Below are 461,373 nucleotides of genomic sequence, written 5' to 3'. Positions count from 1 at the left end.
TTGGTGTGCTGATCATCGGTGTACTCAACAACGGGCTGAATCTGGTCGGTGTGTCATCATTCTACCAGCAGATCATCAAAGGGTTGGTCATCGTCGTTGCGGTGCTGATCGACAGAAAGAATAAGTAGGGGGTTTTACGGATGAAAAGAATACTGGTGCTCCTCAGTCTGTTTGTGTTTACTGCAGGGTGTTCGCTTGAGCCACCGGCTTGGAGCCAGAGCGGTGGGGCGGGTGATGATGATAATGTCGTCATCGGCGTCAGCATCTCGACTTTGAACAACCCGTTCTTTGTGACATTGAAGGATGGCATCGAGGCCACGGCCGAAGAGAAGGGCTATGAAGTCAAAGTGGTGGACGCCCAGGACGATTCCGCCAAGCAGGTCAATGACATTGCCGACCTGATGCAGCAGGGCATCGATTATCTGGTGGTCAATCCGACCGATTCCGCCGCGATTTCCAGTTCAGTCGAGTCCGCCAATGGCTCGGATATCCCAGTCATCACGCTCGACCGCTCAGTGGAGAGCGGGGAAGTGGCCGCCTTCATCGCGTCGGATAACGTGGCAGGCGGCGAAATGGGTGCGGCATTCATCGTCGACCAGCTCGGCGAAGGCTCCAAGGTGGCAGAACTGGAAGGCGTGCCGGGGGCCAGTGCCACACGTGAGCGCGGTAAAGGCTTCACGAACGTTGCAAAAGAATCCCTTGATGTGGTGACGAGCCAGACTGCGAACTTCAACAGATCAGAAGGGTTGAACGTCACGCAGAACATCCTCCAGGCGAACCCGGATATAGAAGCGATCTTCTCGCATAACGATGAAATGGCGCTTGGGGCTGTCGAAGCGGCACCGGACGATGTCCTGGTCGTCGGGTTTGATGGTTCGGAGGATGCGTTGAACTCCATCGAGAATGGCGCGCTCGATGCGACGGTCGCCCAGCAGCCGGACCTGATGGGCGAGACGGCCATCAATGCAGTCGAAAAACTGGAGAACGGTGAAGATGTGGAAGATGAAATCAAAGTGGAATTGATGTTGGAAACACAAGAATAGATTTGATTGAGGGAGCTGCATGAGCAGCTCCTGTTTTTTATTATGCCTATGCTATCGCAGTTTCATTATTTGAAGGTTCAGCACTTGCGAATCTAGAACATAGATAAAAAAGTAACTAAAAATGCTTCCTTGGATCTCCGGGACTCCAAGGAAGCATTCTCATATTCTTATTGAGGCATTGAACATATGAAAAGAAAATAATAAGTGTGCTGGTTTTATTGAGTAAAATTCTCAGTCAGCATTCTTTGAAATCCTGGTAATGCCGATGCCTGTGTAACCCAATATTATCGCAAAAATGAATCCGAGATAACAGAATATGGCCCACGGTGCGTAACTTAAAGTTGAAACGCCAAGCACTCCTGCCATATAGACGCCGGCAGATGACCATGGAATGAGGGGGACTACTACGGTGCCTGAATCCTCCAATGTACGGGAGAGGTTTTTGGCATGCAGATTCTTCTTTTTATAAGTCTCTTTGAAGAGATCCCCAGGTACGATGATGGACAGGTATGAGTTACCGGTTACAAGAGCCATGGTAATACATGAAACGACAGTGCTTAAAATGAGGTCGCCGGTCCTTTTGACGAATTTCAGCAAGGCGCTCATGATCACTTCCAAAGCGCCAGCTTTTGTAATGATGCCTGCAAAGGCACTGAAGGCGATGAGGATAACGCTGGTCATCGACTGCATGCCGCCTTGTGTCACTAATGAAACCACTTCTTCAGGGATCGCGCTTATGTCCATACCCGTAATCATCGATACATAAAATCCAATGACCAGGGCTGCATCAAATCGGGGGTGACGGCAAAAGCAGTCAACCAGGTGGCCTTGGATGCCATCGAAGCGACCAACATGAATAGCCTTCCTTGCGTTTCGACAACGACTTGGTGTTGGAGACCGGCATGGTCTTTTGTGTAGAACCAGGACTCTATATACCCGGGGTCGGTGGCTTCAGGCATTCCGACACAGTCGTCCTGACTGAAGACGGGGACGAGATCATAACGGAATATCCAAGAGGTCTTGGCAGCATGATCATCAAACCATGACAAGTAACATTTATCAGCTATCTGCATCCTGTTACCAAGAAATCTTTGGTCACAGGATGCTTTTTTATCGTAAAACGATATAATCGTTCAATTCTCCAGTTTAAATGTAAGTTTTTAGTGAATAGTACTATATAAAGTGTTTTTAATACATCAAATCAGTTGAGGGGGAAACATGCATGAAGATGAATGTTGCACAGAAGCTGATCAAGGATCATCTGGTGTCAGGGGAGATGACCCCTGGAGAGCAGATCGGCCTGAAAATCGACCAGACGTTGACGCAGGATGCGACGGGTACGATGGTGATGCTGGAACTGGAAGCGATGGATATTGACGAAGTGAAGACGGAAGTCTCCGCGCAATATGTCGACCACAACCTGATACAGGATGACCACCGCAACCCGGATGATCATCTGTTCCTGCGCAGTGCAGCGCAGAAGTTCGGCGTGCACTACAGCCGACCGGGCAATGGGGTCAGCCACCCGGTGCATATGCAGGAGCTATCGATTCCAGGCAAGACGCTGCTCGGTTCCGACAGCCACACGTGTGCCAACGGATGTATGGGCATGCTTGCGATGGGGGCCGGCGGCATCGATGTGACGATGGCCATGGCCGGCGAGCCGTATTACGTAGAGATGCCGCGGATCATGGGCGTGAAGCTTACAGGCAAGCTGCCTGACTGGGTCAGTGCCAAAGATGTCATATTGGAAATGCTCCGTAGACATACCGTTAAAGGCGGCGTTGGCAAGATCATCGAATACTACGGACCAGGGCTTGATGACCTGTCCGCCATGGACCGCCATGTCATCGCCAATATGGGCGCGGAACTGGGTGCCACCACGTCAGTCTTCCCGTCGGACGAGGAAGTGAAGCGCTTCATGAAGACGCAGGGGCGTGAAGATGACTGGGTAGAACTGAAGGCGGATGAGGGCGCAGAATATGATGATTATGAAGAGATCAACTTGTCTGAACTGGTACCGCTGATCGCGAAACCGACCAGTCCGGATAACGTTGTGCCGGTGGAAGAGATTGCCGGCCAGGAAATCTACCAGTCCTACATCGGTTCTTCAGCGAACCCAGGGTACCGTGACTTTGCGATAGCGGCGGAGATCGTCAAAGATAAAGTGATTGCGAACGGCATCTCTTTCGACATCAACCCGACATCCAGATTGTTGCTGCAGCAGCTGGTCGAAAACGGCCATATTGCGAGCCTATTGTCTTCCGGTGCCCGGATGCACCAGGCGGGCTGCAACGGCTGCATCGGCATGGGACAGGCACCAGCTACCGGCCAGAACAGCTTGCGGACGACACCACGGAACTTCCCGGGGCGTTCCGGCACGAAAGAAGACAGTGTCTTCCTATGCAGTCCGGAGACAGCAGCCGCTTCTGCCTTGTTCGGTGTCATCACCGACCCACGGACACTGGAAATGGACTATCCGGAAATTCCGGAGGCGGCTGCCGTCAAGAAAGGCGAAATGCTGGAAGCACCACCGAAAGATAAAGAGAACATCGAGCTGGAAAAAGGACCGAACGTATCATCCATCCCGAACTTCGATCCGATAGAAGATAATTTCGACTTGCCGGTCATACTTAAGATGGCAGACAACATCTCTACGGACGAAATCCTGGCAGGCGGTTCGAGGGTGTTGCCGTTCCGCAGTAACATTCCGAAAATCAGCTCCTTCGTCTTCGAAGGCGTGGATGAAGGCTATACCGAACGGGCGGCGGAAAAACGCGACGAAGGCGGCCATATGGTCGTCGCCGGGCACAACTACGGACAAGGGTCCAGCCGTGAACATGCGGCGCTCGCACCACGTTACCTCGGCCTGAAAGTCGTCCTGGTCAAAGATTTTGCGCGGATCCATCTGCAGAACCTCATCAACTTCGGTATCCTGCCGTTGACATTCGATGATCCGGCCGATCACCAGAATATTGGTCAGGGGGATGTATTGGAATTCCGCAATATCCATCAGACCATCCGGGATACGGATACATTCACCATCCGACTGAAAGACGCAGATGAAGAAATCACCGTCCACCATAGTCTGACAGGGCGCGACCTTGACATCCTGCTCGCCGGGGGCATCATCAACTGGGCGAAGCAGCGACAATAGAAGAAGAGGTAGAGGCGGGTGTGCTAGTGCACACCCGTTTTTTTACATAAAAGGCATTGCAATTCTATGACATGACGAAGCCGGCTGAGAGCGAGTGCCTCCAACCGGCTCTATTTCTATATCATAATATTATGCGCCTTAAGCTGAATCAGTGTCAGGCACCGGCGCCTTCATATCCTTCTGGTAGCGTATGGCCGCATCGACTGCACTTTGGGCGTTGATGTAGCCCCACTGATGGTTGAAGACGGGCTCACCGATGACCTGCAGGATGCTTTTGACATCGTTTGGACTGAGGTTCGGGTTCGCCTCCAGCATCAGGGCGATGACACCCGCACAGATCGGCGTCGCCATGGAGGTGCCGGACATCTGGACATAATGTTCACCGATGATCTGATCGGCGAGTTCCGTCTCGGTGGTCGATCCGGGTGCAAGCAGCGAAATGATGTTGGTGCCGGGTGCGTAGATATCCGGTTTGACGAATTGATCGATTGTCGGTCCACGGCTCGAATACTCCGCAATTTCATCGTCGGCCCGCTCCAGGGTATCCTGGTCATCCGCTGCCCCGACGGTGATGACGAAGGGGTTGATGGCCGGCGTGCCGATGGTCGACGGGGTCGGGCCGCTGTTGCCGGCGGCGGCACAGACGATGAGGCCTGAATGCCACGCTTCCTCTACAGCGAGCGATAGCGGATCGAGCCGGAAGGACTCCTGGGCTGGTGCGCCCAACGACAGTGACAGGATATCGATGCCATGGATGTCCTTGTAGTCGACACACCACTCGATGCCCTGGATGATGCTTGAGAGGCTGCCTGCTCCGGCGGCGTCAAGCACTTTGACACCAACCAGGGACGCTTCTGGCGCCGGGCCGATATACTTGCCGTTCGACATCGCCCCGTTACCTGCAGCATCTCCGGCGCAATGGGTGCCGTGTCCATTGTCGTCATACGGTGCGCTTTCGCCGTTGATGACGTCATGGAACCCAACGATGCGGTTACCCGGCGTCGTCAGATCTTCATGGGGATGGATGCCCGTATCGAGCACGGCGATGGTCACCCCGGCACCGCTGATCTGAAGCCGTTCCCTGATGGCGGCGCTGCCAATCTGTTCATTGGTGATGTCCAGGTAGGCGGAAACGGGCCGGTCATAATAGATGCGCTCAACGGCTGAGTGATCTTTGATTTCCTTTATCTTGTTCGGGGTGAGTTGGCTTTTCACACTGTTGATGAGGCGCATTTCCTGATCGAGATGGCTGTGGGCATCTTCAGCGCATTGCTTGAGCAGCTGATCCATCTCTTCATTGGCCGTGTCTTTCCTGCAGCGGATGATGATCGGAATCTTTTCGGTGCGTGCCGTGCGGTAGGTCTTCCGTTCACTTTGGCGCAGCTGTTCAATGAGCGCGGGGTCCAGTCGGCTGTTGTTTTCTTCGAACCAGACTCGTTTACGTTCACTCATATCATTGCCTCCTTTAATCGTATTGATGGGGCGTTGCTGTCACTCTCCGGCGCTTGATGGTGCTCTTACTATACTCAATTTCCCCTGGTTATTTATTTAAACATTTAGAATGTTTTGGATTCCCCCATGATGATTAATATCCGTCCCATGCGGGTAGTGGATATATGTAAGATGAATGCAACATTAAGATTGAATAGGAGGCATTATTGATGAAAGTCAAAGATATCATGACGACTGAAATCGAAACATGCGGACCTGAAACGACAGTGCAACAAGTGGCATCCAAAATGATGGAACTTGATGTCGGAAGCATCCCTGTTACTGAAGACGGCAATCTGCGCGGCATCATCACAGACCGTGACCTGGTCATCCGCGGCATTGCGTCCCAGTTCTCATTGGAGACGCCGATCAACCGTATCCTGTCTTCAAGCTACGTCACCGGCACGCCGGATATGGACGTTGAAGAAGCGGCCAACATCATGGCCCAGGAACAGGTACGCCGCCTGCCGATTATAGAGGACAACAAAGTAGTCGGCATCGTGGCTCTCGGCGATGTTGCGGTGGATGAAGAAGATTCGGAGGATTCCGAAGAAGCACTTGAGGAAATCTCCAAACCGGCAGAGCCGGACAAATAAAGAAATGAAAAGTTCCGGAGCACTGCTCCGGAACTTTTTTATGGGCACTTTTAGAAATCGAATGATTCGAAATGAATATCAGCACCCCTGTTGCGGTTGTCATATTCGCCGATCAGTTCATCGTCCTTGGTCATGAACTTGACCATCGGCAAGTTCTTGCCGGAACTGTCGAAGAGGATGCCATCAGCGCCCTCACGCACCGCTTCCCCGAAGCCCTGGAGTTTGCCTTTGGCATCAGACTCGTCGAGTTCATCGAACTTTTCGCTCGCCACGATATGGATGAGTGTATAATTCTCGTCCTGCGGCTCGATCGCATCGATATATGGGTCTTCAGCCATGCCATCGAATTTCCGTTCGAGTGCTTCGCGCTCCTCATCGGTCACCGCCACCTTCGGTTCCTCGGCCGACGCCTCCTCTCCAGTGGCGTCTTGTGTGCCGTCACTGCATGCGGCAAGGATCGCCATGGAGAAAATCAATGCCGCAACAAAATAGCGTTTCATAACTATCAGATGCTCCTTCTGTAATAAAGATATCCATTCCATTTTAGCATATCCTAGACGATCCGGGCTCGTCCGACCCCTACTGCTTCTGATATAATGGCGTAAAAAGGAGGGGCTTTCATGAAGAAGGTGATTATGGATGTCGATACGGGGGTTGATGATGCGCTGGCCATCATGTACGGCTTGGAAAGCGGTGCGCTTGAATTTTTAGGTCTCACGACGGTGGACGGGAACGTACCGCTCGAGATGGTCAACCGCAACACTCTGAAGGTGCTCAGCATATTGGGTCGGGACGATATACCGGTCTTCCCCGGGGCTGCGGGCCCTTTGATGAAACCGTCCCGGCATGTCCATCATATACACGGCGCGGATGGCCTTGGCGGCGCGCTCGCCGACTACCCATATGAGAATATGTGCGAGACGCAATTTGCGCCTGACTTCATCGTGGAGGCTGCCAGACGCCATCCGGGGGAAGTGACGCTGATTGCGGTGGGGCCGCTGACGAACGTTGCGCTGGCATTCAAGCAAGAGCCCTTGCTCGGTGAACTGTTGAAGGAGATCGTCATCATGGGCGGCATCGTCTCCAAGGCCGGCCGGGGCAACAGCGGGCCGAACTCGGAGTTCAATATATTTACGGATGCGGAAGCGGCGCGCATCGTCTTCCATGGGGGTGCGGATATTACGCTCGTGGGTCTGGACGTTACAAAACAAGCCGTGCTGACGGCCCGTGACATCGAAACATTGAAGGGCAGCAAGTATTATGATTTCATCAAGCAGTCGACAGAAATCTACCGTACCTTCAGCATGGATAAACTCGGGCTGGATGGTTGCGCGTTGCACGATCCATTGGCGGTCGGTTTCGCCTTGAACCGTGAATTTCTCCAGACCGAGCATCACTATGTCGATGTCGATACCGTCAGCCTATTGAACTACGGGCAGACCGTCTGCGACTTCGGGGATTTGTGGGGCGAAGCACCGAATGTCAACGTCAGCCTTGAGGTTGATGGGCAAGCATTCGTCGAGCATTTTTTGGCAGTGATGAAAAATGCGGAAGGCAAAGTATAACGTAAGCGTATATATGAGAAATGGAAGAGGGGATGCATTATGATGTCTATCATCGTCCTGTTGCTCGGGATCATTGTTTATCTGCTGTACACAAATTCAAAATTGAATGGCGAAGTCAGGCGACTTAGGAATGGACAGGAAAAATTCATTACGCCAGACGGTGAAGGCCACCCGGTCAATCATGAACTGCGCCAGATGGTCAGGGAAGGCGAGGAAATCAAAGCCATCAAGAAAGCCCGGCAGACATTTGGCTTATCCTTGGTTGAAGGCAAACAATATGTCGATCGGCTGAAGCAGGATTAACATGACTATACATTTCTGATAATGTCTTATTGGCCGGATGAAAAGCATGTCTGCGACGGCGACCGGGATTATGCATCAGAGCAAACCGACGCTAGAGTCCAAGTGATTTTTTTTCGAATAGGATTAGACATACAAAATATGGGTAATATGATGTATATTACATATGTTGTATGATTTTTTCTTTTTATATATGAGTACGGAAGCAAAGGGGTGCATCCATGAAGATGAACTGGGGGAAGGTACGGTCGAATGCACAGCGGGTGGCAGTCAGGATGGATAAAGTCAGAAAGTATAATGCCGGGCAGATGAAGTGGCTGGCAGGCGGCACTTTCTCGGCCATTAAAAAAACGGCCTCCCGGATCTATAGAGGGGGGCAGTATAAGATAGCGGTGGCGCGGGCACGCGAGGAAGCCCGCTGTGTATATTACCGCCAGTTCCCAAGCGACAGGCTGGTGAAGATGTATCTGCTGAGTGAACATATGCTTCATATGGGGACGATCAAACGTGTGATGGAGGAGCGTGGATACCAATATGACTCGCGGCGTGATCGGTTTGTCCCGCATGAGCCTGTGAAGGTGCGGGAACAGATGGCGCTTGATATGAAAAGACGGGGTGAAATGGAGACATACGAAGCCGTCGAAGCGGAAGTGTTTAAACAGCGTGGGCTTGGCAAACCATAAAAAAAGAAGACCATATCGGTCTTCTTTTTTTATGGCACAATCGGTCCGCCGTTGATGGTAGTAAGCGGTTCATTGACATTGAAGATCTTGCCGTTGACCGAGTCGATGCCGAATGAGCGGAGCCGTTCCGTATGTTTTTTCAGATAGGCTTCTGCCGCTTCTTTCGTGTCGAAGAGGTAGATGCCGCCAGCTTCCTTCTCTTCTGCGTTCTCCGTCCAGATCTTCCAGAGGAACCCGGACTCTTCATTGATGCTTTCGGCAAGCTCTCTGAACCCTTCGGCCATATCTTCGCCGAAAGGGCCGTCCATGTCGAAATCGACCTGCAGTATGACTGCCATTTCTCACGCCTCCCTTTACATTATCTGCTTCTACTATAATGGATATATGGGGGGCTGTCCGCTTACATGCCTATAGTCGTGCGGACGGTTGCGAATTTTTCGCTGAGGGACGGGCGTACCGTCTCCATCATGAAGCTGACTTCATCTTTTATCTCATCGACATCTTTCGGTTCAGAGGGTTCACCGAGTATCAGTGTGGCGATCAGATAGGCGATACCTGAGAGGACGACTGCCACTCCAATAAGTCCGAGACAGCCAAAGAGTAGGGCGGACCTGCTGCCTTCATGATTTTGTCGATTGTTTTCTTCAGCCATACGTTTCCTCCATTCTTATAGGGGCAGTTGCTGCCCGGCGGCTCCATATACATATAGAGTATTTTAACACAATCGACGGCGGCACGTTAACCCGTTCCCCGTTTTGCTCCCCGGTATACTGCCTGGGGAATGGCTGCTCAGTGAAGGGAATATGTAATCAGACATGCATTCTGTCACCGTGCAGTGCTACAATAGGGAGAGAAAAAAATTTTGAGGTGAAAAAATGTCCAATCCAGCAGGATTTTGGGTGCGGCTCGGGGCACGGGTGCTTGATGCGCTGCTTGTCGGCATGGTGGTCGCGACAGTCCTATTCATTTTCCAGGTCGATACCACAAGCGGGAGCACCCAGACGGGCGAGAGCATCGCAGGCTTAGCATATTTCATTCTGCTGCCTGCCTATTTCTACGGGTACACGATCGCCAAGCGCGTGCTGAATATACGGGTCGTCAAAGTGGATGGTTCAAAAGCGGGGCTGTGGCCGATGATCATACGTGAAGTACTCGGGTTCTTCATCTACAGCGTGACGTTCGGTCTCGCAGCCATTGCGTCAGCCATTATGGTCAGTGTGCGGAAAGATAAGCGGTCGCTCCATGACCTGCTTGCCGGCACTTATGTCACTTTCGACGAACCGGAAGCATTCAAACAGATGTCATAGCATACGTTGAAGTCTACCGCTGTTGCGGTGGGCTTTTTACGTGTCCGGATATCTGTCTTTCACATTTGAACGAAACCGCTGTATAATTAGGCCAATGAAACCCTAGGGGAGGAAATGACATCCATGGACATCAAGCATATGCGCTATTTCACGGCCATCGTCAAGCATGGCAGCATGACCGAGGCAGCAAACCAGCTCTACATATCCCAGCCGACGATCAGCAAGGCGATCAATGATGTCGAGGCGGAACTTGGCGTGCGGCTGTTCAACAGGAACCGTAAGCAATTTGAACTGACTGATGCCGGCCAGATGTTCTACGACCAGTCTGAGGAGATACTCAGGATGCATGAAGCGTTGGCATATGACTTAAAAAACATGGTCGGTGTACAGCACGGCCATATCCGCATCGGCCTGCCACCGATTATGGACGTCAGCCCGCTGATGGCGATCATGAAGACGTTTCACGACAAGTATCCGAAGATTACCTATCAGCTGATCGAAAGCGGCAGCGGCACAATCGAACAGCGCCTCAGGCAATATGATATCGACATCGGCATCACCGTACTGCCGACTGAAGGCGCCGATTTCGATTCTTTTACCTTCCTGTCTGAAACATTGTGCCTGGTCGTCCATCCGAACCACCCGCTCGCCGAGTCCCGCACCATCGGCCTCGATGCACTTAGGGATGCGGACTTCATCATGTTCAATGAAGACTTCTATCTGAATGAAATCATAAATTCCGCATGCAAAAATGCAGGTTTCACCCCAAAAGTGATCGCAAAGACATCACAATGGCATTTTATAGAAGAAATGATCCAGTCGGAGCTTGGGGTGTGCATATTGCCTGAGAGCGTAGCACGGCTGCTCGGCGCGCCGTCGGTGGCGGTCGAGATAACGGAGCCCGTCATGCGCTGGCGCCTCGGCATCGTCTGGAACCGGGACCGCTACATGAATTTCATCACCAAAGAGTGGCTGAAGCACTTCCAGGAGACGTTTGCCTGATTGCGAGGGACCGCTTTCATCGTTTTAGGCTATATGCGACATTTAATAAAACTATTGTTCAGAAAGGGTTTTCAGGTTCTACAATGGAATCATCAGTAAGACGAAAGGTGATTTCTTGAATGGTTGAATATAAAAATCCAAAAGACAGTAAAGTCATCAGCATCGATCAGGTGTTTGCGAATGACTTGAACAACTACGACACATTGTTCGGAGGCGTGCTGATGAAGCGCATCGACAACGTCGCCTCACTTGCCGCAAGGCGCCACGCGCGGGTCAGGGAATGCGTGACGGCATCCATCGACTCGATCGACTTCCTGCGCCCGATCACGCAATCCGAATCAGTATGCATAGAAGCATTCGTGTCATCGACCGGCAACCGCAGCATGGAGATCTTCTGCAAAGTAATCACGGAAGACCTGGTGACCGAGGAACGCAATGTCGCGGCAACGGCCTTCCTGACATTCGTGGCGCTCGATGAAGAGACGAAACGGCCAATCGCTGTGCCTGGCATCATACCGGAGACGGATGAGGAGAAGTATCTGTATGAGTCTAACAAGAAGCGGACGGCCATGCGAAAGGACCGCCGCATACACAGCAAGGAACTGACGACGAAGATCAGTGTCGACAAACCATGGGATGAGGTGAACCGATAATGTACGCGAGCACCAAAACAATACGTGAGATCGAAAGGGACCTGGCGCACTTAAGCGAAAACCATCCAATCCTGTACCATAGGCTCGAACACGTCACGAGCTTTGCCCGTCAGCTGCAGGTCAAATACAAGTATTTGGCCGACATGATGACAGGGGAGGCACACGAACCGACACCAAAATTCATCAAGTCCTCTGTGCTTGAGATATTGGCGGACGAAGTGGAGAAGCTCCGGCGCGTCGAAGGGTTTGAACTGTTCCTCGATATATTGAAGCAGAACCGCCATATCGATTCCCCGGAAATATTCCTGATGATACTCGGTGCGAAACCTGAAAAAGTGGTCAACAACGCCATCATAAGCTGAATAATCGAAAGTAGCGGTCCTGACCGAGGGCCGCTATTTTTTTGTAGGCCTATGTCTTTACTATAAATTTACATGAGGATGATATATAATTCCTTTAATATGTTGTATAATCAAAGTGAGATGCTTATCGGACACTTATACGTCATGCGCAATGCACTGAACTGCACCCGTTTCATTACAAATCAAGGGGGGGATCGAAATGATCCAGTATCATGTTGTAAATGCTTTTTTGGAAGAGCAGACCGACTGCAGAAGCATCAACGAATTGAAGGCTCTCGAAAACACGCTCCCTGGGGAGGAAGGCTGCTTCATCGACAGCGCACTCTCCTTCCTCATGACCCGCGCAGAACGCCCTCCTGAATGGGACCTTACTGTCCATTGTTTCGGGAGCTGCGTCATCAACATGTCCAAAATAGGCATCTATGCGTTACTGGATGACGGGATAACCGCCATACATACGCCCCTCTTGAAACAGTTCGGCAGCATCGCCCAGTGGCAGATGGTACGCTACTCATTCGATGATATGCAGACGCTCGATATGGAAAAGCTCGACCGTGATGATCTGGCGGACAAGGAGTCAGGCGTGCTGTTCATGAAAGTGAACAATAACAAGCGCCAGATCCGCAACTATACATTGCGTAACCTGAACCCTGCCCACCTCGAGCAATTCCAGCGCCTGCAGATGATACGTCAAGCCAGCCGCATGCACTAGTTGACATCGGGGTTATGAATGCATTTTAAAATATGCCTAAACATGGTATATTTCTGATACGACATAAGAGAGGTAGGAAACGCAACATGATCCATTACAATCTGGTCAATGAATATTTAAATGATATAGAATTACCGGAGCCCATGACAGAAGTCGTTGGTGCTTCATATGAATTGGAAGGAAAGGAACTGGATTTCATCACCCAGGCGAACAATTTTCTTGAACATGAGCCGATCTTCAGTTCATATCAGAAGAAGGACGTCCATTGTCTGGGTACATGCCTGATCAATTTGACACGTACCGGGCTCTACTTCCTGCTCGAGGATGAAATTATGGTGGTCCACCGTTCCATCCTAAAGGAAGGAGAAGGGGAGGCCGATTGGGAAATCAGCCATTTCCGTTTTACTGAAATCCAAAATCTGGACCACGAAGTGATAAATGGTCTGACCGAACCAAAGTATGAATCCGGGGCATTGTTCCTAAAGGTCCTGAACGAGAAGGGTGCAGTACGCAATCATACGCTGCGCAATATGAATCCTGCCCATTTCCAATGCTTTGAAGATTTCCACGTGGCCATCAAAAACAACAGGACGATATCAAAATGATACCTAAAAACCCAGGCTTTTGAGCCTGGGTTTTTTCTATCTTCTGTAGTCCGTATCGGTTTTTGGAAGGTTTTCAGTAACATCAGCCTCTTCGTAGCGCACAGGTTCCCTGATGTGCGCCACATCTTCGACGGTCTGCTTGCGGATGACGACCTCTTCAGTGACGACGCGCTCCTTGATGACCCGAACGCGTTCTTCGGTAATCGGAATACGCTCGACGCCAGCTTCTTTCGCCACTTCATAGGTCTCGGCCAATGGACTGCCCTCTACTGGAATGCGTTCGACCGTGACCTCCTCGCGGGTGACGGGCACATCAAATTCTTCCACCCGTATGTTCGTGGACTTATTGACCTCGACTTCTCCTGTCTGGACCGTTTCCTTATTAACATCCACACGTTCCTCACGCAACTCAATGGTCTCCTCATCGTGATCTGGAGAAGCGGTGCGCGCTTCTGCCTGGTGGTCTCTGGAAAAACGGGCCTCCCTTTTACGGCCATCATTTCCATTGTCTGTCCAATAGCTGTATTCACTGTCCGATGGATCGATGTAATCGGCCTTGTCCGCATCGTGGAAGAAACCGCCCTTGACGGGATCCGGCTCGTCTATATGGAGGAGCAGCTTGCCGTCCATCAGCGCCTGGCGGTATTCAGCCTGCTGGGCTTCACTCAGGCGGAGGCTGTTCATCGCCTGGGTCTCCGGATCCTCATCCGCAAACCATGAGACGATGCGGTCCCATGTGTCCACCTCCGTACTCCGCTGTTTGACGCCGAGGTGGTCGAACGCCCGCTCACCAGGATCTTCCTTGGTGATGACCGTCATGCGTGACGCATCGACCCCTTTCAGTTTCAGGTGTTCGATGCGCCCGAGCAGATCCTTGTCATTCGAAAAAGATTCTATAATCGCCATCTGTAATTCCCCCGTTCCTGATCGTTTAGGTAGTGATGCCCCAATCAATAGACTAATACCCATGGTACGCGCCGTTAAACGGTGGAAGGCATCGGTACCATTAATGTATAATAGATTGAGCATCGTAGATACATTTATCATAGACTAGAATAGGAATGATAAAGATGAAACCTAAAATTATTTTTTTACTTAACTCTGTAGATCTCAATCGGGGAGGATTGACCCATGCTTCCTTAAGGCAGGCGAGCACTTTTGCGGATGCGGGATACGATACAGATATATTGACTTTCAGGTACGAACCTCGTTTTCCAGAGATAGTCCGTAAATTAAAAGAGAAAAATAAAGTGAGCAAGAACGTGCGTATTCGCAGTTTATTTGATGAACGGGCTGGCTATCAAGATGAAAGAATACAGACAGATAGTATAAAGGTGGATATATCCGACTATAAGAAAGAATATGAAATTTCTAAACGGGGCTCTCGTAACGCGTATCGTCTATATAAAGAGGGCAAGTATGAGAAATACATTTCCTTAAGAGCCGATGACACACTAGATTTTATAGATTACTTCAATAATGAGGGTGAACGTACACACAGGGCACACTATAATTATTATGGTGATATGACCAGAGTAAAGTACTACAGCTCGGAAGAGAACAAGATGAGAAAAGATGTGTTTTTCGACAAGGATGGTGACAGTTTTCTGATTATGTGGTGGAATCCAGCCACGGAGGAGAGGGTACGTGTCACGAACCTTGCGAAAAACCACATGATTTTATCTGAGACTGATGGTGACACTAATCAGCATAAGGCAGAGTGGCTGAAAAAAGTGGTGGGGGAGACGAATACCCCGCCTGTTCTGATTTCAGATACACGTTCCACCGATGAGCTATTGATACTATTGGGTGATACTGAAGCAAAACGTGCCATCCGCCCTCACTCGAACCACCTTAAAGATCCGGATGACCCAAAATCGGAATTGAATATCCGAAACAGATCTGCCATAAAAAATATAGATAAGGTTGATGCCCTTATAGTGTTGACTGAAAAGCAGAAGATGGATATTGCCAAGCGTTTTGGTCATGAGGAAAAGATTTACGTCATTCCAAATTACTATGAAGCACACCAAAGTGAGAAGACAATAAAATCTTTTATCAAGACGACCTTTAGAGAAACTAAAAATCTCCTTCGAGGCAAGCCCCCCTCCTTTAAACGGGACATGAAGAAAGTAGTGATTATTTCACGATTTTCAAGCATCAAAAATATTGATCATGTAATCAAGGCATTCAAAAAGGTTGTAGAAGCTGTACCGGAAGCTCAACTTGAAATTTGGGGCGGAGGCGATAAGAAGAAGGATTATATTAATCTAATCGATGAACTCGAACTCAAAAAGAATGTCTTCATTAAAGGATATACTCAAGATCCAGCGAAAATCTACCGTTCTGGTGCGCTTTCTGCCGTTACTTCTAAAGCGGAGGGATTCTCCTTATCGGTAATGGAAAGCATGGTCAACGAGACGCCTGTCATCAGCTACAATATCCGTTATGGGCCTTCAGACATGATTGATGATGGACAGAACGGTTATCTAATTGAAAAAGGGGATATTGACACATTATCCGAAAGGATGATATCAATGCTCAAAGACCCTGAAAAAACAAGAGAGATGGGTAAGGCAGCACAATACAAGATGGACGACAAATTCAATATTGATAGCTATAGGGAGAAATGGTTTACTTTAATCGATCACTTAATGAAGCAGGACGAAAGTCGAGGTGCTAAAAAATAAAATGATTTCAATCATCACACCAGCAGAAAAAAATGAAAACTTTATAAATGAAACGCTTGAATCCATACACCGGCAGACATATGCAGATTATGAAGTGCTGATTCTCCATTCTGACACAGGCGCCCTCAAAAGAGCGGTGGGAGATAAATATACAGAAGACGAGCGGTTTAAATTCATAGAGACCGATCATGATATCAAAGTAGGGGAAGCACGTAATATAGGCATGGATATGGCTCAGGGAGACTATATCTACTTCCTGGATAGCGACGACTACATTTCAGAAAATACGCTGCAGCTGCTGGCGGAAAATGTAGGCGACTACCCCGTCATCAGAGCAAAGATGAAGCGTACAGATTTCGGTTCAAGTTTTGCCATCATCATGCCTGGAACCAACAAGTTGAAGATGTTCAGTCTTAGAAAATACAATCTGATTCGGAACCATTCAGCTTTGAACTTCCTGATTTCAAAGGCACAGGTCGAGCAATTAGGCCTCCGTTTTGACGGAACGGTCGAGGGCTTCTCAGACCTTACATTCATGATCCCTCTATTGGAATCGGTTGAAGTGGTGCCCTATGTCAGTGAAGCGATCTACTTCAGAAGAAGGCGGAACGATCCGATCAACCATCCTTCCCTAAGACAATTGCCGGTGGAGCAGCGCATGCAAGATCTGTTTACAGTCTACAACACGCTGAAAGAGAAGCCGCTCAGCCTCGAAGCGGAGATGTTTTTGGACAATACCTTGCTTAACTTCTATCGAAAACATCTTGTAGTGAAATTCAAAGATGATTCATTCATCGATGAATATTTCGATGACCTTGCTGCCAGCATAAATAAGATCAACCCAGCATCACTCGAGAATCGGGACAGGATTCTGCTGAACGATATCCGGGCGATACGCACCAATAAAGTCGGCATATTCAAACGGCTGAGTAATTTCCATCATCTGCTGAGGGATATACAAAAAGGAATCAGATCCAAGAAAGGCCGTAAAGAACTGATCTATAAGCGCATATTCAATAGGATGGCTCTGATGGATGACCTTGTGATGTTTGAAAGCTTCCAGGGCAAAGCCTATTCGGACAGTCCGAAATATATTTATGAATATATGCTTAAGAAACGGCCGGGTCATAAACTCGTTTGGGTACTGAACAAAAATCAGAAGATACCCGGCGATCCTAAGACGGTAAAGCGTTTTTCGTTAAAATATTATTATTATATCGCCCGGGCCAAGCATATCGTGAGCAACGTGCGCATGCCGAACAGCTACATCAAACGGAACGGCCAGAAATATCTGCAGACTTGGCATGGCACGCCGTTGAAACGACTCGCAGGCGACATGGAAGCCGTGCATATGCCGGGGACGAATGCTGTACGCTATAAGAGGAACTTCAACAACGAGACGGACAAATGGGATTATCTCATCGCCCCGAACCCCTATTCATCGGAAATCTTCAAAAGGGCCTTCTGGTTCAACAATACAATGCTCGAGACGGGCTATCCGCGGAACGATATATTGACGAATGACAACAATCCGGTCATCATCCGGAGCATCAAGGAGAAACTCGGCCTGCCGAGGGACAAGAAGGTCATACTCTATGCCCCGACATGGCGGGACGATGAATATTATAAGGTGGGGAAATACAGGTTTACCCTCCAGCTCGACCTAGAAAGATTGAGGGCGCAATTCGGCGAGGAGTACATCATCCTGCTCAGGATGCACTATGTCGTCGCCTCCAAGATGGATCTGACTGGGCTGGAAGGATTCGCATATGATGTATCAGGATATGACGATGTCAGTGAACTGTATCTCATTTCCGATATGCTCATCACCGACTATTCCTCCGTATTCTTCGATTATGCGAATTTGAAGCGGCCGATCCTCTTCTTCACCTATGATCTGGAGAAGTACAAGGACCAGCTGCGCGGCTTCTATATCGATATGGAGACCGAACTGCCCGGTCCGCTTCTCCGGGACAACGATGCACTTTTCGAAGCGGTTGAGAACATCGACCAGGTGGTCGCGGACTATGAAGAACGGTACGATGCCTTCTATGATAGGTTCTGCAGCTGGGATGACGGCAGGGCGGCCGAGAAGGTTGTGGATATCGTATTCGACAAGTGACATCAAGATTATCAGCAAGGCATGTCGGCGCGGCATGCCTTTATTTCATCGATTGAAGACTAGAGGATTGCATATCAACCGAATTGGGGTATAGACAAAACGGCTACTGCCGGTGGCAAAATTAAATTCCAGGAATTTGAGTTTAAAATTTCATTTAGGTGGTATCTGATATCTGTATCCAGTTATAATTCAAAGATATTCGGAGGTTTTGATAATGGGTTGGATTATTACATTGATTGTAGGTGGCATCATCGGTTGGCTCGCTGGAGTCATCATCGGTAAAGATGTGCCATTCGGCATCATCGGAAACATCATTGCAGGCCTTGTAGGCGCGGCCATTGCGAACGCAATCGGACTCAGCTTCGGTCCTACAGTCGGTGGCGTCAGCATCATCGGCGGATTGCTTGGTGCGATCATCCTCATTCTAGTCGTATCATTCATCATGAAGGCACTGAGAAAAGCGTAGAAGCATGAACGGAGCCATCCCGCCACGGGATGGCTTTTTTTTACATATTAAATTATATGTATGGTTTGAGGCGCCACAAAGCGCGCCTTTTGGTATGATGATAGCAACGATGATAATGAGGTGGAAAATGTGATTATAGAAGGCATCGCGGTAACTATGCAGGACGTACAGGATTTGAATGATTTCGGGGCGGACCGTATAGAGTTGTGTACAGATATGGAGCAGGATGGTCTGACGCCAAGCACGGACCTGATCCAGGAGGCCGCAGCGCACTCTAATATTCCGGTGAATGTCATGATCCGGCCACACGGCGAGTCTTTCTGTTACTCCAGGGAGGATATGGAGAAGATGCGGTCCTCAATCAGAACAGTCCGGGAGTGCGGCGCAGCTGGCATTGTCCTCGGGTGTCTCACAGACTCAGGCACAATCGATGAAGAAGCATTGGCAATCCTCCTGGATGAAAGCGGTGACTTGGATGTGACATTCCATAAAGCATTCGATGCGGTGGATGATCAGTTGGCGGCACTTGAAATCCTCATGCGGTACCCTAAAATCAAAACCCTCCTGACTTCAGGCGGACAAGGCGCCTCTGTAAATAATACAGCGACACTGAAGGAATTGATAGAGATAGTAGAAAGGCACCCTCTTACAATCATGCCTGGGGGCGGTTTGAACACAGAAAATGTTTCTCGGGTAATGGAGGCGCCCACTCGAGACGCACTCCATTTCGGTACCGGCATCAGAGAAGGGTGGTCCTACGAAGGGCGCATTTCAAAACAAGCAGTTCTGACGATTAAAAATCAGGTTAAGTAGGTAAATTATCTAAACCAACCTGCCGTGTGATTCAAAAACTATTGATGAACATGTGCCATCCGGGGAGGCCCCCTTATGGAATTTCCGTCCTATTGTCCTGATGAACCGATAATGATATCTGCTTTCGAAAAAAGATGATGAAGTAAATATTTGAGATCAGTCATCGTGTGGCTGTCAGCAGATGGTGTGGAAAATAAATATTAGGGTATAATGAACAGTAATGTAATTGTTGGGTGGACACAATACCATGTGAGGTGTTATGACTTGGAAAAACTAATAAGCATCGTAGTTCCAGTATATAATAAGGCGAAGTATCTTCATCAATGTCTAGATTCTTTAATAAATCTTGATATAGACAAGGAGACGCTGGAAGTAATATGTGTGGACGACCTGTCGAGTGATGGGTCACTTGAAATAATGAATGATTATTCCAGGGAGTATGACTTCATAAAGGTAATCCCATTAGAAGAAAATTCTGGGAGCCCTTCCCGTCCGAGGAATATAGGATTTGAAGAAGCTAAAGGGAAATACTTGGCTCTTTTAGATGCAGACGACTGGTTGGATAGTAAAGGATTCCCTAAACTTCTGTTACAAATGGAAGAAAATGGAGCGGATATCGGTTTTGGCCAAAGTTATAAACACACAAACAAAAATATTACTAAACTGGGCGCTTTCACTTCCTATAAAAAAGAAAATCAATTGGTTCCATATGAGATAGACAAAATATTCAGGGCAGTAGGACCACCCGGGAAAATTTTCAAACGTTCTATAGTAATAGATAATAATATAAAATTCGAACACATGGCGTTTGGCGAAGATAAATTATTCTTTACAGAGCTTATATCGAAGTGTGAAAATGCTTCCATGACGAATGAGGCGGTATATCATGTCAATCGTCACGCAGAAAATGTGTCCTTGGTAAGAGGGACAAGCATCCTTGAAAAAGCAGCAATTAATTTAACCTTGCTGAGAAAAATAATGAAACTTGAGATACCTCAATCAGCTAAAAAATCAATACTTTCCCGAATGGTCGAAGTTGATTTTATGCGTCGTTTTTTTCATACCAAAACTTTCCTCGCCAGCTTAGAAAAAGATAAATATTATAAGATCTTTGGGGAAGTTGTTCAAACCTTTTCGGAAAATGGCCTCAATATCGAAGATTATATTGAGATAGACAAGTTTAAAAATATTTATCGTCTATTTAATACCAACAAAGCAAATCTGGAGGAATATCTTGAATATTTGGTTGTAGAAGGGCATAAAAGTTTTTATGTTGAAAATGGTGTAGTGCATCAGAGGTTCCCATCCAAATTTTCTGGACTTAATGATGTTACAGCGGAATGCTTTGCCGTTTATGGAGGCACCCATTATCTTAACGGCGATTTTTACGAAATAATCCACTTCTATAAAGAACCGCAGGTTGATATTAATGGCGTATACATGTCAAAAATATCCGACGAATCAAAGCAGCAAAGTATAAAATATAAAATAGAGGACAACAAAATCTATATACGTACCAATGATTTGAAGTTTAATGAAGATGCAGGAATTAATCTGCGGATTGCATACGATGGTTTCAAGTCGATACTGGTGAACTCCTCGCTTCCAAATGCAAGTGAGACATACCAGCAGAAAAGACAAAATTTTAAAGTTGAATTTAAACAAAGATCCGAAAAATCGTTGCTACCAGCTGACAGTTACATTAGTGTGCTGCCTCAGTATATAGTCGCAGTAAAAGATATAAATACCTATCTTGATGAAGACTTCAAAAATATATCGCCAAAAAGATTTAAAGCGGGCACACGCATCTCCATTGATGATACTGTCAAATCTCAACGTGGCACCCCGAGGCTTAAAACTAAGGAAGGCTACATCATTTCAGCTAATAAGAAACTTGTGAAGGAACTAACTGATGACTTGATTGGCGGGTATGTCTTCGAGGTTCCAAAAGAAGTAAAGATAATTAGAAAATGCAAACTATACGAATCAGTTTCTTTTAAAACCGATCCATTAAGGACGTTGGAACCCGGAGAAATAATGAAGGTCAACGATATTGTATACACAAAGAAACTGACCCCGAGATTAGTAGTGGGAGAAAACATTTATATGACAGCGAACTTAGATTACGTGGAAGCAATATATTAATACTCATCTTATTAAATTACGCTTTATACCCGGTGAGAGAGTAGCTTCATTATTGAACGAGCGGACAGGCCTGAATCGGCCTGCCCGCTCGTTTTCATTTCATGTATTCGTACCATAGACTCTCCAGCTGTTCTTTGCCGCGGGTGAGTTCGGGATGGAACTTCACTTTAGCGTAATGGCGTTCATGGTTGATCTTCCCAAGAAGTGTGCGGCTGTTTGCCTCGTCCCCAAGGATTTGGGAAGCGGCGAGCTCTCCCTGCAGCATGGCGACTTTCGCGTTTTCTATGCCTGTGATGTTACCTGCCACATAAAGGTTTTCTATTTCGGTCCGCATCCTGCTGTCGTGGAGGGGGACGTAGCCGCCGAGTGATTCAATGTAGACATGCTTCATATTCAATAAGGAACATATTTCACTGAGCGGTGCGAGACCATCGGAAATGCACACGAAGTCGCATGGTATCGTCCGGCTTTTTTTCGATAAGGTACGCCCCTTTGAATCGACCTGCTGTACGGTGATGGATTCGACCTGTTCTTGGCCATTGATGCGTGTGACTTTCTCGCGTATGGAAATGGGCAGTCCCATGGCATTGACGCCGCTTTTTGGGAATAGTTTGACCGCAGCCTTATGGGAGGCTGGCAGTTTGGCACCGAACCGGCTGGCCGATGCGATGAACTTTGAAGGCGCGAGACCCCCGAGCGACAACAATGTTTCAAAGGCATCCATCGGGGACTGTTCGTTTAAAGGATTGTCCGGCGGCAGGCAGATCTTGGCCACCTCTATATCCGCATAGCCGAGTTCGAGTGCGATTACCAGAGATAGCGGGTTCATGCCGATGATCACACCTCTGTCGCCCGGGGCGACCCTCTGGAAGTTGGTCAGGACCTGTGCCGCCCCGACCGTCATGACCCCGGGCAGGTCCCAGCCCGGCAGGGGGAACGATTTCTCACGGGCGCCTGTGGCGACGATGACGTTATATGATTCGAATGTGCCTCTGGTCGTATGGATCGTGAAATGGGCATCCTTTTCTATATTGATGACGGAAGTGGATGGCCTGAAGGCCACCGCTTCTTTGACATCGCCAAAGAGGGAGTCGGCGATCTCCTGACCGTTCCACCACACATCCTTCTCTTCTTCGTAGAGCTGGCCGAGCAGCCTGCCGCCGGGATGGTAGTATTCGTCGATGATGAGGACGTTCTGCCCATCCTTCAATATGCCTGCTGCACTCAGGCCGGCCGGGCCGCTGCCGATGATTATCGTATCAAACATCGCGCTTCCCTCCTTCTGTGAGGTACGGAAGCATCCGTTGTGATTCTACGGCCATATTCGTTTCAAGCGGCGTCATGCATGCCCGCTGATTCCGGCGGCCGTCCACCGTCACCCGGCATTCCGAACAGTGGCCGATGTTGCAGTACAGGCCGCGCGGCTTTCCATCCTTTTCATGGCGCCTGAGTATGCGGACATCGTTTGCGAGCAGGGCGGATGTCAGGCTGTCGCGGCTGCTGCCATACAAGGTCCGGCCCTCCCAGCTGAACGGGACCTTGTCATCCTCAACCGGCCCGAGGATGGCGTGATGGGTGATCCGTCTCGTCATTCCGATCCCCCCTCTATCAGTTCTGAAAATGAAACCGTCCGTATCGGGGGCTGCGATTTGAGATTGATGAAGGTCGGTTCCGCACTATGGTCCCCGGTCAATTTTTCGATGAACGGGCCGCATGTCCGGGAGGTGCAGAAGCCCATTCCGGCACGGGATTTCAACTTCAGTTCCCGCGCGTTGGTCGCCCCTTCCTCGATGATGTTCTGTAATTCCGACATGTAGATGTTTTCACACCTGCAGACGATGAAATCTTCAGTCATTTGTGATCCTCCTATCGTTTCTGTGCTTCTATACCATTGATAAGAAATAATTGTGCCAGCCCAAAATGACTTGGCACTTAACCTGAGCGACGTCTACAGATCATACTTCCTGATCTTCGAGTAGAGTGTCGGGCGGCTGACGGACAGGGCGTTTGCGGTCTGTTCGATATTGGAGTCGAACTTGTCGAGCATGTGCCTTAAATATTCCGACTCAGCCTGCTCGATGAACCCCTTCAATGCGGTATCACCGTCTAGAGCAGGGTAGGTGTGCGGACGCGCTTCGTCCACTTCATCCAAATACTTGAGGAAAATGTCTGGATCGAGGTGGGAACCCCCGGAGAAGATGACGAGGCGTTCGACGATATTGATGAGTTCCCTGACATTACCGGGCCAATGGTATTCCTTCAGCAAGTTGACGAGCTGGCGGTCCGCGTAGCGCATCTCAATGCCATATTTCTGCGAAATCTGAAGCAGATAATAGAAGAACAAGGATTCCACATCGTCAGGCCGTTCCCTAAGTGGTGGAATATGTATATTGATGACATTGATGCGGTACAGCAGGTCTGACCTGAAATCGTCGCCTGCAAGCAGATCGGCAATCTTTCTGTTTGTTGCGGACACCAATCTGAAGTCCGCCGCTTCTTCGACTGTGCTGCCGAGTTTGAAGTAATGCTTCTCCTGCAGGACCCGCAAAAATTTGACCTGCATATCAATGGGCATTTCACCGATTTCATCAAGCAGCAGCGTGCCGCCTTTGGCCGCTTCTATCTTGCCTTTATTGCCTTGCCGGTTCGCGCCGGTGAAGGCCCCTTTTGCGTACCCGAACAGTTCGGATTCGAACAGGTGCGAAGGGATCGCCCCACAGTTGATCGGGATGAACGGCTTGTCCTTGAATGTAAGATCATGTACCGCCCGGGCGAACAGCTCCTTACCGACCCCGGTTTCGCCGGTGATCAATATGTTCGCTTTTGTGTTTGCCGCTTGGCGTATTTGATTTTTGACGCCTTCAATCTGTGCACTCTTATAGACGATGCTTTTAAACGGATCTTCGGAATGGATCTTTTTGACGCTGCTCGACAGCGTCTCCACCTGGCTCTGCAACTTCCGGATCTCTTCCTTCTGCCGCACCTCCTCCGTCACATCGACCTCGGATACTACCGCCCCCTGCACCGTTCCATCGATGATGAGCGGCACCGATTTGATGTCGACGAATATTTCCGGGGTGGCCTGATGCCCCTTCTTTTCTATGGTGCGCTTGTTGCGCAGCGATTGGAGGATGACCAGTTTATCCTTGTGGAATACATCGGAGATTTTACGCCCTGTGATGTCTTCTGCCCGCATATTGAATATCTCTTCTGCACGCCGGCTGAAATAGATGATTTCCTCGTTTTTGTTGATGATGGTAAACGAATGATGATGGAAGTTGATCAGTTCATCAATCAAGTGTGTTTCGAACATTGCACCCATCCTTTTATCAGAAATTTTAATAAATTATATGTTTCTTTACAGTTTATATTAAATGACAAAAGAAATACAGCCATTTAAATGTGGCATGCTTTTTTCTTTATAGACAGTAGAGGGGAGGCAAGACAATGAATCGACCACATTATGATGTCCTGATAATAGGCGGCGGCATCATCGGCGCAAGCATCGCCTACCATACCGCCGAAAAGGGATTCAAGGTGGCACTCCTGGAAAGCCGGGGGCTTGCATCCGGTACATCATCCAAATGTGACGGCAACGTGCTGCTGATCGACAAGGAGCCGGGCTTCGACAGCCGCATGGCGATAAAAAGCCAGGCGCTCATCCATGCGCTTCCCGATGAACTGGATATGCCTTTTGAGTACAGGCAGCCAGGCAGCATATTCCTGTGCGAGAATGAAGCGGAGCTTGAGCAGGCGTACAGTTGGGTGGACCAGCACAATGCAGTGAACGATAAGGCAGTATTTTTCAGGAAGCTCGACCGTGAGGACCTTAAGAATGATTCCAAACATTTTTCGGATCACCTTGTGGGTGGGATCGAATGCACAAATGATGCGACACTCAATCCCTATATGCTGACATATGCCTTCGCCCATCAGGCGGAAAAGAAGGATTGTGATATCCATGAATATACGCCGGTGACGGCTGTCGAGAAGGAGGGGGATGCCTTTACCGTCCGTTCGCATGAGAAGGCATTCACAGCCAAACACGTCATCAATGCAGCCGGCATATACGCCCCGCATGTCGGGCGGATGCTTGGAATCGACATTCCGATCACGCCGAGGAAAGGCCATATACTCGTATCAAGCCGCGCCGAGTTGATGGGCACGCGCAAAATCCAGGAATTCGGCTATCTGATGACCAAATTCGGCAAGGAGCGGACAGCGGATGCGGAGATGAATGCCTACGGCATCGCGCTGGTCCATGAGGCCACAGACAGCCAGAATTTCCTGCTCGGCAGCAGCCGTGAATTCATCGGGTACGACCATACAGTGGATCACAGTATCATCAAGCTGATCGCCAAGCGCGCAATACACTTCTTCCCCGGCATGAAGGACATGTCCATGATCCGCAGCTATTCGGGGCTGCGCCCCTGGACACCGGACCATCTCCCGATCGTATCGGAAACTGATGTAGATGGCTTCTATGTGGCAGCAGGTCATGAAGGGGACGGCATTGGATTATGTGCCGTGACGGGGCACTGGATGGCCGAGATGCTCGCCGGCACCCTAGAGGAAGACTTGTCGCCGCTTGACATCAACCGTTTCAAAGGAGGGATACATACATGAATGGCAGCAAACAATTCATCACCATCGATACGCATACAGGCGGCAACCCGACGCGGACAGTCGTGGCGGGGATGCCTGAATTAAAGGGTGAGACGATCCAGGAAAAGATGCTCGATATGAAGGAAAATCACGATCATATCCGTAAATTCCTGGTCAACCCACCGAGGGGGCATGACGTCATGAGCGGCACGATTCTGCTGCCGCCGCTGGATGATGCAGCAGATTTCAGCGTCATCTTCATCGAGACGGGCGGCTACCTGCCAATGTGCGGCCATGACACGATCGGCACATGCACGGCGTTGGTCGAGCTCGGATATGTAGAACGCCAGGAACCACTCACCACCATCGTCCTCGACACGCCAGCCGGCATGGTGGAGGCGACATGCACCGTCAGTGATGGCAAAGTCGAATCGGTCAGTTTCGTCAGCACCGATTCCTTCCACCTCAAAACCGTGCATGTCGATGCCGGCGGCTACACGGATGTCCGCTGCGATGTGGCGTATGGCGGCAACTTCTACGGCATCATCAAGGCATCTGACATTGGGGTGGCACTTGACGTGGACCGTTCCGAAGAGATTGTGATGAAGGCCATGGCGATCCGGGACATCATCAATGACACGCATGAAGTCAGGCACCCGTCATTCTCCTTCATCAACAAATTGACCCATATGGAACTCTACGAAGAAGGCGACCCGGTCAGGAATGCCGTCGTCGTGCCACCTGGGGGCATCGACCGTTCGCCGTGCGGCACCGGCACCTGCGCCAAGGCAGCGACATTGCATCAGGCAGGGCGCATGCAGGTCGGGGAGTCCTTCATCCATGAAAGCATAACAGGGTCGAAATTTTCAGCGCAGATCTTGTCTGTGGCGGCGCAGGATGGGGTGGATTATCTGAAGGTCAGGATAACGGGTTCAGCCTGGCTGATGGCGAGACACGACTTCTACATGGATCCGGATGATCCGCTCAGCCAAGGCTATCTGCTCATTCCGGAAATATAAGGGGGTAGGATTGATGATTAAAGTGATAGACAGTTACGACGTACATGTCCATGGCCAGCTGATGCGCATTGTGCAGAGCGACCAGCTTGACTACGGCCCGGACGGGTTCGATATGAGGCAGCTGATGGCCCGGGAGCCCCGCGGCAGCAAATATGTCAACGTGATGGGCTACCATCTGTCTGGGGACACGATCCACACCTACATCGACAGTTTCTCAGGCGTCCACAACCAGGCAACCATGCTGAAGACGCTGGTCCGGACATTGATCGACCGCGGCCGACTGCCGGAGCGGGCGTCGTACAGCGTCATCTGCGACGGCCGCACATTCGATTTGAAGCATTCACAACTTGCCTATACCCCTCTTGCCGAGGTGGCTGAAGCGGGCAATTCCTTCCGGTCGGGTGATAAAACGATTACGCTGCTTGAAACGGATATCACATTGGAGATAGACCGCCTCGCTGAAATCAAGGAGACACTCGGCAGTGACGGCCAGCATGACTATACCGTGTACCTCAATCGGGGCCGTCATCTGGTGTTTGATGCAGAGGGTGATATCGTGGCCCATCCGGTCCATGAAGTGATCTCGCTGCTCCACTGCAGCCACGAAACCACCGCCTTCAACGGCGCAGCAGTCGAAGTGGCTGGAGGCATGTATCACCATCCATATTTCTTCATATCGAATTCACAATTCTATATTGATGAAACGGATATATATACGCGCGGCTTCGTCATCAAATAAATTAAAGGGGTTTTTATATGACAAAGGGGACAAGGAAAAGGAAACTTCCAAGCGGCAAAATATTGGCTTTTATACTGGTGATGTTCGTCATCATCATGTTTTCGTTCATCCTCGTACTGGAACTGCCGATACAGCTCGCCCTGCTCACCATCTGGTTCATGATCATGGGCGTCGGCATCTATCTCGGAAACTCCTACCTGCATATGGAGCGCGGCCTGCTCCAGGGCATACATGAAGGGATGGGGGCCATACTGATCCTTATCGCAGTCGGCGCACTGATCGGCTCATGGATCGCCGGGGGTGTCGTGCCGACCTTGATCTACTACGGCTTGAACATCATCAGCCCGAGCATCTTCCTGATGGCGGCGATGATCATCTGTACGATTACGGCCTTATCGACTGGCACATCTTTTGGTGCCGCCGGGACGGCTGGCATCGCGATGATGGGCATCGGCGAGAGCTTCGGATTGCCCCTCTACCTGGTGGCAGGCGCTGTCATCTCAGGATGTTATGTCGGGGATAAGATGTCACCGCTATCCGATACTACGGTCATGACCGCATCCTTATCGAAGGTCGATCTGTTCCGGCATATCAAGTCGATGTTGTACGTATCGGTGCCGGCATTCATCATTTCAGCACTTTTGTACTGGGTGGTCGGGGCGATACTGTCCCGGGGCAGTGGGGACCTGACGGTTGCCAAAGAGACGATGGCAGGGCTCTCACAGACCTTCAACATCTCATGGGTGATGCTCATTCCTGCAGGTGTCGTCATCGCGCTGTTGATACTGAAGATGCCTTCAGTGCCAGTCATCATGTTCGGCGCACTGCTCGGCAGCCTGTGGGCGACATGGTTCCAAGGGTATGAATTCATTGAAGCCATACAGACGCTCTACAGCGGCAGTTCCCTGGAGACAGGCATACCGTTCATCGACAATCTGCTTAACCGGGGCGGCGTCACCTTCATGCTGGAAGTGATCCTGCTGATCATACTGGCACTCGGGGTCGGTGGGCTGCTGCAGTCGATCGGTGCCCTTGAAGTGATCGGCAACATTCTGGCCAACTGGGCGACCAATACGGGCAATGTCACTTTGACGACGATGATGGCGTCATTCTTCGGTGTCTTCTTCGGTGGTGCGGCCTATGTGTCGCTCCTGACGGGTACCAAAATAACGGAGGAGAACTACGACAGGCTTAATCTTGACCGGTCGCTGCTGTCGAGGAATACAGAAGCCGGGGGCACCATAACGACACCGATGGTCCCATGGTCTGACGGTGGGGTGTTCATGGCGACCACGCTCGGCGTCTCGACGCTCGTATACTTGCCGTTCTTCTGGTACGGCTTCCTGGTCATGATCATTACACTCATTTACGGCTATACAGGCAAGTTCATATTGAAAAAGGAAGACAACAAACAATTGGAGGAGATTGAAAATGGTCAAGAACAAACAACTTAAAGGGGTTTTCCCAGTACTTATCACACCGATGCATGAAGATTATTCAGTGAACTATGAAGGGTTGAAGGAGAACGTTTCCTATTATCTGGATCAGAAAGTATCCGGTCTGGTCATTGTCGGCAGCACCGGGGAGTTCGTCTCACTGGACGATGATGAAAAGGCGCAGATTGTGGAACTGGTCAGCGAAATGGTTAAAGGCACCGATACCCAGCTGCTCGTCGGCGTCTCCGATGAACGCACGGATAAGATGTTGAAATACGCAGAACATGCAGAGCAGCATGGTGCAGACGGACTGCTTGTGATCAACTCATACTACGGGGGTCCAACATCAAACGAAATCTACCACCAGTTCAAGGATGTCAACGACCACGTATCCACTCCGGTCATGCTCTACAACAATCCCTTCACTTCAGGCATCGACATCGATCTTGAAACGATCTATAAGATCGATCAGACACTCGACAACGTGACGCACATCAAAGAATCGAGCGGAGATATAAGGAAGCTCAGGGACATCGCAAGAAATACGAATTTCAATATCTTCTGCGGCTCCGATGACCTGGCATTGGAATCATTCCTGCACGGTGCTACAGGATGGGTATCGGTAGCCGGAAACATTGCACCAAACAGCGCGGCGAAAATGCTTGAACATGTCGAGGCCGGGGACTACGAAGCGGCGAAGGAAATAAACAAGGATCTATTGCCGCTATGCGAGTTCCTCGAGAACTCCGGGAAATTCGTCCAGATCGTCAAGAAAGCGATGGACCTAAAAGGGTTGAACGGTGGCCCTTCCAGGAAGCCGAGACTTGGGCTGACTGATGAGGAAACGGCACAGTTGAAGGCATATATGGAAAAGTTGAATTAAAAAAGAGGCGTTCTACGCCTCTTTCAAACCAGACAGTATCTCATTTTTATATTTATTGACGGTGCGCCGGGAAATGTGGATGTCGCGCTGTTCGAGAATTTTGGATATGCGGGCGTCCGGCATTCCTGGGAACCCTTCAATCTGGCGGATCATATTGATCACTTTGCTCCGGGAGACGCCCGACACGGCTTCTTTTGACAGCAGGGCCTTAAGTGGCATCGTGCCGAGCGGGGTGGAGATGTACTTATTGACGAGAAGCCGGCTTACTGTAGCCGGGCTCAGGCTGGTATTATCCGAAATGATGGTCTGATCGAGCGTCTCAAGGTAACTGCTCCTGCCCGACAGATAGTCTTTCTGTACGGTGGCGATGACGCTCAGGACTTCATGCATATACCGGCTTCTGGCATTCATTATGGAGACGAGCTCTTCGTACTCTCTCTGGAACCCATCCATCAGCTTGTCGAATTCGGGGTCATCTGCAGACAATGCCAGCGGCTCGAATGTGATGCTGCCCATCAGATGGTCGGGGATTTCGATTTGGATGTCACCGTCCGCACCGAGGGTGATGAAGGCGTCGGGCTCGATTGACGCGTTGTCACGAGAAGATAACGGCGATAACCCGAGTGATCTGATATGGTCGAGATAGTCAAGGAACGCATCGGTCGAGATAGAGGCGTCGGCCAGGAAGCTGAAATCATCATGGGCGATCGATGACAGATGGCTCGCAAACAATTGGAACAGTGCTTCATCATAGTGGTCGTCATTTATAAGCTGGAAGCGCAGGTAATCCATCGCATCACTGCAGCCGACACCAAGCATGTCGTAGGCCTTCAATCGTTCGAGGTTTGAATGCACCCGCTCAAGCGGGACGCCCTCCATCTCTGCGATATGGCATGGATCCGCTTCCAAAAACCCATTTGAATCCAAAGAGTATATCAGTGTGCGGATGATTTTGAAGTCATCTTGTGGGAGGGTGCATCTGAAATCGAGAAGCATCTCACTGAGGGTGTCCGGGCCACATGCGTCGTGATGGTACGCCAAGACATCGAGCGGCATCTTCTCCTCGTCGATCAGGAGGAGGGGGTTGGCAGCGCATTTATCTTTTATGTAACGGTTCAATTCCTGCTGGTTGAATTTAAACAGTTGGATGCCATGAAAAAGGTAATGGTTCAAAGCCAGCGTCTGATCGTTTGAAATATGAGTGTCGAGAGTCAGCATATTCATGCCTCCTAGTATGATATGTCTGGTTCAATTATACATCCTTTAAAAAGATATGTATAATCAATAATGTGAGTATTAAGAAATTTATAATAGTACAAGGAGTGTCATAGATGATGGAATTGAAAGACAATGTCACACGATTCATTGACAATGCAAGCGGACAATACATCAACGGCGAATACAGGCAGTCGAACAGCGGCAATACATTCGATGTGACCAATCCAGCGACAGAGGAGAAGATAGTGTCGCTGGATGCCGGCACAAAAGATGATGTCGATCAGGCAGTCAAGGCAGCGCGTGATGCATTCGACAATGGCGAGTGGACGCGTATGGAACCGGCCGACAGGGAGCGCCTGATCTATAAATTCGCCGATCTGCTGGAAGAGAACCGTGAAGAACTTGCCCAATTGGAAGCGTTGGATAACGGCAAACCCTACAAGGTTGCCCTTGAAGATGATGTAGACGGCACCATCCAGCACTTCAGGTATTACGCGGGGTGGGCGACGAAAATATCCGGCAAGACGACGAATGTCTCTACAGAACATATCACCTACACCCTCCATGAACCGGTAGGGGTCGCCGGCCAGATCATCCCATGGAACTTCCCGCTTGCCATGGCGGGATGGAAGCTCGGATCAGCTCTTGCGGCAGGCTGCACCGTGGTCATCAAACCCGCTTCCGAGACGCCGCTGTCACTGCTCTATACAGGCAGATTATTCAAAGAGGCCGGCTTCCCGGACGGCGTGGTCAATATCATCACCGGTTCCGGCCGTGAAGTGGGCGGTGCTTTGAACACGCATCCTGGCGTCGATAAACTCGCCTTTACAGGCAGTACGGCAACGGGCCGGACGATAATGGAGAAGGCGGCTGAGAATATCACCGGCGTCACGCTTGAACTCGGTGGGAAATCGCCGAGCATCGTCCTTGCCGATGCGGACCTCGAAGCGTCACTGGACGGCATCTTCGACGGTACGATGTACAATCATGGGCAGAACTGCAGCGCAACGACGCGCGTCTTCGTCCAAAGGCCGATCTATGAAAAGGTCATTGAAGAGATGAAGAAGCGGGCTGAATCATTGAAGCTCGGCGCGGGACTCGACGCCGACACCGATATGGGGCCGCTTGTGTCCAAAAAGCAGCTCGAGACGGTAATGGGCTATATCGAAAAAGGAAAAGAAGAGGGTGCACGCCTGGTCACCGGCGGCAACAGTCCGGAAGGTAAGGGCTACTTCGTGGAACCAACGGTGTTCGCCGATGTGGAGGATGACATGACGATAGCGCGCGAAGAAATATTCGGACCGGTCATGTCCATACTGCCTTTTGATACAGTGGATGAAGTGATAGAACGTGCAAACGACAGCGAATACGGTCTGGCTGCGAGCGTCTGGACGGAGAACATAAAAGCGGGCCATTATATCTCAAGCAAGCTGGAATCTGGAACCGTGTGGATCAACGACTTCGGTCTGGAACTTGAAACGATGCCTTTCGGGGGCTATAAAAACTCAGGTATCGGACGTGAAATGGGCGGAGATTACGGCATTTCAAACTATATAGAAGTCAAAAGCGTCTTCGTCAACATGAAGCAGTAGTAATATAAGCATGAAACCCCACTCAAAATGAGGCTATTTTGAGTGGGGTTTCTTCTGTTCATCTGTACTACGCTTTGGCCTGTCGTCCAAAAACTGCGGCCTGCCTTCGGCATCGCGGTATTGGCCTAAAGTGTGCTCGTACGTTGAGACGGGTGGGTTATGGCGCTCGGCATACAGGTAGGGGATGGTCGGAAACTCCTGCAGTCTGGTCGAGTTCTTCATGCTACCACTCCTTTTAGGACATGGGTGCGCCCTTTGATGTAATTATACACTAGAAACGCGGATGATGCTCTCTTGAAGTCCTCATTATATAGGTATATATGAAAATGAAGAACTATATCTGAGTCCTGGAATCTGATAGAGTAATGGATATACCAACCAGAAAGTGAGATTTCCATGACAGATCTACTCATCATCCTCTCGTTTATGCTGTTTGGCATCGGCGGCATCGCTTTTTCCGCAGCAACAATCACTACGGTACTAAGAAAGCTTGGCGTGACGGAGTATCCAAGCCGTGAATATTGGCGCTTCACCATCATATTCGTCTTAAGCGCGATAGTGGTCTACATCATTTCCGTACTGATCCGCAGCATAGGATAAAAAATATCCCCATCGGTGGCTTTTGTCCACTGATGGGGATATTGCTATTGTGCAGGTTGTTTGCTCGATACTTTGCTTGCGACCCATCTTACGGTCAAGGCCGCCCCGAGCAGCAGTCCGACATAACCTAAGATCGGATAGAAGAAATTGACGAGGCCGACGAAGCCGACCAGGCTCAGGAAATATCCTAAGATCAGTCCGCCGCCGAGCAGCAGACGGTAACGTTTCGTATAAGGCTCGGAAAACCTGGAAAGGAACGGATAGAACATGCCGACTGCGGTATTATAGATGACCAGCAGCATGACGATCGACAGTCCGATTCCAAGTATAGGATGGATTTCGCGTGCCAGGACGAGCGATGGTATCTCAGAAGGATTGGTGATGTCAATCCTTGCGAGCAGTCCACCGTTCATCAGCACGAGCAATAGGATCAGCATGATGCCGCCGAACAACCCGCCTTTACGGGCTGCTTTAATGCCCGATGCCTGGGCGCCCATGATGGACAGCAAACTGAATGCCATCGCAAGGACGATGCCGCTGTAGGTCAGGGCGTCCCACCACCAGGCGGCTGAAGGCGTCTTCGTCACGTCAGTATATTCTTCCACTTGTGTAAATGGGACGCTTGGATTGAAGAAGCTGTAGGCTGCGATGATCATGACGAAAGCGATCAGGAAAGGTGTCACTGCACCAAGCGCCACAAGAATCTTATTGAAGCTCATGTTCAATGTAATGAATACTCCGATGGCCAAGATGAGCGAGCCGAGCCATGACGGCACGCCGAAACTTTCATTGAAGGCCGAACCGGCACCTGCAAGCATGATGACCATGACGCCGTACAGGAAGAAGACGAGTATGTAGTCGATGACCTTGCCAAGTTTTTTCCCAAACAGTTCGTTGATCGGTTCAAGATGCGAATCTGCATCCAGACGATTACCGAGCTTCGATGCCTGGCGCCCGATGAACATCGTGACCAGCCCTGAGAGCAGGACCGCCCAATAACTCATCATGCCGTAGTTGGTGAAGAACTGCAGGATCTCCTGACCTGTAGAAAAGCCTGCTCCGAGCACCACCCCTACATAGGCGAACCCGATTTTCAGCGGTTCTTGTTGATTACTCAAACAAATCTCTCCTTCTTGAAGTTGCAGGTCATTCTGGAAATGCACACCAGAATGACAGAATTTAAAATATTATTCTGAAATATATTTCAACAATACTATACTAAACATAGAGCACACCACAGTGTCAAACGGTCATAGAGTATATTGCTATGAAATTTATTTTAATGATAAATGAAATAATATTTCTAGAAAGTGAGTGGAAGCGCTATCACGATATACTTGTAATCCCAGACCGTACAAGGGATAGGACGTGATTTTTTTATCAATGAAACTATGTGAATGAATATGCTGTGAGACGAGAATAATACAAGTGTAAAAATATATTATTTAATTGGAAATCTTATGGGCATTTCGTTGACTTATCACCGTCACTAAACGTTCAATGAATCACATTAAAAACGCAATCACGACTGAAAATTGTGTGTTATATTAAACATGTATAAAAAATGTATGTTTAAAACAGGAGGGTTATCATGACAACTGTAAATCACGGAATGTGGGTGCGGGATATCGTTAATGAAATTCCAAAAAGCGCTGATATATTCAGGAAAAATAGAATCGACTACTGCTGTGGCGGGAAAATTTCACTATCAGAAGCAGTGGCGGCACGCGGCCTTGATCTAGAAGGCGTGATGGCGGAGATAAACGCAATAGAGACGCGCCAAGAGGCCGGCATACAGCCGAAATATCTTGATGAGAAAGGGATCATCACCTTCATCCAGAACAGATACCACCAGGAGCTGATGGACGAATTCCAGGCGCTCAGTCCGTATGTCACAAAGCTTGCACGGAAGCATGGTCCGAACGAACCCCATCTCGTCCGTCTGCAGGCACTCTATAAGGAGCTGCGCAATGAGATGATGATCCATACAGAAGAGGAAGACCATGTCGTTTTCCCGATGATCATTCAATATATGGAAAATCCATCATCGGAAATAGGCGATAAACTCCAGCCGCACGTCAGTGAATTGGAAGGCGAACATGAAACGGTAGGCAATATACTAAAAGAACTGCGCCAGGTCACTTCAGATTTCACACCACACAGCAATGCGTGTGGCACATATCGTCTCGTCTATACACGACTTGAAAAGATTGAGAAGGATACATTCGATCATGTCCATCTTGAAAATCATGTCTTGTTTGAACGCGTCAGAAAGGCAATGTAGAAAAAACGAGTGATATTATGCATACCCCCAACAATTAGACCCTGACGCTAAATGTTGGGGGGTATTCATTATATTTATTCTCAGTTTCCCTCACCGGTTTATGGAGCGGGCCATGCGCACATAAGTATGGCGGCGGCCGCGGATGGCGATCGAGTAGGCCATAATATTTTCCGGCACCGCGATGCCATAGAAGCCCGCGTCTCCGATGTGATGGATGTCGGCCCCGGCCATCTTGGCGTTTAAGGCAATCTGGCGGATGGTCGCGTCATCGGCACCTTCCTGGCTGGTCCCGATCGTGGACATCACAAGTGCACCTTGTGAATGGATATGGGTGATATATTGCTGGGCGTCTTCCACGGTGATGCCGGGGACCGTGCCGGGTGCCGGCATCAGAATGACATCGGCGCCTGCACGGATGAAGGTGTTGAGGGCTTCATTGGTGATGATCGTACTGCCTGTTTCATTGGCGACACCAGCGCCATGCATTTTGCCGGCGATGATCAGTGTATCTTCGCCGAATATCTCCCGGGCACGCGCTATGGCGAGGGCAATTTCATCATTTGAGACGCCCGTTTTTGGATTGCCGGTAAGGCAGATGAAATCAAAATCGAGCGTCTGGGCAGCCGTTAATGCTTCCTTGGAGGCGATGCGTCCGCGATTGATGGTGTCGAGCGCTTCAATCTCTTCGGCATCGAGGTCGACCGGTTCAAGGTTGAGTCCGATCGGCCGTCCTGTAAGCTGTTTGATTTCCTGCATGACCTCTGTGCGGACAGATGGGACCAGTCCTTCTACTGTTGGATCGAAGACATCCAGCAGGTTGAACAGCAGCATATCCGCTCCGAATGAAGCGGCCAGTTCTGCATTGGTGATGTCCGGGTAGAGTGGGGCACGGTGGCCATCGTCTCTGCGAGCATCACCCGGCCTTCACTTGCCTGGATGGATTGTTTCAGATCCCGGCCGGACATGCCTTTGAAATCAGATGCATTACAGTCCAGTAATCGTTTCATAATGGATCGTCTCCCTTCTTTGCCCTCATTCTATATAAAAATGACGCCGCTGACCAGTTTGAAGCGGATGGCGGAGAGGGTGGACCGAAAATATATTTCGAATCATATTCTCCGGATGTCAAATACATATGATATATTTAAAGTGTAAAAATACATCTTATATACTAGCTTATCTGAAAAGGGGGATGGCCATGGACAGAATCAATCTGATTACACTTAGCGTCAAAGATATTTCAGTTTCAGTCGACTTCTATAGGAAACTCGGATTGGAGTCGATCATAATGGGTGATGAGGACGAGATGGAAATCATCTTTTTCAGGATGAAGGGATCGAAACTGGCGTTGTACCCGCTCGACACACTTGCGACAGAGACCGGAGCGGATGCGATGGACATGACACATGGCTTCAACGGCATCACCTTGGCATTTAATGCGAAGTCTGAAGCGGAGGTCGATCACATACTGGAGCGGGCCAAAAAATCAGGGGGCATCGTCACCAGGGAAGCGAGTCCAACCTCATGGGGCGGCTACAGCGGATACTTCAAAGATCCGGACGGCTACTACTGGGAAGTCGCCTATGGTGCTGACTGGGAGTTTGATGATGACGATATGCTGATCATATAGAAATACGGCCCGCCTCTTTGAGGTGGGCCGTAGTCAATCAGCGGTTGGAAGGGCTGTTTGATGAGAGGGTGAAGGTCATGGCGGTATGTCCTGCCGCTTCCTGTACTTTCAAAAACGCGGATTCCAAGGCATTGAAGATGTCACGGACGTCCCCATCCAGTCGTGTGGCACCATGACCGGCGCTCACCTTTACACCTTCATCCGCTGCTGTATTGATGCGGGATTGGATAATCTCCATGTAGTCCCCAGTACCCAGCGGATAGAGCGCGAATTTGCATCGGGCCTGTTGCGCCACATCTCTACGCGGCGCTGTCGAACCGGCCGGTGTTTTGGAATCGTCCTCCTCTTGAGCCCCGGGGCACCCGGCTGAAAATGTGCCGCTCATCGCCACGTGCCTACCGGTCTGTGCGGCGTTTAAGTAGATCAACTCCACGACAGCAAAAACGTCGGATATCGGGCCGTGCACCCAGGATGACACGTCATCCGTCTCCATCATGACTTCAGCAGTTTCGGTCTTCTCCAAAGCCGATAGGATGACATCCACGAAGTCATCGCTCATCACACTCAAATTGAATTGACAGCCTACAGGCTGTCTTGAACCGTATGCGTTTCCCATAATGCCATACCTCCTGAATATTGATATAAAAAGACTGCAGTCCGATGGGAATGCAGCATGAAGGTATATCAGCTGCACTTCCCCACGCTGGTGTTATCCAGATCGGGTCGTAGGGGTCCGGTGATCCGTCTCAGCTTCATATAGCGCCCCCAGTGCATCGGTATGCAGTTTCACCCTCATCATACATGTGATCGGCCATCGACTACAACTGACAGCTTCAGATGATTAAAAATAAATGGCGCTTAAAAGTTTGAAAATTGAAACAAATGGGTATCTGTATCGTGAACGGATACGGTCATTAAAAGAGATGCGCTTTGGGACTTAAGGACAAAGTAGCACAAACGTTCCTGGGAAAAGGAGTCAAAGTCGCAATTGCAGATGATGATGGAAACGCAAGTAGGAAAGCAGAAGGAAATTTGGCAGGCCATGGTGACGTCGCATTTCAATGGATCGACGTATCAGTGGAAGAGGATTTTAAAAAAGGCGTTGCTCCCGCCGTGGAAAAGTTTGGACATCTGAATATTATGTTCAACCATGCCGGAATCGGTCTCCGGGGCGAGACGCACAAGCTTTTCTACGAGGACGCTCAGAGAGTAATCAAAGCCAATCGAGACAGCGTATTCTACAAACTTTCATACACTCCTCCCAGGAGTGCAATAAACTTAATGACGAAATCCGTTGGATTACAGTATGCCAAGAATAACCCACGCGCTAGTGCAGTACTCCAGGCTATGTCGATGCCAGTATGGTGAATAAGGACGCATTAGGAGAGTTTTATGATGCTCTCGTCGACAAGCACCCGATCGGCAGGTTCGGCAAGCCTGAAGAGATTGCACACGCAGTGGTATTCCTGGCGGAGAAAGGGTTTACGACTGGCACGACCCTCCTTGTAGATGGCGGCTATACCGCCCAGTAGTTTTGCAGGGGCAAGGCATCAGACATATGGTCTGGTGCCTTTTTTGGTTGGTTATTTTGTAAAGATTATGACTATAGAAGTCAACTGTCAGCACAAAAGGCATGTTCCCATCGTTATTAATGTTGTATGAACTCTGATAAAATGGATAGACAGAATACCACGTAAAAGGGGCGAATATTATGACTGAGAGCGGATGGCAATTGAAGCACACTTATACAGAACTCCCGGAAGTCTTTTATAGAGAAACACAACCGGAGCGCGCGGCGTTTCCAGAGATGGTCCTATTCAACTGGAAATTGGCTGGTGAATTGGGTCTCGATGCGGCAAACCTTCAGATGGAAGCACCTGATGTCTTCTCCGGAAATGCACTGCCAAAAGGCAGTAGACCGATTGCCCAGGCTTACGCAGGGCATCAGTTCGGCAGTTTTACGATGCTCGGGGACGGCCGTGCAGTACTGCTCGGTGAGCAATTGGCGCCGTCAGGCAAACGGATGGACATCCAGCTGAAAGGCTCCGGGCGTACACCATTCTCCCGTATGGGGGACGGGCGCGCGCCACTTCGGCCGATGCTTCGGGAATATATGATCAGTGAAGCGATGCATGGGCTTGGCATACCGTCGACCCGTGCCATGGCACTCATTACGACAGGAGAAGCCGTGAGCCGGGGCAAGATGCTCCCGGGTGCGGTATTGACCCGTGTGGCATCGAGCCACATCCGTGTCGGCACATTTGAGTATGCAGCCCGCGCCGAGGGGGACGGTAATGTGCGGCTGCTTGCGGATTACGCAATCCGCCGCCATTACCCAGAACTTGCAGCGAAGCCGGACAAGTACCGAGAATTTCTGGATGCCGTCATAGAACGTCAAGCTGACTTGATCAGCAAATGGCAGCATGTGGGCTTCATCCACGGCGTGATGAACACCGACAACATGACGATCAGCGGGGAGACCATCGATTACGGCCCGTGTGCCTTCATGGATGTCTACCACCCGGAAACATGCTTCAGTTCGATAGATGCACAAAAGCGCTACAGCTACCAGAACCAGCCGGGAATCGGGCAGTGGAACATCGCACGGTTTGCAGAGACGCTGCTGCCACTGCTCCATGAGGATAAGGAAGAGGCGGTGAAGATCGCCCAGCAATCGCTCAGCCATTTCGGCCAGCTGTATAATGAAAAATGGCAGAAGGGCATGCGCGATAAACTCGGCCTCGATGGCAGCGGAAGCCAGGATGACGCGCTTGGCATGGAACTGCTCGATCTCATGAGCCATCACCAGGCTGATTTTACGAAAACGTTCCGCACGCTGTCACTTGATGGGTGGAATGATGATGCGCTTATGGCCAGTGAACGCTTCAAAGATTGGCGCAGGAGATGGCAGGAGAGGCTTGAGGCACAAGGCTTGGTGGTCGAATCGGCATATGAACAGATGCGGCAAGTCAACCCGGCAGTCATCCCGCGCAATCATCTTGTGGAGGAGGCGTTGAACCTTGCGGTCGAGCAGGGGGACTACAGCAAAGCCACAAAACTGATAGAGGTGTTTGCGACGCCGTTCGATGACGGGCATGACAAGGAATATAAAGAGCCACCGGAAGATGATGAAAAAATCACGATGACATTCTGCGGTACGTGAATTCAAAAGGCATCCCTTCTGTGAGGATGCCTTTTTTCTTCTACTTATCATTTTTTCTTCTGGCGTTGAAGAAGTCGCCGCTTTTCTTTTGGTCCAAGGGGCCTGAACGCTTCTCCAAGTGTGGTATATGCTTGGAACAGTGGATATAGGCTTCGTCGACCCGGATGACTACAAAGCGTTCGGCACGCCCGTCCGCTTCTTCCATGATGTTGGAGAGTGTTTTCGCATCACAGTAACCGTGGATCTGATCACTCTCGATTATGTCGGCTCGGCCATTGACGTGCAGACCGATATGATGGGTGAAGAAGTCGATGAACAGTAAGCTGATATGGGGATTCTCATAAATGTTCCCAAGACTTGCCATAACACCATTCCCGCGGTACTCCGGGTACATTAAAGTCGTCTCATCGAGTACACGGACGAATCCTCTGTCGCCGGCGCGGAATGAATTGTCGCAGTTGCCGCCTGCATCGGCAGTGGCGATGAACATCATCTCCTGGGCGGCTATGAAATGCTGCATTTCTTCATTCACATGGTCGAGCATCTGGTTGTCATAAAAAGCGAGGGCACGCCTGGTGGTGCCGTACATATCCTGAAGGATGTGTTCGCCGTGAGACATCTGTATCTTCCTTTCATGCATATAAATAGCGGGCGCGGTTCCAGACCTGAGCCCACTATATGTTATAGCACATTTTCGATATCTTTTTTCATTTTAAGGGGTGAGGTCGTGGGTGCAACCCGTGAGACGACATTGCCTTCCCGGTCTACCAGGAATTTTGTGAAATTCCATTTGATCTTATCGCCCATCATACCTTTTGACTCTTCTTTAAGATGTTTGAAGAGGGGATGGGCCGCATCGCCATTGACATCGATGATTTCATGGATGTCGAATGTGACACCATGGTTGATGCGGCAAGCCTCTTCCGCATCTTCATCAGAGCCTGGCTCCTGGTTGTTGAACTGGTTGGAAGGGAATCCGAGGACGACCAGGCCCTGATCCTTATATTCGTTGTGCAGAGTCTCCAATTCGTCGTACTGGCCACGAAGTCCACATTTACTTGCGGTATTTGCGATAAGCATTGGCTTTCCTTTGTAGTCCTCAAGTGAATAACTTTCGCCATTCGCCTTCTTTACTTCTATATCATATATATTCATATGGATGCTCCTTTTCCGGAAGATATCTATCATTATATGTAATACGAATTATGAGCGCATCCTTTTGGCTCATAACCGTATTTACGTTATCCCATTTGCTGATCTGTGTTGATCTGTGCGAAAAAAGCGGCACGATTCTTGTCGGCATAGCCGCACTCCATGCATACATAGCGATGAGCTTCTCCGTCTTCGTAGCATTTGACGATATCTGCATGCATGCATTGGGACGGATCCTGCAAATCACCGCTTGCCTTTTTCTCTTCAAGCAGAGATCTGATCTGTTTGCCTGAGAATTTATCCATATCCGGTTATCCTCCATTCATATGAATATACTGTTCCTGAATGACCATCATATTGTGACTGTAGCCATTCGGCTGATACTTGTACATAACCGCATTTGGGGTGTTTTATTCATGATAAATTGAATTATTACAATTAAACCGTTTTCGGTGTACAATAATTAGACACATTTGTTTTTAGACGGAGCTTATTCCGTTTAACATTTTATGGCTGTGAAATATGCTATCATATTGCTAATACCATATGGGGGGTGACCTGATGACTGCTGAAATGATCTTTGTTGCTGTAATGCTCATCATCATGCTGCTTGCACTGGTGTTCGAGTTGGCACGGGCGGACCTCATAGTGTTCTTCTTCCTCGTCGTCTTCCTGCTTACCGGCGTCATTTCGACCGACCAGGCTTTGGACGGCTTTTCGAATGAAGGTCTCCTGACTGTACTGCTGCTCTTCATAGTGGCAGGTGCGATCCAAAAGCATGGCATCATCGAAGGGTATGTCGACCGCCTGCTTGCCGGCAATAAGACGCCGAAGCGCTCGATGCTGAAGCTGCTGGCTCCGGTGTCCATCATTTCCGGGTTTTTGAATAACACACCGATTGTCGTGACATTGACGCCGGTATTGAAGGAATGGTGCCAGAAGAATGGCATCGCCCCATCCAAATTCCTGATACCCTTATCCTACGTCACGATACTCGGCGGCACGATTACACTCATCGGCACCTCGACCAACCTGGTGATCCATGGCCTCCTGATCGAAGCGGGCTATGGCGGCTTCTCCTTCTTTCAGATGACGATTGTCGGGCTGCCGATTGCTGCAGCAGGATTCTTCTATATCGTGACCATCGGCTACCGGCTGCTGCCGGATACGCTCGGCGCCGGGGAACAGATCCGTGAAGAAGTGAAGGAATTTTTGGCGGAAGCCGAGATAGGGAAGACTTTCGAATGTGTAGACCGCTCCATCATGGATGCGACGGAAGCTGTCCTGAAGGGTGTCTACATCATTGAAATCATCCGCGGGGACGACCGCATATTTCCAGTGGATGCCAAGACGGTCATCAGGGAAGGCGATCATCTCGTGTTTTCCGGTACTTTGAATACGATCGCCGCCATCCAAAAGCAGAAAGGCGTCACTCTGAAGACGGGGTCGGATAAGACGCTCGACAGCCTGAAAGATGAGCAATTCCACCTAGTCGAGGGTGTCATATCCCATGAGTCATCACTGCTCGGCAAAACGATAAAATCAGCGCGCTTCCGTTCCAGATACAACGCGGGCGTCATCGCGGTCCACCGCAATAATGAGCGCATCAAAAGCCGGGTCGGCGACATCATCCTCAAACCGGGTGATACCATCCTGATCCTAGCGGACAAGACATTTTTACAGCGTCATGCGCATGCAAGGGACTTCTACGTCATGACCACCCTTACACCACCGGAAGTGCTCAAGCAGAGCAAGGCCAAAGGATTCGGCGGGCTCGTGCTGCTGCTTGGCATGATCGCTGCAGTGACACTCGGCTTCCTGTCGATGTTCGAAGCGATGCTGATTACGGTCGTATTGCTGATGATCTTCAAGCTGATCAATCCGGATGAGATGTTATCCTACATCCAGTTCAACGTCATACTGCTGATTGCGAGCGCGTTTGGAGTCGGTGCTGCAATGACGGAGTCAGGGTTGGCACAGATGATTGCAGGAAACATGCTGGAGACTGCGCGCCCGTTCGGGGTGCTCGGCATCATCGTCATCCTCTATCTCATGACAAACATATTCACTGAACTGATCACCAACACCGGGGCTGCCGTATTGATGTTCCCGATCGCGATGGAGATGGCTGAACAGATGGCCCTTGAGCCCATCGGACTCATGGTGACCATCGCAATTGCGGCTTCGGCGAGCTTCATCACACCGATCGGTTACCAGACCAATCTGATCGTCTACGGCCCCGGAGGCTATAAATTCACAGACTACATCAAGGTCGGCGCGCCACTGTCGGCGATGACGATGGTGATTTCGACGCTTATAATCTACACGGTATGGTTTTAGATTACTGAAAGAGAGGATACAGAGTAATGCAACTAGGAATATTGGAACAGATGGCAAAACCAGTCGGCGTCAGTGCAGAAGAGATGGCGCGTCACACGCTCAATATGGTGCAGCGTGCTGAAGCACTGGGGTATACCAGATACTGGTTTGCAGAACATCACGGCACACGTGGCATGGTATCAAGCGCGCCCGAAATCATGATGGCGGCGGCCGCTTCACAGACTTCACATATAAAAGTGGGGAGCGGCGGCATCCTGCTGCCCCAATACAGTCCATTCAAGGTCGCCTCCCAACTTGCCCAGCTCGAGGCGCTCTATCCAGGGCGGATCGAGGGTGGGATGGGGCGCTCGCCAGGTGGGGCTGAGTTCATCCGCACACGGCTCGCGGACGATAAACCCAACCAACTCGCGGATTATCCCGATAAGTTGGACGCGCTCATCCATTATCTGGACGGCAGCGCCAGGGTCAAAGCGGCACCGCGGACCATAAGCCGGCCGTCGCTCTATTCCCTAGGCCTCGGCACAAACAGCGGGGTGCTTGCGGGTGTTCTCGGCATCGGCTACGTGTTCGGCCATTTCCTGAAGCCGGCAGGAGGTACTGCAGCAATCCGGGCCTATCGGGATGCGTTCCAGCCGGGTTTCATGGAACAGGATGATGTGAAGGCATGCGTGTTCGTCATCTGCGGGGAGGATGATGCCCATGCAGAACATCTGGCCAAGACGCAGGACATATGGCTTTTGAATACGGAAAAGGGTTTGGACAGCCAAGTGCCGACTCCAACACAGGCGGCTGAGAAATATAGTGCGCTCAATAAGAAGGAACAACACAAGATCGAACAGAACAGGCAACGCATGATCATCGGCGGCCCGCACACGGTGAAGCATAAGCTTGATCAGCTGCGGACAGACTACGAGTGTGAAGATTGGCTTATTTTATGCAATATACATGACTTGGACGAAAAACGGCGTTCATACGAGCGTGTAGCGGCCCTCTATCTATAGCTTATATTCATAAATCATGAAATTTATGATGAACCGCTTCCAATTTCAATTGGATTCATGATATATTACAGAAGCTGATTTTAGAAAGAGGTGTTGAAAAAATGGAATTTTCAGTATGGAATCTTGTGACCGATGTCGGTCTCATCGCCATGCTGCTATTGGTGGGCATGTTCCTCCGCGCACGCATCGGTTTGCTGCAGCGGTCCTTCATGCCGGCAAGCATCATAGCAGGTATTTTGGGATTGATACTCGGTCCCAATATGCTCGGATGGCTACCGTTTTCCGATTTCATCGGAGATTATCCGGGTGTACTGATTACAATCGTCTTTGCTTCAATCCCGTTGACGACGGGCCGCTTCAATATAAAAAAGACCATCAATAAAGTGGGCGGGCTATGGTCATATTCCCAGATTGCGATGCTCCTCATGTGGGGCCTCGGGCTGGTATTCGCACTTGTGCTCCTTGGTCCGGTGTTCGATCTACATAATGGATTCGGCCTGATACTCGCTGCCGGCTTCGTCGGTGGGCACGGTACTGCCGCAGCCATCGGCGGGGCATTCGAACAGCAGGGATGGGAAGAGGCAACATCACTTGCGATGACTTCTGCAACACTTGGGGCGATACTCGCAATCAGCGTTGGTCTATTGCTTATAAAGAGGAGTGCCGACGCCGGCTATGCCAACTACATTTCGAAATTCGATGACCTGCCCGAAGAGTTGAGGACAGGCCTCGTTCCTGAAGATAAGCGCGAGTGGATGGGCAAGGATACGGTGTCGGCCATTTCGATCGATCCGCTCCTGTTCCATATCGCACTCGTAATGTTCGTGAGCATGATCGGCTACTACTTGAGCAAGTTTGGCGAGTCGCTATATGCTGGCCTGTCGATTCCTGCCTTTTCAATCGCCTTTCTGATCGGTCTGATATTGAGCCTGCTGATGCAGTCGGCTGATATGGACAAGTACATCGATAAGAGCGTCGTGTCCAAGATAAGCGGCAGTGCAACTGATGTCCTGGTGGCGTTCGGTATTGCTTCCATCAACTTGACTGTGGTGGCCCAAAACATCGTGCCGTTCAGTATATTGATGGCGTTTGGCATATTGTTCACGTACGTCTTCTACCGCTTCGTCTCCCAGTACTATTTCCAGGAAAACTGGTTCGAGAAGGGCATATTCACATTCGGCTGGATAACGGGCGCGGTTGCGATGGGCATCGCATTGCTGCGCATCGTTGACCCACGCCTCGAAAGCAATACGCTCGAGGACTATGGGCTCGCCTATATTCCAATTGCGCCGGTTGAGATCGCTTTGATCACTTTTGCGCCATTGTTCATTGCGAGCGGCCAGCATTGGCTGTTTGCCCTGATTACAATCGGAGCGAGTGCCGCCATCCTGATCTTCTCCTATACGAGAGGCTGGCTGCACGTGAAACGCCAAGGCTAAGACAGAGAATATCCCCGCTTCCTTGAAGCGGGGATATTTTTTTATGCCATTAAAAATTGGAGCATATGGGTTAAAAGGCATAAAACGATGGTATAGATAGGGTGAAACACCATTAAAATGGAGGGATAGGATGGAAGCGGCACATATATTTGCCTGGACATTACAGTTTGAGACTGAAATTCCCGAGGATGCTGAAGACATACTCGTTGACGGGGAACGTGCGATAACTGCTTTTAAGACGTTGCGTGACTCGGCCATATTCACGGACCGAAGGATCATCATGAGGGATGCGCAAGGATTGACGGGGAAGAAAGTTGAAATGTATTCCCTCCCGTACAATGCAATCCATATGTGGTCGACGGAGAATGCCGGTGGCATGTTCGATGCGAACGCCGAGGTGGAACTTTGGACGAAAGTCGGCAACATCAAAATCAATCTGGGCCGCAAAGTCGACATCAGACGGTTCGATCGCCTGATTGCCCAAGCTGTTCTATAAAATGATACGCACCCTAGTAGGGTGCGTATTTGTCATTTATACATGTATTCTGTTTGCTTGAGCAACTTCGCGTGTTCAAGATATCTCTTTGGCGCCAAGAAGGTGACGGTCACCACCCCGGGATTACGCCCGATATCAATGCTGCCCGTGATGGTGGCACGATTCATGATCTCGGGGACATCCGTCCGGAACAGCTTCGCTGCGCGTTCCATGCCGTTCAATGTAGCGGCATTGAGATCGGCGCCTGTGCCGATGAAGGATACGGGATAGCTCTCTTCAAGTTCCGGCACGTGCCAGGCTTCGGCCATCCGGTGCACTTCTTCCTTCTCTTTATCGGTAAATGGTTTGGCCAATGCCGGTAGATCTTCTGTAAGGGGCAGTAGGATCGGGCCTTCAATGGCGAGGTTCTTGATGACGTCGACTTGAAGGTCGACGATACCGGCTACATCGGTCGTATGGCCTGCGATTTCCCCATTGCCCTGCATGGCGTGCATATCCCCGAGATAGATACCGCCCCCTGCTACTTTGACTGGACAGATGACAATAGTGCCTTCGCGGACCCGGTTGACGTCCATATGGCCGTCGGTCCGGTCGACAAGCTGCGCTTCAGTCAATCCATAGTCGTGCGGGGCATCGATCAGGAACTGTCCAAAATCCCCCGCATTATGGGAGTCAGGCATCGGGCGGGCTGGGGTGGTTCCGAGCTGGCCAAGGAAAGGGATCACCCGTGCCATGACGCCTGGTATATCATGCGGGGCGAATGTTACGACCGGATGCTGGATGGAATCTTCAGGTGTGGCCATGTAATGCCTGCCTGCGTGGGCCACCTTTTCAGCACCCGACTTATCGAGTGTCAAACCGACAGAGCGCTTTTCATCGAATACCATCGTGTAGGCGTTGGTGAAGGTGAATGGGGTGACATCTTCACCGCATTCTGCACACCGGACGGCGCCCTGGCCGATGCCTTCTGTGACGGATTTGGGGTTTTTGGCACCACAGTTCGGACATACGCCTGCAATGAACGGATCGCCGTTGAACCGGCCTTCCATGGGCTTATCGTTGCCTGAAGCGGTCGCTGTGGCCGTGACCCGTATCGAATTGATGCGGATGGCGACCGCATCCCCGACCTCGGCCCCTTCCACGAACACCGGCTTCGTCACCTCATGGCCACCCTTCAGTTCAGGGGTGATCATCGGGCCCCAGCACCCTGGTGCCGTATTGGCGATGATATGGCCGCCGTTTTTGACTTTGTAGTACATATCTTCCGTCGGATCCAGGATGCCATCTGTAAATTTGTCTACATAGACCGTCTGCCTAGCTGATTGCTTCGTCATCTTAGACACATCCTTTCATATTGTCCCCTCCATGATACCATCAAAATGGCATGTACACGAACGATTAGTGTGTCAATTCAGAAAACTTCAGCTGATTATACTCTGCCACTAAAAGGCATTCCTTCCAGGTATGCTTTATGGAATAATGTGAGTATCAACGATGTGAAAAGAGGGGAACCGATGAAAGACATTCTATTTGCACAGCTCGAATCACTGTATCCCGAGATGGTCGAAATACGTCGTCATCTCCATATGTATCCAGAATTATCATATCAGGAAAAGGATACACCGGAATATATCATTGCACACCTTGAAACACTCGGCATAGAATATAGGCGTGATGTAGGGCTGAATGGCGTCGTCGGCTATCTGAAGGGGGCATATCCGGGACCGACCGTGGCGCTACGGGCTGATTTCGATGCCCTGCCAATCCATGATGAAAAAGATGTCCCGTACCGCTCGAAGTATGATGGCATCAGTCATGCGTGCGGTCATGATGCCCATACGGCCACACTTATGGCCGTTGAAAAAGTCATGGCGGGTCACCGGAGCCAGATGCATGGGAACATTGTCTTCATCCATCAGTTTGGAGAAGAATTGCTGCCGGGCGGGGCGTCGTCGATGATCGACGACGGTTGCCTGGAAGGAGTCGATTACATATACGGTGCCCATGTATGGACGGACGATCCGATCGGCACGCTCGGCTTCAGGTCAGGGGGGACGATGGCTGGCGATGATAACTTCACCATCACCGTCCAGGGCAAGGGGGGGCACGGTGCATTGCCCCATCTGGCGATTGATCCATTGGCTACAGCGAGCCAGCTCGTCATGAACCTGCAGCAGATCACCCGTCGCCGGACCGGGCCGAATGACCCGGGCGTCATTTCAATAGGAAGTTTCCATAGCGGTGACGCCCCGAATGTCATCCCGGATACTGCACAGATTACAGGTACGCTACGTGCCTTTGATATCCAATCCAAATATGAACTTGCCGAAGAAGTGAAACATGTTGCAGACCTTACCGCCAGGATGAGCGGTGCCTCTGTCAATGTCGACTTTACCTACGGCTGCATCCCGCTGATCAATCCGACTGAGGAGACGGAAATGCTCAAGTCGCTCTCCGTCAGGCATATGGAAGATGTGACGATTATTGAAAAGGGGCGCATGATGACTGCAGAAGACTTCGCCTATTACCTCCAGCATGTCCCTGGGACGTTCTTCTTTGCAGGTGCACAAAATCCGGCAGTGGATGCAGTCTATCCGCATCATCATCCGAAATTCGACATTGATGAGCGTGCGATGCTCGAAGTCGGCAAGGTCTTCATCTTGGCGCTTTTACATCACCTCGGCCCTGAATCGGCACTGTAATTGGACCGGAATCTCTGATTCCGGTTTTTTTAGTTACAAAAGTCACATCGCTATAGCGAGTATTCAGAGAATGTGTTATTTTCAATCAATACGGTTGAAACCGTTTTCCATTAAAGGGGGAAGTAACATGTCAAAATTAAGGCGTACGTACCGCAATATGTGGCGGGAATCGAAGCGGACAAAGTCCTTGCTGAAGTTCTTCAGTGTCGATGAGGCGAAGAAGCACGCGGATGGGGGTGGCTCCTCGCATGGCTCGGAAGGGCCGGAGAAATCCTACGGGCGCATGCAGCTCACAGGACTCATATTGGGGCCTCTGCTGTTTATCCTGACACTTCTGCTGCTCGATACGGAGGGGCTTGAAGAGGGCGGCGTCTTTGTCGTCGCTTCAACATTATGGATCGCCACATGGTGGATTACGGAAGCGATTCCGATTCCCGCAACATCACTCATGCCACTGTTTCTGTTTCCGATGGGTGGGGTCATGGATAGTGGGGCCGTCACGAGTGCCTACGGCAACGACATCATCTTTCTGTTCCTCGGCGGTTTCCTGATTGCACTCGCGATGGAACGCTGGAATCTACATACCCGCATCGCATTGACGATCATCAATGCGATCGGCACGCGCACATCGATGATACTGCTTGGCTTCATGATAGCAACCGCGGCCCTGTCGATGTTCGTCAGCAACACTGCTGCCGTCATGATCATGATACCGATCGGGATGGCCATCATAAACGAAGCCCAGTCGCTCTCTTCATCTGCACTAGAAGATGATCTGATGCGCTTTGAAAAATCACTCGTTTTGGGCATAGGATATGCCGGTACGATCGGCGGTTTGGGTACACTGATCGGTACTCCACCGCTTATCATAATGGCAGGACAGCTGAAGGAGATCTTCGGCTATGATATGAGTTTCGCACAATGGATGATGTTCGGTGTACCGATTGTCATCATCTTCCTGGCGCTCGCCTGGGCGTTCATGAACTTTTTCGCCTTCCGGCACAATATGACTGAGCTGCCGGGTGGGCGCAAGATCATTACGGATGAATTGAACAAGCTCGGCAAGATCTCCCGGGAAGAAATGCTTGTACTCATCGTCTTCCTGTTTGCTGCATTCATGTGGATCACGCGCGGATTCATCTGGAGCAAGATCGAATTCACAAGCATGCTGACCGACGGTGCCATCGCTATGCTCGCATCGGTCATACTGTTTCTGCTGCCGACTGCCAAAAAGTCGAAGCGCATACTGGACTGGTCGGTTTCACGCGAACTGCCGTGGGGCGTTCTGCTGCTGTTCGGTGGTGGTCTGGCGCTCGCTGCGGCGATTGTCGAGACAGGTGTCGACCAGTGGCTCGGTGAGATGCTGGAGGGTGTCGAAGGCATCCATATCATCCTAGTACTGGTCGTTGTTTCCGTAACGATACTGTTCCTCACGGAAATCACCTCCAATACGGCGACGGCGACGATGATACTGCCTGTACTGGCTGGATTGTCGATTGCACTTGAAGTCCATCCACTGACGCTCATGGTGCCGGCTGCAATGGCGGCGAACTGCGCATTCATGCTGCCTGTCGGGACACCACCGAATGCGATTGTCTTCGGGACGAATAAGATCAGCATCCAGGAGATGGCGAAGACCGGGTTCGCCCTGAACATCATCGGGGTCATCCTGATAGTGGCATTCGTCTATGTGGTGATGCCGCTCATCTTCGGCATCAATCTGCTCGACTATAAAGGGTGACATCTGGAAATCGCAGTAGAACATCAGAAGAGGCCCGGACCAACTGGTCCGGGCCTCTTTCATGTCTTTTAGTTGCCGATGTCTTCAAAGTCGTCCAGCGGCACGACATAGATGTTGCCGTCCTGGCTGCCGATGAATAGCGTATCGTTTGCAATGACCGGTCCGGCGGGCGCAAGCACACCTTCAAGCGCCATTCTTCTGACGGGTATACCGCGTGTGACATCCAGCCCGACGATCTCGCCTTCAACATTTGAGAAATAGACGATGCCATCTTTGGCGACCGGCGGTGCTTTCGCAGCCGCATCCTCGTGCGCCCAGAGCTGTTCGCCGCTATTTAGATCGTAGGCGTAATAGGTTTTGGTAATGGGGCTGGCGACGAAGACTGTGCCCTCATGGATGATCGGGGCGCCTGATTTATTGTTTTTGACGAACTGGCCAGCCCCCCAGTTATCTTGCCAGGCTATTTCACCGGTTGAAGTGTCCAATGCATAAATTTCATGCTCCAGTTCCCCGTCCTTATTGGAGACCAATCCCGTGGTGATGACCAGACCGTTGCTGACTGCAGGTGGCACATCATCAAGCCCCATGACGACATCCGGAAATTCAGTCTGCCACGCCATTTCATCTTTCTTCAGATCATATGCCGAGAAGGTGTAGGGGAGGGGTCCACTGCCCCCGACATAGAGCATATCCCCATGGATGTTCGGGGAGGACATGCTGACGGTGGATCCGATGTCTTCCTTATGGATGAGCGCCCCTTCATCGAGTGTCAGCTTATACAAGGTGCGGTCACCGGTCGTGATGTAGAGGTGATTTTTGTATATGGCAGGGGTGGGCATGACCTCGCCCTTTGTCCCATGGCGCCATACCAGTTTGCCGGTATCTGCATCAAGCGCCATGACACCGCTCTCCCCGGTGCCGCGGATCGCCCTGTGCCGAAATAGATCCTGGAGTCCGAAGTTTTTAAAGAAGCTGTAGGCCCGGTTTTTTTGGAAAAACCTGTTGCCGTATCCCACATACACCAAACCTTCGTGGTAGATGGCCTCAGAGTGTATCCAGTTTGGTGCCGTGTTGCGCCACATCCGCTCGCCACTGTCGAGATCAAATGCCATGACATCCCCTGAGTTATGGTTGCCGATGAATACTTTGCCATCTGCCACCACCGGCGTCGCCCGTACTTCGTCCTCTGTCTCCAATATCATATATTCAAGTGGTTCATGGCCGGAATCGATGACGGCATTATTGTCCGGTGAGAGCCGGTACTGCGTCCATTCCTCCGCCCCGAAGGGGGCCGCAGCAGAAGCGTTTTTTGTATCAGTGTGAGAAATCACAAACAACGTGCCGGCAGCAATTAAACATTTCAGGAATTTTTTCATCTTCATCATCCCCTTCAATTTGTGTGCCAATTGTAAATTTTACGTTTAGCATGTCTTCTGTTAGGATATAAAACATAAAAGGGAAAAGGGAGCTAACATACATATGGAAATTGAAAATAAAATAACAGATATGGAAAGAACGGAACTTGACAGTACGATGTCAAAACGTTTTGTCTGGGCGGTGGCCTATGGGTCAAGCATCGGTTGGGGTGCATTCATCCTGCCTGGGGATTGGCTGTTGTCATCCGGCACGCTCGGTTCAACACTCGGCATCACCATCGGGGGCATCCTGATGCTCATCATCGCTGTGGCATACGGGGGACTGACGACACGCTTTCCGGTGTCCGGCGGTGAATTCGCCTTCAGCTACGTCGGTTTCGGCAAATATGTAAGCTTCATCGCATCATGGTTCCTGGCACTCGGCTACATATCGGTCGTCGCCTTGAATGCCAGTGCCTTCAGCCTACTGTTTAAATTTATTTTACCCGATTTCCTGGAAATAGGCTATCTCTACACGATCGCCGGCTGGGACGTCTATATCATGGAGGTCTTACTGTCATCACTCGTGTTGATCCTGTTTGCATTCATCTCGATCAAAAGCAGTGGATTATCCGGCAATCTTCAATTTATCTTTGCGCTATTCATGGCGATCGTCGTCACAATCTTATTCGTCTGGTCGTTCTTTTCGGGCGAATTCCAGCTGGCGAACGCAGAGCCGCTGTTCAGCAGTGACAATGGCATCTGGACTTCGATTATCCTGATTGTCGCCGTCGCCCCTTGGATGTATGTCGGATTCGACAACATCCCTCAAGCTGCTGAGGAGTTCAATTTCAGCCCGGATAAGACATTCAGGCTGATCGTCTTCGGTATCGTAGCTTCAATCGTCACGTACGTTCTGATGATTCTGGTGACCTCATGGGTCTATCCTGATGAGCAGACGATGGGCGGTGCACTTTGGGTGACCGGCTCTGTCGTCCAGAGTGCAATGGGCAGCATCGGCATGACATTGCTCGCACTCGCCATCTCATTCGGTGTGTTCACTGGCCTTAACGGCTTCTATATGTCATCATCCCGCCTGCTGTTCGCGTTGGGCCGTGCAAAATTCATCCCTGCTGCCTTCATGAAGGTCGGCAGGAACAAGACGCCGTATGTGGCCATCCTTTTTGTAATGGCTGTCTGTCTGGTGGCCCCTTGGCTTGGGCGTACCGCTTTGAGCTGGATTGTGGATATGTCATCTACAGGGGTGTCAATCGCCTTTCTCATCACCAGCCTGGTCGCGGTCAAGTTCTTTAGGGTGAAGGAGAACTATAATCTCCTCTACGTCATATTCGGCGCACTTGGTGCCGTCATATCGCTGGTCTTCCTCGTGCTACTATTATATCCAGGTTCCCCGGCATCGCTCTCTGCCCCTTCCTATTGGGCTCTGGCAGCCTGGACGGTGCTTGGACTGCTGTTCTTCCTGTTCCAGTATAAGAGGCTGAACGCGTTGACTAAAGAAGAGCTTGACTATCTGATTTTAAATGAAGAAGAATGATACAAAGAGCCCTCTGATGTGATCAGAGGGCTCTTTGGCTCTTTGAGGCGATGAAAAAGCTTTTTGGAATATTACAGTTGTGTTACAATGGGAGGGGTGTGAAGATAAGTGACTCTTAAGCAGAGGAGACGACCCAAGTGAAACAGATATTAACCATTTTCGCCATACTGCTGTTAAGTGCATGTACACCGAGGGCGGAGCAGAATATTGGATTTGAAGAATTCAAAGCTGAACGGCCGATACCCGGCACACTCAATCATGAAAACTTACAGTTGGCCCAATCTTCCATCAACGATGTGGAGGCAGCAGAACTGAATGCAGAAGCCGTGGTTCATCTAGCGGATGGAAAGGGCATCGATGATTTCTATACGCAGGAAGAGCGGAATAATTTGAGTGCAATGATTGATCATCTGGAACAGATCCATCAGGATGTGGCGGGGATCTGGGACGATGATTTCAGCCCACTTAAGAGAAAATATCAATGGGCGGCTCTTACTTCCAGTGAATTGGCACCTGCACTCGAGTCGTTGCATGAATCCTATAATACGCTCGAGATGGAGTTGGAAGGGATGCAGATTCCTGAATATCTGAAGCCGGTCCATGCTGAGTATTTTGAACGACTGAAGTCGGATTTGGGATTGGCGATCTCAAACCGTACCTTGGCACTGATCGAGTTCAAGCTTATGAATCAGGAAGCAGAATACGATATGAACGAAACAATGTTCGACGTTCATATGCGCAATAGCAGAAAATATATGTCCAACGCTTTAGACACGATCAATCATCTGGAAAACCTGGAATCTGCTTTCCATGACGAAGACCGGTATATCGTGACGGAGAAATAGAAAAAGGGGGGGTCCGATAGCGGAACCCCCCTTTTTTAGTCATATGTGACGATTAATTGCCATCATTACCCTTGTCATTTGCATTATCGCCTGCACGTGTCGTTTTGTCTTTTTCTTCCTCACCTTCATCACCGTCGATGCCGTATTTGTCGACGATGCTGTCCCCTTTCTCACTAATCGTATCCCATTTATCTCCGGCACCTACTTTATCAGCATGTTCATCTCCGAATTCTTTAGCCTGATCCCATTTTTCGGAGACATTCTCACGTGTATCCTTATCTTTTGCTTTGTCGACCAAGTCTTTTGCCTTGTCGAATAATCCTTTTTTCTCTTCTGCCATGAATGATCCACTCCTTCTATAAGAATCTAAGCTGTTTTTCAAGCTACATTAAACACTACCTATATATACAGGTTGTTAAACATAAAAATGAAAACAGGAAAATCACTGCAATAAGCAGCGACTTCTATAATTACTTGTTATCGTTATCGAAAGCGTCTGTTGCCTTATCTTTTACGTCTTTCGCTGCATCTTTCACTTTGCCTTCTGTTTCTTGGCGTTTACCTTCTTCTTTAGTCTTCTCATCATTCATAAAATCTCCGGCAGCCTTTTTGGCTTTACCCATCAATTGATCTTTTTTACTTTCTTCAGCCATATTAACACCCCTTGGAAATTTTTCGTTACACAACTACAATGCCCGAATCCATAAAGAAATAAACATTTCCTTGTTATATCCGCTGAAATTGTCTTTGCTATCATGTAGTATATGGTTTTGGAAGGTATAAAAGACAGGGGTGGAGAAATGTTTGCGATAAATGGAAGATTCAATCAGACCTTTAGGGAATTTGATACGTATAAGAGGCTGGGGATTGTCAGTTTGACGACTTCCCGGCATAAAGAAAGTGTAAAAGAGCTGAAGCGAGGCGATGAATTCGCATTATATAGCACCAGGCAAGGTTTCCTTGGCATTGGGCGGGTAGTGGAGCCCGCCATCCCCTTTGAAGCATTTAAAATGCATTCAGGTGGAAAACTCATCGAGTACGATGAATATCCCTTCAAGGAAATCCAGCGCATCAATCCGCATTTTGGAAAAGAAGAATATGTATTGCGCGTCGAATGGGTGACGGTCGTCGAGTCGGATGACGATGGTCTGATGATTGGCGAGTATGAAACGGCTGACCCGGTTACACAGCTGGACGCCGACATGGTCCAACGTGTGCGTAATGCATTTAATCTTAAGTGACAAAAAAACCCTCCAAGACGGAGGGTTTATCATGAAGCTCTTTTGGAGAGCAGTCTGTCTCCTGCTTCCGTCAATTCTATATGGCTGTAGTAGAAGTCATAGTCGAATGGCGTCAGTATAAGCAAGCCCTTTTGGGCCATAAGCCGCATATGGAAGTCGACCGTCCTTATATCATATTCGGCCATGCTTGTATTCGGATAGTCAAACAGATCATTTTTGACATTATATAATATTTTATATTCCAGCTCGGTATCATAAGAAATATTCATGTCATCACTCCTGACATAATATTATAGGAACGTATGTTCCTGATGTCAATCAAATCACTTTTACATATATAAAAGCCATATTTTATGTTTAAGGCGTGATGACATGTGGAATACTATATAATGTAACGAAAGATATTTAAGGAGTGATCCAGTTTTGACTAAAAAAGTCGCTATACTGATGACGGATATGGTAGAAGATATCGAATATACGAATCCAGTAGAAGCCATCAAAGCGGATGGCCATACAGTGGAGGTCATCGCACCGGAAGCTGGCGAACTGGAAGGTAAACAAGGCGGTAAATTCAAAGCCGATAAAGGCATAAATGACGTACAACCAAGTGACTATGATGCGGTGTTCATTCCAGGCGGCTTCTCGCCGGACCTGTTGCGTTCAGACGAAGAGGGGCGTTTCGGCAAATTTGCCAAGCACTTCCTTGAAGAGGATAAGCCGACCTTCGCAATCTGTCACGGTCCGCAAGTGCTGATCGATACAGACATGCTGAAAGACCGCAACATCACATCCTTCATTTCTGTGCGGAAGGACTTGGAGAACGCAGGTGCGAAAGTGCACGACAAATCAGTCGTAGTATGTGGCAACCTCGTATCCAGCCGTCAACCGGATGATCTCGAGGACTTCAACCGTGAAGTAAAGGCACAGTTGGATAAATAAAATATCCCAAATGAAAAAGGTGGATCCACTAAGGATCCACCTTTTTTATGTTGCGTGATGCTTTTGAAACCTGGACCGCTATCAAGCAGCGCACCAAAGATGACTATTCCACCGTAATCCTCCGTGCTTTTGCATGCGGGTCGCCGAAATGGTCGAATGTGGCATAGGCGATTGTATATTCGCCTGGAGTTTCCGTATCGACTTCGCCCGAAATATGGAGGCGGTAAGTGATATCGCTGCCATCGACGTCTATCACCTGGACATCTTCTTTCGGATCGAATTCGCTCCCTTGTTCAATCGTCTGATCTTCCAGTCCGAGGAAGGTGATTGCAGAATTCGCTTCTGATTCTTCAGCCTCATCCTCGCCTGCAAGTTGCGCCTCTGTCGGCGGGACCAGTGGGACACGGTCCCCTGATCCATTCACCACGTCCACCACCCTCGTATAAGTGGACCAGTAGTTGCGGCTATTCTCCACACGATAGGTGACCGTGTAGCTGCCTGGGCGGCTCGTGTCGACATTATTTTTGGTTACCTCTATATTGCCGGTGAGGTTGCCGTCGTATCGATCGACCGCATAGACACCTGCCTTCGGGTTGAATCGGCTGCCGACCTGGACGTTGAAGTTGCCTTTGACCCCTTTAATGGCCGGTCGGTTGCTAGTGTGGGCGGCAATTTCTTCTTCCATCGTTGGGCCCTTATAATCGGCGTATCTTGAGTCGGCTCCGTTGCTTTCTTCGTTGGAGTCCGCCTGCTGCATCTGGAGTTCCTCGTCGAGGAGTTCTCCGGTGATGGGGGCGACGGGTAGGAGTCCCGCCAAAAATTTTATGATTGTACTTGAATCCATCGTGGTCACCTCAATATCGGTTTAGGGATGATATCCCGCAGAGTATGTTTATCAAGTTCTGCAAGATATGCCTTCAAGGCATCGTTTAAGACAAAGCGCAGTCCACAGACAGGTGTCAGGATGCATTCATTGTTCTCTGAAAAACATTCTGCCATGTGGAAGTTATCTTCTGTCCGCCGGACGACTTCGCCGACATTTATCTCTTCTGGTCCATAGTTTAGCATAATCCCGCCACCGCGGCCACGTACAGTCCTGATGTATTCAAGTTTTGCCAGATGATGAATCACTTTCGTCAAATGGTTTCTCGAGATATTATAGAATCCCGCTATATCGTCAATCTGCACCTTTTTACCTTCGTTCATGCCAAGATACATGAGCGCCCTCAAGGAATAGTCCGTATATAATGTCAGTTTCACTGCAATCAACTCCTTTTGATGATTATACACCGGATGGCAGAATCAATAAACAGAAGGAGTTCGAAGCAAAGACTTCTGTGAACGATTTGTGAAAATTCGTACATATACTTGAAAAATCAGTTGCGGGCTTTATTATAAAGATGTATAAGAAATATATCTTTAAAAATTAAAGGGGTTCTGTAAATGATTACCGAAACTAAAAAAGATATCATCAAAGCGACGATTCCAGTATTGGAAGAGCACGGTACTACAATCACATCCGTATTCTATGGAAGAATGTTCGAGGCACATCCTGAACTTTTGAATATCTTCAACCAGACGAACCAGAAAATAGGGGATCAGCCTAAGGCACTCGCCATGACGGTCCTTGCTGCAGCCAAGCATATTGATGATCTGGATGCGATCGTGCCGCATGTAGTCGGTATCGCACACAAGCACCGCGCACTCGAAATCCTGCCGGAACACTATCCGATCGTAGGGAAATATCTGCTCGAAGGCATCAAGGAAGTGCTCGGCGACCAGGCGACTCCTGAAATCATCGATGCGTGGGGCGAGTATTACAACCAGATCGCCCAAGTATTCATCGATGTCGAAAAAGACATGTATAAGGAGGCCGCATGGAATGGCTTCAAGCCTTTCATGGTCAAGAAGAAAGAAGTCATGACACCTGAAATCGTCAGGTTCACAGTAGATGCTGAAGACGTCGACAAGACATTTACAGCGGGCCAGTACATCACAGTCAAAGTACACCCTTCCGGCTATCCGTATGATGCACTCCGCCACTACTCGATCTGCTCCAATTCAACTGAGGATGGCATCACTTTTGCCGTCAAGCGTGAAATGGCAGGCGGAGAGAAAGGTGTTGTTTCCAACTACCTGCATGATGGCATTGAAGAAGGGGACGTCCTCCATCTTTCTGCCCCTGCCGGAGACTTCAAAGTTGAGGAAGACCATGATAAGCTGTTCTTCATCGCAGGCGGCGTCGGTGCAACCCCAGTGATGGCGATGGCTGAAGATGCGATTGAAAAAGGCAAAGATGTAAAATTCGTCTACAGCGCCATCAACAAGGATTTCCAGCCATTCAAAGACCAGTTTGCTTCGCTTGAAGAGAATGGTGCCGACATCACGGTGAAATACAGCGAGCCGGACGGCTATCTGAACCGCTCCGACTTCGGAGAACTCGACGGCCGTGAAGTCTACATCTGCGGTTCCATGCGCTTCATGGATACGATGATCGAAGAACTGGCTGCTTTGGATATCGACGATTCCCGCATCCACTTCGAACCATTCGGTCCGAAAATGAGTCTCCAGACCGTCTAGAATTTCAATCTGGATCCTCCAACACATTCCATATAGACCTGTACACCCATCCGCCCCCAATCGGATGGGTGTATTTTTGTATGTGTGTTTGTTTATATTATGTTTATATCGTTGTGATAAAATATTTACGGAAGGAGTGGGGAGACGTGCAGAAAGTGATGGTAGTGGAAGACGATCCGCATATCAGGCAACTTGTGTCCATATATCTTAAACAGGATGGCTATGAGGCCATATTGGCAGAATCGGCGGACGACGCACTCGGCCAACTCGAGGATGATGAAGTGGATCTCGCTGTCGTGGATGTCATGATGCCGGGTATGGATGGCTTCAAGCTTACTGAAATACTGAGTGGTGATCTGGATATTCCGGTCATTCTGCTCACGGCCAAGGGCCAGTTGGAAGATAAAGGGCGCGGGTTTACAGCAGGAGCTGAGGACTATATCGTCAAACCATTTGAACCGGAAGAGCTTATCTACAGGGTGCGTGCCGTGCTCAAGCGCACGCAGCCGGACAGCCGTTCAGTGTTGACCTATAACGGTGTTGTGCTTGATCGCATCCACTATGAAATCAGAATCCACGATAAGACGTTCATGCTGCCGGTCAAGGAACTTGAGCTGTTTGCCTGCCTGATGGAGACACCGGAGCGGGTGGTGACCCGTGATTATCTCGCAGAAGCGGTGTGGGGCGACATTGAATCGGGCGCCTACACGATCAATACACATATCAACCGGCTCAGGCATAAGTTTGAGAAGCACGAGGTGCCCTTGGAAATCGTCACCATACGCGGCATCGGCTATAAGCTGGAGGAAGCGTCATGAAACAGTCCCTGAACAGGAAATTCATAATCGGGCTGGTCATCGTCATCGCTTTAAGTGCATTGACTGCATTGCTTGTAGCAAACATCCTCTATATGCTCCATTCGAAACCGAAGATGGACCAGGCACTTGTCGATACCGCTGAAACTTTCGTCGCAGGTCTGGAGAAGGCCGATATGACTGGGGCGGCAATCGACGAGCATCTGGAACTTTTTACAGCCCTCGGTTACCAGGGGGCCCTAATAAAGCGGGAAGATGTAGAGGCGAAAGACTCTGAGGTGGTCGATTTTGACACTGCTGCCGTCACTTCAGCAGGTGATCCATTCGACCGGACGGAACTCTCCTTGGCAATCGTCCGGGATGTCATGGATGGTGGGGTGTACCAAGGTGAAGCGGCGACGCTCGCCAATTGGTTCATGATGGGCCACTTCATGAACGATGTAAGGAATACGGTTGGCGTCCCGCTCGAGATTGAAGGTGATCAGTATGCCCTTTTCATCAAGCAGGACAGCGCCTTGATGTTCAGCGAATTCCATATCATAGGATTGGTTTTCTTCCTGACGGTCTTTATAGTCGGACTCATATCGATCATCATCATGTCCCGGCGTATGACAACGGTGCTCGGGAGGTTGTCTACGGCGGCGGATGAGATCAGAAGAGAGAATTTCGACTACGCCATCGAGCCGGAACACTATGCACCGGATGAAATCGGACAACTGGCCGTCAGTCTCGACGCCATGCAGGGACAGCTGAGTGAGAATCGTTACATGCGCCAGAAGTTCATCAGTGATGTCACCCATGATCTGCAGTCACCGCTGCTCAATATCCAAGGCTATTCCAAGCTGATGATGGACCAGGACTTGCCCGAAGGACTCCGTCAACCGGCAGAAGTGGTCCATCAGGAGGCGAGGCGCCTGTCTGCGCTGGCCAAACAATTGACGGTGCTCAATCACTTTGATGATCAGACATATCAGGTGAAGCATGAAGCCATCAGGCTTGACCGTCAGGTCCAGGAAGTCATCCGGGCATTTTCGTGGCGTCTCGATCAGGAACAGATAGACTTGTCCTATACTCTTGATGAGGTAACGGTCAAATCCGATCCGCATCTGCTCTACAACGTCTGGGATAATCTTGTATCGAATGCCATCAAGTATTCAGAACCCGGTGGTGAAATATTCATCAGGCTCATTGATGCAGGAGACCGGGTGAAAGTGATCTTCAGCGATACCGGTACCGGTATCAGGGCAGAGGATATGGACCAGCTGTTCGAACGCTTCTACCGCGTGGACCAGTCGCGTTCGACGAATGGTTCAGGCCTTGGACTGGCGATCGTCAAGGAGACCCTTGACATGCTTGGCGGCAAGGTGGAAGTCGAGAGTGAGTTTGGTTCAGGCACGACATTCACGATTACATTAAGGAAATAACAGGAGGATTCATAATGGAAAGAAAATGGGGCATTAATTTCATCAGGGTGGCAGCGGCATTCGGGCTGCTCGGCGTATTCATCGGTTCACAGATGGCAGGGGAGATGGATTACGCCATCCGGCCGATTCACACACACGTGCTTCTGGTGGGGTGGCTCTCCATGTTTGCATGGGGCATCTTCTACAGCATCTACACGGTACGGCATAAAGTGCTTGTGCACATCCACGGTGTAACGGGAATTTTAGGGGCGGTGCTGCTGACTGTCGGCATGTATTTCTATATGCTTGATCCATTCAATATGAATGATACGTTTACAACAGTTCTGTTCATCGTCGGCGGCAGTGTGCTGCTGCTTGCATTCCTGATGTTCCTGGCCATCACCTTCTTCGTCGAACCACGTACGGAAAAATAAAATAATTGCTCCCCTTTTTAAGGCAGAGGGGAGTTTTTTATGTTTTAATGCATATTAAGAACATATCTGATCCATGACATGGAAATGAGGTGGCCCACTTGGCCTATATACTACTTATCATCGGGTTCGTCCTTCTGATCAGGGGCGCGGATTACTTTGTGCAGGGCGCTTCTAATATTGCGGTCAAACTCAATGTTTCCCCCCTTCTTGTCGGTTTGACGATCGTCGCGCTTGGGACGAGTTCCCCGGAGGCGACTGTAGCCATCCTCGCGGCATTGGATGGCAGTGCAGGCGTCGTCCTCGGTAACGTCATCGGCAGCAACATCGTAAATATGACTGTTGTGGTCGGCTTGACGGCAGTAATCGCCCCGCTTACGGTACAGAGTGAAACAGTGCGCAAAGAGATTCCTTTCGCTTTGCTCGGGGCGGTCGTGATGTTGGTGCTTATGATGGACACATTCCTCCAAGATAGCCCGAGCAATGCGATTACGCGTGGGGACGGCATCATCATCCTGCTGTTTTTCCTGATATTTCTCTACTATGTATTTGAAATGGCCCGCAAAAACCGGTCCGGTACAGTGGCTGAAGCTCCAACCGACTACGGTGAGCCCTGGTGGAAGAATATCCTATCCACTTTAGGCGGGTTGGCCGCCATCATCATCGGGGGCGAGATGGTCGTGTCGAGCGCGACTGAAATCGCCTTGGCACTCGGCATGAGCGAGGCGCTGGTCGGTCTGACGATTGTGGCGGTCGGCACGTCTCTGCCGGAGATCATGACTTCTGTAACCGCTGCATTGAAGGGTAAGGGGGATATGGCAATCGGCAACGTGGTCGGCAGCAATATCTTCAATATATTCTTCGTCACCGGTACTGCCGCAACCGTCAGCCCGATAGCTGTGGAATCCAAGCTGTTCCTGGATGGCTTCGTCATGGTTGGTTTGACTGTGCTGCTTCTGATATTTTCGCGGACGCACTTCTCCATCGGCAGAAGGGAAGGGGCATTTATGCTTGTGGCATATGCGGCCTATCTGATCTATATCATCATCCGGAATTGAATAATGGACAGTGACGGACTAAACCCCGGCTGGATCTGATTGTCATCAGGTTCAGCCGGGGTTTTTTAAATCATTTGGATTGGTTCTGCCTTTTGGCGGCGATCAGTGTGTTGTTGAGCACCATGGTGATGGTGAGCGGGCCGACGCCGCCCGGCACAGGGGTGATGCAGCTTGCCTTGCCACTGGCCGAATCGAAGTCGACGTCCCCGACGAGTTTGCCATCTACGACGCTGTTGCCGACATCTATGACGACGGCGCCTTCCTTCAGATGCTCGCCCGTAATGAGGCCTGGCTGTCCGACGGCGCTGACTATGACATCGTAATCCTTCAGCTTAGCGGTCATATTACGGGTGCGGGAGTGCATGAGTGTGACCGTGGCATTCTGGTCGGTCAGCAGTTTTGCGACCGGCTGTCCGACGATGTGGGAGCGTCCGATGACGGCGACATCCTTGCCTTCTAGTGGACCGGTATGCTTCAGGAGCTCCATTATGCCGAGCGGTGTACATGGCACGAATGTCTCTTGTCCGGTGTAGAGGCGTCCGATGTTGACCGGATGGAAACCATCAACATCTTTATCCGGTGCAATCGCCTCCAACACCTTTTCTTCGCTGACCTGGCTAGGAAGCGGCACCTGGACAAGGATGCCGTTGACTGTATCATCGTCATTCAGCCGCGTGATGATGTCGAGCACTTCCTGCTCAGTCACCGCTCCGTCGAGCTGCACGATTTCTGAAGTCATGCCGATCTTCTCGGCTGCCTTGTTCTTTGACCGTACATAGCTGAGAGATGCGCCATCGTCGCCTGCAATGACGACGGTCAAGTTTGGCGTCGTACCTGCTTCCTTCAACTTTTCGACTTCGGCGGCAAGGTCAGCGCGGTAGTCCTTCGCTATCTCCCTGCCGTTCAATAGTTCTGCTGTCATGTGAAAGCCCTCCTGGATTCTGTCTATTTCTCCTTCATTATCCAACAACTGAGCATAAATTTCCAGATTGAAGACCATAAAATTCTGAAATCAGAAGAGATTGAACGAGTGAATTGACGTATAATAAATTATAAAAATAAAAATTATTTACTTCATACACAAACTATAACTATTAAAATTAATTTATTGTTCGTTTTTTGAGTTGATTATATAAGCCTCTATTGTTAAACTGAATCTGAGAAATAAACATCCGCATAAAAGAGAGGGTTACGTTCATGACAGTAGGAGTGATTATGGGAAGTGCTTCAGACTGGTCGACGATGAAACATGCGTGCGACATGCTGGATCAGCTATCCGTCCCTTATGAAAAGAAAGTGGTCAGCGCCCACAGGACGCCTGAAATGATGATGGACTATGCCAAAGGTGCTAAGGGCCGGGGCATCAAAGTGATCATCGCAGGTGCGGGAGGTGCTGCCCATCTGCCCGGCATGGTGGCGTCGATGACCCACATACCGGTCATAGGTGTGCCGATCGAGTCGAAGGCGTTGAATGGCCTCGACTCGCTGTTGTCCATCGTCCAGATGCCAGGCGGCATCCCTGTCGCGACGACGGCGATAGGTAAGGCGGGGAGCACGAATGCAGGCATACTTGCGGCAAAGATGTTGGCGATTGGTGATGATGCCCTCTACAGCCGACTGGAAGCCTATACGGAGACTTTGGAAGAGAAAGTGGAGGGAATGCAGAATGAGCTCGATTGAAATGGGCGGTACGATAGGCATAATAGGTGGCGGACAACTCGGGAAGATGCTCGCACAGAGCGCTTTGAGGATGGGGTATAAAGTCGCGGTGCTCGATCCTTCAGAAGATGCGCCGGCGCGAAGTACGTGCCATACGTTCATCCATGCGGAATTCAGCGACTTTGCCTCACTCAAGGAACTATGCGGATTGTCGGACATCGTCACATATGAATTCGAGAATATCGACGCGCATATACTGCGCACATTAGTGGATGACTACCATATCCCCCAGGGCGCTGAGACGGTTCTGACGCTGCAGAACAGGGATTACGAGAAGACGGCGATCGAAGAGGCGGGTGCCGCCATCGTCCCTTATGAGAAAGTAGCGACACGGGACGCGCTCGCGTCATTCGCCGCCACCAATGGCTATCCTGTCATCGTCAAGACCGCAACGGGCGGCTATGACGGCAAGGGTCAGATGGTGATCGAATCACAGGCGCATATGGAAAACATTGACATTCCATTTGACCAGGCAGAGTGGGTCGCCGAAAAGTACCTGCAGTTGGAACGCGAAGTATCGTTGACTGTCGCCAGAAGTACGACAGGCCAGGTTGAATATTTCCCGCTTCAGGAAAATCTGCACAAGGACCAGGTCCTCTACCGCACGATCGCGCCAGCGGGTATCGATGCGCAGTATACCGCCAAAGCGCAGAAAGCGGCACGTAAAATCATGGATAAGCTCCATTTCACCGGCGTGTTCACGATAGAATTCTTCATCGATCAGGACGGTTCGCTGTATGTGAACGAAATCGCCCCAAGGCCCCACAATTCGGCCCACCATACGATCGAATCATGCAACATCAGCCAGTTTGATGCACATATACTGGCGATCCTCGGCCATCCGATGCCTGCCGTCCATCAGCACCAAGATGCAGTCATGATGAATCTGCTCGGTGCCGATCTGGACCGCCTTGAACAGACGCTTTTCACAAATCCGGAGTGGCACGTCCACGTATACGGCAAGACAGCGCGCAAACCGGCAAGGAAGATGGGGCACGTGACGGTGCTTACTGACGATGTCGCAGAAACACTCGATCGGCTGGAAGAGAATTTCATCAAGGGGGAATCATGATGCTCGTCTACGAAGGTAAGGCAAAACGCGTCTACAGGACAGAAGATGCGGCATACCGCATCGAATATAAGGATGAAGTGACGGCCGGTAATGGGGAGAAGCACGACTACATGACAGGCAAAGGGCGGCTCAACAACCTGATCTCCTCAGGCATATTCGAATATATGAAGAAGCACGGCATCGACTCCCATTATATAGAACGCATCAGCGAGACCGAGCAGCTGGTCAAGCCCCTTGACATCATCCCGCTTGAAGTGGTCGTACGGAACTATGCCGCCGGCAGCATCGTCAAACGCCTCGGCCTAAAGACACATCAGGTGATGAGCCCACCTTTGGTCGAGTTCTTCTATAAAGAAGACGCGCTCGGCGATCCGCTACTCACGGATGACCATATCGCCATGCTCAACCTCGCAAGTGTGGCGGAAGTCGCCCACCTTAAAGAGCAGGCCCTTAAGATCAATGAAGTGTTGAAGGAAATGATGGAAGAGATGGGGCTGTCGCTGATCGATTTCAAGATCGAGTTCGGCAAAGATCGTGACGGTGTTATTATGCTCGCAGATGAAATCTCGCCGGATACATGCCGCATCGTGGATATGGAGAGCAAAGAGAATTTCGACAAAGACGTCTACCGCAACAGTACGGGATCACTGATCGATACCTACAGCGCATTTTATAAAAAGATGGAGGCACTCATATAATGAAGAAGATTGAACTGATCGTCACACTGCAGCCGCAAGTATTGGATACACAAGGTGAGGCCCTGAACCGGGCGGTCCATGAACTGGGCCATGAGGAAATCAACGACATCCGTGTCGGCAAGGTGCTCTACTTCGACATCGATGAAACAGACGAGACGAAAATCGATGAAAGCGTCCGCCGGCTATCCGAGAAGCTATTCGCCAATACGGTCATCGAAACATACTCCTACACTATCCTCGACGAGGTGGCTGAATGATGAAATTCGCTGTGATACGCTTTCCAGGATCAAACTGTGACAGGGATATGCTGAACGCCATCCTGAAGTCCGGCGGGGAAGCGGACTATGTCGACTACCGGGAAACGTCGCTTGAAGGTTATGATGGCGTCCTGATTCCAGGCGGCTTCAGTTTCGGGGACTATTTGAGGAGTGGCGCGATGGCTGCTGTGGCGCCGGTGACGAAAGCAATCGTCGAAGCAGCAGAAGCAGGCAAGCCGGTAGCTGGCATATGCAACGGCTTCCAGATACTCACTGAAATCGGCCTGTTGCCGGGTGCACTCATATTCAATGACACCCACACCTTCATCTCAAGGGATGAAACGCTGAAGGTGACGAACAGCCGCACTGCATTCACAACGGGTTATCAGCCTGATGAAACGGTCACTTTCCCAATCGCGCATGGAGAAGGGCACTACTATTGTGATGATGAGACATATGACACACTCAGGCAGAACAATCAGATTGTCTTGGAATACACGGATAACCCGAACGGCTCGCGCGGCGACATTGCGGGCATCATCAATGAAGCGGGCAATGTCCTCGGCATGATGCCGCACCCGGAACGCGCACTCGAAGCGTTGCTCGGCAGTGATGACGGCAAAAAAATCTTTGAAAATATGGCAAACTGGGAGGCCGCTCATAATGAAATTCAATGAACCGACAGAACAGATGATCAAAGACGACAAGCTCTATACAGAGATGGGCTTGACGGATGCGGAATACAAGCATGTAGTGGAGATACTCGGCAGGGAACCGAACTATACGGAAACCGGCATATTCTCGGTCATGTGGAGTGAACATTGCTCGTATAAACATTCGAAGCCTTTCCTGGGCCAATTCCCGACATCAGGGGAACGCGTACTGATGGGACCGGGTGAAGGCGCAGGCGTGGTCGACATCGGCGACAACCAGGCCATCGTCTTCAAAGTCGAATCCCATAACCACCCTTCTGCAGTCGAACCCTACCAAGGGGCAGCAACGGGTGTCGGCGGGATCATCCGCGATATCGTCTCAATGGGCGCGCGTCCAATCGGATTATTGAATTCCCTCCGCTTCGGTGAGCTATCTGAAGCGAACAACCGCTGGCTGCTGAGAGGCGTCGTATCTGGCATCGGCGGCTACGGCAACTGCATCGGCATACCGACCGTCTCCGGAGAAGTCGAATTCGATTCTTCATATGACGGCAACCCGCTCGTCAATGCCATGTGTGTCGGGGTCATCGACCACGACCAGATACAGAAAGGAACCGCAAAAGGTGTCGGCAACAAAGTCATCTATGTCGGTCTGAAGACAGGACGGGACGGCATCCACGGTGCAACCTTCGCGTCTGAAGAGTTGTCTGAGGAATCAGAGTCGAAGCGTCCATCGGTGCAGATTGGAGATCCATTCACCGGCAAAAAGCTGATGGAAGCGACTCTTGACGCCATCAACCAGCCTGAACTCGTCGGCATCCAGGATATGGGGGCGGCAGGTTTGACATCATCCAGTGCCGAAATGGCGGCAAAAGGTGAATCGGGCATCGCGCTCCACCTCGACCAGGTGCCTGTCAGGGAAGACGGCATCTCCCCATATGAAATGATGTTGTCGGAAACACAGGAACGCATGCTGCTTGTCGTAAAGGACGGCACAGAGGATAAATTCCTCAAGATGTTCGACGGATATGAACTCGATTCCGCGGTCATCGGTGAAGTGACGGATTCCGACCGTCTCGAACTCTTCTATGAAGGCGAGAAGTACGCGGATATTCCCGTACAGCCGCTGTCCGATGAGGCACCTGTCTATGTGCTGGAAGGCAAAGATCCAGGGGTCGACGATAAGACATATGACTACAGCAAAGAAGACCTGAACGCGGCATTCGATGCCCTGCTCGGCCATCCGAACCATGGTTCAAAGCGCTATATCTATGAGCAGTACGATAACCAGGTCGGTTCGAACACCGTCCAGAAGTCAGGTTTCGGCTCAGGCATCGTCAGAGTGGAAGGTACGGATAAGGCAATTGCGATGACGGTCGACGGCAAGAGCCGCTATGTCTATGCCGACCCGTTCAATGGCGGTAAAGAAGTCGTCGCGCAGGCGTTCAGGGACATCATATCGACTAGTGCACTCCCGCTTGCCATGACTGACTGCCTGAATTACGGCAGTCCTGAAAACCCTGAAATCTACCATCAGCTCGATGCTTCGACGCGCGGCATGGCAGAAGCGTGCCGGACGCTGTCGACACCGGTCGTATCCGGCAACGTCAGCCTATACAACGAATCCAAAGGCACAATACTGCCAACGCCGGTCATCGGCATGGTCGGTCTGATAGAAGATGTGCGCTTCATGGAAGACCGCCATGTACAGGCGGGGGATTCAATCTATCTGGTGGGTGAGACGCACAAAAGCTTTGCCGGCAGTCAGCTTGAAAAGCTGATTGATGGAGATATTTCGAAGCAGGAACGCCACATCGACCTGGAACTCGAATACAGCCGCGGCATGGATCTCAGGGAGCGTCTGAAGAACGGCAGCATCAAGAAGATCGCGCCAATCGGACGCGGCGGCATCGCCATCAAACTAGCGCAGCTTTCAGCCTTCCATCATCTTGGAGTGGATGCATCACTCGATATGGACGGGGAAGATCTCTTTGCAGAAAATGCCTCCCGTTACATCGTCATCGGAGCAGGTGGACAAGATATTGAAGACGCTGTCGAAATCGGGGTCCTGACAGAAGATGCATTCAAAGTAGCCACTCGTGATATGACGATAGAACGTAGCCTGGACGCCATCTCAAACACATGGGAAGGGGCAATCCCGAAATGTATGACATCCGTGGACTAAATGAAGAGTGTGGCATATTCGGTGTGTACGGCCATCCGAATGCCGCTGAACTGACTTATATCGCACTGCACAGCCTCCAGCACAGGGGACAGGAAGGGGGCGGCATCGTCTGCTCGAATGAAGAGTACCTTTTCGGCGCACGCGGCATGGGGCTTTTGACCGAAGCGCTCTCCAGGGAACAGCTGACATCGCTGCATGGCTTTCCGCACGCCATCGGCCATGTAAGATATGCAACAAGCGGCGGCAGCGAGCTGTCGAACGTCCAGCCATTCCTATTCAAAAGCCATAAGGGGGACCTTGGCCTTGCGCATAACGGCAATCTTGTCAATGCCATGAGCGTCCGTGAGGCTTTAGAAGATGACGGGGCGATTTTCCAGACCTCATCGGACACCGAAACATTGGCGCATCTGATCCGTAAAAATAAAAGCCCAGACAGGAAGACGCGCATCAAGACGGCGCTCAGGCAGATCAAGGGTGCTTTCGCCTTCGTTATATTGGACGAAGAGGCGTTGACCATCGCCCTGGATGATCATGGCGTGCGCCCGCTCATGCTCGGCATGATAGACGGTGCCTATTGCGTCGCCAGCGAAACATGTGCCTTCACCGCAATCGGTGCAGAGTACATACGTGATATTGAACCCGGGGAACTGATTACATTGAGTGAAGCGGGCATCGACTTCGACCGCTATACGGAAGCCTCACACCCGAATATGTGCTCGATGGAGTACATCTACTTCGCGCGGGCCGACTCCGAATTCCGCAATACATCAACATACACCATCAGAAAATCGCTTGGGCAGCAGTTGGCCAGGGAAATGGATGTGGATGCGGATATAGTGATCGGCGTGCCGGACTCGAGCCTTGCCGCTGCAAAAGGATTTTCTGAAGAATCTGGAATCCCACAGGAACAGGGGCTGTTGAAAAACCGCTATGTGGGGCGGACGTTCCTCTCGAAAGGGCAGGAAGCACGCGAGCGGGCAGTGCGCATGAAGCTCTCCCCGGTGCGTGATGTCGTCGAGGGCAAACGCATCATCGTCATCGACGATTCGATCGTGCGTGGGACGACCAGCCGTTATATCGTCAAGGCGTTGAAGAAGGCTGGCGCCAAGGAAGTCCATATGGGCGTCTCATCCCCGCCGCTTAAAAATCCATGCTTCTATGGCATCGATGTTTCAACACATGCTGAAATCATCGCTTCATCGAAATCAACGGAGGAGATCCGCCGTGAGATCGGTGCGGACTCCTTGAGCTATCTGTCGGTGGACGCGATGCATGATGTGTACCATTCATATGGTTCAAAAGGGCAATGCGATGCCTGCTTTACAGGCAACTATCCAATAGAGATTATCGACCGGCTCCTGCCGCAGGAGAAGGATCAGAAGACGAAAGGGGTATGAGCATGTCAGAACAGTATAAGGATGCCGGTGTCGACATCACAGCCGGATATCAGGCAGTCGATAAGATCCAGGCACACGTAAAACGGACGATGCGTCCGGAAGTCATCGGGGGGATCGGAGGATTCGGTGCCGCTTTCGACCTGTCCCAGCTGAATATGAAGGCCCCTGTCCTCGTTTCCGGCACTGATGGCGTCGGCACGAAATTGAAGTTGGCGATCGATTCAAACCGCCACCGTACAATCGGTGTGGACGCCGTGGCAATGTGCGTCAACGACATCATCACAACCGGTGCAGAGCCGCTGTACTTCCTTGATTACATTGCCGTCGATAAAGTCATTCCTGAGCACATCTCAGATATCGTCGAAGGCATTTCAAATGGCTGTACGGACGCAGAATGCGCCCTGATCGGCGGTGAGACTGCCGAGATGGGGGATATGTACGGTGCAGGCGAATATGACATCGCCGGTTTTGCTGTAGGCGCCGTCGAAAAAGATGCCTATATAGATGGGACAGCCGCAAAGCCTGGCGACACCATCATCGGACTGGCTTCAAGCGGCATCCATTCGAACGGCTACAGCCTGGTCAGGAAATGGCTTGCCGACTATTCGGTCGACGTCGAAGGGATGTTGGACGGCAAGCCGATCATCGATCATCTGCTTGAGCCGACGCGCATCTATGTCAAGGCAATCAAAAAGGTCAGGGAAGAGGTCGACATCAAGGCGATGAGCCACATCACAGGCGGTGGCTTCATCGAAAACATACCGCGGGCGTTCCCGGGGCATCTGGGTGCAGATATCGATGTGGCGAATGTCGAAGTGCCGAAAATCATAGAATGGCTGATTGAACTCGGCGGCATGGATATGCGGGAGGCATACAACGTGTTCAATATGGGCATCGGTTTCATGATTGCAGTGAACGACAAAGATGAAGCGCGCACCATGGAGATACTTGAGGACGCAGGGGAGCGGCCGACAGTGCTTGGCCGCGTGACTGCGGACGGCGGGTTGCGTGTCCATGGCTACTAGAGTTGCAGTATTCGCCTCCGGTGGCGGCACGAATTTCAGCAATCTGGCCCGTCACGCACAAGAGATCGGCATCGAGATCGTCCTTTTGATCAGCGACAATCGTGAAGCCTACGCCTTACGGCGTGCAGAGGCCCTCGGCATAGAAAGCCTCGTGTGCACCATCTCCGACTACGGATCGAAGGCGGCGCAGGAAGCGGCGATGATAAGGGCGCTTAAGCGCCTCGATGTAGAATATATACTGCTTGCAGGCTACATGCGCATACTTGGTGCGGCGTTCATCAGCACATATGAAGATAGAATCATCAATCTGCATCCTTCACTGCTGCCAGCCTTCAAAGGCCGCAATGGCATCCGGGACGCCTATGACTACGGGGTTAAAGTGACAGGAGTGACGATCCATCTTGTGGATGCCGGCATCGATACGGGCCGGATCATCGCCCAGGAGCCTGTACGCATCAATCCTGAAGATTCACTTGAAGATCTGGAGAGGAAGATTCATCAGCTCGAGTATAAGCTGTACCCACAGGCACTCAAAAAATTTTTGGAAGGGGAGAGAGGATGAAGAAAGCACTGATCAGCGTATCCGATAAGAGAGGGCTCGAGCCGTTTGTCCGGGGCCTCTCCCGCAATGGCTATGAAATCTATTCAACAGGCGGCACATTGAAGGCGATAGAATCCTTCGGGGTCCCTGTTGAGAATGTCAGCGTTCTGACAGGATTTGTAGAAATATTGGATGGGCGCGTCAAAACGCTGCACCCGGCAGTCCACGCCGGCATACTCGCCAATCGGGATAATGCTGCCCATATGGCGGAACTCGATGAAAAGAATATCGCCCCGATCGATCTGGTGGCGGTCAACCTCTATCCGTTCAAGGAGACGGTCGCAACTGAAGGTGTCACAGAAGCCGAGGCGGTTGAGAACATCGATATCGGCGGACCGACGATGCTGCGGGCGGCAGCCAAGAACTTCAGGCATGTGACGACCATCGTCTCCCCAGAAGACTACGGAGAGGTCATCAGCCGTATCGAATCGGAGACGCTTGACGATACCTACCGGCGTGCGCTCATGATAAAAGTGTTCCGCCATACCAATGATTATGACCAGGCGATCGTCAACCACTTCAGCCAGGCTGAGGAATCCCTGCGATACGGCGAAAACCCGCATCAGACGGCGCGTCTGGTCCGGACGACTGAAGCACGCAACACGATATTGAACGCCGATGTCCTAAACGGCAAGGCGCTGTCCTACAATAACTACCGCGATGCGGATGCAGCATTCCAGCTGGCCAAAAAGTTCTTTATGCCGGCAGCAGTCGCCGTAAAGCATATGAATCCATGCGGTGTGGGCACGGGAGAAACGATTGCGGAAGCGTTCAGAAATGCCTATGAAGCAGACAGCCAGTCGATTTTCGGCGGCATCGTGGCGCTCAACAAGACGGTGGACCGGGAGACGGCCGAACAGCTGCACACCATTTTCCTGGAAGTCGTCATCGCACCGTCCTTCGACGAGGCGGCGCTTGAGGTGCTGACCCAGAAGAAGAACCTCAGATTGCTCGAAGTGGATTTCCATGAGGATGCGCACGCTGAAGAGATGGTCAGTGTCTCGGGTGGATACCTCATCCAGAGCCAGGACACCGGCGCTCTCGACGAGAGGGATATCAAAGTCGTCACAGAGAAGCAGCCGACGAAGGAACAGTTGACGGCGATGGCGCTGGCATGGGAAGTATCGAAACATGTCAAAAGCAACGCGATTGTCCTGTCCAATGAACGCCGGACGGTAGGTATCGGTGCCGGACAGATGAACCGGGTCGGGGCGCTTAAGATCGCCATCGACCGCGCTGTGGGGCTCGGGGACGATGTGGTCATGGCGAGCGATGGGTTCTTCCCGATGCCGGACTCCGTTGAACTGGCCCATGAAAACGGCATACGTGCAGTCATCCAGCCAGGCGGTTCGAAAAGGGATCAGGAATCCATCGACTACTGCAATGCACATGGTATGACGATGGTATTTACAGGCATGCGGCATTTCAAGCATTAGGGCCGGAGTGAGACCGGCTTTTGATTACATGAACAGAGAGGGGCATTTCCATGAATGTAGCAGTGATCGGCGGAGGCGGACGTGAATATGCACTGGCAAAAAAATTGGCCCAATCGACACGGAGCGATATCGTCTACGCCATTCCCGGCAATGATGGCATGAAAGAATTTGCAGTTACGGTGCCGGAATTGAGCGAGACGGATTGCCGGGGCATCGGGGATTTCTGTCTTGACAATGATATCCAGTGGGTGGTCATCGGACCGGAAGCATCTCTTGAAGCGGGGCTAGCGGATCATCTGGAAGAGTTGGGCGTGGATGTATTCGGTCCAAAGAAGCATGAGGCCAAAATCGAATGCTCCAAGGCTTTCGCCAAAGACATCATGAAGCGGTACGGTATTCCGACCGCTTCCCATCGCATGTTCACAGACCAGGACTCGGCACGGGACTATATAAATGAAACAGGTGCACCGGTCGTCCTGAAGAAAGATGGGCTGGCGGCAGGCAAAGGCGTGATTGTGGCCATGGACATGGCAGAAGCATTAGCAGGTATAGAGATATTGAAGCCGGAGCAGGACGCCCCTGTCGTTATCGAGGAATTCCTAGAAGGCGAGGAGTTCTCCCTGATGGTGCTGGTCAATGGCCCCTATACCCACTCCTTTGAAATCATGGCCCAGGACCACAAACGGGCGTATGATGGGGACACGGGACCCAATACAGGCGGGATGGGAGTCTATGCACCCGTCCATCATATTGATGAATCGCTGAGGCAGGAAGCTGTGGATAAAATTGTAGAGCCCATGGCGCAGGCGATGGTCGATGAGGGACTCGATTATTTCGGGGTACTTTATCTGGGGGCGATCGTCACCCGTGATGGCGTCAAAGTCATTGAGTTCAATGCCCGTTTTGGGGATCCTGAAGCCCAAGTCCTTTTGGATCTCATGGAAGATGATTTCATCGATGTGCTGGAGAAGGTGAAGGCCAAGGAGCCGTTCAGCCTGAACTTCAGAGACGGCTATAAGGCAGGTGTCATGCTGGCCTCCGGCGGTTATCCGGCTGCCTATGAAAAGGGCTGCGAAGTGGATTTCAGCACCGTCAGGGCAGACTGCGCTGTGAGCGGCCTCAAACAATCCGGGGATGCCTGGCGGACGGATGGCGGCCGGGTATTGCTCGTAACCGGTGAAGGGCGCACTATTGAAGAGGCGGTCGATGCTGCATATTCAAACGTTGCCCAAATCACGTTCACTGAAGGCGACCTGTTCTACAGACAGGATATCGGTGGCCGGGCACTCAAGGGCTGAGCAGGATCTTTAAAGGTTATGTACATGCAAAAAGAGATTGCCGGCATTGTGCCGGCAATCTCTTTTATTCGAAAGCATCTTGAATATCGTCTTTAGTCTTTTCAGTGTTGGAATCGTCCTTGGTACTTTTATCTTCTCCGCTTTTATCATCTTCATTTTTTTCGCGGTGTTCGTTGGCGTCTTCTCCCCTATAAGCTTCTTCAGCATCCTTCTTTGTTTCTTCCTGTCTATCCTTGTCGCTGAAATCCATTATTATCACTCCTGCTTTATAAGTATTGATATCATATATCATTATTTCTTATCTGCTGTTAGTTGATTTGTACCCATGCATTTCACAGGCTAAACACGACACTCCACAATTTATTGTGATTTATTTCATCCTGTCATATGCCATTCGATGCATTTGATGCTCTTTTCCTCTATAATGGAAAGGGATATAGAGGTGAAACTAAAATGAAATGGTTGAAGCAGCAGGGAGAAGTGATCATCAGCATCCTTCTCGGTACTTTTTTTGTAATTACAGGATTATTCATTCTTTTTAATGTTGGCAGGATAAGAGGCGAGGGTGATGCCGAGACGCCTCAGATAGATACAATATTCGATCTGATGAATGCATTTTTCGTTGAAGTGGTCAACGTACTGGCCATGGTGATCGGGGACTTTCCGATTATAGCCGGCATTCTGATCATCCTGTTTGGTGGCGTGATGTTTTTGGTGGCGAAACTCATCCGCAGGACTACGGAGTTTGACACAGAGTTGTCGTTTTTCTTTCTGGCACTCGCTTTTGTGCTCTTTCTGATGACCACCCTTCTGATGTTCCAGGTCTATGGCTGGCTGTCGCTTTTGTTCATGCTGGCCTTTACCGTCCATATGCTCTACAGCATATTCAACGAGCATCTGGATCCGGAACACCGCAAGGAGCATTATATGGTCATCCTCTTCTTCTATGGATTGGCCTATTTCTTCACCCAAAACGCAGTCTATTCGGATATCGAGCGGACAAAGGCGCCTGAGGATGTTTTGTCGATCAATATGTTTTTTGCCATCATATGGGTACTGTCCCTGATGGCACTATGGGTTGGCGTGTTCCTCTCCAAATCCAAAAACCTGCTGAAGAAGCCGAAAAAAGGGGATGCAGCGACCCTTTCCCGCAGCACCGGGCGCAGGCTCAATCCGAATGATTATTTGAGGTTCTCACAGAAACTCTATAATTTACGCAACGGCATGCTGAACCGGGTGAAAAATTTTATGGAATTCGACTTTCCGAAGTGGCTGCGTCCGAATTACATCGAATTGTTGCTGGGCGCACTTGTCCTGATTTTTGTACTGATTGAATTCAACAACAGGAACGGCGTCTTTACAGAAGGCCATTTCAGAGTATCGGATATGCAGTACATCTATGAGTGGGTCAATTTGTTCCTGGCGCTGTCGCTAGTTGTCATCTACTTGTTTACGACATTCTTCAACATGACCCAGAACAAGTATTACCATACGCAGATGATCGTCATAATCGCTTTATGGCTCAAGGTCACGGTGAGTTTGTATATTACGGTATTCCGCGATGTGGAGTTGTCGCTGTTCATACTGCCGTTCAATGTGCTGCTCGTACTGCTGACTACGCCACTTGCCCTGATCAGCATATTCAAAGAATTCGACAAGGGGAGATAAGTATGAAGGAAATCGAAACACACCAATACACCGGACGTGTAGATGACCCGGATATGAAAGAACGCATCCATCAGCATATGAGCGGATGGACGGAGACCGTCAGAGGCGACGCCCCGGTTTTCATCGGATTTCGTTCCGACGAAGGCGTCAGGCGTAACAAGGGGCGGCCTGGTGCACATCTGGGGCCGGTCAAAGTGCGGGAGAAGTTGGCTTCACTGCCATGGACGGCCCCCATCTACGACTATGGCAGCATCGTCGGGGACACGGACCTTGAAGGTTCCCAAGCCGCATTGGGGCGCGCCGTGTATAGGGTGCTCCATAATAAGCAGTTCCCACTGATAATCGGTGGCGGGCACGAAACGCTCTACGGACACTACTTGGGTGTGCGGGCAGCCTACCCCGACAAAAGAATTGCAGTGCTTAATTTCGATGCCCACTTCGACCTCAGGGATGAGCGGCCGTCTTCCGGTACAATGTTCCATCAGATATTATCTGCCGATCAGGCGATCGACTACTATGTGGTCGGCATCCAACCACCCGGCAATACAAAAAGCCTGTTTGATGCCGCCGATCGTTTTGGAGTGAAATATGCTGAGATGGAAACAGTCAGGAAAACAACCATTTTTGAGGAGATGCTGGCTGAACTTGCAGAATATGATGCTGTCTTTGCAACTTTATGCATGGACTCCGTGCAGCAGGGAGTGGCGCCAGGCACGAGTGCGCCTTCTGCTGACGGATATACGGCTGCAGAAATCCATGATATGGTTGGGAAAATGGCTGAGCTTACGAATCTGGTGAGTTTTGATATAAGTGAAGTATCGCCACCGCTCGATGTCGACGACCGCACAAGCAGTCTCGCTGCAAGCCTGTTCCATAGCTTCATGACCAAGAAGGAGTCGTTCCAATGAATACAGTGCAATTGAAAAAAGGACATGAAAAACCGTATCTGAAAGGGCAGTTGAATCTTGACGGGGAAGATTTGAGTGATGACACTTTTCTTGGTGATGGTGAAATCGTCCGTGTCGAAGATACATACGGCCGACTAATCGGCATCGCCATGCTCAGCTTCGAGCAAAAGACAAAGGGTTGGATATTGACAAACGGTGAAGAAACGATTGATGATGCATTCATCGAATCGCGCATCCTGAGTGCAATCGATAGAAGGGAACCACTCTACAACGAACCGGACACAACAGCCTTCAGGCTGTTCAACGAAATCGGTGATGGCATCGGTGGTTTGGCAATCGATAACTATGATGGCCACCTGCTTGTGACCTTCTATTCGCGCGGCATCCATAAAATAAGGGATCTGATCATCAGGACGCTGATGGTCAGGCTGAAGCCGGCCTCCATCACAGAACAGACCCGCTTCAGCGAACGGGGGCGCATGAACATCGCCAACCGCAGGGTGACGGGTAATGTCGAATTCCCGATTACAGTCAAGGAAGCCGGTTTGTCCTACAGCATCCATCTTGAAGATGGACCCATGACCCGCCTGTTCCTCGATCAGAGGGAGACGCGCAAGGCCCTTGTCCGGAATGAAGCGGATGCGAAAACGTTCCTGAATTTGTTTGCGTACAGCGGCACCTTCTCCATTGCAGCGGCAGAAGGCGGGATGGCGACGACAAGCGTCGACTTGGCGAAGCGGACCAACGAACTGATCACGGATAACTTCAATGCCAATAACCTTTCCACCGATGGGCATACAATCCATATCATGGAAACGTTCGAATACTTGAATTATGCGGCCCGCAACAACAAACGTTTCGACCAGATCCTGATAGATCCACCGAGCTTTTCCCGCTATAAGAAAAAGGTGTTCAAAGTCGAACGCGACTATCCAAAACTCATCGAACAGGCACTTATGGTGCTGAAGCCCAAAGGCCGTCTGGTGTTGAGCCAGAACCTTGAAACCTTCACATTGAACCAGTTCAAGCAACAGATAGGCCGCACAATCGAAAAGGCGGGGCGATCCTACTCACTGACTGACGTCAAAGGGTTACCGAAGGATTTCCCGACGTCCAAAGGATATAAACGGGGCAAGTACCTTAAAGTCGTCACCGTAGATCTGAACGATTAGTCTTGTTTTCATCATCATTAAAGAGGGTATATTCCAATGTGACTTGAAGATGAATAAAAGGAGTTTTGGATATGTCTGAGATGATGACGAACGAAGTGGAAGAAAAGCGCAGGAAAGCACGTAAAATGGTGGATAGAAAAGCGATGTATTCTTCCGTGGCAGCCATTCTGCCCATCCCTTTCCTTGATATCGGTACAGATGTCAAATTGATGCGGGACATCCGCAGTGGGGTCGAGGAAATTTTCGAGCTCGACCACAGACAGGTCAATGAGATGTCGGATGACCTCATGAACCGCGCCGCAGTAATGGCGACCAGCATGGGAAGCGAATTCCTTGGAAGTAAGGCGAGAGGGATCCTATTTAAGACGTTCGGCAAGAAATCCGGGAAAGTCCGCTTTTCATTCCTGACGATCCTGGGTAAAATCATCGGGGCGTCAATCAGCTATATGCTGATGAAGAAGCTCGGCTATGAATATATAGAGCGCTGCGCCAAAATTTCCTGAATTTGACTGGCGTACTTATGATGCCCTTTTGGCAACGATGCCAAAAGGGCATTTTTCATTGCATCGCGGCCGTTCTGTGACCAACTTGTGAAAAGTGGAAGATGGACAGGCAAAGTTTATTTTCCAATGCTTGTGGTATATTAGAATATCATTGCTGTACATGGTACAATAACAGCAAACATGTATGACAATCATGTAAATTCATCACGCAAATAAAAGGAGACTAACGCAATGGAACAAAAATCTTATCTCATTACAGACGAAACAGGTATACATGCAAGACCAGCAACAATACTTGTACAGACTGCATCCAAGTACGACTCTGACATCCAGCTTGAATACAACAGCAAGAAAGTGAATCTGAAGTCCATCATGGGTGTCATGTCACTTGGTGTCGGCAAAGATTCCGAAGTGACTGTCTATGCTGAAGGCAACGATGAAACTGAGGCTATTGAAGCAATTACAGAAACACTTTCAAAAGAAGGATTGACCGATTGATGTCTGAGATACTAAAAGGGATTGGTGCAAGCGACGGCGTGGCCATCGCCCCCGTCTATTCACTGGAGGAGCCTGACCTGTCATTCGATGATAAGTCGATAGAAGTGGGACAGGAAGACGCCGAAGTCGAAAAGTTCAAGGCTGCCTTCAACCAATCAAAAGTCGAGATCACGAAGATCAGGAATCATGCGGAGCAGACGGTGGGGCCGGAGCATGCTGCCATATTCGATGCGCACCTGCTCGTACTCGATGATCCGGAATTCCTGGGTCCGATCGAGTCCCATATCCGCAATGACCAGAAGAGCGCGCCTCAGGCACTTCTGGAAACTCGTGATCAATTTGTGGCGATCTTCGACAGTATGGACGACGAGTATATGAAGGAACGTGCAGCAGACATCAAGGATGTCTCAAAGCGGGCACTCGCAAACATGCTGGGCCGGGAGCTGCCGAGTCCAAGCAAGATTGATACTCCTGTAGTGATAGTGGCAGAAGACTTGACGCCTTCTGATACTGCCCAACTGGATAAGAATTTTGTCAAGGGGTTCGTCACGAATGTTGGCGGCCGCACTTCGCACTCTGCAATAATGTCCCGTTCACTCGAGATTCCTGCAGTAGTCGGTACGAAGAACATTACGGAGCTTGCCCAGGTCGGTGGCGACATCATCGTAGATGGTAGTTCAGGAGAAGTCATCCTGAACCCATCTGAAGAAGAAGTACTAGTCTATAAAGATAAAGAGGCCAGAGTAGCGGAAGAGAAGGTGGAACTCCAAAAACTTGTCGACGAACCTTCTAAGACGATGGACGATGTAACTGTCGAACTCGCAGCGAACATCGGTACGCCGGATGACCTTGAGGGGGTCAAGTCGAACGGTGCTGAAGCAATCGGACTGTACCGTACAGAATTCCTCTATATGGGCCGGAATGAACTGCCGACTGAAGAGGAGCAGTATGAAGCATACAGTCAAGTGTTGAAAGAGATGGATGGCAAACCGGTCGTCGTCAGAACACTTGATATCGGTGGCGATAAGGAATTGCCTTACCTCGATCTGCCGAATGAAATGAATCCGTTCCTCGGTTTCAGGGCGATTCGCATGACCCTCGACAATCAGGAGCTCTTCAGAACACAGCTTCGTGCATTGCTGCGGGCAAGCCAACATGGCAACCTTAAGATCATGTTCCCGATGATCGCGACCATCGATGAGTTCAACCGTGCCAAGGCACTGCTCATCGAAGAGAAGGACAAGCTTGTCGAAGAGGGCGAGAAGGTCAAGGAAGATATCGAAGTGGGTATCATGATTGAGATACCTTCTGCAGCCATCATCGCGGACCAGTTTGCAGAAGTCGTCGATTTCTTCTCGATCGGTACAAATGATCTCATCCAGTATACGATGGCGGCAGACCGCATGAATGAATCTGTGAGCTATCTGTACCAACCGTATCATCCGGCACTCCTGCGCCTCATTAAAATGGTTATCGATGCAGCCCATAAAGAAGGTAAATGGGCAGGCATGTGCGGTGAAATGGCGGGGGATGCACACGCCATACCGCTTCTTCTCGGGCTTGGGCTCGACGAATTTTCCATGAGTGCCTCCTCAGTGCTGAAAGCGCGCAAGCAGATATCGGGTCTCAAGAAGACCGATATGGAGCGCTTGGCGGCAAGGGCGGTTGAATGTAAGGATACAGACGAAGTGCTTGCCCTCGTTGAAGAATATGTAGGCAGAGTATAATGAATATGCGCATGGCCGTGGCCATGCGCATATTTTTATGGGTATAATGGCAGTAAATGATGAGAGGTGTGCTCCGATGAACGGACATACGCGCCGCCCGGTCGAACTGTATCTGTCCCTGCCCATTTTCGCTTTTGCGCTCTTCGATTTTGCCAACACGATATTCAGCGCCAATATAGTCACTCTATTCTTTCCCCAATACATCACGGAAACGGTTGGAACCAATCCAAGACTCGAACAGATAGCATCGACTGTCATCGCCTACGCCAATGCGGTGGCGGCTTTTATGCTGATTGTCTTCGCCCCGCTCTATGGTGTGGTGATGGATCGGACCGGCAGGCGGAAGCGGTATGTCGTGGTTTTCACATTGACATGTGTCGCCGCTTCGATTGGTATGGGAGTCTTCGGTGGGGAAGCGGATGCGCGATGGTTTGGCTTGCCGAATGGCTTCGTTTTGGCAGTAGTGCTCTTTGTCATCGCCAAATTCGCCTTCAATTCAGGGAATGTATTCTACGATGGCATGTTATCGAGTCTTGGCAATAAAAAGGAAATACCGCTCATTTCGGGGTACGGCGTGGCACTTGGATATTTAGGTACATTATTCGGTATATTTTCAGTCCTGCTACTGATTGGCGACCGTCCAGTCCATCATACATTCTGGCTATCCGGGGTGCTGTTTCTGATATTCAGTCTGCCACTCTTTTTTGTCTATAAAGATAAGCCGCAGAAAAAGAAGCCGAAACAGCATTTCCTGACAGGCTATAAAGATATATATGCCACTTTCAGGGAAGCGCGTTCATCTCCTTCCATATTCTATTTTATGATTGCCTATTTCTTCATCAATGATGCATTGGCTACAGCCATCTCCATGATGCAGCCTTATGCGGTGACGGTCGTTGGGTTCTCCCCAGGTGCCTTCCTAATCATCTTTATGACGGCTACGGTGTTCAGCATCATCGGGGCAATCATCTTCAGCTTTTTAACCCGGGGACTTGGTTCAAAACAGACGTTTACAATCATCGCCTCCCTGCTTCTCTTCGCAGTGGCAGTAGCGGCCGTTCCTCTACCGATGTGGACATTCTGGATTGCAGCAGCTCTATTCGGCATCGCCATGGGGTCGACCTGGGTGGTTTCAAGGACATTGATCATTGAACTGTCACCGGAGGGGAAGGAAGGACAGTTCTTCGGCCTATTCGCCTTCAGCGCCAAAATGAGTGCGGTGATCGGCCCATTGGTGTATGGTTCAATCACTTGGCTGATGGCGGACTATGGTGTCATTGCATCGCGCGTCGCCCTCTCAAGCCTGATGCTCATGATCATCATCGGCCTGCTGTTCCACAGCCGTATAGAACATGCGCGTCCTCCGAACTAAATCTTTGAAATCAACGATGTAAAAGCGTACAATTATGACATGAGAATGATAGTTTATTCACAAATTTGTCATTGATCATTGTCAAATCTATCAGGATAAATTGGTTATAAACGTTATAATTAAAGATACGATTATAAAGAGGTGATTGAATGGAAGATGTGGTTTTAGGGCGTGTATTGACGGCGTCTACATTAGGGTTCCATATTATTTTTGCAACAATCGGGGTAGGTATACCGATTGTCTTCATGGTACTTGAGTTCCTGGGGGTGAAGAAGAAAGACGCGGCGTACTTGACGATGGCAAGAAGGATTGCCAAGGGCTATACGGTGACGGTTGCCGTTGGGGTCGTGACCGGTACGATCATCGGTCTTCAGCTGTCTTTGATATGGCCTGATTTCATGCGGCTCGGTGGGCAGATCATTGCGCTGCCGCTCTTCATGGAAACGTTCGCCTTCTTCTTTGAAGCAATATTCCTTGGGATATTCCTATATACCTGGGACCGCTTCAAGAACCCTTGGCATCACTGGCTCCTGAATATTCCGATCGTCGTCGGCTCGTCGCTTTCAGCAGTATTCATCACAACGGTGAACTCATTTATGAATACACCTGCGGGCTTCGATATGGCCGGTGGGGAACTCATCAACGTTGATCCTCTTGCGGCGATGTTCAACCCGTCCACTTGGGTCAGGGTATTCCATGTAGTGGTGACAGCGTATACGACGGCAGTATTCATCATCGCTGCCATCGGTGCATTCAAACTTCTCCGTTCAAAATTCGAGGAAGATAGGGAGTATCACAAGAAAGGCCTTAAAGTCATGATGGTGCTTGGGCTTGTCACAGCATCACTGACCGTTCTGGCCGGAGACCTCTCAGCCAAATTCCTGCATGAGCACCAGCCTGAGAAATTGGCTGCGATGGAATGGCATTTTGAAACGGAGGACAACGCTGACCTGGTCCTTTTCGGCACCATTGATGAGGATACGAATGAAGTGAGCTATGCACTCAGGATTCCAAGTGCACTCAGCTTCCTGGCAGGCAATTCGTTCGATACTGAGGTCACCGGGCTCAATGATATACCGGACGACGAGCAGCCGCCGCTCATCATACACTATTTCTTCGATATCATGGTCTTCTTCGGGATGTACGCACTGATGGTCTCGATCATATACTTCATAGCGAAGTTCTCGAAGTTCGACGAACACCATCCTGCACTGCTCTATGCCTATGTATTGACCGGTCCTCTGACCATGGCTTCAATAGAAGCAGGCTGGTTCCTGGCAGAGATGGGTCGCCAGCCATGGATATTGCGCGGCTACATGCGGGTTTCTGAAGCCGTCACCCAGGCCGATGGGCTCGGTATCACACTGATCGCCTTCGTGTTGCTGTATGCAGTGCTCGGGGTCACCACAATCTATGTGCTGCTTCAGATGTTCAAAAATAAGAGTGCCACAGCAGAACGCATTGAAATCTATGGAGAGGACTATGAAGGAGGTCGGTTGCAATGAATTATGAAATCATCGGGGTAGCAGTCCTATGGACCTTCCTGTACGGCTACATCATAGTATCCGCAATCGATTTCGGTGCCGGCTTCTATAATTTCTATTCGAAGCTGACGGGGGACGACAGCATCATCAGTCCGATCATCAAGCGTTACCTGAATCCGGTTTGGGAAGTGACGAACGTCTTCTTCGTCTTCTTCTTCGTCGGCATCGTAGGATTCTATCCGGATACCGCCTATTACTATGGTACAGCGTTGCTGATTCCGGCGAGCATTGCGCTCATCCTATTGGCGATACGGGGGAGCTACTATGCCTTCAACTCCTACAATAGGGAGCCGAAGTTATCCTGGGCGTTCCTCTATGGTGCCACAGGATTGCTGATTCCCGCTTCACTGTCGATGGCGCTCGTCATTTCTGAAGGCGGTTATATCATCGAAAGCGCAGAAGGTGTACGCCTCCAGCTCGAAGAACTCTTCTTCAGCACCTACGGCTGGTCCGTCGTCTTTTTGGCTGTAGTCATAGTACTCTATGTATCAAGCGGGTTCCTGACGTTCTACGCAGCGCGTGCCAAAGATTCACAAGCGCTCCATCTTGTACGCAGATGGTTCCTGATCTGGACATTGCCGATGCTCTTCATTTCGCAGTTCGTCTTCTTGGGGCTCCGTGAACATAATAGGGAACACTTCCTGCGTGCGCAGGATTACTGGTATATGTTCGGACTAAGCCTTGCAGCGATGGGCATAGCGGTGTACCTGATCTGGAGGAAGCGCCGTTTTGGACTGGCCTTCATAATGATCATGCTGCAGTTTGCCTTCGCATTCTACGGCTATGGCATCAGTAAACTACCGTATATACTATATCCCTATATCGATATCAATACTTCGGTTGTAAACGAGAATATGGCATTCAGTTTGACAGTGGCCTTCATATTAGGTTTACTATTATTGATACCGAGTCTCGGTATGCTGCTCAGACTCTTCCTGTTCGATAAGGATTATGTGCAGGGGAAGGGCGACAACAAGTATTGATATCCTAAACGAATAGGTGATGAAGATGAAAAAGGACTATGCGGTGATCGGCCTCGGCCGTTTCGGTGCCAGCATTGTACGGGAACTGATTGAACTCGAAATGGATGTACTGGCGGTCGACATAGATGAAAACCGTGTTAATGAATATGCTGATATCGCAACCAAATCAGCCATCGGGGATACTACTGATGAGAGGGTCCTGAAGAATCTCGGCCTTGGCAATTTCGATAACGTCATCGTCGCAATCGGTGACAATATCCAGTCGAGTATCCTGACGACACTGCTCCTTAAAGATATGGGCGTCAAGCATGTGAGTGTCAAGGCACAGAACAATTACCATGCCCGTGTCCTTGATAAGATCGGCGCCGATATGGTGATCCACCCTGAGCGCGATATGGGGAAACGCATCGCCCATAAGCTTGCCTCCACTTCCGTACTCGATTACCTTGAACTCTCGGATGAGCATTCGATCGTCGAGATCAAGGCACAGGAGAACCTGGCGGACCAATCCTTACTGGACTTGGACATCCGTGCAGAATACGGAGTCAGTGTAATAGCGATAAAACGGGATGAGGACATCATTGTCAGTCCAGACCCGACGGTCAACATCCAGAGGGATGATATCCTGATTGTAATAGGGGATGATCAGGATTTGACCCGGTTTGAAAAATCACTCATAGACTAGAAGAGCACCTGTGGAAACTTCCACAAGTGCTCTTATTTATGCATTACTTCTTCTTTTCATTGACCCTCATGATGGTAGGCAGGATCATCGGTTTACGGTGGGTCCGCTTGTAGAGGTGGTTGCTGAGTTCTTCTATGATGAGCTGCTTTACGTGATACCATTCCACATGGTCTTTTGAGTTGAGCAGGTTGATGATATCCGCTTTTATCTTCTTCTCTGCACCGCGGATCAGGCCGTAGGACTCCCGCATATAGACGAAACCACGTGAGATGATGTCCGGGCCGCTAAGCAGCCTCTTTGTATTGAAGTCTATTGAAACGACGACGATTGCGAGCCCCTCCTCGGATAAGTCCTTCCTGTCGCGGAGGACGATGTTGCCGATGTCGCCGATACCCGTACCGTCGACGAATACTGTGCCTGCCGGTACGCGGTGGCTGTGCCTTGCACTATCTTTCTTCAATGCCAGAACATCACCGATTTCCATCAGGAAGACATCGTCCGGGTCCATGCCTGTGTTGACTGCCAGCTGCTTGTGAAGATACAGCATGCGGTATTCGCCATGGATCGGCATGAAATATTTCGGACGCATCAGACGGAGCATCAACTTCTGCTCTTCCTGAGAACCATGCCCTGAAGTATGGATGTTGGAGAGCTTGCCATGTATGACGTCTGCACCCGCTTTGTAGAGGGCGTTGATTGTACGGTTGATGCTCAATGTGTTGCCAGGGATCGGAGATGAACTGAAGACGACCGTGTCATCAGGGATTATGCTGATTTGACGGTGCGTGCCGTTGGCTATCCGAGATAGGGCAGCCATCGGCTCACCTTGGGAGCCTGTACACAGCATCATCACTTTATGCTTTTCGATGCTGTTGATCATTTTTGGTTCGATGAATGTTTCAGGCGGTGCTTTGATATAGCCCAGTTCCAGGCCGATTTTGATGTTGTTTTCCATACTGCGGCCGAAGATGGCAATTTTACGGTCGAATTTGATTGCTGCGTCTATCGCCTGCTGGACGCGATAGATGTTGGATGCGAATGTAGCGAAGATGATCCGTCCTGTACATTTACGGAAGATATCCTTTACATTCTGGCCGACTTCCTTCTCACTTGTGGTGAAGTTCGGCACTGTAGCGTTCGTTGAATCGGACAGGAGGCAAAGGACCCCTTCCTTCCCAAGCTGGGCCATTTTCGCAATGTTTGCAGGTTCGCCCACCGGTGTGAAGTCGAACTTGAAGTCACCTGTATGGACAATTGTACCTTCAGGTGTACGCACGATGACCCCATATGCTTCAGGGATGGAGTGCGTGGTCAAGTAGAATTCAACCGTCATGTGCTTGAACTTCAATACAGTGCTCTCTTCCACCGGGTTTAGCTCAGTCGAGCGCAGGAGGTGGTGCTCCTCCAGCTTATTACGGATGAGTCCAAGAGCCAAAGGCCCGGAGTAGATGGGCACATTGAATTCTTTCAGCAGGAAAGGAATGCCGCCGATATGGTCTTCGTGGCCATGGGTGACGATGAGCGCGCTGATTTTCTCCTGGTTCTCTTTAAGATATGTGTAGTCGGGAATGACATAATCGATTCCCAGCTGTTCGTCGTCTGGAAACTTGATGCCTGCGTCGATCATGATGATTTCGTCTTTATATTCAATGCAATACGTGTTTTTGCCTATTTCCCCGAGTCCCCCGAGGGCAAAAACGCCAACTTCACCTTTTTCCAGTGTCATCAGATATCCTCAACCTTAAAATCTGCATTGTTATTCTTTTCGTACTCCAGGTGTGCGGGACTTAATTCCTGGACGAATTCGATGTTGAGGCGGCTTTCCTTCAGTGCTGTGCGCACTTCGCTCTCCGACTCCGCCTCAAAGTAACGTGATATTGTCTCTTCACGGATGATGCGGCTATCTAGTTGTTCTTGAAAAAAAACTTTAAATACTGCCATTATATGATTTCTCCTTTTGATTTGATTGTATGGATGGTCATTAACAAAAAATTTGTGTTGCATAAAGCAACACAATATAACGGACTTAACGCCGTTTGAAATATTCGTTGTTCAGCAACCCTTTCCTACCGAGAATGCGTCCAAGCCTTTGCTTCAGCCTCTTCCTCCACCGTCTGAGCATCATGACCACATCCCTTATCAGCTTAACTTCATTTTACATTATAGACGGGGGACATGCAAAGACTTTATAATGGAAGGGAATGGAGGGAAGCGCATGAAAGAAAAGCGAATATTGGAAGCTGTACTGCTTGAGTGGACGCGTCAGGACCGCAACATGATCATGTTGGAATTCAATACACATCCTGACATGGTGGTGATGAACTACATCTATGATGACCACGAAGAGGCAGATGATGTCCACAGGAAGCGTCATGACCATGACCCTGAAGTCATGGACCATGAAACATTTGCGGCACTGAAGAAGGAGTTGTATGAGCAGAATATTCCATTTAGGGAGAGGCGCGATGACTTCATCTGATTGGATGGGATCCATGTGCAATGAAAAAGCGACCGCTTTGATACGGCCGCTTTTTTATTCTACAGGCTTGGCGCCGGGCTTTGGCTCCATGGGAGCGTCCGGATCGATGTGATCATAGAACATGATGCCGTCAAGGTGGTCGAGTTCATGCTGCAACACGACGGCAAGCATACCTTTTGCTTTCACTTCTACAGGCTTCCCTTCGGGATCGAGGGCTGAAACCTTGACCCGCTGGAAGCGATGCACAAGGCCTGGAACGTCTTCATCGACACTCAGACAGCCTTCGCCACCGGGCAGGTACGTCTCAGTCACCGAGTGGCTTTTGATTTTAGGGTTGATCAGCATATGATCATGGAGCACTTCGCCCTCGTCCCCTTCCATATAGATGGCGAGCATGCGTTTATCAAGTCCGACTTGCGGGGCGGCAAGGCCAACGCCTGGCCTAAGACCTTGTTTTTTTGCAATATCGGGATTTTGGGAGCGCACCAGATAGTCCCGCATGGCAATCAGTTGGTCTACCGTTTCCTCGTCGATCGTGTCGATTTCGGCCACCTTCCTGCGCAGAAATGGATCGGGGTCCCGGATGATATCTTTCATTGTTACCAAAATAAACCCTCCTGTTTATATATGTCGCGATTTATTATACTATAATACTCAGGAGAACCGGAATTCTCAACATATTATTTTTTAATTATACACTATCCAGTCAACAATCGGAGGGAATGGAAATGAAGAAATTATTAGGTGGCGCCATGGTGATGGCGATGGTGCTTGCCGGGTGTTCGTCAGCATCTGATGAACTGCTCGATTTTTATAATGCGTTTCAAGAGACCGTCGAGGTGGAAAAGGAGATAGAGGATGTCAACGCTGAATTCGAAGAGTTGGAGGGCGAGAAGGCGGAACTGCAAGGCTCACTTAAGAACGCTACTAAGAAAGAACTTGGGGAGATAAGCGATTCGCTAGTGGAAAATACGGATAAACGTATCGAACAGTTGGATCAGGAAGTCGCAATCATGGGAGAGAGCAGGAGCCGTATGGAAGCTTCGACCCAATATATAGAAGAGATTTCCGATGAATCCAACCGCAAGCAGGCACAGTCGCTGATCGATGCGATGGAGGAGAGATACATGAGCCACGGGGAAATGATCGGCAGCTATAAGTCTGTATTGAACAGCGAAAAGGATATCTTCGCATATCTTGGTGAAGAAGAAGTGTCACAGGATGAAGTGGATGAACGACTTAACAGCCTGAGCAAGGAATATGAGGAAGTCCAGAAGAATGCAGAAACTTTCAGCAAGCGCACTGAACAGGTGAACGCACTCAAAAAAGAGATAGAGACCATAATCGAAGGAGAATGATGTAAGCGCTGTATTATATAACAGATAAAACTGTATTAGTACAGAAATCGTTGATTTAAAGCGCTTTGTGAGCATCTGTTACAATCCTGTTTATTTTACTGTTGTAACAGGATATGGTAAGATAATATACGATAAATGAAAAATTTGAAAGGTATGGTGAACACTTTATGGCACCAAAGAATAAAAGTTTCGATCCGGTCAAGACACTTGAAGAGATCGAAAATAAATTTGAAATGTTCCAGATTCTCGATCAGGACGGGAAAGTCACCAATAAAGACGCAATGCCTGATCTATCCGATGACGATCTTGTAGAACTGATGAAGCGCATGGTCTGGACACGCGTACTCGATCAGCGTTCAGTTTCATTGAACCGCCAAGGCAGATTGGGCTTCTATGCACCTACAGCCGGCCAGGAAGCATCCCAGCTCGCCAGCCAGTTCGCCCTTGAAGGTGAAGACTACATCCTTCCTGGCTATCGTGATGTGCCGCAGCTGATCTGGCACGGTCTGCCGCTTACGAAAGCCTTCCTTTTCTCAAGAGGCCATTATGAAGGCAACCAGTTCCCTGAAGGCGTGAATGCACTCAGCCCGCAGATCATCATCGGCGCACAGTATGTGCAGACAGCTGGTGTGGCACTCGGCATTAAAATGCGCGGAAAGGACACAGTAGCAATCACCTATACGGGTGATGGTGGTACGTCACAGGGGGACTTCTACGAAGGCATCAACTTTGCAAGTGCGTATAAAGCGCCTGCAATATTCGTCATCCAGAACAACCACTATGCAATTTCGACGCCTCGGGACTTGCAGACTGCGGCGAAGACGCTCGCCCAAAAAGGTGTAGCCTCAGGTGTACCAAGCATTCAAGTGGACGGCATGGACCCGCTTGCTGTATACAAGGTGACTAAAGATGCACGCGACCGTGCAGTTGCAGGAGAAGGACCAACTGTCATCGAGATGCTCTGTTACCGTTATGGACCGCACACAATGGCAGGGGACGACCCGACACGCTACAGGACATCCGATGAAGATTCAGATTGGGAAAAGAAAGACCCGCTCGTCCGTTTCCGCGCTTTCCTTGAAGAGAAGGACCTATGGAGCGAAGATCAGGAAAATGAAGTGATGGAGCAGGCTAAAGAAGATATCAAGAAAGCAATCAAAGAAGCAGACGGTGCAGAAAAACAGACTGTCACCAAACTCATGGAGCTCACTTATGATGAAATGCCGAGCAACCTGAAGGAACAGTATGAAGTCTACAAAGAAAAGGAGTCGAAATAAGCAATGGCACAGATGACAATGATCCAAGCAATCACTGACGCGATGGCCACAGAACTCAGGAACGATGAGAATGTCCTGCTCTTCGGCGAAGACGTCGGCGTAAACGGCGGAGTATTCCGCGCTACAGAGGGCCTGCAGAAAGAATTCGGTGAAGATCGTGTGTTCGATACACCACTTGCAGAAAGTGGGCTCGTATCGATGGGTCTCGGCCTTACACTGGAAGGTTTCCGCCCTGTAGTGGAAATCCAGTTCTTCGGCTTCCTTTTTGAAGCGATGGACGGCGTAGCCGGCCAGATCGCCCGCAACAGACAGCGTTCAGGCGCTTCAAAGGAAACGCCTGTCGTAATCCGTGCGCCATTTGGCGGCGGTGTCCACACGCCTGAACTCCACGCGGATTCGCTGGAAGGCCTGATGGCACAGACGCCAGGCCTTAAAGTGGTCATCCCGTCAAATCCAGTAGATGCAAAAGGACTTCTGATTGAAGCAATCCGCTCGAATGACCCTGTCATCTTCCTTGAACACATGAAACTCTACCGTTCATTCCGTGAAGATGTACCGGAAGAAGAATATACTGTCGAAATCGGCAAGGCAAGCGTCAAACAAGAGGGCGACGACATTACACTGATCGCGTACGGCGCAATGGTTCAAGAAGCCATCAAAGCAGCTGATGCACTTAAAGAAGAGGGCGTCTCTGCAGAAGTGATCGACTTGAGGACCGTCTCGCCAATAGACTATGACACATTGGTCGAATCTGTCGAGAAGACGAACCGTGCAGTGGTCATCCAGGAAGCACAGCGTCAAGCAGGTGTTGCAGCGAACGTTGCAGCAGAACTGTCCGAACGTGCCATCCTTAGTCTGGAAGCACCAATCATGCGCGTCACAGCGCCTGATACGGTCTATCCATTCACACAAGCGGAAGGTGTATGGCTGCCTACCAAAGATGACATCATCGAACGTGCGAAACAGGTTATGGACTTTTAAACAGAAAGTATAAAGGAGGAAATACTGTGGCTTTTGAATTTAAACTGCCGGATATCGGTGAAGGTATCCACGAAGGTGAAATCGTCAAGTGGTTCATCAATGAAGGCGATGAAATCAAAGAAGATGATGTGCTAGCAGAAGTGCAGAATGATAAAGCAGTTGTTGAAATCCCGTCTCCAGTAGACGGGACGGTCAAACAACTCCATGTCGAAGAAGGAACCGTTACAACTGTTGGTGAAACGATTGTGACCATCGATGATGGTTCTGAAGACTCTGGCGGAGAAGAACCTGCTGAAAAAGAAGAAAAGCAAGAAGAGAAGCAAGAAGAGAAGCAAGAAGAAAAAGAAACGGATGATTCCAAGAAAGAAGGACAAGCTTCTGGCAAAGGCGAAGATTCCGGTAAGGAAGACGAGTCAGAAAAAGGCGGCTCTTCCGACAAACGCATCATCGCGATGCCAAGTGTACGTAAATTTGCACGCGATAACGATGTTGACATCACAGAAGTATCGGGCACCGGCAAAAACGGCCGTGTAGTGAAGGCAGATGTGGAAGCATTCATGAATGGCGACCAGAGTTCTGCTGAGGCGACTCAAGAAACTGCCGACACCACTGATGAACAGCCAACATCCAAAGATGCCAAGCCAGCATCTTCTGAAGGCGAGTTCCCGGAGACGCGCGAAAAGATGAGCGGCATGAGAAAAGCGATCGCAAAAGCGATGGTCAACTCCAAACAGACTTCCCCACATGTTACACATCTCGACGAAGTAGAAGTAAAAGCGCTGTGGGACCACAGGAAGAAATTCAAATCAATCGCAGAAGAACAAGGCATCAAATTGACTTTCCTGCCATATGTGGTAAAAGCACTTGTGTCAATGCTCAAGAAATATCCTGAATTCAATGCATCAATCGATTCAGAAACATTTGAAGTCATACAGAAACATTATTATAATGTAGGCATTGCAGCCGATACAGAGCGTGGCCTTGTTGTACCTGTAGTGAAACATGCAGACAAGAAATCCATGTTCGAAATATCCGACGAGATTAACCAGCTTGCCGGCAAAGCACGTGACGGCAAGCTCTCAGGCGATGAAATGAAGGGCGGATCAATGACCATCTCAAACCTCGGTTCTGCAGGAGGACAATGGTTCACACCAGTCATCAACCAGCCTGAAGTGGCAATCCTCGGCATCGGACGCATAGAAGAGAAAGCAATCGTGAGAGATGGGGAGATAGTGGCGGCCCCTATGCTTGCACTGTCACTCAGCTATGACCACAGACAGATTGACGGCATGACGGCACAGAACGCCCTGAACCATGTTAAGCGTCTGCTTAACAATCCAGAATTACTATTAATGGAGGGATAATTACAGATGGTAGTTGGAGATTTTCCTATTGAAACTGATACTATTGTAGTCGGCGCAGGCCCAGGAGGCTACGTTGCAGCAATCCGCGCAGCACAACTTGGACAGAAAGTGACAATCGTAGAAAAAGGTGACATCGGTGGCGTCTGCCTGAATGTCGGCTGTATCCCGTCCAAAGCGATGATTTCATCTTCCCATCGTTTCCAGCAGGCACAAAGCTCTGAAGACATGGGTGTCATCACTGAAGGTGTGAAACTTGATTTCTCCAAAGTGCAGTCATTCAAAGACAGTGTAGTCAAAAAACTCACTGGCGGCGTTGAAAGCCTGCTTAAAGGAAACAAAGTCGAGATCGTCAAAGGCGAAGCTTACTTCGTCGATGGCAACACTATGAAAGTCATGGACGAAAAGCAGTCACAGACTTATGAATTCAAAAATGCAATCGTGGCTACCGGCTCCCGTCCAATAGAAATCCCAGGTTTCAAATTCGGTAAACGCATCCTCGATTCCAGCGGTGCGCTTGCGTTGGAAGAAAAACCTGAGAAATTGGTCGTCATCGGTGGCGGCTACATCGGAACTGAGCTAGGTACTGCCTATGCGAATTTCGGTACAGAAGTGACGATTCTTGAAGGTGCCAAAGATATTCTTGGTGGATTCGAAAAACAGATGACGCAAGTCGTCAAAAAGAACCTCAAGAAAAAAGGTGTAACCATCGAGATGGAAGCAATGGCTAAAGAAGCTGAAGAAACAGACGATGGCGTCAAAGTCACTTATGAAGTTAAAGGCGAGACTAAAGAAATCGAAGCAGACTATGTCCTTGTAACAGTAGGACGTCGTCCGAATACAGATGAGCTCGGTTTGGAAGAGGCCGGCATCAAAATGTCCGATAAAGGCCTCATCGAAGTCGATAAACAATCCCGTACTTCAATTGACAGCATCTTCGCTATAGGCGATATAGTGCCTGGACTGCCACTTGCCCACAAAGCAAGCTACGAAGGTAAAGTTGCTGCTGAAGCAATTGCAGGAGAAAAATCTGAAGTTGATTATCTCAGCATGCCAGCAGTCTGCTTCTCAGAACCTGAGTTGGCTACAGTCGGCTATAATGAAGCAGACGCTAAAGAAGCTGGATTTGAAGTGAAGACAGGTAAATTCCCATTCGCAGCAAACGGTCGTGCGCTTGGATTGAATGAAACTGATGGTTTCGTCAAACTTGTTTCACGTAAAGAAGACGGCCTACTCCTCGGTGCCCAAGTTGCGGGAGCAGGCGCTTCCGACATCATTGCAGAACTTGGCCTTGCAGTTGAGACAGGAATGACTGCTGAGGATATCGCGCTTACCATCCACGCCCACCCGACACTTGGAGAGATTCCAATGGAAGCTGCGGACGTGGTACTGGGTAGACCAATCCACACTATGTAACAGCATATTTTAAGGGCGTCCATAACGGATGCCCTTTTTTTATCTTTGCCGTAAAGGAGGAGACCAGAATGGAAGAATACAGCTATCCGATTGATGAAGACTGGACTACAGATGAAATCATCGACGCCGTCGCTTTTTTTGAAGCCGTAGAGAAAGCATATGATGGCGGTGTGCCTGCAGAAGAATTGAAAAGGAAGTATGAAACCTTCAAAAGAATTGTACCAGGGAAATCGCAGGAAAAGACGAAATTTCGTGAGTTCAAATCAAACAGCGGCCTTGAAGCCTATACAGCAGTCAAAAAGCTTAAGGATGCAGAACCAGACAGCATGATCAGAGTGTAGATCATATACAATCCGGGACCGTATCCTGCAGCCACACTCACGATTAAAGATCAGTCGGCTGCATGCGTACATAAAAAAGCATAGAGAGTGATTAAACTAAATTTTATCTGGTTAAAAAATCGATGTACGGGTAATATTGATTATGAAGACATAAATAACCTAGGAGGTTCCTATGGCTAAAAAAAATTATACCCAAACGGTAAAACCGGTCAGCCGCATTCCTGAAAAGATATTCGGATGGCTGGCTTGGATTGGATTGCTGGCGATAACGGCCCTGCTTCTTTTCTTTTCACTCGTCACAATGAATGACGCACAGGTTACACAGAACATGACACAGCAACTTGAAACAGAATTCCAGAACCTTGCGGAGCAGGGACAGGATATTGGAGCCGCACCCGGAGATCTTGCTGATATGGTAGTCGGGTGGTTGAACAATGTATGGATGATTGCACTATATCTGATGATTCCGCTCATTTTAGGACTGTTCGGCCTTCTGACGATGCGCAGAAGGATTTTGGCAGGCTTCCTGCTGCTGGTGGCAGCCATTCTCACAGCACCGCTCATTGCGCCTGTCGTGACTGGCATCATACCATTATTCTTCATCATTGCAGCAATACTGCTCTTTGTCAGAAAGGATAGAGTCATTCGAAATGATGAACTTGAACCCCTGGATGAAGAACGGCGGCACAGCAGGAACAATAACCGAACATTTGAAGATGGCGGGATGACTGAAGCTGGGACGCCAGATAGGCAACCACGCCGTCGGGACGAAGCGGAATCAGATCAGGCTTTCGACTACAATAGGCCTGCGGCCAGGCGCCGAGATGACGCCCCCCTCGATAGGGATGAAGTCAATGAAGACAGAAACAGCCGGGGACCGCGGAGTCACCATGACGAAGATATCGAGTCAACACGTACTTTCAGCCTCGGTGAATATGATGACGACAACAGGACATCGGCACGTGACACTACGAGACGTTCAGATAAGACAGCAGAAGACGATCGGTTTGTAGATCGCAATATCGACTCCAGTGAGCCCGTCACTCCGGTATCAGAAGAAGAGTATACAAGGCGCGGGGGCACTGCGGGCTCCGGTAGGTCTGATGACCGCGCAGATGCATCACAGCGCCGTACCGGCGATGATTACAGCTATGATGCAACGAAGGAACGCCGTGATAATGTAAACAGACGCAACAACGATTCACTATAAGTACAGAAGACGCTCTGGTTGGAGCGTCTTTTTTTATAAAAATATTCAAGAAAGGTGGATATCGCCGACATCGCCCGTATACAGTCTTTGGCAAATCAGCTGAAAGTGCAGGTGACCTGATCTTCCGCCTATTGGAAAAGCCTCGATACACGGCAGGTATCGAGGCTTTTCCAATGCTCCATTTGAATCAATAGAGCTTTAACAGTTCAGTCATGACCGTCTCCAGCTCTTTTAGGAATATATCATCGTTTTCCAAAACGGGGTTTGAAGGCAGATACATCTTCCCGATCAGGAACTCACCCTTCTTCACATCCTTCAGACGGGTGAGCGCAGATTCAAAGTCATCATAACTCATATCATCGATGGCTGTCTTTTCGGGTTTCATATGATCCAAAGAGATTACGTAATTGTTCGGCATGCTGCGCATCTCCTCGATCATATCAAGCCATTTATCAGCAACCTGCTGTTTTTCAGGAGACTCATATATGACCCCGTACATGCAGAATGCATGATCACCAAAAAGGCCGATCTGGAAATGGGGCATCATTTTATAGCCTCTTGGGTTGGTGCTGAAGCTGACCCATGTATCGTCTGGGGGGTTCACTTTCCGACGTGCGTGCTTGGCAACATGGGCGAAATGCTCATCTCCGGTCAAAGTGGTGAGATATTCACTGAAATATTCACCGAGGTTCTCAAGTTTAGGTCGTATGGTCTCTTTCAGGGCATCCATCCGCGGCTCCAGACCGTCGATGTCGAAAACCCGGAAGTCCTCCTTTGTAAAATGGTACTTAGACATTTGGCTTCTCCTTTCAAATCATTATCTATATGATAGAATAAGTGATAATGTCAATCAATCATTTGGGGTGGATGCAATGGAAATATATGAATTCGGGCAACGTATGATCAGGGAAGCGGGGGACTTCATCAAACTCCGTATGAAGGAGGATTTCAAGGTTGATGCCAAGCTCAACCCTCATGACCTGGTGACGGATGTCGACAAGGAAACAGAGACATATATATATGAACGGATACTTGAACGCTACCCGGACCACCGCATCATTGGTGAGGAAGGACACGGCACAGATATTGAAGATATGTCGGGTGTGCTGTGGATAGTTGATCCGATAGACGGTACCTTGAATTTTGTACACCAGCTCCAGAACTTCGCTGTCTCCATCGGTGTCTATGTGGATGGAGAACCTTACTGTGGGTTGATTTTGGATGTCATGGAAGGCGTGCTGTACCATGCAAGGGTCGGCAGCGGTGCTTTCAAGGATGATATCCGCCTAGATGAAATGCGGGACACGACGCTTGACCGGTCGCTCATCGGCATGAATGCCAATTGGGTCATCAAAGATCAGATAGGACCTGCATTCAAGAAAATAGTGGAACAAACAAGGAGTACACGATCATACGGTTCCGCTGCCCTCGAAATGGCATATGTCGCGACCGGCATCCTCAGCGCCTCTGTGTTCTTCAGACTGCACCCATGGGATTATTCAGCAGGTATGATCATAATCGATGAAGCTGGCGGCAGGACAACCAACCTGCTTGGTGAAGAGATCGATATATTGAAGAAGGATAGCATCCTGACTGGCAATAAAGCGATCCACAAGGAACTTACAGATTACTTTACAAGTGATGCGGCATTTATAGCCGGCCACAGGCGTGTACACGGGGAGAAGCGATAGATGCGGGTATGCCCCTCCAATTTTATAAAGTTCTGCCGGATGATCTTCTGAAGCGTGTATTCCGATAGCTCGAGCTTGAGATGGTCTATGATATCACGGCGTTTGTAGTGTATATCAGGGCTGATCATGTGGAGGCGGTTGAAGTATTCAGCTGTTATCGCCTGTATTCCAACAACTTTGCCACATGCATCACATCGTCCGAAATTGCTGCCTATCGTCTGCCAATCAAAACTGTGGCAGAACGGACATTTGATGCCCCTCTTGAAGTTGAAGTGGACCATTCTGACCGTCACCCGGCCGCCTGTAATCAGTGCGAGGCCGGGTGACGGTTCTTTTTTCTGATTACAGCGGAATGTTCGATGGTCTTCAAATAATGGGGGAGCTCACTTAATTTCAAAAACAGTTCAGAACGGGCCGGTTCAATTTTGAAACTCGGATCCATCATCACATATTTGAGGATGATCGGACGCTGATAGCGCCCTTCATCTATGAGTTGCCCGCGAAACATTTCGAATATCGCGCGACTGCGGTTGAGGTCGATTACAGCTTCATGTCCAGCAGCACATAGTATATTGAACTGATTAATGTAGTGCGGGCCACTAAGATCATGCAGTACGAAAAGATAATAGCAGTAGTCGGTGGCAATCAGGACATTGACGATTTCGAACGCGTTGCCGATGTGCATTTCGGCATGCCAGTGGACGGACATATTCTGTGTGTTAATGTTCATAAGATAACGTTCAAATTCATTCTCAAGGTGTTCCATCTTCTGCATGGAATGATATTCTGCCGTTTCATCATCTGAAAAAGGCACCCTGTTGTACAAAAACTCATAAACTTTCAAGCGATCGTGTTTTTCCCTCATGGCACAACTCCTTAATGGTGGTGCCGTCATTATCTGTGAGATCAAACGATGGGTCAAAATACAGAAAAAGAGTCAATCCATACAAAAAAGGGCAAACGGGGGAGTAGTTCCAGTAAATCCCCGTCTGCCCTTCAACAAGCTATGCAAAATATCAAATTCAGCAGCCTACAGCCAACCGTTTTCACGGTATTTCTTTTTTAGTGTAAAACCGATTCCGAATATCGCGATGAACAGTACGACGGATAATATGGCCATGAGCGGCATCGCTTCAGCGACAAAGGCGGAGAAGGCAAGCATCATCAGGACAGCCAGCACAGCCAGCACCATGAATATGGCTTTTGATTTCTTTTGTTCCATTTTGACGGTCCTTTCGAAGTGGATTTGATGAATATTATAGCATAAGACAACATTTTATTACACCCAATGCTTGTCAAGGAGTGGAAAAGGACACCGATGTCGTGTTATAATAAATAAGTTATGAAATGAAAGCTACAAAACGATTTTAAAAACGAAGGGAAAGACTTGATGAATTTAAGAGAAGATATCCGTAATATCGCAATCATTGCACACGTTGACCACGGAAAAACGACACTAGTAGACGAACTGCTGAAGCAGTCCGGCATATTCCGGGAGAATGAGCATGTCGCCGAGCGCGCGATGGATTCCAATGATATTGAACGGGAACGTGGAATAACAATTCTCGCTAAAAATACAGCAATTGACTATAAAGATAAACGCATCAACATTCTTGATACTCCTGGGCACGCCGATTTCGGTGGCGAAGTTGAGAGGATCATGAAGATGGTGGATGGTGTAATCCTGGTTGTGGATGCCTATGAAGGTACTATGCCACAAACACGTTTCGTATTGAAGAAAGCATTGGACCAAGACCTTAAGCCACTTGTTGTTGTAAACAAGATCGATAAGGAAACGGCCCGCGCAGAAGCAGTCATCGATGAAGTGCTCGAGCTTTTCATCGAACTGGACGCAAATGACGAACAGCTCGAATTTCCAGTGGCATATGCTTCCGCAATAAACGGCACGGCAAGCCTCGAGGTGGATAAGCAGGAAGAGAACATGCAGTCCATATTCGATATGATCCTGGAATATGTGCCAGCTCCTGTAGATAACAGCGACGAACCGCTACAGTTCCAGGTCGCACTCCTCGACTATAACGATTATGTCGGCAGAATCGGCATCGGACGTGTATTCCGGGGGGAAATCAAAGTTGGCCAGCAAGTGTCGCTCATGAAGAATGATGGCACGGTCAAAAATTTCCGCGTGACCAAATTGTTTGGTTTCTTTGGGCTCCAGCGCCTCGAGATCGAGAGCGCCAAAGCAGGCGATCTGATAGCAGTCAGCGGCATGGAGGACATCAACGTCGGAGAGACTGTGACACCGATCGACAACCAGGAGGCATTGCCTCTTCTACACATCGACGAACCGACCCTGCAGATGACATTCTCAGTCAACAGCTCGCCATTCGCCGGCAAAGAAGGCAAGCATGTTACAGCGCGTAAGATAGAGGAAAGATTAGAAGAGCAGCTCGAAACGGACGTATCCCTGAAAGTTGAACCAACCGATCAACCGGATGCATGGACAGTTTCCGGCAGGGGCGAACTCCACTTATCAATCCTTATCGAAAACATGCGTCGTGAAGGGTTCGAACTTCAAGTCTCGAAACCGCAAGTCATCGTCAAAATGGTTGACGGCGTCAAATGTGAACCGTTTGAACGTGTCCAGATCGACGTGCCTGAAGAGTATACCGGAAGCATCATAGAATCACTCGGCCAACGGAAAGGTGAAATGGTGGACATGGTCAATACAGGCAATGGCCAAAGCCGTGTCACTTTCCTTGTACCAGCACGTGGTCTGATCGGATACCGTACGGAATTCATGTCCATGACACGTGGCTACGGCATCCTCAACCATACGTTCGAGGATTACCGTCCACTCATTAAAGGACGCATAGGCGGTAGACGTAATGGTGTTCTCGTATCCATCGATAAAGGAGCGGCTTCGACCTACTCCATCCTACAGCTGGAAAGCCGCGGCACCAACTTTATGGAGCCAGGTACTGAAGTCTACGAAGGCATGATTGTCGGCGAAAACTCACGGGACAACGATTTGACTGTCAACATCACTAAAGTGAAAGCAGCGAACAATATACGTTCTGCTACAAAAGAGCAGACGACGACCATGAAAAAACCTAAAGTGATGACCCTGGAGGAAGCGCTCGAGTACATCAATGATGATGAGCTTGTGGAAGTGACCCCAGAATCCATCCGTCTCAGAAAAAGCATACTTGCCAAGAATGAGCGGGAAAAATCACAAAAACATGAAAAGATTAAACTTGAATCGGAGTGAATTTAATTGTATCTCCCTGATTTGATGAGTGTGAATGTTACAGAGCGCCTGACTTTCTTCGGCAGGTTGTTCGGGTTGGATTCCAACCCTGAAAGTGGAATGTGGTACCTTTTCATCACCATCTTCATACTGTCGATCCTAGTGTATAACCTTGGTTTCGCACGTAAAGTCAAGGTGTGGCAGAATGCCATCATTTACGTTGTCATGTTTTTAGGATGCATCATATTGACTTTTTTCGGTGCATTCCTCCCCGTTGCAGAAAGTCTGATAGTCGCTACGGCCGTTTTGGCTTTATACCGCTTCAGATTGCACCAGGAACGGAAAGCTGGAAACATTAAAACTTCCGGCAAATAAAAATCAGCCTATCCAGATGGATAGGCTGATTTTTATTATTCAAAGGCGATGCCGGTAACATGCACGAGCTTTTCTTCCATATTGCCATCCTTGATGACCAGAACATCGATCATGCCATCATCGTAGATGCGCTTCCCATCCTGACTGAAATGGGCATAATATGTATCGCGTGCATTATAGGGAAGAGTAGTCGTCCCTTCGTCATGTGTGAACACAATCATTGCATCTTCGCCTTGATGGGGCTCGGTATATTCCAGGAAAGGTTTTAGGCAAATGATGAAAGTGCCTTCCAAGAGTTCTTTGTTTTTGAACTTTTTCTCGGTTTTCAAAGTAGGCGGTTTAGTCGTACCTTCAATGATCTGCCTGTTCCATTCTGTGCTGTCCGAAAAATTGATCTGTTCCTCGTCGGGTTCCTGGGCCAACACCTTTTCAAGTTCTTCTTTGCGGTCGTCGAATATCCATGTGGATGGGTCGAGTGTAATCTGGTAACGTACATTACCCAATATTTGTATAATCATCTGCATTCTCTCCTTACTGCTTAATTATAGCAGAAATATATGTATTGTTTAAGCCGTTTCAATCGTATCATACTCTTGTATTTACTTGCTTTTTTGCTGTTTCTGATATAAAATTTTATAGAGAGTTTATAGAAAGGGGTAATTTCGTGTCCACTAAAGATGATTTGAGCAGAAAGGCTTATGAACAGCTGGAAAAAGATGCCGAAAAGATTGTCCAGCTGATCGAAGTGCAGATGGACAACCTGACAATGCCCCAATGCCCGGTCTATGAAGAGGTTCTGGACACACAGATGTTTGGATTATCAAAAGAGGTCCATTTCGCTGCAAGACTTGGCCTGATCGATCCCGAAGACGGACATGCTGTACTGGAGAAACTGGAAAAGGAAGTATCCAAAGTGCACGAAGCATATATGGAAAAGGAAAAATTCGAGTCTAAAGAAATATGATCTTTAGACTTTTTTAAATGAGGCGATAAATTGTCATACATAAAAGACTTCTTCGACTACGTAAAAGTATACTCCAAACACGTTGATTTCGTCATCGTGATCAGCTATATCCTGCTTAGCCTCATCGGTCTCATCATGGTATACAGTGCGAGCATGGTAATTGCATCGAAAAGCGATATTACAGGCGGAAACCCTGAACATTATTATATCAGGCAACTGTTCTCCATAATTCTCGGCTTCATCGTGGTATTCATCATGACCTACTTCATGTCCGGGGAGTTTCTGCGCAACAAATACTTCCAGATCGCAGCAACGGGTGGCATTTTTATCCTTCTGTTGTTTACTGCTTTCTTCGGCACGGAAGTTAATGGGGAAAGGAACTGGATCCGCTTAGCGGGCTTCAACTTCCAGACTTCGGAGTTTTTCAAGATAGTGACCATTTTATATCTGGCGTACATATACGATAGGAAGAAAGACCGCCTCAAGCAACTTGAAGCAGGTCATCTGGTGCCTCTGTTGTTCATAGGTTTCTGTACCATGATGGTCATATCGAATGATTTCGGCACCGGGCTCGTCATCACTGGCATCATTGCAGGGATATTCCTGTACTCCGGCATCTCGATCCGATTTCTCGCCAAGGCGGGTGGGGTGATCGCCAGTGCGGCAGTAGCGATAGGCCTCATCATCTTCATGATCAAGGGAAGTATCCTCTCCCCACACCAGCAGGCCCGAATAGACACGTTCCTCCATCCATTCAATGATCCGACCGGGACGGGGTACCAATTGACGAATGCATTGGTATCCATATCCCATGGTGGCATTTTCGGCACTGGGCTGGGCAATGGTGTAATGAAGCTCGGCTATCTTCCAGAGCCGCATACTGACTTCATATTTGCGGTTGTTGCAGAAGAGCTGGGACTGATCGGCGTAATATTCATCCTACTCCTGTACTTGGTTCTTGTACTGAAGGCATTATGGTATGCAGCAGTCTCAGAAGACATGTTCTACCGCCTCATCTGTGTGGGTGTTGCTATCTACATCACCTTCCAGCTGTTCGTCAATCTCGGCGGCATCTCAAAGCTCATTCCGCTTACCGGTGTGCCGTTGCCGCTGCTCAGCTACGGTGGTTCGTCATTCCTCAGCATATCCATCGCAATCGGCCTGCTCATCATTTCGGCCAAACATGTCAAAAAACAAAAGACGCTGACCCACCTATAGACCAGAATTCATTTTCTGGTCTTTTTGGTTTATGTCCTTTTGCCGTCATTTACCAATTTAGGAGCAAGAATGAATTAGATTGTATATTTTTTGAATATTTATTATAATTAAAATGATAATAAAGGAGGAATGTCATGAATAAGATCAACAAGCTGATGGTTGCCAATAGGGGAGAAATCGCCATCCGTATCTTCCGTGCATGTACGGAGCTCGATATTACGACAGTAGCGATATACAGTAATGAGGATAAAGGGGCATTACATAGATACAAGGCTGACGAAGCATATCTTGTCGGCGAACAGCTGTCGCCTACAGAGAGTTATCTGGATATCGAAGCCATCATAGAAGTGGCGAAAAAAGCAGAAGTGGATGCTATACATCCAGGCTATGGCTTCTTGAGTGAGAATATGACGTTCGCGAAGCGTTGCGAAGAAGAGGGCATCATATTTGTCGGACCAGAACAGCGTCACTTGGATATGTTCGGTGATAAGGTCAAGGCTCGCGCCACAGCCGTAGCTGCCGGACTCCCGATCATCCCGGGTTCAGACGGTGCAGTCCAGTCATTCGAAGAAGTCGAGCAGTTCATTGGAAAGCATGGGTTGCCGATCATCATCAAGGCCATTTCAGGTGGCGGCGGGAAAGGGATGCGTATCGTCGATGAAGGCGATGATGTCAGGGACAGCTACGACCGGGCCAAGAGTGAAGCATCCAAATCCTTCGGCAACAGTGAAGTCTATCTTGAAAAGTATATCGCCACTCCGAAGCATATCGAAGTCCAAATCATTGGAGATGCTGAAGGCAACGTCCTCCACCTCTATGAACGCGACTGTTCAGTCCAGCGCCGCCACCAGAAGGTTGTGGAAGTGGCGCCGTCAGTCGGTCTGAGTGAAGAGATGCGTGCGAGAATCTGCGGGGCGGCAAAGGACATGGCTGAAAAAGTCGGCTACATCAACGCCGGAACCATTGAATTCCTGGTGGCTGGAGACGATTTCCATTTCATTGAAGTGAACCCGCGCGTACAGGTCGAGCATACGATTACAGAAATGGTTACCGGCATCGACATCGTCAAAACACAAATCCAAATAGCCGACGGCAATACGCTTTTCGGGGAAGCAATCAACCTGCCGCGGCAGGAAGACATTCCATTGATGGGATATGCTGTCCAGTGCCGGATCACCACTGAAGATCCATTGAATGATTTTATGCCTGACACAGGGCAGATCATGGCGTACCGTTCAAGCGGCGGGTTCGGCGTACGGTTGGATGCCGGAGATGGTTTCCAAGGGGCGGTCATCTCGCCTTACTACGATTCGCTTCTGGTCAAACTTTCTACACATGGTCTCACATATAAGGATGCAAACGAGAAGATGCTGCGCAGCCTGAAGGAGATGCGGATAAGGGGAATCAAGACCAATCTCCAGTTTTTGGCCAACGTCATCAGCAATGAGGATTTCCGGAAAGGAGATTATTCGACCAAATTCATCGACAACACGCCTTCACTTTTCGAATTCGAGAAGCCAAAGGATAGGGGAACCAAGACGCTTGAGTACATTTCGACAATCACGGTCAATGGATTTCCAGGGGTCGAACAACGCCAAAAGCCACATTTCGATCCTCCACGCATGCCAGACTATGAACCGAAAATAGTGGAGGGAACAAAACAGATACTGGATAATGAAGGGCCGGAGGGCTTGGTCAGATGGCTGAAGGCACAAGAAGATGTGCTTTTGACGGACACCACAATGAGGGATGCGCATCAGTCATTGCTTACGACACGGATCCGCACTTATGACATGAAGAAGATTGCGCCCTATACGGCACATGATCTGAAGGATGCATTTTCCCTTGAAATGTGGGGAGGGGCCACCTTTGATGTTGCATATAACTTCCTTAAGGAAGATCCGTGGAGACGACTTGAGACATTGCGCAGTGAAATACCGAATGTCCTCTTCCAGATGCTTCTCCGTGCTTCCAATGCAGTGGGCTATAAAAACTATCCGGACAATGTCGTGGAGAAATTTATACAGGAAAGTGCAGAGGCAGGCATAGATGTTTTCCGCATATTCGATTCCCTGAACTGGATGGAAGCAATGAAGCATCCGATTGAAGCCGTGCTCAAAAGCGGTAAGGTGGCTGAAGCGGCCATCTGTTATACAGGGGATATCCTGGATCCACAGCGTTCAGCCGTCTATACTCTGGACTACTACAAGAAGATGGCTCAAGAACTTGAGGCAGAAGGTGCGCATATACTTGCGATTAAAGATATGGCAGGACTTCTCAAACCGCAGGCAGCCTACGAGCTCATCGGGGAATTGAAGGCGACGGTGAATCTTCCAATCCACCTGCATACCCACGATACGAGCGGGAATGGCATCCTTATGTACCACAAGGCGATTGAAGCGGGTGTGGATGTGGTCGATACGGCACTCGGATCACTGAGCGGTCTGACATCCCAACCAAGTGCGAACAGCCTATATTATGCACAAAGCAATCAAAACAGGAAAGTCCGTGCCGATATAGAAGGACTTGAACGCTTAAGCGAGTACTGGGAGGATGTCAGGAAGTATTACGTCGATTTTGAAAGTGACATCAAAAGCCCAAATACTGAAATCTACAGGCACGAAATGCCGGGAGGCCAATACTCAAACCTCTACAGCCAGGCTAAGTCACTTGGACTTGGTGACCGCTATGGTGATGTCAAGAAGATGTATCAGAAGGTCAATATGCTGTTTGGCGACATCATCAAAGTGACCCCGTCATCCAAAGTAGTGGGGGATATGGCATTGTTCATGGTACAAAACGAACTCGATGAGGAAAGTGTCATCGAGCGCGGCCAGCACCTCGACTTCCCGGATTCAGTGGTCAGTTTCTTTAAAGGGGAAATCGGCAGACCTGAAACGGGATTCAATGAAGCCTTGCAGAAAGTTGTGCTTAAAGGCAGCGAACCATTGAGTGTACGGGCAGGTGAGGTCATGGAGCCGGTGGACTTCGATCAGCTACGTGAGGAAGTGGCCGAATTCTGCGACTACAAGATCACCGAGAAGGATGTATTGTCCTATGCGCTCTATCCGAAAGTCTTCAAAGACTTCATCATGACCAACAACAAGTGGGGCAATGTTGAAGTGTTGGATACGCCAACCTTCCTGTTCGGCATGCGAAAGAATGAACAGCTTGAGATTGAAATAGATAAGGGCAAGACGTTGATCGTAAACTTATTATCGATCGGACATGTGCATGAAGATGGTTACCGTTGGATGTATTTTGAATTGAACGGTTTCCCGCGCAAGGTCTATATAAATGATGAAAGTGTCGAATCGAAGGAAGCGAAACTCAAAAAAGCCGACCCTGCAAGCATAAGTGATATCGGGGCGCAGATGCCTGGTACCGTGAGTACGGTGAAGTATAAAACGGGGGAGACATTCAAAAAAGGGGAGGTCATCATAATTACAGAAGCAATGAAGATGGAAAGCTCTGTAAAGGCACCCTTCGACGGTAAAGTGACAGATGTATTCGTCGAAGCGGGTGATAAGGTAACCTCGATGGATCTTATGATGACCGTGGAAAAAGCGTAAGGTGAAATTCTGGAACATATAAAAAGCGTGCCCTTCATCTCCTGATCAGGAGATGAAGGGCACGCTTTTTGTTTTATGATTTCTGTTTACAACCACCGTATCACCTGGAGCGGTACAGTAGGAGTATGAAGTAGCAGAGCAGTCCGAACAGCAACGTGATGAACAGGGCATGCAACAGGGCGATGAAAATGTTTACCAGCGTGAATACGCTGAGCATGCCGGTGGTTGCCTGCAGTAGTACAAGTACGAATGCAATAATCCAGCCATATTTCAGGACTCTATATTTGCTGTAGTGCTTAAGGACATGAAGCATGATGATGAAAATCCAGATGATGATGACCCCGGCCAAAACCCGGTGCCCCATCTGCACCCATTCGTAGAATGTGTCAGCCCATAGCTTATCGGGACTACAGTGCGGCCAGCTCAAACAGGCAAGTGATGAGTCGGTATGCCTGACCAGGGCGCCGCTGTATACAACAAGGTAAATGTAGATTGTCAGAAATATGGTGTGATATCTGAGATAAGGTCCAATGACTAGAGTTTGCGCCTCAAACTTCTGATCGACTTCGAACACGAGGAGCGTCAAGAGGAAGACTGATGCAAAACTGATCAGTGAGATCCCGAAATGGGCTGCAAGTACGAAGTCATTCTGGCCCCACATCACAGCTGCAGCGCCAAGGAGCGCCTGGATGATGATGAAGGCGATACTCAGGCCGACAAGGAATTTGGTTTCTTTTTTATGGGCCATCAGCTTAAGGGCCATAAAGCTCAGTACACCAACCAGTATGATCGCGATACCAGATACACCGCGGTGGGCAAGTTCTATAATCGTCTCGATTGGCCAATCGCTCGGGATGATACGCCCGTGGCATAGGGGCCAGGACTGGCCGCAGCCATCCGCGGAGCCTGTTTTGGTTACCAGAGCGCCGCCTATCTGAACGAACACCATCGCAAGTGTGGTGATGACAGCAAGTATTTTTAAGTTTTTATACAATGGTAACACCTCTATAGCTCGTATGCTGTTAGTAGCCACAAGTATTCAATATATATGAAAGAACTTGTCTTCGCAATCATTAATATTTTTAATTGCTCTTAACAATTCTAGAATATATGGTAAAATCGATTATGTACAACAAACAACTATTCCCAGTATAAAACATATTCGGAATAAGAATGTGGCACATTGATGAACAATTTTTGAACAATATAAAATGTAACGATTTTATTTCAAAAATATATAGTAAATGTGTCATGTTTAATTTATCATTATTTGTAATGTATCTGTGGTGAAAGGAGGCGTATGAATGCAAAATGATGTATATGGTAATGATGTGCATCATGGTAATAGGGCGATGACCTATAAGGCGGTCAAAACTCTTGTCAAGGATGGTATAATCAAAGCGAATTTGATTCCGGCCTTTGCTGCAGGTTTTCTGGCTGTCATGTACTACAACCAGTCTTTCTTCTCGAATGTCCCGCTTCTGCTGCTGATGGTTGCAGCGACTGCTCTTGTGATAGGCGGTGTAGCTGCACTGAACAACTATTATGACAGGGACATAGACATGATCATGGAATCGAAGCAGTCCCGTCCGAGTGTAGATGGCACTTTCTCAGGGCGAGACATACTGTACATAGGATTTGGATCATTCATCATTGGAGAAATACTTCTTTTCATGATCAACATGACTGCTGGAACACTTGGATTGATCGCTGCTTTTGGATATGTAGTCGTCTATTCCATTTATGCGAAAAGGCATCTGGTGTCGAACACCGTCATCGGGTCGATACCCGGGGCGATGCCGCCACTCATCGGTTGGGCAGTAGTAGACCCTGGTCTGCATGTGCTCGCCTGGGCGATGTTCGTTGTCATGTTCCTCTGGCAGCCTCCACACTTCTATGCATTGGCTATCCGAAGAAGCGAGGAATACAGTAAAGCCAGTATACCGATGCTTCCATCTGTGAAAGGAAACCGCCGGGCTAAGGCGTCAATCATCTTCTGGGTGGCGCTGCTACTGTTTACTCCGCTCATGATGACGGAACTTGGGCTATGGTTCGTGATTCTTGCGACCGCACTGAACATCACCTGGTTAGTCATAACATTGAACAAGTTCCGCCCGGCCAAAGATGATTACCGCCATGCCGGCAGGGTCTTCATCTTCTCGTTGAATTACATCATCATTTTTTTCGTAATGATCATTGTTGCCGGCCTATTAGGGAATTTTTAAAAGCTCAAGTATGAAAGAGAGGTCTATTTAAATGAAAAATCGTTGGATGAGCGCCAAATGGATTGGTCTTATCGTTTTCCTGGCGGCTTTTGCTTCCGGGTGCGGGAAGAATCATCTCAGTACGCTGAGACCAGCCGGTGAAATTGGACAAGAGCAATTCTATTTGATGGTGTTGTCTATAGCCATCATGCTACTCGTTGTAGTATCAGTCATAATCCTATTCTCTTTCGCAGTGCTGAAAAGCCGCAGAAGTAAATTAGGTGAAGACTACAAACCAAAAGATGTGGCTGGTAACCACGTATATGAAGTGATCTGGACTTCCATCCCAATTTTGCTCATCATCATCCTTGCAGTACCAACAGTCTACCTGGTCTTCAAACAAGGTGATGTCCGCGGCATGGAAAATGAAGATGGAGGAATCAATACAGAAGAGACAATCGTCAATGTCACCGCCAATCAGTACTGGTGGGAATTTGAATATCCCAACGAGGAAGTCGTAACAAGCCAAGAGCTTGTGGTACCTACCGACAGGAGAGTTTACTTCAACCTTAAGGGAGGCGACGTTAAACACTCATTCTGGGTACCGGCTGCCGGTGGTAAGCTGGATACGAACGTAGATGGAATCAACAGCTTCTATCTGGTGTTCGATGATGACAGTGCCGAAGAGTCCAACCGTCTCTTCTACGGAAAATGTGCGGAACTTTGCGGACCATCCCACGCGTTGATGGACTTTAAGGTAAAGGCATTGCCGGAAGAAGAATATGATCAATGGCTCGCTGACATGAAGGCTGTTGAGGAACCGGCCCAAGCATCGACGGACGATGCGGCTGAAGGCCAGGAAATCTTCAACAACTCATGTATCGGCTGTCACGCAGTAACACCGCAGGGCGCGGGTGCTGTAGGGCCTAACTTGGCGAACTTCGGAGACCGCGATCTCATCGCAGGCTTCCTTGAACATAACGAAGAGAACCTTGTCGACTGGATCAAAGATCCGGAATCCTTCAAACCAGGAAACAAGATGACGGATCAGTATGATCTGTCAGATGAAGAAATCGATAAGGTAGCGTCTTATCTGATGGAACTGAAAGTTGAAGAAGGTTCCGGAGATGTTGAATCTCTGAGGGAAAAACCTGAAGAAGATTCAGAAGAGGGAGGTAACTAGTAATGGCAACTACTGCTAAAAAGAAAGGCTTCGGTTCCGTAATCTGGGAATATATGACTACGGTTGACCATAAGAAAATCGCAATACTTTATTTGATTGCTGGTGGCTTCTTCTTCGTACTTGGCGGTATTGAAGCAATGCTGATACGTATTCAGCTCGCAGTACCGAACAACGACTTCCTATCTGGAGGATTGTTCAACGAAGTCATCACAATGCATGGTACCACCATGATATTCCTGGCTGCCATGCCACTTTTATTCGCATTTATGAACGCTACTGTACCTTTGCAGATAGGAGCGCGCGACGTCGCGTTCCCATTCCTTAACTCGCTCGGTGTATGGCTGTTCATATTGGGTGGTATATTCATCAACCTATCATGGTTCCTTGGTGGTGCGCCGGATGCTGGTTGGACAAGCTACGCATCCCTATCCATCGACTCGCCGGGACACGGTATCGATTTCTACGCCGTTGGACTGCAGATTACAGGTGCCGGAACGCTGATATCCGGTATCAACTTCGTAACGACAATCATCAATATGAGGGCACCGGGTATGACATATATGAGGATGCCGTTGATGACATGGACGACATTAGTTGCATCAGTCCTGATCGTCTTTGCATTCCCACCGCTCACAATCGGTTTGTTCCTGCTCATATTTGACCGTATGTTCGGCTCCAGCTTCTTCCTGGTGGAGACGGGTGGTAATACGATAATCTGGGAGCATCTATTCTGGATCTTCGGACACCCTGAAGTTTATATCCTGATTCTTCCTGCGTTCGGGATATTCTCAGAAGTGTTTTCCACATTCTCCCGGAAAAGGCTGTTTGGGTACTCAGCAATGGTGTTCTCTACGGTACTTATCGGATTCTTCGGATTCATGGTATGGGCGCACCACATGTTTACAGTAGGTCTCGGACCGACTGCAAACGCCATATTTGCTCTTGCTACGATGGCGATCGCTGTCCCTACCGGTGTTAAAATATTCAACTGGATACTGACCATTTGGGGCGGTAGCATTGAATTTACGACACCAATGCTCTATGGACTTGCATTCATACCGACTTTCGTCATGGGTGGTGTAACTGGGGTTATGCAGGGTGCTGCACCAGCAGACTACCAATACCATGATTCCTACTTCATCGTTGCGCATTTCCACTACGTCATCGTCGGTGGTGTGGTATTCGGACTGCTTGCAGGCCTCCACTACTATTGGCCTTTGATGTTCAGTACAATGCTCAGTGAGAAGCTTGGAAAAATCACCTTTGTACTTTTCGTGGCTGGATTCCACATTACGTTCCTGATCCAGCACTTCCTGGGTCTTTGGGGAATGCCAAGACGTGTGTTCACATACCTTGACGGGCAAGGATATAACACGGCAAACATGATTTCCACGATAGGTGCTGTAATGATGGCAATAGCAGTTGTAGTACTTGTCATCAACATCATCATCACAGTAGCGAAGAACAAACAAGTTGGACGCGATCCATGGGGCGACGGCCGTTCACTCGAATGGTCACTGCCACTACCTGTGCCGTACTACAACTTTGCACAGATTCCACTTGTCCGCGGAATGGATGCTTTCTGGATTGAAAAGGAAGCGAACGATGGCAAGATGATGCCGGCAGAGTCACTGGATGACTTCCATATGCCTAACAATTCAATCCTGCCATTTATAATGTCACTTGGTCTTTTCATCGCTGGTTTCGGAGCGCTCTACTTCGCTTCCGGTAAAGAATGGGCAATCTCGGCAGTTTCAGATATGCCGCAGCATCCTTGGGCGCTTTGGCTTCTAATTATCGGACTCGCCATCACTGCTGGCGCGATGATTACACGTTCACTTAAGGACGATCTTGGTTATTATGTCACTAAGGAAGAAGTATTAAGAGATCTTGAAGAAGAAGAAAGGGGTGCGAAATAATGGCTCACATGGAATATAATGTACCCAGTGAAAGATGGCCTGTCCATCCGGAAACTGCGACGCTTGAAGGCAAGAACAAGTTTGTCGGATTCTGGATTTTCCTAGCAGGTGAGACTGCGCTGTTCGCATCTCTCTTTGCAACCTATCTCGCATTGAAAGATTCAGTTCCAGGAGACGACCACCTTCTGGCTGCTGAACTCTTCGCTTTGCCGCTTGCTTTCGTCATGACGATGTTCCTCCTGACTTCATCGCTTACAAGCGTGTATGCGGTCTACCATATGAGGAACAACAACTTTAAGCAGATGCAGTTGTGGCTTGCCGTTACTGTGTTGCTTGGACTCGGTTTCCTATCCCTGGAAATTTATGAGTTCGTAGAGTATGTACATCTTGGACATACATTCAGAACCAGTGCATTCGGTAGCGCCTTCTACTTCCTGCTTGGCACGCATGGTTTCCACGTAGCGATCGGTTTGGTCTGGATCACTGGTCTCATCCTCCGCAACGCCAAGCGAGGCCTATCAGTCTATACGGCGGCTAAAGTCAATACAGCTGCACTTTACTGGCACTTTATCGACGTTGTGTGGGTATTCATCTTCACAATAGTTTACTTGCTGGGAGTGATGTAATATGGCAGAAATCAAACAGGAACCGCTGTCCAAGTCGAAGCTTGAGTATTTGCGCACTCAACGTACGAAAGAGATGCGTCAGCAGATGGTCTCTTTCGGTATGATGATCTTCCTGACCTTTGTTGCATTTGGAATGGTGGCAATGGATCTTGATTCAAGATTTGTCATCCCGATCGTGCTGTTCATGGCTGTAGTACAAGTTATTCTTCAGTTCTACTACTTCATGCATATGAAAGATAAAGGTCACGAGTTCGCTAAACTATTCATCATGACAGGTATGTACTTCGGTATTGCGTTCGTTGTAACTTTCCTATATATCACTTGGATTGGAAGCCCAATCTAAATAATAAAGGCCGGCGTATATGCCGGCCTTTATTTTGTCATTATATTGTCATGCACCCACCTTGCCTTAAGGCTAATCGGAATCTATAATTAACAGTAAGTGATATTAAAAAAAGGGATGATCCTAAATGGACAATTTATCATCTATATCTATATTCGGTTTCGTTGCCAACTGGAGTCCGTACTATTTCAGTTTCGTTGTATTTATGACTGTCGTCTATTTTCTGTTGACAAGAAAGTGGTACAGTAATTTTGAAGGCGGACGCCCATCCACCAACAGGGAGGCAACGACGTTTGGCATTGCCATGGTACTGCTCTACACGATGTATGGCTCACCAGTCGATATTCTAAGCCACATCCTATTCAGTTTCCATATGCTGCAGATGGCTTTTGTATTCTTACTGATAGCGCCGCTCCTATATTTCGGTGTGCCTGCTTATCTTTGGACATATTTCGTTAACTTGCCGGGCTTCAGGCAATTTTTCGCGATTGCCAAAAAACCTCTTGTACCGCTGATTCTATTCACCGGGATTTTCTCGGTATACCATCTGCCGATCGTCCTCGATTACCTGAAACAGGAGCCAATCCTACATGGATCATTTAACGTGCTGCTGTTCATGTTGGCACTGCTCATGTTCTATCCGGTCTTCAACAAAGTTGAGCCCGAGGAGAAGCATATGGGGGGATTGTTCAAACTCCTTTATATATTCGGCATCGGGGCGTTGTTGACGCCTGCATGTGGTCTAATCATATTTGCCGAAAATGCAGTGTATTCAACATATACCGATGGTGACGCATGGCTATCTGCCATGGAACTATGTGTACCTTCAGGTGTGTTGGATGGACTGAAGGGGCAAGGACTCATCTCTGGGCCCGAGTACTTCACAAACGCTTCACCACGGATGGACCAGCAGACAGGTGGAGTGATCATGAAAGTGCTTCAGGAAATCTTCTTCGGTTTCATGCTAGGCCACCTATTCTTCAAATGGTATAGGGATGAGCGTAAAGACGAAGACGAAGTAACGCGTCGTTCGATTGAAGAGGCGCGTCTGCAAAAAGAACTTTTCAACCAATACAGATAACAGAGTTAGGAGCGTCTTATTGTGCACATATTACCTACATTAAGCACATTCTTCATCATCTTAAGTGCCATCTTCATGGCTATTGGGATAAGCAGAGTCAAAAAAGGTGAAGTGGAGGCCCACCAGAAGATGATGACATTGGCAGCTACGAGCGCATTGCTGTTTTTCATCATCTACGCTTCAAGGACGGCCTTCATAGGGAATACGGCTTTTGGCGGTCCTGAAGCGCTGGTGCCCTATTATACAGCTTTTCTCATCTTCCATATTACCTTGGCGACAGCTGGTGGTCTGCTAGGTGGAATACAAGTCTACTTAGGTTACAAAAATAAATTATCGAAGCATAGGAAGCTAGCCCCATGGGCGTCGACCATCTGGTTTGCAACAGCCATCACGGGAACCATGGTATACATTATGCTATATATCCTGTATCCGGGTGGAGAAACGACTTCACTGATCAAGGCAATTCTGCAGGGATAAAATAAAAAAGACTGGAAGCATTATGATCTGACCCCCTCCAGGTTTACAGATGAAATAAAACATCTGTAAAACCTGGAGGGGGTTCTTTTATGACTGACAAATATTATTCATTTGAAGAAAAGCTGAGAATGATTCAGGAAGTGAGGGTAGGCATCAGTCCAAGCCATATATCCACAAAGCATCAGGTGTCTGTGGAGACACTTAGAAAGTGGCGGATAAAGTATGAGAAGCATGGTGCTGAGGGATTAAAGAAACGGGACAGAAATAGAACATATACCCGCGGCTTTAAAGAAATGGTCGCAAAAGAATATATGAATGGAATGCTCTCCACTCACGAACTCGCACACAAATATGACATACCGTCGAAAACAACTGTTCGGAATTGGATTATACGTTACAATAGTGGTGAAGAAATAAGAACGACGAGAGCGGGGGCTTCACCAATGACCAAGGGACGGAAAACAACGTACGCAGAACGGGTTGAGATTGCGCAGTATCATGCACAGGGGGATATCAGTTATCGCGAACTTGCCGAAAGATTCGAGGTGAGCTACCAGCAGGCCCGGAACATTGTTGTGAAGTATCAGGAATATGGTGAAGCCGGTCTTGAGGACTGACGCGGAAAAGGAAAATCAGAAGACCAGCTCACTGAGACGGACCGCTTGAACAGAGAGATTTCCATGCTCAAAGCAGATAAACGAAAGCTTGAGGTGGAGAACGCCCTGCTAAAAAAGTTGGAGGCACTCGAGAGGGATTAAAATACAGCCGGGTTCCCAGTCAAACGCTCCACACTGCCATCACTACGTTGCATAATGAAGGCTATTGCCATCTCTGAATTATGCCATACGGCAGGCATCTCAAGACAAGCGTATTATCAATATCAGAAACGCCCCGTGCCACACGCTGAAGCAGAGAATGACACAGTGGCCAGTGCGATTGCCGAAATCTATGTCGAAACGGACGGCATCTATGGCGATCGTCAGATGTGCCATGCGGTCAACAAAGCCTTGAGGACGGGGTATAACAGGAAACGCATCTATCGGCTGATGACACGGATGGGCTTGAAATCGGTGACCCGGATCAAAAAGAAACAATACGTCCCCCACACACCGCAACAGGTCGCTGAGAACGTATTGAACAGAGAGTTCCACGCAGCCCATGTGAATGAGAAATGGCTCACCGATGTGACTGAATTCAAAGCGCTGAACGGAGAGAAAGCCTACTTGAGCGCGATCATCGATCTGTACGACAACAGTATTGTGGCCTACAAATTCAGCCGTGCAAACAATAATCAGCTTGTTTTTGATACATTCACTTCTGCGATTCACAAGCACCCGCAGGCAACGCCGCTTGTGCACAGTGACCGTGGCTTCCAGTACACCTCCTACGGCTTTAAAAAGATTCTGGATGTCCAGCAGATTCAACAAAGCATGTCCCGCGTCGGAAGATGCATCGATAATGGCCCGATTGAAGCATTCTGGGGAAAAATCAAATCGGAACGGTTCCACATCAGACGCAAGCAGAAGTACTATGCGGATTATCAAACAATTATAGAAGACATTACACGCTATATTGAGTTTTACAACCACCACAGACCGCAACACAAATTCAAGGGATTGAGTCCGCTGGAATTCAGGGCATTGGCGGCATAGAAAAGCGCCTGAGAATCTCCATTCTCAGGCGGGAAACATTTATATTATTTCATCTGTCAACTTGATAGGGTTCAGATCATTCAATGCTTCCAGTCTTTTTTTAGATGAGGCTTTTCAGTTCATCAGCAATTGTACGGATCTTTTTGACAGCGTGGTCGACCAGTCGTTCAGGGAAGTGTTCGTCGCTTCCATACTCAACACCCGTAGGGTAGTAGTGTTTACCCATATATGGATCCATGAGCTGGAGGACAGCGTTTCTTGCACCAACATCACCTTCCACGGCATATCCAGGTATGCGGAGATAGTAGATGCCTTCAGGCACTTCATACTTATAGTCGAAAGTCATGCGTTCATAATCCCATGACCCTCCAAGCACTAGACCGTTCTTGTTCATTACATTCTGTAAGATATCCTGAGACACGATCATCGTCTCAAGAGTAGAATTTTCAAAAACCATGAATTTTCCTCCCTAAACATTTTTACCATTAATCTAATTTTAATCTATTCCAAGTATAGTTGCAAATGGTATTTATACAGACCCTGAAAATTGGTGGCAGCCCCCAGCACCATTGTGATACTATGTATGGGAGGTGTTCAATATGACGACAGATATAGAAATGGAAGTAATGGATCGAATAGACCATTTGAATGCGATGGTCCGCGAGACCGATATATATAAATATTATTGCCGATACAGTAGATTGCTCGAAGAAGACACCGAGGTCGCTGCGCTCATTTCCGAATTCAACAGAATGAAAGTGGATTTCGAGGAAGTCAGCCGTTTCGGCAAATATCATCCTGATTTCAGTGCGAAGCGCCGTGAGCTCAATGATTTTAAAAAAACGCTTGATATGCACCCGGTAGTGATGGAATATAGACGGGCAGAGTTCCAACTGCAGGAAATGCTGGATGAAGTGCTTTTCCATATCAGTTCCAGCATCAGCGATCATGTCAATGTGGTCAGCAGCAACCCGTTCTTTTCGATGGCCAATGAATCGGGATGTGCAACAGGCGGCAGTTGTGGCTGCCAGACAGCAGGCTAGAATAAAAATGAGGGTTCCCCCGCTTCGGGGGAACCCTCATTTAATCAGTAACGCTGTTTCAACAGATGGCTGCTGATGTCCGGGTAGTCTGTGACGATTGTATGGGCACCTTTTTGAATCAGTTCATCCATCTGATCCATTTCGTTTATGACCCAGTAGCCGACTGCGACATTCAAGCTTTGGAGGTATTCGATGAATCCCTCTTTATCAAGCGGGATATTGTTGTGCTTTGCCGGCATCTGTAATGTGTCGGCTTTCGGATTGAATAAGTGGCCGAAGCCGCTCGCATAGGCCAAGTAGGCATTGCGTACCTGATCTTCGCCGGCACCAAGTGCGATATCGTCTCCTGAATAGAGCCTGAAACGATCGATCTGATCATCATAGAAGCTCGTGATGAGTACTCTGTCACTGGCGTCCGACTCATCAATCAGACGATAGAGCAGGCTTGGTATCAGACTACCCTCATAAGTATCCGGATCATCTTTGATGTCTATGTTGATGAGCATATCGGGATATTTCTTGAGGAGTTCCCTAAGTGTCATGATTTTGGCTTCATCGCTGCCCCTGTATGGGTGGCTGCCTTCTGCATCTCTGAAATGGTAGCCGAAATCGAGTTCCTTCAGTTCGTCCAGAGTCAGCTCACTGATACGGCCTGCACCATTCGACGTACGGTCTACATAGACATCATGGAAGACGACAATTTCTTCATCCTTGGTCATGCGGATGTCAATTTCAAACCCGTCTACACCAAACTCAGCAGATTTGTTGAATGCTGCAACTGTGTGTTCCGGCGCAAGTCCCATACCGCCGCGATGCGCGAGGATATAAGGTGAGCGATGCCTGAAGTATGGCTTGATGTCGCGGATTTCCTGCTCGGATGTCAATTTTGTGCCGATCCACAGGCCACCGACCGCTCCGCCCGCTAATCCAATTGTTGTCAAAAGGCTTTTTGTACATTTCTTCATGATTACTGCCTCCAGTTATAGTTTCATTTAAAACTTCTCATTTACATGGTATCATAACTTTATAAAATTTTATAAGGTGGGGTAATATGCTTGAGAAACGCATCGGCATATATATTTATTTTAAACAAAATAAGTTCATCCGACAATTGAAACGGCACGGCCACCTGATATATGTAAATAAAGATAAGAAGTATCTACTTCTATATATATACGAATCAGAGCTTGACCAAACCATTCAGACATTGAACAGCCTGAAATACGTCGAAGATGTCCTTGTGTCGGAATATCCGCACATCCAACGGGAGTACAACGCTGAAAACTATGAACCTAAAGATTACCGCGTCATCTGATACATCAGGTGAGCGGCGGTATCAAGTTGTTCAACCTTAAGACGCCGGTGATATATTGGAAAAACTGCTCTTTATCGTGGAAGTCCTCCGGATCGCGCGTCTTGAACTCAATGACGGACAGGTCATGCGCCGTACACCATTCGGATATCATTTGATACTTCCTGCCGGAACCATCTTTATATGGTACACCCTGATAGATGGTATATAGGGCCTGGAAATTCCCCCGGACAGGCTTCATCACTAGGACGAATGTAGCAGGCCGCTCATCCGCATGAAGGAATATGCCTTTATCGATCCGGTGATGGTTATGTTCTATGATGGCTTCGAGTTCAAATATATCCCCGTAGCCTTCTCCAAGTACAATGAATTTTTGCATCATTAATCAGCTCCCGATTCCATTTTAAATGAAGGATTAAGGGAAAGAAAGGAATCACCTATGAGAATAATCAGCGGCAAATATAAATCAAAGGCAATTTCGACTTTGAAATCGCAGGATACAAGGCCTACGTCAGACAAGGTGAGGGAGAACATCTTCAATATCCTCGGTCCGGTAGAGGGGAGGGTGCTCGACCTGTTTGCAGGAAGCGGGGCACTCGGCATCGAGGCGTTGAGCCGTGGTGCTTCTTCCGCCATGTTTATAGACGGAGCGGGCGACGCAGTCAAGATGGTGAGAAAAAATACGGATGAGCTGGATGAAGATGTGGAAATCTACAGGAATGATTACCGGCGCGCCCTGAAAGCGATGGCCAAACGCGACCGTCAGTTCGATCTCATTTTCCTCGACCCGCCTTATCACAAGGGAATGGCCGAGGAGGCGCTCATGTACATAAAGGAGCTTAAAGTGTTGGATGCAAGAGGACGTATAGTGGTCGAGACACATAAGGATGAAAGATATGCAGAAGAAGGCTATACGAGCATCAGGGAAGCAGTATACGGTACGATTCGAATCAATATACTGAAGAAAGAAGGAGGACAATCATGAAAAGAATTGCAGTATGCCCCGGGAGTTTTGATCCAATCACATACGGCCATATCGATATTATCGAAAGGGCGAGTCGAATATTTGATGTAGTCTATGTCTCCGTCCTGAAGAACTCTGCCAAGGAAGGACTATTTACGCCACAAGAGCGAGTGGAGCTGATCAACGAGGTGACGAAGGGTCTGCCGAATGTTGAAGTGCGCATCTTCAACGGACTGCTGATCGATTTCTGTGAGGAAGTGGAGGCACAGGCAATCGTGCGGGGCTTGCGTGCCGTCAGTGATTTTGAATATGAAATGCAGCTGACTTCCATGAACAGGAAATTGAACAGTACGATTGAGACGATCTATATGATGACCAACAACAACTATTCATTCATTTCCTCCTCAATGGTCAAGGAAGTCGCGAAGTACGGCGGCAAAATAGAAGATGTGGTGCCACCGCAGGTGGAATCGGCACTGCGGGGCAAATTCAATCCTCAATGATGACGGGTGTGTTGTAGTCGTTGTGCTTTGAGCCACTGAAAATATTATGGACATCAGTCGCCGTTATCTCATTTTGGATGTGATGGCGGTTGGTGCTGTTTACATTGGTGATGATCTCCAGGTCTTGGGATAGTGTCTTCAGGTAGGCCTGCCCATGCCTGTTCATGGCGAGCACCCTGACAGCCTGCGGCAAGGAATAACCTTCCACCTTTGTACTGGTCAGGTTGAAGAGGATGTAGAGCATCAGGCGGTTGAGGCGTGTGCGTGTATATCGTTTCGTTTTGACATCCTCCAGGAATGATGCGTAAGTCGAATGTCTCCTTATCCTGGAAATCAGCCTATGTTCGAGACCTTCGGTCATCGTGTAGATGTTGCGCAGTTCTTCCGGTGTGCTCCTATGGATCAGGAGTTTCAGTGAAGGGAACAGGACTTCATTGGTCAGGGGGCCATCTTTGTGGATCTCCTGTGCAAGTGTGGCGGGCATGAAACGTGATGCACCTTCTATATTACCTTCCCAAAGGGCATTCCTCAGGCTGGTTGCGCTGGAGAAGCGCCGCTCGGACAGGGCAGGGTCATTATAATCATTGCCGACCCTTCTGATTGTATGGGGGGTTATATCCGATTGCAGCTTTTCCAGGGCTTTCAAGTAGGACAATCCGAGAATATCATTGGCCCCTTCAAACAACTCCGTCTGCAGCGATGCAGCGAGGGCTCTTGGATAGCTGTAGCCTTTCTTCTGCAACATCTGCATGGATGAACGGATGTCTGCGTCTTCCATCAGGGATTGCAGCCTCGACAATTCCGCAATGTCACCCGATTCGCTGCCAAAGACGATGTTATCGCTCTTCAGCAGCTTCGCAATGTGGACGCCGCCCAACGCAAAATCATCTGCAAAGCTGACGGCGTTGATGAACGGCAATTCGACCACAAGATCGACGTGCCCGATTGCAGCTTTCGCCCTTTTGAATTTATCCGTCACTGCAATTTCACCACGTTGCGTGAAATTCCCCGACATGATGGCAATGGTGACATCGGCTCCGGTCAGACGCTTCGATGCCTCAATATGATGGATATGTCCATTATGAAAGGGATTGTACTCTGTAATCAAAGATGTGATAATCATAATAGTGCTCCTTTCCATTCGATTCCATTGTATCAGAAATGGGGCAGAATCATTAGTGATGTTAAGAAAAAAACTTGACAGAGTACTGTTAGAAAGGTACAATATTTTTTGTGCTCATAAGAGGTGAAAACTATATGAGATGGTCATTGACGCAACTGAAAAAGTTCAATCAGGATTCAATCGCTGTAAACGAAAAGGTCCAGTTTAAAGAGATGACGGATCGGAAAGATGTCACTTCAGTGGACGAAGTGTCCGTCGAAGGCGTCCTTCATGTCCGTAATCGCCAGATCATGGCTGATTTAACCATAGAGACGGTGGTCAATATGTTGGACAGCCGCACAAGCGAAGATATCCAAGTGCCGCTTCACATCGAAGCGGAGGAGATTTTCGACGAGGATGTGGAAGAGGCGGATGATCTCGCTGAAAATGTTCATCCAGTGACCCACACTTTAGATCTGGAACCGATCATCAAGGAACTCATCATCGTCAACATACCCTTTGTCATCACCGAAAGCGATGAACCGCTGAGCGGTGGCAATGAATGGTCCGTGACTGATGAAGAGACTTTCGAGAATGAGCGGGCGAGCGTGGATCCAAGACTATCAAAGCTAAAATCACTGTTGGACGACAGTGATAACAAGGAGGAATAGAAATGGCGGTACCAAAGAGAAGAACCTCGATTACGCGTAAAAGAAAACGTCGTACCCACCTGAAGCTTTCTGTACCAGGCATGGTAGAATGTCCAAACTGTGGAGAAATGAAACTTTCCCACCGTGTATGTAAAGAATGCGGCAGCTATAAAGGTGAAGAAGTTACAGCTAAATAATTGATTTAGAAAAAGACGCTGGCAATTTTGCCAGCGTCTTTTTCATGGGGCCTATGGAGTTTGCCGCTATTGGAGATGGAAGCCTTCCGGATACCAGATCAGGGGGTCTTCCGCCATATCCCTCTCGATATCATACTTCAGCGTTTCGAAGCCATGGGCTTCGAAGAAGCCACGTGAATTTTGGCGGCTGATGGCTTTGATTGGAATGCCGTAGTCTTTGGCGAAGTCGATGAGCTTGCTGCCGTAGCCGCGGCCCCTATATTTCTCGAGCACTTCCAGCTTCCATATCACCATGTAATCATGCGGTGGATCGAATATGGGCTGATGATCATCTTCTTTTCGGTAAAGGCACATGCGCGCAGCCAGCGTGTCGCCTACGTAGATGCCAAAGAACGGTGAGTCTGTATTGGCATCCATGATATTGCCTTCCAGCTCTTTTTTCATCTGCAGTTCCTGCGCACCATACTCACGGAATTTTTTGAATTCTTCTACTGTCTTATAGTTGATTGCCAGATGCTTCACTTCTGTCATTTTGCATTCTCTCCTTTTCTTTAGTATAGTACATTTCTTTGAAACCGTTCAATTGTTTTATATCTTCATAATATTTATAATCAAGTTAGCATTAGAGTGAGAAGGGGTCGAATTATGGAAATTGAATGTTTGAATTACACACAGGACGATTTTACACACCGGTTCGCCGGTAGGGACAGACAGACGCTGTCCTTCTATCAAAACTTGACCTATGATGAAAAAAGTATAGAAAAAGTGATGGAAAGATCAATTCATCCGCATACAGGCAAGCTTGCCGATATCATGGCCGAAGGTATGGCACCCTATGGTCTGAGCGACAAGCAGGAAGATAACCTTAGACGCCTCCGGGAAGGCGCCAGGGTCATCGTCGGCGGTCAGCAGGCAGGCCTTTTCATGGGTCCCAGCATGATCATGCATAAAATGCTCACTTTGCTTGTGCTGGTTGAAGAAGTGAAGAAAAACTACAACTATCAGGCAGTGCCGGTCTTCTGGATAGCAGGCGAAGACCATGATTTTGAAGAAGTGAACCATACGCATATCTATGATCATACCCATAGACGCCGGCGCAAAATCACCTATAAACCGAATCTGACGGTGCCGATGAGTCTGGGATTCTACAGATATGACCCAAGTGCAATGAAAGACACTCTCGATCGTATAGTGGAGGGGTGCGGAGATTCAGGTTACCTGAGGGAGAAAAAGTCAGAGATAGAAGCGATGATTGAACAAAATGAGTATTGGACTGAACTGTTCCACGCGCTCGTCCATGATGTCTTCGCGGATGCAGGATTGTTGATTTTCAACTCCCATGATGAAGCGGTGAGGAAGCTTGAAGCACCGATGTTCAAAAAGATGATAGAAAATCATGAAGCCATCGATGCAGCATTCAGGCAGGGGCAGCAGGAATTCATTGAAGCGCATGACCTATCCCCAACAATCGACACTGAAACGAATGTGCATCTATTCTCCGGCTCACGGACGACGCGTACTTTATTAGACCAGCAGGGCGGCAGCTACCTGACTGATAAGGGTACGCTATCCAAGGATGCGTTACTTGAATATCTTGAGCAGGATCCTGCCTCATTCAGCAATAATGTCGTAACAAGACCGCTTATGCAGGAAATGCTATTCAACACCCTCATATTTGCAGGGGGCGGCGCAGAAGTGAAGTATTGGGGCGAGCTCCACAAAGTGTTTGAAGTGATGGATATCAACATGCCGATCGTACTAAAGAGAATGGAGATCATCCATGAGGACATGAGGCTCAACAAACTTCTCGATAAATACGGATTGGAGGTTTCAGAGAATCTCGCAGCAGATGCCGAAGCTAAAAAGCAGAACCTGATCGAGTCCGCAACAGATACCACTTTCCTCGACGAAGTGGACAGCATAGCCGATCATCTGGATACGGATTACAGCCGCTTGAAGGATAAGGAGGGCCGTGAAGCCCACCGTGATCTGATTGAGGCCAATCTGAAGGTGCACAAGAAACAATTGAGTTACCTGAAACGGCGGTACCAACTTGAAGTGAAACGTACTTTGCGCAAGGAATTGAATGATCTGGAAGAAATATCAGAAAGGCTGATGCCGGGCGGATCGCTGCAGGAACGCATCTATCATCCGTGGATGTTTCCGATCGATCTCGAAGTGGGGCGCCTCGCCTATACGACGCAGCTTACAATCATCAAAGGCATCTAGAATATTGGACGGTCTTCATTTTTATGAGGACCGTCTTTTTTATTGTGTCAAATTAATTGGAGTGGAAAGCACATTATTTGTGGTACATAGTGGGGAGATGTGGTAAATTATTTGTATAGGCGAGGTGATCAGATGTTCATGGGAGAGTTCAAGCATCAGCTTGATGCTAAAGGACGCTTGATAGTGCCAAGTAAATTCAGGGACGAACTCGCAGGACATTTCATCATCACCCGAGGCCTTGATCAGTGTCTATTTGGCTACCCTCTCGATGAGTGGGCCCAGATGGAACAAAAAATGAGTACTTTGCCGCTTACCAGGAAAGACGCCAGAAAATTCATGAGGATGTTTTTTTCGGGCGCTGCCGAAGTGGAAGTGGACAAGCAGGGGAGAATCAATATCCCCGCTAACTTGAGGGAATATGCTGGATTGAAAAAAGAATGCACCGTCATCGGTGTTGCCCATAGGATTGAAATTTGGGATACGGATAAATGGACATCATTTTATGATGATTCAGAAGCCCATTATGAGGATATCGCAGAAGAATTGATTGATTTTGACTTATAGGATGTGAGGGTATGTTCAAACATGACACCGTTCTATTGAAAGAGACAGTGGATGGGTTGAATATACGCCCTGACGGCACATATATCGACGCCACTTTGGGTGGCGGAGGCCATAGTGCCTATCTCTTGGAACAATTGACCACGGGTCATCTATATGCTTTTGACCAGGACTCCTGGGCAATAGAGAACGCACAGGAAAGATTTAGAGGAAACGACAATATTACACTTATCCATTCCAATTTTGAGAATTTGAAAGCGGAACTGGCGAAATTCGACGTCAGTAGAGTCGATGGCATAATGTATGACCTCGGCGTTTCAAGTCCGCAGCTTGATGTAACTGAACGGGGATTCAGCCACTCCAGGGAAGCGCGACTCGATATGCGCATGAACCAGGATCAGTCGCTTGATGCCTATGAAATCGTAAATACATATTCCTACAGCCAGTTGGTAAGCCTCTTCTTCAGATACGGAGAAGAAAAATTTTCGAAAAAGATAGCTAGGGAGATAGAACGCACCAGGACTGAGGCGCCTATCGAGACCACTACACAATTGACTGAAATCATCAAATCCCAGATCCCCCATAAATTCAGACGAACAGGGGGGCATCCAGCCAAGCGGATATTCCAGGCACTCAGAATAGCGGTGAATGATGAGCTTGGGGTATTTGAAAGGTCACTCGAAGCGGCGATCGACCTCCTTAATAAGGATGGGAGGGTATCCGTCATCACATTCCATTCCCTGGAAGACAGAATCTGCAAACAGATGTTCATGGAATATGAAGCAGGGCCCGAACTGCCGCGTAATATGCCCGTCATCCCGGAAGCCTACGAACCTGTATTGAAACGGGTGAACAAGAAGCCAATCACTGCAGACGATGAAGCGGTGCTCGATAACCCGCGTGCGCGCAGTGCAAAATTGAGAATTGCTGAGAAGCAGAAATAGGGAGTGATAACATGGCAGTAGAACATTATCAGCAACCCCTGTCCCAGCCCGGCAGCCATAGGGAGCAACAGCCTGCTACTAAAAGAAAGCGACGCGTCGTCGGCCTTGGAAAAATCGAGACGCTTACCTATCTCGTTCTTTTTGTTCTGATCGCAACTGTTGCGATATACGTCTTATCACTAAAGATGGAGGCCCATACCGTCCAGACGCAGATTACCCAAATCGAAAGTGAAACGGCAATCAAGGAAGGCGAAATAAGTGAGTTGAAGACGGAGGTCACAGATCTCTCGTCCTACGATAGGATTTATGAAAAAGCAAATGAACTTGGACTTGACCTGGATAATGGAAATGTAAAGGTTGCTGAGAAGTATGGCAAGAATTAGAATCAAGCTACGAAATACAACAAAAACACTATCTGTTGGCGCGCTCCTAATCTACCTGGGTATAGGAGTGCTTTTTGTTTGTATATTTTGGCAGTTCAGCTATTTGATGATAGGCAAATCCCTGGATGATGAAGATCTGGTCGCCCACGGCGAGGAGAAATTCTCACGCACCTCACAGATAGAAGCGGCGCGCGGGCGCATATTGGATCGTGACGGCAACGTTCTGGCGAGCGATATGGAGGCGTATCGCATTGCCCTGATTACGGACTCCAGCTACTCGAACCACGTCAGCGATCCTGAAGCTGCTGCAGAGAAGATTGCAGAAGTCATCGATATGGATGAAGATGAGATCGAAAAACGCATCAAAGAAGGTATAGAGGAAGAGCGTTTCCAGATTGAGCTTGGCAAAGAAGGACGCGAATTATCCTATAACGATAAAAAGACCCTCGAAGAGGCTGAGATTCCCGGCATCGTCTTCATCGCCGAAACGAAGCGGTTCTATCCGAATGGCGATTTCGCCTCACACCTCATCGGCTATGCTGAAAAGAATCAGGATACTGGTGAGTTCGAGGGATCGCTTGGGATTGAACGGGCGTACGATGAGAAGCTGAAGGGTCAGGACGGCGGACTCGACTACCTCAAGGACCTATGGGGGTATATCGTACCGGGGACTGACAGCGTTGCCGAAGCGAAGAATGGCTCGGATGTCCAACTGACGATCGATTCGAACATTCAGATGTATCTTGAGGATTCCCTCGATACGATGGAAGAACATTTTGAGCCTGAGGAGACTTTTGCGGTCGTGGCAGATGCCAAGACTGGAGCAATTCTCGCAAGTGGCCAGAGACCGTCATTCAACCCGAGGACCCGGGAAGGGTTTGGAGAGAGCTGGCTCAACATGCTCTATCAACATTCATTTGAACCCGGTTCGACCTTTAAGGTGTTCGGTCTGGCGGCAGCGATTGATTCTGGAGTCTATGACCCGAATGCAGTATATGAATCCGGATCATATGATGTCGACGGCCATACAATCTACGATTGGGAGCCCGAGGGCTGGGGCGATATCACTTATAATGAAGGGATGCAGTACTCCTCAAACGCCTTGATGATGATCCTCCAGGAAAAAGTGGGGGAAGATAAGATGCTCGAATACTACAAGGATTTCGGCTTTGGGCAAGTGACAGGCTCAGAATTCCCGAATGAACAATCAGGAACCTTGGCATGGGATGCTGAACTGCAGAGGAAAACGACCTCTTTCGGGCAGACCTCTACTGTGACACCGATACAGATGATCCAAGGCATGACGGCGATACTCAATGGCGGCAAAATGAAGAAGCCATACATCGTCGAATCCATCACTGATAGTGAGAGCGGTGAAGTGATCGAGGAGAATGACGAAACTGTCGTGCGCCAGGTGATATCGGAAGAAGCGGCAGATAGGACACAGGATGAAATCAATACATTCGTCGGAGGGTCGATGGAACGTAATCCGCAATACCTTCTCGAAGATTATGAAGTCGCAGGGAAGTCAGGCACCGCCCAGGTCATCGATCCGGATGGGGGTGGTTATCTGAAGGGTGATTATCAATTCCTGACGTCCTTCATCGGGTATGCACCAGAAGACGACCCTGAAGTCATCGTCTACTATGGCGTCAAGCTTGCCAGCAAAAATAAATCGGATACATGGGATATTGGTGTAATGCCCGGCTTCAATCCGCTTATGGAGCGGACCTTGAAATATCTGACGGTCGGCGAAGAAGATGGGGAATCGCCTGAACCAGTAAAGATAGAAGATTACACCGGCAAGATGATCTCCGATGTGCCCGCAGCGGCAAATGATTCTATACAGACGATCATATTGGGAGAGGGCGAAGAAGTAGTGGACCACTACCCAAAAAATGATAAACTGTTACCGTATGAAACATTTTTCATCAAAACTGATGGACAGCTGAAGATGCCTGATTTGACGGGGCTTTCAAAGAGGGAAGTCATCATGTTCGGAGATTTTGCCGGAATGGATGTAACCGTAGAAGGTGAAGGGTATGTCAATGGACAATCGATCGACCCGGGCATCGTTTTAGAGGATGGACAGGAATTAAAAGTCACCCTGTCGTCCAACGACCCTGAAGACTAGAGGAGGATATCATGGATTATTTATTTTTAATATCCGCTTTTATATTGACGACGGTACTCGTTCCCGTAACGATACCGTTGCTTAAGCGGATGAAATTCGGACAGTCGATACGTAAGGAAGGGCCAGAGAGCCATCAGGTCAAAACGGGCACCCCGACCATGGGTGGCCTTACATATCTAATTCCGGTAATCATATTATCGTTGATTGCGCTTCTATTTGTGGATGACACATACAAGATGCTGGTCATGATCATCGTGACCATCGGATTTGGGCTCATCGGATTTATAGATGACTACATCATTGTCGTAAAAAAGGACAACCGGGGCCTATCTTCAAAACAGAAGTTCCTTGCACAGATTGTGCTATCGGTGATTGTCTATTTCATTATGACCCAGGCTATTCCGGATATAGAAACAGCCTTGCGCATTCCAGGAACAGATTGGACACTGCCCCTTGGCGTGCTGTTCGTCGTATGGATTGTGTTCTGGCAAGTTGGATTTTCAAATGCGGTCAACCTAACAGATGGCCTCGACGGATTGGCGACAGGCCTCTCAATCATTGCATTCTCAAGTTTCCTGGCTATAGCGTGGGTACGGGAGGAGACGACGCTCGTCATCTTCCTGATGATACTGATCGGCGGATTGCTTGGTTTCCTTCTATACAATAAATATCCGGCAAGGCTGTTCATGGGGGACACTGGTTCGCTCGCCCTCGGGGGCATCATTGCGACAGTATCCATCGTACTTAATGAAAGTCTGTTGTTGCTGCTCATTGGAATCATGTTCGTCATCGAAACTGCTTCTGTGATGATGCAGGTGGCATCTTTTAAATTGACCGGGAAAAGAATTTTTAAAATGACGCCTATCCACCATCATTTCGAACTCAGTGGCTGGAATGAATGGAAGATCGTCATCGTATTCTGGACGATTGGTGCTGTTGCAGGCATCATCGGCGTCCTGCTGGGGGTGGCCTAGATTGGAGAAGTTGGACTATCAGAATAGGAAAGTACTTGTGCTTGGTTATGGCAGAAGCGGCAGAAGTGCCATCTCTGCATTGCTCGCATTAGGCGCGAATGTGACGCTTACTACAAATGAAGTGATTTCTGATGAGGGGATCCGCCAGCAGTTGAAGGGCTGGGGAGTCGAGATAGTCGATGGCCATCATCCTGTGAGTCTGCTGAACGATATTGAACTGATTGTGAAGAATCCAGGCATTCCTTATACCATCGATTTTTTAAAAGAAGCGCTGGCAAGAGATGTGCCGATAGTGACCGATGTGGAGCTTGCGTATCATATTTCGCCAGTGCCGATCATCGGCATCACAGGCACCAACGGCAAAACCACCGTGACGCACCTGATTGGGGAAATGTTGGAACGTTCCGGTTTCGAACCCATATTGTGCGGCAACATAGGCTACCCGGCTTCCCAGGCTGCAAGAGAAGCTGTGCCCGGCAATATATTGGTTATGGAACTTTCATCCTTCCAGCTGATGGGTGTGAGGGACTTCCGTCCGGATACCGCGGTATTCACAAATATCTATGAAGCGCATCTTGACTATCACGGGTCGAAGGAAAACTATGTGAAAGCGAAGTTGAATCTGCTCAGGAATATGGGACAGGAAGAAAAAGTCGTCTTCAACGGCCGTCAACGGAATATGGTTGAAGATATGACGTGGCTCTCGATCGAATACTTTTCGACCGATGGTGACGCAGAAGCCATGATCAAAGATAATATGATCACCTACCAGAAGCGTTCACTGATAGGCGTTGATGAAGTGCTGCTGGAAGGCGAACACAACCATGAGAATATATTGGCGGCACTACTGGCCGCTAAAAACCATGGCGCTTCTGACACAGCAGTCATCGAAACCCTGAAGCACTTCGGGAGTATACCTCACCGTATGGAGTATTTGGGGCTTAACCAAGGTGTAGGCTATTATAATGATTCCAAGGCGACAAATAATCTGGCGACTTCCTTTGCACTGAAAAGTTTCCGTTCGCCCGTCATCTGGATTGCTGGCGGACTTGACCGCGGGCAGTCTCTTGAATCACTCGTGCCAGATCTTGAGCATGTGCGCCTGATCATCGCATTTGGGGAGATGAAAGAAAAATTCGTTTCATTGGCGGATGAACTCGGCATTGACTCGATTGTGGCGGAAAACCCGCATGATGGTGTCATAAGGGCAACAGCTCATGCACATCCGGGGGATGTTGTGCTTTTCTCTCCAGCATGTGCCAGCTGGGACCAGTACAAAGATTTCGAAGCCCGCGGTGATCATTTCAAAGAAGGGTTTACAGCACTCGACAACTGATAGAGAGGGGGAACTCCATGGACAATCATAATGATATAGATGAGCTGAAGCGGAAGTTGAAGCATAGAGAGCGCGAGCGGGATTCACGCGACTCAGAAGAACGGCTACAGCAGGATCCCCCCCCGCCAGTGGAAGCATCAAAAAAGAGTGCGGACAAAAATGTAGAGGCCATTGGCAACGGAAAGAGGAAAGTAGCATCTCGAAGCAAAGCAAGCAGAAAAGCAGCTCTTCCAGATGACGAAGTAGAAACCTTTCATCATGGCAAAACGATCTCCTTTAGGATGGATGAAAAGTCTACAAAAAATGATGGGTCCGAAAAAGGGAAGGGCGTACCGAAAAGAAAGAAAGTAAAGCTAAAAATGCCGGTACTCACCCGTGCCCATCTCTTCCTGGGTGTCATCATCACACTGCTCCTTGCGGCTGGTGGACTGATCTATTATGCAGCAAGCAGTGTAAGTGATGTAAAAGAGATTGCCTTAGAAGGCAATGAAATGATCAGCGATCAGGAAGTGATGGAGCGGCTCCAATTTGAAGAGGGCGACAAGATGTTCAGCGCCAACCTTTCCCGGGCTGAGGAAAACATTGCGATGCTTCCGGCAATTGACGAAGTGACGATTGAGAGGCAGTGGCTGAATACAATAAATGTTTCCATCTCAGAGCGCCAGTCAGTGGCCTATGTAGCATCAGGCGATGTGTTCTACCCTGTCCTCGAGAATGCCCAAGTGTTGAGGGGCCACCCGGCCATGCCTGAAACAGCCCCTATCCTCCATTTTTTTGAAGGTCAGGAATTCGATGCGCTAATCGATAATCTGAACAAGATGGAAAGGGATGTTCTTGAGGGGATTTCGGAAATCTATTACCGCCCCTCAGAAAATACCGACACCCGCATCCATATCTTCATGAACAATGGCCAGGAAATCGTCGCTGATTATCGTACAATCGATGAGAAGATGGATTACTACTTGAGCATGCAGGAAGAAATCGGGGAGCCTGGTGGGGGCATAATCGATATCGAAATCGGCAGCAGTTTCCTCCCTTATGGCAGCGAAGAGGCAGATGATGTGAAAAAAGGAATCTATGAGAACCCGGTGAAGCCTCGGTACATCGAAGATATCGAGGAGACTCTAGGTGACTTGAAGTCGCAACTGACGTCAATCGGCGAAGAAAATGAATGATTGCCGATCCGCATTTATACTGGACTATTATGTTTAAATAGTTCACAATGTAAAAAGTATACTGTAAACTATATAAGAGAGTGAAATGGCTTACTAGGAGGCAGAAGAGTTGAAGGAACATTATTATGTCGCCCTGGATATCGGCTCAAACAGCGTCAAAGCCGTAGTCGGCGAGAAATTCCATGACGGTGTCAACATCATCGGTACTGGACAGACGTATACTGATGGCGTATCCAAAGGGACGATAAGAGATTTTGACCTGACGAGAAGTGCAATTATAGATACTGTGAAAAAAGCAAAGATTTCATCTGGCGTCGATTTTGATGAGGTCTTTTTGAAAATGCCGATTGCGGGCATGGAATTGAAGTTTGCAGAGGAAGAAATCCGTTTTGGAGGCAATTCAACCGAAATAAACGGAACCCATATCGAAGATATGCTTGAAACAATCCGGGAACGGGTTGTGCAAAGTGATAAGGAAGTAGTGACCGTCTACCCGGTGTACTTCAAAGTGGACGACCTCCACGAAGTCTCCGATCCGAAAGAGATGATGGCTACCCAGTCACTCTTTGTCAGTGCGGGGATACTGCTTTCCAGCCGGACTGTTTTAATGAACGCGGTGAAGTGCGTGGAAGAAGCTGGATTGACTGTACTTGATGTCTATTCCGATGCTGTGAACTATGCGCATGTACTAAGCGAGTCAGAGGTCGAGCTCGGGGGCGTGGTCATCGATATCGGTCATGAACTGACGCAGTTTGGGTATTATGAGCGTGGTACGCTGAAAACCTCAGGCAGCCTTCCAGTAGGCGGCAAGCATATAACGAAGGATTTGTCTGAAGCATTCAATACTACCCTGGAGGCTGCAGAAAAAGCGAAACATCACTACGGGCATGCCTTCTATGATCTGGCCTCGGCTGAGGACATCGTGCGTCTGCCTCAGCGCGATGGCGAAGCTGATATCGAGATTACGCCTCAAGATATGTCAGACATCATAGAGATGAGGATGGAAGAAGTCTTCATGGATGTTTTTGGGGTCCTCCAGGAAAATCAGATCACCAAAGTAAGTGGTGGCTTTGTCGTTACAGGGGGCACAGCAAACCTTCTTGGCATCAAAGAACTGATGCAGGACCTCGTATCAGAAAAAGTCCGAGTTCATATACCGAATCAAATGGGTGCCAGGAAACCGGAGTTTTCGAGCGCCATCGCTACAGTTTCAAGCGGAATAATGTTTGATGAACTCCTTGAATATGTTACAATTGATAATTATGATACAGAGTCGGATACTGTCCGGCATGCCGCTGATGAGGAGTCATCAGGAAACTTCTTCACTGGACTCTTCAACAAGCGCAGAGAGCAGGAATCGCACGACGCGGACAGCGGATCTGTGGGTCAACCAAAAAACACTTCCGAAGGATACGCCGATTATTCATATGAGGATAGATCGGAAGACCTGGACAACCGGGATAGTGGAGACAAACGTCAGGGTGAAGACAAAAACTATCGTGGCTATATGAAAAAACTCTTTAAAAATCTGTTCGAGTAGAATCAGTAAGATGAATGACTGGGAGGAAATAAAATAATGTTAGAATTTGAGCAAGGCTTCAACCATATGGCAACACTTAAAGTGATCGGTGTCGGTGGCGGCGGTAACAACGCAGTCAACCGCATGATAGACGACGGTATGCAGAATGTTGAATTCATCGCCATCAATACAGATGGTCAGGCACTCAATCTGTCGAAGGCAGAATCGAAAATCCAGATTGGTGAAAAATTGACACGTGGACTGGGTGCAGGCGCTAATCCTGATATCGGGAAGAAAGCAGCTGAAGAATCCAGGGAACAGATCGAAGACGCGATACAAGGCGCTGATATGGTCTTTGTAACGGCAGGCATGGGCGGCGGCACGGGCACAGGTGCTGCCCCAGTTGTCGCTAAAATAGCAAAGGAGATGGGGGCGCTGACAGTCGGCGTCGTCACGCGTCCTTTCTCTTTCGAAGGCAGGAAGCGTCAAACTCAGGCATCAGCTGGAGTTGATGCCATGAAGGCGGCTGTCGATACGCTGATAGTCATCCCGAATGACCGCCTACTTGATATCGTCGATAAATCCACTCCTATGATGGAAGCATTCAAGGAAGCGGACAATGTGCTCCGTCAAGGTGTTCAGGGTATTTCCGACCTGATCGCGGTTTCAGGGGAAGTGAACCTGGACTTCGCGGACGTTAAGACGATCATGTACAACCAAGGTTCAGCATTGATGGGTATTGGTGTTTCAAGCGGTGAGAACCGTGCAATAGAAGCGTCGAAGAAAGCAATTTCCAGCCCATTATTGGAAACTTCCATTGTCGGAGCGCAAGGTGTGCTCATGAATATCACAGGTGGAGAATCCCTTTCCCTGTTTGAAGCCCAAGAAGCGGCGGACGTTGTACAGGACGCTGCAGATGAAGACGTCAATATGATCTTCGGTACGGTGATCAACCCAGAACTTGAAGATGAAATCATCGTAACTGTCATCGCTACAGGCTTTAACGAGAAATCTGTCAACCGTTCTCCTGAGAGGGAAGAGAAGAAGGATCCAATCATCCAACCGAACCCTTCCAGAAACGAAGAGCCTAGAGAGCGTGACTTCCAGTCTAGAGACAACACGCCGCAGGATGATGATTACGAAGTGCCTACGTTCTTAAGGAACCGTTCGAGACGCAGACGATAGAAAAGTTTTCAAGTCAGAAAGGTGTCCCTTTCTGACTTGTTTTGTGAGGTGGACCATGAAGTTCAATAACTATCGCCATCATGTTGGCAATAGTCTTGGCAATGTCACTTTCGGCTATACGAAGCGCACCGGCGGCACCAGCCCCTATCCATCAGGAGCGTTCAATATGGCTCTATACATCGATGATGATATTAAAAACATTCATCATCACCAGGATGTGCTGGCCAGCCATATCGGCTTTCCCCCGGAAAATTGGGTCGCTCCAATCCAACAGCATGGCGGTACCGTCAAAGAAGTCCATGCTGAAGATGGGGGATCCAATATTCGTAGACGCACAGATAAGCTTACAGGAGTAGACGCTCTATATACATATGATGCGGATACCCTGCTGGCCATGAATTACGCAGACTGTGTGCCTGTCTATGCCTTCAGTGAGACGGATGGTTTCATCGGGCTGGCCCATGCAGGCTGGCGGGGAACTGCATCAGAAATAACGAGAAAGCTGATTGGATCGTATCGTGGTGATCCGACAGACTTGAATATTGTTATAGGCGTGGCAATCAATGGAAGTTGCTATGAAGTGGATGAAACTGTCATCGATGCACTGGGGAGGACAAGTGTGCCTGATGGTGCCATCACCCGGACAGCGGAAGGCTTTAAGCTCGATCTGAAAAAGGTGAATGGACATCAGGCCCGGCTTGCTGGTGTACCGAATGAAAAGATTCATCTTACACCTCTCGGCACTGAAGATACCAGCACCTTCTTTTCATATAGGATTGAACAAGGCAATACGGGACGTGCCCTTGCCTTTATTGGGAGGAAGAACAATGATCAAAAAGAATTATGAAGATATTAAAAACGAAATCGGTGAAGCCGTCAACTTGATTGCAGTGACGAAATACCACACTGTGGATGAGGCGATGGAAGCTTATGAAGCTGGCATCCGTCACTTTGGTGAAAACCGTGTGGAAGGTTTCCTGGAAAAGCGCCAGGCACTTCCGGAGGATGCTGAAATACATTTCATAGGTACACTCCAATCCCGTAAGGTCAAGGAAGTCATTACGCATCTCAACTACCTCCATTCTTTGGATAGGGAAAGCATCGCGAAAAAAATTGAACAATACAGCGCTCATGCTGTAAAATGCTTCTTACAGGTGAATGTATCCGGAGAATCATCCAAACATGGATTGGCACCGGAAGATGTCCCCGATTTCCTGGAAAGAATGAAATCCTATGAAAAGGTGGAAGTCATCGGTCTGATGACCATGGCCCCGGACACGGACGATGCGACCCAGATAGAAGGTGTATTCCAGCGCCTGGCGGAGTTGCGTGATTCTCTTGCTGAAGTCAATGGGGATAACGTCCAGATCGACGAACTCAGCATGGGGATGAGCAACGATTACACCCTTGCAGTAAAGCACGGGGCGACTTATGTACGCATTGGCAGCAAACTAATGGGAAGCAGGTGAATGCCATGGCCATAAAAAAGTTTTTCAAGGACATCTTCATTGTGGAGTATGATGAAGAGGAGTCCGTGGAAGAAAGCAACAAGCCAAAACAGCAGAACAGCAAAGTGACGCAACTTGACCATTCAAAAAAGAAAAAAGTCAATGAAGGGTCTGTCGAACCTCGACAGATGGAGCAAGGCAGTGCCTCGGTCTCTCCATCATTCAGGAAGAAAGACCGCCGGTCCGGAGAACCAAGACACCAGAAGAAGCAATCCAATACAAGGGACAAGGAGACTACTTTGATGAGTGCTGAAGCAAGCAATACAAAAGTATGCCTATTTGAACCGAGAGTGTTCTCGGAAACGCAGGATATTGCAGATGAGCTTAAGAATGAACGGGCGGCTCTCGTCAACCTCTCCAAAGTCGATCACAGCCAGAAAAAGCGCATCGTTGACTTCCTGAGCGGCACGGTCTATGCTTTGGACGGAGATATCCAAAAGGTCGGCGCTGATATTTTCCTATGTACGCCAAATAGTGTCGGTGTTAAAGGGGAAATCAGCCAGGAAAAGAATCAGACTGAAGAAATGTAAGGAGAATGAGTTTGGATAACCAACTGTTAATAGATATAGTATTTTTCGTTCAAAGATTCATAAACACCATCTTTCCTATATTTTTCTGGGGGTTGATCATCTATATTCTGAGCTCTTGGCTGCCGGGCCTCCGGGAGTCTGCTTTCGGAAGAATCCTTGGAAAAATATATGAGCCGATACTTGAGCCGTTCAGAAGGCTCATCCCACCAATCGGGGGAGTGTTGGACTTGTCGCCGATTATTGCAATTTTGACCATGAATCTTTTCCTGAGCGGCCTGAATGCGATATTCAGGGTTATCGTACAGGCATTGGTCTGAAGAACCTGAATTACTAATGATGCCAGACGCCCTTATGATCTAATCGTTTCCCGATGATTATCATGAGGGCGTTTCCGATATTTCTACAGGAGGGGCTCTGGATTGAAGGAAGTCTACCAGCATTTCAGAAAAGAAGAATATGAAAAAATAACGTATTTCAATGGCAAGTTCGAGATTGCTGCGAGGGATTATTATCCGGTACTCCTCGATTTTTTAGATCCGAGGGAGCGGTTGATTGTCGAGAGTCTGTCTGGGCGTCACCCCGATCTGTACGTAGAGTTTTATGGTGGACCAGGTGAACGCGAGCGTCAAAGGGCGATGATTATTCCGGAATTTCTGGAAGTCACGCCTGAAGAATTTGAAATTGGCATCTTTGAAGTCGATTATCCCCAAAAATTCGTCAATCTTACACACCGCAACATCCTCGGCGCCATTATGAAAGTTGGAGTCGACCGTTCACTGATTGGTGATATAGTCGTTTCAGACCGCATTCAATTCGCTTATGCAGCACCGTATCGTCAAGTCTTCGAACAGGGGCTTGAGAGGATCAAAAATGCACCAGTCACACTTAACGATGTGCCGCACGCCGCGTTCATGGAAGCAGTTGATGAAGGAAAAGATAAACATATGCTCGTCTCATCCTTCAGATTGGACGCAATCATTTCAGAAGCCGTCGGTGAAGGGCGCTCAAAATCCAAGGAACGCGTGGAAAAAGGCAAGGTGAAGGTGAACCACACCCTGACTTCCAGTCCGGCGTTCCTGGTCGAATCCGGTGACATCATTTCTGTCCGGCATTTCGGTCGTTTTAAGATTACATCAATAATTGCTGAAACAAAAAAAGGTAAATATCGTCTTATGGCCCGGATATATAGGGACGGGTAGGGTATTAGTCAATTGAGGTGAAGAAAATGGATAGAGAAGAAGCTCTGAATCGTAAATTTCCAACAGTTTACCGTGGTTTGGATGAAAGAGAAGTAAGAGAGCATCTACAGGCAATGCAGTCTGAAATCGACAGTCGCGATGAGAAGATCAAGCAGCTAGAAGGCATGCTCGATGAAAAGGAAGAGAATCTGAACAGTTTCAGGACCGTCGAAACAAGCATCAACGAAGCCATCTTGACGGCGCAGCGGGCAGGGGATGAAGCGAAGCGCACTGCACAGGCGCGTTCAGAAGAAATCGTCCGAGCTGCGGAAGCTGAACGCGAACGCATCATTGATGATGCGCTTGCCAGAGCCCGGCATATCGCCAGCCAGACAGAAGATATGAAGAGGCAATCCAAAATTTTTCGTGCACGGTTCAAGATGCTCGTGGAGGCACAGCTCGACCTGCTGCAATCGGATGACTGGGATTACCTGCTCGATTTTGAGAAAAATCAGGAACACCGTGTCGATGATCTGGAGGATGCAGAACGCAACCAGGAATAATGATGTGTTGACGTATTGAAGGATATTTAGCATAATAATAGTATTGTTAGACAGGGAAGCATGCATTATGGATACAGCGACCGGGGGATGGTGGGAGCCCCGGCACATAAGATGCTTCTGAAATCACTAATGATGTATTTTAATGACTGTGACGAGTGGACTCTGGACCAGAGTCAATCAGGGTGGTACCGCGGAGAATTTCGCCCCTATTGACATTGGCCCAGAGTTTTTTTAAATCATCTACCAAATAGAAAAAGGAGTTTGGAAAATGGACTACAAAGATACACTGCTCATGCCGAAGACCAAGTTCAAAATGCGTGGCGGCCTTGTAAACAAAGAGCCGGAAATGCAGAAGAAATGGGAAGAACAAAATCTTTATGAGAAGAAATTGAAACTCAATGAAGGAAACACCCCTTATGTGCTCCATGATGGCCCGCCTTACGCCAATGGTGCTCTGCACATGGGACATGCCTTGAATAAGATCATCAAGGATATCATCATCCGCAATAAGCAGATGCGCGGTTACTACGCACCATATGTACCCGGTTGGGACACGCATGGACTGCCGATAGAACAGGCACTCACCAATAAAGGTGTCGATCGTAAAAGCATGTCGATCGAAGAATTCAGAAACAAATGCATCGAGTTTGCCGACACGCAGATCGATCAGCAGCGTGAAGGCTTCAAACGCATGGGGATCGATGGCGAGTGGGACAACCCCTATGTCACCTATAAACCTGAATTTGAAGCCGCACAGATCCGTGTGTTGAAGGATATGGTCGAGAAGGGTCTTATCTATAAGGGGAAAAAACCAATCTACTGGTCCCCGGTCAGTGAGTCTTCATTGGCAGAAGCGGAGCTTGAATATAAGGATAAGCGCTCTCCTTCAATCTATGTTGGCTTTAATGTGGCTGATGGCAAAGGCATACTTGATGAGGGCGTCCAGATGGTCATCTGGACAACGACGCCATGGACGATTCCATCCAATTCAGGCATTGCAGTACATCCCGAGTTGAACTATGTCCAAATCAATTATGAAGGTCAGGAATATGTGGTGGCTGAAGCGCTGCTCGATCATTTCTGTGAGGAAGTTGAATTCGATAAGGATAAAGTGACGCGTACAAAAGAAATCAAAGGTTCCGAGCTGGAATACGTCACAACCAAACACCCACTATATGACCGCACAAGCCTTGTCGTGCTGGGTGAACATGTCACAACAGAAGCAGGTACAGGATGTGTCCATACGGCCCCTGGACATGGTGATGATGACTTCATCATCGGCCAAAAATATGAACTCGATGTGATCAGTCCTGTAGACGATAAAGGTGTCTTCACGGATGAAGCGGGCAAGTATTCAGGACTTTTCTATGATGACGCCAATAAAGTGATCACGGAGGACCTTGAAGCAGCAGGTGCCCTGGTTAAGCTCGGCTTCTATACGCACTCTTATCCGCATGACTGGCGTACTAAAACACCGGTTATATTCCGGGCGACCCCGCAGTGGTTCGCATCAATCAAAAATGTCCGTGAAGATATCCTCCAGGCGGTCATGGACACTGAATTCCAAGTGGAATGGAACCAAAAACGCATGTACAACATGATTAAAAACCGTGGTGACTGGGTGATTTCCCGCCAGCGTGTGTGGGGTGTACCATTGCCGTTCTTCTATGCGGAAGATGGACAGGAAATAGTTGATGCAACAGCCATCGAGCATGTTGCCTCGTTGTTTGAAGTGCATGGATCGAACATCTGGTTCGAGTGGGATGCAAAAGACCTCCTGCCTGAAGGCTTCACACATGAAGGTTCGCCAAATGGTGAATTCACAAAAGAAAAGGATATAATGGATGTCTGGTTCGATTCTGGCTCCACCCATCGCGGTGTGCTGACAGTACGTGATAACTTGACATACCCGGCGGACCTTTATTTCGAAGGGTCCGACCAATACCGTGGCTGGTTCAACTCCTCAATCATCACCAGTGTGGCAACTAAAGGCATCGCGCCCTACAAAGAACTCCTAAGCCATGGGTTCGTCATGGATGGCCAAGGCAAGAAGATGTCCAAATCCCTCGGCAACGTCATCCTGCCAGAGAAGATCATGAAACAAATGGGGGCAGACATCATCAGGCTGTGGGTCATGTCTTCTGATTTTGAGGAAGATGTCAGAATTTCAGATGACATCCTGAAGCAGGTGTCCGAAGTCTACCGGAAAATAAGGAATACTTTCCGCTTCCTGCTAGGCAACGTATCTGACTTCAATCCTTCAACGGATGCAATCGCCTATGATGAATTGAAGGAAGTCGATCAGTTCATGTTGCAGCGCTTCAACGAAATGGTGAACCTGATGCGAGACTGTTATGACCGTTATGATTATGTCACCATGTACCAGTCCCTCCAGAACTTCATCAATGTCGACTTGTCGAACTTCTATCTCGACTACGGTAAGGACATCCTCTATATAGAGAAACAGGATGCCCATATACGCCGCAGCATGCAGACAGTACTGTATGCCATATTGACTGGATTGAACCGTCTGCTTGCACCTGTTCTGGTACACACGGCTGAAGAGATCTACCAGCATACTCCATATACCGAAATGGAAAGTGTTCACCTCGAGTACCTGCCTGAGGCGAAAGAAGTCGATACGGCACTCACTGCAAAATGGAAGCATTTCATGGATGTCAGGGATGATGTGCTGAAGGCACTTGAAGAAGCCCGTAATGACAAGGTCATCGGCAAGTCACTTGAAGCGAAAGTATATGTCACCCAGCCGAACGGTATGAATTATTCTGACATCAATGGCCGTCTCGAACAGCTCTTCATCGTCTCTCAAGTGGAAGTTGTAGAGTCACTTGAAGATGGTAAACAGTATGATAATATCAAAGTCAAAGTCGTACATGCTGAAGGCACACGTTGTGAGCGCTGCTGGAACTATTCTACAGCGCCATCCATCGATGGTGGCGAAGACGACATCTGTCCACGTTGCCGCAAAGTGGTGGATCAGCTCTAGGGGGCCGTTATGAAATCATATAGAATCATTCCAATGAGCTTGATTGGCCTAGCTGTACTGGCAATCGATCAGCTGACGAAATATCTTGTCGTGACTGGTATGCAGGAAGGGGAATCCATTCCAGTCCTCGGCAAGTACTTCATGTTGACTTCTCACCGCAACAGCGGAGCAGCATGGGGCATGTTCCAGGGCCAGATGCTGTTCTTCTACTTGGTGACGCTGCTGGTTCTGGGCATACTGGTCTACGTTTATGTCAAGGAAGCGAAAGGGAACACCCTGCTGCAGCTTGCGCTCACTTTGCTGCTGGCCGGCGCCCTCGGAAACTTCATCGATCGTATATTATTCCAGGAAGTAGTGGACTTCATCGATGTGCTGATCGTGTTCTATGATTTCCCGATATTCAACATTGCTGATAGTGCACTCACAATTGGTGTAATATTGATGATCTTGGAATTCTTTATAATAGGAAAAGGTGACACGGATGCAGGAAATTAAAGCAAATGAAATGGATAGTGGCCAAAGGATCGACAGGCTGCTGTCAGAAAAACTGGACGACACTTCACGCAGTGATATGCAGGGCAGGATCCGGGATGGACTTGTTGAAGTAAACGGTGAGGCCGTCAAGCCGAACTATAAGGTCAAGACCGATGATGTCATCATAGTCCACCCCCGCGAGCTTGTGGAGGCGGATATCTCCCCACAGAACTTGAACCTCGAAATCCTCTATGAGGATGATGATGTAGCCGTTGTGAATAAGCCAAAGGGCATGGTGGTCCATCCTGCTGCCGGACACCATTCGGAAACGCTTGTCAATGGCCTGATGTTTCAGCTTGATGACCTCTCTGGTATAAATGGCGAGTTGAGGCCCGGCATCGTGCATCGCATCGATAAGGATACGAGCGGGTTGCTGATGGTCGCAAAGAATGATGTGGCCCATCGCGCACTGGTCGATCAGCTCGTCGATAAAAGCGTCACCAGGAAGTATGTGGCACTTGTACACGGTACCATCCCACATGATAAGGGCACCATTGAAGCGCCGATCGGCAGAAATCCGAAGGAACGCCAGGAAATGGCGGTCATTGATTCTGGACGGGACGCCACAACGCATTTTAATGTGCTGGAAAGATATGAAGGGTATACGTTGATCGAATGCATCCTCGAGACGGGCCGGACCCACCAGATCCGTGTCCATATGAAATATATCGGCTATCCGCTCGTCGGTGATCCGAAATATGGCCCGAGGAAGACGTTGAATACAGACGGGCAGATGCTGCATGCAGGGACGCTCGGATTCATCCATCCAACAAGTGGGGAGTATATGGAATTCAACGATTCGTTGCCTGAACCATTCGAAGATGTATTGGAAACATTGACACCTTTATCAGATTAATGCTTGACTTCACTCTGTATTAAGGCTAGACTATTGAAGAAAAGTGAATATGAATGTCTTTAAAAGGAGTCCCGTGAGGCTTCAAAGACGTGATATAACCGGGTACACTTAGGGATAAGTGTATATTTATCAGGATACGTGTATACTCATGTCTTTGGACATGAGTATTTTTTATATATTTTTAAAGGAGAGGACTTAAATGGAAAAACGGACGATACTTGACGAATCGCAGATTACACGCTCGCTTACCCGCATGTCGCATGAAATACTCGAGCATAATAAAGGGACTAAAGGACTGGTGTTCCTTGGGGTCAAAACGCGCGGGGAGTATCTTGCGGAACGTCTTCAAAAGAAAATTACCGAGATAGACGGTGTGGAGATACCGACAGGGACGATCGATATAACAGGCTATCGTGATGACAGGAAGAAAGAACGCGCAGGCAGTGCCATAGACATCGGAGTGTCACTCGATGACAAGCATGTGGTCATCGTCGATGATGTGCTCTTTACGGGACGGACAATCCGCGCCGCGATGGATGCGATACTGAATGAAGTCAGGCCTTCAAAAATTTCCTTGGCTGTACTGATCGACCGGGGGCACCGGGAACTGCCGATACGGGCAGATTTTGTAGGCAAGAATATCCCGACTGCCAAAGAAGAGAAGATAGATGTCCATCTAGAGGAGCATGACGCAGTCAACGAAGTTCTATTAAGCAGATAACAGGAGGACGGCTGAAATGCAGACCAAAAAATCGCCAGAAGAAATCTACTCGAAAAGTGTCTCCCCGATATTGGATGTACAGGATAAGCCAAAGCCTGCCCAATGGCTGATGCTCAGTTCCCAGCATCTATTTGCAATGTTCGGTGCCACGGTGCTTGTGCCGTACTTGACGGGGCTGCCGGTATCCGCGGCTCTGATAGCAAGCGGCATCGGCACTTTGCTCTACATACTCATTACGAAAGGACAGATACCGGCATACCTCGGTTCAAGCTTCGCATTCATACTGCCCATTACAATTGCACTTGGGGCAAATAGTCTAGGTGAGGTACTGACAGCACTATTCTTCAGCGGAGTACTCTATATCATAATCGGCATTGCGATAAGAGGGTTCGGCATCGATTGGCTGATGAACCTGCTGCCTCCGGTAGTCGTCGGACCAGTCATCATGGTCATCGGGCTCGGGCTCGCACCGGTCGCGGTCGATATGGCGATGTATACGGATTCGGGCAATCGGGAAGGCTACAGCATGCTCTACATATTTGTAGCTGCGGTGACGCTCATCATCACCATCTGCGCTTCAATATTCCTGCGCGGGGTGCTCTCCCTGATCCCCATCCTGATTGGCATCATCGGTGGATACATTACAGCTGTACTGGTGGGCATCGTCGATTTCACCCAGATTGTGGAGACAGGCTGGTTCATGCTGCCTGACGTCCATCTTCCATTCGTTTCATACAATCCGACCTGGAACCTCGGGCTTATGGCCGTCATGCTGCCGATCGTGTTCGTCACAGTGAGCGAGCACATCGGCCACCAGATGGTCATCAATAAGATCGTCGGACGCAACTTCTTCAAAAAACCCGGGTTACACCGCTCACTGGTTGGAGACGGCATCTCGACGATGTTCTCAAGCCTGATTGGAGGACCGCCGACTACAACCTACGGGGAAAACATCGGAGTGCTTGCGATTACACGCGTATTCAGCGTGTGGGTCATCGGAGGAGCGGGTGTTCTTGCAGTCATACTCGGCTTCATAGGAAAGTTCACAGCCATTGTCCAGAGCATACCGACCCCCGTCATGGGCGGGGTATCGATCCTACTGTTCGGCATCATCGCCTCAAGCGGCTTGAGGATGCTTATTGATGAGCAGGTGAACTTGGATTCAAAACGCAATCTGGTCATATCTTCTGTAATCCTTGTTGTAGGAATCGGGAAAGCGCACCTTGATTTCACGATCGGCAATATACCTTTCAACCTTGAAGGGATGGCGCTTGCGGCTGTTGCAGGGATACTGTTGAATGCGATACTACCTAAGGAGGTGCCTGTTGATGATGGACAACCTGCTGTCGATGACACACCTGCAGACTGACGATATCATGCGGCTCATCAAACGCGCCCAGGCGATAAAGGGCGGAAATTTTGAACCATTTAAGGAAAAAAAGTATATCTCCAACCTGTTCTTTGAACCTTCCACACGGACCAAGGCCAGTTTCGAAATGGCAGAAAGCCGGCTCGGCATCCACTCAGTCCCCTTCAATGCGGACCACAGCTCGGTGCTTAAGGGGGAATCACTGTACGACACCTGCCGCACCATGGAGGCCATAGGATGTGATGCACTCGTCGTACGCCACGCCATGACCGCCTACTATGACGATCTGGATGGCCTGTCGATCCCAATCATCAATGGCGGCGATGGCAGCGGCTCACATCCGACCCAGTCGCTCCTCGACTTGATGACGATATATGATAGATTCGGTACTTTTGAAGGGCTGAAGGTGGTCATGGCTGGTGATATATCACACAGTAGAGTGGCCCGCAGCAACCAGCAGGCACTCGAGAAGCTTGGTGCTACGGTCGTTTTCAGTGGACCGGAAGCATGGCGCGACCCTGAGATGGATGGGGAGTACATGGATTTCGATGACGCGGTGGAATCATGTGACGTCATCATGCTGCTGCGTGTCCAGCACGAACGCCATGGCGATCAGACGGATTTTACGAAACGCAGCTACCATAACCAATACGGGCTGACCCTGAAGCGGTATCAAAAGATGAAGCAGGGGGCTATAATCATGCATCCTGCACCAGTCAACCGCGGCGTTGAAATAGATGGGCGTTTGATAGAAAGCCCACAATCAGTCATTTTCGAGCAGATGAATAATGGTGTATTCATGCGCATGAGTGTAATACAAGACATACTTAGGAGTGAAGGGTAATGACAGTACTTTTGAAGAATGGCACAGTGGTGACGGAAAATGGGGAGACTAGGATGGACATCCTTGTTGACGGGGGAGAGATAGTTGACATGGCCCCTCAGATCGAGCGGGGGGATGAGGTCATCGATTGTAGCGGCAAGCTCATCACGCCAGGTTTCGTCGATGTCCACGTTCACTTGAGGGAACCCGGAGGTGAGCATAAGGAGACGATTGAAACCGGCACAAGTGCTGCAGCACGCGGGGGATTCACTGCAGTATGCCCAATGCCGAACACACGCCCTGTACCAGACAACGAAAAGACGATGGCCGATATCAACAGGCGGATTGAAGAAAGCGCCAATGTAAAGGTGCTGCCTTATGCGTCCATTACGACACGGCAACTCGGCAAGAAACTGGTCGATTTTGACGCACTTAAAGCTGCCGGTGCATTTGCCTTCACAGATGATGGTGTTGGTGTCCAAAGTGCCGATATGATGCTTCGGGCAATGAAGGAGGCTGCCCGTACAGATATGGCTATAGTCGCCCACACTGAAGAGGATACACTGATCCACGGCGGAGCAGTCCATGAAGGCGGAGTCAGCCAAAGGTTGGGATTAAATGGGATTCCATCAGTGACCGAATCCGTACAAATTGCACGCGATGTGCTACTGGCGGAAGCGGCGGGCTGCCATTATCACGTCTGTCATGTAAGCACCAAAGAAAGTGTGCGGGTCATACGGGACGCCAAACGAGCAGGCATCCGGGTGACAGCGGAAGTGACGCCACATCATCTGGTGCTTGACGAAGGGGACATCAAGGAGGATGACCCGAACTTCAAGATGAACCCACCACTCAGAGCAGCGGAAGATCGTCATGCGCTAATTGAAGGCCTGAAGGATGGGACTATAGACTTCATTGCCACAGATCACGCTCCACACGCAGAGGAAGAGAAGTCCGTCGGCATGGAAACGGCACCTTTTGGCATCACCGGCAGTGAGAATGCATTCCAGCTCCTATATACAAAGCTTGTCAAGACAGGCGTGTTCACACTGCAGCAGCTGGTCGATTGGTTGACAGTCAAGCCAGCGGAAGTGTTTGGACTTGAGATGGGAGCGCTCAAAGTCGGCAGAGCCGCCGACATCACGATCATAGATCTCAATAAGACGTACGTCCTAGACAAGTCAAAATTTTTATCAAAAGCACGCAACACGCCATTCCACGGAATTGAACTGACTTCTGACATCTATATGACAATCGTCGATGGAATCATCACTTATAAGGGGGAAGCATGATGATTAAAGAGAGAAGATATCTTGTTTTGGAAGACGGTACCGTATATGAGGGGTATCCTTTCGGCGCCAATAAGGCAGCAGAAGGCGAGCTCGTCTTCAACACTGCCATGACTGGCGCTCAGGAAGTCATCACTGACCTCTCCTATACCGATCAGATCATCACCTTCAGCTATCCGCTGATCGGCAACACGGGCGTCAATATAGAAGACAACGAATCTCTGAAGGCGACGGCTAGGGGGGTTGTTGTAAGGGAAGCTTGTACAGACCCATCTAACTTCCGCACGACGGAGACGCTGGATACATTCCTGAAGCGACATGATATACCAGGAATCAGCGGCATCGATACGCGCAGCATCACAAGGAAACTAAGGGATGGCGGGGTCATGAAGGCAGTGATTACAGATGAGGCCTATCACGAAGACCTGATCGAGCTTCTGCAGCACTCCTCCTTCAGGACCGACCAGGTAAAGCGGGCATCCACCAAGAATCCGTATATCTCCACAGGTACCGGCCCGCGGGTGGTGCTGATAGATTACGGCAAGAAGGAAAACATCGTCAGACAGCTGAATGCACTCGACTGTGACGTGACGGTCGTACCGCACGATACAACGGCGGATGAAATCATCGAGATGAGACCTGACGGCATAATGCTGTCGAATGGTCCTGGGGACCCGGCCGATATACCCGACCAGGTCAAGACCGTCAAGGCACTCCTTGGCATCCCGCTCTTTGGAATCTGCCTTGGCCATCAGATACTCGGAATCGCATGTGGCGCTTCGACATATAAAATGAAGTTCGGCCACCGTGGCAGCAACCATCCAGTTAAGAATCTGGCCACCGGAAAGATTGAAATCACTTCACAGAACCACGGCTTTTCGATAGATGGTGCCTCACTGGTCGGTACAGGCCTAGAAGTCACCCACCTGGCACTCAACGACAGGACGATAGAAGGACTGCGCCACATTGAGTACCCGGCGTTCTCGGTGCAGTTCCACCCGGAAGCGGGCGCAGGTCCCCATGACTCTGAATACTTGTTCGAGGAATTTGTGGAATTGATGAAACAAAAGGAGGCCAACCATGCCTAAACGTCAAGATATAAAAACAATTCTGGTCATCGGCAGCGGTCCGATCATCATCGGCCAAGCTGCAGAGTTCGATTACGCAGGCACCCAAGCGTGCCTGGCATTGAAGGAAGAGGGGTACCGCGTCATTCTCGTCAACTCCAACCCAGCAACCATCATGACGGATAAGGAGATAGCTGATGTTGTATACATCGAGCCTCTGACGCCGGACTTCATCGCCAGGATCATCCGCAAGGAGCAGCCGGATGCACTATTGCCGACACTTGGCGGACAGGTTGGTCTGAATATGGCGGTCGAGCTCGATCGTCTGGGCATCCTCGAGGAAAATGGGGTGGAACTGCTCGGCACAAGACTCGAATCCATCAAGCAGGCAGAAGACCGGGATCTTTTCAGACAGCTGATGAATCAGATGGAAGTACCAGTACCGGATTCGGATATCATTACAACGCTTGAAGAAGCCAAAACATTCCAAGAGCGTGTAGGGTATCCATTCATCGTACGTCCTGCATTCACAATGGGCGGGACAGGCGGAGGCATCTGCCATAACGATGCGGACTTGAATGAGATTGTCGCAAACGGATTGAAATACTCTCCTGTCGGGCAGTGTCTTGTGGAAAAATCGATCGCAGGATTCAAAGAAATAGAGTATGAAGTCATGCGTGACTCGAACGACAATGCGATTGTCGTCTGTAATATGGAAAATATCGATCCCGTCGGCATCCACACCGGAGATTCCATCGTCGTCGCGCCGACCCAGACATTGACCGATAAAGAGCATCAGATGCTCCGGGACGTGTCGCTCAACGTCATACGCGAGCTGGGGATAGAAGGGGGATGCAACGTCCAGCTTGCACTCGACCCCCATTCCTTCGACTACTACATCATCGAAGTGAACCCGCGGGTATCGCGCTCATCCGCCCTTGCTTCCAAGGCAACCGGCTATCCGATCGCAAAACTTGCGGCAAAAATCGCCATCGGCATGACGCTTGATGAAATGATCAATCCGGTGACGGGTACAAGCTATGCTGCCTTTGAACCGACCCTTGATTATGTAGTGTCGAAGATTCCGCGCTTCCCGTTCGATAAGTTCGAAAAGGGAGAACGGAAACTCGGCACCCAGATGAAGGCCACCGGTGAAGTCATGGCTATCGGGCGGACATATGAAGAGTCCCTGCTGAAGGCAATCCGTTCCTTGGAATACGGCGTCCATCACCTCGGGCTGCCTAACGGAGACCAATTCGAACTGGACTACATCAACGACATGATAAAGAAGCAGAGTGATGAACGACTGTTCTATATCGGTGAGGCATTAAGGCGGGGCGTAGATAAGAAGACCATCCATGAATGGACGAAGATAGATCTATTCTTCCTGAGGAAATTTGAACACATCATCGAAATAGAGCATGAGCTGAAGGAGAACCCAGGGTCGCTTGATCATCTCAAATGGGCTAAAACCTATGGCTTCAGCGATAAGGTCATCGGACACCGCTGGAATATGGAGGAAGAGGAAGTCTTCGGCATCCGCAGACAGGAAGGCATCATGCCGGTCTACAAGATGGTCGATACATGTGCGGCTGAATTCGAGTCCAACACTCCATATTTCTATGGCACCTACGAACTTGAAAATGAATCAGCGGTCAGCACCAGGGAAAAGATAATCGTACTTGGAAGCGGTCCGATCCGAATCGGACAGGGTGTGGAGTTCGACTACGCCACCGTCCACGCAGTATGGGCAATCCAGGAAGCCGGTTATGAAGCGATAATCGTCAATAATAACCCCGAGACTGTCTCCACGGATTTCTCAATATCCGATAAACTGTACTTTGAACCGCTGACCCATGAGGATGTCATGAACATCATCGAGTTGGAACAGCCAAGAGGCGTAGTCGTCCAGTTCGGTGGCCAGACGGCCATCAATCTGGCTGACGGCTTGGAAGAAGCAGGGGTCAAGATCCTCGGCACATCCCTTGATGATCTGGACCGCGCCGAAGACAGGAAACGCTTCGAGGCACTGCTGCGCGATATAGATGTGCCCCAGCCTCTCGGCAAGACTGCCACGAACGAACAGGAGGCGCTTGAAAACGCTGAACTGATCGGCTATCCGGTTCTCGTCCGTCCGAGCTATGTCTTAGGAGGCCGTGCGATGGAGATCGTCCACAGCAGCAAAGAACTGAAAAATTACATGCGTGATGCCGTCAAGGCTTCACCGCAGCACCCGGTTCTGATAGACCGCTATCTGACGGGCAAGGAGATAGAAGTGGATGCGATCAGTGATGGTGAAAATGTCATCATCCCTGGAATCATGGAACATATCGAACGAGCCGGCGTGCATTCTGGAGATTCTATCGCGGTCTATCCACCTGTTACACTAAGCGAAACAGAGATCGATACGCTTAAGGACTATACGGTAAAATTGGCGCTTGGACTGAAGACAATAGGACTCATCAACATCCAGTTCGTTATCGCTGACGGTGAAGTGTATGTCCTCGAAGTGAACCCGCGCGCCAGCCGGACGGTACCGTTCATGAGCAAGATCACTGAAGTGCCGATGGCCGCCCTTGCCATGAAGGCGATACTGGGAGTGAACTTGAAGGATACTGGACACCCGATGGGATTGGCGCCATTCCAGGACGGTTATCACGTCAAAGCACCGGTCTTCAGCTTCAGTAAGCTGAAGAATGTGGACATCACACTTGGACCGGAAATGAAATCGACTGGTGAAGTCATGGGCAAGGATATGAGCTTGAACAAAGCATTGTATAAGGCACTGGCAGCAAGCGGGTTGGAAGTCAAGGACCATGGCACCGTTCTCTTCACTGTGGCGGATAAGGATAAGGAAGAAGCAGTGGCACTCGCCCAGAGACTGTCGCAATGTGGATTCAGGATAATGGCTACGGAAGGGACCGGAAAGGCGCTTGAGTCACGCGGCATTTCCTGCATCACCGTCGATAAGGTGCGGGAAAAGGAAAATAGTCTGCTTAAGGATATCCAAAACGGCAGCGTGCAGATCGTGATCAACACAATGACAAAAGGAAAGCAGGTTGAAAGGGACGGATTCAGGATCAGAAGGGAATCTGTAGAGAACGGTATTCCATGCCTGACATCACTTGACACGGCACGTACCTTGGTTGAAGTGATTGAAAGCATGACATTCAATATGGAAAAGATGTAGGTGATCATATGAAGACACTCATGACCATAATCGCCAATGACGAGATTGCCGATCGGATATTCGAGATGGAACTTGAAGGGGCGCTCACATCAGATATGAAGACGCCCGGACAATTCGTCCATGTGCGCATCGACGGGTCGACGGAGCATGTGTTGAGACGCCCCATTTCTATCGCCGGCATCGATCAGGAAGCTTCACGCTTTACCATCGTATATAGGGCGGATGGCGCAGGGACTTCAAAATTAGCGGCCAAGCGTGCCGGGGAGACGTTGGATATACTATCGCCCCTCGGCAACGGTTATCCGCTGGAACGTGACAGGCATGTACTCATAATAGGCGGGGGCATAGGTGTGCCGCCCCTTTATGAATTGTCCAAGCAGTTGAATGCCCGTGGCGTGAAAACCACCCATGTATTGGGATTCAATTCACAAAAAGATGTTTTCTATGAAGATAGATTCAGCGCACTCGGAGACACATATATTGCTACGGCTGACGGTTCTTATGGTATGAAAGGCTTCGTTACAGATGTCATCGAAACACTTGATGGGCCTTTCGACCGCTTTTATGCATGTGGACCGAAAGTCATGCTTGGGGCACTTTCCGAGACGATGGAAATTGATGGCTATATTTCGTTAGAAGAACGAATGGGCTGTGGCTTTGGTGTATGCTACGCGTGCGTATGTGAAACAACCCAAGGCGACTATATCAAGCTCTGCACAGAGGGTCCGGTCTTCAGGAAAGGAGAAATAGTGTTATGAACAAAGAGGCAATGCATATCTCCTTGCCGGGGTTGAACCTTAAGAACCCGGTGATGCCGGCATCCGGATGTTTCAGTTTCGGAGAGGAATTTTCACGGCTCTATGATCTTTCGCAACTCGGCGCAATAATGATCAAAGCTGCAACGCATGAAGCAAGAAAAGGGAATCCGACCCCACGTGTGGCAGAGACTTCAAGCGGCATGCTGAATGCGATTGGACTCCAGAATCCAGGAGTCGAGCACATCCTTCAGCATGAGCTCAAATTCCTGGAGCAGTACGATGTGCCCATCATAGCGAATGTTGCAGGCACTGAGATAGATGATTATGTGATGGTCGCGGATAAAATATCCAAAGCGGATAACGTCAATGCGCTGGAATTGAACATCTCATGCCCGAATGTCAAAGCTGGGGGTATCCAGTTCGGCACTGATCCTGAAACAGCCCGCCGGCTGACCGCTGAAGTCAAAGAGGCCTCTGATGTCCCTGTCTATGTAAAACTTTCGCCGAACGTCACAAACATCGTCGAAATGGCTAAAAGCGTCGGGGATATAGCCGATGGACTGACAATGATCAACACGCTTGTAGGCATGAGGCTCGACACGACAGGCCGGCCGATCCTATCCAACATCACTGGCGGATTGAGCGGTCCGGCCATCAAGCCGGTCAGCCTGAACATGATCTATCAGGTCCGGCAGCACATGCCTGATTTGCCGATAATCGGGATGGGGGGCATTTCAACAGTGGATGATATACTCGACTATATTTCAGTGGGTGCTGATGCTGTGGCGGTCGGCACGATGAACTTTACTGATCCCATGATCTGTCCAACTCTAATTGCAGGGTTGGAAGAACGCTTGAAAGATATGGGCATCCATCATATCCATGACTTGAAGGGGCGCGCCTACAAAAGGGAGGAAGACTAATGAACAGACCAATAGTTGCACTTGATTTCAGTACAATGGAGCAGGTGCGCGCATTTTTAAAACACTTCGATGAACCACTGTTCGTCAAAGTGGGTATGGAACTCTATCTGCAGAATGGACCGGAAGTCATAAAAGAATTGCGAAGCATGGGGCATGATGTCTTCCTTGACCTGAAGCTCCACGATATTCCGAATACAGTCGGCAAGGCGATGGAAGGGCTCGCTGCACTCGATGTCCAGATGACGAATGTCCATGCACAGGGGGGAGTAGCGATGATGAAGCGCGCTGCCGAATCGTTCAGGAACTATAATCCTGACGGGCTGCTCATTGCGGTTACCCAGCTTACATCGATGAGCGAAGAAGTGGTCCGGGAAGAACTGGGTTCCAGGTTGAGCCTCGATGAGAGCGTCGTTCATTTTGCCAAACTTGCGCAATCTGCAGGTCTTGATGGTGTCGTATGTTCTCCTCTTGAAGCAGAGCTTATACATGAAGCCTGTGGCAAAGAATTTATAACCGTCACCCCGGGGATACGCATGCAGTCGGATACGCAGGATGACCAGGTACGTATCATTACACCTGAAGGGGCTAAAAGTGCCGGGTGCGACTATATTGTGGTGGGGCGTTCCATCACCAGGGACCGGGATCCATCAGAAAAATACCATAGGATCAAAAAAGAATTTGAAAGTGGGGACAAATAGATGGAATTACGCACTGCAGAAATACTTCTTGATGTAGGAGCCGTAGAGCTGAGTCCTGAAGCACCTTTCACTTGGGCGAGTGGCATAGAATCTCCCATATACTGTGACAACCGCAAAATAATAGGGGATATAAAGGCAAGAAACGAGATTGCGGACGCATTCGCCTCAGTGATCAGAGAACACATGCCTGAAGCAGAAGTCATTGCCGGAACCTCCACCGCTGGAATTCCACACGCTGCGTTCGTCAGTGAGCGTCTGCAATTGCCGATGTGTTATGTGCGGGGAAGCAAGAAAAAGCATGGTAAGGGGAATCAGATTGAAGGCGCGGATATCTCCGGAAAAAAAGTGGTGCTCATCGAAGATCTGATTTCCACCGGTGGTTCAAGCATTGAAGCGGCTGAAGCCTTGAAGGAAGGTGGGGCTGATGTGCTTAAGGTGATCGGAATCTTCACCTACGGGCTGCCTCAAGCTACAGAAGCGTTCAATCAGTCGGGCTTTACCCTATATACATTGAGTAATCTCGATGCACTGGTCAAGGTAAGTGCCAATCGCGGCACGCTTTCTGATGGTCAACAGAAGACAATCATGGATTTCAAGACATCATTATCAAAATAAAAGCTCAAAATGGAACTTCAGTTCCATTTTGAGCTTTTTTCATCATACCCCAAAGATCATGTCATTTATGAATTTTGCCTCCTGTTCAATATGTTCACTGTCTAAAGAGGCGTAGAGTTTAATCTTCGGTTCCGTGCCTGACGGCCTTAGGGCGATCCAGCCATCCGCAAAATGAATTTTGATGACATCCGCCTGCGGGAGTTCAATCTTTTCTGTCCGGCCGTCCTGATATGTCCGGGTCTGAGTCTTAAAATCTTCAGACATGATCACTTCCCTCCGGTCGAGCTTTTTAGGGGTGTTGGTCCGGAACTGCCTCATGATTTCATTGATTTCCTCCTTGCCGCTGGTCCCTTCAAAGGTATGACTGAAAAGGACTTCCATGCGCCTGCCGTATGTTTCATAGATTGATTCCAATACATCCACAAGCGTCCGGCCTTCGTTCTTCAGCGCGCTTGCCATCGAGACGAGGTACGGTACAATCTGTATGGCGTCCTTGTCACGCACGAATGGTTCAAGGAGAAAACCGTAGCTTTCTTCATAGCCGAATATGAACTGTTTTTCGGGATTGTCCTCAAGCAATTTGATCTGCTCGCCGATATACTTGAAACCAGTCAGAACTTCTATCATCTCTGCACCTTTGTCTTCTGCAATCTTACGGCCCAAGTCACTTGTCACAATCGATTTGATGACGACCGGACTTGGTCCATCGTGGTTATCCAGGCGATGATTGAGAAGCAGTATACCGAGCTGGTTGCCGTTCAAATGGACATACTCACCATTATGCAGGACCTGCACTCCAATTCTGTCGGCGTCGGGATCTGTTGCAATGAGCAGATCGGCTTCGTTCTTGCTGCCGAGTGTCCGAGCCCCTTCAAACGCAGACTCGTTCTCCGGGTTTGGAGATTCGACTGAAGGAAAATCACCATCGGGGCGACATTGCTCTTCGACCAGTTGATAACCGTTGAATCCAAGTGTATCGAGCAGCTCGGGTACAATCGGTACACTCGTTCCATGAAGGCTTGTAAATACGACTTTAAGGTCAGATTTTGGAATTCCTGGAATGAACGCAGTGATTTTCTGTTTGTAATGCTCTTCCATTTCAGTGGAAATGTATCCAGCGTCTCCGTTTTCCAACGCTTCTTCAAATGGAGTGGAGGTAATGTTGAATATATCCTCTATCGCATTGATCTTGTCACTGAGTAGTGAAGCAGGCCGATCGATCAGCTGGGCGCCATCCGGACCGTACACTTTGATGCCGTTATACTCCGGTGGATTATGGCTTGCCGTTATCATGACACCGAGGTCCGCATCGTGTTCCCTGACATGGAACGAGAGCTCCGGTGTTGAAATATATTGTTTCGAGAGCTTGACTGAAACATTGTTGGCAGCAAGGACACTCGTCATGGCCTGGGCGAACTCGGGTGAAAAGTGGCGGGTGTCATAGCCGATGACGACGAGTGGGCCATCATGATCTTTAAGGCTATGTGCAATGCCGAGCGCCACTTTCTCGACTGTATATCGGTTCAGACGGTTCGGTCCGAGGCCGATTTTTCCTCTTATGCCTGCTGTCCCGAATGCAAGCGTACCTGTAAATGCGTCACTCTTCTCTTCTTCTGGTAGACGGTCGTACTGCTCCTGTGTGATGAAACTTCCCTCGATATGCTTTTCCCATTGTGTTCTTTCCACTTCAATCACCTTCCTGGTCTGTTGTGTATTGGTCGACATCGGCCATCTTCCTCAGTATAACGATTTCATACCCTTTGATGTAGAGGCTGTTGGCATATATGGCCTTATCATGCCAACGCTGGTTGGAGAGTATGATCCTATAGGACTCATCCGAGCCATAGCCGAGCTCGACGGATTTTTCCGTCGGGTTGATGATGATCATAAACTCGCTCGCCTCATAGCTGATCTGCACCCCGAAGGCTTGCGGCAAGTTGTTGAACGTCATGAACGTAAGCGCCTTTTTGATTTCATCGGGATTTTTCAGGCGGAAGACATCTTCTTCCAGTCTGAAACGAATCACTGCTTTGATGAATTCAATATTGTCCTGATACTTGGCTCTGCGGTTCCAATCCATGCGGTTCAGCAGATCACTTAGATTATAGGTATTCCCATGACCATACTTGGTTCTGAAGAATTCCTGTCCGGCATGCAGAAACGGTGTGCCGAATGATAGCAGGGTCAGTGCAGTTGCAAGCTGATGCTGGCTTTCAAGCACATACTGCCGCTTGTCCGAGGAGTACTTGAGGCGGTCATATAGCGTATGGTTGTCATGAACTTCCACGTAATTGATGCTCATACCCGGGTTGAATGCCTTGAAACTCCCTGTAAACATTTCTCTTATGGCCTGGGCGCCCTGACCATCACCATTTACATACCCCTTTTCGCTCAGTTCAAAATTGCTGCCTTTGATCGCATCTCGGAAATGATCGTTGAAGAAATGCACATTCGGAACACGATCTGCAAATTCAGGGAGTGTCTTCTTATGATACTCCAAGGCTGTCGGCAGGTCCCAACCTTCCCCGAGCAGAAATATTTCCCGGTCCTGTGCTTTTGAGATGTGTTCTATACCCTGCATCGTTTCGATGTCGAGTGCCCCCATAAGATCAAACCGATAACCGTCCACCCGGTAGAAATCGAGCCAGAACTCCATCGTGTCAAGGATGAAGCGGCGTGCCATCATTTTCTCTGAGGCGAAATCATTGCCGACTCCCGTGCCATTCGACAAGGATAGTTCAGCATTATGCCTGAAGTAATAGCCGGGCACCAATTTCTCGAAACTCGAGTGTTCCACCTTATATACATGATTCAAGACGACATCCAAAATGACTTTCATGCCATTCTCATGTAATGTAAGTATAAGTTTTTGGAGTTCAACGATGCGGCTGATTGGATCTGACGGATCAGTTGCATAACTGCCTTCAGGCACCATAAAGAAATGGGGGTCATATCCCCAGTTATAGCTTTTATCCCGGTTCAATTCATCGACGGTCGAAAAGTCATTGACCGGCATCAATTCTATGTGGGTGACCCCTAGCTCCTTCAGATAATTGAGCCCGCTGCTCAGGCGGTGGCCGGTCTTTGTATCTTCCGTCATCCCGAGATAGAGGCCTCTCCATGCTTCACTGACACCGCTGTTGGGATGACTGGTGATGTCTCTTACATGGGTTTCGTAGATGATTGCCGAATCATTCGGGATATCTGGTACATGATGTTTCCGGTAGTTGGGGTTGATGCGTTCGAAATCGACAACCATCGCCTCTTTTGCGTTGGCTGACACTGCCTTTACATACGGATCGATGACGAAATGCGTCACATGATTGTGGCTCACTTCGAAATGGTAATGCTTGCCGTGACAATCCTGGGAAATGACTTTTTCAAAGTAGCCGCCAATTTTATCCATGTTATAAGACTGGCCATCAAGAAGCAGTCTGCACTGGAAGACTGTCGGAGCAAACACCCTGAAAATGGTCTGTTCTTTTGTATAGATGGCACCCATCTGCTGATCGGTTGCATATTTCAGGTCGAATTCTGTAGAAAAGGTGTAGCGGCCCATCTTGAGTGGCGTGTGCTGCCCACCTATAATCAGAAAAGTGAAGTGATTGAGGTTCAAGGGGTGTGCCAGCGAAACGGTGGTGCACTTATTGCTGATATGGGTCGGATGGATTTCAAGTGCTTCGTCATTCTGCATCACAGAAATGGAGTCTGTATTTTTAGAACTGGCATTTTTTTTGACTATGGTAATCTGATCTGATGCATCTAGATATGCGTCATACATAAAGATCCTCCATCTGGTTGTAGTAAATGATTTTTGCATGTATAATTATTCTTTGAATAAATATTCTGAAATTGCTGTAAATGTATCATTCCAAATTTATAAGTTGCATCATCATAAAAATGGGTATGGACATAGTATAACGTAAAGGGGGAGATATTTTGAGTGCAGAGTGGTTGGAAATGGATAAATATCTGTTTCACCAGGGCACCCACTACAATGCCTACCAATTCATGGGGGCTCACGTTTTGGGTGATGAGGTGCGGTTCATCACCTGGGCGCCGAATGCTACGCACGTGCAGCTCGCGTGCGAGCACAATGACTACAGCGGTGAAGACATGGATTTTGAGCCTTTTGGCGATCAAGGTCTCTGGATCTTCAAAACCCCCAACATGAAAAAAGGGGAGGCCTATAAGTATAAGATTTATTTTCAGGGCACGTCCCATCTGAAATCAGACCCCTACGGATTCTACCATGAGCGGCGGCCGGCAACAGCCAGCATCGTCCATCACGATGATTTCACCTTTACGGATGATGGATGGATGTCGAAAAGGGGCCGGAGCAATGTCTATCAGGAGCCGATCAGCATCTATGAAGTCCATCTGGGGACTTGGATGAGACACACCGTGGACAGTGCAAATTATGGCACCGTCGATGAGCTGACTGATGCTGCCCATTTCAGCTATGATGAAATTGCCGAAGCACTGGTGCCATATGTGGAAAAAATGGGATACACACATGTAGAGTTCATGCCTTTGACTGAACACCCCTTTGACTTGTCCTGGGGGTACCAGGTGACGGGCTACTTCTCTCCGACCAGCCGTTTTGGGGAGCCGACTGGATTGAAGCGTCTGATCAACCGTCTGCACGAAGCGGGAATCGGTGTCATCATGGACTTTGTACCTGCCCATTTCTGTAAAGACGCGCATGGATTAAGGATGTTTGACGGCATGCCTGTCTATGAACATCCTGATCCGAGAATTGCTGAAAAACGTCAGTGGGGGACATTGACGTTCGATTACGGACGGCCTGAAGTACAATCTTTCCTCATCTCTTCGGCGATGTATTGGTTGCGTGAATTCCACATCGACGGGCTTAGGATCGATGCTGTCCACAGCATGATAGACCTGAACTTCGAAAACCATGAAGCCCAGGATAAAATCTATAACGAAGATGGCAGCGAAACCAACATTGCCGGGGTGGAGCTGCTGAAGAAATTGAATAAAGCTGCCTTCTTGTATGATGAAGCGCTCCTTATGATGGCGGAAGATTCTTCCGATGAGGCGAAGATTACCCACCCGGTCCATACCGGCGGGCTCGGTTTCAATTTCAAGTGGGATCTCGGCTGGATGCATGACCGGCTTGATTATATGGAACAGGATTTCTACGGACGGGCAAACATCCACAATAAGCTCACGTTTTCGATGGCATATAAGTATAATGAGAATTATTTGCTGCCTCTGTCCCATGATGAGGTTGTCCATGGGAAGAAATCCATAGTCGATAAGATGGCAGGAGACCAATGGCAGAAATTTGCGCAGACCCGATTGTTATATGGCAATCAGACTACAGAACCAGGGAAACAGCTGCTGTTCATGGGGCAGGAAATAGGGATGTTCCATGAGTGGAAGGATAAAGGACAGGTCGACTGGCACCTTCTCGAATATCCGTACCATCATTCCCTGCAGAAATATACTGCTGACCTGAACGCGTTATATAGGGCGCATCCTGAGTTCCATAAATGGGATTATGTGCCTGAAGGGTTCAGGTGGCTGCTTGTCGACGATAATGCGCATTCCGTCCTAAGCTATGTACGCAGATATAAGGAAACTTTTAAAATATGCATATTCAACTACCGTCCGGAAGTATATCATGATTTTAAGATTCCAGTGCCTGAACCCGGCGTCTACCGGGAAATCTTCAATAGTGATGAAGACAGATATTCAGGTTCCCACGTCATAAATGACGGCAGGCATTTTTCAATGGATGAACATTATATCCGTGAAGACCAATATATAAAAGTATCCATCGCACCACTTGCTTTTCAAGTATTCGATCTAGAAGATGACACAGACAGGAGGAAGTAATATGACATCTAATACTGTAGCCATGCTGTTGGCAGGGGGAAAGGGGACACGGCTTGGCGAACTGACGAAAGACATCGCCAAGCCAGCTGTACCATTTGGGGGAAAGTATAGGATCATCGACTTTACAATGAGCAACCTGGCCAATTCGGGTATTTCGACAGTCGGAGTGCTCGTACAATACTCACCCCTGATGCTCAACAAGCATATCGGCATCGGTAAGCCTTGGGGGCTTGACAGGCAATATGGAGGAGTCAGTGTGCTCTCGCCGCATTCCAACCGTGAGGGTAGCGCCTGGTTCAGTGGTACGGCGGATGCAATCGTCAAGAATCTGCATTTTATCGATCAATATGAACCTGATGATCTGATTGTCCTGAGTGGCGATCACATCTATCAGATGGATTACACCAAAATGCTCGAATTCCACCAGGCCAATGATGCCGATGCCACCATCTCGGCAATTGAAGTGCCCTGGGAAGATGCCAGCCGATTCGGCATTCTGAACACGAATGAGGATATGAGCATATATGAATTTGATGAGAAGCCCGAGGAGCCAAAGAACAACATGGCTTCAATGGGAGTCTACACCTTCAAATGGAAGACGATCAGACCGTACCTATTAGAAGATGAGGAGAATGAAGACAGTGACCACGACTTCGGGAAGGACATCATCCCGATGATGCTGTCAGATGAAAAGAGATTGTTCGCCTACAATTTTAAAGGTTACTGGAAAGATGTGGGCACAATCAAAAGTTACTGGGAAGCAAATATGGATCTGCTGAAAGACGATTTCCAAACCTTGCTGATGTCCAAAGAATGGCCCACTTATTCTAACGAAGAAAATCGACCACCGGAGTACATCGGAGAGACATCAGAGATAACAGATTCACTCATCTCCCCGGGTTCCTTCATTGAAGGGAAAATCGATAATTCGATACTCTTCATCGGTGTGGAGACGGGTAAAGGCTCCATTATAAAAGATTCCATCATACTACCTGATGCTGTGATCGGCGAAGGTGTCCGACTTGAGCGGGTGATCGTCACTTCGGGAGTCGAGGTGCCGGATGGCGCTGAAATACTCGCCAAGGATGAAGAACCTATCGTCATCAGTCATGATACTTTAAACGACTATCTGCCAAAGGGGGGCAATCATAATGGATAATGAAATATTGGGGCTGATCAATCTCCAGCCCGAACAGGATTACCTGGATGAATTGACTTATTTCAGGAGCGGCGGATCAGTGCCATTCATGGGACGCTACAGACTGATCGATTTCGCGATCACCAGCATGAATAATTCAGGCGTCAATGTCATTGGAGTATTTGCCGGCAACAAATTCAGGTCCTTGCTCGATCATCTGAACCGCAAAGAAGATTTTGGCATTGAGGGAAGACAATCCAAAATATTCGTCCTGCCCCCTGACTGGAACGATCCAACCGATGTATCGGAGGGAGATCTGAAGCACTTCCACAACCATTCGGACCTGTTCAGCCGTTTTAAAGGGAACCACGTGCTCATCTCAGGGTCCCAGTTCATATCGAATACCGATTATTCTGAAGCGGTGGAAGAGCACATCAAAAATGACAGGGACGTGACATTCGTTGCAGAAAAAGTTGAAACCCCTCCAGAAGGGCCGATTCTGCGACTTATTACAGAAGGGGATCAGGTCGCTGGATTTACACACGACCAGGAAAATCCGCACCTTTACACAGGCGTTTACATCATTAAAAAAACCGTCCTGATGAATATCGTCACATTCTGCATAAACAACTATAAGCCGAGTTTCTTCCATAATGGCATAAGGGAGAAGCTTGAAGAGTATAATACAGGTTTTTTCGATATAACGGCAAAGACACATTATTTCCATTCGATTGAAACATATTTCAACAACAGCATGGCATTGCTGGAAAAAGACCGCTACCGCAAATTCTTCTTCGGCAAGAACAAAGTGAAGACGAAAGTGAGTACCAGACCGCCTACGCTCTATAAAAAAGACAGCAACGTCAAAAAATCGATCGTGGCGAATGGCGTCACGGTCGAGGGCAAAGTGGAACGCTCGATAATCGGCCGCAATGTCAAGATTGGCAAAGGGGCGGTCATCAAGAACTCTATCATTTTTGCAAACTGTACAATCGAACCTGACGTGCATCTGGAGAATGTGATATTGGATAAAGACGTCAGGATTACAGAAGGGCGCCAGCTGATGGGTTCTGAAGAAAAGCCTTATGTCCTGGCCAAGCGTACAGAGATCTAATTTGAAATGGGAAGAAGTGACGGCATGAAACATGTACTTTTTGCTGCAAGTGAATGCACACCGTTCATCAAATCAGGCGGGTTGGCCGATGTCATCGGCAGCCTGCCGCAGGCACTTGTCAAGGAAGGGGCCGAGGTGTCGGTCATCCTCCCCTTATATAAGGAAATCATCCATTCCGAATATCGCCGGGAGATGGAGGAAGTGATGATCTACAATACGCCGGTGGGGTGGCGCAACCAGTATACCCGTATCCTGAAATATACGGATAGGAAAGTCACCTACTATTTTGTAGATAATGAATACTACTTCAACCGTGATGGCCTCTATGGATATATCGATGATGGGGAGCGCTTCGTCTACTTTTCGAATGCCATCATTGAATTTATGTACCGTATAGATGAAAATTATGACGTGCTCCATTGTCATGATTGGCAGACTGGGGCTGCTGTTGCAATCGGCAGCATCAAACGGCCACAGCCCGGCATGAAGATTGTCTATACGATCCATAATATTCAGTACCAAGGATGGATGGAGCCCTCCGCCTTCAGCGATATGTTCAACTTCGGCATGGAGCATTTCGCAGGATTCGAGTGGCAGGGTATGCTTAACATGATGAAAGCAGCCATCCATCATGCGGATGTCATTACGACCGTGTCCGAAACATATGCCGAAGAGATTCTGACGCCGTTTTTCGGAGAAGGCCTGGAAACCGTGCTTGAATACAGGAGGCATGATCTCCATGGTATTATCAATGGTCTGGATATGACAGAATATAACCCCCTGAGGGATGATGCACTTGACTATAGATACCGATCCTCATGCAAGACCAAACTGAAAAATAAGATGGCGCTGCAGAGTGCCCTCGGATTGGAAGTGGATGAAGCCATCCCCATGTATGGCATTGTGACTCGTCTCGTTTCCCAAAAAGGTCTCGATCTCATCACACATGTCATGCATGAATTCCTGATGGAGGATGTCCAGCTCGTCGTACTCGGGTCAGGAGATCAGCAGTATGAGGATTATTTCAGATCACTTTTCCAGAATTTCCCCGGAAAGGTGCATGCGACGATCGGGTTCAGTGAATCCTACGCCAGGAAAATCTATGCTTCCAGTGATTTCTTCATCATGCCGAGCCTGTTTGAACCGTGCGGCCTGGGCCAACTGATCGCGATCAGATATCTAACGGTTCCAATCGTCAGGGAAACGGGTGGATTGAAGGATACGGTCGTGCCATATAACGAATTCAACCATGTTGGGAACGGTTTTTCATTTGAAAAATATAATGCCCACGAATTGCTCGATGCCATGAGGTATAGCCGATCCATCTACCAGGATAAGGCGCATATGGATGCTTTGATCCATAACATGATGCAATCGGACTACAGTTGGGCAAAATCAGCTGAACGCTATATGAGCCTCTATTGAAGAAAAGCCACCTCCAAAATATTTTGGAGGTGGCTTTTTCCACTATGCTTCGGGTTGTGCCATTTTCATCACTTTTCCGCGGTCCGGAGTGACGTTTACGGTCTGCTGATCAGTATAGGTCACAAAGCCCGGTTTTGCGCCACTGACTTTATGCACATGGCGAACTTTGGTGAAATCGACAGGCACCGACTCCGAGTCCCGTGCCTTGGAGTGGTAGGCTGCTATCATCGCGGCATCCAGAATATCCTGCTCTTCTATTTCGCCCTCAGTATGCAGGATGACGACGTGGGAGCCTGGAATGTCCTTCGTATGGAACCACAGATGGTTGTTCTGAGCTTTTTTACTCGTCAGGTAGTCGTTCTGCTTGTTGTTTTTGCCGACCAGTACATCAAGTCCATTCGTCGTCCGATAAGGATGAAGCTGAATTTTATGCTTTTTCTTCTTCGGCTGTCTCCGATTGTTCTTGATGATGCCCTGCTCACCCAATTCTTCCCTTATCTCTTCAACTTCTTCTTGAGTGCTGATGCTTTCCATCTGATGGAGCAGTGAAGAGAGGTATCTAATGTCCTCATATGAGCGTTCCAGCTGTGTAGCGGCACTGCTTTCGCGCGTCTTCAGCTTATTGTACATCTTATAGTAGCGTTGGGCGTTTTCGCTCGCCGTGCGGTTCTTATCGAGGGGGATGATCAGAGGCTCATCGGTATAATAATCGATGACTTCGATGCTTTCATCGTATGGTTTGACCTGATGCATATAGGCAGTGAGAAGTTCTCCATACTTTTGGTATTCATCCATCTTCTCCGCTTCAGCAAGGTCTGCCTTGAGCTTTTCTATCTTACGTTCTGTACGGTCATATTCACGTTCGATCAGGTGGACATAATCCTGCGCCTTCTGTCTGATGAGTGACTTCCTGTACCTGTCATGGTAATAGTCGTCCATCAATCCGGAGAGCGAATCATATGTTGCATCCGGTGCACCGAGGTGACTGAGTGGAGTGAAATAGAATATTTCAGAGTCCCCGTCCGTATAGAGCACAGGTTTTATCTCTTCGGCCTGATGCATGGCCTCTTTTATTGCCGGTACGATGGTTTCAGTGGTGAAGTAGCCGGCGAGGTATTCGACTTCCTTGACGAAAAGGGGGCTGAATCCTTCTACATTATGGAGGATCTGCCGGCCTATCTTCCCTCTGTTGAAGTCGATGTGTGCGGTAACTGACTCTATATCCGCCGTCCTCGGATTGAGTTTCGGCTCAGTCGGCGGGGCCGAATACGGGAAGCCTGGCATGATGGTCCTGCTGTTGTTGTTCGGTGTGAGGTGTTTGATGCCGTCCTGGATGATGTAGTCGGCATCCGTTATGATGATGTTTGAATGCCGTCCCATGATTTCCAGGATGAGTATGCGCCTGATCGGGTCGCCAAGTTCATTCCGCGATTGGATGTGCATTTCAACCCGGCGGTCGTTTCCGACTTGTCTGATGGTTTCAATGATGCCGCCTTCAAGATGTTTTCTGGCAACACGCAGAAACATCGGCGGATCGAATGGAAATTCATATTTATGTTTTGTCAGGTGAAAACGTGCGTACATGGGATGCGCACTTATCAGAAGGTTGTGGTTTGCACCTTGTGCCCTGACTTTGAATATCATGCTTGTGTCATCCATCTGCTGTATCTTATTTATTTTCCCGCTGCGGAGACTATCCAACTCCCCCAATAGGGCGTGGACAAAATTACCGTCGAATGCCATGGTTTCATCCTCCTGTTTTAGACTAATGAACATTTTAACATGAATTGTACCTTGTTTGTCACAGGCCGTCATTTGATGATGAATTTTTCTCCTGGTTATGGTACATTAGGAGATAATCACAAATAGAAAGGTTACGTGTTATGACTTCAGAAAAGGGATTGCTGATTGTACTCTCCGGCCCATCGGGTGTGGGGAAAGGCACGGTCAGAAAGGCGATTTTCGATCATCCTGATACTGACTTCAAGTACTCGATCTCCATGACGACAAGGGAGAGGCGAGAAGGGGAGACGGATGGCGTCGATTATTTCTTCAAGAGCAAAGCAGAATTCGAAGCATTGATTGAAGCAGATAAATTCATTGAGTATGCAGAGTATGTGGGCAACTACTACGGCACTCCGGTGGATTATGTGGAGGAGACCATGTCAAAAGGACATGACGTATTCCTGGAGATAGAAGTCGAAGGGGCAAAACAGGTGAGGGAAAAGTTCCCTGAAGCCCTGTTCATCTTCCTGGCCCCACCGGACCTCAACCAATTGGAGCAGCGTCTTGTGAACAGGGGGACAGACTCTCCTGAGATCATCAAACACCGCATTGATGAAGCGAAAAGAGAACTTAAAATGATGAACCTTTACGATTATGTCGTAATCAACGACGATGTGGACACTGCGCGCGGACGGGTCCAATGCATTGTCGAAGCGTCCCATATGAAACGGGCACGTGTAGAATCCAAATTGAGAAAAATGCTACTGGAGGTCAATCAATAATGCTATATCCATCCATACACGATCTGAAGAAGAATGTCGACTCGAAATATCTGGTTGTGACGATGGCTGCCAAACGGGCACGTCATCTCCAGGATGAACCGGATGACCTTATCTTGGAAGAGTATAAGACTCTGAAGACGGTCAGCCGGTCGCTTGAAGAAATTGCTGCAAATAAAGTTAAGGCAAGAAACTAGCTGACAAATTTTGTCAGCTTTTTTTAACAGCCCATCGCGGTAGCGGGGCTATATTCAAAGAGGTGAGAGCATGGCAAATATCGTTATCGGCGTGACAGGCGGCATTGCTGCCTATAAGGCGGTCGACTTAACAAGTAAACTGATTCAAGGTGGACACCAGGTCCGTGTCGTCCTGACGGAAAATGCACTTGAATTCATCACGCCGCTCGCATTTCAGGCAATAAGCCGCAATCATGTATACACCGATACCTTCAAAGAGGAAGATCCGTCGGTGATTTCCCACATCAACATCGGAGAATGGGCGGATATCATAGCAGTAGTGCCGGTGACTGCAAATACAATCAGTAAGCTGGCCAATGGCATCTATGACAATATGCTGCTCAATGTGCTGGCGGCAAATCCAAAACCGGTGGTGCTTGCGCCGGCTATGAACGTCCATATGTATAACCAGCCCGCCGTACAGAGGAATATGGAAGTGCTTACTAGAGACGGATACCAATTCATCGATGCAGAATCCGGATTCTTGGCATGCGGCTATAATGCCAAAGGGCGCATGGCAAATGTACCGGATATAAAAGCCTATATAGAAGCCCAGCTTGAACGAGGTGATCGGATGACTGGCAAGAAAGTGCTGATAACAGCAGGACCGACACAGGAGCCTCTCGATCCTGTGCGTTATATCACCAACCATTCAAGCGGCAGGATGGGGTATGCCCTGGCCGAAGCGGCGGCTGATAGAGGGGCAAAAGTTGTATTGGTCAGTGGTCCGGTCAATCTAGACGCGCCCCGGGGCGTCGAAGTCGTCGATGTTGTAACGGCAGACCAGATGTGGCGCGCAGCAGACAGCCATATGGACGCTGACCTTGGCCTGTTCACCGCAGCAGTCAGCGACTTTGCTCCCGTCTCCATGCAGGACCAGAAGATGAAGAAGGAGCAGGGGACAGAGCAGATGACCATTGAGATGAAAAAGACACCGGATATATTGAAGCATGCCGGATTTCATGCCAAAGATATGTATGTGGCGGGGTTCGCAGCAGAAACGGAAAATGTCGAAGCGTATGCGCTGGATAAACTGAAACGCAAGAATGCCGACTGCATCATCATGAATGATGTATCCAATCCTGACATCGGCATGAACAGCCCGGATAACGAGGTGGTCATGCTATTTAGGGATGGGGAGCCGGTGCCGTTCGAAAAGATGGATAAGCAGTCGCTTGCTTCTGCCATCATGGATACGCTGCAAGACAGGTGGCTGGACTGATGTACGCTTCTGTAATAGTGGATATCCCGAGTAAAAGCGTAAACCAAGTCTTTGACTACCGTGTCCCGGAAGGCATGTTGGACATACTCAAAGTCGGCCACCGCGTACTCGTACCTTTCGGGCGACGTACCATCCAAGGGTATGTGATGAAGCTCAGTGAAATGACCGACTTCGATCTGGAGCGGATCAAGGAAATCGCACGTACGCTCGACATCGAGCCCGTGCTGACAGAAGAGATGGTGATCATCGCCAAACATCTCGCAGACTACTATATCGATCAGTATATAAGCGTCATAGAAACCATTTTGCCGGCAGCGCTGAAGGCAAACTACAAAAAAGTGCTGCGCTTGGCTGAAGGGCATGGGGCGACAGCAAAAAGACTCCTTGAATCCCATCAGCAGGGCGGAGAGGTGGAGACGAGGCGTCTGCCTGCCCCAGTGTTGGAGGAACTTGCCCCCCACCTCGCGTCTGGGGAAATAAAGGAAGAGACAGTGATCACGCAGCATACGAAAAAGAAGACGGCCCTTGCAGTCTATTCCCTGCGTCATCCTGAAGTCGAACTGTCACGCGCCAAAAAACAGCAGGAGCTGCTCGACGTGATCGAATCGAGTTCGGAACCAATCTTCATCAGGGACCTTGCCGCTGAAGGATTCTCCAACCATCTGGTTAATGAACTCGTCCGCAAAGGATATGTGGAGAAGGTCGAACGGCAGATGGAACGGGACCCGTATGCGGATAGGGTGTTTACATTGGACCCGCCGAAAGTGTTGAATGAAGAACAGCAGCATGCCTATGACCGCATCGCTGAAATGATGGATGCCGGTGAGCCGAGAACCTTCCTGCTCCACGGCATTACAGGCAGCGGCAAGACGGAAGTGTATCTTCAGGTCATCCAAAAGGTGATGGATGAAGGACGAAATGCCATCATGCTGGTGCCGGAGATCGCTTTGACCCCGCAGATGGTCAACCGCTTCAAAAGCCGGTTCGGTGATGATGTGGCGGTGCTCCATTCCGGGCTTTCCCACGGGGAGAAATACGATGAATGGCGCAAAATAAAAGAAGGCCGTGCACGTGTATCGGTCGGGGCCAGAAGCAGTGTCTTTGCACCCTTTGAGAATATCGGCGCCATCATAGTGGATGAGGAGCATGAAACGACATACAAGCAGGGGGATCGGCCCATGTACCATGCCACCGAAGTGGCGAAGTTCAGGAGCCGGTACCATAATTGTCCCCTGATACTTGGGACGGCCACGCCCAGCCTCGAAACATATGCCCGTAGTGAGAGGGGCGTCTATGAGCGGCTTGAACTGACGCAGCGGGCCGGGACGAAAGTACTGCCTGAAATCCACGTGGTGGATATGGCGGAAGAGCATCGCGGGGGCAACACCTCGATCATTTCACAGACGCTCAAGGAAGCCATCGACCAGCGCATCGAACGGGGTGAACAGACTGTGCTGCTGCTCAATAGGCGCGGGTATTCGAACTTTCAGATATGCCAAAACTGCGGCTATGTGCCAATCTGCCCAAACTGTGACATCTCGCTCACCTACCATAAATCAAACAGCAGTCTGCTGTGCCATTACTGTGGTTACGAATCGGCAGTCCGCCGTATATGTGAAAACTGCCAAAGTGACGATGTTACCTTCAGGGGGACGGGTACCGAGAAAGTGGAGGAAATACTGCGTGATATGTTCGACACTGAAATCGTCAGGATGGACAACGATACGACAAGGCGGAAGGGCATGCATGAAAAGCTGCTTGACCGGTTTGAAGAAGAAGAAATCCCCATCCTGCTCGGCACTCAGATGATCGCCAAAGGGCTCGACTATCCCAAGGTGACGCTTGTGGGCGTGCTGAATGCAGACACGATGCTCAATCTTCCTGATTTCAGAGCCAATGAAAAGACATATCAGCTGCTCACTCAGGTATCGGGCCGCGCAGGACGCCATGCTTTGTCGGGGGAAGTGATTTTCCAGACCTACAACCCGAGCCATTATGCAATCCAACTGGCCAAAGGGAACGATTACAGGCAGTTCTATGAAAAGGAGATGGCATTCAGGCGACTGGCACGCTACTCACCGTTTTATTTTCATGTCTTGTTCACCGTTTCGAGCGAGGATATCTCAAAATGTCTCAAAGCGACGAGCCATATCCATGATGCCCTGGTGGACGCTGTCTCGGACAAGTCCATCATAGTGGGACCATCCCCAAGTCCGCTTGAGAGGATCAACCGGCAGTATCGTTTCCAGATAATGCTGAAATATAAGAGGGAACCGGCACTGCTCGAAGTTTTGGGTGGATTGGATGAATATTATCATGAAGCATATCGTACGGAAGGTGTCTCACTCCGGATAGATGTGGATCCGCAAGTCATCATGTAGGAGGAATTTATAATGACGGAAACAATCATTTTTATGGGAACCCCGGATTTCTCGGTACCCATATTAGAGAAGCTCCACGAAAAGCATAATGTCGCGCTGGTCATCAGCCAGCCGGACAAGCCGGTCGGCAGAAAAAGGGTGCTGACCTCACCACCGGTCGCAGAAGCAGCAAAAACCCTCGATATCCCACTTTTCCAACCTCAAGACATCAGGCACGATGAAGCGGTGGATCAGATCAGGGGGATGGCTCCGGATCTGATCATCACTGCAGCCTATGGGCAGATCCTCCCAAAGGCGCTGCTAGACATTCCGCGTCTCGGGGCGGTCAATGTGCATGCCTCCCTACTGCCGAAACATAGGGGAGGCGCCCCAATCCATAGGGCGATCATGGAAGGTGATGCAGAAACCGGCGTAACACTTATGTATATGGCTGAAGGGCTCGACAGTGGAGATATCATCGCCAGTGTAAAGACCGGCATCACGCCTGAAGATGATACAGGAACATTACATGACCGCCTGTCACACCTTGGTGCAAAGCTTCTCAATGAGACACTTCCCGCCTTATTGGCAGGGACGAATTCCCGGGTACCACAGAATGAAGGGCAGGTCACAATCAGTCCGAACATTTCCAAAGAGGATGAACTGTTGGACTTTGAGGACAATGCAGAGCATCTGTTCAATCATATACGGGGATTGTCCCCATGGCCCGGCGCCTATACTGAAATGGATGGCAAACGTCTGAAGATATATGGTGCGCGGCTTCTTGAAAAGCATTCACAGCGTCAACCCGGCACCATCGATTCGGTGACGGAAGATGGCTTCACCGTGGTGGCAGGAGACCATCGACTCATCGAGGTCACACAAGTCCAGCTGGCTGGGAAAAAGCGGACCGATGCCTCGGAATTCACAGCAGGCAGGCAAAACTTAGAAGGCACAATACTTGGGGGTATCAGCTAATGTCATTACGTAAACTGGCCCTCGATGCATATGGCCGGGTGATGGATGAGGGGGGCTACTCCAACATCGTCCTGAACGATATAATCAAGAGCCATCCTCTAGAGGCGAACGATAAAGGGCTGCTGACTGAGATCGTCTACGGCACGATCGCAAAGCGGCTGCATATCCAATATCAGATCAGGCCTTTTATACGCACGAGGCTCAAGCGGTGGCAGCGTAATCTGATAGAGATTACAGTCTATCAGATCATATGGCTAGACCGTGTGCCGAACTATGCCGCGATCAATGAAGCGGTGAAGATCGCCAAAGCATCAGGCGGACCGAAAGACGCCAATGCCATCAACGGCATATTGAGGAATTTCGAAAGATCGCCGAGACAGGACGCCAATGCCATCAAAAGTGCCACAAAACGGTTGTCCATAGAGACGAGCATCCCTGAATGGATCATCTTCCATTGGAAGACCCACCACGGCATCGAGGGGGCCCGCCGGATAGCGGAAGCATTGGACAGTCGGCCCCAGATGTATATACGCACCAATACATCACGCATTACACGCGAGTCGCTCCTTTCGAAATTGACGGCAGAAGGCCTGGAGGCAACCCCTTCAGATATTCATCCCGACGCCATCGAAGTGGATGGGGATATCCTGAAATCAGAGGGCTATGAAGCAGGGTTGTTCAGCATCCAGGATGTCAGTTCGATGCTCGTCAACGAAGCCCTTGAACCAGCAGTGGATGATGTCATCCTTGATGCCTGCAGTGCGCCAGGCGGCAAAGGGCTGCACGCACTTGAGAAAGCCACCAGCGGCCATGTCGACCTGAGTGATGTACACACGCATAAATTGCCGCTCGTGACCCAACATGCCAAACGCCTGGGGCTGTCGAACCTCGAAGTTTTTCTGGCAGACGCAGCCTGTGATGAATACCCGAGACTATATGATAAAATCATAGTCGACGCTCCTTGCTCAGGTCTCGGGGTGATGCGCAGGAAGCCGGAAATCAGATACGAGCGCACGGCAGAAGATGTAGAAGCGCTTGTCAGACTCCAACTTGAAATTTTATCCAATGTGAAACAATACTTGAAAAAAGACGGCGTGCTCATATATTCGACATGCACCATCCATCAGATGGAAAATGAGAATGTGGCCTATACTTTCAAAAAGGAAAATGACGATATCGAGTTTGATCCATTCAGGTTGAAAGCATTCGATTTTGAAGGGCCATATCGCCAGATTCTGCCGCATGAAGCAGATACAGATGGCTTCTTTATAGCCAGATTCAGGAAGAAGGAATAGAAATGATAAAAAGACCAGAAAAGAAACCGATTAAAGATTTTCAGCTGCCGAACTTCGACCGACCGTCGATCTACACCTTAAACCTCGATGAGTTGGAGGCATTGGCAGTCGAATGGGGAGAAGAGCGGTATCGCGGTGCCCAAATATTCGAATGGCTCTATATTCACCGTGTAGACCAGTTTGAAGAAATGTTGAACCTGCCTAAGGAGATGCGCCAAAAATTGTCAGAGATGTACAGCATCGAGCCGCTGGAAACGGTGGTCAGGCAGGAAAGCAAGGATGGCACCATGAAGTTCCTGTTCCGCCTAAGGGATGGCTATACCATCGAAACTGTACTGATGCGCCATGATTACGGCAACTCCGTGTGCGTCACGACCCAGGTCGGATGCCGTATAGGCTGCAGTTTCTGCGCGTCGACGCTCGGGGGGTTGAAGCGTAATCTCGAAGCGGGTGAAATCGTCTCACAGATCGTCCAGATCCAAAAAGCACTGGACGAGACGGATGAACGTGTGAGCAGCATCGTCATTATGGGTATCGGTGAACCGTTTGAAAACTACAACCAGATGATGAAGTTCCTGCGTATCGTCAATCACGACGATGGCCTCAATATCGGCGCACGCCATATCACGGTATCCACAAGTGGCATAGTGCCCCGGATCTATGATTTTGCAGAAGAAGATATACAGATCAACTTTGCCGTGAGCCTGCATGCATCGGATAATGATATAAGGACACGGCTGATGCCGATCAATAAAGCCTATGATATAGAAAAATTGATGGATGCCTTGAAGTATTACCAGCAGGAGACCGGCCGCAGGATCACTTTTGAATATGGCCTTTTCGGTGGCGTCAATGACCAGCCTGAACATGCACGCGAGCTTAGTGAGTTGATCAGCGGGCTGAAATGCCATGTCAACCTCATACCTGTCAACCATGTGCCGGAGCGGAACTATGTACGTACTACAAGGGATGATATCTTCACATTTTTGGAGACGCTCAATGAGTGCGGTGTGAACGCGACGCTCAGAAGGGAGCAGGGTACCGATATAGATGCCGCATGCGGCCAGCTCCGTGCCAAGGAATCCAAGGAAGAAACGGGGGAATAGCAATGAAGGCAGTAGAAGAGAGCATCAAGGGAGACCACCGCAGCTTGAATGAAGATGCCACCGGCATCTTCTATAATGGAACAGATCAGATGCTGCTGCTCGTTTCGGACGGGATGGGTGGCCATGAGTATGGTGATGTCGCCAGCAGGTTCGCACATGATGAGGTGAAGGCGGCATGGGAAGAGCAGAATCTGTTCGACGTCGAGCAGGCGGTCGAATTTTTGAGGCATCTTGTGATGGATGTCAACCGCAGGATGCATGAATACCAGGAAGAATATGCAGAGTACCGCGGAATGGGCACGACCCTTGTCCTAGCGGCGGTGATTGACGAAACCCTGCTTATTTTGAATGTGGGGGATTCCAGGGCGTATGTGATGAACGCCCGCTCCATCGAACAGGTGACGAAAGACCACTCATTCGTCAACATGCTGGTCGATGCCGGAGAGATTACCGAAGCGGATGCCAAAATGCATCCCAAAAGGAATATAATCACAAAAGCACTCGGCACCGACCGCCTCATCCAGGCAGATGTCTTCAGGTTGCGCAATAAACAGTATAACCATCTCCTGCTTGCTTCTGACGGCCTGACGGATGAAATGGATAGTGGAGAAATCCATACAATCGTATCAAAGCCGGACGTTCCGCTTGAGGATAAGCCGGGACATCTTATAGAACGTGCACTCAAAAATGGCTCTACGGATAATATCAGCCTCGTATTGGCTGAACTGAAGGCAGGCAATCAGGTGTGATTGGAGAAATCGTTTCAGAGCGCTACAAGGTGATTGAATACCTCGGCGGCGGCATGAGCTCCGTTTACTTGGCTGAGGATATCATCCTGAACCGGGAAGTGGTCGTAAAGCTGATTAAAGTGGATCATCATAACCGCGAGAAATCCGTGGCGCGGTTCCAACGTGAAGTCGAAAGTACGATCCAACTTTCCCATCCTAACATTGTCAGCGTTCTGGACGTCGATGAGACGGATATGTATCACCTGCTCGTAACTGAAGTGATCCATGGTCCGACGTTGCAGCAGTTCATCGAAGATAATCATCCTGTGCCGGTAGCTGAAGTGCTGAGGATATGTGGGATGGTGCTGCGTGGCATCAGGCATGCCCACGGTGCAGGCATCATCCATAGGGATATCAAACCCCAGAACATTCTGATGGATGAAAAGGGACAGGTGAAGATTACAGACTTCGGCATCGCAAAGGCTCTAAGTGATACACGCATGACTGAAACCAACCAGGTCATGGGTTCTGTGCAGTACATATCCCCGGAACAGGCAAAAGGCCACCAGACGGATGAACGGACAGATATCTATTCATTCGGGATCGTATTGTTTGAATTGCTTGCCGGCCGGCTGCCGTTTGAAGGGGAAACTCCGGTTTCAGTCGCACTGAAGCATATCTCGGAACCCTTTCCGGATATACTGGAATTCAGGGATGTGCCGGAAGCGCTTGTCCGCATAATCGGTAAGTGTACTGAAAAGGATCCACGTAACCGTTATCGTCAAGTGGATGAAATACTCAATGACATCGCTGCATTCAATTCCGGTACAGTATCTGAACCCCACCCTGGGCCAAAGCCCCCAATCAGCCCTTACGGAGATAGGAAGAAGAATCGAAAGCTATGGCTCATTCCGTTGTTGGCAATGTTGCTTCTGCTGCCGGCATTGTTCTTTTTCCTTGTCATGGACCAATCGTCCACCCTCCCGGACATGACCGGTATGCCGATTGAAGATGCCGGACAGGTACTTGAAGAAAATGATTTGGAGATGGGTGAGACAATCGAGGCGTATGACCCTGAAATGAGTACTGGCTCGATCATCAGGACTGTACCAGGAGCTGGTGGGAAAGTAGATAAGGGCACTCCGATCGATATTATGGTCAGCCGTGGAGAAGCGCCCTATGAAATGGGGGACTTTGTCGGGGCATACTATGAAGATATCAAAAGTGATCTGGATGCACTTGGGTTCAGCAGTGTCGAAGTCGAAAAGATACCCGACGCTTCAAAGCCTGACACGGTACTCTCACAGTCCATTGGAGCTGGCATGGAAGTCACCCCGGAAGAACATGAGTTAGTGCTTGAAGTGTCTTCAGGAGTGGAGATGCCATCGTTGACAGGACTTTATCTTGATGATATGCGGGCTGATATCGAAGCGATGGAATTCAGCTCTTTTGAAGTGGAAGAAGTATACGACCCATCCGAACCCGGGACGATAATAGAACAGTCAATAGAACCAGATGTACTGGTCGACCCGTCTTCAGACAATTTGAAGCTGACCGTTTCAAGAGGCTTAGAGATGATAGAAGTGGAAGATTATAGGGGGCAGCAGCTGGAGGAGGCAGAGGCAGCGCTGATTGAGGCAGGATTTGAAGTGGATATCATCCAGGAAGCCCACAGCGCAGATTTTAAAGAGGGTCAGGTCATGGGGCAGTCTCCGCATTATGGGGAATTCACAAAAGGATCCACAATCGATATAATCAAATCCCTCGGACCCGAGTCCAAAGACGAGAAGCAATTCGCCAAAGAAATATTGATCCCATACGATGAAGATCAGGACGCGGACTCAAAAGAAGAACGCCCGGCCCGTACTGTGGAAATATACATTGACGATAAAGATAATGATATGGATGATGTATTCGATACATTGGAAATCGATTCGGATCATGAGTATACGGTCAATATGATCATTGAAGAAGATGAAACCGGCCACTACCGCATCGATGTCGATGGTGAGACCATCAAAGAGGATAAGGTCCCCTACAAATGATTGAAATGGTGGCATAAGCCCAATCATTTATATATAATGGATTAGGAATAATGAAATTGGAGGAGAACTTATGAGCACAATAAAGAGAGACAAAGGTCTCGATAACACGCTTAAGGCAATGAAGGAAGGTTACCTTTACACCACGAATCAAAGAAAGCGCCTTGGTGCAGAAAACATTTTTGAAACAAGGGGTCTCGGCGGTAAGCGCATCCTCGTCCTCAGTGGTAAAAAGGCTGCTGAAACTTTCTACGATAATGATAGGATCGAACGTTCCGGCACTCTGCCAAAGCGTATCGTGAACACTCTATTCGGTAAAGGTGCCATCCACACGACGACCGGCAAAAAACATATAGACAGAAAAGCACTCTTCATGTCGCTTATGACAGAAGGCAACCTGAAATACTTACGTGAACTTACACGCAACCACTGGTATATGAATACTCACCGCATGGAACAGATGGGCCGTGTAAACATCTATCGCGAATCCATCGTCCTGCTTACTAAAGTAGGTACCAAGTGGGCCGGTGTACAGGCACCGGAATCTAAGATTGAAGAAATCGCAACGGATATGGATATCATGATCGATTCCTTCAAAGGCCTAGGTTCCAAGTTCAAAGGCTACAGGGAGTCCGTCAAAGCACGTCACCGTGTTGAGGATTGGCTTGAAGATCAGATCATCCAGACCCGTAAAGGCAAGATCCATCCGCCAGAGGGAACGGCCCTCTATGAGTTTGCACATTGGGAAGACTACAAGGGTAACCCTATGGACTCAAGACTCTGTGCCATCGACCTGATGAACACGTTCCGCCCTCTCATTGCGATCAACCGTTTTGTATCATTCGGTCTGCATGCGATGAATGAACATCCAATTTCAAGGGAAAAAATCAACAACGAAGAAGATTATGCGTACATGTTCTCACAAGAAGTGCGCCGCTTCTACCCATTCGTGCCATTCCTGCCGGGCAAAGCGAAGACGGACTTCAACTTCGATGGACATGATATAGACAAAGACACTTTCCTTCTGCTCGATGTCTATGGCACCATGCACCGCGATGATGTCTTCGAAAACGCGAATGAATTCCGCCCAGAACGCTTCATCGACTGGGATGGCAGCCCATTCGACCTTATTCCGCAAGGCGGCGGCGACTACTACACGAACCACCGTTGTGCAGGCGAGTGGATGACAATCATCATCATGGAAGAGACGATGAAATATTTTGCCGGCAAAGTTTCATATGATGTACCTGAACAAGACCTCAGCATCGATCTGAACAGCATTCCAGGCTATATTAAAAGTGGCTTCATCATTGAAAACGTCAGGGAAAACATCGACCGCAAATAAATTCAAATGCCCCCTTCCGCCATATGGCGGAAGGGGGCATTCATTTATGGGCAAATTGTCATTAGGTCCTGCCTGTACCAAGAAATGGTGGCGCAATGAAAAAGGAGTCTCTCCCGGGTCGGGACAGACTCCTTCGTGCATATAGCTAGAATGTATCGAGTGGGCCGTCATAAGCCAGTATGCCGCCTTCGACATTCAACGCTTTGTAGCCGTTATCAAGTAAATGGTGCTGTACTTTCTCACTTCTCTTGCCGGATCTGCACATTACATAATACGTCTTGTCTTTATCGAGGGATGAAATGGCGTTCTCGAAGTCCGACATCGGATAATGTTCGGCACCAGGCACGAAGCCTGTCTCTTCCAGTTCATTCTTTTCCCTGACATCGATCAGGACTTTATCCTCACCTTGGATTACATCTTGCAGTTCACTAGCCTCAATTGACTCTGACATGGTAGTACCTCCTTTTATGGTGCTAGTGATATTTTATCATAAAGAGGGTAACTGTTATAATAAAGTAAAATCAATCAGGGGTGACGTATGCTTAAAGGAAGAATAATCAAAGCATTGAGCGGATTCTACTATGTAGAGGCTGAAGGGAGTATATACGCAACAAGGGCGAGGGGTCTGTTTAGAAAAACTAAGGAGTCCCCCCTTGTCGGCGATATTGTGACATTTCAGGTGGAGAATGATATGGAAGGGTATATAACGGCGATAGATCCCCGCAAAAACTCACTTGCGCGGCCACCAGTCGCCAATATCGATCAGCTGTTGATCACAATGAGCATGAAATCCCCTGAATTCAACTATTATCTTCTGGACCGATTCCTTGCTTACGCAGAAGCGCATGATATGGAGCCAGTCGTCATCATCACCAAGATGGACCTGGCTGATGACGATTTCGATGCTGAAGCGTTGAAATCGGTCTATAGCGGTATTTATCCGGTCCATTTCACCGACCGGGGCTCCATCGCCCGGGATCTGGAAATGATCTTCGAGGATAAGATCAGTGTCTTGGCTGGTCAGTCCGGGGTGGGGAAATCGACTCTACTGAATACATTCCTGCCAGCACTCGATCTTGAGACTGCAGAAATCTCCAACGCTTTAAATCGTGGAAAACATACGACGCGGCATGTGGAGCTGATGGATATTGCCGGCGGCAAGATTGCAGATACCCCAGGATTCAGCACGATAGAATTCACAGGTCTCGATAAATACAATCTCAAGTTCTGTTTTCCGGATTTCAATGTACACAGTGAAAAATGCAAATTCAGGGAGTGTCAGCACATCAAGGAACCTAAGTGCGGTGTCAAGGAAGCCGTGGCGAACGAAATGCTGGCCAAGACGCGCTATGACAGTTATGTAACGATTTATCATGAAATTGAAAACAGAAAGGTAAGATATTGAATGGATAAAATATTACCTTCCCTGCTTGCCGGGGATTTTGCGAATCTAGGACGCGATATCGGGAGGATGGAGGCAGCTGGTGCCGATATGTTCCATCTTGATGTCATGGACGGCCAGTTTGTGCCGAACATATCATATGGACTGCCTGTGATTGAAGCCATCAGTAAGGTCTCCAACATACCGATCGATGTGCATCTGATGACCCTTCAGCCCGACCAGTTCATAGAAGAACTGAAGCGGATGGGCGTCGCTATGGTGTCTTTTCATGTTGAAGCGACACATCATCCGCACCGACTGATCCAAAAGATCCAGCAAAATGGCATGAAGGCGGGTATCGCGCTAAATCCACATAGTGCCGTGTCTGAGCTTGAATACCTGCTGCCAGATCTTGATTTCGTCCTCATCATGACAGTGAATCCAGGCTTTGGCGGACAGGAATTCATCAGCCAGTGTGTGGGTAAGATCACCGAACTTGATGGGATGAGGAAAGCGCATAACTACCAATTTGACATCGAAGTCGATGGCGGCATAAATGATGAAACGGCAGCTATATGCAGAGATGAGGGCGCGAACCTGTTCGTCAGCGGTTCCCATCTGTTCAAAGCAGAGGACCCTGCCGCAGCAATCAGCCGGTTGAGAGGATGATGACATGCATATCAACGTGTTAGTCCGTGAATCTAAAAAGGGCATCATGGAAGCCATCAGGCCCGGCGAATGGGCCGGGGTGGATCGCGGTGCATATCTTCTGCTTAGGGAAGGCATCCACCCGAAGTATACTTATGGGGATTTCGATTCTGTAGATGATGGAGAATGGACGTTCATCACCAGACATATGGCGGTGACACCTGTGCCGACGCGCAAAGACGATACGGATTTGGAGATATGCCTGAAAGATCTTGTGGCAAAAGGCTACTTGAGCATAGATGTATACGGGGCGACGGGTGGCCGGCTCGACCATACTCTTGCCAACATCTTTCTGTTGACGCACAGCAGTTTCAGCAAGGCGAACATCAGGCTCATTGATCACCAGAACATCATGCAGCTGCTCCCGGCAGGCCAGCACACGGTAGCAAAAGCTGAAGGCATGCGCTATGTCTCCTTTCTGCCATTGGCTGCAGGTGGGAACTTGAGCTTGGAGGGGTTCGAATATGATTTGGACGAAGCCGAACTTGAAGTTGGCCGGACATTGACGATAAGCAACGAATTTAAGGAGGAATATGCTTCGGTGCATACGGATGCTACAATAATTATGATACAATCCAGAGATGACCGTTAAAGGAGGGACAGGATGATTTTAGCAGGTGCATTCACAAATGGTATGGCAATCATAGTCGGTGGATTGCTGGGTTTGATATTTACATTCATTCCGGCTCCCATAAAGGATTCCATAATGAAGATACAGGCATTGATCATTCTGACCCTGGGGATCCAGATGGTCGTCCAGGCTGATGATATCATCATAACATTACTCAGCCTGATTGTTGGGGTGGTCATCGGAGAAGTCATCCGTCTTGAAGAGATGCTGAACCGCTTCGGCCATTGGATGGAAATCAAGCTTGGCGACAAACATGCCGGTAACCTGTCACAAGGTTTCGTCTCCGGTACTCTGGTCTTCATTGTAGGGGCTATGGCAATTGTCGGAGGATTGGATGCAGGGCTCAGGGGCTCCAACGAAGTACTGATCACAAAATCGATCATGGACTTCTTCATCGCAATAGTCATGACGACCACCTATGGCCTCGGTGTCATCATCTCAGGCGTGCCGACATTCTTTTATGAATCCGGCATCATACTTTCTGCCCAGCAGATAGCCAAGTTCATACCGGACTTCATCCTCGATCAGATGATCCAGCAGGTGACGAGTACGGGTGGCGTAATACTTCTTGCGATTGCCTTAAATATGCTAAACATCACTAAAATGAGGGTGGGCAATATGATACCGGCAATATTTACAGCGATGCTGATGGTTTATCTCGTCAACATATTCTAAATAAAAAATCCATCCGATCAGATCGGATGGATTCAATATTGTCAAGATTATACGCGCTGGACTTTGCCGGATTTGAGTGCGCGGGCTGATGCCCAGACTCTTTTAGGCTTGCCGTCGACGAGTACCCTTACTTTTTGCAGGTTGGCGCCGAAAGTCCTTTTGTTGGCGTTCATAGCGTGTGAACGGTTGTTGCCTGTGCTTGCTTTACGGCCAGTGAAGTAGCATTCTTTAGACATATTGTCATCTCCCTTTATAAAGATTACCATAAATATTGATTATAGCTTTATTTGCATACTATAATATAATACATGATAAGAAAAGATTTTACAAGCGATATTCCGAGGGTACGCTAGGCGGCCGGCACTATGGTGTTATAGGCATACTTGTATTTATATGCGGTTTCCGCTTATAATTAAATGATGTATGAGGAGGAAAGACAATGACTCTTGAAATAAAAAATGAAATGGGCAGTATTGATATCGCCATGGACGTGATTGCGAATATTGCAGGCGGTGCAGTGGTGGAAAGCTACGGTGTCGTCGGTATGGCTTCTAAGCACCAGGTGCGTGACGGCTTTGCCGAACTCCTCGGCAAAGAGAACTATTCGCGCGGTGTCATCGTGGAAAACAATGAAGGCGAAGTGGATATCGATCTATATATAATCGTCAGCTACGGCGTCAAGATTTCAGAGGTGGCGACGAATCTGCAATCGACCGTCAAATATAAGCTCGAAAAGACACTTGGGTTGAACATAAAGTCAGTTAACATTCATGTTCAAGGTGTCAGAATCATCAATACTGAGGACTGATCAGGGAGGATTTACTAAGCAATGGATAAGATAGATGGTGTAATGTTTAAAAATATGATTTTAAGTGGGGCTGAGAACTTGCGGCAGCACGCCGAGTATGTGGATTCATTGAACGTCTTCCCGGTTCCGGACGGTGATACGGGCACCAATATGAATTTATCGATGACTTCAGGAGCCAATGAAGTGGAAGATAAAAGTGAAAGCCATATCGGAGATATCGGCAAATATTTTTCCAAAGGCCTGCTGATGGGTGCGCGGGGGAATTCTGGCGTAATACTCTCCCAGCTCTTCCGTGGGTTTTCCAAATCCATAGAGGATGAGGAGGAGATAGATGCCGCCACTTTTACAGCTGCGCTCAACGCCGGTGTACGTACTGCCTATAAAGCAGTCATGAAGCCTGTCGAAGGCACCATCCTGACAGTCGCTAAAGATTCTGCCGCAAAGGCTGAGGAATTGGCTGAAACAGAAACGTCACTCACCTCTTTGATGGAGGGCGTCATCAAAGAAGCGAAAGCATCATTGGACAGGACACCGGACCTGTTGCCGGTGCTTAAGGAAGTGGGCGTCGTAGATTCCGGCGGACAGGGGTTATTATATGTATATGAAGGCTTTCTTTCTGCATTGAAGGGCGAAAAGGTTGAAGCCAAGGATGAGCAGAAAAATATGAAGGATTTCGTTGATGATCATCACGAGTTCGATCAGTTCATGACGGCAGACGACATCGAGTATGGCTTCTGCACCGAATTCATGGTGCGCTTCGATGAGAAGGGCCGTGAGTTCAACGAAGATGCGTTCCGCGATGAGATGAGTGAATTCGGCGACTCTTTGCTTGTCATATCAGACGATGAGATCGTCAAAGTCCACGTCCATACTGAAACACCCGGCAAAGCGATGACTTATGGCGCCGAGTATGGTGAACTGATCAAGATGAAGATTGAGAACATGCGTGAACAGTTCAGGGAGATACAGGACAAGAAAGGTCCGGCCAAAACCGAGACGAAGGACAAGCAAACTTATGAAACAGCAATCATAACCGTTTCATCCGGAGAGGGCATCAATGAATTGTTCAGGAGCATCGGTGCGACGCATATCATAAACGGCGGCCAGACGATGAATCCCGCTACGGAGGATATCCTGAAGACGATAGAAGGGGAGGATGTCAAAAATGTCATCATCCTGCCCAATAATAAAAACATCATCATGGCAGCTGAGCAGGCACGTGATCTACTTGATATCCCGGCTGCCGTAGTACCGAGTACATCGATACCTGAAGGGTTGGCGAGCCTGCTGATGTATTCCCCGGATGCTGGATTGGAAGACAACACTACTGCAATGAAGGAAGCACTTGAGCACGTCAAGACAGGACAGGTCACATATGCAGTGCGCGACACCAAGATAGACGGCGTCGACATCAAAAAAAATCAGCACATGGGCATCAACAATGGCAAGATAACCGGCGCAGATGATTCCAGGGAAGCGGCATTGAAGCAGCTGCTTGAATCGATGATTGATGATGAGTCTGAAATCGTCACTGTACTGATCGGCGACGAAGGAGATCAGGATGAAGTAAACCGCATCATTGAAGCAGTTGAAGCAGAACATGACGAAGTGGAATTTGAAGTCCACGAAGGACATCAACCGGTGTACAGTTATCTACTTTCTGTAGAATAGTCATGAGACCCCATCGGTTCGCCTGGACCGATGGATTTTTTTATGGAGGGGATCGAATGAAGTATAAAAGTGTTTTTGACATCATCGGACCGGTAATGGTCGGGCCGTCTTCTTCACACACGGCAGGAGCAGCACGGATTGGTTTGCTCGCACGCAGTCTTTTTGGAGAACAGCCGGATCATGCGGATATCTATCTGTATGGATCCTTTAAGGATACTTACAGGGGACATGGTACGGATGTTGCATTGATTGGCGGACTGCTTGGGTTTGATACCGATGATGACCGCATCATCACCGCTAAAGATCATGCAGATGAAGCGGGTATGCATATACAGTTCATCGAAATGGAAGAGGAACGCTCCCATCCGAATACTGCATTGCTGCACCTGGTCAAGGGCTCAGACAGACTGACGGTTGAGGGGATATCGATAGGTGGCGGCAAGATTGAAGTGGTCAGCATCAACGACTACCCAATCAGTCTATCCGGCAATTACCCGGCCCTGCTGGTTTTCCATAAGGATACCTTCGGGACCATCGCCAGAGTCACGACAATTCTCGGAGGCCATCAGATCAACGTCAGCCAGATGAATGTCGCGCGCAAGGAAAAAGGGGATATTGCACTGATGACGATAGAGCTTGATGAAAAGATCAGCCAGGAGGTCATTGACGAAGTAGCTGCGGCAGAAGGTGTCGATCGAGTAATTGAAATGAAAGAAAGCTAGGGGGGACGAATATGTTTAGGACGATAGAGGAACTGATAGATAAAGCAACTGCCGAAAACAAAGCCATCGCCGACATTATGATCGAACAGGAAATGGAAGCGACGGGACGTTCCTATCTTGACGTCTATAAAGATATGGAACGCAATCTTGAAGTGATGGAGAATGCCGTTGAAGAAGGATTTGACGGCGTAACCAGCACTACAGGCCTGACCGGCATGGATGCTGTAAAGATGAAGAAATACATCGACAGCGGCAAAGGCTTGAGCGGAGATCTTACTCTGTACGCCATCGCCCACGCCGTGAGCACAAATGAAGTGAATGCTGCGATGGGTAAAATATGCGCTACACCGACCGCCGGCTCTGCCGGTGTCGTACCAGGCGTCCTGTTTGCGATGAAGGAAAAGCATGATGTTTCGCGCGAAGAGATGGTCAGATTCCTGTTCACTTCAGGTGCCTTCGGTTTTGTTGTAGCGAATAACGCGAGCATCTCCGGAGCTGCAGGGGGGTGCCAGGCAGAAGTGGGCAGTGCGAGTGCCATGGCAGCGGCCGCCCTTGTCGAAATGGCAGGGGGCACGCCTGAGATGAGCGGGCACGGTTTTGCGATCGCCCTGAAGAACATGCTTGGTCTTGTATGCGATCCGGTGGCAGGGTTGGTGGAAGTGCCTTGCGTCAAAAGGAACGCAGCCGGAGCCAGCAATGCTCTGACGGCGGCGGATATGTCGCTTGCCGGCATCGAATCCAGAATACCTGCTGATGAAGTGGTGGAAGCAATGTATAAAATAGGGCTCACCATGCCTTCTGCACTTCGTGAAACGGGGCGTGGCGGACTTGCCGGTACGCCGACTGGAGAGCGGCTAAAAGCTGAGATTTTCGGTGGCCAGTAATGATGCAGCTCTACCGGGTGTCAAAATCCTCGCGGCCGGTTGAAAAGCTCAAAGGTGTCGGACCGAAGTTGAATGAGAAGCTCAATGAACTGGAACTGACTGATTCAGACACCATCCTGTTCCATCTGCCGAGTGGCTATGAGAATCTCGCAGTGATGAACCTCAACGATGCCAAGCATAATGATAAAGTGACCGTTTCAGGGAGGGTCAGGACTGAACCCACCATCTCTTTTTTTCGGCGGGGGAAAAGCCGCCTGACTGTCTTTGTCGAAATTGATGGCTTGAATATAAAAGTGATCTTCTTCAATCAACCTTATTTGAAGGACAAACTGACCGTTGGAGAAACCGTCAATTTCACCGGTAAATTCGACAGGAACAGGCTTGAAATAAACGGTCAGAGGATGATTTTCGACCCTTCCGGCGGCTATCGCGTAAAGTATCCCCTCGGCGGGGTCATGCATTCAAAGACATTCAGCCGAATTGTTGCCCAGGTGTTTGAAGATGCTGAGTTCATCTACGATCTGCCGGAGGAATATAGGCGGAAATATCGATTGATGTCTATCAAGGAAGCTTTGTGGCATCTGCATTTTCCCGAAAATCCGCACGACATCAACGAAGCGAGGCGGACCATAAAATTTTATGAACTTTTTATATTCCAGCTGCAGCTTATGGAAAAGCGCCGCCGGGAAAGGGTGCGCAACGAACAATACATCATCGACTATGACATCAATGCCCTGAAGGCGTTCATCGCTACTTTGCCTTTTGAACTGACGGGAGATCAAAAGCGCAGTGTGAATGAAATTTGTAGGGACCTTAAGCAGAACATCTCGATGCACCGGCTCCTCCAGGGGGACGTGGGCAGCGGCAAGACGATTGTAGCGGGCTTGGCGAGCTATGCCGTCAAAACCATCGGGGAACAGACCGCATTGATGGTGCCTACTGAGGTGCTGGCCAATCAGCATTATCAATCCTTCCTTGAAATATTCGCCGGAGAGCTCAATATCGAAAAACTGACAGGCAATACATCACGTAAGGAAAAAGATCGGATACTCATTGAATTGGCACGAGGCGGAATAGACCTGATCATCGGCACCCATGCACTGATAGAAGACGATGTCGTATTCAAAAGCCTATCGCTGATCATCACTGACGAACAGCACCGCTTCGGGGTCAACCAGAGGAGACGCCTGAATGATAAGGCACTCAGAAAAAATGTCCTGTACATGACGGCAACGCCCATACCAAGGACGCTGTCCATAACCACTTTTGGTGATATGGATATTTCAGTCATCAGGCAGATGCCTAAGGGCCGTAAACCGGTACAGACATACTGGCGCCGCTTTGAAGAGACCGATGAAGTACTTCAGCAACTTTCAGAGGAAATCAAAAAAGGACACAGTGCCTATATCGTGGCACCGCTGATAGAAGAATCTGAAACGCTTGATTTGAAGAATGTCCAGGAAATCCACGAACTGTTCAAGAACCGTTTTGGTGAAAAGGATGTCGAACTTGTGCATGGCCGGATGAAACCGGATGAAAAAGCAGAGGGCATGGCGCGGTTTGAATCGGGCGAAAAACCCATACTGGTTTCAACGACAGTGATAGAAGTGGGCATCAACGTCCCGAGTGCGACATTCATGGTGATCTTCAATGCGGAACGTTTCGGACTCTCGACGCTCCACCAACTAAGAGGCCGGGTCGGTCGGAGCGATAAGCAGAGCTACTGTGTACTCATCAGTGATCCGAAGACAGAAAATGCAAAACTCAGGATGGATATCATGACCAGCACGACAGATGGCTTCGAACTGAGTGAACGTGACCTTGATATGCGTGGCCCTGGTGATTACTTTGGTGTGCGCCAAAGCGGTCTGCCCCAATTCAAAGTTGCAGATTTGGCGGAAGATTACAGAGTGCTTGAACATGCACGCCAAAGTGCAATAGAGTACGCAGAAAAACTGAGCTCGTAGAGTATCATTCCGTATGGAATTCGAAGGGGGCGACGGTCGGTGCCTTGCGCTGATCGGCCGCGAAACTCAAGCTCCAGACAATTCACTATATGGAAACATGTGGCCAATAAAATTGTAATAATAGATTGAAGCTTGCACTGTATAAACCATACAGTGCTTTTTTTTGAAAGGCCCACAAAGTGTTTGAAATCCACAAAGCACTTATATATACTGATTCTAGTACCAACTACTAAACGAGGTTGAATATGGTTAAATACAAAAAGACGGAACGGCAGGAACTGTTACTTGAGAGGGTATCTTCAGACCCGTTTTTGACTGATGAGCGTCTGGCTGAAATATTCAAAGTCAGCATCCAGACCATAAGGCTCGACCGCCTGGAACTCGATATCCCGGAAGTGCGCGAGCGCATCAAGCACGTAGCACGGGAAGAGACCGATAAGATACGGAGCCTGTCATTGCAGGAAGTCATCGGTGAAATCATAGACATTGAATTGAATGATCATGCCTTGTCCCTGTTTATAGCAGAGGAAGGCCATGTCTTCAAAAAGAACAAGATCGCCCGCGGCCATTATCTGTTTGCACAGGCAAACTCCTTATGTGTGGCTGTCATAGATCAGCCGCTGGCATTGACGAAAACGGCCCATATCGACTTTGTACGACCCGTCAAACTGGGTGATAAGGTGATATCAAAGGCAGTGGTCGAGAAGATGGATGGCCGGATCGCCACCATTCAAGTAGTATCCAAAGTGGAACAACGCCTTGTTTTTAAAGGACGTTTTGAAATGTATTATACAGGTGAAGGTGAATATGATGGTTAGAATTGCGGTGGATCTCATGGGCGGAGACAACGCTCCAAAAGAGATAGAGAAAGGCGTACTAAAAGCTGTTGAAGCGGATGATAGCCTTGAAATTCTCCTGTACGGGCTTGAAGGCTCCTATTCGGGAAACCATCCGAGGGTGACATTCATACCGGTCTCGCAGAAGATTGAATCGGATGACGACCCGGTCCGCTCAGTACGCCGTAAGAAGGACAGTTCCCTTGTGCGTGCGTGTAAAGCAGTGAAGGATAAAGAAGCGGATGCATGTGTATCGGCAGGAAACACGGGTGCCCTGATGAGTGCGGGACTGTTCGTGGTGGGGCGCATCAAAGGGATTGAGCGGCCTGCCATCGGCACTTTGCTGCCGACGACCGGTGGCGAAAGGAATGGCATGATGCTGTTGGACATGGGGGCGAACGTCGATAATAAACCCCAACATCTCCATCAATTTGCAGTGATGGCTGATTTGTATATGCGCGAGAATGAAGGGCGCAGCAATCCAAGGATCGGCCTCGTCAACAACGGCAGTGAAGATAACAAAGGAAGCGAGCTCACCAAAGAGACTTTCAAGCGTCTCAAGGAAAGCAACCTGAACTTCACAGGGAATTTTGAGACACGCGATATCTTCTCAGGTGACGTCGATATCGCTGTCACCGACGGATTTACGGGCAACATCATCCTGAAGACGATTGAAGGTACTGCCAAGGCATTGATGGGGGAAGTCAAGCATGCATTCCTCAAGAATGCCAAGAACAAATTGGCTGCCCTTATCCTGAAGAAGGATGTGCAATCCGTCAGGGAGCTTCTGGATTACAGGCAATATGGCGGAGCACCGCTGCTCGGCCTCGATGGCAATGTGCTGAAGGCGCATGGTTCAAGTGATGGAGAAGCAATCGTCTCAGCAATCCGTCAAGCAAAAAAAATGGCTGAATCCGATGCAATCGCCAAAATTAAAGAGAAGGTGGGAAATGAATGAAGAAGATGATTTTATTCCCGGGGCAAGGCTCCCAGTACGCAGGTATGGCGAAAGATATATATGAGCAGTCACCGGAAGGCCGGACATTGCTGGATGAGGTCTTTTTGAATGTTGATTTTGATTTGAAGTCGATAATGTTCGAAGAAGACGAGCGCCTCAACATGACACAGTATACTCAACCGGCACTATTTGCCCACAGTCTTGCGGTACTTGCGGCTACAGGCTTAAAAGGGGATGTTGTACTCGGCCACAGCCTCGGGGAGCTGCCTGCCCTTGTACATGCTGGGGTCATCACAGTTAAGGACGGAATTTCCATAGTGTCAAAGCGCGGTGAGCTTATGGCGCAGAGCGAAGGAGGCGGCATGGCTGCAGTGATCGGCATGGAGTATGCCCCTTTAAAAGAATTGTGCGACTCATTGTCGGATGATCAAAGGAAGATACAGCCGGCAAACATCAATGCGCCTGACCAGATAGTGATTTCGGGGGATGAAAGCTTGATTGATGATTTTGTCGAACAGGGCAAATCGTATGGGGCAAGACGCGTTATGAAATTGAATGTGTCGGGTGCATTCCACTCCTATCTTATGGAAGATGCACGGGAGGCATTCGCCTCCTTCATTAAAGAGATACCGTTTGCTACGCCGACCATACCGGTCATCCAAAACGTATCGGCAGCATCAGAGATGAATCCGGAGACGATACGCGCTCAACTGATCGATCAGCTTACCCATCCTGTGCGCTTCACCGAATCGATTCAGACAGCTTCTGAGATGGGTGTCGGTGAGGCGGTGGAAGTCGGCCCGAAAAAAGTTTTGAGTGGTCTGGTCAGGAAAATCGACCGCTCGATCAGCGTTTCACATATTGATACAATGGCACATGTAAAGGAGTTAGAAAATGGCTAAAACAGCACTTGTAACAGGAGCGTCAAGAGGCATCGGAAAAAGCATCGCACTTAAGCTCGGGCAGGCCGGCTACAATGTAATCGTGAATTATTCAGGATCGAAGGATAAGGCCGAAGCAGTTGTAGAAGCCATCAAAACAGAAGGCGGTCAAGCTGAGGCGATTCAATGTCAGGTCCAGGACCATGAAGAAGTCAAAGCGATGATCAAAGACATCACCGACCGGTACAAGGCAATCGACCTTGTCGTCAACAATGCCGGTGTGACCCAGGACAATCTGCTCATGCGCATGAAAGAGGACGAATGGGATAAAGTCGTTGATGTAAACCTAAAAGGCACGTTCAACGTCATCCAAAGTGTCTCACGTCCGATGATTCGCCAAAAAGGTGGAAGAATCATCAATATCTCCAGCATCGTCGGATCGATTGGAAACGCGGGCCAGACGAATTATGTCGCCTCCAAGGCTGGGATAGACGGCATCACAAAATCCGTCGCACGGGAACTCGCTCCAAAAGGCATCACGGTGAATTCTGTTTCCCCGGGCTTCATCGAAAGTGATATGACTGATATATTGTCCGATGAAGTTAAAGGGAAGATGCTTGAACAGATACCGCTTAGATTCTTTGGGGATGCCGAGGATATTGCAGAAACAGTCATGTTCCTGGCATCAGATAAAGCACGCTATATTACCGGCCAGACAATCCATGTAAATGGCGGTATGTACATGGGGTAAACCCTGTGATAATATTGGAGGGAGGTGAATTATAATGGCAAACTTCGACAAAGTAAAAGACATCATCGTCGACAAATTGGGAATTGATGAGGAGAAAGTGACTAAGGATGCATCATTCAAAGATGACCTCGGTGCTGACTCTCTGGATATCGCTGAGCTTGTGATGGAGCTCGAGGACGAGTTCGAGATGGAAATCCCGGACGAGGAAGCTGAGAAAATCAATACGGTAGGCGACGCCCTCAACTACATCGACAAACTAGAAGCGAAATAATGTTAAAATCCACTTTCAAAGTGGATTTTATTTTTGTTATAAAAACTTTTATTAAATATCTCATTCCTTTAGAATGAATTAAATGGAGGTAAACAGATGGATTTCAATGAAATAGAAAGACGGATCAATAAAGATCCGCATGCCAGACAGAGGCTTCAGGATTTCAGGAGGAAGTTTACAGATTTCATCGATCGGACAGGCATTTCCGTCGATGATGAAAGCCTGTATATCCAGGCATTTATGCATAGTTCCTATATAAACGACCTTCAACTGGACAAGATCCATAACAACGAACGGCTCGAATTTTTAGGGGATGCCGTACTAGAATTGATGGTTTCAGATTATATCTATAACCGGTTTGAAAAATTGCCGGAAGGCGATTTGACAAAACTGAGGGCCAATATCGTATGTGAACCATCACTTGTAGTATTTGCATCGAAACTTGATATGGCGCCACTCATACTGCTTGGCAGAGGTGAAGAGAAGACGGGTGGCAGGGAACGGCCGTCAATCGTCTCCGATACATTCGAGGCCTTCCTCGGGGCGTTGTATCTGGATCAGGGCACAGCTTCAGTCGTCAGTTTCCTAAAAGCACATGTATACCCTGAAATAGGCGATGACAATTATAATGCCGTAATGGATTATAAGACAGCGCTCCAGGAACGGATGCATCAAAAAAGTCAGCAAAGCGTCGAGTATCGCCTTATTGAAGCGACCGGACCGAGCCATGATAAGCGGTTCGTCACTGCGGTTTTTGCAGACGGCATCATGATAGGCAAGGGAAGCGGGCGTTCGAAAAAGGACTCCGAGCAGAAAGCTGCTGAATATGCACTTAAGAATTTTGATGATGGAGAGAAGGATTAATGGTTTATTTGAAAAAGATGGAAGCGCACGGATTCAAATCATTCGCCGATAAGGCGGACATCAGTTTTGATGCCGGGGTTACGGCTGTGGTCGGTCCAAATGGCAGCGGCAAAAGCAACATCACCGATGCCATACGCTGGGTGCTTGGAGAACAATCGGCACGTTCCATCAGAGGTGTCAAAATGGAAGATGTAATCTTCAATGGCACCACAGACCGCAAGGCGATGAATTATGCATATGTCCGGCTTGTGTTGGATAATGCATCACGCACTTTGCAGATGGATGCGGATGAAGTCCACATTACACGCAAGCTATACAGAAATGGCGACAGTGAGTATTACATCAATAAGGAACGCACCAGGCTCAAGGAAATAAATGAGCTTTTCCTTGATTCCGGTTTGGGGCGAAATGCGTATAATATCATTTCCCAGGGGGAAGTGGATGAAGTTTTGAAGGCTAAACCGGAGCAGAGAAGAGGCCTCATTGAAGAAGCGGCAGGCGTCATGAAATATAAATTGCGCAAAAAGGAATCCGAAAAAAGACTTGAAGAAACTGCAGATAACCTCGACCGGGTGCACGACATCATCCATGAACTCGAAGGCCGGGTACATAGGCTTGAGAAGGAGAGTGCAACTGCCGAGGAATATCTGGCGCTGAAAGAGGAGATGCGCAACAGTGACATAGAAGTGACGGTCTATGATGTAGAGACGCTTATGGCCATGCTTAATGAAGAGGCGATGGGTCTCCAGTCGTCAGAAGCTAAAATCAAAGAAATGCACAGCCGATTGGCGCACAAGGAAAAAAGGATGACCGAGATTGCCCGGCAACGTGATAGGCATGATGAGGAGAACGCCGAGCTAAACAGGCGTCTGGTTGATTTGACAAAGAAATTGGAGCAGGCCAGTGGTCGGATTGAATTGTATAAAGAACGGAAGGACACTAAAGGACAGACGAGTGAAGAACTGTCAAAACGACTCGCCACCCATCAGGCACGCGCTGCATCCATAGATTCAAAGCATCGCGAAACCTTAAAGAAAGCTGCTGAACTTTCGACCGCAGTCAACGAGTTGACTAGGGCTCAAGAAGAAATCGCCACACATAAAAAAGAACTTCTGGAGGATCATTCGGGTGAAATCGAAACGCTTAAGGACGAATACTATGATCTGATGGTGGAAAAGACGACACTTGAGAATGAATGCAGGCGGGCAGAATCCGAAAAGAGCAGGCTTGATGATAATATACGCCAGAAAAAGGAGCGGGTTGTAGAACTCGAGCAGCTCCAGGAGACGGAAGGCATCCAGCATGCCGAGGAGAAAGCCCGTCATGCAGAAATACTGGAGAAGGTGGATGCCAACCACAAAGCGTTGCAGGCGGCATCAGAGGCATTGAAAGCGCTCGAAGCGGACTACGACAACGAGAAGAATAGGCTTGATACTGCCAGACATTATATCGAGCAGCAGAAGTCGAAGGTTGATATGTTGAATGCCATGCATAATGAGTACCGTGGATATTATCCGGGTGCACGGTTCATATTGAAGAATAGGGCACAGTTGAACGGCATCATAGGGGCTGTTGGGGAGATGCTTTCAGCTGACAAGCGATATGTCAAGGCATTGGATACGGCACTCGGGGCACAGGCCCAAAACATCATCACGCACGACGAGCAGAGTGCCAAGGCAGCAATCAGTAGACTGAAGGCCGCCAAAGCCGGATTTGCTACATTCCTGCCAAGGACCACGATCCGTCAAAAGCATCTCCATAAGGATATTCGTGGCATACTGGAGCGCACAAGCATCAAGGTGCACGTCATGTCAGAAATCGCCGAACACGACGACTCTATAGCGGATATTGTGAGTCACCTGCTCGGTACGACACTTGTCGTGGAGACAATCGATGATGCCACTGCATTGGCTTCTGAAATCAACCATAGGCTGCGGATCGTCACATTGGATGGCGATACCATCATGCCGGGCGGAGCGATGTCCGGGGGGGCCAAAAGTGCCAAGGGTTCAATCATCGAGAACCAGCAGGAACTGCAGGAAACAAAGGAGAACCTGGAAGTCTACCGTATGAAAACCCGACAGATTGAGGCGACGGTGAAGCAGCTGGCTGACGACTTGACGAGTCAGATGGAGAAGAAAGATAAATTGGATCAGACCAGCCAGCAGCTGGCTGCAGAAAAAGACAAATATCATGGCAGCATCCTGAGGCTCGGCTATCAGCTTGAGGCGAGGGCGGACAATATAAGGATCCTGAGGGAAGAACTTTCAGGGCTCGGCGCACCAGAAGATACTGCAGAGAAGGAAGAGAGGATCGCCCAGATCGAGGTTTCACTCGACCATCTCGACCGCCGCATCGCGCAGATGAATGCATCGGATAAAGATAAGAAGGAAACGCTTCAACATCTGACTGACGAAGGTCACGCCACCAGCCGGGAGTTGGCAGCGGTGAAGGAGCGCCTCAGGCATGCACAAGATGAAACTTCCCGCCTTGAAGAAGAGCAGGAAGAAATAAACGCGCTGATCAATGAAGTCAAGGAACAGCAGAAAATGATCAGTGAAGATCTGAATGAGATGGATATTGAGCGTCTGGAGAAAGAACGGATAGCCCTCTCACAGGAAGTCGAGGCGCTCAACCACTCCGCAGAAGAGAAATCATCAGTCCTATATGCGCTCAGAAAGGAATATGAGGAACTGGAGTCAGACAGACGCGAACTCCTGCCGATGCGCGATGAACTGCAGGAGGCTTTCCACGCCCATAAAACAAAAAAAGAGAAGCTTGATATCCAGGTGGAACAAAAGATTGAATATCTGTCGGAAACGTATAAAATAACGTATGATAGAGCTAAAGAAACACATCAGGATCTGACGGATATCGATCAGAAACGAATGAAGATTTCTTTGAACAGGAAAAGCATCGATGAGCTCGGCCCGGTCAATCTGGCAGCGATAGAGGAATACGCGCGCGTGGGTGAACGCTATCAGTTCCTGAAGACACAGGAAGCAGATCTGCTCGAGGCAAGGGATACGCTGCTTGAAGTGATCCGTGAAATGGATGGCGAAGTGGCAGTGCGCTTTAAGGAAACGTTCAATCAGATCAATGCCCGTTTCGGTGAAGTGTTCCAAAAGATGTTCGGGGGTGGCCAGGCCGAATTGAGGTTGACCATAGAAGACGATTACCTCGAATCCGGAGTGGAGATATATGCCCAGCCTCCCGGCAAAAGATTGTCGACATTGTCATTGCTGTCAGGGGGAGAACGGGCATTGACTGCAATCAGCCTGCTGTTCAGCATTCTACAGGTCCGGGCCAGTCCGTTCATCATACTGGATGAAGTGGAGGCTGCCCTTGATGAGTCGAATGTGCTGCGCTATGCACAGTATCTGAAAGTCTTGGCAAAAGAGACGCAATTCATTGTAATCACCCACCGCAAAGGGACAATGGAAGAGAGCGATCGGCTGTTCGGGGTGACGATGCAGGAACGTGGCGTCAGCCAACTGATCAGCGTAGATCTCAAGGATTATGAAGAAAACATAAGAGAGGAAGAAACGGTGTGAGCTTATTTAAACGACTGAAAGACAAGTTCCAACCGAAGTCCAATGAAGTAAAGGATCTTTCGGATGAATCGCTCGAATCACAGACCGAAGCGCTTGATGACGGTCTGATAAGCATAGATGAATTCGAGGAATGGGAACAGGAACAGATAGGCTATAAATTTAAGGTAGGCCTCGAAAAGAGCAGGGAAAAGTTCCAAAGTGAAATCAATGAACTCATGGCCCGCTACCGTACCGTCGATGAGGATTTCTTTGAAGCGTTGGAGGAAGTTCTGATTTCGGCTGATGTCGGGTTCAATACTGTGATGGAACTGACGGATGAACTGCGTCATGTTGCAAAGGTGAACAACATCACAGACACCTCGGAGCTGCGTGAGACGATTGTTGAAAAAATGGTGGAGATCTATGAGCGAAATGATAATCTGCCGGAGACGGTCAATATCCAGGAGGAAGGCTTGACTGTCATCCTCGTTGTTGGTGTGAATGGTGTCGGCAAAACGACGAGCATAGGCAAATTGGCACATAAATACAAGCAAGAAGGCAAAAATGTAATGCTCGCAGCCGGTGATACTTTCCGGGCCGGTGCAATCAACCAGCTTAAAGTCTGGGGAGAGCGGGTGGATGTCGATGTGATCAGCCAGGCTGAAGGCAGCGACCCGGCTGCTGTCATGTTTGACGCGGTCAACGCTGCGAAGAAGCGGGGCACTGATATCCTTATCTGCGATACGGCAGGGCGCCTCCAAAATAAAGGGAATCTGATGAATGAACTTTCGAAAATGAAGAAAGTCATCCAGAAAGTTGTTCCCGAAGCACCCCACGAGTCTTTACTTGTACTTGATGCCACGACCGGTCAGAATGCATTAAGCCAGGCCAAATCCTTCAAGGATGTAACAGACGTCTCTGGCATTGTGCTGACCAAACTGGATGGTACAGCCAAAGGCGGTATCGTATTGGCCATCAAAAATGAGCTCGGCATTCCGGTGAAGTTCGTCGGGCTCGGTGAACAGCTTGATGATCTGCAGGAATTCAATGCAGAGAACTATGTTTACGGCTTGTTTGCAGATATGGTGTCGAATGCCGAAGGGGATGATGAAGAACGTGCTTGAAGAACTTGAACGCACCATGCGCATGAACTATCTCTATGATTTCTACCATACGCTGTTGACCAGCAGACAAAGAAAATATATAGAGCTTTATTACCTGGAAGATTTCACCTTCAGTGAAATTGCAGAAGAACTTGATGTGACAAGACAGGCAGTCTATGATAATTTGAAACGGTCGAAAGACTTGCTTGAACATTATGAAGAGAACTTGGGGATGTACAGGAATTTCATCTCCAGGCAATCACTGATAAAAGAACTTGGCGAAATATTGGGTGAGGACCGCTCCCATGATGTAAAAAGAATTCTCGAGACGCTTGAGGCGCTCGACTAGGAGGAGATATTATGGCTTTTGAAGGTTTAGGGGAAAGGCTCCAGGCAACTATGGACCGCATCAAGAGCAAAGGGAAGGTTTCGGAATCGGACGTCAAACTGATGATGCGTGAAGTCCGCCTCGCCCTTTTGGAAGCTGACGTCAACTTTAAAGTCGTCAAACAATTCATCAATCAAGTGAAGGAGCGTGCGCTCGGCACGGACGTTATGCAGTCGCTGACCCCGGGTCAGCAGGTCATCAAGATCGTCAGGGAAGAGTTGACTGACTTGATGGGTGGCGAGAACCAGAAGATCATCTTCAGCCAGAAGCCGCCGACGGTTATCATGATGGTCGGCCTCCAGGGTGCGGGTAAAACCACAACAGCCGGTAAATTGGCCCTTCACCTACGTAAACAATTCAATAAGAAACCGCTTCTGGTAGCTGGCGACATCTACCGACCGGCGGCGATCGATCAGTTGGAGACGGTCGGCAAGCAGATTGATGTACCCGTATTCTCGATGGGTGATCAGGTTAAACCGCAGCAGATTGTCACCGAGGCGATGGCACATGCGAAGGATGAGCATCTGGACACTGTAATCATTGATACTGCAGGACGCCTCCATATCGATGAAAACCTGATGAATGAATTGAAGGATATCAAAGGCATTGCAGAACCCGATGAAATCATGCTTGTAGTGGATGCCATGACGGGCCAGGACGCAGTCAATGTCGCGGAGTCGTTCAATGATCTCCTCGACATTACAGGTGTCACGCTGACTAAGATGGATGGCGACACACGGGGTGGTGCAGCCCTATCAATCCGTTCGGTCACCGAGAAGCCGATCAAGTTTGTCGGTATGTCGGAAAAGCTGGATGGTCTGGAAGCATTCCACCCAGATCGCATGGCACAGCGCATATTGGGCATGGGGGACGTATTATCCATCATTGAAAAGGCGCAGGCCAACGTCGATGAAGGAGATCAGAAGGCACTTGAGAAAAAGATAAAGGATCAAAGCTTCACGTTGGATGATTTCCTGGATCAAATGGATCAGGTGAAGAATCTTGGACCCCTCGATGAGCTCCTTAAGATGATGCCTGGCGCCAAGAAGATAAAGGGCCTTGACAGCATGCAGATGAGCGGCAAGGAAATCGATCACGTCCAGGCCATCATACGCTCCATGACCATGCAGGAGCGTGAAAACCCTGCAATCATCAATGCGAGCCGCAAGAAGAGGATCGCCAAGGGTTCAGGCCGCAGCCTGCAGGAAGTAAACCGCCTCCTCAAACAATTCGGTGAGATGAAGAAGATGATGAAGCAGATGACAAACCAGAAAGGAAAGAAGAAAAATCCTTTCGGCAACATGGGACTGCCATTCTAGATTGAAATTCGTAAAGTAAAAAGTCTTTACAGGATTTTAACCATCTGTTATAGTAGTAAAAGTGAAAACGAATAATACAGGAATTGAAAGGAGTTAATATAAGATGGCAGTTAAACTTAGACTGACACGCATGGGTTCTAAAAAGAAACCTTACTACCGCATTGTAGTTGCAGATTCCCGCAGCCCGAGGGATGGACGCATCATCGAGCAGATCGGTGCATACAATCCTATCTCAAAAGGGGACAACATTGTTGACCTCGATGAGGAAAAAGCCCTTGAGTGGCTTCAGAATGGTGCTAAACCAAGTGATACGGTACGTGACATCCTGAGCAAAAAAGGTGTTATGGAACGTTATCATAATGCAAAATATGGGAAATAGTCCCAATGCAGAAACTGCTTCAAACAATTCTTGAGCCGGTGCTTGAACATCCTGAGATGCTCACAATCGCTGAGGAAGAGACCGATCACGCAATCTCCTACAGCATTACCGTCCATAAAGACGATATCGGCCGTGTCATAGGCAAGCGCGGACGTATGATCAGGGCAGTGCGCACGATCATGTCCAATGCCAATCATGGCAGTTCAAAGAAAGTGTTTGTTGATGTTGACTAGGCACACCGCGAGGTGTGCCTTTTTTAATACAAGATATATGAAGAAATGGGGGATATGATGAGAATAAGTATAGGCCGGCTGGTGAATTTCCATGGTGTGAAAGGAGAAGTCAAAGTGCTCAGTGACTCTGATTTCTCAAAAGAACGATTCAGTCCAGGCAATATCGTGGAAATAGATGGGAAAGACTTTGAAATTGCACAGTATCGTACACACAAAAATTTCCATCTGCTGCAATTTGAAGGAGTATCGAGCCTCGATGATGTAGAGGAGTTGAAGGGCAAGGAAGTGATGCAGGAAGCTGATGCAGTCCAATTGCCGCTTGCGGAAAATGAATTTCATTACAAAGATATCATCGGTTTGGAAGCCAAGATTGAAGACTCCTTGAAATCGATTGGAACTGTTACTGACATCTTTGAAACAGGGGCCAACGATGTCTGGGTCGTCAAAGGAGAGCGGGAATATATGATTCCCTATATAGAAGACGTAGTTAAAAAGGTGGATCTTGAGGCAGGCCACATCATCATCCATCCCATGGAGGGACTGTTGGATTGAATATTCACTATTTGACGCTTTTCCCAGAAATGTACGATGGCATCCTAAACACTTCGATACTCGGCCGCGCCAAAGAAAAAGGCATCGTCGACTATCATACGATCAATTTCCGTGATTTTTCCGGCAATAAGCACAATAAGGTCGATGACTATCCATATGGCGGTGGCGCGGGTATGGTGCTTAAACCCGAACCTGTCTTCAATGCCATGGAATCCCTTGAACTCGATGATCCCCGGGTCATATTATTATGTCCGCAAGGACGCCCCTTCGACCAGAAGATGGCTGAGGAATTGAGCACAGAAAATGATATCGTCTTCATCTGTGGCCATTATGAGGGCTATGACGAGCGGATTAGAAGTCTTGTGACGGATGAGGTCTCCATCGGTGACTACGTGCTGACGGGTGGGGAACTCGCCAGCATGACGATGACGGACGCCGTAGTCAGACTGATTCCCGGCGTGCTGAACCGTGAAGAGAGTCATCAGGAGGATTCCTTCAGCACAGGGCTTCTCGAGCATCCGCACTACACCAGACCTCGAGAATATAGGGGTATGAAAGTGCCTGAGGTGTTGCTTAACGGCAATCATAAGCTGATTGAAGAATGGCGCCATGAAGAAAGTCTAAAGCGCACCAGGGAGAGACGTCCGGATCTACTCGAGTGATAAGGACATCCGATAATTTGCATTTAAGCCGTTGAAACACGGTGGCTATTGTGGTAATATTATACGAGTGTGAAACACACATATACACAATCATCCGCTGCTATAATCGGCAAGATAATTGGAAGAAGGAGAAGATAACATGTCACAGCAATTAATCAATGAACTGACGCAGGACCAGCTTAAAACTGACCTGCCTGATTTCAGGGCCGGAGACAACGTCCGTGTTCACGTACGTATCGTAGAGGGTTCCCGCGAGCGTATCCAGGTTTTCGAAGGTGTCGTAATCAAACGTCGCGGCGGTGGAATTTCCGAAACATTCACAGTCCGCAAAATTTCTTATGGCGTAGGTGTTGAACGTACATTCCCTGTACATTCCCCTAAACTCGAAAGAATCGAATTGACACGCCGTGGCCGTGTACGTCGTGCGAAGCTCTACTACTTGCGTAACCTGCGTGGTAAAGCTGCCCGTATCAGAGAACGCAGATAGAAAACGTAAAAAGCCTGACATTGAATGTCAGGCTTTTTTTATTTGCCTTTTTTACGGAAATCCTTTGCCGGGACCCAAAAAACGGAGAGAATCAGTGAGACTATACTGACCAGTAAAGTGGTCCAGTAATACGGTGGGGTATAGGAAATGGTGACAACACTGTCACCCTCCGTTTCAAATCCCGTCATCAAGTAGTTTGCCCTGAAAGTATCCAATTTACCGGAAGCATCTCCAGTAGCAGTCATGCCTTCCCTGAAGATCATGGGCACAGTTATTAAACCAGGTTCAGGGTCGTCGAGTTCTATGATGTAGGAATTTGCCTTTTCGGTCACGGTATAACTTGGAGGCTCTTTTCTGCTCTGCTGTTCAAGTAAATCATAATCTTCGATGTACACGCCTTCAATGTCCACGGCATATCGGCCTTCTGGAAACGAAATAGGGATCTTATCCTTCAGTTTGACCCGGTAGAGCAGGTCATCCGCATACGTACGGTATTTGCTGGTGGCAAATAACCTTTCATTCGGATAGCCGTCAACATCGATGGTGAACCGCTTGATTGGCTCCATGAGTTCGATGGACATTTCAATGTATACATCACTTTCTTCAGCAGCTTCAATATTGGAAAAGTCGAACATGAAACCGCCGTCGTCTGAAGGGATCTCCAGAATGCCGTTTGTATAGGAGGCATTCTGTGGTGCAATTTCTATCTCGCCCATTATATTTTCAGGGGACGGCTCAGAAGCATTTGGAGGCCTTGCGTCGGTCACTATTCCTTTTAGCATGGCATGCTCACGCTCCAGAGGGCCCTCCAGTTCATCCGGGTCATAGATGCGGGAGGCTTGCCTGACGAAGGGAAGTGGCAGAGTGTTCTCATATACCGTATAAGTGCCATCCTCCTTGATGGGTGAAAACTTGAGCGGTATGCCGTAATGGTGCTTGCCGCGCATCATATAATCGACGTTGAAGAGGGAGAATAGATTGCTCCGCGACTGGAATGTCGAGTAGCGGCTAATGGATTCATAACGGATATTGACCTTCAGGTCATTATAATAGAAGTCGATGATTTCGCCGTCTATGATGCTCGAATAGAGGCTGGTGCCGTTGAAATCCATATATAGTGGCGTATTATCCTGTTCTTTGACCTTGTAGTCTATCTTCTGTTCAGGCTGTTTCCTCTGTTGTATCCAATCGATGTTATATTCCTGGAGGTCACTCGCGTAGTGGTTGCTGTTGATATAGAACAGGTGATTGCGGTCAGTGATGCCATCGTGGTAGATCTGTGATTCGGTGTGCGAAGCGGCGACCATCATGACGTAGGTGATGATGGCAGAGATATGCGCGGACTGAACCAGGGGTCTGTTTCCCCATCTGAAGTACAATAGGTAACCCAAGAACTGGATCAGCGGAATGATCCACACCCAAATTACAATGTCACCTTTAATCCAGGCGGAAAGTGCAATGATGATATAGACTGGGATGAGGCTTGTGAGATACTGCTTGAGCGGGATGGTCCTGAATTTTGACAGATATAGTGCAATCAGTGCAGCCTGGAAGAAGACGAGCATATAATGCCATCTTTTCTGGGGTTGCTGGAAACCGTTGAAGAAAGTGTCGACGTACGGCGACAACGTAAATAGCATGAAGACGATCGTCAGCACTGCAAACAGCCGAAAGAAATAGTGGCGGTAGAGCTTCATGGTGAATAAAGCCTGGAGAGCCAGGAACAGGATGATTATCAGATAGTTTTCATAAAATATGTTGTCCTGCCATCCTAGCTCCGAGACAAGCGGTACAGTGACTTCATACTCCCTGTCGTCATTATTGAAGAACCCGCGCACAGCATGGAAGAAGGCGACGCAGGAAATGCCCGCGCCGAGTAGGCCGGACGGGATGGCCCGCTTCAACGTATCGATCCGGGAAGCGTCACCGCTCTTTTTAAAGAACAGGCGCACGCCCAAGTAGACAAGGGCGATGATGAATTGGTAATAGGCAAAATAGAAATTGTTTATCATCGTGGCTGCAACGGCAAATATAAATAACCCGCGTCTGCCTTTTCTGATGAGTATCTCGATTGCCCAAAGAGTCAAAGGCAGCCAGATGAAGACGTCGCTGAAAAAGGACCAGAAGATGGTGAACCTGAAATATGTGGGGGATGCAGCGAAAATGAACCCCCCGACCAGTGCAGGGATAGGGGCGCTTCCGATCGACTTCAAAAAGCGGTATGTAAAATAAATGATCAGGAATGTTTTCAGGATGGAGATGAAAAATGCGTTATACGCCCAAAAATCGATGCTTGCGACATCTAAGCCAATGAAGAACTCCGCCACACGCACCAGAATCATGTTGATATGATGGATGATGTTTGTCGAATAGTAGTAGGCGAGATCCGTGTAGAAATCCCCACCCAGGCCAAAATCGGTGTCATAGAACAATGTACCCTCCCTGAATTTTTCGTAGAGGTATAGCTGCATGGGGAGCATCTGCTCCAGACCGTCGTTGGCACCCGTCATGAACACCTTCAATTTATCGTCAGTCGGTGACAGGAAGCGCCACACGAGATAAGAATGGGATAGCACCGAGAGTACACTGATGAGGACGATGAGATGTATGGCTGAAAAAGGCGCCTTCATTTTCTTCAATTTACTCCTCCTAACCTTTCAGGATCCATCGGGTGACGATGTATGTGAACGGTACAGTGATGATCAGTACGGGCAGCGGTGCGAAAGGCTCGGACCAGCCGAAAGATTCAACGAACAGGTAAAGTAGAGCGGTCTGGAGCCCCATATTGAAAACCTGGCTTAGTGGAAATTTCAGGAACTTTGCCAACGTCGGCCGCACTTTATATACATACCGGCAATTCAGGAAGTAGGAAATGATGAAGGCTACAGCGAAGCCCGTGAGATGCGCCGCTAGATAAGGTGCCCCCATCTTTACCAACAGAATGTAGAGCGCATAGTAATTGATGGTGTTGATAAGGCCGACGAAAATGAAACGGAGCACTTCATTGATATCACTATTCTGTTCCATGATGGCCCCCTTGTGCCGAATCGCTGTCTGAAGACGTCTTGACGATATATTTCGGGCGGTCTTTGGTCTCTATATAGATGCGTCCGACATATTCACCGATGATGCCAAGCGAGAACAGCTGGATACTGCCTAAAAGCAACAGGCTGGCGATGATCGTGAAGTAGCCTGGGACATCGATGCCATTAACCATAATATTGACGAACATGTACAATATATAGATGAGTGAGACAACCAGAACAGCCAACCCCAAATAAAAACAGCTCCTCAGTGGCCGATGATTGAACGCACTGATGCCATCGATTGCGTAATCCAAAAGTTTGAGTGGATTGAATGTACTGATTCCTGAACCCCGCTCGATATGATCGAATTCGACCACAGTCTTATTGAAGCCCACCCATTCGAATATCCCCTTAGAAAATCGGTTGTTTTCGCTAAGCAACAGTATCGCATCAGCTACTTTCCTTGATATGAGGCGGAAATCACCCTCCCCATCGACAAGTTTCACTGTACTCGTAACGTTCATCAGGCGATAGAATAGCTTTGAGGGCAGGCGTCTGGAGAGTGGTTCTTCCACCCTGTTGCGCTTGGCGACCACTTGATCGAATCCTGTTTCGTAGGGCCTGATTAAATCTGGAATGAGGGAAGGTGGGTGTTGCATGTCGCCATCCATGATGACGATTGCGTCCCCCCGTGCCATTTTGAGGCCGGCAAGAAGAGCCGCCTCTTTACCGAAATTACGCGAAAATGAAACGAATCTGATGTTCGGGTTGGAGAGCCCCCTGATTTTTGACAAGGTGCCATCTTGTGAGCCGTCATCGATGAAGATGATTTCATAGGTATGTTCGATTACCTGCATGATTGATGAGATTTCTGCATCAAGCATCGTAATATTTTCTGCTTCATTGAAAACCGGAATTACAACCGAAATCATCGACCCTCACCTCCCGTCGTTTATTAAATGATGATTGTATTATATAATACAGGGATGAATTAATGAAATAAAATAGAGGATTTATAGATAGGAGTGCTTTTATATGAGCATAAACTGGTTCCCGGGCCATATGGCCAAAGCGAGAAGGGAAGTGGAAGAGAACTTGAAGAAGGTGGATGTGGTGATCGAAATACTGGATGCCCGCATCCCAGATTCAAGCCATAACCCCATGATGGATGAAATCACAAAGCATAAACCCCGTGTCGTGGTGTTGAACAAGGTGGATATGGCCGACCCTAAAGCTACGGACCGCTGGTTATCTAAGTTCAGGAGTAAAGGGAAATATCCCGTCGCCCTAGATGGCCGCCACAATCAGATAATCAAAAAAATCGAGCCGTTGGCGGTAAAGGCGACTGCCGACGACTTCAATAGAATGGAAGAAAAAGGCATCAGGCGGCGCGCCATAAGGGCCATGATCATAGGCATACCGAATGTGGGCAAATCCACAGTCATCAACAATATTGCCAAAAAGAAAGGTGCGAAGACAGGTAATACCCCAGGCGTCACTAAACAGCAGCAATGGATCAAAGCCGGACAGCAGATGGAGCTGCTGGATACGCCAGGTATCCTTTGGCCGAAATTCGAGGATGAGGCTACAGGAAAGAAACTTGCCTTGACCGGTGCAATCAAGGACACGGTAGTGCCACTTGATGAAGTTGCAATCTTTGGCATGCAGTATCTGCTTGAATGGGACCCGGAGCGCTTTAATGCATTCTACAACATTTCTGTCAGCCAAGATGATGACATCGTCACAGTATTCGATGCCATAGGCAAGTCAAGGGGTATGAAGGCAAGCGGAAATGAGATCAACTATGAAGCTGTGACCAATCGGGTCATCCACGATATCAGAAATGGCAAGATTGGCCGCTATACATTCGATAAGGTGGATACACAGTGAAGAAGATATCAGAGGTCGAAACAGAACTGAGAGGCTATACAACAATTGATGAATTGAACAGGTCCCCATGGCGGGATGACCCGAGGAAAGGCGTAGCCAAATCATTAGAACGCCATAGGAAGAGGCTGGAAAATGAAGCCCTGATGAGAAAGAAATATGAACACATGAGCCGATACGAACATAATCTAAAAGCCAAGGCCGAGTATATTGCAGGTGTCGACGAAGCTGGGCGCGGCCCCATTGCGGGGGAAGTGGTGGCAGCGGCGGTCGTTCTGCCGGAAGGTTTCATGTTGCCCGGCCTGGATGATTCAAAGAAGCTTTCCCTGAAAAAAAGGAGGGCCTTCCGTGAGATAATCATGGCGGAGGCGGACTACGGGATAGGCACCGCAAGCGTCGATGAGATAGACCGGCTCAATATCTATCAGGCAAGCCGTCTGGCGATGGAGCGTGCCGTTGACAAGCTGGCGACTGCCCCCGACCATCTTCTTGTGGATGCGATGACGATCGACATGGGAATTGAAGAGACCTCAATCATAAAAGGGGATGCAAACTCCGTCTCGATTGCTGCTGCCAGCGTGCTCGCCAAAACGGAAAGGGATCTATATATGGAGCATCACGAGACGGTTTATCCAGGTTACGGATTCGCAGCCCATAAAGGATACGGAACAACCGAACATCTGGCTGCACTTGACTCATTCGGGCCGTGCGAAATACATCGTCATACATTTGAACCGGTGAAATCCATACGGTCAAAATAATAATTTTTGGAATGCAGTTTACTTTAATGAACACCTTTTCTATAATTGGGGGGTAAGGTTAAAAAAGTCTTAGGAGGATGAACATGAATATCCATGAGTATCAAGGGAAAGAAATCTTTCGCTCCATGGGCGTGGCCGTGCCTAACGGCAGTGTAGCCTATACACCTGAGGAAGCAGTGGAAGCAGCTAAAACACTGGACTCTGATGTATACGTCGTAAAAGCACAGATCCACGCGGGCGGACGCGGTAAAGCAGGCGGTGTTAAAATCGCCAAAACGCTGGATGAAGTGAGGGAGTACGCCAAGGAACTGCTCGGCAAAGTGCTCGTTACCCACCAGACCGGTCCTGAAGGAAAAGAAGTTAAACGTCTCCTGATCGAAGAAGGGTGCGACATCCAGAATGAATTCTATATCGGTTTAGTCGTAGACCGTGCAACAGACCGCGTCGTATTGATGGGTTCTGAAGAAGGCGGTACTGAGATTGAGGAAGTTGCTGAAGCGACTCCTGAAAAAATCTTCAAGGAAGTCATCGACCCTGTAGTCGGACTCATGCCTTATCAGGCCAGAAGACTTGCCTTCAACATCAACATTCCAAAGGAATCTGTCGGCAAGGCGGCTAAATTGATGCTCTCCCTATACAAAGTATTTACTGAAAAAGACTGTTCCATCATGGAAATCAACCCACTTGTCACAACAGGCGAAGGTGAAGTACTCGCATTGGATGCGAAAGTGAACTTTGATGAGAACGCGCTCTTTAGGAATAAAGATATAGTAGAACTCCGCGACTTGGATGAAGAAGATCCAAAAGAGATTGAAGCATCCAAATATGACCTGTCCTATGTCGCGCTGGATGGTAACATCGGTTGTATGGTGAACGGTGCCGGTCTTGCTATGGCAACAATGGATACCATCAACCACTTCGGCGGTGAGCCTGCCAACTTCCTTGATGTAGGAGGCGGTGCTACAACTGAGAAAGTAACTGAAGCATTCAAGATCATCCTCGGAGATGAAGGTGTTGAGGGTATTTTCGTCAACATTTTCGGTGGCATCATGAAATGTGACGTCATCGCTGAAGGTGTTGTGGAAGCGGTCAAAAATGTCGGACTTGATATCCCATTGGTTGTGCGTCTGGAAGGCACCAACGTTGAAAGGGGCAAGGAAATCCTTGCACAATCCGATTTTGATATAATTTCTGCACAGACGATGGCTGAAGGTGCCAAGAAGATCATCGAAGCGGTCAATAATAAATAAAAACGGAGGAATCTACTGTGGGCGTATTTATCGATAAAAATACTAAAGTACTAGTTCAGGGCATCACCGGAGCAACTGCACTGTTCCATACAAAGCAGATGCTTGAGTATGGTACCCAGATTGTTGCAGGGGTGACACCAGGTAAAGGTGGCCAGGAAGTAGAGGGCGTGCCAGTATTCAATACTGTTGAAGAAGCGAAGAAAGAAACAGGTGCATCAGTATCTGTCATCTATGTGCCGGCACCTTTTGCGGCCGATGCGATAGTCGAATGTGCCGATGCAGAACTGGATATGGCGATCTGTATCACTGAGCACATTCCTGTGCTTGATATGGTTAAAGTCAAGCGTTATATGGAAGGCAAGAAAACGCGTCTTGTCGGACCGAACTGTCCAGGCGTAATCACCGCCGACGAATGCAAGATCGGCATCATGCCAGGATATATACACAAAAAAGGTCATGTCGGCGTAGTAAGCCGCTCCGGCACATTGACATATGAAGCGGTGCACCAATTGACTGAAGCTGGAATCGGACAGACTACTGCAGTCGGTATCGGTGGTGACCCGGTAAACGGCACGAACTTCATCGACACGCTAAAAGCGTTCAATGAAGATCCTGAGACAGAAGCTGTTGTCATGATCGGAGAAATCGGCGGTACGGCAGAAGAAGAAGCGGCAGAGTGGGTCAAAGAAAACATGAACAAGCCTGTCGTAGGATTCATCGGTGGGGTGACAGCTCCTCCAGGCAAACGTATGGGCCACGCAGGGGCGATCATTTCCGGTGGTAAAGGTACAGCTGATGAAAAAATCAAAACGATGAACGCATGTGGTATCGAAACGGCTGATACGCCTTCTGAAATCGGTGAAACTCTAATCAACCGCATCAAGAAGGAAGACGGCCTTTACGAAAAATGCCTCACTGTAAAATAAACGACATATAAATCATATGAACGACTACGAAAAAGCAGAACCCTATATAGGGTTCTGCTTTTTTTGGCAGTTATTTCCATAGGGTTTAACATAAATGTCATGGGGTGTCGGATTAATTCTCCTATAATTCAAAAAGAGATGGGAGGAATGTAATTGGAATATTTAAAATTAAGCTTTGCAGGAGTTACTGTACAGGAGTACAGGAAATATATTGTAGGAAGTGCATCCCCGCCGAAAGGACTGTCGGAAAAGATTTCCCATGCACGGGAAATGGAGGGGGAAGCGCTGTTTAAAATCTTAAGGGAACAGCGCATTGGATATGTTACGATTGATGACGCGGATTATCCAGCACTTCTAAAGGAAATATATGATCCCCCCTACATACTTTATTATCGCGGTGACCTGACACTTTTTTCACATTGCAAGCTAGCTGTAGTGGGGAGCCGGAAGGCAGGATCTTATACACGCCGGGCATTGGATGGTATCATACCAGGACTTGCACAAGAGCTAGCGATTGTTTCCGGCCTCGCCTATGGCGCTGATGCCATTGCGCACGAAGCGGCTATGAAAGATGGCAGGGCTACAATCGGTGTGCTGGCGTTTGGGCATGACGTGCATTACCCCAAAAGCACCCAACATGTCCGCACCCTCATGGAAGCGCATCATCTGGTCATAAGCGAGTACCCTCCCGGCACTTCGATAGAGAAGTGGCGGTTCGTTGCGCGTAATAGGATCATAGCGGGAATGTCGGTGGGCGTGCTGGTCACTGAAGCTGAAGTCGGCGGTGGCAGCATGATCACACTGGAGATGGCTTTGGATGAAAACCGCATTGGATTCTGCATACCTGGAAATATTCATTCACCGCTCTCAAAAGGCACAAATATAAGAATACAGGATGGTGCCAAAATGGTGCTTGATCCGAGTGATATAATGGAAGAGGTTTTCTTCGGCCAACAAAGCAAATGAAAATATTAAAAATAATTATAGTTGACAAACAATTTTAATTCACTGTATTATTTGGATTTGAAAACACAAATAAGGAGGCGGACGGCTTATGGCAGATAATCTGGTAATAGTGGAATCGCCTGCTAAAGCAAAAACAATAGAGAAGTATCTCGGGAAAAGGTATAAAGTCGTTGCGTCCATGGGGCATGTCCGCGATCTGCCCCGCAGTCAGACAGGAATCGATACTGAAAACAATTATGAACCTAAATATATTACGATAAGAGGCAAAGGCCCTCTTCTCAAAGAGTTGAAGAAAGAAGCAAAGAAAGCGAAAAGGATATACTTGGCGAGTGACCCGGACCGTGAAGGCGAAGCCATAGCATGGCACCTCAGTCACGCTTTAGGGGACGATAAGGAATACTACAGGGTAGTGTTCAATGAAATAACTAAAGAAGCCGTCAAAGAAAGTTTCAAGCAGCCTGGGGAAATCAATCAGCAGTTGGTGGATGCCCAGCAGGCCAGGCGTATACTTGACCGCCTTGTGGGCTACAACATCTCTCCAGTCTTATGGAAGAAGGTCAAAAAAGGGTTGTCTGCAGGCCGTGTCCAGTCCGTTGCCCTAAAACTGATCATAGACCGGGAAAACGAAATAAGGAATTTCAAACCGGAGGAATATTGGACGATTACAGGACTCTTCAATTATTCAAAAAGTGATTTTGAAGGAAAGTACAACCGCCTTGAAGACGCCAAGATGAAACTGAAGACGAAAGATGACGTCGAACATGTGTTGAAACAGCTGAAAGGAAACGACTTCACTGTAGAATCTGTACAGAAGAAGGAGAAGAAAAGGAATCCTTCCAAGCCTTTCACTACATCTTCCCTGCAGCAGGAAGCAGCCCGTAAGCTGAACTTTAAGGCACGTAAGACGATGATGGTCGCCCAACAGCTCTACGAAGGAATCGATATTAAAAAAGGAGGCACTGTCGGGCTCATCACCTATATGAGGACAGACTCCACCCGCATCTCGCCGGTCGCCCAGAAGGAAGCCATCGAGTATATCGAAGCGGAGTACGGCAAGGAGTTCATCGGCAAAAAGCCCTCAAAGGCGCAGGCGGAAGGAAGCCAGGACGCCCACGAAGCTGTAAGGCCGACCAGTGCCAACCGGTCTCCAGCCAATATGAAGCAGTACTTATCCAGAGATCAGTATAGGCTCTATAAGCTTATATGGGAGCGTTTCATCGCCAGCATGATGGCACCGGCGATATTGGACACTGTACGCATGGAGATGTCTAATAATGGAGTCATCTTCCGCAGTAACGGTCAGACGATCAAATTCAAAGGATTCATGCAGATCTATATTGAAGGAAATGACGATGGGGAAGAAGAGTTGGAGAACAAGCTGCCGGATATCAAAGAAGGCGAAACGGTCGTTTCAAAAGATATCAAGCCCAATCAGCACTTCACCCAGCCACCCCCTAGGTTTACGGAGGCGCGCCTTGTGAAAACGTTGGAGGAGCAGGGTATAGGGCGCCCTTCAACCTATGCTCCAACCCTCGATACAATCCAGAAACGGAATTACGTCAAAATCGATCAGAAGCGTTTCTTCCCGACTGAACTTGGTGAGATCGTCAATGAATCGGTGACACAATATTTCCCTGATATAATTGAAACCGAGTTTACGCGGACTATGGAAAAGAGCCTAGACGACATCGCGGAAGGCGATGCATCATGGGTGGCAGTCATCGACGAATTCTATAAAAGCTTCGAGCCTCAGGTGGCACGTGCTGATGAAGAAATGGAAAAAATAGAAATAAAAGATGAGCCGGCCGGTGAAGATTGTGAGAAGTGTGGTTCTCCAATGGTCTACAAGATAGGGCGCTATGGTAAGTTTATGGCATGCTCAAATTTCCCCGATTGCCGCAATACGAAAGCAATCGTCAAAGAAATAGGCGTTACCTGCCCTAAATGTGAAAAAGGCCAGGTCGTTGAGCGGAAGTCCAAGAAAAATCGGATATTCTATGGTTGCGACAGATATCCCGAATGTGATTTCATTTCCTGGGACCGCCCGATCGGACGGAATTGTCCAAGGTGCGACCACTATCTGGTAGAGACGAAAAAAGGCAAGACAGCAAAAGTTAAATGTACAAACTGTGACTATGAAGAGAAAGCGGAGTAGATGAATACCCATCTTTGTATGGGTATTTTTCTATGACCTCCATAAAATATTGGAAATATTCGTATTTCTTTGTGCATTTCAAAGGAAAATAGGTTATTATATACTATTGGAGCTACAGACATTGATTGAACGGTGGAATCAGCATAACGCTATCAATTGATGCTGGCGGCTTAATTGTGATAAGATTCTGATAAAAGGGGGTGTGTTCATGTCCCATCTTGAGAAATTCCTTGAACAGCTTCTATATCAGCGTAATTTATCACCACATACTGTAGAGGCATATAGGATAGATATCGCAGAGTTCTTTAAGTTCCTTGATCAGGAAGGACTTGAATATGCTTCTTTCAAGTACATGGATGCAAGAAACTATTTGAATATGCTCTATAAAAAAGGGTTGAGCAAATCCACCGTGTCCCGTAAAATTTCTTCCCTGAGAAGCTTCTATAATTATCTTATGGACAAGGGAGAGCTTTCCGGCAATCCGTTTACGAATCTGCCAAACCCGAAAAAAGAGAAGCATCTTCCAGGATTCATGTATGAAAACGAAATTGAAAAACTATTCGATTCATTGGATAAAGATGCAAAGATGTATGAACGTGACTTGGCGATACTCGAGTTGCTCTACGCAACCGGGATGCGCGCATCTGAACTACTCGGGTTAAAGATTAGTGATATAGATTTCAATCATGGACTTTTGAAGGTGCGGGGCAAAGGGAATAAGGAACGTGTCCTTCCCTTTGGTGAACATGCTGGTGAGGCATTGAAGAATTATGTGGATAAACATAAGGCTGTGATAGAAGCTAATGGAAGACTTTGGGTCAACTACAGGGATGGCCCACTCACCGATCGCGGCTTGCGGTATGCAATCGATATGATGGTGAAGAAGAGCGCGAGTGATTTCCACCTCCATCCCCATAAGATCAGGCACAGTTTTGCAACCCATATGTTGAACAATGGTGCAGATCTAAGGGCGGTCCAGGAGCTTCTGGGGCATGAATCATTATCCACGACACAACAATATACTCATGTTTCCAAAGAACAATTGAGGAGAACTTACTTGAAGCACCATCCAGCGAATCAGAAGAGGTGACAACATGGCAATAAAAGGAACGACGATATTCGGCATCAGTCATAAAGGGAAAATGGCAATGGCCGGTGATGGCCAGGTAACTCTCGGCAACCAGGTCGTCATGAAGCACTCGGCAAGGAAAGTGAGACGGCTTTTCGATGATAAGGTAGTCGCGGGATTTGCAGGGAGTGTGGCTGATGCATTCACATTGTTTGAAAAATTCGAAGCGAATCTCTACGCTTACAATGGCAACCTGACAAGAGCGGCAGTTGAGCTTGCCAAGGAATGGCGCGGCGATAAAATCCTGAGGCAGCTTGAGGCGATGCTTATAGTGATGGATAAGGAAACCATGCTGCTGGTCAGTGGTACAGGCGAAGTCATAGAGCCCGATGACGGCATACTGGCCATAGGCAGCGGCGGTAATTTTGCATTGAGTGCGGGACGCGCAATGAAGAAGCATGGCGACAACCTTGATGCCGAAACAATCGCCCGCGATAGTCTGCTGATCGCCAGTGAAATCTGCGTGTTCACGAATGACCATATAATTGTAGAAACGATAGACTAAAGGAGCGTTTTGAAGTGAAAGATAATCTGACGCCAAGAGAAATAACAAAGCGGCTCGATGAGGATATCATCGGTCAGCATGAAGCAAAGCGCAAAGTGGCAATCGCCATGAGGAACAGGCATCGCCGCATGCAGTTGGACGATTCCCTGAAAGCTGAAGTGGTGCCAAAAAACATCTTGATGATCGGCCCCACCGGTGTCGGCAAGACAGAAATAGCAAGAAGGATGGCAAAGCTCACCGGAGCACCCTTCTCTAAAGTGGAAGCGACAAAATTCACGGAAGTCGGCTATGTTGGCCGCGATGTGGAAAGTATGGTACGTGATCTGGTCGAAGCCAGCGTAAAAATCGTCAAAGAAGAAAAGATGAGGCTCGTGGAGGAAGATGCGGAGAAACTTGCTGAAGAACGTCTGATCACCTTACTTGCCCCCGGCGAAAAAAGGAACAAGCAGAGCTCCAACCCTTTCGAAATGTTCATGAACCAGCAATCGGATGAACCGGCCGAAGAAGTGACCCCTGAAGTCAGGACGAAGCGCATGAACCTGAGGGAGAAGCTCGCAGCAGGCCAACTGGAAGATACCGATGTAACGATTGAAGTGGAGCAGGAACAGAATCCGACGGGGATGATGATGCCTGGTATGGACAATAGTGGCATGCAGGATATGCTGAAGCAGTTCATGCCGAAGAATAAGCATAAAAGAACCATGCCTGTCAGCAAAGCCCGGGGATATCTGAAGCGGCAAGAAGCAGAAAAGATAATCGACACCGACAGTGTGAACGATGAGGCAATCTCCTTGGCAGAAACCATGGGCATCATATTCATCGATGAAATGGATAAGATCGCAAAAGGTGGACAGAATTCAGGCGATGTTTCGCGTGAGGGCGTACAGAGGGATATCTTGCCTATCGTGGAGGGCAGTACGGTTCAGACCAAGTATGGCCCAGTAGCCACAGAACATATCCTTTTCATAGGTGCAGGGGCATTCCATGTGGCAAAACCAAGCGATCTCATACCTGAATTGCAGGGGCGATTCCCGATCCGGGTGGAATTGGATAAACTTAAAACTGAAGATTTCGAGAAGATCTTGAAGGAACCGAAAAGTTCTTTGGTCAAGCAGTATGAAGCATTGCTTGCGACAGAAGGCGTCACGATATCCTTCACTGAAGCAGCCATCCATACGCTTGCCGAAATTGCGTTTGAAGTCAACAGCGGAACCGATGACATCGGGGCGAGGAGGCTCCACACCATATTGGAGACGCTACTGGAAGAACTACTGTTTGAAGCAAGCGGTATGCAGGGGGCCCATGTGGAAATCACAGAGCAATACGTTTTATCGAGACTCGACAACATAAAGTCAGATAAGAATCTGAGCGCATTCATATTATAAATCTAAAGGAGAATCAGCAATGGAGAATTTATTGCAGAAAACACGGGAAATTAACAAACTTATTCAAAGCCAAGAAGGTGTCAAGGTAGATTTCAAGGAAGTATCCGAAAAACTGAGTGGGGTCATTGAATGTAATGTCTTCATCGTCTCGCGTAAAGGCAAGCTTCTTGGATATGGCATCAACCAGAAAATCGAAAATCCAAGAATATACGATATGCTTGAACAGAGAAGGTTCCCGCAAGAATATGTGGACATGATCATGAAGATCAGCGAAACGAAAGAAAACATCAGCTTTGATGATGCGATGACAGTCTTCCCGACTGAAGATTCCTTCCAGGACTCTGAAACATGTATCGTACCAGTATTCGGCGGGGGAGAGCGTCTGGGTACGCTCGTTCTCGGACGCGTAACCGAGAAGTTTGAAACGAGTGATCTCGTATTGGCAGAGTACGCGGGTACAGTGGTCGGCATGGAGATACTCCGTGAAAAGCAGGAAGAAATGGAACAGAAAGCAAGGGATAAGGCAAGCATATCCATGGCGATCCGCTCCCTGTCATATTCTGAGCGCGAAGCTATCGAACACATTTTTGATGAACTCGGCTCCGATGAAGGTCTGCTTGTCGCCTCAAAAGTGGCTGACCGCGTCGGCATCACCCGCTCCGTGATCGTAAATGCACTGCGCAAACTTGAAAGTGCAGGTGTCATAGAGTCAAGATCACTCGGAATGAAAGGGACATTCATCAAAGTTAAAAAAGAGGATTTCCTGCCAGAGCTCAGAAAAGGCAGCTGAATCAAAGTTTGATTTATCGGCTAAAGTATGGTATATTATTTAACGGCTGAAAAAGCCCATTACGCACAGTCCGGTGAAGTGGAAACAGGTGCCTTACGGTCGTTTCCATAGCTGTACTGGAGGAAAAACCAGAGGAGGAAATCAATTATGGCAGTAATTACTATGAAGCAACTGCTCGAAGCTGGTGTGCATTTCGGTCACCAGACGCGCCGTTGGAACCCTAAGATGAAGAGATACATCTTCACGGAAAGAAACGGCATCTATATCATCGACCTGCAAAAGACGGTTAAAAAAGTAGGGGAAGCTTATGAGTTTGTAAAAAGCGTCTCTGAAGAAGGTGGCAAAGTACTATTCGTAGGTACTAAAAAGCAAGCACAGGATTCAATCAAAGAAGAGGCTGAGCGTGCTGGTCAACTTTACGTCAACCAAAGATGGCTCGGTGGTATCCTGACAAACTACAAAACAATATCCAAGCGTATCCGCCGCATCTCTGAAATCGAAAAGATGGAAGAGAATGGTACATTCGATGTACTGCCTAAAAAGGAAGTAGTCGAGTTGCGCAAGGAATATGCACGTCTCATCAAATTCCTTGGTGGTATACGTGAAATGAAAGAGATGCCAAAAGCACTCTTCATCGTTGACCCAAGAAAAGAACGCAATGCGATTGCTGAAGCGAAAAAACTTGGTATCCCTATTGTCGCAATGGTGGATACGAACTGTGATCCGGATGAAATCGACTATGTCATCCCGGCTAACGATGACGCTATCCGTGCAGTAAGGCTCATGACCAGTAAAATGGCTGATGCAGTACTTGAAGGACAACGCGGCGTTTCAGATGATGAGATTGCTGAAGAGCAGAATATCGACATGACAGAAGAAGACTCTGAAGAAACCACTGAAACGGTTGAAGCTGGCGAAAGCAAATAGAGACATGTTCAAACGGTGATAAGTTATTTATTCTTATCACCTTTTTTAAAAGGTGGGAGCCTTTGCCCTAAGGCATAAACTCCCGAATTTAAAGACCAGGAGGATTATAAATGGCTATTACTGCAAAAATGGTTAAAGAACTACGTGAAAGAACAGGTGCTGGCATGATGGACTGCAAGAAAGCACTCCAGGAGACTGACGGCGACATCGATAAAGCAGTAGATTATCTACGCGAAAAAGGTATGTCCAAAGCAGCCAAGAAGGCGGATCGTATCGCGGCTGAAGGCCTTGTACACGTTGCTTCCAAAGGCAACGATGGCGTAATCGTAGAAATCAACTCAGAAACAGACTTTGTTGCACGCAACGAAGAGTTCCAGAAGTTGGTTCAAGATATCGCTGAGCATATTCTGATGACTAAACCACATGATCTCGATGAATTGAACGCGTCAGAGATGAATGGTAAAAAGGTTGACGATGCGATGAAGGAAGCTGTCGCGAAGATTGGTGAAAAACTCACATTGAGAAGATTTGCATTGGCTGAAAAGACAGATAATGATGCATTCGGCGAATATCTTCATATGGGTGGACGCATCGGCGTACTTACGTTGGTTGAAGGTTTTACAGATGTAGAAGCAGCTAAAGATGTAGCGATGCATGCAGCAGCACTGAACCCAAAATATGTTTCCAAGGACGACGTGTCACAAGAAGAGCTCGACCATGAAAGAGAAGTCCTCAAACAACAGGCTCTTAATGAAGGAAAACCTGAAAACATCGTAGATAAGATGGTTGAAGGCAGAATGCGCAAATACCTCGAAGAAATCTGTATCGTGGACCAGCCTTTCGTCAAAGATTCCGATCAGACTGTTGAAGAGTTCCTCAAATCCAAAGGCGGCAAACTTAAAAACTTCATCCGTTTTGAAGTTGGCGAAGGTCTCGAAAAAAGAGAAGAAAACTTTGCTGATGAAGTAATGGGTCAAGTGAATAAGTAAGGAAAAGACACTTCGGTGTCTTTTTTTCTAAATTGATTTCATATAAAAATTAAGTAAGGATGGGACTTATGCCTGAAACTTCCAAATTTAAACGAATCGTATTGAAATTAAGCGGCGAAGCATTGGCTGGAGAAGATGGCTTCGGAATAAATCCGGTGGTCATCAAAAATATTGCAAAGCAAGTTTACGAAGCAAAGGAACTTGGTGTGGAAATCGCTGTAATCGTCGGCGGCGGCAATATATGGAGAGGTAAAGTTGGAAGTGATCTGGGCATGGACCGCGGCACGGCAGACTATATGGGAATGCTCGCTACAGTGATGAATTCCCTGGCGCTCCAGGACAGTCTTGAGCAACTTGAGTGTGAAACACGTGTGCTTACATCAATCGAGATGAAGCAAGTTGCTGAACCATATATCAGAAGAAGGGCAATCAGGCATCTGGAAAAGGGTCGTATCGTCATTTTTGCAGCCGGAATCGGCAACCCATACTTCTCAACAGACACAACAGCGGCACTCAGGGCAGCTGAAGTCGAAGCGGATGTCATATTGATGGGCAAAAATAACGTCGATGGTGTCTACTCTGCAGATCCAAAGACGGATTCAAACGCCCATAAGTACGAAAAGTTGACCTATATGGAAATGCTGCAGGAGAATCTGCAGGTCATGGATGCGACAGCTTCATCCTTCTGTATGGACAATGACATACCACTTGTGGTATTTTCGATTACAGAGCAAGGCAACATTAAACGTGCAGTATCGGGTGAGACCATCGGTACAGAAATTACAAAATAACAGGAGAGAAACCAAATGAGTGAATCGATTCTTAAGGACGCTAAACAAAAGATGGGTAAATCATTGGATAACCTGAACAGGGAACTCGCCACCATCCGTACAGGCCGTGCGAACTCAAACATGCTCGATCGTGTAATGGTGAATTACTATGGTGCGCCGACCCCAGTGAATCAGCTTGCAGGCATCGCTGTGCCGGAAGCAAGGATGCTTACTGTCACGCCTTATGACAAAAGCTCCGTAGATGATGTCCTGAAAGCGATACAACAGGCAGACTTGGGTGTAAATCCGACAAGTGATGGTACAATGATCCGCATCACAGTGCCCCAACTTACAGAAGAGCGCCGTAAAGAATTCGTCAAAGATGCACGCAAGGAAGGCGAGAATGCTAAAGTCGCAATCCGGAATGTAAGGCGTGAAGCAAATGACGAATTGAAGCGTCTTGAAAAAGATGGTGAACTGACTGAGGATGACCTCAGAAGCTACAGTGACGATGTGCAGCAGCTTACAGATAAGCACATTAATGAAATTGATGCCATTTGTGACGAAAAAGAAAAGGATATTATGTCAGTCTAAACCAAATGACATTTTAAGGCAGGAGTTTCCTGCCTATTTTTTTATGCCTCCGATATATGGTAGAATAAATTGATTGAGGACTCTTTATTATAAATGTATACTAATAATTATAATGCTCCAGGAGGATTGTTATGTTTCGTAGGAAGAAGCAAGAAATAAAGACAGAAAAGGGGCTGCCTGAACATATCGCCATCATCATGGATGGAAACGGCAGATATGCCAAACGGAAAAACAAACCAAGAGTGAGCGGCCACTACGAAGGCATGCAGAACGTCAAACGTATAACACGTCATGCTTCCGATTTGGGTATAAAGTATCTCACCCTATATGCTTTTTCCACAGAAAACTGGTCCCGGCCAATCAGTGAGGTCAATTACCTGATGAAGCTGCCAGGTGATTTTCTCGGCACTTTCCTTCCTGAATTAGATGAGAAGAACGTCAGGGTGACGACAATCGGACGTCTTGAATCCCTGCCGGAGCATACGCAGAGAGCCGTTCAGCATGCTGTTGAAAAGACACGTGGCAATACAGGGCTGAACCTGGTTTTTGCGCTGAACTACGGCGGACGCGACGAGCTCCTTGAAGCCTTCAAGTGCATAGGCGCCAAAATAGAAAAAGGGGATGTGTCACCTCAGGATATCACCGCAGAAATGGTAGATGATCATCTGATGACCACTGACATACCCGACCCGGAGATGCTGATTCGCACAAGTGGCGAATATAGGCTGAGCAACTTTTTATTATGGCAGTCATCATACAGCGAATTATTTTTTACAGAAACACTTTGGCCAGAATATTCAGTTGATGAACTAGATCAGATGATTTCACAGTATTGTAGACGTGAGAGACGATTTGGGGGACTTGGCCAAGAGGAGGAGTAACATGAAGACAAGAACCATCACCGCAATCATCGCGTTACTTATATTTGTGCCAATCGTCGTATGGGGGGCTTGGCCACTTCTGATTGCCGTTTTTCTACTTGCCTATACAGCACTTTATGAAATTTTGAAGATGAACCGCATCCACATATTTTCCATACCTGGAATCTTATCCATGGTGGCACTCTTCATCATTATGATGCCCCAGGCATCCTATATGCCACACATATCAGTTTTTCAGGTTGACCTGATCATCGTGATGGCGCTGTTGATGTTGAGTTTTACCGTCATCAGCAAAAACAGATTTTCGTTTGTGGACATGGGTTTTTGCGTGCTCGCTGTAGCTTATGTCGGCATCGGATTCATGTACTTCTATGAGACACGGGAAGCAGGCCTCATCTACATACTCTATGCACTACTCATTGTCTGGGTGACGGATACTGGTGCATATTTATTCGGCAGAGCATTCGGCAGGCGTAAATTATGGCCGCAGATCAGTCCCAATAAGACGATAGAAGGATTTTTGGGAGGTATATTTTGCAGTGTCCTGCTCGGTCTATTGTTTTACTTCATGGGATGGATCGAAGGCGTACAAATTATGCTCTTCCTATTGCTGACGATGATACTCAGTATGTTCGGACAGCTTGGGGATCTGGTCGAATCTGCCCTTAAGAGACATTTTGACGTTAAAGACTCGGGCAGGCTACTTCCGGGACACGGTGGTGTTCTTGATCGCTTCGACAGCTTTATTTTTGTATTGCCTCTTATGAACATACTGCCCCTTATAACTTAAGTATAGAACTGGGTGAAAATAAATGAAGACTATTTCAATATTAGGCGCTACAGGTTCAATAGGGACTCAAGCTTTGGACGTCATCGCCCAAAACCGTGAGCATTTCAAAATCGGTAGTATTTCCGTAGGCGGTAATATAAAAAAGCTTGAAGAAATACTCGAACAGTTTGAACCGAAGCTTGTGAGCGTCAAGGACGATTCCGACAGACGGGGACTGGCACAGAAATATCCACATATCGAGTTCACTTCAGGGGCTGGGGGCCTCATCGAAGTGGTCTCGGATGATTCCGATATGGTTCTGACCGCAATCATGGGAAGCGTTGGTCTGGAACCGACATTGCATGCGATAGAGCAGGGTAAGGACATCGCTTTGGCAAACAAGGAAACGCTTGTTGCAGCCGGCGAAATCGTCATGTCGAAAGCGAAAGCAAAAGGTGTGGCGATTATTCCTATCGATTCTGAGCACTCAGCAGTTTTCCAGTGTCTGCGTGGTGAAAACCTAAGTGAAGTGAAGAAAATCATCCTCACCGCAAGTGGCGGTTCGTTCCGGAATCTGTCCCGAAGCGAATTGTCGGATGTCTCGCTAGAAGATGCACTCAATCATCCCAACTGGTCGATGGGCAAGAAAATCACCATCGATTCAGCGACGATGATGAATAAAGGGCTTGAAGTGATAGAAGCTAAATGGCTTTTTGATGTCGATATCAATCAGATTTCTACGATTCTCCATAAGGAGAGTACCATACACTCTATGGTGGAATTCGTAGATAACAGCATCATGGCACAAATGGGCACACCCGATATGCGGACAGCCATCCAATTTGCATTCAGTCATCCTCGAAGGATGGCGATGGACAACCCGATGGATTTTTCAGCCCTTAGCCAACTGAATTTCAAACCAATGGACCTGGACCGTTTTCGGATGCTTGCCTATGCATATGAAGCGATGGAAGCAGGCGGCACAATGCCGGCAGTAATGAATGCTGCAAATGAATATGCTGTCGGACGCTTTTTAGACGGTGAAATTTCATTTACCGGAATAGAGGAAATCGTCAAATCCCGCATGGATGACCATGCGGTCGTCGCAAATCCCGACCTGGAAACGATTCTGTACTATGATAAATTGTATAAAGCAGATATGAGGTGATTGTATGACCGGCATTTTAGCTTTTATAGTAGTTTTTGGTGTGCTGGTTACAGTTCACGAACTTGGGCACCTCATTTTCGCCAAACGGGCAGGCATAATGTGTCCGGAGTTCGCCATAGGCATGGGGCCTAAAATATTTTCCCACAAATACAATGACACGCTTTATACAGTGCGCCTACTGCCGGTTGGGGGATATGTCAGAATGGCCTCCGATGAAATGGAAGTCAATCCACTCAACGCCGGTATGCGTGTTCAATTAAAGACTGACGGAGAAGACCGCATCAGTCATATAATACTCGATGATAAGCATAACTTCACACAAGTCGAAGAAGTTGAAGTCATCCAGTCGGACATCACCAAAGAAATGTTCATTAAGGCTATACGTCTACATGACGGAGAAGAAGTCGTCTATACATTTTCTGATGAGGCATATTTTGTACAGAATTCCGAATTGGAGCGCATTGCTCCGAGAGCCGCGAGGTTCGAGTCCAAATCGGTGGGGCATCGCCTGATGACTTTGGCGGCGGGGCCTTTGATGAACTTCGTATTGGCTTTTGCATTGTTCACAGTGTTGTTCTACATCAATGGCAAGCCAGTGGAAGAGGCTGTCGTAGGCTTTGTTGCAGAAGATACACCGGCTGAAGAAGCGGGCTTGAAATCAGGTGATCATCTTGAAACGATCAACGGTCAGGAAGTGGACAGTTGGGAGCACATGTCGACCATTATCCAACAAGAAGGCGAAACCGAACTCGACATAACAGTTGTGAACGATGGTGAATCACGCACTGTTGAAATGACACCGATAGTTGAAAAGACGGAACTTCCAGATGGTGAAACGAGGGAAAGGCTGGTCATCGGGATAGGGGCCGAGATGGAGCGCGGCGTGATATCTCCAATATTGTGGGGCGCCGAGCAGACATACGAAATGGGGACGCTTATATTCACGCTTGTAGTGCAGATGTTCATCAGTATTGCTGACGGGACCTTCTCCTTCGATATGCTGAACGGACCGGTCGGCATATATAAAGTGACTGAAGATGTAGCAGCCCAAGGCCTGATGACACTCATGCGCTTCACTGCGATACTGAGTGTCAACCTGGGTATAATGAACCTGCTGCCGATACCCGCATTGGATGGAGGACGGATATTATTCGTACTATATGAAGGGATATTCAAAAAACCTCTGAACAGGAGAGTTGAACTGAACATTCAGTTGATTGGTGTACTATTCTTGCTGATCGTAATGGTATTAGTAACTTGGAATGACATAAAAACATTTTTCCTTTAGGAGTGAAGTGAATGAGACAATCTAGAATGTTTATACCAACAATGCGCGAAACCCCGCAAGATGCAGATAGCCTGAGCCATCGCCTGATGCTCAAGGCTGGCATGATCAAGCAGATGGCCAGCGGCGTATACACGTATCTGCCTATAACGAAACTGGTATTGAACAACATCGAGCAGATCGTCAGAGAAGAGATGAATGCCATCGAAGGTGTAGAGATACACATGCCTGTACTGCATCCGAAGGAGCTTTGGCAGGAATCAGGCCGATGGGAAGCGTACGGCAGTGAGCTTATGCGGCTCGAAGACCGCCATGGTCGTGAATTTGCCCTTGGGCCTACGCACGAAGAGATTGTAACTGCTCTGTTGCGTGATGAGCTTAAAAGCTATAAAAAACTTCCTCTTACAGTCTTTCAGATCCAGACGAAGTTCAGGGATGAACTGCGTCCAAGGTACGGCCTGTTGCGCGGACGTGAATTCATTATGAAGGACGCCTATTCATTCCACAGTAATGAAGACTCCCTGGACGAGAAATATCAGGACATGTATATGGCCTATTCCAAGATTTTTTCTCGGGTAGGACTTAATTACCGTGCTGTAGAGGCAGACTCAGGTGCGATAGGGGGCAGCCATACCCATGAATTCATGGCGCTCGCAGACATCGGGGAGGACACGATTGTCTATACCGAGGAAAGCAACTATGCGGCCAATATAGAAAAAGCAGGATGCCCGATACCAGAGGCAAAAACAGTGGAAAGCACTAGGGAAATCGAAAAGGTGGCGACGCCTGAAGTCAAGACATGTAGCGCTTTAGCTGATTTCCTTGATATCAAGCTTGAGGAGACCACTAAAACGATGATCATGAAGATCGATGAGCGGTACGTCATGATACTGCTCAGGGGAGATCACGAGTTGAATGATGTCAAAGTCAAGACTCATTTCGCCACAGATGATATACGCTTTGCGACGGACGAAGAAATTAAGGGCTTGATGCAGGCGGATCCCGGCAGTCTGGGTCCTGTGGATGCAGAGATTGAAGTCTACCTTGACCATCAGGTGAAGAACATGCAGGATTATCCGACTGGTGCAAATGAAAGTGGATATCATTTCATCAACGTCAACCATAAGCGCGACTTTGAGATTGGCGGTTATGGTGATTTCCGCTTCATTATTGAAGGGGAAATGGCTCAGGATGGCAGTGGACCGGTGAAGTTCATGAAGGGTATAGAAGTGGGCCAAGTATTCAAATTGGGCACAAAATATTCCGAAGCGATGAACTTGAATGTGTTGGATGAGAATGGACGCAGTACACCCGTGCTCATGGGATGCTACGGCGTCGGGATTTCCAGGACCTTGTCGGCGATTGTTGAGAGCCACCATGATGAGCGCGGCATCATCTGGCCTAAGTCGGTGACGCCGTTCGATGTGCACATTGTCACTCCAAACCCTAAAGATAAAGAGGCTGAAGCAATCGCAGAAGAACTGTATACAACACTTGGTGCTGACTACCGGGTGCTGTACGACGACCGTAAAGAACGTGCCGGAGTCAAGTTTGCAGATTCCGACCTGATCGGTCTGCCGTTTAGGGTAGTAGTGGGACGCGGCGCGAAAGAAGGCATTGTAGAAATCAAACCGAGAAGCAGTGATGCATCCATCAATCTGCCGGTGGGCGAACTGAAACAGTATCTTGAAGATAATTATTAACAGGGGGAGCGCGTAAATCATCGATTTACGCGCTCTTTACAGGAGTGTTGTAAGTGAAGGGAAAAGATCAGTTTAACATTTTGCTGAAGCAGGCGGGGATCAGTGGAAATGATAATTATTTATCTACAGGAACCCTAAAGAAAGTAGTGTCAAATGATGCTGAAAGAGTCTGGGAGTTCCATATCCATTTTGAAGAAATGATACCTGTCGCGCTCAGGAACATGATGGAAAAGAGCATAGAAACAGCTTTTTCCAATATAGCACGGACCCAATTGATCATCACGGCAGATCATTATACAGATAAAGATATAATCGATTACCTTGAATATGCGCTTGATTCCATCGGGATCAATCAGAACATCAAGTTCCAGCTGCTTAATTGTGACAAACAACTCAGCGACGGGACATTGATTTTTTCTGTCCAGAATGACATTGAAGTGGCCCATTTCAATAAAAACATAAATGGTAACCTGAAGAACGCCTATGTTGCCTGCGGCATGCCTATAGAAGGGATTGAATTCCAAAAGGATGCAGAACTTGATTCGAGTCGGCGGACACAGCTTGAAGAACGCCTCAGAGAAGAGAAGACTGAATTGGTGCAGGGCTTCATAGAACAGCAGAAACATTTTGAAACGGATATGAAGAAGAAGCAGGAAGAGACCATAAAGCAGATCGGCAAAGCAATCACCATGAAAGACATCAGGCCGCTTGAAACAGTTGTCGAAGAAGAGTTCAATGTAAAAATTGAAGGCGTCATATTCGATAAGGAGGTACGTGAACTCCGGACAGGCCGTAAAATCCTCCAGTTGAAGCTTACCGATTATACGGACTCCATCGCCGCCAAAATGTTCTCGAGGCACGGCAAGGAAGATGAAGCAGTTTTTGAGGCGTTGGATAAAAATGATTGGGTGCTCATTGAAGGTAATGTCGAATACGACGAATTTTCCAAAGATATGGTGCTTATGATCCGCAGTTTGAATGTCTTCAATAAGCCGGAGAAAAAGGACGGCAGCACTGATAAGAGGGTAGAGCTCCACCTCCACTCTGAAATGAGCCAGATGGATGGGTTGAGGAATATCGGGGAATATGTAGAGCGGGCAAAAGATTATGGTCATACAGCGATTGCCGTTACTGACCACAATAATGTGCAGGCTTTCCCCGACGCCTATTATGCCGCAAAAGCCAACGGATTGAAGATGATTTATGGGATGGAAGGGTTGCTCGTCGACGATGGGGCAGCAATTGCGTATAAACCGCAGGACATAGTACTCGATCAACATGAATATGTCGTATTCGACGTCGAGACGACCGGCCTGTCCTCCAAGTATGACCGCATCATCGAACTTGCAGGGGTAAAAGTCAAAAATGGCGAAATCATAGACCGTTTCGAAAGATTCAGCAACCCCAATGAACCGCTCACTGAGACCATCAAGGAAATCACCGGCATTACTGATGATATGCTGCAGGATGCGCCACCAATTTCAGAAGTGATCACCGATTTCAAGGAATGGGTGGGGGATGCGATATTCGTCGCCCATAACGCAAGCTTCGACATGGGCTTTATAGAGGCTGCATACAGTAAAGAGGGGCTTGCTCCATATACTAATGGCGTCATCGATACGCTTGAACTATCCCGTTCCATAAACAAGGACTTCAAGAAGCACGGTCTGAATATACTCGCCAAACGGTATAATGTCGAACTGACACAACACCACCGTGCAATATATGACGCCGAAGCGACCGCCTATATATTCATCAAGATGTTATCGCAGCTTAAAAAGGCAGGTATAGAGAATCATAACCACATCAATGAAAAGTTAGCGGATCAGGATTCCTATAAACGCGCGATGCCGACCCACGTAACGATCCTTGTAAAAAACCAGGAAGGTCTCAAAAATTTATTCAAGATAGTATCGCAGTCTTTGACAGATAACTTCTACAAAACGCCACGCATCAGGAAACAGTTATTGGACAAATATCGGAGTGGTCTGCTCATCGGTAGTGCATGTGATTCAGGTGAAGTGTTCACTGCCATGATGCAGAAGTCATACGAGGCGGCAAAGAAGGTAGCGCGTTTCTATGATTATCTCGAGATATTTCCTAAAGCACTCTACAGCAGGCTGTTGGAGCGTGAAATCGTCCGCAGTGAGGCGACTTTGGAAGAAATCATCGAAAACATCATCAGATTGGGTAACGAGCTTGATAAACCTGTAGTAGCCACCGGCAATACCCATTACCTGGATGAGTCGGATAAGTTGTGCCGCGATATCCTAGTGAAGAGCAACCCTGGAAATCCGTTATCGAGAGGTAACTTGCCTGATGCGCATTTCAGGACTACAGACGAAATGCTGGATGCATTCTCATTCCTTGAAGAGGCGGTGAAGCGGGAGGTTGTCATTGACGCACCAAACCGGATTGCCGATAGTATAGAAGAAGTGGTGCCCATCAAAGATAAGCTCTACACCCCGAACATAGAAGGGGCCAACGATCAAATCCGGGAACTCAGCTACAGCAATGCCCGCGCCCTATACGGTGAGGAATTGCCGGAGATCGTTACAGATCGCCTTGAGAAAGAACTGGACAGCATCATCGGAAACGGTTTTGCCGTCATCTACCTCATCAGCCAGAAACTCGTCAAGAAGTCACTTGAAGACGGTTATCTGGTCGGTTCACGCGGTTCAGTCGGTTCCAGTTTTGTCGCCACGATGACGGAAATCACTGAAGTGAACCCACTGCCACCGCACTATGTCTGCCCTAACTGCCGGACGAGTGAATTTTTTGTGGATGGCAGTGTAAGTTCTGGCTATGACCTGCCTGATAAATCTTGTGACACCTGCAATTCTCCCTTGATAAAAGAGGGGCAGGATATTCCATTTGAAACTTTCCTTGGATTCAAGGGGGATAAGGTTCCGGATATCGACTTGAACTTCAGTGGGGATTACCAGCCTGTGGCCCACAACTATACTAAGGAACTATTTGGCGAAGACAAAGTGTTCAGGGCAGGCACCATCGGTACAGTTGCGGAGAAGACGGCGTTCGGTTATGTCAAAGGCTATATGAACGATAATGGCCTCCATCGGAGGGGGGCTGAAATCGATCGGCTCGTATTGGGATGCAGCGGTGTGAAGCGGACGACCGGACAGCATCCAGGTGGCATCATCGTCGTTCCGGATTACATGGATATATATGATTTTACGCCAATACAGTACCCGGCTGACGATGTGGAATCGGAATGGAAGACCACGCACTTCGACTTCCATTCGATCCACGACAACCTCCTAAAGCTGGATATTCTGGGCCATGATGATCCGACCATGATACGCATGCTTCAGGACCTATCCGGCATCGATCCGAAGACGGTGCCCGTCGACGATGAAGAAACGATGTCACTATTCAATTCACCGGATGCGCTCGGTGTTTCTGAAGAAGATATCCTGTGTCGTACAGGGACGCTTGGTGTGCCTGAATTCGGTACTGGTTTCGTACGCCAGATGCTTGAGGATACAAGACCTTCAACATTCAGTGAACTCGTCCAGATATCCGGGCTATCCCACGGTACAGACGTGTGGCTCGGCAATGCGCAAGAGCTGATCAGAAACGGTACATGTGACTTGAAAAACGTCATCGGGTGCCGTGATGACATCATGGTCTATCTGATGTATCAGGGACTTGAGCCTTCTCTCGCCTTCAATATCATGGAGAAGGTGCGTAAAGGTAAAGGCCTGACCGAGGAGCATGAAACAGCGATGAAGGAACAGGGCGTGCCCGAGTGGTACATCAGCTCCTGCAAGAAGATCAAATACATGTTCCCGAAAGCACACGCCTCCGCCTATGTTCTGATGGCGGTCAGGATCGCCTACTTTAAAGTGCACCACCCCCTTTATTATTACGCGAGCTACTTTACAGTCCGTGCTTCGGACTTCGATTTGCTGACGATGGTCAAGGATGGTACGACAATCAGGCATAACGTCAAGGAAATGAATCAGAGGTTCCAGGAGCTCAGCAAAAAGGAAAAAGATACACTGGTGGTTCTTGAAATCACCAATGAGATGGTGCAGCGTGGCTACAAGATAAAACCGGTAAGCGTCGAGAAGTCGGATAGCTTTGAGTTCAAGATCGAAGACAACGCACTGATTCCGCCATTCATAGCTGTGCCGGGACTTGGTGCCGGAGTGGCAAAACGCATTGTGGAAGCGCGCGAGGACGAACCGTTCATCTCGAAAGAAGATTTGAATAAACGGGCTGGCGTGTCCCAGAAAGTAGTCGATTACCTGACTGAATTGGGCAGTCTCGACCATCTGCCGGACAAGGCACAGTTGTCGATTTTTGATATGTAGACTCAAGTTGCAGGCTAAAATGCACTGTGGTATAATAGCTATGATATTAAATACCACGTTACGCGGAGAAGAACGGGCTAGCCCGTTCTTCTCTTAGTTTTGAAGGAGGGGAATGGGCAGTGAATCGCACTGAAAAGAATGTATTGGAGCATGCTCGACCAGTGGTTGTGGAGATGGGGTACAAACTCATTGAAGTGGAGTATGTCAAAGAAGGGAAGGACTACTTTCTGAGACTCTACCTTGATAAGAAAGGCGGCATCACCCTTGAGGATTGCGCCCAGGTGAGTGAAGTATTGAGTGAAAAACTTGATGAATGGGAAATTATCCAAGGGGGGTATTTCCTTGATGTCTCGTCACCAGGTGCAGAGCGCCCGATCGAGGATGACGAAGATCTAGAAATGACGCTGGAGCAGGGTATCTATGTAAAGACCTACCAGCAGATCGACGGAGAGAAGGAATGGACTGGAATATTGAAGGCCTATGATCCGACTTCCGTGACGATAGAATATAAAGTTAAAACACGTAAGAAAACAGTGACAATAGACCGAAGCAAGATCGCAACAATTCGAAAAGCGGTAATATTATGATTGGAGGCGCTTATTAGTGAACCAGGAGTTATTGAATGCGATAGACTACCTCGAGAAGGAAAAAAGCATTCCAAGGGAAGTGCTGGTAGAAACCATCGAGGCAGCGCTTTTGACAGCGTATAAAAAGAATTACTCCCAGCATAGGAATGTTAAAGTCGACCTGAATATGGATAACGGTACATATATAGTGGTATCCAGAAAAGATGTTGTGGAGGAGGTTGAAGACCCGACCGGGGAAATTGACCTTGAAACAGCCCGCACCGTTAATCCGGCATATGAGGTCGGCGATCCTTATGATGAGGACGTCACGCCGAAGGATTTCAATAGGGTGGGCGCCCAAGCCGCCAAGCAGGCGGTCATGCAGCGCCTGCGGGATGCTGAACGCGGCATCCTCTATAATGAATTCATCGATAAGGAAGATGAAGTGTTAACGGGTCTGATCGACCGTGTGGACCATCGTTTCGTCCACATACAGTTGGGCAGGACTGATGCAGTTTTGAGTGAATCCGAAAGGATGCCGAATGAGTCCTATCGTCCGAACGACAGGATTAAAGTCTACGTGAATAAAGTCGAACAGACTACCAAGGGACCACAGATCTTCGTTTCACGGACCCATCCGAACCTCCTGAAACGGCTGTTTGAGAAAGAAGTGCCAGAAATTTACGACGGCACAGTCGAAATCACCAGTGTAGCCAGGGAAGCCGGGGAACGTTCCAAAATAAGCGTTTACGCGAAGAACCCGGATGTCGATGCTGTAGGTTCGTGTGTAGGCGCCCGGGGAGCACGTGTCGAAGCAATCGTCAATGAACTTTCAGGCGAAAAGATCGACATCGTCCTATGGGATGAAGACCCGAAAGTATTTGTCAAAAATGCGCTCAGCCCTTCGCAGGTGATCGATGTAGTGGTCGACGAAGAGAATCAATCGACGATGGTCATCGTACCGGATAATCAACTTTCCCTGGCGATAGGCAAGCGTGGACAGAACGCACGTCTTGCAGCTAAACTTACAGGATGGAAAATTGATATCAAAAGTGAATCAGATGCCAGTGAAGAGGGCATCCTAGAATAGATGACGGGTGATTGTTATGAAAAGGAAAATACCTCTTAGAAAATGTATCCTGACCAATGAAATGCATCCAAAAAAAGAGTTATTACGGATTGTTTCGACCAAAGAAGGCGAAGTATTCGTCGATCCGAGCGGCAAGAAGAATGGCCGTGGCAGCTATGTAGTGAAAAACCTTGAAGCTGTCGAAAAAGCCAGGGAAAAAGAAGTGCTGGAAAACAGGCTCGGCTTTGACAAGGAAACGCTTGCCCCAATCTATGATGAAATCATCCGGCTCATCTACAGGGAGGACATCCCTAAACGATGACGGACAAGCTATTGAATATGCTGGGTTTGGCAAAGCGTGCCGGGAAACTGACGGCGGGCGAGGAAAAGACGCTGGAAAACATCCGTTCCAAAAAAGCTGCAGTGGTCTTCCTCGCTGCTGATGCTGGCGCAAACACAAGGAAAAAGATCCACGATAAGTGCAGGACATATGATATACCGCTGATCGATCATTACACCAATGAGTCCTTGAGCAACGCAACAGGTGCAGCCAACAGAGTTGTACTTTCAGTGACAGATCCAGGCTTCGGCAGAAAGATGTTGGAGCTTAAAGAGAAAGGAAAGTGATTCAATGAGTAAAATCAGAATTTACGAATACGCGAAGGCGCATGGAGTCGCAAGTAAAGTAATAATCGAATTCCTCCAGGCAAGAGGAATTGAAGTGAATAGCCATATGAAATCTCTTGAAGATAATGAAGTAGAAGTGCTCGATAAAGAATTCGGCAAAGCAAAAGGTGCGGAAACGAAAAAAGCAGAAGAGCCTAAAAAGGATGCAAAAGCATCTACACAGAAAAAAGAGCAGGGCAATAGAAATAAGCCGCGTGAAAATAAACCGAACCAAAGGCAACAGAGGAATAGGGCGCCCGGCATACATGGCGGTAAAAGGCGGAAACAGAATAAGCCGAACGCCAAGCAGCCTGAGCCCCAACCAAAAAAAGAACTGCCTAAAGAGTTCAAGTACCAGGAAGGCATCACGGTTGGCGAACTTGCCGAGAAAATTGGCGTAGACGCATCTAAAATCGTTAAAGACCTCTTCATGGTCGGTGTCGTAACAAACATCAATCAGGCCCTGGATAATGAATCCGTTGAGCTGATAGCAAGTGAACATGGATTCACTGCGGAGTTGGAAGTGGTCGTAGACAATACGGACCTTGAAAACTATTTCGATCTTGAAGGCGAAGAATTGACTGAGGAACGCCCAAGCGTTGTTACGATAATGGGCCACGTCGACCATGGCAAAACGACATTGCTCGACTCCATCCGCCACACTAAAGTGACAGCCGGAGAAGCCGGGGGCATCACCCAGCATATCGGTGCCTATCAGATTGAATCAGGCGGCAAGAAAATTACGTTCCTCGATACGCCTGGTCACGCAGCGTTCACAACCATGCGTGCACGCGGTGCTCAAGTCACGGACATCACAATCCTTGTCGTAGCAGCTGATGATGGTGTCATGCCCCAGACTATTGAAGCCATCAACCATGCTAAAGCAGCTGAAGTGCCAATCATCGTGGCAGTCAATAAAGTCGATAAGCCAACGGCCAACCCGGACCGTGTCATGACGGAACTTGGTGAATATGGCCTTTATCCTGAAGATTGGGGCGGTGACACGATTTTCGTTCCTCTATCCGCCCTAAGCGGTGACGGCATCGAAGACCTTCTTGAAATGATTACCCTAGTCGGAGAAGTATCCGAACTTAAGACAACAAGTGACCGTCCAGCCATCGGCACTGTAATTGAAGCTGAACTGGATAAGTCAAGAGGCCCTGCGGCTTCCCTGTTGGTCCAGCACGGGACACTCAAAGTCGGTGATTCACTTGTCGTCGGCAGCACTTTCGGTAAAGTCAGAGCCATGGTTGATGACCTTGGCCGGCGCATCCAGGAAGCGGGCCCTTCGACACCTGTTGAAATCACTGGACTCAACGACGTACCGGAGGCTGGCGACCGCTTTGTAGTCTTCAAAGACGACAAGACTGCGCGCAGCATCGGAGAGGCGCGCAGTGAAGAGAAGGTCATGAATGATCGCGAACAGACTTCAAAAGTAAGCCTTGAAAATCTGTTCGAACAGATGAAAGAAGGGGAGATGAAAGATCTCAACCTCATCATCAAAGGAGATGTGCAAGGTTCCGTGGAAGCACTGAGCGCTTCATTGATGAAAATTGATGTCGAAGGCGTCAATGTCCGCATCATCCATACAGGGGTTGGGGCAATCAATGAATCTGACGTCACCTTGGCTTCAGCTTCAAACGCCATCATCATCGGTTTCAATGTGCGCCCTGATGTCAATGCCAAGAAAGCGGCAGATCAGGAAAAAGTGGATCTCAGATTGCACCGCGTCATCTACAGTGTCATTGAAGAAATCGAAACTGCGATGAAAGGCCTGCTTGACCCGATCTTTGAAGAAAAAGTCATCGGCAATGTCGAAGTCCGTCAAACATTCAAAGTATCCAAAGTGGGTACGATTGCAGGGTCATACGTCACTGACGGTAAAATCACCCGCGATTCAGGTGTAAGAGTCATCAGAGAGGGTATAGTGGTCCATGAAGGCGAATTGGATACCCTCAAGCGTTATAAAGATGATGCCAAGGAAGTGACTGCAGGTTACGAATGCGGCATTACGATCAAGAATTTCAACGACCTTAAAGAGGGAGACCAGATCGAACCTTATATCATGGTTGAAATTGAAAGGTGATAACTTATGTCTAACAGACAAGAGCGAGTGGCTGAAGAAGTCAAGAAAGTCGTGAGCGAAGCGCTCCGGACGAAGGTTGCTGACCCGGATATAGGGATGGTGACGGTGACAGATGTTGAACTGACCAAAGAGATGGAAGTTGCGACTGTATACTTCACCTCACTCAACGATGACCGGGAAGCAGTACAGGCTGCACTCGGCCGGGCCAAAGGCCTGATCCGTTCGGAAGTGGCTAAGGAAATACCCATACGGAAGGCTCCTGAACTGGAGTTCAAGTATGATACTTCCATCGAGTATGGCAGCAAGATAGATGCACTGCTTAATGAAATAAAAGACAAATAAAACCTGGGGCCCCCCAGGTTTTTATTTATATACGGAGGTCTATACAACAATGCATGGTGTAATCCCGGTAAATAAGGACAAAGGACTGACCAGCCATGATGTGGTGATGCGTATGCGCAGAATCCTCGGCATGAAGAAAGTAGGACATACAGGGACGCTCGACCCTGAAGTGACTGGAGTGTTGCCCATCGTCGTCGGTGAGGGCACAAAACTGACTGAATACTTGCAGACAAAGAAAAAAAGCTACCGTGCGCGTGTGACTTTGGGCTATTCGACAGATACTGAAGATCAGACGGGACAGGTGGAGAACCGCAACGTGACTGACGGCATTACTGATGCAATGATCGATGAAGCGATAGTGACTTTCCAAGGAGATTATACGCAACGGGTGCCCAGGTATGCATCTGTCAAAATAAACGGAAAGAAACTGTATGAGTATGCACGTCAAGGCATAGAAGTGGAAAGGCCGTTAAGGACCGTCAGCATCTTTCAGATTTCACGTATAGGAACTATCGAGAGGGATAGTGGTCTCATCCACTTCGATATTGATGTAACGTGTTCGAAGGGGACCTATATACGTACATTGGCAGTAGACATTGGGAGAAGTCTCGAAACAGCGGCCCATATGTCTGCTCTGATCAGAACGGAATCATGCGGTATCACTTTGAATCAATCTGCAACCCTAGAGGAATTGAAGTCAGGGGATGCCGCAGCACATCTCATTCCAATCCGGAAGTTGATAGAAGAATTGCCGACTGTAGATATAGAAGATGAAAATTTCCTGAAAAAAATCCTGAATGGGCAAAAGGTGTATAAATCTGCTATTATGGAAATGGTAGAAGACAGGACTGACAAGGTTGTCTTCAGAAATGAAGGCAAAGTTATCGGCATCTACCATGACCATCCTGAAAAACAGGAAATGATGAAACCCTACAAAATGTTCAATTTATAAGAGGCGATGTAATGGAAACTATAAGATTGCACCATCCACAGGAAAAAGAAAATATGAATTTGCCGGCATCTGCTGCAGCTATCGGCTTTTTTGATGGGCTTCATAGAGGCCATCAGGATGTACTCGGCACGATGATCGCCAAAGCAGAAGAAAATGGTCTTAAGAAGGCCGTCATAACGTTCGACCCCCACCCATCGGTAGTATTGAATCCGAAAAAAAGACGGACGACCTATCTGACCCCGCTTGATGTCAAATTGGAGATGCTTGAGGATATGGGCGTGGATTATTGCTTTGTCATCAATTTTTCGAGCGCACTTGCGGGATTGTCCCCAGACACTTTCGTATTCCAGTACATAATCGACATGAATATCAAGGAAGTCATTGCAGGTTTCGATTTCACTTATGGTAGGTATGGTGCAGGAAACATCAGCACCCTATCTGAGTACGGGGCGTTCCATACGACAGGTGTTGAAAAACTGGCTGTCGATGGCGAAAAGATATCGACCACAAAGATCAGAAAAGATCTGCTTACGCATGAACTTGAAAGTGCCAATCATGCTTTAGGCCGTCCCTATGAGGTCAGAGGTGTAATCGTGCAAGGAGAGAAGAGGGGACGGACCATCGGCTTCCCGACTGCGAACATTGAGCCGGAGTACCGCTATCACCTACCTGCTAAAGGTGTGTACGCCGTGACGTTCAGGCTCGATAATGAGGAAACTGTATACAAGGGCGTCTGCAATGTAGGTGTCAAACCGACTTTCCACGATAACCTCGAGCGGGTGAGTGTAGAGGTGCACCTTTTTGATTTCGACCGCAGCGTCTACGGGGAAAATGCCACTGTACACTGGCATCATTTCATAAGAGAGGAAAGGAAATTCTCCGGAATCGATGAGCTCACTGATCATATATCAAGAGATAAACAAAAAGCGATTAAGCTGCTTGAAAACCTATAGCATTTAACGTATAATGAGCCAAGTGCCCTAATCTTGGCAGAGAGCAACTCCGGCATCTGCTCGGATAGCGGTGAACAATAAAAAAAGGAGGCGTTTTTAATGGCTATATCACAAGAACGCAAAAATGAACTGATACAAGAATACCGTACACACGAATCCGACACAGGATCTCCAGAAGTACAGATTGCAGTATTGACTGCTGAAATCACAACACTGAACGAACACCTGCGCATCCACAAGAAGGACCACCACTCAAGAAGAGGTCTTCTTAAAATGGTCGGCCGCAGGAAACATTTGCTGAACTACCTGCGTAAAAAAGACATACAGAGATACCGTGAACTCATCAAAAGACTCGGTCTCCGTCGCTAATAACAGCTTGAGCATATCCTTTGGATATGCTTTTTTTTATGTATATTCTCCATTAAAAGTGATATGATTGGATTAAGTAGCCTTACTAAGGAGAGAAGACAAATTATGACAGAAACAACGAAGAAAGTGTATGAAACAGAGTGGGGGGGACGCAAGCTGACAGTCGAATACGGCGAGCTTGCCAAACAAGCCAATGGTGCAGTGCTCATACGGTACGGCGAGACGGTCGTGCTTACCACCGCCACTGCTTCCAAGGAACCGAAAGATCTTCCTTTTTTCCCGCTGACAGTCGCATATGAGGAAAAGCTGTATGCTGCGGGTAAAATTCCTGGCGGATTCAACAAGCGTGAAGGTCGTCCAAGTGAGGAAGCGACACTCACAAGCCGCCTGATCGACCGTCCGATCAGACCGCTCTTCCCAGAAGGGTATAGGCATGACCTGCAAGTCATGTCCATAGTCCTCTCGGTAGACCCGGATGCTTCTCCTCAAATGGCGGCGATGCTTGGGTCATCCCTTGCACTTGGAGTCAGTGATATCCCCTTCAAGGGTCCTATAGCCGGAGTGACGATCGGCCGGATCGACGGGGAATTTATCATCAATCCATCGGTGGAGGAGCTTGATCGTTCTGACATCGACCTTCAAGTTGCCGGCACTAAGCATGCTGTCAACATGGTCGAAGCAGGCGCACGTGAAGTGTCTGAAGAGACGATGCTGAAAGCAATTATGTTCGGCCATGAAAGCATCAAGAAATTGGTCGCTTTCCAAGAAGAGATATTAGCGGAACTGGACATAGAGAAAACACCCTTTGAAGTACCGGAGCCGGACTTTGACCTGCAAAGCGACATGGAGGAGAAAGCGAAAACGATGGGTCTCTATGAAGCAATTCAGGATCCAGACAAAAAAGAGCGTGATGCGGCGATAAAAGCTGCCAAAGAGCGCATCCTAGAAACGCTGGATGAATCTGCCGAAGATTATGAAATCATTTACAAAGAAGCGGCTTCTATAGTAGAAACGCTCCTGAAGGATGAAGTGAGACGTCTCATCACAGAAGAGAAAATACGACCTGACGGCCGGCAACCATCTGAAATCCGTTCACTGGATTCACAGGCTGGCTTGCTGCCTCGTGCACACGGCTCAGGCTTATTCACCCGCGGCCAGACTCAAGCTTTATCCATATGTACGCTTGGCGCCCTTCGAGAACATCAGATTATAGATGGGCTCGGGGTCGACGAAAACAAACGTTTTATGCACCATTATAACTTCCCGAACTTCTCAGTAGGCGAAACTGGACCGATCAGAGGACCAGGTCGCCGCGAAATCGGTCATGGTGCACTTGGTGAACGTGCCCTTTATCAAGTGATACCGGATGAATCCGATTTTCCATACACAATCAGACTAGTGTCTGAAGTGCTGGAGTCCAACGGTTCAAGCTCACAGGCGTCAATCTGTGGCTCGACGCTTGCTCTGATGGATGCGGGTGTGCCTATAAAGGCGCCTGTGGCCGGCATTGCGATGGGGCTCGTCAAAAAGGACGATAACTACACAATCCTATCGGATATCCAGGGCATGGAAGATGCCCTTGGGGATATGGACTTCAAGGTTGCAGGTACAGAAAATGGCATTACAGCCATCCAAATGGACATTAAAATTGATGGACTGGATGAAGATATCCTGAGTGAGGCATTGGAGCAGGCAAGAGCAGGCCGTGCCGAAATTCTGGACAACATGCTTGCAACGTTAAGCGAACCACGTCAGGAGTTGAGCAAGTATGCTCCAAAAGTTGAAGTCATGCATATCAAGCCGGATAAGATCCGTGATGTGATCGGGCCAGGTGGTAAAAAAATCAATGAAATAATTGATGAAACCGGCGTCAAACTCGATATTGAGCAGGACGGAACGGTGCTGATCGGACATAGCGACCCTGAGATGATAGAGCGGACTAAAGAAATCATCAGAGAACTGACACGCGTTGCAGAAGTCGGTGAAGTCTACATGGGCGAAGTGAAACGCATTGAAAAGTTTGGGGCTTTTGTCGAACTGTTCAAAGGCAAAGATGCGCTTGTCCATATTTCACAGCTTGATACCAAACGCGTCGGCAAAGTGGAGGATGTCGTTAAGATGGGCGACAAATTCCTTGTGAAAGTAACGGAAATCGATAAACAGGGCCGCGTCAACGCGTCCCGCAAGGCACTGCTCGAAGATAACAAAGGAGAGTAACCGAATTGATTTTTAATAAAGTAGATATAAATGATTTGGAACATGAAGCCACCGGTCAACTGAGGATTAAAGATGACGATGGGGTGAAGATCATATTTACAGATCTGGCACTTGGCAACAAGCTTAGGGAGTTCCATACCAAAGATAAGCCGATCGACCATCTCATTCTGAAAAACAGCGATGAAACGCGCTATGACACAAAGAACGTAAAAGTATCCCATATCACAATCGATGGGAAGTTCTACCATGCCACATTCAAGTAGGCTATAGGAGGAAATATTTTGAACGGAGCTAAACAAGAAGCGAATACGGAAGCTAAAGTGAAAATCATACCACTCGGCGGTGTCGGTGAGATCGCCAAAAACATGTACGTCGTTGAAGTTGATGACGAGATGTTCATACTCGATGCAGGGTTGATGTTTCCGGAAGATGAAATGCTCGGTGTAGACATTGTCATACCGGACATCACCTATGTACAAGAGAACAAACATAAGCTGAAAGGAATCTTCCTATCCCATGGGCATGAAGATTCCATCGGCGCAATACCGTATATTGTCGGGTCTTTAAACGCCCCAATTTATGGTTCCAAGTTAACCTTGGCGCTTGTAAAAGATCGCCTGAGGGCTAAAGGCGTCAATAAGAAAATCAAGTTCCACACGATAAACAGCCAATCACGCATGAAATTCAAAAATGCTGAAATGGTGTTTTTCGAAACAAGCCACAGCATCCCGGATTCATATGGCGTCAGTATAGAGACTAAGTACGGTTCAATCGTCTATACTGGAGAATTCAAATTCGATCAGAGTTTGACGGGGGATTACAGCTACAATATGGGTAAGATGTACGATATTGCGAAAAAAGATGTGCTTGCTCTGATCAGTGATTCCACGGAAGCGGAAAAACGCGGCTATAACACACCGGAAAATGTGATTGAAGAACACATACTGGATGGATTTGCACGGGCCAGGGGCAGAATCATCGTCTCCTGCTATGCTTCAAACTTTGTCCGCATACAGCAAGTGCTGACGAATGCCGCAAAGAATCGACGCAAAGTCTCTTTCCTTGGCCGCACGTTGGAAAATTCCTTCAAAGTGGCCCGGAATCTTGGTTACTTCGATATCCCTGAAGGTCTTCTCGTGCCAAGCCATGAGATAGAAGACTATCCGGATAACGAAGTGGTCATCATTGCAACAGGTTCTCAAGGTGAACCGATTGAGGCATTGGGTATGATGTCCCGTGGCCAGCATGAAGTGACCAACATAAAAGAAGGGGATATCGTCTATATACTGACGACACCATCTTCCAATATGGAGGTGGTGCTGTACAGTACGATGAACGAACTGGTGAAGGCTGGTGCTGAAATAGCCACCCCTGAACAGAACATCCACGCTTCTGGCCATGGCCTGAGCGAAGAGCTGAAGATGATGCTTAATGTCATGAAACCGAAGCATTTCATACCGGTTCAAGGTGAGTTCAAAATGCAGATTGCCCATGCAAAACTCGCCGCTGAAACTGGTGTCGCACCAGAGAATATATTCCTTCTCGAAAAAGGTGATGTTGTCAGCTACGATGGAAAACAGATGATCAGTGCGAATAAGGTGACTGCCGGTAATGTGTTGATTGACGGCAGTGGCGTCGGCGATGTGGGTAATATTGTACTTCGTGATCGACGACTTTTAAGTGAAGATGGCATCTTTATAGCCGTAGTGACGATAGATCCCAAAAAACGTCAGATCATGGCCGGTCCGGAGATCCAATCCAGAGGCTTCGTCTACGTGAAGGAGAGTGAAGACCTTCTTAAGGAAGCGGAAGAACGCGTCCATAAGATTGTCTTGGATGCCCTTGATGAGAAGAAGATTGAGTGGAGTACATTAAAGCAGAGCATACGAGATGATCTCGGTAAGCATCTGTATGATAGTACAAAACGCCGTCCGATGATCATCCCGATAATATCTGAAATATAAACCATCAATGAGACTGCCAGTTTTGGCAGTCTCATTATAAATAGGGGGAAATGTCCATGGCCAGAAAGCCAAACAGAACCAAAAAGGCGGGTAGGGCCGTAAGAAAGAAAAAAGACAATAGAAGCTATTACTCCATTTCGGCATTTATCCTCATCGTACTTCTGTTCATCACACTGTTCCAACTCGGGGCTGTAGGCACATATCTGGATGCTTTATTTGCTTATCTTTTCGGAACGAGCCGGTATTTTACATACCTGATGCTGTTTCTCATGAGCATCTACTTGGCGGCAGAACAGAAATTGCCGCTTACACGCCGTATGGGAGGATACTTGCTGCTCCAGTTCGGTCTGTTATTTTTATTCCATTCGGCACTGTATATTACAGACAGGGCGAGCATTGAGAACTTCTATACTTTCAATGATACTCTGGAAACCATTCAGGCTGAGGGCATCATGCATTTCTTCGGAGGTGGGATTATAGGGCAGATATTGTTTGCCTTCTCTTCGACGGGTGTCTCCCTGGTGGGCACTTTGTTGCTCGGCCTAATCTTTTTGTATTTCAGCTACTTGATGATCACTTCAAAAGATATCGAGCAATCCCTATCCAATGATCTGGTCAAAACATCGAAAATGTTGAAAGTCACTGCCAAAAGAACTGCAGTGGGTATCGCACGCCTATTTTCGTTCACTGTAGACCTGATTCAGAAAGGGTACAGCAAGCTGACCGACAAACGTGTCGAGAGCACTGCTCGACAGATCAATAAAAATGAGGGGGTAAAAGGTAAGGAAAAACCGCAGACAGAAACAAAACAAAGACCAAGACAGCTGGAAGACTTCAGCGCCGATGAATCAATCATTGAGACCATGCATGAATACGAACATCAAGAAACCCAATCAGATGCTACAGATTCCGACAACAGCCACAATCAGCCAAAACCTTATGATGAAACAAAAGAGAAAGCTGGAACCTCACAGGAGGATTGGAGCAGCAAAGAACAGGATGTTTCAGAAGAAAGTGATGCTGGAGCGGAGGGTGATGGTGATTCTGATATTTCAACCTTCGACGACGATGAATTGGATCAATTGAAGCAGTATGAACTCCCTTCAATAACGATGTTGAAGGATGCGGAAGTATCCGAGACCGTAAGCAACAAAGAAGTCCTGAAACAAGGCAGGGTTTTGGAAGATACGCTGAAAAACTTCGGAGTCAATGCTAAAGTTTCAAAAATCCGTATCGGCCCAGCTGTGACCCAATTTGAAATACAGCCGGACATCGGCGTGAAAGTCAGCAAGATCATCAATCTGCAGAATGATATCGCACTCAGCCTTGCTGCTAAGGATATAAGGATTGAAGCCCCGATACCGGGTAAATCGGCAGTCGGTATAGAAGTGCCTAATTCTGTAGTCAGTATGGTGACGCTGCGTGAAGTGCTCAAACGTAAGACTTCTGATAATCCGTTGGAAGTGGCACTCGGGAAAGACATCTCAGGGAGTCCGGTCATGGCTGAACTCAATAAGATGCCCCACTTGCTGGTCGCAGGTGCGACGGGCAGTGGTAAATCAGTCTGCATAAACGGCATCATCCTGAGCATCCTGATGAACGCCAAACCGCATGAAGTGAAATTGATGATGATCGATCCGAAGATGGTGGAGTTGAATGTCTATAACGGCATACCGCATCTATTGAGTCCGGTCGTAACGAATCCTCAAAAGGCGAGTGACGCCCTGAATCGGATCGTCAGCGAAATGGAACGGAGATATGATTTATTCTCCCATTCCAACACACGCAATATCGAGGCATATAACCAATATCTGGAGCGTGAAAGCGACACGCCGGAGAAGGTCCAGAAACTGCCTTATATCGTGGTCATCATTGATGAGCTGGCAGACCTCATGATGGTTGCCTCCAAAGAGGTTGAAGCCGCCATCACACGCATCGCCCAAATGGCACGTGCAGCCGGCATCCACCTCATCATCGCAACCCAAAGGCCTTCAGTCGACGTCATTACCGGTATCATCAAAGCGAACATACCTTCAAGGATTGCCTTTAGTGTAAGTTCACAGACCGATTCAAGAACCATCCTCGATTCACAAGGTGCTGAGAAACTATTGGGCCGCGGCGATATGCTGTATCTGCCTTCAGGGAAATCAAAACCGACGCGTGTCCAGGGTGCTTTCCTCTCAGATGGGGAAGTAGGGGACATCGTACACTTCATAACAAGCCAGATGAAGGCCAATTATGAGAAATCGATCATGAACCAACCAGTACAGAAGGAACAAAAGGAATCTGAAGATGAACTCTATCCAGATGCCAAATGGTTTGTAATCGAGCAGCAGCGTGCCAGCGCATCACTGCTCCAGCGACAGTTCAGAGTTGGTTACAACAGGGCTGCAAGGCTGATTGATGACCTTGAGGGAAATGGTGTCATCGGTCCGAGCAGTGGCAGCAAACCGCGCAATGTACTTATACAGAATGAAGAATAGGGAGTTTTCCATGTATACAGTGAATAAGAATCTATTGAATAATGTGCCATCAGTAATCGTAGAAACCGACAAATTCAAGACCATCACCATCCAACTGGTCTTCAGAAGCATATCAGAGCGTGAGCGGGTGACGAAGCGGAATCTTCTTTCCCGCATGATGATAAAGCGGACCGATACTTTCTTAAAGGAAGCAGATCTCTTGAACCACCTCGCCTATCTTTATGGCGCCCACCTCACCTCCACCACAGGACGGAAAGGGAGGGACCATACAGTAACCATCGGCATGGAGTTAGTGAACGACAAATTCATCTATGAAGATATGGATATCGTCGGTGAGATGTGCAAACTCCTAAACGAAGTATTGCAGTCTCCATTCAATTACGATGCATCTGACGAGGATTTCTTCAATAAGGAGAAACGCCTGTACCGAAACCGTCTGAAAAGCATGAAGGACAATCGTGCCCAGGCAAGCTTCCAGGCCATGGTCAATCTAATGTTTGAAGAGGAGGACTACAAGTACTTTTCGTTTGGTGTCCTTGAAGATGTTGAATCCCTTACACTCGAAGACATCAAAGAAGAACATTCCCGCATGATGGCTGAAGATGAACTGAAGATTCTTGCAGTCGGTGCGGTAGATGAAGACATAGAAGATAAGCTTAGCAAGATTCATCAACGCGAAGCGCTTGTGGAACTCAAGCATCAACCTTATCCGGACAAGGCAATTGAACAGGTAAAGAGAGAAACAGACGCCCAAAAGATTGAACAGGCTAAACTGAACATGGGCTTCCGCGTTTCAGACTTGGATCTTCAAGAAAGGATGGCATTCAATGTCATGAACCAGATGTTCGGCGGTTCTGCCTCCTCACTGCTTTTCCAGAATATACGGGAGAAAATGAGCCTTGCCTATCAGATAAGCTCCCAAATCGACATCCGTAACGGGTATATGTTCGTCATGGGTGGCGTAGATCCTAAAAACACCGAAAAAGCCGAGACTGCGATTTTGCGAGAGCTTGAGACTCTGCAGCGGGGTGAATTCGAGGATGATTTCGTAGAAGAAGTGAAACGTATGATGCGGGTCAACAGAAAAGAAGTGATGGATAAACCGAAAGGACTGTTGGCATTGGAGTACAATCGCATGCTTCAGGATGAACATTCCTCTTCATGGGAGGAACGTCTGGCGGCGGTTGATAGTGCCATGATAGCCGATGTCAGCAAAAGGGTTGTGCTGGACACGGTCTATGTACTTACAAGGAGTGAAGAAGATGAACAAAATTGATTATCCGAAAATAGATGAACAAGTCTACAAGCACGAGTGTGACAATGGCCTGACTGTATTTGTCATCCCTAAACCAGGCTACAGTAAAAAGTTCGCAACATATACGACGAAATATGGTTCGATGGATGATCATTTCATCGTGGGCGGGGAAGAATATAGAGTGCCGGATGGCATTGCCCATTTCCTTGAGCATAAAATGTTCGAGAAGGAAGACGGCGATGTCTTCAATCTTTTCTCCAAATATGGTGCCAATGCCAATGCCTTCACTTCCTACGACCGCACTTCCTATCTCTTCAGTGCCACAGAATCATTCGATCAGAATCTGAAGCTGCTCATGGACATGGTCGAGCAGCCCTACTTCACCGAAGAGACAGTCGAGAAGGAAGTCGGCATCATCAATGAAGAGATCAAGATGTACCAGGACAATCCGGGCTACAGGCTCTACTTTGAAACCCTCAATCAGATGTATCACAACTTGCCTGTCAAAGTGGATATAGCAGGTACTGAGGCGTCAATCAGTAAGATTACCGCAGACCATCTCTTTTTATGCCACAAGACATTCTACCATCCGTCCAATATGGTGATGATACTCGTCGGTGATTTTGACGTAGATGGATTAATCGATTATATTGATGCGCATCAGAATCGTCGGAAGATTGAACCACTCCCTAAACTTGAGAGGGTGCTCCCTTTGGAACCTAAGGAGATTGTTAAGCATAAAAACATCTTGACGATGGATGTTGAAGAAACCAAATCGATGATTGGCTTCAAGTACTATCAGGAAAATGACGACACTGAAAATCGCCTTAAGCGCGATCTATCGATGATGTTCGCATTGGACATGGTCTTTGGGGAACAGTCAGATTTCTATTATGAGCTTATGGATAAAGGACTCATAGACGATTCGTTCAATTTCAGCCACATTGAAGAAAGTGATTTTTCCCATGCCTTTTTTGCTACGAATACTGAAGAGCCAGATGCATTTGCCGCAGAAATCCGCAATATCATCGAATCGGTCAAAACGGGTGGCTTCTTTACAGAAGAGAAACTCATGAACCAGAAAAGGGAAGTGATAGGGGATTACCTGGCCAGCTTGAATTCTCCAGAGTATATCGCAAACCAATATACAAAATATTACCTGGATGGCTATGACCTCTACAAATTGCTTGAAGTAATCGAAGAAATCACCATCCAGGAAGTGGAGACCCACTTTATCGATGTCATGGATCCCGAATACATGGTAGAGTGTATATTGAAACGTGATGTCTAGATATGTCATAGTAGGCAGCACTGGAGATATCGGAAAGAAGCTGCATGAGCAGTTGTCGACTGAAGAGACCATCACTTTTTCCAGGGAGAAAGAGCCGGAATACGACAGCACGCACCATTTTCTGGATCTCAGCTATGCGCAGGATAAGGCCGTCATTGAAAGCTTCTTTGATGGGGTGGATGGCATCGATGGATTGATATGGTGTCCGGGCTATAGCTTATTCAGCCTGGTACAGGACACCGCTCTCGATGAAGTCGACAACCAGTACAACATATCCATTCGTAATCTTGTCGCCTTCATACAAGTGCTGTTGCCGAAACTCAGAAGACGAAAAGGCAGGATCATCGTCATCACTTCCATATGGGGGCGTCATGGCGCGAGTTATGAAAGCATATATGCTTCCATGAAAGGGGCTCAGGAAGCACTCATCAAATCTTTGGCGAAAGAATTGGCTCCAACGGGCGTAACGGTTAATGGAGTGGCACCTGGGATAGTCGAAGGTGCGATGACGGCACTACTTTCAGAGGCCGACCAGCAACATCTGCTGGATGAGCTGCCGCAGGCCTGTTACGTAAAACCTGCAGAAGTGATGCATGCTGTACAGTATCTGCTGGATGAGAATGCCCAATCTGTAACCGGTGAAATAATGAATGTTAACGGGGGATGGTATACATGAGTACTACAGACAGCAATAAGACGAGATATCCAGAACGTAATATCGAACAGTATATGGAGTATGAAATCATCAATAATCGGCCAGGGCTGCTTGGTGACATCTCATCCCTTCTAGGCAACCTCGGAATCAGCATCGACACCATAAATGGGGTAGAGAATGAAAGACGGGGGTTGCTGATCCGCACGGATGAGCTGAACAAATTGAAGCGTTTTGAACTGATGAGTGCGTATATCGACGACATCAATATTCTTAAAATAAGGAAGCCTCAAGTAAGGGACCGTCTGGCAGTACGGCATGGCCGTTTCATCAAAAGGGCCGAGGATGACAAGAAGATTTTCCGCTTCACACGGGAAGAGATCGGGATACTTGTCGATTTTCTGGCCGAACTGTTCAAGGAGGAAGGTCATAAAATGATCGGTGTCCGAGGCATGCCCCGTGTCGGCAAAACGGAATCCATCGTTGCAGCCAGTGTGACCGCGAAGAAAAAATGGCTTTTCTTATCTTCAACCCTGATCAAGCAGACAGAGCGCACAACTCTCATCAAAGGGGAGTACGACCGCAATAATGTCTTTATAATCGATGGCGCAGTTACGAACAAGTCCACCAATGAAGAGCATAAAAGCCTCATCAGGGAAGTGATGCGTTTTCCGGCTGTAAAGGTCATAGAGCATCCTGATCTGTTTGTGGACGGCATGAATTATACTCTTGCCGACTATGACTACATCATAGAGCTTAGGGAAGATGAAGATCAGGAGATAACCTATGAAAAACATCAGAAAAAACACTGGTTCCAAGATGAAGATATGAGCTTCTTCGGCGGGATGTAGGGAGGTTGCCATGAAACTTGGTACTTATTTAAAGGATAAAAGAGAAAAGTCAGGCATTACCCTTAAGGAGATGCAGGAGAAGTCGGGACTCAGGAAGGACATCATCCATATTATAGAAGCAGGAGATCTAAATGTCCTGCCAGAGCCTAGGCACGCACAGTTTCTCATTCAACAATATGCAGATGCAGTTGGCCTGGACCATGATAAGCTAAAGGAGCGCTTCGCCAGCGACTTACCGGATGATGGTGATCTGAGTGAGAAAAGAAGAGGCCATCCTGATGATGAGGAATATAAATATTTCAAGAGGACAATCATCGGGTTCCTTGGAATCATCCTAGGCTTGTTCATAATTTGGATGATCCTGCTGCAGGTTGGTTCCGAGGCGGATGTGTTTGAAGAGAAGCCAATATATGATTTCGATGAAAAGACTGCTGCATCCAAAGAGCCTGAGGAAAATTCCGAAGAAGAGAAGGATACAGCCGATGAATCAAGTACGGAGGAAGCTACGGAAGAAGAGGGGGAATCAGATGATTCACAATCAACATCAGATTATACCTTCAACAGTTCAGACGGTGCCACCTTCTATTATGATATCAAAGTGTCTCCCCCCCTTGTGATCGGTCTATCTGGAGAGACGCCCTCCTGGGTGACGCTGACGGATGACACAGGCAATAATTATGCCTATGAGACATTATCCGAGGGAGAATTCGAAATCTCTGAAGAAGCTAATGTACTGTATCTCACTTTAGGCGATGCAAAGAATTTCAATGTGGAAATTGATGGAGAACGTCTGCAGAACCCTAAGCAGGGAGATGCGGTCACCGTATATTACGAATTCAATCTGAAAAAGGAGTAGTCTAATGAATATACCCAATCAGCTCACTGTCTTCAGGGTCATACTGATTCCAATATTCCTCATTTTCATACTGATAGATTTCGGCTGGGGCAGCATTCAGGTCTTGGGCGGCGAGGAAGTGTCACTCAGCAGGTTCATTGCAGCGATAATATTCGTTACAGCCGCACTGACGGATTTTCTTGATGGTTATCTTGCGAGGAAATGGCACCTGATCACCAATATGGGGAAATTCCTTGATCCGTTAGCGGATAAATTGCTTGTTACTGCCGGATTGATTGTCCTGGTAGAGCTGCAAGTGATATCTTCCTGGATCGCAGTCGTAATAATAGCAAGAGAGTTCGCTGTAACCGGCCTAAGACTGCTTCAGATAGAGCAGGGTTATGTAAGTGCAGCAGGGCAGCTCGGCAAGATAAAGACCGTATTCCAGATGATTGCCCTTGTAATGTTGCTTTTTGGTGATATGTTTACGCAATATACACCATTCTCCCTTGGCATGACTGCAATGTACATCGCCGTCTTCTTCACCATCCTGTCTGGGATCGAGTATTTCTACAAAGGCCGCGCGGTCTTCAGTGGCGATGAAAAATGATGGCTGTAGGCCTTATGGGCCGTTATCAGCAATCTGAGCAGATGAATCTACAATATTCTATATACCGGACATATTTGTACAGAATCTGACGACCCACATACGAATATATGTTCGCATGAATTTGTGGATTATGTTATAATATATTATGAAATGAATTAATGGAGGGTAATTATGGACGAGAGACAAAAAGCGATAGATACAGTTATAAAAAATATGGAAAAGTCATTCGGTAAAGGCGCGGTCATGAAACTTGGGGACGACGCGGGACGTAAAGTATCAACGGTTTCCTCAGGCTCCATCACTTTGGATAAAGCACTTGGTGTAGGGGGCTACCCGAAAGGGAGGATCATAGAAATCTATGGCCCGGAATCTTCCGGTAAAACCACCGTGGCACTCCATGCCATTGCAGAAGCTCAAAAAAATGGCGGCATTGCAGCATTTATAGATGCTGAACACGCCTTGGATCCTGACTACGCCCAAAATCTCGGAGTCGATATAGAAAACTTGTATCTATCCCAACCGGACACTGGGGAACAGGCCCTTGAAATAACGGAGGCATTCGTCAGAAGTGGCGCTGTTGACATCGTAGTCGTCGACTCAGTCGCAGCGTTGACGCCTAAAGCTGAAATTGAAGGCGAAATGGGTGACGCGCACGTGGGACTGCAGGCGCGCCTGATGTCCCAGGCATTGAGGAAACTCTCCGGTGCCATTTCGAAAAGTAATACCACAGCGATGTTCATCAACCAGATCCGTGAAAAAGTCGGGGTCATGTTCGGTAATCCTGAGACGACATCAGGCGGCCGGGCCCTTAAATTCTACAGCTCTGTCCGTCTGGAAGTAAGGCGTGCCGAACAGCTTAAACTTGGCCAGGAGATTGTAGGTAACCGTACTAAGATCAAAGTTGTGAAAAACAAGGTCGCGCCTCCATTCCGTGTTGCAGAAGTGGATATAATGTATGGTAAAGGCATTTCAAAAACAGGTGAGATGATCGATCTTGGTGTCGAGTATGACATTGTAGAGAAAAGCGGTGCCTGGTATTCCTATGAAGGGGAACGCCTTGGTCAAGGTAAAGAAAATGCCAAGGAACACCTTACGAACAATCCTGCCACCCTTGAAGAGATTGAAAGGAAGTTGCGTTCTGCACTTGGCTTCGGAGGCGAAGCTAAAGAAGAGGAAATTGAGGAACCAGCAGAAGAAACCCTTTTTGAAGATGATGAATCATAAAAAAATAAGTCTTCACAGAGCGCAAGTATCGGGATGCTAAATTGATATTCCTGGTGCTTGCGTTTTCGCATGATTATCTTTAGAATTGAATCTATATAATATTTGTTTCAGTGTATTATATAATCAAGGAATAGAGCTTGTAGGAGAGGTGTTTATTATGGACATGATAGACATTTTCTTGATCTTGCTCGGTATTTTTCTAGGTGTTGTAATCGGATATTTTATTGTAAAAAATATTTTGACCAAAAAGCAACAGGAGGCGCGTGTTTCCGCAGAACATATTATCAGCGAAGCGAATAAGCAGGCGGAGAACCTCAAAAAAGAGAAGTTGCTTGAGGCAAAAGAAGAGAACCAGAATCTCAAGGATGCATTTGAACGTGAATCCACTGAGAAGAAAGAGGAACTCAGATCTCAAGAATCCAGGCTTTTGAATAGAGAACAGGTGCTTGACAGAAAAAGTGAAGTGCTTGATAAAAAAGACGAAGCCCTGGAAGTGAAGGAAGCTAAAATTGAAGAAAAGCAGCAAATGGTTGATGCCGAGGATCAGAAGATTAAAGAAATTATCGGTCGACATGAAGAAGAACTGACCCGCATCTCCGGGCTCACCCGTGAAGAGGCACGCAAAGAAATTTTCGACGAGGTGGAGCGTGAACTATCGCATGACATGGCTGTCATGGTCAAGGAGAAAGAGAACGAGATGAAGCTTGATGTGGATAAGAAGGCAAAAGAACTTCTTGCATCCACCGCCCAGCGTTACGCTGCGGAATATACGAGCGAATCGACAGTATCGGTAGTAACTCTGCCGAATGACGAAATGAAAGGCAGGATCATCGGCCGTGAAGGGCGCAACATCCGGACGCTCGAAACGCTGACGGGGGTTGACCTTATAATCGATGACACGCCTGAAGCCGTCATCCTTTCAGGATTCGATCCAATTCGTAGGGCCATCGCCAAAAATGCATTGGAAGCCCTTGTACAGGACGGTAGGATCCATCCAGGCCGCATCGAAGAGATGGTCGATAAGGCGAGACGCAACATGGAGACGAGCATTCGTGATGCAGGTGAGGCAGCTGCATTCGAACTGGATATCCATAATCTCCATCCAGAGCTGATCAAGCACCTTGGTAAGATGAAATATCGACTCAGTTATGGACAGAATGTGCTTAAACACTCTGTTGAAGTGGGTTATCTTGCAGGAATGCTTGCCAGCGAACTGGGAGAAGATGTTCAACTTGCCAAACGTGCCGGCCTGCTGCATGATATCGGTAAGGCCATCGACCACGAAATGGACGGTAGCCACGTTGAGATTGGCGTGCAGCTCGGAAAGCGTTACAAGGAGCCTGACACAGTCATCAATGCCATCCACTCCCATCATGGTGATGTGGAGCCGACAAGCATCATTTCGATTCTTGTCGCTGCAGCCGATGCACTGAGCGCTGCACGCCCGGGTGCGCGTAGAGAAACACTTGAGAACTATGTCAAACGCCTTGAAAGGCTTGAATCGATTGCAGAGGGCTATGATGGCGTTGAGAAAACATTCGCCATTCAAGCCGGTCGTGAAATCCGGGTGATGGTGAAACCGGATGAATTGGATGACTTGAAAGCACACCGTCTAGCGCGGGACATCAAGAAACAGATTGAAGAAGAACTTCAATATCCAGGGCACATCAAAGTAACGGTCGTCCGTGAAATGCGAGCAGTCGAGTATGCAAAATAAAGAGGCCAGCAGGCATGCCTGCTGGTCTTTTCTATTATCATGACCAAAAATATAAAGTGGATTAAAGGATGGATCTATAATGCGAATACTATTCATTGGAGATATTGTGGGAAAAGTAGGGCGGCGTATGCTGAAGGCGCACCTGCTTGATCTGAAGAGGCAGCATGGCGCTCAAGTGGCCATTGTGAATGGTGAAAATGCTGCACATGGTAAAGGCATCACAGAGAAGATATATAAGGAATTGTTGACGGCGGGTGCGGATTTCATCACTTTGGGCAACCATGCATTCGCCAAAAGGGAAATCTACCCATTTCTTGAGGGCGATGTGCGCATGGTACGTCCAGCAAACTTCCCGGAAGGGGCTCCAGGAAAAGGGCATGGAGTCATCAATGTGAACGGCAAGATGCTTCAGATCATCAATCTTCAAGCCAGAAGCTTCATGGATCCCATAGACTGTCCGTTTAAAAAGGCGGATGAAATACTGAAGCATTCGGAAGCGGATGAGATATTCGTCGATTTCCATAGTGAGACGACAAGTGAAAGTCTCGCCATGGGACATTATCTGGATGGTAGGGTAGGGGCTGTAGTCGGTACCCACACGCATGTCCAGACAAATGATGAGCAAGTATTGCCGAAGGGGACGAAATATATTACCGATGTCGGGATGACTGGTTTCAAAGACGGAATCCTCGGGATACGCAAAGAAGAAGTCATCGAACGGTTCATTCATCAAATGCCCGTCAGGCATAATGTTCCTGAAGAGGGGGCGGGGATACTATCCGGTGTCATCATTGATGCGGAGATGAATAGAATCAGTAAGATACGCATTGAGGAATAGGCTCAGCCGATAGACTGATTTTCATCGTGGAACCATCATGAAGATCGAAAAACATGCCGTATTTTGGTATATTAGCATAAGGACAAGGAGGCAATGTTTATGAAAGAGCAATTGTCATGGAAAGTCGGCGGTCAGCAAGGTGAGGGTATCGAGTCGACCGGAGAGATCTTTTCAACAACCCTAAACAGGATGGGGTACCATCTATATAGCTACAGACATTTTTCAAGCCGTATAAAAGGCGGCCATACAAATAATAACGTGAGAATTTCGACTAAAGAAGTTCGGGCGGTGAGCGATCATACTAATATATTGGTGGCTTTCGACCAGCAGACCATAGACTTGAACAGCCATGAGCTCGTTCAAGGCGGGATTGTGCTTGCAGACAGCAAGTTCGATCCAAAAAAGGAAGAGAATTTGGATATCCAACTCATCTCAATTCCGTTTACAGCCACTGCCAAGGAGCTCGGCAGCCAGCTGATGAAGAATATGGTGGCAGTGGGTGCAAGTGCGCGCTTGATGAATCTTGAGCTGCAGCCATTCAAGGATATGATCTATACGATGTTCATACGTAAGGGTGAACAGATCGTAGAAAGCAATAACCAGGCAATATTGGCCGGATATAACTTGATGGACGAGCAGATGCCGAACATTGACGGAGACTTTGAACTCGAGCCTACAGATGGCGAAAGTCAGCTTTTCCTGATCGGCAATGATGCCATCAGTTTTGGTGCACTCAATGCCGGCGTGCGTTTCGTGGCTGCCTATCCAATCACTCCAGCGAGTGAAATCATGGAGTATATGATAGACAACCTCCCGAAACTCGGCGGCACCGTAATCCAGACTGAAGATGAAATTTCAGCGGTGACTATGGCGATCGGCTCCAATTATGCCGGAGCAAGAAGTTTCACATCTTCAGCTGGACCGGGCCTGTCGCTGATGATGGAATCAATCGGCCTCTCAGGCATGACTGAAACGCCACTCGTCATAGTTGACACGATGCGTGGGGGGCCATCGACCGGTCTTCCGACGAAGCAGGAGCAGTCAGATCTGATGCAGATGATATATGGTACGCACGGAGACATCCCAAAAATCGTACTGGCTCCGTCCGATGTGGAAGATGCATTCTATACGACAATGGAGGCATTCAACCTGGCTGAATATTATCAGGTGCCGGTCATACTGCTTTCCGATCTTCAGATGTCCCTCGGCAAACAGTCTTCACGCCCATTCGACCAGTCCCGTGTCGAAATAAACAGAGGCAAGATAATCACAGAAGAAATCGACAATGATGAGGATTATTTTGAGCGCTACAGTGATGAGGAGGACGGCATTTCGCCGCGTCCGATACCAGGCGTCAAAGGCGGTATCCACCATGTCACCGGTGTAGAACACAGTACAGTCGGGACACCCAACGAAGGTGCAGAGAACCGCATGACCCAAATGGACAAGCGAATGAGGAAGCTGAAGGACTTTACAATGGATGAACCATTCAAAGTGCACGGTGGCGTCGAAAGCGACCTGCTCATCATCAGTATCCTGAGCGTCAATGGTGTGGTCGATGAAGCTGCCGAAAGAATAGATGCAGATATCACCACCATCAGCCTGAAGCAGATCCATCCATTCCCGACGAAACTCCTCAAGCCTTATCTAGATGGAGCGAAAGATATTCTGGTGATTGAGCACAACTACAGTGGTCAACTCCATAGTATCCTGAAGATGAACTATTATGGCCATGACCGTATGAATTCCCATGTAAAATATGATGGGACCCCTTTTAAGCCCGATGAGATTGAAGCACATATCAATTCGATTCTGAAAATAAAGGAAGTTATGTAATGGCGACATTTAAAGATTTTAGAAATAACATCAAACCGAACTGGTGTCCAGGATGCGGAGATTTCAGTGTCCAGGCGGCCATCCAGAAAGCGTGTGCGGCCAACGGACTTGAACCTGATGAACTTGCTGTCATAACAGGGATAGGATGTAGTGGACGTTTGAGCGGATATATCAAATCCTACGGTTTCCACGCAACCCATGGGCGCAGTCTGCCTGTAGCACAAGGTGTCAAAATGGCGAACGATGAACTGACGGTGATTGCTGCCGGCGGTGACGGTGATGGTTTTGCCATCGGTATGGGACATACTGTACATGCATTGAAGCGCAATATAGATATCACATACATCGTCATGGATAATCAGGTCTACGGCCTGACGAAAGGGCAGACATCGCCTTCTTCCGGCAAAGGTTTCGTTACGAAGACAACGCCGGACGGCTCGAAAGAGGATCCGATCCAGCCGATACGGACTGCCATGGCCAGCGGTGCGACATTTGTTGCACAAAGCGTCAGCTCAGACATCAAACAGCTGACTGCCATCATCCAGCAGGCAATGGACCACAAAGGATTCAGCTTCGTCAACGTCTTCAGCCCGTGTGTCACATACAATAAGGTGAACACTTATGATTGGTTTAAAGAAAATCTTGTGGCTGTAGAAGATCTGGATGATTATGATCATACGGACGCAGAAAATGCGATGCAGCATGTCATGGCGAATAATGGCCTTCTTAAAGGCGTCATCTATCACGACGCGGATTCAAAATCCTACCAGGAAAATATAGAAGGCTATCTCGATCAGCCTCTTGTCAAAAGGGACATGACGCTTGAAGATGAAACATTTGATGAGCTGATGGCGGCATTCCGATAAATTGATGCATTCGAAGCAGATATGCTTCGGATGCATTTTTATCTAGACTGTCAAAATTGAGTGAATTATGTCATAATTACTATAATACTTCGGTAATCGAAAGAAAAAAAGGTGGGAGAAATTGCTGACAGTCTATAAATTCGCATTGAAATATAAATGGTTCATAGCCACCGCCCTCTTCTTTATGCTGATAGAATTGACGGTTGAACTCACTCAACCCTATCTGATATCAAAAGTCATAGATGATGGTATTGTGGCAGAAAGCATCGACACTGTGTGGTTCTATCTGCTCATCATGTCAGCTATAAGCATGGTGGCATTTGTAAGCGGTATAATGAATTCGCTTTTTGCGAGTCATGTGGCAAATAGTTTCAGCTATGATCTGCGTACAGCACTTTTTCGGCGGGTCCAATATTTTACGCTGGCGACATTGTCCAAATTCCCTACCTCGAGCCTCATTACGCGCATGACCCAGGACGTCCTGCAGTCTGAGATGCTGCTGTATATGTCATTGAGGGTGATCATCAAGGCACCATTGCTTGTTGTCGGCTCCCTCATCATGTCTTTTGTCGTCAACCCGACGCTTGGGTTCTATCTTTCTTTTCTCACACCTATCCTTCTTATCTTCTTGATTTTTACAGCGAGAAAAGGTGGACAGATATTCTTAAGGGTCCAAAAACGACTGGATAAGATAAACCGCTTCATCCAGCAGAATCTGGAAGCTGTAAGATTGATCAAGGCAAACGACCGTGCAGGGTTTGAAATCAATAAATTCAGTAAAGTGGCAGGGCGCCTGCGTGATGATACCATTTATGCCCTAAGATTAATGGAATCCATCATGCCTGTGCTCCTTCTGATCATCAACGGAAGCCTGCTTGTTGTACTCTGGATGGCCTCCGATCTATTGCAGAACAACGCCGTCCAGGTTGGAGAAGTGGTGGCCGTCGTCAACTATGCATTAAGGATGCAGGGCGGCTTCTCGATGTTTGCATTCATCATCATCGCCTTCAGCCGCTCCAAAGCATCGAGCGACCGTATGGAAGAAGTGCTGAAATCTCCAATCAGCATAAATGATAACGCAGAAATCGTTAAAGAAAATCAGGCGGGGTCGGTCAAGTTTGAAGGGGTCTCCTTCAGATACCCGGGTTCTTCCCGCTATGTGTTGCGCGATATCAGTTTTGAAGTCCGCGAAAAAGAAAAATTCATCATTATGGGTGGGACTGGGTCAGGCAAAAGTACGCTGCTCAGCCTGATACCCAAAATGTACGAGACAGAGGAAGGCACCATCTACATCAACGGGCGGGACATCAAGGAATGGAATGAAGAAGACCTCAGGCAGGCCATTGGCTATGTCCCGCAATCGGCAGTGCTCTTCTCTGGAAGCATATTCGAGAATCTGCTGTGGGGTGATTTGGAAGCGCTGGAATCCGATATCTTCACATCGACCCAAAAAGCCCAGATCCATAATTCCATCGAATCGTTCGATCATCGCTACGACACGAGGGTCGGACAAAGGGGTGTAACATTGTCCGGTGGCCAGAAGCAGCGGTTGTCGATAGCGCGTGCACTCGTCAGGAAGCCGGGGATACTTATATTGGACGACAGCACTTCAGCGCTTGATATAAGAACGGAGTCTGCCCTTTGGGAGGCGATCAGGGAAGAGGAGACCACCCAGATCATCGTCACGCAGAAGATAGTCACCGCCAAGATGGCAGATCGGATTTTGCTGCTTGAAGGCGGCGAGATCAATGCGCTCGGTTCGCACGAGGAACTGTTGCAGCAATCCGACTTGTATCGTTCAATAGTCGAGTCCCAGACGGAAGGAGGGCAATTGGATGATTGATTTCATAAAGAAACCCTTTGGACACGAGCCTGTCCTGACCAAGGAAGACATCAAAAAAAGGAAGGATAAGGATGATCAGCGCCGTGCCAACGATATTTCAGGCACCTTGAAAAGACTCTGGAAATTCATTTCCGAGGAGCGGAAGCTGCTCTATTCGATCATCTTCCTGGTGACCCTGACCAGTCTGCTCAGCATAACCGGTCCGTTCCTGGTCGGCTATATCGTGGACAATTATTTCGTACCACGTGAATTTGATGGGCTCGGCCGCATACTACTTTTCCTCCTGGTCGTCTATATCCTGCTCTCCTCCATTCAGTACACAGCAGCTTTCTTTATGGTGGGTTTATCGCAGAGGACGATATTCAAGCTACGTTCGCGGTTGTTTTCGCACATGCAGAAGCTTCCTGTAAAGTTTTATGACAAGAGGCAGCATGGCGAGCTGATGAGCCGGATGACGAATGACATCGAAACCATTTCGCAGACATTGAACACTTCATTCATCCAATTTACGACAAGCGTCGTGACCCTGATCGGTACAATCAGCGTGATGCTTTACCTCAGTCCGCTGCTGACGCTGTTGACCGTCACCATCATACCGGTATTGATCGTGGCGGTGGCATTCATCACCAAGCGGACGGGACCGCTCTATAAAAAGAGGCAGAAGGCGACGGGTGAAATGAACGGCTATATCGAAGAAATGGTATCCGGCCAGGAAATCGTTAAAGTCTTTTCGCAGGAAGAAACGGCCATCCGCAACTTCAGCGAGAAGGCGGCGAACCTGAGGGAGATCACTTTTTGGGCCTTTTTGTTTGCAGGTCTGATCCCGAAGATCATGAATATGCTGAACAATGTCAGCTTCACAATTGTTGCCGGGGCCGGCGGCCTGCTCGTGTTCTATACAGACGGGCTTGTGACCATCGGGACGATTGTCGTCTTCGCTGAATATGCCCGCCAATTCACACGGCCCCTGGCTGACCTTTCGAACCAGTTCAACCAGGTGCTGTCGGCTCTTGCCGGCGCAGAGCGGGTTTTTGGAATCATCGATTCGGAGACTGAAACAGATGCAGGTCATATTGAGGATGTGACGATTCGCGGAGAAATAGAATTTGACGACGTTTCCTTCTCTTTTGATGCCGATCAGCAGAAGCCGACGATCAATCATCTAAGCTTCAAGATCGATGCCGGCGAATCGGTCGCCCTCATCGGCGCGACTGGGGCAGGCAAGACTACAGTCATGCAGCTGCTCGCCCGTTTCTACGAGACGGATGAGGGTGAGATCCGAATCGATAATCGGAACATATTGGATTATAAACGTACAGTAGTGCGTTCACAGACGGCTTTTGTGCTGCAGGATCCATATCTGTTCGAAGCGACGATACGCGAAAATATACGATATGGTAAATTGGACGCGACAGATGATGAAGTCATTGAAGCTGCAAAACTGGCTAATGCCCATGAGTTCATCATAGAGCTTGAAAATGGCTATGATACTGTGCTCGAGGCCGATGAGGGCTTCATCTCCCAAGGGCAGAAACAGCTCATTTCCATAGCGAGGGCCCTGATAACAGATCCGGCGATACTGCTTCTTGACGAGGCGACAAGCAGCATAGACACCGTAACGGAGCTGAAGATCCAAGAAGCGCTTGAGCGGCTGATGAAAGACCGTACAAGCATCATCATCGCGCACAGGTTGAATACCATCAAAGCGGTGGATCGTATATTCGTCATGGATCTCGGTGAACTCGTTGAAAGCGGCAGTGAAGAAGAACTGCTTGAAGCGGGTGGCAGATATCATCAGATGATTGCGGACAACAAGTGATTTTACAAAGGATTGAGAATGCGCTATCATGGAGTTAATTGAATAACAGCACACCACTAGGGGTGTCCTTTTGGACTGAGAATTACCCTTATCACCTGATCTAGATCATACTAGCGTAGGGAAGTGGCATATTACATAACATTAATATGCACACCACTACACTAGTGGTGTGCTTTTTTATTCTCTAATGATTTCAGGAGGGTATTAAAATGAAGAAAAGAAGAGGCTTAACATTGACGGACGTTTTGGTGACCGTCGTCGTTTCCCTGGTATTTGCAGTCATCTACTCGGTTTGGGGGGCTTTTTACACAGCTTTGAAACCTCTCGGCATCCATCTAAATGAATTGGTCTATGGCATGTGGTTCATCGCGCCGGTCATCGTATATCTGATAATCAGGAAGCCGGGAGTTGCATTGATTGCGGAATTTGCAGCAGCCTCTGCTGAAACGATAGTCCTGCTGCAGTTCGATGTCATGCTTATCATCTATGGACTTATCCAAGGGTTAGCCTGTGAACTTGTTTTTGCCATTGTACGATATAAAAGTACAGCGTTGATGGTTGCTGTATCAGCGGGAACAGCAGCGGCGCTCTCTACACTGCCTTTGGATTGGTACTATGGTTACCTTGCCCATCTCGAGATATGGAACCTGATTCTGATGGCTGGCTTCAGGATTTTGAGTGGGGCAGTGGTCGCAGGGTGGCTTGCGCATATCCTCTATAGAGCATTGCTTGAGACGGGTGTCCTTAAACTGCTCGGTCAGTATAAGGAAACAGAAAGGGAGGCATAGATGGGGATGGAAGTGGTGAATATGGCACTGCAGTTTCAAGGTGCCCATGAGCCATTGTTTACGGACATGAATCTGCAGATAGAAAAAGGTGAAAAAGTTCTGATAGTAGGACCAAGTGGTTCCGGAAAAAGCACTTTATTGAATATATTGAGTGGCCTCATGCCACGCGTCATTGATGCACTGCTGGAAGCGGACCATATGGATCTGCCTGATGGGGGGGCTGTGGTCTTTCAAGATCCCGATTCCCAGTTCACCATGCCTACAATCGGTGAAGAACTTGCTTTCATCATGGAGAACAATCAAGTGCATGTTGACGATATGACTTCGAATGCCTTGTCAACATTAGAAGCAGTGGGGCTGAAAAAGCCTCTTGAGACCCAAATCAGCAGCTTATCGGGAGGCATGAAGCAAAAACTGGCGATTGCTTCTGCATTGCTGCAGAAAGCCGATACTTTCTTTCTCGACGAGCCGACAAGCATGTTGGATGAAAACACTGCCTGTTCTTTATGGGAAACGATTCAGGAAGTGTGGGAAGAGCGTACCGTAGTAATTGTCGAACACCGGGTGGAACACGTGTGGTTTAGGGTGGATCGGATTATTTTGTTGAATGATGAAGGCTGTATCGTCGCTTCCGCTACACCAGGTGAGATGTTAAGTGACAATAGGGAAGCCTTGGATGCTCTGGGAGTGTGGCATCCACATTCATGGCAGAATGCCCCACGATTCACCAAAAGCATAGATAATGGCGTCCCGCTTCTCCAGATTAATGATCTTTCGATAAGTAGAGTAGGAAACGAGCTGCTCAGTGTGGATGAGCTGCATATTCCTAAAGGGCAATGGATTACACTGGAAGGGGAGAATGGAAGTGGAAAATCAAGTTTCATGATGGCAGTTATGAAGCTGATGCAGACACGAGGAGAAGTCATATTCGAAGACCACCCAATACGAAAGACCAAACAATTCCAAGGGGCACTCTATCCGGTTTTTCAGAACCCCGAACTTCAATTCATCACCAACAGTGTCTTTGATGAAGTATTCATCAATCTGGAAATGCATCATGATGAAGCGGCAGCTAAGAAGAAGACGGGGCAGGTGCTCTCACGGATGGGTCTCTCCCATATCAAAAGACTGCATCCGCTTGAAATATCAACAGGACAAAAGAGGCGGTTAAGTGTCGCAACCGCACTTGGCGGCATCCCGCAGATCATCTTTTTGGACGAACCGACCTTCGGCTTGGACGCGCGCCACACATTCAAACTGCTCGAATTGATTCATGAGCTGGTCGAAGACGGTACGACGATCATCATGATCACCCACGACAAGGAAATAAAAGAACGCTATCCGTCGCGGCGCCTGAAAATCCATAATGGTATGTTGGAAGAGGTGGGTGGCGGTGTTTGAATCCATAAAACGCTATTCCACATTTATAGATAGGACCAATCCGCTCACTAAAATAGTGGCGGCAATCTGTCTATTTATAGCGGTAGTATTGATACATGATCCGAACCATCTATTCCATCTGTTACTTTGGATGCTTTTATTATTTTTGGTCATGAGTGGAATTGAACTCAAGTATCAAGCATTGCTGATTGCCGTCACCGTTTTAACAGGGCTTGTGTCCAGCGCATATATGATTTTATATGGCGAAGGTGACACGACCCTATTTGAATTTGGTCTCGTGCATATCACTGAGGAAAGTGTAGTGAGGGGACTTCATATTACGATGCGTGGCCTGACGCTGTCATTCTTCGGCTCACTCATCATTTTTACCACAAGGTTGACCGATGTATTCTACAGTATGATGCAGCAGGGGAAAGTAAAGCCGAAATACGCCTATTCATTTATGGCCGCGATTCGTATGTTGCCTGTTATAGTCAATGAGTTCATCACCTTGAGGAGGGCACGCAAGGTGCGTCGTTCATTGGTCAGCCGAAAACATATCGGAGGGCTCAGGGGGTTCACGAGTACGGTGGTGATATTGCTCAGTCAGAGCATCAGACGGGCCCACCGTCTTGCGGTGGCGATGGAATCGAAAGGATTCGATGATGGGGCTAGGACCTACTATCGTCAGACAAGATTTTCCGGATATGACGTCTGTTTTATAGCGCTCATTGCTGTAGGTCTCATTGCATCCTACTATTCAGGGCAGTGGATAACGCCTTTTGGTACATCCGATGCAAGATAATGAAAGAATCGCTTTGAAATATAGCGATAAAAGATATATACTGATAGGAGATTTTAATAATCCGTAAAATATCATCTGCTATAAATGAAAGCCGGATGCAAAATAAGAAAAGGTGGCAGTCGAATGTATACGAAGGACGATATTGTAAATGAAGCGAAAGATCTTGGGAAGATGATCGCTCAAACCGATCAGGTGGAGTTTTTCAAAAAAGCCGAAGCCAAAATCCATGAAAATAAAGAAGTGCGCGAAAAGATGGCCAGTTTGAAGAGTCTCCAGAAGCAGGCGGTCAATTTCCAGAACTACGGTAAGGAACGGGCCTATCAGATGACTGAGGAGAAGATCAAGAAGATCGAAGCCGAGCTCGATGAAATGCCGATTGTCGACCAGTTCAAGGAATCCCAAGGACAAGTGAATGAACTCCTTCAGATGGTATCCCACGCAATCAGCCAGACTGTAACAAACGATATCATCACCTCAACCGGTGGAGACCTGCTCCAAGGTGAAACGGGCGCGGCAATGGAAAACATGCCGAACCAGAAAAAAGACTAGACATTCGGGAAGCTGCATATCCTTTTGGGTATGCAGCTTCTTTTTCGCTTGACGTGTGTATGGCTATGGTGAGAGCGCCCTTGACACAAGAAGAGTCGGTAAGGTTAAACAATGGAAGCGACACATGATATAATGCAGTTATATTTCAATCGATAATGGAAGTGTTTAAATGGCTACAGTTACACCTATGATGCAACAATATTTGAATATCAAAGATGAACATCCCGATACACTGCTTTTCTACAGGCTTGGTGATTTCTATGAGCTTTTCTATGAAGATGCAATTACAGCAAGTAAAGTGCTGGAGATTACATTGACTTCAAGGGATAAGAAAAAAGACCCGATTCCGATGTGCGGGGTCCCTTATCATTCGGCTGATGGCTATATCGAACGCCTCATCAATCAAGGCTATAAAGTTGCGATATGCGAACAGATGGAAGACCCTAAAAAAACAAAAGGCATGGTCAAGCGTGAAGTTGTGCGCATCATTACACCGGGTACTCTGATAGACGATTTTGGCATGGATGATGGACGGAGCAACTACATACTGGCGATCGGGGAAAACGATGGAGCATTCGCTGTCGCCTACTCCGATATATCGACCGGTGAGATACAGGCATTCACAACCGATCAACTCTCCCTTTTAAAAAGTGAAATTGAGCGCATCAACCCACGGGAAATTGTTGTGGAAGAAGAGATAACGGGAGTTTTATCAGAAATCTACCGGGATCCGCCAATCAATACGCCGTATACGGCACAGGGACATTTCAGCCTGGATTATGATGATGGTATAGGTGAAGCGGAGAAGGAGACGCTGGATCTTCTCATATCCTATATCAATGCACACAACATGAAAGAGTTGAAGCACTTCAGACAGGTCAAAAAGCACCGCCTCAACGAGACGATGCAACTGAATTATGCCGCCATCGCCAACCTCGAACTTCTTGAAAGCCTACAGACGAGAAAAGTGAAAGGTTCCCTGTTTTGGTATTTGAACCGTACCGAGACACCTATGGGGAAGCGCAAGCTCCGCAAATGGATCGAAAGGCCCCTGTTGTCAGAAGAACTCATCAGGGAACGGCAGGACACTGTTGCCGTGCTGCTTGAAAACTTTCTTGAGAGGGAAGATATCCGGGAATTACTGAATAATGTATATGACATTGAAAGGCTGGTCGGAAGACTGAGTTTCGGCAACATCGATGCAAAAGACCTGGTCCAGTTGAAGGATTCGCTAGAAGGCCTGCCCCGTATAGCCGATGCACTTGAGAAAACAGGGCTATCCACTTCGCCGTTATTCAAGGATTTTGATGTGTTGGATGATGTCCGCAAGGTACTGGAAGAAAGCTTGTCGGATACACCACCTAAAACCATAAGAGAAGGTGGCATATTCAAAACGGGATATGATGCACAATTGGATGAATATCGCTATATCGCCACCAACGGTAGAAAGTGGCTTGATGACTACATTGCAGGCGAGCGGGAAAAGACCGGCATCAAAACACTCAAGGTGGGATTCAACAAGGTTTTTGGCTACTACATTGAAATATCCAAGGGCAGTGCAGTCAACTTCGATGCCGAAGCATTCGATTACCAGCGAAAACAGACGCTGGCGAATGCTGAACGATTCATCACTCCGGAACTGAAGGATATGGAATCCAAGCTTCTGAGTGCGCATGATGAGAGCATCATACTGGAATATGACTTGTTCATTGCACTGAGGACGCATATGGAACAGTTCATCGGGCGGCTGCAGTATACGGCCGAATTGATCAGTACTCTCGACTGTCTTGTGTCCTTCGCCACTGTTTCAAATGACTACAGGCTTGTCCGTCCGGTATTCAGCGATGGTGAACTCAGCGTCAAGGAAGGGCGTCACCCGGTCGTAGAAAAAGTGATCGGTGAGAACACCTACGTGCCGAACTCGCTCGATATGGATGATGAAACTTTCATCTACCTTATTACCGGACCCAACATGTCCGGCAAAAGTACTTATATGCGTCAGACCGCAATCATCAGCATAATGGCTCAAATCGGAATGTATGTGCCTGCACAATCTGCAGTATTGCCGATCTTCGATCAGATATTCACACGCATCGGTGCGAGCGATGATCTGGCGAGTGGCAAATCGACATTCATGATTGAGATGATGGAGGCAAATGAAGCGTTGCTTAATGCGACAGAAAAGAGTCTCTTGATATTTGATGAAATCGGCCGTGGAACATCGACTTATGACGGTATGTCATTGGCGCAAGCCATGCTTGAATATATCCATGACAACATTGGTGCAAAAACACTGTTTTCAACGCATTACCACGAGATGACCCGGCTCAGCGGTGAGCTTGAACATCTGAAGAATGTCCATGTAAAAGCAACTGAATATGACGGTAAGCTGATTTTCCTCCATAAGGTCAAGCCAGGCGCCGTCGAAAAAAGTTATGGGATACAAGTAGCAAAGCTTGCAGAACTGCCGGATGCAGTTACAAAGCGGGCGCACGAACTGCTTAAAACCTTTGAAGACGGTACAGGCGTGGCAAGCCAGCAACTCGCACTGCCCCTTGACGATACCGAGAGTGAACAGCTGCATCCGGTGATGGAGAAATTGAAATACGTCGATATCAATCAGATGACGCCAGTCGATGCTTTGATGAAACTACAGGAGCTGCAGAATGAAATGAAGGGGGAATGATCCGATGGGCACCATAAAAGTATTGGAGAGCGCCATACAGAATAAGATTTCAGCAGGCGAAGTGGTGGAGCGTCCGAGTTCAGTGGTCAAAGAGCTTCTGGAGAACTCCATTGATGCCAATGCCACTGAAATCGAAGTGTTCATAGAGGAGTCGGGCATGAAGAAAATCCGCATCGTCGATGATGGCGACGGCATCCACCATACGGATGGCCCGCTCCTTTTTCAGCGGCATGCGACCAGTAAGATCTCCTCTGATTACGATCTGTTCCAGATCCGCTCACTCGGTTTCCGTGGAGAGGCGCTGGCCAGCATTGGCGCCGTCGCCAAAGTGTCCGTGGAGACGAAGCACCATTCTGGAGACCCCGTATTCATCCGCTTTGAAGGTGGGGAACTAATGAGACAGAGTCCTGGCAAGGAACGGCAGGGAACCGACATCACCATTACAGATCTGTTCTTCAACACACCCGCCAGACTCAAGTATATCCGTTCTTTGAAGACCGAGAGCGGCAAAATTATTGATGTGGTCCAGAAGATGGCGATGGCACATCCAAAAGTGAGCTTCCGGCTGGTGTTGGACGACCAGCAGAGACTGATGACTAAGGGGAACGGCAACCTCAAAGAAACCATGAGTGATATATATGGCCTCAATGTTGCGCGCAACGCGGTGGAAATCCAGGCGCAAGATGCTGATTTCAGGATACATGGATTCGTGGTTCGTCCAGAGATCAACCGCAGCAACCGCAATTATATGAACATTTCCGTCAATCAGCGCCACATTAAAAATTTTGCTTTGTCACAGTCGATAGTTAAAGGGTTTCACACACTGCTGCCTAAAGACAAATATCCAATTGCTGTAATTGATATTGAAATGGATCCGAAATTGGTCGATGTAAACGTACATCCCGCCAAAATAGAAGTGAAGTTCTCGAAAGAGAGGGAGTTGAACCATCTGCTTGAGAACGCAGTGCTTGAGAGCATGCGGAAAGAAGTGCTCATCCCTGATGTGGCAAAAAAGATACCGGACAGACAAAAGCCTGTCCAGGATGCAATTGATTTCACCCAGCGGAATACCTTTGATCGACCAAGATACGATGCGCCCCCGATGCCACGCAATTTTGAGGGGCGGCAATCTGAGCAGCCCGAAACAGTATACACTGTCGACCCCGTGCCGACCATCGCCCGGGAGGAGGGTCCTTCCCCAGAAACCAATCCTCCACCGGAACTGGAAGAAGAGCATGTTCCAGCTCCATCAAAAAGCGAAGGTGAAGCGGAAAAACTGCCTTATATGGAGATAGTCGGTCAACTCCACGGTACCTACATCATCCTCCAAAACGACTCCGGCATGTACATGATGGATCAGCATGCCGCACAGGAGAGGATCAAATATGAATATTATTCTGCAAACATCACTGCGGGGAAAACAGCTGCCGTGCCGCTCCTCATCCCATATACGTTTGAATTTCCGATGAATGATATAATAGAAATAGATGGGAAACTTGAGAAACTTAAACAATTGGGCTTTGACATCGACAAGGTCGGTCCGACACAGTATGCCGTGACCGGTTACCCGAATTGGATCGATGAGAAGCGTCCGGAAGAGGATATCGGGGAACTCATCGATTTTGTCAGCGAGAAGGAAGATTTTTCGGTAAATCAATATAAAGAAGAACTCGCAATCATGATGAGCTGTAAGCAGTCCATAAAGGCCAACCACTATTTGGACAGAAGCCAGATAGAAGCGCTGCTCGAGGCGCTGGGCAGCTGTTATTCACCCTATACATGTCCGCACGGAAGACCAGTGCTCATCCATATGAGCACGTATGAAATCGAGCGGATGTTCAATAGGATCATGAAATAGGATGTGGATATATGAGAATGATCGAAAAGATTGTAAGTAACAATGGCAGAGATATAGAGGTCAGCATATTCTTGCCGGAGGAGCCCATATGTGCGATTCAACTGATGCATGGCATGGCCGAACATAAAGGGCGCTACACTGCAATGATGACCTGGCTTGCGATGAATGACTGCATGGTGATCATGCATAATCATAGGGGACATGGCCCTGAAGCAAAAAAGCTAGGGCATTTCGAGTCCCTCGACATTCTGGCTGATGATGCCATTGCGGTGTCCCGCCTGTTGCCGGCAAATATCCCCTCATTCATACTCGGACATTCGATGGGTTCCATCATTGCCCGTAGGTTATTGGAGCAGAATATTTATGATGGTGCAATCATTGTAGCGACGGGCAATAAAAAATCCATGATTGAAAACATGGGCGTCAAACTACTCAAGCTCCTCGCGGCCGTCGCTCCGGAATATCGCTCCCCGATAATCAACAATGTGGCGGTGTCGGGATATGATGGTGCGTTTAAAGGTGAACAGAAAAACAGATGGCTATCGGAGGATGACTCCCGTGTATCTGACTACAATCAAGACCCTTACTGCGGCTTCCTGATGAGCAACCGGGCATTATTTGAGATTGCCCGCAATATCGATGAAAGTCTTGAGAAGAAGAATTTGAAGCGGTTGAATGTGGATGTGCCGATACTGCTTATAGGCGGTAAATCGGATCCATTCTCGAAGTATGGTGCTGACATCAGGAGTTTGGGTCGGACCTACAGGAAATATGTGGATTCCGTGACCGTACAACTCTATGATGAGAGCAGGCATGAAGTACTGTTCGAGAAGAACCGTGCACAAGTTTACAATAGACTGTTAGGGTGGGTGAGGAGACATGTCTGAAAGGAAGAAACTTCTGATACTCGTTGGGCCTACGGCCGTAGGTAAATCTTCACTCGCTGTGGAGATCGCCAAAAGATTCGATCTTGAAGTCATTAGCGGAGACTCTATGCAGGTCTATCAAGGCATGGACATTGGTACCGGAAAGATTACAGAAGAAGAGATGGATGGCGTACAGCATTATATGATCGACGTCATGCCACCTGATACGACATTCTCCGTCCACCAGTTCCAGCACCATGTGGAGGATCTGATTGATGAATTCCATGAAGATGCCCGTACCCCTTTTATAGTAGGGGGGACCGGACACTACATCCGTGCGCTGATATACGGCTATGAATTCGATGAAGAAGACGATGAAGAAAAAAGAAGATTGACCAGCCACTTCGAAAAGCTGGCCACACCGGTTTTGCATAACCAACTGCAAAGTATTGATCCGAAAAGTGCAGAAGAGATTCATCCAAACAATCGCAAACGGGTGATCCGTGCCTTGGTGAAACACGAACTGAGCAACAGGATCAGCAACAGGACGGGCCCTGGCTACACAGATGAAATGAAATATGATACATTTATAGTAGGATTGACACGTAACCGTAAAGTACTTCATGAACGGATCCGGAAAAGGGTCGAAAAGATGTTTGAGATGGGACTTGAAGCAGAAGTCCAGAAATTATTGGATAACGGACCATTATCAAAAACGGCGAGTGCTGCAATCGGCTATAAGGAATTTCTGCCCTATTTTGAAGGGCATGGATCTTTGGATGAGGTTAAAGAAGCGATCATTCAACATTCCAGGCAATATGCCAAAAGACAACTCACATTTTTTAGAAATCAGCTGCCTGTAACATGGTACGATCTGGATGTAGTCGATACGGATATAATATTGGAAGATATATATCAATTTCTGCAGGCGAAGGAGAGATAAAAATGACAAGTCTTAATTTGCAGGATACATTCCTGAGTGACTTCAAGGAAACTGAAGTTGAAGTGACGGTATTCTTGGTTAATGGGTTTCAGATGCGGGGTACAGTGATTGATTTCGATAAGTACGTGATCCAGCTCAGTTCCGGAGGCAAAGATCATTTGATCTATAAGCATGCGATCAGTACATTTACGAAATAAAAGGACATCCCACCAGGTGGGATGTTTTTTTAGCCTTCGGCGATGTTATTTTCTAAGGCAAGTAAATATTTGACGTGATCTGGGCATCCAGCAACTAGTGGCTGAAAAACACATACTATAGTGAAGAGCAGCATCAAAATTCGGAGGTGTCATAATGACTCATATATATAAAGGCGTCATCATCGCAGTCGATACACCAGACCGCACATCAATAGACACCGAGGTGGAAGAGTTGAAAAGTCTGGCGGAATCCGTCGGGATAGAGATCGTCGGCGTCCATGTCCAGAACAGGACCCGGGTCGATGCACGCTCCTATGCAGGCACAGGATTCTTAACGGAAACGGCTGAAGCATACGGGGAAGATGACCTGATAGACTATACCATCGTCAACGATGAAATCACGGCGAGCCAAAACCGTTCCATTGAATCCTATATGGACACTAAAGTAATTGACCGGACGCAAGTCATATTGGATATATTCAGTATGCGTGCCCACTCCAAAGCGGGCCAACTGCAAGTCGAATTGGCACAGCTCCAGTATCTCGTACCAAGACTGAAGGGCCAAGGCATCAACCTCTCGCGTCTTGGGGGCGGCATTGGTACAAGAGGGCCGGGGGAGACGAAGCTGGAAACTGACAGAAGGCATATCAACCAGCGTATAAAAGAAATCAAGAAGCAGTTGAAGACGGTTGAAGCCCATCGGGAGAGATACCGGGCACAGCGCAAACGCAATCAGGTCGTAAAGGTTTCGCTGATCGGCTACACGAACGCAGGCAAATCTTCACTGTTCAACACAATGGCAAAAAGCGATACGTTTGAAGAAGATGCACTCTTTGCCACACTTGACCCTAAGACGAGGCAGATTGTATTGCCTTCTGGTTTCGAGTGCATCATATCGGATACGGTGGGCTTCATTCAAAACTTGCCGACAACATTGATTGAAAGCTTTAAATCGACGCTCGAGGAAGCGGCGGACAGTGATTTCATCATCCATGTCATCGACAACAGCACTGATGCCCTCGGCACCCATTACGATACTGTAAAGCGTCTGATCGAACAGTTGGGGATGGATGACATACCGTCATGCGTGTTCTTCAACAAGACTGATATCGATGATGGACGTTATCTGACGCCTGGAGAACCGCATGCCTATGTCAATAAAGAGATGGCGGGAGAAGAGATTTTGGACATACTGGAAAACTTCCTGAAAGAGACGATGGAGGCCTATCACGTCAAATTGCCAATCTCTGAGCCACAGAAAGTCTATGACCTGAAACGTTATACAATCGTAGAAGAGGAGTCTCTGGATGAGGACGATGGATCCTATACCTTCAAAGGCTTCGAGCCACCAGGAGACTGGAGTAGAAGAATCGTTCAAAGAGGAGAATAAGTGTGGAACATACTGAAATAGCGAAGATGGTGTCTGACGCCGTCGAAGAGATTGACCCCATCATAAAAAAGAATAAAAAGATAGGACAGGCGAACTTCAATAAAGTCATGTCGGCGTTCTATGAAAATGGTGTCACCGAAAGTGACTTCAGCGGCACGACCGGGTACGGATACGACGACACAGGACGGGATAAGCTTGAGGATATCTATAGTGCAGTGTTCCGCAGTGAAGATGCACTGGTCAGAAGCCAGATCATCTCCGGGACGCATGCCATCAGCCTGGTATTACTATCACTGCTAGAAGCCGGTGATGAATTGCTTTATATCAGCGGAGAGCCGTATGATACTTTGGAAAAGGTGATAGGTACAAGTCATGACGATATCGGGAGTCTGATGGAAAAGGGCGTAGAATACCACGCTGTAGACCTGGTCGACGACCATTTTGATGAAGAGGCCATCATGACAGCAATCAATGAAAAGACTAAGATAGTCGCGATACAACGCTCCCGGGGCTACAGCATGCGCAAATCTTTGACTATATCAGAGATGGAAGAGATGATCCAAAAAATTAAAAAACAGCATCCTGAAGTGATCGTCTTCGTCGACAACTGCTACGGTGAGTTTGTGGAGACCCGTGAACCGATAGAAGCCGGAGCGGATGTAATTGCCGGCAGTCTGATCAAAAATCCAGGTGGCGGGATTGCGCCGATGGGAGGTTATGTCGCGGGCAATACGGATATCATTACGCGGGTAAGCTACAGGCTGACCGTACCGGGGATAGGCAAAGAAATGGGAGCAAGCCTAGATGGTCTCAAAGACATGTATCAAGGCTTTTTCCTGGCCCCACATACGGTGATTGAAGGATTGAATGGTGCGGTATTGACGAGCCATCTGTTGGCTTCGGTCGGACTCAAGACAGATCCACTACCGGATGCCGACCGGACAGATCTGATCCAAAGCGTCACGTTCAATACAGAAGAAGAGATGATTACGTTTACCCAAATGATCCAGAAGGCATCACCGGTGAATTCCAAGTTCCTGCCTATACCGGATGATATACCTGGTTATGAGAATCCGGTCATCATGGCTGCAGGCACTTTCATCCAAGGTGCATCGCTTGAACTGAGCGCAGACGGGCCGATCAGAAGTCCCTACACAGTATTTATACAGGGTGGGCTGGTCTTTGAGCATGTGGTATATGCTTTAACTATGGCCCTTCTGGAAATGACCGAAAAAGAAATGATTGAACTATAGAATAGGCGGCCCCCTATGAGGCCGCCTATTCTATTTATTCCTATACTATTCAATGATATGACGATTCTGCCTTTTATATCTAAGGAAGCTCAAGCGGGCATTGAATGCAATATTGAGTATAATTGCCGTCAGGCTTCCGAGGACGATGCCACTTTCCGTTATGACAGCTAAACTGTCAGGCACGATCGCAAAAAGGTCGGGCAAAGCCGTGACACCGAGACCCATACCGATCGATATTGCGACGATCATCAGATTGTTCTGGTCCTCAAAGTCCACTCTTGAAAGCATCTTGATGCCGTATGAGACAACCATCCCGAACATTGCCAGCATCGCACCGCCAAGGACTGGTGTCGGAATTGCCACTGCTGCAGCACCGATTTTTGGAACGAGACCGAGCAGAATGAGCATGGTGCCGGCAATGTAGATGATTTGTCTGCTTTTTATGCCTGAAAGCTGAACGAGGCCGACATTCTGGGAATAGGTGGTGTAGGGGAAGGCATTGAAAATGCCGCCGAGCAGGATAGCCCAGCCCTCTGCCCTGTAGCCTCTTTTCAAATCTTCTTGTCCGATATCCTCATCGCATATATCTCCAAGGGCAAAGTAGACACCAGTCGCCTCTATCAGACCGACGATTGTCACGAGCATCATCGTCAGTATAGGCACTATATTGAACTCAGGAAGCCCGAAATAGAAGACCCTAGGAAGATGGAGCCAATTGGCCTCACTGACTGCACTGAAATCCACCATGCCAAAAAAGCCACTGATGAAAGTCATGATTACTATACCGCATAGTATGGCAATCGATTTCAGGAAACCTTCTCCGAATCGGAACAGCACCAATATGACTGCAAGTGTACCGAAACCAAGTGCGAGATTCAGGCCTGATCCATAGTCGGCACTGCCCTGACCACCTGATATATCGTGCATGGCGACCGGCACGAGAGTAATTCCGATGATGGTCACTACGGAACCTGTGACCACAGGAGGGAAGAATCTGATCAGTCGACTGAAATATTTGGCAATGATGACGACGAACAGACCTGCAGCAAGGATTGCTCCGTATATTGAAGGGATGCCGTAAGTATTGCCTATGGCGATCATCGGCCCTACAGCAGTAAATGTACAGCCAAGGACGACCGGGAGCCCGATGCCCGAGTATTGCCTTTTCCAAGCCTGCAGGATCGTTGCGACGCCGCACATCATGATATCGATGGCAATGAGGTAGGTGAGCTGTGCGGGGGTCAAGCCGATGGCCGCGCCAACGATCAAAGGAACGACCACCGCACCGGCATACATGGCAAGGATATGTTGAAGGCCGAGTGAAAGTTTTTTAAGTGAAGACATCTGCATCACACTTCCACTCCAGACATGAAGGTTATCTCACCTTCCGCCAAAGAGGCGATCCGGGCAAGGGAATGGACATCGTATCCAGCAGTACGAAGCACCTCGCCGCCTTCCTGAAAGGCTTTTTCGATGACGATGCCGATACCGGCTACCGAAGCTTCAGTCTGTTCCACAAGTTCGAGCAGACCTTTAGCGGCTTCCCCGTTTGCCAGAAAGTCATCGATGATCAATACTTCATCTTCAGGTGAGATAAATTTCTCGGCGATGGCAATGGTATTCGACTCGTTTTTAGTATATGAGAAAACGTCAGCCGTCAGCAGTCCCTCATTCAAGGTCAACGACTGGCGCTTTCTGGCAAAGATTACAGGAACACCAAGTTCAAGACCAGTCATGACCGCCGGTGCGATGCCGGAAGATTCCAGCGTCAATATTTTAGTTATCCCGCGGTCGTCGAAGTATTCTTTAAACGCTGTCCCAATTTCTTTCATCAGCGATGGATCGATCTGATGGTTGAGGAAATGGTCGACTTTCAATACAGTGTCTGAAAGCGCAGTTCCTTCATCCAATATCTTCTGTTTAAGCAACTCCATGAAATCCACTCCAAAATCATATTTTGAAAAAGCCAAAAGCACACATCATGAGATGAGCAGACTTCAAGTGGTTGCACGAGAGTTACTCACTCATAGTCAAGGCGTTTACGGCGCCCCGGTAGAAACTTGCAGGCCATATTCCTGCGATTATATGAGTGCTTTGTATTCAAGATGCTTATTATGATAACACAAAAAACGAACCTTTCAATAATAATAATTGATGAAGTTCATTTTTTGATATCAAATAGAGTATTTACACCTGTCAACTTTCGTCAATAGAGGATTTCAGATTAAAAAATGCCAAAAAATATCCTTCCAGATGTGAACTCCTAAATTAAGGTTTTGGATCCACATCAGCAAGGATACTCTTTTACTTTTCCAGTTGGAAATCTGTCAGGCATGTCGAATCATTCTCATATGTTGAAAACGAGCCCTCGGTTTCATAGTCCCCGTATGTGATGGTGATATCATATTCACGGTCTCTTGGCAGCCACAGATCTATAAAGCCATTCTCAAGAGTCTCCATATTTTCATCTACATGGACCTCTCCTTCTTTATCGGCAATCTTTACATGCATCTCCTTGGACACGAGTTCACCCTGACAGCCTGTCAGGCTATGGAATTCGCATGGGTGCGTGTAATTGATGAACGGCGCGATCGATACAAAAAATTCATCGTCAGGCAAGTCGTGCCGCTCTTCCTGATTTTCGCCGATGATCAATTCGGAACCAGTGATGGAGGCTGCTTCTGCTTCCTTGTTTGCACTATATTGATCAACCTTTTCCTTTATATCCATTTGACCATCTTCACCGCCGCATCCGGCAAGAAAGAAAATGAGCAACAAAAATGGCAATATTAGTCTCTTCATAATCATTCCCTCCTTCTGAACACCTATTTTAGCATGAATAAATGTGTCTTAGGCAAGATGTACGAAATGACACAACATAGTCAATATCCGCGCTTATATTGATAGGCTTCCAATAGGGTAACGATGACGTCCAGGACAGGGGTTTCAAGAGGCCCCTTCCTGTCATGGAGATGCTTTTGGATATAGGCATACTCCGTTTTCACATCTGCCATGACATCATAGTACATGCTCGTGCCCATTTCCGGATTATAGTTTTTATAGATTGCCATAGCCCTATCTACGAATTCAGGCGACACGATTTCCCGCTCGCTATTGACGATGGCTACGCCTTCCTCCAGAATGGCGCGCGTCAATTGTGCGACAGACTCCAGCTCAAAGATCTTCGATGTGTTTTTTGACAAAGCCGTTACAGAGTTGATGCCGAGATTGATCAGCAGTTTTTCATAGCGGATGCGTTCGAAATCTTCGCTTTTCTTTATCTCCAATTGTGTCTCCGGATGTTTATCCAACGCTGTAATCAAACGATCAATATTGGGGCGGGACGTATCCTCAATCAACAGCGTGGCATCCTGGAAATGTTCAATTCTATCATTTTTCTTCTGTCCGCTTATATAAACGACTGCCGGCACCGGCCGATCGAAATAGTGCTCATAGCCCATGCCGTTCTCACACAGGATGACCTCTGTTTCCTCGTTGATGAGATGGTGAAAAGTCTGGCTGATGCCCCTTAACGCCGTCGCCTTTACCGCAACGAATACCACATCAAACGATCCGCCCTGATAGGCATCCATCGTCTCTATCCTGTAGGGGTAGGAATGTTCCTCTCCCGCTTCGGAAATGGTGAATCCGGATTTTGGCTGTCTGCCGAACAGCACCGTATCATAATCGAGCATCTTCAGCTCTCGGGCGATGACACTGCCCACAGCACCTATGCCTATCACTGCAATTTTCATTTTTAATCCTCCCGACGTATTTCGAACATCCAAATATATGATAAACTAATTATAATATAACAGGATTTAAATAAAAGGAGCAGTATGATGAAAACAACCAGTGAATGGAATCAGATGAAACAAAATGGCGAAAAGATCACCATGGTGACCGCCTATGATTACCCGAGTGCAAAACAAAGCGAGGCGGCAGGGATGGACATGTTGCTTGTCGGTGATTCACTCGGCATGACGGTGCTTGGGTACACAAGTACTGTACAAGTGACGATGGGGGATATGATCCATCATGCCAAAGCGGTCAGGCGGGGTGCTCCGGACACATACATGGTGGTCGATATGCCTTTTGGTACGTATCATGGAGACGTTGATACAAGCGTGGAAAATGTACTGTCGCTTTATCAGCAGACGGACGCCAACGCCATCAAACTTGAAGGGATAGACTGCCTGCCCGTCGTCAAACGGGCAGTGCGGGCTGGTGTCCCGGTTGTTGCGCACCTAGGATTGACGCCGCAGTCAGTCGGCGTAACAGGATTTAAGATGCAGGCCGGCACCCAGGAAGCAGCCATGCAGCTGATTGAAGACGCCAAGGCAATGGAGGCCGTGGGTGCATCACTGCTTGTACTTGAAGCGATTCCATCAGATCTAGCCCAGAGGGTGACGGAAGCCCTCACAATACCAACCATCGGTATCGGTGCAGGTAGAGAGGTGGATGGACAAGTGCTGGTCTACCACGACCTGCTCCAGTACGGCACCGACCGTCTGCCGAAGTTCGTCAGGGCATATGCAGATTTCAATACTGCCGGGGTAGAAGGCTTGTCCGCTTATGTACACGCTGTAAAAAATGCGGAATTTCCCGATGAAGCCACGACTTATAAAAGAAAGGTTTTTGAAGAGTGATGAAAAATACAGACACAATAGAAGGTATACGCAGCATATTAAAACCTTTGAGGACATCGGACATTGCCTTCGTGCCGACCATGGGATACCTGCATGAAGGTCATGTTGCGCTTATAGAAGAAGCGAGGCGCAGGGGTGACACGGTAGTGGTCAGCATCTTCGTCAACCCCCTCCAATTCGGGCCCGACGAGGATCTGGAAAGTTATCCGAGGGATCTCGAGCAGGATCTGGAAATATGCAGACAAGCTGGAGTCGATGTGGTTTTCCATCCTTCTGAAGAAGAGATGTACCCAGAACCACCCGAACTTCAACTTGGCTTAAAATCCATGGCCTCGATACTCGACGGCATCAGAAGACCCGGCCATTTTGAAGGGGTGGTGACCGTTGTCAACAAATTATTCAACATCATACGCCCGGACTTTGCGGTATTCGGAGAAAAGGACCGTCAACAGCTGATGATCATAAAGCGCATGGTCCAGGACTTCAACCACGAAGTCGAAGTCATCGGCGTGCCGACCGAGCGCGAACATGACGGATTGGCAAAGAGCAGCCGGAACGTTAATCTCTCCGAAAGCGAACGTACTGAAGCTCCTGAAATCCACCTCGCGCTTGTAAAGGCAGAGGAAAGCATAAAACACGGCAAAGTTGACGCTGAAGCGATCAAAGAGGACATAAGGACCCATATCGAATCGAAGACATCAGCGCACGTGGACGATCTGCAGATCTACACCCATCCAGGACTTGATGCTGTTCAAAACATCGAGGGGGATGCTATAATATTCATTGCTGTAAAGTTCGAAAGAACACGGTTAATAGATAATATGTTGGTGATGAAATGATCAGAACAATGATGAATGGCAAGATCCATCGTGCAAAAGTGACAGAAGCAAACTTGAATTATGTCGGCAGCATCACAATCGATCCTGATTTCCTTGATGCAGCCAATATCCTCCCGAATGAGAAGGTCCAGATCGTCAATAACAATAACGGCGAGCGGATTGAAACGTACGTCATCGAAGGCAAGCGGGGCTCGCGTGAAATATGCTTGAATGGGGCAGCAGCCCGTAAGGTACAGGTTGGGGACACAGTCATCATCATCAGCTATGTTCAGCTGGATGACAGTGAATTGGAGACATTCAAGCCGAATGTCGTGCTGATGGGTGAGGATAATACAATTGTAGATGAGGCGTATTTCGAAGAGCGGCAAACCGAATATATTCCAAGATAAAGTAATTAGACGAAAGTTTAATTACTTTTTTTAAAATATACGCGGAGGGGAGGTGCCTGTATGATAAGAAAAGTGTTTATGATCGTAATCCTATACTTCGTTTGGATGTTTACAGCTCCTGTGCTGCAATCCTATGATTTTGAAGAAGGGATGGAGTTGTCCTACTTGCGTGGATGGCTTGAAGAGAACATTTATCCTTCTTATAATATGGATAAAATCCATCAGGTGAACAGCGACCAGACACAGGAAGTGGAGATTGCGCTCGACAATGAATATGATACTACCGGTAAAGAACATATCGGCTCGGAATATGAAGGAGAGTTCTACATTGAAAGTGAGCCAGGCGTGTTCCATATGGTATTGGTTAAAGATCAGAGGGTAGTCGGCGCCTATACAAACAGTGGGGACGTATCAGTCGAGACGATCAACATTGAAGGGTTGGAGAGGGAACAGGTCGACTCCATATATGGTACTCCGGAATCAACCATCAAGAAGGGATGGAAGCGGCTGCGTGTGGATAATGAAGAATATGCAGTCTATGATATTAATGGCACATACGTCTATTTCTTCTATGATCTTCACAAATCGGATCAGGTGAACGGTCTGCTTGTCGTCGATAAAGAGGCCTTTGGTGAAAGCAGCGCCCTTTATAATCATCCTGAACCGGCAGATAATTCCAAAATGAACCATCTACTCGTTAATGCAACCAGACAGGAATACGGTCTAGAACCTTTGTCCTGGGACGAAGCGGCTTCAAAAGCCGCGCTCGGACACAGCAGCGATATGGTTGAGAAGGATTACTTCAATCATGATTCCCCGGACGGCGTGACGTTGAAGAGTCGTTTGGAGTCAGCTGATGTATCGTACAGGATGGCAGGGGAGAATATCGCTATGGGGCATACTTCACCCATCTTCTCCCACCATAGCCTCATGAATTCGCCCCCGCACCGGGAGAACACATTGAAAGCCAGTTTTACACATCTGGGGGTCGGTACAGCATATAATGAAGAAAATGTGCCCTACTATACGGAAAATTATATAAGGAAGTAAAGAAGACGATTCTTTGGTCGTCTTTTTTATTTCATCAGGAATATCGGCTGGAACAGATTTCATATGCACCTTTCATGTCAAAGAAAAGGGCCCGGAATAATTGCTTGGAAGGTGACAAACTGCCCAGTTCTCTATACGTTGCTACTTGTTATATAGTGAAATATGCATCATATGGCCCTCTGTATTGACTCTATGGTCAAGTGACATACATTCTGTTCATCAGAATGGCTCCACATTGTTGAAGTACGAGTTCGAAATGCTATAATTTAAGTATTAATGCACTTGGGGGGGAGCGTGTATTGATGGCGATTAGATATCAATGGGGAGAGAAGGGGGACTCACATTGCATTGTCGACTATAGCCTTGGATGAAAACTTCAGAACGCAAAGACATAGCCGTAAAATTTTTTTGGGCGTCAATGATTCGGAGCGAAACCATATCACATGTGGTTACATAGTTGGACTGTTTTTTCATTATAGTGTATAGAAAGGCGTCTGCAATAATTTTTTATTTAGATGACCCTCCCATTCATGTATTGAGGATTAAATTTGCGAATAATGTTTCGTCTGCCGAAATAAAGGGAATATAAAGGAGCCGCCTTATATATTTAATATGGAATCATCTTTCCAGATCACCATCCTGAATCAAGCAAAAACGAGGGGATGCAATTGAAACATAAAACAGAGGATAAACAAACACAAGATCCAAAAGATATTTTAGAACAAATCAGAATCATACTTGATAGATAAAACATTCGAAACAAAGGATATTGACAGGATGGATACGGAAAGGCAAAAGGGCGCATCGTAAAGATGCGCCCTTTTATATATGAAATCCTTTAAAATGCACGGAACAGCCCGACGACTTTACCGAGGACAGCGACACTGTCCAAGATGATTGGTTCCATTGTCGTGTTTTCAGGCTGCAGCCTATAGTAGCCATTTTCCTTATAGAAACGTTTGACCGTTGCTTCATCGTCATCCGTCATTGCGACGATGATATCGCCATTATGGGCAATGTTCTGCTTGCGTACTATCACTCTGTCCCCATCATGGATGCCTGCATCGATCATGCTGTCCCCAGCTACATTGAGGAGGAATATCTCACTGTTGTGGTTCGCTGTGAAGTGTTCGGGGAGAGGGAAGTACTCATCGATATTCTCTACGGCAGTAATCGGCAGTCCGGCTGTAACCTTACCGAGGACCGGGACATGGATTACAGCACCATGGTTCTCGTTCTCTTCCGTGATGACTTCGATAGCCCTGGGCTTTGTCGGGTCCCTTTTGATGAAACCCTTTTCCTGCAGTTTAGCCAGATGGCCATGGACCGTTGAGCTCGATTGGAGCCCGACTGCATTGCCGATTTCCCTGACACTCGGCGGATAGCCTTTATCCTTCACTGTGGATTTGATGAATTGGTATATTTGTTTCTGCCTGTCTGTTAGCGCCTTCATAGTTATTACCTCCGCCTTATTGTTGTTTAAATTTTATCATATGAGAGGGCATCTTACAAACATTTGTTCGCTATCCATTGACCCGGAACAGGCGTTCTGTTACTATGTTTATACAAACATATGTTCTGGAGGTAGTAATGATGACATTGAAGGAATTTAAACTACTGGGTATGGTCTTTATATTTGTTTTCGCTGCTGGCCTCATTTTCATGTTGGATTCCCACAAGGAAGGGAATAGTAATTCTGAAGTTGTCTATATAGATGAGTACCAGGTCGTCACACATGACGATGCCCCCCTCCCTGTAGAGGAGACGGATCTATCGGCTGAAGAATACGCCGAGCGCAGCAATATGGAGCAGTTGATGGAAATGATTGGATTCATAAGATGACTTTAAAGTGTGAGAATGGTCTCACACTTTTTTTTATGGTAGATTATAAGAAAGTGGACAGGAGGGCTGCTATGTTAGACAAAGATAAGATTCAGCGGATCAATACGCTCGCTGCCAAAAAGAAGTCGGGCAGCATTACAGGGGAGGAACTCTCTGAACTGAAAGGTTTGAGGACAGAGTATCTTAAAAACTTCCGTTCCTCATTCAAGAAACAGGTGGAGAACACTAAAGTCATCGATCCTGAAGGCAATGATGTGACCCCTGAAAAAGTGAAGAAAATCCAAGCAGATAAAAATAAAAATTCATAAAGGAGTATGCGCAAATGACTTTTGATAAGACAGACCAACTGGCTATCAACACAATCCGCTCACTATCCATCGATGCGATCGAAAAGGCGGCTTCCGGCCACCCGGGCCTCCCTATGGGGGCCGCGCCGATGGCCTACACACTCTGGTCCCGCCATCTGAACTTCAACCCGAACTCAATGGACTGGTTCAACCGTGACCGTTTCGTATTGAGTGCGGGCCATGGGTCCATGTTGTTGTATAGTCTGCTGCACTTGAGCGGTTCGCTTGAAATGGAAGAGTTGAAGAATTTCAGGCAGTACGAGTCGAAGACGCCTGGGCACCCTGAATTCAAACATACCGAAGGAGTGGAAGTGACGACAGGACCATTGGGTCAAGGCTTCGCAATGAGTGTCGGTATGGCAATGGCTGAAAAGCACCTGGCAGCCCGCTTCAATAGGGATGGCTATGATGTGATGGACCACTACACTTATGTCATCGCGAGCGATGGTGATTTGATGGAGGGTGTCTCCCATGAAGCAGCATCACTGGCCGGTCACCTGGCGTTGGACAAACTGATTGTGCTTTATGACTCAAACGACATATCGCTTGATGGTGATCTCGACATGAGTTTCTCAGAAGATGTGGGCACACGTTTTAAAGGATATAACTGGCACTACATCAAAGTGGAGGATGGCAATGACTGCGATGCCATAGATAAAGCGATAAAGAATGCCAAGACATCAACTCGTCCGACACTTATCGAAGTGAAGACGATCATCGGCTACGGTTCCCCGAACAAGCAGGGCAAAAGTGCCTCACACGGTGCGCCGCTTGGTGAAGAGGAACGCAAGGCAGCTTTTGAATATTATGGTTTGGACCCGGAGAAGACATTCGATGTCGACCCGTCGGTCTATGAACGCTTCAGTGAAACGATGAAAACAAGAAGCAATGAAAAAGAAGAAGCCTGGAATGAAATGCTTAAAGGCTATAAAGAAGCACATCCAGAACTGCATGCTGAGTTCGAGGAGGCCGTCCACCACCGTCTGCAAGACGATTATGATAAGGATATGCCTTATTATGAAGCGGGCGAGGCGAAAGCCACACGTGCTGTTTCAAGCGATATGATACAGGCGCTCTCTGACTCCGTTCCGACATTGTTCGGTGGTGCTGCAGACCTCGCGAGCAGCAATAAGACCAATGTAAAGGATGAGGAGGATTTCGGTCCCGATAATTATGCCGGACGGAACATCTGGTTTGGCGTCAGGGAATTCGGCATGGCCGCTGCATTGAATGGCATGGCAGCACACGGCGGCCTCCGTCCTTACGGTGGTACGTTCTTCGTCTTCAGTGACTATTTGAAGCCAGCCATGCGTTTGAGCGCGCTGATGAAGCTGCCTGTAACTTACGTACTCACCCATGATTCAATCGCAGTAGGAGAAGACGGTCCGACGCATGAACCGGTAGAACAGCTTGCCGGTCTGCGCGCCATCCCGAACCTCAATACAATCAGACCGGCAGAAGGCAATGAAACACGTGCGGCCTGGAAGATAGCGATGGAAGCTGAAGATACACCGACGGCCCTTGTGCTGACACGTCAAAATGTCAAAACGATAGATGTGCCATACGATGTTGTTGAAGAAGGGGTCAAAAAAGGTGGATACCTGGCCTACGACGAAGGGGATGATGCGATCCTATTCGCTTCCGGAAGCGAGTTGCCACTGGCTGTCGATACGGCAGAACAGCTTAATGCACAAGGTGTAAAAGTGAAAGTCGCCTCCATCCCGAATATGCAGCAGTTCCTGAAGCAGGATGAAGCCTATATCGAAAGTGTACTGAACACGCACATCGAAAACCGGACCGCCATTGAAATGGCAGCCAGTCTGGGATGGCACCGTTTCATCGGCATGAAAGGCAAATTGCACACAATCGATACGTTCGGTGCGAGTGCGCCTGGCGACATAGTCGTCGAAAAATATGGATTTACCGTCGAACGGATCCTAGAGACGGTGATGGAGAAATAATCTGTTGAAAAACACCTGTTTTTAATGTAGACTTTATACTGTTCTACGAAGAAAGAGGTGAGCAGTTTGGCTACATGGATCTGGATACTGATTGTTATTGTTGCACTCATCGGTGGCGTTGCCCTTGGCTTTTTCCTGGCACGGAAATATATGATGGATTACCTCGAAAAGAATCCACCTATCAATGAAGAGATGCTCAGGATGATGATGATGCAGATGGGACAGAAACCTTCCCAGAAGAAAATCAATCAGATGATGACAATGATGAATCGCAGTGCCGATTCCAAATCAACAAAAGAGCGTATGAAAGCATCAAAAAAATAAAGATGAACCCTTCTCTATAGAAGGGTTTATTTTTTCACCCAAAATATTTCAATTTTCGAAATATATGGTAGAATTTAATTGCACTCAATTGAAGGGGGGATGGCATGAAAGTATTTAAAAAGTTGGGATGGTTCTTTAAAAGGGAACGAAAAAATTACACCGGCGGCATCATCATGCTGATACTCGTTGCATTGATGGAACTGGTGCCCCCGCAAGTCATAGGATGGGTCATCGACGGGATAAGGCAGGAGACGCTGACCGCGGAGATACTCGGACAATTCATCATTCTGCTTATAGTGGTGGCGATTTTGACATACATATTCAGATATTTTTGGCGCATCATGATCTTCGGTGCGAGTTATCGGCTGGGTAAAATTCTGCGTGCATCGCTCTACAATAAATATTCACAGATGAGCCCTGCGTTCTATCAGAAGAGGCGTACCGGGGACCTGATGGCCCATGCCACCAATGATATACAAGCAGTCCAGGCTACTGCCGGTGCCGGTATTCTGACCATTGCCGATTCACTGATCACCGGAGGGGCGGTGCTGGTGACGATGGCTGTTACAATCAGCCCCAAACTGACATTGATGGCGATGATTCCGTTACCTTTCATGGTGATATTAACGAGCTATTACGGCACACTCCTAAACCGCGGTTTCAAGAAGGCGCAGGCTGCCTTCAGCATGCTCAACGATAAGACTCAAGAAAGCATATCGGGCATCAAGGTGACCAAGACGTTCGGATATGAGTCGCATGACCAGGAAGACTTCAGGGTGTTGAGTGATGATGTCGTCGATAAAAATCTAAAAGTATCGAAAATCGATGCGCTGTTTGATCCGACGATAATGACAGTGATTGGGGCGAGTTACTTCATCTCCATATTTTTCGGGGCACGCATGGTGCTTGACGATGCAATCACCGTTGGACAGCTGGTGACATTCACAACCTACCTCGGCATGATGGTTTGGCCGCTCCTTGCGCTTGGGATGTTCTTCAACCTGATTCAAAGGGGGAGTGCCTCCTACGCGCGTATAGAGAAAATCATGGAGACGGAAAATGATATCGGGGAGGAGTATCTGATAGAAGATCAGCCTGAAGGTGACATTCACTTTGATATCGGCGCATTTAATTTTCCGGGGGAAGATGCAGGCGGCGTACGGGATGTGCGTTTTACGATCGAGAGAGGGGCGACGGTTGGTATAGTCGGACGTACCGGCTCTGGCAAAAGCGCGCTGCTTAGGCTCCTGCTCCGCGAGTTCGATACAGTCAATCCGGAAGATATCGTCTACGGCAGTCATCCGCTCAGAGATTATAACATCAGCAACCTGAGGGCGCAGTTCGGTTATGTGCCCCAAGACCATTTCCTCTTCTCCACGACGATCCGCAATAATATTGCGTTCAGTAATCCGGATATGGATGATGCCCTTATCCATGAGGCGGCGCGTCTCAGCCAGATACATGATGATATAGAAGCATTCACCTACGGCTACGAAACCGTTGTCGGGGAGCGTGGCGTATCATTATCCGGAGGACAGAAGCAGCGCATCTCCATTGCACGTGCACTGATTCTTGATCCTGAAGTGCTGATACTTGATGACTCATTATCAGCCGTTGATGCAGAAACCGAAGAGCGTATACTCGAGAGCCTGCAATCCAATCGTCGTGGTAAGACGAATATCATTACAGCACATCGCATGAGTGCTGTCAGCCATGCAGATCTGATCATCGTCATGGATGCCGGCACCATAACAGAGATGGGCACGCATGAAACGCTGATGGCGGAGCAGGGCTGGTATCACGACACCTATAACGCACAGGCGCTTCGTGAATCTCTGAAGAGTTCCTTGGAAGACATGGCGGAAGGGAGGCGGAATTAGATGGAGAATGACAAGTTGAATCTAACGTTCAATGATCAGAAGGATGTCCTGATCCGTCTGATGAAATATACGCTGCCCTTCAAAGGTGTGCTGACATTGGGATTCCTCATGCTTGCGGTATCCACTGCCACAGGTGTCGCAACACCTTATCTCGTCATGATTTTCATCGATGATTATTTGACGCCAGGCGTCTTTCCGGAGCAGGATATCATGTGGCTGATCATCCTTTTCGCCATTGTCCAGATACTCGGGGCAGTCACCACATACATGAACATCTACCTTTTTCAATATTTGGCGTTCAAGGTGATCCAGCAGCTGCGGATCGATGCATTTGAAAAGATTGGTCGCCTTGGCATGCGCTATTTCGATAAAGTGCCCGGAGGCAGCCTCGTCTCCCGCATCACAAATGATACGGAAGCCATCGTCGATATGTTCATCGGTGTACTGGCAACATTCCTCATGGCGATCTTCATGGTCATTTCAAGTTTTGTGATGATGTTCATCCTGGACGTCAAGTTGGCTTTGTTTGCACTGCTATTCATGCCCGTAATCGCTGTCATTTTGGCAGTATACCGTAAGTATTCAGCCAATTTCTTCTCCCATGCACGCCAACTTTTGAGTGAGATGAATGCGAAGTTGGCAGAATCGATAGAGGGTATGAAGATCATCCAGGTGTTCAATCAGGAAAGGCGTCTGCAGGAGGAATTCAATACCATAAACGAGACGCACTATAAATATAATATGAAGAACGTCAAACTCGATGGATTGCTTCTGAGGCCCGCGATCAGCATGATCTATGTGCTGGCCATCGCAGTGATACTTGGCTATTTCGGCTTGCTGAGCTTTGAGTCGACCGTTACAGCCGGTGTCGTCTTCGCATTTCTGCAGTATATGGAACGGTTCTTTGAACCGATCAACCAGGTCAGTCAGAATCTGAACATTTTTCAACAGGCACTTGTATCCGCAAGTCGGGTATTCACACTGATGGATGATGAGCGTCTGGAACCGGTCCAAGATAAGGATGAGGAAGCGGAGATCACCGATGGGCATATTGAGTTTAAAGATGTGACCTTCAGCTATGACGGTGAAGTGGATGTGCTGAAGAACATCACATTTACAGCCAGACCAGGTGAGACTGTGGCATTGGTCGGCCACACCGGTTCCGGCAAAAGTTCCATCATCAATCTATTTATGCGCTTTTATGAATTTAATCAAGGCGATATCACCATCGATGGGCATTCCATCAAGAAAATGCCGAAAGGTGAACTGAAGCAGAAGGTTGGTCTTGTGCTGCAGGATCCCTTCATCTTCTATGGCACCATTGCTTCAAATATCCGACTGTACCACCCCGACATGACGTTTGAAGAAGTGAAGGCTGCAGGGGAGTTCGTCTACGCGGATAAATTCATAAATGACCTCCCGGGTGGCTATCAGCACAAGGTAATCGAAAAGGGTGGTGCTTTTTCAAGTGGACAGCGTCAGCTCATCGCGTTCGCCCGGACGATGGCGATAGATCCTAAAATATTGATTCTGGATGAAGCGACCGCAAATATCGATTCCGAAACAGAAGAGCAGATTCAGCATTCTCTGGAGAAGATGCGGCGGGGGCGCACGACACTCGCCATTGCACACAGGTTATCGACCATCCAGGATGCCGATCAGATCCTCGTCCTCAACCGTGGTGAAATCGTCGAACGTGGCACGCATGATACGCTGATCCATGAAGGAGGCATCTATCATAAGATGTATCAGCTGCAGAATGGTCAGCAATAATTGTCATACAATGTTCGCATATTCAGTCTGAGGGAATATCTAAATCGAGGGGATGTCTGATAGAATGATATCTGATTGGAGGTTTTTCTATGGGTAGTGAAGTGACATTCCTTCTCGCATTTGGTGCAGGCGTACTCAGCTTCGTCTCCCCATGTGTACTTCCGGTCTTTCCGGCTTTCATCTCCTACATAACAGGTATGAGCTATAATGAAGTGGAAAGTCAGAAGTTCAATGTGCGGGCGATCCTTCATACTTTATTTTTCTTGATCGGATTCAGTCTGATTTATATCGCACTCGGATTCGGCACCGCATTCCTCGGCGGATTATTGATAGAATACTCGAATCTGATCCGTCAACTTGGTGCCATCCTGATTATAATATTCGGTCTTATTGTAACCGGTGTGCTGAACTTCAACTTTTTGATGAAGGACAGGAAGGTCCAGTTTAAGAACAGACCATCCGGTTTTTTTGGTTCCATTCTGATCGGTATGGCTTTTGGTGCGGGGTGGACACCGTGCAACGGTCCGATCATCGGCGCAATATTTGCAATGAGCGCAACTGAGCCGAACAATGCCCTTATGTTGATGATTGTATATTGCCTCGGGTTTGCGGTGCCGTTCTTCACTTTGAGTTTCTTCGTATCGCGGACACGCTGGATGCTGAAATATTCAAACCTCATCATGAAGGTTGGCGGCGTCATCATGATTCTGATGGGTGTATTGCTCTACTTTGATGGATTGACGCAGATCATCATCTGGTTGCAGCCATTCTTCGGCGATTTCCAGGGGTTTTAGATTATGGGCATTGAAAGCATTTTGTTTACGGCCGCCTCCATTATGGCTGTCATCATGGGTATCGGTGCCATAATCGTCAGACAGCGCGCAGCCAAACGACCATTGACACTACGGAAAATCATCATACCGCCAGTGATGATGTCGACCGGCGCCTTGATGTATGTATTTCCATATTTCAGGCTCAGCGCTTCCGAAATCTTAGAAGCAGTGGCTATGGGACTCATCTTTTCCGTCCTGCTCGTCATCACCACCCGTTACGATGAGAGGGACGGGGCACTGTATGTCAGGCAATCGAAACTCTTCCCCGTCATATTGTTGGGATTGCTTGTGCTGAGGATTATACTGAAGACCATCCTGTCGATGAGCATCTCCCCGGGTGAAATCGGTGGCATGTTCTTTCTGCTCGCCTTCGTCATGATCATAATATGGCGTCTGTCGATGCTGCTGAAATTGAAGCAATATGAAAAGCAGCAGATCAAGTCAACTTGATCTGCTGCTTACTTTTTCTGTCTGCTCAAATATGGAGAATTTCTGTTTCTCATCGTCGGCATATTCGAAGAGCGCCTCATACGGTGTATAATCAATGTCCAATTCATTGAGTTTCTTTTTCATGAATTTGTGATCACGCTTTGGCGTGGCAATGATATAGCCTTTCATGATATGGTCCAAAGTGATCTTTTTAGCGCCCTCATCAAGGGCGATCTTTGAAATTCTACCTGCAATCCGTTCCTTCGCCACATCCCTGAACAGTTCCGGAACGGGAGTGACAAGCTCATTCAGCATGGATTTAGCCTCGTCATGCCACAGGGGCAACGCCTTATCTATATAAAACGCCTGCCAATCGAGTTCACTATATCCATCTCCTTTTGGCATACGCTTCAAAAATTTCCTGAACATGAAGTATCCGCCGATTACCATGAGCCCCAACATGATGAAAGTCCATAGTGCAATCAGCCACATAAATAGATCGTCCATTGCCTCACCTCAAAGCTATTATAAGAAATAAAAAGAATATTGTCCATCTAATCATCCACTTCGATATATAAGGCGAAGGAGGTGAAGGACATGTTGAAAAACTTAAGTGCCAAGTTCTACTTTTTTGAAGCAGATGGAAAAGGCGGGGAAAAACTGCGTTTCAGATCTGTCAGAAACCTGGAGTTGTCAGCAACTGATGCAGATATCAATGCTGCAGCCGAGGTGTATCAAATGTTGACGAATGATGTATACGCAATCGTTGAAAAGGAACAGACTTATGTCATCAATTAATAAGGGGGAATAAACCATGACCAGGAAACTTGTCATCGTCTTCAACACATCGGCAGACCGCCGGTTTACACTGAACATCAGCAACCCGAAGGATAACCTGACAGAAGAAGCGATACTCCTAGAGGCCAGAAAGCTTATGGACACAGGTGTACTGGCACCGTCGCAGGGCACGCCGGTGTCTGTCCATTCGGCTAAAATCGTCGAACAGAATGTTACCGAGATAATCTAGCATGGAATGGGTGCCATTAGTCAGCGATGTTGGTTTTCCGGCAGTGATCACATTCTTTCTGCTCTATAGGATGGAGCAGAAACTGGATGCTCTCATCATATCCATCCGACAGCTGCACTGAAAAACCGTCCCCTGAACTTACTTGGGGGGCGTTTTTCTTGTATAATTAGAAGATACGAGGTGATAGATACAATGAAAATTCTACATACAGGAGATTGGCATATAGGAAAGCGGCTGAACGGCATGGATCTTATTGAAGATCAGCAACACATGCTCGAACAGGTCCTCGATTGCGTAAGGCAAGAGGACATTGATGTGCTCGTCCTTGCAGGGGACGTCTTCGACCGCGCCAACCCTTCCCAATCCGCATTGAAGCTGGTGAATGATTATCTGTATAAGATAAATATAGAGGAAAATGTACCAGTCCTGGCGATCAGCGGAAATCATGACAGCCGCTCGCGCCTTGACTACGGCAGCTACTGGTTTGCCAAGAGCGGTTATCACATGCGCACGGCGATCGACGACATTACCACACCAATTAAAATGGGGGGTCATCACTTCTATATGATCCCTTATCTGGATGTTCTGGAAGCGAGAGTCCATTTTCAGGACGACGGGATAAAAACCCATCACGACGTATATGTCCGCATTACAGAAGAACTATCGAGAGTGATGGATAAAAACGCCTTCAATATAGTGGTCGGCCATATGTTCATATCTGAAGGCAAGACATCGGAGTCCGAACGTCCGCTGTCGATAGGTTTGTCGGAAGAGGTAAGTGCTGAACTGTTTGAAGCATTTGATCTTGTGCTGCTCGGCCACCTGCATCATCCGTTTGCCATCACCCATGACAAGATATTCTACAGTGGCTCGCTGCTCAAATACTCATTCTCGGAAGTGAACCAGCCGAAAGGATATCGCCTCATCGACACAACTGGCATTATGCAGTGCCGTTTTGTTCCGCTTGAGATGAAGCGTGACCTCATCCATTATACCGGAACATTCGATGACGTCATTGAAGAAGCGGTCCATTTTAATGATAAGGAAGCATATTTCAAATTTGAATTGTCTGGCATGTCGCACATCAATGATCCCATGTCCAAGATCAAGATGATATACCCGAACACATTGGAACTGAGGCCCATAAAAGAAGTCAGCGAAGAAAGCATAAAGGCTGTTGATGCGGACAGTTCGACCGATGGGGAGATATTCGGTTCATTCATCGAGAACATTTTCGGTGAATCACCAAGCCGCTATCAGACAGAAATATTCAATAACCATTTCAAAGGTGATATAGATGAAACCGATACAGATTAGCATGCATTATTTCGGCCCGTTCGAGAATGAGACGATAGACTTCACTAAAGTCAAAGACAGCATGTTCCTGATCAGCGGCAGGACAGGATCCGGTAAAACGATGATTTTTGACGCCATCACCTATGCGCTCTACGGCACACTGTCGACAAGAGATCGTACCGAAGGTTCGGTCAGAAGCCAATTTGCGACGGATGATGATATCAGTTCGATCCGGTTGCAGTTCGAAATACGCGGACGTACATATACAGTGGAGCGTACGCTGTCCTACCACAAGGCGGGGCGGAAGACCCCGGTCCCACCAAAAGCGGTATTATACAGCGGGGAAGGTGAGGTGATCGACAGCAGCATCAACGGCGTCAAGCAATCGATCATGGATATCATCAAGTTGAATGCGGACCAGTTCAGGCAGATCCTCGTACTCCCCCAGGGTGAATTCAAGCGCCTGCTCACTTCTTCCAGCGAACAGAAGCAGGAGATACTGCGCACTCTTTTCCGGACAGAACGCTTCGTCCAGTTCGAAAACAAACTCAATGAACTGAAGAAAGAGAAATTGAAGGATACTGCAGTGATGGAGACCAAAATCCAGGAGCTCTTCAATTCCTTAAGCGGGGATGAACATGACGCGGTCAGAAGCATGATGGAGGCGGACTATCCCACATCAGCCAAAAGGGTAGAAGCGATCAGCCAAATCCAGAAGCTGCTAGCAGAAAAACTTGAAGCGGTAATGACAGAAGCGACCAGCCAGCAGAAAGCATTTGAGACCATCAAGAAAAGGTTGGACGCCAAGGAACTGCATAACGCAAAGGTGAAGGAACTGCAGGAGATTGCAGACGGATTAAACAATTTGGAGAGCCGGAAATCCGAGATAAAAGAATTGGAGAAGGTGTTGACGGATTACCGGATTGCAAAAGAGAAGGAGTATGCACTCAAAAAAGAGAGTGACGCCCTTGCTGAGCAGAAAAGGCTTGGCTTGAGCCTTAAGGAATTGAACGAAGCGCAGCATGCTTCACAAAAAAAGTACGAGGGTCATCTTTCAGAATATGAAGAGTTGAAGGCCGCTGAAGGCCGCTTCTCTGAAATGGAGAAATGGCTGAACCGGACGGAACGTTTCATATCGGACGCACACATCCGGGAAAACATCTCTGGAATCGAAGAGTTGCAGAGAGCCAAAACCGACAGCGAAGAAGCATCAAAGAGGCTGGCATGCCAAATTGAAGAACTGAAGGGGCACATGCAGGAAGACGCATGGGACCGCGACGCATCAGACCGGTTGGCCCGGGCCATCTTCGAAAATGAAAAGGAGAGGATGGCGCTTGATACAGCCATCAAAGAAGAGCAGGGTAACCGGCGCAATGATGAAGAGAAATCCAAGATAGATGAAGAACTCCTTCAATTGGAAAAGCAGTCTGAAGAAACGAAAGAAAAACTGGAAAAGCTGAAACGCAGCGTAGAAGATAAGTTCTCGACCGAAGACGGTCATCATATCAGCCATCTTCTACAGCACCTTGAAGTCGGCCATGACTGTCCGGTGTGCAGGCAGCCGGTCGAGACATTACCGCACGATGTGGAAATGCTGACTGAGGCTGAAGAGGAGCGTCTGAAAACCCTCAATGATGCGATGCAGCACCTGGCCGAGCGCCAATCGGAACTGCAGGCGAAGCGTAGAGTGATGGAAGAGATGACGCCGGATAAGAAGCGGATGGATCTGGAAGTGCTCAAAAAGAGTTATGCAGATCTTGAATCGGCCTATCAACAGCTTACGCAAGATCAGCAGGCAGATTCTGAGAGGTACGAGAGGCAGTCTGAGTATAATGAGGAATATAAGCGTCTGGAACAGAGATTGGCGGACGGCAGAGTGGATGAAAATAACATCACCCACCAGTTGCACCGGGCCCAGGAATTGAAGGATATGTTCATAACCGAGACAGGCTACGAGCAGTTCGAAGCATTCGCACAAGCCTTCAAAGAAAAACGTAGAGAGGTTGACGGGTACCGCCACCGCCTGCAGCAGAATGAATCGATGCGCCTCGCGACCAAGGATGCGCTTGCCAGAATGGAAGAAAAGACAGCGGCGCTGAACGAACAGGCGGTGAAAGTGCAACAGACACTATCCTCCCTGACACCTGAGATAGATCAATTCACACATGAAGTATCAATGGATCGGGAAGAATTGATCAGAATCTCGGAACGCACCGACATCGGAGAGATAGAGGCGAGCATCAAATCTTATCATCGTGAAAAAGAAGTGGCGTTAGATAGGAAACGCCATCTGGAAAGTCAGATGGACGGCCGTGAATGGATGGATCCATCAGGGGAACAGGAAAAACTTGCAGCTATTGAAAAACATCTCGAATCACTGACGGAATCCCGGGCGAAGTTAAACGCCCAGATCGAGCATAACGATAAGAATCTAAAGCGGATAAACGATTTGATTGACCAGCATGAAGCAGCCCTTGAAGAGACGCAGGCCTTATTATCATTAGCGGATGCGGTAGCCGGCAGGAACGATCAGAAGGTCTCTTTGGAGCGATTCGTATTGACCTATTACCTAGATCGCATACTGCAGATTGCCAATATCCGGCTCCTTGAAATGACGGGGCACCGATATGAACTGAGGAGGAGCACCTCACGCAGCAACCGGAAAACCGGGTTGGATATCGAAGTGTTCGATTTCTACAACAATCAGCCAAGGCATATCTCTTCCCTATCCGGCGGTGAATCATTTCAGGCGGCACTGACGCTCGCGCTTGCATTGAATGAAGCATTGCAGCAGGAGTCCGGGGGCATCAGTCTAGAAACGATGCTGATCGATGAAGGGTTCGGTACCCTCGACCCCGAAACATTGGATGTAGCGGTGAATACACTCATCGACCTGCAGACGACGGGTAAGATGGTCGGCATCATTTCGCATGTAGAAGAGTTGAAGACGCGCATGGAGCACATACTCGAAGTCGATGCCGCCAATGAACGCAGCGTTACTCGTTTCAAGTAGACCCAAGTTCAATTCCAAGGAAGTAGTGAAGATATGAAACAAATGAAGATGAGTCCAAAAATGTTACTGATTGCGACATTATTGATGGGGTCATTCCTCGTCCTGCTCAACCAGATGCTGCTTGTCACTGCAGTCCCGCCGATCATGAATGACTTCAATGTACCGTTCAGCACTGCACAATGGTTGACGACGGGATTCTTTCTTGTCAATGGCATTATGATTCCAGTGTCAGCATTCCTGATCAACAAATTCACTTCGAGGATGCTCTATCTGACCGGTATGACAATCTTCATCACCGGTACGCTGCTCGCCGCCTTGTCGCCAGTCTATTCGGTTCTGCTTATCGGGCGGGTGTTCCAAGGTCTTGCAGCAGGCATCATGATGCCGCTGACACAAGTCATCCTACTGACCCAGTTTCCGCTTGAACAGCGTGGTAAGGCGATGGGCTACTTCGGCCTGGTCATCGGCCTGGCACCAGCCATCGGACCCCCACTTGCTGGATATATCGTAGGAATATGGCCATGGCGTGCACTATTCTTCATCGTGCTGCCGCTAGTATTATTGAATTTCGTACTCGCTTTGGTTTCGATGAAGAACGTCACCCAGCAGACGGATCCAAAAGTCGACTTGCCGTCGATTGTATTATCCACATTCGGCTTCGGAGGACTGCTCTATGGATTTTCGATTGCCGGTACGAGGGGATGGACAGATCTGCTCGTGATATTCACGATTGTGGTTGGCCTGCTGTTGGTGCTGGTGTTCGCGAAGCGACAGCTGAAGCTTAGGCAGCCTATCTTGGAAATGCGCGTCTTCAGGAATCGTCACTTCCTCTTGAGCTCGCTGATCGGTGTGGTGGTCTTCACTTCAATGGTCGGGGCAAATAATATATTGCCTGTCCTGATGCAGGATATGCTCGGCTATTCGCCGTTTGAGTCAGGGCTTGCGCTATTGCCTGGTACGCTGCTCATGGGGCTGACGATGCCGGTTGCAGGCACATTGTTCGATAAGTTCGGCATACGGATTTTGACGTTTACCGGATTGGCTCTGATTCTGGTCACTTCCATATTGTTGTCGGACCTTACGACCGAATCCACTTTCCGCTACATCACGATCATCTACACCTTCAGGTTATTGGGGACAGGCTTGACGATGATGCCGCTCACCACGTTCGCCATGAATGCGCTTAAGGATATATTGATTCCGCACGGCACCGCGATGAACAATACGATGCGGCAGATCGGCGGCTCCCTCTTTACTGCAATGATGGTCACCATCATGACCGGTGTCACACTCCGGCTCTCAGACGGCTCACCAACGGCGATGGAAGAAGTCACAGGGGTGAATGCCTCCTTCATCTTCTCGGCGGCGATGGCGGCGGCAGGCATAGTGATGGCCTTTTTCTTAAAAGAACAGACACATGGGGATAATGCTTCTCGGAAACAATAATCCAGATGAAATTGGGTTTTATTGTATCCGCCATATTATTTTCACAAATATCCCTTTTTTACAGGTTGTGTGGAGCCTCTTCTCTGATATAGTTGGATACAAACGTCTCCGGAGGGTTTTTAATGAAGAAAATATTGGTTACTGTTTTAATGGCATCATTCATACTCTCTGCCTGCAGTGATTCGGACGTCGAAGTGATGTCCCGTTATGGTAATGAGCTGGGCGATTTTGAAGTGACGAATCAGCAGGGCGAGACATTTACGCGTGAAGATATGGAGGGCAAAGTATGGCTCATCGATTTCATATTCACAAATTGCGCAACCGTCTGCCCACCTATGACGGCGAATATGACCGATGTCGTCAATGAACTCGAGGAACGAGGCGTAGAAGATTATGGCGTCCTTAGTCTATCAGTCGACCCTGAAACGGATACGCCGCAAGTATTGGCTGACTACCTGTCCCATTACGATGTGCCAGATGATACTGAGTGGCAGCTCGCCACCGGCTATGACTACAGCTTCATCAGAGGATTTGCCGAAGATAACTTCAAGACGATCGTGGCACCGCCACCGGAAGGCAGCAACCAGGTGACACACGGCATCAGCTTCTATCTGATTGATCAGGAAGGCAAAGTTATCAAAGATTATCCAGGAGTGGACACAGGGGATAATGAATTCCCACTCGAAGAAGTGGTCTCTGACGTAGAGACGCTGGCTGACGAAGAGGCAGAATAAAGGCAGAACCCGCCGGGTTCTGCCTTTTATATTCAATTAAAGGACAGACATTGATAGAATGAAGAAGCTAGCAATTTAAAAATGAGGGATATGATATGGAAAATAGGCATAAACAGGCACAAGTCGCCACTATTATAGGTATGGCCGTCAATATTCTTCTGGCTGTACTGAAGCTGATCGGGGGAATGCTTGGAAACAGCAGGGCCCTCATTGCAGACGCAGTGCATTCCGCTTCAGACGTACTGAGCTCACTAGCTGTCTTGATCGGTATACGCGCCTCACGTAAACCGCCTGATGAAGAACATCCATATGGCCACGGCAAGTCCGAAAACGTCGCCACCTTGATTATAGCGATACTGCTCATCGTCGTTGGCTTCGAGATCATATACAATTCAGTGCGCTCGCTGGTATCAGGCTCGGTAGGGAGCGAGACGACGCTCATTGCGCTATATATCATCATCTTTTCAGTGGTCGTGAAGGAAGCCCTCTTCCAGTATAAGTACCGTCTCGGCAGTAGGATAAAGAGCCCGGCTCTGATTGCAGATGCATGGCACCATCGCTCTGATGCCATATCATCCCTGGTGGCACTGGCGGGTATTGGACTGACTATAGTAGGCAGCTCGTTCAATATTCCTGCCTTGGCCTATCTGGACCCTATAGCCAGCGCTGTTATCGCCATTATCATCATGTATATGGGCTACCAGTTGGGAAAAGAAGCAGTCAGTGTATCCCTTGAAGTCGTGCTGAATGAAGAGGAGACCGAGGATATGAGAGAGGCAGTGCTTGCCGTCGATAAAGTGCGCAACATCGATAATTTGAGCGCACGTTCACATGGTTCCTACGTGATCATCGACATTAAAATCGCCGTCGATGCAAAAATGACGGTCGAGGAGGGGCACCATGTGGCGAGAGAAGTCAAACAACTATTGATGCGCCAGTTTGAAGAAGTACAGGACGTGAATGTCCATGTCAATCCATATTAATGAATAGGAGAAATTTATCAATGACACACAGAAAAGTGATATTAGATTGTGATCCGGGCCATGACGATGCCATATCGATCATCATCGCCGCTTCAGCACAAAGCAACCTGGACATCCTTGGCATCACCACAGTCGCAGGGAATGTCGAAGTCGATAAGAATACAATCAATGCCCTGAAGGTCAAGGACCTTCTGAAGCTTAATGTGCCAGTTGTCCAAGGTGCGGCAAGGCCGCTTGTCAAAGCAAGTGAAATCGCAACGGAAATCCACGGCGAATCCGGTATGGATGGCCCCGTACTACCGGATCCAAAAAGTCAGAAGGAAGAAGGGCACGCAGTCGATTTCATCATCGATCAAGTCAAAAAGGCTGATGGAAAAGTGAGATTGGTGCCAACCGGGCCATTAACCAACATCGCCATGGCACTGATCAAAGCACCTGAAATCAAATCGGATGTCGAAGAGATCGTCCTGATGGGCGGCGGCACATTCGGCAACTGGACCCCTTCTGCCGAGTTCAATATCTATGTCGATGCAGAAGCGGCAAAGGTTGTATTCAATAGTGGCATTCCCGTTACGATGTTCGGCCTCGATGTGACGCATCAGGTGATCGCCACAGATGAGATTCAGAAGCGTCTGGCTGGAATCAATAATCCAACAGCAAAATTCGTCTCAGAGCTCCTCGTATTCTTCGGGGATATGTATAAAGAGCATTTTGGTATGTCAGGCGGCCCCATCCATGATGCCTGCACGACGATGTATCTACTAGATCCGGACTTGTTCACATTCAAGCATGTGCATGCAGACGTCGAAACAAAAGGGGAACTGACCTATGGTGAAACAGTAGTAGATCTCCTCGGTGTCACAGGAAAACCTGCCAACACTAATTTTGCGTATGAGGTCGACCAGGAAAAGTTCTGGAATCTGTTTGAAGCCATACTGAAGGCCTACGACGAGGAGGAATAATCATGCACACCCCTAAAATCACCGTCATCGGCAGCATCAATATGGATTTGGTGACTATAACAGAAAATATGCCGAAGCAAGGTGAGACCCTGCCGGGCGAAAGCTTCAAGACCCTACCGGGCGGTAAAGGTGCCAACCAGGCAGTTGCCGCTGCCAGACTTGGTACAGAGGTATATATGATCGGCAAAGTGGGGGATGATCCGTTCGGTAAGACCCTCATCGATAATTTCGAATCACAAGGGGTGAAGACAGAAGCTATAGGAATAGAAGCGGACGTCTCTTCCGGGCTCGCCAACATTATCGTGTCGAATCAGGACAACAGAATCATCATCATCGCCGGTGCAAACGGCGAAATGCATCCCGATTATATAGACAAGTTCAAAAAAAGGATTAAGGCAAGCGACTATATCCTGATCCAGTTTGAGATTCCGAAACAAACAGTTGAACACATACTGGATCTCTGCGAGATGCTTGATGTCCCCGTCATCATCAACCCCGCACCCGCGATGCAGTTGGATGATGCCTATTGGGCGAAAGCCGCATACATCACGCCAAACGATACTGAAGCGGAGAAGCTGTTCGCGTACGATACTGATGGCCTGCCGAAGTTCCAGGATAAGCTGGTCATCACGAACGGCGCCAAGGGTGCATCCTTCTTCAGAGGAGACCGGATGATCACCGTGTCATCACAAAAAGTTGAAGTCACCGATACGACAGGCGCCGGCGATACATTCAATGGTGCACTCGCCGTCGCACTCGCTGAAGGCAAGGCGCTTGAAGAAGCGGTTGCATTCGCCAATAAAGCCGCCTCCTTTTCCGTACAGAAACTCGGCGCCCAAAGCGGCATGCCGAGGTGTTCTTGTCTAAACAACATTATAGATGGGCAATATTATCTGTTACCCGTGAATGTAGCAGGGTCCGGACCATTGCGTTCATCTTTATTCAACTGGTTGATCCGACTGATCTGTGTCTTGCTTAGGGAGAAGCCGAACACGTCTATATTCTCTTCTATCCGCTCAGGTGTCACGGATTTTGGTATGGTGACGAGACCATTTTCTATATTCCAGCGGATGACGACTTGAGCGGGTGACTTGCCGGTTTCTTCCGCAATCTCCTTGATGGTTTCATCATCAAGGATTTTGGCGTTCACCAATGGTGACCAGGATTCCATGACAATTTTGCGGGAGTCGAGGTACAGCTTCAAGTCGTTCTGGACAAGGTAGGGGTGATACTCCACCTGATTGATGACCGGTTTTACATCTGTCCGCTGCAGCAATGTCTCCATGTGGGAAACCATGAAGTTGCTGACGCCGATGTTTTTAACACGATTATTGTTGTATAGACGCTCCATTTCATGCCATGTCTCGATCATGAGGTCTTCATCGGTGCCCGGCCAATGCATAAGATACAGATCTAAGTAGTCCAGCTGAAGGTTCTCAAGGGATGTATCATAGGCCTTTTCCACATTTCCTGGACCATAGTCATCAAGCCAAAGCTTGGATGTCACGAAAAGGTCAGAACGATCGATGCCCGCTTCCTTAATGCCTGCTTTAATGCCTTCACCGACACTCTTCTCATTTTTGTAGATCATGGCTGTATCAATACTGCGATAGCCATTTACAATCGCATGTTTGACAGCATTCTTGCAGTCTTCACCGTCTTCCACCCTGAATACGCCAAGCCCTATCTGTGGCATTGTGTTGCCATTATGAAATTCTACCTCTCTCATTTACTGATCTCTCCTGTTCATGAAATTATATTATCATGCCGTATTGATTGGACATATAAATATCTACCCACATTTTGTATGCGATAAATAAAAAAGAGGCACCTTATATTATTGATACAAATTTAAATGCTATAAATTCATAATATTAAAACCTTCTCATCATATATGAAGTTGGAAATAGTGTAGCCTTCAAGTCGTCATAGTTGAAGGGAATCACTTCATCTGTTAAAGTCATTTAAAAATGGACAACAATTATCCAATATAAGGGAAGGAAGTGATGCCGCTGTGAAAATAAAAACAGGTGTGGAACAATCCGTCTATGCAGTCATTCTCCTCAATCTGCTGCCAGAAGGTGCCGTGCTGCACAGTGAGGAAATCAGCAGACATATCGGAGCCTCGCCCAGCTACTTCCAGAAGTTGTTGAGAAGAATGGTGAAGGCAGACCTGATTGCATCAATTCATGGCACTAAAGGTGGCTTCAGACTAAATCGTTCGCCGGAAGACATTCGGATATATGATATCTATACTGCGATTGAAGGCCGTCAGTCGCTCTATACATCGAGCGGCATATTGGATAATATGATGGATTCAATTGAGACGTCAGAGGAATGCATATTGAGGGATACGATGGGCGAGGCGGAGGAATCATGGAAAAGTGTGTTGAAGCGTGAGAATATTGCCGGCCTAACTGAGAAGCTGCGCGCCGGAAACTACAATGAACGCTTCAAAGCGCTTGAAGAGACATTGCAAGAGAGTTGCAGTGTGAAATATGAGCATATATAAAAAGGTAAAACTAATATGAAAGAAGATGTTAAATATGATAGTGGGACTCGACCGCATCAATGAACTGGCACAGAAAAAGAAACAGATAGGATTAACTGCAACCGAACAGCAGGAACAAAAGGAATTGCGTGAGAATTATCTGCGCCAATTCCGTGGACAGGTGCTCGATAACCTCTCAGGGCTTACGGTCATTGATCCTGTGGGAAATGACGTTACGCCGGAAAAACTGAAAAGAGAACAAGAGCTCAACCGATTATTCGATCACTAGGTCACCATATAAAGAGAGAAGGGTTTTCAATGAAATTAAGTGTATTGGATCAGGCGCCTGTAACTAAAGGCAATAACGGGCAGGATGCCCTCCATAAAGCAGAGGAATTGGCGGTATTGGCTGATTCCCTCGGATACCATCGCATGTGGATGGCAGAACATCATGGGCTCGGTACAGTAGTCAGTTCAGCCCCTGAAATCACTGCAGCCAGACTCGCTGCCAAGACCGAAAACATCAGGATAGGGACAGGCGGCATCATGATGATGCACTACTCACCACTGAAACTGGCTGAAGTATTCAAGACACTCAGTGCATTCTCCCCTGGCAGGATTGATTTTGGCGTAGGCCGGGCGCCAGGTGGGGACGGCAGCGCCATGTATGCATTATCACAGGGTAGACGTCCTGAACTCGATAACCTTTATGAAAAGTTTGAAATAGCGCTTCAGTTGATTAACGACGAAACTCCTGAAGGCCGGCTTTATGGTTCAACACCAGCATTTCCCCAAAATGTTACACTTCCTGAGGCATGGATGCTCGGTTCGAGCGGCAACAGTGCAGTAGAGACCGCTAAAATGGGAGCGGGTTATTCATTTGCCCAATTCTTCAATGGAGCCTTGAGCCGTGAAATATTGGATGCATACAGACAGAATTTTAATCCGACCGATTTCATGGAGAAGCCGGAAATCAATGTATGCTATATGGTGACGACTGCAGAAACACGTGAAGAAGCGGAATTCCAGGCCTTGCCTCAAGATATCGCAGGGCTCATGTTGTCACAAGGCAGGATAATGCCGCCCCTCACACCAGAGGAAGCACAGGATTATCCGCTGACAGAAATGGATAAAATGAAGATAGAGCAACGTAGGCCGCTCCATATCGTCGGTTCGGCAAAAGAAGTTGCAGACCAGCTGAAAGAAGAACAGGAACGGTACGGATTCGATGAAGCGATGATCGTCAGCATTCCGCACTCCCAAGAAGCCAGATTGAACGTTTATCGTCTCTTGGCAAAAGAATTACTGTAGAATAAAAAGGTCAGGATAATTGATATCCTGACCTTTTGTCATTTTCCAATCAAGATTGAAAGAAGGCTTATATCTATGACGCATGAACAACTCGAATATTATGCAAACAAATTTTTAATGGATAAATTCAACATGCCGCTTGGTATTCCCATCAGGATATCCAAACGCATGACATCAAAGCTTGGGGCATTCCGCATCAAATACATAAAAGGCAATCGCCAGAAAATCGATATGGAAATAATCATATCGTATAACTTCATTGTCCACAATACTGAACAGTTCATTCTGGATGTGCTCTACCATGAATGTGTGCATTATGCGCTATTTACTAAAGGGCAGCCATATAAGGATTCCGATCCGGAATTCAAAGAAACACTGAAACGCTTAGGCATATCGCAGACGCGCACGCACCAATTCAAGGGGCGCCGCCATCTATATGAATGCAAGAAATGCAGGTATCAGTTCAGTAGGAATATGAAAGGGTATGAGAAGCGGTATGTGTGCCGGAAGTGCCGGGGGAGGTTTAGTTATTTAGGAGAAGTAAAGTGAGGTACATCATTTAAATAATTCTCACATCGAACTTAGAGTTATGGTTGTATGATCAATAAATTATTCCTCTAAAATTTAAAGATTAAATTTCGCCGATTGTAAAATTAAGCTAGACACCTAAAAAGGGTCACACGTGATACACTCAAAATGAGTTTTCCGACCAAAGAAAATCATAGGAGTGATCACGCATGACCTATACCCATATTACCACGGACGAACTCGTAATCATAGAAGCCTATTTCCATCACGACACACCGACTTCTCATATTGCGAAACGGATTGGGCGTGCCCGTCAGACGGTTCATGATGTCATCGCATATCTCAGGGACGGGCACACCGCGCTGGATTACTATCATCGCTATCAAGAAAACAAAAAACGGTGGGGTAGAAAACGGATGGTCCTGCCGACCGACCAGCAGGCGTATATTGAAAAGCAGGTGGCTCAGGGTTGGACGCCGGATGTCATCGTCGATCCGCAGGAAATGTTGATTGACTGTTCAAGCCGTACACTGTATCGGATGTTCAAACGGGAAACCTTTGATGCGGCCACACTGCCGATGCAGGGCAAGCGAAAACCGAACGGCCATCAGGAACGCCGGGGGCGTCAGGCATTCAGGCGCAACATTTCAGAAAGAACAACTGACTACCCGACGTTCAATGATGAATTTGGTCATCTGGAGGGAGATACCATCGTTGGCGTCCGGCACAAGAGTGCCGTCATCACGCTGGTCGAACGCCTCTCAAAAGCCATCATCACCCTGAAACCCGAAGGCCGGACGGCGCAGGATATCGAGGTTGCCATAAATACATGGTGTCAAAAGATGCCCAGAAACCTATTCAAATCGATCACTTTCGACTGTGGCAAGGAATTTTCCAACTGGCGATCGATGAGCAATCGGAATGACCTGTCCGTCTACTTTGCCGATCCGGGGACACCATCCCAGCGGGGATTGAACGAACATTCCAACGGCCTGCTCAGAAAGGATGGACTGCCCAAAGACATGGATTTCAACACGGTCGATCAGATATTTGTCTCATCCGTCGTTGCAAGAAGAAACCACATCCTAAGAAAATCGTTAAACTATCGAACACCATTGGAAGTCTTTTTGAGTTACATGGATGATCAGCAACTGTCTAGCTTATTTTGACAAACGAAATCCTTTAAAATTGAGCAAGAGTTTCTAAGACGAATTCATAGACTCTGCAAACAGCTTACTTACTATATAATATATAACAAAATATAGGATATGGCACCAATGAGTGGCCGAAAAATTCCAACCAATTTAGAGCAGAGTGGATAACCCCTCCATAAATCATTGGAAATTCGACAGCTCTTATGAAGGTTTTCTAAGATAATGCATCAAATTAAACTGGTGAGAAATGTTTGGGTAACTTTACCTAATAAATTACTTCCACAAGACTTGGTCTGAGGCTATATTTCAAAGATTAGTTTAAACTTGTAATTCACAATTATTATAGTATTATAGTAAGAATATAAAAATCACATAATTGAATTGGGGAATAATATATGTTTGATTTGGAAATCGAAGAGTATATATTCTTATATTTTCTTGGGATACTCGTAGTTATTTTACCCATTGTACTCATTGTACTTCTGTTATTAATAATTAACAAAATAATAAAAAAACCAAAAATTAAAGAAAAAATTTGCAGTATTATTAAGTTATTAACAACTATAATTTTTTCAATTTTTTTTATGGTATTATTAACAATATATTCCAGATATATTTGGTACTTAATACTAGAGGTCAATATAATAATACAAGGAATTGATTTTAGTAAAGTGAGTGAAGATTTAACATATGACAAAGTACCAATATTTATTATGTCTTGGATAATAATAATGTTTATATCGACAATACTAATATTTGTACTATTTAAATATTTATCTAAATATATTCTTAAGGCTTGCTATCAGAATAAAGAAATACCTATAAGTAAAATCAGAAGACACTTAGTGAAATTCTTTTATTTTAATCAAATATCCGTGTTTATTTTAACAACATTTTTAATTTTATTAGGAATATATATATCTATCTGGGTTAATAATTAGAGAGCGTAAAATAGTTTGTGTAAATGAATAAATAGAAAAAGGGAGCCCTTTTCTTGTAGAATCAAGTTACCACACCAAATCCCAAGAAAAGAGGTCTCCCCTTATGGATCATTTTACATCAGATATCATTCAAGCTCTAGTGAAAAAGGAAGACGTATCCGAAATCTTCCGCAATCACCTGGAAACAGCGGTGAATACATTGCTTAAAACCGAGCTGACCGCATTTCTGGACTATGAAAAATATGATCGCGTCGGCTTCAATTCCGGAAATTCCAGAAACGGTGCGTACGCCCGTACCCTACATACCGAATATGGGGATCTACAGATTGATATCCCCCGGGATCGGAATGGCGATTTCAAACAACAGACCGTCGCCCCCTATAAGCGGTCCAATGACACGTTGGAGTCCTTTGTCATCCATATGTTTCAAAAAGGGGTGACAATGTCTGAGATTTCGCATCTGATCGAGCGCATGTATGGGCATCACTATACCCCCCAAACGATTTCGAACATGACTAAAGCGGTCGCAGAAGAAGTCGAGGCCTTTCGTCAGCGTTCCCTGTCCAATCGGTATGTCTGTGTGTATCTGGATGCTACGTTCCTGCCCGTCAAAAGAGAGACGGTTTCGAAAGAAGCTGTCTATATCGCTGTCGGCATCCGTGAAGATGGCTCAAAGGAAGTCCTGGCATATACGGTCGCTCCAACGGAATCCGCCTATGTGTGGAAAGAATTGATCGAAGACATCCAAGCGCGGGGTGTCGAAGAAGTGCTGCTTTTCATATCGGATGGACTAACAGGCATCAAAGACAGTATTCACTCGGTCTTTCCAAAAGCCAGATACCAGACGTGTTTTATTCATGTTGCGCGCAACATTTCCCACAGGGTCCGTGTATCGGACCGCAAGGAAATCTGTGAGGACCTGAAGTCCTTGTATCGCGCCACGGACAAAGCAGACGCTGAACAGGCTTTGGATGCGTTTATAGAGAAGTGGAAAAAGTCCTACGCCAAAGTCACGCAATCATTGAAAGCCAATCCGGATCTGTTCACCTTTTATGATTTCCCTGAAGCAATCAGGAGGAGCATTTACTCCACAAACCTGATTGAGTCATTCAATAAGCGAATCAAACGGTACAGTAAGCGCAAGGAGCAGTTTCCGAACGAAGCATCGCTTGATCGTTTTCTCGTCACTCAATTCGAAACTTACAACCAGCAGTTTGCGACACGGTGTCACATCGGTTTTGACCAAGCACGGGCCGAACTAACTGAAATGTTTAGCGAGTAACACACACTATAAGAAAAGGTATGCATTCATTTACACATAATTATTGACGGTCCCAATAATTATGGTGATTCAACGAATATTATTTACTATAAGTTAATTGGCTTTACTTTAATCTTTACCACAATTGGTTCCGTTAACAATTTTTTCAAGGAACAATATATTAAAAAGGTTGAAAAAGATGAATTTAATAAAAAATTAATCGAGGAAATTATCCCTAAACTAGAAGGGATAGTGACAAAGGAGTTAGAAACTCAGTTAACATTAAAGTTTGATAACAAACTAGATTTAAAGTACCAAACACTATTTACAAAAAATAATAATGGAAGCTGTGGTATCTACAGATTTATTAAAAAAATTTGCAAGTTGATCAAAAAAATTTAGAGCACTAATAGGAAAATGTTTATTATTTCATTTGTCAAAATAAGCTAGACAGTTCTTTTTCACCCATGTAACTCAAAAATACTTCCAATGGTGTTCGGTAGTTCAATGATTTTCTCGGTATATGGTTTCTTCTTGCAGCGACCGATGCGATAAAAGCGTGGTCGACTGTGTTGAAATCCATATCTTTACGCAGTCCATCCCTTCTGAGCAGGCCGTTGGAATGTTCATTCAATCCCCGTTGTGACGGCGTCCCCGGATCGGCGAAGTAGATGGCCAGGTCATTTCGATTGCTCATCGCCTGCCAGTTGGAGAATGCTTTACCGCAGTCAAAAGTGATGGACTTGAACAGGTTTCTCGGCACCAAGTGACACCACGTATTGATGGCAGTTTCGATATCTTTGGCCGTCCGACCTTCAGGTTTCAATGTGATGATGACTTTCGATAGCCGTTCAACCAGCGTGATGACGGCGCTTTTATGTCGCACACCGACAATAGTGTCGCCCTCCAGATGGCCGAATTCTTTATTGAACGCTGGATAGTCGTCCACCCTTTCTGAAATGTTGCGCCGGACCGTCTGTCGCTCCCGGCGTTCCTTATGATCGTTGGGGTTTTTTTGCCTTTCATTGGCAATGTGGACACATCACAGTCCTTACGCTTGAACATGCGGTACAATGTGCGGCTGGAACACTGTATCTTACGGTCACGCCGGCCGGCAATCACATCCGGTGTCCGGCCCTGGGCCACTTTTCCTGTCACATATGCGTGTTGGTCCGCTGGCAGTCTTGTCCGTTTCCGGCCGCAGCGCTGCTTGTTTGCCTTGTAGCGCTGGTAGTAGTCCAATGCGCTGTGGCCGGCTCTAAAAAAAGCCACAACATTATGGACCGTCTGTCGGGCCCGGCAGACCCGTTTGGAGATTTTTGAAACAGGGATGTTCTGATGAAAGTAGGATGCTATGATGACCAGTTCATCCGTGCTAAAATGGGTGTCGGTCATTCGTGATCACTCCTATGTTTTCTTTGGTTGGAAAACCATTTTGAGTGTATCACGAGTGGCTCTTTCTATGTGTCTAGCTTAATTTTACAATCGGCGATATCAAAAATTTTGTGTTAAACAGAAAATGGTATTGAAGGTAGAATAATAAAGAAACATGTATAATTATTAAGCTGAAATTAATTTTTTGCAGTTTATTATTGTCTATTGGTGATTACTGCGTTTTTACTAAATAAGGTTATGAAGCTAATATAGTGTCAGGAAGAGGTGATGCTATGTTTTTTATAATTATTCTTGGAGGTATCTGCGCATCATTTATATATGCTGTAACTGCATCCGATAACATTTCGATTTTATATCGTAGAAGTAGATGTGATTTATGTTTTCAGAGCTTAAAGCCTTATGAGCTAATTCCGGTAATGAGTTTTATTTTGCTTAAGGGGAAATGTTCCTATTGCAAAGAGAAAATCGATAACAGTTTTATAGTCTGTGAAATTTTAGTAATACTTCTTTATTTACTGCCCATTTATTTTAACCTTTCTCTCAAAGACCTCACATTATATTATTTGATGATTACAATTTTGTTGCCGCTTTCAATCTATGATAGAAAAAATTTAAAAATACCAAATCACATGAATCTTATATTTTTAGTTGCTGGACTATTTTTAACAGATCTATATTATTTAGAACCATTTCAGGACATTTGTATAATTTTAATTTTACATCTATTCTTTTATTTATTTTCAGAGTCAATAGGATATGGCGATATAAAATTGTTTACAGTAATCACTTTGATTACCCCTGTCAACTTCTTTATTTATAGCTTACTTCTTACCTATTTGATTGGAGGGTTATTTGTAATAATACTGCATTTCTATAAAACAAAGTTACCCGCTAAGATCCCTCTGGTCCCGTTTATTACTACGGCTATTATACTTTCATTTTTGTTATATGATGATTTGAATTCTATATATTTTGGAGGCTTCCTATAAGAATGTTAATTAAAGAGATGCACTTTTCGGATAAACCAAGAGAAAGATTGATGATTTATGGTCCTGATAAGCTTACTAATCAAGAGTTGCTTGGGATAATCATCAATACCGGCCACAAAGAGGAGTCTAGTATTGGAATTGCAAACAGAATCATAAAAGATATGAAATCTGTTCGTGAACTGCGTGATCTTACTTATCAGGAACTAATCAGCATTAAAGGTATTGGGGAAGCAAAAGCAATAACCATATTAGCAGTTATTGAACTAGCAATAAGAATGCATACACATTCATTAGAGGAAGATCTTTACATAAAAAGCCCAGATGATGTGAGTAAACTACTTATGGAAAAAATGAGATATTATCAACAAGAACATTTTGTAGTTTTATATTTATCTACCAAAAATATGGTTATCCACCAAGAAACGATGTTTAAAGGGTCTTTGAATACTTCGATAGTGCATCCTAGGGAGGTATATAAAGAAGCGATAAAGAGGAGCGCTGCCGCGATAATATGTGTACATAATCATCCTAGTGGTGATCCTTCGCCTTCGAGAGAAGATATCGAGGTTACAAAACGTTTGTATGAATGTGGAGAAATGATCGGCGTTGACTTTTTAGATCACATAATTATTGGATCTGGTAAATATATTAGCTTGAAAGAGATGAATGTAATTAAATAGCTAGAGGGGAACGATATAATGGGTTTGGATATGTATTTATATCTTGAAGATAATGAAACCAAAGAATTTATAGAATATAGTTATTATAGGAAATTTAACGCTCTTCAGGGTTATTTCGTAGATAATTTCTCTTTAGAGAACTGTGGGAAAGTAGAAATTGAGATAGAAACCGTTAGCAGGTTATATATATTATTAAATGAAATTAGATACAATCCTGAAAAAGCTGAGGTATTGCTCCCTGTTTATAAAGGACCATTTTTCGGGTCATACGAATATGACAAAATTTATCATAACCATATTAACCAAGCCGCATCAGATTTTTACCATGCCAAATTTATAAATTATAATCGATTCACCCTTTACTACACCTCAAATTGGTAATATTAACAAAGTGGTCGAATGATGCAGAAAGAGATTTTAGTCTTACATAATAAGGATGTTATTGAGATGGTACTGCGCAATACTTTTTAAATAATGGTAGGTCCATAATCCTTTGATAGATTCTATGTATTATCTAGAATCTAGATATCATATTCATAAGGAAAACAGGGTGATGTCATCACCCTGTTTTTAAATCCCTTTTGATTTGAAATTATCATTATCCATAGAAATCAAAAATAAAAGATTTATTATTATTAATATATTGACAATTCTAATAGTCTCGAGTAAAGTGATATTCATTCAATTAAATACATTTATCCAGAGAAGTGGAGGGATTGGGCCCTTTGAAGCTTCAGCAACAGGCTGTTATGGTACTGTGCTAAATCCTACAAGCGGATGCTTGGCAGATAGATATCTTTAAGCCATTTGCATTTAGCAGATGGCTTTTTGTTTTTAATATAAAAAGGATGTGGTGGCGTGGCTATTGAAATTACCGATGTCTCTAAAGAATATTTTGTTAAAGGAAAAAGGATAGAAGCTCTGAAAAAGACGACGCTCTCCATTCGTGAGGGCGAGATCTTCGGTCTGATTGGCTTCAGCGGGGCGGGGAAAAGTACTCTGTTGCGCCTGATCAATTTGTTGGAACAGCCGACTACCGGCAGCATCAATGTTAATGGTACCAATTTGGGCAAGTTGGCAGGAAGGGACTTGCGTGTAAAACGTCAGAAGATCGGCATGATCTTCCAACAGTTCAATCTGATTGAAACTAAAACGGTCTACCAGAACATAGAATTTGTGTTGAAGGCGAGCAATTACGACAAGAAGAAGGTGTCGTCGCGCATCGAAGAGTTACTGGCACTTGTGGGCTTGGCCGACAAGATGGATAGCTACCCCAAAAACTTGAGTGGCGGACAGAAGCAGCGTGTCGGCATTGCACGGGCATTAGCCAATGGTCCTGAAGTGCTTTTGTGTGATGAAGCGACAAGTGCACTCGATCCTGATACGACAAAAACAATTCTGAAACTGCTTAAAAAGATCAACAAGGAGCTGGGCATCACCATTGTGTTGATTACCCACGAGATGGAGGTCATTAAAGAGATTGCTGACCGTGTGGGCGTGATGACGGCAGGAGAGATTGTGGAGATGGATGATGTCTACGCGATCTTCAGCCATCCGGAACACGAAGTGACGAAAGGATTTGTTCAGGATATATATGATTTCACCATCCCACCGCACATTGAACTGAACAGTGAATCTGAAGTGATCACCATCAAATTCCTGAATGAATATGCGGAAGCGAACTATGTAAACCAACTCTACCGTCATTTTGACTGCGATATAAGCATATTGAATGGCCGCATCGAATATATCCAGGATATGCCTCTTGGATTTCTGATGCTCCACATCAAAGGCAGACAGGAAGAGATCACTAGATTGAAGCAGTTCATCGACGACTCAAAAGGAATAGAGAGGGCTGAAATATATGGATAGATTGATAGAAATTACACCGCTGCTATACCGGGCACTACTCGAAACGACTCTCATGGTATCGATATCCATATTCTTTGCGGTGCTGCTCGGACTCCCGCTCGGTGTATTGCTGTATGTGACCGCCAATCCGCTGCTCTATAGGATAAAACCACTGAATCAGTTTTTAGGGGCGCTGACGAACGTGATCCGGTCCTTCCCTTTCATTATATTGATTGTAGCGATCATGCCGATTGCGACTTGGCTGACAAACAGCTCCCACGGGCCGGTATTTGCCAGTGTGGCGCTTTCGTTAGCCGCTGTGCCGCTATTTGCGAGACTGGTGGAGACAAGCTTCAATGGCGTGGATAAAGGGGTGATTGAAGCGAGCATTGCTGGGGGCGCATCACTCTGGCTGATCATTACGGATGTGTTGATCCCGGAAGCGAAGCGGGGAATCACCCAGGCGATTACGCTGACGATCATCACCATCGTCGCCTTCAGCGCCACAGCAGGTGTCGTCGGTGGGGGCGGCATCGGAGATCTTGCGATACGATATGGCTACTATCGCTATGATACTGTGACGATGATTGCCACTGTCATCATTTTGATTATAATTGTCCAGCTCATCCAGATAATCGGGGACTATTTGAGCCAAAGAGAGGAGAGGAATTGATATGCGTGGGATACTGATATTCCTTCTGTCAACACTTGCTGTCATCATAGGCAGCAGCGCGCTGCTCTACGAAGGGGAGGGGGAAGTGATCACAATCGGCGCTTCCACCGGCCCCTACAGCGATATGGTGAACTTTGCATTGAAGCCAGCACTGGAAGAACAGGGCTACACGGTCGAAATCGTGGAGTACACCGATTATATCCAACCGAACAATGCTCTAAATAACGGGGATCTGGATGCGAATCTTTATCAGAATAAATCGTTCATGGCTGACTTCAATAAGGAGAATGGCACGGATTTCCATAACCTCATCCAAGTGCCGACTGCGCCTATGGGACTCTATTCCAGCGAATATGATTCATTGGATGAAATAGAAAATGGCAGCGAAGTGGCACTTCCCTTGGACCCCGTCAATTCTTCGAGGGGGTTCCAGACGCTTATGGACGCGGGGCTGATTGAAATTGCAGAGGATGCCAATTTACTTGCGATCGAAGAAAAGGATATATTAAAAAACAATAAGAATCTGGAATTCGTCTACCAGGATTCAGGGCAGCTACCGAGAAGTGTGGATCAGATCGGATTATCACTCGTGCCGGGAAACTTTGCATTGGCAAGCGGTATGGATTTGGCGGATGCGCTGCAACTTGAAGATATGAATGAGAATTTCAGGAATCAGATTGTCGTCAATGCTTCAGATAAAGACAGTAAAATGGCAAAAGATCTCATTGAAGCAGTCGAGTCGGAACATTTCAAACAGACGATAGATGAACAATTCAAAGGATTTGATAAACCGGAAGGAGAATGAAGATGAATAAACTACTCTCGAGCATCCCTGACAGCTATTTCAAGTCGGCTATGGCCGGAGAGGAAGCATTTGGCCCCCTGCCGCTGATCAACCTCGCAGTCGGCATTCCGGACGCCGAGACACCTGAACCCATCCTAAAGCGAGCAGCCGAGGCACTCTATCAGCCGGAAAATCAACGATATGGTCAATTCCGGGGGAAACAATCATTTAAGGCTGCAATCATCGATTTCTATAAGCGGGGATACGGGGTGGAACTGGAAGAGGAGAATATCGCGCTACTGTACGGCACCAAGAGTGCCCTGGTGCAGTTTCCGATGATGTTCATCGAGCCGGGGGAAGGCGTCTACCTGCCCAATCCAGGTTATCCGGATTATGCAGCAGGCGTCGAGTTGGCGAAAGGGGTGATCTATGACCTGCCGCTTCTCGCAGAAAACGGATATCTGCCCGACTACGATGCGTTGGATGACGAGGAGCAGGCCAATGCACGGCTGATGTACTTGAATTATCCGTCTAATCCGCTTGGCGCGGTTGCGGACCGCGCCTTTTTCGATCGCACGATAGAGCGGTTTAAAGGAACAGGAACCCGCATAGTTCATGATTTTGCCTACGCCCCTTTTTCATTTGAGGAGAAGCATCCAAGTATTCTTCAGAGTGAAGGCAGCCTTGACTGTGCGATTGAGATATATTCCTTGTCGAAAGGGTTCAACATGTCGGGGTTCCGCTCAGGTTTTGCTGTAGGAAACAAGGAAATGATCAATGCAATCAACACTTATCAGGATCATACCCAAACAGGCATGTGGGGCGTGGTGCAGGAGGCGTCTACCGCAGCCCTCCGACATGCTGGGGATATTCTGCCCGTCCAGAAGGATACGTTCTCCAAAAGGAGCCGCCTGGTTACAGAAGCATTGCTGGAGATGGGTATTCCGATCAACCCGATTAAAGGGGGGATATTCGGCTGGATCCGCGTGCCGGAGGGGTTTGACGGCGAGACGTTTAAGGCCTACCTGCTCCGTGAATGTTCCATCCTTGTCACTCCAGGAATTCCATTCGGCTCGCGAGGAAAATATTACATCCGCATCTCCCTGGCTGTAGGTGAAGTCGAGCTGAAGGAAGTGATCGAACTGTTCAAAGCGCTTCAGAATTTATGGAAAAATGACATTTTACATTAAATAATCTACATTATCCCCTTGAAAGCGAACAATTAAACATGTAACATAATAATTGTAATGAAAATGACATAATAGGCGATTGATGATTATGTCATCTAAAACGCCTTTGATAGAACATGTATACTTACTGTTCTAGATATCATATATATTATTATCTTATCTGTTATGGAGAGGTCCTCGGGCCTCTCCTTTTTATTTACATATCCTTTATCAGCAGTGCTTGATTGTGGTATTCTTTTAATCAGATACCAACAATCAATGGAGGCGCTCGATCGTGAACAGGCTTTTCAACCGTAATCGTATGCTGATCATACTTTTTGGCATTATTGTATTAATACTTCTAATAGGTTTCTCGATGACGGATCGGAATTCCGTCACTAAGGCGGAGCAGTTCACTGGCGATCTGACAGCAGGTTCGCAGGTCGTCATAGACGCGCCGGTCGGATTCATAGGTGGCATCATCAATAAGATCTCCGCCAGTTTCAGTGCTGTTGAAGAGAACGAGAAACTACATGCACAGCTTGAAATGCTGCCGCAGATGCAGGCAGATCTGGAAGGTCTTGAAGCGGAGAACGAGGAGTTGAGGGAAACTCTGGATGTCAGTTCCAGACGCTCCTACGAAAGTGTTGATGCCCGTGTGATTTCAAGGTCACCTGACCAGTGGATGGATAACTTCACCATTGATAAAGGGGAATCCGACGGCATAAAGGAAGGCATGGCTGTGATGACCACAAAAGGGCTGGTCGGTACTGTGGTCAGGGTCAATGGCAACTCAAGCTATGTCGAGATGTTGACGGCCTCCTCAACAGGCAATAACCTCTCAGTTCAAGTAACCCACGAAGACGAAACAGCATATGGCAATATCCGCAGGTTTGATGATGAACGCAACCTGCTTGTGGTTGAGAACATTAAAAACCGCAGTGGACTTGAACGCGGCGATGAAGTCTTCACGAGCGGCCTGGTGGGGAGCCTGCCGGAAGGGCTGATCATCGGCAAAATAGTTGAAGTCGAAAATGACGAGTATGGTTTGAGTCAAAATGCCTATGTGCAGCTGAACAGTAATATGGATGATATCGACCTTGTTCATGTCATCAAAAGAAATCCGGAGTCAATGGAGGAATGATATGAGAACACTTATGATTTTCCTCTGTGCCTTCCTATTCATGTACATCGACTTTACTTTTGCGGAATTCAGTCCGGCATCGATCATTGGAGTGGCGGTCTATTTTGTGCCCCGCACCTTACTTATCTTCATATTGCTGCTGTCGATCTATGTAGGGTCAAGGATGGGGATATTTTTGGCGGTGGTCTTCGGAGTGATGCTCGACATCTACATAGGGTCCCTCTATGGCATACACACCTTCGGGATGGTAGCGTTCGTTGTATTCATGCACACCGCCTTCCGGGTCTTCCATAGAGATTTCGTCGCCATGGCATTTGTCGTACTGCTGTTGATTTTCTTCTACGATGCATATATATATGCGATCTATTCCGTACTTGGCATGATCGATATGCCATTGTTTGATTATACGGCCCTTAGGTCAGTGCCGAGCATGCTCATCAATGCGCTGCTCTTTCTGATTGTTTTTGTCGTGGCACGCAAAGTCGCCAGGGTCAGGAAAGAACTCCTCAAACAGGATTGACAGCACCATCTGCTGCTGGTATAATGCAGAGGTTGGTGATAATGTAAACATCAACCGCTCAGTTGCAGGTTCAAGCGATTACCATCCACCTGCAGATGGCGTGTCTTATTTTATATTAGGAGGTGTAAGTATGTTTGCAATTATCGAAACAGGTGGTAAACAAATTAAAGTTGAAGCGGGTCAGACTATCTATGTCGAGAAGATCGACGCAGAAGCAGGTGACACATTCACTTTTGACAAAGTACTCTTTGTAGGTGGAGATTCAGTTAAAGTTGGTGCCCCTACTGTAGAAGGTGCAACTGTAGCTGCAAAAGTTGAAAAGCACGGCCGCGGTAAGAAAATCGACGTCGTGAAATTCAAACGCAGAAAGAACTACAAGCGTAAACAAGGTCACCGTCAGCCATATACAAAACTGACAGTTGATAAGATAGACTTCTAATGATTAATGTAGAATTCCATATAAATGATGATGGACAGGTCACTTCCTTCAATATGGAAGGCCATGCCATGTTCGGTGAGTATGGCAGCGACATCGTCTGCGCAGGTGCTTCGGCAGTTGTCTTCGGTTCCGTAAACGCCATACTCAATATGACGGATGCAAATCCCTCAATCGATATGGAGGAGGAAACCGGCTACTTCAATTTCGAAGTGACGGACCCAGATGATGAAAAACTCCAGACTCTATTGGAAAGCATGATCATATCACTTAAAACAATAGAAGAAGAATACGGTGAAAACATCAAATTATCATTCAAGTGAGGTGAAAGCAATGCTTAAACTCAATCTGCAATTCTTCGCATCCAAAAAAGGTGTAGGTTCAACGAGGAACGGACGTGACTCTGAATCCAAACGCCTTGGTGCCAAAAGACAAGATGGCCAGCATGTAACAGGCGGCTCCATACTTTTCCGCCAACGTGGAACTAAAATCCACCCAGGTGAGAACGTTGGACGCGGCGGAGATGATACTCTATTCGCTAAGATCGACGGCGTTGTAAAATACGAGCGTTTTGGTCGCGATAAAAAGCGCGTTTCTGTTTATACCGAAGCGAAATAATGAACGAGTGGACATCAGCAGAGCTGGTGTCCTTTTTCATTAAATGAGCGGTGTACGATATGATATAATATTTTAAGGATAGGGGTGAGACTATGTTTATAGATCAGGTTGGTATATTCATAAAAGCCGGCGATGGCGGAAATGGCCTCGTCGCGTATAGACGTGAGAAATATATTCCGATGGGCGGGCCTTCAGGCGGCGACGGCGGCGATGGTGCGGACATCATATTTGAGGTCGACGAAGGACTCAGGACATTGATGGACTTCCGGTATCAGCGCCACTTCAAGGCGAAGCGCGGCGGTAACGGAATGAGTGCGAATGCCCACGGAAAAAACAGTGAGCCTATGGTACTGAAGGTGCCACCAGGTACAGTAGTCAAGAAGAAAGAAGGCGGAGAAACATTAGCTGATTTGACCCAGCACGGCCAAAGGGCCGTCGTCGCCAAAGGCGGACGGGGTGGCCGCGGAAATTCCCGCTTCGCCACGTCAAGGAACCAGGCGCCGGACTTTGCCGAGAATGGGGAACCGGGCCAGGAATTTGATGTAGTGCTTGAGCTAAAGCTACTGGCGGACGTTGGTCTCGTAGGTTTCCCGAGTGTCGGAAAATCAACGATACTCAGTGCCGTCACAAAAGCGAAGCCTAAAATTGGGGATTACCCCTTCACAACCATCAAACCGAACTTGGGCGTCGTGGAGACGGGGGACGGCCGCTCATTTGTCATGGCGGATCTGCCCGGACTTATTGAAGGTGCCTCGGAAGGCACTGGGCTTGGCCATCAGTTCCTGAGGCACGTCGAGCGGACTAAAGTCATCGTTCATGTCATCGACATCAGTGAAGTTGAAGGACGGGACGCAGTAGAGGATTATGAAACAATCCGTAAAGAGATGGGTCTTTATAATGAAAGCCTGCTCAAACGGCCTGAAATCATCGTCCTCAATAAAACTGACCTCGTGGAAGACGAGGGCACTTTCGAGAAGTTTGCTGAAGCAGTGGGGAAAGACAAGGAAATATATCGCATCTCGGCTGCCACTCGTGAAAACTTGGATAATATGCTCTACCGCGTTGCGGATATGCTTGAGAAAGCTTCCACAGTCGAAGAAGTCATCGAAGAGACTGATCACCGTGTCGTCTACCGGCACGAAAAAGATCCTGATGCATTTGAGATTACACGTGATGATGATGGTGCCTATGTCGTATCAGGCGATTCCATCGAGCGCATTTTCAAAATGACCGATTTCAACCGCGATGCAGCCGTGAGAAGATTCGCAAGGCAGATGCGGACCATGGGCATCGACGATGCCCTGCGTGAGAAAGGCATCCAGACGGGCGATACAGTAAGGATTCTGCGCGGTGAATTCGAATTCGTAGAATGATGGTGATTTAATGTATCAGTATATAAAAGGCACGTTAAAAGAAGTTGCACCACAGAATATTACAGTAGAGACTGGTGGGATCGGCTACCTGATCATGGTGCCGAACCCATTCCGTTTTGAGAACAGAGACGAAGAGGAAGTGACGGTCCATACCGAACTGATTGTGCGGGATGACAGCCACACATTATACGGGTTTGTGACCATGGATGAAAAGGTCCTCTTCCAATCTTTGCTTCAAGTGACCGGCATCGGCCCGAAAAGTGCACTGGCGATACTTGCCGCTTCGAGTCCGGAAGAGATCATCGATGCGGTGGAAGCTGAAGATGAGAAGTACATGCAGAAATTTCCGGGTGTCGGAAAGAAGACGGCAAGCCAGATCATACTCGATCTAAAAGGCAAGCTCGGGCATGTCAGCGTGGCATTGCCTGCGCCTGACAAAGGCGGCAGCAACCACCATATCCAAGAAGCCATGCTTGCACTTGAAGCACTGGGGTACAGCAAGCGGGAACTCAGAAAGATTGAAAAGAACCTCAATCAGGAGCATTTCGAATCAGTCGATCAGGCCGTTAAGCGTGGTTTGAAGTACCTAGTTCAATAATGGGGTGTTACTATGGACGATCGTATTTTAGATGAAGATAGGCAGAATCAGGAAGAACAGGTGGAAATGTCACTGCGCCCTGAATTTTTAAGCCAGTATATCGGACAGAAGACTCTGAAGGATAACCTCAAAGTCTTCATCGAGGCGGCAAAGATCAGGGGAGAGGCCCTCGACCATGTAATACTGCATGGACCTCCGGGCCTTGGTAAGACGACGCTTTCAAATATAATCGCAAATGAGATGGGTGTAAACATCCGTACAACCTCAGGTCCTGCCGTGGAACGTGCAGGGGACTTGGCTGCCATCCTGTCGAGCCTTGAAACGGGGGATGTGCTGTTCATCGATGAAATTCATCGTCTGCCGCGCGCAGTGGAGGAGATACTCTACTCGGCAATGGAGGATTTCTTCCTTGATGTCGTTATCGGTAAAGGTGAAGAAGCGAGAAGCATCCGCATCGATTTGCCACCCTTCACTTTGGTGGGGGCCACGACCCGTTTCGGCAGTCTTTCGGCTCCGCTTCGGGACCGCTTCGGGGTACAGTTGCGACTCGAATATTATGATGTCGATAGCCTGATGACGATCGTGAACCGCACAGCGGAAATATTTGAAGTGTCAATCGACCCCGACAGCACAGTGGAACTGGCCAAGCGTTCAAGGGGCACACCGCGTATAGCCAATCGATTGCTACGCCGAGTACGGGACTTTTCCATAGTCAAGGAAGAGCCATCCATCACTTTGGAAACGACCGATCATGCTCTTAGAGTGCTTGAGGTGGACCCAAGCGGCCTCGACCCGGTCGACCATAAAATTATGAACACAATCATACATACTTATGGCGGCGGACCGGTGGGACTGGAGACGGTAGCGGTCTCCATCGGTGAGGAAGTGGTGACGCTCCTTGATGTCTATGAACCTTATCTGATCCAGCAAGGCTTCTTAGAACGCACTCAGCGTGGTCGCCGGGCCACGGCAAAAAGCTATGAATACTTCAAAGATGACACACAGCCAGATATATCGAGAAATGGGGAATAAGTTTGAAACTCGAAGAATTTGATTTCAACCTGCCACATGATCTGATCGCCCAAACCCCTTTGAAGGATCGGGCTTCAAGCAGACTATTGGCATTGGAGAAGAAATCAGGGACGGTCTCGGATAAGACGTTTGAAGATGTTATCGACTTCTTCAACCCGGGAGATGTACTCGTTTTAAATGATACAAAAGTACTGCCGGCAAGATTATACGGCGTCAAAGAAGAGACGGGCGCAAAAATAGAAATGCTTCTGCTGAAGCCGGTCGCAGGGGGTTATGAGGTGCTGGTGAAACCAGCTAAAAAGATCAGCCCAGGTACGGTGGTAAGCTTTGGTGACGGCCTGCTTAAAGCAGTGTGTACAGACTCATTCGATGAAGGCATCAAGCATGTCGAACTGAAATATGAGGGTGTGCTTGAAAATGTACTCGATGCCCTTGGAGAGATGCCTCTGCCTCCGTACATCAAGGAGACGCTTGAGGATAGAGATCGCTATCAGACTGTTTATGCGAAGCATTCAGGCTCAGCGGCTGCACCGACTGCAGGATTGCATTTCACCGATGCGCTGCTGGAGAGGATCAAGTCCAAAGGTGTACATATCGCCTACATCACACTGCATGTCGGTTTAGGTACATTCCGTCCCGTCAGTACAGAAGTGATTGAAGACCATAAGATGCATTCCGAGTTCTATATAATGGATAGTCCAACAGCGGAACTGTTGAACGCGGTCAAGTCAAAGGGCGGCAAGATCATCAGTGTAGGGACGACGAGCACGAGGACATTGGAGACGATCGTCAAGGACCACGGTAAGTTCACTGAAGCCAGTGGATTCACTGATATCTTCATCTATCCCGGCTTTGAATACCGGGCGATCGATGCCCTGATCACAAACTTCCACCTGCCTAAATCTTCGCTGATGATGCTGGTGAGTGCATTCAGTGATAAAGAGACGATCATGGCGGCATATCAGCATGCCATCGATGAATCATACCGGTTCTTCAGTTTTGGCGATGCAATGATTATATATGAGGATGAAACTTAGATGGCAATCAGATATGAACACATTAAGACATGTAAACAGACCGGAGCCCGTATAGGCAAACTCCATACACCACACGGCACTATAGATACCCCGATATTCATGCCGGTCGGCACTTTGGCGACAGTCAAATCAATGACCCCGGAAGAACTTGCGGATATCGGCAGTCAAATCATTTTGAGCAATACCTATCATCTGTGGCTGAGGCCGGGGAGCGATATCATCAAAGAGGCAGGCGGTCTCCATAAATTCATGAACTGGGATAAGCCGATCTTGACCGACTCAGGTGGATTCCAGGTATTCAGCCTGAGCGATAGACGCAAAATCGAAGAAGAAGGTGTCCACTTCAGGAGCCATCTGGATGGCTCGAAGCTGTTCCTGAGTCCGGAGAAGGCGATGGACATCCAGCATGACCTCGGATCGGACATCATGATGGCGTTTGATGAATGTCCACCTTTCCCAGCTGAGGAACGATATGTAAAAGATTCGATCGAGCGTACAAGCAGATGGGCTGAGAGGTGTCTCGATCATCACATCAAAGGTGGCCATGACCGCAACCAGGCGCTATTCGGCATTGTGCAGGGTGGAGAATATAAGCACTTGCGTGAACAAAGCGCAAAAGATCTGGTCAGCATGGATTTCCCTGGATATTCCATCGGCGGATTATCCGTCGGGGAACCAAAACCCATCATGTACCGTGTGCTTGAGGAGACCGTACCACTGCTGCCGGAGGACAAACCGAGGTATCTGATGGGCGTCGGCTCTCCGGATGCCCTGATAGAAGGTGTAATCAGAGGCATCGACATGTTCGACTGCGTGCTGCCGACCCGTATTGCGCGCAATGGCACAACCATGACTTCAAGGGGCAGGGTTGTCGTCAAGAACAAGAAGTTCGAACGAGATTTCACGCCGCTTGACCCCGGCTGCGATTGTTATACGTGCCGGAACTATTCAAAGGCGTACCTCAGGCATCTATTCAAAGCAAATGAAATTCTGGGATTAAGGCTTACGACTTACCATAATCTTTATTTTCTGCTAAAATTGATGGAAGATGTTCGAACTGCGATTTTAAATGATCAATTAATGGACTTTAAAGAAGCATTTTTCGAATCATATGGATTGAATGTTGAAAATCCAAAAAATTTCTAAAGAGGAGAAGATTTTTAAATGGAGTTTTTCATGGCCATTCTGCCGTTCCTGGTATTGATTCTGGTAATGTATTTCCTGATGATCCGTCCGGCACAGAAGAAACAAAAAGCAGTGCAAGATATGCAGGCGAATATGCAAAAAGGTGATGAAATCATCACTATCGGAGGCATTCACGGAACGGTTGAGTCATTCGATCAAAAACATATGTACATCCGCACCGATGATGTAAATGGTGCCATCCTTAAATTTGAACGCGTTGCACTTAAGGAGATTGTCAAGTAGTATGATAAGCTGGCTCGGTGAGCCAGCTTATTTTTATTTTTAATTTGAGCCCCCAAGCGTTATAATTGAAATGTTGATGATTCATAAAATAATCGAGGTGTGTCCTATTGAAAACTAAGAAAAACAGGATAATATCTGCAATTATCCTTGCAGTGATATTATTGACGGCAGTGGGGTTGACCGCTAAGGACCTGGGCAAGAATGTCAATCTTGGCCTGGATCTGCAGGGCGGTTTTGAAGTGCTCTATCAAGTCGAACCGCTGCATGAAGGAGACGAGATCGATGAAGCTGCAATGAGCAGCACCGCACAGACGCTCGATTCGCGCGTCAACGTACTTGGCGTCTCTGAGCCGAACATCCAGGTTGAAGACGGCAACAGGATCCGTGTACAGCTGGCGGGTGTGGAAGATCAGACGGAGGCCCGTGAACTGCTCAGTACACAGGCTGAACTGACGATCAGAAACGTGGATGATGAAGTCCTCCTTGACGGTTCGGACCTTGTACAGGGTGGCGCCAGTCAAAGCTTCGACGAGATGAACCAGCCGATGGTTTCGCTTCAGCTGAAGGATCCCGAAAAATTCAGGGACATCACTGAAGAGATCTCGAACCGTCCTCCGGGTGAGAATCTGATGGTAATCTGGATGGATTTTGAAGAGGGTGAAGACAGCTTTAAAGAAGAAGTCACAAAAGAAGATCCCAAATTCATCTCTGCACCGAGTGTAGAGCAGGCCTTGAACACATCCGACGTGATGATTTCGGGTGGATTCTCCGGCCAGGAAGGACTGGAGCGCGCCCAGAATATCGCAGCACTGCTCAATGCAGGCTCGTTGCCTGTTGACCTGAAAGAAATCTATTCGACTTCGGTAGGTGCCCAGTTCGGTGAACAGGCACTCGACGAGACCGTAACGGCGGGACTGATCGGTGCGCTGATCGTCTTCCTCTATATGATTGCGTTCTACAGGCTCCCTGGGATCATCGCCGCTGTTACACTGACGGTCTATATCTATCTCACGGTGCTTGGTTTCAATATAATCGGTGGGGTGCTCACCCTGCCGGGTATCGCCGCCCTGATCCTCGGGGTCGGGATGGCAGTCGATGCGAACATCATCATGTATGAACGTATGAAGGATGAACTGCGGATCGGACGCAATATCAAACAGGCGTATAAGAAGGCATCCCAGGCGTCCCTCTGGACAATCATAGATGCCAACATCACTACTTTGGTCGCCGGCATAGTGCTCTTCATATTCGGCACGAGCAGCGTCAAAGGGTTTGCGACCATGTTGCTTCTATCGATACTGATGAGTTTCATCACCGCCGTCTTCCTGACGCGCATACTGCTCTCACTGCTCGTCAAATCGAATTTCTTCAATAAGCGCCTGACATGGTTCGGGGTCAAGGAAGCGGATCGCTTCAGCTTGAACGAAGGCAAGGATATCGAACATCTGACGACACCTTGGGACAAGTTTGATTTTGTCGGCCATACGAAGAAGTTCTTTACGTTCAGTCTAGTGACGATACTCGCCGGCCTCCTCATCCTGTCCATCTTCAAATTGAACTTGGGCATAGACTTCACAAGCGGCACACGGGCGGATATCCAGACGTCGGAAGAGGCCACTGTAGAAGAGGTGGAGGCAGAGCTTGAAGATATCGGCCTGGCCCCTGACAGCATCACCACTTCTGGTGAAGATATGGTGGTTGTCCGCTATACCAAAAACTTGGATCAGGAAGAAGTCACCACAATGCAGAATACATTCGATGAATTATACGGGTATGAACCTGCGGTCAGTACGGTCAGCCCGATAGTCGGGCAAGAGTTGGCGAAGAATGCGATGATAGCATTGGCCATCGCTTCAATAGGCATCATCATCTATGCCTCGATCCGCTTCGAATGGCGCATGGCGCTGCCGAGTGTGCTGGCACTCATCCACGATGCATTCATCATGATCGCCATCTTCTCCATCTTCAGGATTGAAGTAGACATTACATTCATTGCAGCGGTCCTGACGATCGTTGGTTACTCGATCAACGATACCATCGTGACATTCGACAGGGTGAGGGAGAACTTGCGCAAATATAAGGTCATCCATAATGAAAAAGAGATTGATGCCATCATCAACCGTTCCCTGAAGCAGACATTGACGCGCTCGATCAACACTGTATTCACAGTCGTCATTGTCGTACTATTCCTGATCATCTTCGGCAGCAGTGCAATCTTCAACTTCTCACTCGCCTTGCTGATTGGTCTGATCAGCGGCATCTATTCCTCGCTGTTCATCGCCCTTCAGTTATGGGGTATATTGAAGAAACGTCAGTTCAGACAGACGGATGGCAGTTTGACGGTTTATGAAGAAAAGAAAAAGAACGACGAAAAAATATTGGTATAAGTGAACGCCCGGGAGTCCCCGGGCGTTTTATAAAGGGAGGATCACATGTATCAGTCGAAGTTTGAATGGAGAGTTCGCAAAAGGACAGAGGAGATACCGGAATCTTTAATCGGTGTTTTCAAATTGAATATGCTGGAACAGACCATCCTCGAAAACAGAGGATATACGACAGAGGAAGATTTGATGAAAATCTATAACCCCACGACCTATGATGCCTCTTTGTTGCATGACATGGATAAGGCGGTCGACCGGATCAATGTTGCTGTTGAGCATGGGGAACGTATACTCATCTATGGCGACTTCGATGCGGACGGCATCACCAGCACCGTCCTACTGCTTAAAGCATTGAGGCGGAAAGGGGCGGATGCCGGATATTTCATACCCAACCGCATAGAAGATGGTTACGGCCCGAACCGGGAAGTGTTCGAGGAGATCGTCATCGGCCAGTACGACCTTGTCATCACTGTAGACAATGGCATTTCAGGTAAAGATGAACTGGCATTCCTCAATGACCAGGGCATAGACACAATCGTCGTCGACCACCACACTTTCGGTGAATCGGTACCTGAGACGGTCATCATCCACCCGGATCACCCTGACGGTTCGTATCCCTTCAAAAGTCTGGCAGGCGTCGGCATCACCTACAAATTGGTACAGGCTCTGGGCGCCGCCGGGCAGGATGATCTTGCACTTGTTGCAATCGGTACTGTAGCTGATCTTGTGCCGATGATAGATGAGAACAAGAAGCTGGTGATGGAAGGTTTGGAAATATTGAATAACGAACCTACCACAGGCATCCATACCTTACTGCGTGCGGCCGGTCATGAAGGAGGGGTCGATGAGGAAACGATAGCGTTTACGGTTGCTCCCCGTCTGAATGCCACCGGTCGGCTTGGAGAAGCTGAAATCGCTGTTGAACTGCTGCTCGAGGATGAGAGGCATGCAGCATATGAAATGGCTATGACGATCGAGAACATGAATGCCGAACGCAAGCAGCTGGTCATCGACATTTTCGGTGAGGCTGTAGAGCAGATCAGGACAGAGAACCAGATCAATATCGCATATGCCGACGGCTGGCACCCCGGCGTACTTGGGATTGTCGCTTCAAGGATAGTGGAAGAGTTCGGCAAGCCCGCCATTGTACTGACCCGGGATGGGGACAGTTACCGTGGTTCCGGCCGCTCGATTGAAGGACTTGACCTGCATGACATAATCACCCATCAATCGACGCACCATACCCATTTCGGAGGACATGCCCAGGCGCTTGGCATCGAGGTGGCGTCAGAGGATATTATCGCTTTCAAAACACAGCTGGAAGATTACTTCGCAAGCCTCGGACTTGATCTGAAGCCGGTGAAATACATCGATTACCAGGTGGACGGAACCAACATGACCATGCAGGGATTCGAGCGTTTCGAGCGCCTCAAACCATTCGGCCAATCATTTCAATCACCTGTTTTCATGCTTCAGAATGATACGATAGGGCAAATACGACAGGTGGGTAAAGATAAGAGACATATTAAAATGACGATGCCCCGGGTCGGCATGGATGTCATCGGTTTCGGGTTTGGGCACCTCATCAATGAAGTGTCACAGAATGATGTCATCAGCTTGGTTGGGACGGTCAACATCAACGAGTTCAATCAAAAGCGCAGTCTGCAGCTGATGCTTCAGGATGCCAATGTAGATAACGTCCAACTCATCGATATGAGGAGCCGGTCCGATCAGAGGTTCGACATGATATCAAAGAATGATGTTTTCGTCATCGCCAGAGGCAGGGAGCGGCTCGGTGACAATTACTACGAATACGGGGAAGATCTGCCGTTCACTTCAGGGACTGTAGTACTGAGGGATATGCCTGGCGATCTTCTGGATCTTGCGTATTCACTGAATGGTATCCACGCATCTAAAATAATATCGATATTCAACAGCCGGGAAGAGCTCTTTTTTTCCGGGATCCCCTCACAAGCGGATATCAACGCCCTAAAACAGCTGGTGTCGGGCGCTGCCGATGGCACAATCAACCTCGCTAAACATGCGCCTGCACTTGCTCGGCGTCTTGGGGTAAAAATGAATTTCCTCAAAATGATGGTTGATATTATGGTGGATTTGGACATGGTTACGTTAAAAGATGGTATAATATATAAGCAAAAGGATGATTCAGAACGTAAAATTGAAGAATCTTTGCTTTTCAATGAACTGAGGAAGCGGCTTGAGGCAGAAAAAATGCTGAAGATGTCTTCCTCCTCTGAGCTGAAAAACTATCTCAGAACATTAATTTCGAAGTGAGTGGGGTAAAAATGGATTTAAAAAAATATGTTTCAGAAGTACAGGATTGGCCTAAAAAAGGCGTCAGTTTCAAAGACATCACGACTATAATGGACGATGGCAGGGCATATGGCTATGCAACAGACCAGATCGTCGAATATGCCAAGGAAAAACAAGTGGATATCATCGTCGGTCCGGAAGCACGGGGATTCATCATCGGGTGTCCTGTGGCATACAGCATGGGCATCGGATTTGCTCCTGTCAGGAAAGAAGGGAAGCTGCCGAGGGAAGTCATCAAGTACGAATATGACCTGGAATACGGTTTGAATATCCTGACTATGCACAGGGATGCGATTTCTCCCGGCCAGCGCGTACTCATCACGGATGACCTCCTCGCTACCGGGGGGACGATTGAAGCGACGATTCATCTGGTTGAGAAGCTCGGAGGCATCGTCGTCGGCATTGCCTTCCTTATAGAACTGGAGTATCTGGAAGGTAAGAAGCGCCTTGAGGGATATGACACCCTCTCTCTGATTACTTACGCACAATAGCACGCTATAAAGTCTGTGGAAACAGGCTTTTTTTCTACATTCATTTATTTGAAATGGATTTTATAGTATGATGATTCTAATCAGTGTAATGGGAGGGGGTGAGGACATGAACAAGGAATATCCCTATAGTGCGGATCAAGTGATACAAATGTGCAGCGCCTATATGAATGAGACCGATATGGGCATGATAGAAAAATCATACGAACTGGCACATGAAGCGCACGAAGGACAATACAGGAAAAGTGGAGAGCCTTACATACTACATCCGGTACAAGTTGCGGGAATCCTTGCGGAGTTGAAGCTTGACGGTCCCACCATCATCGCGGGGTTCCTTCATGATGTGGTGGAGGATACCCCCTATACTTTTGAAGATCTTGTGGGTATGTTCAATGAAGAGGTTGCAGTGATAGTGGACGGTGTAACGAAACTTGAAAAGGTCAAGTACAAGTCCAAGAAGGAAGAGCAGGCGGAGAACCATAGGAAGCTCTTTATCGCCATCGCCAAAGATATCCGCGTCATCCTAGTGAAGCTTGCGGACCGGCTGCATAACATGCGGACGCTAAAAGCAATGCCTGAAGCCAAGCAGATACGAATTTCACAGGAAACGCTGGAAATCTATGCGCCACTTGCACACAGGCTAGGTATTTCAAGCATCAAATGGGAGCTTGAGGATATCGCGCTCAGATATATAGAACCTCAGCAGTATTTCAAGATTGTGAGTTTGATGAAGAAACGGCGGAGCGAACGTGAAGGGGTCATCAATAAAGCAATGGAACGCATCGATGAAGAGATGGCCACCACCAAAATAAAAGGACAGCTATCAGGGCGGCCTAAACATATATACAGCATCTACAGAAAAATGAAGAAGGACCATAAGCAGTTCGACCAGATATTCGATCTGCTTGCCATCCGGGTGCTGGTGGATAACATTAAGGACTGTTATGCGGTGCTCGGTGTCATCCACACGATATGGAAACCTATGCCCGGCCGCTTCAAGGATTATATCGCCATGCCCAAGCCGAACATGTACCAGTCGCTCCACACCACAGTCGTCGGTCCGAACGGGGACCCTCTGGAAATCCAGATCCGGACATATGAGATGCATGATATAGCGGAACATGGTGTGGCAGCCCATTGGGCTTACAAGGAAGGGAAAGAGCTCAAGGAAGAACCTTCACGCGACAAGCGCCTCCACTGGTTCCAGGATCTTATAGACCAGGAGACATCCTCACCGGATGCGGAAGAATTCATGGAGGCGTTGAAGACGGACCTGCTAAGCGATAAAGTGTATGTCTTCACACCGAATGGGGACGTGGTCGAGCTGCCGAAAGGGGCAATCCCAATCGACTTTGCCTATCAGGTCCATACGGAAGTGGGCAACAAGATGATCGGGGCGAAAGTGAACGGTAAGATTGTCCCGATCGACTATGAGTTATCGACGGGTGAAATCGTCGAAATAAGGACCAGCAAGCAATCCTACGGTCCGAGCCTGGACTGGCTGAAGCTCGTCAAATCATCAAGCTCCAAAAATAAGATACGCGCCTTCTTCAAAAAGCAGGATAGGGCGAGCAATATAGAAAAAGGACGTTTTGCGGTCGAGCATGAGATAAAGAACCGCGAATACAAACCTGATAATATCTTGAAGCCGCAACATATGGAGCCTGTCCTTGAACGCTATAACTTAAATAGTGAGGATGATCTGTTTGCGATGGTCGGCTTTGGTGGCATAACAGCCCAGCAGGTGACAAACAGATTGATGGAGAAATTCAAAGTCACTGAAGAGAAATCGAATGTGGTGGAAGAGATAGACAGGACCCATCACTATAAGGAGATTTCAACGGAGTCCGGCGTCTATGTACAAGGCATGGATAATATGCTCATCAACCTCTCCAAATGCTGTAACCCTATACCGGGCGATGAGATAATCGGTTTCATCACGAAAGGTCATGGTGTGAAGGTCCACGTAACAAGCTGTCCGAACATCAGAAATGAGACCGAACGGCTCATAGATGTGGAGTGGGTGAAGAATAAGGATAAGGACCGTAAATATCAGGCCGATCTGGAAATAACAGGGTATGACAGGCAGGGGCTCGTCAACGAAGTGCTCAATATGATTGCCGGTACGAAATTCCCGATCACCCGGGTGAACGGACGGGCTGATATCGATAATCATGCCAAAATAAGTTTGTCGGTGATGGTCCATAATGTCACAGACTTGTATCGGATCGTCGACAAGATTAAACAGCTGCCTGACATCTACAGTGTAGAACGGGTATTTAAATGAGGTGGAATGAATGAGGGTCTTATTGCAGAGGGTGTCAAGTGCGACAGTGATAAGCAATGAATTTTACAATGAAATCAAAAAAGGATATTGCCTGCTGGTCGGCGTCTCCAAAGATTCGACGGAGGCGGATGCGAGGAAACTCGCCGAGAAGATTGCCGCCAGCCGGAATTTTGAAGATAGGGATGGGAAGATCAACCTCTCCATCAAAGATGTGGACGGGGAAATCCTCAGCATCTCCCAATTTACGCTCTACGCCGATGTGAAAAAAGGTAACCGTCCAAGCTTTACCGATTCAGCCGGCAAGGAGCAGGCCAAACATCTCTATGACGTCTTCAATTCCCATCTGAAGGACCAGGGCCTGACGGTGAAAGAAGGGTTCTTTGGTGAAATGATGAATGTACAGATCAACAACGAAGGGCCGATCACCTTCATGTATGAAGCGGAAAATGGAAACATATTGTGATGGAATGGATGAAAAGGCTTCTCGTCAACACATTTGGTGCAGTCATCTTTTTCATCAAGTACAAAAAGCATGTGTATATGATGCCTGTGGCTTTTCTGTTGGCCGCTTCCCTGATAGTCTTCATCACCGCCGCAACCGGCCATATGTTCAAGGCTTCAGGCAACGAGGCGCCAATTGACCTGCAGCCGCGTGAATATGATATTTCAGGCACGACTATAGTGCTCGACCCGGGCCATGGTGGCAAAGATCCGGGGGCGACGAGTGTCTCGGGCATTACAGAGGATGAAATCGTCTACGGACTGGCTAGCCAGTTGAAGGAAGAACTGGAAAGGCACGGTGCAGAAGTGCTACTCACAAGGGAGCAGGACACCTTCGCGTCGCTTGATGCCAGGAAAGTTGAAGGCGACCTGTTCATCAGCCTGCACAGCGATGCCATGGATGATCCGAGCGTCACCGGATTCACCACATATTATACGTATCCACATCAAAAGGAATTTGCCGAAACGCTGAATAATGCACTGGATGCCCGCTCCTATTTCAGGAACCGCGGGGTCCACAGCATGAACTATCAGGTGACATGGCAACTGGATTATCCCGCGGTCCTTGTTGAACTTGGCTATTTGAGCAATGAATTGGATGACCGCATCCTCCTGACTTCGCATTATCAGGAACTGATGGTGCAGGGTCTTACCGACGGAATCGTAGAGTACTTGAAATGAATGCTTGACTTCATCGGCTTTAAGCCATAATATTAATATACTATATAAATGAAAAACTGTTCTTTGATCCAAAGAGGGGGATAGGGTGATGTCCAGAGAGGTCTGTCGAGGCTGAAAACAGACTCATCATCCGTATCCATGAACCGACACTTTGGTAGAACCCCGTGCGCCGGGCGGTGGCAGCCGTTAATATGCCAGAGGGCCTTTTATCGGCTGAATCAGGGTGGCAACGCGAGTAATCGCCCCTTATATCCAAGTGGATATAAGGGGCTTTTTTTAATTTTCGGAAATGGAGTGGTTTATAATGATACAAATACCTAGAGGTACGCAGGATATCCTTCCTAAAGACACCTATAAATGGCAATTCATCGAAGCGCGTCTCCACCAGATTGCGCAGGACTACAATTACAGTGAAATCCGCACACCGGTCTTTGAATCGACTGAGCTGTTCGTCAGAGGCGTCGGTGGCTCCACTGATATCGTCAATAAGGAAATGTACACTTTCCAGGACAAGGGCGACCGCAGCATGACTTTGAAGCCTGAAGGAACCGCACCTGTCGTCAGAAGTTATATAGAGAACAAGATGCAGCATGATGTGAATCAGCCCGTCAAGGTCTATTACATTGCGCCGATGTTCCGCTATGAAAGGAAGCAGAAGGGGCGCTACCGCCAATTTGTGCAGTTCGGTATAGAGGCGATCGGCGTAGAAGACCCACTTATCGATGTGGAAGTCATCAGCATGCTGATGCAGATCTACAAGTCTTTCGGCCTTTCGAATCTGAAGCTCTACATCAATTCGATCGGTGACCAGGATAGCCGTTCCGCCTATAATGAAGCATTGGTGGCACACTTCAAACCATCCATCGGGGAATTCTGTTCAGATTGCCAATCCCGGATCGATACGAACCCGATGCGCATCCTTGACTGCAAGAAGGACCGTGATCACCCACTCGTCAAACAGGCGCCTAGAATCTACGATTACTTGAATGAAGAATCAAAAGCGTATTTCGAACAGGTCAAAATCAACCTCGATGCACTCGGCATCGGCTATGAAATCGACTATAACCTGGTCAGGGGCCTCGATTATTATACACACACGGCATTTGAGCTGATGAGCGATGCAGAAGGATTTGGTGCAATCACCACACTATGTGGCGGAGGCCGCTATAATGGTCTGCTGGAATTGCTGGACGGCCCGACTGAAACGGGTATCGGTTTTGCGCTCAGCATCGAGCGTCTGATTATGGCATTGGAGGCTGAAGGCATTGAAATTCCTAAGCCCCAAGGCATCGATCTCTATATCTGTACGCTGGACGATGCATCAAGAACCGCAGCAAGCCGGCTGATCCATCAGCTGCGCGCTGAAGGCATCAGTTCGGATATGGATTATAAGAACAGGAAGTTGAAGGCCCAGATGAAGGATGCCGACCGTAAAGGTGCCAAGCATACGATCGTAATAGGTGAAGAAGAAATGGATACGAATACAGCCGAGCTGAAGAATATGTCAGACGGCAGCACGAAGCAAGTCAAACTTGAAGATATAAAAGTACTTGTTGAACTAATCGAGGAGGTAGGATCATGAGGAGACATACAGCGGAAATCACAGAAAAGATGACTGGAGAACGGGTGAACCTAAAGGGATGGGTACAGAAGAGACGCGATTTAGGCGGTCTGATATTCATCGATCTGAGGGACCGTAAAGGTGTGATTCAAGTGGTCTTCAACCCGGAAGTATCCGAATCGGCATTAAATATTGCCGACCGCATCCGTACGGAATATGTCATCGCTATCTCCGGCAAAGTGCATGAACGTGACCAGTCACAATGGAACGACAATATTCCGACGGGGCGTATCGAAGTGTTTGCAGATGAAGTGGAAGTGCTGTCTAAATCAGAGACGCCGCCATTCCAGATCACCGACGACACGACGAACGAAGACCTCAGGTTGAAATACAGATACCTTGAATTACGGAAGCCGAAACTGCAGAGCATATTGAAGCTCAGACACTCATTGAACCGCAGTGTCAGGAATTTCCTGGATAATGAGGATTTCATCGACATCGAGACGCCGGTACTCTCCAAGTCTACGCCAGAGGGCGCACGCGACTATCTGGTGCCTTCCAGGATCCACGAAGGTGAATTCTATGCATTGCCCCAATCCCCACAGATCTATAAGCAGCTTCTTATGCTGTCCGGCATGGAACGCTACTATCAGATCGTCAAATGTTTCCGCGACGAAGATTTGAGGGCCGACCGCCAACCGGAATTTACACAGATTGATATTGAAACTTCATTCATGGACCAGGAGCAGATCATGGATCTGAATGAGAGGATGATCGCCCACGTCATGCAGGATGTAAAGGGTATGGACATCACACTGCCATTCCCGAGGATGACCTATAACGAGGCGATGGCTGAATACGGTGTGGATAAACCAGATACGCGATTCGGCATGAAGTTGAATGACTTGAGCGCATTCAGCAGTAAATCCGAATTCAAAGTATTCCGATCTGCAGTCGATAACGGCGGACTTGTCAAAGCGATTGTCGTGAAGGATGCGGCCGATAAGTTTTCGAGGAAAGACATCGACAAGCTCGAAGTGTTCGTCAAAAATTATGGCGCTAAAGGACTGGCTTGGTTGAAGGTGAATGAGGGCGCATTAAGCGGTCCGGTTGCCAAATTCTTCGATGAAGGGGAGCAGTCGGAACTCTCAAGCACGCTTTCCCTGGTCGACAATGATCTTATCCTATTCGTGGCGGACTCTGCAAAAGTCGTCAATGCCGCACTCGGCAACTTGCGGAACAAGCTTGCCCGGGATCTCGAGCTGATACCGGCGGATCAGTTTAATTTCCTATGGGTGACCGACTGGCCGCTGCTTGAATATGATGACGAGGAAGACCGTTATTTCGCGGCCCACCATCCGTTCACTTCGCCAAGGCAAGAGGATATAGGCAAATTGGAGGATCGTCCGGAAGATGTGAAGGCGAATGCCTATGACATCGTATTGAACGGCTATGAACTCGGCGGTGGTTCGATCCGCATCCATGATGCCGAACTTCAGAAGAAGATGTTCAAAGCACTCGGTTTCACCGAAGAAGAACGCGATGAGCAGTTCGGTTTCCTTCTTGAAGCGTTTAAATACGGCGCACCTCCGCACGGCGGAATCGCATATGGTCTGGACCGGTTCGTGATGCTTCTGGCCGGTACAGACAACATCCGTGATGTCATCGCCTTCCCTAAGACGGCAAGTGCCGGTGACCTGATGATGAATGCTCCTTCACATGTCGATCCAAGACAATTGGATGAGCTGCATATTTCTGTAAACACGGAAGAATAGAAAAATACCGGCAGGCTCTAGCCTGCCGGTATTTCTATGAGGGTCCTCGGTTCTTGTGAAGGGAATAACTGTTACAGACTGACGGTGGGTTGGGGGAAGTCAAACAGAGAAAACGTATTCATTTTCCTTTCCTTTTTTCGAGGCATGTGCTATTATGTGTTTAAGAGGAATATCTGAGAAGTTCGTGATGTGTTGAATTATATTTTGACCTAACACTTTTATAAACGGGAGCTTGATAGGTTTTCCTATGAAAAACATGCCTGTCCGACAGGACGTTTGGAGTAGGAAACTGGGCACCCACCTGCAATTAGCAGGCCAAAATAATCAACAATAACACACGGCTTAAGCTCGGATATTCCAAATAAGTACCGAATTGTAAAATTCGGTGCTTATTTTTTTATATCTTTTTGAGCTTATCATATACTTCGGCGAGCTGTTTCTCGTATTTGGATACATCTGATTTCTGATAGTATGCTGCACTTTTCAGAGGATCCGGCAAGTATTGCTGCCTGACGACGTGATTCGGGTAGTTATGCGGATATTTATAGCCGACACCGTGGCCGAGTTTTTCTGCACTTTTATAGTGCGCGTCCTTCAAGTGCTTCGGCACACTACCTGTCTTTTTCTTTCTGATATCCGATAGGGCGGCATCGATGCTTTTAATTGCGCTGTTCGATTTCGGTGATAGGGCAAGTTCTATGACGGCCTGGGACAAGGGTATCCGCGCTTCCGGAAACCCGAGGCGTTCCGCTGAATGGATGGCGTCCAGGGTTCTTGAAGCCAGTTGTGGGTTCGCAAGCCCCACATCCTCATAGCTGATGACAAGGAGGCGTCTGACGATGGTGACAAGGTCGCCTGCTTCTATCAGACGGGCCAGGTAATGCAGCGAAGCATCAACATCACTGCCGCGGATTGATTTTTGGAAGGCACTCATCACATCGTAGTGCTGATCGCCGTCTTTGTCATAGAGCAGGTCGGACTTCTGCATGCAGGCACGTGCGTCATCCAATGAAATATTGACGGCGCCACTTGCGTCTTTGTCGGAACTGAGTGCTGCCAGTTCCAAAGCGTTCAACGCACTTCTGACATCACCCTGACTTGTCACGGACAGATATTCGAGCGCTTCATCGGTGATATTTATGGTCATATCCCCAAGGCCGCGTCCGGTATCTTCCAGCGCGCGGCTAAGGGCCACTTCCACATCTTCCGGATCGAGCAGGTGCAATTCGAAAATCTGGCATCGGCTCCTGATGGCTGGATTGATGGCGTGGTAGGGGTTGGAAGTAGTGGCGCCAATCAGTATGATGTTGCCATTTTCCAGATGCGGCAGCAGAAAGTCCTGCTTAGCCTTATCCAGACGGTGTATCTCATCAAGAAGGAGGATGACGCTACCGCTCATCTTCCCTTCATCGGCCACCATCTGCATATCCTTCTTCGTATTGGTGACAGCATTCAAGGTACGGAATTTGTAACTTGTCGAACCTGCAATTGCGCTCGCGATGCTGGTCTTGCCGATGCCTGGTGGGCCATAGAGGATCATTGATGTAAGGCGTTTAGCCGTCACCATCCGGCGGATGATGCTGCCTTCACCGACAAGGTGGGTCTGGCCGAGGACTTCATCTATCGTTTTTGGTCGCATTCTAAAGCTCAGTGGCTGAGTTGACATATTTTCACCTGTTTCAGAGTTATGATATATTTAATACTACTATAACTGATATAAATATGAACTTAAACTATGAGGTGCTTTATGAAAATTTCTACACGCGGGAGATATGGTCTCTATTTTATGTTGGCTTTAGCCAGAAGCTACGGTGAGCATAAGCGCAGCGTCAAATCCATTGCCGACGAGCGGGGGATCAGCGACCTATACCTTGAACAGATTGTCACGAACTTAAAACGTGCAGAACTCGTCAAAAGTACACGGGGCGCCTATGGCGGCTATGAATTGAACCATGCGCCGGATGAGATCACTGTCGGGAAGATCTTCAGGACACTGGAAGAGAATATCGTTGCGGTTGAAGGTGATGATAAGGACACCGATACGGAACGCTATCTGTGGGGCAGGATACGGGACGCCCTTCGTGACGTGCTCGACCACACTACGCTTTCGGATATGGTGAACCACGATGACGATGAAATCGACGACTACATGTTCTATATATAATATGAAAAAGCCCTGGGGTCACTACAGACCTCCAGGGCTTTTTCTAAAATCTTCCCGAACGGAATATGGAATAGATCATACCGATGAACATCAGTAGAGCTACCACAGAGCCGATTTCTATAGCCGGAATATTGAAGAGGACGGTGGCTTGGTCGGTCAATGCGGAACTGATGATGAGGCCGACCATGATGATGCTGAAGGACAGCAGGACGATACTGAACGTCAATCGGTTGCCTATCCGGTCGAGACGCTTCATGAACGCCTCGCTCCGCTTCACCTGTAGTTCTACAGGGACACTGCGACCTTTCAATCCTTTGGAGAATTCGTGGACATTACCGGAAACATCCTTTAGGTCATCGGTGAATTCGATCCAGCTGCGCCACGCATGATCCGCAGCATTTTTAGGGTTGTACCGCTCCCTCAGGAGCTGCCTGCCGAAAGGTTCTGCTACATCGACGATGCTGAAGTCCGGGTCAAGTTCACGGACGATGCTCTCAAGCGTCAGAATGGTCTTGCCGAGCATCGTGAAATCCGTCGGCAGTTTGATATGGTGCTCGTTCGCTATATGGAAGATGTCCTGTACAGCTTCACCGAGGTCCATGCGGCTGAGCGGAACATCGTAATATTTGTCGCGGAGCAGTTCGGCATCTTTTTTGAGGATCTTCATATTGACCTCGTCCGGCACGACCCCCATCCGTGTTATGGCGCGGACGACGCCGTCTGCATCTTTTTTCATCATGGCGATGAGCAGCGAGCCGTAGATCGACTTCATCTCACGCGTCATCTTGCCCACCATGCCGAAGTCGAGGAATCCGATGACGCCGCCGTCCATTACGGTGATGTTCCCAGGGTGTGGGTCGCCATGGAAGAATCCTTCAATCAGGATTTGATGAAAAATTGCGTGTGTGAGACGCTCTGCAAGCACTTCGTTTGAATACCCCTCAGCCGCCAGTGAATCGAGGTCTCCAATTTGAATGCCTTCTATAAACTCCATCACGAGCACATCTTTCGTCGTGACATCCCAGTAGACTTCTGGAATATGGACGACCTCGTCATCTTTGAACTGTTTGCCGACCTTATCTGCATTACGCCCTTCGATGGTGTAGTCGAGCTCATTTATGATGGATTTCGAGAACTCCTCCATCATGTCCACCAGCTGATATTGGCGGGCCCATTCCATACGGGATTCTGCCATCAATGCCAATTGTTGCAGAATTTCCAGGTCGTTGCGGATGATTTTTTCGATATTCGGGCGCTGCACCTTAACTGCAACAGCTTCCCCGGTTACAAGCTTGGCCTTGTGGACCTGGCCTATGGAGGCGGACCCGATTGCTTCCTGTTCAAACTCCAAAAAGATATCATCCATCCCAGCTCCCAAAGAGTGCTCGATGATTTCTTTTGCTTCATCGTATGGAAAAGAAGGCACGTGACTCTGCAGCTTCGATAGTTCCTCGATGATATCTTCCGGCAGAAGGTCAGGCCTGGTGCTTGCAATCTGGCCTACTTTGATGAATGTGGGACCCATTTCTTCCAAAAAGAGGCGTATGCGTTCTCCGCGCGTCTTTTCGATGTGTGTGCCATCCTTTTTAAGCAGCATTTTCTTTGGCAGGGACAGAACCTCATCAAGCCCCAACTCTTCTACGATAAATCCGAAACCACTTTTGGAGAAGGCCAGGGCAATCTCCCGGTATCTTCTTATATGTTCGATCCTTTTTCTGAATATCATTGCGGGCCTCCCATGCTTTTTCCGAACCCGACTCCCTTTAATATATGGTGAGGGGTAGGTGTCCATCTATTGTAGCCTGATTTTCAGGATTCATCAAAATAATTATAGTAGATTGCATGAAGCGCCTTCTGGGCATCTTTTTGGGCTACGGCGAACATCATGCTGATTTCTGAAGCCCCCTGGTTGATCATACTGATGTTGATGTCATTTTCACTAAGAGCCACCGTTGTCTTCGTAGCGATGCCGATGTGATGCTTCATTCCTTCTCCGACTATGATGATCAGTACAAGGTCGTTTTCGATATGTATCGACTCGGTTTCAAGCGTATCTTCGATATCAGCGATGACCGCCGCCAATTTATCATTGCCTTCGAACTGCTTTGATCGGAGTATGATCGAAAGGTTGTCTATACCCGAAGGGATATGTTCATAGGAGAGGTCGTGGTCCTCCATGATCTGCAGCAGCCGTCTTGTAAAACCGACTTCCCGGTTCATGAGGTATTTATTCATTGTGAGCGATGTGAAACCCTCATCGCAGCTGATGCCGATGACCGGCATGCTGGGTGTATACTCCCTTTCGGCTACAATCTTCGTCCCCTCTATTTCCGGGGCATTCGTATTGCGTATCATGATGGGGATATTCTGTTTATAGACAGGTTCCAGTGCTTCATCGTGGAATACGCCGAACCCGGCATATGACAGCTCACGCATTTCGCGATAGGTGATCTCCTCGATTTTATGAGGAGATCTGATGCGGGACGGATCGGCCGAATAGATGAAGCTGACATCCGTAAAGTTTTCGTAGAGTGATGCATTAACCGCACGTGCCACAATGGCTCCTGTAATATCCGACCCTCCTCTTGGGAAAGTGACGATCTGACCGCTTTTTGAATATCCAAAGAACCCGGGGATCACCACGACTTGGCCGGCGTCCTTCAACTTTTCCAGTCTGGCGTAGGATTCAGGAAGCAGCAGTGCATTGGAAGGCTCATCCGTAACCATTATCCCCGCATCACCAGGGCACATGTAAGTGGCATCGACGCCTATTTTATTCAAATACGCGCTGACCAGCTGCGCATTAAAATCCTCGCCGCATGACTTCAGGGCGTCGAGGAGGCGCTTCTTCTCATTGATATTCGCCAGATGTGAGCGCAATATACCTTCATAATTTTCCAGCAGTTGGTGTTCCAGTCCAAGTTCATCGACCATTGCGGCAAATCTCCCTATGATATCCGTGATGATCTCCTCGACTGGCAGGCCGGCAGTGTGGTTGGCATGTAGGGCAATCAGCATATCCGTCACCTTCGTGTCGCCAGTGCTTCTTTTGCCGGGGGCGGAAACGACCGCAATGCGGCGTTCGCTGTCACTTTTCATTATATCGGCAATCTTTTTGACCTGTGCTGCATTACAGAGGGAACTGCCTCCAAACTTAGCTACCTTCATTCCTTTGCACCTCTACTTTTCTGAATTTTAAAAACAATAATACATCAAAAATCATATAATGTGTACCCTTATTTAAATTGCCGCTTGAATTATCCGACTTTTCTCTCTAATATATAGTCTTATATGAAAGCATGATAGGAGAAAGGTGATGGTGGCATGAAAGTGGCAATACTCGGTATGGGGACGGTGGGTTCCGGAGTGATGGAAATCATTCAGATGAACCGTCCGGAGATTGAGAGGCAAATCGGTACCAGCTTCTCCATCAGCCATGTCCTGGTCCGGGATAGATATAAGGAACGCGGAGTCGAGCTTGGCGGTGTAACCATAACGGATGACGTCGATGAGATTCATGCCGCAGATATAGATGTAGTGGCCGAAGTGATGGGCGGTGTGGCCTCCACCCGGGACATGCTGCTCGGATTCCTCCAGAAAGGGGTGCATGTCATCAGCGCGAATAAAGATATGCTTGCAGAACATATCGATGAACTGTCTGAAGCGGCGAACAGGAGTGGTGCCATGCTGATGTATGAAGCCAGTGTAGCCGGTGGCATACCGATTATTAACGGCATCAGTCAAGGTCTGAACGCAAACCGCATACAGGAAGTGATGGGGATACTGAACGGCACCACCAACTACATATTGACCAAGATGACTGGTGAAGGTTGGGATTATGAAAAAGCGCTTGATGCCGCCAAGGAAAAAGGGTATGCAGAAGCTGATCCGACAAATGACGTGGCCGGCTTTGATGCCCAGAGGAAAATTGTGCTGTTATCCCGGCTGGCCTACAACCGCAAGGTGGATATCGGGAAAGTCGGGACACAAGGCATCGATTCAGTAGAACTGGGAGACATAAAAGCAGGCAGCAATGCCGGATTGACGATGAAGCTGATCGGCCGGAGTGCATTCCATGATGACCAGCTGTCAATTGAAGTGGCGCCCGTCTTCCTGCCGGATGATCATCAGCTATCTTCAGTATCCGACGAGAAGAATGCAGTATATATAAGGGGCAATGCGGTAGGGGAAACGATGTTTTACGGGCCGGGTGCCGGCGGTCGGGAAACTGCCTCCGCTGTAGTATCCGACCTGATCAGCTGCCTTAGGCGTATGGAGCGTGTGGAACAGAATCTGGTTCCGGCATACGAGGCAGCCATCACAGAAGATGTCAGCCCTAAAAGATTCTACATCCGGTTCACCGTCGATGAAATATCCGCCAGGGAACAGTTGTCGCAGCATGGGATAGATTATGAACTCATCGAGCGCAGGGAAGCGGCAGTGGTCATCACCTCCGCGATCAAACCGGAGAAGCTGCGGGCATTGGTGGAGAATAATGACAGCATTTATGTAACCTATAAAGTGGAAGGGGATTGATTCGATGCATTGGAGAGGTCTGATTGAAGAATATAAAGCATATCTGCCGGTGGATGATGACACACCGCGCCTTACCCTATATGAAGGGGGGACGCCTCTTATCCGGCTCGATGCACTGAGCCGGAAGTTCGAAGCAGAACTTTATGCGAAGGTGGAAGGCCACAACCCGACCGGTTCCTTCAAGGACAGGGGAATGGTCATGGCAGTCGCCAAGGCCAAGGAAGCGGGTGCCCATACAGTCATCTGCGCCTCCACCGGCAACACGTCAGCTTCAGCAGCCGCCTACGCTTCACGGGCAGGGCTCAAGACCATCGTGGTCGTGCCGGAAGGCAAGATTGCCCTAGGCAAGCTGGCCCAGGCGATGATGTATGGCGCGGAAATCATATCCATCCAGGGGAATTTTGATGAAGCATTGAAGGTCGTCCGTAAAATCGCCGAAAAAAATGACGGCATCACGCTGGTCAATTCAGTTAATCCATATCGGTTGGAAGGTCAGAAGACGGCAGCTTTTGAAATCGCTGAAGTTTTAGGGACGGCACCGGACTATCTGACGATCCCAGTCGGCAATGCGGGCAACATTTCAGCGTACTGGAAAGGATTCAAGGAATATGATGCCAAAAATGACTCCGGTCTGCCGAAGATATACGGATTTGAGGCAGAAGGGGCGGCGGCCATCGTCAATGATCGGGTGATTGAACAGCCGGAGACGGTCGCAACAGCAATCCGGATCGGCAACCCGGCAAGCTGGTCGCTGGCTGTAGAAGCCCGTGATGAATCAGGTGGTCTGATAGAATCGGTGACGGATGAGGAGATTCTTAAAGCCTATGAAATGTTGGCGGCAGCCGAGGGTATTTTTGCAGAACCAGGATCCAACGCCAGCACAGCAGGCATGATCAGAGCGCTTGAAGAAGGTAAGATTGAAAAGGGCGCCACCGTCGTGGCAGTCCTTACCGGCAATGGGCTGAAGGATCCTGAGACGGCTATGGAACAGATCATAAAGAAGCCGAAGCTGTTGCCGAACGATGAGGGCCAGATCATCGACTACATTGAAGGCCTGGGTGAAAATGATGCATCGGTTTAAGGTCCCGGCCACGAGCGCCAACCTTGGCCCGGGTTTCGATTCCGTCGGTCTGGCACTCGAAAAGTATCTTCATATAGAAGCGATGGAAGATTCTGGATTCAACATCATATTCGAGGATGATTTTCTTGATGTGCTGCCGGACGATGAGACTAATCTTGTCATAAGTACAGCCCGGGATATCGCCCGGAAATATGGGTGCCGACTGCCCGGTCTTGAGGTCAGAATGGGCAGTGACATCCCACTCAGCCATGGGCTCGGAAGTTCCGCTTCAGCCATAGTCGCCGGCATAGAGCTTGCGGATCGGTTTTGCGGCCTGAGTCTGACGGTTTACGATAAAGTGCTCCTTGGCAGCGAAATAGAAGGCCATCCGGATAATATCGGGCCTGCCGTTACAGGAGGACTGTTCGTCGGGTATTATGATGGAGAGCTGTTCTACCATGTGATGGACATCGAAGGCCTATCGGCGGTAATCAGTGTCCCCCCTTATGAGATGAATACAAAAGAAGCCCGACGGGCCTTGCCTGAAACATACAGTAGGCAGGATGCCGTGCGTCAGAATGCCTTGAATAATGTCCTCCTGCTCTCGATCATGAACAATGACTATAAGGCCATGCGCCAACTGATGACGCAGGATCGCTACCACGAACCCTACCGCCGGCAGTTGATCGCCGAATACGATGCGGTGAGGCAAGCGGCTGAACAGGCAGGCGCTATCGCCACGACTATCAGCGGAGCGGGGCCGACTTTGCTGACTCTATGCAAAAGCAGTGAGGCCGCCGCGGTACTTGAACAATTGGACAGCGTGCGTGGTTGCCATCACGAAAAAGTGGATATATGCAGAAAAATTCCCGGGATGTAAGCATCCCGGGAATTTCTATCTGCCATTATATTTTCTGACGATCTTTTCGAATAGGTCATAGGAATAGTTCTGGGCATCTTTATCATAGATGTAGCTCACAGCCATGATTTCATCTGCACCGAATTTATTCTGGAACAACCTCAGCCTCTCAAGCGCAGTGGCTTCACTGCCCATGATCGCTACAGGGAAGCGGCTTTCGACGATCTGCCTTTCAGGCGGCGTCCAGATTGACTCCATGTCTGAAACAGGCGGCTGCAGTTTTTTACCGCCGCCCCTGATGACATTCAGGACGAATTGGGCCATCGTCGTGGAGAGGTGCTTCGCCTCTTCATCAGTATCGGCCATGATCACATTCAGGCAGGCAATCTTATATGGTTCCGCCAACTGGTCGGAAGGCTCGAATTCCTGTTCATAGATCTTGAAGGCTGCTTCCATATGATCTGGAGCGAAGTGCGCCGCAAAAGCGTATGGCAGTCCCAGACGGGCCGCAAGGTGTGCAGAGTCGGTGGAAGAGCCGAGTATATAGAGCGGGATTTCTGTGCCGTTGCCTGGAAAGGCTACGACCTGGGTCTTTTCATCCGAAAGGTATTTGCGGATCTCCTCCACTTCCGAGCCGAATGTATAGACGCCATCATGGTTGTTGCGGCGGATGGCGGATGCGGTACGCATATCAGTGCCAGGGGCACGGCCGAGGCCGATGTCCAGACGGTCACCGAATATGGCGTGCATGGTGCCGAACTCCTCTGCAACGATTAGAGGGGAGTGGTTCGGCAGCATGACGCCCCCGCTCCCGACACGGATATGTTCTGTATGGTGCAGGATGTGATGAATCAGTTGGCGCGTCGCAGAAGACGCGATTGAAGTGGTGTTATGGTGTTCAGCCACCCAGTACCTTTTGTAATCTGAACCATCGACATGTTCAGCGAGGTCGACCATATCCTTGAATGCCTCTTTGGCATCTCCGCCCTCACGTACAGGCACAAGATTAAGAATGGATGGGGTCAGTTGTTTTGACATAGATAGAATCCTCCTTATAATGGACAATTATCATCCATTGGGTTTATTTTGTCTAACAATGGGCTTCAAAAGTATAAAAATCTACCGTTCCATGTTAAAATCTTATAATGTATAATAAAGCTATTTTGGAGATGGGTGATTCTAATGGAAGTATATGCAGACTATGCAGCGACCACCCCTATGGATGGAGCGGTCCGCAAAGCACTCTTGGAAGATGACGGTTTCGGCAATCCTTCAAGCATTCACCGGGCAGGTAAAGAGGCCCGGGCCAAAATCGAGAAGGCGCGCAGGGGGATTGCACAACTTTTAAACGCCTCTTCGTCAGAAATCTTTTTCACCAGTGGTGCCACCGAAGGCAACAATATGGCAATCAGAGGAGTGGCGAACCAATACATCCGCCCCCATATCATCACGACCGAGATAGAACATGCCTCCGTCCTGAACACATTGAGAAGTCTGGAGGCGGATGTGACCTATCTCCAAGCCAACGCGGATGGCGCGATAGACGTCGATGCACTCAAAAATAGCCTGCGGGATGAAACGGTGCTTGTATCGGTCATGCTGGTCAACAATGAAACCGGCGTGATGCAGCCGATCTATGAAATACAAGAAGCGTTGTCGGAGCATAAGGCTTTGCTCCATATAGATGCAGTCCAGGCCTATGGGCATATGGCGGTAGACGTCAAAGAGCTCGGAGCGGATCTGCTGACATTGAGTGCCCATAAGATGTACGGGCCAAAAGGTATCGGCCTGCTCTATAAGCGTAAAGATGTGAAACTCATCCCGCTCATCACAGGCGGCGGCCAGGAGAAGGATCTTCGCGGCGGCACTGAAAACACCATGTGGATCGAAGGCCTGTCGCTCGCAATGCAGCAGGCATCCGATGAAATGACGCGCAGAAGCATACGGGAGATGCAGATTAAAGAGCAGTTCCTCAACTTGCTGACACAATCCGATATTCCATTTGAAGTGAACGGGGACGTCAACAAGTCGGCAAGCCACATCATCAACATCCATTTCCCTTTTGCCGAAGCAGAATTCATGCTGACGGCATTGGACTTGGCCGGCATCCATGCTTCAGCCGGCTCCGCGTGCCAGGCCGGCACATTGAACCCTTCCCATGTCCTCACTTCGATGTACGGCGAATCGAACCGCAACCGCCAATCGATACGGTTCAGCTTCTCCTACATGATGACAGATGAGGAAGTGGAAGCCATCGTCACGGCACTTGAAGATATATACGGAAGACTTATGCGTTAGGCATACCCGGAAAGGAAGGATAACATGAATAATTCAGATATAACTGTCGTCGTCGGCATGAGTGGCGGCGTAGACAGTTCAGTGACAGCTAAGCTCCTGAAAGATCAGGGCTATAATACAATAGGCATCTTCATGAAGAATTGGGACGATACGGATGAAGATGGCGTATGCACCGCTACAGAAGACTATGAAGATGTGCGCCTGGTAGCCGAGGAGATCGGCATACCGTACTACTCAGTGAACTTCGAGAAGGAATATTACGACAGAGTATTCGAATATTTCCTCGAGGAGTACAGGAAAGGGCGGACTCCGAACCCTGATGTGATGTGCAACAAGGAGATAAAATTCAAGGCGTTCCTTGATCACGCCATGAAACTTGGGGCAGATTACGTTGCGACTGGACATTATGCACAAGTCGTGCATGACGAGGAAGGTACAAAGATGCTGAGGGGCACCGATAACAATAAGGATCAGACGTATTTCCTCAACCAACTCTCCCAGGAGCAATTATCCAAAGTGATGTTCCCACTTGGCCACTTGGACAAGAAGGAAGTGCGCAGGCTGGCCCGCGAATATGACCTGGCCACAAAAGACAAGAAAGATTCGACCGGCATATGCTTCATCGGCGAAAGGGACTTCAAGACATTCCTGAGCAGTTATCTGCCTGCCAATCCGGGACGCATGATCAATATGGATACCGGGGAAGATAAAGGCCGTCATGACGGCCTCATGTACTACACGATCGGACAGCGTCAAGGCCTCGGCATCGGCGGAGACGGAGGACCGTACTTCGTGGCAGGGAAAAACCTTGAAACGAATGAATTGTATGTAGTGTCCGGCTACGACAATGAAGCATTGTCTTCTTCCAGCCTGGAGGCTTCAGACATCAACTTCATCAATCCAGTACCGGAAACGTTTGAATGCACCGCCAAATTCAGATACCGCCAAGAAGATGTACCGGTCACCGTCAAGCAGATGGACGATAGGCTGCTTGTAGAATTCCATGAACCGGCGCGCGCCGTCACACCTGGTCAAGCAGTCGTCTTCTATGATGGTGATGTATGTCTCGGTGGGGCGACGATAGACCGCATATTCAAAGAATCAAAAGAATTGGAGTATCTTGCATAATGACCATCAGATATGAACAGTTGATCAAAGAGGGTAGAACTGAAGAGGCACTTAAGGAGATATTCAAGGAGATAGAGGCATCACCTGAGGAAGAAGCGCATTACATCAACGCCGGAAACCTGTTGCATCGGGCCGGCCAGGAGGAAGAAGCGGAGCGGTTTTTGCAGAAGGCGATCACCTTGAATGAGGCGAGTACGAGCGCATACTATGCACTCGCGAACGTCTACTTCGATAATGAACGGTTCAAGGAGGCGGTGAGGCTCTACCTGCTGGCCTACACCCGCAACCCAGACGATGGTGACCTGAATTTCATGCTGGCCATGAGCCATGTTCATCTGAACGAACCTGAACAGGCCATTCAGTTTTTTGAAAAAGCACATGAAGTAAAGCCCGGGGATACGGATATCGCGTTCCAATATGGGCTCCTCTGCTGTCAAGTCGGACTGTACGGGCCCGGAGAGACCTTATTGAAGAAAGTATTGTCCATGGAAGAGAACGCGGATGCGGAATATAACCTTGGACTGGTGAAACTCATGAAAGATGATGAAGCGCAGGCGATAGGCCATTTTCAGCGCGCAATAGAGATTCAAGAGGACCATCATCTTGCCCATCATGCACTTGCACGACTCAACGATTGAGAGGACCGGAACGAGGAAGGTGATTCCATTTGGATCAATCTACAATCTACGATGACACATTCATAACAGGGGAAGTGGAGCGCGTCATATTCGTCAGTGAACAGACGCGTTTTACTGTGCTCAAGGTACTCATCAATGAAACGAATACGAACTTCAGTGACGAAGCGATCGTCACGGGCTACTTCCACGCGGTCGCAGAAGGGGACACGTACAGGTTCTCAGGAAAAGTGACCCGTCATGCACGTTTCGGGGAACAATTCAGTGCGGACACGTTCAGGAAAGAGCAGCCGACGACGATGCGCGGGCTGATCCAATACCTCTCAGGGGATACGTTTCCTGGAATAGGGGAAAAGACAGCCAAAAAGATCATTGAAACCCTTGGCGTCGATGCATTGAAAAAAATTGCAGATGACCGGAGTGTACTAAATGATGTGGCAGGCTTGTCCAAAAAGAAGCGCGATATGATCCACTACCGCATATTGGAGAACAGCCAGACTGAGCGTCTGGTCATCAAACTGACCGATCTAGGTTTTGGTGCCAGGATGAGCGCCAAAATATTGAAGACCTACCAGGACCAGGCCCTCCAGGTGATTGAGAAGGAGCCCTACCGGCTGGTTATGGACATCGATGGCATCGGCTTTCATACCGCGGACCGTATAGCGATGAACGCCGGCATCGGTAAAGATGATATCAGCCGTCTTGAAGCGGGTATCATGTATCTGGTGGAGAGTGTCATCATGTCTGATGGCCATACTTATGCGACACGGGATACTCTTGTCGGAATGACGCGGGAATTGCTGAACCATGACGCCGAGCAGTACTTTTCGGACGAGGCCATCAGCCGATCGATCGATCAGCTGTCAGACAACGACCGGCTCGTCCAGTATGAGGACCGCATCTATGTTCCTTCCCTCTTTTATTCCGAATATAAATCAGCCGAGCAGATCTTCCGCATGATGAATGACCGATCGGAAGTGTCAGCGGGTGAAGAGAAGGCGGGCGAAATCATCGCGGATGTCGGTGAACGCTTCGATATCCACTATAATAACAGGCAGAAATCCGCCATGATCAAGGCATTGACTGAAAAGATCTCCATCATTACAGGCGGTCCCGGCACAGGGAAGACCACAATCGTCAAAGGCATCATCAACGCCTACCATGAATTGAACGACTTGAAGCCCGCTGACGAGTATGAGGGTGACGAATACCCGATCAGGCTTGTCGCCCCCACTGGCCGGGCATCCAAGCGCCTCAGTGAAACTGCAGGCATCAAGGCGTCCACCATCCACCGTATGATAGGGTGGGGCATGGATACCGGTAAGGATGAAGTGATCGATGCAGAAATCGATGCAGACCTCATCATCATAGATGAGATGTCGATGGTCGATACATGGCTGTTCTTTCAGCTGATGCGCAACGTCAAACCTTTCACGCGGCTGGTGTTCGTCGGGGACCGCGATCAATTGCCATCCGTCGGGCCCGGGACCGTGTTCAAAGATCTGATCGAGTCTGGCGTCATTCCGACGACCGAGCTCGATACCATATACCGTCAGGGGGAAGGATCTTCGATCATCCGCTTGGCACACGAGATAAAAGAAGGCAGGAAAATGGACATCACCGAAAAGTTCAAAGACCGCCTTTTCATCCCCGCTAAAATGAACCATATCCCGGACATCGTGGATAATGTGGTGAAAAAAGCGGTCGACAGAGGATATGATATGCGTGATATTCAAGTGTTGGCCCCCATCTATAGAGGGGACGCCGGAATACTGAAGCTCAACCGCATTCTCCAGACCATCCTCAATCCTGAAGCTGAAGATAAAAATGAAATTGCCTTTGGCGATGTCATATTCAGGAAGGGTGACAAAGTCATACAGCTCGTCAACCGGGCTGAAGACAATGTCTTTAACGGTGACTCTGGAGTGATCGATTCCATACTGTTCAAGGATGAGGATGAGGCAGAAAAGGATACGATTCTGGTTGATTATGACGGCATCCATATCGCGTACGAACGCAAAGAACTGACAGAATTGTCGCACGCCTACTGTACGAGCATCCATAAAGCACAGGGGAGCGAATACCCGATCGTCATCATGCCGGTCGTCAAAAGCTACCGCCATATGCTGATGAAGAACATCGTCTATACAGGCATCACGCGTGCCAAAGAATCGCTCATATTATGTGGAGACCAGGAAGCATTCTATGATTCCCTGGAGAAAGAGGGCGTCCACAGACGCACTTCGCTGGCCGAGATGATCCGCCTGCTCTTCGGCAAGGATGAGGCGCCGAAAGACGAGATGCCTGAAGTCCTGACCGAATCGAAAATGTTCCAGATCCCTGCCATGATAAATATGGAAGGCGTCACACCTTACGATTTCAATTGACAGATCCGGTGAATATTCCTATAATCAAATCAAGGTTAAAACAAGTGGAGATCCCGAGTGACTGGATTGTGATGGACAGAGACATTGCGGCAGCTGAGAGCAATGACGCATCCTTTCACGTGCTAATCTCCACCCACTTTATATATATACAAAGTGATGACAGTGTCATAACTTGGGTGGTACCGCGGTTCAGATCGTCCCATATTTTGGGGGGATCTTTTTTTATTTTAAAAACTAAGGAGTGACTGTAATGAAAAGACTGACCGGCAACGAAATCAGGGATATGTTCCTCGAATACTTCAGGGCACACAACCATATGGTGGAGCCGAGTGCACCGCTTGTACCGATAGATGACGATTCTCTGCTGTGGATCAACTCGGGAGTGGCGACTCTAAAGAAGTATTTTGACGGCCGTACCATTCCGGAAAACCCCAAAATCGTCAACGCCCAGAAGGCGATCAGGACAAACGATATAGAGAACGTCGGCTTTACAGCCCGTCACCATACATTCTTCGAAATGCTCGGCAATTTTTCGATAGGGGATTACTTCAAGGAAGATGCGATCCGCTACGCATGGGACTTCCTGACTAACAGCGAGTGGATCGGTTTCGACCCATCACTCCTCTATGTCACCGTTCACCCGGAAGATGAAGATGCCTATAGGATATGGCGGGAGATAATCGGTCTTGAAGCTGATCGCATCATCCGCATAGAAGGTAACTTCTGGGATATCGGGGAAGGTCCGTGCGGCCCGAACAGTGAAATCTTCTACGACCGCGGTCCGGATTTTGAACCGGGGGCTCCGGCGGATGAGATGTACCCGGGTGGCGAAAATGAACGCTATCTGGAAATCTGGAATCTCGTATTCAGTGAATTCAACCACAACAAAGATGGTTCCTATACACCACTGCCTAAAAAGAATATTGATACGGGCATGGGGCTTGAAAGGATGGCCAGCATCATACAGGAAGTGCCGACCAATTTCGATACCGACCTCTTCACCCCGATCCTTGCTGAGATCAGCCGGATCAGTGGCCACCGTTACGGCGCAGATGCCGAAGCCGATGTTGCGTACAAGGTGATAAGCGACCATATCCGCACCGTCAGCTTTGCGGTTGCGGATGGCGCCCTCCCTTCAAACGAAGGACGCGGCTATGTATTAAGACGTCTGATCAGACGCGCAGTCCGCTTCAGCAAAGAGCTCGGCATCAACCGGGCCTTCATGTTTGACCTGGTGGAACCGGTATCTGAAATCATGGAAGGTTTCTATCCGAACGTGGGCGAACGCAAAGCATTCATCAAGGAAGTCATCAAAAAAGAAGAAGAGCGTTTCCTTGCGACGCTTGATGAAGGCATCCAAATCTACGAACAGGTCAAGAAGAAAGCGCAGCAGGATGATAATGTCATCAGTGGTGAAGACGCCTTCAGACTCTACGACACCTACGGATTCCCATATGAACTGACCAAGGAATATGCAGAGAATGACGGCATGACGGTTGATGAAGCAGGTTTTATCGAAGAGATGAAACAGCAGCGTGAACGGGCAAGGAATGCCCGGAAATCGGGTGATTCGATGCAGGTCCAGTCTGAAACGCTGGCACGCCTTACCGCGCCGAGCACATTCACCGGCTATACTTCCAAAAGCGAAGAAGCGGTTCTGCTTCATATCATCCATGCGGATAATGAGGTGGATGCTGCAGAAGCGGGCCAGGACGTGGAACTCATCTTTGACCGCACACCGTTCTATGCGACAAGCGGCGGACAGGTGGCAGACAAAGGGGAAATCCAGTCAGACGGTACAAAACTTACAGTCAACTCAGTCTACAAGGCGCCGAACGGCCAGAATGTGCATGTGGCACACATCTCGGAAGGTACGCTTTCCAAAGGTGCCACATATGACCTGGAAGTGGACGCAGAGAGCCGTAACTTCATCATCAAAAACCATACTGCAACGCACCTCCTGCATCAGGCATTAAAAGATGTGCTTGGCGATCATGTCAACCAGGCAGGTTCGCTTGTAGAAAAAGAACGGCTGCGTTTTGACTTCTCCCACCTTGAAGGGTTGAGTGAAGAAGAAACCGAGCAGATAGAAAATATAGTAAACGCCAACATCTACCGCAATATGGCGGTAGAGATCGAGGAAATGCCGATAGAAGAAGCAAAACAAAAGGGTGCTACGGCACTGTTCGGCGAGAAATATGGAGACGTCGTCCGCGTAGTGGACATCAACCAGTACTCGATAGAGCTATGCGGCGGCATCCATGTCAGAAACACCGGTGAAATCGGCACTTTCAAGATAATATCTGAAACAGGTATCGGGGCAGGCATCAGGCGTATAGAAGCCGTCACCAGCAAATACGCAGTTGAGTACTATAAAGAGAAGGAAGCAGTTGTGAAAGAGATTGCCAAAGATCTGAAGGTCAAAGAAGGCCAGGTCAACAAGAAGGTCTCGGCACTGCTTGCTGAAAACCAGACGATGCACAATGAAATCAAGGAATTGAAGGCATCTCGCCAAGATGAAAAGCTCGCAGAGGCCACCCACGAAACCAAGGAAATCAATGGTGTGCCAGTGCTATCCATGGAAGTCCAGGCAGAAGGTGCCAAGGAACTGAGAGAAACGATGGACCGTCTAAAGTCACGGGCCCAAGATACCGTAATTGCGCTTGGTTCGGTGAATGGCGACAAGGTATCCCTTGTCGTGACTGTGCCTAAATCATTGACCGACCGCCTAAAAGCCGGCGACATCATGAAAGGCATGGCTTCAACAGTCGAAGGTAAGGGGGGTGGCCGCCCAGATATGGCACAAGGTGGCGGCACCGCTCCAGAGAATATAACAAGTGCATTACAATTTGTTGAAGACTATATTAAAAGTACTTTATAAAAACAATCAATGCTATACTGATTGAAAAGGGAAGCAACGATGGGAGTGCTGTAATTGAACCAGTTTGATGAAACAATGAAATTCAGTGTGGACGACATGAAGGCTGAAAATGTCAAAGATATCATGACCGTCGTGTACAGGACACTGGAGGAGCGTGGGTATAACCCAATCAACCAGATCGTCGGATACCTCCAAAGCGGTGACCCGGCCTATATCCCCCGGCACAATGAGGCGCGCAATAGAATTCGGCATATCGATCGTGATGAAATAATGGAAGTCCTTGTCAGGAGCTACATCGAAAAGGAAATACATGAATAGGATACTCGGGCTTGATGTCGGGACCAAGACAGTCGGCGTGGCGCTGAGTGATGCACTCGGGTGGACAGCGCAGGGCGTAACGACGCTCAAGATCGACTACGATGAAGGGATATACGGCATTGAGGAAATCGTCAGGTTGGCGATGGATAATGATGTCGAAAGGATAATCGTAGGATTGCCAAAGAACATGAATAATTCAATCGGAGAGAGTGGAGAGCGTTCAATCCACTTTGCCAAATTGCTTGAAAACGCGTTGCCAGATGTTAAAATAACACTATGGGATGAACGATTGAGTACAATCGGAGCAGAGCGTTCGCTACTTGAAGCGGACCTCTCCCGAAAAAAAAGGAAGGCAGTTATCGATAAGATGGCTGCAGTATTCATACTGCAGGGCTACCTCGATAACCCAGTCAAAGGAGATTGAACTATGAGTCAGGAAGAAATGGAATTCAACATGGAAGAAGAAATGATGACGCTATACGACGAACAGGGGAATGAAGTACTCTACCGCAAAATGCTCGAATTCCATCATCCAGGGTTCGATAAGGAATACGTCATTCTTGCAGAGGAAGGAAATTTCTCCAATGAAGATGAAGAGATAGAACTTATTCCGATGATCAATGTACCCGATGAAGATGGCGAAGGCGGTAAGTTCATGCCCGTCGAGACGGATGAAGAATGGGATATGATCGAAGAGATCGTCAATACTCGTATGGACGAACCGGAAGAGTAGATTTTTTCTGGTATTACGGATGGCTTCCAATTTTATTGGGAGCTATTTTTGAGATAGGAGTTATACATGAGCAAATACGAAGATATCAAATTTTCAAAGAATGTATCGTCATACCTGTCCTTGTTCGTCATCGCCACGTTGGCGATACTGTTTGTAATCGCGGCCTTCTCCGTATATGTATATGTCAAATCGGGGATTGAGCCTCTGGACAGCGATTCCACAGAAGTCAAAGAAGTAAAGATAGAACAAGGGTCAACAGCCGACGAGATAGGTGAAGTACTGGAAGAGGAAGGAATCATCAAAAGTGGCATGATGTTTGAATACTATCTCAAACTAAACAGCATCACCAATTACCAGGCCGGCAACTATGAACTTTCTCCTTCAATGGACTTCGAAAAGATTGCAAAGACGTTGGAGACAGGACGCATCTATCAGGAAGTGCAACATAGACTGACGGTGCCTGAAGGCTATTCGATAGATGAGATTGCCGATCAGATGGCAGAGCAGCTGCCCATCAAGAAAAAAGAGTTCATGGATCTGATGAATGATGAATCCTACATCAAATCGTTGATTGAGGAATACCCTGATATGCTGTCTGATGCAATACTCGATGAAGAGGTCAAGTTCCCGCTTGAAGGCTACCTCTTCCCTGCAACATATGACATTGTTGAGGAAGAACCGAAGGTGAAGGACATTGTTGAACAGATGCTTGATGCCACGAAGAATAATTCGTACAGCGTCTTCAATTCGAGTGAAGGATATACAATGACTTTTGAGGGGGAGACGAAGGAGCTTTCATTCCATGAGTTCCTCACATTGTCTTCCCTAGTCGAAGAAGAAGCGACCTCGCTGGCGGACCGCTCCAAGATTGCAAGCGTGTTCTTAAACCGCATGTCCGAGACTCCGGCGATGCCGCTTCAGACCGACCCAACTGTATTGTATGCCCTCGGAGAGCATAAGGAACGCACATTGTTTGAAGACCTTGAAGTGGAGGATCCCTACAACACGTACAATATTACAGGCCTTCCACCTGGTCCAATCGCGTCTCCAGGCATGGAGTCTGTACAGAGCACAATGAACCCTTCCAATACGAACTATTACTATTTCCTTGCAGACAGCGAAGGCAATAACCATTTTGCTGAAACATTTGAAGAACATACTGAAAACAGGGAAAAATATATTAATAACAATTAGCATGTAAAATCGTCTTTTCAACTGGAATAATCTGTGCTAATATGATTCTGACGAACAAAGCAACTGATAACTTTTGTTATCGGTTGTATTTTTTGTATATATGGTGGCTTATATGGATATTTATGAATATATTAAAGAAATGAACACTGAAGAAGAATTGTTTCCTGAAATGCTTGCGTATGCCCAGGAAAACCGTGTGCCCATCATGGATCAGGATGCTCTATCAGTCATGAAGCACTACATCCACCTCTCAGGCGCGAAAAGAATCCTTGAGATAGGTACTGCCATCGGCTACAGTGCAATGCACATGCTATCGGTAAGCCAGGATATTACTGTCGTCACTATCGAGAAAGACCAGGATTCCCACGCACATGCCAAACGATTTTTCGAAATGCAAGGTGTGTCAGATAGGGTGAGGAGCCTTTTGGCAGATGCCAAGGAAGTAACCCCCGAGGAAATTGGTGAACAGAAGTTCGATCTTCTCTTCATCGATGCATCAAAAGGGAACAACCGGAATTTCTTCGATAAGTTCTCTGCTCATGTCAGACCGGGTGGACTGATCATCATCGATAATATACTGCTTAGAGGATTGGTCACAAAGGAAGAAATCACTGCCCGCGGCACCCGGAGAATGAAGGAGAAGGTGGACGGGTTCAATCGGATGATAAAAGAATCGAAGATGTCTTCAGCCTTTCTGCCGGTCGGCGATGGCCTACTCATAATTACAAAAGATAAAGAGGAGCAAGGCGAATGAGAAAACCAACAGTCATTGGCATAGCCGGGGGTTCAGGCTCCGGCAAGACATCAGTAACACGCAAGATAATGCATGCCCTGGACGGTCATAGCGTCATATTGATCGAGCAGGACTATTATTATAAGGACCAGAGCGATAAAACATTCGAGGAACGGCTGAAGACCAATTATGATCATCCATTTGCATTCGACAATGACCTTCTCATTTCCCACATTGGCCAGCTCATCGAGCGCAAGCCTGTAGAGATTCCGACATACAACTATGAAATCCATACGCGGAGCGATGAGACCATTCTGGTCGAGCCGAAAGATGTCATCATCATCGAAGGCATCTTCGCTCTTGAGAATGACGCACTGCGGGATCTGATGGACGTCAAACTCTATGTGGATACAGATTCCGACATCCGTATATTGAGAAGGCTGCAGCGGGACATCGAAGAGCGGGGCCGCACGATGGATTCAGTGATCAGCCAATACTTGAATGTAGTCAGGCCGATGCATCTGCAATTCATCGAACCCACTAAACGTTTCAGTGATGTCATCATCCCTGAAGGCGGTAAGAATGATGTGGCGATTGATCTCATCACAACCAAGATACGCACATTGCTTAACGAATCAAAAAATAACTAGACTTATAATTACTGGAGGCTTATAACCATTATGGATATGAATAAAGAATTTCCAATGACGAAAAGCGGATATGAACAATTGCAGGAGGAACTCGAACATCTGAAAGTCGTAAAACGCCCTGAAGTGGTTGAGAAGATAAAAGTCGCAAGAAGTTTCGGCGACCTCTCAGAGAACTCTGAATACGATGCAGCTAAAGATGAGCAAGGGTTCGTCGAACAGGAAATCACCAAAATCGAAGATATGCTGCGCCACGCTAAAATCATTGAAGACAGCAACAACAATAATGTGGTCCAGATCGGCAAGACCGTCACATTCAAAGAACTGCCTGACGGGGACAAAGAGTCCTATCAGATTGTCGGCAGTGCTGAAGCCGATCCGTTTGAAGGTAAAATATCGAATGAATCGCCGATAGCCCAGTCCCTGATGGGTGCCAAATTGAAGGATTCAGTTAATGTACCGCTCCCGAACGGCAACGAAATGAAAGTGGAGATTGTTTCCATTGACTAAGGGCCCCATCGGTATCATCGGTGCGATGAAGCCGGAAGTTGACATTCTGCTGGAGTGGATGGATATCAGCTCATTGGAGGAACTGGCCCATACCACCGCGTACATCGGCGAACTCTTCGGAAGAGATGCGATTGTCATCGAGAGCGGCATCGGAAAGGTGAATGCAAGCATGATTACCGCACTCTTCATTGAACGATATAACCCAAGCCTCATCATCAACACAGGTGTGGCCGGGGCCTTATCGGACACCCTTGATGTGACGGACATGGTTGTCAGCACTGATGTGCTGCATCACGATGTCGATGCCGTCGAATTCGGCTATGAGCTGGGGCAAGTGCCGGGCATGCCGAAAATGTACTATGCTGACAAGGGGCTCGTAAAGTTGGCAATGACTGCGATTTCTAAAAATCAGGATATAACTGGCCATAGCGGCCAAGTGGTCAGCGGCGACTCATTCATCAGCAATGCCGCCCAGAAGGGCACCATTCTACAAAACTTCAAAAAGGCCTATGCGGTGGATATGGAATCGGCGGCCATCGCACAGGCTTGCTATCAATTCTCGACACCGTTCGTCATCATCCGTTCGATTTCAGATAGGGCGGATGACAGTGCGGATATGGCTTATGAAGAATTTTTGTCTAAAGCTTGTATTCATTCATCTGAAGTTGTAAAATTATTAATGAAGGACTTGTGACCTGGAGGGATACTCAATGACTTTTCTCATGATCATTTCAATCATCATTACAGTCGTCATCGGTTTTCTGGTTTACAAAGAGACCGAGACAGAGGATAATGACATCATTGAATAGTTCAAAAAGCGCCTTAATTTTTTAAGGGGCTTTTATTTTTGTGATAGAATATAAAAAAACTCACTGGGAGTGCCGACATTGAAGCTTCTTAAAAAATACTTTTTACCAAGCGACTATTTCAGGGAATTTCATAGCATAACACCTGAATATTTAAAAGAACGCGGTATACGCGCAATCATCACGGATTTAGACAATACTCTGGTGGGATTCGATGAACCCGATGCCAATGAAGAAGTGTTGAGGTGGCTTAAGGAGATGAAGGATAACGATATAAAAGTCTCCATCGTTTCCAACGGAAGCCAGCAGAGAGTCGGGGATTTCAGTGACCCGCACGAAATCCAGTATATATACCGGGCCAGAAAACCCCTGGGACATTCCTACCGAAGAGCGCTCGCCAATATGGGCGCAGCGAAATCTGAAACGGTCATGATCGGCGATCAGCTCCTGACGGATGTATTGGGGGCGAATCGGGCAGGGTTGGAAAGCATTCTGGTACTGCCCGTCAAAAAGAAAGATGGTTGGGCCACTGTGGTCAACCGGAGAATTGAACGCATCATAATGAGATATTTCGACCGTAAAGGTCTTATTCAATGGAGGGACTGACATTTGGAGTCTATTAAATGTATTGGCTGCGGAGCAGAACTGCAGAGCGATGACGAGAAACAACCGGGTTATATACCGGCAAGCGGTCTGGAAAAGGAAGACCCGATCTGCAAACGATGCTACCGTCTGAAACATTATAATGAAGTGATGGATGTGGATGTCGATTCCGGAGATTTCATGACGATGCTGAATGCCTTATATGAAACAGATGGTCTGATCGTCAAAGTAGTTGATGTATTCGACTTCAACGGCAGCATCATCCCGTCTTTCAACAGGATTGTGGGAGACAAGAAAGTGGTTGCGGTCATCAATAAGATTGACCTGCTGCCAAAATCGGTCAACCGCAGCCGGCTTGTGCATCGTGCTAAACTCATGCTCAGTGAAGCGGGCATCAAAGCTGTCGACACTGTAGTAGTGAGTGCGATGAAGAATGAAGGGATAGATAAGCTGATCGAGCGCTTGTCCAAGTTGTCGGAGGGCAAGGACATCTATGTTGTAGGCACGACGAACGTAGGTAAATCGACACTCATCAACCGTCTGATTGAAAACACATCTGGAGATAAAGAAGTGATTACGACGAGCCGTTTCCCTGGGACCACCCTCGACCTCATCGATATCCCGCTGGATGGAAATGCGTTCATCTATGATACACCTGGTGTGATGTTGAATTCCCAGATGGCCCATTATGTTTCAAGCGACAGCTTGAAGCATATAACCCCAACTAAAGAAATCAAATCCAAAGGGTTCCAACTGGACTCTGGGCAGAGTCTTTTCATCGGTAACTTGGCGCGTATCGACCATAACTATGGAGAGCGCAACAGTTTCAATGTGTTTGCACACCATGCGCTTACCATCCACCGGACCAAGACGGATAATGCAGATGAATTCTACAGCAAACATTATAATACTCTGCTGGCGCCACCCGAAATTGGAACTCCTTACTTGACCGAGTCCTATGAGAGTCATGAATTCGATATCGAAGAAGACAGTGACATAGAAATAAGCGGACTGTCGTTCATCCGCGTGGGCGGTGGATCCATAGTAGAAGTCCGCGTGCCTGAAGGGGTGGAAGTCACTTTGAGGCCGACGATATTTAAAGGAGACCAGTAATGGGTAATTATGCAGTAATAGGATTCCCTGTATCGCATAGTCTCTCGCCTTTAATCCACAATGCGAATTTCGCTGCTAGGGGAAGGGCTGATGAATACTCGGCGATTGAAGTTGAACCTGATGCGCTTGATGCCATACGGGAGACGGCATCAGCTAATAGGCTGAAAGGGTTCAACGTCACCCTCCCGCATAAAGAAAGCATCATGAAGCACCTGGATGAGATTGAAGCGGATGCCCGGAACATCGGTGCAGTGAACACCGTGTCCATAAGTAATGGAGTATGGAGGGGGCATAACACCGATGTTACAGGCTACATGAATGCGTTCCAGGGCAAGTTCGGCACAGGTCGGCGCAGAGTGCTCATCATCGGAGCCGGCGGTGCAGCAAAAGCAGTGCACCGGGCACATGCGAACATTGGAGATGACGTGACAATAGCGGCACGCCGGAGTACTGCCATGGAGGGATTTATAACGACGGACTTCTCTTTCACGCTGTTGCCTGAGCTGACCGGTCAAGAGGCGTTCGATGTCGTCATCAATTCGACGCCGATCGGGCTTGCAGATGAAGATCTTGTAGAAGTGTTGGACTTGCCGCAAGGATTATTCGGCGAATCGACAATTGGGGTCGACCTCATCTATAAACCGGAAGTAACGCCATTCCTCGATTATTTCAAGGAAGCAAACCGTATGAACGGCATGCCGATGCTCATCCATCAGGCAATGGATGCATATGAAATATGGACTGGCGACACGGGAGATTACGAAGCAGTCAATAAAAAGTATAAAGAATATAATGGAGGGCAATCATGAATACACTCACTTCTCGTCAAGTGAAACAATTGAAGGCAGAGGCGCATCATCTAAACCCAATCTTCCAGGTTGGGAAAAATGGAGTAAATGATAACTTCGTCGAGCAGATCAACGACGTTCTTGAAAAGAGGGAACTCATCAAAATATCAGTCCTGCAGAACTGTCTGGAGGATAAGGAAAATATAGCGGCCCAAATCAGTGAAGCCACGAACAGCCATGTCGTCACCATAATCGGAAAGACGATTGTGTTGTATAAAATGTCTGAAGAGAATAAGAAGATCGACCTGGGATGAGGATCGGCTTCTTCGGGGGTACATTCGATCCTGTGCACCTTGGTCATATACATGGCGTCGTCGAGGCGAAAATCGCCTTGGACCTGGATAAGATCATCATGATTCCTGCAAAACAGTCACCGCTGAAAGATGAATCCCCCACCGGTGATGCCCACCGCATTGAGATGCTGAAAAGAGCCGCCGCCCCCTATGGCTTCATGGAAATCCTCGAGTGGGAGATCACTCGGGAGGGCGTGAGCTACACTTTCGACACCGTCCAATATCTGAAAGAAGAATATCCATCAGATGAGCGGTTCTTCCTTATAGGTTCCGATCAATATGAAGGGTTCCACAAATGGCATCGCCATGAAGCGCTGCTTAAAATGATGAACTTTGTCGTAATGAGCCGCCGCCCGGATGAATTGGCCATAGATGAACGCTTTACCGCCCTTAGCCAGCCTGTCATGGAGATTTCTTCTACAGTCATTCGGGAAAGGATAAAAAAAGGCGAAGTGGCAATGCATCAGCTTGAGCCTTCTGTATACCAGTATATAAAGGAGCATCGCTTGTATGAAACATAAAATAGCGTTAGAGATGGTAAAGGCCAAGCTACCTGAAAAAAGGTATAAGCATTCCAAGAGGGTAGCGGAGACGGCAGTCAAAATGGCCGAAATATTCAAGGGAGATAAAAATAAGTGCTTCCTCGCAGGCATACTCCATGACTTCTCGAAGTACGATGAACTGGGGGAAATGTATCAATACGTCACAAAGTATAAATTGGACCCAGAACTCCTCAGCTATAAATCTGCAGTTCTGCATGGCCCGATAGCTGCGGTAAAAATGCGTGAAGAGTACCGTGTGGAGGACGAAGAGATCTATCAGGCGATTATGAATCATACCAGCGGCAGAAGCCATATGTCGCTTAACGAGAAAATCATCTACGTGGCAGATTATATTGAGCCGAAAAGAAGTCAGCCGGGTGTGGAAGCAATCCGAAGCCTTATTTTCGATGACCGCAATCTCGATGTTGCGGTCTATGAGATTACTAAAGCCAACATGCAGCATCTTTTGTCTAAAGATCAGCCGATCTATCATAAGACATTGGAATGCTTGAATTACTATAATATGATCAAGGAGTGAATTTATGAAAACCGGACAACTAATCGAACTTTTGGCAGAAGCATGTGATGATAAGCGTGCAGAGGAGATCATGAAATTTGATGTTTCAGGATCAAGCAGCGTAACCGACTATTATCTTATCTGCGACGCAAGCTCGGACCGCCAGGTTCAGGCGATTGCTGATGAAGCGGAAGATGCATGCCAGAAACACGGCGTAGAGACGAATATGGAAGGCTACAAAGAAGGCAAATGGGTATTGCTCGACGCAGGCAACGTCGTCCTCCATATATTCCATAAGCCGGAACGTGAATATTATAACCTTGAGCGCCTGTTCAAGAATGGTGAGCGCGTTGAGGTCTGAGTCAACCTACCAACTTTTCAGCCGCCATTATGAGGCGCTCACCTATGATCTGCCATATGATCTCTGGCTGGACATCATCAACCATTTCAAGGCGGGACGGCAAAGTGTCCTGGATATCGGATGCGGTACAGGCCATCTGACCAGTAAACTTGATTTCGGCAAGGTGACCGGCATGGATCAGTCACCACAGATGATAGAAGAGGCAAAGTCTAAAAAATTGGAGCATACATCATTTTTAACTGGAGATATGCTCGATTTCCACCTTGATGAGAAGTTTGATATGGCAATTGCAACCGTCGATGTGATGAACTACTGCAAAGACAGTGGTGAAGTGGGGCAGGTGCTGCAGAACGTCTACAATCATCTGAATCCAGGCGGCGTCTTCATCTTTGATATCCACAGTGTCTATAAAATGGAGCATGAATTCAATGATATGACCTATTCGGATGAAACGGACCATATCACATATATATGGCATGCCATTACAGGCGAGCATCCTCTGTCGGTAATCCATGATATGACATTCTTCGTAAAAGAAGAAGATGGGGGCACATACCGTAAAATTGCTGAAACCCATGAGCAACGAACCTACAAGCATAAGGAAATGATTCGGATAATCAATCAGACTGATTTCTCAATCCTTACTTCCTTCAGTGACTTTTCAATAGATAATCCAGTGACAGATATTTGTGATAGGGTATTCTATGTACTGAAAAAATAAACCGATGAAATGACCTGGTGGACGCCGGGTCATTTTTATTTTTCGAGTTTTATTATTTACTTGCAATGTAAAAAAAGAAAAATGGCCATTTCCTCCCATATATATATGAGAGATTATTCTAGGAGGAAATGCAGTGAATGAATTAATGGAAGTATGCAAAAAGTATAAAGTTCCCATCGCTTGTGTGGCCGTATGTTTGATGCTTTCGATAATTGTGTTTAGATTAATGTCTTCCAATGAGGAAGACATGCCGATGGAAGCCTATGAACCTAAAGCCTATGAAGAGTCATCCGATGAAGCCCCTAATGAGCCGCAAGCCGAATCACAGACGATCATGGTGGAAGTCAAGGGCGCAGTGAAATATCCCGGTGTGTTCGAAGTCCCTGAAGATGCCCGTGTAAAAAATGTCCTCGAGATGGCGCAGATCAAGGGGAATGCCGATCTATTGACCGTCAACCAATCCATGAAACTTAAGGATGAGCAGGTGGTGTATGTACCAGCTGTCGGAGAGGAAATTACTGAAGGGCCTGTTAATCAGACAGAAGAAGGTGAAGAGACAAAAGCACTCGTAAACATCAATACTGCAGATGTAGACGAACTTACGACGCTTAATGGCATAGGTGAAAAGAAAGCTCAGCTTTTTTTGGATTACAGGGAAGAGAACGGGTTGTTCATGAAGCTTGAAGATATAAAGAATATCCCTGGCATCGGCGATAAAACATTTGAAAGTCTGAAGCCTTATATTACAATAGATGAATAGGATACAGGAGGGGTAACATGAGAATCAATTGGCATCAGTACTTTCTTGCCCAAAGTCACCTGCTCAGTCTGCGGTCGACTTGCGAGCGGCTTAGAGTCGGTACGACCATCGTCAAGGATAACAGGGTCATTGCCGGTGGCTACAACGGGTCGGTCTCCGGAGAAGCACACTGCATCGATGTGGGGTGCCTGCTCGAAGGCGGGCATTGCATCAGGACGATCCATTCCGAAATCAATGCATTGCTGCAATGTTCCAAGTTCGGCGTATCGACTGAAGGCGCAAGTGTCTATGTGACGCATTTCCCGTGTGTGCATTGTACAAAATCATTGATACAGGCCGGCATCAGCTCCATCTACTATGCAGAAGACTATAAGAACCACCCTTATGCGCTGGAACTTCTTGATAAAACCGGCGTCCATCATGAACGCATCGCATTCGACCGGGAAAACATCCTGGAACTATTCAAACAGGAGTCATGAGGTCGTTCCTGATTTTATTATCACTCGTAAATGCCCATATCATCTGCAATGACCCCTTATTAGGGGCATTTTTTGTATCCATATCCTGTCTGGCCTGTATGAAGAGGATGGGCGGCTATGGATATCTTATTTTCCATATCACTTTGACAGCCGTGCTGACGACGGCTGTTTTTATATTGTCTGAAAGGCCTCAGTTGGAAACGGTCCAATCCATTACGATAACGGAATACAAATACTACCGTGAAGGTCTGGGGCATATGGGTGAAGCGGACGATAACAGTCTTGATGTGTATGTACCTGACGGCATCGAGTTGCCGATCGGCACCCGGTGTGCCGGCCCCTTTCCGGTGGAGCAGCCTGAGGCGACACGGAACTTCATAAAATACGATGCCGTCAGGACGATGAAGGTCAACGGCATGGATGGTCGCATATATATGGATAGTGGGGATCTGGAGAGGTGCAGGAGCCAAACACAACCGACTTTACACATGAAGATTGCACAGGCACGCGATGCCTATATGAGGAAGGTGCTCGCAAGTACGGCACACGATTATAAGTATGATATCCTGACGCTCTCGATCGGCAATAAATCATATATAACATCCGAATTTTTTGATGCGCTGCAGAAGCTCGGAATCTACCATCTGTATGTCATTTCAGGCACTCACGTCGCCTTCATCGGTGCTGTGATATTCCATATCCTCAATCGTTTCCGCCTGGAAGTGGGTACGATAAGGATCATCATGATGGTTATGCTGCTGCTTTTCCTTGCCTTGAACTTTCCGAGCCCGAGCGTCTTCCGTGCCGTCCTTATGACGATTACCCTGTTGATGTTGTCATTTACAAGGCATAGACCGTACCTCACTGTCATCTCACTCTCTGCGATCATCCAGATAGTCATGAACCCCTGGATTGTGTATCATGCAGGCTTCCAACTATCATATCTTACGACTTTCGCCATCGTCCTTTCCAAAAACTATTGGATGCATCATGGCTTTATCGGACAGCTGATCAGCATTACGCTTATTGCTGAAATTTCTACAGTAGCCACAGTGTTGATGCAGTTCAATGAACTCAGCATCAGCGGAATAGTGATGAATATGGTCTATGTGCCTATTTTTACGCTAGTGTTCTTCCCGATGGTCATCTTCTATAACTGCTTGGTATTCATAGGTATTCCCCAATCGGTGGACTTTCTGTATGCTTTAATGTTCAACAATCTGAAAGGGTCGATCGTATATTTGGCGGATATGATGACCCATCGGATCGCCGTCAAAAATTTAAGTGCCGTGGCACTGATCATCGTTGTCATCGCCTCCTATCGGATGATCCGCGCCCTATGCCTTAGGGAGATGAAATCCTTCATCCTCTCGCTTTTGGCCCTCATCACTACACTGGTCACTTCTGATGCAATCCATCAGTATGATGTTACCGTCACCATGGTGGATGTCGGTCAGGGGGATGCCTTCGTCCTGACCGATCATATGAATGACCGGACCATACTGATTGATACAGGGGGCAGAAGATACTTGAATCCAGACTCGAAAAAACTATCGGATCAGACCGTACTCCCATTTTTGAAAGAAGCGGGGATCAACAATATAGACTTAATGATCCTGTCGCATTTTGACCTTGATCATGTGGGAGAAGCAAAGCATATAATGGAGGAGCTGGATGTAGAACAGATTTATCTGAACCCGTTCGACCCAAGCTTTAAAGAGTGGTATGCTGATTTGTCCACGGTGCAAAAGGGCAGGGTGGTGGATGCTATGGAATCGCCTGAAATTGAAGTGGGGGCCATCAGCATCAGAAAACTGTTCCCTGTCTCCGAAGTGGCAAGTGATGATTCCAACCAGCACTCACTGGTGTTGGAGGTTTCGGCAGGTGCCTATACCTTCTTGTTTACAGGGGACGCTGACATGGAGGGTGAAGCCCAGATTATGGAGCGGCATGGATCCGTACATGCAGATGTCCTGAAGCTTGGGCATCACGGCTCGAACACTTCGACCGGAGAGGCGTTCATCAAGAATGGGACATTTACATATGGCCTGGTATCTGCCGGAGTGGACAACCGCTACGGTCACCCCCATGATGAAGTGATGGAACGTACTGCCCATCTTGAAATGTTCGATACTTCCGTGCATGGCATGGTCCGGTTCAATATAAAAGATGGAGTGATGTGTGTCGACACGAAGTTCGAACAGAAAAATCACTGCATAAAAAAAAGAGCTGAATAATCAGCTCTCCATTAACCTGCAACAATCTGGAAAATCTGTGCCACGACGTAGATTGCCGTCAAACCGAGGAAACCGACAACAAAGCCGACACCGGAATCCACGACATCATTATTCTTGGATTGAACATGTTTTTCGAATTTATTCATGAGATAACCTCCTAAACATATCACTAACATTATATGATATTTACCAAAAAAAAGCTATAATGGATTTAGAATAGACAGAAGGGTGACGACCAATATGGACCGCTTACAGCTCATTTATGGCAATAATGCATTAAGGATATCAGAAAAAGCAAAAAAATTGGCTGAGGATTTTGTAGGGGAAGCGGATGACTTCAGCATCGTTGCTCTGAACTACAGGGAATCGACGATCGAGCAGATTATAGAAGAAGCACAAACTTTGCCTTTCCTATCGGACAGGAAGGCTATTCTAGTTGATGATGCCTATTCTTTTACAGGGGCTAAGGTACGCGCTGAAGTAGATCATGATATTGATCTGCTGGTGGAATACATCAACAATAAAAATGATGACGCACTCATCATATTCAAAGTCTATAATGAGCAGCTTGATAACCGTAAAAAGATAACCAAACTGCTTAAGAAAAAAGGAACCGTCACTGAAATGGCGGAGATGACGGAGAATGAAGTCAGGAGTTTCATCAATACGACAGCTGAAGAAGCCGGTGTCGAGGTGGACCCTAAAGCTTTGAACCTGTTCATTGCACGTGTCGGCATCAAATATGACCAGGTCAGGAATGAGTTGGATAAACTCCTCCTCTATACAGAGGGGAAGATCACCGAGGAGGCTGTGGATGAAATAGTCAGCGTAAGTCTTGAAGAGAATATCTTCAGGCTTACCGACCTCATACTGTCAGGTCAGAAGGCAGGTGCAGTCAAACTGCTCCGTGCGCTGATGCTTCAGAATGAAGAGCCGATGCAGCTGCTGCATCTGATCATCAATCAGCTGAGGCTGCTGTATCAAGTTAAGTTGATGATGCAGCAGGGCTATCAGGGAGATCATATCGCAAAAGCTCTGAAGGTGCACCCCTACAGGGTGAAGTTGGCTGCACGGGAGATAGGAAAATACCGTCAGGATGAATTGGAGCGGAAGATGGTCAAATGCCGCGATATCGACTATAAGTTCAAATCCAGCTATCTGAACCGACAGAGCCTGTTTGAACTTTTTATTCTGGAAATATAAAAAGGCCTCCAAGTGGAGGCCTTTCTTCATAAATAAACCCCTTCACAGAGGAAGGGATTTATTTTGTCATCAATTTTGATTTCAAGCGGGATGCTTTATTATCATGGATCAAGTTCTTTTTAGAAGCTTTATCTACGTATTTAACAGCATTGGAAACGAGTGTTTCCGTATTTTCCGCATTATTTTCTTTTGCAGTCATGGCACGCTTGACAGCAGTACGCATTTCATTTTTCTGAGCAATGTTTTGACGTTGAGCTTTATCAGTCGTCTTTACTCTTTTGATTGCTGATTTAATATTAGCCATTGCATTCACCTCCACCTTGTAGTTGTACAACATTGATTGCAACAAGAAGTATTTTATCAAACATCGCACCCTTATGCAATATAAACAGAAAAGGATTTGAATGAAATTGTTATTGTTGCTATAATACAACCATTGCTATTAGAGAAAGTTGGAAGATAAATGAATGATCAAGAGCGTCTGGAACGACAGAAAAATATACGGAACTTCTCCATAATCGCCCATATTGATCACGGCAAGAGTACGCTTGCTGATCGCATCCTTGAAAATACCAAGTCGGTCACATCGAGGGAGATGAAGATGCAGCTACTGGATTCCATGGATCTGGAGCGCGAGCGGGGCATAACCATCAAATTGAATGCAGTGCAACTTAAATATACCGCAAAAGACGGGGAAGACTACATCTTTCACCTTATCGATACACCGGGGCACGTCGATTTTACATACGAAGTTTCCCGTTCATTAGCCGCGTGTGAAGGTGGCATCCTTGTTGTGGATGCCGCGCAGGGCATTGAAGCGCAGACTCTGGCCAACGTCTATTTGGCATTGGATAACGATCTGGAGCTGATTCCGGTCATCAATAAGATTGACCTGCCTGCAGCAGAACCCGACCGCATCGCCCAGGAAGTGGAAGATGTCATAGGCTTGGATAAAGACGAAGCCATTCATGCTTCCGCTAAGGCGAATATCGGCATTGAAGAAATTCTGGAGCGTGTTGTAGAAACGGTGCCACCGCCAAGCGGCGATCCCTCTGCGCCATTGAAGGCACTCATCTTCGACTCAGTCTATGATCCGTACCGCGGCGTAATCTCCTCGATCAGAATCGTCGAGGGCACGGTCAAGCCTGGTGATAAGATACGCATGATGGCCACCGGCAAAGAGTTTGAAGTGGCCGAGATCGGCATCAATACACCTAAACCACTGCCTGTGCAGGAATTGACGGTCGGTGATGTAGGCTACTTGATGGCCTCAGTCAAAAATGTCAGCGACTCCCGCGTCGGGGACACGATTACGTCTGCCGAAAACCCGGCAGAAGCGCCTCTCAAAGGATACAAAAAAATGAATCCGATGGTCTACTGCGGCATCTATCCGATAGATGCAAACAAGTATACTGACCTTAGGGAGGCATTGGAGAAGCTCGAATTGAACGATTCTTCGCTGGTCTATGAACCCGAGACATCACAAGCACTCGGCTTTGGCTATAGGACAGGATTCCTCGGACTGCTCCATATGGAAATCGTGCAGGAGCGGATTGAACGCGAGTTCGGCATCGAATTGATTGCGACCGCGCCGTCCGTAATCTACGATGTCTATATGACGGACGATACGAAGATAGCCGTCGACAACCCTGCAGAGATGCCGGATCCGCAAAAAATTTCACATATCGAGGAGCCATACGTCAAATCGACCGTCATGGTCCCGAACGATTATGTAGGGGCAGTGATGGAACTGTGCCAGAAGAAACGGGGTAATTTCATCACCATGGATTACCTTGACGACATCAGGGTAAACATCATCTATGAAATCCCACTTTCAGAAGTAGTATTCGACTTCTTCGATCAGCTGAAGTCGCAGACTAAAGGCTATGCTTCATTTGATTATGAACTGATCGGCTATAAGGAAAGTAAGCTTGTCAAGATGGACATTCTGCTCAATAACGAAAAAGTCGATGCCCTGAGTGTCATCGTACACCGGGACTTCGCCTATGAACGCGGCAAAACCATCGTCGAGAAACTCAAGACACTCATACCCCGCCAACAGTTCGAGGTGCCTGTCCAGGCTTCCCTCGGTCAAAAGATCATTGCCCGGACGAACATCAAGTCAATGGGTAAGAATGTTCTTTCCAAATGTTACGGTGGGGATATCAGCCGGAAGCGTAAACTGCTCGAGAAGCAGAAGGAAGGTAAGAAAAAGATGAAGTCGGTCGGAAGTGTCGAGATACCGCAGGAAGCATTCCTGGCCGTACTTAAAATGGATGAAGATTAAAAGCCACTACATCAGTGGCTTTTAGTTTTGATTGGAGAGTAAATCATGACAGAGAGTCTATATATCCACATACCGTTCTGCAACCGGATCTGCACATATTGCGATTTCAATAAAGTGCTCATTAAAAACCAGCCTGTCGATCAATATTTGGATGCGCTGATTGCAGAACTCGAAGGAATTGAACAAACGAACTTCAGAACTGTATTCGTCGGGGGCGGCACACCAACCGCCCTGACCGAGGCACAGCTCGATCGCCTGCTGACGGTCATCAACAACCGATTCGACATAACAGAAGAATTTACATTTGAAGCCAACCCGGATGAATTGACGCCGGGCAAACTGGATGTCCTTAACACCCATGGCGTCAATCGTGTGAGTCTTGGCGTGCAGACGTTCAATGAAGATCTGCTTAAAGTTCTGGGCCGCTCACACGGTTACCGGGACATCTTCAACGCCATAGATCATATGGAGAAGATAGGGTTGAACAACTACTCATTGGACCTGATGTATAACCTGCCGGGTGAAACGATGGATGACCTGGATGACAGTCTGAGCCACATCGCTTCCCTGAAGCCAAAGCACGTGTCATGGTATTCGCTGATCATAGAACCCCACACCGTTTTCTATAATCAGATAAAGAAAGGCAAGATGACAGTGGATGACGACGATGTCGAGGCGCGTAAATATTTATATGTCATCGATGGATTAGATGCATTGGGTTATCCCCAATACGAAATCTCAAACTTCTCCATGCCACAGTACGAATCTGAACACAATAAAACATACTGGAAGAATGAACCTTATTATGGCGTCGGAGCAGGGAGCCACGGCTATATAGACGGAACAAGGTACTATAATATCAAACCGGTGAACCATTATATAGAAGCGATGAGGGAATCAGGCAATGTCGTCAAAGAGAAGATCATCCTTGAAAAGAAAGCTCAGATGGAAGAGGAGATGTTCCTTGGCCTGAGGATGAATAAGGGCGTCGACATGGCAAGATTCGGCCAAAAGTACGGTCCGATAGAAGATGTGTATGGCGAAGTGCTGGCGCGTCAGATTGCTGCTGGACATCTGGAACAACATAGCGGCTACGTATCACTTACGCAGAAAGGACGGCTTGTGGGCAACACCGTTTTCATGGATTTTCTCCTCGATTGAGTGTTTTTGAATTAATTCAAACTTATGGATTGACATTCTTTGACCATTTTGATAAATTAATATTGGCACTTGAGGATATGGAGTGCTAATGAGGTGAAGTCAATTTTAACCTATAGACAGGAGCTCATACTTTTTTCGATAGTTGATGATTTTCTGAAGGTTATGATGCCGATCAGTTCCAAATATCTGATCGACAAGTATAACCTCGACATCTCTTCAGCAACTGTGAGGAATGAAATGGCCAAGCTTGAAGCGGATGGCTTCTTGACTAAGCCACATACCTCAGCAGGTCGCATACCGGCAAGGAAGGCGCTGAGATTCTATATTGATAGACTCAACCAGCAGTTGAGCACAGATAGTGATGCACTCGACTTCACTTTCCTGCCGAAGATGGAAAGGGAGATGGACCGCGATCAGATGAGCCGTTCTTTGGCAGATATGATCAGCGGGACCACCCAATACCTGACCCAGGTTTCCTTATCTGAAGAAGATGAAAAAGTAAAAGGCCTTTTGCTTACACCCATTACCACACACACACTATTATTGATCATCGTGCTCCAATCAGGTGCAATCCGAAAAATTCCAGTCAATATGGAAGACGCAATCACGGTACCTGAGTTAGAAAAGCTGGGTAACGAGCTGAATGTGCTGACGCTCGATCAGCCGATCAGCAGATTGCCGGAGATCATCCATGCAATGGAAGTCAGGCATGCGCTTAACAGCTTGAAGACGAACTTGGGGCGGGCAGCTGCAGAAACTGCCGGCGAGCCGGGGCAGATAGTGGGGCATTCCGGATTCAACCATCTGATCCATCAGATCAGCAGCGACATCAGCACTTTGCAGCTGCTGTATGACGATATGGAATCAGATCAGTTGAATGAATTGATCGATCTCACTAAAATAGATGGCGTTGATGTCTATTTCAGTGATGAATTGAATCGGGACTATGATTCCATTTCAGTCATTGCAACGGACTTTCATGTAAACGGCATGAACGGCAACTTGATGATCATCGGTCCAGAATTGATGGGGTACAAAAAAGTGATCCAATTGATGTACGCCATCCGGAACCAGGAAATGAAAAAGGAGTGATTGTAGTGACAGAAAATAATAGCGAAGAAACAGTGGCAAAAAAGAATCATGCCGAGGATGAAGACACAATCATCGAGCATGAGTCGACTGACCAGGAACAAACTGGAATTGAGGCCGACAGTGCTGAAGTGGTATCAGATGACGCCTCAGCCCAATCAGAGGCCACACAAAAGGACGAGGAAATCGAGGCGCTTAGGCAGAAGCTGGAAGATGAAGAAAACAGAAATCTGAAGCTGCATGCTGAGTTTGATAACTTCAAGCGCAGAAATCGTCAAGAGATTGAAAACAACAACAAATACAAACACCAGAAGATTGTGGAAGATCTTCTCCCGATCATTGATAATTTTGAGCGGGCCCTTAAAATCGAGGGGGACTCCGAGTCTTTCGTATCACTCCACAAAGGTGTTGAAATGGTCTACAATGATCTTGTCAATACATTGATGAAATATGAAGTGACGGAAGTGAAGAGCGTCGGAGAAGAATTCGACCCGAATTTCCACCAGGCGATCATGACCGAGTCTTCTGATAAAGAAGCCGGCATCATCCTTGAGGAATTCCAAAAAGGCTATATCCTGAAGGACCGTGTCATCCGCCCGAGCATGGTTAAAGTAAGCGAATAAAGCTTGCCATCGACACGAATGAAGTAACACCAATCAACCAAAATGGAGGAATTTTGTAATGAGTAAAGTTATCGGTATCGACTTGGGAACAACTAACTCTGTAGTCTCTGTACTGGAAGGCGGGGAACCGAAAGTCATCCAGAACGCAGAAGGCAACCGTACGACGCCTTCAGTAGTTTCTTTCAAAGATGGGGAGAAACAAGTAGGTGAAGTCGCTAAACGCCAGGCGATCACAAACCCTAATACGATCATGTCCATCAAGAGACATATGGGTACTGAACACAAGGAAACGATTGAAGGCAAAGATTATACACCTCAAGAAATTTCAGCTATGATTCTTCAAAACCTTAAAGAAACAGCAGAAAGCTACCTTGGAGAAAAAGTTGAAAAAGCAGTTGTAACTGTACCTGCATATTTCAACGACTCCGAACGTCAGGCAACAAAAGATGCGGGACGCATCGCAGGAATGGAAGTTGAGCGTATCATCAACGAGCCTACTGCAGCTGCATTGGCATACGGCCTGGATAAAAAAGAGCAGGATGAAAAAATACTCGTATTCGACCTTGGTGGCGGTACTTTCGACGTTTCCATCCTTGAACTCGGCGATGGCGTATTCGAAGTGCTTTCAACAGCAGGTGACAACAAACTTGGTGGTGACGACTTCGACGACGTGATCATCGATTACCTGGTCGAGTCCTTCAAGAAAGAGAACGGCATCGATCTGTCTAAAGATAAGATGGCGACACAGCGTCTTAAAGATGCGGCTGAGAAAGCCAAGAAAGATCTTTCTGGAGTATCTTCCACGCAAATATCCCTGCCATTCATCTCAGCAGGAGAAGCAGGTCCTCTTCACCTTGAAGAGACTCTGACGAGAGCCAAATTCGAAGAGCTGTCCAGAAACCTGGTTGAACGCACTATAGGCCCTGCACGTCAGGCAATCAAGGACGCAGGCATCAAAACAAGTGAAATCGACGAAGTAATCCTGGTCGGTGGTTCAACTCGTATCCCTGCAGTTCAAGAAGCAATCAAGAAGGAAACGGGCAAAGATCCAAACAAGAGTGTCAACCCAGACGAAGTTGTCGCAATGGGTGCTGCAATCCAAGGCGGAGTCCTCTCCGGTGATGTTCAGGACGTCGTACTGCTGGACGTTACACCGCTTTCCCTTGGTATCGAAACAATGGGTGGCGTATCCACTGTCCTGATCGAGCGCAACACTACGATCCCGACAAGCAAATCGCAAGTGTTCTCAACAGCAGCAGATAACCAGCCGGCAGTCGATATCCATGTACTGCAAGGTGAGCGCCCGATGGCTGCAGACAATAAGACACTCGGCAGATTCCAATTGACGGACATTCCACCAGCTCCACGAGGCGTACCTCAAATCGAAGTGACATTTGACATCGACAAAAACGGTATCGTAAATGTTGCCGCTAAAGATCAAGGTACAGGAAAAGAGCAGAAGATCACAATCGAATCCAGCTCCAACCTGTCTGATGAAGATATAGACAGAATGGTGGAAGAAGCTGAAAAGAATGCTGAGGAAGATAAGAAACGTCGCGAAGAAGTTGATTTGAGGAACGAAGCGGATCAACTCGTCTTCACTACAGACAAGACGATCGAAGATCTTGGCGACAAAGTGGAAGCGGATGAAAAAGAAAAAGCTGAAAGTGCAAAAGAGGAATTGAAGACTGCACTCGAAGGTACTGATATGGAAGATATCAAAGCGAAAAAAGATGCACTGGAAGAAATCGTCCAAGGCATGTCCATGAAACTGTACGAGCAAATGGCTCAAGAACAGCAAGCCCAGGAAGGTGCAGAGACACAAGGCACTCAAGATGACGATGTCGTTGATGCAGACTTCAAAGAAGTGGATGACGAAGAAGATAAAAAATAAGCAGAACCATAATTTCAATTGAGGAAAAGTCAAAGCCAAACGCATTGGCTTTGACTTTTTTAAATGATATAGTATACAGGTTGGAGGCGATAGTATGGCAAAGAAGGATTACTATGAGGTGCTTGGTGTCAGTAAAGATGCTTCAAAAGACGACATAAAGAAAGCATACAGAAAACTGTCCAAGAAATATCACCCTGATATAAATAAAGAAGAAGGCTCAGATGCTAAATTCAAGGAGATATCTGAAGCCTATGAAACATTGAGCGATGAAAACAAAAGGGCGCAATACGACCGCTTCGGCCATGAAGGCATGAATCAGCAGTTCGGCGGCGGTGGTGGATTCAGCGGCGCCGGTGGCTTTGGAGGTTTTGAAGATATATTCAGCTCATTCTTCGGAGGCGGCGGTAGGATGGATCCGAACGCTCCGAGGAAGGGTGACGACCTCCAATACACCATGACGATCAGTTTTGAAGAAGCGGTGTTTGGGGTCACAAAAACAATCACAGTCAAAAAAGAAGTGCAGTGTGAGACTTGTGATGGCTCAGGTGCAAAACCTGGTACTTCAAAAACGACATGTAAGATGTGTTCAGGAGCCGGCCGTGTCGCAGTCGAACAGAATACGCCTTTTGGCAGGATACAGACCGAACGCACATGCCCAACTTGTCAAGGTACAGGCGAAGAGATCGAAGATCCATGTAATGTCTGTAAAGGCGCTGGCACTGTAACCAAAGATGTCGAAATTGAAGTCACTGTGCCTGAAGGTGTCGACAATGGACAGCAGGTCAGACTACAAGGTAAGGGTGAACCGGGAGTGAACGGTGGTCCGTCAGGCGACCTCTATATCGTCTTCCGTGTCAGAGCCGATTCCAGGTTCACAAGAGATGGCGATGATATCCACTATGAACTGCCGATTTCATTCGCCCAGGCTGCCCTTGGTGATGAAGTCGCAGTTCCGACGCTGAAATCAGAGGTCGTATTGACTGTACCTGCTGGCACCCAGACAGGCAAGCGTTTCCGCCTTAAAGAAAAGGGTGTCAAAAATGTTCATGGCTACGGCCATGGTGACCTCTTCGTGACAGTGAAAGTTGTGACTCCTACCAAGCTCTCCGATAAGGAGATTGATCTGTTCCGTCAATTGGCTGAACATGGCGGTGAAGACATACAGGAGCAGAACGAAAATATTTTTGATAAAACAAGACGATTTTTTAAGGGTGACTGATCATGAAATGGAATGAAGTGTCAATCCATACAAAAGAAAGCAATGAAGAGTCATTCTCAATTTTTCTGAATAAAATATCCAAGGGAGTGTCGGTTGAACACTCCCTCGATATTTTAAAGCGCAAAATAGATGACTTCGACGATAAATATCGCCTTGACCCGAAAGACTATCCGGAGAGTGACATCCGGATCGTCGTCTATTTCGATGAGACGGTGGATCTCGATGATAAGATGGATGCGATCCATTCCTTTATCGATGAAGAACCATTGGATGCCAAAGCGGATATAAAAGTAGCGGTAAAGCAGATAGATGAAGCCGATTGGGAAAATGAGTGGAAAAAATATTTCCATAGTTTCCGCGTTTCAGAGCATTTCGTCATAGTCCCTTCATGGGAGCTTGATGAGTATGAATTTCTGGAAGGCAATAAATTGATCAAGCTGGATCCTGGCATGGCTTTCGGTACAGGAGACCACCCTACGACGAGCATGTGCCTTAAGCTGGTCGAGCGGATCGTCAGACCGGAACACAAGATCATCGATGTCGGGACAGGCTCCGGCATACTGACGATCGGTGCACATCTCTTGGGGGCAAGGGACCTTAAAGCCACCGATATTGATGATCTTTCAATTAAAGTGGCCCGTGAAAATTTCGAGCTGAACGGCTGTGCCGAGGATATTGTACTGGAGACCGGTGATCTGTTGAAAGATGAGACGGAACAGTATGATATCATCATCGCCAATATTCTCGCACATATCGTCGATGATATGATCGATGATGCCTATAGCCGTCTGAATGACGGTGGGAGATTCATCGCTTCCGGCATCATAACCGAAGCTCAAGAAGGAATCACTTCCCATATGAGTGCAGCAGGCTTCAAAATAGAAGAAGTGCTAAAAGAGAATGGATGGGTCAGCATATTGGCCCAGAAGGTATAGCACCATGCAGAGGTACTTCACAAAAGACGTCATCGAAAAAGGGAAGGCTATCGAACTTCCGGAGTCAGATGTGCATCATGTCAGGAATGTGATGCGCTTTAAGCCCGGAGATACTGTCCATATGGTAGATGCTTCGAAACAGACGCATCTATGTAAGTTGCTTACAGTGGAAGAGTCGGTAAGTCTTATGCCTGTGGAATTGATTGAAGAATCCCCCGAACTTCCGGTTGATGTGACAGTGCTGTGCCCGCTTTTGAAAGGCGAGAAATTCGAATGGATGCTCCAGAAGGCAACGGAACTTGGCGCCCATGCCTTTCAGATATATGCAGCGGATCGGTCAATCGTCAAACTGGATGATAAGAAACGGCGGAAACGCCTTGAACGGTTTGAGAAGATCATCAAGGAAGCGAGCGAACAGAGCCGACGCCAAATTATCCCGGAAATAGGATTTGAGGTTGGGGCAATCCAACTGGACTTCAAACAGTTCGACCATGTATTCTTCGCTTTTGAAGGAAATGCAGGGGAGCGTGCAGCCAGTCTAGCCGAAGCGGCGAGTGGAACTGCAGCTGGCGAGCACATAGCCATCATCTTCGGACCTGAAGGCGGGTTCAGTGAACGTGAGATAGAAAGGTTATCGCATTTTCACTCAGTCCATCTTGGGCCACGTATTCTGCGCGCAGAAACAGCTCCGTTATATGCGCTGTCAGCCATCAGCACCATATTCGAAGCATCGTCGGCTCCATTGAAGTAACGGGCCGGCTGTGCTATATTTGGTGCAGATGTACGACAAATTCTATGAAGAAAGATCTGATTTTAATGACTGAAAAAACTATTGCATTCCATACACTCGGCTGTAAGGTGAACCACTACGAGACGGAAGCGATGTGGCAGCTCTTCAAAAATGAAGGGTATGACCGCGTGGATTTTGACCAGAACGCTGATGTATTCGTCATCAATACATGTACCGTAACGAATACTGGAGATAAAAAAAGCAGACAAGTCATCAGGCGGGCCATCAGGAAAAATCCGGATGCCGTAGTCTGCGTGACAGGGTGCTACGCCCAGACTGCACCAAAGGATATCATGGAGATTCCGGGCGTCGATATCATCATCGGTACAGAAGACCGCGACAAGCTGATTGGCTATGTCAACCAATACCATGAGGAACGCCAACCGATCAACGGTGTAAAGAACATCATGAAGAAACGTACATATGAAGAGATGGATGTGCCGTACTTCACGGATAGGACACGTGCCACCTTGAAGATACAGGAAGGATGCAACAACTTCTGCACATTCTGCATCATTCCATGGGCACGGGGTCTTATGCGTTCAAGAGACCCGGAGAAAGTCATTGAACAGGCGACTCAACTGGTCAATGAAGGCTACAAGGAAATCGTCCTCACAGGCATCCATACAGGAGGCTACGGAGAAGATCTCAAGGATTACAATCTGGCCCAGCTGCTGCGTGACCTTGAAGAAGTGGAAGGCTTGAACCGCCTCAGGATTTCAAGCATCGAGGCGAGCCAGTTGACCGACGAAGTCATCGATGTCATCAATGACTCGAATAAGATAGTCCGCCACCTCCATATACCGCTGCAATCAGGTAGTGATACGGTCTTGAGACGCATGAGACGCAAGTACACGATGGAGTTCTTCGAGTCACGCATCATCAAATTAAAAGAAATCATGCCGAATGTCGCCATCACAAGTGACGTCATAGTCGGTTTCCCGGGAGAAACAGAAGAAGAGTTCATGGAGACATATGACTTCATCAACCGTCACCATTTCTCTGAACTGCATGTATTCCCGTATTCGATACGTACAGGCACACCAGCCGCACGCATGACGGATCAGGTGGATGAAAATGTGAAGAATGAACGGGTCCACCGCCTGATTGAGCTCTCTGACCGCCTGGCGACAAGCTATGCCGAACTGTTCAAGGATGATGTGCTTGAAATCATACCTGAGGAAGAGAAAGATGGTAAGCTCATAGGCCACTCGGATAACTATCTGAAGGTGGAAATAGAAGGAGACGCCTCCTTGACGGGTGAGCTCATCAAAGTGAAGATTACTGAACCAGGTTACCCAGTCAGCAAAGGGGAAGTCGTTAAAGTCCTCGAAAAACCGATGGTTAAAGCCTATGCCTATCTGGAGCGCACGATTTAGTTATTTGGATTGAGACAATAAAAAGATCATCTGATGATCCTAAAGTAATGGAGTGGAAGAATGGAACTTTCAAAATATATCGATCATACACTGCTTAAACCTGAAGCAACCCAAGATCAGATTTTCGAACTTTGCAAGGAAGCAAAAGAATACGACTTCTGCAGCGTCTGCATCAACCCAGCATGGGTGGCGACTTCAAGAGACCTGCTGGAAGACAGTAACGTCAAAGTATGTACAGTCATCGGCTTCCCGCTTGGAGCCTCTACTTCTGAAGTTAAGGCGTTCGAGACGATGAATGCTATTCAAAATGGAGCGGATGAAGTGGATATGGTCATCAATATCGGAGCACTGAAGTCAGGAAATGAAGATCTAGTCTATAATGACATCAAATCCGTATGCGATGCAGCCGGTCAGGAAGTGCTCGTCAAAGTCATCATCGAAACTGCGCTTTTAGACAGTGATGAGATCGTTAAGGCGTGTGAACTGAGCAAGAAGGCGGGTGCTGATTTCGTCAAGACATCCTCTGGATTCAATGGTGAAGGCGCCAAAGTCGAAGATGTCGCCCTGATGAGGATGACTGTTGGAGAAGATATGGGAGTCAAGGCCAGTGGTGGCGTACGCTCCTTTGAAGATGCCAAACTCATGATCGAAAGTGGCGCAACGAGAATCGGTGCATCTAGCGGTATAGCGATCGTAAACGGTGGCCAAGGGGAAAGCAGTTATTAATTAGCGGTTGACCCAATTTTCTCTATATATTATAATGTATAAGTACATAGTAGATGCTATGTAATAAGTAAGCTTTTTGTTATCCGGAGGGAGGGAAGACGATGTCTAAAACAGTAGTTAAGCAAAATGAACCTATTGAAGACGCGCTGCGTCGTTTCAAGCGCACAGTTTCTAAAAGCGGCACGATCAAGGAAGCTCGTAAAAGAGAATTTTACGAAAAACCTAGTGTAAGACGCAAAAAGAAATCAGAAGCTGCCCGTAAACGCAAATTCAAATAGGTCGACTCCCTCTGAATAGTCGATATATAGAGACAGCACTTGTGTGCTGTCTCTTTTTAGTGGAATCGATTTTATAATAGTATGTTTTAATGTATAATGAACTTAATGGAGGGATTCAAATGGCGATACTAGATTCATTTTTGCTCGGAAGTTTAATCACAACCTTCAGAGATGTCGTAACCATGCCATTGATTGCCTTTATTTTACTATCCATATTCTTTTTAGGTTTGATCTATCAGTTGTTTTCCGAGAACTTCAATTTACTTGGCCTCCTCTCCTTCCTCTCAATTATCGTGTTTTATGCAGGACACCTTCTTGTTGGAGATTACAATGGGTTATCACTCTCGCTCTTTATTTTGGGCATGATGTTCATTATAATCGAGTTTTTTGTAATCGGTGCCATACTTGGCATTTTGGGTGGCCTGATGCTGCTTTTCAGTATCTTGCTTGTAAGTGATGATATGCTGCTCTTCAGCATTTTCTTAGCTACCATCATTTTATTGGCATTAGTCGAATGGGTGATATTTGTGAAGTTCAAAAAGAAGAAAATTCCTTTTTTGAGCCGTCTGATTTTAGAGGATGCCACAGATAAGGAGTCTGGTTACACGTCATTTGATGACCGGTCGTATCTGCTCGGAGAAGCTGCTAAAACGGTTACTCCGCTCAGGCCATCAGGCACAATCAAGTTTGGTGACCAGCGTATCGATGCTGTTGCAGAAGGTGCGTTCATTGAAGGGAATGTAGATGTAAAAGTGATACATGTCGAGGGAACGCGCGTAGTCGTCAGACCATTAGAAGAATAATGAAAAGGAGCGTATCATATGAATCTTATGTTTATTACAGGATCAGGATTGATGATCATCTTTTTGGTCGTCATTGCATTCATTGTAATTTCCTTCTTCCTGTCCTTCGTGCCGATCGGGCTATGGATTTCTGCCATAGCTGCAGGCGTTAATGTAGGTATTTTCTCGCTTGTTGGAATGAGGCTCAGACGGGTCAAGCCGAAGCGAGTCATCGAACCGATGATCAAGGCACATAAAGCCGGCCTGAAAGTGTCGACGAACCAGTTGGAGTCGCACTTCCTCGCCGGTGGTAACGTAGACCGTGTTGTAGATGCGCTTATTGCAGCGCAGCGTGCGGACATCAATCTTACGTTTGAACGGTGTGCGGCCATTGATCTTGCAGGCCGTGACGTTTTGGAAGCAGTACAGATGAGCGTCAATCCTAAAGTCATCGAGACACCTTTCATTGCAGGTGTTGCAATGGACGGGATTGAAGTCAAGGCGAAAGCGCGCATCACCGTCCGCGCCAACATCGAACGTCTTGTCGGTGGTGCAGGTGAAGAAACAATCGTTGCACGTGTAGGTGAGGGCATCGTTTCCACGATCGGTTCTTCAAAACGCCATACAGCTGTACTTGAGAACCCTGACAGCATCTCAAAGACGGTATTGGCTAAAGGACTCGATTCCGGTACAGCGTTTGAAATCCTGTCGATAGACATTGCTGATGTGGACATCGGCAAGAACATCGGTGCGGATCTTCAGACTGAACAGGCTGTGGCCGATAAGAATATCGCCCAGGCTAAAGCAGAAGAACGCCGTGCTATGGCTGTCGCACAAGAGCAGGAAATGAAAGCACGCGTAGAAGAAATGCGCGCGAAAGTGGTCGAAGCAGAATCCAAAGTACCACTTGCGTTTGCACAGGCACTTGAAAGCGGCAATATCGGAGTCAGCGATTACTACGACCTTAAAAATGTCGAAGCGGATACAAACATGCGCGATTCGATCAATAAAATGACTGACCCGACACGCAAAGATCAAGATGAATAGGCTGTGATACTATGGAAATACTTCCTCTGCTTATATTTTTGGGCGGTATCATCTATACAGCGATCACCAGCCAAAAAGATAAAAGCAAAAATCAGGAGCGGAATATTGATCCGAGCAAGATGGAGCGTCCGACCAGCAAATCTGCACCAAGAAGAAGACAGCCGAACACGCCAGATGAATCAAAAGGCATGTTTGGCGATCTGATGGGCGAGATTGAGCGTCGTATGGGCAACGGAGAAGATAGCAAGACTCAGCCTGTTCGTCAAGAACAACCAATCGGACAATCTTCCAGGCCAGCGTCTACCCGAGGCGAACGCCAACCGAGGGAACGCCGCTCCAGTGAACGTACTTCATCTGAGCGTACGTCCAGTCGCACAATGGAAGATAAAGTGAAGAACACAAGGGCTGGGCGTCAAGCACAGAATCTTGAACGCGAAGTGAGGAACACAGATTGGGCTGAGAGAGTAAAAGAGGAAAGTCAATCCAGAATGGGGCAGTCCCGAAGTCGTAATGCTCCGATAGAAGTTGGTAAACCAGAAGCAGGAACAGAGAGAAGCACTGCCGGTAAAAAGGAAAAACCAAAATTGAAGAAAAATGGTCTTACATTCGAGGCACAAGATGTCGTCAACGGCGTCATTTTTTCTGAAATACTTGGTAAGCCCAAATCGAAGAAATAACATCCGCATTCGCGGGTGTTATTTTTTTTGATTGAATATGATTAATATTGATTATAAAAGATTGATTTTGAGTGAATTTTACTATAAAATTCACTCAAGAAGGTGATTAAATGCTCACGTCAAAAAGATATGAAATCATAATGGACCACCTTGCTAAAAATGGAACTGCCTCCGTCAAAAAACTTGTTGAATTGACTAAAAGTAGTTCAGCTACTGTAAGAAGGGATCTATCACATCTAGAGGATGAAGGCGCCCTTCAGCGGGTACATGGTGGGGCAACAACCAGAAAAAACGAGAGAGAAGAAGATTATGGGGAAAAATCCGTAAAAAACCTCTCGAAAAAAATCAAAATCGCTCAAACGGCTGCTTCATTGATAGAAAATGGAGATGTCATTTTTATCGATGCAGGAACCACGACTTACGAAATGGTACACTTCATCAATCAAGAGGACATCACGATTGTGACGAATGGCATCACCCTGATAGAACCGTTGGTCAGAAACGGGCATGAAACACATGTTTTATCTGGTAGAGTGAAACCTGCGACCAAAGCAGTCGTGGGGCCTGAAGTCATAGAGAAGATCAATCATCTTAATTTCGATAAGTGCTTCGTAGGGACAAATGCCATTTCAGCTGAACATGGTTTATCGACACCCAAAGAAGCAGAAGCGTTCATAAAGAAGAGTGCCATCCGTCAGTCCAACGTGGCATATGCACTGGTCGACAGTTCGAAATACAACCGTAATGCATTCGTCCATTTTGCCGATATAGAAGAGACGGCGATCATTACCGACGATGCCTCCCACGGTTTCATTAAAGCAATCCAATCAAGGACAAATATAATAGGGGGTGGCAGCCAATGATCTATACAGTAACGTTCAATCCATCCGTGGATTATGTAGTAAGGCTGAAGGAATTTGAAATGGGTGCACTCAACAGAAGTTCTGATACTGCCAAATACACAGGCGGTAAAGGCATCAATGTATCCCGCATTTTGAATGAACTCGGTGTTGAAACGACTGCACTTGGATTCGTAGGTGGATTCACCGGAGATTTCATTGAATCCACATTGTCAAAAAGCGGCATTAAAAATGATTTTTTAAGGGTGGAAGGAGATACCCGCATCAACGTCAAATTAAAGACGGATGAGGAAACTGAAATAAATGGAGCAGGACCTATCATCACAGATGATGATCTCGCCAAGCTCGAAGATCAACTCAAATCCTTGAATGAGAGTGATCATGTCGTGTTTGCCGGCAGTGTCCCCTCGAACCATAAGGATGTGTATGAATTTTTGAGCAGTCTGCTCCATGAGCGTAATATCGGCTTCAGCATCGACACTGAAGGGCAAAAGCTAGTATCAACGTTGAAGTATCACCCTTATCTCATTAAACCCAACGATGTCGAATTGGAAGAGATAGTGGGCTGTAAACTCAGTACGCAGGAAGAGAGGATCAATGCCTGTCGTGAGCTTCTGGCGCAGGGTGCTTCAAATGTATTACTGACACTCGGCAGTGGAGGAGCGCTATTTGTCAATACGGATACGGTCTATCACATGCCATCACCACCGGGGACACTCAAAAACTCTGTAGGTGCAGGCGACTCGACGGTCGCAGGATTCATTGGTAAAAAGGGAAGTGGACTTGAAGCGCAGCTTAGATATGCAGTGGCTTCAGGAAGTGCCACAGCTTTCAATGACGATCTTGCCAAAAGGGCGGATATTGAACGTTTAGTGGGTAAGATAGAACTTCAATCGATAGAAGAGGTGAAATGATGAGGATAACAGAGCTACTGACAAAAGATACAATTAATATGTCTGTCCGTGCCCAGGATAAAGATGCGATCATAAGAGAACTCGCTGAGGGCTTGGAACAGACAGGCAAAGTGACGGACTCGACGCGTTTCATTGAAGCGATTCAAAAAAGGGAAGTGCAAAGCACGACAGGGGTCGGTGACGGCATAGCAATTCCACACGCCCAGACCTCTGAAGTGAAGGCGCCGGCAATCATGTTCGGACGCAGCACTGATGGGATAGATTATGATTCGATGGATGGACAACCGGCTTATGTGTTCTTTATGATCGCTGCACCGGAAGGCCAGGCGACGACCCATCTCGATGCGCTTGCGAAGCTCTCCACAATATTGATGAATGATAAAGCGCGCAAGCAATTGATGGCGGCATCGACTAAAGATGAGATATTGGATACCATCAATCATTTCGACGACAGTGCACCTGCAGAAGAAATAGCCGATGAATCTTCTGACAAGCCTTATGTGGTTGGTGTCACAGCGTGTCCAACGGGTATTGCGCACACTTATATGGCAGCAGATGCCTTGAAGAAGAAAGCAGGCGAGCTGGGCTACGATATCAAAGTCGAGACGAACGGCTCAGCCGGCGTCAAAAACGAACTGACTGAAGCGGATATAGAAAAAGCGGCAGGTGTCATCGTTGCTGCTGATACTAATGTGAACATGTCACGCTTTGACGGCAAGAACGTTGTCGAAGTTCCGGTGGCAGACGGCATCAAGCGTCCCGGGGAACTGCTCAATCAGGCACTTGATTCTTCGAGAGCGCCATATGCAGCTAAAAAATCGGGCAAACAGCTTGAAGAAAGTCAGACATCCAAAGGAAAATCTTCAATTTATAAACATTTGATGAACGGCGTCTCCAATATGCTGCCATTTGTTGTTGCTGGTGGGATATTGATAGCGGTCAGTTTCATGTTCGGCATCCATTCAGCAGACCCGGATCACGAACAATACAGCCCGTTTGCTGAAATGATCAACTTCATCGGTGGAAATGCCTTCCAGCTGATGATTCCGATACTTGCCGGTTTCATCGCCATGAGTATTGCTGATAGGCCAGGTCTGGCTCCAGGTATGATCGGCGGCCTTATGGCATCTACAATGGGATCAGGTTTTCTTGGTGGCCTGATCGCCGGTTTCCTTGCCGGTTATCTGATGGTCGGCATCAAAAAAGTGCTTGAAGGCTTGCCGCAGACGTTGGATGGTTTGAAACCAGTACTGCTCTATCCATTGATCGGTGTGTTCTTGACAGGACTGATCATGTACTATATCGTCGACCCTCCGGCGAGTGCATTGAATGAATGGATGAATACATCTCTCAGTAGCATGAGCGGTGGAAACATCATTCTGCTCGGAGCCATTGTCGGTGGCATGATGGCGATCGATATGGGTGGCCCGATAAACAAAGCAGCTTATGCGTTCGGCATTGCGGCACTTTCAGCAGGCAACGCGGAACCGATTACTGCAGCTATGATCGGTGGGATGGTGCCGCCGCTCGCAATTGCATTCGCGACCATGATATTCAGGAACAAGTTCACAGAGGTCGAAAGGTCATCCGGCCCGACTAACCTGATTATGGGTGCTTCGTTCATAACGGAAGGCGCGATACCTTTCGCTGCAGCAGATCCACTCCGCGTCATCCCGACGATGGTCATCGGTTCTGCTACAGCAGGCGCGCTTGCGATGGCTTTCGCCACAACGGTGAATGCACCTCACGGTGGACTGTTCGTTGCACTGACAATCGGTGAGGGCAGGCTGATGTTCCTCATATCACTGTTGATAGGCACGATAGTTTCAGCGGTGTTACTCGGATTGTTTAAAAAAAGAGTGGCGTAATGCTTCAAAATTTCATATAAAGAATAATGCCGGCCGCATCCATCAACCACGATGCGGCCGGCATTATTTCCCTGAAAGATTGAATCCATGTCAGAAATATATAGCCTGCGTATCATAATAGCTTATACATATATAGTTCATTGACCATTTTGCCGTTAATTTTCAAAGACTGTACTTTCTCGCCTTCCGTTTTAAACCCCATTTTCCGATAAAGTTTCAAGGCAGGCATATTGTTCTCGATGACCGTCAATTCCAGTCTTAAAAGATTATTATCCCCAGCCCAGCCGAATATCTTCTGAAAAAGGTGGGTCGCGATTCCTTTGCCGCGGTACGCTTCATCTACACCCACCACGAGGGAGGCACGATGTCTGTTCCTATTGAGTTTTCCCCGAAAGGCTGCTATAAAGCCGATAAGTTGGTCCGACTCCTCTGCAACATAAAAGATGGTTGAAGGATCATCATTCAGTTTCACGAGTGCGCGGCGTTGTTCTGCTGTTTTCATCTTTCTTTCTCCCGGGTCATGGAGCATGAATCCGGAGTCGTCCAATTTTTTATTCAAGGCGAGGAAATTTTCAGCATCGCTGATGGTCAGGCGTCTTATATGCATCGAGTCACTCCCTGTTTAATTCTTATGGTACGCATAAATGTCTGTATGAGTCGATTTGATGATATGATACCAGAAAACAAAAAGCCTTTCATCAATCAGATGAATCGAATCTTCAAGCCATTATACTCAATGGCTTAGAGCACAAGTGGTATTATAGAGAGGTAAAAGATTTATCCTACATGAAAGGGATGAACAAGATGGGTAAATTGGATGAAAAAGTTGCAGTCATTACAGGGAGTGCCTCGGGAATCGGTATTTCAAGGAGAACGGCGGGGGTACAATTGTAAATATGCCTTCGATCACCGGACTAACGGGTGGTCGTGGAGGATTGACCTACACTGCTGCCAAACACGCAATCGTCGGCATGACGAAAAATGTTGCGTCCCACTACGGGTCTGAGAATATCCGGTGCAATGCATTGGCGCCAGCAGCTGTCCAATCAGGGTTCTCAGCGGCCATGAAAGGTGTAGATGATTTTGGCATGGAAGCATCAACGAGGGGGGTCAACCTCATGCCACGGGCCGGCACAGTGGAAGAGATTGCGAATATGCCTTGTTCCTTGCCTCTGACGATTCAAGTTATATTAATGATGTCGCACTTGCGGCAGATGCAGGATGGAGCGCATATTAGTAGCAAAACTCTAAAAACCATCAAATATGACTTGCAAAATCCATTTGAATAGAAAGAAGCCCTTTAAATTAAAGGGCTTCTTTTTCATATATAATCGATCAGAAAAAATCAGGCATTCTGATTTGCAAATCGTTTTGACAGCTGTTCCAACAGATCGGGTTTGTCGTCACGGTGCATCATGACTTCGATGAAGGTCATCGATTCAGAGTTTTCTTCTGCTGCCTTCAATGCTTCTTCAAGCCCAGTCTCAGTTTCGACTTTGAGTGTCAAAGTTCTCCCTTCAGGATCGAACACTTCAGGGAGTTTCATGTAGTCCCACATCGGTATATCGTTATAGGGCTGATTTTCACCATGTATGGCACGTTCAACAGTATAACCATCATTATTGATCAGGAAGATGATCGGTTTGATCTGTTGTGCGAGCATAGTCGACAGCTCCTGCGCAGTCAGTTGGAATGAGCCATCGCCGATAAGGAGAATGTTCCGGCGGCCCATATCTGCAAGTTGAGATCCTAATAGGGCAGGCAGTGTAAAGCCGATTGAACCCCATAAAGGCTGTCCGATGACCATCGTATCTTTCGGTATCGGCATCGTTGCTGCGCCATAGTAGGCAGTGCCTTGTTCCGCAAGCAGTATATCCTTTTCTTTCATGAAAGAGGATAGGCGCTCAAAGAAGCGGTTTTGTTGAAGATTCTCTTCTTTAGCTTCATATGTGCCAGATTTAAGCTGCTCGTGCAGGGACTTGATGTCCATCGATTCAGGGTCTTTTTTGCTGACTTTCCCACTCAGTGCAGACAATGCGTCGTGCATTGTGATTGGCGCATGTTTCTTTTCTGTCGCTTTTACGGAGAATGGTGAAATTTGAATGACGTTCTTTTCAGAGAAGTTGTAGGAGAAGCCGCCTGTCGTCGAGTCGGTCGGTTTGGCTCCGATCTGTATTATGCAGTCGGCTTCGTCCACGCGTTGCTGCAGGTAGGGCGCACTCAGCTCACCATTATAGACGCCGATGAACTGCGGATGTTCTTCATTGAATACTCCTTTGCCGCCACTCAAAATTGTAACCGGGATGCCTGTTTTATCAGCGAACTGAAGCAGTTCTTCCCGATTTTCATAGCGGTTCACTTCATACCCCGCCAATATGACAGGCCGCTTTGCTTCATTGATCATGGGCGTGATTTCAGCAAGCATCTGCTCCAATGCCTCCTGGTTGCTGTCAGTCACTGCTTCATGGAGCGGGGATGTTGGCTTACTTGCCGGTTTGTTGTATACGTCGATTGGCAATGTAATATGGACAGGACGCTTCTCAGTCAGACAGGCAAGCAGTACCCGGTCGATTTCGTAGGCGGCGTTCTCCTGCGTCAAAAAAGTCTGGGCCGCAGTCACTTCCTGAAACATTCTGGAAAAGTGATCAAATTTGCCGTCGCCTAATGTATGATGGACATAAAGTCCATTGTCCATCACTTTTGTCGTCGGTGCACCTGAAATTTTAACTACAGGCACATGTTCAGCATAGGAACCAGCAATGCCATTGATGGCGCTCAATTCACCGACACCGAACGTTGTACTCAAAGCAGCAATGCCATTGATGCGGGCATAGCCGTCGGCAGCATAAGCGGCATTCAACTCATTACGGTTACCCACCCATTCCATGCCTTCATGGCCGATGACATCATCCAGGAAAGCCAAGTTGTAATCGCCTGGTACACCAAACATATGGCGGATACCAAGTTCTGATAACCGATCTAATAGATAGTCTGAAACAGTATACTCATATTTCACTCTAAACACCTCAAATTAGTATTTTGTCATGCGTTTCTGATAGGATCATTGTCTGATGGCTGGGTCTTCGCTTTATAGGGCGCCAGCTTCCAACCAGCTTATGTCTGATTAAAGGGTAACACTAGCATCATTATAGGTCAATGTTATTGACCTATAAAAGATCGTCGTTTTTTTATGGCTAGCCACTCAGCACAAGGACACTTAATTCTGATATTCTTTTACAAGGAGGTAATTGCACTATGGATAAAAATCGTGAAGATCAGTTGAACGAGACACTTATGCTTTTTTATTTTGCATACCGGACATTTATAAAAGAACCTGACCGCATCCTCTCGCAGCACGGCATCCATCGCCTTCATCATCGAATTCTATTTTTTGTCGCCAGACAACCGAATATAAGTGTCCATGAACTTTTGGATACATTAGAAGTGACTAAGCAGGCGCTGCATGCCCCGACACGCCAACTGGTTGAGATGGGCTATATGACGAGTGAACCTGCATCACACGATCGTCGTGTTCGTGAATTGAAACTGACAGAAAAAGGGGAAGCGCTTGAAAGACAATTGAGCGATGTTCAAAGAGGGAAAATGAATGAAATCTTTGAGTCCATGGGATCAGACAGCGAGGAAACCTGGAAAGAAGTGATGAAAAGCATCATTGCGGTTGATGAGTCAAAAACCGAAGATGGAAGTACCACTTGAAGTGGACACATTAAAACGTCCCCCGGAGAAATCATATGTTGATTCGCCGGGGGATATTCATTTTACTTATTAAAATGGAAACTCCCTTGTTTTCTTCTGGACTGAAATCCATTTTTTCTCTGTAAACTCCTCGATGATATATGGGCTGCCGAATCGACCGATGCCACTCTGGCGCATACCACCGAACATCGCAGTCGGTTCATCCTGGACCGGCTGATCATTGATATGGGTCATGCCGAATTTGAGCTCAAGTGCATATTGACGTGCTTTTTCTTCATCTTGAGAGAATATGGCGGAGCTGAGCCCATATTGGGTATCGTTTGATTTTTTGATGATGTCATCATCGGATGATCCCTTGATTATTATGGCGATAGGGGAGAACATTTCAGTCTGTGCCAGTTCGCTGTCGTTCTCTACATTACCGATTACAGTAGGGGTCAATACATTGCCTTGCTGTTCGCCTTCAAGCAATAGATCAAAACCGGAATCTTTAGCAGTTTGGATGTTATCGAGAGATTTCTCCATCTGCTTGCTGTTGATCAGTGGTCCGACGACCACGTCCGGATCTTTAGGGTCTCCGTATTTAATTTTTTTCGAACGCTCTACGAATTTTTCCGTGAATTCATCATATAGGTCTTCGTGCACGATAATGCGGTTGATTGCCATGCATATTTGTCCCTGGTGCAGATATTTACCGTAGATTGCCGCATTCACAGCATTATCTATATCTGCATCACTCATGACTGCCATCGGACCATTACCGCCAAGTTCCAATGAAACTTCCTTCAACAGTTCACCAGCTACTTCACCGATATGGCGACCGACAGGGGTAGAACCGGTAAAGCTTACATGGCCGATAGAATCATGGTTGAACATGATATCCCCGATGACGCTAGAGCGTGAAAGGATGGAGTGGAAGATGCTTGAAGGCAACCCGGCTTCCTCAAACGCCTTGGCGATGACCGAACCGGATACTAGTCCACATTGTATATCTGCTTTATGAACGACAGCATTGCCGAGTGCGAGTGCAGGGGCAATGGTCCTCATTGATAGATATAGCGGGAAGTTGAATGGTGCAATTGAGGAGATGACGCCCTGCGGCAAACGGTAGTTTTCATTGACCTTATCAGGAATGATCGATTCCTTTTCTTCAAACTTGCCGATTTTATCAACCATCGTCAGCGATTCCTCCATGACGCCTACAGTCAAGTTGAATTCAAGTCCCGCCTTGACTGACGTACTGCCGGATTCAAGTGTAAGCATTTCCAGAATATCGTCTTTATTATCCTTGAAATATTGGATGGCCTTTTCCATCACTTCTTTTCTCTTGGCGGAATCTTTCCCCCATGCGTCCTGTGCATTGGCTGCACCTGTGAACGCTTCTTCCACTTGATCGACAGAAGCCATGGTGGCTTCGGCCAATGTTTCACCATTATATGGATTCGTCATTTCAGTCTTCTTCTCATCAGCACCATCAACCCATTCGCCGTTGATGAAACTTTTGTTGAGTTTTTGATATTGATTCATGATTTTCCTCCTATATTTACTGCACTGCAATAATTTAATGCAGCCTACTGATCAATCTCGTGGTATTGCAACCGGATAATCATCGGTTGACTCTCAAATCATATACCCTTACTTTACACAACTAAACTCAGTGCATCGTATTGTAACAAATCCTTATCTTTTATTTATTCTATGAGTATATCATTTCACAAACAGGCTGAAATCTGGAATAATAAAGGTAATCCCAACAACAAGGGGCATCATATAATGAAAAGGTTAGAAGACAAAGTAGTTATCATCACCGGAGGCGCACAAGGCATGGGCAAACTGCATGCTGAGAAAGCACTCGCTCAAGGTGCGAAAGTTGCAATTACAGACATCAATGAAGAAAAAGGGCAAGCTACTGCGAAAGAGCTTGGAGAAAACGCGCTATTCATCAAGCATGACGTGTCTAATGAAGAAGACTGGAAAAATGTAGCTAATCAAGTCGTAGAGAAGTTCGGACGCGTCGATGTACTCGTGAACAATGCCGGTATCACTTACAATAAAGGACTTGAAGATATTTCGCTTGATGATTATATGAAAATTGTAAACATCAACCAAGTTTCCGTCTTCCTCGGAACTAAAACGGTAGCACCTCTCATGAAAGAACAGAAAAATGGTTCCATCATTAACATCTCTTCAATGAATGGATTAGTAGGGGGCGCTCCGGCATATACGGATACTAAGTTCGCCGTACGCGGACTTACGAAAGCAAGTGCACGTGAATTGTCTCCATTTAACATCAGAGTCAACTCTGTTCACCCAGGTGTAATCCAGACACCGATGCTTGAACAGGAAGGTGTAAAAGAAGCGGTTGAAGAATTCAAGAAAACGATACCTCTCCGTCGCGTTGCACAACCTGAAGAAGTTTCCGATATGGTGGTATTCTTGGCTTCAGATGAAGCAAGATACTCTACTGGTTCAGAATTTGTCATAGACGGCGGTATTACAGCTCTGTAATGACAGGTGAAAAAAGGATGCTCACAATGAGCATCCTTTTTATTATGGGGTATCCTGTTTTAAAGGGCCTATAAAATCAAGGTCGGACCTTCTACCTCTCCAGGAATTCCACAGGGAAATCCACTTTGAATATTTGTTTCAATTTGGATAAGCCCCGCGCTTTCTGATTGCTTGATGTTTTGAGCTCTACTTGTTCTATGATGGCGGAGTATGTGCTGTAGTTTTTAGTGCTGGCATCGAAATCTTCAAAAGTGATCTTCAATTTTTGGGAATCCTCCTGGAAGACTACCTTAAGTTCCTCTTCTTTCAAGGCGTACTCCCCCTCGACATCATTCATGTACGGCGTTTCGACCGTTCCATCTTTGAATGTGAAGACGGTCAACCCTTGGTGATTACTTTGGCCGCTAGGGAGAGTGGTCGGGTATATGAGGTTGAATGATCTGCCGGAGAGTTCATCCGTCTGATCATCACATCCCGTAAACAGGCATGACGCCAAAAATACGAAGAGGAGAACTTGCTTTTTCATACACATACGCTCCAATGAATAGTGAATTGGTCAGGTAAAACAATTATAAGTAGAGACTTTAGCGCGAAGTGCGTGGACCAAAATTATTGAACAGTCAGATCATTTAGTTTATGTTATGTTCTATGATAACGGTTTTACTATTATATTCCAACCCTAGAAGGGGATAAGGAGAGTGCTGTCCAATGGATGGAATCCATGGATCACCGATTGATGAACAGACGAGATGCATCCATTATCATTCCGCCAAAGACATTGTTGCAATCAAATTCAAGTGCTGTAATACATATTATCCTTGCTACAAGTGCCACCAGGAAGAAGCGGATCATGATAGGGAAGTATGGCAGAAGGAAGAATTTCATGCACCAGCTATACTATGTGGAGCTTGTGGGCATGTCCACACCATCCATGATTACTTATCACGAGTGAATTGTGCCAACTGTCATGCTGCCTTCAATGAAGGATGTGCACTCCATCATCATATATACTTCGATGTCTAGATGATTGGCTACTTGAGCAGCTTCTTGGATAGAGGTGAGACGCCGAGGCTCTGTATCACCAGCGAAGCGAGCGTGGCTGCAAATGCCAGTGAGATGATCATTGCAGAGTCTGCCGATTCTGTTTGGGAATATAGGCTCAGTATCAAATAGACAGACATGGAGCCTTTCAGTCCTGCCCATGAAATCAGAGTGGACTCGCGCCAGCTTATATGATGGCGCCATTTTGGGAATATCTGCGTAGTCGACATGATTATGATGAAGCGGGTAACGAGCGCCAAAATGAAGATGATGATGGCAAAAATCCATCCATCGAAAATGAGGAATTTAGCCGCTTCTATACCGATCAGTAAGAATAAAAGAGACAACACAGATAATTCGACGACGCCCCAAAATCCATCAAGCGCTTCCCTGAAATGGTCTTCTTTACTTGCGCGGCTGTATTCGAACGACAGCATGATGCCGGCAAAAATGGTCGCGAGCACTCCGGATACGCCTACGGCTTCAGCAAGATTGAAGAGACCATAGGCCAAGATGATGCTGAGCATGACCTGGTACTGTTTATTGTGGATGAAGTGTACCGCCTTACTCATCAGCCAACCGAATGCAATGCCGAGCAGCGTACCGCCCAAGGAGACAAATAGGAATTCTCCAAGAAACGTGAATACACCAAAAGACTGGCTGCCGGTATACATGCCGGCAAGTGTACTGAAGATGACAATGCTCGTGCCATCATTAATCATCGATTCACCCTCGACGACGTCCGCCACTTTCTCATCATCTGACGCGCTTTGTATGATGGATACGACTGAGACAGGGTCGGTCGGAGTGAGAATTGAAGCGATGACTAGTGCGCCGAGAAGGGATATCGACACGAACGGGCCACTTAAAGCGTATATTGCCGCGCCTAGGATCGCCACCGTCAACATGATGCCAATTGTGGCAAGGAAGGCGATGATGCCGACATTCTTTCGGAACTTGTCAGCTGGAAACTGATAGGCGGATGTAAATAAGAGAGCCGGCAGGAAAACATGGTAGATGGTGTTTTCGGTCAAGTTGATGGATGAGAAGTAGGGAATAAAATATAATCCGATACCGATGAGCACAAGGACTACCGGCACGGGAAAGTTATTTTTCTTTTTGTCTATTGTAAAGACCATATAGCCGATCAACAGCAATATGAGCAATTGCGAAGCAGTCATGGTGCCACCTCCTGTAGAATTTAAATTAAGATACTTTTAACGACTTCCGTCAATAAAAACCAGTGCTGCTTCCAAGTCTGGATCTTCAGTGATATGACGGGGGCTCCAAGGGATATCAACATCCGGTTTAACAGCAGCCTCCCACTCGGTTATAGTTCTCCCATCAGGCGTATCTGATATTTTTGAGGTGGGATAATACAACTCAAATAAATCATCTTTTGTCCAGATGACCCGAGTAGTCGTTATGCATGATTGATATAATTTCATCAAAGATCTCCAAATACATATTGCCCCTCCTGTCGATATTAATAATCTGGGGAATCCACTGACAACTTGATGTATATGGCAATCGTCCCCCACCTCTGTTCTTGCTCGCTACTATATATGTCATAAGTGTTCCGAACCATTTCTGCGATTGTTTCACCGCGGTCATTACCAAGCTCTTTGGCACTTATACTGGTGTACATATCCTTGAAAGTGGGGTAAGTCTCCAATTTTCCACAGTCACGGTTACAGATTGATCCTCTTCAGGCAGTACAGTGAAGTGTATCTGTCATTAGGTTTTAATTTGCGTCTCTTATCATCATTCAATCTTACTTCCACAGTTTTATATCCTGATTGGATCATGTTGAAAGGGGTTTTGAATAGGCGCATATAGTGTTTCATCAGTTCCACTCCAAATTCTATAAATAGTTAATTCTTCAATAGCTAAGAAGCCACAAACGTTGAATCAAAAATATGATATTCTTTAATCAATTAAATAATCCGTCTAATAAGTCCTAAAATATGCTTCAGAAAGAGTGTAATGATGAAAAAATCTATGGTGGCACTACTGGCCCTCTCTGTCGTATGCATTGCTTTCGCTGCGATTTTCGTAAAATTATCAGAAGCCCCTGCGAGCATCATCAGCATGTACCGAATGCTGTTTGCTGGCGTTTTATTGTCACCGATCATCTTTAGATACAGGCGTGAACTATTGAAACCCACCGTAAAAGAATGGTGGGCGTTGATGGCGGCGGGGCTCTTCTTGGCCATGCATTTTGGATTCTGGTTTGCTTCGCTTCAGTTGACATCCGTTGCAAGCTCAACTGTCATCCTTGCCTTGCAGCCACTTGTCGCAATGGTTGCCGCCTACCTTTTATACAAAGAGAAAGTCTCAACAAAGATGGTAACAATCGTCTTCATATCATTTTTCGGTGTAGTGCTCATCAGTTGGGGAGATTTCAGCTTCACGGACTTGAGCGCCATTTTTGGCAACATGCTTTCTTTTCTTGGGGTAACGGCTGTTGTGGCGTATTTTCTGATCGGCCAGAATACAGTGCGGAATCTTACGCACTGGGTCTACAGCTTTCTAGTCTTCAGTATTGCGGGCCTATTCCTATTGGTCTACAACATTGTGACTGGCACTGAACTGTTCAGATACGGGCCCCGGGAATGGAGTTTCTTCCTTCTGCTCGCCATCCTTCCGACAATCGCCCATGTGATATTCAATTATCTGCTTAACGAGCTGACTCCTACAACTGTTTCCATGGCTATGCTTCTGGAGCCTGTGGGTGCATCATTCCTTGCCTATTTCATACTCTCCGAAAGTTTGACGCCCCTTCAAGTGATAGGCGGCTTAATTGTATTGTCCGGTGTTTACTTTTTCCTGTTCAACCAGCATCGTGAAAGGCGTAATAGAACTCTTTAAAATTCAGTGTGCGCTTCAAACCCTGCCTTTTCCAACCTGAACTGTTCAAAGCTGTATTCAGCAACCAGAGCATAGAGCAACAGTCCCAAAAAGCCGATGACCTGATGGAAAAGTGTATCGACAAGAAGCATTATGACGGCCAACAGGACGAATAATATGACTAAGGACAGTGTGCGCCATGGGGTAGAGCGTATGATGATGTACTCTTCATCTGCCACCTTGAGCGTATTGCTTCGGGACAATCCGCGGGATACGCTCAGTTCTATAACAGGGCTCTCCAATTCAATTTCCTTTTCTTCTTCATGGTAGATTCTATCGACTTTTTTGCCGTCAGTCTTGATGTTCAAACCTGTACCCATTCCGATTGAATTGGTACTTCTTTTAACTGTGATCGTCATTATGATTACGCTCCGTTTCTAAAAATGGGCTTTTCATGTCGAGTATATCAAATAAATATTATAAAGGCCGCCATCTGTAGATGAATCCAGGAGAAAACTCGTTTGGCGTTCGTAGAGGAGGGCGGACGTTGATTGTCAGAGAGCATTCCATTTATGGGATGCCATTGTTATCATTAAGTAAAAAGAGGAGAATTTCATGGTTGGTACATCACAAATAATTCTTATGGTAATAGCAGGTTTAGCTTCGGTTCTGCTGCCGTTTGTCTTCATCCTTGTATTAAGGCGCAGATTCAAAATCCAATGGATTCCTATATTGATCGGTTCAGCGATCTTCATCTTTTTCGCTATGGTGCTTGAGCAGATCAGTCATTTTTTGGTGCTTCAACCCAAAATGGATGGTACGATTCCGCTGCTTGATAAATCACCTTGGCTTTATGTGCTGTACGGCGTGCTGGCTGCCGGGATATTCGAGGAGACTGGGCGTCTCATCGCTTTTTTGCTGATGAAGCGCAAATACAATAGAATAGATTCAGCTATATCCTACGGTATCGGACATGGAGGTATTGAAGCGATTATAGTTTTGGGGCTCGGCATGCTGAATTCAGTCGTCTTCAGCATTATGATCAACAATGGCAGCAGTGCGGTCGATAACCTGCCGCCAGCCCTCATCGAATCGATTGCAGGAACATCAGCCTTCACCTATATACTTTCGATTGTGGAACGGGTTTTTGCGATTACTGTGCATATTGGCCTGTCCATCATTGTATTTACATCTGTCATGAAGAAAGGAAAATGGTGGCTATTCCCGGCAGCAATCGTGCTGCATGCATTGACGAATGTGACAGCGGCCATGATGCAGGCTGGTCTTTTGGATAATATGTGGTTGATGTACGCAGGATTGATGATAATGACTTTGGTCATCGTGTGGATAGCATATAAACAGGTAGCATAATAAGGCAGATTGGATTCAAAGCAGCATGAAGCATTTTAAGACTATTTCGTTTGTCAAAATAAGCTAGACAGTTCCTTTTCACCCATGTAACTCAAAAAGACTTCCAATGGTGTCCGGTAGTTCAATGATTTTCTCGGTATGTGGTTTCTTCTTGAAGCGACAGACGAGACAAATATCTGATCGACCGTGTTGAAATCCATGTCTTTGGGCAGTCCATCCTTTCTGAGCAGGCCATTGGAATGTTCATTCAATCCCCGTTGAGACGGTGTCCCTGGGTCGGCAAAGTAGATGGACAGATCGTTCTGGTTGCTCATCGATTGCCAGTTGGAGAATTCCTTACCACAGTCGAAAGTGATGGACTTGAACAGGTTTCTGGGCATCTCTTGACACCACGTATTGATGGCAGACTCGATTGCCTGTGCCGTCCGGCCTTCAGGCTTCAAGGTGATAATGACCTTAGACAGGCGTTCAACCAGCGTGATGACGGCACTCTTGTGGCGGACACCGACGATGGTATCTCCCTCGAGATGGCCGAATTCTTCATTGAACGCCGGGTAGTCAGTTGTTCTTTCAGAGATGTTTCGCCTGAAGGCCTGTCTGCCCCGGCGTTCCTGATGGCCATTTGGTTTTCGCTTGCCTTGCATCGGCAGTGTGGCTACATCAAAGGTTTTTCGTTTGAACATTCGATACAGTGTACGGCCCGAGCAGTCAATTGGCATCTCCTGCCGACCGACGATCACATCCGGTGTCCAGCCTTGCGCCACCTGCTTTTCAACATGTTTCTGCTGATCGGTCGGTAGAACAATCCGTTTTCTACCACACCGGCTTTTGTTTTCCTTATAGCGCCGATAATACTCCAGCGCAGTGTGCCCGTCCTTGAGATATGCGATGACATTATGGACCGTCTGACGGGCACGCCCAATCCGTTTCGCAATCTGTGAAGTCGGGGTCTCTTGATGGAAATAGGCTTCTATGATTACTAGCTCGTCCGTGGTAATATGGGTGTAGGTCATGCGTGATCACTCCTATGATTTTCTTTGGTCGGAAAACTCATTTTGAGTGTATCACGCGTGACCCTTTTTAGGTGTCTAGCTTAATTTTACAATCGGCGCTATATAAAAAGAGCGAATTCATTGATTGAGGCAGTAAAATATCGAGACCGAAACGGCCTCGATATAACATTTTCAGCAAGTCATGGAATTATAGATTCATCTTCTCAAATGCATCTACACCAGCTTGTGATACTTTAATATCATTTTCGACACTGCTGCCGCTTACACCGATGGCACCGATGACTTTATCATCTTTTTCAAGAGGGAAGCCACCCCCGAATACTACAATCCGGCCTTGGTTCGTGGTGTTCAGACCATAGAGCTCGGCATTCGGGACCGTTGCTTCTGCGAGATTCGAAGTCGGCATCTTCAACGCTACGGAAGTCCAAGCTTTGTTCTGTGCGATGTCAATGCTCGCGAGCCACGCATCATCCATGCGATGTGTTGCGATTAGGTTACCCCCTTCATCCATAACAGATATCACCATTTTAACTCCGATATCTTCTGCCTGCTCCTCAGCCGCTGTTATGATCTCTTTTGCGACCTGAAGATTTACCTTGCCCATAAAAACATCCCCTTTATCAATTTTGATGATGCATTGATGCTTATATAAGGCACCTTGCTTATATAAATGATTCATGGAGCTTTAAAGCACCATATTAGCCATGAATATCTTCATTCTATGTTATTCTTAATATTCAGTCAAATGAATTGAAATTTACCGAATTCAATATTGCACATGCATATTAGTCTTATTATATATGAATGCCTGGTAGTCGAAAGATGATAGTATAAACAGCAAAGTTACACTTGAGGTGCTGATTAGAGAGTACAAGGAGTAGATACTATGAAAGCAAATTGGGCAGAGACCTATTATAAAAGGCAGTTTGAATTAATGAGGTCCAATTCCGCCTACCCGGCCAATAACTTCTTTGAAGAGGAAGTTTCATTATTGCTCGAACAAGTAGGGCGGCCTTCTGCAACAGTTTTGGAATTGGGGGCGGGTCGCAGTGATATAGCTAATATACTGGCGCGCCAAGATAGAAAAATAGTAACCATAGAATTGGTGGAGGAAATTTGTGGATATGCGAAAAAACATGCCCATCAAAATGTTCAAGCGCTGTGTGGTGACTTCTATACAATAAAGTTACAACGTGATTTCGATCTGATTTTGTATCTTGATGGATTTGGTGTCGGCAATGACGACGATCAGTCATATTTGCTGCAACGAATCTTCAATTGGCTGAGTGATGACGGGTACGCGCTAATAGATATCTACCAACCTCTATATTGGCAAAAAATCGCTGGACAGGAAATGTATCCGTTTGGTATAGAAAATATTATTCGGAAGTATGATTATGACGAAGCCGGAAATAGAATGACCGATACCTGGTGGGAAAAAGGCAAAGAGAACGAAACGATTACACAATCCCTCGCTTGCTACTCACCCGAGCAGATTTATACGCTCTGCGAAAAGGCAGGATTACAGATTATAGCCTATTACCCTTCAGGAGCAATAGATTTTGAGACAGGCGCATTTCAAAAAATCGCATCGTTGGATGAGTGCCTGTCCTATCGGATCAAATTAAAGAAGAACTAAGTTGGAAAGAACTTTCCGTACAGCAATCTGAAGCTCACTTTTTATGGTCAATATCTGGTAGAAGGACTGTCCATCATATTTTGACAGACTATGGCAGAGGCATAATTTTTTGCTTAAAGGGTAAAGTCACTAATAGATGTTCAACTATTGGGAGGTTATAAAATGGCAAGAATGATTTTTCAATCACCAAGTAAATACGTGCAGGGAGCAGGCGTGTTAAAGGATCTGGGAGAGGAGACCAACAAGTTATCCAAAAAGCCACTAGTCATTGCGGATGATATGGTTTGGTCGATCACCAGTGAAACAATCACAAATAGTTTCGAAAATAGTAACATAGATTTTGAGTACGAGGCGTTCAATGGCGAAGCCTCTGAGAAAGAAATTGATAGGTTAAGCGAAGTAGCTAAAAGCAAGGAAGCCGATGCAGTCGTCGGTATAGGCGGTGGTAAGACGCTGGATACAGCAAAAGCAATAGCCGACAGTTTGGAAGCGCCTGTCATAATCGTTCCCACCACTGCTTCAACCGATGCACCATCAAGTTCACTTTCTGTGATCTATTCAGAATCCGGTGAATTTACAGGCTACAAGTTCTATGATAAGAATCCTGATCTGATCATCATTGATTCGCAAGTAGTCGTAAATGCTCCGATAAAACTTTTCGCTTCAGGGATGAGTGATGCTATGGCGACTCTAGTAGAGGCAAGAGCAGCTCTAAAAAGTCATGGTGAGAACATGGTGGGGGGACAACCTACCTTGGCTTCAATCGCCATCGCAGAAAAGTGTGAAGAAACCTTGTTCACGTATGGTGACTCTGCGTACCGAGCTGCTTCTAAAGGCTTGGTCACGCCTCATGTCGAAGCGGTCATAGAAGCGAATACACTGCTTTCGGGACTTGGTTTTGAAAACGGCGGATTAGCTGCAGCCCATGCCATCCACAATGGTTTCACTTCCTTGTCAGGAGAAATCCACAATCTCTCACATGGAGAGAAAGTAACTTATGGCACCCTTGTACAATTAGTCCTTGAGAATGCTTCAGATGAAACATTGCATAAATATATCGATTTTTACAAAAGTATAGGTATGCCAACAACCCTAAAAGAAATGCATTTGGAAAATACCAGCTTCGAAGATCTGGTTAAAGTTGGAGAGCTTGCGACAGATCCTGGAGATACGTTCTCTAACTTGAGTGATAAAATCACTCCCGAAGAAATCGCTAATGCAATTCTTGCAGTGAATGAAATAAGCATATCCAATAAATAACGGAAACAATTAATCCCGAGCAACGAACATTTATGGAACATGTTCATTGCTCGGGAATTTTTAGTTGACATTAAAATATAAAATTAGCCTTATTCTTTTGTTGATTCAGTTTCCTTTCGATCAGGTGCCGTACTTCGCCAGTATTTATATGAAATCCAAGTTGATATCAATACGGCAATCCAAGCGATAACCAATACTGTGCCGTGGAAAATTGATGGATTGGAAGCAAATGCTCCCAAAGCCACTAGAGAAATCTGACCGGGCATGGAAGCGACGAAGGTGGCAGAGACGAAGGCATACTGTTTTACACCTAAGGCACCCGCCCCATAATTTATCGGCCAATAAGGTAATGCAGGCATTAATCTTACAGTACACATTGCCCAGAACCCTGCATCGCTGAGGTAATTTTGTACAATGGTGCTATGGCGTCCTAAAAGGCGGAAAACGATGCGTTGGCCTAAAGCGCGAGCTAACCAGTAGCCGATCCATGAACCGAGCATAACACCAGAGAATGAAAGTATAGTACCTTCTATCAGACCATATAGGGATCCTGCCACTAGGGCCGGAACTGTTACAGGAATGGGTGTGATAGCAATTGCAGTGGTGATTCCGAGAAATACAAGCCAGCCGGCCCAGCCATACCCGAGGATGGTTTCACGCAAAGCTTCTGGTGAGGGTAGTTCCATATTGAAGCTCACCCAGAGCAGTGATGCACCCAATACAACTAGAGCAGTCAGAGATCCTACTGAACGGAGGGAAAGTAGACTGGTGTGCTCTTTTTCTGAACTCATAAGTTTCCTCCTTTCATTTTGACAATGAATCGTACTTTGGTTTCCTCGGAAATAGGAGGCACATTTCTGGGTTTTTTGATAATGCTTGTAGACTTCACATTAATTTCTCCTTGTTTCTATTTCGCTTACAATCCTTCTGAAACTTTACTTATTTAATCTTACGGCTAAGGCATTAAAAAATGTCTGGGCGATATTTTGAACAAACCAATGCTTACTGGATTAAAGGTAATACAGGATACTTGTAAAAGGCGAAGATTATGTCGGTTGTTCACTCGCCCAGCTGCATTTTAATATACTTTTTTATGATGTGTTGTGTTCAATCCTCCATCTTTTTTTCATAAACGGTTTTGGCACCTGCCGTTAAACGTACATTATACATTACCTCTCCTCGTCATTGTTATCAATTATGATTTCACAAAAAATCATATTGGATTTTCCTAAAAGAGAGGATCCTAATATCCAGGATGGATGAACACTTTTGACTGGGCATATCAAGAGGTAGAACATTTTATTTCCTGAATTCTTCCTTTTAATAATTGTGCTGTCAGACTTAAATTAACTGAAAGTACATACAATTGAAATAATAATAGATGTAAGTTATCCTATAATTGGAAATAATCTTAATAAATGAAAGGATGTTGTTGGATGAGAAGATCAGTTTTTCTCAGCTCGGCATTAGTAGCAGGCACACTAATGTTTACAGGATTAAGCGGTACGGCACAGGCAGAAGAGGAAGACGGCGCCAAAACGGTCTGGGGGGAAGTACTGCCTGCTGAAACCGATCCGGATGGAGATGGCTGGGCGAACACGGATTTTGATCCGACTTGGATGTCCCAGGAATCTCAGGATAAAATTAGTGAATTAGCCTATAAGAAGGACTTTGGAGAATTGTCTCAAGTAGAATTTAATGAAGCTGTGGCAGCACTTTTCCAAAAAGAACAGCAAATGCAGGCCGAACAATCCAATATGGATGGTCAGGAACAAGACATGGATTCAAGTCAAAATATGGACGGCATGCAGGAGGACCTTGCCAATCTCGCCATGCATTCACCGCAGACATTGAATGAAGCGCCATTGCAAGAAACCCCTTATCATCATAATTTTAACTATGATGGTTATGAATTTGATTTCTCTTACGACGGTATGTACTGGGAGTGGGTATATGGCACGAACAAGAATTTCACAGCGTATGAATTAATTGATCTGGCACATAATAACCCCGAACAATTGAATGAAACCCCAGTGCTCAATGGCACTTATGATTTTCACTTAACAGATCAGATGGGTGAATATGTATATCATTTCTCTTCAGACGGTTCAGAATGGACTTGGTCATACGAGAAAAAGTAGTGTAAGTTTTTAGGTGCAAGACAGAAAATGCTGTAGGTTATCTAACCTGCAGCATTTTTATGGTCAACTAGATAGAATGGACCTGACTGACTTACTCTCCAAAAAATTAAGAGACTGAGGCTGATATATTACGGGTAGAAATATAATAGGTGGTTGAAATAAGATCGAATGAATTCAATATGAGGAGAATTATAATGCGTTTAGCTTTATTTTCAATTTTATCGTTACTTATACTTTCAAGCTGCCAATCAAACGCAGCGCCCGATGATGCAGCTGATAATACAGAAGCGGATACAGAAAAGACGTCAGTGCAATCTTCTGAGGACAATGCCGATGCCAACGCTTCAGAGAACGAAGAAAGCGATGAAGCATCAGGTGAAAGTGTCCCATCAGAGGAGCCAACAGAAGGCGGTAGAAATAATGGGAATGATTCAGAAGAAGGTTCCAATAATCAATCAGATGAGAGTAGTAATGAAAAGAATGCCACTGTATTCGACATCCACTCAGACGCAGTCCAACAGACCTTGTTTAATCCGGATGGTGTAAAGACAGAAAATCTGACATTTTCACAAGATGTCATTACTGAAGGCATGTCCCGCGCAGAAGTAGAGGCGCGATACGGGACGTATGATCTGATCTATCCAGGGCATGGCGGGCCTGTCGTCATATATGGCAATCTGGGCGTCAATTATTCAGACCCCGGTCCATTCATGAATGGGAATAAACAGACAGAAGAAACGGCGAATCCGGAAGAGAATACTGTAACCAATGTAATGTATTATGCCGGATTGCCGTATGAAAAAGTGGTCGATGCATTAGGCACACCGGATGTGGATGTGTATGAAACAGAAGGCGGACCTGTGAGCGGCCAGCAATTGATGAAATATGAAATAGAAGACAAGGAAGATTCCACAGTCATCGGTACTTTTTGGCTGCATGATAATGAAGCCGGCGAGAAGATCGTTGATATAATGACGATGGATGATGTGCCTGATGATGCTGAACAGGTTGCCGACCCAAACTCCGAAGAGACAGACGAATTGAGTGAGCAAGAGAAAAGAATCACTCAGTTTATAGAAGGATATATTGAAGAATTGATGGCCTACTACAATGGTAATGCACAAAACATCATGACTTTTACCCGTGAAAGCTCCCCAAATTTTGAAAAAATCTCTGCCAATAAAGATTCAGGAAATTATCGGAACCATGAAACTTACGGTATAAATGTTAAAGATGTTACTCAATCGGATGGGAATACCTATGAAGTAACGACAAGCAGAAAATATTCACACGCAACCTCCAACGGAAAACGATTAACAGAAGTAGAATATAGTATCGTTGAAACACCACAAGGATTTATGATTTTCGATTACCAAGAAGTCAATAATGAACCTGTTGAATAAAACCAAAAGAACTTACAATGGCATGATTGCATTTTATAAAATTCATATTGTCATTAGGGAGATACTGACAAGATAATATATGCTATTATTGGTAGCACAATAATATTATCGGATGTGGTCGCATTGAATATAATGAGAAAAAGAGTATACGAAGAAATAACCGACATAATCCTATCAGATATCAAGTCTGGAAAATTAAAACCAGGCGATAAATTGCCTACAATATCAAAAATGGCAGAAACCTACCAAGTATCCCAAGCTTCAATCCGTGAAGCACTAAATAGTCTCAAAGTGTTGGATGTCATTCAAGTTAAACACGGACAAGGTTCATTTATCAATGAACAGATGCCCCTTGGATTCGAACAGAACTTCGAAATTATTACAAAATCAGATATAACGAATCTTCTGGAGTTACGGAAAATCATAGAAGTCGGTTGTGCTGGCGCTGCTTGTAAAAAAGCAGATGCCCTTCATTTTGAAAAAATGGAGAAGGCGCTAAAGAAAATGGAGACGGCAGTCGAGAACAATGAGTTAGGTGAACAAGCAGATTATGATTTTCATATGGCTATAGCTGAAGCGACAGGGAATCCACTGCTCATCAATCTGTTAGAAGATGTTTCAGAGACGATGATCCGTACAATGAGAGAGACGAGAAGACTATGGTTGTATGAAACACAGAAATCGATCGAAAAAATTTATGAGGAACATAAACTCATATATAAAGCAATAAAAGATAAGAATGAAGATGAAGCCACCAAAAATATGTTGTCTCATTTGAAGGAAGTAGAAGAATTATTATTAATGCATTATTAAAGAATCTCAAATGAGATTCTTTTTTTATACTTCGATATTTTGAAAAAATTTTGACATTCGGAAAGCGGTTACATATAATTTCAAATAGACATATGGTCATCAGATGACTTAAGTTTAGTTATAATATTTCTAGAAGTAAGGGGAGGGTACTTTGACATTTTTGAGTTTGCTGCCAATACTATCAATATTCTTCTTTCTTGTAATTCTCAGATGGTCAGCTAAAAAAGGTATGTTCTACAGTTTCATAATTACAGTGTTGATCGCATTTTTTGGGTGGCAGATGGGCGTTACTGAGATTGCAGCCGCATCATTTAAAGGGGTACAGTACTGCTACTCAATGTACTTAAAGAGAGCGGCGCTGTAGAAACAATCCGAACATCTTTTACAAGCATATCCCCAGACAGAAGGGTACAGGCGATCATTGTCGCATGGTTGTTCGGTACTTTCCTGGAAGGTGCTGCAGGTTGGGGAGCGCCGGCAACCGTAGTGGGACCTCTACTTATTGCGTTAGGTTTCCCAGCACTTGCCGCCGTTATGGTTGCATTGATGCTTCAGTCTACACCTGTTTCATACGGAGCAGTAGGTACGCCTATTTTGGTAGGGGTAAATACCAGTCTAGAAGATAAACCAGTTGTAAACTCGTTCCTGGATGCAGAAGGCATGGAATTGTCAACATTCATATTCAATGTGGGAGGCCAAGTATCCATATTCCATGCGATGGTTGGATTATTTATCCCGCTTTTCATGTCAGCAATGCTGACTAAATTTTTTGGTAAAAACAGAAGCTTCCTGGAAGGGCTTAAAGTATGGCCGTTTGCAATTTTTGCAGAACTTGCATTCGTCGTACCCTATTCCCTTACCGCTAATTTTCTAGGACCTGAGTTCCCATCAATTATAGGGGGATTAATAGGTCTTGCAATTGTAGTGCCTTTAGCCAGAAAAGGGTTTCTCACGCCTAAAGAAACATTTGTATTTGAGCCACGTGAGAAATGGCACGCATCGTGGATCAGTCAAATGGCCGGCGATGCTAGAGCTCCAAAGAAAATTTCAATGTTCAAAGCATGGCTGACTTACGTGCTAGTAGCATTATTATTGGTTGTGACAAGAATTGATGCGCTTGGACTAAAAGCGTTGCTTTCAAGCTGGGTTGTGTCCTTTGATGACATTCTTGGTACAGGGATAACACACAGTCTGACTCCGTTGATGATTCCTGGGACCGTCTTCATTATCGTAGCAATTCTGACAGGATGGGTACATAAGTTGGATGTTAGAGGCATGGGGGACGCATTCAAGATATCTTGGAAAACAATTCTATCAGCGATGGCTGCATTGATAGTATCAGTGCCTCTTGTGCAAGTATTCATTAATTCTGGTATTAACGGGGCAGGATATGAATCGATGCCGTTAGTTTTGGCACAAGCAGCCGCAGGCCTTTTCGGAGATAGTTGGCCTTTGATATCTCCTACTATAGGGGGGTTAGGTGCATTTGCAGCAGGAAGTAATACCGTGAGTAACATGATGTTTGGGCTATTCCAATTTGGTGTAGCGGAGCAGATCAACATGAGTCCTTTAGCCATAGTATCCCTTCAAGCAGTGGGTGGTGCAGCAGGTAATATGATTTGTGTGCATAAAGTGGTGGCAGCGAGTGCAGCTGTTGGAATGGTGGGTAAAGAAGGTACCATCATTACAAAGCTGCTTATACCTACAACTTTCTATCTTCTGTTTGCGGGTGCAATCGGATACGCATGGGTAAATGGTATTGGCTTTAATATTGGGTTTCTTTTAGTCCTGGCTATCCTTACACTGATTGTTTTCATGATTTTACGTTCATATAAAATGGTGGAAAGAAAACAGTAGGAATCATCTATATTGAGGTATCACTATGATTATATGATGCTGAGAGAAGATTATATTGATGTAATAAAAAAATTTATGAATAGGAAAGGCGGTCATAAAGTGGATGTTTCAAAGCCAAAGAGTGTCATATTGATAGGCGCTGGTGTATTGAGCGGTACATTTGGTTCATTTTTAAAAAATATAGAACCAGACTGGAATATCAAAGTTTTTGAAAGACTGAACGAGCCTGCTATGGAAAGTTCGAACGAAAAAAATAATGCTGGAACAGGCCACGCAGCATTGTGTGAGCTGAATTATACAGTCGAGCAGGAAGATGGCTCGATAGATATTGAGAAGGCAAAAGAGATAAATGAACAGTTCGAGGTCTCTAAGCAGTTCTGGGCACATCTAGTTAAAAATAATGAAATACAAAACCCTAGGGAGTTTATACATCCTTTGCCACATATCAGTTTTGTCCAAGGTGCAGATAATATGAATTTCTTGAGAAAGCGGTATGAAGCGCTGTCTCCACTGCCGATGTTCGAAGGAATGGAATACTCAGAGGATTTCAATCAGCTTAAGGAATGGATGCCGTTGATGATGGAAGGGCGCCCGTCGGATCAGCCTGTTGCAGCGAGTAAAATTGACTCGGGTACCGATGTCAATTTCGGCGAGCTCACCAGGAAGTTGATGAAAAACATCAGTGAACATGACAATGCACAGGTGCATTATAATCATGAGGTGCTTGATTTCGAGAGAAGAAGAGATGGCAAGTGGGGCGTCAAAGTGCGTAATCTAGAGGATGATACAGTCGACTATCATGTGGCGGATCATATTTTTATCGGAGCAGGGGGCAACGCTATACCACTGCTCCAGAAGACTAAAATTCCCGAGAGTAGAAACCTGGGTGGCTTCCCGATAAGCGGTGCATTTCTAGTCTGCAGCAATCCTGAAGCAGTCAAAAAGCATAATGCCAAAGTCTATGGAAAAGAGCCGCCAAACACGCCTCCTATGACTGTTCCACATTTGGATAGACGTTATATTCAAGGGAACGAAAGTCTGCTATTCGGCCCCTTTGCAGCCATAGGCCCTAAATTTCTTAAAAATGGCTCCAATTTAGATCTCCTCAAATCCATCAACCCGAGCAACATAATGACCATGTTATCGGCAGGCGTCAAGAATATGCCACTGGTCAAATATTCCATCGAGCAGGTCATGATGGATAAGGATGATCGAATGAAAGAGCTGAGGAAGTTTGTGCCTGATGCGAAAGATGAGGACTGGGACTTGTTGGTAGCGGGTAAACGTGTGCAAGTGATCAAGGACACCGAAGATTACGGCAAAGGATTTATTCAATTCGGAACGGAAGTGGTACATTCCAAAGATAATACTGTCATCGCAATGCTCGGTGAATCGCCAGGTGCTTCTATATCTGCATCTGTCGTATTGGAAGTCTTTGAGAAAAATTTCCCCGAGTATAAAGAAAAGTGGGCCCCCAAGATAAAAGAAATCATCCCTTCATATGGGCAATCGTTAATAGAAGACGTTGAATTGTTGAAGGAAATCAGGGAAACAACCTCGCGGGAACTCGGTTTAAAAGCGTAGTGAGAGTGCCTCAGTATATTCATAAATGCGTTACGGCTCTAAATTTCAAAAGATCAGCAATGGCGTAAGTCATATGCTGATCTTTTTTCTATGTGGTGTGAATTGCAACTATCTAACGAAGAGAAAAGAATAATATTATTTACAATTTTTTTCTTGAAACACATAATAATTTAGAGTAACCTAAAAATTATATTCATACTTACTAAATAAGTATGATACGGTTGTCGAGAATTGAGTGGACGACCCTTTCCTAGGTTTTCAAGGTCATCATTCTTTCTCCATTGCTGTTGACTAAGGTCTGGCTAAAAAAGTATGTTACTTTAGTTCAAGCGTTTAATGGGTACTGAATAATGGTTATAGAAAACACAAGTTATCGCTCGAAATCTTAAATATTTTTATAAGGAGGATTCATGCAACATGGTTGATTATTTTCTGGGGTTGGACCCGATTCTACAAGCAACTATTGCCACACTCTTCACATGGGGCATGACTGCGCTTGGCGCAGCGCTTGTTTTTACAACAAGAGGTTTTAATCAACAATTTATGGACGGTATGCTCGGTTTTGCTGGTGGGGTCATGATTGCTGCAAGTTTCTGGTCTTTGTTGGCTCCAGCATTGGAAAGAGCCGAAGGTGGCGCTCTACCGGCCTGGGCACCAGTTGCCATTGGCTTTTTAGCTGGCGGAGGGTTCCTCTGGTTAGCCGACAAACTGCTTCCACACCTTCATCCAGGGCTGACCATGGAGTCAGCTGAAGGACTTAATCCAGAACGGAAAAGACGCAGTACGCTTCTTGTACTCGCTATTACATTGCATAATATTCCGGAAGGTTTGGCTGTTGGGGTCGCATTCGGTGCTGTGGCCGCGGACCTGCCGTCAGCCTCACTTGGTGGTGCCATAGCACTGGCGATTGGTATCGGTATTCAGAACTTCCCTGAAGGTTTGGCTGTATCGATGCCGCTCAGACGTGAAGGGATGTCCAGACGGAAAAGTTTCGCCTATGGACAGGCATCTGGTATCGTTGAACCAATCGCCGGGGTTACAGGCGCACTTGCAGTAATATTCATGCAGCCACTGTTGCCATATGCATTAGCCTTTGCAGCAGGCGCGATGATCTTCGTTGTCGCTGAAGAAGTCATTCCTGGTTCCCAGGAAAATGGCAATACCGATCTTGCCTCCATGAGCCTTATGATCGGGTTCACCATTATGATGATTCTCGATGTTGCACTAGGCTAGATATCATTCGATTAGATTAGTGAAATCAGTAACAAGAATCCCCGTCATTAAAATGACGGGGATTTTATATTACGCCGATTGTAAAATTAAGCTAGACACATAGAAAGAGCCACTCGTGATACACTCAAAATGGTTTTCCAACCAAAGAAAACATAGGAGTGATCACGAATGACCGACACCCATCTTAGCACGGATGAACTGGTAATCATAGCATCCTACTTTCATCAGAACATCCCTGTTTCAAAAATCTCGAAACGGGTCTGCCGGGCCCGACAGACGGTCCATAATGTTGTGGCTTTTTTCAGAGCCGGCCACAGCGCATTGGACTACTACCAGCGCTACAAGGCAAACAAGCAGCGCTGCGGCCGGAAACGGACAAGACTGCCAGCGGACCAACACGCATATGTGACAGGAAAAGTGGCCCAGGGCTGGACACCGGATGTGATTGCCGGCCGGCGTGACCGTAAGATACAGTGTTCCAGCCGCACATTGTACCGCATGTTCAAGCGTAAGGACTGTGATGTGTCCACATTGCCAATGAAAGGCAAAAAACCCCAACGGTCATAAGGAACGCCGGGGGCGACAGACGTTCCGGCGCAACATTTCCGAAAGGGTGGACGACTATCCAGCGTTCAATAAAGAATTCGGCCATCTGGAGGGCGACACTATTGTCGGTGTGCGACATAAAAGCGCCGTCATCACGCTGGTTGAACGGCTATCGAAAGTCATCATCACATTGAAACCTGAAGGTCGGACGGCCAAAGATATCGAAACTGCCATCAATACGCGGTGTCACTGGGTGCCGAGAAACCTGTTCAAGCCCATCACTTTTGACTGCGGTAAAGCATTCTCCAACTGGCAGTCAATGAGCAATCGAAATGACCTGGCCATCTACTTCGCCGATTCGGGCACACCGTCACAACGCGGGCTGAATGAACATTCCAATGGTCTGCTCATAAGGGATGGACTGCGTAAAGATATGGATTTCAACACAGTCGACCACGCTTTTATCTCATCGGTCGCTGCAAGAAGAAACCATATACCGAGAAAATCATTGAACTACCAAACACCATTGGAAGTATTTTTGAGTTACATGGGTGAAAAAGAACTGTCTAGCTTATGTTGACAAATGAAATAATTAAGAAAATGAAGCATCCTAAACGTGATCAATTCGATACAATTATATTTAATGAAGACATTACAATAACAAATATTCCAAAAGAGGCGTATGAATATGTTGTGAATGGAAAATTTGCGATAAAGTGGGTCATGGAACAATATCAAGTAAAAAAAGATTCTAAGTCTGGAATAATTGATAATCCCAATGATTTTTCTGATAATGAAGAATACATTTTTAATTTATTGTTGAGAATCATTAATGTCTCTGTCCAAACTATTGAATTAAAGAATGATTTACCCCCGTTAGAAATAGAAGAAGACTAATGGGGCGTTAGGAGTTGAATTGATTTAAATAGTAAAACTTTTACACATATTTTATCCAAAAGTAAAATCAATTATTAATTCTTTATTCACTGTTTTCTTTTCGCCCGTTTCAAGGTACTCATGCTGATCCCCGTCATTTGTTCCACTTCTCGGTAGGAATGGTTTTCCAACAACTGAAGCGCATGATCGATCTGCTTCTTATTATATTTTTTCGGCCGGCCTTCTCGGAAGTCCGGTCGTTTTTTTGCTAGGGCTTTTTCATCCTGGGTCCGTTCGACAATCATGTCACGCTCGAACTGTGCAAATGATGTCATGATATTAAAAATCAGTCGTCCGGTCGGTGTGTTTTCGATAATCCCCATATTTAAGACGTGCACCCGTATCCCTCGTTCAAATAAATCCTCAATGATACTCGTTGCATCATTCGCGGAACGTGCAAACCGGTCCAGTTTCGTCACGACTAATGTGTCTCCCTGATCCAATCGATCAATCAGTTCATTAAACTCTTTGCGCTTTTCCCGTTTTGTCCCCGTCACAAATTCCTGGTAAATTTCTTCGCACCCTTCTTTTTTGAGTTCCTGAATCTGTCCTTCCAAATCTTGGCCTCTTGTTGACACTCTCGCGTACCCGAATTTCATGAAAATCGCCCTCACTTTTGACCATAAGTTATGACACCATTTTATCTACTGATTTAATCACATCAGCTTATCGGTGTCAAAACTTCAAAGTTATGGACTGTTTCCATTAGAAAATTAATAAATGAATAAATATTATTTTAATGCTGCATGGTGGTTGAATTGATGATATGTAATACATATCCACTTTATAAGTGTGAATTACAAGCTAGATTCTTTTTCCACGGCATATATCTTGAAACTGAGTCTTCAGTTAAAGGATAGGACTGCGAAATACTCAGTTTCGAGATATTGATTTAAATACAGAGGTTAGAAACTAAATTCTCTGCTTCTGATTTGATTTAAGTTTTTGAAATAGATAGTAAATTAGTCTCGGGGTCATTTGATATGATATAATTCGTGTAAATATTTCCAGTTAATTATAGTAGGGAGCTGAATTTTCTAGATTTTTGACGTTTACTTATCTATCAGTTTACTTATTTATCAAATGATGTTTTACAGTATTCTTGTCCATGCGATTGTCCTTTATTTTGGATTTGGAGATGAATCCCCTAAGCTAACCATTATAAAGTACTTTTCAATGTACCTGAATAAGTTCTGACCATTCTGCTGAAGTTATTTATGCAACATTAGTGAGAGAGCCTATTGCCACTATTAAAGAGAACTGCCATTAAATGTTACTGATTGAAGGAGGTGGTTTACCTTGAAGGATGAAACCTTAACTAAAAGACAATTGAATAATTCAAAAGTGAGGGGAGTTCCATGGATGAAATAAGGACGTTGGTGAAGACGCTTACGAAGGCGGAAGCTGCAACCATTGTGCAGAAGTTTGACATAAAAGTGCATGGGTTCCAGAAGAACTTCATTCGAGCCCCAGAAGAGATGTTGAAGAATTTTATCATCAAAGAGTTGAAGGCTGGTGCCAATCCTAGGTCAAACAACAAACGGAAAGGTAAAAAGCACACAACGGTTCAAGAGGTGTTTGAGTTCATCAGTTCATCTTTTATTAATGATCATCCAGAGGTCGAAGAGATGTCAGTGGAGGATTTGGCACTAAAGTTGGAAATGAACTATAAATTCTCAAAAGGAGCGATTCTATCCGTCATTTATACACAGTTTCCTGATACTTATCAAGAGCATAAAGAGGTGCTGGAACGAAACGTAGATGAAGGTAGATCGTTGTTGGAGAGCATAGTAAAGCAAATGTCATCCGAAGAAAAAATGGAGGTGTTGAGAGAAGAGTTCTCCGATGAAGAGTATATATATGAACGATTGAAAACTTACGTTGAGAAATCAAAAGAAATAATAGGCGATAAACGGTACGAAGAGTTCAGACAGAACGTAAATCTAGAAGGTGAGGCTAGCTTTGCAAATGAAGTGTCATCGACTCCTAAAAGCCAAAGACAATATCCTGTACTGGCTTTTTTAATGGAAAATAATCGCTACAAGGATGAGAGATATAAAGATTTTCTGATGTATGTAGAGCGATGGTTTGAAAGCAAAAAAGATGAGGATAATAGCTATGCTTTATCTGTTATGGAAGAAGAGGCGGAGAGCTTTCGGAAACAGTCTGACGAGAAGCAAAAAAAGTTAGATCAACTTTGTACTGTTAATGAGAAGAATGATGAATTAACTTCTTTCTTGCAAGAGAAGGAAAAAGAAAACCAAGAATTACGAGATCGAATCATAGATCTATCTAATTGTCAAAGTATCAACAAGCCGTTCATTGATTACTTCCAAAGTTTATTAAGGCGTAGAGGTGCAGTTATTGTCACAAACGACCGAGAGCTATTTACAGGAACGGAATTGATTGATTATGTCGAGAGTTTAGAGACGTTCCACCAACATAAAAGGATGAAAGATGTAGCGAGGTACAAGAACAAAATGGTTCTTATATCTAGAGCTGCTTTTTCTACAAGTGCGGAATGGTTGGTGACTAAAAGGTATCTAGAGAATAACGGAATACATTACTACGAGTTATCGGGATATGACTTAAGCGAATATTTAAACCAAGTTGTGGATTACCTCCACAGAGAGAGGGTGCGAATTTAATGACATTTGCAGAACAAAATGTTCAAGAGATTTCCCAAGCGGACAGACAAAGAATTGAAGAGTGTTATATTTTAGGGAAGATAGCGGAGGATAATAGTTCATTTCCTCGTCTAGGGGCAGAGTTTGACCGAGCTGTTACGTATTCCAAAGATGGAATTGACAGGATTGTATTCTTCATTAAAGCTCTGTCAAGAGAGCCAGAACTATTGAAACGTTTGTTGGGTAAGAACAAAGACGAATTTTATATTTCTTTTGACAATCGTAACAAGAGATATTTACAAAAGGTCGGATACTTTGAACAAGATAACCCAGTGGAGTTTTTAAGAGAACATTTCAAAGGGAAACTAATCTTGTTCAAGCCAGAATTGACATACGATAAAAAAAGAGAAATGTATCACTACAACTTAGAGGTACTGCTGGTTGAAAAAGCGGCTAGTGAAGAAGAAATGCAGGAAGAGTTTGTCCCTGTTCCTGAAATGAGCACTTCCACTCCAGCTACTCGGTTTGAGAGAAAGTTATTGGATGAAAAACCAATAGAGTTGAGTTGCTATAACCACGCCTTTGAGGTACCAGAATTTATCATTTGTGATAGTTACATTTATCAAATTCCAGATGATACAGTTTTGGAAAAGTACAAAGCGAATTCCAATATGTATATCTGTCGTAAACCAGAATCTATTAAGAGAATTGACATTCCAGAAGATTACGATCGGAATATGCGTATGGTACATAAAGAGATTGCATTCATTTCTAACAACAACCGTTTAAGCTGGATTGATCAATTTGAAGAAGAAGGTACGTCGATTGCAGAATTGGAGAGACAAAAAAAACTAGAAGAAAAAAAGGCATCTGAAGAAAAGGTGAGGGAAGAGAAAACTTCTCAAGAGCAAGTATCCGAAGAAGATGTTGCTGATAAAATTGGTGAAGGGGACTTCATTCTTCGTCTTGATTACCTGGCGAGAAAAAAGAAATTGAGATATTCACTTGAGGATCTGTACAATTTCCATACCTCGTTAAAGACATCCAATTTTACAATACTGGGTGGCATGAGCGGAACGGGTAAAACACAATTAGCTATGCTATATGCAGAGGCAATGAAAATTGAGGAAGGGGACAATCTTCTCTTTGTACCTGTTAAGCCCTCGTACACAGAGCCAAGTGATTTGTTAGGGTTCTTGAATCCTCAAACAGGAGTATACACAGAGAGTGATGTAGGACTTGTTTCTTTCTTGAATCGTGCAAGTAAAAATGAAGACAAGATGCACATGGTTGTGTTTGATGAAATGAACTTAGGTCAGGTCGAACACTATTTCAGTGATTTTATATCAATATTAGAGTTAGAGACGGGGGAAAAGCGCCTTCGGTTGTTCAATAAAGGGGCGATGTGCGTTCAGGAACATCTGAGGGAAGGTATCCTGATTGGAAATAATGTTTTGTTCGTCGGAACAGCGAATTTCGACGAAACAACGAGAGATTTCTCAAATCGGATGTTGGATCGAAGTAACGTCATTCTTCTAGAGAAGACATCGTTTGCGGATGCTTACAAACACGAAATCAATGAAAATATTGAGAGTCCGACTGATTATGCGGATCAGGAGAAGAATGAAATCAAAAACCCTGATGCTGAAATTACCGCAGACATCTATGAAGAGTGGGTTGTGAATAACGGGAAACGATTAGCTTCGTTGGAAGAGCGGGAGTTATCTATCCTCGATAAGTTACATGAAGAGATTAGTAATTTTGATTCTCAGACAGGAGTATCGTTTCGTATTGCGGAGCAAATTGGTCACTATTTGGATAATATTCCTTGTGATGAGAGTGGCGTTCCGTTCTTGAACAGGAATACTGCTTTCGACTTCCAAGTCAAACAACGAATTCTTTCTAAAATCAGAGGGCACAGAGATCAAATCGAAAAACTAGTTGGACGATACGATGAAGAGAAGGGATACTCAGGGGGACGTATTAGTTCTGTACTTGACACGGAAGATCGAAATAATTGTGAAAAATCTATTGCGTACCTTGAACAAAAGGCGAAAGAGTTGATGCGAAATGGCTACACATTATAAAGGGGAAGTCTTACCTTTTCGATGCTATTTTGAAGATCGATTCGGACGTCCTTATGAAGTAGAGCAACTATGGAAAAGTGAAGAAGATATAAATGTTTCAAGACTTACAGTTTTGAAAGAGAACTCTCGTATTGGACTTCAGTTTTATGTTGATGAAAGAGAGGTTCATGACTCAGAGGCAGTTTGTAAGATACAAACAAATATATATGACTCCTCTGATGAACAGGTTGTATTTAATCATCCTTTGCAAGTGGGAAGAGGAAGAAAGAAGTGGCTTTATCAAGCTAATGATAACGAAGAGTTTCCATGGCGTATGGGGGTATATTTTATTGAGGTGTTTTTTGGTGGGGAAAGGTATGTTGGGGGAATTAACATCCTCCCTCACCACCTTGATGAGTCTCAAGTGAGGCATTTACATGAGTATTTAAATGAGCAGGTGCAAGATATTATCTATGACTTCGTGTATAGCAACAAAACCTTGTCAAATGATGAGGGGGCGGACTTACCGAAGTATTGGTACTATGACTACGCTCGTAAGATTGCGGAAATTTACGACGAATATATGTACTGTATGACAGCGATAGAGAGAAACCCTCACGATTATATCCAGACATCCTATAAACCTTCTGTACGCGCGGGAAAAATAGATCACAAGAGCATTCGTTGGGCGAGTTCGAATAAAGGGTTAGCTAAGAATGCAGGTGTCCAACAAAGTAATTTTCAATTGAACAAGAAGAAAATAAGAAATTTTGATTCTAAAGAAAATCGCTGGTTGAAAAACATTCTGCTTATGTGGCGGAAGGACTTGCTAGAGGTGTCTTCCTACATCGAAAATGATTTGGATAGTTATCAGCGTAAGTTGAAAGAGCAGCAAGATAAGCATAATAAGGTGAAGCAAGAAAAAGGAATGCTTTTAGCAAAAAGTGACACTGGTGAAAATACAAAAAAAGATATCAAAAGCCAAATGTATATGTTAGAGAAAGATATCAAAAAAACTAGAACAAAGGTTTCGATTTTGAATGAGCAACTTGGAGTTTTAGAAAAAATGGAGAGTAAGCTCATTTTTTTTCTCGATAACTCTTTCCTTAGAGATGTTGAACGTGGGTTTAGAAAGCCATTTTTGAAAAAGAATCAATACTTTCGAGTGGATGCTATATTTGAAGAATTGAGAAAGATTCGAGAAAATAAGGGGGAAGACACTCAGATGACTCCGATTCTTAAACCTACATGGCAAATATACGAGTATTTCTGTCTTTTTAAAGTGGTTAAGACATTCACGGATAAAGGGTTTGAAATCGTGCAAGGCATTGACGATGATGTGTTAAACCTTTATTTCGAAGATCGGATACAAGAAGGGACTAAATTTGTCTTGGAGAATGAGGAGAAGACAGTGCACTTGTGGTATGACCATTACCATCCTCATACCGAAGAAGAGGCTATTGAAAGAGGGGAGTACTTCTACACAAACCTTGCAAAGAAGAAGCCTGATCTTAAGATAGATGTATTTAAGAAGACGGAAGACGGGAAGTTGTTTGATACTTCGATAGTTATGGATGCGAAGTTCAGTCAACTAAGGAACATATATAATTCACAATATATGAATAAAACAACGGAACAATTGACTGAATACTATAGTTTCTTTTCCGTACTGGAAGAAGCGGGTTTCCGAGCTTGTGTGGATCGAGTGGTATGTTTATATGCAGGGGCTGGAACACAAGAAGTCCAAAAAAGATTGGGAGTTGTCACTTACTTAAGATTTCACCCTGAAATAGATGAGGACGGTCCTCGAATCGTAGGTGAAGAAGAATTGAAAGGTATACTCTCTCACATATAGTGGAGAGTGTCTGGGACATAACTAACTAAGACTCGTAGTAAAAAAGCTCCGAGCATCGTAAAAAGATGATCGGAGCTTTTTTGATATTGTTTTTTCTGGTTTTTTAGGACGGGATTTGCGCTAGTGGCGATATGTTTACGAAGATTTACCGACATCAGCGCAAATCCTAATTCATTTCCACGTGTATTTGGCAAGAGGAAAATGCATAAAACGGAAAACGCTTATGAAGTCAATTGCCGCCCATGTATCTCCTACGTGTGCCCTTTCATCTAGGGAAGCATTTGCGTATGCTATCCTGTAGTATTATAATTATAACAAGGAATCCTAGAAACAAAGAAACGATTTTTTGGTTTCTAGGAATATGTGGAAGAAGGAGGGGCATACTGATGGCTATAGAGGAAACTGTAAGGAGGAGTGGAGATATGGCTCAAGGACCTAGGAAAAAGTCGCGCCGTATAGCTATATCCAACAAACGCCAGATCACCGTGCCGAAAGAATATTACGATTACCTTGAAATGGATACTGAAGCCAATATAGAGCTAGAGGGGAACAAAATCGTGATCACCCCGGTCCGAGAAAATAATGATGACTTCTCCGAGTTTATCTTAAAAGACCTGATCGACGAAGGGTACGGAGGGGATGAACTGCTCCAGGAATTCAATCGTCGGAAGAATAACATACGCCCTGCGGTCGAAGCGTGGATCAAAAACGCTCAGGAAAACGCAGAGGACGTAGATTCTGTGTCGGACCTGTTTGACGAGGACGAATAGTCATGGACAAAGCGAAACTGAGAGTCCAGAACCCGGCCAAAAAGTTCTTCAAGAAAATCAAAGACAAACAGCTCAAAGGTAAGTATGAAGATGCGATCGAGACCATACGCTTAGACCCCTATCACGCGGGCGAACCGAAAACGGGGGACCTCTCGGGGGTCTACGGGTATGATATCCGCCATAACAAAACAGGGTACGAGCTTGCGTATACCATTGACAAAGATGAGGAGGGAAATATCGTCATCATTCTCCATGCTGGTACGCGGGAACAGTTTTACAAGGAACTGAAACGGTATTTATAGTGAATAGCATACATACATTCATCCACGGAAGGCGAAAGCATCGTCTTACGTCTTTTTTTAATACTTTTTCAATGGGGTAGTTTATATATAGATGAGCGTTCTCTAACTGATCGACCAGCTTAATTCAATAAGAAATGATGAGATAATTTAAGAAAGGGGATGTAAATGAAGAAAGAATATAGAGATTTCAAACTTAAAATCGACATAAAACCTTCTGCTTATCATTACAATACTTTCAGGAAGCACATTTCACTGGTATGTCAACAGTATTCTAGACAGTTTTTATAGAGTGCTTCCTTATACTCCTTCGGTGTCGTATAACCGAGGGCACCATGTGGTCTAATATTGTTATACCAATTCACATAATCAAATAGTTCAATTTTCAACTGTTGTATAGATATAAAATGATACTGTCTAATGAATTCAGTTTTCAGTGCCTTAAATGTCGTTTCAGCAACCGCATTGTCATAGGGACAGCCTTTCATGCTCAGTGATCTTTGGATACCAAATGTATCAAGCACATCATCAATCAAATGATTATCAAATTCTTTCCCACGGTCTGTATGGAACATTTGAACCTGTCTTAAATCATGCTTAATGGTACTCAGCGCCGCTGACACAAGATGGCTATCTTTATTTGGACCTGCACTATATCCAACAATCTCACGATTAAACAGGTCAATAAATATACATATGTAATGCCACTTTCCAGACACTTTTACATAGGTTAAATCACTGACGAGTACCTCCATCGGTGCTTGTCTAATGAAATTCCTACTGAGTCTATTCATGATATTTCGTTCATTGGATTGTGAGGGGTGCGGTCTATATTTCAATGAAGTATACGATGATACCAGCTTTTCTGCTTTCATAATCCGACCGATGCGTCTTCTAGAGACTTTGAATCCAAGTTTATTTAACTCATATTTAATTCTAAGTGTGCCAAAACACTGACGATTCGCATTAAATATCTCCACGACTTTATGGCTGATGACATCTTCTGAATCATCAACAGTCTGTTTATTCAATTCATAATAATAGGTACTTCTTGGAATTTTCAGGACTTTACACATTGCTGATACTGAATATTTATCGGCATTCTCTCGAATGACATCTATTTTCGTCCCATGATCAGCGCTGCTTGCTTTAAAATGTCATTTTCCATCTTAAGTTGTTGGTTTTCTTTTCTGAGCTGTCTCATTTCTCTTTCTTCATCTGTTAAGTTATCTAAATGATTGAAAGAACCTGTCGCCTGATGATTCTTGACCCACTTATCTAATGATGAGGGGGTGAGATCATACTCACGTACAATTTCAGATTTGGGTTTACCATTTTCAAATAATCGCACCATCTGTAGTTTAAACTCTGGGGTAAAGGTTCTTCTTGTTCTTGTCATAAAAAATCGCCTACTTTCTAAAGTGGACCCCATTGTCAAGACACGGATTTTACGAAAATAAGGTGGGGCCTCAGTTCTGTTCCTTCCCCGCTTTTCCGAGATCAGGTTCTGTCAAGGCGTACTGCCCTTGATAGGTTCTGACATCGGAAAGATAATTGTTCAAGGAGGAGCGGGGGCGCATCTAATGAATATGAATGGTGCCTGGTGTCTGATAGTCCAATGACTGATGCAGGCGCTCGTGGTTGTAGAATGCCATATAGTCACGGATATGCTGCCGTGCCTCCCTTGGCGTCCCATAGTCCTTCAAATATACCTCTTCATACTTGAGACTCCGCCAGAAACGCTCAATCATGATGTTATCCAATGCACGCCCTCTGCTGTCCATACTGATCTGGATGCCCGGCTGTGATTTCAAGAGCTCGATGTATCTAGGACTGGTGAAATGACTGCCCTGGTCGCTGTTGAATATTTCGGGCGTCCCACTTGCCAGTGCCCGTTGCACAGTATCCAGAACAAAGTCCATTTCCAGTGTTTGGTCCAGTTCCCAGCTGATGATATAGCGGGAATACCAGTCGATGACGGCGGTGAGATACACCCAGTGATTCTGAAGTCGGATATATGTAATATCAATACTCCACACCTGATTGGGACGGGTGATGGGCAGACCTTTCAACAGATAGGGATAGATACGGTGCTGCAGATTGCGCTTGCTCAGGTTGGGCCCTGGATAGATGGCCTGTATGCCCATTTCCCGCATATGCCGCTGGACCCGCTTACGGTTGATGGCGATGCCTTCATGTTTCAGTTTTTCGGTAATCCGGCGTGATCCATAGAATGGAAATCGGGTATAGAGCTCATCAATCCGGTGTTTGATGGCTACCTCTTCCGGTGAGGGCGTCACCGGTTTGTAGTAGAGACTGGATCGATTGAGACTCAGTAGTCTGGCTTGTTCCGAAATGGGAAAATCAGTGGCTGCCCAGTCCACCATTTCCATGCGTTCCTGTCTAGTCGTGGTAGATGCCAGATTTTTTTTTGACCCACGACAATTGCGTGGTGAGTTTTCCGACTTCCGCATAGAGGCTTTCTAGCTTCTCTTCATAGTCGGCTTTCATTCTGTCCAGATCTTTGGATTGGCTGTCAAAAATCTGTGGCATCTCCTGTAGGAACTGCTTTTTCCAATTATGCAGCTGGTTCACATGGACGCCACGTTCCGAAGCGATCTGGTTCATTGTTTTTTCTTCCTTCAAGACTTCCAACACAACTTGGGATTTGAATTCGGGTGTATATCTTTTACGTTTCATATACCTACCTTAACATCTCCTTCTTTCGCGTCTAAAATCCTGGGTCCATTATATTCTTTGATTTAACAATAACCTCCCTCATAGGAGTTGTCCAATCAAGTGTAGACGATTCACACAAACATTATGGAAGAAAATTAGAATTGAGTTATTACAAGAACACGATTACACTTGTTCTATTTGCAGATATGCCCCACCTGTAGAAGAATTGAAAAGACTTCACGTTCATGAAATAGAGGAGTATGCCAAAGATGAATTATTATGTATACTAAAAGATTTGAATTTAATTTGTGAATAATGCCATGCATTTCACCATATAGGAAGAACATTTAGTATTTTGGATAAGGATCGGATAAGTAAGCTGAAATCACACTTTGTGAAGGTTAATAATTGTTCAGAAGAGGACTTTGAAGAGTATTATAAAGCCGTTTTATCTCAAAAACGAAAAACAAGTTTAGAAACAATAAAAGAGCGTGTTGCTAATTATAAAGAAACAGCTATTACTAAAGAGAAATCTATTTTGGATGATACAGTTTTATATCGAATCGAAGGGAATATTCCTTATAAAGAAGAAGCTATCAAACAATTAACAGGTAAAGGATTATATCGGTTCTATGAAAATGAGGAATAACGATTTGTTGTATCAAAGAGAGGGAGTCTCTTCCTTATAATGTTAAAGAGATTTAAAGGAGAGACTAAATATTTGCCGAATAAGAAGTTGTATGAATATGAAAAAGGAGCGATGAAATGGAAGAAAAACCATCAGAAAACTTCTTGATGAACGAAGCAACCCAGATTATAAGAGAAATGAAAGGCGAAGGCCAGCTTCTTATTACTGCTTGTGTCCTCCAGGCGGATGGCGACAGACACATCACTGTCTCTGATATAGCCTCCCTCGACGAATCCCCCATCACCTATATCTACTCGATAATCCTCTATGAAGATGACCCCGACGTCCAGGAATTCTTTATTCGGCATAAGCGACTGATCGAAAATGGCTTTTACGATGATTGATTCCAAACTTTTTATTATTCCATGACACCAAAACGCCTCCTTATCACGATTATAAGATAAGGAGGCGAAGTTTTTATGTATATTTATCAGCGAATCAGTTATGACGGAAGCAACTGGCGCAGCAAGAGTATCGATACGGAGAGCCTGTTTGACGAGGATCCGTATCGGAATCAAACGCTACCCGGCAAAGAAGTACGGTTCACCCACGAACCGGTGAACGGGGACTACGATAGGTTGTGTGAGGCGTTATCTGGTGAGGTAGCCATTTCTATATACCCCGAGACACAATCGGAAGAAGGATAAAAAGGGTGAATCTTTGGTGTGATTCACAAAAAAAGAGACAAGTGCAAATGCACTTGTCTCCTCAGGCTGTTGAGAAACTTTTCTTTTTAAGATATCGCATTATGAACGATCTGTTTCTGATTGACAGTCTTTACATATTCCATTGTGACCATCTGGTTTCGTTTTATTTCGATGAAAGTCTGACAAACTTTTTTCCTTACCGCATTTTTGACATACTTTTCTGACAGTAGATTTCATTTTACTATCCCTCCTTTTGTATTAGTCCCAACCTTTTTCACCTTTATATTTAACAGCTTTTTCTCTATTAATATTAGCTTGCTCTCGAGCCCAATCTTCTTTCTTGTTATTTCCGTTTTTTGCATATGTTTTTGCTGATTTATCAAATTGGTTTGCTCTATGTTTAAACATTTCTTCTTTATTTTTGAAAAAACCCACTAAGTCACCCCTCCCTATATATCATCTTATAAATATAGTGTACTTCAATCTATATAAATAATATACTTAATATATAAAAAATTCCAAAAAAGAGGAGTGATAAGATGATAGTAGATGATGTATTAGAAACAATGAATGATGCGGAAAATGCTTTAGAAAAAATTTATGAAAGGATTGGTGAGATAGAAAAAACGAAAATAATATTAACGTTGAAAGTCGCGACGAAGCGTACACAGATATTGTTGAAGTCATACCTGAATTAGTAGAAATACTAGATGAAAGATGTAAAACACTAGATGCAAAGATTGACGATCTAAATAAAAATGAAGACTCTATGACTCCAGATGTTTACGACATAATTTCAGAGACTTATGATAAAGCATATACTTCTATACTAAACGTTCAATCTAAGTTAATAGAAATACAAAGTGAATGCTCAATAAAACTAAGCGAAGGTTATGCTGAACAACTTGAAGAAGTTGAATCAGAAGTTGAAGCTAATGAAGGAGTCACAGTGGGTAAGCTTGCTAAAGGCTTAAGAGACGCAACCTGGAACGGTGTCAAAAAAGGAATTAGTGCCGCTTGGAATAATAGAGATAAAGCAAAACAATTTATTTATGAAGAAGGACAAAAATCTCAAGATAAAATCATATTACAAAAAGAATGTAACCGTCAAGTAGAACTCAACACTTTATCCCAAATAAGATTCAACAGTTCATCCAAATTAAGACTCAACACTTTTTTCTTCAAATAACGCTCTTCTGTATTTCATTCTGATACTGTCTTGATTCTCATCGAAGGTAATGATTTCACTTCGATGAAGGAGGCGATCTAAGATCGCCGTGGTCAGTGTCGTGTCTCCCAAAAATTTTCCCCATTCGTTAGGCCCCTTATTCGATGTTAAGATGAACGCTGTTTTGTCATACATATCATAGATAAACTGAAAAAACAGTTGGGCATCCTGCGGTTCATAAGCCATATACATGATGTCATCGATAATAATTAAATCTGAAGATTCCATACGTTTATATCTGGTTTTTGACTTACTGAGATATTCTCGTGTTTTAAGGATATAGACCAGATGATCCATCGGTATAAACGTTACCTGGTAGCCTTCATTGACAGCGTGAATACCGAGACCGGTGGAAAGATGGGTCTTACCTACGCCAGGCGGTCCCATCATAATTAATGTAAAATGGTCTTCAATCCAGGATAGCTCCTTTAATACATTCAGTTGCTTGTCCCCAATCGCTGATTGTTCAGACAGTTTAAATTGCTCTAATGTTAAGTGTTGCGGAAACTCTGCCCATTTCATCAATTTAATCCGGTTCTTTTCTTCCCGACAGTCCAGTTCATACCCGAGGATCTGATCCATCAATTCATAGTACGTCCAATTCTGTGACTCTGCCATCCGAAGCATATTCGGCAGCTCTTTTGCGGTTTCTGCCAACCGGAGGGTGCGACATTTCTGTTGTAAGTCATCATAAGTGTTCGTCATTTCATTGACCGCCCTGAAGGACTTTTAAATAGATATCTGGTTGACGCGCGGGGGCAGTCATATCTTTGTACTTCTCATTAATGACAGGCTGCTTAGCCCTGTGTTTACCGTGTTGAATGTCCAATGAAATCGCAATATCTCTGAGATCATTCGCACTGGTCAATCTCAACCGGTTTAATTCTTTCACCGCATCATTAATATGTTGTGGATATTGCTTGGCGGACTGGAGTACAATTTTCAATTGATCAATCGTATGTCTCGGATAATGTGTATGCAAGGTCCGAATCAATCCGTCGGCCAGTTCTGGATCATCCAAAACTTTAAACACTTGTGCGACCAGTTGGTCTCTTTTCGTTTGAGACCGATGTCGATGACCAGGGTCTGTAATCACCTGACCTTTAATGTCAGACACTGTATGTACCGCAATCGAATCACCCGTTGGATGAAGCGAAATACTCAATTTTCCATCTGTGACAGAGACATACGCAATGTTTTCATTTCCACTTTGATACGTCCCGAGAGGCACACTATATCGGTTGCCTTCAAAGCGAATGACATTGTCTTTATGAATCGTTCTTGTTATATTAATAGATGAAATGTTGTCAAAATGATATTTCCCAGAGACCGTTTGAAGATGCTGCTTTTCGAGGGCGTGCACTTCAAAGGGTCTTTTCTTTATATTGTGATGGACTTTATAATTCCCCGTTCTTTTTAGCCACTTCAAAGCGTCCTGCTGCCATGTATTCAAGTTGTCGAAGATGCGATGTTTGGCAAAATTGTTTTTTACATATTTAATCACTTGTTCGATTTTACCCTTTGATTCCGGATCACTTTTTCGACAGAGTTCGACTTTAAACCGTCTAAATTGATGGTATTTCGTAAATGATTCGGTCAGGATTAAATCGCCCGCATTCTCACTCACCGCCAGTAAACGGTCCTGATCATAGACAATCTCCTCAGTCATCCCGCCAAAATAATGAAATGCATTTTCCTGTATTCTAATTAAATCACTGGTCCGAAACGGTCGGTCTAACCATTCCACATACTTAAACCGGGAATGCGATAAGATGAATCCGGTGACATACAATTTCTGTCGCCCGCCTGACGATGTGTCCACGATAATCTCTCCAAAATCGACTTGTATTTGCTGACCGGGTGGAAGCTCATCCACCGCACCGTATATTCGATTCGCTGCCACTTTCGGGATGTGATAGTGTTCCCTTAAGTGATTGACGTAGTTTCGGACTGTATTTTCAGCCAAGGATTGAATATCAAATTTATCTTGCAGCCAATCGTATATTTGCGCACTGGTCACATCTGGATGTTCTTTTAACCATGTGAGTATTTCACTTCTGTAAGGATCCAGTTTTTTCGTTCTGTTTTGTAAGGATGCCATAAAGTCAGCGAATGCATCGGGTGTCATATTCAAATAATCAATGACTCTATTTCTTGATATGTTTAATTTCTTTGCGATTTTACTATTTGAAAACCCCATATTTTTTAATCGGTGTATCTCTTGATAAATCATCCATTTTTCCACTCCATGTTCTCTCCCTTTCAATATACTCTGTCTCAGTATACCGAAAAGTGATTTCTAGTTTGTAAATTGTTGTGTCTTATTTGGAGAGAGCTGTTGAGTCTTAATTGTGGAAAACTGTTGAGTCTAGTTTAGCAGTTACAAAGAAAAAGCTGAGAATGATATTAAAAGAGATTCTTTAGAGAAAACAAAACAAAAAGGACAAAAAATACTTAACAAAAAGAAAAATGGAGAATCTATATCTATATATGAAGCATCTTATTTTAAAGCTGCTGAAGATAAACTCAAAAATTAAACAAAGAAAAATATATACAGTAAGGTTTAGGCACATTTTCATAGGGTGGCGAAGATAAAAAAGAAAGCAAAAAACGTGCGCTCGCAGCATTCTACGGAAGAAACCGAGGAGATGAAGTTTTCACTCAATCGTGGAGGGAAGGGATTAGCGATGTTGTAAGATATATTCAATCATTCTTTGCTCAAAGAAACGAATACTATACTGGCATCCGGCGAGAAGTGGTTATGGAGTCTTTGTTTGGGTTTCGGTGAAAAGAAAAAAGATAAAAAATCTCTAATGAGATAGCTACGATACAATGAACGTGACAAATGGGTAAAGGGGGCTTTGTATGAGCATAGATTTAATGGACAAAGACTTTGGTAGTAAATTTCACATAGAATTGAGCACCACAAACGAAACTCTTCGTATAATGTCTCCTTTCATAAGTTACAAAACTGCTAGTTACTTAGCCAACTGTTTAAAAAACAAGAGCATGGATTGTACCATCATTACTCGGTTTAACCGTGAAGAATTTCTCCAAGGCGCTAACAGTCTCGAAGGGATAGAAGCATTACTAAAATCAGGAGCGTCCGTGTATGCGCTCCAACACCTTCACAGTAAACTTTATATCTTTGACGATAGAAGCGCTATATTAGGTTCAGCAAATTTTTCGATGAATGGGTTTTTTAAGAACCACGAATTAGGAATTTTTGTTAAAGAAGAAGAAGCCTTTGTCGGAAATATAGTCGAATACGCCAATCAACTTCTCGATTCTATTAAATATGCCGGCGACTTTGAAGTGACTCAAGATAGAATTGATGAAGAGAAGAAACAAATAAGTGAACTAATCTCCAAGAGAACTTCAAAAAGTACTGATTATAAAAACACTCATAGATGGGGAGCGATTATTAATCAAGATGAAAATGAGCGAGAAAAAAAGAAGATATATGGTGATAATATAATGGACCCAGGATTTTAGACGCGAAAGAAGGAGATGTTAAGGTAGGTATATGAAACGTAAAAGATATACACCCGAATTCAAATCCCAAGTTGTGTTGGAAGTCTTGAAGGAAGAAAAAACAATGAACCAGATCGCTTCGGAACGTGGCGTCCATGTGAACCAGCTGCATAATTGGAAAAAGCAGTTCCTACAGGAGATGCCACAGATTTTTGACAGCCAATCCAAAGATCTGGACAGAATGAAAGCCGACTATGAAGAGAAGCTAGAAAGCCTCTATGCGGAAGTCGGAAAACTCACCACGCAATTGTCGTGGGTCAAAAAAAAATCTGGCATCTACCACGACTAGACAGGAACGCATGGAAATGGTGGACTGGGCAGCCACTGATTTTCCCATTTCGGAACAAGCCAGACTACTGAGTCTCAATCGATCCAGTCTCTACTACAAACCGGTGACGCCCTCACCGGAAGAGGTAGCCATCAAACACCGGATTGATGAGCTCTATACCCGATTTCCATTCTATGGATCACGCCGGATTACCGAAAAACTGAAACATGAAGGCATCGCCATCAACCGTAAGCGGGTCCAGCGGCATATGCGGGAAATGGGCATACAGGCCATCTATCCAGGGCCCAACCTGAGCAAGCGCAATCTGCAGCACCGTATCTATCCCTATCTGTTGAAAGGTCTGCCCATCACCCGTCCCAATCAGGTGTGGAGTATTGATATTACATATATCCGACTTCAGAATCACTGGGTGTATCTCACCGCCGTCATCGACTGGTATTCCCGCTATATCATCAGCTGGGAACTGGACCAAACACTGGAAATGGACTTTGTTCTGGATACTGTGCAACGGGCACTGGCAAGTGGGACGCCCGAAATATTCAACAGCGACCAGGGCAGTCATTTCACCAGTCCTAGATACATCGAGCTCTTGAAATCACAGCCGGGCATCCAGATCAGTATGGACAGCAGAGGGCGTGCATTGGATAACATCATGATTGAGCGTTTCTGGCGGAGTCTCAAGTATGAAGAGGTATATTTGAAGGACTATGGGACGCCAAGGGAGGCACGGCAGCATATCCGTGACTATATGGCATTCTACAACCACGAGCGCCTGCATCAGTCATTGGACTATCAGACACCAGGCACCATTCATATTCATTAGATGCGCCCCCGCTCCTCCTTGAACAATTATCTTTCCGATGTCAGAACCTATCAAGGGCAGTACGCCTTGACAGAACCTGATCTCGGAAAAGCGGGGAAGGAACAGAACTGAGGCCCCACCTTATTTTCATAAAATCCGTGTCTTGACAATGGGGTCCACTTTAGTTGCCTTATTACGCCATCCCGAATGTAGTGCGAGATGAAAGTGTAGTAACACACGACGTATATCATCCATTGATTACTGAACCCATCAGCAATTCAATTGATTTGAGACAAAATATCTTGCTCACCGGGTCGAATGCCTCCGGCAAATCCACTTTTATGAAATCATTGGCCGTGAATGTCATTCTGAGTAATGGCATCAATACCTCAACCAGTGGCTACTTTAAATACGTGCCTGGTAGAGTGTTGTCTTCAATGGATATTTCAGACAGTATCTCGGAAGGGGATAGTTATTTCATCAGTGAAATCAAATCATTGAAAAGAATAATCGAAGCCCTGAATGGCAGTAATGCTCATTTCTATTGCTTCATTGACGAGATATTCAAGGGGACGAATACGAAAGAACGCTTAGCAGCAGCAGAAGTACTGTTGAGATTTTTGAGTACGCATAAGAAAATTTCTTTAGTGGCAGCTACTCATGATATAGAATAGACAGACACATTGCGTAATGAAATGGCGATGTATCACTTTTCTGAAGTGCTAGAAGACAGTGATATATTCTTTGATTATCAAATTAAAAATGGTCCAGCCCAAACATCCAATGCGCTGGAGCTGCTCAGAATATTCAACTTTCCAAAATCGATTTATAAGGAGTCTAAACGACTTATAGAACAGTCCTATTAAGATGTAGTTTTTTAAGTTGACTCATAGTTGTAAAATACTGTCTGAAAAACACAATCCCCTAAGCCATATCTAAGGTTAGGGGATCGCTTATTTTTTAAAGTATCTGTAGTGTCTTCAGAAATTTCTGAGGACATGTTAGTTCCATTATAGCTGTGACCACATATATCCTATATTAGGAGAAGCAAGGTAAAATCACAAAACTGAACCTAATGTATAATTATTTAGAAAATACCCAGAGCATATTTAAGATTAACATTATTTTGGCCATGCTAGGTAGACAGCGAATATAATAAGCATAATTCCAAGCGCTATTGAAATTTTATATAGTGAATTGTATTTTCTGCGAGAAATACCTGACACAGTCAAGTATACACCGATTAGGAATGAAAAAATCATTATATAGAATCCCATTCTTTACATTCCTTCCTGAGAATATTTTAGAACTTGTAATAGTAGGCTTCATTCAAGGTTTGAACTGCTGTATGATAACAGTGTTAAAGCTTTAAACATAAGAAGTATTAGCTATCTAGAAACTAGACAAAATCACACTAAATAATGAATAGTTATTCCTCACTGGCTTCTTGTGAACGCAGGCGATGTCGATAGCCATATGTGCTTTCCTTCATTATATTTTCGTCTTGAACACCCGCTCCGATTGCAGCTACAACTGTTGAAAGTGATGTGGCGAACCATGCTAGCTTAAGGTAAAAGCGGATGTCTATCTGTTCTAATCCAATATTCCTTATTATAAAGTCAGGTGGTAGTAGCACAAGGGAACCGGTCAGGAACATCAGATACAACACAGTGAAATAAAACACCAATGATATGATCAAAGTCACAACTGTCGCACCGTTATATAACTTCAAAAATCTTTTATCCTCACCTTCTTCTAGCCTTTCCCATAGATCATGGGAGATAATGATCCACACTAGCATACTGGCTAAAGCGAATATTGAAACAGCAATCATCCTCCAGATAGAGAACAAATCGCTTAGGCTCCACATAGTAGAAAAGACCATACTGAAGGAACCTGTCGCAAAAGCAAGTGCTACTACTGAGCTCAAAACCAACATCATGTTTAAAGGATTATTCGCCCAAGCCATTCCACTGATCAGTCGTAAATATCCCCGCAAATTATTCTTCATTTGATATATTGAATGCTCGGAATCGGTGGCATCGTTATGACTTTTCTCATAATGAAGTTTATTGAATTTAAAGTATCGGTTGAATATCCTTTTCAAATTCCTACGATTCTCTTCATTTGAATCGGTGGATTCCTTGTCATTTTTTGCCTGGACCGAAGTGATCAGGGTCACAATGGTTTCGAGAACACTCTGTTTGTTAGGAGGCCAACCATAGGCGGGCAAAGACACCAATCCAACCTCAGTGGCTTCATTTATATCTATGCCGATAATACTCTCGTTATGGTATAACGGGAGATCTGTGATGAAGATAGTATAATCCCAATCACTATCTTGGTAATATTGATCTGTTTTCTGAAACAACTCCTTCGTCAGCTCTGCATAACTCGTAAGTGGGTCTACATGGACGCCGACTTCCCATTCATGATCGTCTTCAAATTCCTCGGAAAGCACCTCCGGCAATTCTTCTTTTATTTTTCTCGCAAGTTCATCTGGCGCACCTGGCGCTGCGACGATGCCAACATATCTATTGCTCATATCAATCATCCTCTGACTTATCATGAGTTTGTTTTGTGCCTGCATGCTCTTCGGTCTGTTCTTCTTTTGTAGTTTCTTCATTTTCTTCTTCTATTTGCTTATATCGGTACATTTGTCTGTAGGAATACGTCACATTCTGAATCGTTCCTTCATCTTCGACAGTGGAGCCCAAGGCACCTGCTAGGACTCCTACAGAGGCAGAAAACCATACCAGATTTAAATAATCCGTCCATTCCACATCAGGTTCAATCCTAGTCCAGTTTTCAAAAAGTCCCATTGGCACAAATACGATAACCGATATTATGAGCAATAGGTAGACGACCAAGTAGTTTACGATTGTAATGAACAACAAGGTGGCCATTGTGGTGAAGTTATATAGATGACGGTATGACCGCTGATTTTTACTGGAAACCAATTCCCATAGATCATGTGCATATATCAGCCATCCAACAACACCAAATATCGCAATGAATGTCAGCATCATAAATCGCCACAAGGAATAATCCAGGCTCAATTCCCAAGGTATAGAAAAAATGGAAATGTATGTGCCCGTGGCAAATGATAATGCGACGATGGTCTTGAGGTTATTTAAGGCCGTCCATGGCTCGTTCATCAACGTCATGCCTGCAACAAGTTTACTCCACCCGGCTACCGTCGATTTCCGTATGTACCGCTTATTGCTCACCTCATCTTCAGAAGTCGACACTTCAGTGATCTGATTGATGAAGCTCAAGCGTATGCCCTCAGGTGTTTCAGATAAATCTTTGCGGTGCAGCCATGTAATGTGATGCATTAGTAGATTCTGCAGTTTTTTCTTAACCCTAATGGCGCCAAGTGACGGTACTGAAAGCAGTGATATCGTCTGTTCATAATTCACTTCTGAAACGACGATCTTATTACTGGATATACTGGGGAGGTCACTGATTGCGATTGCCAAGTCCCATTGGTTATCCTCTCGGATGGCTTCCGCTTTTTCGAATGTCTGATCGATGAACTCGGCGGAAGCGGCTAATGGATTGGTCTGATAATCGAATTGCCAATCGACTTTGTCATCAATGTGTTTACTGGATAGTTCGCTCAAATCTTCTAGCATATCTTTTATTAACTCTTCCGGAAGACCGGGGGCGGTGATGAGACCCACGACAACTTTTTCCACCAGCTCACTCCTTTCATTAGAATGCATAATATAGAAAGATAATGATGGGTATTTAAAATATTGACCATCTTTATTATAGAATAATATTCCTTACCATTAATCACTTAGAGATCTTTGCTGATAATATGAGTTTTAACATATCAAAAGCAAAATATGATTTTACGGATAAAGAAATTTGTATTTATAAGACTATTATACCCATGCAGCTGAAATATAATTCAAATAGTATATAATTGGAGAGACAAATCTGGAATGCAATCTGTTGGGGAGCGACACAAGCGTTTATGAAGATACCGACAGGGAAGATTAAAACTATTAATAGAAAATGAGGGGGCAATTAAGAGTGGTTAAGACAATCATGATTACAGGTGCAGGATCAGGTTTAGGGAAAGGCACAGCGATTGGACTGGCGCGCGAAGGTCACACGGTCATTGCCACTGTTGAAAAAGAGGAACAGATTGGAGGATTGCGTGAAGAAGGACAGGAAGCGGGTGTAGATCTTGAAGTCTTCAAGATGGACATCACAGATGCCCATGACCGCGAAGCCATGAAAAGATATGACTATGATATATTCGTAGCCAATGCAGCAATCAATGAAGGTGGGCCGATATGGGAGATGCCGATGGCTGACATTAGACGATTATATGAAATCAATGTATTCGGCACACTAGAAACCGTTCGTATCGCAGCTGAACATTTCGTAGAGAAGCGGCAGGGTAAAATCATTTTCATATCGTCAAAAGCAGAAAAGATGAGCTCTGCCTATAAAGGACTCTATTCATCCTCGAAGCACGCCATCGGTGCCATAGCGAAAGCGCTGAAGCAGGAGATGGAGGAGTTCAATGTCAAAGTTGCCACTATTAACCCCGGTAGATTCGGCACAGGCTTCAATGACCGTGCAGTCGCAGCAAACTGGAAGTGGTACGACGAGGAGGAACACCACACTTCGAAAGATAAGTTGGAAGCAAGCGGGGATAGTCTGAACCATCAGATGGATCCGCAGCTGATGATCGATAAGATGGTGGGGATCATTCCAAAAGAGCATCATAAATTCAGGGTCGTCTATCCGGAAGATACGGCAGAAGATATGCGTAAAGAAGAGCAGAAAGACTGGGAGACTGAGATTTAGAATAATAGTTTACTAGACGTATAAAGGAGTCGGAAAAATATTTACCGACTTCTTTTTTATTATGAGGTATTTTAATCATTTATTATTTTATTTTGAAGCGCTCGATCATTTTCCATGCTATCGGTCCCAGTACAAACAAAAGAATCAAGGGCATTAGAAGTACGCCGAATGTAGATGAGCCGGTAAGTCCGTGGTTAGTAATCTCGATATATAGAATTGCAAATACGATCAGCGTCCCATTTGTTGTTAAATTAAGTAATAGTCTGTTATTCAAATAGAACTCCCTGACATTAGATGCGTCCATACGTTTTGGATAATTATGCATTTCCGGAAATCGGTCCAACGCCTTGAGTCCCGGTACCAAGAGCAGTGGTATGACGATGAGGACAATCATTTCATACTTCGACCCATATCTATCGACCTCACCATCTGCTCCAAAGTGAGCAGGTACTTCTGCAGGTAGGGAAGAGAATGTGATGATCACATAGATTAGGGATCCGATGAAAAAACCATAGCCTATGATATTTGCGATCTTTTCAGTCAAAGTCTTAGGTATGTCAATTTTTGGTCTTTCTTTCATGTTAATTACCTTTCAGCAGATTTAATGTAGTGGCCCAGAAACATCCGTTATCATTTGATACCTATTTTACGATTTATATATTTCGGTTGAAGAGAGCCAATTTAAAAAATGTTTGTATGGATAATACGTTGTGCCGTTTAAGATTATTTTAGGCGCATTTGGATGCTTTTCTAATAAGTCATTGATTTCTTCCTTATCTAAACTAAAATATATTGGCAAATCTTCTTCTTTTATAAAATTAGTAGCGGGATGCTCACTATCAGGATTGCCAATATTCTTAAGGCCATCACCAATAAAATATCCCATAAAACCCAATCCAACTGCCAAAATAATCATACTTACTACTAATCCAGATAATTCTATTTGCATTTCGCTTACTACCTCTCATTCTATTATAATTATTTTATTTCGGAATCCTGGCCATCACCAAATAAGAAGCCTAATCCGATCGCAAAAGTTAGTGTGTTAATGAGTGCTAATGAAATGGATATAAACTTTTTCATGGCCGACCGCCTTTAATAAAATTATTCTCAGATGTCACCACTTAAATTGAAAATATAACAAAATGAATATTATATAATCGTGCTTTCAATTTTATGGTTTCCCACTTACATTTTAGACAAGTCTCTTGTTCTTCTTTTGAAAAGTATAGTGCGTGCAATATGCCTACTTTGCCAAATATCTAAATGTTTAGATATTATGTTATACTTATAGTGTACCAAATAATTATAAAGGAAGAGATAAATTTTGGAACACGCTATATTTATCATCGCGCTTTCTTCTCTTAGCCTTGCGGTACTATTGATGGGAGTAAACATCACTAGAGTAGGGCTTATGCCTGCTTTTTCGATCAAGACGCGATTGGCGCAAGTATCTCTCGGCTTAATGGGTGTCTATGCCATATTCTTTATAATATTTCTCGTAATGGTAAATTGAAGGTGTAAGGCGTTTTGCGAGAAGAAATAGCATATATAAATCAGTCATAAACTCACAGTGGTATCGTCCATATTTATCACAACTATAGTCTTATATTTAATACATAAAACTAGGAAGTTCACATAAACAAAGGGGAACAGTATCTATGATTAAAGTAAAGAACGTCAACTGGATCGATCTGGATAAAGGGACCATTGAAGTCAAGGATGTGGAATTGCGATCAGGTGATGATAAAGAAATAGATGGTACACAAAAATACCTGATGCCTGGCTTGGTGGATATGCATACTCACATTACACCTGTCAGTGCGAAGCATTATTTGGCGAGTGGTGTGACTTCAGTAAGAAATACCGGTGGCAACTATGAACTTATCCAGATGATGGATGATGTCGCACCGCATGTATACGCGACTTATCGTTTCATCGACGGCGATCCTGGTCTGTGGGGGCCGACTTCCTATGGCAATGTTTCCACCAATGACATCAATACGGCACTGGAGACTGTCGAGGAGCTGTATAACCAAGATGCGAAGTTCATCAAAGTGTATGGCAACATCCAAGAAGATGTTTTGGATGCTGTGGTAAAAAGGGGAGACACACTTGGTCTTGAGGTTGCAGCTGATCTGCTACATTCCAAGTCCATCGACGCGATGAAAGCAACAGAGTATGGCGTGAAGTGGCTTGAACATGCATCGAGCATCGTGCAACACCTTTTTCCCAGATATCATAGTCAACTATCAGATGATGAGTTTGATGAAATCACCAGCAAACCAGTAGATACGGATAGGCTGAATGATTTATTGTCATACCTACTTGAAAATGGAATGAAGTTGGTGCCGACATTGACCCTGTACCGTCACTTGGTAGAAGGACGCACATACAGTCCTCCTGAATTGATAACATCGAAGCAGATGAAACTGTTTGAAGCGGATGAGCAATTATCTATAAGTGCTCAGTTCGAAGCCATTGATGCGCAGCTTAGTGCAGAGTTCAAGAAGCGCCAAAAATGGGAGTATGATCAGGTGAAGCGGGTTATAGGTGAGTACCTTGAAATGGATGGCGAAGTGTATATCGGTACCGATGCACCTGCGGGAACGTGGGTGTATCCCGGGCTTAGTATGATTGAAGAGCTGAATGAATTTAAAAACTTTGGCTTGACTGAATTTGAGATATTGAGGAAGGCGACAATTGAAGCCAAAAAGATTGTAGGGGAAGACGATGGTTACATATTACTCAACCAAAATCCACTGGAAAATTTTGCGCATATCCTCGACATCGACGCCATTTTCTTGGCGGGAAAGATATTGATGTATGAGGATATCAAAAACCATCAAGTGGACAGCGATAGCATGATGAAGAAATTTGAGGAAATTGAGGAGATCTACAGACAACAGTAAACAAAACATACTGTCCCTTTAGAATACGTGTAAACTTCATGGCTAACTTAAAGTTATTACTAACTTTATATTACTTGAAGATATAGAAAAATCTGTATATGCTGAAGTAAATAGATCAGAAATGAGGAGATATAATGAGTAAACTTGTCCCTCTATTTACGCAAGAAACTGCCGTGCAGAAAGTCCGGATGGCTGAAGATAGTTGGAACAGTCGTAACCCGCATAAAGTGTCCCTCGCTTACACAGAGAATAGCCGCTGGCGGAACCGCACCGAATTCCCAACCGGTCGAGAAGAAATCGTAGAGTTCCTCGAAAGAAAATGAGCTAAGGAGCTCGACTATCGATTGATAAAGGAACTATGGTCATTTACCGACGACCGCCTTGCAGTGCGGTTTGCATATGAGTGGCATGACGATAACGGGAATTGGTTCCGATCATACGGAAATGAGAATTGGGAGTTTTCTTCAGATGGCTTGATGAAGCGACGCTTTCCATCCATCAACTTTGCCACATCGCTTCTCAACCTGTTTGCCATCATCATTGCAGGGGGCAGTGTGGCTAATGAATTCCGATGGGGCACAATCAAACAACTTTTGATACGGCCGATTTCGAGGGGGACCATATTATTATCAAAATATGTGGCCGTGTTAGTCTTCGTCTTATTGTCAGTGTTGAGCCTCTTGGGCGTCTCTTTTTTCATTGGTCTGATTATGTATGGGGTACCCGCCGTCAACCCAGACATATTGGTCAATCGGCCAGACGGTCTGGCAAGTAACGATATACTGTCCGAGATATTGCTTCAATCCGGATTTAAATTCATTAATATTATCATTCTAGCCACATTTGGGTTTATGCTTTCAAGTATTTTCCGAAGCAGCGCCCTAGCGATCGGCCTTTCGATGTTTATGATGTTCGCCGGGACAACCGCTGCGCAAGCGTTATCCCAATATGCATGGGCCAAGTATATTTTGTTTGCCAACACAGATTTATCTGTCTACTTCACTTCGTTTGGTCCAATCCGAGAGGAGATGACTATGGGATTCTCAGCTGCGGTGATTGTGGTTTATATGGTGATTTTCATCGCTGCCACATGGCTGGTGTTTAATAAACGAAATGTAGTATAACATAGAAAAGCAAAGCTCATTTCATAATATAATGCCTTTGCGATAGAATATACCCTAGAGGATGGGGCATCTAGCAAGGTGTTTTATAAGGATTTAAGGATTTATTGAGACTTTTAAAAAGTATTTGATAAAAGGAATATATAAGTGGTTGTGAGGCATGCCCCAAAAGTTGAAGTCAAAAATTCAACTTTTGGGGCACTTTAATATATGTGAAAGCCATTCAATAGAATCAAAGGTTGAAGGTTTGAATGAATGTTTAACTTTTGGATTACCCGATCAACTTAGTTCCAATTATTTAAGTTAGATTTTTTATAGTTTCGTTTGTCAAAATAAGCTAGACAGTTCTTTTTCACCCCATTAACTCAAAAAGACTTCCAGTGGCGCGCAGTAGTTCAGTGATTTTATTAGGATGTGGTTTCTTCTTGCAGAGACGGATGAGACAAAAGCCTGATTATCCGTATTAAAATCCATATCTTTGGCCAATCCATCCCTTCTGAGCAATCCATTAGAATGCTTGTTCAGTCTCTGCTGGGATGGTGTCCTTGGGTCGGCAAGGTAGACGGACAGGTCATTCCGATTGCTCATCGATTGCCAGTTGGAGAATTCCTTGCCACAGTCGAAAGTGATGGATTTGAATAGGTTTTTGGGCATCTCTTGACACCATGTATTGATGGTAAGCTCGACATCCTGCGCCGTTTCGGCCTTCTGGTTTTAGTGTGACACCTGCCGTTTTAAACGACTGTCACGACTGCGTTGAATTCACTGTATCATAATCGTTATGAAATCACTGAATAGGCTGGCAATGTACATCGTATCGACATAAATGATATTGGGTTATGCTGTGGAGGATCGCCGACAATGTTACGGGCTGAAGCTATCGGACAAGACACACTCAATTCGAAGTATTCACCAGATATGGAAAAGCATTTTTTATTTGGAAGAGATGAGACGTTAATAGATTATAACACGAAATATAGAGGGAAAGCATTATTATAATTACATCATTAGACTCCAAGCCTCCCTCAATTCAATTCTGTAAAGTGTTCTAAGAATAATAATATAGTCTCCTCATTTTCTTTAAAAAACCTTTGAGGGAACGAAGAAAAATATAAGGTCTGACATACTTTAGATGAACAGTACGTCAGACCTTATCAGTTTGGAATTTTTTTCTTCAAGAACACCTTAAAGGGTACAAGGTCTTTCAGAGCACGCCGGAAAAAGGAACTGGAACCACACACCGAAAGAGAATTCTTGACTTGTTGAAACAGAATAATTACAGGTGTTCATGATCACTATGTTTATCACCTGAATGTAAAGTCAACCTGGGAGTTTTCCTGGGCTTCATAACCTTTCATATAGTTAATACGACGCTGTGCTGATGTTTGATTGACTTGCTCATCTGCATGATAAGAAGAACGGACAAGTGGCCCAGACTCACAATGACGGAAACCTTTTGATAGTGCAATATGCTTTAACTCCGCAAATTCATCAGGATGATAATAACGCTCGACCCGCAAATGTTTTTTCGTCGGTTGTAAGTATTGACCAATTGTCATAATATTCACATCGTTTTCCAGTAAATCATCCATGGCCTCAATGATTTCTTCTTTCTCTTCTCCTAAGCCCACCATAATACTTGATTTCGTTGGTACGTCAGGAGCAATCTCTTTCACACGCTGAAGCAGGGTTAGTGATCTATCATACATTGCTCTAGCTCGTACTTTTTTAGTCAATCTTCTCACAGTCTCAATGTTGTGGTTAAAAATATCTGGTTCACTGCTCATTAAAGTATGTAAACTCTCGTAATCACCTTTCATATCAGAAGGTAAAATTTCGATGGTGCAACCAGGGTTTTTTCTGCGGATCGCCCGGACTGTCTCAGCAAAAACCGCCGCACCGCCATCTTTTAAATCATCTCGAGCGACGGCTGTAACAACCACGTGTTTCAACCCCATTATTTGTACAGAATCCGCGACACGTTCTGGTTCATTCCAATCTAATTCATTCGGCATTCCTGTTTTAACCGCACAGAATCGGCACCCACGTGTGCATGTATCACCAAGAATCATAAATGTAGCAGTTTTACGCTCGCTCCAACATTCATAAATATTTGGACATCTTGCTTCTTCACATACCGTATTTAATTTTTTATCTCGCATCAATTTCTTTAATCCTGAGTATGATCCATTAGTATTGATTTTAGTTTCTAGCCATTTAGGTTTACGCAGGTACTCTTCTTTTTTAGACATCGAAAGTACACTCCTTCAGTAGTTGATATATTGCAAGTAGTTGTTTTAATTCATAATTTGGGTCACGTATTTGCTTTTTGCCAATTGATTGATTTCATTCCACTGTGCATCGGTCAATGTCATCGGTTTAAACTTGACATCCAAGCCTGTTTGGAAGCCATGATAAAAAGCGTCCACTAACATATCGTATGTGTACTTTTGATTTGTAATCTCATTAATAGCGATGGCCTTTTCATAAAAAGAAGTACGCTTTTTCTCTCTCATTCTTTCAGACGGAAAAAGGAAAAGATCAAACAACATTTTTTCATTAATATTCATTGGAATTGAGCCATGTTGTAGTAAGACATTATCTTTGCGTACTTGAGCATTGCCTGAAAGTTTTTTATCATCAATAATTAGTTCATAGTAAGCAGCCTGTTCAAAACAAACCGATGATCTGCCTTTAATTATTTCTTCTCTCGATGGGTAAGCATAATCAGCTTGTATGCCCAAATTACGATACCCTTCTAAGATTCCTCTTGTTAAAATATGGTACGCTTCACGAACAGATGTGGGTATGAAGGGATGATCCTCCGTCACGACAATACTATAGGTTAGCTCATCATCATGAAGTACGGCGCTACCGCCCGTTAAACGCCGAACAAAATCGCAGTTATATCGCTCAAGTGCAGAAAAATCAATCCGTTTATCTACTCTTTGAAGTCTTCCTACGGATAGGCTGGGTGCTGACCAACCGTAAAATCTTAATGTAGGGGGGATAACTCCTCTACTATGCCAATTTAATAAAGCCTCATCAATCGCCATATTCGTAGCCGCATTGTTGTGTCCTGTATTCAAAAATCCCCATTCTTCTGGCATCATAATCCTCCTCCTTATTAGATCCAACCTAATTTTTTCAAGTGATAGAAAAAATACAGATATTTTCTTATTATTAAATTCCTTGAGTGAAAGTAAAGAAGTGGATCACAGTTTATTATAAAACAGTGATTTTTTTAATATTTTCGTTTGTCAAAATAAGCTAGACAGTTCCTTTTCACCCATGTAACTCAAAAAGACTTCCAATGGTGTCCGGTAGTTCAATGATTTTCTCGGTATGTGGTTTCTTCTTGAAGCGACAGACGAGACAAATATCTGATCGACCGTGTTGAAATCCATGTCTTTGGGCAGTCCATCCTTTCTGAGCAGGCCATTGGAATGTTCATTCAATCCCCGTTGAGACGGTGTCCCTGGGTCGGCAAAGTAGATGGACAGATCGTTCTGGTTGCTCATCGATTGCCAGTTGGAGAATTCCTTACCACAGTCGAAAGTGATGGACTTGAACAGGTTTCTGGGCATCTCTTGACACCACGTATTGATGGCAGACTCGATTGCCTGTGCCGTCCGGCCTTCAGGCTTCAAGGTGATAATGACCTTAGACAGGCGTTCAACCAGCGTGATGACGGCACTCTTGTGGCGGACACCGACGATGGTATCTCCCTCGAGATGGCCGAATTCTTCATTGAACGCCGGGTAGTCAGTTGTTCTTTCAGAGATGTTTCGCCTGAAGGCCTGTCTGCCCCGGCGTTCCTGATGGCCATTTGGTTTTCGCTTGCCTTGCATCGGCAGTGTGGCTACATCAAAGGTTTTTCGTTTGAACATTCGATACAGTGTACGGCCCGAGCAGTCAATTGGCATCTCCTGCCGACCGACGATCACATCCGGTGTCCAGCCTTGCGCCACCTGCTTTTCAACATGTTTCTGCTGATCGGTCGGTAGAACAATCCGTTTTCTACCACACCGGCTTTTGTTTTCCTTATAGCGCCGATAATACTCCAGCGCAGTGTGCCCGTCCTTGAGATATGCGATGACATTATGGACCGTCTGACGGGCACGCCCAATCCGTTTCGCAATCTGTGAAGTCGGGGTCTCTTGATGGAAATAGGCTTCTATGATTACTAGCTCGTCCGTGGTAATATGGGTGTAGGTCATGCGTGATCACTCCTATGATTTTCTTTGGTCGGAAAACTCATTTTGAGTGTATCACGCGTGACCCTTTTTAGGTGTCTAGCTTAATTTTACAATCGGCGTATTTATCAAATAATTTACTTTCAAAACTTAAAGTACCTGGAAAGTTGAAAATTTTCGGTACTTCAAAATAAAAATTGAAATGCTAATATAATGATAGCATTTCTCTAAAGTTTTCTCCATTGTAGTCTTTTCTAAAAATTTTACGTTTTTGCATTTCTGGAACGATGAGTTCAACAAAATCTTCTAGACTGCCTGGGAGTGTTGGCGGCATCAAATTGAAACCATCTGCAACGCCTACCTTCATCCATTTTTCGATTTCATCGACAATTTCTTCAGGCGTACCAATAAGTGTCAAGTGTCCGCCTCCAGCGTTTAGGTAACCGAGTAGTTCACGGACTGTTGGATTTCTGTCTTCTATGATTTCTAACACAGTTTGATAACGCCCGACTGGGCCTGTGAATTCTTCGATTGGGGGCAGTGCAGGGACTTTTTCATCGAGTTTCCACGATTTTGTATCCTGCTGAACAAAGAATTCGAGTTGCTTCAGCGCAGTATCAATTGGCAGTAAATCGTCTAATTTCGCTTTCTTTTCTTGTGCTTCTTCTTTTGTCTTACCCACGTAAGTCACTAGACCTGGAAACACTTTGATAGAGCAGTCTGGTCGATGACTTTCTCTTATTGCCCGATCTAATTTCTCACGATAGGCTTTTGCTTGTCTTAAGTTCCAAGCAACTGAGTAGACTGCATCGGCATATTTCGCAGCAAGTGCCACGCCTTCTGTTGATGCCCCTGCTTGCATCGCAACCGGTTTTCCTTCCTTTCCTAAAGGCAAGGTTAATGGCCCCTTTACTTGGAAGTAATCCCCATTATGGTTGAACGGTTGAATATTCTCGTTTTTAATGATTTTATTGTTCGCTCTGTCTGGACTATAGTCATCAATGGACCACGATTCAAATAATTGATCCATGACTTCAGCAAATTCATCTGCTTTCTTATAGCGCACTGCTCTTTCCGGTAATTCTGGCATACTGTGATTTTGTGCTTCGTAATCGGACATTGATGTCACAAGGTTCCACCCCACACGTCCTTTTGTTATGTGTTGCAGTGTGAGTAACTGCCTTGCTGAAGTAAACGGGTTATTAAATGTTCCCGAAATAGTTGAAACAAGTCCAACGTTAGCTGTGACATTACTCATGGCAGTTAATACAACTATTGGATCAAAATAACTCGTTGGTAATTCGGTAGCACTATGCGCAGGGAAGGCTTGTGCATCTGCAAAAAATACCGCATCGAATTTTCCACGTTCAGCAATCTTCGCCAAATTTTCATAGTATCCAATTGTCGTAAATTCATCTATGCTCGAATTTGCTGCTATCCATGCTGCCTGATGATGCCCTACACCATACAATAAAACCCCTATATTTAACTTTTTTGGATTAACCATAATATATCCCACCTAGTTCATAGTAAGGCCACCATCCACCGTGATGTTCTGCCCTGTAATGCCATCTGCTGATTCGGAACAAAGATAAACCACCATATTCGCAACATCTTGGGGGGATGTTACTTTCCTTAATGGTGTGGATTGTGCGATTAATTCAAATACTTCGGGTGTTGTGACTGCACTTGCATCTGTTGTCTTCAGTAATCCGCCCGAAACGATATTTGCTCGGATGCCGTACTGACCAAGCTCTGCTGCAACATTTCTGGTGAATCCGATTAAAGCAGCTTTTGCTGTTGTATATTCGTGATATGGTACCACAGGGTTTTGATATAGATTTGTGCCGATGCTAATGATTGAACCCTCTTTTCGTTCTAGAAACTGAGGGATGACACTTTGCGATACGTTGAACGCGGCTTTTAGCGTGCCGTCTAATTGTTGTTCATAATCTTTGTAAGTTAAATCTTTAAATGCTTTTTGAGTAGTTGGTTCAAACTTGAAGTTTACGAGTGCATTGTTTACCACAACATCAATCTGCCCAAAATGTTCAGTCCCTTTTTTAACTAACTGTTCAACTGCTTCCCGATTTGTAACGTCTGCCTGAATAGAAATTGCTTGAGATCCGATTTGCTTTTGCAACGCTTCTGCTTCTGCTTTACTACGATTGTAGTTAATGATGACGTTAAAGCCTTTTTCACTCAATGTTTTTACGATGCAACTCCCAAGACCTCTGCCACTTCCTGTTACTAAAACTGTCCTTGCCAAGTGAATACCTCCTCTATTTTAGAATAAAAAATACGCAACCTTCATAGGAAGGTTACGTATCGAAAGCGAATTATACATATCTATAAAGGCATAGATATTTAGCTGTATCGAAGTAACACTTTCCTACGCTAGTTTTAACTAGATCAGGTTCGAAGGGTTTGAGGTAATCCTCATCTCAGTTTATCAAAACGCCCCTAGTGCGGATTTATTCTATTTAATATCATTGTAGTACTTCTAAGAGATACGTCAAGTAAATAGTGAATATTTTGCAATTTATTGAACAAGCTGAACAGGACTTCTCATCCACTTGAGTCAAAAAGATTTCTAAGAAGATTCGGCAGTGTATTGAACGTGTTTCTACTATTATATGGATCGCTCATTGATAAAAATGGCCACTGTAAATGTTATTTTTCATTTATTTGTTTGTCAAAATAAGCTGGACAGTTCTTTTCACCCATTTAACTTAAAATTAGGGACTCAGTTGGAAAGGAATGTTAACAATAAATGTCTAAACATAAAGGAAGATAAACTAACTTCATTTGTCAAAATAAGCTAGACAGCCTGCCTACATCCATGTAACTCATAAATGCTTCCAGCGGTGTCTGGTAGTTCAAAGACTTTCTGGGTATGTGGTTTCTCTTGGAGGCTACTGAAGCAACCATCCTCTGATCCACTGTGTTGAAATCCATATGCTTGGGCAGGCCGTCTTTCCGAAGCAGTCCATTGGAATGTTCATTCAATCCTCTTTGGGAAGGCGTGCCCGGGTCGGCAAAGTAAATATCAATATCATTTCGGTTGCTCATTGACTGCCAATTTGAGAATTCCTTACCACAGTCGAAAGGAATGGATTTGAACACATTTCTGGGGATCTGATGGAACCATGCGTTGAGGACTGTTTCAATATCCTTTGCAGTCCGACCCTCGGGCTTGAGGGTAATGATCACTTTCGACAGCCGTTCTACAAGTGTCACAACGGCACTTTTATGATGGATGCCGACAATGGTATCGCCTTCCAGATGTCCAAATTCTTCTTTGAATGCTGGGTAGTCCGTCTTTCTGTCAGAGAGTTTCCGTCTGAAAGCCTGTCGCCCACGGCGTTCCTTATGGCCGTTGGGTTTTCGCTTTCCTTTCATCGGCAAGGTGGAAACATCAAAGTCTTTGCGCTTGAACATGCGGTACAATGTGCGGCTGGAGCAGTTGATCGGCTGTTCACGGCGACCGACAATCACATCCGGCGTCCATCCTTGCGCGACCTTTTCTGCCACATATGCGCGTTGATCATTCGACAGCACCGTCTGTTTTCGACCGCAACGCTGCTTGTTTGCCTTGTAGCGCTTATAGAAATCCAATGCGGTGTGACCGTCTTTCAGGAAAGTGACCACATTGTGGACGGTCTGACGTGCTCGGCCAATCTGTTCTGAAATCTTTGATACAGAGGCATTCTGATGGAAATAAGATTCTATAATTACAAGTTCATCCGTGCTAAGATGGGTGTAGGTCATTCGTGATCACTCCTATGATTTCTTTGGTCGGAAATACATTTTGAGTGTATCACGAGTGGCTTTCTTTATGTGTCTAGCTTAATTTTACAATCGGCGTAATGAAATATAAAATTATTGAAAACTGCAATAGGTATAAATTTATTTCTAAAAATAAAACGGTTCTCCCCAGTGAAGTGTGTTGATTTCTTCCTCTAACGTAGGATCTCTTTTTATTTCTAAGCTGGGGGACGACACTCCATACGGATCCGGAGATCGAAATGATACATATTCGGGCATCCGTAACTGCGTCGTTTCAGCGTTTTGATCAGGTTATTGGTACCTTCCAGTCGTGCGTTTGTCAGTCCGTAGGTGAAGTGGTTCAGAATCTCCTGTTTCCACTTCAAGACGGTTTTGACTATAGACTTTGTGGCGTTCGCTCCTTCAAAAAGGTAGTGGCTGCACCAGTCTTCAAGGGCTTTTTGCGCTTTCTTGTAGCTTTTGGCACAATATATGTCCCGGAACTTCTGAAGCGCAACCCACTGCTTTTTCAACTCAGGATTTTCTCCGAGCCAAGTGCGTAACGTCTCTTTTTCTTCTAACTTCAGGTGTTTGGGATGGGCCATCAAAAGCCTGCGCTGATGCCTGATGTTCTTGTGGCTGGTCCCGTTGTTTCCTTCCAGCTTCCTCGCACGATCCAGAGCCTGCGTGAACAACTGGATGACGTGGAACTTGTCGACAACGATGGCTGTCTCCGGCCATATCTCGTGGACGGTCTGCGCCATGCCGGGAGCCAGGTCCGTAACGATGACTTCAGGTGCCTGCAACGGATACCGGCGCAGCCCTTCCTGGATACGCTCCCGGCTCTTTCCCGGGTGCGTCTGCCACACGTGGCCCGTGTGTGCATCCTGAAGAGCGACACTGTAGGTGTGGCCCCGTTTATGGGCGAATTCATCCATGCAGAGCGCTGGCGGTGCTTCGTAATCAGCCGGCCGTGCCAATGTTTCTTCGGCATAGGTGTAAAACCAGGAAGCCACGGTCGATGGTGGCACGGCCATCTCTCTGGCTACCGCCTCGAAGGACTGACCGATGCATTTTCTCGCAATCATCTGTTTGAAATGCGTCGTCACGTTCCCACGCACGGGAACCTCCGGCCATTCGACCGTCCAGGTGATGCCACAGTCTTCACAACGCTGGCGGTGGACCGGGACACGAATATAGATGGTTTCCCGGGTAGAAACCCAGGCGTGACGCAGGAAGCGATTCTTGTTTCTGGCATGATTGATACTTTCCTGGAAGCATAACGGACAGAGATGGTTCTGTGGCTTCGGCTCGACGCCGAGAACCCAGCCATCTTTCACACGTTCTCCTTCATTATTCAATATAAAGGTTGGTAGGTGCAGGATATCTGTAGTAAACTGTTTATACAAGCAGAACTTCCTCTCTATCAATGTTTTGGGTTGGTACTTTAAACATTAGAGGAAGATTCTGCTTTTTTCAATGTCAAGCACACATGATTAGGGAGAGCCTAATATATTTAAATAAAAAAGGAAGATATTATGTTAATGAAAGTAAAATCATTTAAAAGTGTATTTTATATTATTTCTTCGATCATTTTAGTCTATCATTTGGTTAATTTGTTTTTATTTTGGCCAAACATGCCAGATCGTATTGCCATTCATTTCACTATGGGTGAACCAGATAATTGGGGGTCGAAATATTTTGTGCTAATTATGCCAACTATAGGACTTTTAATGTGGTGGTTAATTGGCTTATTAACTAAACACCCAGAAAAACTCAACTACATTAATTTGACGGAAAAAAACCGAGAGAAACAATATAATATGTCGGAAAAAATAATGACTTTAATCCAAAACTTAGTGTTAATTGCTTCTATATTAGCTAATGAATCATTAATAAGACATGCAGTAGGCATTGAGAATAATGTATTTAATTTCTTACCTTTGTTTTTGACAGGGATTATGGTGCTGGCTGTTTTTTACAATTTAATTTGGGCAGCCAGATTAAAAGAGTAAATTATCATAAAAAGTATTTTCTTTGATAACTCCTTTTGTCTTATAACTTAAAAATAATAAACATTGCATATGTAGGCATATTTTACTAGTCGTAATCTATGAACTAATTTATTAAAATCACTCCTTTTTTATTAATATAAGTTTATAATACCAAAGGAAATTTCAGTAAACAACAAAAATTACCAAATGTTAAAAGTTTAGTAATTTAAAGAAAAAAACGTTAAAATAAAAATAATAAGATGAGGGGGACCTTATGAAAAGAGTATTATTATTTGATAGTGAATGTATATTTTGCAATAAAACTGTGCATTTTATATTAGAAAAAGATGATAAGAAGGAATTCGATTTTATAGCATTAAATAGTCAAGAAGGAAAAAGCTTATTGTCTTCTTTTAATGTTTCGCCAAATGTTGACAGTTTCTTTTTAATTTCAGATGAAAGAATCTATGATAGATCTACAGCTGCATTAAAAGTTGCGGGGACTTTGAAAGGTGTCACTAAGTTGTTAACTGTTTTTCTATTAGTACCAAGGCCAATAAGAGATATAGTATACAGTGTTATTTCTAAAAATCGTCATAAACTAGCATTAAAATCTTCGAAATATTGCAAACTCCCAAGTTCTGAAGATAGAAAACGTTTTTACATTTAAAATGTTTATCAAATTTAATGCAATAATCTTCTTAACAGACTATCTATCATACTTAATTAATATTTTAAGATGGCTGTACTTTTACATACTCATTTTTATGTTTCGTAATTAAATTAATTTTTTGCTTCCACATTAGGTGTATTTTCACATTTCTTTTATGTTTATTTAGACAACACCTTGCACTATGGTTAAGAAACCCAGCTGTCTTCATATGAAGATGAGCTGGGTTTTAAAATTGAGTGGATATCACTTTTGATCTATTAAAATTTTTAAAATGGGTCGTATAATAATTATCTCCACCAGGTAATATCTTATTTTATTATAGCGTATAGATTAAGTATCTCTTGTAATTATAGGAAAAAAATGATGTTAAAATTAGTTCTTATTTGACAAGTGTATATTTGAATTTTTGTAAGAGAAAGGATTGCATTAGGTTTATGAAAGTACATTTAACCCTAGAAATCATATTGGATTTAACCGTGTATAATCGTGCATAAATTTATTGTACGTGTATAATAGAATTATCTAGTGCATGGTAGAAAATACTTATAGAAAAGTACTTATTCAATTTCATGTACGTCGCACGTGCACCATGTGTACACGAATGTGAACGGGCTTGAATGTATGCATGTACCCCGTGCATGAAAGTCACATAAAGAGGGAAGAAAAACAATGGATATCCATAATCCGAAAAAATATTATCAGACTTCTAATTTGATAGAGGAAACGGGGGCTTCTGAACATTCCATAAGACGGTACGTAAGAATATTAGAAGAAAATGAAAATTATCCAGAAATAGAAAGGGATAATAGACAAAATCGTTTATTCAATGAGTTAGATCGAATGACCATTGTTGAAATGGTTCGCTTGGTCAAAGAAGAAAAGAAAGGCGTACAGGAAGCATCTGAGGCAGTCGTGCTCCGTTTGAATGAATTTAAAATACTTGTAGAAGCCCAAGAAACCCCTTCAGAGGATATTAAAATGAATGAAGGTACAAATGGGTCATATGAGCAAAATGAGCGTTTAGAGTATGCGATTGAACTTTTAGAGCATCTCTCAAAAAATCAAAAGGAATTGGATGAGAGACTTAAAAAAATAGAAGCACATCAATTGATGATAGAGAATACTGTAATCCCATCTGAAGCAGATAATGATAGTGTGGAGGAAGCTTCAGGAGATAACGAGGATGAAATAATAGAGAATAATACTGGAATAAGTAATTCTCCGCAAGAACATAAAAAAACAGGTGTCAAGGGTAACTTAAAATTGTAGGTTTTCGGCAATCTAAAAATGTAGGTTTTTGGCAATGTAATTTGTGGAGGAAAGCCTAAGTGTGTTTCATCCGGTATGACTTGCCTTTAATTTTATAAATTTTTACATGGTGGACCATGCGGTCCAGTATCGCTGCGGCCGTTTCCGGACTTTTGAATAGTTCACCCCATCCAGAGAGTGCGATATTGGTGGTGAATATCGTTGAATGGGTTTCATAGCGCATATTCAATAACTGGAAGATCAAGTCGGCTTCATGCTTCTGAATGGGGAGGTAGCCGATTTCATCAATAATCAACAACTCGTATCTGGCATACCGTCTGAGCACACGCTCAACGGTCCCTTTTTCATAAGCGGCCCGAAGTCGGATCAACAACTCATGGCAGTTGATGAACAGCGTGAGTTTCTCCTGACGGCAGGCTTCGACCCCCAGAGCAATCGCCAGGTGGGTTTTACCGACACCAGGGCTGCCGATGAAGACAATGTTCTCTTTAGATTCCATGAACCCCAGATGTTTCAATTCAAGGACGGCCGTGCGGTTCAGGCTGGGTTGAAAATCAAAATCGAACGTATCGAATGTCTTCACTTTAGGAAAGCGTGCGCGGTGAATCGCACGCTCCATCTTCTTTTCTTTTTGAAACTTCATTTCTTTGTCTGTGATTTCCAGAAACGCACTCGTCAGCGACAAGTCTTCTGTATGAACCTTATCCAACAACACTGGATAATATTCACGCATATTATTTAAACCGAGGGCTTCAAAATTGGACAGAAGCGTTTGATAATCACTCATGAACATCATCTCCCACCGCATCATATAACTGCAGGGATTCATGGATATACTCATGGATATCATCGTCCGGCCGACCAGCCAGCAGATCCGACTTCAATATGTTGAACATATCTGCCTGATTATAATTGAATCTTTGGGCGGTTAACGGGTGTGAACGCACCGTTTCTCCGTTATAATAAATGTGTATGTTGTCCTCAGTATCCGACAGTTCAATCTCAACCGTCTTTCCAATATACTGGGGATCTACAGAGTACTTACATTTACGGAACTGAACCATCGCCTCTTTAGAGACCACTCTCGTCAATTGGTCTTCAAAGTACGGCTTCAACAGGTCTTCAGGGAGTGGATGTAGGTGCTCTTTTTCTTTATCCAGCCACAGTTCGTCGGGGATGGCATCGGTCGCCTGGGAGACTTCCGTATTGAGTTCGTGACACAAATCATGGAGGATATGGATCAAATCCACACTGTCATCGAACTCATGGTTATAGACCCGCAGCCGGTCCATCGTCCGTGCCAGTGCCTCGACCATCCCTTTGGTCTGGGGACGGTATGGCCGGCAGGCAATGGGCTGAAAGGCGGCATCCTTACTAAATGCGTAGAACCGTTGATTGAACACAACCTTATTATATTGGGTGCTGGATTGATCCACCACAGTCCGCATATTATCAAACCAGATCTCCCCCGGTACGCCGCCAGTGTGGTGGAAGGCATCGTCCAGACATTCAAACAAGGTGTCCTGATGGCGATCAAAGGTCAATGTGATGTATTTCTTGCGGGAAAACGACAGGACGTATAAGAATATGTTGAAACGGAAGATCTCGCCGTGCCGGCTGATCAAAGTCATGTCTTCTTTCCAGTCCACCTGCCCGGCTAAACCGGGTGTGTGGGTCACACGCATGGTTGCCTGCTTCTGACGGGTTTTCCTCTCTTTTCGACAGTACTGCTTCACCAGACTGTAACTCCCGTCATATCCCTTCTTTTCAATGAATTTAAATATACTATACGCGCTGCACTGGATTTCCAGTTTGTCATGGATGATCGGTTTAAATTCATCCAGCTTACTTTTTCTCTTCACCCGTTTTTTCTTCTCTGGGTACTGTGTCTCTGCTTCATAGACCGCTTTCACCGTCCGGTAATCGCAGCCATACTGCCGGGCCAATGCGGCAAAATTGGGTTTGATACCATCGTTCATAAATTTCCTGACTCCTTCGCGTACGTCTTTTCTCATGAATATCCTCCTTCGATGTCATAAGAAAAGCATACAAAAAAATGTAGGTAAACCAACAATTTTCAATTGCCGATTTCCTACATTTTAATACTGCCATTTACAATATGTCGGCAGTGCCGACAATATATTTTTCCGTCCGGATTTTAACCAAATGTACCTGTTTAAGTACATGAAAACAGCTATTTTTTGATGTAATATTACCAATGTACCTGTTGAGGTACATCTAAATTGGAAGGAGATTGATAAAAGATGGCACGAATTGATGTAAAAGGTTTTGATGAACAAGAGACGGTTCGGCTAAAAATGATTGCGCAAGAAAAAGAGGTTAGCTTTAGTGAATGAGTCAGAGCATTATTAGAAAAAGATTTCTGATCGGGCACAGAAAAACCCGGATAATGGACGCTTTTTTATTCACTGTCCATTATCCGGGTTATAGTTCAGATCATTCTCGTGTCTTTTTTATTTTTAAGCGAGCCACGAGCGTAAACCCCTTTTGCTGATGAGATAGAAGTTTGTAGTGACCCCAGAAAGTTAGACTTTTAGAGCAGAGAAATCTGTTATATTTTCTTATGCACTTTTCAACTGGTTCTCCTCCCGTTTAGCGTCCAATAAACGACCGTTAATTGGAAGATTTCATGCAACTGTAAAATGGCCTTTTGTTCATATGAATCCAGTCCAAAAATCAGTATGTTAATCAATGTCTGTACTAATTAAAAATGCATGGGTTTTTGGACGATCCCATACGCTAATTTTAAAATCTACTATATCGATTCGGAGACACCATCACAACAAGGGATAAATGAATATTCCATTGGGATGCTCAAAAGGGAAGGAATCCTAGAGACATGGATTTCAACACAACCCATCAGGCATGTTTTTATTAGTTGTTGCTAGAAGAAATGACTTCCCAAGAAAATAACTGAACTACCGAACCCCATTGGAAACCTTGTGAGTTATATAGATAATAGAGAACTGTCCAGTTTATATTTACTAATAAGAAATAAAAGCTATAACTAAATTTTTAGTTATAGCTTTTTTTCTTTTTATCTATAACAGCAGCTCCAATTATATCACCTAGTACGTTGGAGGCAGTTCCGCCCATTCCGATTATCGCATCAACACCAGCTATCAAAGCGACAATCTCTAATGGTAAACCGAATAAACTAAGAACAGCAGAAAGAGTAATGAGACCACCAGCTGGAATACCAGCAGTACCAATAGACAAAAGTGTGCCTATAATTACAATCATCAATAGATTTTCTAAAGATAGATTCAATCCCATAACGTTAGTTGCAAAAACAATGGATACTCCCATCCTAAGGGCACCGCCATCAGAATTGAATATAGTACCCAAAGGGATTGAAAAATCCACAACTTCATTTGAAATATCAGCTTTTTTTGCTGAATTAATGGCAATGGGCAAAGAAGCGATGCTACTTGAAGTGAAGAAAGCAGTTACATAAGCTTCCTTAGTATCTTTTAAAAACTTAAAAATAGATTTATCAGCTAATTTTAAAAAGCTGAAATAAACGAGTAGCCACAAAATAAATATGCCTATATAAAAGGTGAGTGTAAACAACAACAGGGATTTAAAAGTGTCTAATCCCTGTGAACCGAATGTCGAGGCGCTAATACCAAATACGCCTATTGGCGCATAAAGTAATATCCCATTTAAAATGACATTGAAAAGTTTATTAAAAATATCAAAAAGTGAGTAGAGAGATTCTGCTTTTTGTTGAATATTTTCATCAGATGAAGATAATAAAATCGACATCGAAATACCTATAACTATGGCTATGAACAATATCGACAATAATTCACCAGAAGTAAATGCTTCAATCAAATTATCCGGTATTATTTTATATAATACATCTGAAAAGTTGGGGATACTCGGTTCATCAACTGAGGTTTTTGGCAAGGTCAAATTTTGACCAGGGTTTATGATCAGGGCAACTATTACGCCAATAAATACAGATAAGCCTGTTGTTATACTATAATATAAAAATAATTTTCCACCCATTCTTCCTAAACTAGATAAATTAATCCGACTTATAGATAGTATTATGGTCAAAAATATAATGGGGATAGCAATTAACTTCAATAATCTGATGAGTATTTGACCTAATGGTTCCAGGAATTTAGCATTTTCACCTAACACTAAAGCAATAGCTAAACCTGCTATAAACGCAATAGTCATCTTTAAAATAATTGAGCTGTTCTTATAGTTATGCCACATAGATTTGATCCTCTTTCTTTAATGACTATGTATTTCTTAACGTTTTATCACAAAATAAATCACGGTTATTGCCCTCGGTATTCGAAATTTTGATTCTGTTGGCTACCCTATAAATAATGATGTAGAGGAGTTTAGACAATCTTAATATAAAAGAAGATGTCTATTTCTGGGTATTTTTCATTTATCAGCAGCTGCCTTGATCTTCGATGCTATCATATGCCAAGCTTCCTCGGCTTTCTCGCTTGGACCGGTATGCGTGAAAGCATGGGTACAGTTCTTAAAGAGGTGATCTTCGACGTTGACTCCAGCTGCTTTGAATTTTGTGGCGTATACTTCCGCTTCTGGCCTGAAAGCATCATGCTCTGCAATGAGAAAGAGCGCAGGTGCCAACTGGCTGGTTACATCGGCATAGACGGGGGAGGCCAGGGGATGCTTGGAGTCCTCTTTTTTAGGTACATAGCACATATTTAAAAAGTGGGCGACTTGTGGAAAGCGTGCACGCCACTTATTCGGCTCCGGTTTTTTTGAAAATGGTGTCGCAAAATCAAGCATTGGATAGGATAAAACTTGCAGGAGTGGTTGTTTTTCTGACTTTTCTTCCAGATAGAGGCACAGGGCTGTCGCAATATTGCCGCCCGAACTTTGGCCACCTACCATTATTCTGTCAGAATCTATATTCAAGTCTTCGGCATTCATCTTCATCCACTGGAGTACCTCATAACATTGTTCAATCGCCTTTGGGAAAGGATACTCCGGCGCTTTTACGTAATCAATATTAACGATGACACATCCGGTCTGATTGGCCAGAAAGCGGCAATAGGGATCATCCATATCCTTGTTTTTCATAATGAACGCGCCGCCATGGAGATTGATGTATACCGGTTGCTTCTTTTTTTCTGCCCCCAATGGATAGTAGAAGGTCACCGGGGTTGGCTGAATGGATGATTCAACTGTAAAATCCTTTATGATTTTAACATATTGAAGGTCAACCATCGGGATTTTCACTGACTGGTCGGGGCGCAGCCTCAATAATTTTGCGATAATTTTTTTAATCATGATTGACCTCGCTTTATTCTCTCTAATGCTGAAACAATGACCGGCATAGTTGTATGCCTTCTGTACTTGAAAAGGGCGATTAGCCCCGTACTTTAGATTTCAGTCGATTCGTTGATGATAGGCAGGGAAAATGAAGCCCCTGTTTTATTTGAGGTTTATCTTCCGTCCTCTCCAATTGACAGACCGTAGCACATGGACCCGGAAAAGCGAGTAGACGAACACCCCGGCAAAGAACGTAAATAGAATAGGGTGGAAAAGGAAGATGGCCCATCTGAAGTTCCCGCAGCGTCGGGCGAACAACATCGTCTGCAGTGCATATATGAGATACAATAGACCAGTGAGCCCGATGGCCACTGGATCCATTGCCAAGAGGGAAGAGATCAATGCGCCGACACTTATGAAACTGCCTGAAATCCAGATGATGGTCATCGCCATGACTAAGGGATGTGTGGATTGTGAGCCGAGCGCAAAACTCTTACACCAGCCGTCTACAAGCGTTTTAAAGCCTTCAGGGTACATGCGGAAAGATATGATCCCTTTGCCGCCAAGGCAATATACCGGCAGATCCCCCTCTAGAAAAGTTTCCCCCAGGGCCAAGTCATCCATTAGTGCGCCCTCAATCTTCTTATGCCCACCTGAAGCCAGATAATCTTCTCTATTGGATAGTATACAAGGGCCGAACGAACCAGCTGGTCTGAAGCGCCTTCCCCACAGGGTGAATACATTCATACCCACGACAACAATCACGTTGAAGATTGCTGATAGATTCTCATACAAATCTTTAATGCTATGGAAAGGCTGAAGGGATAAAACTCCTCTTGCGCCTTTTTGATGGTAGACCCCGAGCAGGTTTCCCAAACTGTGTGGCGTCGTGAATTGCGTGTCGGCATCGAGGAACAGCAGCCACTCTCCTTTTGAATGCTGTACGCCGTGCCAACATGCTGCGGATTTCCCAGCCCCATCTTGCTTTGATTCATCACGCAGTACGGTTGCCCCGAAAGATTCCGTGACACTCACTGTATCGTCCGTAGAGTCATCGTCGACGACCAGAACTTCAAATTCCGTGAAATTTTGGTTCTTCAATGATTTCAGCAGGACAGGGATCCTTTGCGCTTCATTTCTGGCAGGAATGATGATGGAAACGAGTGGGGCATCGGCGTGCTCGCCTTCACTGTTAGGCAGGGGCAGCCTCCAGAACATGAGCACTCCCACCGCAATTGCGAGAGACCCTAATACAATACTGACCATCATAAACGTTTTCCTCCCTTCATTCAGTAATCATTCGTGCTTTATATTTCACTGATCATCCTTTATGAGTGCATCTGTCGCAATTTTTGCAGACATGAGTACAATCGGTACACCTGCACCTGGGTGTGTGCTGCTGCCTGTGAAATATAAATTGTCACAGCCTGGGGATTTGCTTTGCGGCCGCTTATGGATGCTTTGTGAAAGGGTAGGCTGGAGTCCAAAGGCCGCCCCATTATACGCATTGAATCTGGATTCGAATTCAGGCGGTGTAAAATGCGTTTCCGTAACAATGTCCTGCTCGATGTTTTCAAAGCCCTTTATTTCTTTCAAGGTATCCAGGATGTATGTGCGGTAGTAATCAACCGTTTCATCATTCCATTCATAGTCTGCTGTGGCGACATCGGAGACCGGCATCAGGATATACAGCCCATCTTTGCCTTCTGGTGCGAGCGAGGGGTCGAGCTTTGAAGCAATATAGACATAGAATGAAGCATGTTCGAGCTTCCTGCCATCAAAAATATCCTGCATGTTTTTCTCAAGTTTTTCATTGAAGATGAAATTATGGACATGCTCGACATCTTCGTACTTACGGTCCATTCCCAAATACATTAGAAAGCCGGAACAGGAGTATTTCATGCCATCAATCTTCTTGTCCGTGAATTTTCCTTTGGCCTTAGGTGCTTTCACCAGGTGCTTCATTGCATACGGAAAATCTGCGTTGCAGACGACAAAATCCGCTTCTATTTTCCTGTCATCAACAATAATGCCATTCGCCTGCTTATCATCAATGGCTATTTCCTGCACCGCACTTCCGTAGTGCACCGTACCGCCAATCTCCTTGAAGAGCCTTTCCATGGCGGCAGCCATTGTATACATGCCACCTTTGATGAACCATATCCCGTAGACGAATTGGATCATGGGTATCATCGAATAGAAGGAGGGCCCATTGAATGGGGAGACCCCTATGTACAATGTCTGGAAGCCGAATATCTGCTTCAGGCGCTCGCTTTCAATATATCTTCCGATGAAATTATCAGCCGTGCCGATCAGCTTCACCTTTGGTGCTTTTTTGATCATGGACAAGTTATAGACGTCACTTCTTTTATGAAATGGCCGATTGAGGATATTCTCCATGGCAAACGTATACCCTTTATATATATCACTCATATAAGTAAAGAAACCTTCAACGTCCGCTTCATTGATCGCACCGATGGTTTTGGTCAATTCAGTCAGGTCGGCGGAGATGTCGATCGGTTCATCTGGCGCATCACTGAAGTAGACCCGGTACATGGGATCCAATTTCTCCATCGGGATATAGTCATCAGCGTAACGTCCGCACAACTCGAAGACTTCCCGGTATAATTCCGGCATCATGACGATACTCGGACCAAGGTCAAATTGATACCCATCCATCTCTAGCCGGTTCATTTTCCCGCCCGGTGTGGATTCCTTTTCATAGATCTCTACATGATAACCGGCGTGCTGCAGTCTGATGGCGCTTGCCAGTCCGGCAACCCCGGCGCCGATGACGATCACTTTTTTGCTCATCATTATTCTCCGTTCTTAAAGCATATTTGGTCCCGTTTGTATTAGTGATGTGCTGTGTACAGCATCTTTTGGGTATGCAGGCCGATATTTGAAGTTGTCGGCTCACGACAACATCTTTTTGATGCGGCCGCGGTTGTACCGCTGGGTGATGATGAAGGGCAGGTTGAAGACGACTGCGTAGACGATCATCAGGAAGCCTGCCAGCGGTGGGTTCCATAAAAAGAAGAGTGGGGCGGGCAATATTGACGCCCAATGTGTCAGCTCCGCCCGCTTCGTCTCTTCGGCAAAAGTCTTAAGCTCTGATCTATCCGTACCGTGCAACGTCTTTTTTTGATACCCTTTTTTGAATAGGGAGGCACCATCGATCAATCTGCCTTTCCATGATTTTACACGGAATAGACGATGCCAAAGGTGCCCTGAATCTTCCCAGCGGTAGATGCGCGACCAGAAAGCATTATTCTGGAATGCGCTAAGAGGCAGCCTAAAGCATAAGTATGAAATGACCAGATGGAAAAATAACCATGCGATGATGTCTATGGCAATGGTCCATAATAGGGGGAGCGAGATCACTTGCATGGCTTGGCCTCCTAATCGATTTCATTATGCGCAAAAGGGTTCTGTAACGCCGTTTTTAAACCAGGGATGATACCAGGGGAGTCGTGCATCACTCTGCCTCTGAATCCCTTGCGACAATCTTATCGGAGACGTGCTGGCCGCTTAACGTCACCATCGGCATACCGCCTCCAGGGTTTACTGTGCCACCGACAAAGTAGAGGTTGTCATAGTGTGGGCTCTGTTTCGGATGTTTGAACCCTTTATTCTTTTTACGGTCGGACAATGTACCGTAGATGGCACCCCGGTCTGAGCCATATACGCGCTCGATGTCCTCTGGTGTCCATACATCTTTCGTGACGATATTCTGCCGCAGATCCTTAAGTCCCATCCGCTCAAGCTTGATCAAGGTCTGTTCCGCAAACCGTTCATAGTCTTCAGCGGTAAAAGGCTTATCCTGGATATAGGGAATATGGGGGAGGACCTTCAGATTTTCATGGCCTGGCGGCGCCTGGTTTGGATCGGTCTTATTGACGTTGACGAGATAGATGACCGGGTCATCCGGCAGTTCATGGCATTGGAATATCTTGTTCATCTGTTTCTTCATATCTTCTGCAAAGAAGAAGTTATGATGCGCAAGCTGCGGATAGCTCTTCTTTACACCCAAATGCATGATGAGGCCCGAACTGGCCGGTTCGAATTTCTTTTTTATCTTCTTTACATAATCTTGATTGCCCCCGATTAGTTTCTCGTAAGTCGGGATGACTTCCATATTCGAGACGTAGTAGTCTGCCTGCAAGTCAGTGCCATCCTCCAAAGCAGCACCGATGATTTTACCGTCCTGATGACGAAGCATCGTGATTTGACTGCCGGTGTGGAACGTCACGCCAATCTCTTCGGCAAGCTTTACAAGCCCCTTGGCGAGGTTGCCCAGACCCCCCGGCACATACCAAACACCCTGGTCATGCTGCATGTATATCATCATATTCAACACAGCGGGCGCATCGTAGGGGGAGGATCCGACATATTTGATGAAGTAGGAAAGCATGTCTTTCAGTTGATCATTACCGATGCGCCTGTCGATGCCCTGATATATCGTCGAAAATAGATCGAAGCCCTTCAAGGTGCTCATCAGCCCTTGATACTGCATAATGTCTTTTTTATCGTCGACCCCTTTGAAGTAGCTGTTCTCGGTCGTATCGTAAAGCCTCCTGGAATACGCAAGAAGATTCTTATATTGCTCAATATCCTTGTCACTCAATGAAGGGTTCTTATCCTGCATATCTTTTAGATCCTCATATAGATCGATGATATTGCCGTCCGGGAAAAAGGAGCGCCACTGGTGGTCGATCTTGATGGTAGGCACATAGTCCGCCATCTTTTTGCCGCTTCTAGTGAATAGCGTTTCAAATACTTTGGGCATGGTCAGTATGGAGGGGCCAAGGTCAAACCCAAAACCATCCTGTTCCAGGCGGTTCACTTTCCCTCCCAGATGATCATTCTTTTCATACAGAGATACATTATATCCATTTTGGGCCAGGGAAATCGCTGCAGACAGCCCCCCGAGCCCACCGCCGATTACCAATACGCTTTTTTGTGGCATTCGTCACATCTCCTTATAGTAGAAAACAAGTATTGCGCTATATTATGCACTTTACGTTTACAACAATGATATCACAGTGGTTGATTGTACAGAATTATTATAATCATCTACATGATTTTAAATATCCGCCTTAATTTATATAGCGTAGAGAATTGATGAAATCGATAATTTAAAATGGTACAAAAAGACGATTCATGCAGTTGTTCACATGAATCGTCCTTTTGTTATTGGTGATCAATTATTAATCTTCACCGTCAAAGTCACGTTTTCCGAGTTCACGTTCGTAGATGAATAGTGCATTATTGTCATCTTTGATGCGTTCGATATAGTCAATGTGGCGTTCAAATGTTGCCTCTTCCTCAACCTGTTCATCGAGGAACCATCTGACGAAGGATAACGTCGCATATTCCTTTTCTTCAGTGGCGATATCAGAAATATTGTAGAAGGATTTAGTCACTTCCCGCTCTTGTGCCAATCCTGCCTTGAAAGTATCGAGTATGGAATCATAATCGACCCGTGGTGCGGGGATTTCTTTAAATGTGGCATGCACACTACGGTCATTCAAATAATTATAGAGCTTCATGGCATGGAAACGTTCCTCTTTGGCTTGTTGGATATAGAAGTTTGCAAAGCCATCGTAACTTCTATGCTCGCAATAGGCAGCCATTGCCATATATTCATGGGCTGCGGCAAATTCATTATTCATCTGGTCATTCAATTTTTCTTTAAGTTTTTCTGACAACATACTATAGACACTCCCTTTAGGTGATTTAGTTATATGTACCCTATCATGACAAAAAATATCATTTTAAATCTGAAAAAATCACTGAAGAATAGAATCTCATGTGGTATCATTGGTCTGTCAATTATATAAATTCTAAATCGTTTATCAATCGAATGGAAGGAGTGTCATGCATGCCGGAATCTACGTTAACCATTACGGGACTGAACAAAAAGATCGGGCGTAAAAACATCATCAAAGACCTCGATTTTACCGTTCGTCCAGGGGAAGTATTCGGTTTCATCGGGCCAAATGGAGCAGGTAAGACGACAAGCATCCGTATGATGGTCGGGCTCATGGGCATCACAAGTGGGGATGTGGTCATCCAGGGCAACAGCATCAAAAAGAACTACAAGGAGGCGATCAGTGAGGTCGGAGCCATCGTTGAAAACCCTGAAATGTACCCGTTCATGACGGGTTGGCAGAATTTGAAGCACTTTGCCCGCATGTCAGATGGTGTGACCCAGGAGCGCATCAAGGAAGTGATCCGTCTGGTGGGGCTTGAAAATGCAATCAAAACAAAAGTCGGGAAATATTCTTTGGGGATGCGTCAGCGTCTCGGCATCGCCCAGGCTCTGCTGCACAATCCATCGGTCCTGATACTGGATGAACCGACGAACGGCCTTGATCCTTCAGGGATACGGGAAATCCGCAGGTACATACGCAAGCTGGCAGTGGAGGATGGTGTTTCTGTCATCGTCTCCAGCCACCTATTGAGCGAAATCGATCTGATGTGCGACCGCATCGGGGTCATTAAAAATGGCGAAATCATCGCCATCAAAGACTTGAATGAAGCGGATGATGCAAAGGTGCATACCGTCAATCTCATCCTCGAACCAAAGGACCAGGCGGTCGAACTCCTCCAACATGAAGAGAAGGTTAAAATAGTGGATACATCCGATCAGATCCGGGTGGAAATGGATAAGTCTGATATCCCGCAATTAATCACCCGGCTCGTGGCCGAAGACATCGAAGTATATGGGGTAGATGCGGTCAAATCAACATTGGAAGAACAATTCCTCGAGATGATTGGAGAGAATGTCATTGAATAGAATAATGAGTCTGATCAGAAACGAACTGGCTAAAGTCTATATCATGAAATCGACTTGGATCATGTATGGTTTCCTGCTTGCAGTGGTCATCTTCAGCCTGGTGATGAATACGGTCACCGATTCGGTCGACACTGAAACATCCTATTCAGATGACTGGAAGACCGAACTTCAGGAAGAGAATGAGGCACTGATGCAGGAGATAGAGGAAAAAAAGGAAGAAGATCCATTTATCGAACAGGTGAATACGCAGCAGATAGAGGAGAACACCTATAGAATCGATAATGATGTCCGGCCGTTTGGCTATCATGCCGGCAATTTCGTTCTGGATAATCTATTCGGCTCTTCGCTGATCAACTTGTTCACCATCATCGTTGCAGGGGGGATTGTAGCCAACGAATTCAGATGGGGCACCATCAAGCAGTTACTCATCAG

General features: G+C 46.9%; 451 protein-coding genes, 1 other RNA gene, 8 pseudogenes, 5 riboswitches and 1 other annotated feature (2 of these 466 running past the window's edge). Of the genes and pseudogenes, 359 read left to right on the top strand and 101 right to left on the bottom strand.

What is annotated here, in order from left to right; all coding sequences use genetic code 11:
- On the top strand, positions 1-128 hold the 3' end of the coding sequence (locus tag ACZ5LF_RS08605; protein WP_380572097.1) for an ABC transporter permease. The gene continues 814 nt to the left of window position 1, outside the view; only the last 128 of its 942 coding nucleotides appear in the window; its start codon lies beyond the left edge, outside the window; its stop codon occupies positions 126-128.
- A gap of 12 nt (positions 129-140) precedes the next feature.
- Positions 141-1,043, top strand: coding sequence for a D-ribose ABC transporter substrate-binding protein (locus ACZ5LF_RS08600; protein WP_380572095.1), 903 nt, complete (start codon positions 141-143; stop codon positions 1,041-1,043).
- A gap of 231 nt (positions 1,044-1,274) precedes the next feature.
- Here ACZ5LF_RS08600 and ACZ5LF_RS08595 read toward each other — a convergent pair whose 3' ends face one another.
- The gene (locus tag ACZ5LF_RS08595) at positions 1,275-1,787 is read right to left on the bottom strand and encodes a Na+/H+ antiporter NhaC family protein (RefSeq protein WP_380709679.1); all 513 of its coding nucleotides are present in this window, start codon (positions 1,785-1,787) and stop codon (positions 1,275-1,277) included.
- 116 nt (positions 1,788-1,903) lie between these two features.
- Here ACZ5LF_RS08595 and ACZ5LF_RS08590 point away from each other — a divergent pair.
- Positions 1,904-2,089, top strand: a pseudogene (locus tag ACZ5LF_RS08590) (M24 family metallopeptidase); the annotation flags it as partial.
- A 176-nt stretch (positions 2,090-2,265) separates the two neighbouring features.
- Positions 2,266-4,200, top strand: a complete 1,935-nt coding sequence (locus ACZ5LF_RS08585; RefSeq protein ID WP_380572093.1) for an aconitate hydratase — start codon at positions 2,266-2,268, stop codon at positions 4,198-4,200.
- Between the two features lie 138 nt (positions 4,201-4,338).
- Here the strand turns inward: ACZ5LF_RS08585 and ACZ5LF_RS08580 are convergent, their stop codons facing one another.
- The gene (locus ACZ5LF_RS08580) at positions 4,339-5,652 is read right to left on the bottom strand and encodes a S8 family peptidase (protein WP_380572091.1); all 1,314 of its coding nucleotides are present in this window, start codon (positions 5,650-5,652) and stop codon (positions 4,339-4,341) included.
- A 209-nt stretch (positions 5,653-5,861) separates the two neighbouring features.
- Here ACZ5LF_RS08580 and ACZ5LF_RS08575 point away from each other — a divergent pair, with 209 nt between their 5' ends.
- Complete coding sequence (locus ACZ5LF_RS08575; protein ID WP_380572089.1) at positions 5,862-6,287, top strand: CBS domain-containing protein; 426 nt, start codon at positions 5,862-5,864, stop codon at positions 6,285-6,287.
- Between the two features lie 50 nt (positions 6,288-6,337).
- On the opposite strand, the gene ACZ5LF_RS08570 is transcribed toward ACZ5LF_RS08575, so the two are convergent.
- Entirely contained in the window at positions 6,338-6,787 is a 450-nt protein-coding gene (locus ACZ5LF_RS08570; protein ID WP_380572087.1) for a hypothetical protein, read from the bottom strand.
- A gap of 120 nt (positions 6,788-6,907) precedes the next feature.
- On the opposite strand from ACZ5LF_RS08570, the gene ACZ5LF_RS08565 reads away from it, so the two are divergent.
- The 3 genes from ACZ5LF_RS08565 to ACZ5LF_RS08555 all read left to right on the top strand — a co-directional run bounded on the left by ACZ5LF_RS08565 (position 6,908) and on the right by ACZ5LF_RS08555 (position 8,835).
- On the top strand, positions 6,908-7,852 hold the full coding sequence (locus ACZ5LF_RS08565; RefSeq protein ID WP_380572085.1) for a nucleoside hydrolase: 945 nt from the start codon (positions 6,908-6,910) through the stop codon (positions 7,850-7,852).
- Between the two features lie 39 nt (positions 7,853-7,891).
- Positions 7,892-8,155: a hypothetical protein gene (locus ACZ5LF_RS08560; RefSeq protein WP_380572083.1), complete on the top strand. Its 264-nt coding sequence runs from the start codon at positions 7,892-7,894 to the stop codon at positions 8,153-8,155.
- A gap of 218 nt (positions 8,156-8,373) precedes the next feature.
- A complete protein-coding gene (locus tag ACZ5LF_RS08555; RefSeq protein ID WP_380572081.1) occupies positions 8,374-8,835 on the top strand; it encodes a hypothetical protein in 462 nt (153 codons plus the stop codon).
- A 29-nt stretch (positions 8,836-8,864) separates the two neighbouring features.
- On the opposite strand, the gene ACZ5LF_RS08550 is transcribed toward ACZ5LF_RS08555, so the two are convergent.
- Together ACZ5LF_RS08550 and ACZ5LF_RS08545 are read right to left on the bottom strand one after the other, a co-directional pair.
- Positions 8,865-9,173, bottom strand: coding sequence for a monooxygenase (locus ACZ5LF_RS08550; RefSeq protein ID WP_380572079.1), 309 nt, complete (start codon positions 9,171-9,173; stop codon positions 8,865-8,867).
- A gap of 62 nt (positions 9,174-9,235) precedes the next feature.
- Entirely contained in the window at positions 9,236-9,487 is a 252-nt protein-coding gene (locus tag ACZ5LF_RS08545; protein WP_380572077.1) for a hypothetical protein, read from the bottom strand.
- Positions 9,488-9,710: 223 nt separating this feature from the next.
- Between ACZ5LF_RS08545 and ACZ5LF_RS08540 the strand changes: the two genes are divergently transcribed.
- The 6 genes from ACZ5LF_RS08540 to ACZ5LF_RS08515 all read left to right on the top strand — a co-directional run bounded on the left by ACZ5LF_RS08540 (position 9,711) and on the right by ACZ5LF_RS08515 (position 13,476).
- Positions 9,711-10,142, top strand: a complete 432-nt coding sequence (locus ACZ5LF_RS08540; RefSeq protein ID WP_380572075.1) for an RDD family protein — start codon at positions 9,711-9,713, stop codon at positions 10,140-10,142.
- A 123-nt stretch (positions 10,143-10,265) separates the two neighbouring features.
- A complete protein-coding gene (locus ACZ5LF_RS08535) occupies positions 10,266-11,144 on the top strand; it encodes a LysR family transcriptional regulator (protein ID WP_380572073.1) in 879 nt (292 codons plus the stop codon).
- A gap of 119 nt (positions 11,145-11,263) precedes the next feature.
- On the top strand, positions 11,264-11,797 hold the full coding sequence (locus tag ACZ5LF_RS08530; RefSeq protein WP_380572071.1) for an acyl-CoA thioesterase: 534 nt from the start codon (positions 11,264-11,266) through the stop codon (positions 11,795-11,797).
- Entirely contained in the window at positions 11,797-12,159 is a 363-nt protein-coding gene (locus ACZ5LF_RS08525) for a hypothetical protein (protein WP_380572069.1), read from the top strand. Before ACZ5LF_RS08530 ends, ACZ5LF_RS08525 begins: the two co-directional genes overlap by 1 nt.
- Positions 12,160-12,358: 199 nt before the next feature.
- The gene (locus tag ACZ5LF_RS08520; protein ID WP_380572067.1) at positions 12,359-12,871 is read left to right on the top strand and encodes a hypothetical protein; all 513 of its coding nucleotides are present in this window, start codon (positions 12,359-12,361) and stop codon (positions 12,869-12,871) included.
- An 86-nt stretch (positions 12,872-12,957) separates the two neighbouring features.
- On the top strand, positions 12,958-13,476 hold the full coding sequence (locus ACZ5LF_RS08515; RefSeq protein WP_380572065.1) for a hypothetical protein: 519 nt from the start codon (positions 12,958-12,960) through the stop codon (positions 13,474-13,476).
- A gap of 36 nt (positions 13,477-13,512) precedes the next feature.
- Here the strand turns inward: ACZ5LF_RS08515 and ACZ5LF_RS08510 are convergent, their stop codons facing one another.
- A complete protein-coding gene (locus tag ACZ5LF_RS08510) occupies positions 13,513-14,382 on the bottom strand; it encodes a YsnF/AvaK domain-containing protein (protein ID WP_380572063.1) in 870 nt (289 codons plus the stop codon).
- Positions 14,383-14,546: 164 nt separating this feature from the next.
- Here ACZ5LF_RS08510 and ACZ5LF_RS08505 point away from each other — a divergent pair, with 164 nt between their 5' ends.
- The 5 genes from ACZ5LF_RS08505 to ACZ5LF_RS08485 all read left to right on the top strand — a co-directional run bounded on the left by ACZ5LF_RS08505 (position 14,547) and on the right by ACZ5LF_RS08485 (position 21,712).
- Positions 14,547-16,166, top strand: coding sequence for a glycosyltransferase (locus tag ACZ5LF_RS08505; protein ID WP_380572061.1), 1,620 nt, complete (start codon positions 14,547-14,549; stop codon positions 16,164-16,166).
- Positions 16,153-18,288, top strand: coding sequence for a bifunctional glycosyltransferase/CDP-glycerol:glycerophosphate glycerophosphotransferase (locus ACZ5LF_RS08500; protein ID WP_380572059.1), 2,136 nt, complete (start codon positions 16,153-16,155; stop codon positions 18,286-18,288). Before ACZ5LF_RS08505 ends, ACZ5LF_RS08500 begins: the two co-directional genes overlap by 14 nt.
- Positions 18,289-18,502: 214 nt before the next feature.
- Positions 18,503-18,754, top strand: a complete 252-nt coding sequence (locus ACZ5LF_RS08495) for a GlsB/YeaQ/YmgE family stress response membrane protein (protein ID WP_380572057.1) — start codon at positions 18,503-18,505, stop codon at positions 18,752-18,754.
- A 129-nt stretch (positions 18,755-18,883) separates the two neighbouring features.
- The gene (locus ACZ5LF_RS08490; protein WP_380572056.1) at positions 18,884-19,567 is read left to right on the top strand and encodes a copper homeostasis protein CutC; all 684 of its coding nucleotides are present in this window, start codon (positions 18,884-18,886) and stop codon (positions 19,565-19,567) included.
- Between the two features lie 264 nt (positions 19,568-19,831).
- Positions 19,832-21,712 (top strand): glycosyltransferase, encoded by a 1,881-nt coding sequence (locus ACZ5LF_RS08485; RefSeq protein ID WP_380572055.1) that lies wholly within the window; start codon positions 19,832-19,834, stop codon positions 21,710-21,712.
- Positions 21,713-21,806: 94 nt separating this feature from the next.
- On the opposite strand, the gene ACZ5LF_RS08480 is transcribed toward ACZ5LF_RS08485, so the two are convergent.
- The 4 genes from ACZ5LF_RS08480 to ACZ5LF_RS08465 all read right to left on the bottom strand — a co-directional run bounded on the left by ACZ5LF_RS08480 (position 21,807) and on the right by ACZ5LF_RS08465 (position 25,025).
- Positions 21,807-22,979, bottom strand: a complete 1,173-nt coding sequence (locus tag ACZ5LF_RS08480) for an NAD(P)/FAD-dependent oxidoreductase (protein WP_380572054.1) — start codon at positions 22,977-22,979, stop codon at positions 21,807-21,809.
- Positions 22,972-23,304, bottom strand: a complete 333-nt coding sequence (locus ACZ5LF_RS08475) for a (2Fe-2S)-binding protein (protein WP_380572052.1) — start codon at positions 23,302-23,304, stop codon at positions 22,972-22,974. Before ACZ5LF_RS08475 ends, ACZ5LF_RS08480 begins: the two co-directional genes overlap by 8 nt.
- The gene (locus ACZ5LF_RS08470) at positions 23,301-23,567 is read right to left on the bottom strand and encodes a (2Fe-2S)-binding protein (protein ID WP_380572050.1); all 267 of its coding nucleotides are present in this window, start codon (positions 23,565-23,567) and stop codon (positions 23,301-23,303) included. The genes ACZ5LF_RS08475 and ACZ5LF_RS08470 overlap by 4 nt, the downstream gene beginning before the upstream one ends.
- A gap of 93 nt (positions 23,568-23,660) precedes the next feature.
- Positions 23,661-25,025, bottom strand: a complete 1,365-nt coding sequence (locus ACZ5LF_RS08465) for a sigma-54 interaction domain-containing protein (protein WP_380572048.1) — start codon at positions 25,023-25,025, stop codon at positions 23,661-23,663.
- Between the two features lie 134 nt (positions 25,026-25,159).
- On the opposite strand from ACZ5LF_RS08465, the gene ACZ5LF_RS08460 reads away from it, so the two are divergent.
- From ACZ5LF_RS08460 to dapA, 5 genes are read left to right on the top strand one after another with little or no spacing between them, the layout of a single operon-like run.
- Positions 25,160-26,338, top strand: a complete 1,179-nt coding sequence (locus ACZ5LF_RS08460) for an NAD(P)/FAD-dependent oxidoreductase (protein WP_380572046.1) — start codon at positions 25,160-25,162, stop codon at positions 26,336-26,338.
- Positions 26,335-27,336, top strand: a complete 1,002-nt coding sequence (locus ACZ5LF_RS08455) for a proline racemase family protein (protein ID WP_380572044.1) — start codon at positions 26,335-26,337, stop codon at positions 27,334-27,336. Before ACZ5LF_RS08460 ends, ACZ5LF_RS08455 begins: the two co-directional genes overlap by 4 nt.
- 13 nt (positions 27,337-27,349) lie before the next feature.
- Positions 27,350-28,075: a hypothetical protein gene (locus tag ACZ5LF_RS08450; RefSeq protein ID WP_380572042.1), complete on the top strand. Its 726-nt coding sequence runs from the start codon at positions 27,350-27,352 to the stop codon at positions 28,073-28,075.
- Between the two features lie 17 nt (positions 28,076-28,092).
- Positions 28,093-29,529 (top strand): Na+/H+ antiporter NhaC, encoded by a 1,437-nt coding sequence (gene nhaC / locus ACZ5LF_RS08445; RefSeq protein WP_380572040.1) that lies wholly within the window; start codon positions 28,093-28,095, stop codon positions 29,527-29,529.
- Complete coding sequence (gene dapA / locus ACZ5LF_RS08440; RefSeq protein WP_380572038.1) at positions 29,507-30,394, top strand: 4-hydroxy-tetrahydrodipicolinate synthase; 888 nt, start codon at positions 29,507-29,509, stop codon at positions 30,392-30,394. The genes nhaC and dapA overlap by 23 nt, the downstream gene beginning before the upstream one ends.
- A gap of 12 nt (positions 30,395-30,406) precedes the next feature.
- Here the strand turns inward: dapA and ACZ5LF_RS08435 are convergent, their stop codons facing one another.
- The gene (locus ACZ5LF_RS08435; RefSeq protein WP_380572036.1) at positions 30,407-31,612 is read right to left on the bottom strand and encodes an RNA polymerase factor sigma-54; all 1,206 of its coding nucleotides are present in this window, start codon (positions 31,610-31,612) and stop codon (positions 30,407-30,409) included.
- A 113-nt stretch (positions 31,613-31,725) separates the two neighbouring features.
- Between ACZ5LF_RS08435 and ACZ5LF_RS08430 the strand changes: the two genes are divergently transcribed.
- Complete coding sequence (locus ACZ5LF_RS08430; RefSeq protein WP_380572034.1) at positions 31,726-33,204, top strand: aldehyde dehydrogenase family protein; 1,479 nt, start codon at positions 31,726-31,728, stop codon at positions 33,202-33,204.
- Positions 33,205-33,237: 33 nt separating this feature from the next.
- Here the strand turns inward: ACZ5LF_RS08430 and ACZ5LF_RS08425 are convergent, their stop codons facing one another.
- Entirely contained in the window at positions 33,238-33,426 is a 189-nt protein-coding gene (locus ACZ5LF_RS08425; protein WP_380572032.1) for a hypothetical protein, read from the bottom strand.
- Between the two features lie 174 nt (positions 33,427-33,600).
- Here ACZ5LF_RS08425 and ACZ5LF_RS08420 point away from each other — a divergent pair, with 174 nt between their 5' ends.
- The gene (locus ACZ5LF_RS08420; protein WP_380572030.1) at positions 33,601-33,804 is read left to right on the top strand and encodes a hypothetical protein; all 204 of its coding nucleotides are present in this window, start codon (positions 33,601-33,603) and stop codon (positions 33,802-33,804) included.
- Between the two features lie 44 nt (positions 33,805-33,848).
- Here ACZ5LF_RS08420 and ACZ5LF_RS08415 read toward each other — a convergent pair whose 3' ends face one another.
- Positions 33,849-34,922: a YkvI family membrane protein gene (locus ACZ5LF_RS08415; protein WP_380571984.1), complete on the bottom strand. Its 1,074-nt coding sequence runs from the start codon at positions 34,920-34,922 to the stop codon at positions 33,849-33,851.
- Between the two features lie 473 nt (positions 34,923-35,395).
- On the opposite strand from ACZ5LF_RS08415, the gene ric reads away from it, so the two are divergent.
- Positions 35,396-36,088 (top strand): iron-sulfur cluster repair di-iron protein, encoded by a 693-nt coding sequence (ric, locus tag ACZ5LF_RS08410; protein WP_380571962.1) that lies wholly within the window; start codon positions 35,396-35,398, stop codon positions 36,086-36,088.
- Between the two features lie 90 nt (positions 36,089-36,178).
- Here the strand turns inward: ric and ACZ5LF_RS08405 are convergent.
- Positions 36,179-37,095: pseudogene (locus ACZ5LF_RS08405) on the bottom strand (DUF7916 family protein).
- A 191-nt stretch (positions 37,096-37,286) separates the two neighbouring features.
- Between ACZ5LF_RS08405 and ACZ5LF_RS08400 the strand changes: the two are divergent.
- On the top strand, positions 37,287-37,718 hold the full coding sequence (locus ACZ5LF_RS08400; RefSeq protein ID WP_380571960.1) for a VOC family protein: 432 nt from the start codon (positions 37,287-37,289) through the stop codon (positions 37,716-37,718).
- A 37-nt stretch (positions 37,719-37,755) separates the two neighbouring features.
- Here the strand turns inward: ACZ5LF_RS08400 and ACZ5LF_RS08395 are convergent, their stop codons facing one another.
- On the bottom strand, positions 37,756-38,334 hold the full coding sequence (locus ACZ5LF_RS08395; RefSeq protein ID WP_380571958.1) for a YkoF family thiamine/hydroxymethylpyrimidine-binding protein: 579 nt from the start codon (positions 38,332-38,334) through the stop codon (positions 37,756-37,758).
- Between the two features lie 62 nt (positions 38,335-38,396).
- Positions 38,397-38,495, bottom strand: a riboswitch (TPP riboswitch).
- Between the two features lie 153 nt (positions 38,496-38,648).
- Here ACZ5LF_RS08395 and ACZ5LF_RS08390 point away from each other — a divergent pair.
- From ACZ5LF_RS08390 to ACZ5LF_RS08380, 3 genes are all read left to right on the top strand, one after another.
- Positions 38,649-39,086 (top strand): SDR family oxidoreductase, encoded by a 438-nt coding sequence (locus ACZ5LF_RS08390; RefSeq protein WP_380571956.1) that lies wholly within the window; start codon positions 38,649-38,651, stop codon positions 39,084-39,086.
- Entirely contained in the window at positions 39,083-39,250 is a 168-nt protein-coding gene (locus ACZ5LF_RS08385; protein ID WP_464759142.1) for an SDR family oxidoreductase, read from the top strand. Before ACZ5LF_RS08390 ends, ACZ5LF_RS08385 begins: the two co-directional genes overlap by 4 nt.
- A gap of 179 nt (positions 39,251-39,429) precedes the next feature.
- On the top strand, positions 39,430-40,881 hold the full coding sequence (locus ACZ5LF_RS08380) for a protein adenylyltransferase SelO (protein WP_380571952.1): 1,452 nt from the start codon (positions 39,430-39,432) through the stop codon (positions 40,879-40,881).
- Positions 40,882-40,921: 40 nt separating this feature from the next.
- Here the strand turns inward: ACZ5LF_RS08380 and ACZ5LF_RS08375 are convergent, their stop codons facing one another.
- The 3 genes from ACZ5LF_RS08375 to ACZ5LF_RS08365 all read right to left on the bottom strand — a co-directional run bounded on the left by ACZ5LF_RS08375 (position 40,922) and on the right by ACZ5LF_RS08365 (position 42,338).
- The gene (locus ACZ5LF_RS08375) at positions 40,922-41,500 is read right to left on the bottom strand and encodes a pyridoxamine 5'-phosphate oxidase family protein (protein WP_380571949.1); all 579 of its coding nucleotides are present in this window, start codon (positions 41,498-41,500) and stop codon (positions 40,922-40,924) included.
- 62 nt (positions 41,501-41,562) lie between these two features.
- Complete coding sequence (locus ACZ5LF_RS08370; protein WP_380571947.1) at positions 41,563-42,036, bottom strand: glutathione peroxidase; 474 nt, start codon at positions 42,034-42,036, stop codon at positions 41,563-41,565.
- A gap of 86 nt (positions 42,037-42,122) precedes the next feature.
- Positions 42,123-42,338 (bottom strand): hypothetical protein, encoded by a 216-nt coding sequence (locus ACZ5LF_RS08365; protein ID WP_380571945.1) that lies wholly within the window; start codon positions 42,336-42,338, stop codon positions 42,123-42,125.
- A 256-nt stretch (positions 42,339-42,594) separates the two neighbouring features.
- Between ACZ5LF_RS08365 and ACZ5LF_RS08360 the strand changes: the two genes are divergently transcribed.
- The 4 genes from ACZ5LF_RS08360 to ACZ5LF_RS08345 all read left to right on the top strand — a co-directional run bounded on the left by ACZ5LF_RS08360 (position 42,595) and on the right by ACZ5LF_RS08345 (position 47,309).
- On the top strand, positions 42,595-44,373 hold the full coding sequence (locus ACZ5LF_RS08360; RefSeq protein ID WP_380571943.1) for an SLC13 family permease: 1,779 nt from the start codon (positions 42,595-42,597) through the stop codon (positions 44,371-44,373).
- 26 nt (positions 44,374-44,399) lie between these two features.
- Entirely contained in the window at positions 44,400-45,374 is a 975-nt protein-coding gene (locus ACZ5LF_RS08355; protein WP_380571941.1) for an LLM class flavin-dependent oxidoreductase, read from the top strand.
- Between the two features lie 101 nt (positions 45,375-45,475).
- Positions 45,476-46,813, top strand: a complete 1,338-nt coding sequence (locus tag ACZ5LF_RS08350; protein WP_380571939.1) for a sodium/glutamate symporter — start codon at positions 45,476-45,478, stop codon at positions 46,811-46,813.
- Positions 46,814-46,943: 130 nt separating this feature from the next.
- Entirely contained in the window at positions 46,944-47,309 is a 366-nt protein-coding gene (locus ACZ5LF_RS08345) for a PH domain-containing protein (protein ID WP_380571937.1), read from the top strand.
- Positions 47,310-47,341: 32 nt separating this feature from the next.
- Here ACZ5LF_RS08345 and ACZ5LF_RS08340 read toward each other — a convergent pair whose 3' ends face one another.
- Complete coding sequence (locus ACZ5LF_RS08340) at positions 47,342-48,643, bottom strand: acetamidase/formamidase family protein (RefSeq protein WP_380571935.1); 1,302 nt, start codon at positions 48,641-48,643, stop codon at positions 47,342-47,344.
- 180 nt (positions 48,644-48,823) lie between these two features.
- On the opposite strand from ACZ5LF_RS08340, the gene ACZ5LF_RS08335 reads away from it, so the two are divergent.
- Together ACZ5LF_RS08335 and ACZ5LF_RS08330 are read left to right on the top strand one after the other, a co-directional pair.
- On the top strand, positions 48,824-50,011 hold the full coding sequence (locus ACZ5LF_RS08335; protein WP_380571933.1) for an amidohydrolase: 1,188 nt from the start codon (positions 48,824-48,826) through the stop codon (positions 50,009-50,011).
- Positions 50,012-50,138: 127 nt separating this feature from the next.
- Positions 50,139-51,752 carry an SLC13 family permease gene (locus ACZ5LF_RS08330; RefSeq protein ID WP_380571931.1) on the top strand — a complete coding sequence of 538 codons (1,614 nt, stop codon included), beginning with the start codon at positions 50,139-50,141 and terminating at the stop codon, positions 51,750-51,752.
- 68 nt (positions 51,753-51,820) lie between these two features.
- On the opposite strand, the gene ACZ5LF_RS08325 is transcribed toward ACZ5LF_RS08330, so the two are convergent.
- On the bottom strand, positions 51,821-53,134 hold the full coding sequence (locus ACZ5LF_RS08325) for an outer membrane protein assembly factor BamB family protein (protein WP_464759136.1): 1,314 nt from the start codon (positions 53,132-53,134) through the stop codon (positions 51,821-51,823).
- Positions 53,135-53,237: 103 nt separating this feature from the next.
- On the opposite strand from ACZ5LF_RS08325, the gene ACZ5LF_RS08320 reads away from it, so the two are divergent.
- Positions 53,238-54,662, top strand: coding sequence for an APC family permease (locus ACZ5LF_RS08320; RefSeq protein ID WP_380572139.1), 1,425 nt, complete (start codon positions 53,238-53,240; stop codon positions 54,660-54,662).
- A 137-nt stretch (positions 54,663-54,799) separates the two neighbouring features.
- On the top strand, positions 54,800-55,507 hold the full coding sequence (locus ACZ5LF_RS08315) for a hypothetical protein (protein WP_380571927.1): 708 nt from the start codon (positions 54,800-54,802) through the stop codon (positions 55,505-55,507).
- A gap of 52 nt (positions 55,508-55,559) precedes the next feature.
- Here the strand turns inward: ACZ5LF_RS08315 and ACZ5LF_RS08310 are convergent, their stop codons facing one another.
- Positions 55,560-55,847, bottom strand: a complete 288-nt coding sequence (locus tag ACZ5LF_RS08310) for a hypothetical protein (RefSeq protein WP_380571925.1) — start codon at positions 55,845-55,847, stop codon at positions 55,560-55,562.
- A gap of 130 nt (positions 55,848-55,977) precedes the next feature.
- Complete coding sequence (locus tag ACZ5LF_RS08305) at positions 55,978-56,160, bottom strand: CsbD family protein (protein ID WP_380571889.1); 183 nt, start codon at positions 56,158-56,160, stop codon at positions 55,978-55,980.
- Positions 56,161-56,307: 147 nt separating this feature from the next.
- Here ACZ5LF_RS08305 and ACZ5LF_RS08300 point away from each other — a divergent pair, with 147 nt between their 5' ends.
- The gene (locus ACZ5LF_RS08300) at positions 56,308-56,748 is read left to right on the top strand and encodes a hypothetical protein (protein WP_380571866.1); all 441 of its coding nucleotides are present in this window, start codon (positions 56,308-56,310) and stop codon (positions 56,746-56,748) included.
- 29 nt (positions 56,749-56,777) lie between these two features.
- On the opposite strand, the gene ACZ5LF_RS08295 is transcribed toward ACZ5LF_RS08300, so the two are convergent.
- Positions 56,778-57,017 (bottom strand): hypothetical protein, encoded by a 240-nt coding sequence (locus ACZ5LF_RS08295; protein ID WP_380571864.1) that lies wholly within the window; start codon positions 57,015-57,017, stop codon positions 56,778-56,780.
- A gap of 154 nt (positions 57,018-57,171) precedes the next feature.
- Here ACZ5LF_RS08295 and ACZ5LF_RS08290 point away from each other — a divergent pair, with 154 nt between their 5' ends.
- On the top strand, positions 57,172-57,687 hold the full coding sequence (locus tag ACZ5LF_RS08290) for a type 1 glutamine amidotransferase domain-containing protein (RefSeq protein ID WP_344701192.1): 516 nt from the start codon (positions 57,172-57,174) through the stop codon (positions 57,685-57,687).
- Positions 57,688-57,790: 103 nt separating this feature from the next.
- Here ACZ5LF_RS08290 and ACZ5LF_RS08285 read toward each other — a convergent pair whose 3' ends face one another.
- The gene (locus tag ACZ5LF_RS08285; RefSeq protein WP_380571861.1) at positions 57,791-58,531 is read right to left on the bottom strand and encodes an immunoglobulin-like domain-containing protein; all 741 of its coding nucleotides are present in this window, start codon (positions 58,529-58,531) and stop codon (positions 57,791-57,793) included.
- Between the two features lie 5 nt (positions 58,532-58,536).
- A complete protein-coding gene (locus tag ACZ5LF_RS08280; protein ID WP_380571859.1) occupies positions 58,537-58,947 on the bottom strand; it encodes an RrF2 family transcriptional regulator in 411 nt (136 codons plus the stop codon).
- A gap of 183 nt (positions 58,948-59,130) precedes the next feature.
- On the opposite strand from ACZ5LF_RS08280, the gene ACZ5LF_RS08275 reads away from it, so the two are divergent.
- From ACZ5LF_RS08275 to ACZ5LF_RS08255, 5 genes are all read left to right on the top strand, one after another.
- Positions 59,131-60,267, top strand: coding sequence for a globin domain-containing protein (locus ACZ5LF_RS08275; protein ID WP_380571857.1), 1,137 nt, complete (start codon positions 59,131-59,133; stop codon positions 60,265-60,267).
- A gap of 146 nt (positions 60,268-60,413) precedes the next feature.
- Positions 60,414-61,085: a response regulator transcription factor gene (locus tag ACZ5LF_RS08270; protein ID WP_380571855.1), complete on the top strand. Its 672-nt coding sequence runs from the start codon at positions 60,414-60,416 to the stop codon at positions 61,083-61,085.
- A complete protein-coding gene (locus tag ACZ5LF_RS08265) occupies positions 61,082-62,506 on the top strand; it encodes a sensor histidine kinase (RefSeq protein WP_380571853.1) in 1,425 nt (474 codons plus the stop codon). The genes ACZ5LF_RS08270 and ACZ5LF_RS08265 overlap by 4 nt, the downstream gene beginning before the upstream one ends.
- Positions 62,507-62,520: 14 nt before the next feature.
- Entirely contained in the window at positions 62,521-62,919 is a 399-nt protein-coding gene (locus ACZ5LF_RS08260) for a hypothetical protein (protein ID WP_380571851.1), read from the top strand.
- A gap of 98 nt (positions 62,920-63,017) precedes the next feature.
- Entirely contained in the window at positions 63,018-63,974 is a 957-nt protein-coding gene (locus ACZ5LF_RS08255; protein ID WP_380571849.1) for a calcium/sodium antiporter, read from the top strand.
- 70 nt (positions 63,975-64,044) lie between these two features.
- On the opposite strand, the gene ACZ5LF_RS08250 is transcribed toward ACZ5LF_RS08255, so the two are convergent.
- Positions 64,045-64,896 carry a bifunctional 5,10-methylenetetrahydrofolate dehydrogenase/5,10-methenyltetrahydrofolate cyclohydrolase gene (locus ACZ5LF_RS08250; protein WP_380571847.1) on the bottom strand — a complete coding sequence of 284 codons (852 nt, stop codon included), beginning with the start codon at positions 64,894-64,896 and terminating at the stop codon, positions 64,045-64,047.
- Between the two features lie 275 nt (positions 64,897-65,171).
- Here ACZ5LF_RS08250 and purE point away from each other — a divergent pair, with 275 nt between their 5' ends.
- From purE to purD, 11 genes are read left to right on the top strand one after another with little or no spacing between them, the layout of a single operon-like run.
- Positions 65,172-65,654 carry a 5-(carboxyamino)imidazole ribonucleotide mutase gene (gene purE, locus ACZ5LF_RS08245; protein WP_380571845.1) on the top strand — a complete coding sequence of 161 codons (483 nt, stop codon included), beginning with the start codon at positions 65,172-65,174 and terminating at the stop codon, positions 65,652-65,654.
- The gene (gene purK / locus ACZ5LF_RS08240; RefSeq protein ID WP_380571843.1) at positions 65,641-66,765 is read left to right on the top strand and encodes a 5-(carboxyamino)imidazole ribonucleotide synthase; all 1,125 of its coding nucleotides are present in this window, start codon (positions 65,641-65,643) and stop codon (positions 66,763-66,765) included. Before purE ends, purK begins: the two co-directional genes overlap by 14 nt.
- Complete coding sequence (purC, locus tag ACZ5LF_RS08235) at positions 66,762-67,463, top strand: phosphoribosylaminoimidazolesuccinocarboxamide synthase (RefSeq protein WP_380571841.1); 702 nt, start codon at positions 66,762-66,764, stop codon at positions 67,461-67,463. The genes purK and purC overlap by 4 nt, the downstream gene beginning before the upstream one ends.
- Positions 67,463-67,720 (top strand): phosphoribosylformylglycinamidine synthase subunit PurS, encoded by a 258-nt coding sequence (gene purS / locus ACZ5LF_RS08230; RefSeq protein ID WP_380571839.1) that lies wholly within the window; start codon positions 67,463-67,465, stop codon positions 67,718-67,720. The genes purC and purS overlap by 1 nt, the downstream gene beginning before the upstream one ends.
- Positions 67,720-68,397, top strand: coding sequence for a phosphoribosylformylglycinamidine synthase subunit PurQ (gene purQ, locus ACZ5LF_RS08225; protein WP_380572137.1), 678 nt, complete (start codon positions 67,720-67,722; stop codon positions 68,395-68,397). Before purS ends, purQ begins: the two co-directional genes overlap by 1 nt.
- The gene (purL, locus tag ACZ5LF_RS08220) at positions 68,381-70,558 is read left to right on the top strand and encodes a phosphoribosylformylglycinamidine synthase subunit PurL (protein ID WP_380572135.1); all 2,178 of its coding nucleotides are present in this window, start codon (positions 68,381-68,383) and stop codon (positions 70,556-70,558) included. Before purQ ends, purL begins: the two co-directional genes overlap by 17 nt.
- Entirely contained in the window at positions 70,537-71,955 is a 1,419-nt protein-coding gene (gene purF, locus ACZ5LF_RS08215; protein ID WP_380571837.1) for an amidophosphoribosyltransferase, read from the top strand. The genes purL and purF overlap by 22 nt, the downstream gene beginning before the upstream one ends.
- Positions 71,956-71,957: 2 nt before the next feature.
- The gene (gene purM / locus ACZ5LF_RS08210) at positions 71,958-72,980 is read left to right on the top strand and encodes a phosphoribosylformylglycinamidine cyclo-ligase (RefSeq protein ID WP_380571834.1); all 1,023 of its coding nucleotides are present in this window, start codon (positions 71,958-71,960) and stop codon (positions 72,978-72,980) included.
- On the top strand, positions 72,970-73,542 hold the full coding sequence (purN, locus tag ACZ5LF_RS08205) for a phosphoribosylglycinamide formyltransferase (protein ID WP_380571832.1): 573 nt from the start codon (positions 72,970-72,972) through the stop codon (positions 73,540-73,542). Before purM ends, purN begins: the two co-directional genes overlap by 11 nt.
- Entirely contained in the window at positions 73,539-75,017 is a 1,479-nt protein-coding gene (purH, locus tag ACZ5LF_RS08200; RefSeq protein WP_380571830.1) for a bifunctional phosphoribosylaminoimidazolecarboxamide formyltransferase/IMP cyclohydrolase, read from the top strand. Before purN ends, purH begins: the two co-directional genes overlap by 4 nt.
- A gap of 50 nt (positions 75,018-75,067) precedes the next feature.
- Positions 75,068-76,315: a phosphoribosylamine--glycine ligase gene (gene purD, locus ACZ5LF_RS08195; RefSeq protein ID WP_380571828.1), complete on the top strand. Its 1,248-nt coding sequence runs from the start codon at positions 75,068-75,070 to the stop codon at positions 76,313-76,315.
- Between the two features lie 64 nt (positions 76,316-76,379).
- On the opposite strand, the gene ACZ5LF_RS08190 is transcribed toward purD, so the two are convergent.
- Positions 76,380-76,565, bottom strand: a complete 186-nt coding sequence (locus ACZ5LF_RS08190; protein ID WP_380571826.1) for a hypothetical protein — start codon at positions 76,563-76,565, stop codon at positions 76,380-76,382.
- A 203-nt stretch (positions 76,566-76,768) separates the two neighbouring features.
- Here ACZ5LF_RS08190 and auxA point away from each other — a divergent pair, with 203 nt between their 5' ends.
- The 10 genes from auxA to ACZ5LF_RS08140 all read left to right on the top strand — a co-directional run bounded on the left by auxA (position 76,769) and on the right by ACZ5LF_RS08140 (position 87,375).
- Positions 76,769-77,983, top strand: a complete 1,215-nt coding sequence (gene auxA / locus ACZ5LF_RS08185; protein ID WP_380571824.1) for a lipoteichoic acid stability factor AuxA — start codon at positions 76,769-76,771, stop codon at positions 77,981-77,983.
- Positions 77,984-77,985: 2 nt separating this feature from the next.
- The gene (locus tag ACZ5LF_RS08180; protein ID WP_380571822.1) at positions 77,986-78,891 is read left to right on the top strand and encodes a formimidoylglutamase; all 906 of its coding nucleotides are present in this window, start codon (positions 77,986-77,988) and stop codon (positions 78,889-78,891) included.
- Positions 78,888-80,063, top strand: coding sequence for a class I SAM-dependent rRNA methyltransferase (locus ACZ5LF_RS08175; protein WP_380571820.1), 1,176 nt, complete (start codon positions 78,888-78,890; stop codon positions 80,061-80,063). Before ACZ5LF_RS08180 ends, ACZ5LF_RS08175 begins: the two co-directional genes overlap by 4 nt.
- Before the next feature lie 71 nt (positions 80,064-80,134).
- Positions 80,135-80,566, top strand: a complete 432-nt coding sequence (locus tag ACZ5LF_RS08170) for a hypothetical protein (protein ID WP_380571818.1) — start codon at positions 80,135-80,137, stop codon at positions 80,564-80,566.
- Between the two features lie 231 nt (positions 80,567-80,797).
- Positions 80,798-81,064, top strand: coding sequence for a phosphocarrier protein HPr (locus tag ACZ5LF_RS08165; protein WP_344701147.1), 267 nt, complete (start codon positions 80,798-80,800; stop codon positions 81,062-81,064).
- Complete coding sequence (ptsP, locus tag ACZ5LF_RS08160; RefSeq protein WP_380571816.1) at positions 81,064-82,791, top strand: phosphoenolpyruvate--protein phosphotransferase; 1,728 nt, start codon at positions 81,064-81,066, stop codon at positions 82,789-82,791. The genes ACZ5LF_RS08165 and ptsP overlap by 1 nt, the downstream gene beginning before the upstream one ends.
- 76 nt (positions 82,792-82,867) lie before the next feature.
- A complete protein-coding gene (locus tag ACZ5LF_RS08155; RefSeq protein WP_380571814.1) occupies positions 82,868-84,163 on the top strand; it encodes an MFS transporter in 1,296 nt (431 codons plus the stop codon).
- 149 nt (positions 84,164-84,312) lie between these two features.
- Positions 84,313-85,668 carry a cytochrome ubiquinol oxidase subunit I gene (locus ACZ5LF_RS08150; RefSeq protein WP_380571812.1) on the top strand — a complete coding sequence of 452 codons (1,356 nt, stop codon included), beginning with the start codon at positions 84,313-84,315 and terminating at the stop codon, positions 85,666-85,668.
- A complete protein-coding gene (locus tag ACZ5LF_RS08145; protein WP_380571810.1) occupies positions 85,665-86,690 on the top strand; it encodes a cytochrome d ubiquinol oxidase subunit II in 1,026 nt (341 codons plus the stop codon). Before ACZ5LF_RS08150 ends, ACZ5LF_RS08145 begins: the two co-directional genes overlap by 4 nt.
- Positions 86,691-86,715: 25 nt before the next feature.
- The gene (locus ACZ5LF_RS08140) at positions 86,716-87,375 is read left to right on the top strand and encodes a potassium channel family protein (protein WP_380571808.1); all 660 of its coding nucleotides are present in this window, start codon (positions 86,716-86,718) and stop codon (positions 87,373-87,375) included.
- Between the two features lie 43 nt (positions 87,376-87,418).
- Here the strand turns inward: ACZ5LF_RS08140 and rnjA are convergent, their stop codons facing one another.
- Both rnjA and ACZ5LF_RS08130 read right to left on the bottom strand, forming a co-directional pair.
- Positions 87,419-89,104: a ribonuclease J1 gene (gene rnjA, locus ACZ5LF_RS08135; protein WP_380572133.1), complete on the bottom strand. Its 1,686-nt coding sequence runs from the start codon at positions 89,102-89,104 to the stop codon at positions 87,419-87,421.
- Positions 89,101-89,316 (bottom strand): RNA polymerase epsilon subunit, encoded by a 216-nt coding sequence (locus ACZ5LF_RS08130; RefSeq protein ID WP_380571806.1) that lies wholly within the window; start codon positions 89,314-89,316, stop codon positions 89,101-89,103. Before ACZ5LF_RS08130 ends, rnjA begins: the two co-directional genes overlap by 4 nt.
- 274 nt (positions 89,317-89,590) lie before the next feature.
- Between ACZ5LF_RS08130 and ACZ5LF_RS08125 the strand changes: the two genes are divergently transcribed.
- The gene (locus tag ACZ5LF_RS08125; RefSeq protein WP_380571804.1) at positions 89,591-89,854 is read left to right on the top strand and encodes a hypothetical protein; all 264 of its coding nucleotides are present in this window, start codon (positions 89,591-89,593) and stop codon (positions 89,852-89,854) included.
- Between the two features lie 54 nt (positions 89,855-89,908).
- Here ACZ5LF_RS08125 and def read toward each other — a convergent pair whose 3' ends face one another.
- Positions 89,909-90,460 (bottom strand): peptide deformylase, encoded by a 552-nt coding sequence (gene def, locus ACZ5LF_RS08120; protein ID WP_380571802.1) that lies wholly within the window; start codon positions 90,458-90,460, stop codon positions 89,909-89,911.
- Between the two features lie 122 nt (positions 90,461-90,582).
- Between def and ACZ5LF_RS08115 the strand changes: the two genes are divergently transcribed.
- The 7 genes from ACZ5LF_RS08115 to ACZ5LF_RS08085 all read left to right on the top strand — a co-directional run bounded on the left by ACZ5LF_RS08115 (position 90,583) and on the right by ACZ5LF_RS08085 (position 97,798).
- Positions 90,583-91,212 carry a YkyA family protein gene (locus tag ACZ5LF_RS08115; RefSeq protein WP_380571800.1) on the top strand — a complete coding sequence of 210 codons (630 nt, stop codon included), beginning with the start codon at positions 90,583-90,585 and terminating at the stop codon, positions 91,210-91,212.
- 167 nt (positions 91,213-91,379) lie between these two features.
- Positions 91,380-92,489 (top strand): pyruvate dehydrogenase (acetyl-transferring) E1 component subunit alpha, encoded by a 1,110-nt coding sequence (gene pdhA, locus ACZ5LF_RS08110; RefSeq protein ID WP_380571798.1) that lies wholly within the window; start codon positions 91,380-91,382, stop codon positions 92,487-92,489.
- Positions 92,490-92,492: 3 nt separating this feature from the next.
- Positions 92,493-93,470 (top strand): alpha-ketoacid dehydrogenase subunit beta, encoded by a 978-nt coding sequence (locus ACZ5LF_RS08105; protein WP_380571796.1) that lies wholly within the window; start codon positions 92,493-92,495, stop codon positions 93,468-93,470.
- Positions 93,471-93,496: 26 nt separating this feature from the next.
- Entirely contained in the window at positions 93,497-94,834 is a 1,338-nt protein-coding gene (locus tag ACZ5LF_RS08100) for a dihydrolipoamide acetyltransferase family protein (RefSeq protein ID WP_380571794.1), read from the top strand.
- A 6-nt stretch (positions 94,835-94,840) separates the two neighbouring features.
- Complete coding sequence (lpdA, locus tag ACZ5LF_RS08095) at positions 94,841-96,247, top strand: dihydrolipoyl dehydrogenase (RefSeq protein WP_380571792.1); 1,407 nt, start codon at positions 94,841-94,843, stop codon at positions 96,245-96,247.
- A gap of 68 nt (positions 96,248-96,315) precedes the next feature.
- Positions 96,316-96,588 (top strand): UPF0223 family protein, encoded by a 273-nt coding sequence (locus ACZ5LF_RS08090; protein WP_380571790.1) that lies wholly within the window; start codon positions 96,316-96,318, stop codon positions 96,586-96,588.
- Positions 96,589-96,760: 172 nt separating this feature from the next.
- Positions 96,761-97,798: a DUF4064 domain-containing protein gene (locus tag ACZ5LF_RS08085; RefSeq protein WP_380571788.1), complete on the top strand. Its 1,038-nt coding sequence runs from the start codon at positions 96,761-96,763 to the stop codon at positions 97,796-97,798.
- 187 nt (positions 97,799-97,985) lie between these two features.
- On the opposite strand, the gene ACZ5LF_RS08080 is transcribed toward ACZ5LF_RS08085, so the two are convergent.
- Complete coding sequence (locus ACZ5LF_RS08080; RefSeq protein ID WP_380571786.1) at positions 97,986-98,594, bottom strand: YktB family protein; 609 nt, start codon at positions 98,592-98,594, stop codon at positions 97,986-97,988.
- Positions 98,595-98,670: 76 nt separating this feature from the next.
- Between ACZ5LF_RS08080 and ACZ5LF_RS08075 the strand changes: the two genes are divergently transcribed.
- A complete protein-coding gene (locus ACZ5LF_RS08075) occupies positions 98,671-99,489 on the top strand; it encodes an inositol monophosphatase family protein (RefSeq protein WP_380571784.1) in 819 nt (272 codons plus the stop codon).
- On the opposite strand, the gene ACZ5LF_RS08070 is transcribed toward ACZ5LF_RS08075, so the two are convergent.
- The 3 genes from ACZ5LF_RS08070 to ACZ5LF_RS08060 all read right to left on the bottom strand — a co-directional run bounded on the left by ACZ5LF_RS08070 (position 99,426) and on the right by ACZ5LF_RS08060 (position 100,711).
- On the bottom strand, positions 99,426-99,782 hold the full coding sequence (locus ACZ5LF_RS08070; RefSeq protein WP_380571782.1) for a hypothetical protein: 357 nt from the start codon (positions 99,780-99,782) through the stop codon (positions 99,426-99,428). The genes ACZ5LF_RS08075 and ACZ5LF_RS08070 overlap by 64 nt on opposite strands.
- Before the next feature lie 14 nt (positions 99,783-99,796).
- Positions 99,797-100,354, bottom strand: coding sequence for a hypothetical protein (locus tag ACZ5LF_RS08065; protein WP_380571780.1), 558 nt, complete (start codon positions 100,352-100,354; stop codon positions 99,797-99,799).
- Positions 100,355-100,519: 165 nt separating this feature from the next.
- Positions 100,520-100,711 carry a DUF5325 family protein gene (locus ACZ5LF_RS08060; RefSeq protein ID WP_380571778.1) on the bottom strand — a complete coding sequence of 64 codons (192 nt, stop codon included), beginning with the start codon at positions 100,709-100,711 and terminating at the stop codon, positions 100,520-100,522.
- A 165-nt stretch (positions 100,712-100,876) separates the two neighbouring features.
- Between ACZ5LF_RS08060 and typA the strand changes: the two genes are divergently transcribed.
- Positions 100,877-102,721: a translational GTPase TypA gene (gene typA / locus ACZ5LF_RS08055; protein ID WP_380571776.1), complete on the top strand. Its 1,845-nt coding sequence runs from the start codon at positions 100,877-100,879 to the stop codon at positions 102,719-102,721.
- A gap of 24 nt (positions 102,722-102,745) precedes the next feature.
- Complete coding sequence (locus ACZ5LF_RS08050; RefSeq protein ID WP_380572131.1) at positions 102,746-103,075, top strand: YlaH-like family protein; 330 nt, start codon at positions 102,746-102,748, stop codon at positions 103,073-103,075.
- Between the two features lie 35 nt (positions 103,076-103,110).
- Here ACZ5LF_RS08050 and ACZ5LF_RS08045 read toward each other — a convergent pair whose 3' ends face one another.
- Positions 103,111-103,593, bottom strand: coding sequence for a hypothetical protein (locus tag ACZ5LF_RS08045; protein ID WP_380571774.1), 483 nt, complete (start codon positions 103,591-103,593; stop codon positions 103,111-103,113).
- A 146-nt stretch (positions 103,594-103,739) separates the two neighbouring features.
- Between ACZ5LF_RS08045 and ACZ5LF_RS08040 the strand changes: the two genes are divergently transcribed.
- From ACZ5LF_RS08040 to ACZ5LF_RS08030, 3 genes are all read left to right on the top strand, one after another.
- Positions 103,740-104,039 carry an Fpa/YlaN family protein gene (locus ACZ5LF_RS08040; RefSeq protein WP_380571772.1) on the top strand — a complete coding sequence of 100 codons (300 nt, stop codon included), beginning with the start codon at positions 103,740-103,742 and terminating at the stop codon, positions 104,037-104,039.
- A 30-nt stretch (positions 104,040-104,069) separates the two neighbouring features.
- Complete coding sequence (locus ACZ5LF_RS08035) at positions 104,070-105,257, top strand: FtsW/RodA/SpoVE family cell cycle protein (RefSeq protein ID WP_380571770.1); 1,188 nt, start codon at positions 104,070-104,072, stop codon at positions 105,255-105,257.
- 134 nt (positions 105,258-105,391) lie between these two features.
- A complete protein-coding gene (locus tag ACZ5LF_RS08030; protein ID WP_380571768.1) occupies positions 105,392-108,829 on the top strand; it encodes a pyruvate carboxylase in 3,438 nt (1,145 codons plus the stop codon).
- A gap of 100 nt (positions 108,830-108,929) precedes the next feature.
- Here ACZ5LF_RS08030 and ACZ5LF_RS08025 read toward each other — a convergent pair whose 3' ends face one another.
- A complete protein-coding gene (locus ACZ5LF_RS08025; protein ID WP_380571766.1) occupies positions 108,930-109,823 on the bottom strand; it encodes a COX15/CtaA family protein in 894 nt (297 codons plus the stop codon).
- A 310-nt stretch (positions 109,824-110,133) separates the two neighbouring features.
- Here ACZ5LF_RS08025 and cyoE point away from each other — a divergent pair, with 310 nt between their 5' ends.
- The 9 genes from cyoE (at position 110,134) to ACZ5LF_RS07980 (ending at position 118,314) form a co-directional block, all read left to right on the top strand.
- Complete coding sequence (gene cyoE / locus ACZ5LF_RS08020) at positions 110,134-111,054, top strand: heme o synthase (protein ID WP_380571764.1); 921 nt, start codon at positions 110,134-110,136, stop codon at positions 111,052-111,054.
- Positions 111,055-111,085: 31 nt separating this feature from the next.
- The gene (coxB, locus tag ACZ5LF_RS08015) at positions 111,086-112,216 is read left to right on the top strand and encodes a cytochrome c oxidase subunit II (RefSeq protein WP_380571762.1); all 1,131 of its coding nucleotides are present in this window, start codon (positions 111,086-111,088) and stop codon (positions 112,214-112,216) included.
- A gap of 2 nt (positions 112,217-112,218) precedes the next feature.
- Positions 112,219-114,135 carry a cytochrome c oxidase subunit I gene (locus ACZ5LF_RS08010; RefSeq protein WP_380571760.1) on the top strand — a complete coding sequence of 639 codons (1,917 nt, stop codon included), beginning with the start codon at positions 112,219-112,221 and terminating at the stop codon, positions 114,133-114,135.
- Positions 114,135-114,761 carry a cytochrome (ubi)quinol oxidase subunit III gene (locus ACZ5LF_RS08005; RefSeq protein ID WP_380571758.1) on the top strand — a complete coding sequence of 209 codons (627 nt, stop codon included), beginning with the start codon at positions 114,135-114,137 and terminating at the stop codon, positions 114,759-114,761. Before ACZ5LF_RS08010 ends, ACZ5LF_RS08005 begins: the two co-directional genes overlap by 1 nt.
- Before the next feature lies 1 nt (position 114,762).
- A complete protein-coding gene (locus ACZ5LF_RS08000) occupies positions 114,763-115,104 on the top strand; it encodes a cytochrome C oxidase subunit IV family protein (RefSeq protein ID WP_380571755.1) in 342 nt (113 codons plus the stop codon).
- A gap of 127 nt (positions 115,105-115,231) precedes the next feature.
- Positions 115,232-116,185 carry a cytochrome c oxidase assembly factor CtaG gene (gene ctaG / locus ACZ5LF_RS07995; protein ID WP_380571752.1) on the top strand — a complete coding sequence of 318 codons (954 nt, stop codon included), beginning with the start codon at positions 115,232-115,234 and terminating at the stop codon, positions 116,183-116,185.
- Positions 116,186-116,260: 75 nt separating this feature from the next.
- Positions 116,261-116,662, top strand: a complete 402-nt coding sequence (locus ACZ5LF_RS07990) for a DUF420 domain-containing protein (RefSeq protein ID WP_464759838.1) — start codon at positions 116,261-116,263, stop codon at positions 116,660-116,662.
- A gap of 89 nt (positions 116,663-116,751) precedes the next feature.
- Positions 116,752-117,279 (top strand): transposase, encoded by a 528-nt coding sequence (locus ACZ5LF_RS07985; protein ID WP_380571749.1) that lies wholly within the window; start codon positions 116,752-116,754, stop codon positions 117,277-117,279.
- A gap of 195 nt (positions 117,280-117,474) precedes the next feature.
- Positions 117,475-118,314 carry an IS3 family transposase gene (locus ACZ5LF_RS07980; RefSeq protein ID WP_380709640.1) on the top strand — a complete coding sequence of 280 codons (840 nt, stop codon included), beginning with the start codon at positions 117,475-117,477 and terminating at the stop codon, positions 118,312-118,314.
- Between the two features lie 100 nt (positions 118,315-118,414).
- On the opposite strand, the gene ACZ5LF_RS07975 is transcribed toward ACZ5LF_RS07980, so the two are convergent.
- Positions 118,415-118,771 (bottom strand): YugN family protein, encoded by a 357-nt coding sequence (locus tag ACZ5LF_RS07975; protein WP_344701204.1) that lies wholly within the window; start codon positions 118,769-118,771, stop codon positions 118,415-118,417.
- A gap of 142 nt (positions 118,772-118,913) precedes the next feature.
- Between ACZ5LF_RS07975 and ACZ5LF_RS07970 the strand changes: the two genes are divergently transcribed.
- On the top strand, positions 118,914-119,357 hold the full coding sequence (locus ACZ5LF_RS07970; protein ID WP_380571746.1) for a YlbF/YmcA family competence regulator: 444 nt from the start codon (positions 118,914-118,916) through the stop codon (positions 119,355-119,357).
- 44 nt (positions 119,358-119,401) lie between these two features.
- On the opposite strand, the gene ACZ5LF_RS07965 is transcribed toward ACZ5LF_RS07970, so the two are convergent.
- Positions 119,402-120,322, bottom strand: coding sequence for a glycerophosphodiester phosphodiesterase (locus ACZ5LF_RS07965; RefSeq protein ID WP_380571745.1), 921 nt, complete (start codon positions 120,320-120,322; stop codon positions 119,402-119,404).
- Positions 120,323-120,408: 86 nt separating this feature from the next.
- Between ACZ5LF_RS07965 and ACZ5LF_RS07960 the strand changes: the two genes are divergently transcribed.
- Complete coding sequence (locus ACZ5LF_RS07960) at positions 120,409-120,672, top strand: DUF2129 domain-containing protein (RefSeq protein WP_380571744.1); 264 nt, start codon at positions 120,409-120,411, stop codon at positions 120,670-120,672.
- A 4-nt stretch (positions 120,673-120,676) separates the two neighbouring features.
- Here the strand turns inward: ACZ5LF_RS07960 and ACZ5LF_RS07955 are convergent, their stop codons facing one another.
- A complete protein-coding gene (locus tag ACZ5LF_RS07955) occupies positions 120,677-121,051 on the bottom strand; it encodes a DUF7147 family protein (protein WP_380571742.1) in 375 nt (124 codons plus the stop codon).
- A 57-nt stretch (positions 121,052-121,108) separates the two neighbouring features.
- On the opposite strand from ACZ5LF_RS07955, the gene rsmD reads away from it, so the two are divergent.
- On the top strand, positions 121,109-121,654 hold the full coding sequence (gene rsmD, locus ACZ5LF_RS07950) for a 16S rRNA (guanine(966)-N(2))-methyltransferase RsmD (RefSeq protein WP_380571740.1): 546 nt from the start codon (positions 121,109-121,111) through the stop codon (positions 121,652-121,654).
- Entirely contained in the window at positions 121,651-122,136 is a 486-nt protein-coding gene (gene coaD / locus ACZ5LF_RS07945) for a pantetheine-phosphate adenylyltransferase (RefSeq protein WP_380571738.1), read from the top strand. Before rsmD ends, coaD begins: the two co-directional genes overlap by 4 nt.
- Here coaD and ACZ5LF_RS07940 read toward each other — a convergent pair.
- A complete protein-coding gene (locus ACZ5LF_RS07940; protein ID WP_380571736.1) occupies positions 122,123-123,259 on the bottom strand; it encodes a nucleotidyltransferase in 1,137 nt (378 codons plus the stop codon). The genes coaD and ACZ5LF_RS07940 overlap by 14 nt on opposite strands.
- A 134-nt stretch (positions 123,260-123,393) precedes the next feature.
- On the opposite strand from ACZ5LF_RS07940, the gene ACZ5LF_RS07935 reads away from it, so the two are divergent.
- Both ACZ5LF_RS07935 and rpmF read left to right on the top strand, forming a co-directional pair.
- Complete coding sequence (locus tag ACZ5LF_RS07935; protein ID WP_380571734.1) at positions 123,394-123,909, top strand: YceD family protein; 516 nt, start codon at positions 123,394-123,396, stop codon at positions 123,907-123,909.
- A 2-nt stretch (positions 123,910-123,911) separates the two neighbouring features.
- A complete protein-coding gene (rpmF, locus tag ACZ5LF_RS07930; protein WP_380571732.1) occupies positions 123,912-124,085 on the top strand; it encodes a 50S ribosomal protein L32 in 174 nt (57 codons plus the stop codon).
- A gap of 66 nt (positions 124,086-124,151) precedes the next feature.
- Here rpmF and ACZ5LF_RS07925 read toward each other — a convergent pair whose 3' ends face one another.
- Positions 124,152-124,616 (bottom strand): N-acetyltransferase, encoded by a 465-nt coding sequence (locus ACZ5LF_RS07925; RefSeq protein WP_380571729.1) that lies wholly within the window; start codon positions 124,614-124,616, stop codon positions 124,152-124,154.
- A 114-nt stretch (positions 124,617-124,730) separates the two neighbouring features.
- Between ACZ5LF_RS07925 and bshC the strand changes: the two genes are divergently transcribed.
- From bshC to pyrE, 29 genes are all read left to right on the top strand, one after another.
- Positions 124,731-126,314: a bacillithiol biosynthesis cysteine-adding enzyme BshC gene (gene bshC, locus ACZ5LF_RS07920; protein WP_380571727.1), complete on the top strand. Its 1,584-nt coding sequence runs from the start codon at positions 124,731-124,733 to the stop codon at positions 126,312-126,314.
- Between the two features lie 132 nt (positions 126,315-126,446).
- A complete protein-coding gene (mraZ, locus tag ACZ5LF_RS07915) occupies positions 126,447-126,878 on the top strand; it encodes a division/cell wall cluster transcriptional repressor MraZ (RefSeq protein WP_380572129.1) in 432 nt (143 codons plus the stop codon).
- Between the two features lie 11 nt (positions 126,879-126,889).
- Positions 126,890-127,819, top strand: a complete 930-nt coding sequence (gene rsmH, locus ACZ5LF_RS07910) for a 16S rRNA (cytosine(1402)-N(4))-methyltransferase RsmH (RefSeq protein WP_380571725.1) — start codon at positions 126,890-126,892, stop codon at positions 127,817-127,819.
- Between the two features lie 11 nt (positions 127,820-127,830).
- Positions 127,831-128,202 carry a cell division protein FtsL gene (ftsL, locus tag ACZ5LF_RS07905; RefSeq protein ID WP_380571723.1) on the top strand — a complete coding sequence of 124 codons (372 nt, stop codon included), beginning with the start codon at positions 127,831-127,833 and terminating at the stop codon, positions 128,200-128,202.
- A 106-nt stretch (positions 128,203-128,308) separates the two neighbouring features.
- Positions 128,309-130,336, top strand: coding sequence for a penicillin-binding transpeptidase domain-containing protein (locus ACZ5LF_RS07900; RefSeq protein ID WP_464759836.1), 2,028 nt, complete (start codon positions 128,309-128,311; stop codon positions 130,334-130,336).
- Positions 130,337-130,347: 11 nt separating this feature from the next.
- Complete coding sequence (gene mraY / locus ACZ5LF_RS07895) at positions 130,348-131,310, top strand: phospho-N-acetylmuramoyl-pentapeptide-transferase (protein WP_380571719.1); 963 nt, start codon at positions 130,348-130,350, stop codon at positions 131,308-131,310.
- 1 nt (position 131,311) lies between these two features.
- The gene (gene murD, locus ACZ5LF_RS07890) at positions 131,312-132,646 is read left to right on the top strand and encodes a UDP-N-acetylmuramoyl-L-alanine--D-glutamate ligase (protein ID WP_380571717.1); all 1,335 of its coding nucleotides are present in this window, start codon (positions 131,312-131,314) and stop codon (positions 132,644-132,646) included.
- Between the two features lie 17 nt (positions 132,647-132,663).
- Positions 132,664-133,821: a cell division protein FtsQ/DivIB gene (locus ACZ5LF_RS07885; RefSeq protein WP_380571715.1), complete on the top strand. Its 1,158-nt coding sequence runs from the start codon at positions 132,664-132,666 to the stop codon at positions 133,819-133,821.
- Between the two features lie 109 nt (positions 133,822-133,930).
- Complete coding sequence (ftsA, locus tag ACZ5LF_RS07880; protein WP_380571713.1) at positions 133,931-135,361, top strand: cell division protein FtsA; 1,431 nt, start codon at positions 133,931-133,933, stop codon at positions 135,359-135,361.
- 36 nt (positions 135,362-135,397) lie between these two features.
- Positions 135,398-136,525 (top strand): cell division protein FtsZ, encoded by a 1,128-nt coding sequence (ftsZ, locus tag ACZ5LF_RS07875; RefSeq protein WP_380571711.1) that lies wholly within the window; start codon positions 135,398-135,400, stop codon positions 136,523-136,525.
- Positions 136,526-136,580: 55 nt separating this feature from the next.
- Positions 136,581-137,372, top strand: a complete 792-nt coding sequence (locus tag ACZ5LF_RS07870; RefSeq protein WP_380571709.1) for a purine nucleoside phosphorylase YfiH/LACC1 family protein — start codon at positions 136,581-136,583, stop codon at positions 137,370-137,372.
- On the top strand, positions 137,353-137,994 hold the full coding sequence (locus tag ACZ5LF_RS07865; RefSeq protein ID WP_380571706.1) for a YggS family pyridoxal phosphate-dependent enzyme: 642 nt from the start codon (positions 137,353-137,355) through the stop codon (positions 137,992-137,994). The genes ACZ5LF_RS07870 and ACZ5LF_RS07865 overlap by 20 nt, the downstream gene beginning before the upstream one ends.
- A gap of 5 nt (positions 137,995-137,999) precedes the next feature.
- Positions 138,000-138,563: a cell division protein SepF gene (locus tag ACZ5LF_RS07860; protein ID WP_380571704.1), complete on the top strand. Its 564-nt coding sequence runs from the start codon at positions 138,000-138,002 to the stop codon at positions 138,561-138,563.
- Between the two features lie 11 nt (positions 138,564-138,574).
- Positions 138,575-138,880 carry a YggT family protein gene (locus ACZ5LF_RS07855; RefSeq protein ID WP_380571701.1) on the top strand — a complete coding sequence of 102 codons (306 nt, stop codon included), beginning with the start codon at positions 138,575-138,577 and terminating at the stop codon, positions 138,878-138,880.
- Between the two features lie 102 nt (positions 138,881-138,982).
- Positions 138,983-139,762 (top strand): YlmH family RNA-binding protein, encoded by a 780-nt coding sequence (locus ACZ5LF_RS07850; protein ID WP_380571699.1) that lies wholly within the window; start codon positions 138,983-138,985, stop codon positions 139,760-139,762.
- Positions 139,763-139,788: 26 nt separating this feature from the next.
- Positions 139,789-140,304 (top strand): DivIVA domain-containing protein, encoded by a 516-nt coding sequence (locus ACZ5LF_RS07845; RefSeq protein WP_380571697.1) that lies wholly within the window; start codon positions 139,789-139,791, stop codon positions 140,302-140,304.
- Positions 140,305-140,572: 268 nt separating this feature from the next.
- Positions 140,573-143,311 carry an isoleucine--tRNA ligase gene (gene ileS / locus ACZ5LF_RS07840; RefSeq protein ID WP_380571695.1) on the top strand — a complete coding sequence of 913 codons (2,739 nt, stop codon included), beginning with the start codon at positions 140,573-140,575 and terminating at the stop codon, positions 143,309-143,311.
- 9 nt (positions 143,312-143,320) lie between these two features.
- Positions 143,321-143,806 (top strand): signal peptidase II, encoded by a 486-nt coding sequence (lspA, locus tag ACZ5LF_RS07835; protein WP_380571693.1) that lies wholly within the window; start codon positions 143,321-143,323, stop codon positions 143,804-143,806.
- Positions 143,793-144,701 carry an RluA family pseudouridine synthase gene (locus ACZ5LF_RS07830; RefSeq protein ID WP_380571691.1) on the top strand — a complete coding sequence of 303 codons (909 nt, stop codon included), beginning with the start codon at positions 143,793-143,795 and terminating at the stop codon, positions 144,699-144,701. The genes lspA and ACZ5LF_RS07830 overlap by 14 nt, the downstream gene beginning before the upstream one ends.
- 199 nt (positions 144,702-144,900) lie before the next feature.
- The gene (gene pyrR / locus ACZ5LF_RS07825) at positions 144,901-145,422 is read left to right on the top strand and encodes a bifunctional pyr operon transcriptional regulator/uracil phosphoribosyltransferase PyrR (RefSeq protein WP_380571689.1); all 522 of its coding nucleotides are present in this window, start codon (positions 144,901-144,903) and stop codon (positions 145,420-145,422) included.
- Positions 145,423-145,438: 16 nt separating this feature from the next.
- Complete coding sequence (locus ACZ5LF_RS07820) at positions 145,439-146,791, top strand: uracil-xanthine permease family protein (RefSeq protein WP_380571687.1); 1,353 nt, start codon at positions 145,439-145,441, stop codon at positions 146,789-146,791.
- Positions 146,754-147,635, top strand: coding sequence for an aspartate carbamoyltransferase catalytic subunit (locus tag ACZ5LF_RS07815; RefSeq protein ID WP_380572127.1), 882 nt, complete (start codon positions 146,754-146,756; stop codon positions 147,633-147,635). Before ACZ5LF_RS07820 ends, ACZ5LF_RS07815 begins: the two co-directional genes overlap by 38 nt.
- Positions 147,635-148,906, top strand: coding sequence for a dihydroorotase (locus tag ACZ5LF_RS07810; RefSeq protein WP_380571685.1), 1,272 nt, complete (start codon positions 147,635-147,637; stop codon positions 148,904-148,906). The genes ACZ5LF_RS07815 and ACZ5LF_RS07810 overlap by 1 nt, the downstream gene beginning before the upstream one ends.
- A gap of 2 nt (positions 148,907-148,908) precedes the next feature.
- On the top strand, positions 148,909-149,991 hold the full coding sequence (carA, locus tag ACZ5LF_RS07805) for a glutamine-hydrolyzing carbamoyl-phosphate synthase small subunit (RefSeq protein ID WP_380572125.1): 1,083 nt from the start codon (positions 148,909-148,911) through the stop codon (positions 149,989-149,991).
- A complete protein-coding gene (carB, locus tag ACZ5LF_RS07800) occupies positions 149,984-153,160 on the top strand; it encodes a carbamoyl-phosphate synthase large subunit (RefSeq protein WP_380571682.1) in 3,177 nt (1,058 codons plus the stop codon). The genes carA and carB overlap by 8 nt, the downstream gene beginning before the upstream one ends.
- A gap of 8 nt (positions 153,161-153,168) precedes the next feature.
- The gene (locus ACZ5LF_RS07795) at positions 153,169-153,918 is read left to right on the top strand and encodes a dihydroorotate dehydrogenase electron transfer subunit (protein WP_380571680.1); all 750 of its coding nucleotides are present in this window, start codon (positions 153,169-153,171) and stop codon (positions 153,916-153,918) included.
- Positions 153,915-154,841 carry a dihydroorotate dehydrogenase gene (locus ACZ5LF_RS07790; RefSeq protein ID WP_380571678.1) on the top strand — a complete coding sequence of 309 codons (927 nt, stop codon included), beginning with the start codon at positions 153,915-153,917 and terminating at the stop codon, positions 154,839-154,841. Before ACZ5LF_RS07795 ends, ACZ5LF_RS07790 begins: the two co-directional genes overlap by 4 nt.
- On the top strand, positions 154,841-155,539 hold the full coding sequence (gene pyrF / locus ACZ5LF_RS07785; RefSeq protein WP_380571676.1) for an orotidine-5'-phosphate decarboxylase: 699 nt from the start codon (positions 154,841-154,843) through the stop codon (positions 155,537-155,539). Before ACZ5LF_RS07790 ends, pyrF begins: the two co-directional genes overlap by 1 nt.
- Positions 155,540-156,154 carry an orotate phosphoribosyltransferase gene (gene pyrE / locus ACZ5LF_RS07780; RefSeq protein WP_380571673.1) on the top strand — a complete coding sequence of 205 codons (615 nt, stop codon included), beginning with the start codon at positions 155,540-155,542 and terminating at the stop codon, positions 156,152-156,154.
- A 42-nt stretch (positions 156,155-156,196) separates the two neighbouring features.
- Here pyrE and ACZ5LF_RS07775 read toward each other — a convergent pair whose 3' ends face one another.
- The gene (locus ACZ5LF_RS07775; protein WP_380571671.1) at positions 156,197-157,879 is read right to left on the bottom strand and encodes a phospho-sugar mutase; all 1,683 of its coding nucleotides are present in this window, start codon (positions 157,877-157,879) and stop codon (positions 156,197-156,199) included.
- The gene (pulA, locus tag ACZ5LF_RS07770; protein WP_380571668.1) at positions 157,842-159,935 is read right to left on the bottom strand and encodes a type I pullulanase; all 2,094 of its coding nucleotides are present in this window, start codon (positions 159,933-159,935) and stop codon (positions 157,842-157,844) included. The genes ACZ5LF_RS07775 and pulA overlap by 38 nt, the downstream gene beginning before the upstream one ends.
- Positions 159,936-160,093: 158 nt before the next feature.
- Here pulA and glgB point away from each other — a divergent pair, with 158 nt between their 5' ends.
- Genes glgB through glgA form a run of 4 tightly spaced genes read left to right on the top strand, consistent with a single transcriptional unit; the run spans position 160,094 to position 165,696 of the window.
- The gene (glgB, locus tag ACZ5LF_RS07765; protein ID WP_380571666.1) at positions 160,094-162,019 is read left to right on the top strand and encodes a 1,4-alpha-glucan branching protein GlgB; all 1,926 of its coding nucleotides are present in this window, start codon (positions 160,094-160,096) and stop codon (positions 162,017-162,019) included.
- A 1-nt stretch (position 162,020) separates the two neighbouring features.
- On the top strand, positions 162,021-163,178 hold the full coding sequence (locus ACZ5LF_RS07760; protein WP_380571663.1) for a glucose-1-phosphate adenylyltransferase: 1,158 nt from the start codon (positions 162,021-162,023) through the stop codon (positions 163,176-163,178).
- The gene (gene glgD / locus ACZ5LF_RS07755; protein ID WP_380571661.1) at positions 163,171-164,271 is read left to right on the top strand and encodes a glucose-1-phosphate adenylyltransferase subunit GlgD; all 1,101 of its coding nucleotides are present in this window, start codon (positions 163,171-163,173) and stop codon (positions 164,269-164,271) included. The genes ACZ5LF_RS07760 and glgD overlap by 8 nt, the downstream gene beginning before the upstream one ends.
- 24 nt (positions 164,272-164,295) lie before the next feature.
- Positions 164,296-165,696, top strand: a complete 1,401-nt coding sequence (glgA, locus tag ACZ5LF_RS07750; protein WP_380571658.1) for a glycogen synthase GlgA — start codon at positions 164,296-164,298, stop codon at positions 165,694-165,696.
- Positions 165,697-165,738: 42 nt separating this feature from the next.
- Here glgA and ACZ5LF_RS07745 read toward each other — a convergent pair whose 3' ends face one another.
- Entirely contained in the window at positions 165,739-167,439 is a 1,701-nt protein-coding gene (locus tag ACZ5LF_RS07745) for an Rqc2 family fibronectin-binding protein (RefSeq protein WP_380571656.1), read from the bottom strand.
- 140 nt (positions 167,440-167,579) lie between these two features.
- Here ACZ5LF_RS07745 and gmk point away from each other — a divergent pair, with 140 nt between their 5' ends.
- From gmk to ACZ5LF_RS07695, 10 genes are all read left to right on the top strand, one after another.
- A complete protein-coding gene (gene gmk, locus ACZ5LF_RS07740) occupies positions 167,580-168,203 on the top strand; it encodes a guanylate kinase (protein WP_380571654.1) in 624 nt (207 codons plus the stop codon).
- On the top strand, positions 168,203-168,397 hold the full coding sequence (gene rpoZ, locus ACZ5LF_RS07735) for a DNA-directed RNA polymerase subunit omega (protein ID WP_380571652.1): 195 nt from the start codon (positions 168,203-168,205) through the stop codon (positions 168,395-168,397). The genes gmk and rpoZ overlap by 1 nt, the downstream gene beginning before the upstream one ends.
- A gap of 70 nt (positions 168,398-168,467) precedes the next feature.
- Positions 168,468-169,658, top strand: coding sequence for a bifunctional phosphopantothenoylcysteine decarboxylase/phosphopantothenate--cysteine ligase CoaBC (gene coaBC / locus ACZ5LF_RS07730; RefSeq protein WP_380571650.1), 1,191 nt, complete (start codon positions 168,468-168,470; stop codon positions 169,656-169,658).
- Complete coding sequence (gene priA / locus ACZ5LF_RS07725; RefSeq protein ID WP_380571647.1) at positions 169,658-172,039, top strand: primosomal protein N'; 2,382 nt, start codon at positions 169,658-169,660, stop codon at positions 172,037-172,039. The genes coaBC and priA overlap by 1 nt, the downstream gene beginning before the upstream one ends.
- Positions 172,040-172,051: 12 nt before the next feature.
- Entirely contained in the window at positions 172,052-172,996 is a 945-nt protein-coding gene (gene fmt / locus ACZ5LF_RS07720; RefSeq protein ID WP_380571644.1) for a methionyl-tRNA formyltransferase, read from the top strand.
- Positions 172,996-174,291, top strand: coding sequence for a 16S rRNA (cytosine(967)-C(5))-methyltransferase RsmB (gene rsmB, locus ACZ5LF_RS07715; protein ID WP_380571642.1), 1,296 nt, complete (start codon positions 172,996-172,998; stop codon positions 174,289-174,291). The genes fmt and rsmB overlap by 1 nt, the downstream gene beginning before the upstream one ends.
- Before the next feature lie 2 nt (positions 174,292-174,293).
- The gene (rlmN, locus tag ACZ5LF_RS07710) at positions 174,294-175,397 is read left to right on the top strand and encodes a dual-specificity RNA methyltransferase RlmN (protein WP_380571640.1); all 1,104 of its coding nucleotides are present in this window, start codon (positions 174,294-174,296) and stop codon (positions 175,395-175,397) included.
- Between the two features lie 2 nt (positions 175,398-175,399).
- Positions 175,400-176,146 (top strand): Stp1/IreP family PP2C-type Ser/Thr phosphatase, encoded by a 747-nt coding sequence (locus tag ACZ5LF_RS07705; RefSeq protein ID WP_380571638.1) that lies wholly within the window; start codon positions 175,400-175,402, stop codon positions 176,144-176,146.
- The gene (locus tag ACZ5LF_RS07700) at positions 176,143-178,170 is read left to right on the top strand and encodes a protein kinase domain-containing protein (RefSeq protein WP_380571636.1); all 2,028 of its coding nucleotides are present in this window, start codon (positions 176,143-176,145) and stop codon (positions 178,168-178,170) included. The genes ACZ5LF_RS07705 and ACZ5LF_RS07700 overlap by 4 nt, the downstream gene beginning before the upstream one ends.
- Before the next feature lie 70 nt (positions 178,171-178,240).
- Positions 178,241-179,512, top strand: a complete 1,272-nt coding sequence (locus tag ACZ5LF_RS07695) for a cytochrome P450 (RefSeq protein WP_380571634.1) — start codon at positions 178,241-178,243, stop codon at positions 179,510-179,512.
- A 145-nt stretch (positions 179,513-179,657) separates the two neighbouring features.
- Here ACZ5LF_RS07695 and ACZ5LF_RS07690 read toward each other — a convergent pair whose 3' ends face one another.
- Complete coding sequence (locus ACZ5LF_RS07690; RefSeq protein WP_380571631.1) at positions 179,658-179,963, bottom strand: rhodanese-like domain-containing protein; 306 nt, start codon at positions 179,961-179,963, stop codon at positions 179,658-179,660.
- Between the two features lie 87 nt (positions 179,964-180,050).
- Between ACZ5LF_RS07690 and rsgA the strand changes: the two genes are divergently transcribed.
- From rsgA to ACZ5LF_RS07670, 4 genes are read left to right on the top strand one after another with little or no spacing between them, the layout of a single operon-like run.
- A complete protein-coding gene (gene rsgA, locus ACZ5LF_RS07685) occupies positions 180,051-180,917 on the top strand; it encodes a ribosome small subunit-dependent GTPase A (protein ID WP_380571628.1) in 867 nt (288 codons plus the stop codon).
- Entirely contained in the window at positions 180,918-181,562 is a 645-nt protein-coding gene (rpe, locus tag ACZ5LF_RS07680) for a ribulose-phosphate 3-epimerase (RefSeq protein ID WP_380571626.1), read from the top strand.
- A gap of 4 nt (positions 181,563-181,566) precedes the next feature.
- Positions 181,567-182,193: a thiamine diphosphokinase gene (locus ACZ5LF_RS07675; protein WP_380571624.1), complete on the top strand. Its 627-nt coding sequence runs from the start codon at positions 181,567-181,569 to the stop codon at positions 182,191-182,193.
- 12 nt (positions 182,194-182,205) lie between these two features.
- Positions 182,206-182,907: a DUF554 domain-containing protein gene (locus tag ACZ5LF_RS07670; protein ID WP_380571622.1), complete on the top strand. Its 702-nt coding sequence runs from the start codon at positions 182,206-182,208 to the stop codon at positions 182,905-182,907.
- Positions 182,908-182,954: 47 nt separating this feature from the next.
- Here ACZ5LF_RS07670 and rpmB read toward each other — a convergent pair whose 3' ends face one another.
- The gene (gene rpmB, locus ACZ5LF_RS07665; protein ID WP_344701326.1) at positions 182,955-183,143 is read right to left on the bottom strand and encodes a 50S ribosomal protein L28; all 189 of its coding nucleotides are present in this window, start codon (positions 183,141-183,143) and stop codon (positions 182,955-182,957) included.
- A 203-nt stretch (positions 183,144-183,346) separates the two neighbouring features.
- On the opposite strand from rpmB, the gene ACZ5LF_RS07660 reads away from it, so the two are divergent.
- The 20 genes from ACZ5LF_RS07660 to rplS all read left to right on the top strand — a co-directional run bounded on the left by ACZ5LF_RS07660 (position 183,347) and on the right by rplS (position 202,176).
- A complete protein-coding gene (locus ACZ5LF_RS07660; protein WP_344701328.1) occupies positions 183,347-183,715 on the top strand; it encodes an Asp23/Gls24 family envelope stress response protein in 369 nt (122 codons plus the stop codon).
- Between the two features lie 21 nt (positions 183,716-183,736).
- Positions 183,737-185,386, top strand: a complete 1,650-nt coding sequence (locus tag ACZ5LF_RS07655) for a DAK2 domain-containing protein (RefSeq protein WP_380571562.1) — start codon at positions 183,737-183,739, stop codon at positions 185,384-185,386.
- 56 nt (positions 185,387-185,442) lie between these two features.
- Positions 185,443-186,108, top strand: a complete 666-nt coding sequence (sdaAB, locus tag ACZ5LF_RS07650) for an L-serine ammonia-lyase, iron-sulfur-dependent subunit beta (RefSeq protein ID WP_380571560.1) — start codon at positions 185,443-185,445, stop codon at positions 186,106-186,108.
- 11 nt (positions 186,109-186,119) lie between these two features.
- Positions 186,120-186,992, top strand: a complete 873-nt coding sequence (gene sdaAA, locus ACZ5LF_RS07645) for an L-serine ammonia-lyase, iron-sulfur-dependent, subunit alpha (RefSeq protein WP_380571532.1) — start codon at positions 186,120-186,122, stop codon at positions 186,990-186,992.
- Complete coding sequence (recG, locus tag ACZ5LF_RS07640) at positions 186,992-188,959, top strand: ATP-dependent DNA helicase RecG (protein ID WP_380571406.1); 1,968 nt, start codon at positions 186,992-186,994, stop codon at positions 188,957-188,959. Before sdaAA ends, recG begins: the two co-directional genes overlap by 1 nt.
- Positions 188,960-189,204: 245 nt before the next feature.
- Positions 189,205-189,777: a transcription factor FapR gene (fapR, locus tag ACZ5LF_RS07635; protein WP_380571404.1), complete on the top strand. Its 573-nt coding sequence runs from the start codon at positions 189,205-189,207 to the stop codon at positions 189,775-189,777.
- The gene (gene plsX, locus ACZ5LF_RS07630; protein ID WP_380572123.1) at positions 189,770-190,753 is read left to right on the top strand and encodes a phosphate acyltransferase PlsX; all 984 of its coding nucleotides are present in this window, start codon (positions 189,770-189,772) and stop codon (positions 190,751-190,753) included. Before fapR ends, plsX begins: the two co-directional genes overlap by 8 nt.
- The gene (gene fabD / locus ACZ5LF_RS07625) at positions 190,750-191,655 is read left to right on the top strand and encodes an ACP S-malonyltransferase (RefSeq protein WP_380571315.1); all 906 of its coding nucleotides are present in this window, start codon (positions 190,750-190,752) and stop codon (positions 191,653-191,655) included. Before plsX ends, fabD begins: the two co-directional genes overlap by 4 nt.
- Positions 191,648-192,385: a 3-oxoacyl-[acyl-carrier-protein] reductase gene (fabG, locus tag ACZ5LF_RS07620; RefSeq protein WP_380571159.1), complete on the top strand. Its 738-nt coding sequence runs from the start codon at positions 191,648-191,650 to the stop codon at positions 192,383-192,385. Before fabD ends, fabG begins: the two co-directional genes overlap by 8 nt.
- 34 nt (positions 192,386-192,419) lie before the next feature.
- Positions 192,420-192,656: an acyl carrier protein gene (locus ACZ5LF_RS07615; RefSeq protein WP_344701344.1), complete on the top strand. Its 237-nt coding sequence runs from the start codon at positions 192,420-192,422 to the stop codon at positions 192,654-192,656.
- A 96-nt stretch (positions 192,657-192,752) separates the two neighbouring features.
- The gene (gene rnc / locus ACZ5LF_RS07610) at positions 192,753-193,520 is read left to right on the top strand and encodes a ribonuclease III (protein WP_380570934.1); all 768 of its coding nucleotides are present in this window, start codon (positions 192,753-192,755) and stop codon (positions 193,518-193,520) included.
- A complete protein-coding gene (gene smc / locus ACZ5LF_RS07605) occupies positions 193,520-197,074 on the top strand; it encodes a chromosome segregation protein SMC (protein ID WP_380570931.1) in 3,555 nt (1,184 codons plus the stop codon). Before rnc ends, smc begins: the two co-directional genes overlap by 1 nt.
- The gene (gene ftsY, locus ACZ5LF_RS07600) at positions 197,071-198,177 is read left to right on the top strand and encodes a signal recognition particle-docking protein FtsY (protein WP_380570930.1); all 1,107 of its coding nucleotides are present in this window, start codon (positions 197,071-197,073) and stop codon (positions 198,175-198,177) included. The genes smc and ftsY overlap by 4 nt, the downstream gene beginning before the upstream one ends.
- Positions 198,161-198,505 carry a putative DNA-binding protein gene (locus tag ACZ5LF_RS07595; protein WP_461047575.1) on the top strand — a complete coding sequence of 115 codons (345 nt, stop codon included), beginning with the start codon at positions 198,161-198,163 and terminating at the stop codon, positions 198,503-198,505. The genes ftsY and ACZ5LF_RS07595 overlap by 17 nt, the downstream gene beginning before the upstream one ends.
- Positions 198,506-198,516: 11 nt before the next feature.
- Positions 198,517-199,863, top strand: coding sequence for a signal recognition particle protein (ffh, locus tag ACZ5LF_RS07590; protein WP_380570929.1), 1,347 nt, complete (start codon positions 198,517-198,519; stop codon positions 199,861-199,863).
- Between the two features lie 103 nt (positions 199,864-199,966).
- Positions 199,967-200,242: a 30S ribosomal protein S16 gene (gene rpsP, locus ACZ5LF_RS07585; protein ID WP_380570928.1), complete on the top strand. Its 276-nt coding sequence runs from the start codon at positions 199,967-199,969 to the stop codon at positions 200,240-200,242.
- Between the two features lie 5 nt (positions 200,243-200,247).
- Positions 200,248-200,475 (top strand): KH domain-containing protein, encoded by a 228-nt coding sequence (locus ACZ5LF_RS07580; RefSeq protein ID WP_380570927.1) that lies wholly within the window; start codon positions 200,248-200,250, stop codon positions 200,473-200,475.
- Positions 200,476-200,532: 57 nt separating this feature from the next.
- The gene (gene rimM, locus ACZ5LF_RS07575) at positions 200,533-201,027 is read left to right on the top strand and encodes a ribosome maturation factor RimM (protein ID WP_380572119.1); all 495 of its coding nucleotides are present in this window, start codon (positions 200,533-200,535) and stop codon (positions 201,025-201,027) included.
- A complete protein-coding gene (trmD, locus tag ACZ5LF_RS07570) occupies positions 201,024-201,689 on the top strand; it encodes a tRNA (guanosine(37)-N1)-methyltransferase TrmD (protein ID WP_344701360.1) in 666 nt (221 codons plus the stop codon). The genes rimM and trmD overlap by 4 nt, the downstream gene beginning before the upstream one ends.
- A gap of 139 nt (positions 201,690-201,828) precedes the next feature.
- Entirely contained in the window at positions 201,829-202,176 is a 348-nt protein-coding gene (gene rplS, locus ACZ5LF_RS07565) for a 50S ribosomal protein L19 (protein WP_344701362.1), read from the top strand.
- A gap of 38 nt (positions 202,177-202,214) precedes the next feature.
- On the opposite strand, the gene ACZ5LF_RS07560 is transcribed toward rplS, so the two are convergent.
- The 3 genes from ACZ5LF_RS07560 to ACZ5LF_RS07550 are packed head-to-tail and all read right to left on the bottom strand — an operon-like array spanning position 202,215 to position 206,134.
- Positions 202,215-204,806 (bottom strand): YfhO family protein, encoded by a 2,592-nt coding sequence (locus tag ACZ5LF_RS07560; RefSeq protein ID WP_380572117.1) that lies wholly within the window; start codon positions 204,804-204,806, stop codon positions 202,215-202,217.
- Between the two features lie 19 nt (positions 204,807-204,825).
- Entirely contained in the window at positions 204,826-205,203 is a 378-nt protein-coding gene (locus ACZ5LF_RS07555) for a GtrA family protein (RefSeq protein WP_380570926.1), read from the bottom strand.
- Positions 205,190-206,134, bottom strand: coding sequence for a glycosyltransferase family 2 protein (locus tag ACZ5LF_RS07550; protein ID WP_380570925.1), 945 nt, complete (start codon positions 206,132-206,134; stop codon positions 205,190-205,192). The genes ACZ5LF_RS07555 and ACZ5LF_RS07550 overlap by 14 nt, the downstream gene beginning before the upstream one ends.
- Positions 206,135-206,237: 103 nt before the next feature.
- On the opposite strand from ACZ5LF_RS07550, the gene ylqF reads away from it, so the two are divergent.
- The 57 genes from ylqF (at position 206,238) to ACZ5LF_RS07265 (ending at position 272,398) form a co-directional block, all read left to right on the top strand.
- Entirely contained in the window at positions 206,238-207,092 is an 855-nt protein-coding gene (ylqF, locus tag ACZ5LF_RS07545; protein WP_380570923.1) for a ribosome biogenesis GTPase YlqF, read from the top strand.
- Entirely contained in the window at positions 207,089-207,850 is a 762-nt protein-coding gene (locus tag ACZ5LF_RS07540) for a ribonuclease HII (protein ID WP_380570922.1), read from the top strand. Before ylqF ends, ACZ5LF_RS07540 begins: the two co-directional genes overlap by 4 nt.
- A gap of 83 nt (positions 207,851-207,933) precedes the next feature.
- A complete protein-coding gene (gene sucC / locus ACZ5LF_RS07535) occupies positions 207,934-209,100 on the top strand; it encodes an ADP-forming succinate--CoA ligase subunit beta (protein ID WP_380570921.1) in 1,167 nt (388 codons plus the stop codon).
- 17 nt (positions 209,101-209,117) lie between these two features.
- Positions 209,118-210,026, top strand: a complete 909-nt coding sequence (gene sucD, locus ACZ5LF_RS07530; RefSeq protein ID WP_344701374.1) for a succinate--CoA ligase subunit alpha — start codon at positions 209,118-209,120, stop codon at positions 210,024-210,026.
- A 153-nt stretch (positions 210,027-210,179) separates the two neighbouring features.
- On the top strand, positions 210,180-210,992 hold the full coding sequence (dprA, locus tag ACZ5LF_RS07525) for a DNA-processing protein DprA (protein WP_380570920.1): 813 nt from the start codon (positions 210,180-210,182) through the stop codon (positions 210,990-210,992).
- Between the two features lie 88 nt (positions 210,993-211,080).
- Positions 211,081-213,147: a type I DNA topoisomerase gene (topA, locus tag ACZ5LF_RS07520; protein WP_380570919.1), complete on the top strand. Its 2,067-nt coding sequence runs from the start codon at positions 211,081-211,083 to the stop codon at positions 213,145-213,147.
- Between the two features lie 208 nt (positions 213,148-213,355).
- Positions 213,356-214,237, top strand: coding sequence for a tyrosine recombinase XerC (gene xerC, locus ACZ5LF_RS07515; protein ID WP_380570918.1), 882 nt, complete (start codon positions 213,356-213,358; stop codon positions 214,235-214,237).
- 4 nt (positions 214,238-214,241) lie between these two features.
- Positions 214,242-214,781: an ATP-dependent protease subunit HslV gene (hslV, locus tag ACZ5LF_RS07510; protein ID WP_380570917.1), complete on the top strand. Its 540-nt coding sequence runs from the start codon at positions 214,242-214,244 to the stop codon at positions 214,779-214,781.
- Between the two features lie 14 nt (positions 214,782-214,795).
- Positions 214,796-216,166 (top strand): ATP-dependent protease ATPase subunit HslU, encoded by a 1,371-nt coding sequence (hslU, locus tag ACZ5LF_RS07505; RefSeq protein WP_380570916.1) that lies wholly within the window; start codon positions 214,796-214,798, stop codon positions 216,164-216,166.
- Between the two features lie 19 nt (positions 216,167-216,185).
- Entirely contained in the window at positions 216,186-216,956 is a 771-nt protein-coding gene (gene codY / locus ACZ5LF_RS07500) for a GTP-sensing pleiotropic transcriptional regulator CodY (protein WP_380570915.1), read from the top strand.
- Between the two features lie 147 nt (positions 216,957-217,103).
- The gene (rpsB, locus tag ACZ5LF_RS07495) at positions 217,104-217,883 is read left to right on the top strand and encodes a 30S ribosomal protein S2 (RefSeq protein WP_344701388.1); all 780 of its coding nucleotides are present in this window, start codon (positions 217,104-217,106) and stop codon (positions 217,881-217,883) included.
- A gap of 110 nt (positions 217,884-217,993) precedes the next feature.
- Positions 217,994-218,872 (top strand): translation elongation factor Ts, encoded by an 879-nt coding sequence (gene tsf, locus ACZ5LF_RS07490; protein WP_380570914.1) that lies wholly within the window; start codon positions 217,994-217,996, stop codon positions 218,870-218,872.
- Between the two features lie 68 nt (positions 218,873-218,940).
- A complete protein-coding gene (gene pyrH, locus ACZ5LF_RS07485; protein WP_380570913.1) occupies positions 218,941-219,663 on the top strand; it encodes a UMP kinase in 723 nt (240 codons plus the stop codon).
- 15 nt (positions 219,664-219,678) lie between these two features.
- Positions 219,679-220,236 carry a ribosome recycling factor gene (frr, locus tag ACZ5LF_RS07480; protein WP_380570912.1) on the top strand — a complete coding sequence of 186 codons (558 nt, stop codon included), beginning with the start codon at positions 219,679-219,681 and terminating at the stop codon, positions 220,234-220,236.
- Between the two features lie 131 nt (positions 220,237-220,367).
- On the top strand, positions 220,368-221,117 hold the full coding sequence (locus tag ACZ5LF_RS07475; protein ID WP_380570911.1) for an isoprenyl transferase: 750 nt from the start codon (positions 220,368-220,370) through the stop codon (positions 221,115-221,117).
- A 1-nt stretch (position 221,118) separates the two neighbouring features.
- Positions 221,119-221,907 carry a phosphatidate cytidylyltransferase gene (locus ACZ5LF_RS07470; protein ID WP_380570909.1) on the top strand — a complete coding sequence of 263 codons (789 nt, stop codon included), beginning with the start codon at positions 221,119-221,121 and terminating at the stop codon, positions 221,905-221,907.
- A 22-nt stretch (positions 221,908-221,929) separates the two neighbouring features.
- On the top strand, positions 221,930-223,054 hold the full coding sequence (gene dxr / locus ACZ5LF_RS07465; RefSeq protein WP_380570908.1) for a 1-deoxy-D-xylulose-5-phosphate reductoisomerase: 1,125 nt from the start codon (positions 221,930-221,932) through the stop codon (positions 223,052-223,054).
- A 4-nt stretch (positions 223,055-223,058) separates the two neighbouring features.
- Positions 223,059-224,342, top strand: coding sequence for an RIP metalloprotease RseP (gene rseP, locus ACZ5LF_RS07460; protein ID WP_380570907.1), 1,284 nt, complete (start codon positions 223,059-223,061; stop codon positions 224,340-224,342).
- A gap of 11 nt (positions 224,343-224,353) precedes the next feature.
- On the top strand, positions 224,354-226,042 hold the full coding sequence (locus tag ACZ5LF_RS07455) for a proline--tRNA ligase (protein WP_380570906.1): 1,689 nt from the start codon (positions 224,354-224,356) through the stop codon (positions 226,040-226,042).
- Positions 226,043-226,095: 53 nt separating this feature from the next.
- Positions 226,096-230,379 carry a PolC-type DNA polymerase III gene (locus ACZ5LF_RS07450; protein WP_380570905.1) on the top strand — a complete coding sequence of 1,428 codons (4,284 nt, stop codon included), beginning with the start codon at positions 226,096-226,098 and terminating at the stop codon, positions 230,377-230,379.
- A gap of 119 nt (positions 230,380-230,498) precedes the next feature.
- A complete protein-coding gene (rimP, locus tag ACZ5LF_RS07445) occupies positions 230,499-230,966 on the top strand; it encodes a ribosome maturation factor RimP (protein ID WP_344701408.1) in 468 nt (155 codons plus the stop codon).
- A gap of 16 nt (positions 230,967-230,982) precedes the next feature.
- Positions 230,983-232,035, top strand: a complete 1,053-nt coding sequence (nusA, locus tag ACZ5LF_RS07440) for a transcription termination factor NusA (RefSeq protein WP_380570904.1) — start codon at positions 230,983-230,985, stop codon at positions 232,033-232,035.
- A gap of 16 nt (positions 232,036-232,051) precedes the next feature.
- A complete protein-coding gene (gene rnpM / locus ACZ5LF_RS07435; protein ID WP_380570903.1) occupies positions 232,052-232,336 on the top strand; it encodes an RNase P modulator RnpM in 285 nt (94 codons plus the stop codon).
- On the top strand, positions 232,333-232,641 hold the full coding sequence (locus ACZ5LF_RS07430) for a L7Ae/L30e/S12e/Gadd45 family ribosomal protein (protein WP_380570902.1): 309 nt from the start codon (positions 232,333-232,335) through the stop codon (positions 232,639-232,641). The genes rnpM and ACZ5LF_RS07430 overlap by 4 nt, the downstream gene beginning before the upstream one ends.
- 4 nt (positions 232,642-232,645) lie before the next feature.
- Complete coding sequence (gene infB, locus ACZ5LF_RS07425; protein ID WP_380570901.1) at positions 232,646-234,766, top strand: translation initiation factor IF-2; 2,121 nt, start codon at positions 232,646-232,648, stop codon at positions 234,764-234,766.
- Positions 234,767-234,772: 6 nt separating this feature from the next.
- On the top strand, positions 234,773-235,108 hold the full coding sequence (rbfA, locus tag ACZ5LF_RS07420) for a 30S ribosome-binding factor RbfA (protein ID WP_344701417.1): 336 nt from the start codon (positions 234,773-234,775) through the stop codon (positions 235,106-235,108).
- A 49-nt stretch (positions 235,109-235,157) separates the two neighbouring features.
- Positions 235,158-236,060 carry a tRNA pseudouridine(55) synthase TruB gene (truB, locus tag ACZ5LF_RS07415; RefSeq protein WP_344701419.1) on the top strand — a complete coding sequence of 301 codons (903 nt, stop codon included), beginning with the start codon at positions 235,158-235,160 and terminating at the stop codon, positions 236,058-236,060.
- An 11-nt stretch (positions 236,061-236,071) separates the two neighbouring features.
- The gene (locus tag ACZ5LF_RS07410) at positions 236,072-237,013 is read left to right on the top strand and encodes a bifunctional riboflavin kinase/FAD synthetase (RefSeq protein WP_344701421.1); all 942 of its coding nucleotides are present in this window, start codon (positions 236,072-236,074) and stop codon (positions 237,011-237,013) included.
- Positions 237,014-237,112: 99 nt separating this feature from the next.
- Positions 237,113-237,382, top strand: coding sequence for a 30S ribosomal protein S15 (gene rpsO, locus ACZ5LF_RS07405; RefSeq protein WP_344701425.1), 270 nt, complete (start codon positions 237,113-237,115; stop codon positions 237,380-237,382).
- 105 nt (positions 237,383-237,487) lie between these two features.
- Positions 237,488-239,599: a polyribonucleotide nucleotidyltransferase gene (pnp, locus tag ACZ5LF_RS07400; protein ID WP_344701427.1), complete on the top strand. Its 2,112-nt coding sequence runs from the start codon at positions 237,488-237,490 to the stop codon at positions 239,597-239,599.
- A gap of 5 nt (positions 239,600-239,604) precedes the next feature.
- On the top strand, positions 239,605-239,862 hold the full coding sequence (locus ACZ5LF_RS07395) for a hypothetical protein (RefSeq protein ID WP_344701429.1): 258 nt from the start codon (positions 239,605-239,607) through the stop codon (positions 239,860-239,862).
- Between the two features lie 18 nt (positions 239,863-239,880).
- Positions 239,881-241,563 carry a ribonuclease J gene (locus ACZ5LF_RS07390; protein ID WP_380570899.1) on the top strand — a complete coding sequence of 561 codons (1,683 nt, stop codon included), beginning with the start codon at positions 239,881-239,883 and terminating at the stop codon, positions 241,561-241,563.
- Positions 241,564-241,619: 56 nt separating this feature from the next.
- Positions 241,620-244,046, top strand: a complete 2,427-nt coding sequence (locus tag ACZ5LF_RS07385) for a DNA translocase FtsK (protein ID WP_380570898.1) — start codon at positions 241,620-241,622, stop codon at positions 244,044-244,046.
- A gap of 10 nt (positions 244,047-244,056) precedes the next feature.
- Positions 244,057-245,322, top strand: coding sequence for an EF-P 5-aminopentanol modification-associated protein YfmF (yfmF, locus tag ACZ5LF_RS07380; protein WP_380570897.1), 1,266 nt, complete (start codon positions 244,057-244,059; stop codon positions 245,320-245,322).
- On the top strand, positions 245,309-246,592 hold the full coding sequence (yfmH, locus tag ACZ5LF_RS07375; protein ID WP_380570896.1) for an EF-P 5-aminopentanol modification-associated protein YfmH: 1,284 nt from the start codon (positions 245,309-245,311) through the stop codon (positions 246,590-246,592). Before yfmF ends, yfmH begins: the two co-directional genes overlap by 14 nt.
- On the top strand, positions 246,585-247,268 hold the full coding sequence (locus ACZ5LF_RS07370; protein ID WP_380572115.1) for an SDR family NAD(P)-dependent oxidoreductase: 684 nt from the start codon (positions 246,585-246,587) through the stop codon (positions 247,266-247,268). The genes yfmH and ACZ5LF_RS07370 overlap by 8 nt, the downstream gene beginning before the upstream one ends.
- Positions 247,265-248,095, top strand: coding sequence for a DUF3388 domain-containing protein (locus ACZ5LF_RS07365; protein WP_380570895.1), 831 nt, complete (start codon positions 247,265-247,267; stop codon positions 248,093-248,095). Before ACZ5LF_RS07370 ends, ACZ5LF_RS07365 begins: the two co-directional genes overlap by 4 nt.
- A 10-nt stretch (positions 248,096-248,105) precedes the next feature.
- The gene (locus ACZ5LF_RS07360) at positions 248,106-248,951 is read left to right on the top strand and encodes a helix-turn-helix domain-containing protein (RefSeq protein ID WP_380570894.1); all 846 of its coding nucleotides are present in this window, start codon (positions 248,106-248,108) and stop codon (positions 248,949-248,951) included.
- 4 nt (positions 248,952-248,955) lie between these two features.
- Positions 248,956-249,540, top strand: coding sequence for a CDP-diacylglycerol--glycerol-3-phosphate 3-phosphatidyltransferase (pgsA, locus tag ACZ5LF_RS07355; RefSeq protein WP_380570893.1), 585 nt, complete (start codon positions 248,956-248,958; stop codon positions 249,538-249,540).
- Positions 249,541-249,711: 171 nt separating this feature from the next.
- A complete protein-coding gene (gene recA / locus ACZ5LF_RS07350; protein WP_380570892.1) occupies positions 249,712-250,764 on the top strand; it encodes a recombinase RecA in 1,053 nt (350 codons plus the stop codon).
- A 157-nt stretch (positions 250,765-250,921) separates the two neighbouring features.
- Positions 250,922-252,481: a ribonuclease Y gene (gene rny, locus ACZ5LF_RS07345; RefSeq protein ID WP_380570891.1), complete on the top strand. Its 1,560-nt coding sequence runs from the start codon at positions 250,922-250,924 to the stop codon at positions 252,479-252,481.
- Positions 252,482-252,560: 79 nt separating this feature from the next.
- The gene (locus tag ACZ5LF_RS07340; protein WP_380570890.1) at positions 252,561-253,319 is read left to right on the top strand and encodes a TIGR00282 family metallophosphoesterase; all 759 of its coding nucleotides are present in this window, start codon (positions 252,561-252,563) and stop codon (positions 253,317-253,319) included.
- 99 nt (positions 253,320-253,418) lie between these two features.
- The gene (locus ACZ5LF_RS07335) at positions 253,419-255,155 is read left to right on the top strand and encodes a 2-oxoacid:acceptor oxidoreductase subunit alpha (RefSeq protein WP_380570889.1); all 1,737 of its coding nucleotides are present in this window, start codon (positions 253,419-253,421) and stop codon (positions 255,153-255,155) included.
- Entirely contained in the window at positions 255,155-256,021 is an 867-nt protein-coding gene (locus ACZ5LF_RS07330) for a 2-oxoacid:ferredoxin oxidoreductase subunit beta (protein ID WP_380570888.1), read from the top strand. Before ACZ5LF_RS07335 ends, ACZ5LF_RS07330 begins: the two co-directional genes overlap by 1 nt.
- Positions 256,022-256,142: 121 nt before the next feature.
- Positions 256,143-257,864 (top strand): ABC transporter ATP-binding protein, encoded by a 1,722-nt coding sequence (locus ACZ5LF_RS07325; RefSeq protein WP_380570887.1) that lies wholly within the window; start codon positions 256,143-256,145, stop codon positions 257,862-257,864.
- Positions 257,857-259,683, top strand: coding sequence for an ABC transporter ATP-binding protein (locus tag ACZ5LF_RS07320; protein ID WP_380570886.1), 1,827 nt, complete (start codon positions 257,857-257,859; stop codon positions 259,681-259,683). Before ACZ5LF_RS07325 ends, ACZ5LF_RS07320 begins: the two co-directional genes overlap by 8 nt.
- 48 nt (positions 259,684-259,731) lie before the next feature.
- Positions 259,732-259,822, top strand: a riboswitch (TPP riboswitch).
- Between the two features lie 70 nt (positions 259,823-259,892).
- Entirely contained in the window at positions 259,893-260,471 is a 579-nt protein-coding gene (locus ACZ5LF_RS07315; RefSeq protein WP_380570885.1) for an ECF transporter S component, read from the top strand.
- Positions 260,472-261,872, top strand: a complete 1,401-nt coding sequence (locus ACZ5LF_RS07310) for an ABC transporter ATP-binding protein (protein WP_380570884.1) — start codon at positions 260,472-260,474, stop codon at positions 261,870-261,872.
- Positions 261,865-262,656 carry an energy-coupling factor transporter transmembrane component T family protein gene (locus ACZ5LF_RS07305; protein ID WP_380570883.1) on the top strand — a complete coding sequence of 264 codons (792 nt, stop codon included), beginning with the start codon at positions 261,865-261,867 and terminating at the stop codon, positions 262,654-262,656. The genes ACZ5LF_RS07310 and ACZ5LF_RS07305 overlap by 8 nt, the downstream gene beginning before the upstream one ends.
- 123 nt (positions 262,657-262,779) lie before the next feature.
- Positions 262,780-263,205 carry a YlbF/YmcA family competence regulator gene (locus ACZ5LF_RS07300; RefSeq protein ID WP_344701462.1) on the top strand — a complete coding sequence of 142 codons (426 nt, stop codon included), beginning with the start codon at positions 262,780-262,782 and terminating at the stop codon, positions 263,203-263,205.
- A 169-nt stretch (positions 263,206-263,374) separates the two neighbouring features.
- Positions 263,375-265,891, top strand: coding sequence for a DNA mismatch repair protein MutS (gene mutS, locus ACZ5LF_RS07295; RefSeq protein WP_380570882.1), 2,517 nt, complete (start codon positions 263,375-263,377; stop codon positions 265,889-265,891).
- A 4-nt stretch (positions 265,892-265,895) separates the two neighbouring features.
- A complete protein-coding gene (mutL, locus tag ACZ5LF_RS07290; RefSeq protein WP_380570881.1) occupies positions 265,896-267,749 on the top strand; it encodes a DNA mismatch repair endonuclease MutL in 1,854 nt (617 codons plus the stop codon).
- A gap of 11 nt (positions 267,750-267,760) precedes the next feature.
- Entirely contained in the window at positions 267,761-268,636 is an 876-nt protein-coding gene (locus ACZ5LF_RS07285) for an alpha/beta hydrolase (RefSeq protein ID WP_380570880.1), read from the top strand.
- Positions 268,629-269,558, top strand: coding sequence for a tRNA (adenosine(37)-N6)-dimethylallyltransferase MiaA (miaA, locus tag ACZ5LF_RS07280; protein ID WP_380570879.1), 930 nt, complete (start codon positions 268,629-268,631; stop codon positions 269,556-269,558). The genes ACZ5LF_RS07285 and miaA overlap by 8 nt, the downstream gene beginning before the upstream one ends.
- A gap of 2 nt (positions 269,559-269,560) precedes the next feature.
- Positions 269,561-269,755 (top strand): RNA chaperone Hfq, encoded by a 195-nt coding sequence (gene hfq, locus ACZ5LF_RS07275; protein WP_380570878.1) that lies wholly within the window; start codon positions 269,561-269,563, stop codon positions 269,753-269,755.
- Positions 269,756-269,909: 154 nt separating this feature from the next.
- On the top strand, positions 269,910-271,145 hold the full coding sequence (gene hflX, locus ACZ5LF_RS07270) for a GTPase HflX (RefSeq protein ID WP_380570877.1): 1,236 nt from the start codon (positions 269,910-269,912) through the stop codon (positions 271,143-271,145).
- Positions 271,146-271,171: 26 nt separating this feature from the next.
- On the top strand, positions 271,172-272,398 hold the full coding sequence (locus tag ACZ5LF_RS07265; protein WP_380572113.1) for a methionine gamma-lyase family protein: 1,227 nt from the start codon (positions 271,172-271,174) through the stop codon (positions 272,396-272,398).
- Positions 272,399-272,443: 45 nt separating this feature from the next.
- On the opposite strand, the gene ACZ5LF_RS07260 is transcribed toward ACZ5LF_RS07265, so the two are convergent.
- From ACZ5LF_RS07260 to ACZ5LF_RS07245, 4 genes are all read right to left on the bottom strand, one after another.
- A complete protein-coding gene (locus ACZ5LF_RS07260) occupies positions 272,444-273,748 on the bottom strand; it encodes a nucleobase:cation symporter-2 family protein (RefSeq protein WP_380570876.1) in 1,305 nt (434 codons plus the stop codon).
- Entirely contained in the window at positions 273,748-274,332 is a 585-nt protein-coding gene (locus ACZ5LF_RS07255) for a xanthine phosphoribosyltransferase (protein WP_380570875.1), read from the bottom strand. Before ACZ5LF_RS07255 ends, ACZ5LF_RS07260 begins: the two co-directional genes overlap by 1 nt.
- 73 nt (positions 274,333-274,405) lie before the next feature.
- Positions 274,406-274,507: riboswitch (purine riboswitch) on the bottom strand.
- Positions 274,508-274,702: 195 nt separating this feature from the next.
- Positions 274,703-275,200, bottom strand: a complete 498-nt coding sequence (locus ACZ5LF_RS07250) for a CueP family metal-binding protein (RefSeq protein WP_380570874.1) — start codon at positions 275,198-275,200, stop codon at positions 274,703-274,705.
- An 80-nt stretch (positions 275,201-275,280) separates the two neighbouring features.
- Entirely contained in the window at positions 275,281-276,153 is an 873-nt protein-coding gene (locus ACZ5LF_RS07245; protein WP_380570873.1) for a 2-dehydropantoate 2-reductase N-terminal domain-containing protein, read from the bottom strand.
- Between the two features lie 87 nt (positions 276,154-276,240).
- Here ACZ5LF_RS07245 and panB point away from each other — a divergent pair, with 87 nt between their 5' ends.
- The 4 genes from panB to ACZ5LF_RS07225 are packed head-to-tail and all read left to right on the top strand — an operon-like array spanning position 276,241 to position 279,325.
- Positions 276,241-277,047, top strand: a complete 807-nt coding sequence (panB, locus tag ACZ5LF_RS07240) for a 3-methyl-2-oxobutanoate hydroxymethyltransferase (protein ID WP_380570872.1) — start codon at positions 276,241-276,243, stop codon at positions 277,045-277,047.
- On the top strand, positions 277,047-277,886 hold the full coding sequence (gene panC / locus ACZ5LF_RS07235) for a pantoate--beta-alanine ligase (RefSeq protein ID WP_380572111.1): 840 nt from the start codon (positions 277,047-277,049) through the stop codon (positions 277,884-277,886). Before panB ends, panC begins: the two co-directional genes overlap by 1 nt.
- Positions 277,883-278,275, top strand: coding sequence for an aspartate 1-decarboxylase (gene panD, locus ACZ5LF_RS07230; protein ID WP_380570871.1), 393 nt, complete (start codon positions 277,883-277,885; stop codon positions 278,273-278,275). The genes panC and panD overlap by 4 nt, the downstream gene beginning before the upstream one ends.
- A gap of 60 nt (positions 278,276-278,335) precedes the next feature.
- Entirely contained in the window at positions 278,336-279,325 is a 990-nt protein-coding gene (locus tag ACZ5LF_RS07225) for a CAP domain-containing protein (protein WP_380570870.1), read from the top strand.
- 838 nt (positions 279,326-280,163) lie between these two features.
- Here the strand turns inward: ACZ5LF_RS07225 and lexA are convergent.
- Positions 280,164-280,778, bottom strand: a complete 615-nt coding sequence (gene lexA, locus ACZ5LF_RS07220) for a transcriptional repressor LexA (RefSeq protein WP_380570869.1) — start codon at positions 280,776-280,778, stop codon at positions 280,164-280,166.
- 137 nt (positions 280,779-280,915) lie between these two features.
- Between lexA and ACZ5LF_RS07215 the strand changes: the two genes are divergently transcribed.
- From ACZ5LF_RS07215 to ACZ5LF_RS07180, 8 genes are all read left to right on the top strand, one after another.
- On the top strand, positions 280,916-281,167 hold the full coding sequence (locus ACZ5LF_RS07215; protein ID WP_380570868.1) for a hypothetical protein: 252 nt from the start codon (positions 280,916-280,918) through the stop codon (positions 281,165-281,167).
- Positions 281,168-281,238: 71 nt separating this feature from the next.
- The gene (locus ACZ5LF_RS07210; RefSeq protein ID WP_380570867.1) at positions 281,239-281,475 is read left to right on the top strand and encodes a DUF896 domain-containing protein; all 237 of its coding nucleotides are present in this window, start codon (positions 281,239-281,241) and stop codon (positions 281,473-281,475) included.
- 14 nt (positions 281,476-281,489) lie between these two features.
- Complete coding sequence (gene tkt, locus ACZ5LF_RS07205; protein WP_380570866.1) at positions 281,490-283,475, top strand: transketolase; 1,986 nt, start codon at positions 281,490-281,492, stop codon at positions 283,473-283,475.
- Between the two features lie 66 nt (positions 283,476-283,541).
- Entirely contained in the window at positions 283,542-283,799 is a 258-nt protein-coding gene (locus tag ACZ5LF_RS07200; RefSeq protein WP_380570865.1) for a YneF family protein, read from the top strand.
- A 104-nt stretch (positions 283,800-283,903) separates the two neighbouring features.
- Positions 283,904-285,679, top strand: coding sequence for an ABC transporter transmembrane domain-containing protein (locus ACZ5LF_RS07195; RefSeq protein WP_380570864.1), 1,776 nt, complete (start codon positions 283,904-283,906; stop codon positions 285,677-285,679).
- On the top strand, positions 285,680-287,452 hold the full coding sequence (locus ACZ5LF_RS07190) for an ABC transporter ATP-binding protein (protein ID WP_380570863.1): 1,773 nt from the start codon (positions 285,680-285,682) through the stop codon (positions 287,450-287,452).
- Between the two features lie 89 nt (positions 287,453-287,541).
- Positions 287,542-288,246 (top strand): cytochrome c biogenesis protein CcdA, encoded by a 705-nt coding sequence (locus ACZ5LF_RS07185; RefSeq protein WP_380570862.1) that lies wholly within the window; start codon positions 287,542-287,544, stop codon positions 288,244-288,246.
- 3 nt (positions 288,247-288,249) lie between these two features.
- Complete coding sequence (locus tag ACZ5LF_RS07180; protein ID WP_380570861.1) at positions 288,250-288,735, top strand: CcdC family protein; 486 nt, start codon at positions 288,250-288,252, stop codon at positions 288,733-288,735.
- Here the strand turns inward: ACZ5LF_RS07180 and ACZ5LF_RS07175 are convergent.
- Positions 288,727-289,221: a DUF2621 family protein gene (locus ACZ5LF_RS07175; RefSeq protein ID WP_380570860.1), complete on the bottom strand. Its 495-nt coding sequence runs from the start codon at positions 289,219-289,221 to the stop codon at positions 288,727-288,729. The genes ACZ5LF_RS07180 and ACZ5LF_RS07175 overlap by 9 nt on opposite strands.
- Before the next feature lie 90 nt (positions 289,222-289,311).
- Here ACZ5LF_RS07175 and ACZ5LF_RS07170 point away from each other — a divergent pair, with 90 nt between their 5' ends.
- The 10 genes and pseudogenes from ACZ5LF_RS07170 to ACZ5LF_RS07125 all read left to right on the top strand — a co-directional run.
- Entirely contained in the window at positions 289,312-289,512 is a 201-nt protein-coding gene (locus ACZ5LF_RS07170) for a DUF1659 domain-containing protein (RefSeq protein WP_380570859.1), read from the top strand.
- Between the two features lie 16 nt (positions 289,513-289,528).
- Entirely contained in the window at positions 289,529-289,741 is a 213-nt protein-coding gene (locus ACZ5LF_RS07165) for a DUF2922 domain-containing protein (protein WP_344701020.1), read from the top strand.
- A gap of 1 nt (position 289,742) precedes the next feature.
- Entirely contained in the window at positions 289,743-289,862 is a 120-nt protein-coding gene (locus tag ACZ5LF_RS07160; protein ID WP_344701018.1) for a YvrJ family protein, read from the top strand.
- 71 nt (positions 289,863-289,933) lie between these two features.
- Positions 289,934-291,058 carry an exonuclease SbcCD subunit D gene (locus tag ACZ5LF_RS07155; protein ID WP_380570858.1) on the top strand — a complete coding sequence of 375 codons (1,125 nt, stop codon included), beginning with the start codon at positions 289,934-289,936 and terminating at the stop codon, positions 291,056-291,058.
- Positions 291,039-294,050, top strand: coding sequence for an AAA family ATPase (locus tag ACZ5LF_RS07150; protein ID WP_380570857.1), 3,012 nt, complete (start codon positions 291,039-291,041; stop codon positions 294,048-294,050). The genes ACZ5LF_RS07155 and ACZ5LF_RS07150 overlap by 20 nt, the downstream gene beginning before the upstream one ends.
- Positions 294,051-294,083: 33 nt before the next feature.
- A complete protein-coding gene (locus ACZ5LF_RS07145; RefSeq protein WP_380570856.1) occupies positions 294,084-295,496 on the top strand; it encodes an MDR family MFS transporter in 1,413 nt (470 codons plus the stop codon).
- Between the two features lie 122 nt (positions 295,497-295,618).
- Complete coding sequence (locus ACZ5LF_RS07140) at positions 295,619-296,230, top strand: SCO family protein (RefSeq protein WP_380570855.1); 612 nt, start codon at positions 295,619-295,621, stop codon at positions 296,228-296,230.
- Positions 296,231-296,325: 95 nt separating this feature from the next.
- Positions 296,326-297,213, top strand: coding sequence for a cation diffusion facilitator family transporter (locus ACZ5LF_RS07135; RefSeq protein WP_380570854.1), 888 nt, complete (start codon positions 296,326-296,328; stop codon positions 297,211-297,213).
- 20 nt (positions 297,214-297,233) lie between these two features.
- Positions 297,234-298,175, top strand: a complete 942-nt coding sequence (locus tag ACZ5LF_RS07130; RefSeq protein WP_380570853.1) for a nucleoside hydrolase — start codon at positions 297,234-297,236, stop codon at positions 298,173-298,175.
- A gap of 2 nt (positions 298,176-298,177) precedes the next feature.
- Positions 298,178-298,972: pseudogene (locus tag ACZ5LF_RS07125) on the top strand (ribokinase); the annotation flags it as partial.
- A gap of 92 nt (positions 298,973-299,064) precedes the next feature.
- Here ACZ5LF_RS07125 and ACZ5LF_RS07120 read toward each other — a convergent pair.
- Positions 299,065-299,904 carry an aldo/keto reductase gene (locus tag ACZ5LF_RS07120; protein WP_380570852.1) on the bottom strand — a complete coding sequence of 280 codons (840 nt, stop codon included), beginning with the start codon at positions 299,902-299,904 and terminating at the stop codon, positions 299,065-299,067.
- A 285-nt stretch (positions 299,905-300,189) separates the two neighbouring features.
- On the opposite strand from ACZ5LF_RS07120, the gene ACZ5LF_RS07115 reads away from it, so the two are divergent.
- The 6 genes from ACZ5LF_RS07115 (at position 300,190) to ACZ5LF_RS07090 (ending at position 305,882) form a co-directional block, all read left to right on the top strand.
- The gene (locus tag ACZ5LF_RS07115; protein WP_380570851.1) at positions 300,190-300,687 is read left to right on the top strand and encodes an RrF2 family transcriptional regulator; all 498 of its coding nucleotides are present in this window, start codon (positions 300,190-300,192) and stop codon (positions 300,685-300,687) included.
- Between the two features lie 34 nt (positions 300,688-300,721).
- Entirely contained in the window at positions 300,722-300,955 is a 234-nt protein-coding gene (locus ACZ5LF_RS07110; RefSeq protein ID WP_380570850.1) for a DUF896 domain-containing protein, read from the top strand.
- Positions 300,956-300,984: 29 nt separating this feature from the next.
- Positions 300,985-301,977, top strand: a complete 993-nt coding sequence (locus tag ACZ5LF_RS07105) for an LLM class flavin-dependent oxidoreductase (RefSeq protein ID WP_380570849.1) — start codon at positions 300,985-300,987, stop codon at positions 301,975-301,977.
- Between the two features lie 75 nt (positions 301,978-302,052).
- A complete protein-coding gene (locus tag ACZ5LF_RS07100; protein WP_380570848.1) occupies positions 302,053-302,526 on the top strand; it encodes a SprT family zinc-dependent metalloprotease in 474 nt (157 codons plus the stop codon).
- Between the two features lie 188 nt (positions 302,527-302,714).
- On the top strand, positions 302,715-303,674 hold the full coding sequence (locus ACZ5LF_RS07095) for an IS30 family transposase (protein WP_380570847.1): 960 nt from the start codon (positions 302,715-302,717) through the stop codon (positions 303,672-303,674).
- Positions 303,675-304,703: 1,029 nt separating this feature from the next.
- Positions 304,704-305,882 (top strand): IS256 family transposase, encoded by a 1,179-nt coding sequence (locus tag ACZ5LF_RS07090; protein ID WP_380709609.1) that lies wholly within the window; start codon positions 304,704-304,706, stop codon positions 305,880-305,882.
- A gap of 415 nt (positions 305,883-306,297) precedes the next feature.
- On the opposite strand, the pseudogene ACZ5LF_RS07085 reads toward ACZ5LF_RS07090, so the two are convergent.
- Positions 306,298-307,256 (bottom strand): annotated as a pseudogene (locus tag ACZ5LF_RS07085) (IS30 family transposase).
- Positions 307,257-307,528: 272 nt separating this feature from the next.
- Between ACZ5LF_RS07085 and ACZ5LF_RS07080 the strand changes: the two are divergent.
- From ACZ5LF_RS07080 to ssrS, 27 genes are all read left to right on the top strand, one after another.
- Positions 307,529-308,245 carry a prepilin peptidase gene (locus ACZ5LF_RS07080; RefSeq protein ID WP_380570222.1) on the top strand — a complete coding sequence of 239 codons (717 nt, stop codon included), beginning with the start codon at positions 307,529-307,531 and terminating at the stop codon, positions 308,243-308,245.
- 2 nt (positions 308,246-308,247) lie between these two features.
- The gene (radC, locus tag ACZ5LF_RS07075; protein ID WP_380570223.1) at positions 308,248-308,925 is read left to right on the top strand and encodes a RadC family protein; all 678 of its coding nucleotides are present in this window, start codon (positions 308,248-308,250) and stop codon (positions 308,923-308,925) included.
- Positions 308,926-308,943: 18 nt separating this feature from the next.
- Complete coding sequence (locus tag ACZ5LF_RS07070; RefSeq protein WP_380570224.1) at positions 308,944-309,306, top strand: hypothetical protein; 363 nt, start codon at positions 308,944-308,946, stop codon at positions 309,304-309,306.
- A 311-nt stretch (positions 309,307-309,617) separates the two neighbouring features.
- Positions 309,618-309,720: riboswitch (SAM riboswitch) on the top strand.
- A gap of 63 nt (positions 309,721-309,783) precedes the next feature.
- Complete coding sequence (locus tag ACZ5LF_RS07065; protein WP_380570225.1) at positions 309,784-310,797, top strand: methionine ABC transporter ATP-binding protein; 1,014 nt, start codon at positions 309,784-309,786, stop codon at positions 310,795-310,797.
- Complete coding sequence (locus tag ACZ5LF_RS07060) at positions 310,790-311,449, top strand: methionine ABC transporter permease (RefSeq protein ID WP_380570226.1); 660 nt, start codon at positions 310,790-310,792, stop codon at positions 311,447-311,449. The genes ACZ5LF_RS07065 and ACZ5LF_RS07060 overlap by 8 nt, the downstream gene beginning before the upstream one ends.
- A 1-nt stretch (position 311,450) precedes the next feature.
- On the top strand, positions 311,451-312,254 hold the full coding sequence (locus tag ACZ5LF_RS07055; protein WP_380570227.1) for a MetQ/NlpA family ABC transporter substrate-binding protein: 804 nt from the start codon (positions 311,451-311,453) through the stop codon (positions 312,252-312,254).
- Positions 312,251-313,423 carry an aminotransferase class I/II-fold pyridoxal phosphate-dependent enzyme gene (locus tag ACZ5LF_RS07050; protein ID WP_380570228.1) on the top strand — a complete coding sequence of 391 codons (1,173 nt, stop codon included), beginning with the start codon at positions 312,251-312,253 and terminating at the stop codon, positions 313,421-313,423. The genes ACZ5LF_RS07055 and ACZ5LF_RS07050 overlap by 4 nt, the downstream gene beginning before the upstream one ends.
- Positions 313,424-313,697: 274 nt before the next feature.
- Positions 313,698-314,546 carry a rod shape-determining protein MreC gene (gene mreC, locus ACZ5LF_RS07045; RefSeq protein WP_380570229.1) on the top strand — a complete coding sequence of 283 codons (849 nt, stop codon included), beginning with the start codon at positions 313,698-313,700 and terminating at the stop codon, positions 314,544-314,546.
- Between the two features lies 1 nt (position 314,547).
- Positions 314,548-315,066, top strand: coding sequence for a rod shape-determining protein MreD (gene mreD, locus ACZ5LF_RS07040; RefSeq protein WP_380570230.1), 519 nt, complete (start codon positions 314,548-314,550; stop codon positions 315,064-315,066).
- A gap of 42 nt (positions 315,067-315,108) precedes the next feature.
- Positions 315,109-315,182, top strand: a sequence feature (ribosomal protein L21 leader region).
- Positions 315,183-315,196: 14 nt separating this feature from the next.
- Complete coding sequence (gene rplU, locus ACZ5LF_RS07035) at positions 315,197-315,505, top strand: 50S ribosomal protein L21 (RefSeq protein WP_380570231.1); 309 nt, start codon at positions 315,197-315,199, stop codon at positions 315,503-315,505.
- Positions 315,505-315,825, top strand: coding sequence for a ribosomal-processing cysteine protease Prp (locus ACZ5LF_RS07030; RefSeq protein WP_380570232.1), 321 nt, complete (start codon positions 315,505-315,507; stop codon positions 315,823-315,825). Before rplU ends, ACZ5LF_RS07030 begins: the two co-directional genes overlap by 1 nt.
- A gap of 10 nt (positions 315,826-315,835) precedes the next feature.
- Positions 315,836-316,120 (top strand): 50S ribosomal protein L27, encoded by a 285-nt coding sequence (gene rpmA, locus ACZ5LF_RS07025; RefSeq protein WP_380570233.1) that lies wholly within the window; start codon positions 315,836-315,838, stop codon positions 316,118-316,120.
- Positions 316,121-316,212: 92 nt separating this feature from the next.
- A complete protein-coding gene (obgE, locus tag ACZ5LF_RS07020; protein WP_380570234.1) occupies positions 316,213-317,493 on the top strand; it encodes a GTPase ObgE in 1,281 nt (426 codons plus the stop codon).
- 10 nt (positions 317,494-317,503) lie between these two features.
- Positions 317,504-318,091 (top strand): Holliday junction branch migration protein RuvA, encoded by a 588-nt coding sequence (gene ruvA, locus ACZ5LF_RS07015; protein ID WP_380570235.1) that lies wholly within the window; start codon positions 317,504-317,506, stop codon positions 318,089-318,091.
- 12 nt (positions 318,092-318,103) lie between these two features.
- The gene (gene ruvB / locus ACZ5LF_RS07010) at positions 318,104-319,123 is read left to right on the top strand and encodes a Holliday junction branch migration DNA helicase RuvB (RefSeq protein WP_380570236.1); all 1,020 of its coding nucleotides are present in this window, start codon (positions 318,104-318,106) and stop codon (positions 319,121-319,123) included.
- Positions 319,124-319,125: 2 nt separating this feature from the next.
- On the top strand, positions 319,126-320,160 hold the full coding sequence (gene queA, locus ACZ5LF_RS07005) for a tRNA preQ1(34) S-adenosylmethionine ribosyltransferase-isomerase QueA (protein WP_380570237.1): 1,035 nt from the start codon (positions 319,126-319,128) through the stop codon (positions 320,158-320,160).
- Entirely contained in the window at positions 320,161-321,306 is a 1,146-nt protein-coding gene (tgt, locus tag ACZ5LF_RS07000) for a tRNA guanosine(34) transglycosylase Tgt (protein WP_380570238.1), read from the top strand. It begins immediately after the preceding gene.
- 18 nt (positions 321,307-321,324) lie between these two features.
- Positions 321,325-321,588 (top strand): preprotein translocase subunit YajC, encoded by a 264-nt coding sequence (gene yajC / locus ACZ5LF_RS06995; protein WP_380570239.1) that lies wholly within the window; start codon positions 321,325-321,327, stop codon positions 321,586-321,588.
- A gap of 107 nt (positions 321,589-321,695) precedes the next feature.
- A complete protein-coding gene (gene secDF / locus ACZ5LF_RS06990) occupies positions 321,696-323,975 on the top strand; it encodes a protein translocase subunit SecDF (protein WP_380570240.1) in 2,280 nt (759 codons plus the stop codon).
- 45 nt (positions 323,976-324,020) lie between these two features.
- Complete coding sequence (gene recJ / locus ACZ5LF_RS06985; RefSeq protein WP_380570241.1) at positions 324,021-326,264, top strand: single-stranded-DNA-specific exonuclease RecJ; 2,244 nt, start codon at positions 324,021-324,023, stop codon at positions 326,262-326,264.
- 11 nt (positions 326,265-326,275) lie between these two features.
- Positions 326,276-326,794 (top strand): adenine phosphoribosyltransferase, encoded by a 519-nt coding sequence (locus ACZ5LF_RS06980; protein WP_380570242.1) that lies wholly within the window; start codon positions 326,276-326,278, stop codon positions 326,792-326,794.
- Between the two features lie 106 nt (positions 326,795-326,900).
- A complete protein-coding gene (locus ACZ5LF_RS06975; protein WP_380570244.1) occupies positions 326,901-329,078 on the top strand; it encodes a RelA/SpoT family protein in 2,178 nt (725 codons plus the stop codon).
- Between the two features lie 10 nt (positions 329,079-329,088).
- Positions 329,089-329,541: a D-aminoacyl-tRNA deacylase gene (dtd, locus tag ACZ5LF_RS06970; RefSeq protein ID WP_380570245.1), complete on the top strand. Its 453-nt coding sequence runs from the start codon at positions 329,089-329,091 to the stop codon at positions 329,539-329,541.
- Complete coding sequence (locus tag ACZ5LF_RS06965; protein ID WP_380570308.1) at positions 329,541-330,260, top strand: N-acetylmuramoyl-L-alanine amidase family protein; 720 nt, start codon at positions 329,541-329,543, stop codon at positions 330,258-330,260. Before dtd ends, ACZ5LF_RS06965 begins: the two co-directional genes overlap by 1 nt.
- 304 nt (positions 330,261-330,564) lie before the next feature.
- A complete protein-coding gene (gene hisS / locus ACZ5LF_RS06960; RefSeq protein ID WP_380570246.1) occupies positions 330,565-331,842 on the top strand; it encodes a histidine--tRNA ligase in 1,278 nt (425 codons plus the stop codon).
- Positions 331,839-333,596: an aspartate--tRNA ligase gene (gene aspS, locus ACZ5LF_RS06955; RefSeq protein WP_380570247.1), complete on the top strand. Its 1,758-nt coding sequence runs from the start codon at positions 331,839-331,841 to the stop codon at positions 333,594-333,596. Before hisS ends, aspS begins: the two co-directional genes overlap by 4 nt.
- A 167-nt stretch (positions 333,597-333,763) precedes the next feature.
- A non-coding RNA gene (ssrS, locus tag ACZ5LF_RS06950) (6S RNA) lies at positions 333,764-333,955 on the top strand.
- A 38-nt stretch (positions 333,956-333,993) separates the two neighbouring features.
- On the opposite strand, the gene ACZ5LF_RS06945 is transcribed toward ssrS, so the two are convergent.
- A complete protein-coding gene (locus ACZ5LF_RS06945) occupies positions 333,994-335,262 on the bottom strand; it encodes a replication-associated recombination protein A (protein WP_380570248.1) in 1,269 nt (422 codons plus the stop codon).
- Between the two features lie 81 nt (positions 335,263-335,343).
- Between ACZ5LF_RS06945 and ACZ5LF_RS06940 the strand changes: the two genes are divergently transcribed.
- The gene (locus ACZ5LF_RS06940) at positions 335,344-335,760 is read left to right on the top strand and encodes an RrF2 family transcriptional regulator (protein ID WP_380570249.1); all 417 of its coding nucleotides are present in this window, start codon (positions 335,344-335,346) and stop codon (positions 335,758-335,760) included.
- Between the two features lie 43 nt (positions 335,761-335,803).
- Here the strand turns inward: ACZ5LF_RS06940 and ACZ5LF_RS06935 are convergent, their stop codons facing one another.
- Together ACZ5LF_RS06935 and ACZ5LF_RS06930 are read right to left on the bottom strand one after the other, a co-directional pair.
- The gene (locus ACZ5LF_RS06935) at positions 335,804-337,486 is read right to left on the bottom strand and encodes an ABC1 kinase family protein (protein WP_380570250.1); all 1,683 of its coding nucleotides are present in this window, start codon (positions 337,484-337,486) and stop codon (positions 335,804-335,806) included.
- 83 nt (positions 337,487-337,569) lie between these two features.
- The gene (locus ACZ5LF_RS06930; protein WP_380570251.1) at positions 337,570-338,928 is read right to left on the bottom strand and encodes an aspartate kinase; all 1,359 of its coding nucleotides are present in this window, start codon (positions 338,926-338,928) and stop codon (positions 337,570-337,572) included.
- 156 nt (positions 338,929-339,084) lie between these two features.
- Between ACZ5LF_RS06930 and ACZ5LF_RS06925 the strand changes: the two genes are divergently transcribed.
- Genes ACZ5LF_RS06925 through thrB form a run of 3 tightly spaced genes read left to right on the top strand, consistent with a single transcriptional unit; the run spans position 339,085 to position 342,236 of the window.
- Positions 339,085-340,296, top strand: a complete 1,212-nt coding sequence (locus tag ACZ5LF_RS06925) for a homoserine dehydrogenase (protein ID WP_380570252.1) — start codon at positions 339,085-339,087, stop codon at positions 340,294-340,296.
- 4 nt (positions 340,297-340,300) lie between these two features.
- Positions 340,301-341,377, top strand: coding sequence for a threonine synthase (gene thrC / locus ACZ5LF_RS06920; protein WP_380570253.1), 1,077 nt, complete (start codon positions 340,301-340,303; stop codon positions 341,375-341,377).
- Positions 341,364-342,236 carry a homoserine kinase gene (gene thrB / locus ACZ5LF_RS06915; RefSeq protein WP_464759039.1) on the top strand — a complete coding sequence of 291 codons (873 nt, stop codon included), beginning with the start codon at positions 341,364-341,366 and terminating at the stop codon, positions 342,234-342,236. The genes thrC and thrB overlap by 14 nt, the downstream gene beginning before the upstream one ends.
- A 15-nt stretch (positions 342,237-342,251) precedes the next feature.
- Here thrB and ACZ5LF_RS06910 read toward each other — a convergent pair whose 3' ends face one another.
- Complete coding sequence (locus ACZ5LF_RS06910; RefSeq protein ID WP_380570255.1) at positions 342,252-343,253, bottom strand: LLM class flavin-dependent oxidoreductase; 1,002 nt, start codon at positions 343,251-343,253, stop codon at positions 342,252-342,254.
- 144 nt (positions 343,254-343,397) lie between these two features.
- Here ACZ5LF_RS06910 and ACZ5LF_RS06905 point away from each other — a divergent pair, with 144 nt between their 5' ends.
- The 24 genes from ACZ5LF_RS06905 (at position 343,398) to ACZ5LF_RS06790 (ending at position 364,959) form a co-directional block, all read left to right on the top strand.
- Positions 343,398-344,513: a cysteine desulfurase family protein gene (locus tag ACZ5LF_RS06905; protein WP_380570256.1), complete on the top strand. Its 1,116-nt coding sequence runs from the start codon at positions 343,398-343,400 to the stop codon at positions 344,511-344,513.
- A gap of 24 nt (positions 344,514-344,537) precedes the next feature.
- Positions 344,538-345,641, top strand: coding sequence for a tRNA 2-thiouridine(34) synthase MnmA (mnmA, locus tag ACZ5LF_RS06900; RefSeq protein ID WP_380570257.1), 1,104 nt, complete (start codon positions 344,538-344,540; stop codon positions 345,639-345,641).
- Complete coding sequence (locus tag ACZ5LF_RS06895) at positions 345,641-346,279, top strand: tetratricopeptide repeat protein (protein WP_380570258.1); 639 nt, start codon at positions 345,641-345,643, stop codon at positions 346,277-346,279. Before mnmA ends, ACZ5LF_RS06895 begins: the two co-directional genes overlap by 1 nt.
- A gap of 29 nt (positions 346,280-346,308) precedes the next feature.
- The gene (gene recD2, locus ACZ5LF_RS06890) at positions 346,309-348,663 is read left to right on the top strand and encodes an SF1B family DNA helicase RecD2 (RefSeq protein ID WP_380570259.1); all 2,355 of its coding nucleotides are present in this window, start codon (positions 346,309-346,311) and stop codon (positions 348,661-348,663) included.
- A gap of 250 nt (positions 348,664-348,913) precedes the next feature.
- Positions 348,914-351,544, top strand: coding sequence for an alanine--tRNA ligase (alaS, locus tag ACZ5LF_RS06885; protein WP_380570260.1), 2,631 nt, complete (start codon positions 348,914-348,916; stop codon positions 351,542-351,544).
- Positions 351,545-351,598: 54 nt separating this feature from the next.
- Positions 351,599-351,862 (top strand): IreB family regulatory phosphoprotein, encoded by a 264-nt coding sequence (locus tag ACZ5LF_RS06880; RefSeq protein ID WP_380570261.1) that lies wholly within the window; start codon positions 351,599-351,601, stop codon positions 351,860-351,862.
- Positions 351,855-352,286, top strand: a complete 432-nt coding sequence (gene ruvX / locus ACZ5LF_RS06875; protein WP_380570262.1) for a Holliday junction resolvase RuvX — start codon at positions 351,855-351,857, stop codon at positions 352,284-352,286. Before ACZ5LF_RS06880 ends, ruvX begins: the two co-directional genes overlap by 8 nt.
- A gap of 3 nt (positions 352,287-352,289) precedes the next feature.
- Positions 352,290-352,595 carry a DUF1292 domain-containing protein gene (locus ACZ5LF_RS06870; protein WP_380570263.1) on the top strand — a complete coding sequence of 102 codons (306 nt, stop codon included), beginning with the start codon at positions 352,290-352,292 and terminating at the stop codon, positions 352,593-352,595.
- A gap of 66 nt (positions 352,596-352,661) precedes the next feature.
- Positions 352,662-353,789, top strand: coding sequence for an endolytic transglycosylase MltG (mltG, locus tag ACZ5LF_RS06865; RefSeq protein ID WP_380570264.1), 1,128 nt, complete (start codon positions 352,662-352,664; stop codon positions 353,787-353,789).
- A 112-nt stretch (positions 353,790-353,901) separates the two neighbouring features.
- A complete protein-coding gene (locus ACZ5LF_RS06860; RefSeq protein WP_380570265.1) occupies positions 353,902-354,543 on the top strand; it encodes an O-methyltransferase in 642 nt (213 codons plus the stop codon).
- Complete coding sequence (gene udk / locus ACZ5LF_RS06855; RefSeq protein WP_380570266.1) at positions 354,540-355,172, top strand: uridine kinase; 633 nt, start codon at positions 354,540-354,542, stop codon at positions 355,170-355,172. The genes ACZ5LF_RS06860 and udk overlap by 4 nt, the downstream gene beginning before the upstream one ends.
- Positions 355,173-355,202: 30 nt before the next feature.
- Positions 355,203-355,679 carry a transcription elongation factor GreA gene (greA, locus tag ACZ5LF_RS06850; RefSeq protein WP_344700954.1) on the top strand — a complete coding sequence of 159 codons (477 nt, stop codon included), beginning with the start codon at positions 355,203-355,205 and terminating at the stop codon, positions 355,677-355,679.
- On the top strand, positions 355,672-356,373 hold the full coding sequence (locus ACZ5LF_RS06845) for a 5'-methylthioadenosine/adenosylhomocysteine nucleosidase (RefSeq protein ID WP_380570267.1): 702 nt from the start codon (positions 355,672-355,674) through the stop codon (positions 356,371-356,373). The genes greA and ACZ5LF_RS06845 overlap by 8 nt, the downstream gene beginning before the upstream one ends.
- A gap of 193 nt (positions 356,374-356,566) precedes the next feature.
- The gene (locus ACZ5LF_RS06840; RefSeq protein ID WP_380570268.1) at positions 356,567-357,091 is read left to right on the top strand and encodes a YqeG family HAD IIIA-type phosphatase; all 525 of its coding nucleotides are present in this window, start codon (positions 356,567-356,569) and stop codon (positions 357,089-357,091) included.
- Positions 357,092-357,094: 3 nt separating this feature from the next.
- Positions 357,095-358,201 (top strand): ribosome biogenesis GTPase YqeH, encoded by a 1,107-nt coding sequence (gene yqeH / locus ACZ5LF_RS06835; RefSeq protein ID WP_380570269.1) that lies wholly within the window; start codon positions 357,095-357,097, stop codon positions 358,199-358,201.
- Positions 358,201-359,010 carry a shikimate dehydrogenase gene (gene aroE / locus ACZ5LF_RS06830; protein ID WP_380570270.1) on the top strand — a complete coding sequence of 270 codons (810 nt, stop codon included), beginning with the start codon at positions 358,201-358,203 and terminating at the stop codon, positions 359,008-359,010. Before yqeH ends, aroE begins: the two co-directional genes overlap by 1 nt.
- Positions 359,007-359,303: a ribosome assembly RNA-binding protein YhbY gene (yhbY, locus tag ACZ5LF_RS06825; protein ID WP_380570271.1), complete on the top strand. Its 297-nt coding sequence runs from the start codon at positions 359,007-359,009 to the stop codon at positions 359,301-359,303. Before aroE ends, yhbY begins: the two co-directional genes overlap by 4 nt.
- Positions 359,300-359,863, top strand: a complete 564-nt coding sequence (gene nadD, locus ACZ5LF_RS06820) for a nicotinate (nicotinamide) nucleotide adenylyltransferase (RefSeq protein WP_380570272.1) — start codon at positions 359,300-359,302, stop codon at positions 359,861-359,863. The genes yhbY and nadD overlap by 4 nt, the downstream gene beginning before the upstream one ends.
- Complete coding sequence (gene yqeK, locus ACZ5LF_RS06815; protein WP_380570273.1) at positions 359,853-360,422, top strand: bis(5'-nucleosyl)-tetraphosphatase (symmetrical) YqeK; 570 nt, start codon at positions 359,853-359,855, stop codon at positions 360,420-360,422. Before nadD ends, yqeK begins: the two co-directional genes overlap by 11 nt.
- A 4-nt stretch (positions 360,423-360,426) precedes the next feature.
- Positions 360,427-360,762: a ribosome silencing factor gene (rsfS, locus tag ACZ5LF_RS06810; protein ID WP_344700946.1), complete on the top strand. Its 336-nt coding sequence runs from the start codon at positions 360,427-360,429 to the stop codon at positions 360,760-360,762.
- Positions 360,743-361,483 (top strand): class I SAM-dependent DNA methyltransferase, encoded by a 741-nt coding sequence (locus tag ACZ5LF_RS06805; RefSeq protein ID WP_380710313.1) that lies wholly within the window; start codon positions 360,743-360,745, stop codon positions 361,481-361,483. The genes rsfS and ACZ5LF_RS06805 overlap by 20 nt, the downstream gene beginning before the upstream one ends.
- A 133-nt stretch (positions 361,484-361,616) precedes the next feature.
- Positions 361,617-362,243 carry a helix-hairpin-helix domain-containing protein gene (locus ACZ5LF_RS06800; RefSeq protein ID WP_380570275.1) on the top strand — a complete coding sequence of 209 codons (627 nt, stop codon included), beginning with the start codon at positions 361,617-361,619 and terminating at the stop codon, positions 362,241-362,243.
- A gap of 17 nt (positions 362,244-362,260) precedes the next feature.
- Positions 362,261-362,722, top strand: coding sequence for a ComE operon protein 2 (locus tag ACZ5LF_RS06795; RefSeq protein WP_380570276.1), 462 nt, complete (start codon positions 362,261-362,263; stop codon positions 362,720-362,722).
- Positions 362,723-362,829: 107 nt separating this feature from the next.
- A complete protein-coding gene (locus ACZ5LF_RS06790) occupies positions 362,830-364,959 on the top strand; it encodes a DNA internalization-related competence protein ComEC/Rec2 (protein WP_380570277.1) in 2,130 nt (709 codons plus the stop codon).
- An 11-nt stretch (positions 364,960-364,970) separates the two neighbouring features.
- On the opposite strand, the gene ACZ5LF_RS06785 is transcribed toward ACZ5LF_RS06790, so the two are convergent.
- On the bottom strand, positions 364,971-365,105 hold the full coding sequence (locus tag ACZ5LF_RS06785) for a YqzM family protein (protein ID WP_344700942.1): 135 nt from the start codon (positions 365,103-365,105) through the stop codon (positions 364,971-364,973).
- Between the two features lie 94 nt (positions 365,106-365,199).
- Between ACZ5LF_RS06785 and holA the strand changes: the two genes are divergently transcribed.
- Positions 365,200-366,162: a DNA polymerase III subunit delta gene (gene holA, locus ACZ5LF_RS06780; RefSeq protein WP_380570278.1), complete on the top strand. Its 963-nt coding sequence runs from the start codon at positions 365,200-365,202 to the stop codon at positions 366,160-366,162.
- A 58-nt stretch (positions 366,163-366,220) separates the two neighbouring features.
- Here holA and rpsT read toward each other — a convergent pair whose 3' ends face one another.
- The gene (rpsT, locus tag ACZ5LF_RS06775; protein WP_344700940.1) at positions 366,221-366,466 is read right to left on the bottom strand and encodes a 30S ribosomal protein S20; all 246 of its coding nucleotides are present in this window, start codon (positions 366,464-366,466) and stop codon (positions 366,221-366,223) included.
- Between the two features lie 159 nt (positions 366,467-366,625).
- Between rpsT and lepA the strand changes: the two genes are divergently transcribed.
- The 17 genes from lepA to ACZ5LF_RS06690 all read left to right on the top strand — a co-directional run bounded on the left by lepA (position 366,626) and on the right by ACZ5LF_RS06690 (position 384,691).
- A complete protein-coding gene (lepA, locus tag ACZ5LF_RS06770; protein ID WP_380570279.1) occupies positions 366,626-368,449 on the top strand; it encodes a translation elongation factor 4 in 1,824 nt (607 codons plus the stop codon).
- 45 nt (positions 368,450-368,494) lie between these two features.
- Positions 368,495-369,610 carry a radical SAM family heme chaperone HemW gene (gene hemW, locus ACZ5LF_RS06765; RefSeq protein ID WP_380570280.1) on the top strand — a complete coding sequence of 372 codons (1,116 nt, stop codon included), beginning with the start codon at positions 368,495-368,497 and terminating at the stop codon, positions 369,608-369,610.
- 93 nt (positions 369,611-369,703) lie between these two features.
- On the top strand, positions 369,704-370,702 hold the full coding sequence (gene hrcA / locus ACZ5LF_RS06760) for a heat-inducible transcriptional repressor HrcA (protein ID WP_380570281.1): 999 nt from the start codon (positions 369,704-369,706) through the stop codon (positions 370,700-370,702).
- A 5-nt stretch (positions 370,703-370,707) separates the two neighbouring features.
- On the top strand, positions 370,708-371,322 hold the full coding sequence (grpE, locus tag ACZ5LF_RS06755; RefSeq protein ID WP_380570282.1) for a nucleotide exchange factor GrpE: 615 nt from the start codon (positions 370,708-370,710) through the stop codon (positions 371,320-371,322).
- A gap of 58 nt (positions 371,323-371,380) precedes the next feature.
- Entirely contained in the window at positions 371,381-373,216 is a 1,836-nt protein-coding gene (dnaK, locus tag ACZ5LF_RS06750) for a molecular chaperone DnaK (protein ID WP_380570283.1), read from the top strand.
- Between the two features lie 94 nt (positions 373,217-373,310).
- On the top strand, positions 373,311-374,435 hold the full coding sequence (dnaJ, locus tag ACZ5LF_RS06745; RefSeq protein ID WP_380570284.1) for a molecular chaperone DnaJ: 1,125 nt from the start codon (positions 373,311-373,313) through the stop codon (positions 374,433-374,435).
- Positions 374,436-374,437: 2 nt separating this feature from the next.
- Entirely contained in the window at positions 374,438-375,370 is a 933-nt protein-coding gene (gene prmA, locus ACZ5LF_RS06740) for a 50S ribosomal protein L11 methyltransferase (protein ID WP_380570285.1), read from the top strand.
- Positions 375,371-375,374: 4 nt separating this feature from the next.
- The gene (locus tag ACZ5LF_RS06735) at positions 375,375-376,121 is read left to right on the top strand and encodes an RsmE family RNA methyltransferase (RefSeq protein WP_380570286.1); all 747 of its coding nucleotides are present in this window, start codon (positions 375,375-375,377) and stop codon (positions 376,119-376,121) included.
- Between the two features lie 65 nt (positions 376,122-376,186).
- A complete protein-coding gene (gene mtaB, locus ACZ5LF_RS06730; RefSeq protein ID WP_380570287.1) occupies positions 376,187-377,539 on the top strand; it encodes a tRNA (N(6)-L-threonylcarbamoyladenosine(37)-C(2))-methylthiotransferase MtaB in 1,353 nt (450 codons plus the stop codon).
- A 60-nt stretch (positions 377,540-377,599) separates the two neighbouring features.
- Positions 377,600-378,265: a deoxyribose-phosphate aldolase gene (gene deoC, locus ACZ5LF_RS06725; protein ID WP_380570288.1), complete on the top strand. Its 666-nt coding sequence runs from the start codon at positions 377,600-377,602 to the stop codon at positions 378,263-378,265.
- Between the two features lie 101 nt (positions 378,266-378,366).
- Positions 378,367-378,543 carry a 30S ribosomal protein S21 gene (rpsU, locus tag ACZ5LF_RS06720; protein WP_344700930.1) on the top strand — a complete coding sequence of 59 codons (177 nt, stop codon included), beginning with the start codon at positions 378,367-378,369 and terminating at the stop codon, positions 378,541-378,543.
- Between the two features lie 119 nt (positions 378,544-378,662).
- Positions 378,663-379,346 (top strand): NfeD family protein, encoded by a 684-nt coding sequence (locus tag ACZ5LF_RS06715; RefSeq protein ID WP_344700929.1) that lies wholly within the window; start codon positions 378,663-378,665, stop codon positions 379,344-379,346.
- 51 nt (positions 379,347-379,397) lie between these two features.
- Positions 379,398-380,372 (top strand): flotillin-like protein FloA, encoded by a 975-nt coding sequence (gene floA / locus ACZ5LF_RS06710; RefSeq protein WP_380570309.1) that lies wholly within the window; start codon positions 379,398-379,400, stop codon positions 380,370-380,372.
- 11 nt (positions 380,373-380,383) lie between these two features.
- On the top strand, positions 380,384-381,049 hold the full coding sequence (locus tag ACZ5LF_RS06705) for a hypothetical protein (RefSeq protein WP_380570289.1): 666 nt from the start codon (positions 380,384-380,386) through the stop codon (positions 381,047-381,049).
- 110 nt (positions 381,050-381,159) lie between these two features.
- The gene (locus ACZ5LF_RS06700; RefSeq protein ID WP_380570290.1) at positions 381,160-381,912 is read left to right on the top strand and encodes a DeoR/GlpR family DNA-binding transcription regulator; all 753 of its coding nucleotides are present in this window, start codon (positions 381,160-381,162) and stop codon (positions 381,910-381,912) included.
- Positions 381,909-382,823: a 1-phosphofructokinase gene (pfkB, locus tag ACZ5LF_RS06695; RefSeq protein WP_380570291.1), complete on the top strand. Its 915-nt coding sequence runs from the start codon at positions 381,909-381,911 to the stop codon at positions 382,821-382,823. Before ACZ5LF_RS06700 ends, pfkB begins: the two co-directional genes overlap by 4 nt.
- Positions 382,823-384,691 (top strand): PTS fructose transporter subunit IIABC, encoded by a 1,869-nt coding sequence (locus ACZ5LF_RS06690; protein ID WP_380570310.1) that lies wholly within the window; start codon positions 382,823-382,825, stop codon positions 384,689-384,691. Before pfkB ends, ACZ5LF_RS06690 begins: the two co-directional genes overlap by 1 nt.
- Positions 384,692-384,803: 112 nt before the next feature.
- On the opposite strand, the gene ACZ5LF_RS06685 is transcribed toward ACZ5LF_RS06690, so the two are convergent.
- Positions 384,804-385,298, bottom strand: coding sequence for a GNAT family N-acetyltransferase (locus tag ACZ5LF_RS06685; protein ID WP_380570292.1), 495 nt, complete (start codon positions 385,296-385,298; stop codon positions 384,804-384,806).
- A 289-nt stretch (positions 385,299-385,587) separates the two neighbouring features.
- On the opposite strand from ACZ5LF_RS06685, the gene ACZ5LF_RS06680 reads away from it, so the two are divergent.
- Positions 385,588-385,980, top strand: coding sequence for an SDR family oxidoreductase (locus ACZ5LF_RS06680; RefSeq protein WP_380570293.1), 393 nt, complete (start codon positions 385,588-385,590; stop codon positions 385,978-385,980).
- Between the two features lie 56 nt (positions 385,981-386,036).
- Here ACZ5LF_RS06680 and ACZ5LF_RS06675 read toward each other — a convergent pair whose 3' ends face one another.
- Positions 386,037-387,707, bottom strand: a complete 1,671-nt coding sequence (locus ACZ5LF_RS06675; RefSeq protein ID WP_380570294.1) for an alpha-keto acid decarboxylase family protein — start codon at positions 387,705-387,707, stop codon at positions 386,037-386,039.
- A gap of 239 nt (positions 387,708-387,946) precedes the next feature.
- Between ACZ5LF_RS06675 and ACZ5LF_RS06670 the strand changes: the two genes are divergently transcribed.
- Positions 387,947-388,408, top strand: a complete 462-nt coding sequence (locus ACZ5LF_RS06670) for a MarR family winged helix-turn-helix transcriptional regulator (protein WP_380570295.1) — start codon at positions 387,947-387,949, stop codon at positions 388,406-388,408.
- Positions 388,409-388,477: 69 nt separating this feature from the next.
- On the opposite strand, the gene ACZ5LF_RS06665 is transcribed toward ACZ5LF_RS06670, so the two are convergent.
- The gene (locus tag ACZ5LF_RS06665) at positions 388,478-389,935 is read right to left on the bottom strand and encodes an aldehyde dehydrogenase family protein (protein WP_380570296.1); all 1,458 of its coding nucleotides are present in this window, start codon (positions 389,933-389,935) and stop codon (positions 388,478-388,480) included.
- A gap of 246 nt (positions 389,936-390,181) precedes the next feature.
- Between ACZ5LF_RS06665 and ACZ5LF_RS06660 the strand changes: the two genes are divergently transcribed.
- Entirely contained in the window at positions 390,182-390,916 is a 735-nt protein-coding gene (locus tag ACZ5LF_RS06660; RefSeq protein WP_380570297.1) for an SDR family NAD(P)-dependent oxidoreductase, read from the top strand.
- A gap of 91 nt (positions 390,917-391,007) precedes the next feature.
- On the opposite strand, the gene ACZ5LF_RS06655 is transcribed toward ACZ5LF_RS06660, so the two are convergent.
- On the bottom strand, positions 391,008-391,442 hold the full coding sequence (locus ACZ5LF_RS06655; RefSeq protein WP_380570298.1) for a hypothetical protein: 435 nt from the start codon (positions 391,440-391,442) through the stop codon (positions 391,008-391,010).
- A 182-nt stretch (positions 391,443-391,624) separates the two neighbouring features.
- On the opposite strand from ACZ5LF_RS06655, the gene ACZ5LF_RS06650 reads away from it, so the two are divergent.
- Entirely contained in the window at positions 391,625-391,939 is a 315-nt protein-coding gene (locus ACZ5LF_RS06650) for a CHY zinc finger protein (protein WP_380570300.1), read from the top strand.
- Between the two features lie 8 nt (positions 391,940-391,947).
- Here ACZ5LF_RS06650 and ACZ5LF_RS06645 read toward each other — a convergent pair whose 3' ends face one another.
- The 3 genes from ACZ5LF_RS06645 to ACZ5LF_RS06635 form a co-directional block, all read right to left on the bottom strand.
- Positions 391,948-393,138 carry a cation:proton antiporter gene (locus tag ACZ5LF_RS06645; protein WP_380570301.1) on the bottom strand — a complete coding sequence of 397 codons (1,191 nt, stop codon included), beginning with the start codon at positions 393,136-393,138 and terminating at the stop codon, positions 391,948-391,950.
- A gap of 36 nt (positions 393,139-393,174) precedes the next feature.
- Positions 393,175-393,405, bottom strand: coding sequence for a hypothetical protein (locus ACZ5LF_RS06640; RefSeq protein WP_380570302.1), 231 nt, complete (start codon positions 393,403-393,405; stop codon positions 393,175-393,177).
- 243 nt (positions 393,406-393,648) lie between these two features.
- On the bottom strand, positions 393,649-393,804 hold the full coding sequence (locus ACZ5LF_RS06635; protein WP_380570304.1) for a hypothetical protein: 156 nt from the start codon (positions 393,802-393,804) through the stop codon (positions 393,649-393,651).
- A gap of 142 nt (positions 393,805-393,946) precedes the next feature.
- On the opposite strand from ACZ5LF_RS06635, the gene ACZ5LF_RS06630 reads away from it, so the two are divergent.
- The gene (locus tag ACZ5LF_RS06630) at positions 393,947-394,828 is read left to right on the top strand and encodes a DMT family transporter (RefSeq protein ID WP_380570305.1); all 882 of its coding nucleotides are present in this window, start codon (positions 393,947-393,949) and stop codon (positions 394,826-394,828) included.
- On the opposite strand, the gene ACZ5LF_RS06625 is transcribed toward ACZ5LF_RS06630, so the two are convergent.
- On the bottom strand, positions 394,825-395,226 hold the full coding sequence (locus tag ACZ5LF_RS06625) for a hypothetical protein (RefSeq protein WP_380570306.1): 402 nt from the start codon (positions 395,224-395,226) through the stop codon (positions 394,825-394,827). The genes ACZ5LF_RS06630 and ACZ5LF_RS06625 overlap by 4 nt on opposite strands.
- 196 nt (positions 395,227-395,422) lie before the next feature.
- Between ACZ5LF_RS06625 and ACZ5LF_RS06620 the strand changes: the two genes are divergently transcribed.
- Positions 395,423-396,178, top strand: a complete 756-nt coding sequence (locus ACZ5LF_RS06620) for a YhfC family intramembrane metalloprotease (RefSeq protein ID WP_380570307.1) — start codon at positions 395,423-395,425, stop codon at positions 396,176-396,178.
- 53 nt (positions 396,179-396,231) lie between these two features.
- Here the strand turns inward: ACZ5LF_RS06620 and ACZ5LF_RS06615 are convergent, their stop codons facing one another.
- Both ACZ5LF_RS06615 and ACZ5LF_RS06610 read right to left on the bottom strand, forming a co-directional pair.
- Positions 396,232-397,191, bottom strand: a complete 960-nt coding sequence (locus ACZ5LF_RS06615; RefSeq protein ID WP_380710055.1) for an IS30 family transposase — start codon at positions 397,189-397,191, stop codon at positions 396,232-396,234.
- A 187-nt stretch (positions 397,192-397,378) separates the two neighbouring features.
- A complete protein-coding gene (locus ACZ5LF_RS06610) occupies positions 397,379-397,795 on the bottom strand; it encodes a GlcG/HbpS family heme-binding protein (protein WP_380569246.1) in 417 nt (138 codons plus the stop codon).
- Positions 397,796-398,077: 282 nt separating this feature from the next.
- On the opposite strand from ACZ5LF_RS06610, the gene ACZ5LF_RS06605 reads away from it, so the two are divergent.
- Positions 398,078-398,830 (top strand): class I SAM-dependent methyltransferase, encoded by a 753-nt coding sequence (locus tag ACZ5LF_RS06605; protein WP_380569245.1) that lies wholly within the window; start codon positions 398,078-398,080, stop codon positions 398,828-398,830.
- Between the two features lie 162 nt (positions 398,831-398,992).
- Positions 398,993-400,090: a glycerol dehydrogenase gene (locus ACZ5LF_RS06600; RefSeq protein ID WP_380569244.1), complete on the top strand. Its 1,098-nt coding sequence runs from the start codon at positions 398,993-398,995 to the stop codon at positions 400,088-400,090.
- Positions 400,091-400,179: 89 nt separating this feature from the next.
- Here ACZ5LF_RS06600 and ACZ5LF_RS06595 read toward each other — a convergent pair whose 3' ends face one another.
- Positions 400,180-400,881, bottom strand: a complete 702-nt coding sequence (locus ACZ5LF_RS06595) for a TVP38/TMEM64 family protein (protein WP_380569243.1) — start codon at positions 400,879-400,881, stop codon at positions 400,180-400,182.
- 645 nt (positions 400,882-401,526) lie between these two features.
- Between ACZ5LF_RS06595 and ACZ5LF_RS06590 the strand changes: the two genes are divergently transcribed.
- From ACZ5LF_RS06590 to ACZ5LF_RS06555, 8 genes and pseudogenes are all read left to right on the top strand, one after another.
- Complete coding sequence (locus ACZ5LF_RS06590; protein ID WP_380569242.1) at positions 401,527-402,231, top strand: hypothetical protein; 705 nt, start codon at positions 401,527-401,529, stop codon at positions 402,229-402,231.
- 194 nt (positions 402,232-402,425) lie between these two features.
- Complete coding sequence (locus ACZ5LF_RS06585) at positions 402,426-403,634, top strand: hypothetical protein (protein WP_380569241.1); 1,209 nt, start codon at positions 402,426-402,428, stop codon at positions 403,632-403,634.
- Positions 403,635-403,766: 132 nt separating this feature from the next.
- Positions 403,767-404,447, top strand: coding sequence for a FadR/GntR family transcriptional regulator (locus tag ACZ5LF_RS06580; protein WP_380569248.1), 681 nt, complete (start codon positions 403,767-403,769; stop codon positions 404,445-404,447).
- A gap of 151 nt (positions 404,448-404,598) precedes the next feature.
- Positions 404,599-406,304, top strand: a pseudogene (locus ACZ5LF_RS06575) (L-lactate permease).
- Positions 406,305-406,403: 99 nt separating this feature from the next.
- Positions 406,404-407,888 carry a malate dehydrogenase (quinone) gene (mqo, locus tag ACZ5LF_RS06570; protein ID WP_380569240.1) on the top strand — a complete coding sequence of 495 codons (1,485 nt, stop codon included), beginning with the start codon at positions 406,404-406,406 and terminating at the stop codon, positions 407,886-407,888.
- Between the two features lie 417 nt (positions 407,889-408,305).
- Positions 408,306-409,121 carry a ZIP family metal transporter gene (locus ACZ5LF_RS06565; RefSeq protein WP_380569239.1) on the top strand — a complete coding sequence of 272 codons (816 nt, stop codon included), beginning with the start codon at positions 408,306-408,308 and terminating at the stop codon, positions 409,119-409,121.
- Between the two features lie 168 nt (positions 409,122-409,289).
- Positions 409,290-410,247, top strand: a pseudogene (locus ACZ5LF_RS06560) (IS30 family transposase).
- The gene (locus ACZ5LF_RS06555; protein WP_380569238.1) at positions 410,241-410,564 is read left to right on the top strand and encodes a type ISP restriction/modification enzyme; all 324 of its coding nucleotides are present in this window, start codon (positions 410,241-410,243) and stop codon (positions 410,562-410,564) included. The pseudogene ACZ5LF_RS06560 and the gene ACZ5LF_RS06555 overlap by 7 nt, the downstream one beginning before the upstream one ends.
- Positions 410,565-410,650: 86 nt before the next feature.
- Here the strand turns inward: ACZ5LF_RS06555 and ACZ5LF_RS06550 are convergent, their stop codons facing one another.
- On the bottom strand, positions 410,651-411,202 hold the full coding sequence (locus ACZ5LF_RS06550) for a recombinase family protein (RefSeq protein ID WP_380569237.1): 552 nt from the start codon (positions 411,200-411,202) through the stop codon (positions 410,651-410,653).
- Between the two features lie 759 nt (positions 411,203-411,961).
- Between ACZ5LF_RS06550 and ACZ5LF_RS06545 the strand changes: the two genes are divergently transcribed.
- From ACZ5LF_RS06545 to ACZ5LF_RS06525, 5 genes are all read left to right on the top strand, one after another.
- Positions 411,962-413,251 (top strand): hypothetical protein, encoded by a 1,290-nt coding sequence (locus ACZ5LF_RS06545; RefSeq protein ID WP_380569236.1) that lies wholly within the window; start codon positions 411,962-411,964, stop codon positions 413,249-413,251.
- Positions 413,251-415,317, top strand: a complete 2,067-nt coding sequence (locus ACZ5LF_RS06540) for an McrB family protein (RefSeq protein WP_380569235.1) — start codon at positions 413,251-413,253, stop codon at positions 415,315-415,317. The genes ACZ5LF_RS06545 and ACZ5LF_RS06540 overlap by 1 nt, the downstream gene beginning before the upstream one ends.
- Positions 415,301-417,151 carry a DUF2357 domain-containing protein gene (locus ACZ5LF_RS06535; protein WP_380569234.1) on the top strand — a complete coding sequence of 617 codons (1,851 nt, stop codon included), beginning with the start codon at positions 415,301-415,303 and terminating at the stop codon, positions 417,149-417,151. Before ACZ5LF_RS06540 ends, ACZ5LF_RS06535 begins: the two co-directional genes overlap by 17 nt.
- 386 nt (positions 417,152-417,537) lie before the next feature.
- A complete protein-coding gene (locus ACZ5LF_RS06530; RefSeq protein ID WP_380569233.1) occupies positions 417,538-417,921 on the top strand; it encodes a hypothetical protein in 384 nt (127 codons plus the stop codon).
- 2 nt (positions 417,922-417,923) lie between these two features.
- On the top strand, positions 417,924-418,223 hold the full coding sequence (locus tag ACZ5LF_RS06525) for a type II toxin-antitoxin system RelE/ParE family toxin (RefSeq protein ID WP_380569232.1): 300 nt from the start codon (positions 417,924-417,926) through the stop codon (positions 418,221-418,223).
- 260 nt (positions 418,224-418,483) lie between these two features.
- On the opposite strand, the gene ACZ5LF_RS06520 is transcribed toward ACZ5LF_RS06525, so the two are convergent.
- Positions 418,484-419,619, bottom strand: a protein-coding gene (locus tag ACZ5LF_RS06520) for an IS3 family transposase (RefSeq protein WP_380569247.1) whose coding sequence is annotated in 2 segments (ribosomal slippage) — positions 418,484-419,373 and positions 419,373-419,619 — 1,137 coding nt in all. Because the reading frame shifts where the segments join, the coding sequence is not laid out codon by codon here.
- A gap of 181 nt (positions 419,620-419,800) precedes the next feature.
- Positions 419,801-420,920, bottom strand: a protein-coding gene (locus ACZ5LF_RS06515) for an IS3 family transposase (protein WP_239416372.1) whose coding sequence is annotated in 2 segments (ribosomal slippage) — positions 419,801-420,653 and positions 420,652-420,920 — 1,122 coding nt in all. Because the reading frame shifts where the segments join, the coding sequence is not laid out codon by codon here.
- Between the two features lie 334 nt (positions 420,921-421,254).
- On the opposite strand from ACZ5LF_RS06515, the gene ACZ5LF_RS06510 reads away from it, so the two are divergent.
- The 3 genes from ACZ5LF_RS06510 (at position 421,255) to ACZ5LF_RS06500 (ending at position 422,234) form a co-directional block, all read left to right on the top strand.
- Entirely contained in the window at positions 421,255-421,548 is a 294-nt protein-coding gene (locus tag ACZ5LF_RS06510) for a hypothetical protein (protein WP_380570574.1), read from the top strand.
- Between the two features lie 116 nt (positions 421,549-421,664).
- Positions 421,665-421,931 (top strand): hypothetical protein, encoded by a 267-nt coding sequence (locus ACZ5LF_RS06505; protein WP_380570573.1) that lies wholly within the window; start codon positions 421,665-421,667, stop codon positions 421,929-421,931.
- A 75-nt stretch (positions 421,932-422,006) separates the two neighbouring features.
- A complete protein-coding gene (locus ACZ5LF_RS06500; protein ID WP_380570572.1) occupies positions 422,007-422,234 on the top strand; it encodes a hypothetical protein in 228 nt (75 codons plus the stop codon).
- A gap of 258 nt (positions 422,235-422,492) precedes the next feature.
- Here the strand turns inward: ACZ5LF_RS06500 and ACZ5LF_RS06495 are convergent, their stop codons facing one another.
- Positions 422,493-422,669, bottom strand: coding sequence for a hypothetical protein (locus ACZ5LF_RS06495; protein ID WP_380570571.1), 177 nt, complete (start codon positions 422,667-422,669; stop codon positions 422,493-422,495).
- Between the two features lie 104 nt (positions 422,670-422,773).
- Between ACZ5LF_RS06495 and ACZ5LF_RS06490 the strand changes: the two genes are divergently transcribed.
- The gene (locus tag ACZ5LF_RS06490; RefSeq protein WP_380570570.1) at positions 422,774-422,932 is read left to right on the top strand and encodes a hypothetical protein; all 159 of its coding nucleotides are present in this window, start codon (positions 422,774-422,776) and stop codon (positions 422,930-422,932) included.
- 71 nt (positions 422,933-423,003) lie between these two features.
- Positions 423,004-423,423, top strand: coding sequence for a hypothetical protein (locus tag ACZ5LF_RS06485; protein ID WP_380710139.1), 420 nt, complete (start codon positions 423,004-423,006; stop codon positions 423,421-423,423).
- Here the strand turns inward: ACZ5LF_RS06485 and istB (ACZ5LF_RS06480) are convergent.
- Positions 423,394-424,167 carry an IS21-like element helper ATPase IstB gene (gene istB, locus ACZ5LF_RS06480; RefSeq protein WP_380709892.1) on the bottom strand — a complete coding sequence of 258 codons (774 nt, stop codon included), beginning with the start codon at positions 424,165-424,167 and terminating at the stop codon, positions 423,394-423,396. The genes ACZ5LF_RS06485 and istB (ACZ5LF_RS06480) overlap by 30 nt on opposite strands.
- Position 424,168: 1 nt before the next feature.
- Positions 424,169-425,707, bottom strand: coding sequence for an IS21 family transposase (gene istA / locus ACZ5LF_RS06475; RefSeq protein WP_380572289.1), 1,539 nt, complete (start codon positions 425,705-425,707; stop codon positions 424,169-424,171).
- 620 nt (positions 425,708-426,327) lie between these two features.
- Here istA (ACZ5LF_RS06475) and ACZ5LF_RS06470 point away from each other — a divergent pair.
- From ACZ5LF_RS06470 to ACZ5LF_RS06460, 3 genes are all read left to right on the top strand, one after another.
- The gene (locus ACZ5LF_RS06470) at positions 426,328-426,957 is read left to right on the top strand and encodes a phospholipase D family protein (RefSeq protein WP_380570608.1); all 630 of its coding nucleotides are present in this window, start codon (positions 426,328-426,330) and stop codon (positions 426,955-426,957) included.
- A gap of 31 nt (positions 426,958-426,988) precedes the next feature.
- Positions 426,989-428,108, top strand: a protein-coding gene (locus ACZ5LF_RS06465; RefSeq protein ID WP_239416372.1) for an IS3 family transposase whose coding sequence is annotated in 2 segments (ribosomal slippage) — positions 426,989-427,257 and positions 427,256-428,108 — 1,122 coding nt in all. Because the reading frame shifts where the segments join, the coding sequence is not laid out codon by codon here.
- A gap of 164 nt (positions 428,109-428,272) precedes the next feature.
- A complete protein-coding gene (locus tag ACZ5LF_RS06460) occupies positions 428,273-428,761 on the top strand; it encodes a MutS-related protein (RefSeq protein WP_380569747.1) in 489 nt (162 codons plus the stop codon).
- Positions 428,762-429,516: 755 nt separating this feature from the next.
- Here the strand turns inward: ACZ5LF_RS06460 and ACZ5LF_RS06455 are convergent.
- Positions 429,517-430,713, bottom strand: coding sequence for an SLC5/6 family protein (locus ACZ5LF_RS06455; RefSeq protein WP_380710133.1), 1,197 nt, complete (start codon positions 430,711-430,713; stop codon positions 429,517-429,519).
- Entirely contained in the window at positions 430,634-431,788 is a 1,155-nt protein-coding gene (locus ACZ5LF_RS06450) for a hypothetical protein (protein ID WP_380569749.1), read from the bottom strand. Before ACZ5LF_RS06450 ends, ACZ5LF_RS06455 begins: the two co-directional genes overlap by 80 nt.
- 343 nt (positions 431,789-432,131) lie before the next feature.
- Between ACZ5LF_RS06450 and ACZ5LF_RS06445 the strand changes: the two genes are divergently transcribed.
- On the top strand, positions 432,132-432,917 hold the full coding sequence (locus ACZ5LF_RS06445) for an SDR family oxidoreductase (protein WP_380569750.1): 786 nt from the start codon (positions 432,132-432,134) through the stop codon (positions 432,915-432,917).
- An 82-nt stretch (positions 432,918-432,999) separates the two neighbouring features.
- Here the strand turns inward: ACZ5LF_RS06445 and ACZ5LF_RS06440 are convergent, their stop codons facing one another.
- The gene (locus ACZ5LF_RS06440; protein ID WP_380569751.1) at positions 433,000-433,497 is read right to left on the bottom strand and encodes a DUF1648 domain-containing protein; all 498 of its coding nucleotides are present in this window, start codon (positions 433,495-433,497) and stop codon (positions 433,000-433,002) included.
- 66 nt (positions 433,498-433,563) lie between these two features.
- Positions 433,564-433,866, bottom strand: a complete 303-nt coding sequence (locus ACZ5LF_RS06435; RefSeq protein ID WP_380569752.1) for a DNA-binding protein — start codon at positions 433,864-433,866, stop codon at positions 433,564-433,566.
- A 712-nt stretch (positions 433,867-434,578) separates the two neighbouring features.
- Here ACZ5LF_RS06435 and ACZ5LF_RS06430 point away from each other — a divergent pair.
- The 3 genes and pseudogenes from ACZ5LF_RS06430 to ACZ5LF_RS06420 all read left to right on the top strand — a co-directional run bounded on the left by ACZ5LF_RS06430 (position 434,579) and on the right by ACZ5LF_RS06420 (position 436,953).
- On the top strand, positions 434,579-435,829 hold the full coding sequence (locus tag ACZ5LF_RS06430; protein WP_380569753.1) for an amidohydrolase family protein: 1,251 nt from the start codon (positions 434,579-434,581) through the stop codon (positions 435,827-435,829).
- Between the two features lie 134 nt (positions 435,830-435,963).
- Positions 435,964-436,272: pseudogene (locus ACZ5LF_RS06425) on the top strand (DUF1348 family protein); the annotation flags it as partial.
- 33 nt (positions 436,273-436,305) lie between these two features.
- Positions 436,306-436,953, top strand: coding sequence for an ABC transporter permease (locus ACZ5LF_RS06420; RefSeq protein ID WP_380569755.1), 648 nt, complete (start codon positions 436,306-436,308; stop codon positions 436,951-436,953).
- 357 nt (positions 436,954-437,310) lie between these two features.
- On the opposite strand, the pseudogene ACZ5LF_RS06415 reads toward ACZ5LF_RS06420, so the two are convergent.
- The 8 genes and pseudogenes from ACZ5LF_RS06415 to ACZ5LF_RS06380 all read right to left on the bottom strand — a co-directional run.
- Positions 437,311-437,674: pseudogene (locus tag ACZ5LF_RS06415) on the bottom strand (IS30 family transposase); the annotation flags it as partial.
- Between the two features lie 580 nt (positions 437,675-438,254).
- Complete coding sequence (gene lipA / locus ACZ5LF_RS06410; RefSeq protein ID WP_380569754.1) at positions 438,255-439,202, bottom strand: lipoyl synthase; 948 nt, start codon at positions 439,200-439,202, stop codon at positions 438,255-438,257.
- Between the two features lie 45 nt (positions 439,203-439,247).
- Entirely contained in the window at positions 439,248-440,060 is an 813-nt protein-coding gene (locus ACZ5LF_RS06405) for a lipoate--protein ligase family protein (RefSeq protein WP_380569756.1), read from the bottom strand.
- 150 nt (positions 440,061-440,210) lie between these two features.
- On the bottom strand, positions 440,211-441,170 hold the full coding sequence (locus ACZ5LF_RS06400; protein WP_380710055.1) for an IS30 family transposase: 960 nt from the start codon (positions 441,168-441,170) through the stop codon (positions 440,211-440,213).
- A 181-nt stretch (positions 441,171-441,351) separates the two neighbouring features.
- Positions 441,352-442,653 (bottom strand): NtaA/DmoA family FMN-dependent monooxygenase, encoded by a 1,302-nt coding sequence (locus tag ACZ5LF_RS06395; protein ID WP_380570463.1) that lies wholly within the window; start codon positions 442,651-442,653, stop codon positions 441,352-441,354.
- A gap of 12 nt (positions 442,654-442,665) precedes the next feature.
- Positions 442,666-443,415, bottom strand: a complete 750-nt coding sequence (locus tag ACZ5LF_RS06390; RefSeq protein WP_380570464.1) for a 3-oxoacyl-ACP reductase — start codon at positions 443,413-443,415, stop codon at positions 442,666-442,668.
- Positions 443,416-443,518: 103 nt separating this feature from the next.
- Positions 443,519-443,621, bottom strand: a riboswitch (TPP riboswitch).
- A gap of 336 nt (positions 443,622-443,957) precedes the next feature.
- Complete coding sequence (locus ACZ5LF_RS06385) at positions 443,958-444,917, bottom strand: IS30 family transposase (protein ID WP_380570465.1); 960 nt, start codon at positions 444,915-444,917, stop codon at positions 443,958-443,960.
- Positions 444,918-445,132: 215 nt separating this feature from the next.
- Positions 445,133-446,323 (bottom strand): ISL3 family transposase, encoded by a 1,191-nt coding sequence (locus ACZ5LF_RS06380; RefSeq protein WP_380710129.1) that lies wholly within the window; start codon positions 446,321-446,323, stop codon positions 445,133-445,135.
- Positions 446,324-446,458: 135 nt separating this feature from the next.
- Here ACZ5LF_RS06380 and ACZ5LF_RS06375 point away from each other — a divergent pair, with 135 nt between their 5' ends.
- From ACZ5LF_RS06375 to ACZ5LF_RS06365, 3 genes are all read left to right on the top strand, one after another.
- Positions 446,459-446,929: a DUF1648 domain-containing protein gene (locus ACZ5LF_RS06375; RefSeq protein ID WP_380569619.1), complete on the top strand. Its 471-nt coding sequence runs from the start codon at positions 446,459-446,461 to the stop codon at positions 446,927-446,929.
- Between the two features lie 253 nt (positions 446,930-447,182).
- Positions 447,183-447,578, top strand: a complete 396-nt coding sequence (locus ACZ5LF_RS06370) for a thiol-disulfide oxidoreductase DCC family protein (RefSeq protein ID WP_380569618.1) — start codon at positions 447,183-447,185, stop codon at positions 447,576-447,578.
- Between the two features lie 672 nt (positions 447,579-448,250).
- The gene (locus ACZ5LF_RS06365; protein WP_380569617.1) at positions 448,251-448,850 is read left to right on the top strand and encodes a hypothetical protein; all 600 of its coding nucleotides are present in this window, start codon (positions 448,251-448,253) and stop codon (positions 448,848-448,850) included.
- 55 nt (positions 448,851-448,905) lie between these two features.
- Here ACZ5LF_RS06365 and istB (ACZ5LF_RS06360) read toward each other — a convergent pair whose 3' ends face one another.
- From istB (ACZ5LF_RS06360) to ACZ5LF_RS06320, 9 genes are all read right to left on the bottom strand, one after another.
- Complete coding sequence (gene istB / locus ACZ5LF_RS06360; protein ID WP_380569616.1) at positions 448,906-449,637, bottom strand: IS21-like element helper ATPase IstB; 732 nt, start codon at positions 449,635-449,637, stop codon at positions 448,906-448,908.
- The gene (gene istA / locus ACZ5LF_RS06355) at positions 449,630-450,865 is read right to left on the bottom strand and encodes an IS21 family transposase (protein ID WP_380569615.1); all 1,236 of its coding nucleotides are present in this window, start codon (positions 450,863-450,865) and stop codon (positions 449,630-449,632) included. Before istA (ACZ5LF_RS06355) ends, istB (ACZ5LF_RS06360) begins: the two co-directional genes overlap by 8 nt.
- A gap of 1,021 nt (positions 450,866-451,886) precedes the next feature.
- Positions 451,887-453,101, bottom strand: a complete 1,215-nt coding sequence (locus ACZ5LF_RS06350; RefSeq protein ID WP_380569614.1) for a dicarboxylate/amino acid:cation symporter — start codon at positions 453,099-453,101, stop codon at positions 451,887-451,889.
- A gap of 177 nt (positions 453,102-453,278) precedes the next feature.
- Positions 453,279-454,157 (bottom strand): alpha/beta hydrolase, encoded by an 879-nt coding sequence (locus ACZ5LF_RS06345; RefSeq protein WP_380569613.1) that lies wholly within the window; start codon positions 454,155-454,157, stop codon positions 453,279-453,281.
- Between the two features lie 144 nt (positions 454,158-454,301).
- On the bottom strand, positions 454,302-455,408 hold the full coding sequence (locus ACZ5LF_RS06340) for a glycosyltransferase family 2 protein (protein WP_380569612.1): 1,107 nt from the start codon (positions 455,406-455,408) through the stop codon (positions 454,302-454,304).
- Positions 455,409-455,453: 45 nt separating this feature from the next.
- Complete coding sequence (locus ACZ5LF_RS06335; RefSeq protein WP_380569611.1) at positions 455,454-456,953, bottom strand: phytoene desaturase family protein; 1,500 nt, start codon at positions 456,951-456,953, stop codon at positions 455,454-455,456.
- A 102-nt stretch (positions 456,954-457,055) separates the two neighbouring features.
- Complete coding sequence (locus tag ACZ5LF_RS06330; protein ID WP_380569610.1) at positions 457,056-457,529, bottom strand: glycosyl-4,4'-diaponeurosporenoate acyltransferase CrtO family protein; 474 nt, start codon at positions 457,527-457,529, stop codon at positions 457,056-457,058.
- An 88-nt stretch (positions 457,530-457,617) separates the two neighbouring features.
- A complete protein-coding gene (locus ACZ5LF_RS06325) occupies positions 457,618-459,108 on the bottom strand; it encodes a phytoene desaturase family protein (protein WP_380569609.1) in 1,491 nt (496 codons plus the stop codon).
- Positions 459,109-459,349: 241 nt separating this feature from the next.
- Positions 459,350-459,853 carry a ferritin gene (locus tag ACZ5LF_RS06320; protein ID WP_380569608.1) on the bottom strand — a complete coding sequence of 168 codons (504 nt, stop codon included), beginning with the start codon at positions 459,851-459,853 and terminating at the stop codon, positions 459,350-459,352.
- A gap of 170 nt (positions 459,854-460,023) precedes the next feature.
- On the opposite strand from ACZ5LF_RS06320, the gene ACZ5LF_RS06315 reads away from it, so the two are divergent.
- Together ACZ5LF_RS06315 and ACZ5LF_RS06310 are read left to right on the top strand one after the other, a co-directional pair.
- Positions 460,024-460,941: an ABC transporter ATP-binding protein gene (locus ACZ5LF_RS06315; RefSeq protein ID WP_380569607.1), complete on the top strand. Its 918-nt coding sequence runs from the start codon at positions 460,024-460,026 to the stop codon at positions 460,939-460,941.
- Positions 460,934-461,373: the 5' portion of an ABC transporter permease gene (locus ACZ5LF_RS06310; protein WP_380569606.1), read on the top strand. It continues 523 nt past the right edge of the window; 440 of the gene's 963 nt are visible here — the first part of the coding sequence; the start codon lies at positions 460,934-460,936; its stop codon lies off the right edge, out of view. Before ACZ5LF_RS06315 ends, ACZ5LF_RS06310 begins: the two co-directional genes overlap by 8 nt.

Source organism: Salinicoccus siamensis, from assembly GCF_055391965.1.
The sequence above is the reverse complement of the archived record's forward strand: the minus strand, read 5'-3'. Positions and strand labels throughout refer to the sequence as shown.

Bases quoted from the DNA above. Each gene is read 5' to 3' on its own strand.
- ACZ5LF_RS08600 (WP_380572095.1), top strand. From the start codon at position 141: ATGAAAAGAATACTGGTGCTCCTCAGTCTGTTTGTGTTTACTGCAGGG.
- ACZ5LF_RS08595 (WP_380709679.1), bottom strand. From the start codon at position 1,787: ATGGACATAAGCGCGATCCCTGAAGAAGTGGTTTCATTAGTGACACAA.
- ACZ5LF_RS08585 (WP_380572093.1), top strand. From the start codon at position 2,266: ATGAAGATGAATGTTGCACAGAAGCTGATCAAGGATCATCTGGTGTCA.
- ACZ5LF_RS08580 (WP_380572091.1), bottom strand. From the start codon at position 5,652: ATGAGTGAACGTAAACGAGTCTGGTTCGAAGAAAACAACAGCCGACTG.
- ACZ5LF_RS08575 (WP_380572089.1), top strand. From the start codon at position 5,862: ATGAAAGTCAAAGATATCATGACGACTGAAATCGAAACATGCGGACCT.
- ACZ5LF_RS08570 (WP_380572087.1), bottom strand. From the start codon at position 6,787: ATGAAACGCTATTTTGTTGCGGCATTGATTTTCTCCATGGCGATCCTT.
- ACZ5LF_RS08565 (WP_380572085.1), top strand. From the start codon at position 6,908: ATGAAGAAGGTGATTATGGATGTCGATACGGGGGTTGATGATGCGCTG.
- ACZ5LF_RS08560 (WP_380572083.1), top strand. From the start codon at position 7,892: ATGATGTCTATCATCGTCCTGTTGCTCGGGATCATTGTTTATCTGCTG.
- ACZ5LF_RS08555 (WP_380572081.1), top strand. From the start codon at position 8,374: ATGAAGATGAACTGGGGGAAGGTACGGTCGAATGCACAGCGGGTGGCA.
- ACZ5LF_RS08550 (WP_380572079.1), bottom strand. From the start codon at position 9,173: ATGGCAGTCATACTGCAGGTCGATTTCGACATGGACGGCCCTTTCGGC.
- ACZ5LF_RS08545 (WP_380572077.1), bottom strand. From the start codon at position 9,487: ATGGCTGAAGAAAACAATCGACAAAATCATGAAGGCAGCAGGTCCGCC.
- ACZ5LF_RS08540 (WP_380572075.1), top strand. From the start codon at position 9,711: ATGTCCAATCCAGCAGGATTTTGGGTGCGGCTCGGGGCACGGGTGCTT.
- ACZ5LF_RS08535 (WP_380572073.1), top strand. From the start codon at position 10,266: ATGGACATCAAGCATATGCGCTATTTCACGGCCATCGTCAAGCATGGC.
- ACZ5LF_RS08530 (WP_380572071.1), top strand. From the start codon at position 11,264: ATGGTTGAATATAAAAATCCAAAAGACAGTAAAGTCATCAGCATCGAT.
- ACZ5LF_RS08525 (WP_380572069.1), top strand. From the start codon at position 11,797: ATGTACGCGAGCACCAAAACAATACGTGAGATCGAAAGGGACCTGGCG.
- ACZ5LF_RS08520 (WP_380572067.1), top strand. From the start codon at position 12,359: ATGATCCAGTATCATGTTGTAAATGCTTTTTTGGAAGAGCAGACCGAC.
- ACZ5LF_RS08515 (WP_380572065.1), top strand. From the start codon at position 12,958: ATGATCCATTACAATCTGGTCAATGAATATTTAAATGATATAGAATTA.
- ACZ5LF_RS08510 (WP_380572063.1), bottom strand. From the start codon at position 14,382: ATGGCGATTATAGAATCTTTTTCGAATGACAAGGATCTGCTCGGGCGC.
- ACZ5LF_RS08505 (WP_380572061.1), top strand. From the start codon at position 14,547: ATGAAACCTAAAATTATTTTTTTACTTAACTCTGTAGATCTCAATCGG.
- ACZ5LF_RS08495 (WP_380572057.1), top strand. From the start codon at position 18,503: ATGGGTTGGATTATTACATTGATTGTAGGTGGCATCATCGGTTGGCTC.
- ACZ5LF_RS08480 (WP_380572054.1), bottom strand. From the start codon at position 22,979: ATGTTTGATACGATAATCATCGGCAGCGGCCCGGCCGGCCTGAGTGCA.
- ACZ5LF_RS08475 (WP_380572052.1), bottom strand. From the start codon at position 23,304: ATGACGAGACGGATCACCCATCACGCCATCCTCGGGCCGGTTGAGGAT.
- ACZ5LF_RS08470 (WP_380572050.1), bottom strand. From the start codon at position 23,567: ATGACTGAAGATTTCATCGTCTGCAGGTGTGAAAACATCTACATGTCG.
- ACZ5LF_RS08465 (WP_380572048.1), bottom strand. From the start codon at position 25,025: ATGTTCGAAACACACTTGATTGATGAACTGATCAACTTCCATCATCAT.
- ACZ5LF_RS08460 (WP_380572046.1), top strand. From the start codon at position 25,160: ATGAATCGACCACATTATGATGTCCTGATAATAGGCGGCGGCATCATC.
- ACZ5LF_RS08455 (WP_380572044.1), top strand. From the start codon at position 26,335: ATGAATGGCAGCAAACAATTCATCACCATCGATACGCATACAGGCGGC.
- ACZ5LF_RS08450 (WP_380572042.1), top strand. From the start codon at position 27,350: ATGATTAAAGTGATAGACAGTTACGACGTACATGTCCATGGCCAGCTG.
- nhaC (WP_380572040.1), top strand. From the start codon at position 28,093: ATGACAAAGGGGACAAGGAAAAGGAAACTTCCAAGCGGCAAAATATTG.
- dapA (WP_380572038.1), top strand. From the start codon at position 29,507: ATGGTCAAGAACAAACAACTTAAAGGGGTTTTCCCAGTACTTATCACA.
- ACZ5LF_RS08435 (WP_380572036.1), bottom strand. From the start codon at position 31,612: ATGCTGACTCTCGACACTCATATTTCAAACGATCAGACGCTGGCTTTG.
- ACZ5LF_RS08430 (WP_380572034.1), top strand. From the start codon at position 31,726: ATGATGGAATTGAAAGACAATGTCACACGATTCATTGACAATGCAAGC.
- ACZ5LF_RS08425 (WP_380572032.1), bottom strand. From the start codon at position 33,426: ATGAAGAACTCGACCAGACTGCAGGAGTTTCCGACCATCCCCTACCTG.
- ACZ5LF_RS08420 (WP_380572030.1), top strand. From the start codon at position 33,601: ATGACAGATCTACTCATCATCCTCTCGTTTATGCTGTTTGGCATCGGC.
- ric (WP_380571962.1), top strand. From the start codon at position 35,396: ATGACAACTGTAAATCACGGAATGTGGGTGCGGGATATCGTTAATGAA.
- ACZ5LF_RS08400 (WP_380571960.1), top strand. From the start codon at position 37,287: ATGGACAGAATCAATCTGATTACACTTAGCGTCAAAGATATTTCAGTT.
- ACZ5LF_RS08395 (WP_380571958.1), bottom strand. From the start codon at position 38,334: ATGGGAAACGCATACGGTTCAAGACAGCCTGTAGGCTGTCAATTCAAT.
- ACZ5LF_RS08380 (WP_380571952.1), top strand. From the start codon at position 39,430: ATGACTGAGAGCGGATGGCAATTGAAGCACACTTATACAGAACTCCCG.
- ACZ5LF_RS08375 (WP_380571949.1), bottom strand. From the start codon at position 41,500: ATGTCTCACGGCGAACACATCCTTCAGGATATGTACGGCACCACCAGG.
- ACZ5LF_RS08370 (WP_380571947.1), bottom strand. From the start codon at position 42,036: ATGAATATATATGATATAGAAGTAAAGAAGGCGAATGGCGAAAGTTAT.
- ACZ5LF_RS08365 (WP_380571945.1), bottom strand. From the start codon at position 42,338: ATGGATAAATTCTCAGGCAAACAGATCAGATCTCTGCTTGAAGAGAAA.
- ACZ5LF_RS08360 (WP_380571943.1), top strand. From the start codon at position 42,595: ATGACTGCTGAAATGATCTTTGTTGCTGTAATGCTCATCATCATGCTG.
- ACZ5LF_RS08355 (WP_380571941.1), top strand. From the start codon at position 44,400: ATGCAACTAGGAATATTGGAACAGATGGCAAAACCAGTCGGCGTCAGT.
- ACZ5LF_RS08350 (WP_380571939.1), top strand. From the start codon at position 45,476: ATGGAATTTTCAGTATGGAATCTTGTGACCGATGTCGGTCTCATCGCC.
- ACZ5LF_RS08345 (WP_380571937.1), top strand. From the start codon at position 46,944: ATGGAAGCGGCACATATATTTGCCTGGACATTACAGTTTGAGACTGAA.
- ACZ5LF_RS08340 (WP_380571935.1), bottom strand. From the start codon at position 48,643: ATGACGAAGCAATCAGCTAGGCAGACGGTCTATGTAGACAAATTTACA.
- ACZ5LF_RS08335 (WP_380571933.1), top strand. From the start codon at position 48,824: ATGAAAGACATTCTATTTGCACAGCTCGAATCACTGTATCCCGAGATG.
- ACZ5LF_RS08330 (WP_380571931.1), top strand. From the start codon at position 50,139: ATGTCAAAATTAAGGCGTACGTACCGCAATATGTGGCGGGAATCGAAG.
- ACZ5LF_RS08325 (WP_464759136.1), bottom strand. From the start codon at position 53,134: ATGAAGATGAAAAAATTCCTGAAATGTTTAATTGCTGCCGGCACGTTG.
- ACZ5LF_RS08310 (WP_380571925.1), bottom strand. From the start codon at position 55,847: ATGGCAGAAGAGAAAAAAGGATTATTCGACAAGGCAAAAGACTTGGTC.
- ACZ5LF_RS08305 (WP_380571889.1), bottom strand. From the start codon at position 56,160: ATGGCTGAAGAAAGTAAAAAAGATCAATTGATGGGTAAAGCCAAAAAG.
- ACZ5LF_RS08300 (WP_380571866.1), top strand. From the start codon at position 56,308: ATGTTTGCGATAAATGGAAGATTCAATCAGACCTTTAGGGAATTTGAT.
- ACZ5LF_RS08295 (WP_380571864.1), bottom strand. From the start codon at position 57,017: ATGAATATTTCTTATGATACCGAGCTGGAATATAAAATATTATATAAT.
- ACZ5LF_RS08285 (WP_380571861.1), bottom strand. From the start codon at position 58,531: ATGGATTCAAGTACAATCATAAAATTTTTGGCGGGACTCCTACCCGTC.
- ACZ5LF_RS08275 (WP_380571857.1), top strand. From the start codon at position 59,131: ATGATTACCGAAACTAAAAAAGATATCATCAAAGCGACGATTCCAGTA.
- ACZ5LF_RS08265 (WP_380571853.1), top strand. From the start codon at position 61,082: ATGAAACAGTCCCTGAACAGGAAATTCATAATCGGGCTGGTCATCGTC.
- ACZ5LF_RS08260 (WP_380571851.1), top strand. From the start codon at position 62,521: ATGGAAAGAAAATGGGGCATTAATTTCATCAGGGTGGCAGCGGCATTC.
- ACZ5LF_RS08250 (WP_380571847.1), bottom strand. From the start codon at position 64,896: ATGACAGCAGAACTATTGAACGGCAGGGAGATAGCGAAGGACTACCGC.
- purE (WP_380571845.1), top strand. From the start codon at position 65,172: ATGACAGTAGGAGTGATTATGGGAAGTGCTTCAGACTGGTCGACGATG.
- purK (WP_380571843.1), top strand. From the start codon at position 65,641: ATGAGCTCGATTGAAATGGGCGGTACGATAGGCATAATAGGTGGCGGA.
- purC (WP_380571841.1), top strand. From the start codon at position 66,762: ATGATGCTCGTCTACGAAGGTAAGGCAAAACGCGTCTACAGGACAGAA.
- purS (WP_380571839.1), top strand. From the start codon at position 67,463: ATGAAGAAGATTGAACTGATCGTCACACTGCAGCCGCAAGTATTGGAT.
- purQ (WP_380572137.1), top strand. From the start codon at position 67,720: ATGAAATTCGCTGTGATACGCTTTCCAGGATCAAACTGTGACAGGGAT.
- purF (WP_380571837.1), top strand. From the start codon at position 70,537: ATGTATGACATCCGTGGACTAAATGAAGAGTGTGGCATATTCGGTGTG.
- purM (WP_380571834.1), top strand. From the start codon at position 71,958: ATGTCAGAACAGTATAAGGATGCCGGTGTCGACATCACAGCCGGATAT.
- purN (WP_380571832.1), top strand. From the start codon at position 72,970: ATGGCTACTAGAGTTGCAGTATTCGCCTCCGGTGGCGGCACGAATTTC.
- purH (WP_380571830.1), top strand. From the start codon at position 73,539: ATGAAGAAAGCACTGATCAGCGTATCCGATAAGAGAGGGCTCGAGCCG.
- purD (WP_380571828.1), top strand. From the start codon at position 75,068: ATGAATGTAGCAGTGATCGGCGGAGGCGGACGTGAATATGCACTGGCA.
- ACZ5LF_RS08190 (WP_380571826.1), bottom strand. From the start codon at position 76,565: ATGGATTTCAGCGACAAGGATAGACAGGAAGAAACAAAGAAGGATGCT.
- auxA (WP_380571824.1), top strand. From the start codon at position 76,769: ATGAAATGGTTGAAGCAGCAGGGAGAAGTGATCATCAGCATCCTTCTC.
- ACZ5LF_RS08180 (WP_380571822.1), top strand. From the start codon at position 77,986: ATGAAGGAAATCGAAACACACCAATACACCGGACGTGTAGATGACCCG.
- ACZ5LF_RS08175 (WP_380571820.1), top strand. From the start codon at position 78,888: ATGAATACAGTGCAATTGAAAAAAGGACATGAAAAACCGTATCTGAAA.
- ACZ5LF_RS08170 (WP_380571818.1), top strand. From the start codon at position 80,135: ATGTCTGAGATGATGACGAACGAAGTGGAAGAAAAGCGCAGGAAAGCA.
- ACZ5LF_RS08165 (WP_344701147.1), top strand. From the start codon at position 80,798: ATGGAACAAAAATCTTATCTCATTACAGACGAAACAGGTATACATGCA.
- ptsP (WP_380571816.1), top strand. From the start codon at position 81,064: ATGTCTGAGATACTAAAAGGGATTGGTGCAAGCGACGGCGTGGCCATC.
- ACZ5LF_RS08155 (WP_380571814.1), top strand. From the start codon at position 82,868: ATGAACGGACATACGCGCCGCCCGGTCGAACTGTATCTGTCCCTGCCC.
- ACZ5LF_RS08150 (WP_380571812.1), top strand. From the start codon at position 84,313: ATGGAAGATGTGGTTTTAGGGCGTGTATTGACGGCGTCTACATTAGGG.
- ACZ5LF_RS08145 (WP_380571810.1), top strand. From the start codon at position 85,665: ATGAATTATGAAATCATCGGGGTAGCAGTCCTATGGACCTTCCTGTAC.
- ACZ5LF_RS08140 (WP_380571808.1), top strand. From the start codon at position 86,716: ATGAAAAAGGACTATGCGGTGATCGGCCTCGGCCGTTTCGGTGCCAGC.
- ACZ5LF_RS08130 (WP_380571806.1), bottom strand. From the start codon at position 89,316: ATGGCAGTATTTAAAGTTTTTTTTCAAGAACAACTAGATAGCCGCATC.
- ACZ5LF_RS08125 (WP_380571804.1), top strand. From the start codon at position 89,591: ATGAAAGAAAAGCGAATATTGGAAGCTGTACTGCTTGAGTGGACGCGT.
- ACZ5LF_RS08115 (WP_380571800.1), top strand. From the start codon at position 90,583: ATGAAGAAATTATTAGGTGGCGCCATGGTGATGGCGATGGTGCTTGCC.
- pdhA (WP_380571798.1), top strand. From the start codon at position 91,380: ATGGCACCAAAGAATAAAAGTTTCGATCCGGTCAAGACACTTGAAGAG.
- ACZ5LF_RS08105 (WP_380571796.1), top strand. From the start codon at position 92,493: ATGGCACAGATGACAATGATCCAAGCAATCACTGACGCGATGGCCACA.
- lpdA (WP_380571792.1), top strand. From the start codon at position 94,841: ATGGTAGTTGGAGATTTTCCTATTGAAACTGATACTATTGTAGTCGGC.
- ACZ5LF_RS08090 (WP_380571790.1), top strand. From the start codon at position 96,316: ATGGAAGAATACAGCTATCCGATTGATGAAGACTGGACTACAGATGAA.
- ACZ5LF_RS08085 (WP_380571788.1), top strand. From the start codon at position 96,761: ATGGCTAAAAAAAATTATACCCAAACGGTAAAACCGGTCAGCCGCATT.
- ACZ5LF_RS08080 (WP_380571786.1), bottom strand. From the start codon at position 98,594: ATGTCTAAGTACCATTTTACAAAGGAGGACTTCCGGGTTTTCGACATC.
- ACZ5LF_RS08075 (WP_380571784.1), top strand. From the start codon at position 98,671: ATGGAAATATATGAATTCGGGCAACGTATGATCAGGGAAGCGGGGGAC.
- ACZ5LF_RS08065 (WP_380571780.1), bottom strand. From the start codon at position 100,354: ATGAGGGAAAAACACGATCGCTTGAAAGTTTATGAGTTTTTGTACAAC.
- ACZ5LF_RS08060 (WP_380571778.1), bottom strand. From the start codon at position 100,711: ATGGAACAAAAGAAATCAAAAGCCATATTCATGGTGCTGGCTGTGCTG.
- ACZ5LF_RS08050 (WP_380572131.1), top strand. From the start codon at position 102,746: ATGAGTGTGAATGTTACAGAGCGCCTGACTTTCTTCGGCAGGTTGTTC.
- ACZ5LF_RS08045 (WP_380571774.1), bottom strand. From the start codon at position 103,593: ATGATTATACAAATATTGGGTAATGTACGTTACCAGATTACACTCGAC.
- ACZ5LF_RS08030 (WP_380571768.1), top strand. From the start codon at position 105,392: ATGAATAAGATCAACAAGCTGATGGTTGCCAATAGGGGAGAAATCGCC.
- cyoE (WP_380571764.1), top strand. From the start codon at position 110,134: ATGCAAAATGATGTATATGGTAATGATGTGCATCATGGTAATAGGGCG.
- coxB (WP_380571762.1), top strand. From the start codon at position 111,086: ATGAAAAATCGTTGGATGAGCGCCAAATGGATTGGTCTTATCGTTTTC.
- ACZ5LF_RS08010 (WP_380571760.1), top strand. From the start codon at position 112,219: ATGGCAACTACTGCTAAAAAGAAAGGCTTCGGTTCCGTAATCTGGGAA.
- ACZ5LF_RS08005 (WP_380571758.1), top strand. From the start codon at position 114,135: ATGGCTCACATGGAATATAATGTACCCAGTGAAAGATGGCCTGTCCAT.
- ACZ5LF_RS08000 (WP_380571755.1), top strand. From the start codon at position 114,763: ATGGCAGAAATCAAACAGGAACCGCTGTCCAAGTCGAAGCTTGAGTAT.
- ctaG (WP_380571752.1), top strand. From the start codon at position 115,232: ATGGACAATTTATCATCTATATCTATATTCGGTTTCGTTGCCAACTGG.
- ACZ5LF_RS07990 (WP_464759838.1), top strand. From the start codon at position 116,261: ATGGCTATTGGGATAAGCAGAGTCAAAAAAGGTGAAGTGGAGGCCCAC.
- ACZ5LF_RS07985 (WP_380571749.1), top strand. From the start codon at position 116,752: ATGACTGACAAATATTATTCATTTGAAGAAAAGCTGAGAATGATTCAG.
- ACZ5LF_RS07980 (WP_380709640.1), top strand. From the start codon at position 117,475: ATGAAGGCTATTGCCATCTCTGAATTATGCCATACGGCAGGCATCTCA.
- ACZ5LF_RS07975 (WP_344701204.1), bottom strand. From the start codon at position 118,771: ATGGTTTTTGAAAATTCTACTCTTGAGACGATGATCGTGTCTCAGGAT.
- ACZ5LF_RS07970 (WP_380571746.1), top strand. From the start codon at position 118,914: ATGACGACAGATATAGAAATGGAAGTAATGGATCGAATAGACCATTTG.
- ACZ5LF_RS07965 (WP_380571745.1), bottom strand. From the start codon at position 120,322: ATGAAGAAATGTACAAAAAGCCTTTTGACAACAATTGGATTAGCGGGC.
- ACZ5LF_RS07960 (WP_380571744.1), top strand. From the start codon at position 120,409: ATGCTTGAGAAACGCATCGGCATATATATTTATTTTAAACAAAATAAG.
- ACZ5LF_RS07955 (WP_380571742.1), bottom strand. From the start codon at position 121,051: ATGATGCAAAAATTCATTGTACTTGGAGAAGGCTACGGGGATATATTT.
- rsmD (WP_380571740.1), top strand. From the start codon at position 121,109: ATGAGAATAATCAGCGGCAAATATAAATCAAAGGCAATTTCGACTTTG.
- coaD (WP_380571738.1), top strand. From the start codon at position 121,651: ATGAAAAGAATTGCAGTATGCCCCGGGAGTTTTGATCCAATCACATAC.
- ACZ5LF_RS07940 (WP_380571736.1), bottom strand. From the start codon at position 123,259: ATGATTATCACATCTTTGATTACAGAGTACAATCCCTTTCATAATGGA.
- ACZ5LF_RS07935 (WP_380571734.1), top strand. From the start codon at position 123,394: ATGAGATGGTCATTGACGCAACTGAAAAAGTTCAATCAGGATTCAATC.
- rpmF (WP_380571732.1), top strand. From the start codon at position 123,912: ATGGCGGTACCAAAGAGAAGAACCTCGATTACGCGTAAAAGAAAACGT.
- ACZ5LF_RS07925 (WP_380571729.1), bottom strand. From the start codon at position 124,616: ATGACAGAAGTGAAGCATCTGGCAATCAACTATAAGACAGTAGAAGAA.
- bshC (WP_380571727.1), top strand. From the start codon at position 124,731: ATGGAAATTGAATGTTTGAATTACACACAGGACGATTTTACACACCGG.
- mraZ (WP_380572129.1), top strand. From the start codon at position 126,447: ATGTTCATGGGAGAGTTCAAGCATCAGCTTGATGCTAAAGGACGCTTG.
- rsmH (WP_380571725.1), top strand. From the start codon at position 126,890: ATGTTCAAACATGACACCGTTCTATTGAAAGAGACAGTGGATGGGTTG.
- ftsL (WP_380571723.1), top strand. From the start codon at position 127,831: ATGGCAGTAGAACATTATCAGCAACCCCTGTCCCAGCCCGGCAGCCAT.
- ACZ5LF_RS07900 (WP_464759836.1), top strand. From the start codon at position 128,309: ATGATAGGCAAATCCCTGGATGATGAAGATCTGGTCGCCCACGGCGAG.
- mraY (WP_380571719.1), top strand. From the start codon at position 130,348: ATGGATTATTTATTTTTAATATCCGCTTTTATATTGACGACGGTACTC.
- ACZ5LF_RS07885 (WP_380571715.1), top strand. From the start codon at position 132,664: ATGGACAATCATAATGATATAGATGAGCTGAAGCGGAAGTTGAAGCAT.
- ftsZ (WP_380571711.1), top strand. From the start codon at position 135,398: ATGTTAGAATTTGAGCAAGGCTTCAACCATATGGCAACACTTAAAGTG.
- ACZ5LF_RS07870 (WP_380571709.1), top strand. From the start codon at position 136,581: ATGAAGTTCAATAACTATCGCCATCATGTTGGCAATAGTCTTGGCAAT.
- ACZ5LF_RS07865 (WP_380571706.1), top strand. From the start codon at position 137,353: ATGATCAAAAAGAATTATGAAGATATTAAAAACGAAATCGGTGAAGCC.
- ACZ5LF_RS07860 (WP_380571704.1), top strand. From the start codon at position 138,000: ATGGCCATAAAAAAGTTTTTCAAGGACATCTTCATTGTGGAGTATGAT.
- ACZ5LF_RS07845 (WP_380571697.1), top strand. From the start codon at position 139,789: ATGGATAGAGAAGAAGCTCTGAATCGTAAATTTCCAACAGTTTACCGT.
- ileS (WP_380571695.1), top strand. From the start codon at position 140,573: ATGGACTACAAAGATACACTGCTCATGCCGAAGACCAAGTTCAAAATG.
- lspA (WP_380571693.1), top strand. From the start codon at position 143,321: ATGAAATCATATAGAATCATTCCAATGAGCTTGATTGGCCTAGCTGTA.
- ACZ5LF_RS07830 (WP_380571691.1), top strand. From the start codon at position 143,793: ATGCAGGAAATTAAAGCAAATGAAATGGATAGTGGCCAAAGGATCGAC.
- pyrR (WP_380571689.1), top strand. From the start codon at position 144,901: ATGGAAAAACGGACGATACTTGACGAATCGCAGATTACACGCTCGCTT.
- ACZ5LF_RS07820 (WP_380571687.1), top strand. From the start codon at position 145,439: ATGCAGACCAAAAAATCGCCAGAAGAAATCTACTCGAAAAGTGTCTCC.
- ACZ5LF_RS07815 (WP_380572127.1), top strand. From the start codon at position 146,754: ATGGACAACCTGCTGTCGATGACACACCTGCAGACTGACGATATCATG.
- ACZ5LF_RS07810 (WP_380571685.1), top strand. From the start codon at position 147,635: ATGACAGTACTTTTGAAGAATGGCACAGTGGTGACGGAAAATGGGGAG.
- carB (WP_380571682.1), top strand. From the start codon at position 149,984: ATGCCTAAACGTCAAGATATAAAAACAATTCTGGTCATCGGCAGCGGT.
- ACZ5LF_RS07795 (WP_380571680.1), top strand. From the start codon at position 153,169: ATGAAGACACTCATGACCATAATCGCCAATGACGAGATTGCCGATCGG.
- ACZ5LF_RS07790 (WP_380571678.1), top strand. From the start codon at position 153,915: ATGAACAAAGAGGCAATGCATATCTCCTTGCCGGGGTTGAACCTTAAG.
- pyrF (WP_380571676.1), top strand. From the start codon at position 154,841: ATGAACAGACCAATAGTTGCACTTGATTTCAGTACAATGGAGCAGGTG.
- pyrE (WP_380571673.1), top strand. From the start codon at position 155,540: ATGGAATTACGCACTGCAGAAATACTTCTTGATGTAGGAGCCGTAGAG.
- ACZ5LF_RS07775 (WP_380571671.1), bottom strand. From the start codon at position 157,879: ATGTCGACCAATACACAACAGACCAGGAAGGTGATTGAAGTGGAAAGA.
- pulA (WP_380571668.1), bottom strand. From the start codon at position 159,935: ATGTATGACGCATATCTAGATGCATCAGATCAGATTACCATAGTCAAA.
- ACZ5LF_RS07760 (WP_380571663.1), top strand. From the start codon at position 162,021: ATGACATCTAATACTGTAGCCATGCTGTTGGCAGGGGGAAAGGGGACA.
- glgD (WP_380571661.1), top strand. From the start codon at position 163,171: ATGGATAATGAAATATTGGGGCTGATCAATCTCCAGCCCGAACAGGAT.
- glgA (WP_380571658.1), top strand. From the start codon at position 164,296: ATGAAACATGTACTTTTTGCTGCAAGTGAATGCACACCGTTCATCAAA.
- ACZ5LF_RS07745 (WP_380571656.1), bottom strand. From the start codon at position 167,439: ATGGCATTCGACGGTAATTTTGTCCACGCCCTATTGGGGGAGTTGGAT.
- gmk (WP_380571654.1), top strand. From the start codon at position 167,580: ATGACTTCAGAAAAGGGATTGCTGATTGTACTCTCCGGCCCATCGGGT.
- rpoZ (WP_380571652.1), top strand. From the start codon at position 168,203: ATGCTATATCCATCCATACACGATCTGAAGAAGAATGTCGACTCGAAA.
- coaBC (WP_380571650.1), top strand. From the start codon at position 168,468: ATGGCAAATATCGTTATCGGCGTGACAGGCGGCATTGCTGCCTATAAG.
- priA (WP_380571647.1), top strand. From the start codon at position 169,658: ATGTACGCTTCTGTAATAGTGGATATCCCGAGTAAAAGCGTAAACCAA.
- fmt (WP_380571644.1), top strand. From the start codon at position 172,052: ATGACGGAAACAATCATTTTTATGGGAACCCCGGATTTCTCGGTACCC.
- rsmB (WP_380571642.1), top strand. From the start codon at position 172,996: ATGTCATTACGTAAACTGGCCCTCGATGCATATGGCCGGGTGATGGAT.
- rlmN (WP_380571640.1), top strand. From the start codon at position 174,294: ATGATAAAAAGACCAGAAAAGAAACCGATTAAAGATTTTCAGCTGCCG.
- ACZ5LF_RS07705 (WP_380571638.1), top strand. From the start codon at position 175,400: ATGAAGGCAGTAGAAGAGAGCATCAAGGGAGACCACCGCAGCTTGAAT.
- ACZ5LF_RS07695 (WP_380571634.1), top strand. From the start codon at position 178,241: ATGAGCACAATAAAGAGAGACAAAGGTCTCGATAACACGCTTAAGGCA.
- ACZ5LF_RS07690 (WP_380571631.1), bottom strand. From the start codon at position 179,963: ATGTCAGAGTCAATTGAGGCTAGTGAACTGCAAGATGTAATCCAAGGT.
- rsgA (WP_380571628.1), top strand. From the start codon at position 180,051: ATGCTTAAAGGAAGAATAATCAAAGCATTGAGCGGATTCTACTATGTA.
- rpe (WP_380571626.1), top strand. From the start codon at position 180,918: ATGGATAAAATATTACCTTCCCTGCTTGCCGGGGATTTTGCGAATCTA.
- ACZ5LF_RS07675 (WP_380571624.1), top strand. From the start codon at position 181,567: ATGCATATCAACGTGTTAGTCCGTGAATCTAAAAAGGGCATCATGGAA.
- ACZ5LF_RS07670 (WP_380571622.1), top strand. From the start codon at position 182,206: ATGATTTTAGCAGGTGCATTCACAAATGGTATGGCAATCATAGTCGGT.
- rpmB (WP_344701326.1), bottom strand. From the start codon at position 183,143: ATGTCTAAAGAATGCTACTTCACTGGCCGTAAAGCAAGCACAGGCAAC.
- ACZ5LF_RS07660 (WP_344701328.1), top strand. From the start codon at position 183,347: ATGACTCTTGAAATAAAAAATGAAATGGGCAGTATTGATATCGCCATG.
- ACZ5LF_RS07655 (WP_380571562.1), top strand. From the start codon at position 183,737: ATGGATAAGATAGATGGTGTAATGTTTAAAAATATGATTTTAAGTGGG.
- sdaAB (WP_380571560.1), top strand. From the start codon at position 185,443: ATGAAGTATAAAAGTGTTTTTGACATCATCGGACCGGTAATGGTCGGG.
- sdaAA (WP_380571532.1), top strand. From the start codon at position 186,120: ATGTTTAGGACGATAGAGGAACTGATAGATAAAGCAACTGCCGAAAAC.
- recG (WP_380571406.1), top strand. From the start codon at position 186,992: ATGATGCAGCTCTACCGGGTGTCAAAATCCTCGCGGCCGGTTGAAAAG.
- fapR (WP_380571404.1), top strand. From the start codon at position 189,205: ATGGTTAAATACAAAAAGACGGAACGGCAGGAACTGTTACTTGAGAGG.
- plsX (WP_380572123.1), top strand. From the start codon at position 189,770: ATGGTTAGAATTGCGGTGGATCTCATGGGCGGAGACAACGCTCCAAAA.
- fabD (WP_380571315.1), top strand. From the start codon at position 190,750: ATGAAGAAGATGATTTTATTCCCGGGGCAAGGCTCCCAGTACGCAGGT.
- fabG (WP_380571159.1), top strand. From the start codon at position 191,648: ATGGCTAAAACAGCACTTGTAACAGGAGCGTCAAGAGGCATCGGAAAA.
- ACZ5LF_RS07615 (WP_344701344.1), top strand. From the start codon at position 192,420: ATGGCAAACTTCGACAAAGTAAAAGACATCATCGTCGACAAATTGGGA.
- rnc (WP_380570934.1), top strand. From the start codon at position 192,753: ATGGATTTCAATGAAATAGAAAGACGGATCAATAAAGATCCGCATGCC.
- smc (WP_380570931.1), top strand. From the start codon at position 193,520: ATGGTTTATTTGAAAAAGATGGAAGCGCACGGATTCAAATCATTCGCC.
- ACZ5LF_RS07595 (WP_461047575.1), top strand. From the start codon at position 198,161: ATGAAGAACGTGCTTGAAGAACTTGAACGCACCATGCGCATGAACTAT.
- ffh (WP_380570929.1), top strand. From the start codon at position 198,517: ATGGCTTTTGAAGGTTTAGGGGAAAGGCTCCAGGCAACTATGGACCGC.
- rpsP (WP_380570928.1), top strand. From the start codon at position 199,967: ATGGCAGTTAAACTTAGACTGACACGCATGGGTTCTAAAAAGAAACCT.
- ACZ5LF_RS07580 (WP_380570927.1), top strand. From the start codon at position 200,248: ATGCAGAAACTGCTTCAAACAATTCTTGAGCCGGTGCTTGAACATCCT.
- rimM (WP_380572119.1), top strand. From the start codon at position 200,533: ATGAGAATAAGTATAGGCCGGCTGGTGAATTTCCATGGTGTGAAAGGA.
- rplS (WP_344701362.1), top strand. From the start codon at position 201,829: ATGTCACAGCAATTAATCAATGAACTGACGCAGGACCAGCTTAAAACT.
- ACZ5LF_RS07560 (WP_380572117.1), bottom strand. From the start codon at position 204,806: ATGAAGGCGCCTTTTTCAGCCATACATCTCATCGTCCTCATCAGTGTA.
- ACZ5LF_RS07555 (WP_380570926.1), bottom strand. From the start codon at position 205,203: ATGGAACAGAATAGTGATATCAATGAAGTGCTCCGTTTCATTTTCGTC.
- ACZ5LF_RS07550 (WP_380570925.1), bottom strand. From the start codon at position 206,134: ATGATTTCGGTTGTAATTCCGGTTTTCAATGAAGCAGAAAATATTACG.
- ylqF (WP_380570923.1), top strand. From the start codon at position 206,238: ATGAGCATAAACTGGTTCCCGGGCCATATGGCCAAAGCGAGAAGGGAA.
- sucC (WP_380570921.1), top strand. From the start codon at position 207,934: ATGAATATCCATGAGTATCAAGGGAAAGAAATCTTTCGCTCCATGGGC.
- topA (WP_380570919.1), top strand. From the start codon at position 211,081: ATGGCAGATAATCTGGTAATAGTGGAATCGCCTGCTAAAGCAAAAACA.
- xerC (WP_380570918.1), top strand. From the start codon at position 213,356: ATGTCCCATCTTGAGAAATTCCTTGAACAGCTTCTATATCAGCGTAAT.
- hslV (WP_380570917.1), top strand. From the start codon at position 214,242: ATGGCAATAAAAGGAACGACGATATTCGGCATCAGTCATAAAGGGAAA.
- codY (WP_380570915.1), top strand. From the start codon at position 216,186: ATGGAGAATTTATTGCAGAAAACACGGGAAATTAACAAACTTATTCAA.
- rpsB (WP_344701388.1), top strand. From the start codon at position 217,104: ATGGCAGTAATTACTATGAAGCAACTGCTCGAAGCTGGTGTGCATTTC.
- tsf (WP_380570914.1), top strand. From the start codon at position 217,994: ATGGCTATTACTGCAAAAATGGTTAAAGAACTACGTGAAAGAACAGGT.
- pyrH (WP_380570913.1), top strand. From the start codon at position 218,941: ATGCCTGAAACTTCCAAATTTAAACGAATCGTATTGAAATTAAGCGGC.
- frr (WP_380570912.1), top strand. From the start codon at position 219,679: ATGAGTGAATCGATTCTTAAGGACGCTAAACAAAAGATGGGTAAATCA.
- ACZ5LF_RS07475 (WP_380570911.1), top strand. From the start codon at position 220,368: ATGTTTCGTAGGAAGAAGCAAGAAATAAAGACAGAAAAGGGGCTGCCT.
- ACZ5LF_RS07470 (WP_380570909.1), top strand. From the start codon at position 221,119: ATGAAGACAAGAACCATCACCGCAATCATCGCGTTACTTATATTTGTG.
- dxr (WP_380570908.1), top strand. From the start codon at position 221,930: ATGAAGACTATTTCAATATTAGGCGCTACAGGTTCAATAGGGACTCAA.
- rseP (WP_380570907.1), top strand. From the start codon at position 223,059: ATGACCGGCATTTTAGCTTTTATAGTAGTTTTTGGTGTGCTGGTTACA.
- ACZ5LF_RS07455 (WP_380570906.1), top strand. From the start codon at position 224,354: ATGAGACAATCTAGAATGTTTATACCAACAATGCGCGAAACCCCGCAA.
- rnpM (WP_380570903.1), top strand. From the start codon at position 232,052: ATGAAAAGGAAAATACCTCTTAGAAAATGTATCCTGACCAATGAAATG.
- ACZ5LF_RS07430 (WP_380570902.1), top strand. From the start codon at position 232,333: ATGACGGACAAGCTATTGAATATGCTGGGTTTGGCAAAGCGTGCCGGG.
- infB (WP_380570901.1), top strand. From the start codon at position 232,646: ATGAGTAAAATCAGAATTTACGAATACGCGAAGGCGCATGGAGTCGCA.
- rbfA (WP_344701417.1), top strand. From the start codon at position 234,773: ATGTCTAACAGACAAGAGCGAGTGGCTGAAGAAGTCAAGAAAGTCGTG.
- truB (WP_344701419.1), top strand. From the start codon at position 235,158: ATGCATGGTGTAATCCCGGTAAATAAGGACAAAGGACTGACCAGCCAT.
- ACZ5LF_RS07410 (WP_344701421.1), top strand. From the start codon at position 236,072: ATGGAAACTATAAGATTGCACCATCCACAGGAAAAAGAAAATATGAAT.
- rpsO (WP_344701425.1), top strand. From the start codon at position 237,113: ATGGCTATATCACAAGAACGCAAAAATGAACTGATACAAGAATACCGT.
- pnp (WP_344701427.1), top strand. From the start codon at position 237,488: ATGACAGAAACAACGAAGAAAGTGTATGAAACAGAGTGGGGGGGACGC.
- ACZ5LF_RS07385 (WP_380570898.1), top strand. From the start codon at position 241,620: ATGGCCAGAAAGCCAAACAGAACCAAAAAGGCGGGTAGGGCCGTAAGA.
- yfmF (WP_380570897.1), top strand. From the start codon at position 244,057: ATGTATACAGTGAATAAGAATCTATTGAATAATGTGCCATCAGTAATC.
- yfmH (WP_380570896.1), top strand. From the start codon at position 245,309: ATGAACAAAATTGATTATCCGAAAATAGATGAACAAGTCTACAAGCAC.
- ACZ5LF_RS07370 (WP_380572115.1), top strand. From the start codon at position 246,585: ATGTCTAGATATGTCATAGTAGGCAGCACTGGAGATATCGGAAAGAAG.
- ACZ5LF_RS07365 (WP_380570895.1), top strand. From the start codon at position 247,265: ATGAGTACTACAGACAGCAATAAGACGAGATATCCAGAACGTAATATC.
- ACZ5LF_RS07360 (WP_380570894.1), top strand. From the start codon at position 248,106: ATGAAACTTGGTACTTATTTAAAGGATAAAAGAGAAAAGTCAGGCATT.
- pgsA (WP_380570893.1), top strand. From the start codon at position 248,956: ATGAATATACCCAATCAGCTCACTGTCTTCAGGGTCATACTGATTCCA.
- recA (WP_380570892.1), top strand. From the start codon at position 249,712: ATGGACGAGAGACAAAAAGCGATAGATACAGTTATAAAAAATATGGAA.
- rny (WP_380570891.1), top strand. From the start codon at position 250,922: ATGGACATGATAGACATTTTCTTGATCTTGCTCGGTATTTTTCTAGGT.
- ACZ5LF_RS07340 (WP_380570890.1), top strand. From the start codon at position 252,561: ATGCGAATACTATTCATTGGAGATATTGTGGGAAAAGTAGGGCGGCGT.
- ACZ5LF_RS07335 (WP_380570889.1), top strand. From the start codon at position 253,419: ATGAAAGAGCAATTGTCATGGAAAGTCGGCGGTCAGCAAGGTGAGGGT.
- ACZ5LF_RS07330 (WP_380570888.1), top strand. From the start codon at position 255,155: ATGGCGACATTTAAAGATTTTAGAAATAACATCAAACCGAACTGGTGT.
- ACZ5LF_RS07320 (WP_380570886.1), top strand. From the start codon at position 257,857: ATGATTGATTTCATAAAGAAACCCTTTGGACACGAGCCTGTCCTGACC.
- ACZ5LF_RS07315 (WP_380570885.1), top strand. From the start codon at position 259,893: ATGAAGAAAAGAAGAGGCTTAACATTGACGGACGTTTTGGTGACCGTC.
- ACZ5LF_RS07310 (WP_380570884.1), top strand. From the start codon at position 260,472: ATGGGGATGGAAGTGGTGAATATGGCACTGCAGTTTCAAGGTGCCCAT.
- ACZ5LF_RS07300 (WP_344701462.1), top strand. From the start codon at position 262,780: ATGTATACGAAGGACGATATTGTAAATGAAGCGAAAGATCTTGGGAAG.
- mutS (WP_380570882.1), top strand. From the start codon at position 263,375: ATGGCTACAGTTACACCTATGATGCAACAATATTTGAATATCAAAGAT.
- mutL (WP_380570881.1), top strand. From the start codon at position 265,896: ATGGGCACCATAAAAGTATTGGAGAGCGCCATACAGAATAAGATTTCA.
- ACZ5LF_RS07285 (WP_380570880.1), top strand. From the start codon at position 267,761: ATGAGAATGATCGAAAAGATTGTAAGTAACAATGGCAGAGATATAGAG.
- miaA (WP_380570879.1), top strand. From the start codon at position 268,629: ATGTCTGAAAGGAAGAAACTTCTGATACTCGTTGGGCCTACGGCCGTA.
- hfq (WP_380570878.1), top strand. From the start codon at position 269,561: ATGACAAGTCTTAATTTGCAGGATACATTCCTGAGTGACTTCAAGGAA.
- hflX (WP_380570877.1), top strand. From the start codon at position 269,910: ATGACTCATATATATAAAGGCGTCATCATCGCAGTCGATACACCAGAC.
- ACZ5LF_RS07265 (WP_380572113.1), top strand. From the start codon at position 271,172: ATGGTGTCTGACGCCGTCGAAGAGATTGACCCCATCATAAAAAAGAAT.
- ACZ5LF_RS07260 (WP_380570876.1), bottom strand. From the start codon at position 273,748: ATGCAGATGTCTTCACTTAAAAAACTTTCACTCGGCCTTCAACATATC.
- ACZ5LF_RS07255 (WP_380570875.1), bottom strand. From the start codon at position 274,332: ATGGAGTTGCTTAAACAGAAGATATTGGATGAAGGAACTGCGCTTTCA.
- ACZ5LF_RS07250 (WP_380570874.1), bottom strand. From the start codon at position 275,200: ATGAAGAGACTAATATTGCCATTTTTGTTGCTCATTTTCTTTCTTGCC.
- ACZ5LF_RS07245 (WP_380570873.1), bottom strand. From the start codon at position 276,153: ATGAAAATTGCAGTGATAGGCATAGGTGCTGTGGGCAGTGTCATCGCC.
- panB (WP_380570872.1), top strand. From the start codon at position 276,241: ATGAAAACAACCAGTGAATGGAATCAGATGAAACAAAATGGCGAAAAG.
- panC (WP_380572111.1), top strand. From the start codon at position 277,047: ATGAAAAATACAGACACAATAGAAGGTATACGCAGCATATTAAAACCT.
- panD (WP_380570871.1), top strand. From the start codon at position 277,883: ATGATCAGAACAATGATGAATGGCAAGATCCATCGTGCAAAAGTGACA.
- ACZ5LF_RS07225 (WP_380570870.1), top strand. From the start codon at position 278,336: ATGATAAGAAAAGTGTTTATGATCGTAATCCTATACTTCGTTTGGATG.
- lexA (WP_380570869.1), bottom strand. From the start codon at position 280,778: ATGAAGGCGCTAACAGACAGGCAGAAACAAATATACCAATTCATCAAA.
- ACZ5LF_RS07215 (WP_380570868.1), top strand. From the start codon at position 280,916: ATGATGACATTGAAGGAATTTAAACTACTGGGTATGGTCTTTATATTT.
- ACZ5LF_RS07210 (WP_380570867.1), top strand. From the start codon at position 281,239: ATGTTAGACAAAGATAAGATTCAGCGGATCAATACGCTCGCTGCCAAA.
- tkt (WP_380570866.1), top strand. From the start codon at position 281,490: ATGACTTTTGATAAGACAGACCAACTGGCTATCAACACAATCCGCTCA.
- ACZ5LF_RS07195 (WP_380570864.1), top strand. From the start codon at position 283,904: ATGAAAGTATTTAAAAAGTTGGGATGGTTCTTTAAAAGGGAACGAAAA.
- ACZ5LF_RS07190 (WP_380570863.1), top strand. From the start codon at position 285,680: ATGGAGAATGACAAGTTGAATCTAACGTTCAATGATCAGAAGGATGTC.
- ACZ5LF_RS07185 (WP_380570862.1), top strand. From the start codon at position 287,542: ATGGGTAGTGAAGTGACATTCCTTCTCGCATTTGGTGCAGGCGTACTC.
- ACZ5LF_RS07180 (WP_380570861.1), top strand. From the start codon at position 288,250: ATGGGCATTGAAAGCATTTTGTTTACGGCCGCCTCCATTATGGCTGTC.
- ACZ5LF_RS07175 (WP_380570860.1), bottom strand. From the start codon at position 289,221: ATGGACGATCTATTTATGTGGCTGATTGCACTATGGACTTTCATCATG.
- ACZ5LF_RS07170 (WP_380570859.1), top strand. From the start codon at position 289,312: ATGTTGAAAAACTTAAGTGCCAAGTTCTACTTTTTTGAAGCAGATGGA.
- ACZ5LF_RS07165 (WP_344701020.1), top strand. From the start codon at position 289,529: ATGACCAGGAAACTTGTCATCGTCTTCAACACATCGGCAGACCGCCGG.
- ACZ5LF_RS07160 (WP_344701018.1), top strand. From the start codon at position 289,743: ATGGAATGGGTGCCATTAGTCAGCGATGTTGGTTTTCCGGCAGTGATC.
- ACZ5LF_RS07155 (WP_380570858.1), top strand. From the start codon at position 289,934: ATGAAAATTCTACATACAGGAGATTGGCATATAGGAAAGCGGCTGAAC.
- ACZ5LF_RS07150 (WP_380570857.1), top strand. From the start codon at position 291,039: ATGAAACCGATACAGATTAGCATGCATTATTTCGGCCCGTTCGAGAAT.
- ACZ5LF_RS07145 (WP_380570856.1), top strand. From the start codon at position 294,084: ATGAAACAAATGAAGATGAGTCCAAAAATGTTACTGATTGCGACATTA.
- ACZ5LF_RS07140 (WP_380570855.1), top strand. From the start codon at position 295,619: ATGAAGAAAATATTGGTTACTGTTTTAATGGCATCATTCATACTCTCT.
- ACZ5LF_RS07135 (WP_380570854.1), top strand. From the start codon at position 296,326: ATGGAAAATAGGCATAAACAGGCACAAGTCGCCACTATTATAGGTATG.
- ACZ5LF_RS07130 (WP_380570853.1), top strand. From the start codon at position 297,234: ATGACACACAGAAAAGTGATATTAGATTGTGATCCGGGCCATGACGAT.
- ACZ5LF_RS07120 (WP_380570852.1), bottom strand. From the start codon at position 299,904: ATGAGAGAGGTAGAATTTCATAATGGCAACACAATGCCACAGATAGGG.
- ACZ5LF_RS07110 (WP_380570850.1), top strand. From the start codon at position 300,722: ATGATAGTGGGACTCGACCGCATCAATGAACTGGCACAGAAAAAGAAA.
- ACZ5LF_RS07105 (WP_380570849.1), top strand. From the start codon at position 300,985: ATGAAATTAAGTGTATTGGATCAGGCGCCTGTAACTAAAGGCAATAAC.
- ACZ5LF_RS07100 (WP_380570848.1), top strand. From the start codon at position 302,053: ATGACGCATGAACAACTCGAATATTATGCAAACAAATTTTTAATGGAT.
- ACZ5LF_RS07095 (WP_380570847.1), top strand. From the start codon at position 302,715: ATGACCTATACCCATATTACCACGGACGAACTCGTAATCATAGAAGCC.
- ACZ5LF_RS07090 (WP_380709609.1), top strand. From the start codon at position 304,704: ATGGATCATTTTACATCAGATATCATTCAAGCTCTAGTGAAAAAGGAA.
- ACZ5LF_RS07080 (WP_380570222.1), top strand. From the start codon at position 307,529: ATGTTTTTTATAATTATTCTTGGAGGTATCTGCGCATCATTTATATAT.
- radC (WP_380570223.1), top strand. From the start codon at position 308,248: ATGTTAATTAAAGAGATGCACTTTTCGGATAAACCAAGAGAAAGATTG.
- ACZ5LF_RS07070 (WP_380570224.1), top strand. From the start codon at position 308,944: ATGGGTTTGGATATGTATTTATATCTTGAAGATAATGAAACCAAAGAA.
- ACZ5LF_RS07060 (WP_380570226.1), top strand. From the start codon at position 310,790: ATGGATAGATTGATAGAAATTACACCGCTGCTATACCGGGCACTACTC.
- ACZ5LF_RS07055 (WP_380570227.1), top strand. From the start codon at position 311,451: ATGCGTGGGATACTGATATTCCTTCTGTCAACACTTGCTGTCATCATA.
- ACZ5LF_RS07050 (WP_380570228.1), top strand. From the start codon at position 312,251: ATGAAGATGAATAAACTACTCTCGAGCATCCCTGACAGCTATTTCAAG.
- mreD (WP_380570230.1), top strand. From the start codon at position 314,548: ATGAGAACACTTATGATTTTCCTCTGTGCCTTCCTATTCATGTACATC.
- rplU (WP_380570231.1), top strand. From the start codon at position 315,197: ATGTTTGCAATTATCGAAACAGGTGGTAAACAAATTAAAGTTGAAGCG.
- ACZ5LF_RS07030 (WP_380570232.1), top strand. From the start codon at position 315,505: ATGATTAATGTAGAATTCCATATAAATGATGATGGACAGGTCACTTCC.
- rpmA (WP_380570233.1), top strand. From the start codon at position 315,836: ATGCTTAAACTCAATCTGCAATTCTTCGCATCCAAAAAAGGTGTAGGT.
- obgE (WP_380570234.1), top strand. From the start codon at position 316,213: ATGTTTATAGATCAGGTTGGTATATTCATAAAAGCCGGCGATGGCGGA.
- ruvA (WP_380570235.1), top strand. From the start codon at position 317,504: ATGTATCAGTATATAAAAGGCACGTTAAAAGAAGTTGCACCACAGAAT.
- ruvB (WP_380570236.1), top strand. From the start codon at position 318,104: ATGGACGATCGTATTTTAGATGAAGATAGGCAGAATCAGGAAGAACAG.
- tgt (WP_380570238.1), top strand. From the start codon at position 320,161: ATGGCAATCAGATATGAACACATTAAGACATGTAAACAGACCGGAGCC.
- yajC (WP_380570239.1), top strand. From the start codon at position 321,325: ATGGAGTTTTTCATGGCCATTCTGCCGTTCCTGGTATTGATTCTGGTA.
- recJ (WP_380570241.1), top strand. From the start codon at position 324,021: ATGTATCAGTCGAAGTTTGAATGGAGAGTTCGCAAAAGGACAGAGGAG.
- ACZ5LF_RS06980 (WP_380570242.1), top strand. From the start codon at position 326,276: ATGGATTTAAAAAAATATGTTTCAGAAGTACAGGATTGGCCTAAAAAA.
- ACZ5LF_RS06975 (WP_380570244.1), top strand. From the start codon at position 326,901: ATGAACAAGGAATATCCCTATAGTGCGGATCAAGTGATACAAATGTGC.
- dtd (WP_380570245.1), top strand. From the start codon at position 329,089: ATGAGGGTCTTATTGCAGAGGGTGTCAAGTGCGACAGTGATAAGCAAT.
- ACZ5LF_RS06965 (WP_380570308.1), top strand. From the start codon at position 329,541: ATGGAATGGATGAAAAGGCTTCTCGTCAACACATTTGGTGCAGTCATC.
- hisS (WP_380570246.1), top strand. From the start codon at position 330,565: ATGATACAAATACCTAGAGGTACGCAGGATATCCTTCCTAAAGACACC.
- aspS (WP_380570247.1), top strand. From the start codon at position 331,839: ATGAGGAGACATACAGCGGAAATCACAGAAAAGATGACTGGAGAACGG.
- ACZ5LF_RS06945 (WP_380570248.1), bottom strand. From the start codon at position 335,262: ATGTCAACTCAGCCACTGAGCTTTAGAATGCGACCAAAAACGATAGAT.
- ACZ5LF_RS06940 (WP_380570249.1), top strand. From the start codon at position 335,344: ATGAAAATTTCTACACGCGGGAGATATGGTCTCTATTTTATGTTGGCT.
- ACZ5LF_RS06935 (WP_380570250.1), bottom strand. From the start codon at position 337,486: ATGATATTCAGAAAAAGGATCGAACATATAAGAAGATACCGGGAGATT.
- ACZ5LF_RS06930 (WP_380570251.1), bottom strand. From the start codon at position 338,928: ATGAAGGTAGCTAAGTTTGGAGGCAGTTCCCTCTGTAATGCAGCACAG.
- ACZ5LF_RS06925 (WP_380570252.1), top strand. From the start codon at position 339,085: ATGAAAGTGGCAATACTCGGTATGGGGACGGTGGGTTCCGGAGTGATG.
- thrC (WP_380570253.1), top strand. From the start codon at position 340,301: ATGCATTGGAGAGGTCTGATTGAAGAATATAAAGCATATCTGCCGGTG.
- thrB (WP_464759039.1), top strand. From the start codon at position 341,364: ATGCATCGGTTTAAGGTCCCGGCCACGAGCGCCAACCTTGGCCCGGGT.
- ACZ5LF_RS06910 (WP_380570255.1), bottom strand. From the start codon at position 343,253: ATGTCAAAACAACTGACCCCATCCATTCTTAATCTTGTGCCTGTACGT.
- ACZ5LF_RS06905 (WP_380570256.1), top strand. From the start codon at position 343,398: ATGGAAGTATATGCAGACTATGCAGCGACCACCCCTATGGATGGAGCG.
- mnmA (WP_380570257.1), top strand. From the start codon at position 344,538: ATGAATAATTCAGATATAACTGTCGTCGTCGGCATGAGTGGCGGCGTA.
- ACZ5LF_RS06895 (WP_380570258.1), top strand. From the start codon at position 345,641: ATGACCATCAGATATGAACAGTTGATCAAAGAGGGTAGAACTGAAGAG.
- alaS (WP_380570260.1), top strand. From the start codon at position 348,914: ATGAAAAGACTGACCGGCAACGAAATCAGGGATATGTTCCTCGAATAC.
- ruvX (WP_380570262.1), top strand. From the start codon at position 351,855: ATGAATAGGATACTCGGGCTTGATGTCGGGACCAAGACAGTCGGCGTG.
- ACZ5LF_RS06870 (WP_380570263.1), top strand. From the start codon at position 352,290: ATGAGTCAGGAAGAAATGGAATTCAACATGGAAGAAGAAATGATGACG.
- mltG (WP_380570264.1), top strand. From the start codon at position 352,662: ATGAGCAAATACGAAGATATCAAATTTTCAAAGAATGTATCGTCATAC.
- ACZ5LF_RS06860 (WP_380570265.1), top strand. From the start codon at position 353,902: ATGGATATTTATGAATATATTAAAGAAATGAACACTGAAGAAGAATTG.
- udk (WP_380570266.1), top strand. From the start codon at position 354,540: ATGAGAAAACCAACAGTCATTGGCATAGCCGGGGGTTCAGGCTCCGGC.
- greA (WP_344700954.1), top strand. From the start codon at position 355,203: ATGGATATGAATAAAGAATTTCCAATGACGAAAAGCGGATATGAACAA.
- aroE (WP_380570270.1), top strand. From the start codon at position 358,201: ATGGGTAATTATGCAGTAATAGGATTCCCTGTATCGCATAGTCTCTCG.
- yhbY (WP_380570271.1), top strand. From the start codon at position 359,007: ATGAATACACTCACTTCTCGTCAAGTGAAACAATTGAAGGCAGAGGCG.
- nadD (WP_380570272.1), top strand. From the start codon at position 359,300: ATGAGGATCGGCTTCTTCGGGGGTACATTCGATCCTGTGCACCTTGGT.
- yqeK (WP_380570273.1), top strand. From the start codon at position 359,853: ATGAAACATAAAATAGCGTTAGAGATGGTAAAGGCCAAGCTACCTGAA.
- rsfS (WP_344700946.1), top strand. From the start codon at position 360,427: ATGAAAACCGGACAACTAATCGAACTTTTGGCAGAAGCATGTGATGAT.
- ACZ5LF_RS06795 (WP_380570276.1), top strand. From the start codon at position 362,261: ATGAGAATCAATTGGCATCAGTACTTTCTTGCCCAAAGTCACCTGCTC.
- ACZ5LF_RS06790 (WP_380570277.1), top strand. From the start codon at position 362,830: ATGGGCGGCTATGGATATCTTATTTTCCATATCACTTTGACAGCCGTG.
- ACZ5LF_RS06785 (WP_344700942.1), bottom strand. From the start codon at position 365,105: ATGAATAAATTCGAAAAACATGTTCAATCCAAGAATAATGATGTCGTG.
- holA (WP_380570278.1), top strand. From the start codon at position 365,200: ATGGACCGCTTACAGCTCATTTATGGCAATAATGCATTAAGGATATCA.
- rpsT (WP_344700940.1), bottom strand. From the start codon at position 366,466: ATGGCTAATATTAAATCAGCAATCAAAAGAGTAAAGACGACTGATAAA.
- lepA (WP_380570279.1), top strand. From the start codon at position 366,626: ATGAATGATCAAGAGCGTCTGGAACGACAGAAAAATATACGGAACTTC.
- hemW (WP_380570280.1), top strand. From the start codon at position 368,495: ATGACAGAGAGTCTATATATCCACATACCGTTCTGCAACCGGATCTGC.
- dnaK (WP_380570283.1), top strand. From the start codon at position 371,381: ATGAGTAAAGTTATCGGTATCGACTTGGGAACAACTAACTCTGTAGTC.
- dnaJ (WP_380570284.1), top strand. From the start codon at position 373,311: ATGGCAAAGAAGGATTACTATGAGGTGCTTGGTGTCAGTAAAGATGCT.
- prmA (WP_380570285.1), top strand. From the start codon at position 374,438: ATGAAATGGAATGAAGTGTCAATCCATACAAAAGAAAGCAATGAAGAG.
- ACZ5LF_RS06735 (WP_380570286.1), top strand. From the start codon at position 375,375: ATGCAGAGGTACTTCACAAAAGACGTCATCGAAAAAGGGAAGGCTATC.
- mtaB (WP_380570287.1), top strand. From the start codon at position 376,187: ATGACTGAAAAAACTATTGCATTCCATACACTCGGCTGTAAGGTGAAC.
- deoC (WP_380570288.1), top strand. From the start codon at position 377,600: ATGGAACTTTCAAAATATATCGATCATACACTGCTTAAACCTGAAGCA.
- rpsU (WP_344700930.1), top strand. From the start codon at position 378,367: ATGTCTAAAACAGTAGTTAAGCAAAATGAACCTATTGAAGACGCGCTG.
- ACZ5LF_RS06715 (WP_344700929.1), top strand. From the start codon at position 378,663: ATGGCGATACTAGATTCATTTTTGCTCGGAAGTTTAATCACAACCTTC.
- floA (WP_380570309.1), top strand. From the start codon at position 379,398: ATGATCATCTTTTTGGTCGTCATTGCATTCATTGTAATTTCCTTCTTC.
- ACZ5LF_RS06705 (WP_380570289.1), top strand. From the start codon at position 380,384: ATGGAAATACTTCCTCTGCTTATATTTTTGGGCGGTATCATCTATACA.
- ACZ5LF_RS06700 (WP_380570290.1), top strand. From the start codon at position 381,160: ATGCTCACGTCAAAAAGATATGAAATCATAATGGACCACCTTGCTAAA.
- pfkB (WP_380570291.1), top strand. From the start codon at position 381,909: ATGATCTATACAGTAACGTTCAATCCATCCGTGGATTATGTAGTAAGG.
- ACZ5LF_RS06690 (WP_380570310.1), top strand. From the start codon at position 382,823: ATGAGGATAACAGAGCTACTGACAAAAGATACAATTAATATGTCTGTC.
- ACZ5LF_RS06685 (WP_380570292.1), bottom strand. From the start codon at position 385,298: ATGCATATAAGACGCCTGACCATCAGCGATGCTGAAAATTTCCTCGCC.
- ACZ5LF_RS06680 (WP_380570293.1), top strand. From the start codon at position 385,588: ATGCCTTCGATCACCGGACTAACGGGTGGTCGTGGAGGATTGACCTAC.
- ACZ5LF_RS06670 (WP_380570295.1), top strand. From the start codon at position 387,947: ATGGATAAAAATCGTGAAGATCAGTTGAACGAGACACTTATGCTTTTT.
- ACZ5LF_RS06665 (WP_380570296.1), bottom strand. From the start codon at position 389,935: ATGAATCAATATCAAAAACTCAACAAAAGTTTCATCAACGGCGAATGG.
- ACZ5LF_RS06660 (WP_380570297.1), top strand. From the start codon at position 390,182: ATGAAAAGGTTAGAAGACAAAGTAGTTATCATCACCGGAGGCGCACAA.
- ACZ5LF_RS06655 (WP_380570298.1), bottom strand. From the start codon at position 391,442: ATGAAAAAGCAAGTTCTCCTCTTCGTATTTTTGGCGTCATGCCTGTTT.
- ACZ5LF_RS06650 (WP_380570300.1), top strand. From the start codon at position 391,625: ATGGATGGAATCCATGGATCACCGATTGATGAACAGACGAGATGCATC.
- ACZ5LF_RS06645 (WP_380570301.1), bottom strand. From the start codon at position 393,138: ATGACTGCTTCGCAATTGCTCATATTGCTGTTGATCGGCTATATGGTC.
- ACZ5LF_RS06640 (WP_380570302.1), bottom strand. From the start codon at position 393,405: ATGAAATTATATCAATCATGCATAACGACTACTCGGGTCATCTGGACA.
- ACZ5LF_RS06635 (WP_380570304.1), bottom strand. From the start codon at position 393,804: ATGAAACACTATATGCGCCTATTCAAAACCCCTTTCAACATGATCCAA.
- ACZ5LF_RS06630 (WP_380570305.1), top strand. From the start codon at position 393,947: ATGAAAAAATCTATGGTGGCACTACTGGCCCTCTCTGTCGTATGCATT.
- ACZ5LF_RS06625 (WP_380570306.1), bottom strand. From the start codon at position 395,226: ATGACGATCACAGTTAAAAGAAGTACCAATTCAATCGGAATGGGTACA.
- ACZ5LF_RS06620 (WP_380570307.1), top strand. From the start codon at position 395,423: ATGGTTGGTACATCACAAATAATTCTTATGGTAATAGCAGGTTTAGCT.
- ACZ5LF_RS06615 (WP_380710055.1), bottom strand. From the start codon at position 397,191: ATGACCTACACCCATATTACCACGGACGAGCTAGTAATCATAGAAGCC.
- ACZ5LF_RS06610 (WP_380569246.1), bottom strand. From the start codon at position 397,795: ATGGGCAAGGTAAATCTTCAGGTCGCAAAAGAGATCATAACAGCGGCT.
- ACZ5LF_RS06605 (WP_380569245.1), top strand. From the start codon at position 398,078: ATGAAAGCAAATTGGGCAGAGACCTATTATAAAAGGCAGTTTGAATTA.
- ACZ5LF_RS06600 (WP_380569244.1), top strand. From the start codon at position 398,993: ATGGCAAGAATGATTTTTCAATCACCAAGTAAATACGTGCAGGGAGCA.
- ACZ5LF_RS06595 (WP_380569243.1), bottom strand. From the start codon at position 400,881: ATGAGTTCAGAAAAAGAGCACACCAGTCTACTTTCCCTCCGTTCAGTA.
- ACZ5LF_RS06590 (WP_380569242.1), top strand. From the start codon at position 401,527: ATGAGAAGATCAGTTTTTCTCAGCTCGGCATTAGTAGCAGGCACACTA.
- ACZ5LF_RS06585 (WP_380569241.1), top strand. From the start codon at position 402,426: ATGCGTTTAGCTTTATTTTCAATTTTATCGTTACTTATACTTTCAAGC.
- ACZ5LF_RS06580 (WP_380569248.1), top strand. From the start codon at position 403,767: ATGAGAAAAAGAGTATACGAAGAAATAACCGACATAATCCTATCAGAT.
- ACZ5LF_RS06565 (WP_380569239.1), top strand. From the start codon at position 408,306: ATGGTTGATTATTTTCTGGGGTTGGACCCGATTCTACAAGCAACTATT.
- ACZ5LF_RS06555 (WP_380569238.1), top strand. From the start codon at position 410,241: ATGTTGACAAATGAAATAATTAAGAAAATGAAGCATCCTAAACGTGAT.
- ACZ5LF_RS06550 (WP_380569237.1), bottom strand. From the start codon at position 411,202: ATGAAATTCGGGTACGCGAGAGTGTCAACAAGAGGCCAAGATTTGGAA.
- ACZ5LF_RS06545 (WP_380569236.1), top strand. From the start codon at position 411,962: ATGGATGAAATAAGGACGTTGGTGAAGACGCTTACGAAGGCGGAAGCT.
- ACZ5LF_RS06540 (WP_380569235.1), top strand. From the start codon at position 413,251: ATGACATTTGCAGAACAAAATGTTCAAGAGATTTCCCAAGCGGACAGA.
- ACZ5LF_RS06535 (WP_380569234.1), top strand. From the start codon at position 415,301: ATGGCTACACATTATAAAGGGGAAGTCTTACCTTTTCGATGCTATTTT.
- ACZ5LF_RS06530 (WP_380569233.1), top strand. From the start codon at position 417,538: ATGGCTATAGAGGAAACTGTAAGGAGGAGTGGAGATATGGCTCAAGGA.
- ACZ5LF_RS06525 (WP_380569232.1), top strand. From the start codon at position 417,924: ATGGACAAAGCGAAACTGAGAGTCCAGAACCCGGCCAAAAAGTTCTTC.
- ACZ5LF_RS06505 (WP_380570573.1), top strand. From the start codon at position 421,665: ATGGAAGAAAAACCATCAGAAAACTTCTTGATGAACGAAGCAACCCAG.
- ACZ5LF_RS06500 (WP_380570572.1), top strand. From the start codon at position 422,007: ATGTATATTTATCAGCGAATCAGTTATGACGGAAGCAACTGGCGCAGC.
- ACZ5LF_RS06490 (WP_380570570.1), top strand. From the start codon at position 422,774: ATGATAGTAGATGATGTATTAGAAACAATGAATGATGCGGAAAATGCT.
- ACZ5LF_RS06485 (WP_380710139.1), top strand. From the start codon at position 423,004: ATGACTCCAGATGTTTACGACATAATTTCAGAGACTTATGATAAAGCA.
- istB (WP_380709892.1), bottom strand. From the start codon at position 424,167: ATGACGAACACTTATGATGACTTACAACAGAAATGTCGCACCCTCCGG.
- ACZ5LF_RS06470 (WP_380570608.1), top strand. From the start codon at position 426,328: ATGAGCATAGATTTAATGGACAAAGACTTTGGTAGTAAATTTCACATA.
- ACZ5LF_RS06455 (WP_380710133.1), bottom strand. From the start codon at position 430,713: ATGAAGAAACTACAAAAGAAGAACAGACCGAAGAGCATGCAGGCACAA.
- ACZ5LF_RS06440 (WP_380569751.1), bottom strand. From the start codon at position 433,497: ATGAAAGAAAGACCAAAAATTGACATACCTAAGACTTTGACTGAAAAG.
- ACZ5LF_RS06435 (WP_380569752.1), bottom strand. From the start codon at position 433,866: ATGCAAATAGAATTATCTGGATTAGTAGTAAGTATGATTATTTTGGCA.
- ACZ5LF_RS06430 (WP_380569753.1), top strand. From the start codon at position 434,579: ATGATTAAAGTAAAGAACGTCAACTGGATCGATCTGGATAAAGGGACC.
- ACZ5LF_RS06420 (WP_380569755.1), top strand. From the start codon at position 436,306: ATGAAGCGACGCTTTCCATCCATCAACTTTGCCACATCGCTTCTCAAC.
- lipA (WP_380569754.1), bottom strand. From the start codon at position 439,202: ATGTCTAAAAAAGAAGAGTACCTGCGTAAACCTAAATGGCTAGAAACT.
- ACZ5LF_RS06405 (WP_380569756.1), bottom strand. From the start codon at position 440,060: ATGCCAGAAGAATGGGGATTTTTGAATACAGGACACAACAATGCGGCT.
- ACZ5LF_RS06400 (WP_380710055.1), bottom strand. From the start codon at position 441,170: ATGACCTACACCCATATTACCACGGACGAGCTAGTAATCATAGAAGCC.
- ACZ5LF_RS06395 (WP_380570463.1), bottom strand. From the start codon at position 442,653: ATGGTTAATCCAAAAAAGTTAAATATAGGGGTTTTATTGTATGGTGTA.
- ACZ5LF_RS06385 (WP_380570465.1), bottom strand. From the start codon at position 444,917: ATGACCTACACCCATCTTAGCACGGATGAACTTGTAATTATAGAATCT.
- ACZ5LF_RS06375 (WP_380569619.1), top strand. From the start codon at position 446,459: ATGAAAGTAAAATCATTTAAAAGTGTATTTTATATTATTTCTTCGATC.
- ACZ5LF_RS06370 (WP_380569618.1), top strand. From the start codon at position 447,183: ATGAAAAGAGTATTATTATTTGATAGTGAATGTATATTTTGCAATAAA.
- ACZ5LF_RS06365 (WP_380569617.1), top strand. From the start codon at position 448,251: ATGGATATCCATAATCCGAAAAAATATTATCAGACTTCTAATTTGATA.
- istB (WP_380569616.1), bottom strand. From the start codon at position 449,637: ATGAGTGATTATCAAACGCTTCTGTCCAATTTTGAAGCCCTCGGTTTA.
- istA (WP_380569615.1), bottom strand. From the start codon at position 450,865: ATGAGAAAAGACGTACGCGAAGGAGTCAGGAAATTTATGAACGATGGT.
- ACZ5LF_RS06350 (WP_380569614.1), bottom strand. From the start codon at position 453,101: ATGTGGCATAACTATAAGAACAGCTCAATTATTTTAAAGATGACTATT.
- ACZ5LF_RS06345 (WP_380569613.1), bottom strand. From the start codon at position 454,157: ATGATTAAAAAAATTATCGCAAAATTATTGAGGCTGCGCCCCGACCAG.
- ACZ5LF_RS06340 (WP_380569612.1), bottom strand. From the start codon at position 455,408: ATGATGGTCAGTATTGTATTAGGGTCTCTCGCAATTGCGGTGGGAGTG.
- ACZ5LF_RS06335 (WP_380569611.1), bottom strand. From the start codon at position 456,953: ATGAGCAAAAAAGTGATCGTCATCGGCGCCGGGGTTGCCGGACTGGCA.
- ACZ5LF_RS06330 (WP_380569610.1), bottom strand. From the start codon at position 457,529: ATGCAAGTGATCTCGCTCCCCCTATTATGGACCATTGCCATAGACATC.
- ACZ5LF_RS06325 (WP_380569609.1), bottom strand. From the start codon at position 459,108: ATGCCACAAAAAAGCGTATTGGTAATCGGCGGTGGGCTCGGGGGGCTG.
- ACZ5LF_RS06320 (WP_380569608.1), bottom strand. From the start codon at position 459,853: ATGTTGTCAGAAAAACTTAAAGAAAAATTGAATGACCAGATGAATAAT.
- ACZ5LF_RS06315 (WP_380569607.1), top strand. From the start codon at position 460,024: ATGCCGGAATCTACGTTAACCATTACGGGACTGAACAAAAAGATCGGG.